Here is a 461,373-nt window from a genome sequence, read left to right as displayed (position 1 = left end):
TGGCGGCAGAATCTGGACGTGCCGATTGAAATGGCTCATAAATCTCTTGCTCGCCTTTTATTTTAATAAAGGTTCGGAATCCGGTGGTTCCTACGTCTTTATAAGAGATATTTGCTGGAGAGAATTCCATGATTGGCGAGTTCTTGTCGCGTACCCCAAAGCTGCAAATCGCTTGCCCCCGGTTTACATAAAAAGTCCACATTGGAATTCCCTTAAGACCTGCAAGACCTGGCAGGAAACTAGAGAAAGGCTTTCCTGTATCAAACTGCTCCATTACAAAGTTACCTGATTGGAAATAATAATTACTCACGTTAATGTCCTCCTAAACTGTTACTTATTTATGAAATCAGATGCGTTACGATAGAATGAGGGGATAGCTCGCAGTTGGCAATCTCATCGCCAATTCCCAGGGTTACTGTGCGAACTTCTTCGCTCTCATTCATCAATATGACAGCAATGCTGCCGTCCGGATTACGGAATGCTGTGGATAGGATTCCTTCCGCTTCAGAAGTAAAGCCAATCCGTACCGCACCTGGCGCGATAAATTTACTGAAATGCCCGATATAATAATAAGAGCTGTTATAGTGCAATTCGTCTGTTGTTGTATCTGCAATAATTGGGGCATCACAGAGATTCCCTACATGATTGGGCCCGCCGGTCTCATCCAGTACCAGGTTCCAGTCCAGGTACCCTTCTGTCCATGCATTGAGATCCCCAATCATATTTCTGCCGTAACGTTCACCTGTAAACCATTCGCCAAGCTTGACGCCGCCCTCTTGACAGCCCTCAGTGAACAATAGATGTTTGTCAGGAAATAGATCATGTACCTTCTCTACCTTGTCGAACTCCTCACCACCATACCAGTGGATGCCTGTACCCCACACATATTGTGCAGCTTCAGGATCAGACAACACGACCGAAGCACGTTCGACCATAATATCGCGGTTATGATCCCAGATGACAATGTTCACATCGGAATGGCCTGCCTGCTGCATCACTGGACCGAGATGATTTTTAACAAAATCGCGTTCCTCTTCCGCACTATAAATGCAAGAATCCCAGACTTGAACAGCAGCCGGCTCATTTTGCACGGAAACCGCCCAAATAGGTACGCCTTCCTTCCCATAAGCTTCGATAAATTTGGTATAATAGCGTGCCCAAACTTCAGCGTATTCTGGCTTGAGTGATCCTCCATTATTCATTTCACCATTTGTTTTCATCCATGCCGGAGGGCTCCAAGGAGACGCCAACATCGTGAACGGTCCGCCTTTTACCTGCATTGCATCCTTAATCAGCGGAAGCACCCACTTATGATCATGAGAGATATCAAAGGTAGCCAGCTCCGTATCATGATCAGCGACATAAGTATAATTTCCAAGAGCAAAGTCACAGCTATGGATATGAACACGACCCATGTTATAGCCTAATCCCTCTACCGGATGAAAATAGCGGTGAATAACCTCTGCCCGTTTCTCAGGACTGAGCCGTGACAACGTATAGGCCGCAGCTTCTGTGAAAGCGCCGCCAAATCCGATCATCTTTTGGAACTCCTGCTCTGGCCTAAGCTCTACATCGGCAGATCCAGAATCTACTCTTGTGCTAAAAACAATTGCCTCTTTCGGAGTTAAGCGTTCCCCTGTATCTTTTGCAGTTACTACAGTTTGAACTTTTGCCATTTCATCCATCTCCTCTAATTGTTTTGTTACTAACAACAAGCACTGCCTTTACTGGATCACCATCCGATGTTAGGGTTCGGAGCGATGGGCCACTGAAACGTTTGAGAAAATTCAAGGAAGCCCTCGGTAAATTTTGATTTCATCTCAATTCGAAACCTATAATCGAAACCGGTTTCGATTATAACGAAAAAAAATGATCTAACGAGAGCAGGTAAAAAGCGGCATAACAATATGCCCATTATAGCCCTATTCCTCTGAATACGCTGTAGCAAATACCGCATAGAAAAAATTCAAGCTATGATGTCCTCTACTTTATCAGGACTCTTTTCTCTACGTCAAGATTTATCCTGTGGATAGCAGCCCGCTCTCTGTAGTTATGGAATTTGATACAGCCCTAATTCCCGCTAGCCGGAGGTGCACAGGATTCCCGTTCGATCACTTCTACCGGAACTAAAACCGCTTCCTTATCCAACTGTTTCCCTTCAATCGATGCTAAAAGAATGTCCGCTGCCCGGCTTCCTAAAAGTGCCGTATCCTGACGAATGGTTGTCAATGCAGGTGTAACATACTCAGCTAGATCAATATCATCGTATCCCACAACTGAAAGGTCCAGCGGGACGGAAAGTCCACTATCTTTTGCCGCCATAATAGCCCCTAAAGCTAACATGTCACCCGAAGCAAAAACAGCGGTTGGCCGATCAGGCAGCTTAAGAAGCTCCAGCATCGCGTTATAACCACTTTCACGAGAATAAAAAGCTCCATTCACAACATAGGACGCCGGCACTTCAAGCCCCTGCTGCTTCATAGCGTTCTTATACCCTAACTCCCGAGTTTTACCGGGAAAAGTGTTCATCCCCCCGGAAATATGAGCAATCTTGCGATGACCCAAAGAAATTAAATACTCTATCGCAAGCTGAGCTCCAGCCGTATTATCCGAACATACCGTATGCGACTGGTTAGTCTCAAAATCCAGAATCACAGTAGGAATATCACTCTCTAGCAGCTCACGGAAATAGGGGTCCTCGTAATCAGACAAGAAAACGACAACACCATCTACACCACGGATTCGGCAATTCTCCAAATACCCGCTTTGTTTACCCCCAACATCCTTGGAAATAAACATGAGGGCATACCCCTTATCCACAGCAACCTTCTTAAAGCTCTCAATCACAGCGCTAAAAAAGGGATGGCGAATACCAAATCCCGTATTCTCTACAAATAATACACCGATGGTCCATGATTTCTTAGTAGTCAGTGTACGGGCATGGGAATTCGGCAAATATCCCATTTCTTGGGCAACCCGGAAAATTTCCTGGCGAGTCTTCTCCCGTACATCGGAATAATTATTAAACGCCTTGGATACCGTTGTAGGAGAGTAACCGGTTCTTTTGGCAATATCGTATATAGTTGTCAATCCGGTTCACTCCTTGCCCAGACTAATGAAATACCTTCTGTTCACTGCAATTTTAACGTCTTTCGGTACCGCCGTCCAGCAAAAAGTAACTTTGTACGGAAGGAAGCAGCGTAACAGCTTGGATCAAAAGCCCTAGACTCATATAGACCAGATGTATGATTACCACACTGTCGAGCATATACGTCTGTACCATAATCCAAATAATTAGACCAAAGCCGATATATAGGGACAATGCCCAGAAGCTATATAATTTCTTAAAGGGATTCAAAGTATTCACCCAATGCCATTCTGGTCTCTTGATCAACCCATATAACACGAGCATGGGCAGGATACCAAATACGATGAATAGCAAAATACCCGGAATTAAAAAATCTGAAAATGGCGATCTTTCCAGCATAGATGTGGGTATGTGTATCAGATCACCACTAGGATCTATGACCATTGACCCGCCTCCTGCTAACGCTCCAACCCCCAAAAATATATGAAAAATATAAAGCAATGTTACCGTAAACGGCCTTCTTTTGGTTGGCTTCATTTCAGTACCCCTTCCCATGTTTAAAAAGTAGAGCATTCCTTACAGCTCTTTTCGATTTTACATGTTTTTCCTGAATGTCACCAAGACAGATATCACACAAAAAGCCGTATTTAAGCTTTTTTTGAGTGCGATGTGAACGATTGTATTTTACGCTATACTAAGATTAGAACGAAATGTTAACCCTGCCGACTGAATCTAATAAATAAAATACATTGGATCCTAAAAAACAAGGAGACAGGACGGGCGCTAAGTTGCGCTGAACCTAACATATCTATGAACGATACCCATCTTTTATCCACCAAACAATGTACCTATTGCCAGCAACAGAAGCCGCTCTCTGAATTTCGTAAACGTACCGGCAAACGTTCCAAAGGCCAGTCTCGCCGTGGCGCTTGTCGGGAGTGCCGCAAACAACGACAAAACATAGATCTCACTCTTGCAGCAGGTCCCATTCCAGTACAACCTGATACCATTCAATCCCCTTCTTTGGCTGTCAAGGAACGCTCCAAACAAGGAAAGCCTTCTTCCACGGTTGCTTCTTCACCGCAATCCAACCCAAATCAGCGCATACGGGGCTTGGAACAACGAAGGAAACATTCTCATTCTCAAGGCGCGAAACTGAGTCCCGAAGATCCAACGCAATTGATTCCCTCTGCCAAAGGGAAAATTCTAATGCGTGGCCACAGTGATAAAGGACGGCGCTGGCATCAGGAAATTGACTACGAGCTTGCAGTTACTCTAGTCAGAGAACATGCCGCTATCGTAGTGAATCGCCGAACCATCCGCCGGATTTACAGCAATAAGGATTTCCGTGCTTATATATTGACCAGAGACAACTATACTTGCTACTTCTGTGGCTCCTATGGAGACACTATAGATCACTTGCTCCCCCGTGCTAAAGGCGGCCATACTACTCCGGATAATTGCGTTTGCGCTTGTACGTTATGTAATCAGACCAAAGCCGATCAGTCCGTTGAGGATTTTATGAGCAGATAAAAAAGAAAAGCGCCCCAATCTCTGTTGATTAGGGGCGCTTTTTTATAAAAATCAAAGGTAAAGTTTATTGTTGTTAGTTAGCAACAATATTCTTAACTCGTCCTACCTGTCCACTGGTTAAACGCACCTTGATGCCATGCGGATGTCGAGGTGAGTTCGTGAGAATATCCTTTACCGTTCCATGTGTTAGCTTACCCGTCGGCTGATCCTGCTTAAGCACGATATCCACTTCAAGCCCAGGACGAATATCGGCTCTTACCTGTCCGTTCATGATGTAATCCCCTTTCAATGGGTTATAATGTTGTCAACTATACTACATAAGGAGGAGACGTAATGGCCTTCGGCATCAACAGAGAAGAATTAACCCGCTGGAAAAAGGCTGTCTCCGCAGGAGAGATCGCTTTCTTAACCCATTACTGGCTAGACCCGCGTTTTCCCGGCATGACTACTGTCACCAAGGTCGGCTGTAGTGACCTAACCAGACTAACATATTGGTGTGAGGAAAATGGACTGCCGGCTAAATATATTCATAATCGTTCGCCATTCCCCCACTTTGACCTTTTGGGACCCAAACAAGCAGAAATCCTTCGGAAGGAAGGATTATGGGAACAGTTGGAACGTTTCAAAATGCTCTAAAATCACTTCTTTTTACGTAAATCCTGCATGATCTTGCGGCCGGTAGGTGTCTGTGCTAATCCGCCACCTGCGGTCTCGCGGTGTTTTTCTGGCATAGCTGAGCCTACCTCAAGCATGACCTTGATTACTTCATCTGAAGGAATCACGCTACGTACGCCAGCTAGTGCCATATCGGCGGCGGCGAGCGCGGTCACTGCACCGAATCCGTTTCTAACGATACAAGGAATCTCTACAAGTCCTCCCACCGGATCACAAATCAGTCCTAATGTGTTCTTAAGCGCCAGTCCAACAGCATGCACTGCTTGTGCAGGCGTTCCTCCACGCAGTTCGGTTAAAGCTCCTGCCGCCATCCCGATGGCCGACCCGACCTCCGCCTGACAGCCACCCTCTGCACCAGATACAAACGAATTGTTGGCAATGACATAACCGATCGCTCCTGCAGCGAACAAACCGGAAACCATATAGTCATCATCCCAGCCAAACCGTTCCTGGCAGCTGAGAAATACACCCGGAATAATTCCGCATGAACCTGCGGTAGGTGTAGCAATTATGCGGCCCATTGAGGCATTAACCTCGGACACAGCCAAGGCATAGGCCATTGCTTGACCAGCGGGTCCACCTAGGCATGGTTCATCTGCTGCGTTATAGGCTCCTACACGCTGGGCATCCATTCCCGTAAGACCGCTGCGCGAAGTGGTATCTTCATGCATCCCACGATGAACAGCCTCTTTCATCACCCCATAATATTCACGCATAGTGGCAAATTCCTGTTCACTGGAACGTCCCGATTCCGCGCTTTGCTCTTCAAGCATAAGGGCTCCAATGGTAAGGCCACGTTCCTCACATAATACAGCCAGTTGACTAAGTGTTTGAAAATTCATGTTAAGCTTTCCTTCCCCTTCTCATCTTGCTTACCCTCGTTTAAATTAACCAATTTCACTGATTTCACCGCAGTGAGCGCTTTAAGCGCTTCAATAAGCTCTGGAGTAGCAGCTTCATCCAGCTCCAGTACCGTTAAGGCTGCACCGCTGCGATTCTTCCGATCCAGAGACATATGCCCTATATTAAATTGTCCGTTACGCATCACTTCTGTAACACTCGCCAGAACACCTAAATAATCCATATGATGAATCAATACCGTCGGATACATTCCCGTAAGCTTTACTCCAAAACCATCCACATCGACGATCTCAATGTTTCCACCACCGATGGATGTCCCCGTTAAAGTCAGCTCACTTCCTGTCTCTTGTCCGATAAGATGCAGTTTAACTGTGTTAGGATGAGGAAACAATCCCGTTCCTTGCTCAAAAGATACTTCCATCCCAGCTTCAGCCGCTAACTCCAGAGAGTCGGGTAACCGATGATCATCGGTAGCGTAATCCAAAAGTCCTCCGACAATAGCCCTGTCTGTGCCATGGCCCTGATAAGTAGCTGCAAAAGAACCAAAAAACGTCACTTCTGCCACACGCGGCACTTCACCCAGCACCTGCCTTGCAGCCCTTCCGATCCGTGCCGCACCGGCTGTATGCGAGCTTGAAGGCCCGACCATGGCCGGACCAATAATTGAAAACACATCTTTAAAACGCATAAAAGACCTCCTGCCTGCAAAATAGGCAATTATCAAACTCATATATAGTATACTGCACTGGCAGTCGGAGTTCACCGTTACATTTGCTGTGATATATCCACTTCTAATCTAATGATATTTTACTTAGATAGTATTTTCATTTCACATCTTATGTATCACAAGATATCCTGGGAGTATAACATAATTCCACCTCTATACTGCCAGCCTATCCCTTCCCAGAATCCTCTTCCTTGTTCATTGGTTCCAATCACCATCAGATGACATTTTGCGATACCAGCTGCATGTAAATTACCGAGGCAACGCTTTACAAGCTCACGCCCGATGCCCATGCCTCGGCAGTCATTACTAACTGCAACATGATACATATAACCTCTTCGCCCATCATGTCCACACAATGCAGTTCCTACAATCCGGCCGTCTTCATTCTCGCAGATCTGGCTGAAGCCAGCATTACGCTCCAGATAACGCGCAATCTCCAGTCTCGAATCCGCTTCACTAAGTCCCATTCCCTCTGTATTTTCCCATAGCTGGTAGGCAGCTTCATAATCATCCGCAATCATCTCTCGATAATTCATGTCTATCCCCTCGCTTGTATAGAATGACAAAAAGCATAAAGAGCACTCCGCGGAAGCTTTTCCAGCATCAGCAGCGCTTCATAAGGGTCACCTTCCAAGCCCAGCACTTGCGCGAAGGCAGGTTCGGTCTTCCACCCGTTTGTTTTCATTGTAATGATCTGCTGGCGAAAATCATTATCCAGCTGAGCTAGAATTTCCGCTTCAATGATCATATGTAAGTAACCATTCTGCAGAGCTGTGGGTCGCGGCTGCCCAAACAGTTCTATAGGCCAGCCACCGGCCATAAAGTTAATTTTCGTTCGTGGGACCCCATCAACCACACGCGATACACTAGTAAACTCATCCATGGTTCCGAAATATCGACTAACAACGTCCGTAAACTTTACGGAATCATGCACCTCACAAATAATATCCAGATCGCTGCCCTTCACCTGAATTCCAAGCGGCACTGTGCCAACCAGCACCGGGTTATAGTCGGCCAGCAAACTCATAATATTTAATTTTCTTAACAGGGTATAGACCTCTTTTTGCACTGGAGTTCCACAATTCAGATAATCTATGTTTCGCCAATCATTCATCTCTGACAAACGCTCCCTCGAACTAGGTTATAAACACAGGCAGGACCGGATAACAGCGCACGCTTTTCTAGGCGCATGCATAGAAATATACGGAAGATAGAAGGCAAGGAGGAGTGTATGTAAAAATGAACCCCACCTACCCCTATTATGGGGAACAAACGATATGTAAGGAACAGCCTATTGCTTTTCCCCCACAGCACCAAGACCGTCAGCCTGGTCTAGAGAGTCTAATGAATCCTCGCCCCATCAGTGAAAATCCGGAGATCACCGGCAGCGGAAAGCTAAAAGGAAAAATTGCGCTCATCACCGGAGGCGACAGCGGAATTGGTAAAGCGGCGGCCATTGCTTTTGCAAAGGAAGGCGCAGATGTCGCTATAGCTTATTTATACGAAGCTTCAGATGCAGAGGTCACTCAGCGGCGAATTGAAGAATTAGGGCAACGTTGTTTGCGGATCGAAGTTGATTTACGGCTTAAGGAAAACTGCTTCAAGGCTGTGGAGCATACCCTTCGCACTTTTGGCAAGCTGGACATCCTCGTCAACAATCATGGCGTCCAGTATCCGCAAAAAAGTATTCTGGATATCACGGAAGCACAGCTCTACCAAACGTTTCAGACGAATATATTTCCATTCTTTTACCTGACACAAGCCGCACTTCCACATCTAAAAAAAGGCGCAGCCATCATCAACACTGCTTCCATTACTGCCTATCAAGGAAATAAAGAGCTTATAGATTATTCCTCAACTAAAGGCGCGATCGTCTCCTTTACCCGCTCTTTAGCCTTATCACTCGTAGACTCTGGCATTCGTGTCAATAGCGTAGCTCCCGGACCTGTATGGACACCACTAATTCCCTCCAGCTACTCTGCAGATGAGGTTAGTGTATTTGGGACGGATACACCCTTTAAACGTGCCGCACAGCCATATGAGTTAGCAGGAGCCTATCTTTATTTAGCGGGACCGGATTCTTCGTATGTTACCGGGACATGTATTCATGTCAATGGTGGAGACATGGTCACCAGCTGATGCATTACACCACGAGAGGAATGTATATCAAATGAATAAGATAAATGATTATGATATCTCTTCTGTCCGCCTAAGCAGTGGCATGTACGCATTAACCAAATTAGCCTGCGCAGGGCTAACTTACGTCCTTATTACCTTACTTATGCTTGGATTTCCACAATCCGATGGAATTCCTGAAGGCTGGCCACTATCGATTCCTTATGCCATTTATGCTTATGGATTGCCTGCGGCGTTAGTAGCAGATGTACTGCTGCGTATTCTGCGCTCCAAATCCCCTATCCTGCCCCTTGCTGTATATGTCGTCACGGGTTTTGGTGCAGGTCTATGGCTGGCAGCGGAACAAGGTGCAGAGTATCTGCTATGGGGTCTGGGTGGAGTCCTTGGACTACTCCTTCTCAGAGTGACCCAGCTTGGTGTAGAAAGGTTTCCTCTGTTGCTGCCAGTATTCGCCCTATTTCTGCCACTGCTCTGCTTACTGCTGTCATAAGCCTTATTAGGGATACTCAAAGCGCTTCAATGATATCTCCGGCAATAATAGCCGCCGGATTATTCCGCTGACGGGCTGCTCCCTCTCCTGCTAATCCGTGCAGGTATACCCCAAAAGCTGCTGCTTGCGTAGCATGAAGTCCCTGAGCCAGCAGGCTGGAAATCATGCCCGTTAGCACATCACCAGCTCCACCAGTGCCCATGCCGGGATGGCCTGTGGTATTTACATAAGCTTGCCCTTCAGGAGTTGCTATCACGGTATGTGCTCCTTTTAACACAAGCGTAACCCCATGCTCCTTGGCATAGTCCATAGCCAGACCGATTCGGTCACGTTGGACCTCAGCCGTAGTCAGGTTAGCCAGGCGAGCCATTTCGCCTGGGTGAGGTGTCAGAATTACAGAATGACGGCGCCGCGCCCAACTCTTATAATCGGAGTCAGCCAGAATATTTAAAGCATCCGCATCGATAACCAGCGGGCAATCACTGCCTTCCCAAAGACTGCGAAGCCAATCTGTATCACCCGGGAACCGTCCAAGACCTGGTCCCACAGCGATTACATCTCGCTCTTCGCTTAACTTCAGTAGCTCGGGCGCGGTCTCAGCCTCCCAGTTTCCCTCTTCACTGCCACCTACATCAGCCAGCATGAGTTCAGGAACAACACCGATGACGGAAGGTAACAGCTTCTTAGGAAGCGCCCACGTCACCAATCCGCAGCCCGTGCGCAGCGCAGCACGGGCTGCCAGTAGTCCGGCGCCGCTCATCCGTAAGGTGCCGGCAGCAAGGAGTACATGCCCATAAGTTCCCTTATGGCCTTCTGGCGACCGCCGCCGGGCCAGATCGACCCCCAGATGGGCATGCAGCACTTCCGGTGTCAGCAGATGAGTCTGCACACCGCTGTTAAGAGCCAGAGCAGTCGGAATGCCGATGGCCCGTACCTTGACATGCCCCGCTGCGCCTGCACCGGGGTATTGCAGGAGGCCTCGCTTGAGAAACGCGAGGCATACCGTCACTGACGCATGAATGCAAGGCTCATGCGTCTCTCCTGTGTCCGCGTTCAGACCACTGGGGATGTCCGCGGACACAATGACCTTGCCGCTGCTGTTCGCTGCGGCAATCAGCTCCGCATAGGCGCCGCGCGGGGCTCCCGCGCCACCGGTGCCGAGCAGCGCATCCAGGATGCCGCTGCACTCGGCAAGGTCCAGCCGATCCCTGCCGTATACTACGGCAGGCAGGCCCATGGCTGCAGCGGCATCGCGCTGCAGGGCGGCCTCGCCGGAGAGCAACTCCGGCGGCACCGCATAGACGAGCGTGACGGCGATGCCGGTCTCGCGAAGGTACCGTGCTGCGGCGAGGCCATCGCCGCCGTTGTTGCCTTTGCCGACGAGGATGAACCATCGCTCGGCGGCGGCGGAGGCAAGCGTCAGCGCATGATCTGCGCTGACCTTAAATGCCTTGCCTGGGTCACCCAGCGAGGCCTGCTTTAGCCCGGCATCGTTCCCTTTGGCTGCATTCCTGCAGCCTGCCCCGCCTCTCTCCCGGCAAAGCGCGATGATCTCCTCTGCGATAACTCTTCCCGCATTCTCCATCAGCGCAATCGCTGGAATCCCCAGCTGCTGGATCGTTTCGCTGTCCAGCTGCCTCATTTGCTCAGCAGTTACCAGATACATGATTTAGCCCCTTTCCGCTATCTACCGTTCCAAAGCTTCACACGCAATTCCAAGTACAATCCCGAGCGCAAGTCCGGCGCAAGTCTGATATCAGTAAGCGACAGTAAATCTGGCCCGACTAAAATTCCCTTCCTCCAGCTCGTCCACCATAGCTACAGCGAAATCCTCCACACTAATCTTGCTTTCACCATTCTCATCTAGAATAAGACGGTCCAATCCGATGCGGAAATGACCTGTACGACGACCTGGATGAACTACCGCAGCAGGACTGAGATACGTATAATCCAATTCTGTATTTTTGTAAATCTCATAAGCCTGCGCATGCGCCTCTGCAACTGATTTAAACTCTTCAGGAAAATCCGGTGTATTCATCAGCAGCTCTCCAGTTTCAGTCTTTAAGCTACCTGCACCTCCAACAACCAACAGCCGATTTAACCCTGCCGTCTGCATACCCTCCACCAACGCTTTTGCCGCCGTAATCAGATCCTGATCGTGGCCCGCTCCTGGTCCATAAGCACTGATTACCTCTTCATGGCCACGGACCGCAGCCGCTACTGAAGCCGGATCAAGAATATCCACCGTTGTTACATGTAAACGCTCGTGTTCGAGAGTTACTGACTCTGGATTCCGTACCGCAGCTGTTACTTCGTGTTTTCTTTTTAATGCCTCCTGTACAATTGCCTTTCCAATCGTTCCTGAAGCGCCCAATATTACAACATCCATCTTGTTGTTCCTCACATTCTACGAGCAAGACCATTATCGCGCAGCCTTCTGCTCAATTATTTTTTCGATGCTCATCTGAATAGCTTTCCCTTACAGCCTTTAAACATTATTTATCCGCTCAAATCCGATCGAAACCAGATGGCGCCTACTACTCCACTTCCAGACCAAAAACCCCTTAACCAATACAAGGGGCACTCTCTACTAAAAAAGCAGCATGAATTTGCCTTAGCTTAGCGACGCAAAAACATTCCCTGAGAACGTGGCATAACCGATTCAAAACCATATTGTGCATAGAGCTTTGAGGCTTCTCCATCTGCAATCAGACTTACATAAGCCTTGTCCGGTACAGTATTAAGGAACTCCCTGATTTCCTGCATGATCAACTTTCCTAAACCTTGTCCTTGATGTGAAGGCTTGACCGCGATATCCGTGACCTGAAAAAAGCATCCCCCATCGCCAATCACCCGTCCCATCCCGATTAAGTTATTCTCCTCATACAAAGTTACCGCAAAAATAGAACGAGGCAAACCGATCGCTGCACCTTCCACACTCATTTCACTCAGCCCAGCTTCTTTTCTCAGCGCCAAATACTGTTCCACTGAAGGCTGTTCATGGCGTATATCAAGCTTACTAGTTGTTTCCATCCGCACTCCTCCGTTCAGCATTGCTGTTCCCACTATATACGACTGCATGGTTCACAGGCAAGGCTCACTGCTAGGGATGTTTTTGAAACTGAGGGATAAGCATTATATTCTTGAATTCCTTTACTGACTGTGTGGAATAGTATCTGTAACAATATTTTTAAAAGGGTGGGTGAAGCATTATGTCTCCTGTAGCCAAGCTGTTCAAATGGGGAACATGCCTTTATGAAGCTTTTCTGGCTCTGCCGTTGATTGGCGGACTCTTTATCATTGCTAATGGTTGGGTCCCTTTGGCCATTGCCTTTTTGCTTCATGCTGTAGCCGTTGTTGTGCTGCAAAGAGAACATAAACCATTCATGGGGAACGTTCTGGGCATTATCACCTCGATTTTAGCTTTTGTTCCGATCGTTGGTTGGATTATGCACGCCATTACTGCGTTCATCCTGTTGATGGAGGGCGTATCCGCCTCGCGCCAAGCCCCTCGTTATTAACAAACGTACTGCGTCATCAAAATATGTAGCTGCCCTACGGGCTGATCATTTGTATATGTCGTAAAGGGACAGATCATCCTCTGCGACCTATGGACCCGGATGACGTATTGCTGTGTTCTTACTGGTGGGCGGTCTGCTTCAACACTCATCATTCCCTGCGACTTACGGACCCAGATGACATATTGCCGTGTTCTTACTCATGGGCGGTTTGCTTCAACACTCATCATTCCGGCGACCTACGGACCCAGATGACATATTGCTGTGTTCTTACTCATGAGCGATCTGCTTCAACACTCATCATTTCCGGCGACCTACGAACCCGGATGACATCTTGCTGTGTTCTTACTGGTAGGCGGTCTGCTTCAACAATCATCATTCCTGCGACCTACGAACCCGGATGACATCTTGCTGTGTTCTTACTGGTAGGCGGTCTGCTTCAACAATCATCATTCCTGCGACCTAGGGACCCAGATGACGTTATTTGCACCTTTTCAGCTTTTGAAGCGTGGTTTCGGACTCCAGGGACGTTATTGCTTAGAATCAGGTCCATATGTGGTGTTTTTTATGCCAATAGCGGCTATGCGGTCCGTTAGCGGGGCAAATGTGGCATAATACTGCGTTTAGTGTCAACTGAGTCCGATGGGGTGCGTCATATGGTGCGTCATACGTGCCAAATATCAAGCATACGAAGAAAAAGGAGTTGCCCCAGCAGCCATTTCGTGGCTTATGTGACAACTCCATAATCTTTTATCCAAAAAGATGATATATACCTTTATGATTGCCCAGAGATTGAATCAACGTCCCGCCGATTGAGAATCGGCCCGCCGGCTGCCGCTTTCACCAATATAACGTCCATTTGCGTTGCCACTGCTATTCTCAAACCGTTTGCGTTCCGTACGCTCCATCTGAACAATCTGACCTTCATGAACCACAATATGCAATGAGCCAAATTCCATATCATCCAGAAGTCCTGCAATCCGCGTAAGCCATAAATCGTCCACTTTCAGCGGTTTAGCCATTCTCTAGCCTCCCTTTCTCACCAAAGGATTATATCCGCCTAAATTCCTTTTTTCCTCAATTCCGTTATTACCAACCAGTATACTATGAATTAACTTAGCATGGAACTAAAAGTCATGTCAATGGGCATTTTTTCGCGACAACCAGCTTTTAATAATCATCGTTACCAAAGCCAATAACAGGAGCAAAGAAGCTACTGCAAATGATGCTGAAAATTGATATTCGTTGTACAAAATCTCAACATGCAGCGGCAGCGTATTCGTCTCCCCACGGATGTGCCCGGACACCACAGAAACCGCACCAAACTCACCCATGGCCCGCGCATTACACAAAATAATGCCGTATAGTAACCCCCATTTAATATTAGGCAGCGTGACTCTGAAAAAGATTTGCCACCCATGTGCGCCTAGTGTAATTGCCGCTTCTTCCTCCTGTGTACCCTGATCCTCCATCAGCGGGATTAACTCACGCGCTACAAAAGGAAACGTCACAAACAACGTGGCTAGCACGATACCCGGAAGCGCAAATACGATCTTAATATCATGGGCGCTCAGCCAAGGGCCAAACCATCCGTTTGCTCCGAAGACGAGTACAAAGATTAGGCCGCCGATGACTGGCGAGACTGCAAAAGGGAGATCAATCAAGGTGATCAGAAACCCTTTGCCGCGGAAACGGAACTTGGTTACAGCCCACGCCGCTGTTACACCAAAAAAGGTATTCAAAGGCACAGTTATCGCCGCAACAAGCAGCGTCAATCGCAGCGCTGAGCGGGCATCCGGATCAGTCAGGGCAGCAATATATACGTCCCAGCCCTTCTTCAGCGCCTCGGTTAGCACAACAACTAATGGCAGAGCAATCAGCCAAAAAAGGACTAGCCCAGCCGCTCCGATCAACACCCATTTTACAATTGGGGTTTCCGTTGTCGCGGACGAGGACGCATTCTTTTGTAGCCGGGGGGTATGGAGAGGGACGGTACCGGCCAAAATCATTCCTCCTTTAAAGGGTTTTACGAAGACAAGATAGCTTGGAATATTCAATATCAACGGCAGATATCGAGTGTCTCCGAGTAAGTTTGAACATGTTCGGACGTCTGCTGTCACGGCGATTACCCTCAACGAGAAGTCTTACGAACCCATCGCTGAAGTGTATTAATAACAAGTAACATTAAGAAAGAGATGAGGAGCAATAGCAGGGCAACGGCGGTAGCTCCGGCATAATCATATTGCTCCAGTTTAGACATAATAAGCAGCGGAGCAATCTCCGTCCTCATCGGCATGTTACCGGAGATGAACACGACGGAGCCGAATTCACCGATGCCCCGAGCAAAAGCTAGAGCAAAACCTGTTAGCAGTGGCGGAAACAGCTCAGGCAGAACTACTGAACGAAAGGTTCTCCAGCGGCCTGCGCCAAGGGTTGCCGAAGCCTCCTCCATATCTCTGTCCAAATCCTCCAGCACCGGCTGCACCGTCCGGACAACGAACGGTATGCCGATGAACATCAAAGCCAAGGTAATCCCGAGCGGAGTGAATGCCACCTTTAATCCCAGCGGCTCAAGCCAAGACCCAATCCAGCCATTGCCTGCATAGAGCGCCGTCAAGGAGACACCGGCTACAGCTGTCGGCAAGGCAAACGGGAGATCGATCAGCGCATCAAATATTCTTTTGCCCGGAAATTCATAACGTACCAGTACCCACGCCAGCAAAAGACCTAGAATTGCATCTACAAAAGCGGCGGCAGCAGCTGTCGACAGGCTCACACGATACGAAGCTAATACCCGCGGGTCCGTAGCTACATCCCAGAATTTCGCCCAGCTCAGACCTGTAGAATTGAACAGCAGCGCCGAAAGTGGCAGTAGAACCACTAGACTCAGATATAATACACTGTAGCCCATCGTCAGCCCGAAGCCGGGCAGTATTTTGCGCCGCGTTGCTGCTGGTGCAGCCGTAGTGGTGACATTCATCCCCTATTCATCCTTTCTCGCCTTCGGCCTTTTAGCCGATCAGCCCCTACCGGGACAAATCTCAATGATCATATCCTGCATTTCATTCATCTGTTATTTGGCACCCGGCACATAAATCTTGTCAAAGATCCCGCCATCATTAAAATGCTTCTCTTGCGTTTCTTTCCAGGTTCCGAATTTGTCAGCCAATGTAAACAGCTTGATTTCCGGGAACTTATCTTTGTATTCTTCTTTCACACTATCTAATGTAGGACGGTAATAGTTCTCAGCCGCGATTTTTTGTCCCTCTTCACTATAGAGATACTTCAGGTACGCCTCGGATACCTCACGCGTGTCTCTTTTGTCCACAACCTTATCTACTATAGCTACTGGCGGTTCAGCCAGAATGCTCTCCGAAGGATTCACGATATCAAATTTGTCCGGTCCCAGCTCTTCCACGGATAAATAGGCTTCATTCTCCCATGCGATCAGCACATCACCAATTCCACGCTCCACAAACGTTGTCGTAGATCCACGCGCACCGGTATCCAGCACTGGCACATGCTTGAACAGTTCTTTTACAAATTCCTCAGCCTTAGCCTCATCGTTATTGTTCTGGTCTAGTGCGTAACCCCAAGCCGCCAAGTAGTTCCAGCGTGCACCACCTGATGTTTTCGGGTTTGGTGTAATAACCTCTACGCCCTCTTTGAGCAGATCTGGCCAATCCTTGATTCCTTTCGGATTCCCTTTGCGTACAAGGAACACGATAGTCGAGGTGTAAGGCGAGCTGTTATGATCGAATTTACTTTGCCAGCCCTCGTTGATCAGTCCCTTTTCCTGCAAGGCATCAATATCATAACCAAGTGCTAATGTCACAACATCCGCTTCCAGGCCATCAAGCACAGCACGGCTTTGTTTCCCCGATCCACCGTGGGATTGTTTAATGGTGACCTTCTGTCCTGTTTCTTTCTCCCAATAGGCAGCAAAAGCTTTATTATAATTCTCGTACAATTCGCGAGTAGGGTCATAAGATACGTTCAGTAGTTCTACTGGATCTTTAGATGGAGTTTTGGTGGCTTCAGCCGCATTTGTGGCCTCCGCTGAATTGGTTGTTGCTGGTGCGTCTGTTGCCGGACTAGCACTATTGCCGTTATTGTTATTGCTGCCGCAAGCAGCAGTAAGCCCTGCCGTCAGCAACAAGCTAAACCCTACAAGAAGCCCTTTATTCATCTTTTTCTTCATCTTTTCCACTCCCCCATGTTTTTTCGTACCAGACAAACCCTTGGGTAACACAAAAAGAACGGAGGAAAGCCTACGTATGGCAGGTCAAACCGGTCCTAAGACCGTGTCTGCGAGCCTAATGCAGGCGTTCCTCCGTTCGTACGGTAAGAACTTTCTTCAATTATTCCTATCTACTTAGTTGGTTTATATGGATATAATACTGAAACCCTTTAACTGTGTCAAACCTTTTTTTCCAGCCTATGTCAAAGAAAACTCCCACACACCACACCATACAAGCTATGGGGTCGGTTCCTGTAAGATCCACTTGTTATTGATGCTATAAAGTAATATTATTGCTACAGCTTATGGGTTAAGAGAAATTACCGCTTTATGTCAGGGGAGAGAGTCATGGGTATGGATTTAGAGTACGTCCCTGTGCCGTTGAAACCGCGGCTCCACAGACGTATGGCTCAAGAAATTGGACGAAGAATTAGGGGAACCTACCGTTACGATACAGCAGTTTGGAGAACAGCAATAGCCGGTCTGTGGATAATATGCTTTTTAGCCTTTAGTACTGCCGTGTTAGGCATTCCTACTGGATTAGGTAAACCTACCGATATCGCTCTTGCTGCAGGTGCAGGCACTGTCCTGCTGGCGATTTCCGGCAATATCTTGGCTGTTCTGCTAGCGTTGACCGGACTGCGTATCCCAAGATTATTCGCAGGCTGTGTATTGAGTGATTTTGGAGCTATTCTACTAATCTTATATTATGCAGATTTTGAAATTGAGGCTGCGGTTGTCATTGCGGTCGTGCTTGCACTGCTAGGAGCACTAGGCGGATTAGCCATTGGCCTGCTCCGCAGCAAAAGAATAACATTAGGACTTCTGCTAACAGTGGCAGTGACTTTTTCCCCACTTGCGCTGGCAAGCGGAGTGCAAGAACTGCCTATTTCAGAGTCGGTCGACATCAACGATACGGAAGTTGTTCCACTTACAGCCTCCGATCCTGGAAAACCAGGTAATCTAGCTTATCAGACCTTCACCTATGCCAGTGGTACCGATCTACATCGTGCCGAATACGGTAAGGATACAAGCTTGATATCCTCTACGGCCGATGCTTCTGCTTATATTAAGGATTGGTCAAAGCTGCGCACTTTATTCTGGGGTTTCGATTATAAGGCACTTCCCTTGAATGGTCGCGTATGGATGCCAGAAGGTGAAGGTCCTTATCCAGTAGTACTGATGGTGCACGGCAACCATATGATGGAAGATTACTCTGATGGCGGGTACGCTTATCTCGGCGGACTATTGGCAAGCCGGGGATTTATCGCGATCTCGCTCGATGAGAATTTCCTGAATTATTCTGCTTGGTCCGGTATTCCGGACAATGATTTTAAAGTACGGACTTGGATCCTACTGAAACATTTAGAGCAGCTAGCAGATTTTTCAGATGATCCGGGCAGTCCTTTTTATCAGAAAATAGATTTCACAAAAACCGCCCTGCTCGGCCATAGCCGCGGAGGACAAGCCGTAGCTATGGCCGCGGATGCCACTCGTTGGTTCAAGGATGATCCGGTGATGGCGGCAGTTAATCGCTTTAATATAACCTCTGTAATCGCGCTTGCACCAACGGACAAAACGATAGATGACCAGCAAGCCCGTCTCAAAGACATCAATTATTTGACCCTGCAGGGAGCCCGCGATGGAGATGTACATGATTTCTATGGTGATCGGCAGTATATACGTACCTCCTATTCCCAAGGATCATCTGCTTTCAAAAGCTCGCTGTATATTGCGGACGCCAATCACAGTCAATTCAACAGCGATTGGGGCGGGTATGATCAGACCTTGCCAGCTGGACTCTTCTTAAATCGGGCACAAATCATGGATGCAGACAAACAACGGCAAATCGCTAAGGTCTATGTATCAGCTTTCTTGGAGACCACCTTGCATAAAAAAGAGGAATACCAAAGCTTGTTCCGGGATTATCGCAGCGGGCTGAAGTGGTTACCAGATACCGCCTACTACAATCGATTCCAAAGCGGGGGATATCGTCCTGTAGCCACATTCGACGATGACCGTAACAAAAACACAGTAGAACTGGGAACAGCAGAAGCATCGGGTGTTTCTTGGTCAGAAGAGCTGGCTAAAGACCGGGAGTCAAAAAGCAAAGCCACCTATGGTGTTGTCCTTGAACGCACAGCCAGCAAAAACGAAGAAGCTTATTACAACATTAAGCTTAACGACAGTGTCCGTACTGAAACTGCTCTTTTAGGGGCAGATGGCCTTACGTTCTCTATGGCAAATCTGAATGGTGACATTAGTGAAGAAATGGATGTTCCACTACCTCCAAAGGTTGAGGTGGAGTTAACTGACCATAATGATACCTCAGCCCGCTTGACGCTGGATGAAGTAATGGACATACTGCCGCTTCCACAAACTCAGTTCACGTTATTCCCATGGCTTGAAGAGCGGATAAACGATGGCAAATACGGTGACCTTTCCGAAGCTGTATTTCAAACCTACGAGATGCCGTTCGAACAATTTCAAGAGGAAGAACCAGAGCTGGATCCTGATAACCTGACAGAAATCACCTTCTATCTTGATGAAGAAGGCGACCGGATCATGCTGGATGACATCGGTTTTTACGATTTAGGTATCCGAAATACATTTTAAAAATCATTTGCTATTATCCTTAGGACTTCATTTGCAAAATAGGGCTATTCCCAACCTCCACTCACGAAAAAATGAATGGATTGCGGGAATAGCCCTTATTTTTACGACATACAATAACCTAGTCTCAGCCTACAACGCTTGCACACAAACAGGTGACTTCATTTCCAATTCATTTCCTGTAGGGATTAATCTGCCACTCTCACTATCGATGGAGAACGAGGTAATATTATCACTATTCTGATTAGCAGCAAGCAGCTTATCCCCAATAATTGCAAAGTTACGCGGAGTACGCCCGCCGGTACCCTGCCAATCCACTGCTTCAAGCAGACCCGTTAATTCATCGATATGGAACAGGGCGATACTGTCTTGTCCCCGATTGGAGACATACAGGAATCTGCCACAAGGGGAGACATGAATATCGGAAGCTGTATCGTCACTACCGGCAGTATAATTATCAGGAAGCGTGCTAAGATGCTGTAAAACATTTAGATTTGCATCCTGTTCATCATTAGCAAATGCCGTTACTGTACAATTCAGTTCATTCGCCAGGTAGATCCATTGTCCAGAGGGATGCACCGCCAGATGACGTGGACCTGAACCAGGTGGCAGATTAAGCTCACGATGTTTTACCAGTTTGCCCTCTTCAGGGCGATAGATCACAATTTGATCCAGTCCCAAATCGCACACCAGCACATGTCTACCACTTGCGTCCGGAATGACAGAGTGCGGATGCGGAGCCTCCTGACGGTCTTCACGAATGCCTGAACCCACATGTTTTACTTGGTCGGACATCTCTTGAAGCGAACCATCTTCATTTACAGGAAAAGCATTAACATTGCCTCCCGAGTAATTGGAGACGAATATGTAATCTTCCTTAGGACTAATGGAGACATAACAAGGAGCGCCGCCTTCCGTAGAACGACTTCCAAGTGATTGCAACGCTTTAGTTGCAGGATCAATTGCATATGCGTAAACCTCACCTTGATCCTTCTCACTAACTGCATACAACACGCTGCCTGCTTTATTCACAGCTAAAAACGATGGGTTCTCAATTCCCTCGGTACCCTCAAGAATTCTCATTTCCCCCGATAAAAGACTAAGCGCACATAACTGAATCGCCTTCTCGTTCTCAGAGTTATACGTTCCTACATAAAACAATGCCTCATTAGCCCGTTCCATAATAGTGGCTCCTTTATCTTTTATGTATTGTATTACTTCTTACTTACCCTTTACTAATAGGGGTTTACTCATAATTTTATAATATTTTTTCACTATAGCATGTTTATAGTTGTAATACATTATCGAAACTGCATTTAGAGCCTACTTCCTAACCGTTCCGGAAGAAGTAAGTTTTTCCATGTGGTTTAAAGATGGTCACAAAGGTTAATAGTAGACATCGCAAACAACAAAACGAAGGAGTTGAAGTAACATGAGTTTTCTATGGATGTTAATCGTTGGTGGGGTTATTGGTTGGTTGGCTGGTCTGATTATGGGCAGAGATATTCCTGGTGGTGTTATCGGTAATATCATCGCTGGTATTATCGGTTCATGGCTGGGTGGCGTGCTTCTGGGAAGCTGGGGACCTAAAGTAAGTGATTTCTACTTCTTCCCTTCTTTGATCGGTGCCGTTGTGCTGATCTTTATCGTGAGCCTTATTCTTCGCTCGACAAGTGGACGCAGCCGTTCGTAAGTCTGGGCTGAGATAATAATATTCACATCAATAAATCCTCGTCAGAGTATGCTCTGGCGGGGATTTTTGTATGTATCGTTCCTTTAAGAAAAAATTCCTCTGCTGGAATTGTTGCGGGGATGGAGCCAATACACTTCAATGTTTTGCCATCGTTTTTCTGTTATAATGAAGATACAAGTGACTGAAATCATAGAGAGGTCGTGTATCATGGGTAACATAAACCCCTCGCTTCTACATATTGGCTCCACATTAGGGGCTTTGTTCATGGCGCTGATGGTTATTTTCATTCGTCTAAAAGCAAGCGCACGTCCGGTTACTATTCGAAAAATATGGATTCCACCTCTCGGTATGTCGACGGGTTTTGCCATGTTTGTGGCACCTGCGGTCAGATTCCCATTATGGTGGGCGGCAGTCGCCTTTTTGATTGGCTGGTTCATCTTCGCGTATCCTCTTATACGCAGCACCCACTTTGAACAACGTGATGGACAAATTTACGCTCAACGCTCCAAGAGCTTTGCGTTTATCCTGCTCGGACTTCTTCTAGTCCGCACTTTACTCCATGAATTTATTAACCGTTATGTGTCTATTCCACAGTCCGGTGGTTTGTTCTTTATTTTAGCCTTCGGCATGATTGTTCATTGGAGATTTTTTATGTTCAAGCGTTATAAGGCTATGACCTCCTCGGTGAGTCTGCTGCCGCAGCCATGATTATCAATAATAATCCTAAGAAGCCATCTCAGGGTTCTTACCCGATATCCTTGAGATGACTTCTTACCTCTTGTAACTCAAGCTTATGTTCTCCTCTGCTTTTTTCTACTTTTCACCCTTTTCTGACATCAATTAGCCATCCTCTTATTACATCCTCTTTAAGCACTTTACATACACTATAGGGATAGATCTCCTGAAATAACTAACTCATCATGTCACCTATTCAGCATTAAACAGAAAAAATATAATCTTTGCAAGTCCGATGTCAGGTAACTTGCGAAGGGATACGTTAAACTATAAGCATACCTAACGATAAGCTTCCAAAAGACCTTAATGCTGAAATAAATATCATTTGGAAGCCTATACTGCGTATAACTTTTAGAGAGTGAGGACAAGGCAATTGAAAAGTAAATCGAGAAAAGTAGCCATCGTCGGGGCCGGAATGGTGGGTTCAAGCTGTGCTTACTCCATGGTTAATCAGGCCATTTGCGACGAAATTATGATGATCGACCGCACCTATGATCGGGCTATGGCACAAGCACTTGATCTCTCGCACTGTATGGATTTCACAAGCACACGCACAAAGGTGTATGCCGGAACCTATAGCGATTGTGCAAAAATGGATGTCGTTATCTTAACCGCTGGCGCTAATCCAACAGCCGGGCAGACCCGACTTGACGTATTGGAAGCCTCTGCGGTTATTACTCGAGAAATCATTACCAACATCATGGCTGGGGGATTTGATGGAATTTTCGTAGTCGCCGCTAATCCGGTCGATATTGTCACTTATATGGTCTGGAAAATATCAGGTCTGCCTCGCCACAGAATTATTGGTACCGGGACCTCCATTGACTCGTCGCGCCTAAAAACCCTGCTCTCCGATGTGTTCTCCATTGACCCGCGCAGTGTTAATGGCTACGCCTTAGGTGAACATGGCGAATCCCAATTTGTAGCTTGGTCCCATGTAACAATTGGCGGCAAGCCTATTCTGCAAATTTTAGATCAGCATCGCGAGCGGTTCCCGCATTTGGATCTGGAGGATATCTCCCGCAAGACAAAAGATGCCGGCTGGGAAATTTTCACCCGTAAAGGCTCCACACATTTCGGGATTGGCAGCGCACTTGCCTACATTACCCGTTCGATCCTGAATGATGAGCACAAAATTATCGCCGTATCCGCCATTCTGGATGGAGAGTACGGACATAGTGGTGTATGCACGGGCGTGCCCGCCATCATAGGCAACACTGGGATTCAAGAGCTGCTGGAGCTTAATTTAAATACAGAGGAAACCCAGAAATTGAACCACTCCTGCAACATTGTACGTGCAGGCATCGAGAGCCTACAGCTGGAAGACAGCGTTTAATTCATAAAAAAATCGCTACTTTGGGAATTGGTGAGATCACCTACCAGCTCCCAGAGAGCGATTTTTTGTATTATTAGGAGATGAATCTCAGTTTATCTCCTACTTTTTAAACTTTTCGATTTCTTCTTTCAGCACAGACATCACTTCATTAAGTGATTCCGCGGAGGACACGACATCCTTCATAATCTCTGTCTGCTCCGCTGAAGCTAAGGAGACCGCCTGAGCATTCTCAGCAGATTCTTTAGCTATTCCGAGCATATCGGATATAGAAGCCGTTATTTCTTCCGTGCCGGCTGACATCTCTTCATTAATTGCTGACACATCCTGTATTTGCGACGATACTTCACGGATCGAAGAACGGATATGATCAAAGGAAACACCGACGTTTTGCATTTTCCCCATTCCATCGCCAATTTCCTCAATACTCTTCTTCATGGAATCCGCTGCACTTGTTGTTGAAGACTGAATGCCGCCGATTAGCTCCACTATACTAATGATGGAGCTGTTTGTCCGCTCTGCTAACTTCTTCACCTCATTCGCAACTACACCGAAGCCACGACCATGTTCTCCAGCTCTGGCAGCCTCAATAGAAGCATTCAAAGATAATAAGCTTGTCTGATTGGATATCTCAGAAATTACATCCACAATTTGTCCGATTTGTTCCGATTGCTCACTTAATTTCCCAATCATCTCGGCAGTCTGATTAGCTGTGGAACTGATAACAGCCATCTGTTGCAGTGTAGATTGAATTTCCAAATAGCCACTCTCTACTTCTGAGTTGACTGTCTCAGCCTGATCTGATACCGCTGCAGAGGACTCAGCAATACGTTGTAAACCTACAGCCATCTCTTCCGTTGCTCTTGCGGATTGCTCGGAGCCTCTAAATTGCTCTTCCATTCCTTGAGCTACTTCTTGGATAACTGTGGCAACCTCTGCTGAAGTATAGGACGAACGTTGAGCCGATTTCAGCATTCCTTCTGAGGAATAAGTAACCTCCACTACTGTTGTATCAATCTTGTTGACAATACCGGAGAGTGTCTCAATCATATCATTGATATTTTGACTCATCTCGCCGATCTCATCTCCGGACTGCACTTTAACCCTCTCATTTAGATGACCCTCTGCCACCTTTTTCATAGTCGAGGAAATAGCTTTAATGGGTCTAACGATAAGACGAGTAAGGTACAGTGAAACAAAAATTATGACAAGTATAACTGCCAGTAAGATGAACATTGCTGTTCTTTGTGCAGAGGTCACTTTGGCAAAAACCTCTTTCTCCGGCACTGTTACAAGAAGCTTCAGATCGGTATCTGGAATTGTCTTAAAGTATGTAATGACTTTCTTACCATCTTCGCCCTTATAAGTTTCAGACCCCTCTTTATTGCTTAAAATCTTGTCAACGACCTTCTGAAGAGCCGGCTCTTTAGCGAAATCGGTAATTTTTTTGCCCATACGACTGACGTCTGGATATGTATAATACATGCCATCATTTGAGATTACATATCCAAATCCGGTATCCGCCATAGTAATTTCATTACTCATTTGGGCAAGAACTTCAGGAGTAATCGAGAAGACAATACCTCCCATAAATTGCTTATCCTTATCCATGACAGGAACTACGATTGGAATGATATATTTATCAAGCTGCTCCAGATAGGACATTTCCCCCAACACAGGCGCATGTGTTTCTTTCGCTTTCAAGAAATAGCTCGCATCTGCTACATTTGCGGTCATGTTCATCATATTGGTTAACTGGCCGTCTTTACTAATGACACTGTAACCTTCTGTCTCACTGTCACTTTCCTCCAGCACTTCTATCACAGGGAAGATACTTGCCGGATTTGTAAAATCGAACTCAGGATGCTGGGACACCAGATCCTTTACGGACGAGGTTTTGTTGGATAGCCACTCATCCATCCGGAATGTGTTCGTATTAATGGTGTCCTGCGCCATTTGCTCACTGTCTGTGCGTGTGACATTGCCGAAATAATCAAGTAAAAATATGGTCGCTACCATGAGCGGCACGATTGCAATAGCTAATATAACAGATGACCACTTAAGTTGAATTGACGTCGCTTTTCTCTTCGTTACATTTTTTCTCATTTTTTTCATCTTGTTTCCTTTCATTTCATTTTCATTCACGATGAAATAGCCTCCTCACTCCATTTGTTATAATATCTCCTGATGTGGATATATCTTCTATATCGGCAAAAATAGACAAATTCTTTGCTGGAGAATAAAAAAAATAAGCCCTAAGACCCTTAAAACCGGAATCCTAAAGCTTACTTTTGTTGAAATCATTTATTTAATACACCAAAGATTCTTAACCCTCGTCTTGCACTTTTAAAGCTCGAATACTGTTCAGTACGGCAAGTACGGTTACCCCTACATCTGAGAATACAGCCTCCCACATCGTGGCAATCCCAAATGCACCGAGCAGAAGGAATATAGCTTTTACACCTAAAGCAAAAATAATATTTTGCCATACGATGGCTCGAGTACGCTTGGCAATTCCGATAGCTACAGCAATCTTCGAAGGCTCATCGGTCATAATTACAATATCTGCTGCTTCAATGGCAGCGTCGGAACCAAGTCCTCCCATAGCGATCCCGACATCGGCTCTAGCCAGTACAGGAGTATCATTAATTCCGTCTCCGACAAAAATAATCTTCTCGCGTGGAGACTTATCACGATCCAGCTTCTCGATGGCCTCTACCTTATGCTGTGGTAAAAGCTCTGCGTGTACCTCATCTACCCCTAACTGCTTCCCTACATCTTCAGCTACGGCGGAAGCATCACCTGTCAGCATCACCGTCTTGCGTATTCCCAGCTTTTTGAGGCGCTGAATGGCCTGCAGTGAGTCCTCCTTCACTTCATCAGCGATCACCAGATAACCTTCATATTGATGATCTACCGCTATGTGAACAACTGTACCGCTCTGCTCTGGGACCTCATAAGCAATTCCCTCACGCTCCATCAGACGTGCGTTACCTGCAAATACGGTCTTGCCTTCGATAGTTACTTCGATACCATGACCAGAGATTTCATTGTAATTCGAGATAGCTTCCTTAGAAATCTGTTCACCATAAGCCGTCCGAATCGACTCAGCGATCGGGTGATTGGAATGGCTCTCCGCATAAGCGGCTGTCCGCAGTAATTCATCCTTAGATTTGCCACCCGACGGATAAATTCCTGTCACCTTAAATTGTCCCTTGGTCAACGTTCCCGTTTTATCAAAGACAACTACCTTCACATCATTTAGGACTTCCAGGTAGTTACTTCCCTTAATCAGAATACCGCTGCGTGAAGCTGCACCAATCCCTCCGAAGAATCCCAGTGGAATCGAGACCACAAGCGCACAAGGACAAGAGATTACGAGGAATACAAGTGCACGGTAAATCCAATCCGAAAAAGTTGCACCACTGATCAGCAGTGGAGGAACGACGGCCAGCAGGACTGCTGTGATCACTACTACAGGCGTGTAGGCACGTGCAAATTTAGTAATAAAGTTCTCCGTTTTAGCTTTGTTGCTTGACGCATTCTGCACTAGCTCCAGTATTTTGGATACGGCCGATTCTCCAAAGGTCTGAGTAACTTGCACAGTAATTACGCCGTTCCGGTTAATAAAACCACTTAACACCGCACTTCCTGGACCAGCTGATCGTGGTACCGACTCTCCAGTAAGTGCAGATGTGTCCATCATGGCGTTACCTTCAAGTATTGTTCCGTCAAGGGGTACCTTCTCACCGGGTTTAACAACAATCAAATCTCCGATGGCTACTTCCTCAGGTGAGACCTTCTTCAGATCATTTCCAAGCTTGAGATAGGCAAACTCGGGGCGAATATCCATAAGTGCCGTAATAGATCGGCGTGAACGATTCACAGCCAGACCTTGGAACAGTTCTCCAATCTGGTAAAACAGCATTACTGCCACGCCCTCTGGATACTCACCAATCGCAAATGCACCGATAGTTGCCAGAGCCATCAGGAAATTCTCATCAAACACCTGGCCACGGATGATGTTCTTAACCGCCTGCCAGACAACTTCACCACCCACGATAAGATAGGCTGCCAAAAAAATCAGCAATTCAACTACTCCATTCACGGGCAGGAATATCCCAGCTAGAGCAAGAATTCCACCAGCGCCTAACCGCAGCAATATTTTGCGTGTATCACCTTCCCCGTGCTCGTGAGTATGACCATGACCTTCAGCATCCTCATGACCATGATGATGTCCAGCAGCTTGATGGCCGTGCTCATGACCATGCTCGTGATCATGCGTATGTTCATGAGCGCCACTATTGCGCGCCTTGTGATTGCCCCCAACCTTCTCTTTCACATTTACGTGGGGCTCAAGTGCCTTCACCGTCTTCTTCGCTTCTACAATCGCTGACTCCTCATACCCTGCGGCAGTTTCCAACGTCATTGTTTTTGTTACAAAATTAACGGAACAAGACGATACACCTTCAATCTTCTTCACCTTATCTTCAATTTTCATCGCGCAATTGGCGCAATCCAAGCCTTCTAATTCCCACTGACGTTTTAATTTTCCTTGCATTGTATCCATACGGCACATCTCCTCAAATAAAAACCATATATGAGCACTTGTTCATATGTTATCTTAGCCCTATTATATTCCCTTTATATTTCAAGGTCAATACGCGATATACACCATTTTTCTACATTATCTTAAAAATTAAATCAATTGACCTTTACGTGAAAATATGTAAAATCATGTATGACCCAAAGTAAGTTTCTTACATACGAATGACCCCATTATCAATGAAGCTCGATGGGCAAATGATTTACACAGAAGGGATGAATTTAGAACATGTCAAAGCTAGCCAAAACGTCTTCTTTTTCACAGAAACACCCTATTTGGAGCGTAGTTATTATCGAGGTGTTATTACTTGTAGCCGTAACTGCCGCCGGGGCTTACGCAACAATTAAGGAACTTGCGTACACCGCCCCTGTACTTATCTCCTTCATCCCAATCGCGCTTGTACTCATCATCTACTTTACAGTTAAGCGCAAATGGAGCACGCTTGGCTTCCGACCTCTAAACACCATATCCTCGGGCAACTGGATCTATTATGCCCCGCTAGTAGTGGTCCTGATTACCATATCCTTTAAGGGATTTCGTGAGATCAGTGCATCTGAGGTACTGTTCTTTATCTTCTTCACCCTGCTGGTCGCTTTTGTGGAGGAAAGTATCTATCGCGGTTTGATTTTTAAGACCTTGCTTCCTAAAGGGGCTAAAACAGCAGTGATCACTTCGAGTATTCTTTTCTCTATTACCCACTTACTTAATGCATTATCCAGCACAGATATCACACAAATTCTTCTACAACTCGTATATGCGCTTCTGATCGGTTTTGCGCTAGCCTTGTTGATGCTAAAAAATAATAATATTCTTCCGCTGATATCCTTTCACTTTATACATAATTTAATTCAGTTTGTGGGCAACGATAATACGAGTGAATACATGGGAATCGATCTATTTATCCTGCTAGTGCTTGCTGTGCAATGTGTCTGGCTAGTGTTGTCCTTTAGAAAACCAAACCTAACGAAGAACCTAAATCAAGCCAGCTAATAAGCTAAATCCTTACTTCGAAATACAAGGCTTCAGTGGATTTAAACGCATTGGTTAACCCCGACGCAGCCTGGTTTAATTGAGGTGCTACTTAGTTCAGTTGAGATGCCACCTAGCTTCATTAGAGCAATATCTGTCGCAACCCACACAGCTAACGGACCCAGTTGACCCTAAAAGTAGTATTATCCCCGATTTAGCATATTATCGGACCCCATAGGCGCTATTGGCATGAAAAAGAGCAAAATAAGACCTCTTTCTAAAGAATAACTGCACTGAGGTCCGCAACTCTGCTCAAAAAGCGATTATTGTGCAAATAACGTCAGCTGGGTCCGTAAGCCGTAGTGGATGGTTAGGACTCGTCGGCATAATAAAAAGAGGAACTCCCAAAAGCCATCCAATGGCTGCTGGGAGTCCCTCTTTTTTTGCAACTAGCTATTCGTGTCGGACATGCTCGTGGGTCTGCAAAAAGATCTGCTCCACATGCGCATCGTTCAGCGAATAGAATACCGTTTTCCCCTCTTTACGGCGCTTCACGATCCGTAGATTCCGTAAATAACGGAGCTGATGGGATATCGCAGATTGGCCCATATCAAGGATCACGGACAAATCATGTACACATAATTCTTGCTGTGACAAAGCGTAAATGAGCCGCACTCGTGTTGGATCACCCAACGCTTTGAACATTTCTGCCATTTTATCAGTAATCCCACGGTCTGGCAGGATCAATGCAATGGATTCCGGTTCAAGCTCTGAACCCTTGCATGTATTGTCGCAGTCCTCTAATGCTGTTGGCTCCATGCTCTCGCCCTCCTCCATCTTAGCTAATTATATTCTTTAATTATAAGAAAAACAGCACGGGATGTCCATTGAGGAGGAGTTTATAGCCTCTGATTGTGAATTAGACTGCTTTACGATAAAAGGAGATTAGTCCTGCGGCAAAAAAGACAATCAAGCTTCCTCCCACTATCATTATCAGTGTCTCTAAAGGCAGATTAAAGGCACCAAATCCGTCATCACCATAAGGACTCATGGCCAACAACGGCTGTACCCAAGGATAATAGGGGCCGTAGGTTGAAGAATTAGCGATCAGTATATTGGGAATGGTCAGACTCACATTCAGCGCCAGCGGTGCGCCGAAGCTGCTCCAGCTTTGCGAGATCGCCAGCTGCAATGCGGCGAGAGGTAGACAGGCTACAAAGCCGCCAAATACTGATTTTAGCAGCAGCTCCCAAGGGATTGGATCTGGAGCCCCTCGGAACAAGCCCATTCCCAGCACCATAACGAGGAACGTTACTTGCACAGCAGCCAGCAATCCGATGATCATCACATATTTTGAGAGATACACCGACAACCGGGTTACAGGCAGAGACAACAATAGCTTCCAACCACCGTCATGATGCTCATAACGACAGATCAGGGCCGCAAAAATGCCTGAAAGCACAGGCAGAAACAGCAAAGCATGCATCATTGACATCACACTTAACAGCAGCTCCCAAGACATCTTCTCACCTTGATTATCCGATAACAATCCGGGAACCAGTGATAAAACCGGACTTCCTATGACTAAAAGCCAAACATATGATTTAGACATTTTTAATCGCTCTGAGGATAATACTCTCCAAAATGACATCATCTTAATCCACATCCTTTCGAGCGAAATGCACTGCACCCGGCAAAAACACCAGCATTCCCAGCAGCAGACCCGCACCGCTGAACAAAAGGCGATTAGAGGAGTCCCACGCCAAATATGGCCATGTTAAAGGCACCCACTCCGAAAGGAACATGGAGAAAAATGACGTCAAAGATAATGTGATCCCCAAGGCAACTGGCAGTGTCTGATTACGATTAGCCAGGGAAAGCCACAGCTGTAGCGCGATGACCGGCAGAGCCGCAATATAGGACATAAAGCCAATCCGCACTACATCCACATAAGGAATAAGATCCGCTTTGAAGCCCAAAATAAGCCCTAAAACAACTATCCCCACTGAGAGCAACAAGCAGGAAACTGCCACTAGCAGCAGACAGAGCATTAACTTAGCCATAAACACTGAGGTACGAGAGATAGGCAGTGCCAAGAGCTGCTTCCATGAACTCATCTGATGTTCGACATTTGCAATCAACGAGCATACTAAAGTGCCGCCCAGAAAAAGAGCTGTGGGCACAAACCCGGACACATTATCCAGAAGTCCTCCCCATAAATCCGTGCTATACTGCTGACGCAGATAATCATAACGAAGGCCAAAGTTAAGGCCCTGCATGGCTACTAGACCAATCGGTCCTAGAAACACTAGAAACCAAATTCCTTTGCCGCGGATTTTAAGCCAATCCGCTGACAACGCCCGCCACATCATGATTCCCCGCCTCCCACAACCTGTAGGAAGAAGTCCTCAAGCGATTGTCTCCGCTCCTCTACACGATAGACAGCGTGCCCATTCTCTACCAAAGCCTTGACTAGCAGCGCTACTCTTGCATCGTTCATTCTTGAAAAAATCAATTTTTGCTCTTGTAGTGTCCCTTCATACCCCCGGCCTCCAGCGAGACGTAACGCAGACTCTGGTTCCGAAACCGCAAGGCGTATCTCGCCAGCAGCCTGTTGTTGCAGATTAGCTATTGTATCTTGGTATACCATTTGCCCTTGGCGAATAATACCCACGGTATCTGCCATTTGTTCAATTTCACTAAGCAGGTGACTGGATACTACAACCGTAATTCCTTGCTCCTGTGGCAAACGTTTGATAAGCCCACGAATTTCCTGAATCCCTGACGGGTCGAGTCCGTTCGTTGGCTCGTCCAGAATAAGCAGCTCTGGATTCCCTAACAAGGCAGCTGCGATACCGAGTCTCTGCTTCATCCCGAGGGAGAACCCTTTGACCGGACGTCTCTCTTCCCCGGTTAGAGAAACAATATCTAGCACCTCAGCGATTCGTGACTTCGGAACATCCAGAATGCGTCGGATCGCTTCGAGATTGTCCACAGCACTCAGATGCCCATAATACGAGGGGGATTCGACAAGCGACCCTACCTTCCGTAAAATTTGCAGCTTATTCCTCCGAAGATCCTGGCCGAACACTTCAATTTTTCCAGATGTCGGTGTAATTAGGCCAAGCAGCATACGGATTGTTGTAGTTTTCCCAGCTCCGTTTGGACCCAGAAAACCATAAATCTCTCCCTTACGGATATTTAAATTCAAATTTTCTACCGCAGCCCGGCCACGATATTTTTTCAATAAATCCTTAGTTTTAATCACTGTTTCTTCCATGTTCTTCACCTCGGTATACAGCATAACGTCCCAAGGTTAAGAACAAGGAAGTGCCAAGTTTAAGTTTTGTTTAAATTTCACGATGCGGATCAAAGATTACAATAGAAGTGCCTTTGCCTGTGCTCTCCACAACCCATTCCAGCTCCATATGCTTCATCAAAAGATCGACGATAGACAATCCCAAACCTGCCCCCTTGTAATCGGATGGACTCTGAATGCCTCGACCATGATCCGCAATAATTATGGCACGTTGTTCATTACGTTGCTCCGTTGAGATCCCGACATAATACCCGCTGCTGGCATGTCGTACAATGTTTTGATACAAATTATCGAGAATACGGCGGAACCAGACCTCATCCACCCTCCAGAATAGCGGTTCGGCTTCCAGGTTAATATCAATGTCGAAGCCCTCTTTTTCCCATACGGGGTACCAAGCAGCCGCACTCTCCCGTAACAAGCGTAGAACATCTTTACGTTCCAGCTTTAAGGTTACCCGTCCACTATTGAGCAGATTGTAAGATAAAAGATTCTCGATCAGGACGCTAAGATCCGCAATACGCTCATCCATAAGCTGTAAGGACTGCTTACCTTTTGAGGTCAGATCCTCTTTGGTCATAACATGGATATGGCTGCGAATGACGGTTAGAGGTGTGCGTAAATCGTGAGATAAATTCGAGACTAGACGCTTACGCAACTCTTCCTCTTCTATTTCCCTGCGTCGGCTTTCATCCAGTTTGGTTACCATCGTATTAAAAGCTTCCTCCAGGCGACCGATCTCGTCCAGTTTGCCTGTCACTATAGACTTAGGCATTCTATCCGGACCTGTAATCGTCATCGCGGTTTGCAGTTGCAGCAGCCGTTTGCGAATTTTTCTAAAGAACATCCACGAAACCAGAGCGAACCCTCCAAAAAGGGTAAATAACACAAAGTTATACCAAGCCCAAGCCCCTAATCCCCCATAAGCCCCTTTGTTCAGCAGCTTGCTTGGAATTTGCATCACCATAAATCCCTTGTCTGCCTCCACTTTGTCCCCCACGAAAGCAACGATGGCTAAAGGATCACGATTCGTACTTTCTTTCATAAATGAAATAGCCTCAGCCGCAGTCCACTGATCAGGAACTTCAGGGTAAATCTTATCCTTATCCCCTTCTTCAGGCGTGAGAATCAACTGGGTTTTTCCCTGCCCGTCTACCCAAAACATAGTAGCCTCGGTGTATTTTCGACTCAATTCAATCAGCCGCTGTTTTATGGCTTCCGAAGAAGCATTTTCTAAGTGAAGTGCCTCTTTATGCCACATAGTCTCCAGCGGTGCAATATTCGAATACAGGGATGTATCTACAGGCGGGGCACCTTTGGTCACTTCGTTAAGAATATTGTAGCCAACAAAAGACAACGGAAGGACCACAGGGATAAATAGCAGTGCAGATACGATAATTAGCAAATACCCTGATAACAAGGAGGAATTACGTTTCTTGCGAATGCGCTCTAATCCTCTCATGCTCTTACCCGGTAGCCGATCCCACGGACAGTTTCGATAATTTCCGGATTACCCGGATCAAGCTCCAGCTTTTCGCGCAAATAACGAATATGTACCATCAGAGTTTTATCCCCTTCGATATAAGCCTCACCCCACACGGCCTCGTAGATCTGCTCCTTCGTCATAATTTGGTTAAGATGACGCAGCAAATAGGAAAAAATCTGAAATTGCTTACCTGTAAGCATGATTTCTTCCTGAGTCTGAGCATTCATTACGCGGTTATCCCCTTCATATACGACTAGATGTTTAAGTGTGAGCGAATCCTGAACAGATGCCCCATTCCTTCGGAGCAGCACCTCAATTCGAGCGGCCAATTCATCCGGGTGAAAAGGCTTGGTCAAATAATCATCTGCGAACTCCAAACCTTGCAGCTTATCATCAATTGAGGTCCGGGCGGAGAGCATCAAAATGGGCAGCTTAGGGTAAGAACGTTTCAAACGTTGCCCGATCGTAAACCCATCCAGACCTGGAAGCATAACATCGAGAATAGCCAGTTGGCAGGCGCCGGCTTCTTCCATCACTCCTTCTCCGCTCCGTAGCCAGCGAACACTATAACCTCTTTCGCTTAAATCAGCAGACACTACACTGCCAATTTCACGATCATCTTCAATATATAACAGAGTAACGCTCATGTAGCTTCAGCTCCTCCCCGATATGAATACCTAAAAAGTTGAAGTCATTATAACACATCAAACAGCCCTCCTACCCCATATGGGATAGGAGGGCTGTTTGATCAATTCAAGGCTATAACTTACGGCTGCCATACTCCATGCTCTTTATTGCTGCCTACATACTCAATACGTGTTGGAGTAAGCTCCAGAATTACATAATTAGGATCATCAGGTCCTGTAAACCATGGCTCCAGCTCTTTATTCCATACCTTGGAGCGCAAGCCTTCATCCTTAGAGACGGTAGCAGTTGCTTCAATCTCCAGCACATCTTTGCTTCCGCCTGCCTCATAGCCAAGCAGTACAAAAGCATTCGGATTATCGGATAACTCCTCCACTTTATGAGTTTTGCGATTTGTAGCCAAATAAATTCTCAAACCCTCATGGAAAATGGCCATATAACGTACTTTCGGCTTATTTCCTTCTTCGATCGTACCAAAGGAACCGAACTTGTTGTCATCCAATGCCTTAATAATGAGTTGCTCCAGTTGTTTGTTATCCATTACGTAAATCTCTCCCTTCAAGCATGTAAACAAAAGTTTATATATCCAAGCTCACCGTTTGGATTTATCATAACAATGGTGCTTATTATAATGTACCCTTCAGGTTCACATTGAATCCGACCTTACCTCATAAACTACTTCAAGATAAGGAGCTTACTTCGTGAAAAAACTGATTTGGATCGGCTGTCTTTCCTACTTCGTTATCGGTCTGGCACATGTTGTGCTGGGATCTATTCTGCCCGTTCTACTGCAACATTATGATCAAAATTATAGTGCTGGCGGTGAATTAATCTTTAGTCAATTCGCTGGTTTTTTAGCAGGTGTGTTGGTCTCTCCCCTGCTTAATCGCCGCTTCGGAAAACGTGGAGGCATCCTCATTGCCACCAGTCTTCTACTAGTTGCAGAAATTGCCTACGCCTTTCTACCGCCTTGGGGCTGGATGTATGTTATCGCTGTTGCCGCAGGTTTTGGTTTCGGGATGATCGAAGCGGTTATCGGCACCATTATTATTGGTGCTGTAACCGAAGGAACTGCTATTGCAATGAGCCGGCTTGAAGTGCTATTCGGGATAGGCGCACTCGTGATGCCGCTTATCGCCAGTCCGCTCATTGCTGCCGGAGCGTGGAGATTGGCCTTTCTAATCGTCGCTGCCTTCTCCTTAATTTCTCTTATCCTCTGGACAAGAGGGCATTTCGGTAATCTACAACGAATGCTGGATGAACGCGCCTCTGTCCAAGGAGCAGACAATTCGCAATCCTCAAGCTCACGTTCTAACAAAAAATTTCCGTATAAAGGTAAGCAATGGATTCTGTTAGGGATCTTCATCGTTTTCTTTTTTCTTTATGTAGGCACAGAGATGAGTTTAGTCAACTTTATGCCGGCTATCTTTATTGCCAAGCTAGGGATGACGGAGTCTGCCGCAGCACTGACAGTCACTTTCTTTTGGCTGGCGATGTCTACAGGAAGATTGTTTGCGGGTGTAATTGCCGAAAAAATATCTTATCGCGTGTACATTCTCAGCAGCTGTTTACTAACCTTGTTACTGCTGGCACTCTTTCCGTTCACTGACAATCGAATGGCTGCTTTCATTGTAATTCTGCTGCTGGGGCTGTTTATGTCCGGTATTTTCTCCATTGCTTTAGTCTACTCCAGCAAAATGCTGCCTGGCACCGAAGAGTCAACACCCAGCATTATGATTGCTTCCGGAGGTGTTGGCGGTGCTTTGCTACCTCTGTTTATGGGCTGGTCTATGGACCATTTAGAAGTGGCACAAACAGCCGGATTACTGGCCGCTTTTGCCGCCTTCTTGTTTCTGCTAAGCATTGCCGCATGGAGGTTCCAGTCCATGCAAGCGTTGAAAGGAAAGAGTTCCCGTATTTAGAACAGTATCAACGTTATCCTTTTAGGGTAATGTGATCTATAAGCATATTCTGAGCACAAGGATGGACGATGAATGAATGAGTCTTCAACTGAGCCTTTGTTACATACTGCGCTCATGCAGTTTATATTTCCCTTTTCTATAAAAAAGGGCGATTCTAAGCAGCTTATCCAGCAATTACAGGACGACGGCTTCACACGTTTTTTTCTGGATAATAAAGAGCTTGAAGCTGCCTATTACGGAGATGGCTACTGTGTTTCCCATGAACGTATGGAGCGCACCTATTTACCGTTTGCTGCACATGTCCTTTTTCCACGCAGGAAGGATGCCGACTCGTTCCGCCGTTTTTCCAGAGTAAATAATCTCGACTGCATTCTGGAGATTCCGCAGCAATCTATATTTTTCAAAATTCTCTCGACGGATATATTCATATGTCCTTTTCAGCTTGGATTCGTGACGATACGTGTCCAGCTGGAGGGGGATTCAATTCCCTTTAGTATTGCCCTAGAATTCGCGGATCGTTTCCGTGCGCTAGAGAATACCTTCATACAGGATGATTACACTTATATTCATTGCGGGGAACAGACCTATGAGATGGTAGAGGATTTTGTCTTCCGAAATTTGGTGGATGGACTGGAGCCATATCTGGATCAATCGGATATCAATGGGGCTTATTTCGAGACCCTTCCTTTTTTCGTAGATGAAAGAATGCAGGTGCAAGCTTTTTACGGCTTTCAGAATGAAGAAAGCTCTGATGAGATTAGTGTAAATCTACGCTATCGCGCCTCACAGCTTGATGGAATTAATCTGAACGGAAAGCCCTATGCCAGTGCCAGCGATCCAGCGTATATTGCAAACTATTGTCATGAGCATTCCTATAATCGCTGGGGTCCAGACACATATTATATGATGAATGAGCAAACCTTTTGCTGCATGACCCGCGCTGAACAGGAGATTGCTGTTAGTCTAGCCAACCAGATGTACGGGCAATATTATTACGGATTTTTACTCAATATTTTCCACAAAATCGTTCTGCTAAAGCTCGCCAATATGCACTCCCGACTTCGGATTAATCATGATTATGAGGAAATAGACAATCTAATCTACTCCATTAATAAGTTCTCGGCAAAGTTCTACTTCTTGGAGTTGATTTCCCAGTCGCAGGGCCGGGAGATATTTCTTCAGCTGCGTAAAGTATACGGAAACGACGCTTTGTTCGAGGAAGTGAAAGAAACCTTAAATGACCTGTTTCAGTATCAGGATAAGTTTCAATCCAAGCGACGGGATAATCTGCTGATGATTCTTACTGTATTTACGGTAGTAAGCGGGATTTACGGCATGAATCAGGTCATTGACGATCTGGATGGAAAGATTCAATGGAGTAAAATGATTGGTTATTCTCCCTTTGAATTTCTTGCCCTCTTCGTGATCATGAGCGGGATTCTGATCAGCGTTGTCCTCACGCTAGGGGCGCTGGTTAGTGAGCTTAAACGGCGTCACCGCAAAAAATATAAAGATCTAGACTAGCAAAAAAGAAACTACTGGATTGGAAAAATTCAGGAGTGCACTACTAGACATTCTGAGTACAGCCGTCTATAATACACCGTATGCGAGAAATATAAGATATAAAGTATGGGTACAAAACTTATGCTTACTTATATTGCACATAGAAATACCCGTTAACTTCATAGAACCAGGGGTGCTGGAATTGGCCGGCTGAGATTGTATCCCACAAGATACTGACCCTTATACCTGATCTGGATAATGCCAGCGTAGGAATCGCCAATTGGTTCTGGTCCCTGTGACCTTAACTAACCTTGCGCCAAGCCAGCGTCCCGATCACTCGGGGCGCTTTTTTTGTAAGATCACTAAAAGATGTAGAAAAACGTACATACTACACTTTACGGTTCATGTTGTGAAGACGGGATTCTTGTAACCTTAAAGGAGAGAAGAAGACATGCACCTTAAAAAAGCACTTACGTTGTGCCTCACCTGTGTACTCATTCTTGCCATTGCCGGATGCGGCAGCAACAATGGGAATACAGCCGGAAACAAAGCAAATGCTACTGATCCAACTGCTGCGGCTGGGACGGATGCTCCAAAAGAGCTCACCAAAGTTAAAGTCGCACTCGACTGGACACCGAACACGAATCATACCGGTCTATACGTAGCTAAGGATCTTGGTTACTACGCTGAAGAAGGTCTGGACGTCGAGATCGTTCAGCCAGGCGCAGCGGGTTCTGATACTATGGTTACTTCTGGCGAAGCCGCATTTGGCATCAGCGCCCAAGAAGGATTAACACTAGCCCGTCTACAAGGCGTACCCCTTGTCTCGATAGCAGCTATTATTCAGCATAATACGTCGGGATTCGCTGCTCCAGTAGATCGCAATATTAAATCACCAAAGGATTTCGAAGGTAAAACCTACGGAGGCTGGGGCTCACCGGCCGAAGAAGCAGCCATGAAAGCTATCATGGATCCTGAAGGTGGCGATGTGAAAAAGGTGAAGCTGATCAGTATCGGTGAAGCTGATTATTTTACCGCCGTCAAACGTGACATTGATTTCGCCTGGATTTTCTACGCTTGGACTGGTGTTGAGGCTGAGTTGCGTGGCGAGCCATTGGATATGCTGTACTTAAAGGATTATGCGCCACAGCTCGATTATTACACGCCTGTGCTGACGACGAGTGAGAAGCAAATTGCAGATCATCCTGATCTGGTGAAGGCCTTCATGAAAGCCACATCAAAAGGTTATCAGTATGCCATTGATCATCCGGAAGAGGCTGCCGGTATGTTATCGAAGGCCGTTCCTGACCTGGACGCCGACCTTGTCCTAGCTAGCCAAAAATGGCTTAGCCCAAAATACAAGGACGATGCTGCCCGCTGGGGCGAGCAAAAAACCGAGGTCTGGCAAAATTACGGCGACTGGATGTATGATCTGAAGTTGCTGGATAAACCGCTGGATGCTGCTAGTGCATTCAGTAATGATTTTTTACCGGCGGAGTAGAGAGCGGACTTCAGAACCAAGAAGGTTGGACGTTACTTGAGGAAGGAGGAACGGAGCGTAGTGATGTGCTACGTGAGTACCGGACTTCCCAAGTTCGTTCAAGATTCGATGTCGAGTTTGCTTCCTGAGTTACTTCGTTATCAAAGTTGGCTTTTTGAACTTACCTTATAAAATGAGAGGATTGATTATTGTGGCTAACACCCTACTAAGCATTCAAGTAATTCCAAAAACACCGAACAATGAGGATTCCATCCCATACGTAGATAAAGCGATTGAGGTCATTCAGAAATCCGGTGTTAAACATCAAGTGAATCCACTGGAAACCACAATGGAAGGTGAGCTTAGCGAGCTGCTGGAGGTTGTGCGTCAGATGCAGGAGGCGTTGATCGAAGCAGGCAGTCCAAGCGTAATTTCGCAGATCAAAATCGCTCATAATCCTAACGGAATCAGCATGGATAAATTGACGGAGAAATATCGGCCGTGAGATCGACCTGGAAGCTAATATGGCCGCCCCTTGTGGCGGTCGTCTTCTTTTTAACCGTATGGCAGCTATCTGTATCTGTATTTCATATTGAATCCTGGATTCTGCCGAGTCCTGCTGATATTGCTCGTGAATCCACCAGTAACGCTTCTGGTCTTTGGGCTCATACGATGGCTACGCTGCGGCTCACTTTAATTGGTTTTCCCATTGGTACGGGGGTAGGCCTGATCGTTGCTTTGCTTTTGCATCTTTTGCCTTGGGCTAGACGGGCTTTTTATCCACTTATTATTCTGAGTCAAAATGTTCCCTCCATCGCGCTCGGACCCCTGCTCATTATCTGGTTCGGCTTTGGTCTTTTGCCCAAAATCGTGCTGATTACACTAGTATGTTTCTTCCCGGTAGCTGTCGCTGCGATGGGCGGTCTGGCCCAAAGTGATCAGGTCATGATGAATTATATGAAAATGGCTGGCGCAAGCAAGTGGCAAATTTTCACCAAGCTGGAGCTGCCCTCTTCTATCCCGGCACTATTTTCCGGCGTAAAAATATCTGCTACTTATGCGGTTATGGGCGCCGTGGTCGCTGAATGGATTGGCGCGGATAAAGGTATTGGCTATTATATGCTTCTGCAGAAATCCGCATATCGTACGGATCGGATGTTTGTTGCTATTGTTATTATTGTACTTTTAAGTCTTGTACTCTTTGCTATTATTGCATTGCTGGAAAAATGGCTGGTTCGCTGGAAGCCGCGCCGTAACTCATAGAAAGGAAGATGCCTGTATGTCTCAAGCGACGCAAATGCAACACAGAACAACAGAAGTCATAAGCTCTCCTGAAGCTCATACCGTGGCACCCGCCCTTGAAGTGAGCGGCATCTCCAAATCTTTTTCCCATCGTCGCCGTGAGACGAACGTTCTGAATAATGTCTCTCTCAAGGTAGAGCAACAAGAGTTCGTTTCGATCGTTGGTCCTTCCGGCTGCGGAAAAAGCACCTTATTCCATATGATTGGCGGCCTTGTGAAACCCGATGCAGGCACGATCCGCATGAACGGTAAGGTCGTTACAGGTCAACGCGGTGAAATTAGTTATATGCCGCAGCAGCCTGCGCTTTTTCCTTGGCGTACGATTGAGGATAATGTGCTGCTTGCTGGGGAGATCAAAGGTGCACTGCGGGATGGAGCCCGCGAGGAAGCGCGCCAGTGGCTTGCCAAGGTTGGGTTAAGCGGTTTCGAACATGCTTATCCGCATATGTTGTCTGGCGGGATGCAGCAGCGTGCAGCTTTTCTCAGAGCATTGCTCGCTCCGCAGGAGCTAATGTTGCTGGATGAACCTTTCAGTGCACTGGATGCACTAACTCGCAGTGAAATGCAGCGCTGGCTACTTGAGCTGTGGGAAGAGAATCGCCGCTCTGTGCTGTTCATCACTCACAACATCGAAGAAGCGTTGCTGCTCTCTAATCGTATCTATGTATTTTCCGGTCGCCCCGGCTCCATTCTGCATACAGTCGATGTGCCGTTTCCGCGGCCACGCCGTGATGAGATTACGGACTCTCCCGAGTTCCTTAAGCTCAAACGCCAGTTGTCACAGTGGATGCGAGAGGAACAAGCTAAAAATAGGCAGCCGCTAGCTTAATCGCTAAGCTCTGTAAACTGATATCGCTGGTATAGCGGTGTCAGTTTTTTTATTTTGCAGCGATAAACTCCTACCCTATTTTCAATTAACGCGGATGTATCTGCTCAATTAAACAAATTTCACTCATCATAATAGGGATCACATTAAATGTGTGGCGAAAACCGACTCCCTGTTGGTAATGGATAGTAACCGGGCGGGCTGGGGACATTTACGGGATTTATACCGTTGATTCACTTCGTCGGGCCGGACTCGGCTCAGTCTACGGGATTTATACCGTTGATTTGCTGCTTCAGGCCGGATTTGGCTCATTCTGCGGGATTTATACCGTTGATTCACTTCGTCGGGCCGGATTTGGCTCATTCTGCGGGATTTATACCGCTGATTTGCTGCTTCGGGCCGGACTCGGCTCAGTCTACGGGATTTATACCGTTGATTCACTTCGTCGGGCTGAAATGCAACGATTCTAGGGCATTTTTGCCTTTCTTTTTCCTCTTCGGGCGGAATTGCACCCGATCTAGGGCATTTTTGCCCTTGTTTTGTCACTTCGGGCTGAATCACACCGATTTTAGGGCATTTTTGCCCTTGTTTTGCCACTTCGGGCTGAAATGCAACGATTCTAGGGCATTTTTGCCTTTCTTTTGCCTCTTCAGGCTGTATTGCACCGATTCTAGGGCATTTTTGCCTTTCTTTTGCCTCTTCGGGCTGTATTGCACCGATTCTAGGGCATTTTTGCCTTTCTTTTGCCACTTCGGGTTGAATTGCACCCGATCTAGGGCATTTTTGCCTTTCTTTTGCCCCTTAGGGCTGTAATTGCGCCCGATCTAGGGCATTTTTGCCTTTCTTTTGCCTCTTCGGGCGGAATTCCAGTGACTCAGGGGCATTTTTGCCCTTATTGTTCCTCTTTAGCTTTTAGTTTGAATTAAATACGAGACTATGGCATCAACCAGAATCGGTGTTGTTTATTATTATTAATTTGTTTAAAGGTCACAGCTATAGTCGCACTTACATCCTACTCACCACTCTTACACATACTCCCACTACTCACTTTTGCTCCCATTCCTTACCTCAATCCCACTACTTACTCTACTCCTACTCCTACTCCTACTCCTAGTCCTTACCTCAATCTCACTACTCACTCTTGCTCATACTCCTCACCTTACTCCCACTAATCTCTCTTACTCTTCCCCCTACTCCTTACTTCCAACTCTCACACCTGCTCCCTCCTCCTCTCCCACCAATCGAACCTAAAAAAGGCCCCATAAACGAGGCCTTTTCTTCATTTCCTAATCATAGCTCGGAACACGAATTTGGGCAGCACTGCCTGTCTGCGCCATCGCGACTTTTGTCCCTTCGCAACGGGAGCGAACAAAAGTCGATGCAACCACTCCAGATTGAGTTTTTTCCATAGCGCTGGTGCAGGAGTAACTTTTCCCGCAATTACATCTAAGCTGCCCCCCACGCCAAAAACAACTTTTACCTGCGTAAGCTCCTGTTTGTGCTTATATACCCATTTGTCAGAGTATGGCGCACCCATCGCAACGATCAGGAAATCTGGCTGTGCGCGCTGTATTTCTGCTACAATGGCAGGCTCCTCTTCCTTGGTAAGAAAACCATTATGTCTTCCTGCAATCTTCACATTCGGATATAACTCCGTGATCTTTTCGACCGCTTTACAGCTGGTAAGCTCATCTGTTCCCAAGAAATAAAAACTCCATCCCAAGCTATTTCCTTGCTCCAAAAGCTCAAGAAGCAGCTCATATCCAGTTACCCTCTCAGCAATAGGATCGCCTTTTCTTTTTGATGCCATCACAATGCCAATCCCGTCAGGAGTGATTAAATCCGCTTCTTGAAGTATGGTTCGTAGCAGCTCGTCCGATTGACTTGTTATCGTAATTTCCGGGTTAGCCGTGATCAAATGGAAAAGTTTCGATTCCCCAGATTGAATATGTTTTGTTAGATGAAGTGTTGTCTCATGTAGTGTTAGTTTTGAAAAGGGAACTCCTAATATTGAAACTGTCCCGTCCATATAATCACCTCTCACTAAAATTCCACTTCAATATACCTTACCATAATCAAGAGGAGGAAGGGGAGTCATTTAAGTTACTTAATCACCCCAGCTACTACGCTACCCAAACACTTCAGCCATTCCACCACTCCGACCATCCCAGCCACTACAGCCATCCCCAGCAACCCCGCCACCACAGCTACTCTACTCACCCAAACACCCTATAGCTCCACTCACTCCTCCATAAACTTCCACCACTCTACTAACCAAGATTCATCGATCCCCCGCATGCGGAATTCCTCTACAAGTATCTTCCGGAATCGTTTTTCCATTTTGACAAAGTTATTATCCTCCTGGTACATAGGGGCAAAGGATTCATCATCTCTAATAAAACTCCAAAAATCGCCCGCACACTCCATAATCTTTCGGCCGACAGTCGTTTGTTTGGCTACAGGTACCAGCCATTTGTCATAGGGGTAGGGGTGACCTTCAATAGTAATGGCACAGCGTAATGCTTCTTTATAAAGAGAAACCGCTAAAAATAAAATAGGAAAGGCGTCGCCACGCACTACCGGATTATCTAAGCTTTTGGCATAACTTCTTAACTGTATGTATGAATTCTTACGAAATCTCATTAGGACTTCAGGTTGGAGGGGCACATAGGCATCAAAAAGCGACTTTACATCCAATCGGTCATAGTAGATATAAGAAATAGAAGCATTCCACAGCCATTCCATATTTCCGCTCATTAACGCCGCTTTGATTTCTGATATTTTATGCAGTGTGTAATGTCCGGACTTGCCGCTGGGAAGTCGTAAATCCATAAAAAAACTACTTTGCTCCGGGATCAGCCCCGCTTGCTCGAACCGATGATTAATGCTGCTATAATACTCGTCCTGACAAATAATGATTACATCCACATCCGACTGCTCATCCACCACACCAAGTGCGGTCGATCCATCAAGGAGAATACTTACCCGCTGACTCTCCTCTTTCATTAACGGATGATTTAGAATTTCTTGTGTGATATACTGCCCAATTTCCTCTAATAATTCGCTATGAACCTGCGTCTTATCAGGTGTTAATAAAATATCCGACAACACTGATTTCACCATCTCAACCCCAACCTCCAATCAATCTCAATTTCTCAAAAAAATAAAACGCTTACACCTAACCTAATATTTGGATAATGGAGTACCATTCTACACTCCTAATATATATCTTGCAAGGATAAATGAAGTACCCTTTTGCCTAAGCCTAAATATAATGAAGTATCTATTTACTTGGAAAGGGGTAAAAGCATGGCGCAGCCAAAAGTGATTGCTACAGTCCGCTCTGCCGGACCGATCGGAGATATAAAAGTAAATGTCGTCACGAATCGAGTATACTTTGTAAACCCAGACACCGAGGCTGGAACTATCGGGGTATTGGAGGGCAGAACTAATCGCATTATCGCTCGGATCCCTGTAGGAAGACTGCCGTCTCAGCTCGGAATCAACCCCCAAACCAACCGGATTTATGTACCTAACTTCCGTGACGAAAACGTATCTGTCATAAACGGGCGGACAAACCAGGTAATCAAAACTGTCAAAGTAGGCCGATTCCCAGACAATATCGGAGTAAATGTTCGAACCAATCTGATTTATGTAACTAGCGCATTCGGAACCCTATTCGTCATAGACGGGAAAACAAATCAGGTCCGTAAAAAGATTGAAATCGGTGGACGCCCCTCCAGAATTGTTATCAATGAGCTTACCAACCGTGTCTATGTGACCAATACAGTAAATGATAGCGTCACCGTCATTGACGGAACTACACAGGCGATCATTGCGACAATAAAAGTCGGAAGTAACCCCGTGATAGCGCCAGCACTTAATAAAATTACCAATCGTATTTATGTCGCTAATAACTTGAGCCGGTTTCTTTCTGTGATCAATGGCCGAACCAATAAATTGTTGCGTAATGTACAGCTGGGACGTTTGCAAAGTGAGGTCGTTATAAATCCGCTGACGAATCGTATTTATGTCTCAAGTGCACAAGTGGAGGGTAAGGGCAGGCTGTTTGTCATAGATGGGCGCAACAACAAAATTATAACCACAAAGGTGTTGCCTACCTCCTCCAACACGATTATCAACCCGAATACAAATCATTTATTTGTTGGTAATTTTGATAAGAATCATATGTCCGTTTATAACGCCACCACGTTTAAACGGCTCGCAAGATTCTCCTCCGTATCAGGCAGCACTGTGCTAAACCCGCTCACAAATAGAATTTATGTAGGTGGAAACGACTCCATAACGGTCATTCAGGATGGACCAAGACTCACTCAGAGTTCTATTTTTAATTAAGACAAAAAGACGCCCACCATAGGTGAGCGTCTTTCTACATATCAAATTACATCGATCTAGCGGATGAAACTTGTTTAACAGCCACTTTTTCCTCGATTGTTTCTGTATCCTTAGGCTGTATCCCTCTTTTTATGAAGAAAGCTAGGATAAAGGCAATGATGGCTACGCCTACTGACACTAAGAATGCATCGTTAATTCCTTCGATCGTTGCTTTTGCGATGACTTGGTTTTGAATGCCAAGCAATTGCTCTGCAGAAGGCTTAGCCGTTAATTTACTCACAGCTTCAGCTACCATATCTTTGACATGTGATGTGGTACTGTTAGACATAATCGTTACAAGCAGCGCCCCGCCAATCGCCCCGGAGACTTGCTGAATCGTACTGTTCATGGCTGTACCATGCGGTGTATATTTAGCCGGAATGGAGTTCAGACCATTGGTCATCACAGGCATCATAACCATTGAAATCCCGAACATTCTCACAGAATACAAAATCATAAGTGTCGAATATTTCGTTGTCTCAGTTAGATCACTAAAGAAATACGTACTGATCACTACGATAGCCAGACCGATTAACGCTAAGACTTTGCCGCCGAATTTATCGAACAATTTACCTGTGATTGGAGACATAACCCCCATAATCAACGCACCAGGCAACATTAGCAGTCCCGAATCCAAAGGTGAAATGCCTCTAATATTTTGCAGATAAATCGGCATTAACATCATGGCTGAGAACATCGCCATATTCAGTGTAATCGAAATCGCTGAGGATAAAGCGAACATCGGATATTTGTACACTCTGAAGTTAAGCATAGGCTCCTTCATCTTCATCTGGCGCATAATGAATATCACTAAACCAATAACCCCGATAATAAGGGTGGAGTAGACCATTGGATCATCCCATCCTTTATTCCCAGCGGAACTGAAGCCGTATAGAAGACCCCCGAACCCAATCGCTGATAGAACTACGGATAGAATATCAATTTTAATAGCCACATCTTTTTTAGGATCATGCAGTTTGAAGAAGGCAAGAATGAACACCAATACGGCGATCGGTGCAATCATAAAGAACAGCACAGGCCATTCATAATGCTGAATAATCCATCCTGAGAGTGTAGGACCAATGGCTGGTGCAAAAATCATAACCAAACCAAACATCCCCATGGCCGAGCCACGTTTTTCAGGTGGAAATGTGGTGAACAATACATTCATTAATAATGGCATCATAATCGCGGCCCCTGAGGCTTGGACCATTCTCGCAATCAATAATACAGGGAAACTTGGAGCAAAGCCTCCAATGAAGGTCCCTATTGCAAATAATCCAATGGCGATTAGGAATAATCGTCTGGCTGTATACTTTTGAATTAAAAAGGCCGTTGAAGGAATCATGATCCCGTTCACTAACATATAACCCGTCGATAACCACTGTACCGTTGAGGCACTGACATCAAAATCCTTCATAATCGATGGTAAAGCTATATTGAGCAAGGTATTACTCAGTAAAGCAACAAATGCACCAATCATAAGGATTGCCAAAATCCCATAGGACGCTTTACTTTCTTTCGTTTTCATTTTGGAATCCTCCATTCTATAATCATACCGTCGGTTCAATTTTGAACTTATGTTACAATGTAGAATATATTACTCTTATATTTACTGCTTGGCAAGTCAGAATTCATTTAAAAACTAAATTGTATTAAGTGGAAATATAAGCTAGTCTATTCTACGTGAAGTGTTTTTTTTGCACAAAAGAGTCCAGCTTAAAGGGGCACCTAAGATGATAAATAAACGGAAAGAGCAAGTGATTCAAAAAGCACATGAATTATTTATTGAAAAAGGCTACCACGCCACATCCATACAGGACATTCTGAATCACAGCCGGATCTCCAAAGGATCTTTTTATAATTATTTCCCTTCCAAGGGGGATCTCTTTAAAGCTGTATTCACCTCTATTCATGACCAGCTGGAAGAAGGCAGAAATGGCCTGCTTATTGGCCAGGACCCCTCTGACATTGATATATTCGCTAAACAGGTTCAACTGGTTATGAAAATCAATAAGAAAAATAAATTGTTGCAGCTGGTTGAAGATGCCCTGGTCTCCAATGATCCGGATTTAATTACGTTCATCAAAAAAACTAAATTCACCTTATTAACCTGGGTGCATGAACGTTTCCTGCATATATTTTCTGAAGATAAAAAACCCTATCTACTGGATGGAGCCATCATTTTCACAGGCATCTTGCAAGATATGCTGCAAATTAACAGTGCCATGAATGAAGTCATTACCTCTCAACAAATCATTAATTATTGCACTACTCTTATCCAGACGATTGTTGAGGACTTAAGTGAAAAAGGAATGCAGCTTATCTCCCCCGATCATGTAGGGAAACTATTGCCTGTTGCTGAATACACTGATTTTTTTAATAATGATTTATCGTTTGCGACCGTAAGCTTAAAAAAAATTATTGATAAATCATTCGCCGCCGATGATCCTAGCCTGTCCAATGCACTGAAGCTGTTATATTTTATCCAAGAAGAGATCATGAACAACAAGGAACCAAGAGAGTTCTTAATCGAAAGCGCCCTGCTCTCCTTGAAAATGTGCCCTCAGTTTAATGAAACGAAGGAATTTGCGCATTATCAGACAGTGTTATCTGCAATGCTCTAAGCACAATCAAAGTATGGCTTCAATCATTTAAGCGTATTCTAAACGCAAGGCACGAAACTAAAAGTGTGGTGACCGATTTGTTCAAGCTTTTATTAATCGAAGATGATACAACGCTGTTTAATGAGATCAAAGAACGGCTTACGCAGTGGTCTTATGATGTATATGGCATTCAAGATTTCAACAATGTTACGCAGGAATTCACGGAAATCAAACCTGATTTAGTGATAATTGATATCCAATTACCCAAATTCGATGGGTTTCATTGGTGCAGAATGATTCGCTCTCACTCTAATCTGCCGATTATCTTCTTATCCTCTCGGGATCATCCGACAGATATGGTGATGTCCATGCAGCTGGGAGCCGATGATTATATCCAAAAGCCCTTCCATTTCGATGTACTCATTGCCAAGGTGCAAGCCATTCTCCGGCGTGTGTACAATTACAATACGGATAACATTGAACTCAAAACGTGGTGCGGAGCTACCGTCGATTATGAGCGGAATTCAGTGACCAACGACACGGGAACGATTGAGCTTACCAAAAATGAGATTTTCATATTGAAATTGCTCATTGAGAAAAAGAATAAAATTGTCACCCGCGAGGAATTAATTAATAGCTTATGGGACGATAAGCGCTTTATTAGCGATAACACCCTTACCGTCAACGTAAATCGGCTGCGCAAAAAGCTCGACGAGCTTGAATTAGGGGCGTTTATTGAGACGAAGGTTGGACAAGGGTACGTAGCCATTGAAGAGGATTCTCTATGATTAAAAAGTACCTGCTCGAAAGACTCGGTTGGATTTTGCTTTTTCTCTTTGTACATCTATTTATGCTCTTTATCACCTTTATGGACCCGACCATCCCCCTGTCTTCAGTGCTCTATCTGGTCTCTTTATCGATGATTTTTTTCGTAATTTTTCTAGTCATTCGCTATCCTAAGGAAACCAGATTTTATAAAAGCTTAAATGAGCGGGACGATGATCTCGATCTGACAAGCATCGCTCTTGCCGAAAGTCCTTTTGAGAAAATCATCGAAGAGAGCATCACCAACCAAGTGAAATTGTTAAAGCGGACTGCTTCAGACAATTTAATGAATTTGGAGCAAGAGAAGGATGAGTTGTTATCCTGGATTCATGAAGTAAAGACTCCACTGACCGCAATGCATCTAATGATTGAGCGTATAGAAGATGATGTTATGAAGGGGCACTTGACCTATGAGTGGCTTCGTATTCACCTGCTGCTGGATCAGCAGCTCCATCAAAGACGGATACCATTTATTGAAAACGACCTGTACATGGAGCAAATCGATATAGAAACGCTTATTTTTAGTGAGATTAAGACATTACAATCTTGGTGTATTCAGAAGGGAATCGGCTTTGAGTTGAACTTAGAAGCTGCTGAAGTGCTTAGTGATGCTAAATGGCTGGCTTTTATCCTCAGACAACTCCTAACCAACGCCGTAAAATATAGTGAATCTTCTGATATTACAGTGAATAGCTACCAGCAAGCTGAACATATCGTTCTTGAGGTGAAGGATTGCGGGCGCGGGATAGATCCGAAGGACCTGCCGCGCATCTTCGACAGAGGGTTTACTTCCACTACTGTACATCGCGACAATGCCGCCACAGGCATGGGCTTATATTTAGCTCAGAAAGCAGCTCAATCCTTACTCATCATCATCGGGGTTCAATCCAAGCTCGGAGCGGGATCAACATTTACGCTAACCTTCCCACTCAAAAATGAATTCGTTAAAATCTCAAGCATGTGACAACAATGTCACATGCTTTTATATTTTGTTCGGGCAATCGCAGGATAAGAACAATAAACTTTTTTATAATAAAGCTATACAAGAAGAAACGAAGGAGTGAATCATTATGGCAATTCTAGAAGCTACTAAAATTCATAAAAGCTATGGCAATAAATTAAACAAACAATCCGTGTTAAGCGGACTCGATATTCGTATAGAAGAAGGCGAATTCGTTGGCATCATGGGGCCTTCCGGTTCAGGTAAAACCACCCTACTCAACGTACTCTCGTCGATCGACAAAATCAGTAACGGATCTATTACCATCGAGGGCAATGAAATCTCCAATATGAAAGAGAAGCAGCTTGCTGAATTTCGCAAGAATCATTTAGGTTTTATATTTCAAGAATATAATCTCTTGGACACGCTGACGGTAAAGGAGAACATCCTGCTGCCACTATCCATTACCAATACACCCAAGAAAGCCGCCAATCAGAAATTCGAAAGTCTCGCAAAGGAATTGGGGATTTTGGAATTAAAAAATAAGTACCCCAATGAAATCTCTGGCGGTCAAAAACAACGTACCTCAGCAGCTCGTGCCTTCATTCATGATCCAAGTATTATTTTTGCAGATGAGCCTACCGGGGCGCTGGATTCTAAATCCGCTTCTGATTTATTAAATAAGCTAAGTGAACTCAATCAAAAACGAAAAGCAACTATCGTTATGGTTACACATGATCCAGTGGCTGCCAGTTATTGCAGTAGAGTTATTTTTATAAAAGATGGAAAAATCTATACGCAACTAAATAAAGGAGAACAATCAAGACAAGTTTTCTTCAACGACATTATAAAAACACAGGGTGTATTAGGCGGTGTGCAGAATGAGCATTAATGTATTAATGATTCGAAATCTGCGAAAAAACATCCGAAATTACTACCTATACGTGTTTGCGCTAGTTTTTAGTGTGGCCTTATATTTCGCCTTTGTCACCTTGCAATATGATCCCTCGATGGATGAGCTGGAAAGCTCTATCAAAGGGGGCGCAGCCATCACGGCTGCCTCGGTTTTACTAGTCGTAATTGTCTCTATTTTCCTGTTGTATGCTAATACGATCTTTATCAAACGACGCGGCAAAGAAATTGGCTTATTTCAGTTAATTGGAATGACCAAAAATAAAATTTTCCGCATTCTTTCGGCAGAGAACTTTATCCTATATTTCGGTTCCTTGATCCTGGGGATATTAGTAGGCTTTTCTATCTCAAAATTGATCCTCATGATCTTATTTAAAATAATGGGGGTCGATGCTATAGCCTCCCTTCATTTCTCTATCGAAGCTTTGATTCAGACATTGATCGTATTCTGTGTGATTTATCTTTTGATCATGCTGATGAATTATGGATTTATTAAAAGACAAAGTATCTTATCCTTGTTCCGGGTGACCTCAACAACAGAAGGTACAGTGAAAAAGTTATCCTTCTTTGAAATGATCATAGGGATTGTCGGAATTGGCCTAATCCTACTGGGCTATGTGCTCTCCTCTAAATTACTTACCGACGACGTAACCTCAATGAATCAATTGGCTATATCCATGATTACTATTTTGGGATCCGTCATTATTGGGACCTATCTATTTTATAAAGGCTCGGTAAGTTTTATTTTTCATATCATTCGTAAGCGGAAAAACGGCTATCTGAACATTAGAGAGGTTCTATCTCTTTCCTCCATTATGTTTCGCATGAAATCCAATGCCGTATTATTGACCATCATCACAACGGTATCGGCACTAGCCCTGGGTTTATTATCCCTTAGCTACATTTCCTTTTACTCTGCTGAGAAAACTTCCAAGCAATATGTCCCAACGGATTTTGTATTCACGAATGCCCAAGAGGCTGAACAATTTACAAAGATCCTAACGGCAAATGATTTAGTATTTACAGAAAGAAGGACCCAAGTCCTTCAGGTCGATGTAGATGTTGAAGAGATTCTTGTTAAAAAACCGGACGGAGACAATATGTTTTCAAATATTATGACCCTGGCGATCATAAGTGAAAATGCACTTGAAGACGTTGATCTAACTCCAGATAAAGCTTATTTTACGAAATCAAGCAGTGCACTGGATAATTTTGTTACTATGAAAGATAAAGGTGCGATTGAACTCAAAGGGTTACATGAGGTTTTTCCACAGGATTATAAAAGATTAGATATCGAAAGTCCCATTTCAGGGTATTACACAGGTGGTGGCTTACCGGTTGCGGTTGTAGACGAATCGATCTTTAAGCGCTTAAAGAAGGATTTAGATCCTGCCCTTCAAAGGGGATCCTCCCTTAATATCGGGATTGATATGAAAGTCCGGGCAAGCGTTGAACAGGCAAATGAACTTTTCAAGACCTTGAAATTTGATGAGAAAAACAAACAAGACTCTCAATTAGAGTCGATAAAAGGTCAAAAACAAAATATGGGACTCATTATGTTTATCGTTGCTTTTCTGGGGTTAACCTTCTTGATTACCTCCGGATGTATTCTATACTTTAAACAAATGGATGAAAGTGAAAATGAAAAACCTAACTACACCATTCTGAGAAAGCTTGGGTTCACGCAAGGTGATTTGCTCAGAGGTATACAGATGAAGCAATTGTTCAACTTCGGTATTCCATTAGTCATAGGTCTGCTTCACAGCTACTTCGCCGTTAAATCCGGCTGGTTCTTATTCGGCACAGAGCTTTGGACACCGATGATTCTGGTGATGCTGTTATACACTGCTTTGTATTCGATCTTTGCAATATTGTCCGTCTTCTATTACAAAAAGGTAATTAAAGAGGCGCTTTAAAATAACAAAGGTGTTCCAAAAGCCATCATGGCTTAGGGACACCTTTGTTTGATTTGATATCATTTACAGGTAGGAGGCACCGGCATCTATCGGACACAGATGAACCTCTTTCTAAGTAATAGCGTCACTGGAGTCCGAAACCCTGCTCTATAGGCTAAAAATTCGCAAATAACGCCAACGGGGTCCGTAACGCTCAGAGGATCTGTCGAATCCCTCAGCTATTCACAATCCCCAATACAAATCCATCATAACCTTTGCTTCCCACCGTCTGAATGGCAGTAGCCGAAATTCTAGACTCTTCAGCCAACAGATCATAAAATTCCCGTACGCCTACTACACGAGCGTCTTCGCTATTCTCATTAATGACCTCGCCTTCACGAATCACATTATCTCCAAGGATCACCGTTCCGGGCTGGGAGAATTGCAGCGCCCACTTTAAATAGTTAGGATTATTCGGTTTATCGGCATCTATAAAAATAAAGTCGAAGGGTTCAACGCCCTCTTGTTTCATCTGAGACAGTTGCTCTAATGCATCCCCTACACGAAGCTCTACCAGATGATCCACCTCGGCAAGCGAAAGATTAGCTTTAGCTACCTGCGCATGAATAGGATCCAGCTCCAAGGTAACTATCTGTCCGTCAGACGGCAGGGCTCTTGCCATCCAAATCGTACTGTACCCTCCCAAGGTGCCAATCTCCAAAATCCGGCGTGCACCTTTCATTTGCACCAGTAGATTGAGGAATTTCCCCTGACTAGGCGAAACATCAAAGGGCGGCAACCCTGCCTGTTGATTGGTGACCAACACTTCTTCCAACACAGCGTCCTGTGGAATCAGGCGCTCTGTAATATACTGATCGACTTTATCCCAAGTAGTCGTTTGATTCATATTTATCACTTCTCCTTTAGTATTGATTTTGGTTTAGATGAACTTATAAATTCCACATTTAGGGATCGTTCGTAACTACGAGGAGTGTTTGGACTTCCGGTCGCTGTTGTCTCCAGATTTCTTCAATTTAAACACTGTTCATGGTTGAAATCCGGAGACAAAGGCGATCGCTACGCTCCTACAGTTCCAAACCTCCTCTCCATTATTCCTTTCCCTAATCTCATCTTTCCAAGTTCATCTTTATATCTGTATTGTAAATCAGTTATAATCATAAATATAATATATCTTTATATTTAATTTATATATTTAATATATGAATCGAAGAATGGGAGTTTAACCATGAACCTACATGCCTTACGCTTATTCCATGTAATCGCATCGGCAGGCAGTGTGACACGCGCTTCAGAAATTTTAAATATAAGTCAGCCTGCCATCACTGCGCAGATTAAGAAGTTCGAAAAGGAACTGTCCTTTGCCCTATTTAAACCTCAAGGCAGAGGAATTGCTTTAACGGATGCAGGGGAAGAGCTTACTCTACTCGCCAAGCGACTGTTCGCCGTAGAACAACAAATTGAGCAATTCGCTCAAGATTATGTTAACGGCAGTAACGGATGTATCCGTCTAGCCGCAACGTATTTGCCTGCTCACTTTCTCATTCCTACCTGGATTGCAAAGTTCAAGCAGCAATATGAACAAGTGGAGATGATGATCACCACTACAAACTCAAGTGATGCCCTCAAGCAGCTGTTAAATGTAGATGTGGATATAGCTATTTATGGAGGAATCGCCGAGGCTTATCCAGATACAATCCAGACAGAGGAGTTATTTCAGGACGAGTTATGGTTTGTAGTCGCACCCGATCATCGTTATGCCAATCAGCAAGTTTCTCTATCCGAAATGATGAAGGAACCCTTCGTTATGCGTGAAGAAGGGAGTTCAACGCGGGAGCGATTATTATCTTTATGCCGCACATACAACACACCCGCTCCTATCATCTCTTTGCAATTTAATGGACTACATGAAGCCATCAAAGCCGTTATCGCCGGATATGGTGCAAACTTCGTTTCTTCATTAGTCGTACGCAAATACGTAGAGCGTGGAGAATTGTGCCGAGTATATGTAGAAGGCGTCCATCTGAAAAATACCATTGCGATCTGTACACGTAAAAATGAGCCCTTATCAGCAGCCGCAGTGAATTTAATTGAGATGATTCGACACAATCCTTATACGATATAGCGGAATGATTGCTCATTCCCAACAAAAGAGGCCTTCCCTTTCGGGAAAGCCTCAAAGCTTCTTTTTTTACACCGTCCGATCCAATTTAACTTCAAACGCACCTCCAGTTACATAATCCATGTACCTAGTATTTCCGTCGAAATCCAAATAAGCTTGATAGCGGGTACGAATAGCCGCTGCAGAAATCAGATCCAGCACCTTCTCCTTGGCTACCCACATCACTTCAGATGTTTCCTCCGAAGTACTTAATTCTCCACCCACGGGCTTGCAGATAAAGTCTAACATGACCTTGGTAGGAACATCCGTCTCACCGTCATACCATTTATGCATACCTGTATTCGAATACACGCCAATCAATTGAGAAACAACAACATCTATTCCACTTTCCTCTTTAATCTCGCGAATTAGTGCATCCATTAGGTTTTCTCCAACTTCCACTTGTCCTCCAGGAAATACCCAGCCACCATGATGTGTTTTTACTAAAAGAATATCTCCCTCTTCATTTATTGCAATTCCACCCACCGCTACAATATGTGTTGGCCAAGCCATAGATAGCACCTCTTTTTTTAGAAGAGTCTAGCAATTTATCGATAATCTGTAAACGATATTTTTCTATTCCATAACGCTTTAAAAGCTTCGCACTGTTCTATTAAATCATCAAACTTCCCTTCCCCAACAATTGATCCTTGATCCACTACCAATATCTTATCAACGTCTTTTATAAAATTAAGCCTGTGGGCCACAATGATGATAGTTTTATCCTTAAATTCATTCAAAATCGTCTCCATAAGACTTTGCTCAGTGATATTATCAAGCGCTGACACGGGCTCATCCAGAATTAGAATATTTCTTTTTTGGGCAATGACTCTGGCAAACGCTAATCGCTGTCTTTCGCCTCCTGATAATTTGAGACCTTTTTCGCCCACCAAAGTATCTAAGCGATCCGGTAAATGGCTTACTTTTTCCTGCAAATGAACTTTTCCCAGAATCTCATATAGCTCTTCATCCGACAGAGTATCCTCATCAAATACAATATTATCCCTTATCGTAGCATCAAAAATCGGCGTATCTTGGGATAGATAGGAAATATGATCATAGTAGCTATTCAAACGAATCTCATCGATATCCTTACCGTCCAGTAAGAGTTCACCTTCGCCCTTTTTTAATAACCCCACAATCAATTTAATCAGCGTAGATTTCCCGCCTCCACTTAATCCGACAATAGCAACAGAAGTTCCTCGCGTAAGCGAAAAAGACAGGTTGTTCAGTATCTGCACATTCCCATAAGTAAAGGACACCTCCCTAAACTCAATATTGCCTTGGAGCTCAGTGATGGCTTCTCCGGATTCCAAGTTCTTATCTTCTGGGGCAGCAATAAATTCCTCGAATCTTCTGTAGGTCACTTTATTCAGTCTGTAATCTACAAATAAAACATTAAAGATGGCAACTGGGGTATAAATTTTATCGATGAACATAAACAATGCGACCACAATACCAAGGGAGGTCTCGCCTGCGACAATGCTTTTCACACCATAAATCAGGACAACAACTTTAATGATCGTGACAAATAACTCGAATATAGCAAAAAAAGCTTCATGGATCATTTTTAGCTGAGCATTTTTATGAATGATAGTGCGTGCAGTCTGGCTTAATTTATCGATCTCTTTCTCATATCTCTTGTTGGTTCTAAAGACGACCAATTCCATAAACCCGCGGATAGAGAATCTGGACATCTTTTCTTGCTCTTGGAGAATGGCAGCCTTCATGGCATACAGAAATTTCAACAACAGATTTGTTATCAGAAAGACAACCACGTAGCCAGCTGCAATCACTAACATGATCCTTAGATCATAGAAGCTGATAAAGACTAGACTGAATAGAAGAGTAGGTAACAACTCATGTAATGTTTTGAGAAAAAAAGAAAAAATAATGCTGTTTCCAGCCGCTGCCCCGTTCTCGATCACCTTAATCATCTGCCCTGTTCCCATATCCTGATACGCTTGATAATCCATTTTTGATATTTTGGACAGTGCAAGAATCTTTAACCGCTCCGTGATGCTGTTCGATAAAAACACACTCGGGTATTCGTCTATATAATTCAGGATCGCCACCCCAGCTAGCAGAAACCCATACACCATAATTAATGTGGATATTTCACCAAAACTGTTGATTACCGTGGCCTTATCTAATATTTTTTGAAAGACAACAACCCCTAAACTACTTAACAGCTGAATGGCAAAACCCAATAAAATATAACCACATACCCACCACTTTAGATGAGCTAGACTCTTTTTTAACATATCATTTATCCCCTCTTTTAATTGAATGCAAAAAAGCCAGGCGCCCCTATCCCACTGTAAAAAACCATCCACAAATAAACGGTTCTCTAAGTTAAATAGGTTAAGTGCCTGGCTCTACAAAAATAGCTGCCTATGGCACCGTTCAAAGCTCTAGTTAGTTGTAACCAAAAGGGTAGATTCCCCCCTTGATAGCTGGTACGCGTTTCACCCAGCCCGATAACTAGTTCCTTGTAACGGTACGGAAAGACATCCATTTCACCTCAATTAAAAGAATTGTTCCTATTATAATTCTGTAAGCCTTTTTATTCAAGAGTTCCGTTTAACGATACGTAGTCCGGCCACTTGGCCAACCTTATGTCCTTCATGAGAAGCAAACTTGATCGTAACTGCTGATTTGCCGCTCGTGATCGGCTGCGGGAGTTCATAGCGAATCGTCTCCAGCTTATTCATCTCCTCAGACTCAAGAGTGCCTACACCAAGTTGCTCCCCATCCGCCAAAATATCAAATGCCAGCGAAGTATCGTTCGACTTCAGATACGTGACCACCAGATCCACTTGCTCATCCGGCAAAACTTCCATCGTGAAGGAGAACCAGCCATTGATCCAGCTGTCCCGATACTTGCGATTGTGGATTTTACCTAAGCCTACAAATTCACCTGTGAAATTATGATCGCGTTCAGGCTGCATTTCAGCAGGTTGTACCGAATCGACAGTTAACTGCTCAAGCAGCAAGTTATTCTCCACGGCTTCGCGATATTCAGCCTCTGCCAGCTTCCACTCTTCCGGTGTAAATAAATCCCAATACACGGAATAACGATGATCATGCATAGGGTAGAACGGACGAAGCTCATGATCCCCTATATACCCTAAACCTTTCATCCGGAACACATTTTTGCTCACATTAGATTGGATGAGGTTGTCCGTCAGTGTGTCCCGATCTCCGATTAATACGGAAGCAAGGGCGCGATCGCTATTGGTCTCTGCATTTATAGGCCCAAAATCACCTGCGAGCACAAGTGGCCCGTAAAGGAATGCAACTCGGTTCGGATTATCCGGCATCGTCTCGATTCTCACCGACATCGGAATATCGTATTCGACAACGTCTCCATCCTGCCACTCTCTATCCAAAGTAAAGTAGTTAGATTTGCCTACATTTACTTGAACATCTTCACCATTTACGCTAACACTCATCCCTTGCTCAGCCCAGTAAGGATATCTTAGCTTTAATGTGAATTTCGTTGGCTGTGCTGCACTGATCCGCAGTACACCTTGTCCCTCTGCCGGGAACTTGGTCTCTTGCTGCAAGCTAATGCCTTGCTCTTTCCAAGCCACTGTAGAAGGTACGTACTGATTGACATAAAGCTCATCTGCACTATGGAAGTATATCGCCGAGCCATACATAGAATGGCTTTCCATTCCCGAACCTACACAACACGTAAAGCTTTCGAACTGCGAATTAAACGATTTATGTCCACCCATCTCGAGAGATACGAAGTAACATACCCGGCCATCTACCGGCTCCTGAGAGGCTAAGATGTGGTTATACATCGCACGTTCGTAGTAATCCGCATACGCTGCATACGCATCCCATTGGAACATATGCTTAGTCAGCTTCAGCATGTTGTACGTGTTGCATGTCTCACATGAACCTTCACCCAATCGATCATTTAACTTATCCGGTTCACCAAAATGCTCATTATAGCTGTTGCCGCCGATCACATAAGAATGATGATTCACGACCCGATCCCAGAAGAAGCGGGAAATACCTGCATAATGCTCCTGCCCAGTTACCTCATATTGTCTAGCAGCTCCGATGATTTTTGGAATCTGTGTATTAGCATGTCTTCCAGCTAGGGTATCTTTTTCTACGGCCAGATCATTAAGCACTTCCCCATGATAAAAGCTTTCCGCTAACGCGAGGAAACGATCTTCTCCGGAATCCTCTGCCAAATCCGTCAGCGCTTCATTCATGCCGCCAAACTCACAACGCAGCACCTCTTGGATCTGATCTTTACTCAGCCCTGCAAAAATATCCTCAAGCCACAGCCCCAGCTTCGTTTCAATAACGAGCGCCTTCTGATTGCCGGCCAATCGATAAGCATCGCGAAGACCTGCAAACAGCTTATGCATCGTGTAAAGCGGCACCCAACCTCCGTTGAGGTCAAAGCCCTGTGAGCGAATGTCGCCTGCCTTCACTTCCTCAAATAACTCCTTGCCACGAGGAATGCCGGAAATAAAGCCATTGCCATGCGCATCCTGACATAGCTCTAATTCATCTACTACATAATTCACGCGTTGTAGCAGCTCTTCATTTCCCGTAGAGGCATACATTAACGCACATCCAGAAATATAATGGCCTAACGTATGGCCGCTAATGCCCTGAGATTCCCAGCCCTCGTAGTGAGCAGCCTTAGGCTCTAAGCCAGCATATTCGCGAAAACGCGACAGAAGCCGATCTGCCTCAAGCTTGAGTAAATAATCAGTATTTAACTCCATCGCATGGAGAAGTGGACCTGAATCAATTCGTACGTTCTGTAGATCAAAAGCTTGCGTCTTCAATGAAATCGCTCCCTCGCAATCTTGTCAGGGTTAGATGACAAGTGTATATTTGTATCCATAAGATAACACCGGAACGTTGATTTGTCGGTAGATCAGTCGTACAAATAGTGGACAAACCCGACTTATTGATTGCTAGGAGGACCGCATGACCTACTTAAAAATAAATGCAGATGTACCTGTTCATTTTACAGCGGCAGGTGAATTTATCTCAGAAACACCATGGAAGCATGTGGAGCGTGTTATGGGGAACTACGAACTAATCATTGGGGTGAACGAAACGGTATATTTGAGTGAGGAGAACAAACAATTTGAAGTAGGCCCTGACGAAGCTCTTCTGCTCATGCCTAATCGCACACATGTCGGCTATAGAGAGTCACGACCCGGGGTTAAGTTTTATTGGTTTCATTTCGAACTGACAACCGAGGGGTTATTACTGAGTGAGGAGGAAATGAAGCCTGAGGCAGAAGAAATCTTTTCGCGCACACAGCGCTTATGGTCCGTACATGATCTATATCTGCCCCAAATCATAAAAATCGAACATAGTGACCGGATTCATATTCTGGCGAATCAAATCCTTCATGTGGCCAACTCGGGGTATTTAACCTATTCCAGCGTTAATTATTTGCTGACCTCGCTTTTAATTGAGCTGTCTGAGCATGCACTTCAGCCGTTCGCCAGTAAGCTGATCCGCGCACAGCAAGATGTCACCTTCGTCAAAATAGCTGAGTGGACAAGGATACATGCAAGCGAACCACTTACCGTGGCCATCATCGCGGATAAATTCAATTACAACAAGGACTATCTAGCTCGGCTATTTAAACAGCATACCTCCATGGGGCCATTAGAATATATCCATTCAGTACGTGTGACTAAAGCGAAGGAGCTACTAACCAGAACCGCATTAAGCGTGAGGGACATCGCGACAGAGACGGGATTCACCGACGATAAATATTTCATGCGCCTCTTCCGAAAATACGAAAACATGACACCCACCCAATATCGTAACGCTTATCATAAGACGTTTATGAATAATGACTGAAGTAAAGCCACCCCTAAATATGGAGTGGCTTCTTGTTTGGGTATTGTCTATTGGATAGAATGAACTTCACACCAATTACGTAGGAATTGCAGATTAGTATTGAAGTAATGATCGTTTTGCCACCCACAACTCCAAACCTGTGCGTTCCCTGTGTGCAGACCCATCAACCATATCTCCCGGATAGCAACAAATATAGGGATTGCCTTTAAATCGTTCTCAGATAATACTTTATGCTTTTGGTATGAGTTCAGGAAAACAGTCCATTGTTCATTGTCAAAATGCTCTCGTTCTTTCCCTCTAACCCTTGACCACAGAAACACGGAAACATCATAGGCCCTCCAGCCAAAACCTCCGCAATCAAAGTCGAAATGAGTCAGGGTATCCTCGTAGAAATGTACGTTCGCTCCATGAAGATCACCATGACATGCCCCCCAATCCAGCGCTGATGAGATTTCAGCTATGCTATTTGCCAATACTTCCGACAAAGATTCTAGATAATCGATATCCTCTTGCCTGTGGGATAAAGGCTTGCGAATCGATTGAAGCGGTTCTTGAAGCAGATGATCCAGATTAAGCGTAAATCTTTGCTGCCCACATTCGAAATCATCCATAGCCAGATGCATCTTAGCCACTTGTTCACCGTATAATTCACAGCTAGCTTTTTCATCGGAATAATTGCCTTTTGCAAAAGTAAACAGAACTGCGTAACGTGTTCCTTCAGGAGCCTCCAGCTCAATTAGGTAACCACCATCCCTGCTGATTACCGGAGCCGATACCGGGATATTCTTCTTATTTAAGTGATTCAATAACTCCACTTCAAAATCAATCTCATGTTTATTTCGCCAATGAGCTTTATAGATCCTAAGAATGTATTTATCAATAGAGGTCTTTAGTAAATAGGTATCATTAAGTCCGTTCTCATAAAAACTACACTCCAAAACATCCCCGATTTCATAAAGATCATTAATTACGGGTACTATGGCATGGGAAGAAATTACGGAATGATACACCGGCAGTTTCAGCATATAAATCACCCTTCAACGTTAATTACTACTCACTATTTATTTTCACGTTTGGCCCGTATAAAGGCGAGGGATTTATTAAATATAGCTAAACTTTCCGCATCGTTAATTTAATTGCTCTATAATGCTCTGCTTCGATATTGATCGTCTAACAAACTGAACCATACCAGTCTGGACAAGTAAAATAACCAAGAAATACAGGAAAATAGCACTCCAAGGGAATTAGTATTGAATGTAGGAAAGCCCCACCATATTCCCTGCACTCTTACTTATCATGTATCCCATTAGATTGCCCGTAAAAAGAGCCATCGTAAAGCTTCCAACCACTAAAAATCCTGTTTCATAGGTTAACATAGCCATTAATTGTTTTCGGCTCATTCCTATGGCTTGCATAAGGCCTAGCTCCCCTTTTCTTGCAGAAATAGTGGTGATTATGGTGTTCAAGAGATTGATCATACTGAATACTGCTATAAAAACCATAAAACTATACACTGAAATAGTGATAGTTCTAAAAGCAATTCTATTGGATTCCACAACTTCGGAAAAAGACAATAATTTGAGTGTATCCTCATTGAGAATCACACCCTCTAACTCACTCTTTATTGACTCTTCATTCGATTTATCCATAGTAATAACTTCGTAGCTCTTATTGCTATTAAAAGGGGCTACAGTTTGCATTACTTTGGGTGGAAGATAAAATGAAGTTCCTGAATTCTTATCCGTAATATCTCCAATGATCTCAAAATCATGTTTGGCCTTCTCCTGATCATTAGCAATTATGAATGAAATATGATCACCGACAGCGTAATGAGCCCCGTAATAATCTAAGTCACTACTGGCGCTGTTAAGGAGTATGTAGGATGCATCCGACGAATCAACATCTGGGATCTTCCCCTCAGCCAAATGACTACTCCATCTTTCGTTGTTTAACGTAGGGATATTCTCAATACTGACTATCGCGGCCCCGTCATCCGTTTTTATTCCTTCGATAGCAGCTTCAATATACTGATGTTCGATTACGTCCTCAACTTCATTTATAGCTAGGATTTTATTTTTTAAAGAAGTAGATAGTTGCCCTTCCGTCTGAAGATCACTTAATGAGGTTGTTTCAGAATACAACTCATTATTAATTTGAATATCAAACCGACCATGATTCGGAAAATATTTCTCTGCTTTTGAGATTGGATCGACCGAGTTTAATAATGTCCCCAAGGAAACAAATAGCGTTCCGCTTAAAAAAAGAGACAGCAAAGTTAACACCGTCTTTTTCCTGCTTCTTGATAAGTTCAATGCAGCTAAAGAAAATGGTGTGAGTCTTTTCGAGTTTCTTTTCTCCTTTTTTGTATTAACATCGGCATCTACATGTCTAATCGCCGTTATAGGAGAGATTCTTGATGCGAATTTAGATGGTGCGTTTAATGAAGCTCTAACTGTTACTTTGGTGAGCAAACCGGCTAAAAAGGCAAGTGAAAAACTTGGAACTGCATTCCAGTGAAAGCCACTTAAAATCCAGCTCATTAAACATCCTAAGATAACTCCAATAGGGATATATTTTCTTGAAAGATTTTTCCCTTCATATAGAACTAGCTGTTTTATCTGCTTTTTTGTTGCACCGATTGCTCTAAGTTGTCCGTATTGTTTAATTCGCTTAGTAATTGAAATATAAAAGATATTGTAGATAACTAGCCAACAAGCCAGTGCGATGATCAGCATGATAGACAAGATGGATATCACAGTGCTTCCTGACAGATTATTACTGTCCACATTCACATTATTGATCTGAATATTTCTCTCAGAGATACCCATTCGCTGCCCTATTTCTTTGATTTTTGACTTCAGTTCCTCGTTGGAATAACTGCTGCTGTTGTTGATGCTAATTGCCGCGGAGTAATCCTCTTTGGAAAGAAACGGATCTGCCTCAACGAACGCGCTTGATACCAGAGCATTGTAGCCGATTCGATTCTCGTTACCTGATGCGGTTGTTTGCAGAATTCCAGAAATCACAAATTGGCTGGTTTGAAATTCTTTGCTGGCATTGTTTCTAAATTGCAAAGAAATAGAATCGCCAAGCCCCAGGCTTCGATCATCGGATAACTGAAAGTCTTTTTCTATTGCAATTTCATTTTCTTTTGTAGGGAACTTCCCCAGAACGATATTGGCATTTGATAAATCCATCATGGCTTGATCCGTGTAGAGAATGGACAATAAGCGTTCTTCTTTTTTCTCTCTGCCTATTTCCTTATAGAGTCCGATTTTATTAATTCCCTCTATTTCTTTCAATCGTGAGATTTCATTGTTATTGAGATTATAGAATAAAGCCTGGAAATTCGACTCATGTTGTAGGTTAGTAAAAGAATTATAACCAAAGGTCATTACAACAGTTAATAAAAACGCAGCTAAAGCTATCACACTGCCTACAAAGTAATTTTTGGTTTTTTCCGCTTTTAAATTTGCTTTTGCAATTCTTATCATTGCTGTTTTATTCTGTATGGACATTGATACATCATCCTCCTATCGTATAACGAATATTCCTCCCTTTGCATCATCAAGTGAATACTTTCACTATTTATTCTATAGATAATATTCTCCAACAAAGATCAATCACCCTTTAAATAGATGATATATACTATATTTACTATTCATATAATATATGGATACAACAAAAAAGACTTCCCCCTCTGGAGCGTTTGAGTATCTCCAAATTAGCGGAAGTCTTTTTATGCTCAATATGCCTTGTGTAGCAAACATTTAGATTAATAAATTACGCCTCGGCACTTCTCTCCTGAAGCGCACCGACCAACGGATTCCACCGCCAGCGCGGAGTCAATCCTTGCAGATGTACACCTCCAAACCACTCATCGCTGCCATTCTTCTGCACCCAGTCTTCGTTTCCAGCTATTACACTCTTACCTAGCTCTGTTAATACAAGCTCACAGTCTTTAAATTGCATTACTGAATCGTTATAAACAGGGAACTCATTGCATCCATGGGTTTGTAGCAAAGGGTACGTGCCTTGTACCATCTTTCTTAGGATATGCCAATATTGCAAGTCGCCCATTCCCAAGATATGAAGCTTATCACCCACATTTTTGAACAGCTCATAGGGTGATTTTATTCCCTCATGGATCATCTCCAGCGTGATTTGTTCTACGATGCCAAGTCCGTTTGTAGTAGAAGGAAAGCGCGATAAATGCGCCCGGAAGGCGTCATGTGCAAAGGGTAAAGCCGATGTATCTGTAGTTAATCGTTGTTGCAGCAATTCTGGATTCGGTGATACATAGGCTTCCCAGAGTGCTTGACCTGCTTCTAATTCTTTGGCTCCGATTAGCTTCCATGTGCCTGATAATGTTTCCATCTGCTCTATAGAAAGTTGTCCAAGTCCTCGAAATAACTTTATTCCCGGATACTCTCCAATGCATAGTAAGCTTAGCTTGGTGGTTAACATTTTCTGCTTCGAGAACCAATGGAGTAAATAACTGAGCATCGTCTGATCGAAAAGGTCATGCTCGAACCATAACACCACTTCTTCATATTTATGGAAATCAGCTAAAATCTTCTCTTGCCTCTCACTATTGGCGATAAATTCCCTCTGCGGAATCCCCATCGTTTGTTCCAAATATTGCGCTCGAACAGCGCGGTTATCTCCATCGGCAGGATCCAAAAATACCGGCCCATGCGAATATACCTCTCTCCACACTAGTACATCACCTTTCACGATTCCTTGCCGCAGCTTCTCTCCCACTACATCTCCATTTACAATGTGAAGCACAGCTTTTCCCCCTTCGTACAAATGGTTGAATACGGAAAGAACATCTGCCACAGGCAATGCACCTTTCAGCTTGCGGCGGGCATCAAAAAGTCGCTTCTTCAATACCGAAACCGAAGTCCCCAGAAAGTCAGCAATCTCTTGTAGTGAGTAGCCTTGAAAATAATATAATTGAACGGCAATCCGCATATTGGACGTTAATGCAGCTATAGACTCGTGAACCAGCCGTTGGGTTTCCTTTTTCTCAATAATATCTGCTATAGAAAATGAAGATTCTGTCGCTTGCGCAGCTTCATCGTAGGGTAATGCAGGATGCTGCTTTCTTCGCAAGATGCGATAACATTGCCGCACCACAATAGCTTTAAACCAGCCCGGGAATGCCTCTACTGCTCGTAATTTATTCAAATGCAAAAAGGCTTCTGTGAAAGCTTCCTGCACAGCATCTTCCGCTAATTGATAGTCACGCAGCTTTTCGAACGCAACTGCATTGGCCATCGGTGTAAAGTGCTTAACAATCTGTTCAAAAGCTTGTCGGTCTCCTTGTTTAGCCTCTTCGATATACTGAAGCATCTGTCCTCCGCTCCCTTCTTCCGTATTATATACAAGTGCCAATGAAGTTCCTAAAGGTTACGGATGGGATTGAAAAGTCAGACGTTATTTATTTTTTCCTATTACATCCTTTGCAACCTCTAGAGCTGAAGAGGCTCGCGGCCAACCTACATAAAAAGAAAGGTGGGTGATGGCCTCCACGATTTCTTCAAGTTGTAAGCCGTTCTCTAAAGCCAAGTGCAGATGATAGGGGAGTTGTTCCGTCATGCCCCCCATCACCAAGGCAGAAATCGTAATCATGCTACGATCCCGAAGTGATAATTGCTCACGTCTCCATAAGTCCCCAAATAACACATTTTCCGAGTAGTCGACGAATGCCGGAGCGAACTCCCCTAACGATTCCCGTACATTTGTGACGATTTTCTGATGCGCCATATTACACCTCCCTAACCGGAGGTTGTAGCATTTGAGCAACACCGTTACCAAACGACCAATCTTCGAATTCCGTATCGACGAGCACAATGAATATATCTTCTTTTCTGATGTTTAGCGTCATCGATAATTCCTCGGCTAGCCTCGCGTAAAAGCTTTTCTTCTGTTCCGTTGATCTTCCGGATTTTAGCATAACTTGGATATATATCAGTCCGTCGCTTCGTTCAATATTTAAATAATCTTTACTATAAAAAAATTCCCCCGCTTTATGCGCATGAAAAACCTGAAACATATCATCCTCCGGTACATGGAAATGCTGAATTAACGCGCTCATAATCGCTCTGCATATTCCTTCTAGCTGATGAATGTCGTATTGTTGCTCCAGATAACTGACTCTAATGAATGGCATTTTAATTCACTCCTTCTTTGGAATTCTTTTATTGTACTCTCAGTATTTTGATTTATATAATTGAATAAGATAATAATCTTAATCAATTATACCGATAGAGGTGACAATCGATGGATCTAAAAGAACTGATGGCTTTTAAGACCATTCTTCAAGAAGGCACTTTCTCACGCGCTGCAGAGAAGTTGAATTATGCACAGTCTACTATTACCAACCAAATTCAACGACTTGAAAAAGAACTGGGCATACAACTCTTTCACAGAGGCTGGGAAGTAGAACTGACAAGTGCTGGGCAAGTTTTTGCAGGGGAAATCGATAACCTTATTCAACATTGGAACTATGTAACAGAACTCACCAAAGCTTTACAGCATGACGAAATTGGTACACTTCATATCGGAAGCATTGAATCCATGATGGAATCCGTCCTACCGAACGCCTTGCGAAAGTTTCAGGAGCAAAAAACAAAGATGGCATGTAACTTCATTCAGGGTAACACTGATTCCCTCTCACAACTTGTTCTACAAAGAGAACTGGATTTCGCCATCTGCGGTGAGCCGTCCGACCTGTCTTTCTTTTATTTCGAACCGCTTTATCACGAGAAAATCGCTTTTATAGTAGATGAAAATCATCCTTTAAACGGACGAGACGAGATTTCATTTCGAGAAATTCTTGAATATCCAATTATAGCTGGAGGACGCACTTGCTTATATTACCTTCGGTTAGCTAAGCAATTTTCGAGATTCGAATCAAAGCCCACTTTATCCACCATAAGCCAAATTTCTGCTATTCCTCATTTTGTAAGAAAGAACCCTGGGGTGGGGGTAGTGCTTGATTCGACAGCTTTAATGACAGATATCGTAAAAATAGATGTTGAACTAAGCGAGCCGTTCATTCAAGTGGGTATATTACAGCAGCGCAACCGAGAATATCTAGCAACATCATCTAAAAAACTAATCCTACAAATCATAAAAAAAGAAATTGAGAGGATTAGTAACGCTAATCCTACGCTCCACATTTGAACCTCAAGCTAGTTCCATATATGATAGCTTTATCATCGTTATCAGGGGAGGATTCATAGCAGTGGCAGTATTAATCAATGAACAAATCAGAGCATCCGAAGTAGTCCTTACAGGACTTAGGGGTGAGAAGCTGGGGATCGTCTCCCGGGAAGAAGCGCTGGCCATGGCCAGATCAGCAGGTGCTGATCTGGTATGCACCTCGCTAATGAGCAGCCCACCGCCCTGCAGCCTAACTGCAAAGGGCAAAGCAAAAGCGGCCGCGCAGAAGGAGGCAGCCTCAGCACGCAAGGCCAGTGGGGGCTCAGCTGCAAAGGGCGGCAGCAAGGAGAAGGTCAAAGAGCTCCGCTTCACTGCTCATATTGAAGAGCATGACTACGATACTAAGCTCCGTCAGGCTGAGAAGCATCTCCGCTCCGGCAAGCCGGTGCAATTAGTTGTCAAAGCTTCCGGTGCGAAAGAAGCTGCTGCCGCAAAGACGGTACTAGAACGCCTCGTAGCTGACCTCAAGGAAGTCGGAGTCAAAGATACCGGCATCCAGACAGGCGGCAAAGGTTCACAGGTGAAATTAAATCCACGGTGAGAGTGGATTTAATTTCAGATAATTTAGGCTCAAAACCAAAATTAGTGGACCATTTCATGAAAATGCTGCTGCTATCTGCAAATGTAGCTTTATTGCGAGCAGAATTCAGAATTGCGTTCGGACACCACAGCCCTTATTCGTAACTATTTCGCTGTTCTGGGATGCTAACGGACTTCAGAGACTTTATATCACTAAAATAGCACGATATTCCCTCCATTTATGGAAAATAAGATCTCTCGAGTCCGCAACTTCCTCCAAAAGGCTTAAAATGTACAAATAGCTGCATCTAAGTCCGTTAGCACAATAGCAAGTGGAAATCAGGAACTGGGCAAGGGGCATGATTCTTATATGCAAGCAAAAGCGCCTTCGGTGTCCCTAAAGAACGGTAAGCGCTTATGCGAGAAATAGAAGGATAATGTATCGTGCCAAACTTATACTTTCTTGTATTATTAAAAAAGGCCATCCTCTACAGGATGGCCTTTCACTTCATAGACAATGTCCTTGCTCGCTCTTAATCAGTCACCTTAAACATGATTACCCATTAATCCCCTTGGGCGAAAGTTCATACCCCCAGCATAGAGGTGGGAGACATCTCCCAATCCAATACATCTGGGAACTGCATAGTGCTCGCTGCGCTCTTCAAACAAGATCGTCGTTACCGAGCTTGGAGCAAGCCAAAATACGGACCAAGCCAAGGCTAAAGGAATCTGCAATAAATGGGCTAGCCATGCAAGGCCAAAGCCACCATGACACACAACTCCAATCTTCTTGGTAGAAGGCTCGAGGATACGATATAGGCCATCCTCTCTTTTATAGTGGTGGCGAAGCAAGAATTGATCTGAAGCCGCTTGTAGTTCGCTAAACCGCAATTTGTATTCCTCTTGTTTTAACCAATGATCTGTTTGATCAGACCATTCTCTTTTTCCACTCGATAGTTCACTAATATGTTCTCCGGGGCTATCCCATATAGGTGCCAGTTGTCCATCCAACATAATCCCTGTCCAATCCAATTCACAAGTCCAAGGTTCTGTCTGAATTACAAGTCCCGTCTCTTTGGCCACATAACTTGCTGTTGTCTGTGCTCTACCCAATGGTGAAGCATATAATTCATCCAGTCCGATAGATCCCATGCGTTTTCCCAATGCCGCTGCTTCCTGATGCCCGAATTCCGTTAGATCATCTATAGAATAGTCCGGATCACCATGACGAATCAGAAATATTTGCATAACAATGCCCTCCTCCCCTCAAATCCAGCCTTTTTCTTCCGCCAGCCGTACCGCCTCAATCCGGCTTTTCACTTCCAGCTTATTGAGTATTTCAGAGATGTAATTGCGGACAGTGCCATAAGATAGATGCAGCGAAAAGGCTATCTCGCTCGCGGTTTGCCCTTCTCCAGCCAGTTTTAAAATCTCGCGCTCCCGTGCTGTTAATGGATTCTCCTCCCGCAGACTGCCGAAGACTAACTCAGGAGATACCTCCCGATGTCCAGCCATGACACGACGAATAGATTCAGCTAGCTTATCTACAGGCTCGTCCTTCAACAAATACCCTTGAATACCAGCCTTTACTCCACGCTCAAAATACCCTGGACGGGCAAAGGTAGTCAAAATAATAATTCGGGTCGGACAACCCTTACTCCGCAATATTTCTGCAACCTCCAGCCCGCTCTTGAACGGCATTTCAATGTCCATGAGACAGACATCCGGCTGAAGCTTGTCGATTAAAGCTAACGCCTCCGCCCCATCACAAGCTTCTCCGACTACTTCGATATCGTCTTCAAGATCCAGCAAAGAAGCCATCGCTCCCCGAAGCAGGCGTTGATCCTCCGCTATAACAATGCTTATCATGCAGTCTCACCCCCTTGTGCATCTTTTACGATTAGCGGGATGGTAACGATCAGCGTAGCTCCCTGACCCTCAGCTGAGCTTAGCGACAGGGAGCCATCAATCAGGGATAGACGCTCTGCCATTCCCTTCATGCCATTTCCATCGCTAAGCCCACCATTCCCTCTCTCCCCATGCTGTAGACCAATGCCGTTATCCTTAACGGTAATTCGCACTTCTCCAGCCAGCTTTGCCACTCCTATGAAGCATTTGTCCGCTCTACTATGCTTTACGATATTAGTCACTGCTTCTTTGATACAGAGGCTAAGGATATTTTGCGTCAGGTCGGATACCCCCTCCAGAGAGATATCCCCTTCCACTTCTAAGGCGATCTCTGCCGTTCGCAGCATCTCTCCAGCCTCAGCCAGTTCCTCTGCTACTGAGACCGCTCGCATTTCCGACACTAGCTCACGCACTTGACGGAGCGCAGCCCGTGAAGTGCGCTGAATTTCTCGTGCTTCCTCTTGAGCTCGCTCCGTATTTTTCGTCACCAGCTTCTCTACGAGTTGGCTCTTTAACGTAATCAGGGACAAGGTATGGCCAAGGGTATCATGCAGGTCACGGGCGATTCGCATTCGTTCCTCACGCTTCACCAGCTCTTTAATCACCTCATTCGCTTGATCCAGCTCTTTCTCCAGCTTCTGATTCCGATTCATGGACCTCACTCCGAACGGACTAATCAACATAATAATAATAAACGGAGCTAAAAACATCACGCTTCCCCACTCCATCTCACGACCCACTAAGACCAGCACCGAAAGGATCATGATCACAAAAGAAGCAAATGCAATTTTGAACCCTTTATTCTCCGTATAATATGCGATAAAATTTGCGGTGAAAAAGCCCATGTACAGATTATAGGGGGTATAGAACAAACTAAGCACCACGATGATTAACATTTGAATAAATAACCAAACATTAAACACTCCACCCCGCACCCAATACAGCTGGCGATAGCTGAGGGCAAACACCGCTATCATAATCCCGCCCAGGATGAGCTTCATTCCAGTCTCCCCGCGCAAATTCAGGATGGGCAAAACCAGATAAACAGCCCATACAAAAGGGAAAAAACCCTGTTTTTGTGGAAATAACCGGAACTTCGCACGCTCAGCCATTCATTCACACCGCTTCCTGTTTTTTTCGAATATAGACCGATAGTAACATAAAAACTACCAAATATCCGAGTAAAATCAAGACATTACTCCACGTCGGAGCTGATCCACGAACGATCTCCCAGGCTCCATTCCCATAGTTATAGGAAGGCAACCAATGACCAATCCGCTGCATTAATCGTGGCAGTATCTCAATCGGCATCCACATGCCTCCTGCTACAGCAAGAGCCATATAAATCACGTTGCTGACTCCACTGGCTGTATCCACCCGTTTCATAGCACCTACAAGCGTACCAATCGCTAAAAATGGTAGAGAACCGATCAGGATCCACAGCCCGCTAAGCACCCATTGACCTGCGGATAAAGAGACGCCATTGATTAAATAGCCTGCGATAAAAATACAAATGACCGAAAACAGATGCATCATCGTCTGTCCGAACATTTTTCCGAAAAAATAGATCGATCCCGGCAGCGGTGTAATCCGAATAAAGGTGGTCCAGCCTTGTGTTCGTTCTTGCACCAACCGGATGCCAAGCGTCATAATGGCTGAGCCCATTACACTGAAGGTCGCCATAGACATTAAATAATGAGCACGCCACGTTAGGTCATCGCTACCTGTATTGACCACCCGGGTGAAGATGAAATAGAACATGATGGGCATGAGCAAAGACCAGAACACATAATAGGGATTACGGATGATCCGCAGCATTTCCGCTTTACACTGTACAGTAATTAGTCTCATGGTTAGACAGCCTCCTCTTGGTTCATGGTCAATTGTTCAAAAGCCTCATCCAAACGTCCCTGATCAATTCGAACATCCTTCACAGGAAGTCCAGCCACAAAAATCGCTTTAAGCGCCTCATCTGTATCCTCTGTGGTCACGTGAATGCGGCCATCTTTTTCATAACAATCCTCTATAGCAGCTAGGTCTAGCAGGTTTCTGCGCAATTGCGAGCGATCACCCACAGGCAGGAAGGACACGGAACGCTTCACAATCCGCGATTTAATCTCATCTGGACTTCCGTCCGCAACTAAGTGTCCTTTACTGAATAATAGAATACGATCCGCGATATCTTCTGCTTCCTGCAAATAATGGGTCGTGAACACAATCGTTTTTCCTTGCTCCGCAAGTCCACGAACCGTTTCCCAGAACCGCCGCCGGGAAGTAATATCAAGTCCGACTGTAGGTTCATCGAAAAAGATCAGCTCCGGATTACCCGCGAGGGCTAGCGCAAAGCCCAAACTACGCTTTTGACCGCCCGAGAGCTTCTCGGCGTATCTATTCAAATCGGCTGGCGCAAGTCCAGTAGCCTTAATTAGAAACTCCATATCCATAGGCTTTGGATAATAGCTGCGGATCAGATCAATGATCTCCCGCACCTTTAGCCGATCCATTACACTTACCTCCTGCAGCATCGCTCCAGTCTTTTCACGTACTGCTTTATCCTTCGGATGATGACCGAACAACTCCACTGTACCCTCGGTAGGCTCTATTAGCCCCAGCAGCATGCCTAATGCCGTTGTTTTACCCGCTCCGTTCGGTCCCAGAATAGCTGTAATCGAACCTTTAGCAATGTTAAAGCTGATATTATCTACGGCCTTTTTATCCTTATATATTTTGCTGACCCCGTGCATTTCTATAATATTATCCATAACGTAATCCCTCCGCTTCCGAATGCGTTTGATCTATTTCAATCATATGGAAAAAGAAGACATGACATTAGTATGGACTGTCATTTCTTTAAGATGACAACTGTCACCTTCCTGGCTTCGAATAAAAAAAAGAGGCTGCCCTATCAGTAGAATGAACTACTAATAAGGCAGCCTCTTTAGGTGAAGAGAGTTTAGTTATCTCCGGAGGAATCCTTTTTCCAGCAGGAACTCCTTCATATGCAGCCGTGCTGGCTGTGCCAATCGCTCCGCCATAATGGCCGACCAAGGGGTGTCTTTGGCGCCGTGGGTCCGCTCACGCATATAGTCTGAGGAGACTTTATCGTAAGTTTTGACCTGCTCCACAGTGGTTTCCGCATTGTAGCGATTACGATGCAGAACAGCCTCTAGTGGAAGCCGCGGACGCAGGCCCGAAGCTCCGTCAGGATAACCTACACACATCCCGAATATCGGATAGACCAATTCAGGCAGTCCCAGCAATTCCGATACCTCCGCGATCCGGTTACGGATTCCACCGATATATACAATTCCAAGTCCTAGTGATTCCGCAGCCACTGCAGCATTCTGTGCAGCAAGCGCAACATCAACGGTAGCTACAATCAGGTTCTCAGCAGAATCTTCATAAGAAGTCTCTCCCTGCAAATGAGGTTTCGTCACCTCGCGCAGCCGATACAGATCAGCGCACCAGACCAAAAACACTGGGCATTGTTCTATATAAGCCTGATTGCCCGCTAGTCCCGCAAGCTCCGTCTTTAGTGCCGGGTCAGTAACTGCAATAACACTATAAGCCTGAACATTGCTTGAGGTTGAAGCCATCTGAGCTGCTCCAATAATAGCGCTAAGCTGATCTTCACTTACTGGCTTATCCTGAAACTTGCGGACAGATGCATGTTTCATTAACAGAGAAATTGTATCGTTATTTACTTGCACTGTGGCCACTCCCTAAATAGTGATAGTGATATTACAGCTTTACCCGCTGTAGCCGAAGTGCATTCAAGACAACAGACACGGAGCTAAATGCCATCGCAGCTCCTGCCAGCCATGGGGCTAGAAACCCAAGTGCAGCAATCGGTATTCCTATTGTATTGTAAGCAAGCGCCCAGAACAAATTTTGTTTAATATTTCTCATCGTTTTGCGGCTCATCATGATCGCATCAGGAATACTCTTCAGATCCCCGCGCATCAGCGTAATATCAGCTGCTTCCATAGCTATATCCGTTCCTGTCCCAATCGCCATACCCGTATCGGCAGTAGCCAGTGCCGGAGCATCGTTGATCCCATCCCCAACCATGGCAACCTTAGTCCCATTCTGTTGGAGCTTGCGAACCTCTTCGGCTTTGCCCTCTGGCAGAACCTCTGCTAACACTTTTTCGATCCCTGCCTGCTTCGCAATAGCCTCAGCTGTAATTTTATTGTCACCAGTGATCATTACGACTTCAATACCCATATCATGGAGCGCGGCTACAGCCGCTTTTGAGGTCGGTTTAATCGTATCAGCAACGGCCACAATCCCAGCGATTTCACTCTCTACCGCTACTAGCATAGCTGTCTTTCCCGACTCCTCCAGCTTCTTCATAATTGGAGTCCATTCTGTGATATCAAGCTGATGATCTTCCATCATCCGCCGCGTGCCTACCATAACCTGCTGATCGGAGACAACGGCCATAATTCCACGTCCGGGCACATTATCAAACTGCTCAGCAGTAGGCAAAGCCAAGCCTCTATCAGCAGCGCCAGCAACAATAGCTTCCGCAAGTGGATGCTCAGATAGCTTTTCAGCAGCTGCAGTTAAAGCTAACAAACGGTTTTCCGCGTTTTCTTTTCCATAAGCTGCAATTCCAGTAGTAGTCACAACATCGGTAAGCACGGGTTTACCATTCGTCACTGTACCTGTTTTATCTAGCACAACGGTCTGAATCCCTTGCGCTCCCTCTAAATGCTCCCCGCCCTTGAAGAGGATTCCAAGCTCTGCTGCCCGGCCCGATCCTGCCATAATGGAGGTTGGCGTTGCCAGACCTAGCGCACATGGACAAGCGATTACGAGCACTGCAATGGCTTTTTCGAGGGCATCAGCGAACTGGCCAGGGGCTGCCCAGAAATACCAGATCAGAAAAGTTATTACGGCAATACCCACAACAATCGGCACAAAAATTCCTGAGATTACATCGGCAATCCGCTGAATCGGAGCTTTGGAGCCTTGAGCTTCCTCCACTACTCGGATAATTTGAGCCAGCGCAGTGTCGCGACCCACTTTATTGGCTTTGATTCTCAAGATACCGTTCTTATTCATAGTGGCACCGATCACGGTATCCCCTGGTTTTTTCTCCACAGGAATACTCTCTCCGGTCAACATAGACTCATCCACAGAAGAAGATCCCTCGACTACCTCACCATCCACAGGTACCTTTGTTCCGGGTTTCACCAGTACAATATCGCCAGGAATGACTTCATCTGTCGGGATATTCATTTCTTGCCCATCCCGAATTACGAGGGCGGTTTTTGCCTGAAGCCCCATTAAGCTTTTGATTGCGTCAGAGGAACGGCCTTTCGCCAGCGCCTCAAACCATTTACCGACAAGGATAAGTGTAATGAGTACAGCACTCGTCTCATAATACATTTCTACAGTATGATTCATTCCCTTCATGCTTAAGGAATCAATAGTCAGATAAAGACTGTAGAAATAAGCTGCCGACGTCCCTAATACGACTAACACATCCATATTGGCACTCCGGTTACGAAGGGCTTTATAAGCACCGACGTAGAACTGCCAACCGATGATAAATTGCACAGGGGTAGCCAGCACAAGCTGGAACCAAGGATTCATAAATATATCCGGTGTTGGAATCCAGCCGGTGAAGGAGAAATGACCCGCCATCGCCCATAACAATGGGAACGAAAGAATTGCAGAAATGATCCATTTCCACTTTTTATGCTGAATTTCTTTTCCACGACGATCCACATGATCCTTGCGGTCTTCTTTAAGAGAAGCTTTATAGCCGATACTGCTTACCTTCTCCATGATCTCCCTTGGACTGATATTACCGGGTGTATATTCTACATGTGCTGTTTCCAGCGCCAAATTCACATTAACTGCTGCTATGCCCGGTGTACGGCTCAACACTTTTTCAATCCGTGAGGAACAAGCAGCACAGGTCATCCCCGATATATCAAAATCCGCAGATTCTTTAATAGTGTCATAACCAAGAGAACGGATTTTATCTTCAATTTGTGGCAACCCTGATACTGTCGGATCAAATCCAACAGTAGCCTGTTCCAAGGCTAGATTCACATTCGCACGAGATACGCCGTCCATCCGGGACAAACCCTTCTCAATTCGGGTTGCACAAGCGGAACAGGTCATACCTGTAATCTGTACAGTTGCCTGCTGTTCGTTTGGTGAAGCTGTTGTTTTGGTTTTATCCATGATTTCCACGCCTCCACATACCCCTATAGGGTATGATAATTTCTAAAAGAAAAGGCATTGGAGCTTTGGGCAGCTTCCCCATATCACTCCAAGCCTTATTACTGTGCTTCAAATTAAACTACGTCATACCCTTGATCTACAATTGCTTCTTTAATCGCACCAAGGCTTACTTTGTTCTCATCATACTCGACGGAAACTTTCTTAGCAGCAAGATCAACTTTAGCTGTGGCTCCAAGATTGCCTACGGCTTTCTCTACAGAGTTAACACAGTGACCACAAGACATTCCTTCAACGTTTAATGTAGCGTTTGACATTAATATAACCTCCAATAAATGTTGTGAAGCTATGCTCTAGAAGCATTAGCTTATTATTTCATTAATTTGTTAACCGTAATTAGGAGCTCGTCGATAACCTCATGTTCGCCAGCTTCGATTCGCTCAACAATGCAACTTTTCATATGTCCTTCTAACAGCATCTTACCGACACCATTTAACGCCGCCTGTACCGCCGCGAGCTGGTTGAGTACATCATCACAATAGGTATCCCGCTCAATCATACCCTTTACCCCGCGGATCTGGCCTTCAATCCGGTTGAGGCGCGTATTCAAGTTATTCTTGAATTCTGCCGAATGATGACTTTTTCGTTCTCCTGATGATGAAGAATGACAATTTATGTCGCAGGATTCTGCAGCTTGCTCTTTCTTGGCAGTAGACATAAGAATCAGCCTCCTTGGTTATAATATAATATACCCCCGTAGGGTATGTCAAGAGGCATTCCTAATTCATCCACAGATGATCTCCACGGGTAGTTTGTCCCTATATTACCGCCGTATTCTTCTACGGTTGGCTATACATCTCTATTTTTTCAAAAAAACTATTGCCTCCCTATTCAAATTTGAATATAATAAATTTTGCTTCTAATTATGAACATTTTTCGAACAGAACTATCACTATCACTATCACTATTAAGAAAAAGGAGCTGCGAAGCATGCATACTAAAGAAAGTAATCTTAAACTCGTAGTGGTTGGCCTGCTGCTTGGGATTCTTATGTCCGCAATGGACAATACCATTGTAGCTTCAGCTATGGGAACGATAGTCTCAGATCTTGGCGGTCTGGATAAAATCGTATGGGTCACCTCCGCTTACATGGTAATGGTAATGGCCGGAACCCCTATCTTCGGCAAGCTCTCTGATATGTATGGACGTAAACGTTTCTTCATTTTCGGATTGATTGTATTCCTGATTGGCTCGGCTCTGTGCGGTACTGCCACCAGTATCACACAGCTCAGTATTTACCGTGCCATTCAAGGGATCGGCGGCGGTGCACTAATGCCAATCGCCTTCACCATCGTTTTCGACATTTACCCGCCTGAAAAAAGAGGGAAATTGACCGGTCTCTTTGGAGCCGTCTTCGGAATCTCCAGTGTACTTGGACCTTTACTCGGTGCCTATATTACCGACTATGTTGGTTGGCAGTGGGTATTCTACATTAACCTGCCGCTAGGAATTATTGCACTGTTCCTGATTGCAACTTCTTATAAGGAGTCGATCTCCCACGCTAAACAGCGCATTGACTGGGGCGGAGCCTTCACTCTGGTTGGTGCGATTATCTGCCTAATGTTCGCTCTGGAACTTGGTGGTAATCAATATGCTTGGGATTCCAGTGCCATCCTTGGCTTATTCGTAGGTTTTGCTGTTCTCTTGCTGGCGTTTATCCTTATTGAGAGAGTAGCTGCTGAACCTGTGATCTCGTTCGCTATGTTCCGCAAACGGTTGTTTGCAACAAGCAGCGTGACCAGCCTATTTTATGGCTCTGCTTTTATCGTAGCTACTATTTACATTCCTATCTTTGTGCAGGGTGTATTTGGCGGCTCAGCTACGAACTCAGGGCTGATCCTTATGCCGATGATGATCGGTACGGTCGTTGGCAGTCAGACCGGGGGGCTGCTTACAACAAAAACCAGCTTCCGCAACATTATGATCCTATCCGCAGTCTGCTTTGTCGCAGGGGTCTACAGCCTAAGCACTTTATCACCAGATACCTCCCGTCTCATGCTTAATGTATTTATGGCTCTGACTGGGTTCGGCGTAGGCTTTTCCTTCTCCGTGCTGAGTATGGCAGCTATCCATAATTTCGATATGCGCCAACGGGGGTCGGCAACATCGACCAGTACCTTCATGCGCTCCCTTGGAATGACGCTGGGAATTACGATCTTCGGGATTATTCAGCGGAATAGCTTTACTAACAGTCTAAGCGATGCTTTTGGCGGTAGTGAACAGTCAGCAGCTTTCGGAGATCCACGCGCTGCGTTAACACCTGAAGCAAGAGCGAAGATCCCTGCTGAAATATTAGAAAAAATATCAAGTGCGTTATCCACCTCTATTGCCCAAACCTTTATGTGGGCCTTGATTCCTGCAGTGCTCGGTCTAGTCTTTGTACTGCTCATGCCAAAAGACCGTCTTACCATTCCTGCTAAAGCTGTTCAGGCGTCTGAGGGCAAAAGGTAACCATTATGTCCATGAAATTAGCCATTTTAGGTTTACTGCTGGAGCGGAACATGCATCCCTATGAAATCACATTAGTGATGAAGGAACGTTCCATGGACCGGATCACCAAGCTGCAGATGGGATCACTCTATTATGCTGTGGATAAGCTTGCACAAGATGGTTATATAGAAGCTTTAGAGATCATCCGCAGCAGTGATCGGCCGGACAAAACAATCTATGCCATAACGGAGCAAGGTAAAGCTTTATTCGAACAGCTTATCCTGCAACAAATTAAGAAAAACGAACCCTTCTATCATCCGATGTATATGGCCCTGGCTATGTCCCGTCATATCGATCAGAGCAAGGTTGAGAAGCTGCTCGAGGAACGCCTCCGGGAAACAGAACATCAGGTTAATCTGGCTTATCAGGTATACGAGGAGCATATCTCCATCGTGCCTCGTTCTGCCCTGCATCTAATGTACGGTACATATGAGCACACCCTGACTGAGCTGAAATGGCTGCAGCGCCTATACGATGATGTTGTAGCACGCAAGCTAAAAGACGTAGGGACACCGTTGAATTTAGAGGCCTAATGGCCTCTTTTTTCTGTTTAAGGGAGTCAAAATACGTTTATTAACGAGCACAATATCCATTAAATCTCAAAGGAAGGCGAGGCGGTAAAAATGACCCGAGAAAAACATCAGCTGAATAGTGGCAAACGGGATCACCCGGAACAATATCCAACAGAGAAAGAAAGTCTATTTGATCTTCATGAAAGTGAGCAGAATGTAGACCCGATTCCGATGGAAGATTTAACGCTGGAAAAGCAAGAGGAAAAGAACAAAGAGGAGACCAAACACCGCTCTTCCAGCGACAAAAAATACCATACGGGCTTCTGAGAGTGTACAATATCTACAAGTACGCAATCATAATTTCCAAGGAGGAATCACATTGTTGAAAGCGTTACCTTTAAACAAGCGCGGGATTCCCGCAAGCCGCATTGCTTTAGGCTGCATGGGGCTAGGCGGTGACTGGGACCATGAGCCGATTACTGCGGAGAATGTTAAACAGGGACATGAAGCGGTTGATGCCGCCCTTTCCATCGGCATCAACATGTTTGATCATGCAGATATCTATACTCGTGGGAAGGCGGAGAAGGTATTCGGTCAGATTTTTAAGGATCGTCCAAGACTACGTGAAGAAATCATAATTCAATCTAAATGTGGAATTAAGCTAATGGAACCTGGAGACAGCACTAATACGTTTGATTTCTCTGGCCAACATATTCTGAACAGTGTAGATGGAATATTGTCACGACTTGGGACCGAATACATTGATATTCTTCTACTGCATAGACCTGATCCCTTAATGGATCCCGAGGAAGTAGCCTCCGCATTACATCAACTGAAGGCCGCTGGTAAGGTTCGTCATTTCGGGGTTTCCAATATGAGCGCCGCTCAGATCAAGCTGCTGCAGACTTATTGCGATGAACCTTTTATCGTAAACCAGCTGCATATGAGCTTGGCTAAGATCAGCTGGGTGGATGCTGGAATCAGTGTAAATCGTGAACCCTGGAAGGATATTATCTTCCCTGAGGGAACCCTTGAACATTGTCGGATGGAGAACATTCAGCTTCAAGCCTGGGGGCCACTCGCCCAAGGTCTATTTAGCGGGCGTTCATTAGAGGATCAACCGGAGAATATCGTCCAAACAGCAGCTATGGTCCAACAGCTCGCAGATGAAAAAGGAACAACACCCGAAGCCATTGTACTGGCTTGGCTAATGACACATCCAGCTGCCATTCAGCCTGTTATTGGAACTGTGAATCCGAAGCGTATTACTGCCTGTGCCGATGCGGACAAGCTGGAGCTTAGCCGTAAAGAATGGTATGACCTGTATGTTAGTTCACGCGGTTCAAAACTTCCGTAACATATACATTTATATTCTCAACTTCATTACTCCGCTTATGCCCGGCTCGCGTTACTACTGCGAGCCGGGTATTTTTTTGCGAATCACCCTAACTTATCGTTCTTTATTGCGAATATATTTAGTAATCGAGCGATAAATGGAGTTATTCAGAGATAAATTATCATTTTTGTTCTTTATAGAGTACAAATGCGCGTTATTGGCAGTTTTCTTTTTGATTTATTCCATGTATGATTCATTACAGAAGTTGTTCTTAATAAAGAACGATAATAACGAACCAAAGAAACAGACATTGAGGGGAGGTATTCCTCTGAGACCCAGATCAGCAAGGAGAAGACCTAGAAGAAACAGGAAAATCGGATTACGTATACTGCAATCAGGAATGGCTGTCTCCGTCTTATTTCTATATACCTCGCAGCAAGTTGGTGGTACCTATGGAGGCTTTGGAGCCGCTACGCAAACCACTAGCACGATTAGCTTTTGCGAAGTATTTCCGAATTCGATCAAGGCACTGCTTACAGAGTTCAAAGAGCATGTTAATCGAGCGCTCACTTTAAAAGAATCACTACAGCCCTTTTCCACATCAGCTAACTACTCGGACGTTTCGGGAATAGAAGGGATGTCGCTGGAAGAGCTTGATGTCGCTGCAGAAGAGATTTCTTCGCAAATAGCGGCGCTTCAATCCCAAATAGATAGCGTTAACGAGCAACTGGCGGCTAACAGCCAAATTTGGAACCAAATCCACAATGAGCTAAGTGCAGCAGCAGCCTTACTCTTCCAGATAGGAGGATATATGACTTCTCTAGATTCCAACTGTCTAGAAATCAAGGATGAGCAATTTTTCAGAGATTTACAAAGCAGCCTGAATCAAAGCGGTGTGATCTCGGAATCCTTGAATGCTTCCTTAAATGGAGTTATTAGTTACCTAACCTCCATACACGATGTCGGTCTTCCATTCGCATCGGTAGTTACCAGTGATGTTTATGGACAACTTGAATTACGCGAAGGAGAGTTCCCACAGCCACTGCCATTCCTGATTACCTTCACTCAACCAGACGGCGTGATCTCTAGCGACCTCACCTCATCTTATGAAGCTCTAAATACCGAATTGACTAACCATAAAGAATCGGCAACCTCAGGTATCACTACCCTTCAAGATAAACTCCAATTGATCAGTCAGACTCGCGAGCAAAAACTAGAAGAGCTTGAAAAAGCTCGGCTAGAAGAAGAGCAAGCAAAGAAAGAAGAAGAAGCGAAAAAAGAAGAAGAACGTTTGGCTGAGGAGAAAAAGCAACAAGAAGCCGAGGATAAAGCGAAAGCTGAGGCACCCCCTCCAACATCAGGCGAAGCTGCTCCGGAAGCCCCAAATAAAGAACAACCTGAAGCCCCAGCCACTGATCCGGTTAAGCCGGAAATTGACGAAGAGCTCACAATTCCAAAAGATGTCCCTCAGCAAGAGGCTCCACAAGAGACGCCAAAGGCGGAAGACAGTACGACTACCCCGCCGGTAGCAACCCAAGCTCCTTCGGACCCTCAACCTGAGAAAGGTGGAGAATAAGATGCGAATTAAAAAAATTATCAATAATACCCTATCGAGCTTAATGCTTGTGATCTTTATTCTGCTGGTGGCAGCCGTAGTGTTATCCAAGGCCTCCGGCGGTGAACCTGCTTTCTTCGGATATGAGATCAAAACCGTACTCTCAGGATCGATGGAACCAGGAATTCAGACAGGCTCAATTGTCGCATTAAAACCCGGAGGGGATATGAATCGTTTCAAACCAGGCGATGTCATCACCTTTAGGAATGAAGATAATCTGCTCATTACTCACCGGATTGTAGAAGCGACCGTCAATAACGCTACTGGTGAAGCTGTTTATCGCACTAAAGGCGATAACAACGACGCGCCCGACATGAACCCTACCAGTTCTGTGAATGTTGTAGCTCAGTATACCGGGGTCACTGTACCCTATGTCGGTTACGCTATGAATTTCGCGGTTTCCAAAGCTGGAAGTGTAGTCCTCATGATCGTGCCTGGCTTGATGCTTCTGCTCTATGCTCTGTATACCTCTTGGAAGGCTGTAGCTGCATTAGAAAAGAAAAATGCTGCCCTACTGCCAGCCTCACCGCCCCCAACAGAAACACAGCCCTAAGTTGATTGTCCACTTCCGCTTACGAACCGGAAGATACAATATATAAATTTTATAAAAAATTCAAACACAAATTTGAGGAGGAATTTTATTATGGGTATCAAGAAAACATTGGGTCTTGGCGTAGCATCTGCAGCACTGGGTTTATCATTAATCGGCGGAGGAACCTTCGCATACTTTAGCGACACTGCGCAAAGCACAGCTACATTCGCAGCGGGCACGCTCGATCTGAACTCCGACCCTTCTGTCATCGTTAATATTCCTAACCTGAAACCAGGTGATACGGTAACTAAATCCTTCAAATTGAAAAACGATGGTTCGCTCGATATCGGATCTATTATTCTGAATACATCGACTCAAATCACGGATGCTAAAGGAGATAACTACCTGGATTTAGCCGAGTTCATTAAAGTTAAATTCCTTAGAAATAATGATAAAGGAGTACCTATCGTCTCTCCTGAAAATGTAGTTTATGAGACTACACTTGCTGCTTTAAAAAGTCAGCATCCGGATCTCGTAAAAAATACAGGTTGGGATCAACTCTTTACCGAAGCATCCGGTATTAAAGCCGGTACCAACGACAGCTTCTCCGTCCAATTCGAATTTGTGGAAAATAACCAAGATCAAAATATTTTCCAAGGCGATAGCTTAACACTGACTTGGGATTTCGTAGCTAAACAAGGTGCGAAAAAAGACTACTAAGATCAATAAAGTAATTTAATAAAATACTCGATGAGCAGCAGATCCTGAATCCGGCCACGGATAAGCAGATTGCTGCTCTTCTCTTTACAATAAACTTTGTCCGATTTATTGATATTTGCTATACTAATAACAAAAATTACGGAGGGGCGTCAGCATAGTGCCACAGAATATGGGCCAACGTATCCAGCAGCTCCGCCTAGACAAGGGTTTCTCCCTATCTGAGCTTGCGGACAGAGCAGATGTGGCTAAGTCGTATCTTAGCAACGTGGAGAGAAACATCCAATCCAATCCATCCATCCAGTTTATCGAAAAAATCGCTGACGCGCTTCAGGTATCCATTCATGCCCTACTCTATGGAGAACCCAATGATGCAGAGGAATCACATTTAGATTCGGAATGGTTCCGATTGGTGCAGGAAGCTATGGACTCAGGCATTAGCAAACGCGAATTCAAAGAATTTCTGGACTATCAGAAATGGAAGCTCGATCAAAAGGATTAATACTTCCTACTAATCTGGTACGATCCTCTCTTCTACTAAATCATATCGAAAAAGGGCACAGCGAAGAACCGCTGTGCCCTTTTTCGATATGTAACCCCTCTAATGTATTACTGCACGATCTGCACAGTTTTCTCATGAAAGAACTGGCGGATTTCATCTGCCTTAATGCCAGCCTTCTTAGCTGCTAATAATAAATGTACCCACTCTTGATCCAGATCAATAAACTGCTGTTCTCTGTTGCTACCCTGGTTGGACTTTTCCAAAAAATCTCCCCCTAAGATTTTACGTCCCCAGGCAATCCGGCTGTCATAGTATCTCTACCTTAGACCCGCGACTTTGTGCCCCTGCCTTTCGGCAAGTTTACCTTTTACTGGACCCTTTTCACGAAAGGATCTGCTTAAAAAACTATAAAATTACTATCTGCAATAACATTATACAAAAAGAAAGCGGAAAAGTGTGTCGATTCCTGGTTACTTTCTATTTTAAAAACGAAAAATAAAAGATTTTTTTTCAAAGATCTTGTCCGATTATCACGATACTCGTCCGTTACATAAAATAAATTGTACTAGCAAAATAAATATTTACTGACCTAATAGTTAAAAATAAGGATAATAGAATCATTTTAATAGGCCTTTAGAATGGGTAATGAGAAGAAATACCCTTCTTTTCATTAGAACAAGCTAACCCATACCATTTTGCGAACGTATTGGACGAAAGAATGAATTGATTACAGTGGCCGAAAGTAGCACAATAAGATGAGAAATGAAACCGCAATCATCACAGCTCCAGTAAGCGTTGACACAAAATGTCACGTATGGAGTTCATCCGTTAAGGAGGATGTATTCATGGCAGCCAAAGAGCCCTATAACGAATCCATTTGGAGTAAGTATTACGGACCCAATTTAGGCTACATTCAAGAAAGATATGAACAGTTTGTGAAAGATCCCTCCACCGTAGAAAATAATTATCGCGAGCTTTTTACAAATTCGGGACCTCCTCCCCTAACTCCGGATAGCGAACCGGCTCCTCAGCCGCGCATCTCGGGAGACACCGAATGGCTTAGAAAAGCAGTAAGAGCTTCCAAGCTAATCGCCAATATTCGTATATATGGCCATATGGCCGCTGAAATTGATCCGCTGGTACGCGATCAGAATCCCATGGCAAAATATCTTGAGCTTGAAACCTATGGGCTGACCCGCGAAGACCTGATCGCACTGCCTGCCACGCTTATATGGGAAAATGCGCCGAATGATGTGCATACCGGATGGGATGCCGTGCAACGTATGCGTCAGGCATACACCAAGACTATCGCCTATGAATTCGGGCATGTGCATGAAGAAAAAGAACTGCAATGGCTAAATAGACAGGCAGAATCCACCAGCTCACCAGCACCCCTAAATAATACAGAACGCAAAGAGCTCCTGAACCGCCTGATTCAGGTAGAGCAATTTGAAACCTTCCTCCACAAGACTTTTGTAGGTCAGAAGCGTTTCAGTCTTGAAGGCAATGATGCTCTTGTGCCGATGTTAGATGAAATCGTACGTGCTGCTGCACATGACGGTGCGGAGCATATTTTGATGGGCATGGCGCATCGCGGCCGCCTCAACGTTCTTGCACATATTTTGGGCAAACCTTATGATATCATATTTTCAGAGTTTCATCATTCTCCGAACAAGGAGCTTTTCCCTTCCGAAGGCTCCACAGGCATTAACTATGGTTGGACAGGTGATGTGAAATACCATCTCGGTGCAGACCGTGCTGTCCGTGAAGGAGAAACCGTACGCACAAGAATAACACTAGCGAATAACCCAAGTCACTTGGAATTCGTCAATCCTGTCGTGGAAGGTTTCACTCGTGCCGCACAAGAAGATCGGAGCACTGCAGGACTGCCGAAGATTGATACCAGTAAAGCTATGGCGGTGCTGATGCATGGCGATGCTGCTTTTCCAGGTGAAGGAATTGTTGCAGAAACGCTTAATATCGGCAAACTTCAAGGTTATCAAAATGGTGGGACGATCCATATCATTGTTAATAACCGAATTGGTTTTACGACTGAAAGTGAAGATTCCCGTTCTACGCATTATGCGAGTGACATCGCCAAAGGGTATGAAATCCCAATAGTCCATGTCAACGCTGATGACCCAGAGGCCTGCGTAGCAGCTGTACGTTTAGCTAGCGCATACCGCCATCAATTCAAAAAAGATTTCGTAATTGATCTCATCGGCTACCGCCGTCATGGTCACAACGAAATGGATGATCCTGAAACCACACAACCTATTGTCTACGGCAAGGTTCGCAATCATCCAACCGTCTACAAGGTTTATGCAGAGAGACTGAAAAACGAAAAGGTTCTTACCGCCGAAGACGTACAAAAGATGAATGCTGAAGCAGAAAGCGTATTGCAGCGTGCGTACGATACTATGAAGGAAGGCAATCATAAGAAAAAAGAACCCAAAGCCTTCATTCCTCTACAAACGGACCGCGCAGCGGCAAACACTACAGCGGTATCCATCTCCAGCCTGCAGGAGATCAATCGTGAACTGTTGACGGTTCCTGCTGGATTCCAGGTTTATCCGAAGCTGGAGCGCATTTTACAACGTCGTAAAGATGCACTGAATGAGGGTGAAAAGGTCGACTGGGCACTAGCTGAAACATTAGCCTTCGCTACCATTCTGAAAAATGGAACGCCCATCCGACTGAGCGGTCAAGATGCCCAGCGCGGAACCTTCGCACATCGCCATCTGGTGCTGCACGACAGTAAAACAGGAGATTTATTCTCTCCGCTGCATCAGCTAAGCGATTCCCGTGCCTCCTTTGGCGTATACAACAGTCCATTGTCAGAGGCATCAGTATTAGGCTTTGAATATGGTTATAATGTGTTTGCACCGGAAACCTTCGTAATCTGGGAAGCACAGTATGGTGATTTCGCCAATGCGGGTCAGGTTATTTTTGACCAGTTCATTGCCGCTGGACGCGCCAAATGGACACAGCGCAGCAATCTCGTCATCATGCTGCCGCATGGCTACGAAGGACAGGGACCTGAGCACTCCAGCGGTAGGCTGGAACGGTTCTTGCAGCTATCCGCTGAGGAGAACTGGACGGTCGCTAACCTGACTACCGCTTCGCAATATTTCCATCTGCTGCGGCGCCAAGCAGCGTTATGCGGGCAGGAAGATGCTAGACCGCTAGTCATTATGACGCCGAAAAGTCTCATTCGGAATACGCGCAGCACTTCTGCCGGAACCGAGCTGGCTTCAGGACAATTCAAGCCTGTATTAGCTGAATCTTTGCTTGGCCAGAAACCAAGTGAAGTTAAACGGCTCGTAGTCTGCAGCGGTAAAGTCGCTATCGACATCCAAACAGAACTGGAAGCAGCACCGGATAAGGATTGGTCATGGCTGCATGTTCTTCGCCTAGAGCAGCTTTATCCGTTCCCGGAACAGGAGCTAAGCGAACATTTAAACTCCTTCAGCTCCCTTCAGGAAATTGTCTGGGTGCAAGAAGAGCCGAAAAATATGGGCGGCTGGAGCTATAGTGAGCCTCGGTTACGCGCCATCGCACCGAAAAATGCCGGCGTAAGATATATCGGCCGTCCGGAACGTTCCAGCCCGGCCAGTGGTTATGCAGATGTGCATAGCTTCGAACAACGTAGAATTGTAACAGAAGCCCTAAAATCAAATTCGAACGTACAAGCGGCTGTACCGTCCTCTTAAGAGGACGGTATCACAATAGCGTAAACCATTATGTTTGGGGAGGAAACGGCCTGTGTCAGAAATCTTAGTACCCGATCTGGGAGAATCCATATCCGAAGGAACCATCTACAAATGGCTGGTTAAAGAAGGCGACACGGTAGGTCAAGGCGATGTGCTTGCTGAGCTGGAAACGGATAAAGTCAATCTGGAAATTAGTGCAGAGGTGGAGGGTGTCATCTCCACCATCCTGCGTCAAGCGGGCGAGAACGTAGCCGTTGGCGAAGCCATCGGCATCATTGGAGCCGCAAGCGGCAGTACGCCGCGGGGTGCTGAAAGCGAAGCCGAAGCGCCTAAAGCGGCTCCGGCAGGCGGCAACGCAGTAGCAGCCGCCGCGCCTGTAGCTGCGCCCGAAGTGCCTGCAGCAGGTGGCGACAGCCATGCTGCATTGGCATCGCCGGGCGCACGCAAGCTGGCACGGGAGCGCGGCATCGACCTCGGCGAGGTTAGCGCCCGTGATCCTATCGGCCGGATTGGTCAGGCCGATGTGTCCGGTCATGGTGCAGCAGCGCCGCAGGCCGCTGCACCGGTAGCTCCGGCGCCGCAAGGCAAGCCGGAGCCAGCGAAGCCGGCAGCGGGCAAAGCCACGCCGGACGAGGGCAAAAACGTGGAGCGCAAGCGCATGTCACGCAGACGGCTCACGATTGCCAGCCGCTTGGTCGAAGCGCAGCAGACCGCGGCCATGCTTACCACCTTCAACGAGGTGGACATGACAGCGATCCTCGACATCCGCAAGCGTCGCAAGGATGCATTTAAAGAGAAACATGAAGTTGGACTAGGCTTCATGTCCTTCTTCACCAAAGCCGTGATCGGTGCGCTTAAAACCTATCCACTGCTGAACGCCGAAATCGACGGTGAAGATCTGGTCGTTAAGAAATTCTACGACATCGGTATTGCTGTTGCAGCGAAAGAAGGACTTGTAGTTCCCGTAGTCCGTGATGCGGATCGGCTCAGCTTCCCGGAAATCGAGCGCCAGATTGGCGAGCTCGCTTCCAAAGCACGTGCCAATACGCTCAGCCTCTCCGAGCTGCAAGGCGGAACATTCACCATCACCAACGGTGGCGTATTCGGCTCCTTGTTATCGACACCGATTCTGAATACACCACAGGTGGGTATTCTAGGGATGCATAAGATCCAACTGCGTCCGATCGCGCTGGACGAAGAAAGAACCGTAAACCGTCCAATGATGTACATCGCCCTTTCCTATGATCACCGGATCGTTGACGGCTCTGAAGCGGTAAGCTTCCTGGTCAAAGTGAAGGAATTGCTGGAAGATCCGGAAGCACTACTGCTAGAAGGCTAACGCTCTTCGAATTTTCGAAGATATAAGAATATTAAGAAGGTATCCCTACAGCTCTCGCTTTGGGGATACCTTTTTTTATATCTGGATCCAATTTCAGCCTTCCCTGCATACGATTTAACTGTATTTTATACACTTATTTATTTCTGATCCGCTCATAGCCTCTTCTCTAATTGCATTCTCTACAACTAAAATCCGTAAAAACGTCTATTTCCACTAATCTAACCAGTAATAGCTGCATCAAATACAACTAAAGTACTTATATACAGGTATTGGTGAACTTTAATTGCACATAATACAACTAACTTAGCGCATGCACCTTCAAACTACATACTACACACTACGCACTACGCACTACTAACTACTAACTACTAACTACTAACTACTAACTACTAACTTCAAACTTCAAACTTCAAACTTCAAACTTCAAACTTCAAAACTCTACTTCAATAGCTCCTCAGCCAGCTGTAAAAATTGCTCCTGGGTCAAAATCTTATCTCCATAGCTGGTGAGTGTATAATACGCATCCTGCTTCTCGTTATACCAATTTAGATAATCATAGCTGACCTCTTCCCTTACTACCTTGTTATAGATAACTTCTGTCCCTGCAACTGTGAGCTTATTAGCTTGATTCTCAGGCGTTTGTTCCACGAAAACCTTGCCGCCATGCATGAGCGTTGCTGAGATCCCTATAAAAGCATTGTTCTTCGAATATGTTACACTTAGCGCCCCTGGCTCGGACCACGGTATAGCCTTCATAAACAAATTGCGGGTCCCCTTGTCCTTATTTGCCTGAGCGGTAAGATCATTTAATGTTTCCTTATACAGAGAACCTGGCTTAGCTGTATCCGTAGTCGGAGAATTAGGATGGATTACACCATATTTAAAAGCGTACCCCGCTGCCGTTTCGGGAAGCATTGGCGCCCCTGTTCTTTTGATTTCTTTTAAAAAATCAGAATACGCTTCTATCCGCTGCTCTTTATACTTAAACTGCAATTCTGTCGCCAAGCCTGCTGCACCTGCTTTATTTTTCACAAGATAAGCGATCAATTCACCCGGTTTAGCGAACTCTTCTGCTTGCTGCGCATATTTATCATAAGAAGCCCGTTCTGCAGATTCAGTCGGCGCAACATGTTGGACCTTCACTACTCCTTCACTATTGCGGATTTGGATATATTCAGACGCAGCATACGCAGTCACAGAAATCAGCAGAAACAGCGTTAACATACTGGCCACTGCCGTTGTTTTATTCATCACCCTCAGCGAGAACGATCGCTTTCGACCTGTTATGCCAGTAATACGCCCCATGACCTTATCTTCTACATCTACCTCATCCAAAAGTTCATTGCCCGCCGAGGCATAAATTATATCTTGGTATTCATTGCTGATTTTGTTTCTTTCCATATGATCTCCTCCTCTGACTTCATAGCTTCCTGAACCTTTAGCTTGATCCGATTCATTCTTTTAGTTAGCGCATTGGGACTGACCCCTAGAATCTCACTTATCTCTGCATAAGTTTGTTCTTCAAACACCCGCAGAATAAGCATGTTTCTCTCCTCAAGCGACAATCCCGCTAAAGCCGCAGACAATGAAGGACTATACAACCGAGCATCCAGCTCCTGTTCAGGACTTGCAGACAGTACTTCCGGACGAAAAATACGCATGACTTGCTTATGCAGACGACGCCTGCGCAGCAGATTTAAGCAATGATGATATGCGATACGATAGAGCCATGCCGAGAAATGCATTTGCGATTTGTATTGCCGGATAGATTGATAACCCTTTACCAAAATATCCTGAACCGCGTCCTCCGCATCCTGCTTGTTTTCTAACAAACGATAGCAATATCGATAGATCGGCTTTTGGAATGACCTGACAATTAAAGCATACTGCTCGGAATCTCCCTTTTGAATCCTAACGATTAGCTCTTCCAACTCTGTCGAGTCTAGCGAATCCTGTGGCGATGTAAGCACCTCCTTAACCCTTATATCTCTATAACACTTGACCACCGAAAAAAGTGCCTATGTAAACCAAACTAAAGGAAATTTTATAAAAGCTGACAGTCACGGCTTCGGAGAATGTTTGAATCACTGACGGCTGGTGTCCCCGGATTTCTTACTTATACCATTATGCACGGTTAAAATCTGGTGAGTCTATGCTTAGCAGATGCATAACAAAACCTCCCATTAGACCTGATAACTCCAGGTTTGCTTCTAATGGAAGGTTTTTTAATAAGGCTTATTATTCTAAGACTGAGGTGTAACGTCAACGTCTGCTAAATTGTAAATTGTTGCAAAGGTTACTCTCTTATCATGGAAGGAGATAGAGTGATCGTAATCGTCTTATCGAACGGAGTCATAAAATTGACCAACACCGCCTTGCAGTTATCCTGCAGCTTCGCCTCACGCACCGTAGCCGCCAGATGTCCAAGCTCGCCCCCTGACAGTTCAATCCAGTCCTCTTCACAACTATAGCGGAGGTTACCGCCGTTCCAGAGATAATGGTCCTCTCCGACAGCCTGCAATTCACCCGATGTGAAACATCCTTCCCGTCCAAAAATAAAAGACAGCTGAGTCATAACCTCTGTAGGTTCCTCAGCATGCAACCGGAGGGTCCACCCTCTGTCCGTGCGTTGAACCTCCGTCTCCACACGGAATGTCTGTTCATGCGTAAGTGCGCGGCTCTGATGCGGTAGCAGATACCAAGGGCTTACCGGCTCCCCAGATGTTTGCGGAAGCAGTTCACCTTCTACAGGACCGTAATAACCCTTCTTTTGTTCTCCTGACAGGTGGTATCCGTCAGGTAGTTTGATCATTTTCTGCATCGGGACATATCCCGGATTAAAGTAAGAAGCCAGCTGCACTGCAAGCAGCCTGACAGCACCGTGACGGAGTGCAAAAAAAGACGGCGTCTCCGTGATTAAGGTCACGCTAGTGTTCCCGTCCCTGTAACGCGCAACCGGTGCTCCGAAATCAGTATGCAGCCGGCTGTGGTAAATTCGCCCTTGATGGCCGGACTTCTCCATATCCTGCAGATAGCCGTGTCGCGGAAAATCGCCGTTCAGTATTTTCTCATATTTTACAGGCAGAGCTGCCGAATCTTCAAAAGGTTGCTGAAGCTCCGGCTCCAGCAGCATACGTACAAGTACGTTGACAGAGCAGACCCCCGGATTTTCCAGTGCTCTGCCTGCCCATTCGGCCATCCCCGCAAACAATGGCTCCTTATCGGAACGGGCCAGAATAGCGTACGGTAAATAATATGGAGACAGGTCGTGAAAGCTCCCCAGATCCTGGCGCCCAGAATAATCGGTCACAACTTCGCCCTTAGGATGCACCAAATAGACCATCATGTGTAAATTCAGACGAACTGGCTCCAGCAACTGCGGCCGATCCAGCAGACGAGCGGCATGAATCAGCATGATGTCGCTGACCGCACTATAAATACCGTTGCTGCGCTCCGTCCATTCTCCATCAGGTGTAATATCCATCCCTTCCGCCAACCACTGTTCCGCCCGTTGGACAGCCTCCTCCAGTCCGAACAGTTCATGCAGAAATCCCAGTGCTGCACACAATACCCAACGGTGGTTCGGCGTGTGACAGCCCCCTGTAAGCATGACGGGAATAGTTCGCTTAAGAAACAATAGCATATTATCAAGCACCTGTTGCAGTGGCGCCCAATCCTGCGACGCCAACAGTTGGTATAGCTGAGCATAGCCGACGATGACAAAGGCTGTATCCGGGGGAGAATGATAGTTCGTCCAGCCCGGAGAGATCGAGCCATCCTCATGTTGTGCACGCAGCACGAACTCCGTCGCCAGCAGCAGGCGGGCCAGCAGCAGCTCATCACGGTAGAATGCGGAATCCGGGTTAACCAGAGCCGCTCCCCAATAACACATATCGGTTGGTGTGCCGGTCGTATGATTAACCCAGGCAACGCCAGTACCCGGATCTATTGTCCCTCCATAATAGCGGCTCGTCGGATCAAGCACCTGCCGGGATAATCCCTCCACTGCCGCTCTATCATTACTGGCTACCAGTTGCTTATACATTATACTTCCCTCCATGTTAACAATCTGCTCAATGTCTGGGTGGTAACAGGAGCTGAAGCCGCGCCAGCTCTTGTCGGATACGGTCAGGAATTTCCGTGAACAGTTGATTCCAAGAAACGAACAATTCCTCCCGGTCCGCATATTCCCAGCACGAATAGGACAGGGAAGGCGTGAACCGGCAGGTTTGCAGATAACGGTGGACAAGACGGTCAGTTTCTCCATCGGACGCCAGAATGCCGTGAAAAAAGTCGCCATAAATCAGACCCTCCGCACCTGCTCTATCCTGTGTACTGGATGCGAATCCCGGTAACAGCTCAAAGACTTCAGGGAACGGGGCAAGAGCATGCTTGCCGGGTTGGACATATAGATCTACCCGTGTCCCGCTTAGATTGCTGCCCCCGCGCAGCAGCGCTTTAAGGAATTTCCCGTGAAAGCTCGCTTCGGCATCCACCACTTCCCCGTCTCTACCGATATAAACCCACACATGCTCCAGATCATATAAATGCTGAATATCATAATCGTAATAAATCGCGTATTCTACAACGGCCAACACATCCGGATGGTTCACAGCTAGACGGCGCCGGAAGGAAGGAGACTCCTCCTCCTGCCGCAACACCGTTATACCGAGACGTACCGGAAAAAATGGCTCGTTCTGATCGAATAATAAGCGCGGAGCATACTTCATAGCTAACCTACGGTCTTCATCGTTCAACATCAGACCTGCCCTCTACGCGCCAACTTGGCCATAAGCAGCCGATGACTTTCAGCAATTTCTTCCGGCTGGCAAGCTGCCTTCAGCTCATACACCTTGACCCGCGCCCGTTCAATCATCGGCAGATAAGCATCATAGAATTCCATATTCCCGCTGTTTACATAAGGGCACCAGTGATCAGACAGACCGATGGTCTCATGAATGTGAACACCTACAATATCATCCATCAGACCTTCCATTTCCGCCACACTGTCGTACAAACCCAAACGGTCCATCATAATGGCATGCCCGGTGTCATACCATATGCCCACAGGTGCTCCTTTTAGCGCCTTAATAATCGTTTTGGCTTCCGCAAGCGTCGGAATCTGCTGCGGTTTGGAACGTGTTTCGATACCAAAGCGTACGTTTAGCCCCTCAGAAACTGCCCGGTTACATACTTCATCTAGGCTTTCAATAATTTTCTGCACATAGCCGGCGCTATAGGCTTCCCGCCGCTCCATCAGTTCCGCCCATTTGCTGCGATAAGCGTTAGAATCTCTACCCTCTCCGTTATAAATCTGCTCCAGCTCTTTGCTGATATCATTTGGAAAGGGTACCTCACCGGGATGCACAACAACAGCTTCTCCTCCGTAACGCTGAGCGTACTTAGCCGAGCCAATCAGCAGCTCAATCGCCCGCTGCCGCTTCTCCTCATCCTCAAAACCTAGCAGCACGGAATCTGTGCCATAATCGGAGTCCTGCACATGCGGGAAGGTGTTGTGGACACTGGAGATCCCCATCTCCCCCCGCTCAAGCATCGGCTCGATCGTTTCCAGCATTTCCTTAGTCACATTATAGTTCAGCTCCACTCGCTGAAAGCCCAGATCGCGGATTTCCCGCAGCATTTCACTGCCGATGGAATGACGCTTAATGTTCCAGCAAGTTGAGAACGAAAATATGCCTTTGTCCTCCATAATTATTTTCTCCTCCCTTGTTACAGCTTACGGTTCAACCTTTTACGGCACCAAGCATTACACCGCTGACAAAATATTTCTGCAGCCATGGATATACGACAAGGATCGGTACTGTTGCAAAGATAACGGTGGCCGCTTTTAGGCTCTCTGGTGTCAGTGGGGTCCGGTTGGCACCTTCCATTTGTGTCAGTTCGGATACCATGTTGTTCTGCACCATCTGGAACAGCTTGAGCTGAAGCGGATACAAATCCGGATTATTGATATACATCAAAGAATCCTGAAAGCCGTTCCACCTTCCCACTGCGTAGAAAAGCGCCAATGTGGCCATAACCGGCATGGATAGCGGCAATATAATACTCATCAGGGTACGAAGATGGGAACTGCCATCGATTTCGGCCGATTCCTCCAGGCTGGCAGGGATGTTATTGAAAAAGGAGATCAGGATAATCAGGTTAAAGGGGCTGACCAGACCTGGCAGGATAAGCGACCAGACCGAATTAATCAAATGCAAATCACGGATCAACAAATATTCAGGAATAATACCGCCGCTGAAAAACATAGTGATAACGATCAGATACATAAAAAATTTACGGCCCTTCAATTTTCTTTTGGTCAGCGGATAAGCTGCTGCGACAGTGAAAAGCATACACAGCACCGTTGTGGCAAACGTCAGAATAACCGTAAAGACAAGAGAGCGGATCATCGCATTATTGGAAAAAACATTAATGTATGCATTCCAGTTCAATTCAATGGGGAAGATCGTTACTTCTCCAGAAGTAATTGCCCGGTTGGAACTAAGCGACACGGCAATCACATGCAAAAACGGAGCCAAGCAGAACAAAACGAACAAGGCAACAAACGTTATATTGACGATATCGAATATCCGGTTTGAGGTACGTTCACTCATAGCACTCCGCCTCCTTCTTTCTTTATCATAAAATACCGTCTCCGGTCACTTTTTTCGAAATATAGTTGGAGCCAAAAATAAACACCAGTCCCACCACGGCCTGGAACAATCCGACTACAGTAGCCAACGTATATTGTCCGGATTCTAGACCCACCCGGTACACAAAGGTACTGAGCACATTAGAATACTCACGCACAGCAGTGTTACCGATAATGTAAGGGCGGTCAAAGCCGATGCTGACCATCTTTCCCAGATTGAGGATAAGCAGCGTCACGATGGTTGGTTTTATGCTGGGAAGCGTAATGTAGCGGATTTTCTTCAGCCTTGTCGCTCCATCCACTTCAGCAGCTTCAAACAGCTCTCGGTTGACACCGGTTAACGCCGCCAGATAAAGGATAGTCCCCCAACCGGCACTTTGCCAGACGCCTGTGAATAAATAAGTGATCAGCCACGGATTTTTTTCAGTCAGAAACGGGATGGGAGTAAGGCCTAAGCTCTCCAGCACACCGTTCACCATACCGGACTGGTTGCCGAACAATTGATATACGATCCCCCCGATGATCACCCAGGAAATAAAGTGGGGGATATACAAAATCGTCTGCGATATTTTCTTGAACCACACCGAACGAATTTCGAACAGCATAATCGCCAGGATAATCGGAGCCGGAAAAGAGACAAGTAAATCCAGAAAATTCAGCATAAAGGTATTGCGCAAGGTGGTGTAGAACTCTCTCATTCCAAAAACCTCGCGGAACGCATCAAAGCCAATCCACTCGCTGCCTCCAATCCCCTGAAACAAATTGAAATCCTTAAAAGCAATCTGCACACCATACATCGGACCATAGCGGAAGATCAGGAAATAAATAATAGGCAGCGAAAGCAGCGCGTACAATTGCCAATACCGTCTAAAGTATGTCGCTTTGCTCAAGTCGTTTTCCTCCTAAGGAGAAAAACCGGGTGGAGCGCAGCACCATCTCCCCCCGGTTTTCACTATATATTTGTTTATTGAGCCGAAAGTTCCTTAAACGACTTCTCCAGTTCCTCTTTCAGCTTGGTTCCGCCCAAAGTCATGTAATCTTTCATTTCCTGCTCGTAAACCGCTTCAAACTGCTCTGGTTTGGCCATTGCCGTCTTTACAATAATTACGTTGAGCTTATCTTTGAGCGTTGTGCCATATTGCGATTCCGCTTCTATCGGCTTGCCGAAGACGAGCGGCCCCACCGTGTCAGCGTTGGCGATAGCGATAGATTGAGTCAGCATCTCCCGGTTACGTTCCGGAAAGCCCAGCGCCCATGCTTTTTCATTAGTGGCCTGATCACCGATGTTTTTGCCGTTGGAGATAATGGCCATGTCGCCAGCATTAAATAGACGATCGGCGAACTCCTGGGAAACATCTGTTTTGGCCACTGGAATACCGTCTACCAGGTCGTAGTTTTCACCTTCAACGCCATTTTGGATAGCAATCAGATTATTATCCGAAGCCATCCAATCAAGATACTTAACGGCTTCCACGGCGCGTTTACTACTCTTCGGAATCATGATGTACATGCCGTTGGAGGCATACCGGGATTTAATGTGCTTGTTATCAACGTTGGCGTTGGTTAAGACGTCTACCGGCAGCACCTTGCTTCCCTCTACATTTTTGTAGAGATTATCCAGGGTACCATCGGCATAGAACAAGACATCCACATCCTCCGACCAGTAGCCTACATTGCCGTTCTGGATATCCTTGGCCAACTGTGTTTTATCCTCGTCCAGACTGAAGTCCTTACTGATCATCCCTTCATTGTAGAGCTTATTAAGAAATTGCAGGGCATCCTTAAAGCCCTCATGCAGCGGCAGCTCATAACGTTGGCTGTAGGTCAGATCGCCGCTGATCGGCTTCATGAAAGAGAAAATCAACGTCTCGAATTGGGCTGGTGCCAGTGCCATGCCCATCGGGATGTTTTTGCTGCCGAGATTGCCCGGATCCTTTTCTTTAAACGCTTTCAAAGTAGTGTACAGCTCATCGGTCGTCGTTGGCACAGGCAATCCTAATTTATCTAACCAATCCTGACGGATGTAGGAGCTATAACGGCCTGTGATCGCCCGTTTACCAGGGATCGCATACTGCTGGCCTTCAAGCTGGCCGAACGCCAGCGTATCCTCGCCAATAAACTTTTTCAGATTCGGGCCATATTCGTCGAGAATTTCTCCGACATCAGTCAAGCCACCTTGCTGGGCATACCGATAAAACACACTGGAATCATACGTAAATACGATATCGGGCACATCCGTATTGCTCGCCATCAAAACATTCAGCTTGGTAACTTCCTCAGAACGCTGGATAGGTACAAATTCTACATCAATGTTATTCGGATCTCCGAACTTTTCCTGCACTAGTTTAGTTAAGTAGTTATTGGTAATGGTATGAGGGGCTGGGCTGTTGCCGCGGTCAAACACTTCCACCTTTAATGTAACGCGCTTGGCACTTTCGCCGGCTGGGGCACCCTCGGATGCTGTGTTGTTTTTAGAATCATTGGAACAGCCTGCTAGCAGAGAAACGCCCATTATTGCGGTTAATCCGATCCCGATTGCTTTCTTCAGAACTCCTTGATGTACGTTCACTGTCATTTTTCCATCCCCTTCGCCCTTGCAGGCTTTAATGGTGTATTTATGATCCCCTAGCCTTAACTCTATCCATCCCCAGCGGAATCCATATCACGTGATGCTTTTTACTGCCGTGCTACTGGGTCGCTTGTTGTTCTGGATGCCCACAGTATTTCATGAATTCCGGCAGTCTGACAATAAACCTCTTTCGGATGCTCATATCCCAGCAAAATCGGACTTCCGGTTTATCCATACAACCATTTTCGTAGAATAAACCGCTTTCAAAAGTGTGAAAATAAAGACCGCATCGGTGTTCGCGCCCTCATCATAGAGGTTGGCGTGCACAGATGCGGTTATAAAAACTATTGTTCACGTGCTATTGGATTAATAAAGTCGGCAGCTATAGTCTGGAGGTCCCGCGCCCGCGCTTTAAAGAACGGTAGTCACCCGGTGTGATTCCTAATACTCGTTTGAATACCCTGCCGAATGTAATTGCATTCGCATACCCCACCTGAAGTGCGATATCCTGCAGCGAACATTCCGTTTCCACTAAAAGCTTTTCGGCTTCCTTCATGCGTAGCTCTGTAAGAAAATCAACAAATTTCATTTTAAATTCTGTTTTAAATAGATAGCTGGCATATTTGCCGGATACCTGAAACCGGTCGCTCAAATGCTTTAGGGAAAGATCGGGATTTGTAAAATTCTCTTCAATATAATTCTTTATCTCGGTTACCATCGCCCGGTAGCTTTTAGTTTCACTGACAGAAACATAAGTGCGGAATAAATCAGTCAAATACTCAAACAAAATCCCCTTCATTTCATCTATGGATTCTGCCTCTTCCAGCCGCTTCAGCTGCTTCTCCGCATTTTCTGCTGACAGCTCATCCTGCAGCTGCTCAGACATGACAGCCACTTCCCGGCTCAGCATCTGTAACATGGCCTGAATTAGAGAGCGAATATCATCATCTTGTAAATAATCCTGTTTAAAACCATCAAAAACACCTTCCAGCAGTTCACGCCATTGGCCGCTCGACATCCGGAACTGCTTAACAAACTCGGCAATCATTTGTAGATACTTGAATGTCTCAAGAAGCGGCTGGCGCGTTTCTCCAAATTCCGTTAAAGCGATGTCTTCATGCATTAAAAGCTTGTGCTGCATCACATTCTCCGCTGCCGCATAGGAATCCCGGATCTCCCCTGGCCCAGCCGCCACTGGCCCGATAGCGAAGCTTAAGGAGAGGCGCAAATTCTGCTCCACCCAGGTGCGGCAGTCCTCAGCGAATACACGGATTTTCTCTGCCATCTCTTCATCACTTCCTGTGGTCAGGAAGAGAATTGCCGCCCGGTCAGTCCCTATCCACTCCGCCCAAGCTTGCAATTCCGCACTCCGCGCCAATTCTTGAAAGACATTCATCAGGGCAAATTTAAGCGTGTTCTGATCGCCCCTTGTATACCGATCTTGAAAAACCTTGTCGTAGCGGTTGATTTCGCTTAGCACAACCATAAAGCGGGTTGTGGAATGAGCTCCGGAGAGCGGCGACAGCTCTTCCATCCGCTGAACGACATTGTCCAACCGCTCGCTTTGCAAGAGATCGTTGAAAAGCTTGCTGCGCTGTAACAGCAAATTCTCTCTGCTTTTCTTATCATAATCCGTCATATGGTTGATTAGATCTTCCAGCACCCCGTCAATGAGCATCATTTCGTCCGGTCTGTCGCTGGATTGGTCCAGCTTGCGAATTTGATGACCTTCAATCCGGTTCATAATCACCTGAATTGGCTTATAGTTCCGCCGCGTAACATAGATCAGGTAAAAAATCGCGCACACAACCGTACCTAAGGCAATAGCTACCCAAAGGTAAGAAATCACTGACACCCAGCTGAATAGACTGCCCGTTTTGATCCCGCTGGTAAACGTCCAGCCAAGCCTTTCCATATATAAAGTGTTCAACTGCTTCCCATTCTTGGCACCTTCACTGTCCGAATGCGCCTGATAGACCACCTGTCCATCTGCGCCAAAGATGGTCAGAAAGGACAACTGTTCATTGACCATACCGTCGACGATCTGTTCCATTCCGCTCATTTTGAGATTAATTACGAGCACTCCCTCCGAGCCGAAGGGCAGCGGCATACCTTTATTTATGGTAAGCACACGTATAGACGTACGCTGAAATTCATCTTTGTATTCCCTAACAGGCTGCCAGCCTTCCGATAAAGAGCCGGAGGTGATGCGGCCAATCCAATCCTCGTCTACAAATCCTGAAAGGTCCTTTAATCCAGTTTCTGTTAAAACGCTTTCATTTCTCTTGTCATAAAGATAGATGGACTGAATATAGGGCGATTCACGCGTCAGGTTGCGTAGATTCTGGGCAACAGCGTAGACGGTCGCCATATCAATCTGGCCTTGATTGTTAAAATAACGTTTATAAGCATCGCTGCGTTCAGCAGCCTCCAGCACTGACAATTCAGCTTCCTTGATCGTTCGGTCCACATTATCCATAAGATAGCTGGCGGTGATACGGTCCGCTTTTTTGGTTTCCATTCGTGAAATATCATTAATAAATACAAAAGAGGCAAAAATCAGTATCGTCACAGTAAGCAAAAAAATAGGAAAATAGGACAGCAGCAATCGGCGATACCAGGAACGGAACAATAGATAACCCCCTCTGTACAACCGTTAGGATACCCGGCCACGGTTCAGCCGTTAATGCACGAGTAGTTCATAGATATTTGGCTGCACCATCATGGAAATGGAAACTCTTCCGCCTAATTTGCTGCCATTATAACACATACAACATGAGCCCGACCAACGAAGCCATTCGTATTTTACACCTGCTCATTAAAAAGGCGAGGTGCGCACAGCCATAGCCGTGAACCCCCGCATATAAATCTGTCCGAGCAGCCGCCAAGCACCAAGTGGTAGCCCTCCTCGGCCTATAAACCACTCAGATCTCTGATATAACGGCGCGCCTTGATCGCATATTCCAGCGGATCGGCAAGTGCCGGATCCTGCTCCGCTTCCACTACAAACCATCCCGTATAAGAGTAACTTGCCAATTCGCTGAAAATCTCCGCAAAGGATATACATCCATCGCCAGGTACGGTGAATGCGCCCGCTTTTACAGCCTGGAGAAAACTGAGCTGATCACGCAGCACACGCTGAACAACCTCCGGACGTATATCCTTTAAATGGACATGTTTAATCCGAGGTAAGTGGATGCGCAACACCTCTAAGGGATTCTCACCGGCAAAAGCTAGATGACCGGTATCGAACAGCAGAGACACCTCTTCCGGTTCCGTGAGCTCCATTAGCTTAGCAATTTCGGCCCCAGTCTGCACCCCTGTCCCCATATGATGATGGTATACAAGCTCCATACCTTTTTCAGCAGCCAGCCGGCCAAGCCCACCCAGTCCATCGGCAAGTGCGGCCCACTCCGCTTCTGTGAATACAGGTTTATTAGTAAACAGCGGCGTATCCATTTGTCCCTGAATACTCCGTCCTTGCTCTGAGACGACAATCACCTTCGCACCCATCTCATATAAAAAATCACGATGCGCGCAAAAAGCCTCCACTGTCTCCTCATATGGCCGCATAGTCAGATACGCGCTGAACCAAGCGCTGGCAATCTCAAGTCCACGAAGCTCAAGTGCCCGGCGCAGCCGTTCCGGAGAGCGTGGATACTTGTTGCCCACCTCGCTTCCCTGAAACCCGGCAAGCGCCATTTCGCTAATGCACTGTTCAAAGGTATTGTCTTTTCCCAGTTCAGGCATATCATCATTAGTCCAAGCGATAGGAGCAATCGCCAGCTTGACCGCATGTTCTTTGAACATCCTCGATTCTACCCCTTCCGTTTCACAGTATTACTAATACTAATAACTGCGGGCCTTTCCAAGCTGTTCAAGCTTCTGCTCGTAGGCAGCCCGAACGGCTTCACTGCCGGACACTTCTGGAACACCAACATTCCACCAGGCTCCGTAACCATGTGTCATTGTCTTGGGCAGCACCTTAATGTCAATTAGGGTGGAACGATCCTGCAGCTGAGCCTCCCTCAAAGCGTCACGCAGCTGCTCAGCCGTTGACGCACGGAAGGTCTTCACTCCATATCCCGCGGCACTTGCTGCATAATCTATGCCTATCAGTTCGCCGCTCAGCTGACCTTCCGGGCCCCGGTAGCGGAATTCAGTCGCCATGCTATCCAGTCCTTGCTCCATCTGCAGGTTGTTGATACAGCCGAAACCCATGTTATCCAGCAGAATGACGTTGATCTTCTTGTTCTCCTGAAGGCTCGTCACTAGTTCCGAATGCAGCATTTGATAGCTGCCATCGCCCACCAATGCATATACCTCCCGGTCCGGCTCCGCCAATTTCACACCGAGTGCACCGGAGATTTCATACCCCATACACGAAAAACCATATTCCATATGGTAAGTATCCGGTACAGTGGAATTCCACATCCGCTGCATGTCGCCCGGTAAGCTGCCTGCGGCTCCTATCACAATGGCGTCTTTCGGAAGATATTCATTGAGGATCCCTAGTACCTGTGTTTGCGCCAGCGAAGTGTTCAACTTCGCCGCATATTCAGATAGCTTCTCATCAAGATGTCCGGCAACTTCCGGCACGAAGGAAACTGAAGAACGATCTGGACGATCTGCCTCCTGATTCACCGTATACTCCACGTCAGATAGACGCTTTCTTTCCACTTCCCATGCCTTTTTTGCCACTACAATTTCATCTGTATAAGCGGTGCGGTAACCGCGCTTCTCCAACGTAGCAGACAGCGCCCTAAGACCTTCGGCAGCATCACAGACCACAGCCAGCGCATCCAGCTTGGAGGCATGGTAAAGGGAAGCGTTAATTGTCAGGAACTCCACCTCGGGATGGGCGAACAAACTCTTCGAACCTGTCGTGAAGTCCGTAAACCGGGTACCCACACCGATCACCAGATCCGCTTCTGTGGCCAGCGCATTGGCACAGCCATTCCCGGTAACTCCTATGCCACCGAGATTGTAGGCACAGTCGCTTGCCACGGCGCTTTTTCCAGCTTGCGTCTCACCGAATGGGATGGCGAATTTCTCCGCAAACGCACGTAATTCCATTCCTGCATCCGCATACCGGACTCCACCCCCACAGACCAGCAGAGGTCGCTGTTTGCTGGCAATAAGATCAGCTGCCGCAGCAAGCTCATCCGGATGCGGAGTACGGGAAACGATCCGGTGGATGCGCTTGCGGAAGAACTCAAGTGGATAGTCCCAGGCCTCCCCTTGCACATCCTGCGGCAGCGCAATCGTAACTGCTCCGGTATCTGCCTGATCAGTCAGCACACGCATCGCGTTCAGCAATGCCGTCATCAGCTGCTCTGGCCGATAAATCCGGTCCCAATATTTGCTCACCGCTTTGAAGGCATCGTTGACCGTTATCGACAGATTGTAGGTATGCTCCATTTGCTGAAGTACCGGATCCGGTTGACGGGTGGCAAAGGTATCGCCGGGGAGCAGCAGCACGGGAATCTGATTCGCCGTCGCAGTGGCAGCGGCTGTCAGCATATTAGCTGAACCCGGTCCTACCGAAGCGGTGCAGGCCATGATTCGCCGTCTGCGGCTCTGCTTGGCAAAGGCAGTCGCCGCATGCACCATTCCTTGCTCATTCCTCCCCTGATAGACCGTCATCTCACCCGGCGCTTCCTGAAGTGCCTGCCCCAGTCCAAGTACATTGCCATGGCCGAAAACGGTGAATATACCGTGTACAAAACGCTCCGGTCCATTGCCAAAGTCCACATATTGCTGGTTCAGAAATTTCACCAGCGCCTGCGCCGTCGTTAATCTAATCGTATCCACGTGAAACCTCCCTTTCGCCGTTTTTGTTACTGCCAGCGGGCAGTGACGACTTTTTTGCGTGTATAAAATTCAACCCCGTCGCTTCCATTCGCATGCAGATCGCCATAGAAGGAATCCTTCCAGCCGGAGAAAGGGAAAAAGGCCATCGGGGCTGGCACTCCAACATTGACACCCAACATGCCTGACTCGGTATTTTCCCGGAAATAGCGCACTTTCCCGCCGTCATTCGTAAAAATACAAGCCCCGTTGGCAAAACGAGAGGTATTGGCAATTTCAATCGCCTCTTCTACATCCTTGACACGGATCACTGCCAGGACAGGCGCGAAAATTTCCTCCTGCCAGATTTTCATTTCCCGGGTCACTCCATCAAACAACGTTGGGCCGATAAAATAACCCTGTCCCTGCACCGCAGCATCCGCCCGGCCGTCTCTTAGCAACTTAGCGCCCTCGGCCATGCCTTGTTCAATATAAGCGACCGTTTTGTCTTTATGACTTTGGCGGATAACCGGCCCAAGAAACGTGTCGTCGTCCAAACCATTGCCGATGGTCATCTGCTCACATTCACGCAGGAGGATGGAGATCAGCTCATCAGCAACCTCTTCCTGCACCGTTACCACGGAGCAAGCCATACAGCGCTCTCCCGCCGAGCCGAAGGCTGCGTTGACAATCTGTGTTGCTGAAGCCTCAAGGTTCGCGTCTGCCAACACAATAGAATGATTTTTCGCCCCTGCCAACGCCTGAACCCGCTTCAAACACGCCGTTCCCTTCTTGTAGACATATTCGGCCACCGGCTGTGAGCCAACGAAGGAAATCGCCTTCACATCAGGATGCTCCAGCAGGCCGTTTACCACCTCATGTGCACCGTTAACCAGATTGAGCACACCTTTCGGAAGCCCAGCTTCCTCTAGCAATTCGACCAAACGCGCTGCCAGCAGCGGTGTGCGTTCGGAGGGCTTCAGCACAAAGGTATTCCCACAGGCGATGGCCAACGGGAACATCCAGCAAGGCACCATCATCGGAAAATTAAACGGTGTAATCCCGCCGACTACACCGATGGGATAGCGATACATCCCAGACTCGATGCCTGTCGCGATGTCGGGCAGCTGCCGGCCCATCATCAGCGTCGGCGCACCTGCCGCAAATTCCACACACTCAATGCCGCGCTGCACCTCTCCGTAGGCCTCTTTGAAGCTTTTTCCATTTTCCAGCGTGATCGTCTTCGCCAGTTCATCCCAATGGTCCACCAGCAGCTGCTGATATTTGAACAAGATCCGCGCTCTGCGCGGCACCGGTGTCTTGGACCAGCCTGCAAAAGCCGCCTTTGCCGCCGCCACTGCCCGATCAACATCGACTCTGCTGGACAGCGGAACCCTTGCCATCTCCTCACCAGACGCTGGATTGTATACCGTTTCTGTCTTCTCCGCAGCCGCCTCAACCCACTGCCCGTCAATATAGTTGTTCAGCACTTGCACGGTTTGCTGTGCCATTCTACTCACTCCTTCATCTCTATTAATGCGATCCCGCGAATGTAATCTAATCTAATCTTGCATAGCTATTCGATCTGGAGTTGTTTGAGTTGTGATCTCTCCAACCTCCGCCTACTTACTCTGCACCTGAAGTGATTTCCTCGTTAGACAATAAAAACGCTTCCAATTCATCCAAGGTTGGCATGGCATCCGAACAGCTGTGGCGGGAGATGACAATGGATGCCGACGCGCTGCCGCGGCGCATGGCCTCACCGACGCTTTCTCCCCGCATTAGACTGTGAATGAAGGCTGAGGCGTAAGAATCTCCGGCTCCAAATGTCTTCAATACTTTAGCGGGAAAAATACCACTCCGATGCTTCTGCCCATCCGCCGTGTAGGAGATTGAACCACTCCCGCCATGCTTGATAACGACCAGCTTTGCTTGGTGCGAGAACCAGCGGTTAACTGTTGCTTCGTCATCTGCACCTGTCACATTGTACAGGCTCTCCATCATATTAAATTCCTCACGGGTACCAATGATACAATCGCATTTCTCAGCTGCCAGATTATAATAGACCGCTGTTTCTGCGGCTGACTTCCAAGTATAGGGGCGATAATCCAGATCAAAAAATACAGTAACATTGTGCTTGCGGGCGAACTCCAAAGCGACAAACACAGCCTCACGGGACGGACTTTGTGCCAGTGCAGTACCTGAGATCAGCAGTGCCTTGGACTTCCGAATATACTCTTCCGAGATCTCCTCCGTACTCAGCAGCAAATCAGCCACATGATCCCGGTACATCAGAATGCTGCACTCCTGAGGACTCTTTATTTCAGTAAAAGCAAGCCCAGTCACTGCACCAGTCTGGTCAACACTCACCTGGCTATCGTCAATGCCATTCCTTTGCAGATAAGTTCGGATAAAACGGCCCATCTGATCATCGGATATCTTACCGATAAAGCCAGTGCGCATCCCTAGCCGTGCTGCTCCAATTACGATATTGGCGGGAGAGCCGCCGACATATTTGGTAAAGGTCAGTGTCTCTTCCATTGGTCTTCCGGTTTCATTAGCGTTCAAGTCAATACAGAGCCGACCGACAGCGATTAAATCCAGCGGTCGTGCAGGATCGAACTGTAAACCGTTCATTATGAGGCCTCCTTGAGAAAACTTCAGTAAAATGGATTAATGAGATACAACAATCATCGGGGGATGGGTTAAGCGCTTAACCTAATTTCCATTAGTATAGTTTAGAAATTGGAGTTTGGCAATCCTGAACTTATGTACCAGAAAAAAACAAAGAAAAGACCTGTACCTCGCCGCTAAGCGAGGTACAGGTCTTCAGATAGGAGTCGGCGTTCTTACTCCGTTTGTAGAGTTTGTGTCTTCCTAATTCGGTGCCGGTCCGGTGGAATGGCGGACGATCAGTTCCGGCATCAGCATGATCTTGCGCTTAGGACTATCGGGATTGTCGATAGATTCGTTCAGCAGAATCATCGCCTGTTCCGTCATCTCACGCAGAGGCTGAGCAATGCTGGTCAAGGTGGGATGGCAAATTTCAGCCAGCATTGTATTGTCAAAACCCACCACGGACAGATCACGGGGTATTGACAAGCCTGCGCTGCGCGCCTCCTTCAATATCCCAATCGCGAGCAGATCGTTGCAGGCGAATATGGCGGTCGGCCGGTCTTCCTGCGCCTGAGCCAGCATCGCGGCAGCCGCTTTGCGGCCGTTCTCCAGCGTGGCTGAAGTATGCGTGAGATTAGCCGGATTGTCAAAGCCAACACCCGCTGCCTTGAGCGCATCCATAAAGCCTTCCACGCGCAGCTTACTCCCCGGTAAATTGTCAGAGATAATGCCGAGCCTGCGATGGCCCAACGACAACAGATATTCTGTCGCCTGATAGCCTCCCTTATAGTCATCCACCGTGACGCTGTTGCTCTCCATCATCCGGATATCAGCCGAAAATAACACAAGCGGTACGTGATCAGCCAGCAGGCGGCGGACCATATCCGGATTCCCTGTATGAGAAGCAATGATTATACCGTCCACCCGTTTGCGCAGGAGCAGTGAGATATACCGGGCCGCCTTCTCATCATCCCGGTCTGTACTGCATACAATCAAGTCGCTTCCCTGCTCCTGGGCGTAATCCTCAATACCTCGGGCCGCCTCAGCAAAAAAAGGGTTGGAAATATCGGGAATCATCAGCCCGATCGTTCCCGTTCGGCGACTCGTCAGCGCAGAGGCCACCAGACTCGGCTGGTAATTCAGCTCCTCCATGATCCGATGAACCTTCTCCCGTGTCTTATCGCTAATTCTCCCGTTCTTGTTCAACACCTTGGACACCGTAGCGATGGAGACTCCCGCTTCCCGTGCCACATCATATATCGTAGGTTTCATCGTTAGTGAGCCCGCCTTTACGTTCGTACAATCCTATACCTAGATTATAAGGAACTCTTCTGACAGTGTCTATTCAGCGGTGCAAGAGACTCTCTTACTGTGGCGATCATTTGGTCAATACATCGACACAAAGAAGGAGCCTCCGCCTTGCGGAAGCCCCCTTTTCGTGCGTGCTGCTACACTATTTCTTCTTATCCTTCTGGTGTTGCTGCATCTCGAACAGCCATTCATGTTCCGGATCATTATGAAAAACCCATGTGCGGACCGGACCTGCCATCACATTGAGATAATAAGAATCATAACCCGGCGGAGCCGATACAGGATGATAGCCCTCCGGAACCAATACAATACTGCGGTCAGACACGGCCATCGTCTCATCAAGGCTGCGATCGTCATTATACACCCGCTGCACTACAAAACCATGAGCCGGGTTAACCCGGTGGTAGTATGTCTCTTCCAGGTAAGACTCAGCAGGTAGATTGTCACAGTCATGCTTGTGCGGAGGATAGCTGGACCAATTGCCGCCACCCGTACGTACTTCCACGACCAGCAGGCTCTCGGCTTCACTCTGCTCAGGCAAAATGTTGACCACTCGCCGTGACATACTGCCAGAACCGCGTGCTTCGGCCACAGTATCGCACGGAGCGATCAAACGCGGCGCATATTTACCCGTTCCTGGTGCAAGGCAAACCGCAAGTTCCAGCTCCGTCAAGGCCGTAACTTCATAATGCCCTCCCGCCGGAATATACACCGCATACGGCGGCAAATCCTCAAATACAGACATACGTTCACCGATCCCGGCGAACAACTGGGCGCCTGCTCTCACATCCGCCTTGCCCGCCAGCAGCACCAAACAGATTTCATTCCCTTCCGCGCTGCGGCTCAGCGTATCCCCAACCTGCAGCTGGTACACTTCAAAACCGACATATTCCCATCCAGCGCTCTCCTTGCTCACTGCCGCTACAAGTCCATCTTTGCCGGGTGCTCCGGCTTTTATGATTAGATTGGACATCTTCACAGACCTCCCCCATCTTCAGCATCTGCATCCGCTTACAAAGCTTGTGTCGCCGATATTCCCTCTCCGGCACAAGAAGACAACTTGACCGGAAGCCCGGTAAGATAGGATTCCTTAGCGGCTTCGGCAATCCGTTCCGCCTGTTGCCCGTCAAGCCCGCTGCAAATGATAGGCTCCTGCAGGCGGATTGCCCGGGCAAATGCGGCAACCTCTTCCACGAAAGCCTGGTTATACCGCTCGAGAAAGAAATGAAGCGGCTGATCGCGTGTGACCGAAGCAGCGGTTGAAACTTCTACAGTTGTTGGACGGCAGTTATCGGCGGTGGCTGAGCCGCAGGAACCGAACACCTCCACGCGTTGATCATAACCATATACAGCCTTACGGCTGTTATCAATGACGCAGATTGCGCCACTGGCAAAGGTCAGCGTGATGACAGCTGTATCCACATCATCGCAGCGCCCAAACATCGGATCAACGAGATTGGCACCTCGGGTATAAACTTCTGTTACTTCCTCACCCATCAGATAACGGGCCATATCAAAATCGTGAATCGTCATATCCATAAACATCCCGCCGGAAGACCGCACATAAGCCTCACCCGGAGGCTGCGGATCACGTGATGTGATCTTCACAATATGTGGACTGCCTAGCTCTCCTGATTGAACCAGTTGCTTAAGTTTGCGGAAGCTAGGGTCCATTCGCCGGTTGAATCCGACCTGTAGCAATACACCCTCATCCTCCACTATCTTCAGTGCCTGGTGGGTAAACTCTGACGACAGGCTGATCGGCTTTTCACAGAAAATATGTTTTCCAGCCCGGGCCGCTAGCTCAATCCAAGAGGCGTGGGTATCCGTAGGTGTGCAGATAAACACAGCCTCGATCTCAGGGTCATTCAGAATGTCTTGCCCATTCACAAATGCAGAGCCAAGATTCCGGCTCTCTGCCCAGACCAGCAATTCCTCACTTACCACAGCCTCCGCAATGGATTTCAACTTAAACGACGGCATCACACGCAGATTATCTGCATGAAGCCGGCCAATTCTGCCTGCCCCAATAATGCCAACTACGATCGGATTTACCATGTTTGCTTATCCTCCTTCGAGGTAAGCGCTTAACCATCCCGAAAATAGTATACTCCAAGCACAAGTGAAGTTACAAGCAAATATTTCTCCAGCTTTTTTAACTCTCTCCTTAGCTATCTACTCCTCCTCAACAGTAATGTAACGCTTCACCTAGTGCGACTAAAACCATGGCCTGCCCGTAGGCCATAGGGGCAATAATGATTTCCTTATAATCTTCTTTTGCAGCACCAATCGGAGTGCCGCCGGATACACCAAGCACCGTGCCTTCATCGTCAATTCTGTCCAGCACCGCCCGGATCGCTTTCAGGGCATGATCTGCATACGATTCCGGCAACAACCCCCTGCGTACGCTATGCAAAATACCCGCTGCGATAGCTGCTGAGCCTGACGTTTCAGTATAACTGCTAGAGTCGTCCAGCAGCGTATGCCATAATCCGTCTCCGCTCTGGCAGGCTAATAAAGCTGTTGCCTGTGCGTTCAGGATCTGTTGAAGATATTCAAACACTCCACTGTCCAGATACGGCCCCATCAACTCCAGGTATTCAGGCAGGCCGAGTGTAAACCAGCTATTGCCCCGGCACCAGAAGGCTTCGCTGAAATTATGCCGGCCGCCAAAATGCCAGCCATGAAAAAACAGCCCCGTCTTTTTATCATACAGGTATTTGATATGCAGCAGCAGTTGGTAAAGCGACGCTTGCCGCCATGCGGAATTATCGTATTTCACACCCATTTTTGCCGTGAACAAAATAGCCATAAATAACGTATCAATCCAGATTTCATTATCATTGAGCGTAACTTCATCCTTGCTCGCTCCTGTTGTGACATGCTGATAACCAGACTCCTCCGTCCGCGGCAGGCCATGCATCAACCACTGCACCCATTCCAGGCTTAATTCCTCCGCTTCCTTCAGTTCCATTAATGACAGCAACGGTGCTGTTGTATTGATATTCCGGCTCGGCAGTCCCTTGCCCAGTTGCTTGCTCATCCAAAGCTTGGCATATTCTTGATAACGCTCATCCTTGAAATGCTGCTCAAGCTTTTGAAGTCCGTAAAGCCCCACTCCCTGCGGCCAATCCCATTCCTCCATGCCAAAATCACGGGCAAAATACCCCCGTCGTCCCGCATCCTCCCCTAAATTTTGCAGTTCGGCTTCGTTTTCCGGCCGCTCCAGCTTCAGCAGCTTATCCGTCACGCGGTTCAGCTTTTCAATGATCTCAACTTTACTAATCCGGCTGTTGTTCATCTGTTTTCCGCCCCTTCGCCTGCCATTTTGGGTCTTCCCTCATGTTGGGTAGTTCCATTCACCCGTAATATATCAAACCATTCCATACAAAAACTACTTTATATTTGCTGTAATAACCCTTATATATTGCAAATCTTGCTTTTCTGAACCTATAATAAGTGCATATTACAGAATAAGGCGGTGAGAGCATTTGCTTGAAAGCGACTTACTGTACGAACAAGGGTATAGCGTACGTATCAACACGCCCGTAGATCCCCTTTTTTATTATTTTGATTATGACCAGCGTTCTCACGATATCAATATGGAGTTTCAGCATTTTCATGATTTTTACGAGATTCATATCTTGATGGATTCCCGAGCCACTCATATTATCGATGGGAATGTCTGCGCCCTCCAGCAGTATGACATCGTGCTCCTGCGTCCTTATCGGATGCATAAGACACAATATCCGGAAGGGCCGCCGTTTAAGCGGCTGATCATAAACTTCGCCATGCCCAAGGATATACCTGGTTTAGAGAACGCTTACAAAAGTATGTTTCTCTCATTTTGGGAAGAAATACCGATCTACCGTTTGCCAAAAGAGTTGCGCAAAGCCGTATTTGATCCTCTTAACGCTATCTTCACCTTATCACACAGCACTTCACCGTTAAATCCAGTACTGATTCACAGCCTTTTCCAACAGTTCCTCTGTGCTTTATACCAGCGTAGAGACCAGAACAGCTATGTCCCAGAGGAGATCGGAAATGCCATTATGCAAAAAATCTACTCGATCACCGCATACATCCATAGCCATTACAACAGCGAGTTATCCCTTGATTTCCTCGCTAAAGAGTTCTTTATCAGCTCCTATTACTTATCACACCAATTTAAGTTAATTACCGGCTCCACGCTGACAGAATATATTCAGATGACCCGGGTCCGTAATGCCCAGCAAATGCTGATCTACACCCGCCTGAAGATTTCCGAGATCGCCGGGCAATGCGGATTCAACAGCTTCTCCCAGTTCAACCGCATATTCAATAAACTTAGCGGGATGTCCCCATCCGAGTTCCGCAAGAATCAGGTCATATCCAACACTGCTTCAACCACATTTTCCTATTGATGTACTTGCTTACCTAGTTACAAAAAATCCGCTGTGCGTCCGACAAATCTATCTACCCTCTAAGTAACTATATTGAGCAGTAACAAAGGCAATGTTTAGACGCAAAAGAGAGACGAAGGGAAAGGGATAGCAAAAGCGATGGTGCAGGCACACACATGTTGGGATAGATGCAGGTACTGGTGTAGGTGCTCGTAGTGATGTAGGGGCTGGGGCTGGGGCTGGGGCTGGGGCTGGGGCTGGGGCTGGGGCTGGGGCTGGGGCTGGGGCTGGGGCTGGGGCTGGGGCTTGGGCTGGTGCTGGTGCTGGTGCTGGTGCTGGTGCTGGTGCTGGTGCTGGTGCAAGGGTAGTCACGTTTAACTGTATTTCATACAACTATTTTTTCACGCATCACGCCACCATTAGATATAGCTGTATTTGGTGCAACTATTTCCTTGGTTTTTTCGCCTCTAAGCAACATCTCGAGTTTTTAGTTGTACAGAATACAACTAAAATCCGAAGATTCACTATTTCATACGGAATAGTTGCACAGAATGCAGTTACTTCTCAGATCCCAGCAAAACTCCTTCTCCCAATTGAAGATAATCCGCCCAAACAAGTCTCAGCTCAGCAAGCCACCACAAATCAAAAAAACCAGGCAGCGATTCTCCACTAACGGGAGAATCACTGCCTGGTTCTAGCTTCAATTACATCTTAAGCCGTACGTTCCGTTGCTTTGAGACGCAGCGCTTTTTTCTCTTTCGACTTCGCCACTGGCGGTTTCAGAGAAACCGCGATGATGCAGGCCAGCAGGCACAAGAGGCCAAAGATAACAAAGGTTGGTTTAAATCCGCCTAGGAAGACGGCGATAAACGAACCGGAAAGGGCACCAATACCAAAACCTTGGTAAACGATTCCGTAGTTCTTACTGTGATTTTTCAGTCCGAAGAAGTCGCTGACAATGGCGGGGAACACCGTGATATTCCCGCCAAAGCAGAACGCAATGGCTGCTACACAAGTGAAGAAAAGTCCGAAATTCAGGGTCGCGTAGCTGAGGGTCAGCATAGCCGCCGCAGTTACAGCAAGCGATGCGCCTACCAGCTTCAAGCGACTCATTTTGTCAGATAAAGCACCCAGAATTAAACGTCCCGCTGTATTAAAGATCGCAATCATAGCCACCGCACTAGCTGCTGTCTGTACATCAAGTCCAGCCAGCTGCACGCCGATATCTTTTACAATACCGATCAAATACAGACCACACATACAAGCGGTGAAAAAGATGATAAATAGCAGATAAGCTTCTTTTGTCCGCAGCATTTCTTTGACCGTATAGTCTTTCGGTGAACTCATTACTGTAGCTGTCGTTGAACCCGCTGGTGCTGGGGCCGCTTGAACCGGAGCTTCTCTTACGAGCAAGGAACCGATTACAATCATGCCCATAACAATCAAACCCCAATACATAAATGTATTAGACACACCCACTGAGTCAATCAACCCGCCGTTAATATATTTAAAGATCAAACTCCCCGTTCCATAAGCACCAACGGACACACCGGAGATTAAACCTTTATTATTCGGAAACCATTTAATTAAATTAGATAATGAAGTGATATAAGCTGTCCCATCCGCAAAACCAACGATCACCCCAACCAATAAATAGAACATGAAGAGTGAATTGGCTTGAGAGCTAAGAATCAATCCTAGTCCGAGCACAATCCCAGCAGTAGCAGTCAAACGGCGAAGCCCGAAACGATCCTGCAGCTTCCCTGCGAACAAAGTCGCGAAAGCGAGTGCAAAGCTCGTTATAGAAAAAGTAATCGAAACGGAGTTAAGCTCCCAGCCAAATTTTGTTACCAGATGCGCATTAAATAAACTCCATGTATAGATGGTACCTAGGCCCATTTGCATAATTACTGTACCTAATACGATTAGCCACCGTTTGGTGCTTTTGCTGTCCATTGTCGTAGTCATGGTCTTTTCCTTCTTTCTCTCTCGTTGTCTGCTACAAGAGCTTCTATCGCCTCTTTATTGTAGCTAAACCAGCCGATGTTGAGAGAAATCCGGCATGAGATGACGGAAATGAAGAATGAATTGCATTTATAAGCGCATAATCTGCCTGAATTCCTTTACCTTACTACGACTTACCGGCACTTCAAAACCTAAATCATGCAGGCGCAGCAAATACGTATTGTTGAACCACGGGATGATTTCCTTGATCTTGGACAGGTTAACAATATAGGAACGATGGCAGCGAAAAAAACGATCCTGCGGCAGCCGCTGAAAGAAATCGCTAATACTAAGTGCCATGCTGTATTCCTCACCTTTAGTCATCACACTTGTACTTTTTTCCTGCGCGGAGGCGTAATAAATATCGTCGGCATTCACTACGATAATCTTTTCATTTTTCCACAGATTAACCTTGTCACTGACCGGATTACGCTCTTCTTCCCCCTGTCGTCCACGGCTGGCAAACGCATTTTCCAGCTTGTGCAGCATGGCTTTGATGCGTACCTCGCTATAAGGCTTAAGAATATAGTCAAAAGCTTCAATCTCAAACGCCTCAGCGGCATGCTCCTTATACGCAGTGATGAACACTATGTAGGGTTTTACCGAGAATCTACTGATATTTTGTGCCAACAGCACCCCATCGATGGAAGGAATATTAATATCCAGAAAAATCACATCTACCGTATCACTCTGCAAAAATTTAAGCGCGTCCAGCCCATCTTCAAACTGTGCCGTTATATCGATCCCGCTGTGCGTCTCTATTAAATAAGCCAGCTCCTGTCTTGCCAGCTCTTCATCTTCTACAATGATCGCTCTCATTGGTCCTCCTTTTTAACATCAAAAAAGATGTTCGTCCCTTTATCCAATCTCTGAATGGTAAGTCCAGTCCCATAGATCAGCTTTACCCGTTGGTGTACATTAAACAGCCCGATTTTATTCTCCGGCATATCGCCAGTATAGACCTTCTCTATCGTTTCCTCGCTGATGCCAGCTCCGGTATCGCGAATGCCCACCCGTACGGTATCCCCTTGGTCTTTTACAGAAATCGTTACTGTTCCTGTCCCTCTTACCTTCAGTATGCCATGTATAATCGCATTTTCTACAAGCGGCTGAATGATCAAACTCGGAATTCGAACCTGAACCTCATCAATATCATAAAGCACGTTAAGCCGGCTTCCAAAACGCGCCTTTTCGATCTCTACGTATTGCTGGACCTGCTGTAGCTCTCGTTTGATATCAATGAATTCATCGGTAAGCTCCAGATTGTATCTCATATAACCGGACAGATTCACAATCAGCTCGCGTGCCTTATCCGGGTTAATTCGAATCGAGGACGCAATCGCATTCAGTGCATTGAACAAAAAATGCGGGTTAATGCTGGTCTGCAGTGCCTTCAGCTCCGCTTTGTTCGCCATTTCCTTAATGCCTTCCACCCGCGACACTTCCATCAAGGTAGAGATCATTTGCGACAGACCCACGGCCATAGCTTGAAGCGAATAGGTAATCTTGTGGGCTTTGGTGTAATAGATTTTGAGCGCTCCCGTCACCTCACCCTTTTCCTTCAAAGGAATAATGATCAGCGACTTGATCTGCGGATTCACGTAATCACTATCATCGTTACGGATGGTAATTTCACCACTGGACAACGTTACTTTAGTTTCCTCACTGATAATATCGTTAGTTGTCTCATAATCCTCCTCACCCACGCCAACATAGGCACGAATAAACCGAGTATCGGTAATGGCTACAGCGTCTGCACCGATATCCTCTTTGATGATCTGGCAGATGGTGTGCAGCGACTCCTGATTAATATTGCGAAAATACGGCAAGGTCTTATTGGCAATATCAAGCGCCAGCTTGGACTGCTTAGCCGCGATCCGTTCCTTCTCACCTTCCACGCTCTGCACTAGCACAACAATCAGGCCGACACTAATCTGGCTCATAATCATCGGAAAAGCGATCTTGGACACGATATCCACACCCAGCGACATCGGCTGAGCCATCGCTAGAATGAGCAGCATCGTCAGTGCCTCACAGGCCATTCCCGCCAAAATCCCTGCTATCCAGCGACGTTCACCAGAGGTGCGGCGATAGATTATCCCAGACACTATGCCCGCGGTGATACTCGTAATCAGACAAGGAAGAGAGGTTACCCCTCCGATATCAATCAGAAAACGGTGAACCCCTGAGATGATGCCTGTTATAAGTCCAACCCATGGCCCGAACAAAATCCCGCCAGATACGATGGCGATAATTCGTACATTCACAAGCGAACCTTCCACATTAATCCCGCTATAAGTGCCGAAAATGGCAAATAAGCTGAAGATCATCGTCGCAATAGCAAGCTCTTGCGGAGCGTAACTCCCTTTTTGAAAAACCTCTTTAAACCGCGGCAGACGAGTCAATACAAACAGACACATCAGCAATAACGCAGCTCTTTCCAACAATTGCAGTAATATAGTAAACGTATATTGCACGGTCACCGCCTCCAAAGGTCTCGATGTCGATTCATTATAAAGATAGTTCATGCCTCTGTCCATTCAACCTGTCCCTTTATACCTCTATTGAAACTCTTGTTGTATGATATTAACAGATTGGAAGCATGAATATTCGGAGGTGGCAGTTTGCACAAGATAGAACACGAGGCAGATATCATTCAGCTTGTACATAATGACCCCTGGATGATGGATATTTTAGAAAATGCCAGATCGCTACAGTTACCTGACTGGTGGGTTTGTGCTGGGTTTGTACGTTCAAAAATCTGGGATACCTTACATGGCTTTGAAGAGCGGACCCCTTTGCCAGATATTGATGTTATTTATTATGACGGCAGCAATCTTCATGAGGAAGTGGAAAAGCAATGGGAGGCAAAACTAAGAAATTTAAATCCCCATGTGCCATGGTCCGTTAAGAATGAAGCAAGAATGCATACCATTAACAACCTTGCGCCCTATACGTCATCTGTAGATGCCATCTCCAAGTTTCCGGAAACAGCTACAGCGCTTGGGCTTTCCTTAGATGAATACGGTAAGGTTATCCTAACCGCTCCGCATGGGATTGCAGATGTTATTAATGTAGTGTTACGGGCTACCCCTCATTTCAACAATAATCCGAACTTACTCCCTATTTATGAAAAACGAATTGCACAAAAAAACTGGCAGGCAACGTGGAAGCAATTGCAGGTCAGCGCTACCTAAAGCTAAGTTGTGTTAGCATCGGAATAAAAAAGACAGCAAGCCTCTGCTACAGAAGGGCTTGCTGCTGTTGTTTTATTACACCGCTAAATCAATACCAACCACGCCTACTACATCTCCCTGACGATTCCGGATTGCTCTAGATAATGTAATACAAGAACGTTTCGTAATCGCGGATACATAAGGTTTAGAGACATATTCACCTTCATTCATGGCCCCATTCCACCAATCACGCCGCTTAGCATTCAACAGGCCAGCCGCTGGCTCGGAGTAGATAAAGGTTCCATCCGTCCGATTGGACCAAATGGCTTGTACATCTGGAATTTTCTTAATGTAAGCGTTCAAAACACCTTGATGAACTTCAGTATCTGGAGCGTAAAGTTCTTCCTTGGCGGAAATTGTCTCCAAGAGACTCTGCATTTCCTGAAGCCGGGCTGCATATTGGCTCATCTCAATTTCCGCTCTGCCCGCAATGCTAGTAACCGATTGCTGCAAGGATTGCGACTCCGCTAACAGATTGGCGCTGACTTCGTTCAGCTGCCCAATTTGATCCCGCTGCCGTGTCACCTGCTCCAGCGTAAGGTCTACATTGGCAATCGTCTCATTCATGATAGCCACCGCACCGCTCAGCTCCGTTGTCACTTCTACAATCAGCTTGCCCTGCTTCGCGGCAGCATCGATTGTTTCCGTCACGGCGCTGCCTACTTCATCTACTCTCGACGCGATATCATCGAGTCGAAGCTTAACCGTGCCGACCTCGTTCACCCCACGCTCCACTGAGACTTGCTCTTTCGTAACGGATTCCAGCACCTGCTGTACTCCATTATTAATGTCTAGCAAGATGCCTGAGGAGCGGTCTACCGAGCTCTTGCTTTGATCAGCCAGCTGCCGAATCCGGCTGGCCACTACTGCAAATCCGCGGCCCTGTTCACCGGCCCGGGCCGCTTCAATAGAAGCATTCAGCGCGAGCAACGAGGTCTCATTCACAATGGAGTTAATCAATGTATTGATCTCCTCTACCATCGCAATATGATTACTCAGGGCAGTAAACTTAGCTAACATGTCCCCACTCTGTGTTTGCAGATCCTTCATCACCACATCTGCAATGCTCAGGGAATCTACCATTGCTGTCATTCCTTGCCGAGCATATTGCATATTCGAGCCTAGTTTTTCCGTCAATTCTTCGATATGTGCTGTAACTGAGGCTACACCGCCCATCGTCTGATAGGCCCCTTCAATATTGGCTTTAGCTTCGTTGCTGCGAATCCTTAAATCCGTTTCATACGCGTGTGAATAATCTGCTGTCTGCTGCAGCTGCTCTGTATGGCGGCTGATTTCTTCAAGCGCACCATGCAGCCGATCCGAGGTAACTACAATCTCATTGCCAAGAAGCTCCACTTTGTTCTGTGAATCCTTCAGCAGCGCTTCTTTGCGATAACCGTAGCGGGATGTATTCAGCGAGAACCATCCTAGAGAACCCATAAGCAGAATAATCACCAGCTTATGCATCCAGAGCATATCAATCAATAAGCTGTACACACTGACAAGAAGCAACAGGACGACTACGAAAATCTGGTTTCGACGGATCTGCATCTTTACTTCCACTCCACTCGATTGATGTTATGTATTCTAACATTATATCAGCAGAGTTAATTAAAGGAAATACTTTCTATAGTATTCCTTTTCGATCAATCATTCCCCGGGCCAGGCAATCTCCCCTTATAAAGATGCTTGTTGATCTCCCGCTTCCAAGAAAGCCATCAAGAGGAAACCTGAGCTTATTGTCGAATATATAAGCATATTGCCACTGGAAAAGAGGATCACATTATGCGCGCCACACCTCAAACTCCTCGTCAGACCTATTGGAATCGTGTGCTTCTCAATTCATTCTGGATCATCCTGATTGTGTATTTAAGTATTCAGTTCATTGTTTCTCTATCCTTATGGAGCCAGCGTCCGGAAACCCCAACCAGGAACGATTATATTGAGCACTCGTTGATTTCTGATTCCATCATAGTGAGTTTGATCATTATTCTAGAAGTAATCTATAGATGGAGGCCTCTGTGGGCCCAACTCGCCATTACGGTTGCAAGCCATCTATTTGCGGTTTTGATTATCGTCAATCTCAGCGATGAGTTGCATGTTAAATCATTAATTATGCTGTTCCCGCTACTAGTCTCGATGATCTATCTGAAGAGCAGTTATATGATAGCCACTTCTGCTATTTCTCTACTGTACACGATCATTTTATTCACCAAGACATCCATTCACGAGTACTTCCCGATCACCCAAACAATCATTATCGCTCTTATTTTTGCAGGCACTGCTTTGGCAGGTTTTGCAGTAATCGTTCGTGGACGTGATTTGATGCAATCCCTGCAGAACTCCGTCAAGTCAGAACAGGAATTACGCATTCAGAATATAATCATGGATCGTCTATCTAAGATAGATCCCCTGACTGATCTGTATAATCACAAGACTTTTCACGAATATTTGGGTTGGCTAATCGAGCATCAGCAGAGTAATCCATTCTCCATGCAGCTTGCCGTTATGGATATCGATAATTTCAAAAAAGTAAATGATTGCTATGGACACTCCGTTGGAGATATCGTATTACAAAAAGTCGCAGCGATCCTGCTCGAGTATATCGGTCCTGATGATTTCGCCGCGCGGTACGGGGGCGAGGAATTCATTGTCATTCTGACAACCAAAACCTTTGAACAATCCTATGAAATCATGCAACAAATTCTAGCCAAAGTCGCCGATACCCCTTTTGCCGAAATGGAAGGGAAAAGCATAACCGTCAGTATCGGGATGCATGATTACACAGGTGCAGACTCCAAAAATTCTACTTTTCAGCAGGCTGATGATGCACTTTACGAAGCTAAAAACACCGGGAAGAACAAAATTGTCATCAGCTAGTGACAAGCTCCACAGACACTGTTTATCTGTCGGAGCTTGTTTTCTTTTGCAAAGCCTTAATTTCAGAAGCATTTCATACCAAAAACCCCCACCTTGAGATGAGGGCTGTGTATCCACTGCTATATTCCGTAACGCTTCTGCGGTTCCAAAAGCTCCACCACTTCCTGCTTCGGAACAGGTCTGCTAACCAGATATCCCTGTACCTTATCGCAGCCCGATTTTCTGAGGAAATCCAGCTGGCTGATCTCTTCCACTCCCTCCGCAACGACCTCCAGCCCCATATTGTGGCCCAGCTGTATAATGGTCTGCACAAAAGACTGGCTGTAAGCTTTTTCCGAAAGCGAATCGATAAAGGTTTTATCCATTTTAAGCGTAGAAATCGGCAATTGCTGCAAATAACTAAGAGATGAGTATCCCGTTCCGAAATCATCCAGCGCAATACGAATGCCTTGGGATTTGAGGAATTGAAGCTTATTCACGATACTCTCAAACGATTCCATAAAAATAGACTCGGTGATTTCCAGTTCAAGACAACTAGGCTTTAGCCCACTTTCAGCCAGACTTTCCTGCACCATCTCGACGAAATCATCCTGCAATAGTTGAATAATGGAAATGTTAACTGATATCTTGTAAGGAATGCCCATACGATCTTGAATGCCCTTCATAAAGATGCACGATTCCCTAAGCACCCATTCTCCAATATAAATAATCAGCCTGGAATCCTCGGCGATTTTGATAAAGGAAAGTGGAGATACAAAGCCCAGCGTTGGACTATTCCAGCGAATTAAAGCCTCAAAACCAGAGATTAATCCAGACTGGATATCCACCTGCGGTTGATAATATAACTCAAACTCATTATTATTCATGGCACTGCGCAAATGTTTCTCTATATTCATCCGTTCATTAAACGCAGTATGCATAGATTTGTCATATACCACATAAGTCCCCTTACCATCCTCTTTTGCCCGGTACATAGCGACATCCGCATTTTTTAAGATTTGCTCGGTGGTCTCCCCATCTTCCGGATAAAAGGAAATTCCGATGCTTACGGAAACGTACAAATAACTCTCTCCGATTAAAAAGGACTGCCTGAACGCTCTCATGATCCGCTCCGCCAGGTCTAGCACATCCTCGTGGTTTTCTATATCCTTAATAAAAATCACGAATTCATCCCCGCCGAGCCGAGAGAGCATATCTCCTTCCCGCACCACCGACTGCAGCCTTTTACTAGCCTTCTGAATAAGAACATCACCGGATTTATGCCCTAAGGTATCATTGATGTATTTAAAATTATCGGTGTCTACGAACAACAGCGCCGCCTTGCCTCCTGAACATTGCAGATATTTCTCCATAGATTCCAGTAGACATACACGGTTGGGTAGATTACTAAGCTCATCCACATAAGCTAGACGATGCATGTGTTTTTGATTCTCCACCAGCATATCGTATTGCTCTACAAGCTCCTGCTGTGTGGCTGTAAGCTGTTCATAGGTTGCCTCAAGCTCCTGATAACTGTTGCTCAGCTTTAGCTCTACCTGCTTCCGCTTACTAATATCAATCAGCGAACCGATAAATAACACAACTTCATTCTTTGGATCAACGATAGCTTTACCACTTACCTCAAACCAGACGAACTGATTATCTTTGGTCCGCATGCGGTATTCCGTCTCGTAGATAGGTGTTAAACCTGCCAGATGATCATGTCTTGCCTTTTGGGATGATGGCTGGTCATCGGGATGAATAATACTAAGCACCCCATTTTCGAAGGAATTGATTTCATCCTCCGTATAGCCCATGAGCTTGTACCAGCGATCCGATAGATTATACAGTCCTGTCTCCCAATCAAGCTCCCACATGTATGCACCAGAACCCTCTGTCGCGAGACTGAACCGTCGTTCACCTACTTGCAGCTTAGCAAATTGCTCCTGTAGCTCGACCTCTGTCGCTGACAGCTCTTCGTAAGTAGCTTCCAGTTCCTCATAACTTTGCTGAAGCCTTAGCTCATTTTGTTTGCGCTCATCGATATCCACTCCTACAAGCACAAAAATATCAGCTGCCTGCTTATCCAATCCTTTCAACAAGGTGGTCCGAAATGAAAAATACCGCGCTGCTGGCGAATTGTCTGGAAGTTTATGCTCGATATTATCAACATATTCAAGCTGTACGGCCCTTTCCAGCAGATTCCGAATAGCCGCCGTACTGCCTGTCAGCCCCTCTATATCCTCAATGTTTTTGCCCACTACTTCATTCTCGCATAGGCCCGTCATTCGCTCAGCGTAATTGTTAAACCGAACTACCTTTTTATCCGCCTGCACAGCCCAAACCACCATACCGCTATGCTCTATTACATCTTCAAAAAATTGCTGTTCCGAATAAACCGCCCGCCGTAAGTGATTAATATACATTTTTAGCAAAACCGCACTAATGATCAGAAGGCCGAGCAGAATAATGGCTCCCACAATAAATCTATTGCGCATCATAACTTTATAATAATCCGAATGAACGAAGAAATAGTGCTGATACAGCTCTTCAAAAGCACCTGAACGATGCAGGCGATCCAATCTCTCGTTAACATAAGTCACTAGCTCCGGAGAGGATTTACTTATTGCAAAAGCGACATCCCTAGGGTAGAGATTGCTCATTTTTTTGATAATACTCCCCTTCAATTTCTGTTCAGCAATCAGATAATCAATCACTTCCTGATTCTCAAATAGAAGGTCGATTTCCCCCTTTTCTAAAGCCTTCAAAGCTTCAGGAGTCGTTGCATATTCTATGTAATTTGTAATCCCCACCTTGCTGTTCAGCACGGTTGCAGAATACTGTCCATTCCCTAACCCAATCTTATAACTTCCCAACGTCTTTAAATCGATCTCATCCTCAAGCTCTCGCCTTGCATAGATGGAAATATAATTCTTAATAACTGGATCTGAAAATAACACCTCTTGGTTACGCGACTCCGTAATTGCCATAAGACCTGCTATCTCAATATCTCCTTGAATCAGCCGACTGTATACTTCATCCCATTGCCCAGTACTGTAGTGAATAAGGTAATCCTGCTTCTCAAAAATCATCGTGCTCAAATTAATATCAAACCCGGTCAAATACCCGTTTTCTACATATTTATAAGGTGGATATTCCAGTTCTACTTGGTACCTTATATCCTCTCTTTCGGCGTGAGCGGCTGTAGGAGGTACGAGCAAAAGCAGAAAAATAATCAGAAGCAACATTGTGCACCGCTTCATTGCCCAATTCCCCTTTTTGCTAAAATTTAGAATTTAAAGCATTATTCTAAAAAGTATTCGACAAAATATGGTAAGATTCCTGCTAATTCTTTCCTAAAACCACACATTATACGCAAATCCCCATCTTTCGATGGACTCTTTTATTTGTAAATGATAAAAGTTACGAAGTCTTGATTTTTATATTGCTTTTTACATAGAAAATGTGGATAATAGCAATAACGATAAACGATGATAATGATTATCATTATTATAAGCGTTAATAATTTCAATTTACTATATTTAAGTTAAAAGGAGACTGATCACCCATGAACGTTACCTCTACCCGAACAACATTACAGGTTGACGATTATCTGGATCTGCTCAATCTTGCCGTTAAAGTTGGAGATTTGAAATGGCAAAAAGAAATTAAATCCAGATTGCAATACATTCTCTGTCTGCCGACAAGATAATGCTTCCGAGTATACGCCGTGTTCCCTTATTTGGGGGCATGGCTTTTTTTGTTGGTATGCAGACATAACTATATAATAATTGGAGTATCTCCAGGTCACCTGATGGTTAATGATATAGTATAATTATCAGCATAATATATTGAATAAAAAGTCCTTCAGATCGGAGCGTGTCAGCTTGAAAAAGTATATAGCTTTATTCTTAATGCTCAGCCTGTTATGGGTACCTGGTGCATACGCCGCTGGAATTCCTGCACAGCAGGGATTTGTTACCGATAACGCTGAAATGTTCAGTTCCGCAGAAGCCGCGTCTATTTCTGCTACCGCTACTGGAGAACTCATGACCATCCATGTACTCACTGTAGATTCCACAGACGGTACTCCAGCTGATAAGTATGCAGACAAGGTTTACGACTCGTGGAAACTGTCCACGCGGGATCTTCTACTGCTGATCTCCGCTGGTGACCAGTCCATTGAGCTAAATTTCTTAAATCCAGACTTTCAAAGCTCGTTAAATACTTGGTCTAAGAATCAGGGAGGGTCCTCGGGAAGTTCAGCCATCCAAAAACTGCTCGACACCTATTTCATTCCTTATGCCAAAAAAGGGGACTTCGCTGGCGGGACAAAGGCTTTGATTAATGCCATCCATTCCATCGGAGATCGTGCCGGCAATACTGGAGGAACCGCAGGAAGCGGGAGCGCAGCCGGGGTCGGGAATGATGTAAACCGCTCCAGCAGCTCCATGTTTATGATTGCAGCGATTCTTATCGGAGCCCTTCTAATCCTCCTTCTACTCTTTGTAATGGTTACAGGTCTGCGTCGACGCAAGCAGCTTAGCGAGCAACAGAAACAGTTATCTAATTTAATGGTCCAGGCAAATCGGGCACTGGAATCGCTAAACCCTTTTCAAGGGATCGTTCAAGGGAAGACGGGAGAGCTAGTCGAAGGTATTTCCAAGCGGCTGTCCGCCAAGCTCGTTGAAATCTCCGCACTACAAAGCGAAGGTCAAGACGTTCAGCCAGCATTTTATCGTTTGGCTGCCCTCAAGACAGCCGTGAAACAATTGCAGCAGACCGAAGCTGCCTTCCGCACAGCGCTTGAAGAGGAAGAGAAACACATTGCTGTCATTAGCGAAGCTGACCGCAATGTCAAACAGCGTATTACAGAGCTGAAAGAGGATACGCCAGAGCTTGAAGAACAGCTGCAAGGTGCAGTTAAAGAAACCGGATATGAGCTTCAAGAAATTGTAGAGGAACTTAAGGAGCTTGCGGAGGAAACTGCTAAGGCAGACCAATTGGAGCTTTTTGATCCCATTGCTGCACAAGAGGTTACCGAGGATGCACAAGAACGTCAGGAAAAAATCGAACAGGATCTGAAGGATGTTGATCTCTATGATGATAAGCTAAACAAATTTCCTACGGTATTAGCTGCGGCACGTGCCAAAATCACCGGGATCATTGAACAGAATTTACTGCACAATATGAAGGTTAAGCCATATGACCACCTAGAGCAGGCCCGCGTAGAATCGTTGACTCTTGAAGCGCCGCTGCGTATAGGAGATATGGATGAGGTGCGCAGAATCGGCGCCAGACTAGATCTGCTTCTGGATGAAGCTGTTGCTATGACAGAGCAGCAAGCACTGCTGCGGCAGAATAACCGCAGAGATCTAGAGACATTCCGCACCACATGGAGCCACTTGAAGCAGCGGCGAGACGAGCTGCAGGCCCGAATTACAGAAGCACGTGTACATTTCGAAGAACAGCATATAGTTAGCGTAGAGAACATTCTGACAGAGTGGAGCACACGTCTTCGGGAAGGCGCAGGTGAAGTGGCGCAAATTGAGAACTGGACCAGTGATGAACGGGGCGAATATGACAAGGCCCACGATGCGCTGGAGCGCTTGCTGTCCTTGCAGGATGAAGCTGGCCGGCAATATGACGGCGTCTCTGAAAGTCTAAATGCATTAAATGAAAGACTGGATAAAGTACAACGTCTCTTCTCCGAAGGACAAAGTCGGGTAGAGACGACCCAGCGAATGCTGCACAGCAGAGGCTTGTCTTCCAGAATCCGCTTTGAGTTATCCTTACTGCCGGAATATAGCCAGTTGGAGCAACGGTTGTCCTCCCGGCCTTACAACCTGGAGGAACTGGAATCGATTGGCCACGCTTATGACGCTCAGATCACTTCCTTTGTGAATGAAGCGAACCGAATCGTTCGCCAAAAGGAAGAGGAAGAACGGCTTGCCCAGCTAGCCATGATGAGAGAGCAACAGCGGCGTGCGCAAGCCCGTAAACGGATGTCCTCCGGTCCTCCTTCTTCAGGCGGATTCGGTGGGGGACGTTCCTCCGGCGGCTCTTCCTGGGGTGGTGGCGGCAGTGGCGGCAAATCCTCCGGCGGCTCTTCTTGGGGCGGTGGCGGCGGCAAATCCGGTGGAAATTCATCGGGTGGCTCTAAGTGGTAATTCCTCACCATTAGATGCAAATGGATATACAAAAAGACTCTTTCGCTTATATGGGCGGAAGAGTCTTTTTAATTATGAATTATTATTGCTGTTTCATTTGTGGTATGAATGTGCCATCGGAAGATAAATTGTAACGGCCGTGCCCACTCCCTCTTCACTAGCTATTGCCACATATCCTCTGTGGGCAGTCACGATTTTTTTGACAATCATGAAGCCAAGTCCATTCCCATCGCCTCTGGTCGTGTGAAAAGGCTCTCCTAATTTCTCCAGAACTTCCTTGTTCATACCCTCTCCATTATCGGTGAAGGTAATCACCTGAAATTCATCCTTCACATCAAGAGTCACTGTAATGCTCCCGCCAAAAGGCAAAGCTTCCATTGAATTTCTTAGGATATTGAGGAAAATCTGCTTAATCTGATTGCGGTCACATTCGATCTCAGCATCATAATGGATCTTTGTATTTAACACTATATTATTCATTTCCACCTGAATCGCGAAGATATTCAATACTTCCAGCAGGATCGTGCTACATTGTTCAGTCATATAATGCGCAGCCTGCGGTTTACCCAGAATAAGAAACTCGCTCACAATAAGATTCATTCTTTCCACTTCTGACATAATGAGATCATAATGCAACAGACGTGAATCTTTATTAGCCAGTTGAAGCATCCCTTTCACCGTAGTCAGGGGATTACGGATCTCATGTGCAATGCTCATAGCCAGTTGTCCTGCGACCACTAGCTTTTCTGTATTGCGCAGCACTTCTTCCGTTCTTTTCATCTCCGTGATGTTGCGCAAACTTCCAATCACACGCGCTAAGTAACCATTCCCATCGTAAACGGGTAGTACATCTAACATATAATGCTCGAACAACCCGTTTTTCTCCTGAATCACTTCTAACCCGGCACATGCGACATGATGTATGATGACATGTTGAAAGTATGCGCCCACATTCCTAATTTCAAAGACACTAGTTCCAACAACAGACTCTTGATGCTCACCACCCAAATGAAGCATAGCTAAACCGTTCTCATTTATATTCACGACTGTTCCGAATTGATCTGTTATGATTACCCCTAAGTAATTGGTCTCTAGCAAAATCCGATTTAATAATTGCAGCTGAGAATTCCCTCTCCGCAACAAAATCTCACGTTCAATCGAGTCAGCCATCGTACAGAGCAGAGGCAGCAAATGGGGATGGGCTACATCTATATCTGCCATAAATGAAATTGTACCTAAAATTTCTTGCCCATTTTCTTTATAAAATGGAGCTGTACAGCATACTAAATGATGCAAAATATGATGGAAATGGTCTCGTCCTGTCAGCTGGAATGGCCTCTGATATTCAAGGGCTAAAGCGATTGAATTGGTACCCACCTCTTTATTCATCTGCACGCCTTCTTTGATGCCTACCTGTCCTACGAGATCAATAATCGTCGCATCTCCTTGGAACGCCAATAGATAACCTGCATCATCCGAAATCGTAACTAGGATCGGGTTCCCTTTGACTGAGGAAAGAAATTTTTTGACAAAAAATTCGATAACCTCAATCACTTCACTATATGCGCTAAGCTGTGCCCCCAATTCATCAGTAGAATATCCCTTTGCAAAGACAGGCGGTTGCTCAGGATCAATTCCTTGGTCTATACAATGCTGATTGGAAGCCTTAATAATGGTCTCATCCGTCAGTATCCCTGTTGTCTCATCCAAAGCCCTTACCCCATTCTGTATGAATCTTCAATTTTGCATTGCATAATTATGTATTCTACCTCTCTCCCTCTAATCCTTTTCAATCCTTAAAAATCAAATAATCCCAATGTTAAAAAATAACTTTCTGCACAAAAAAACTCCACCCTATACAAGAGCGAAGTTTTGGAGAATTATTATTTTCTATTTTTCAGTTAATGCTTAGTGTCATCCAGAAAAGGTTTATTCACATAATAATACATTACCCCCATCAGTACGCCACCGCCAATTAAATTGCCGATCGTAACGGGGACAAGGTTATGCACCACGCCATACCACGATACCGTTCCGGGATGATCAAGTACAAGCGCAATCGCAAAGGTACACATATTGGCAATACTATGTTCATAGCCGGAGATGAAAAAACAGAATACGAATAAGACCATGGCGAACATTTTGGCCCCATCGCCTTTCATATTCATCGGTATAAAAAAAGCCATACAAACGAGCCAGTTACAAAGAATAGCCCGAAAGAAAAGCTGACCTGCCGGGGCTTCCATCTTATGCTCCACTACATATAGCAAAAAACCGTTTACATCTGAGCTATAGAACAGTCCTGTCAAAAAAATCAGCAAGGCAAAAACGGCAGCCCCAAGAATATTACCGATATAACTCATGATCCACATGCGGACAACCTCAGACCATTTCATTTTCCGTCTTAGTGCCGTGTATGTGTAATAAAAAGTATCTCCGGTGAATAAATCCCCACCACCAAAAGAAATTAGAATAATAGCCGCTCCGAAAGTAATCGCAGCCATGGGATATGCAAAGGGGGATTGCTCCATAAAGAAATAGTTGCCTGTCTTAAATGCTACAATTACACCGAATCCGATAAACATACTGGCCAGCATGGCTCTGGCAATATAGCGCATTACGCTTTGCCGGAATATCTTCTGTTTCTTAAGTGCTAATTGTTCAACCTGAAGTAGTGCCTCGTTCTCCATGTGACCTCCTTAGGGATTTTGGTATTTCCAGCTGATTATGGGCTAATCGACAGCCTTGCGTTATTATACCCAATAACCCGCTGGAAATTACTTGAACCAACTCGCGGCAAAAAATCCCTGAATACTTACGGGGAAGCGAAGCTACCTCTTGCTAATTGTCTTCATTCATTTTAGCAATGGCTTCTGCTTTTTCACTGCTGGCGACGATGATAAGCACGAGTATCAAACAGCCTAAAACCATAGCCTATCCCCACTTCCTCCACATGTAGTCTTGTGACAACTTATGTATTTGAATAGGGCTTTATGTTTGGCTACAGTAAACTTCATTTGATTAGATCACGTTTACGCCTATGTAGTTGTAAGCAAGCTACTTCATATCCAAAAAAAAGCAGAGCAGCGAACCCCCAGAAATGAAGACTCACTGCTCTGCTATATTTTTATGAACTTTTTTTAAAACAATTAGTTCAAGAAGCTGCTCAGTTGGCTCTCTGCTTCACCTTGTTTCAGCGCCTCAGGCTTGTCCGCTTCATTGAGTCCTAGACGATTGCCCAGTTGGGTATTGATCGTCGTCATTTTGGATGTATAATCCTGGCAGCTTTCGATAATACGACGGTTTGACTGTTCCGAAGTATCCAATGCGCTAAGCAAATCCCCGATCGCTTGATTCACGGCTTCCATAGACATGGAAGGTTTGGATAGAAGCTCGGTCGTTTTTTCTGTAGTCGTACGCAGCAAGCGTGCATTTTCTTTAAACTGATCTTCAATCGTCTTATTTGTTGCTTCTACAGCGTTGATAACATTCTCCTGATCGGCCAGCGACATCGCAATCATTGCCGACACTGTAATCAGATTAGAAGTTTTATCAATCGCATTATTTACGGAATCGATCAGTTTATCATTATTGTCATTGATGATATCTGTAGCAGCAATCGCTTGATTGTAGAGCAGAATCATCTCTGTCATGGACTGAATACGAACCATCACTTTACGCAGACCACGCTCCAGATAAGCTTTACGGAACTCATTCTCAGGCTTCGCAATCTCCACCTCGAACAGCTCTTTTAGCTTATTGCCGAAGGCAATTTTGGTTTGAAGGTTATAGATCTCCTCCATAGAGGTACGTTTCAGCTGGCGCATATTTACAATACTCTCTTCGAGGGTATCTCTGCCGTCGCGTAGACCAGTAACAATCGCATCAATATTTGTGCGGACAGACTGATATTTGTACACATAGTTCTTCATCGGACTCTTCCGCAGCATTTTGCCGAAAAAGCTAACATTCTTACTCTGTTGCAGATTTTCACACTCATTCCGCAGCTTCATAATCATGTTAGGCACTTCAACACGCTTACCGGACATCAGGTCATTTACCGGACGATCCAGCAGCTTGAGCGTTTGGCCTGCTTTTTCCTGCGTCTTCACCCCAAGCTTCCCGATATCATCCATTAAAGAATCCAACGTGACTGTATCTGTCTGGGATACCTTCTCGATCAATTGTGCGGCTTCTTCGACTACCTTTTGTTCATCTTCTTTTTTTAATTGGATCAACTGCGTGGACATGGGTTTCCCTCCTATAATTCGGAACTGCTATACCGCTGATGAATCAGTTCCGCCTTCGTCTGAAGTTCCATCAGGTCTTTATGTTCGATCGTCGAAGCAATATCCGATATTTTGGAATCAACATCTCTTAGACCGTTCAGCAGCGTTCTCCGATTCTTCGTCTTCGCTTCACCACTTAGGCGCAAAAATGGGTTAATCACACCATTTAAATCCTTCAGAATCAATCTGCGGACCGTATGATTAATATCGCCATTATTGAGCTCCTGCAGCAGCGGAATTACACGTTGAAGTCTCGCAAAAAGCGCCAGTGATTTCTCGACAATTTCATTGTCCAGTGTATCCTTCTGCCCCTCGGAGATAATCATATCTTCCAGAATGCTAAGGTACTCAACTACTGGAGCAAATTCCGGTCCAATCTTCGTTGGTTCGGCCTCAGTTCTACCACTATTGCCCGGATTACCTGGTGCAGCATTATTTGCCACACTAGGTAATTGCGGAGCATTTGCAGAGGGAGCTGGAGCAACAGGCACCGTCTCTGGACCTGCTGGCAGCACCTCAGCCGGAAGGTTGGTTCTTGGACTTCTCGTTGCAAGAACCCCTACCGCTGCACCCGCTACAGGCAACAGCAAGGAGAGTAACTCAGGCAAAAAAGAACTCGTTAATACAGCGACAACATAGCCAATACCGGCATACAGCAATATTTTCGATTTAAATTTAATTTTTCTCACCTCTTGTGAGCGAGATTGCGAACGCTCAATTCACGGGATCCGGAATTACGGATTCGCCGTTTATTTTCATAATTAGCGGCTGCTCTACATGGCTGGCAAGCACATTATCGCCGAACTCCGCAGGCTGGACCTCTCCGCCGAGTGCACTTTTGACAGCCAGGTATGGAAAGTTAATTCCAGACAGACAAGAAATATGAAGACCTCCAGACATCCGGGGGTTAATCTCCAGCAGTTTAGGAATTCCACCACTATACTTCATTTGAATATTGAAATTGAAAGGTATTTTATATACCTCTGCTACCCGGGAAGCGATCTCCTCCAGCTCCGGAATATGCTCCATCAGCCGCAGACGACCGCCAGCTTTACGACGGGGTACAGCCGCTAACAGCCTGCCATTCTCATCTGACAAGCAATCTATACTGTATTCATAACCTTCCAGCAATTCCATCACCATAAGTTCAGGGAATGTAGGTTCACTTCCCAGAATACGATAGGCCTCATCGAAGGATATCAGCGGAGTTACATGACCAAACAGCTCCTGTAAAGGACTACGTGTGTTATCAATGATACGGAAGCCAAGGCCTCCCTCTGTCTCCGTGGGTTTAAAGCATACGTGGTGTCCTTTGGCTACAAGATCATGATAAGCCTCTTTGAACTGCTCTGCTGTACTCACCACATGATAATCAGGAATTGTCATAATCCCTGTTTCCTTAACACTTTCGTAGAACTTCCCCTTATCCATGATGGTCTCCAATAAGTCCAAATCTCTACAGACTAGAACCTTGGTGCCAATCGCATCAAACATAGCAGCATGCAAAGCTATATCCAGCATATGTAACCGTGGAATGAAGATATCGATCTCATTGCGGCGACAGAAATCCACGCAGAATTGAACATATTCTATTCCAGTCAGTGCTGGTTCAGTCCCAGCAACATCAGCACCTTGAAGGGACATATGGTGAATATCAGGATGCGTGGCGAAGATTTGTACAGGAACGCCATCCTCATTATTGCGGATGAGATTCATATAATGGTAAGCGACGGAAAACCAGCGATTGAAATAAATGTTTACCTTTTTCATAGTGGCCCAACTCCCAATACGGTTAAGTTATTATAGATCATGTTTACATACTGTAGAATTTCATCACCAGCAAAAACACCCGCTTGCTTCGTAAAGGGATACCTTGATTTTACAAGACCACTCTGCTGCTCTGCAAATATTTCTCCATGACAAGGAGCAATCGCATAGTCCGCACTTTCTAGTAAACTCTTATCCAACAAGGAATCTCCCGATGCTACCATCGGTTCTGAACGAACCGTCCGGCGCACATGAACAATCGCATCACTTTTATTCACAGCGGCAGGAACGACATATAGCTTGCGCCCTTGTAAGGATACCCGCCAGCCCAAATCATATAATCGCTCTGCCAGATTCGTGATCTCATCCATAGGTAATAAATCACGAACTACTACAAAAGTATAAAATAAATCATCACAATACCGCTCACTAATGATCCATTCCTCGTGCACTACAGACCTAACGTGCATTCTAACTTCTTCTGCCGCAGCCGATTCATTTTGAACAAGCCTGCCCACAGAAGCTCTCCAGCTTTTATCTACTTCGCCACCAATCAGAATATTCCCGCCATTACTAGTAATCGCGTAGTCTGGAATAATCGTGTCTTGAAACAGATTAATACGCTTATACTGCGCTATTGTACGTGTTGTAACGGGCATAAAGATAATACGGGAAGTAAGCTCCATCAGATCAGCCAATGCTTTTTGCGAAATGTATGAAACCGTCTTACCATCCACAACCTCCGCAGGGACCAGGCCCGGAGTATTCTCCGGGACACCGATTGCATTTAAGGAATAGATTAACGTTCGGTCCAAATCACTGGCATAGATCATTCCGTCTCACCTCTCAGCGGCTTAATAATCCCGCAACAGGAGTAGGTGAGTCCAGGGAATACTTCTACTGGAACCCCTCTATCCTCTGCTAAGAGAATAATATGACGAAGATTTGGATTATCCATAGTATCGACAAGAATCTTCCACGGTACTCTGCGCAGCAGCACTCGGGTAGTTTCTCCGACTCCGGGCTTGACCAAATTGATGTTATCTATGCCGAACACTTCTTGAATACTCTGAATATCACGCAGGCCCTGCCATGTAATTTCTGGCGGCGATTGCTGCATCTGTTCAGCAATCGCTTGTGCTTTTTCCGCAACGGAGGAGAAATACGGGCAGATCGCCGCAATGAATACATTGGATACATCCGTATCGAGCCATTCCTTGTAGAATTTAGCCCCATGGAATTCTTCCGGACCGATTAAATCATCGCGCAGCACTGTCCGGCTCATCAGTCCTGACACCGTAGAATTGAGGCATGCACTAGGAATAAGATAATCCTCTCTAGTCCCGAACGTGCCTGAACAGTTCCCGGGATCAGCCAATACGGCCAGGTCATCATTTAGCCGAATGCCATATTTCTCATACAGGCTGTTGCACGCTTCAATCAATACCTGGCGAATAGCCCCTTTCCCCGTCCATCCGTCGACAAACTGCAAATCAGCGTCAAGCCCGTGCTTTTGCAGAATATAAAGGATTGCGTTCTCATCAATCCCCTTGCCCCGAATGATAGAGATACTATAATGCGGCAGATCAGCACCATATCGCTCTTGGATATAACGCTTAATCAGTACACCAATTGGCGTTCCCGCTCTTGCCAAAGAGACTAACACCGTATCAAGTCCCCTTTGAGCGACAATCATCTCAGAGACTACCGCTACTGCTAGAGCGACCTTCTCCGCAGATTGCTCCAGCGTCTCGTGAAATAACTCAATATACTGCTCAGTAGGCTGATATTCCACGGGCAGCATCTCAGAGTAGTGTACACCTGATTGAATGGCGGCCTCTCTTTCGTCAGTCGCCCGCTCCAGTGAAACATCGCTCAGATCCTTAAGCAAAAATATAACATCTGACGGAGAATAGCTGCCTAGCGGGACCGGTTCGGCTATACTTCTGTTTAGAATTTTTTCAGTTACTGTTCCCTTCATAGGTAGGGCCTCCACTTCTTCTTTCCGAGGTCAGTACAATAAGATGCACTTTATGGCGGGCCAGTTTCTTCAGTATATCAAGCATAGGTTTCATACGCTCATGCGGTACATCACGCTCAATCAGCACAAATATATCATCGTATTGACCAGGAGCTATATTATAAATAAAGTTTGTGATTTCCGGATCACCAGCTGAAGGATACGCAGCAGCACTATGTACCCCATAATCCGACCGACGCTCAGGGTGGATTGGACTTCTAGTGGAAGACTGGTAAGCAATCCCTTCCCCCATTTCCGCCGCCACTCTCATCGGAAGATACATAAATTCTCCTACACCCATTACCAAGGCTTTCGGTCCTCTACGCAATTGCCGCAGCTGCTCAGCTATTCGTTTCACACCCTGATCAAGCTCCAGATTATCCTGTGACTCCATTCCGAACCGTCCACTATATTTCATATACGGCGCTGTGTTGATCTCACCATAGGAATCGATAGAGGATACCTCCAGTCGTTCCATTCCATCTTGAGCATAAGTAGTTACAACCTCACACTCAAAAATGGCCTCTCTATCCAGCTGCTCAGTATCCTTATTAAACACCGGTGAACCTATCACTTCAATATTCCCTTGCAGCAGACATAACGACTTAATGCGAATCCCCAGCTCCTGCTCAAGCTCACTATAGTGTTGAAGATTGCTGCCGCTTCTCCAATCCAGAAGAGAGACTACCACATATTCCTCCCGCGGGAATTTTGACTGAATATCTCGAATTGTATTGATCGCGGTTTTCCCGGTCGTAATCTCGTCATCTACCAATATAATGGGCTCTGTCCCAGATAAGAGTTCGGTATCCAAGGCATAACATAGATGATCAACTGCATGGGAATGCTCTTCTACAAAACTTACAACAGACTCCAAATCAGGAATATGCTCACGCGTAGTATGAATATAGGATGCCTGCTCAGCAAAGATGTTGTACACACTGTGACCCAGTGCAGTTGCCGTTTCTGCGAATCCAATAAAAACCACAGGCTTGGGCAAAACCAGCCGGGCCGCTAGTAAATGTTGATAGGCTTCCTTAGCAAATTCAGGATGAATCAGCCCATGAACCGCCATATCCAATAACTTTGTCATACGATCACTATCCACGGAATCGCCGTTCATCTCCTGATATAACAGCAGCGCCAACGCTGCTCCGCTTAGAAGTGAAGTATACGGATCGACGGGGATATGCTTGCCAAGCACCTTACTGACAAACAGAAAAGTTCGTTTTTTATTAATTCGCGCCGCCATAGAAAATAAAGAATCCAGAGGCATATGAAAGGGGTTAAAGGTTTCGGTTACATTCACTTGCAGGTTCTCGACTATGTTATACGTGCGTAAATTCGTTTTCGGGTAATAATCCGACAAAATGCTGTTGTTCATGTAACACCCCGTATATTTGAGATCGTAGTAAAATTCGTCTTGCCCAATTCAGATGGGGCTTAATTTCGTTCATTTTATTAAAATATTGACTCTTAAACACGCCCAGACTGCCATCATTACTTTCTACAATGCTTAAAGCGTCGACGTATTCCTCATGCATCACTGTATACATCGCCTGAACAGGTCTGAGATGAGAAGGATGGATAATCGTCTTACCCACAATTCCATTCTCTTTATCCAAAATAACCTCACGAATTAGCCCGTCCACACTGCTCGAGATATAGCTATTCCGCATATCACGGCCGTTTTTGCCGTAAGTATCCTCAAATGGCGTCTGCCGTAGCTGCGGCCGGAGAACTCGATGACCTTTATTCGCAAAATACTCCCAGACAGGTCCTGAGATCACATATCCCTCTTCAACCCGCCCAAACACATTGATAATGTCCGAGATACAGTCACGGATAGGAGTAAGATCATAAATACTAACATCAGGACTGCGACGCAGTCCGAACAGGCTGGAGAAATCCGTTGCCCCAATTCTGACGTTTAGGACAAGTTCACGGTAATTACGGAGTAAATCACGGATAGATAGCAGACTGTCCACTCGACTTTCCCGATAAATAATAGGTGCAGTTTCCAAGATTGGCATCCCGTAAAGCACAGGATCATTATAACCACGCGTATTGTTGTACTCAGCTAACGTTTCAAAATATTGAATTCCATTGTCCACAGAGAACTTAGGAAATACAAACCCTGTTAACATCGTTACCAAGGATCCCAAGCGGAAAATCATTTGCCGGAGTTGGTCCGGGTTACGTACTCGTATAAAAAGAAGCGGGAGGCTGTTCGATGAATCCAGCTCATTTTCTGCGTAAGCAGCTAGGTAAATAAGATGCTGGATAATAGACTCCTCTGCATTGTCAACCTGGTCATCTCCGATTGCGTCCTCCAGATCTATAATAACCGTCACTAGACCTGCATTCTTGAGCTTAATGATGTCTTCTGCAACACTTGCACGGGTAGCCGGCATATAGAGGGCAGCGCCGACAGCGTAGGCTAACAGTTCCTTGTTCGTGGTATGATCAAATGAGATAGGCGGAGTGTAAAACAAAGAGATTTCTTGTTCTTTCGTCAGGTAATCGAAGTATCTCAAATCGGTTCCCCCTTATAGTTTTGCGAAGCCAAGCAAAACAAGCGTAGACCTCTCCTCATAGAGAGTGTCAGAACCGGCAATACTCTCCCTTGGGGATGGCATCTTGGCTCTCTCAAATATAAGTGAAGGCCTACGCTATAACATATACGATTACCTGAAAGAAGCAGGCGTTTCTATTCTTGCATGATCGGCTCCGACTTCTCTATGGTGCAATTACTTTTTTAATCATGCTCTTTTATGGGCATCTTTTTTCTTACGTCTAGCACTATAGAGGATCGTACCCACGAATACCGCTATAAGGATTGTAAAGAATACGACATGCGGCAATTCAAAACCAAAAGCACCCGCTAGCATCTTACCCGCAATAATGGCGATAAGCAGGAACGCTGCCTGTTCCAATTCAGGGAATTTATCAATAAGCCTCAAGAATACCTGCGCCACTCCGCGCATCATCAGAACCCCTAAGATACCACCCATAAAGAGAACCCAAACCTGATCGCTAAGTCCAAATGCTGCAATAACACTGTCAATACTGAAAGCAATATCCATTAATTCAACAAGGAGAACCGTCTTCCAAAAAGAAGTGCCTTTATTCTCCGTATGCTCTTCGCCACTACCTTTAAATAAACCTTTATATGCGATATAAAAGAGATACAGTGCACCAAGAACCTTAACCAAAGTAAACTTAATAAGAAATGTCCCTAGTCCAATGGCCAGGAATCTGAACAAATAAGCCCCTAAGATACCGTAGAAAAGCGCCTTTTTCTGCTGCTCCTTAGGTAGATGCTTAACCATAACGGCAAGCACAAGCGCATTATCTGCAGAGAGCAAACCTTCTAGTAGAATTAAGCTCCCGATAATCCCCCAGCTCACAGGATCAGAGAGTGTACCTACTACATCACTCCATGAGAAAAAATGCCCGTAATTCTCACTAATATTTCTAAAAAAATCTGCGAACCAATCCATTACACTTTGCGCCTCCGGTAAAATCGATTATTTGCTGCCCGCAACCCAGCGCAGCCCCCAGCCATAGGCTTCATCCATCTCACGATGACCACTGTAATATTGCACCAGCCGTTCAACACTAAATGTTTCATTGCTTACATTCCGGAATAACGCAATGGCACACATCCCTTTACGGTTGTTATGCTCGTCCAAATTTACAATGATATCAGGTCCTCCGCCTTGTTTGATGGTGACAACCCCATCGGCCTCCGACCAGTTGGTTACCCCTTTATAAATAAAGGAAAACACTAGAATGCGTTCAATCTCGGAAATTTTGATACCATTTATACGCAAATTCTCACCAGTAGTTACGGAGCCTGTCCGATCATCCCCATCAAGCATGACATAAGGAGGTTGATTCAATGAGCCAAAGGCATTGCCCAACGCTTGTACCACTCCTTTACTGCCATTCTTCAGTTCATACAGACAAGCAAGATCTAGATCTACGCCATTTTTACGACTAAAGAGTCCGCCCTGCTTCTGGTTCCAGTTGAGATTAATCAACACTTCCCCTAAATTACCACTGGCTGATTTTTTCAAATTGATGGAATCGCCTTTTTTCTTCAGCTCGATTTTCTTCAAGTTGAGATTCATTGGCGAAGGCGGAGGTGTGGGTGGAGAGCTTTCTTCACGTTTCACTGGCTGCGCAGGCGGCGTTGCGAAGATTTGTGGTGGAATCTGCGGCTTAACCTCCGGCTGTGGAGCAGCAGGAGCAGGCTCCTCATTCGCTTCAATACCGAAGTTGCTGCATATCTCTTTCAAACCTCCGGCAAACCCCGCTGCAATGGCACTGAACTTCCATTCACTGTTATATCTATATAATTCCCCTACCACAATGGCCGTTTCCACGGAGAAAAGATTGTCGAGATCACATCGGAGCAGTTCCGCACCTGTCACTTGATTGAGAATCCGAAAATAGGCCTGACTAACTTGCCCAAAACTTTGACCCCTTTTCTCCCCATCATAAATGGTAAGCGTAAAGGCAATCTTCATCACATCGGAAGGAATCTTATCCAATTGAACTTCGAATTGCTTGCGGTCATTGAATCCTGGCACATCCTTATACCTAATATACGATGTGGCTGGATTATTATAAAATATTAAATCCTCGTCTTTACTTACTTTACCCTCTGATCCAAGCAGGAAAGCAGAGCTATCAATCTCCAGAGCAGCTGGAGCATTCCAGCCGATCTCTACGATTATAGAATGAAGTCCAGCATTGCCTTTGGTCAGATCAGCTTTTTGCCCTTTGACTACGTTAACACTCATTCTTACGCCACCTTTATAAATGGAGTAAACCAACTAATAATTTTGTAAAAAAGAACCCCACAAAGTGGAGTCTGTACTGCTCTAAATATTTATAAAAAGGGCAGGATCGGTAATGACCCCGCCCACTTGGATGTTATTGCGCGTCCAGTCCATAGTTTCTGCATAAAGCGCTTAGACCGCCGGCAAAGCCACTTCCAATCGCCTGGAACTTCCAATCCGAACCATTGCGGTAGAACTCACAGAATACAACAGCTGTTTCAGTTGAAAAGTCTTCACCTAAATCGAAGCGAAGCACTTCACGATCATTAGACGCATCTACTACACGTACAAAAGCATTGGAAACCTGTCCAAAGTTTTGTGCCCGAGTTTCATAATCATAGATCGTTACCGTTATTCCGATGCGCTGAATATGAGCAGGGATTTTGCTGAAATCAACAACAATCTGCTCGTCATCTCCGTCACCCTCACCTGTACGGTTATCCCCCGTATGAGTCAAGGAACCTGCGCCACCCGAAGGATTGTTGTAGAATACAAAATCATCGGAGCCCTTGGCCTTACCATCTTCATGCAGTAAAAAGGCTGAGGCATCAAGGTCAAAATCTTGGCCGCCGCTATACTTATTAGTATCCCAGCCCAATCCTACTACTACCTTCGTCAAACCCGGATTAGTCTTGGTAAGATCAATCCGTTGTCCTTTAGAGAGACTGATCGTCACTGACAAAACCTTCTTTCATTTATGAATTCAATTCATCTTTAGCATGCAGAATGAAATTTATTGCAGGCCGTAGTCGCGAGTCAAACCGCTCAAGCCGTCTTTGTAGCCACTGCCGATAGCATTGAACTTCCATTCTGCACCGTTACGATACAATTCGCCTACAACGACACCAGTTTCAATAGAGAAATCCTCACCGAGGTCGAAACGAATCAATTCTTCATTGTTCAGATCGTTTACGATACGTACGTAGGAACGGGAGACTTGTCCAAAGTTTTGGCTTCTTGCTTCAGCATCATAAATTGTAATAGTAAAAGCTACTTTGTCTACATCAGCAGGGATGTTCTGAAGATCCACTTGAACCTGCTCATCATCACCATCGCCTTCACCTGTACGGTTATCTCCGGTATGAACAACAGAAGCATTCTCATTTTGCTTGTTATTGAAGAAGATGAAGTTGGTTTCTTTATCAACTTTACCACTAGCATTGGTCAAAAAGACGGATACGTCCAAATCGAAATCTTTTCCGCCGTCATATTTATTAGTGTCCCAACCAAGACCTACTGTGATTTTGGATAGACCTGGGTTTGTTTTCGTTAAATCGATTTTTTGACCTTTGGATAGATTAATTGCCATGATTACATACCTCTTTTCTTATATTTGGATTATACGTAGCGTTCTGCAAGTTGATTGATATGAGCGGCGTGGCTGCCTTCACCAATTGCAGCGAACTTCCATTCTCCACCTTGGCGATAAAGCTCTCCACAAATAAGTGCCGTAAAACCTGTGTAGTTGTCTGACAAGTTGAATTTAATCAACTCACTATTCCCGGCAGCATTTATTACCCGAATATACGCTGATTTGATCATTCCAAAATCCTGTTTGCGATTCACCGCATCGTAAATGTTAACGACAACCAGAACCTTGTGAACATCGGCAGGAATGGCTTTCAAATTAACCATGATTTGCTCGTCATCTCCGTCGCCTTCACCCGTCAGATTATCTCCGGAATGAATGACCGAGTTGCAAGGACTTTGCTTGTTGTGGAAGCAGATCAGGTTACCCTTCTTAGTTAGTTTACCATCCTCATTTAATAGCAGTGCTGAGGCATCACAGTCGACATTCGCCTGTTTCTTGACTCCAAAGAATCCCCGCGAGGCTTCAATTGGATCCCAGCCTAAGCCCACAATTACATTGGACAAGCCCGCATTACCTTTAGTCAAATCAATCTTTTGACCTTTTACCAGATTAATTCCAGCCAAATCAACGTACCTCCGTTTCCGATAAAAATCATTATCTGTTAGTCTAGCTTTTAGGTGTTATATCAGTGATACGATAAAGAATAAATTACGTTTCAACGAACTTTTATCTATGACTTCACCTAATTTATAAACTGAATTCGCTAGGGTTTAATCCTAAGACGCCACAAATATTCCGCACAACTGCTTTTTCATAATCATCAAAATCACCATCAGCTGATCCAATTGCCGAGCATACGCCCACGATCAGACGGCCCGCTTCTGGTTTGCCGCTAAACTTAGCGATCGCTTTCAAAGCCTCTTGTTTCCCTATTTCCGGAGAGAACTCGAAGTTACTAACATAATGGTTGAATTGAGCAATGACATCTCTCATGTCAAATACCTTCAATTCATTACTTAGATTTATATAGCCGACCATTTTATTCTTCTCTGCATCTTCTATTTTACCGTCAGCCGCAGCAACCAAAGCGCAGCCTGCAACTATCGCGTTCATGAAGTCTTTATTTTTGAATTTTTTCACTTGATCTGTTAGTCCGTTTTTGGTTGTGTTTAACCAGTTTTTAAATGTGCTCATCGTATTTCTCCCTCTATCACTGCAAGATTATGATAACAAAAGATATCCCCAGAGCCTCCTCTCCACGTTCCGACAGATTTTGCATATAAATCCCTGAATTAACCGTTACTCTTCTAATATACCTGATAAAATAACAAGATTCTACTTTCCACTAAATTACAGCACCTTTGATAGAAAGGATCGTGTCCGTTCTTGCATAGGATTTCCGAACAGCTGCTCCGGACTTCCTTCTTCCACAATCTCACCTTGTTCCATGAACAGCACCCGATCCCCCACCTCACGCGCAAAGCCCATTTCATGTGTCACCACGACCATCGTCATCCCCTCACGGGCCAGTTCCTTCATCACCGCCAGCACTTCCCCCACCATCTCCGGGTCAAGCGCTGAGGTTGGTTCGTCAAAGAGCATAATTTGGGGCTCCATAGCCAGCGCCCTTGCAATCGCTACCCGCTGAGCCTGACCCCCAGACAATGAGGCTGGATACATCTCTGCTTTTTCACTTAGACCTACTTTTCGCAGCAGCTCCAGCGCTTTTTGCCGCGCTTTATCCGGAGACCATTTACGCACCTGAACCGGCGCCAGCATAATGTTTTCTATAACCCTCATATGAGGAAATAGATTAAACTGCTGAAACACCATCCCAAGCTCTGTACGGATATCGTTAATCTTCGTACTCGCCGCCATCAAAGAAGTGCCTTCAATTACAATCTCGCCGGCCTGCGGCTGCTCCAGTAAATTAAGGCAACGCAAAAAGGTGGATTTACCCGATCCGGACGGTCCAATAACCACCACTACCTCCTGACTGAAAATATCGATACTTATGTCGGCCAGCACCGTATTTGTTCCAAATGATTTATGTAAGTTCCGTACTGAAATCATAGGCTCCATCCTATTTCAGCCTCCGTTCAACGTAATTCAGCAGCTTGCTAAGAGAATAGGTAAGAATGAAATAAATAAGTGCCGCTGTCAAATAAGGCTCCCATATCCGCAAATATTGCCCTTTCATCGTGTTAGTCCAATACATTATTTCCGGTGCAGCCACCAAAGCCAGAAGAGAGGAGTCTTTCACAAGCACAATAAACTCGTTACCAAAAGCCGGAACCATCCGTTTGATCGCTTGCGGTAAAATAATAAATCTCATCGCTTGCCGACTAGTCATCCCCAGTGAAATAGCCGCTTCCCGTTGCCCACGATCAACCGACTGAATGCCTGCCCGAAAAATCTCAGCCGAATAAGCAGCCGAATTAAGCGACAGAGCAACAAACGCAGTAATTAGAGCATTGGTTTTGCCGTAAAGCGGGGGAATCACTCCAAAGTGAACAATCAGAATCTGCACATACAGTGGTGTTCCTCGAAAAAAATTGATATATGAATGAAAAGGCCAGCGCAAATACCATTTTGGGGCCATTTTGCCAAATCCGATCCCCAGTCCCAAAATAGAGCCAAATAAAATAGAAACTACAGAAATACCGATAGTCAGCAGTGTCCCTTTTAAAAGGACGGGCAAATAATGAATGATAATGTCCATTCTAAAATCCATAGGACTCTCCCCTTCTCTTCTTTATGTCATCTCTCTTTAAAAAAATAAGCATGCGCAATAGCTATCATTACGCATGCTTATTAGGTTTTTTCCTTATTTTGCGTTCAATAAGCTATCCAGGTTAGGTTCTTCGCCGAACCAAGTTTTGTAGATTTCCGCGTACTTTCCGTTTTCCAATACCTTCTTAATAGCCGGATCCAGTTTCGCTTTTAACTCACTGCCCTTAGGGTAAAGAATGCCGTAATATTCCGCTCCGAAATTCTCCGTGTCTACAATCCCCACCAGCTTCTGCTTAGGATTGTTTTTCATGTACTCACGTACAATGGCAATATCCGCTACAACCGCATCGGCTCCGCCGCCATTCAGTTCCATCAATGCCACCGCATTGCTGTCAAAACGTTTCAAGTTAGGGTTGTCGACACCCATTATTCCGCTCATCAGGTCATCTGCAGTTGTGGCCCCTTGTATTGCAACTACTTTATCTTTAAGGTCAAGTGCGTTTTTGATGTCGCTGCCTTCTTTAACCATAATCATATTGGTAGATTCGAAATAAGGGATGGAATAGTCATAGGTTTCTTTACGTTCATCCGTAATCGATACTGAAGATAGCCCTGCTTGATACTCCGTTCCCTGCTTCACACTTTGCAGCATCGTTTCCCAGCCTGTGTTCGTTACGCCATAGTCTATTCCCGCTTCTTCCATAACTGCCTTAATGAAATCGATGTCGAATCCTTTGATTTTATCCGTGTCCATATACTCCATAGGAGCGTAGCTGGCATCACTGGCAAACTTAATTTTCTCCGCTGAGGATTCGTTACCAGCTTTACTGTTATTTGCTCCACAACCTACCAATGCAACCACCACAAATGATATAAAAACTGACATTAAAACACGACCTTTTATTTTCATATCCCCATTCCCCCTATTTTTGGAAATAACTTAAAGAGATTTTAACAGATTAAAGGATTCATGACAATTAACTTTTCTAAATAATGTAAGGTTATATAACACAATATTATTATTTTATACATTTTATGCGTACATCACTCTCAAAAAAAATACCATCAAACAGAAAAAGGCACTGCCAGAGATTCTATTCTCTCTAGCAATGCCTTTAGCATATTTAACTTTAAACCTATTAAAGTGTGATATCTCCATCATAAGAACCGATCAATTTATACAGATCCGGCCGGCGGTCACGGAAGATTCCCCACTCGATCCGGCCAACTTCCAAAGCATCCAGATCGAATTCGCTTACCAGCACGGTTTGCTCCTCACGTCCAGCCTCAACGATTTTATTGCCCTGAGGACCTGCAATGAACGATGAACCGTAGAAATTAATGCTCGAATCCTCATCAATTTCCTCACCAATACGGTTGGAAGCCACGACTGGAATAAGATTCGCAGCTGCATGTCCAAGCATACAGGTCTGCCAATGATCCTTGGAATCGATCGATCCATCCTGCGGTTCAGACCCAATAGCCGTTGGATAGAACAGAATTTCTGCTCCCATCAGGCTCATTACTCTAGCCGCCTCTGGATACCATTGATCCCAGCAGATGCCTACACCAATCTTGGCATAACGAGTGTTCCATACCTTAAAGCCAGTATCTCCCGGATTAAAGTAGAACTTCTCTTCATAACCTGGGCCATCTGGAATATGACTCTTGCGGTATTTGCCCAGCACCGTTCCATCAGCATCAATTACAGCAAGTGAGTTGTAACGCGCGTAATTCTTTTTCTCATAAAAACTAATCGGCAGTACCACTTGCAGCTCCTTGGCTACTGCTTTGAAATGATTAATCGCCTTGTTATGCTCAAGCTCTGTTGCGTATGCGTAATAATCAGCTTTCTCTTTTTGACAGAAATACGGAGTCTCAAACAGCTCCTGCAGCAAAATAATTTGCGCACCCTGTGCTGCCGCTTCTCTGACCAATGTCTCGGCTTTGCTGATATTCTCCTCAATATTGCTGGAACAACTCATTTGTGTCGCAGCTACTTTTACATTTCTCAAGTATCTGTCCTCCTTGTATATAAATGTCCCTTTGGACGTTTAGTTTTCCTTCAAATTATTGCTGTGCAGGCATTTGCTGCGTAGTGCAGTGGACATTTCCGCCTTCGGTGATAACGGCCATTCCGTTAACTGTACGAATCTTGCGATCCGGGAACAAACCAGCCAGCACTTTCTCAGCAAGTGTATCCGTTTCTGTCGCGGTGCCGCCAAACACAGGCAATATAATTCCACCGTTCACGAAATAAAAGTTCAAATAACTGAGCGTCAGACGACTGCCGTCATGATCGACCCGTGGTGGCTGCTGAATCTTGATAATCTCCAGCTTACGCTCTTTGGCATCTGTAGCGTTCTCCAGAATACGCAGATTCTCTTGCGTAATCTCATAGTTCTCATCCTGCGGGTCCTCAGAGACCTGGATAATAACTTTGCCTGGTGCAGCAAAACAAGCAATATTATCAACATGACCATCGGTTTCATCGCCACTAAGGCCACGTCTCAGCCAGATAATAGCTTCTGTACCTGTATAGTTCCGCACGTACTCTTCGATCTCTTCGCGCTTCAGCTCCGGGTTGCGGTTTAGGTTAAGCAGACACTCTTCTGTAGTAAGCAAAGTGCCTTCTCCATCCGTATGAATCGAGCCACCCTCCATCACAAGCGGTGCATCAAAACGGGTGATCTGCGCATGCTCCAGAATCTGCGGAGCCACTTCGTCATCCAAATCCCAAGGTGAATATTTACCGCCCCAAGCATTAAACTTCCAGTTCACACCTGCCATTTGTCCTTCTTTATTAACAATAAAGGTAGGTCCGTTATCACGCAGCCAAGCATCGCTATGCGCAATAGGCAGCAGCGTTACATTCGGTCCGCCGACCAAATGCTCTACCCGCTCCACATCCTCCGGGTTCACAATGACCGTGATTGGTTCAAACTCGGCGATGGCTGTGATAATGTCAGCATAACCTTGGCACACTGACTCGTGGTTATCCGGGAAACACATAGATTCCTGCACCGGCCAGGAGATAAAAGTACGTTCATGCTTGCCCCATTCCGGTGGCATTGTATAGTTCAAATCTTTAGGATTCATGTGTTAACTACCTTTACTAATATATTTGGAGCCAGTCCTACCCTTAAAACTCCTTCCTCATCATACAATAATATGTTCTAGTGCTCAATTCCCTGGGACATTAATAATGTTGGAAGGAATTTTTTTGTTCGCAGCCCCCATTTTACAGTTAAAAAATTTAAGTTTTCATCCGTAACAACGAAGCTAAATTTAATTATTTTAATATAAATCAGGATATCATTTAATAATTTCACTTATTTTAGTGATTCCATTTTCATTTCTAATGGATTTTATATAATTAGCTTAAAGGAGTGGGTTGCAATGGATGACATCGATCTTCAAATCTTGGAATTACTGAAAAGCAACGGCCGCATGACCAGTTCCGAAATCAGTAAAATCGTTCATTTATCCGTGCCTTCCATCACTGAAAGAATTCGTAAACTGGAGAATAACGGAGTGATTGATCAATTCACGGTCAAGTTAAACCGTAAGGCAATAGGACAAACCCTATTGGTATATATTTTCGTGCAGCTGCACGGCTCAGTTGAAACCCAACACTTCCGCACAACCATTATTCAATCGCCGCTAGTACTGGAATGTCATCATATCTCGGGGGAATACGACTATCTCTTGAAGGTGGGTCTACCGGATTTATCCGAATTGGAGGGTTTTATAACGCATACACTCAAGGCCAATCATGACATTGTAAGATCAAATACCGTATTTATTTTGTCCACGTTAAAAGAAGAATAGATAAAAGGAGTGAAGCCTTATGCCTTGGGAGTGGATGGCAAAAGGAATGCTGCTGGGGCTTTCTATTGCGGCTCCTTTAGGTCCTATCAGCATCTTATGCATCAAGAAAACCTTAAGCTCAGGTTTCAAACCTGGCCTATGCTGCGGCTTGGGAGCGGCCACAGCTGACGCAGTTTATGGTAGTATCGCCGGATTCGGCTTATCCGCCCTCACCGCTTTTTTGGTTGATTATAAAACGGTACTGCAAGCCTTGGGCGGGTTGTTTATTTGTTATCTTGGCATGAAGTCGCTGTTAGAACCCCCAGACACAGACAGCACAGCACCCAATTCCCCAAAAAGCTCACTGAATTCATACATAGTAACGCTGTTGCTGACGCTGTCCAATCCCATGACGATTATTTTTTTCCTTGGCATATTCAGCGCATCTGGCGTCCTTCTGTCTCATAGCAGCTCCAATATGCCGTTTCTAGTTAGCGGCGTCTTTCTGGGTTCCGCATTATGGTGGATAGGTTTGACAGGGAGCACCGCTTTGTTCAGAATCAACATAATGTCAGGGCGTTCGAAACAGCTCATGTTCAACAAACTGTCCGGATTGGTAATGTTGTCTTTCGGCGTTGTCTCCCTTATTCAATCTCTCAATCTTCAGGAGTTCCTTTAAACGATATCTCTCACTATACGGTAATCTTTTTTACCACATTGCCTTCAAAATCCTTAACGATAAATTGCCCGCCCTCTAGAATAGCATAGGAATTCGGATTATTCTCTTTAGGCAGCGATATGGAGCCGGGATTCAGTACATACACTCCCTCTTTTACATCGGCAACTGGTATATGGGTATGTCCCTGAATAAAAATATCCTTCTCGGAAAGCGCCGGCAAATGCTCAATGCTAAAGCCATGACCATGTGTAGCGTAAATCCGTCTGCCTTCGTGCAAAAGCATAACATAATCGCCCATCATCGGGAATTCCAGCAGCATTTGGTCTACCTCGGCGTCACAGTTTCCACGTACTGCGGTTATCGGCTTGTTTTTGTTATATGCATTAAGCTTATTAGCAACCTCTTGTGGGTTATAGTCCTTCGGCAGCGGATTTCTTGGACCATGATATAAAAAGTCTCCTAGAATAATAAGACTGTCCGGCTGCTCTTCTTCCACCTTTTCCAAAGCCCGTTCCAGCCAAAATAAAGATCCGTGAATGTCGGAAATAAACATTAACTTCATCATGTATTCTCCTTTTCAACTTAACTTAATTAAATATGCGCTTAGACAATAATCTTAACCTTGAACATACCACAACGCAAAGCGGACGTCCCCAAAGGAACGCCCTGTTCGCTATATCTTAACACTCACGGTAAATTCGAGGATCCCATCAAAAAGCGGTCTACTTCGCGCGCAGTCTGACGCCCTTCGTCAATAGCCCAGACTACAAGGCTTTGCCCGCGCCGCATATCGCCTGCTGTGAACACTCCTTCTACATTGGTTACTTGTGCTCCGAACTCTGCTTTGGCGTTCCCCCGCTCATCGCGTTCCACCCCAAGCTCGCCCAGTATAGTTTCTTCGGGTCCTGTGAATCCCAAAGCCAGTAATACCAGCTGCGCTTGCAGGGTCTCCTCACTGCCCGGCACTTCGACCGGTACCATTCGTCCCTGTTCATTACGAGTCCATTCAATACGCACTGTACGCAGCTCCTGCACTTGCCCGCCCTCATCGCCGACAAACCGTTTCGTCGAAACCAGATAACGGCGCGGATCTTCTTGATACAGTGAAGCGGCCTCCTGCTGACCATAGTCCACTTTAAGCACCTTTGGCCATTCCGGCCAAGGATTGTTAGACTGACGTGTCAGCGGCGCCTGTGGCATAATTTCAAGCTGAGTCACACTGCGGCAGCCGTGACGGATCGAAGTGGCTACACAGTCTGTTCCAGTATCCCCACCGCCGATTACAACTACATCCTTACCTGCTGCTGATAAATATTCCCCATCGGCAAGCCCTGAATCCAGTAGGCTCTTTGTATTCAGCGTTAAAAACTCCATAGCTTGATGAATCCCACGCAAATCGCGTCCTTCTATCGGCAGATCACGTGCCTGTGTAGATCCACCACACAGTACTACAGCATCATGCTCTGCCTTGAGCTGTGATGCTGGGAGATCTCGGCCGATCTCTGTTCGAGTTACGAAGGTAATGCCCTCAGCTGCAAGCAGATCCACCCGGCGCTGTACAGTCTTTTTATCCAGCTTCATGTTGGGAATACCATAGGTAAGCAGACCGCCAATCCGGTCCGCCCGTTCATACACAGTCACCGTATGTCCTGCCTTATTAAGCTGTGCCGCACAGGCAAGCCCCGCCGGACCTGAACCCACTACAGCTACCTTTTTACCCGTGCGATGAAGCGGCGGCTCAGGCACAATCCAGCCTTCTGCAAAACCTCTATCTACAATCGACTTCTCAATAGATTTAATGGTGACAGGTTTGCCATTCATCCCTACCGTACAAGAGCCTTCGCAAGGAGCGGGACAGACACGGCCTGTAAATTCAGGAAAGTTGTTAGTCTTATGCAGACGTTTCAGCGCTATCTCCCAATTTCCACGATAGACCATATCGTTCCATTCAGGAATCAAGTTGTGCAAAGGGCAGCCGGAAGCCATACCAGACAACAGGCGTCCTACATGACAAAATGGCGTACCGCAATCCATACAACGCGCCCCTTGCTCGCGCAGCTTTTCTTCATCCATAGGTATCGAGAATTCATTCCAATTCTTAATTCGCTCCAATGCCTCACACTCGGAGGGTGTCTGTCGTTCAAACTCTAAAAATCCGGTTGCTTTCCCCATCTCTTTCATCCTCTCACCAAAGAAAAGTACTCTCTGTCACTTTCTGCTGTTATGCCACTCTAAAGCGCCAAAGTAAATGCCTTAATATTAGCATCCTAGATCTTTAACGAAAATGAGTAATGTCACCTTTTTATGTAAAATAAGAGCATCCATTCAAAAGAAAGTTCCACACAAAAAAGCACGCAGTGTACTGCACTCATTGAGCACAATACACTGCATGCTTTTGAAGAATTATCTGTAAAAAAACATCTAGTCCGCCGTCAGCACTACCATTCCAATCCCGCTTACAGTTAGCTTATTACCCGTCAGATTCTGCACAAGATCGGCTCCAAAAATTGTTTTCCATGCACCAAGCTGTGGCAGAACCAAAGCCGTCTGTTCTACATTAGCATTAAAAAGCACATAGATATGCTTCGCCGCATCGCCTCCAGCATGGCCACGCAATGTATACGCTACCGAACTTACCGGTGCTTTTTCAAATACTAGATGATTCCGAATGTCATCTGCCGTTCGCATACGGAAAGCCGGATGTGCTTTACGCAAGGCAATTAGCTGCTTCAGATAAACCACATCATCTTGATGAGCAGCGCACAGTTCCCAATCCAATTGGTTGATCTTCACCGAGGATTTATAGCTGTTCTCTACCCCGTTTTTCGTGCGCATAAATTCCTGACCCGCATGGACAAAGGGGATTCCCTGACTCATGAACACTATCGCAGAAGCTAACCTATGCATAGATTGGCGCTGTTTGTCCGTCTGCCCTTGTGTGGACAGTAATATTTTATCCCATAACGTATGATTATCATGACATTCCACATAATTGACGGTTTGCTGAGGCTCCACGGCAAATTGTCCAATGCCTGGAGCATAAGCAATGCCTCCCGCGACCCCTGCCTTTATCGCAAGCTCCAATCCCATCATTCCGCTGATGAAGCCCGGTTGATCATACAGAAAAATATTCCCTTTAATGGCATCCCGGAAATCATCATTAAAATGTCCGATTCCCGGCAGAAGTGCAGCATTCTTCTGATGAGCGAGCCGCTCCATCGGCAACTCTGTCCCCATCATCCAACCTTCACCAATCGTCATGATGGACGGGTCAATCCCATCCAGACGACGCCGGATTTCATCCATCGTGTTGAGGTCAATCAAGCCCATCAGGTCAAAACGAAAACCATCGATATGGTATTCTTTGGCCCAATAAACTACGGATTCCACGATGAAGCTGGACATCATCAAGCGTTCTGAAGCCACGTCATTCCCGCAGCCAGAGCCATCCGACAGGCTTCCGTCTTGCTTGTAACGCAAATAATAGCCGGGAACCAGCTTGGTGAAATTCACGCGATAGCCATCGTACACATGGTTGTAAACCACATCCATAATGACGCGGAGACCGCGATCATGAAGTGCTTGAATCATTGTTTTTAGTTCCCGGATACGCAGTCCAGGCACATATGGATCTGTAGCATAGGAGCCTTCTGGCACATTATAATTCTTCGGATCATAACCCCAGTTATAATGCGGTTCATCCAGCCTCGTCTCATCTACACTCTCTGTAGAATAATCATAGACAGGCAATAGCTGCACATGGGTTACACCGAGGTTCGCGATATGATCGAGTCCAGTGAGAATACCCTCCGGTCCGCGGGTTCCTTCTTCCGCCAAAGCAAGATATTGTCCTTTATGGGTCATACCGCTTGCTGGATGAATGGATAAGTCACGCAAATGAAGCTCATAAATGATGGCATCCACAGGATCATCCAAGGGTGGCTTATCTTCCGTCCACCGTTCCGGATCTGTTTTGCGTAAATCTAAAATAGCTCCCCTATCACCGTTCACTCCTACAGCACGTGCATAAGGATCAACCGCCTCATTCCACTGTTCTCCAAGACGTACTCGGTAGGTATAGAACTTGCCATCTAAATCACCGTCAACTGTAATTCTCCACGTTCCCCGGACATCACGGATCATAGAATACTTACACTCTGCTGCTCCCTGCCATGAATTATAGAGTACCAGCTCCGCTTCTTGAGCGGTGGGCGCCCATAAACAAAAAGCTGAACTCCCCGGTGAGTACGTTAGGCCAAGATCGTCCCCATCATAGCTGAATAACTGATCAAACTCCTGAGCAAACACGGAAATCCCTCTAGTAGCCGCAGGATCCCCATAATAAATGGGTTCCTTCATTTCCCTTTGTACGGACAAAGCACCTATCCCCTTTTCCAGTTATTAACTGGATTATAGTATGATCGTCTAAGTAGTGCAAACGTTTGGACTCAAATTTTTCAAGCTATTTTGTCAGGACAATCCCTCTACCTCGATGCATCTGCAATATCTAGCCCGACCATCGTAATAATGTCTTTATTCGCAAAATACGGAATACGCCGTTCTTTCCCTAGAGTGACTCTACCGTCCTTGTACCGCACACCATTATCGTGGACAATCAGGGTAGCACGCTCTCCGTCCTCAAATCCCTCATATCCTATACCTAGTACCCAATGGTAATCGTAAGTAAACTCACCTCTCCACCGCAGACGAAACCACTTATCTAATTTAACAGCCACAGGCCGGCCGGCATCAATTTCTGTTTTATATACTTCAAAATCATTAAACGTAGTAATAAGTAACTTTTGCTGATCCTTAGGTAAAATCACTGAATGGATATAGTTCTTCAGTCCTTTGGTAAAACGGCGCACACTCATCCCCCAAGGTCTTCCACCGTGATGGCTGTATATGTAATTAATATGAGCGGCTTTGGAAGGAAAATGACCTTTGCCCCGAATAAAGTCCGCTCCTAAATGGGTGTTCCAATACTCCGCTAACGCTGCCATCGTAGCTGGGCCACATGCAGAGGACGGGGATTCGACCCCAACCTCCCACTGTGTATATGGCTCCGCAGGCAGTTTCTTGCTAATCCGAGGCTGTCCATGCTTCATTCGGATAGATCCCCTCTTAAAGGGCTAGACTTAGGAGTACAATGTGGAGTTGCCTCCGGAAGTAGAATTACATTTGCACTGGCATCCAATTCTCCTTCTGCAGCTGCTGTCCCTTCCATTGTTGTCTCCCGTTCTTCTGTTTGCACTGTATCTTCCACATTTATCTCAGCTTTACTATCAGGATTGATCTGCAGCGTGAAATAGAAATTAGAGCCCTCTCCTTCACTGCTCTCTACAGCGATAGCTCCGCCCATCAGCTCAACGAGCTTTTTACAAATCGCCAGCCCCAATCCGGTCCCGCCATATTTGCGATTAAACGAGGAATGCAGCTGATAAAAGGACTGAAACAGCCGATGCTGCTTCTCTAGAGGAATGCCAATCCCCGTATCCCTAACATTAAATTTCAAAGTTAATTTCTTTTGATCTGCGGACAGCTTCTGCTCTACGTAAATACTGATACTGCCCCGATCTGTAAACTTGATTGCATTGCTGACCAGATTGACCAATATCTGACGCAACCGCCCGGCATCGCCCATAATCAGTGGCGGGACTCCAGGTGCCATGCTGCATGATAACTGAATATTTTTCTCCAAAGCCTTAGCTGTAAATAGATCGATTACGCTGTCCAATACGGCTTGAAGCTGCACGGGCTCATTTACAATCATCATTTTTCCGGCTTCAATTTTGCTGTAATCCAGTATTTCATTCAAAATAGATAGGAGCGAGCTGCTGCTCTCCTTAATAATGTCAGTATATCCAAGCTGTTCTTCATCAAGCTCCGTCTCCGCCAGGAGATCCGTCATCCCTACAATTCCGTTCATCGGCGTACGGATTTCATGGCTCATAATAGCTAAGAACTCAGACTTAGCCTGGTCTGCTTTTTCTGCGGATTCCTTCGCCCGAATGATTTCCTTCTCATCCGTGATGTCCCGAAACACTACAACAACACCCTTCGGCTCCCCTTTATCAAACAGAGGGGTTACCTGGTATTCCGCAAGAAAGCTAGAACCGTCCTTACGCCACAAGACCGCATCTTTACTCTGATAAGATACACCTGACTTAATAGCCTTCATCAGTGGAGATTCCTGCGGCCGATAATGGCTCCCATCAAGCGCTATTTGCTGAATATGATCCAAATAAGGATGGCCCATAATTTCATCATGTTCATAGTCCAGCATTTGCAAACCTGCAGGGTTAATGAACGTCACCTTCTCCTCCATATCGAGTCCAAAGATGCCTTCTGAAACCGCATTTAAAATAAGGGTATACTCATTGCTAAGCTTCTCAATTTGTTCTGTATAACGGATGCGCTCTGTAATATCACGGGAAATCCCATACACACCCACTACTTGGTCATCTACAATGATCGGAATATTGGTAGTATTAATTTCTACAAAGTGTCCGTCTTTATGAATAAGCGTTAGATCATAGCTTTGAGGATAACCCTGGGCGGCTAAGTTAAAATGATACAACGTCTTCTCTATGTCCTTCTCATGCACAATGGGGCCAAAGTACATTCCGATCAGTTCCTCCAGCGAATACCCGGTCAACTTCTCCAAATTCGCATTGGCAGTCAAATAGTCTCCATGCAAATTCATAGAGTACACAGCAGATGGATTGTATTCAAACAATGATTTATACCGTTGCTCGCTCTCCTTAAGCTTGAACTCGAACTGCTTGCGCTCCGTAATTTCCCGCCCAATCGCTATAATCTCCAAGACATTTCCCTCATCATCATAGGTATAACGACTGCTCGACTCGAACCAGACATAGGTGCCATTCTTATGGCGGTAGCGGTAAGCTACAGCCGGAATAACGCCAGAGCTGCGGCTCTGCTCCATTAAACCTTGCATCATAACTAGATCATCGGGGTGAAGATAATTATAGGCGCTTGTCCCAACCATCTCTTCAGGTTCATAACCAAGCAGGGTACGGCTAGCCGAAGAACAATATAAGAAAACACTGTCTTTGACCGCATGACGCGAGATTAAATCCAGCGAATTCTCGGACATCAATCTATAATTGCGTTCACTTTGACGAATTTGTTCTTCCATTTGCTGCTGCTGATCCCGATGATCCACCGTTTCCTGAGCTGCGATCTTTAGTTCCGTAATATCCTCGGCGTATACTATAATATACGAAGGGACTTGTCCTTCTTCTGCTCCTAATCCAGAGAACATGAGAGACAGGCAAACGGGTTGACCTTCTTTGTTTAAAAAACAATGTTCCTTCTTCCAGCTGCCCGCTGGCGATTTCTGAAGCTCGTCCATTACTAATCTATAGGAGAGCTCTTTTGAATGTGCCTCTCTATTTTCCGATTCTGTAAAAAGAGCCCCGGCAAGAAACTCGGCCTCCGTAAAGCCAAGTAGATTGCAAAAAGCCGGATTGACTTTTATCCAGTTGAAATCGCCGTTATTCGAAAACAGTACGGCCATTCCTTCTGGAGACCTCATAAATGCATGATCCAGAATTGCGTTAAATTCTACCGAGCTGCCCATTTAAGCCAGACCTCCTTTGTTGCTAGTGCTAAAGCTCTCATACCTTCTTATGTCAGTATACGATAAGAGAACTGGGGAAAGAAATGTCTAGCGCATTATTTTAAATTGGAAATATTTAAATTTAAATTATTGACGCTAGCAAATAAACAACTTATATTTAAGAATAAATATATCGTTCGTGACCTATTACGATGGAAGCACCCGTAATAAAGGCTTTTGCCTTTGCTACGGGTGCTTTTTTGTTGTCTTCAGGGATACGGACAAAAGGAGGAGCGAATTAATGAACGCACTAAAGTCATTCCCCTTACTACTACTGGTGATCCTGCTATCGTTAAGCACATCAACGGAAGCTTTTGCTGCAGCAACGACTGAATTAACACCCTCTATTCAAGCGGCTTTTGATCTAACAGCTGCGACTGCCGACGGTCCTACAAGGATAAAGATGACTAATCTGTACAATGATTTATCTACTTTAAAGATGCAATACAATAATCGTGAGGAGCAGATCCGAACCCTTCACTATAATAATGAGCAAACACTGATTGCAGTACGTAAGCAAATTAAAGAGATTGATTTAGAAACCGTAGCTCAACTGGAGGCTACCGTTAAGAGCTGCAAACAGCACTATCAGCCCTTATTCGACCAGTACAATGCGCTTAATAAGCGTATCAAGATCGCCAAGGGTCTTAAAAACAAGACGTTGAATACCGTATTACAAGCCCAAGGTGATGCTATGAAGATCCTGGTTCAGTTGGCACGCAAAGAAATTAGCGACAGACAGAATCAGTTGAATGCAGCGAAACAGACACGTACCCGAAAGATAACCTATGCCCGCAAAACCTTGTCTGGCATTGATAGTCCACAGGTCTCAATTAAATCAAACAAAAGCGTAGTCACCTCATTGAATAAACGGATTTCCGCAGATTGGAGTGACTTCAAAGCAGCGATTCGCAAGCAAAACCTTACATTAACCACTCAGTCTCTGTCCTCACTCGTCTCCGGTTACCGCCAAATCGCAACACACAAGCAAAAAATCATAGAATTAGAACAAAAGATTTCTGCTGTCATTGCAAATACGAGGAAACAGATCATTTAACGGACTTTTTCTTCTCATTCGCTCTGCGGTAAGCCATTACTTTGCGGTACATGCTTTTATCAGAAAGATGTTTAAAAATATACGGGTCCGGACTAGTATTCACTTCAATAATCCAAGGCGTCATGGATCTATCCAATCCTACATCGACACCAATCTGTCTAAACCCAGGATATTTCTTATGGTAGAAACGTCCGGTATCTTCTCCTAGCTTTCTCAGGATCTTAAGCATTTGCGCTTGCTGAGCTTCGTTCAGATAAGGAGACAGCAGCTTTTCCATAGCAGTTAGTTTGCCGCCGCTATGATAGTTGGTAACAATCTTACCTTTCTCAGCTACCCGACCGATCAGACCGGTAGTTTCCCATTTGCCCTGCGGGCTGAGCTGGACCATCACACGGATATCAAAGCGGTGTTTCCCGTGCTTTAGCAAAACTATTCCTCTCTGGATCAGGTAACTACGTCCACGCGTTGCTTTCTTTAAAGATAAATGGAAGGCGTCGAAGGTTCTAAAGGTTTTGAGTCTTGTTCCACTTTGGTACTTATATTCTGTTCCATGAGCCTCTCTACTCTGCTCAACCTTCATCACACCATTGCCATAGGTACCGTATTCCGGTTTAACATAAACCATTCCATATTTCAGCAGCATAGCTTTCAGATTGACTTTACTGAATTTTATCGTTTCGGGAATCAACGGTGAAATTTCAGCGCTTCGCATGAGCACCTTGGTTTTAATCCATTTGCTGGTCAATGCAGACTTTAACTTCTTTCCCAACTGTCCTCTCCCCTGTCCCTCAAAAAATAATCACGGCCTTAGTAAGCCTTAGTATTTTATGCTGCAACTGTACAAATGGCATGAGTGAAACGCCCTCTCCGCTTTCGGATGTATCTACTGTTTACTGTGTTGCATATGGTGGAAGAGGATATCCATTAGCGGATAAAAGGAGGCGTGAACCATGCACATTTGTATCATTGCACCGGAGCAGTTCCCAGTTCCGGGAGACGGTTCTGTAGAAATCTGCATTTGGGCCATTGCCAGAAGACTGGCGGAGAGACATAAGGTAACCATTGTAAGTCGGAAGGTACCTGGACTACCTGCTGCCACTATATTGGAGCAGGTCAGAATTATCCGATTGCCTGCAAGCACCCCAGCCCATTATCTTACTTCGGTATTAGAATACATTCAGAAAGAATCCTTTGACATCATTCAGGTTGATAATCGCCCCCATCTTATGTCTGCTGTAAAGAAGCAGCTTCCTCATATCCCGGTATTTCTGTTCCTGCACTCGCTTACCTTCACACCGGGTACAGATAAAGTGGCCAATGCCTTGGCAAAAGCGGATCTGATCATTGCCAACAGCCACTCCTTACAGCGAAGATTGGATCGCCGCTTCCCCCAACTGACTACAGGGATTCACATTGTCTTATTGGGAGCTGATCTTGACCGGTTTACCCCTGTGCAGATATCTGAAAAACAACAGCTTCGTAGTTTCTACAGACTCCCGCAGACCTTTACCGTTTTGTTCGTTGGTCGGGTTATCCCCCGCAAAGGGGTGCCTATATTAATACGTGCTATGTCGCATTTAAACAAACACCTCCCCGCTCATCTGGTCATAGCCGGCAAAGGCAAACCGTCGTACATACGGCAGTTGAAGCTCCTTGCACGGCGGCTGAGAGTGTCTGTTACTTTTCTAGGAAATGTGGCTCATGAGAATATACACACCCTTTATCAGGCGGCAGACTGCTTTGTATGCCCTTCCCAGAATCATGAATCCTTCGGCCTTGTTAATGTAGAAGCTATGGCCTCCGGTCTACCTGTTATCGCTTCTAATAATGGGGGCATCCGAGAGATTGTCGCCTCTGGCCATAACGGTTATCTGGTAGAACGATATCGCGAGGCTTTACCCTTTGCCCGGCATTTGCTGCGGATAGCCCGCCATCCACAATTGGCAGTTACCATCGGATCACAAGGGAGAGCAGATGCGCTTGAAGCCTTCAATTGGCAGCGAACCGCAAACCATTTAGAACAGCTGTATCAAGCTTCTGCAACACCACAGCAAGGGTACAGAACTCTTGCAGATGGAATGCAATTGTAGACTCACCCAAAGTAGGGGCCTCCTAAGCCATCAACTGGCTGCTGGGTCCCTTTCTTTTTGGAGCTTGCTTGAGCTAAACACCAATCTCCGAATGAATTAGGTAACATATGCGCATACAAGGTAGCTATCGGACACAGCTGACCCCAAACGCAGCTTTATCCCTCATTTGCAATGCTAAGGACCCTATAACCCCTATTGGCATGAAAAATGCCCCATATGAACGTCATCCATAGGAATAACGCCAGTGGAGTCCGCAAGCATGTTCCAAGAGCCAAGAACTAACAAATAACGTCATATCGGTCCATAAGCCTCAGAGGAGGATTATTACTCCACGATGCAGACAGGCCATGAGCCACAACAAAAAGCAGCGATCCTCCCTCACGGGAGAATCGCTGCTTTTCTTTTTTCCTTATTTTACAATAAATAGTAAGTTTCATTCAAATCAATTGAATAACTGTAAGCACAAGCCCTACGACAAACCCGCATAAAGCTCCGTTCACACGAATCCATTGCAGATCTTTACCCACTTTATCTTCCAGCATATTCACTAGACTAGCGTCATCCATGCTGTCCAGATTCTCTTTTACCAAAAGACCTATTCTGTAGTGGTTAGCCTCTACAAAGGCAATTAGCGAAGCGCGAATCCGCTCTTCCCAGCTGCTGATCCATTCTTGTTCCTTGCCAATACGACGTACAAGCAGGGTATAGAGCGTGAACAGCTTGCGTCCGCCAGCCGCCCGATCTTCCTCCAATAGGGAAATTGCTTTGCTGCGAATGTTCTCCAATTGCGTATGCAGAAATGCGGTTGCTGCTTCGCCTTCAAGCTCATTTATTGCCCATTCTTTTAATGAAGCCAGTCTAGCCTCGTCATTAACAATCTGGAACAGGGCCACTCGAATCTCGCGGATAATCTCTTCACGGTATGGGCTATCCTCTTCCCGAAAATCGCGGATACCGGACTGCAACATACCTTGCAGCATTTCACCAAGCATATCTGCATCCATAAACCCGACAAAAGCCTGAAAAGCCATACCTTTAAGTCCGCCAAGCTTCACTTCAGCCAATTTCTCGCTGGCAATCTTGCCCAGCATAGCCTTCGTTTCAGGACGTCCGCTCCAAGTAGACACCCCTTCCAGCGCATAGTCTAGAGCAGCTACATCTTTACCGTCATTCATTAACTTAGTAACTATTTTATCAGCCGCAACGCCAAGCTCAGCTTCACGAACATATTCGGAGGCTGCCTTTTGCAGAAACGGTACGGCCTTCTCTACCGGAAGACGAGACACGAATTCGCCAAGCTGCTCCAATATTTGTACTCTTGCCTTCTTTTTACTAAAGAACTTTGTCAGTAGCTTGGAGCCCATTGATATAAAGCCAAACTTACGCAGCTTGTTCTCAATGCTTTCCTTGTTAAGAAGCTCAGTCTCCATCGCGGTGATTAGTGATTGGATGATCTTATCGCGATTCTTGAGCAGTAGTGAGGTGTGTGGAATACGTAGCCCCATCGGATGGCGGAACAGCGCCGTTACCGCGAACCAGTCGGCAATCCCCCCTACCAAACCGGCCTCGAAACCACCTCTCAGTAGAATCACGGCTAGGTTTTCAGGTAGAAACAGTGTAATCAGAAACCCACATGCCATAAAGGCGAGTGACATGGTGGCTAAGTTTTTGGATCTCATAAATAGTCCCCTTTACATAAGCAGCTGCCGATGTCCTTACACAGGAAAAATACCGTCGGGTCACGTTCCACGAACATAAGCTGACGATAGATTCGGCTAGTCGGTTAGTTTGATAACTATTGTACCACGACTGAACTATTATCTAAAAATATACTGTAAAAACCTCTTATCTCTTGTTGGACGTTCATTATTGTACAGTTGCATGAAAATGGTTTTTGGTTTTCAGAATATTAATGATAAGATACAAGTAACGTTTCAATACCCCTTAAAAAGTACCACTTTACCTGGAAAAGGAGCTCATACAATATGCTGATTGCTTTAGATATGGATGGAACATTACTGAACGAAGAAGGAAACATCAGTCCAAAAAACCGCGAAGCTATTATAAAAGCTCAGAAACTAGGTCACATTGTTATCATTGCCACAGGCCGCTCTTTTATGGATGCAGAACGTCAGCTTCGGCTAGCGGATCTGGAATGTCCAGTAGTCAGTCTAAATGGCGCAGTCGTCACATTATCTGATCGCACCCTCGCGGCAAGCACGCCGCTGAATAAAGCAGACATCATTCCCGCTCTGCGCTGGATGAACGAAATTCCGGACTTGTATTACGAAGTATACACTGAGGATAACGTTTATGTAGAGCTGAACAAACGTGTACGGTTAGAGAAATTATCTGCACTAAGCGATGAAGAAGTTCCTGAAGAAGTCAGCTGGCTGCTGAAAGCAATGATCGATCAACAGTTTCAACAAGCAGCGGTTACCTATGTGGAGAGTATGGAAGAGGTGTGGAGCAAGGAGGAAAATGTTATTTATAAAACATTGGCTTTTTCTCTAAACCGAGAGCTGCTCAAGGAAGCTTCCACCCGCTTCGCAGCTATTCCGGGCTTAATTATTACCGCCTCTCATGTAAATAATATCGAGATTAACCATGAAGAGGCCAACAAAGGCTCCGGTGTAACCATGCTTGCTGACCATTATGGTATCCCGCTAGCGGATGTAGCTGTCATGGGCGACAGTTATAACGATCAGCCGATGTTCGAGAAGGCCGGCTACCGGATTGCTATGGCTAACGCAGCGCCAATTCTTAAGGAAATGGCGGAATTCATCACCACCAGTAATGAGGAAGACGGAGTCGCGGCAGGAATTGAGCATCTTTTGAAAAGAAATTCTAAAGAATAATTTCTGCATAAAGCAGCGGATGCACAAATAGCACCGTGGGCAGTTCTGCTCACGGTGCTATTTGTGGGTTTATTTTTGCTAGGTAGGGGTCTCTCATTTACACTTTAGGTTTAGGTTGTGGCGTGCCTGTAGCTTACTTGTGGCTTGCCTATAGCTTACTTATCGCTTTCCTGTAGCTTACTGTGGCTTACCTATAGCTTACTTATCGCTTTCCTGTAGCTTACTGTGGCTTGCCTATTGCATCCCCCGTCCCTCTCAAGAATTAGTTGTACTTCGTACAGTTAAATGCCCTCTTTTAGGCGCTAATTCGGATTTAATTGCACTCTGTACACTTATATTCAGCAAATCTATTCAAAACGCAAAAATTCGCGATTTTTAACTGTACAAACTACATCTAAATCGCAAGGCATTCACTACTCCACGAAATAGTTGCACTGAATACATCTATTTCACTTCAGCCGGTCAATCTCCCCATGTCTACAACTGCCTCCGGGTTAAAGCGAACTACCTTTCCATTCATCCCAAATCATCAAGGAAGCTGTCCTCCCCCTCCCATTCGACAGACACTCGTACGTAGTCATCCACCTCAGGAAATTCCAACAGTTCAATAATAATTAATTCGAGCGCTGTAATGGCCCGCAGTCCATGCTTCGTACCAGCAGGTACCGTGACCGTGTCCCCGGCGGCAACCGCATGAAGATGGCCATTCATCCGGTATTCTCCATTCCCAGAAAGAAAAGACCAAACTTCTTTAGTATGCCGATGAAAATGGTAGCTGGTGTGCTCGCCTGCCAAAATAGTTATTTTAGAGGTCGTAACCTCAATACCTGCCGCCGTACGAGAGAAGTCCAAAATGCGTGAGGTGCCCCAGCGTTTTTCTTCAATCATCGGCTTCGCTGCAGGGCCCTCCAGCTTCTGCTTAATTCGTTTTGCCTGCTCTATCCCAGCAACCAAAATGCCATCTGGCCCCGACGCCACGATTAAACCAGGAGCGCCGATGATATGCACAGGACAAGAGAGTTCGTTGATCAAATGGGTACCTTTTGAATCCTCAGAAATACTCCCAATGCCAATTACTCTTCCTTGCAAATGGGGAACAAGTGCATCCCAGCTGCCAATATCCGCCCACACCCCAATATAGGGGATGACAACCGCTCGCCGCGTGTGTTCTAGCACCTCATAGTCAAAGCTTCGTTCTGGCAATTGATCATAATGCTCCATAAACTCCAAGTAATCTACTGGAAGATCCCGTTCCACCATACTTGAGAGCAGGTACCCTAATGAGCAGGAAAACACGCCGCAATTCCACAGTCCTCCCTGAGAAATGAACTCGGCGGCTGTCGATTCGTTCGGTTTCTCCGCAAACTGCTTAACATTTAAAAAAGACGTCCCCCCTACCCCAGACCCTTCACCCGGCAGAATATAACCGAACTGTGTAGAAGGAAATTCAGGTAAAACACCAATTAAAGCAATGTCCGCTTGTGATTCGGCAAGCACACTTGGAAATTGATGAAGCTGTTTAAAAAAAGAAGTCTCCACATACGAATCCACCGGAATGACCACTACGATCTCTTTTGAGTCCATACCCTTCACAGAATGCAGATAACTTGCCGCCAGAGCTACTGCAGTAAAAGTCCCCCGTTTCTGCGGCTCCGCTAATAAAGGGACTTGAGCACCAACGGATTTGCGAGTAATCTCCACCTGACTGCGATGAGTCACTATGCAACTTGAATCCAACAAACCTACCTCTTCCAGCCCTCTGCATACCCGCTCGATCATCGACTCCATACCGCCAGCTTCTGTTGGAAGCAGCCTTAAAAAAGCTTTTGACCTGATCTCATTTGATAGCGGCCACAACCGCTTCCCCGATCCCCCTGAAAGGAGTACGATCTGCAACCCTATCGCCCCCCTGCGCTGGATTTAGCCCCCGGTGTTCTCACATACCCCTTTCGTTTATGAAAAGACAATGATCTATACTTCTCAGCCAGCTGATTCACTTTCTGCTTGGATAGCTGTCCTGCATTCATATGGAGACCTTTATTACGCGCTTTTTGAATCTTCATTCCCTCGCGATTCTTCGAATACAGGTAATTAGCATAGGTTTCGAATTCGGAAAAGGCAAATTGCTTGGAGCGGTTCATACTGTGTAAAATAGCTCGATACCAGGGCATTTGGTGTTTTGCTTCTATCTCTCTTTTCATTTGGGCCAATTGACTGCGTTCAAACAGCATATAATGGGTCACAAATGATGATTTTGCGGTCACCTTGCGGCCCATGAGTTTCTTATAGGTTACAAAATACTGTGGTTGGCTCCAGTTCCGGCTGTAAAAGAGTGTCTTGCCATTCGCCCGAAAATGGTGGGGGGTGATCAGAACGGTATCGGCATCAATGACCAAAAAATAATCCGCTGTGCAGAGCTTGTCACCATTCAGCTTCAGCAGCTGTTGGAATAGCCAGCCGGAACGTTCCCAGGTGCGTGAGCGGTAATGAATGTCTTTTTTCGTAATCGGCAGCACCGTATTCTCATCAATAAAGGTACAGCCTTTTGTGTGGCAGAACTCAATCATCCGTTTCTTTTTGGGAGCAACAATTAATATCCGGCCGATGGGATGCTTAACCTGCTTTCTAACAGCGTCAATCACATGGGGAAGGGTCTGTAAATCTTTTTCAATCGCGGGAATCAGTACATCTATAGTAACGGCATGTCTGATGCGGGCCTTACTGGGCGAGGGCATAGGGTCATCTCCATATCATGTTTTTGCTTTAGGATATGAGCATGATAGGAAAAGGGAATGGGCATCACAGAATTGTTCAGGAGAGTGGCAAATGTGCGCTGGACAAGCCTGCGATGCGCGGGCAGAAATTTTTATATTATAAAAATAGAAACAGACCTGCACCCGGCGCCCTTTACTGGGGCAAATATGCCTCTCTTTTCGCTTATGGAGGCGGATTTGCCCTTTTCTAGGGCATTTTTGCCCCTCTTCTACGTCGCAGCTCCTCTTCTGCTCATTTCTAGGGCATATATGCCTCTCTTTTCGCTTACAGAGGCGGATTTGCCCTTATTTAGGGCATTTTTGCCTCTCTTCCACGTCGCAGCTCCTCTTCTGCTCATTTCTAGGGCATATATGCCTCTCTTTTCGCTTACGGAGGCGGATTTGCCCTTATTTAGGGCATTTTTGCCTCTCTTCCACGTCGCAGCTCCTCTTCTGCTCATTTCTAGGGCATATATGCCTCTCTTTTCGCTTACGGAGGCGGATTTGCCCTTATTTAGGGCATTTTTGCCTGTCTTCCACGTCGCTGCTCCTCTTCTGCTCATTTCTAGGGCATTTTTACCTCTCATTCCGCCCACGCAGCCACTTTCCATCCAATCTACGGGATTTATACCGTACATTCCGTCCACGCAGCCACTTTCCATCCAATCTACGGGATTTATACTGTACATTCCGCCCACGCAGCCACAATCCACCCAATCTACGGGATTTATACCGTACATTCAGTCCACGTAGCCACTTTCCAGCTAATCTACGGGATTTATACCGTACATTCAGTCCACGCAGCCACATTCCAGCTAATCTACGGGATTTATACCGTACATTCCGTCCACGCAGCCACTTTCCATCCAATCTACGGGATTTATACCGTACATTCCACCCACGCAGCCACATTCCAGCTAATCTGCGGGATTTATACCGTACATTCCGCCCACGCAGTCACATTCCAGCCTATCTACGGGATTTATACCACCGTTGTGTCCCACTCCCACACCAATCCCCAGATTTTTACTGGCCCAATATCCAACACTTTTCCTGTGCAGTAAAAAGCCTGGGATGGTATATTGTAGATTGGCTAAATTTTCGGCACATTTTAAGATGAACTCAAACATCATAGAACTAGATTTGTTGAGACCACTCTATACAGAAATAATGAAGGTGAATCTATTGAATAAGCTTTTATTTCATAATATCCCACTGGGAGCTACTGGTGAGCTGATCCCGCAAGCGGCTGTGGCCTCAGCGCAGACAAGCCAAGAGCTGGTGAAGCGGGAGGATGAGGACTCCGCTTATTTTCGCAGGCTGGAAGAAGGCGGCATCCTGCTCAACCGTCCGCAGATTTCCGCGGTACGGCATCATAAAGGGCCGCTTCTAACACTGGCCGGCGCAGGCTCCGGCAAAACCTCGGTTCTGATCTGCCGAACCGGCTATTTGTTGTCCGTGCGCGGTGTCTCGCCAAGTCAGCTGCTATTGCTGACTTTTTCGAGTAAAGCTGCGGCTGAAATGCGCGAACGGATCGCCCTTTTACCGGGAGTAGGCCCAGCGGACGTCGCGCGGCTGCAGGCCCGCACGTTTCATTCCTTTTTCTTATTTTTCTTGCGCAGACAAGGATTGCAGCAAGAGATTTTCAGTGAGACGCGGCGCCAGCACATCCTGTTGAAACAAATCATGCGTGAGCTAGGGCTACCTAAAGATGCCTATCCACCGGAAACGCTACTCTCCCTGCTCTCTTCCTGCAAGATGAACATGGGTACCGTAGAAGGCTTGCCTGAAGGAACCACCGCTGAAAAAGAAATGAAATCCATTCTGGAAATCTACGAACAATGGAAACTAGACAATTTCAAAATCGACTTCGACGATGTCCTCTTAATCGCCTATCGGATGTTGAAGGAGCGTCCTACGCTTTTGCAGGAATTGCAGATGAGATATCTATACGTGATGGTGGATGAGTTTCAGGATACCAATGCCCTGCAGTACGAGTTAGTCAAAATGATTGCTCACCCGCAGCATAATCTGATGGTGGTTGGCGACGATGACCAGACGATTTATTCCTTCAACGGGGCACGCAGTGAATTCATTCTGGAATTCGAGAAGCTGTACCCGGGAGCAAGGGTTATTACACTTGATATTAATTACCGTTCTGGTCCAGCTATAGTCGGACTCGGCAACGGTATTATCCGGCACAATACGCGCCGGCGTTCCAAAACCCTGCAAGCTGCCAAAGGCAGCGGGAGCCAGCCCCGGTATATGCGTCCCCAGACAGCAGACGAGGAAGCCGAGCAGATGGTTGAGCATATTTTAAACGAGGTTTCGAGCGGCAAAAGAGAATATAGCGACTTCGCAATGTTATATAGAGCGTCCAGCAGCAACCGGGCCGTTCTGGAATTACTTCTTTTACGCGATATTCCCTATATTGATTATGGAGAAGGCCAATTACTGTACGAACACTGGCTAATCTCCCCGGTCGTGGATCATATGCGTCTCTCCGTGAATCGGCGGAATTTTGCGGCTATGGAGAACATCCTGCCTACTCTATATATGAACCGTGAAAAAGGTATGAATCACATCCGGCAGATGGAAGCCAGACAACCAAAGCAAGGCCCACTAATCCATCTGTTGTCCATGCCCGGCATGGAGGATTTCAAGGGCACTAAGCTTAGAGAGCGGCTGGATCTAATTCGCAATATGCGCGAGTTAACCCCAGTCCAAGCGATTCGCCAGGTCCGCACGCAATTCTATGATTATTTCATCGAAGCGAATGAGCGGCATCAAGCAACCTTGCATCGCGAAACGTTAAAAGAAATGCTAGATGAACTAGAATCGTCTGCAGAGCGATTTGATAGTATTCCTGCCTTTTTGGATTTCATAGATAATGTTACGGAACGTAATGAACATAATCGTCAGCCGGGCACCAAAGAACAAGGGAATCGGATCGCGCTTATGACCATTCACAAATCCAAGGGATTAGAGTTTCCTGTGGTCTTTTTGATTGGAGCCTCTGAAGGAATTCTCCCGCATAGCTCCGCCCTGGAGGGCGACCGGCTCAAGGACCGCAAGCTGGCCGCTGCAAATAGTGGAAGTTCAAGCTTGGCTGCCCTGGAAGAGGAGCGAAGACTGGCTTACGTAGCTGTTACTAGAGCCCGGGAAGAGCTATTTATCAGTTCACCTGCGAGGCATCGGGGCAAAAAAGCAGAGGTCTCCCGCTTCATGTTATCAGCCTTCCGCTCTGCCGTTTCTTCCACAGCAACGACTACGGTGAGCAGAACAGTGACAACAAGATCCTTACCTACCAGCCGGACAACTGCGACAAGAACCCATGTCGTTCCAGTATGGAATTGTACCAGCAATACCTGTCCTGGCTGGACGCGCATGAAAGCGGGCGGAGCTGAGGATCATTTAACCTCAAAGCCCTGCCCGTTATGTAGTTCCCCTATGGCAAAGGACCAACGAGAAGTTCCTGTATGATTCAACGCAAAAAAAAGCAAGTTTCCTCTTCCCTGGAAACTTGCCTTTTTTATAAAAATATAGGTTTAAGCTGGAGTTACTACCGCTTCTTCTTCCTCTTCTTCATGCACAGTCTTGATCTGGATCATTACGGTTGACGGTTCGGTCAACACTTCAATCCCGTCCTTAAAGATCAGGTCAGAGACAAGCAATTGGTCGCCAATATCCAATCCGCTGATATCCACTTCCATGGAGGTAGGAAGATCTTCAGGCATACAGCGAACTTCCACTTCATAAATTTCAACCTGAAGCGTACCGCCTGCTTTAATCCCTACGGCTTCACCTGCAAAATGAATAGTCACCTTGCTGTCCATGCTCTTTTTCATATTTACATGTTGAAAATCAATATGCAGAATTTTGCCGGACAGGGTATCCTTCTGAATGTTCTGAACCACGACCGGAACCTCTAGCTCTTCCGATACCTTACCTTGCAGAATTGCGCGCGGATTCTTTTTGAGAATGTCCAGAAGTTCTTTTTCATTCACTTCCAACGTCAGAGTCTCTTTACCAATACCATATAATACAGCCGGAATACGTCCTTGCTTACGCGCCTGATTGATGTTGGACTTGGTGTCAGTCTTACGTGTGTTGAATTGAATAAACTTATTCATTGGGTTTCCCGCTCTCTTTGACCATAAATTCTTGTCACACTAAGTGTAACATGACCATATAATCTAGTCAAACCAACTGGAAGAATGCTAGGATTCGTATTCGTCAAAAGGGTCCGCGATCTCAATCTCATATGCTTCAGCATCACTCACCCCTACAGATAATACCGCCCGGCCTCCTCCAAGACGTTTCAAGCCACCGCTAAAGATGACATCCTCCAGTTCTTTGCGCTTGCCCGGGCCCGCCGGAAAATCACTGCGGACTGCAATTATTTTGACCGGAGTTGCTTTATAAGTCTCAGGATTCAGCGAAAAAGCCATGGCATAATAGTGTTTGTTTCCGGCACTATCGAAGCAGGCAATGTGGCCCAATACGCCCACCATTCCACCCCGCAGCAGATGAGCTTCATTGGCTCCCCCCCACTCTTCGGGCACGAATTGATCCTGAAGCACCTCGGCATCAATAAAGGTCTGCTCATTCAGTTCGTCCAGCGAAGGAATCACTGTGAACCCAATCTGCCCCCGCCCACCCCGTTCGCCCTGCGGCCGGGTAAATACGCCTACACTGCCATTATCAAGCTCGATAAGCCGGATATCCTTCATCGTGCCGGGACCTGAAGAAAAGTGGGTTAAAGAATCGATGTGATACCCCCTGTAGAATTGGGTCACCCAGGAGGTAATCCGGTGCGGATCATCCGCTGCCGTAATCACTTCCACCCCGCCCACAATAAGTTCCCCCCTGATCCGGGTCCAGCACGGGTCCTGTAAATTGTACGTATGCGTATGCGCACGAGGCCTCCAGACTCCATCATGGCATGTAAAAAAGAAGACTTGAGAGAACTCACTGTCCCGTTCCTCAACTCTTCCCATTAGTACTTCCTCCCCGTTATACATAAACGGGGCGGTTATATTATAGACATCCCGGTGCCCGACACCGGTGAACGTCAGTTTGTTTACTATGGTTGTACCGCGTCCGGCATGATATGTATCCAGAAGCTGCTTACAGGTGGCTGTCCGTGCCGGGTTCCTTGTCATCATCGTCCTCCTCATAATCATTTGAACGATCGATTACCCAATCGTTGTCTTCCGCATCCATGGCGATCAGCTCGCCGGGCTGGACATTAAAGTATACACATAATTTTAGCAGCAGATCCCTTGGATACTGCACCATCTCATTCTTGTACATTCGGCGTACTGAATCAAAGTGGTAATTGATCTCTTTGGCAAGCTTACGGATCGATAATTTCGGATCATGCCTCAGCATGACCTCGCTCAGTTTACTGCGTATGACTGGCATTCATCCACCTCCTCCCATAATATATCCGCACTCACCCAAGGAGTCAATTAAATTGACAAGATTAAATGGTCATGTTACAGTGGGATTAGGAAATAATTTGCAACATTTCTAATTTCAGAAAAAACAAATACCTTTCCCTATTCAGAAAATAAAGTCTTCTTTATTTTCTTTTTTTGTATCCAGACCAATCGCAAGACCATTAGGGAGGCTCTTTGAATGAAAAATACAGTCCGTAATCACAACATCGTGTTCCTGGGAACCAGTCTGCCGCGAGAGTGCGGTATCGCCACGTTCACACAGGATCTGCTAGATGAACTTATCCACCTTCCCGGCTTCAACCCGCCCCGGATTATTGCCATAAACAACAATGAAACCTACGCTTACGATCAGCAGGTAATACGGCAGATCGACCAGCATAATTACGCAGATTATATAGATACGGCCGATTTCCTCAACAATTCTGATACCGATTTGTTGGTCATCCAACATGAATTTGGCATCTACGGCGGAGAAAGCGGTGAATACCTGCTGCCCTTTGTCGAACGTTTGAACATTCCGTATGTTGTTGTTTTTCACACAGTGTTGACCAAGCCCTCCCCTAAGCAGCATCAGATCATCCGATGTCTGGCCGAGCGTAGCGTGCAGGTCGTGACGATGGCGGAATCAACCCTTACTGATTTATCTACTATTTATGAGATCCCAGTTTCCAAAATCACATTCATCCATCACGGTGTCCCTCAAGTGAGCACAGCTTCACGCTCCAGCCTCAAAGCACAATACGGTTATCCAGACCGCAAAATCCTCTCCACCTTCGGCTTCCTCAGTCCCGGCAAAGGGATTGAATACAGCATCGAAGCTATGCGCGGCGTGGTCAAGCGACATCCCGAAGCACTTTACATTGTCTGGGGCAAGACCCATCCGGTCGTCAAGCTGGAATCCGGCGAAGTTTACCGCCAGAAACTGACGGACCTCGTAGAAATGTTTGACCTGCAGGACAATGTCCAATTCGTCGATAAGTTGCTGACCCAAGAAGAAGTAATAGAGTCCTTGGTCATGTCAGATATTTATGTGACTCCTTATCTGGGTAAGGATCAGGCCGTCAGCGGCACCCTGGCCTACGGAGTCGGTTATGGCCGGGTCATCGTGTCGACCCCTTACCGCTACGCCCAGGAAATGTTGGCAGAAGGCCGCGGTCTACTGGCTGATTTTCATGATTCTGCTTCCTTGGAAGCCTGCATTTTGCGCTTGCTGAATAGCCCCGCCCTGGTGCAAACGATGGAAGACCGTACGTTGAAGCTCGGGCTCACTATGCGCTGGAACGAAATCGCCAAAATCTATGCCGCCTTGTTCCACAGCCATATCCAGAGCTCGGCGTCAGCTGATCGGAGCGTGATTTAATGGAAACCTCCACCACAGTACAGGCTAAACCAGGCTATCTGCGCAGAATCACGGACGATACAGGAATCTTTCAGCATACCAAGTTTGGGGTTCCGGACCGTTCCAAGGGCTACACTACCGATGATAACGCCCGCGCCCTGATTGCTGCGGTCTTAATGTACGAGAATTCCCGGGATGCCGTGGCACTCGATCTCATTCATACGTATATCTCTTTTATCTATCATTCCCAGACAGCGGACGGCAATTTTCGCAATTTCATGGATTATAACCGCTCCTTTATAGAGGATAAAGGTTCTGAAGATTGCCAGGGACGTACCTTGTGGGCACTCGGGTTCGCCCTATCGCATGCTGCTTCCCTGCCCGATAACCTGATGAATACCTGCCGGTATTTGATCAATCAGGCACTGCCGCATCTGGAAGCCTTGGGCTCACCTCGGGCTGGAGCCTATGCCATCATCGGCCTAAGTTATCTTACCGAAGCACCGGGCTCATTAGGTTATGCTTTTCCATACCCGCATACTGAAAACACGACCGAAGAAGCCGCCTTTCTGCCAAGGGCAACCATTGAGAGTCTGATCGAAAATATTGCGGTTCGGCTGCATAATCAATATACCCGCTATAAGGGGCACGGCTGGAATTGGTTCGAGGACAGCATCACTTATGGCAATTCCATGCTGCCCTGGGCTCTGCTTCGGGCCTTCCTGATCTCCGGGAATAAAGACCTGCGGGAGACCGCCAAGGAAAGCCTGGATTTCCTAGCTTCCACCACCTTCTCCAGCAAAGGTTACTATAAACCGATCGGCAGCCATGGCTGGCTGCTGCGTGATGGGCTGGCTGCACCCTATGATGAACAGCCCATTGAAGCCTGCGAGATGCTGCTGGCCTGCCGGGAAGCAGCTGTTGTTCTTGAGGACCCCGCCTATCTTACGCAAGCAGAATTATGCTACAACTGGTATCTAGGGCATAATTCCTTGGGAATCCCTCTGATCGATCCGCAGACTGGTGCTTGTTATGACGGCATCCATGCCGCGGGGCTCAACCTGAACCAAGGCTCGGAGAGCATTATATCCTTCACAATTGCCCGGTTGGTGATGCATCATGAATAAATATGCTACGATCCTAGCCGGCGGGGGCGGAACACGGTTTTGGCCCCTGTCCAGACAAGAAATCCCAAAGCAGCTGCTGAATATTAGTGGCAACGACATTATGCTAAACGATACGATTGAACGCTTCAAAGGGATTATTCCTCAGGAGAATACAGTTATCGTTACTAATCGTACCCAAGCAGTATTGTTGGAGAGTATTATGCACAGCAGCGTTCTCAAAGCTAATATTCTAATTGAACCTGTGGCGCGAAATACAGCCGCTAGCATTCTTTTTGCAGCATTATCTATAGAGAAATCTCATGGCAATTCCTTAATGGTCGTCCTGCCTTCCGATCACTATATAACGGATGAGGAACAATTCCGTCTTACACTAGACGAAGCCTGTACTGTTGCCATGGAGTCAGACAAAATAGTAACCATCGGAATCAAGCCTACTTTCCCATCTACTGGCTACGGCTATATTGCCTTTGATAAGACGCCGATTGCGACAAGCCCAGTGGCTGTATATGATGTAGATGAATTTGTAGAGAAACCAAACTTTCAGAATGCACAGAGTTATCTGGCATCCGGTAATTATCTATGGAATAGTGGGATTTTTATTTGGCAGACCTCTGTCATTATTGATAATTTCAAACGTTATCTACCTCGACTCTACAAAACCATGCTGCCCATCAGTGATTATTTGGGTACAGATCAGGAAGAGGAAGTTATTAATGCCATCTATCCAACGCTTCAGAATATTTCGATTGATTACGGCATTTTAGAGCGCTCTGATGAAGTTGTCGTGCTTTCCGGGCAATTTGGCTGGAATGATATCGGCAGCTGGGATGCACTGGGTTCAATCTTCCCTCCGGATGATGCAGGCAACATTATAAAAGCAAATCATGTGGGGATAGATACCCATAATTCAATCATCTATGGAAATGGCAGACTGATCACGACCATTGGTGTAGACGGGTTCATCATTGCGGATACTGGGGATGCACTATTAATCTGTCCCAAGGATAAAGCGCAGTCAGTCAAAGATATCGTGGAGCTTCTAAAGGAACAGGGAATGACAGAATATATCTAACTAAAAAGAATGCAAAAAGACGGGCCATTGCAGTACATGCATGGTCCGTTTTTCATCTCATTATATAAGTTGAACAGTTTATAAATGTTTTTTAAACGCCAAACCTAGGTCCAAGCCCACAAGAACCCGTCTCGATCCCAAGCAATTCTCCCGCCATGGAGTTTCCGGAAAGCTTTCTTCACTTCTTTGGAGAGTGAGGCATTGCCGTTCTCATTCACAAATACAAATTGTTCTCCAAAATTCTCTTTCACATATTCAATCGCCGCCGTCTGATGCAAGGTACCCGTAAAACGAATCTCCTTCACCATCCATTCTGCTACTTCTTGTGCGGTTATTTCCATATGGATGCGCCTCCTCTCTGTGCTTACTGCTAAAATGTGCCCTCATTATAACATGAATACAGCCCAACCGGACAAACGTCCGAATTGGGCTGTATTGAAGTCATTTTACATCATTGTGGATAGATATGGTTCGACGGATAACGGGACTTCTGTCCTCCACTCACCATCAACAGAATCCCAGTAATTAAGTGCAAGAACCAGCCCACAAAAGGAATCCATGCCAATAAAGAAGTTATAATTCCTAGCACTGAACCGTAGATAGACTCACGGTCTCTTGAAGATAAAATCAATGTAATCACATGTAGAATAAACATCAACCCCAGAACGGAATACCCCGTGCCAATAACAATAGCAGCACCCAGAATTGGAATTGCCAAAATAATTTCACAGGAACCCGTAATCCATTTCATAGCTTTAGAAGCGCTCAATAGACAACCTCCTAATTGGGTTAAATATACAAATCATTATACAAAAACCCAGCTTTCACGTATATGATTTTTCTAGTGCTAATTATTTTATTTCATACCAACGGCAAAGGTTCTTCCACTTTGTCATGAGATTGCTTCTGCACAAGTGGAGGCAAGCCCTCCTTACTCATTGCTGCCGAAGGGGCCAGCCCCAAACAGTGGCACATTAAAGGAGCCATTCGCAGCTGTGGCAGCATTTCTTCCTCTTTTTCTGAAGATAATACATCTACCCCAAACGTATATAATGGCACATTTCGCTCGGAAGGGGTTATCCCGCCGTGGTACCCATTTGCGTTCATTCCGTGATCTGCCGTAATCATAATCTTATAGCCCTGTTCCATCCAAATAGGCAAAACAGTGGCCAGCAGACCGTCGGCATTACGCACTGAAAGCTCATATTCTTTACTCTCGCCGCCATAACGATGCCCGGCGTCATCTATATTCATGGAGTGAATGTATAGGAAATGCGGATCATAGGCACTCCGTAAATACACCGCGTCGGCAAACACATGACTGTCGGGATAGTGATCCTCGAAATAAAAGCTGCCATGCTGAATGGGCTTCATCACATTGTGCTGATGGCGATCAGCCAGCGGATCAAAAGGGGCCGAATTATAAAGCTCACTGACCCAATGATAGGCGACAGCAGCTGTGCGCAAATTAGCGGCCACTGCCAGATGGAATACGCTCTCTTCATGGCTTGGTCTCACAATATGGTTAGCCGTAATTCCATTTTTGGTCACAGGTGTCCCCGTCAAGAGTACTTCATAAAGCGGGCGTGACAGACTAGGCAATTCCGACTTCACTCGGTGACATGATATTTTCCCCTGCTCCACCAAATGCTCCATATACCCCATATATTCACGTGCGGCCTCATATCTAAGTCCGTCCAACACTACCACAATAAGTTTATTGTTCATTTCAGTCATCTTATTACGCTCCCTCTCGTTCCAGATGCAGCAGCTCAGAAGGGTTCAGAGCCAAGGTGACGTTAGCCCCTTCCACCAGCCTCAGCCAGCGTCCGTCATTTAAAAGATCAACCGTTAAGCAAATGTCTTCTACCTCTACCGTACACCTAATAATATTGCCCAACACGGAGACAGATTTAATGATGCCATCCACCAGTTGCACTCCGGCAGCAACCTCGTGAAGTCCCGCGCCCTCATGCAGCAGCGTAACCGCCTCAGGCCGAATAGCAAAGCGGTCCTGCGTGCTATCTATCCCCCGGAACAACGTCATCACTTCTGATCGGGTCAATACATTGTAACTGCCCATAAACCGGGCAACGAACTCTGTCCGTGGTGCGGAGTACAACCCCTCAGGTGTGCCATCCTGCACAATCCGGCCACCGTTCATAATACAGATGCGGTCAGAAAGAATCAGCGCTTCCTCCTGATCATGTGTCACGAATAGTGTCGTCATGTTAAACCTTTTTTGGATATCACGAATTTCTGCACGTAAATTCTTGCGTATCTTAGCATCTAGTGCGCTTAAGGGTTCATCCAGCAGCAATACTTTGGGCTGCACCGCTAGAGAACGAGCCAGCGCTACCCGCTGCTGCTGTCCACCGGAGAGGGACTGCGGATATACATCCCGTTTATCTTCCAGATCGACCAATGCCAGCAATTCCGCGCAGCGATGATGGCGGGCTGATTTCGATAATCCCCGCATTTTCATTCCATACTCGATATTTTGGCTCACCGTCAGATTGGGGAACAAGGCATAAGACTGAAACACCATTCCTACCTCGCGCTTACGGGGCGGCAAACTTCCCAGATCTTTATTTTCCAAAAGAATTCTGCCGCCATCCAGCTCTGAAAGACCGGCTATGCAGCGTAGCAATGTGCTTTTTCCACAACCGGAGGGGCCTAGCAGTGTTACAAGTTCACCTTCACGGATCTCCAAATCAACATTGTCTAACACACAGGTATTCCCAAACATTTTGCATACACCCTGCAGCTTTAGATAATCATTCATCCCTTAACGCCCCCTCCCATCTTTTTACCGAGCTTCATGAGTACCATCGAAAGAATTAGAATAAACAGAAAATAAGAGATCGCAATCGCGCTGGCTAAATGTCCACTTTCACCAACCCTTTGATATAGATATACCTGAATCGTCTGAATATGTCCGCCAACTAACATGTTCGTAAGGACAAATTCGCCGAATAGAACTGAAAATGATAACAGTGTAGAGACGATAACCCCAGGCCATATATTAGGCAAAATCACATTCACGAAGGCCGTTCTTCGGCGGGCACCAAGCAGCTCCGCAGCATGCAGCAGTTCAACGGCATTAACCGTTAACAGACTATTGCGAATGCCCTGATACATATAGGGAAGGATGACCACAAAATATGCCCCCACTAATAAATACGCTGTTCCAGCGATATCAAAGGGTCCAGAAGAATAGGTACGAATAAGACCTACCGCAGCCACAACACCAGGCACCGCATAAGGCAAAACAACAATACCTTTCATAAAGCTCTCCCAACGCGGAAAATAGAGGGTGATGACAAAAACAGCTGGCAGCATCACGGCCAGACTCAGCACCACGCTGATCAGGCATAAATAAAGCGAGGTCCAAAGCGCCTCCAGAAAGCGAATATCCTCAAACATTTCCCCAAACCAATTCAGCGTCCAAGCTCGGGGCAGCAAGGTATTCTGCCAATCTTGTGCAAAAGCATAAATGCCCGTTGCCAAAAGAGGAAGCAGCAAATACACCATGAGCAGCAGCATGAAGGTGCGTGGAGCAAAGCCTGCTTTACGTATATTCATTGCCCTGCCTCCTCACGAGCTGTCCATAAACGCCGGGAAGCTTTGATTTTCACATCCGGTTTACTGAGTGCTTTCGTTCCGAACCTCTCCGCACGCCGCACCATTAAATGGTTCAGATAAACCGCCAAAATCGTAGTCAGACCAAGCAGAACAGCAAGCGTACTCCCCATTTGTGGCTGTGTAACCACATCTCCGGCAACCAGTGAACCGATACGTACCGCCAACAGATTGTAATTTCCGCCAACCAATGCGTAAGCCGTGGCATAAGCCCCCATTGCATTAGCAAAAAGAATTCCAAGTGTGCCGAAGATCGCCGGAGTTAGAATAGGCAGGCCAATCGTCTTCCAGAACTGCCAAGGCCCAGCCCCCAGTAAGGACGCTGCCTCTCTCCACTGCTCACGAATTCCGTAAAAGGACGGGTACAAAAGCAGTAAGGCTAACGGAACCTGAAAGTATACATACACCAGTATTAGACCTGACCAGCTATATAGATCAAAATCGGCAAAAACACTCCAGCCCCACTGTTTAAATAAGAGTGTAAACACCCCATTATTTCCGAGCAAAATGATATAAGCAAAAGCCAGCGGAACACCTGCGAAGTTAGAGGTCATATTCGACAGCATCAGAAGTCTATCGCGTACTCTCGGGGTAAACCGGGTAATGCAATAAGCACAAAAAAGTCCGACAATGATCCCTATCAGACTTGAGGTTATGGAGATTAGCAGACTGTTCTTAATCGCCTGCATGTAATAGGCACTTTGCAACGCATGCAGATAATTGCCTAACGTAAATCCCGTTCCGTCCGCTGTGCGAAAGCTTCCCGTCAACATGGATAGTATAGGTACCAGTTGAAAGGCTAACACCATTAGTGCAAATGGAATAAGTGCCAGGATCACACCGCGGCTTCTTTGTTTCATCTTACTCGCTCCTTGTCGCGGGAATAGAACAAAGGCGCCTTACGGCATCATGACGAAGGCGCCCTGCTTCTTTTTTAGGGAGAAATGAATACTAATTCAAATACACAAGCACACGTTCCTGCCACAATTGAGGAATGGTTTTTGCCGTCTCTTCCCATACCTTGTAATCACCAACAGGCTTAGCGTTGACGTATTCTTCTTTTGGCAGCAGCTTAGCTGCAACATCATCCGGCAACGTTACACTGTCACGGATCGGACGAGCGTAACCTTTGGCAAGATTAATCTGTCCTTCATCGCTAAGGATGTATTGACGTGTAAGCTTCGCCGCGTTAGGATGCGGCGCATATTTGTTGATGATCGTGGCATACCCGCTCACGACACTGCCTTCCTGGGGAATGGCTACTGCGAAGCCATCTTTGTTGATCTGGTCTCTATAGTTCAAAGCGTTGAAATCCCAGAGCAGGGTAACTTCTACTTCCCCTTTTTCAATGTTGGCAAGGGAAGCTTCTGCATTGGAGAGACGTCCGTTTTTAGCTAAATCCTCGAAAAAAGCAATCCCCGGTTCAATGTTCGACTCATCGCCACCAAAGGCAATCGCTGCGGCCAATACAGCCATCTGTGCTTGAGCAGCCTTGGTTACATCACCAACGATGATTTTGTAGTTACCGTTCTTCAGATCTTCCCAGCTCTTCGGTGGATTCGCCACGAGCTTAGTGTTAGTCAGAAAAGAAATGGTGCCTTGATAGCCGACGATCCAATTCCCGTCCTTATCCTTAGCCCAATCGGGGATTTCATCCCAGTAGGATGTTTTATAAGGCTGGGTTACCCCTTTATCCACGGCAACCGAGCCAAACGCAATCCCCACATCTCCGATATCGGCCGTTGGTTTGTCTTTTTCCGCATCAAACTTGGCAATTTCCTCCGCGCTCGACATATCGGTATCCGAATGTGTAAGACCATACTTACTGTTCATATCACTCCATGTATCTTTCCAGTTCGCCCAGGAATCCGGCATTCCTACACTGACGATACTGCCCTCTTCTTTAGCTTTACTCTCGATCTCAGTCAGACTTAATTCTTTGGTGCCAGCCTTTCCATTCGTTGTTTCTTCAGCCTTGGCTGAATTTCCACAAGCAGCAAGCAACAGGACGAGCAAGGATAACATTAGACCCATCGATAATTGATTTTTGATCCCTTTTTTCATGATTTCCCCTTCACTCCTATTTCTTATTTGCGGGCTTCTTTATGTACAACTGTTAGGCACCCAATTGCAGTATAGGCGTGTACTATTTTCGCGGCATTAAGGAGAATAGGAATATTTGTAAATAAAAAGAAACGACCTGTCGTCTTTTTTAGATGACCGCCGTTTCCCTTAGAAATGTTTTTATGAAAATAATTACATTAATTACACTAAAATAGAACTTTACTGATGTATAGTAGTATTTATTCATAATAAGAAATGACCCTCAGAGGAGCTTGAAAAATGCCGTTTACAAAAATTCAGATGGTAACAGGTTTATTTCTATGTACTTTGCTTATCTCAGCTTGCAACAATGCAGCTACTCCTCCTAAAAATAACACGCCAGATACAAGTAATAAAATCATTCAAATAAACAGTGATCTTTACACCCTCCCATTACGTGATCAGAATACAGAACAATACAACTACGCTGTCAATACCTCTGCCGGTATCGTATGGTTGCCAGCCCCAAAAATGAACATTGCCCCTGGAACAGAAGCAAATCCATTTTATTTTCCAACAGAGCCTTTCACTTTCTATTTAAGTTCTCCTAATGAAAAAACACTAGCTGTAGAAAAGTCCAAGAAGCTATTGACGTTACCTTTAAATGATGGCGATGCTGTTCTGGTGGTTAGCGGCGTTTTTGGATTAGATGATTATATCCTCTATCATACCTTTTCCATTTTCACTGATGGCGCTCAGCCGATACGAGAACAAGCTTGGGTGATGAAAGTAGACGATCCAACATCTAATAAAGAAATTGCTCAATTCCATTCATCTGGAGGTAAATTTTATAGTTATGCAGTTGATGAAAAAGAAAAACTTTATCTATCGGTTTCCATACTTCCTGGAAATGCAGATGGTAGCTATAGTTACGAAGTTTATATTTATAATCTTCTGACTGGCAACAAAGAAAAAATAAATGATTATTCTCTTAATCCCTCATCACTGGATTCCATCCAATTTAATTACAATGACAAAAAATATTCGTATAAACTTCAGTCCAAGTAAAAAACTGCCCGACATTTCCAGGCAGTTTTACATGTATGAATATAACTACCGTCTACGCGCTGCCACACTGACAACACCGTATCTGTAAAGCACCTTCTTACCGAACCAGCCAAAAAGCCGATCCGTAAAGAAGCCCATAAAGCCAAGGCAGAATAACCCGACAAAGATCCAATCCGTACGGAAAAACAACCGGGAATTCCAGATCAGATAACCTACACCTTCGTTCGAAGCAATCATTTCCGCGCCGATAATCGCCATATATGAGGTGCCCATCGCTAACCGGATACCCGTAAAAATATAAGGGATCGTCGCCGGAACGACCACATGAATCAGAATTTGCCACTCACTGGCGCCCATACTGCGGGCTGAGCGGATTTTGTCCTCTTCCACGGACATCACACCGGTTAAAGTATTCAGCACCACGATAAAAAAGGTAGCGTACATAATTAACGCAATCTTCGACTGCTCCCCAATACCAAACCATACTAGGAACAAAGTAATGAATGCAATCGGCGGGATAAAACGGATAAAGTTCAGGAAAGGCTCCGCAAAAATACGGATCAAGTTCACCTTCCCAATGATTAGTCCTACGGGAATCGCCAGTAAACTGCCGAGTACCCAACCAATGAGCACCCGGTAAAAGCTAATTCCGATATATTGCAGCAAGGTTCCGTCTTCCAGCAGCTCCCTTCCGCCTTTAAGTGTACTCCATGGTCCGGGGATCACATCGGGGCTATAGATTACAGCTCCAAGCTGCCAGACGCAGAGCGCGGTAATCCATAGAAGGGTTACGGAAACCCACTTCTTCTCCACCCATTTTCTCATCTGTCTCACCCTATCCTATTCTTCGAAATGACCTTGAATTTGATTGTATAACGAGTAGAATTCCGGTGAGGTTACGTCCCGCGGATACGGAAGTGTATTGTCATAAATATCCGTAATATTAGAGGACGGTCCTACTGACATAATACCAATTCGTTCTCCCAGCAATAACGCCTCCTGAATATCATGAGTTACAAAAATCACCGTCTTATGTGTCTGGCGCCAAATATTGACCAATTCCTTCTGCATCGTTCGGCGCGTCATCGCATCCAGTGCACCAAATGGCTCATCCATCAGCAGAATCGCTGGATCATTCGCCAGCACCCGAGCCAGCTGAACACGCTGCTTCATACCCCCAGACAGCTCCTTCGGGAACTTCTCCTCATGCCCGTTCAGCCCAACAAGCCCGATGAACCTATCCGATATTGTATGCCGTTCCACCTTTGCGATTTTCTTCATCCGCAATCCGAACTCCACATTCTGACGAACGGTTAACCAAGGGAATAAGGAGGAATCAGCCTGCTGGAACACAACCGCCCGATCTCTGCCGGGCTTATTCACCTCTACATTATCCACCCGTAGATGCCCACCGGATTTGGAGACAAAGCCGGCGATCATATTCAGCAGTGTTGATTTCCCGCAACCACTCGGCCCGAGCAGAACGAAGAATTCGCCACCTTTAATTACGAGATCTACATCTTTTATAATGTAGTGAACGTCCCCAGCAGTCGGTTCACTGTAGCTTTTACGGAGCTGCTCAATATGAATGGTATGCTGCTTAGCAGATAATGACATGCTGAACTCCCCCTATTTCTTGTACGTAACCTCTTCTGGCAATGCCTTCGCCAGCGGCTCGAGATTCAGTTTGCTATCCAGATCAAAATCCTTCTCAATGATTCCGTTGTCGACCATATATTTCTTTTGCTTGGTCAAACTGTCATACGCTGCTTGAGTAAATCCTAGTGCCCACGGATTATTCGGCAGATCTTTTATCGTTGATTCCTTAGGCTGCTTCACTTCCTTATACATCAGATCAGCAACCTCATCTGGGTGAGCCTGAGCATAGGCTCCGGCTTCATTCACCGCTGCTAGGAAATTTGCTATACCTTGCGGATTCTTAGTCGCAAAATCATTTCCCGTTACAATCCCCATCCCCAATCGAACCGTGGTTTTAGACATATCTGTCAGTTCATGAACACCTTTAAGCGCGTAGAGCTTATCATTCAGAACCGAACCATAAAACCATGCTCCATCCACAGCACCTTGCTTCAAAGCGATATAAGCTTCATCAAAGGCACCCTGTCCTATCAACTCCACATCACTGAGAGCAGCATTATGCTCTTTCAAATATTCATCCCAAAGGTACGGAATGAAGGTACCGCGTATGAAACTCAGCTTCTTCCCCTTCAAGTCTTCAGCCTTCTGAATATCGTCCTGTACGAACAATTTCCATTCAGTGGACGCTTCATCAGTCGCTAATCCCGCCGAGGCGATAATAGCATAATCGCCCTTCGCCACTGCGTTCAGCAAGGGGAAGTCTGCCCCGAAAGCCACATCCACCTGTTTAATAAAAAGGGCATTTACACCTTCCGCAGGGGAACCAAAGTTGACCAGTTCAGCGTCAATCCCGTGTTTGGCAAAGATGCCTTTATCTAGTGCCACCCGAAAAGTGGGATTCGTATTGATGTCAGCAATTTTTATCTTTAATGTCTCTGCTTTGCTGTTCGCCGCTCCCTCTTTAGCGGCATTAGAGGCAGCCGCGTCGCCCTTGGAGCTGCAGCCCGATAAAAGGATAACCACTGATAAAGATAAGAGCAGAAAGCTTGAGCTGATCCATGATTTTTTCAACCGACACATCTCCTCAAATTTGTTAATTTACCTTGCGGCTGCTGCCTTCATCCGTCGTCGCCACACAAGCAGCTCCTTCAACAAATGGCAGGGTTGTCGCCACACTTACCACAGAATCCGATCCTTTAGGTGCAGACCCCGGGACTCTGAACTGCGTTACGTCTATTGGCTCAATCGCTTGTTCAACTGGCGTTTCCAGCTGTGGTACCCATGCATAAGGCACACGGTAGGAACGATAGACCATGTTGGTATTTCTGGAGTCCGTAAATGGCGAAATATATTCCCATACCAGTTCATGTTCTGGCGTAACCTCAAAGAGTCTGCCGTTAGAACCTTCTGTAATTAAGGTGTTGCCATTCAAAAGCCGTTGAGCTGAGCTGATATATGGACTGTAGAATTTATAAGAATCGGTTGGGACAGAGAAACCTGCTTCTGCCGCTGTATATTGCCACTCAATCTCAAGGGTTACGGGATTAATCTCCAGAATTCGCGAGTGGTCGCGGAGTGCATTTTTTTGCCCAAAAGGAGAAGATGGATTTGGAAGACCATAACCGCCCCAGCCCCCGTTATCGAATACAAGTAAGTTGCCTTCTCCCGGCAAACCTTTCGGAATGATGTGCGCATGATGCTGGCCAATGATCCAGTCGATATGCTTCACTTCTGGCAGCGAGTAATCCGGACCGATTCTCCAAACGATGGCTCCGGTACGCTTATCCGTGATCGCAATAATATTTGCTTCACGCGCATCCCAGATCACGTTATCCGGATGGAAACGCTCATCCCCTGCATCGTAAAACTTATTGGGTCCTACATAAGAAGCCGAATTGATATGCAGCCAGTCTCCAACACCACCACCTAGATTTCCGAAAGAGCGTGAGTTAGGATCACGAAATAGTACATTTTTGGCCGCTTCATCAAAGCCTAGCTCATCAAAATGTTCATTTGGAGCCCACTCCCAGACGATATTCCCCTCCCAGTCCACCTCAAGGATCGTGTCATCAAGCAATTGTTTGTCGGAGATTTGAGGATTGTAGATGTTTTTATGAGCAAGAATTAGCGTTTTTCCACTGTCTACCTTGGGTTCAAGCCCCGGTGCAAAATATCCGACCGGATTGCCTTCGCGCTGATAGTCATGATGTTGGCGGGCATACCAGAGGGGTTCATAACCCGGATCTTCTATATGTTCATAGCTGTTATATTTCCACACGATGTTCCCATCCCAGTCCACCTGTACCAGATCTACATTATCCTGTATTCCGAATTTAGGATCTCTTCTTCCTGTGCTGCCCAGCACATAACCACCCGGGAAGATTTTAGCCGGAAATCCAAGCAGCCCCTTCCACAAATGCACCTCTTTACCGTTCATATCAATCAGTACAACACCTTCTTCACCAGCTTGAAATACGGTATAGCCACTCCAGGCTTTGTTAGGGTTATATACGGTTGCTCCAGTTGGATAAATGGTTGAATGTCCCATCGTTCATCTCTCCTACGTTCAATTTTTAGTAGCTAAGATAATTACTTTTTTTGGTGGTTGTTCGTGGCTTCTGTTCAAGGGTTGGAGAGGTCTCTGCATTCTCCTTGGCGAGCTTCAGCAGGATATCCGAGAATCCTTCCAAATTGCTAATGATCCGCTGATAAAAGTCATTTTGCTGCGCCAATTCCTCCTCCGTAAACCCCTCAAACAAAAGCGAAATACATCGTTCTCCGATGTTGCTGTTCTGCTCCGCCAGCTTGCGGCCTTTATCCGTAATATCCAGCATTACCGTTCTACGGTCGCCTTCTTTACGTCTGCGCACGGTATATCCACCCGCCTCAAGCTTATCGCTCAATGCGGTAATCGCACCTGAGGTGAAGTCTAGTTCATCCGCTAAGTCTCCTAGCCTTTGTTCACCATCACGAATGATTTTGTGCAGAATCAGCATGCCTGGTAAGGAGATGCCTGCTACGGCGACCTTATCCCGCTCTTTCACGAATCTGCGAACCGCCTTGCGAAATGCCCAATCTGTCTCCTCCAGCTGTCTCCAATATTGTTCGCTCATGGCTTACTTACCTCTGCTTTCTCCCAATCAGCCCATAAAAAAAGACTCCCAGCACCTACCCCTGACAAGGGAAAAGTACGGGAGCCTTTGGTGGTCCAATCAGCTCAGTTGAATTATTTCACTGTTCATTTAATTACTGTTTAAGTATTGGTGATATCATATACCCCTTTATTCCTACCTGTCAAGTAAGTATTTTATATATTCAAAAAAAGAACACCCTCAAAGGTGCCCTCCAACTTGGAAGCTTATAGACCACTTTCCAGTACAAGCGCATGGCTGTCTTCATCATAAACCTGCATAAAAGATGATACGGCCGGTAAATAACGCTCTAACTGGTAAATATATTTTACCCGACTCCTGAAGTGGCAGATTGGAGATATTTAATTTCACTTGCACTCCTTGCAATCTACCTTTTATTTTGAAAGATTCTGAAAATTAAAAATTAATTCAAAAATATTATATATGAAAAATCATATGAATAGTGGAAATTCCCTTTTTACATAGAAGAAAAAGGAGACTACACGCAAAAAAGACAAAAAGCAGGCCAGAGTCACCTCTGCCTGCCTTTGCCAACCTATCTTATAATTTGATTATTCCATATAACAGTTTTGCGATTTCAGCACGGGTCACTTTGCCACGAGGGTCAAAGTTATTGTCGCCCTTGCCGTCAAGGATTCCCTTTGCTTGCAAATCAATTACCGCTTGCTTCGCCCACTCAGATACACTATTCATATCCTTAAAGCTTGCAGCAGCAGCAACGGAAGCTTGCAATCCTGCTTTATACTGCATCAGTTTCTGCAGGACAACTGCCGCCTCCTCACGAGTAATCGCATCTTTAGGTCGGAACTTGCCATCACTGCCTTGGATCAATCCAAGCTGGACAGCTTTGTCTATCGACTGTGCATAATAAGCATCTTTAGATACATCTGCAAAAGCACTCTGTACGATAGCCCCATTTGCTTCATCCAATCCGAGAGAACGAACGGCCAGTGTAACAAAATCTGCACGGGTTACATTCGCCTGTGGTCCATAATGCGTATCGTCGATCCCTTTAATCACATGCTTAGCCGTCAGCTTGGAAATATACGACTCTGCCCAGTGACCAGCAGTATCCCTAAATTGCTTATGGTATTCCAGCACCGCAAAGGAGGAAAAGTGATTTGTTGTGAAGGTAACGGTATTATCCTTAAACACTCCACCCAAATATTCCAACGTGCTGCCATTTACATAATAGACACCCGCAAAATCTGTATCAAGCTTAGCAAGCTGTTCCTTAGTCAGCGTCAAGGTAATCGTAACAGCACCTTTAAGCTGGTGGATAGCCGTTTCTTTGCCTCCTGCAGATGTACTGAGGTTCAGCGTAACGTTAGCTCTGAATGGACTCATTCCAGCGTCATTGGCCTGTACAGATATCATACTCGTATCAATGCTTAGTAGCAGCATATCACTGCCTGCCGGAATGGCCGGTAAGGAGCTTGTTGGTACGCTCAAGGTAACGTTAGATGAAACAATATTCAAATTCAACTTCTTATCGACAGCCTGTTGAACAGCGGCTGCATCAAGAGCAATTCTAATCTGATCTTGAGCCGAGGTTGCTCCGCCTGCGCTAATCTTTAGGCTTCCCCCTGTAGCAGCTTCCTCTATCAGTTTCTTCAAGGCTGACGGATCAGCTGTATACGTCCCATTACTTCCTAATGCCAGTTCAATGTTTCCTTTTCCCGCTCCAGGTGTGGCTGTAGGCGTTGGAGTCACTGTTGGCACTGGTGAAACTACCGGAGGTGCCGTTGTCACCTCTGGTGCTGGTGTAGGCGTCACTTCTGGCGATGGCGTCACTTCTGGCAATGGCGATACCTCTGGTGTCGGCGTTACCTCTGGTGTCGGTGTCACCTCTGGTGTCGGCGTCACATCCTCTTTTCCAGTGTAAAAGCCCCAGATATCTGAAAGCACACTACCGGAGTGATCATCCTCAACCTTTGTATACCATTGGTAGTAGCTATCCGGATTCAGCTTACTCCAAGTGACCTGAGTCTCCGCGCCACTCTCTACTTGTGGATTGGCCGCAATTTCCTGATCGCTGTAAACCTTGACTCCGATATAGTCGGTAGCCACACGTTTAGTCACAGGCTGTAAATCCAGATCCAGAACGAACTCATCTTTGCCTGGATATTCGTCTTCATCATAGTAGTTATAATCATCCAAATAAGGCGAATAAGTCTTCACGCGAAGTTTGTTATTAGCAACATCGAACTGAAGCAGTCGGATATAGCCGAGTCCCCCTTCTTCAGCGCCTTGATAATCTGCCAGCATTTGATAGACACTGCGGTCTGGAATACCGTCACCGTTATCATCCAGCTCGTCTACTTTAAGCTCAGCATCATGATAATGGCCGGACAGTGCTGCGATTACGTTTTTGTTAGGTTTCACAACCATCTCAAAAATCTTATCCGCAATAGGTGCCCGGTTATTAGAAACCAGCAAGTATTCATGGAGACAAAGAATCGCTTTACGCTCTGGATAACGGGCAACGATCTCATTCATCCATTCGATTTCTTCCTCAGCCAATCCCCAGCCCATGTATACAATAACAAAATCATTTCCGTTCGCAGACACTAAATCGTAATGGCCCCTGTTGTTGTCATAAGAGCCACCAAAGGTCGGCATATTCTTGAATCTCCACTCTCCAAAATACTCCCAGAATTTCGTGTAATCCCCGGTTTGATGACCTACGTCATGATTACCTGCAAGAACACCATAAGGAATGTTAGCTTCCTCCAGAACCTTCATGTCCCGGTCAGCTTCCTTCCACTCATACTCCTGATAGGATTTATCCACGATATCTCCTGTATGAATAACGTATTTCAGGTTCAAGCTCTCTTTGTTGTCAGCTATCCATTCTACATTTTTACGGTAAATGTAAGGGTAGCTCTGTGAATAATATTGTGTATCAGACATCCATACAAAAGAGAAGTCATACGTATCTTGTGTTACTGTAGGTGCTGTCTTAGCCACAGAAGCAATTTCATCCTGAACCATTACGGCAATGCTATTTCCATTAGCATATTCTCCAGCTGTAACCGTGGATTTCAGCTCAAAATCCTCTGTTCCAGCGATTAAATGATCCAGCTGTACCCATTTTTGTTGAGCTGGACTCCATGCGTAGAGACTTACTTTTCGTCCCGGCAACGAATTCCCTTTCCATTCAATATCTACACGATCTGACGCCTTAACCGACTCATCCAGCTTAATTTCATAACGCTGATAAGGGAATTGATCGACAGCATCATTAATTAAATATTGTCCGTCCACCGCACTTATTTTACTGTAGTCATCACTGCTAAGCGCTTGTTCGCCCGCAGGTACGGATTGTTTCGGCGGCTCTGTATCGGATGCATTTATAAACCCAGCAAAGCCTTGCTCCGGATGGTTAGCATCGTACTTAAATCCTCTAAAGAAGGTAACGTTTATCTTATCCTGATTAGGATCTTCAACCTTAACCTTTAAAGTCGGATTAGTACCTACAGCGGTCTCCCAGTTTGTAGGAGAAATAAGCAGTGGCGCAAATGGATTCTCATTCGGTACATGGAATGTAATGACCTTTTCTGCCTGATTGCCAATCCTGTCTAAGGCTGTGATAGAAAGCGTATGATCCCCAGCCGACAACTTCCCGGATGAAGTAGCATAGGGCAGTTCAATAACATTACCATCCAGCTTCACGCTGACCTTATCTACACCCGCATAAGTATCCTTAACTTCAGCAGCAATTTCAAAATTGCCACGGTAAGTTTGTCCTTCTTCTATGGATGCTTTGATGGATGGTGGCGTGTTGTCGACAATTACGTTTGATGATACTTTCGTTCCACCTTCGGTAAGCGTTACTTTATGTTCTCCGTCAGTTGCTTCCTTAGTATTCCAGTTGTACGCCTTTGAACGGAACAAATCCGCTTTTAGATCAAACTGGAAGCCGAGGGATTCATGCTTACCTGCGCTGTCCCCCATCTTGATTTCCTTATCACGTTCTGCATAAGCCGGGTCCCAAATTTCGGTACCATCTGCCAGCAGGAGACGAACATTTTTTACTTCAAAATCATCCTTATTCTCCTCAGGACGAGGATCAAATGGAGATGATTTAGAGCCCGCCCGAATGTAAATCACATTATCCGTACCCTTTTTTAAAGCGGCAGAAGAAATAGGAAAAGTCAATGTAGTATACGTAGTAATCGGGTCCATAAAGGTATACAGAATACTGGCATCTCCTAGTTCTTCCGGTCCCATCGTGATCGCATTTTTAAAATAATAGTCCACATTTTTAGCTTCAAATACAAAGTAGGCATCATTCTCCAGTGCATTATATGCCTCGTTATTGCCCAGTAACTTACTGTCAATGCTCAAGCCTAAGACATCAGCCTTAGCGGTGGCAGAGGTTCCCTTTACGGTCACGGAGCCATTGATCAACTGCCCTTCCTTCACATTCAAACGAAGGGGTGATTGATCCTGTCCTCCTGTAACTTTTACTTTTATTACTGGAGATTGTGTTTCATTCGTTCCATCAGAAACAACAAAGTAATACTGGATTTCATTTCTGCCAATCAAATCCGCAGAGGTCAATTTAAAGTGATACAAGCTGTCGTTGAAGTCTTGGGATAGATTGTGGCTAACAGCCTCCGGCTGCTTGTCCGAAGACACTCTAACTTCCACAGAAGTAACAGCTTTATTGTCATCAGCAAAAGCCTTCAAATCGAGACCCAGCGACTGATCAATCTCCGTTACGCCGGTCAGATCTTCTACTGTTGGTTTCTCTGTATCCGGCTCCACATGGATCGGTGTGTTTGGAAGTTGTGTTACATCCGTCTGGCCTGGTGACGGAACGGCTGACCCCGTACTGATCTTGAGCATTTTGCTCAGCCCATTCACAGGATACTTATATAGAAGGGCTTTATTCTCTTTGGTGTCATCACCTTTAGCTCCACCATCGTAGGTGAGGTCAGCATCATAATACGCGGAGGAAATTTCTTTTTCCGTGTTACTTTTGATTACGACTGCCCGGCGGCCAGAGTTCGCCATACCATCGCTTTTGATCAAAAAGAGATTGGTGCCTTCAATTAAGTTTGTGTTGAATTCTGTATTGAAATCATTAGCAGTGTAAGTACTATTGGCACTATTAATAACCCAGAACACCACGGACTGCTGTGCAGGAATCAGAAAGTTGTCTGGCGTCGAAGGCCACTTCACATCGGAAGCGTTACCTTTATCAGGATAACGATAATAGACCTTGTAGTCCTTGAAATTAACTGGTGCATCAGTATTGTTATAGACCTCAATGAATTCAAAAGCGTCGCTGCTCGTTCCTTTTACATTCGTCGAGTTTGGCAGCAGCTCTGTGATTAACAACGGCGGCACATTGTTCGGATCGAACGCCGGCACATTCACATGAACAAAATAACTCTCTGTCACATTGTTAACGCGGATGCTGTAATGCAGCTCCGGCTCTTCCAGCGCAGCTGCAGGAATCATTGCCGCATATTCATCCCCACCTTTTGAGGTCATGGTGATTACCGTATCTTTCGCCTGAGAAGGAGAGCCATACTGTAGCTTCACTACGGGTAGTGATCCATCTGCCCCGCTTTCCAGATTAGTAATCTTCGCACTGATAGGGAGATCCGCTGGATCGACACTACTCTGTGCAATATGTTCAATCACTGGCTGCTTGTTCCCAGGAACTAGCTCAGGCACTTGTTCTGCCTCTACGGTTCCAGGCGTAGCCACAACCGTTCCCGAATTCGCCATGAGGTTCATAACGGAGCTATCCGCTTGCAAATATTGATAGAAGATCCCGTTATTCTCCTTCACCTGTTCTTTTCCATAGGAAGCAGAAACAATTAGCGTATCTCCTGCTTTGCTTTTAATTTGTAAATTACGCGCAGAAGTGTTAGCCATCCCCCCGCCACCGTTGATCCGGAACAGATTCACTCCTTCCTGCAAAGCTGCAGAAGGATTAAAGTTTTTGATGAAATCCTCCGTAGGAACATTCAGATTATTGCCGTTCATAATCCAGAAAACAATATTTCCATGCGCCGGTATTACAGCATCACCATTAGGTGCCCATGTATCTTTGTCATTATAAAAGAAATAATAATCCTTAAAATTAACCGGCTTGTCCGTATTATTGTAGACCTCAACAAACTCGTAACCATCTACAGAGGTTCCATCTGTCCCTTTTACATTTTTAGTATCCGGAACAACTTCTGTAATCAGTAGCGCTCCTGGATTATTAGGTACCGCGTACACATCTGCCATTACAGTCGGTTGACTTAAAAGCGTGTCGAGCTCAACCTGTTCATCAAAATGCGCCTCTAATTCGGAAGATGTCTGCTCTGTCTCCAGCTGCTGCTCTTCGGCATACCCTGCTGGAGCCATTATTCCCAACATCAGACTGCTGGCAATTATGCTGGAAAATAAACGTTTAGCTTTTGCTGTTATTCTCAAAACTCCGAACACTCCCCATTTGTTTGATTGTGATTCAATGCATAAATATGCAATGAAGCTCATCTGGAAAGTATACCTGCGGTGTATTATCGCTATATCATAGCCGTGTTAAATCTTTAGGTTATTTTTAATATTGCTTAAGCTTCAGTTCAGCTTCGCGGGTTACAATATAACTAGTTAGAACCCATTTTAAACGATACTTTAGACGGATGCTTAAGCAAGATAAGTTATTGCAGAACAAGAAAAGAGGACTCTAATGGATATAAAAAGAGTGATCATAGTCGGAACGGTAGTTGTAGTGATGTCTTTCGGAAATGCTTGGACTAGTCTTACCGCTAATGCAAGTTCGCCTGTTAAATGGTCCACCGCAGAGGTCGCGGATCAAGACGAATTATTGGAGGTACTTAACCAGCCAACGGACGAGGATCTATACGAGGCCATATATGACGGTAAGTCACTTCAAGATATTGCATCAGAACAAGGCCAAGATATTGAAGCTGTAATCGATCTACAGGTTGCCCAGCTAACGGATCAATTGGATTCACGGTTAGCCGCTGGAAGCATAACAACCGAGCAGTATGCGGCATATAAAGCGGAGCTGAGGGACATCGTTTCAGATAGTGTCCATACTTCCTTCGGTTAAGGGAATACATACAGCGACGCTGTAACATACACACAAAAAAACCGGCTAAATGGATCTTCCATTTAGCCGGTTTTTGTATATTTAACACTTATTTTATAACAGAATCCCTAAGTTCCTATCTTGTTCTCTCTGTTAATCTCCAGAATATCAAGGAAGAATACAAAGATCGGAATCCCCAGAATCAGACCCCATACCCCGAGATAATGCTCAGAGAATAACAACACGATAAACGTATAGAACATAGGCAAATTCATTTTGGATGACATCAGTTTAGGATTTAGGAAGTAGCCTTCTACAAAATGCAGTACGGCAATCATTGCCAGTACGTATATCGTCATGACTAGGCCACCAATATTGTAACCAATAATACAAAGTGGGATTAGCGAGATAACAAAACCTACTACCGGAATTAAACTGAGCAAGAAGATCATAATGGATAATGCGAAAAGGTAAGGAAAACCTAAAATCCAGAGTCCGATCACCGTAAAGCATGTATTAAACAACGCGATCAGAATTTGTGCTTCGATCACTTTTCCGAAAGAGGAGATAAATTTTCTGCCAAAATACTCAAGCTCTACATAGAACCAAGAGATTTTGCTCTCTTTAAGGCGGGAAGTGAAACTAACGATCCTGTTCTTCTCAAGTATAAATACAAAGCTCAAAATAGTTGATAAAACAAAGCTGGTGCCCCAATTGCTTATTTTCAAGACATATTCAATACCGTCTTTCATGTACGACTGATAGTTCAAATCCTTAAGCTGGGCGAATATATACTGCACTATATCATTTTGCGGGATGTTCTCAGGGGTCAAATTGGTCAAAAAATTCGTTAACTGTTTAATCTGTATAAAAACCTTAGGCAGATAATTAACGAGGGTTATGACAACTACAGCGATTAAGGCAAGGTATAGAATAACAATAATTACTTTGCTGTTAACTGCTACATATTTGTTAATGCGCTTCGTGAGCAGCACTTGAAAGCTATTCATTACATACGCAATCAAAAACGTCAACAGTACCAAATTAAGCATATCTCTAATACTGAATAGCAGCAGAGCAACCAATCCTAAAATCAAAAAACGCCGGACCGTTAAATTTGCGTAATAACGCTTAAACAATTCCATCAGTTCTCTCCATTCGCTTACCAATTAGTACTCTGTTTATAGTCTACAGTAAGGAATTCACTTATAGCAACTAGTGATTCGCCTAAAATGACGAATTTACTCACTTTTTGTAATCTCATCATCTATAAAAGTGACACTTTTCATGCTCCTGCATCCATATGAGTCAATTCAACGATTCGGCGTTTCGGATCATATTTCATATCTATATGCAGATCTTTGCATAATTGATGAAACGGAACCATCAAGGTTCCCTTCCTCATTTCAGGAGAATTCCTTACCATATTCACCTTTTGGTTGTTCAAGGTCAATTCCATAGGCAAATCGATATGCTTCATCTGATCAAGCGTCAACGCAGCGGTAAGTGTCTCACTTCCCCCGTTAATTCGTGCGGCATTCCGATCCGCTCTGGTGTTAATCCCATCCTCAATTTTGAAGGTCAGTGAAATCCCCAGCGAATCACAAACAGCCAGCAATCTGTCATTGTAGGACCCATAAGGAAAAGCAATCGCCGAATCCGTATTGCCCAATTCTTCCTTCAGCCTTTGCTCCGCCTTAGCCAGATCACGTGTAACTCTGCTGTAGTATTCGACATTCATCTCATTCCTGTTCTCATCATCAACATATAACAAGGCACTTGCAGCTGGCCGCTGCCCGCCCTCGGCATCGACAATCCCATAATGGTGCAAATCATAGGTATGACTATAAAATCCCATCCCAGCATGCTTCATTTCCCGCATTTGCTCCCAAGTGAGCTTCGGTACGCTATTCGGATCTGGGTGATCTATTGTAGATACGATAACAAAATTGACGGCTGTATATCCGTATTTTTGCAAAACGGGGAACGCCAATTTATAGAAACTCTCATATCCATCATCAAAGGTCAGCAGCACTGCATTGTCCGGAACTGCGCCGTTATTCAGCATAAATTCACGGTATTCCGCCATGGTGATCACATGAAAACCTTCCTGCTTCAGCAGATTCATTTGATCATCAAACCGATCAACCGATAACACCCAAGGAAACTGTGGCATGGGCTTCTCAGAAAGATGATGATACATCAGCACAGCCACCTGATCTCTGTAGTAAATACCTTTTGGAAGAGGTCCGGATTTCTGCCAGCCGATTTGTGTATTTAGTGCCTGTTCAGCTACCGCCTTCGGGATCATAAGATCATCAGGCGAGGCTGGATTGGCAGCTATCGTCTTTATCATTTGACCATTTACGTTAATAGTTATTGTTGAAGGTTCACGTTGTGTATTCAAAATAGCAGCAAGGCTCAGCAGTAGAACTATGACAACAAGCAGCATATATTTTTTTGTTTTCAATCTCAGAATCTCCTTAACAACATTTCTTGTCCCTATGTAACTATATATTTTATGGAAGTTCCACCTGCTATTGGTTACATTTTCTTCTTATTTTTGTTTCTTTATCATAAAAAAGAGGGCGAACCTCAAGCCTGAACCGGCTTAAGGAACACCCCGCAAAAATGGAGATCTATATACAATTATGTACATCTATATGTGATTGTAGACGGTCTAGGACCTTCTCTTATCTGCGAAGTAATTCTCTTCCCCAAGCTCGTCCACGAACTGCTGCAGCCAATGATAATATTGAACGGCATGCTCCAGCTTCTCCAGATCCTTCAGGCAGAATTGCCGCTCCTCCTCAGACGTATCCACGGCTTGAACCAATCCCTCCAGCTCAGGAATGACAACGTCTAAAGCGTGCTTCATAACATCAATCTCCCGCTGTAGCTTCATCCCAAAAAAGTTCTTAAAGGTCTGAAAGAAATCTGTTTCCACTGCATACAGATCCTTTCGGTCCCGCTTCTCCTCCAGCTTAGTAACCATCTTGGAGGCCATCAAAGAACGGACTCCATAGCTCATATTACTCTTGCTCATATTCATCACATTCTTCATCTCTTCAAGCGTCATCGGACGGTCTTCAAAGAACATAATTCCATACAGCTGCCCGAATGAATAATTCGCACCATATAGGTCCATCGTCTGAGCAATCGCATCGATCATCGGACGCAGCAGCTGCTCGCGTGGAGATAAGTCTTTATTCTCTTCACCAAAGGCTACCTGTTTCATAGCTGCACCTTCATTCCACTTAGAATCTACCCTTCTATTTTACACAAAATAGCAACTACCTGCGCTAATCTCTTAAATTTTTACATAATCTCGCATCGATCTTTACGTCCACTTGACCACGCAGCCGCTCGATGAGTGTACAATTTTTTTTGAACGGAAGAGCTTGCCTCAGAATTATACCGCAAAAAACAGAAGATGGAATGGGGTATCGACAGAATAATGAAACGTTCGAGATTTATAGGGGAGTTGAAACCGGTGCTCTTCACCTTGCCGGCAATGATTCCATTCGTTGTATTTTGGCTAGCGCCATTACTTTATGTATTTTATCTCAGCTTTACCGAATGGGACTTCATGAGCCCTGAGAAAACCTTTGTCGGACTAACCAACTATCTGGATCTGTTCAGCAATCCTGCCTTCTATAAAGCACTTAGAGTGACTCTGTTATTCTGTGCCGGAAGTGTGCTGCCCGTTATTCTGATCGGACTTGGACTAGCACTCCTGATGAACGGGAAGCTGAAAGGGTCCACCCTCTATCAGGTATTGCTGTTCTCCCCTTGGGTCACGCCGACCGTGGCTGTATCCATTGTCTGGTCCTGGATCTATGAACCCGAAATCGGCCTTGCCAATACTGTACTTGACCTCTTAGGTCTAGAAAAAATCGGTTGGCTTCAAGACCCTAAATGGGCGCTGCTTGGCGTTCTGCTCGTGACAATATGGAAATCGGTAGGCTGGGCGATGATTTTTTACTTGGTGGCACTACGCAATGTCCCTACGGATCTGTTGGAAGCAGCTCAACTGGATGGAGCAAATGCTGTTCAAAAATTCAGCCGTATTACTTTACCGCTAATCTCGCCAACGACACTGTTTCTGTTCATCGTACAGATCATCGGGGCGTTACAGGCTTACGACCAGATTAACGTACTTACACAAGGTGGACCCTCAGGATCAACACGCACCTTGCTCTATATGTATTATCAGTCTGCCTTTGAAGCCTTTCAGATTGGAGAAGCCTCTAGTGTCGCAATGGTTCTGGTATTTATATGTATGCTGCTATCCGTAGTCTCGCTAGAGGTTAGTAAACGGACAACCCATTATCAATAACAACTGCTGTAAAGGAGAACGACTGATGAATGCAACGATCGTACGCGCGGGCAAGCTGACCCGCCATCTATTTTTTACAGCTATTGCACTGATCATGGCCTTCCCCTTCTATTGGATGGTCACCAGCGCCTTAAAAACCAATGATGAAATCTGGCAATCTCCGCCCACAATCTGGCCTAAGGATCCGCTGTGGAGTAATTTTTCAGCCGCCTGGCACGAAGCCCCTTTCTTCAGATATATGGGCAATAGCATATTTGTCGCTGTGTCGATTGTTATTCTGCAGGTCATAAACTCCGGGATGATGGCCTATGCGCTTACGCATATGAAATTCCGCTTCAGAGGGCTGTTCTCAGGCGTTATTCTTTTCGGCTATATGGTTCCAGCCACCGCTGTTTATCTTCCCGGATATTTGGTATTGTCCCAGCTCCATCTACTGGATTCATATGCCGGATTAATTCTATCCAACTGTGTAAGTGTCTTCTCCATCTTTCTAATTCGCCAAGCCTTCCTTCAGGTTCCCCATGAGCTGGTGGAGGCTGGAGAAGTGGACGGTTCCTCACATATGCGGATTCTGTGGACCATTCTTGTCCCCATTACACGTTCTTCCTTTGCTGTGCTAGCCCTGATCACCTTCATTGATCAGTACAATAACTATTTCTGGCCGATGCTGATCACCAAAGACCCGAATCTACAGCTAGTCTCGGCGGGTCTGCGTAGTTTCTTTACTCAAGGAGGTGCCTACGGATTAAAATGGCCGCTGATCATGGCCGCTAGCGCATTCACCATCGCCCCGTTGCTGCTAGTATTTCTACTAGCTCAGAAAACGATCATGCAAAGTGTCAATATGACCGCTGGTTCCAGCAAAGGATAAGCTAATAATTCTATTTTAATAAGAGGAGAATGATGATGAACGTATTGAAGAGACTGTCCACCCTGTCTTTGGTTGCCGGATTTACAATGTTAACAGCTTGCGGAGGAAATGCGAATACAGGCAATGTTACAGCGGCGAATGGAGCTTCTTCCTCCCCCTCCACAGAGGCTGCACCCACACAAAATGCACCGGTAACAATTGAATTCTGGTATGGTCTCGGCGGCAAGCTTGGTGAGAATATGGAGGCTCTGATTCAGAAATTTAATACCTCTCAGCAAGAGGTCATTGTCAAAGGTATCGCGCAGGCAGACTACACGGAAACCGAACAGAAGCTGCAAGCAGCTATCGCTACAGGAAAAGTACCTGCGGCTGCTCTCTCCTCCAATGTAGATTGGGCCCGTAAAGGATATTTCGCTCCGATAGACGAGCTTATGGCACTGCAGCCAGATTTTAATAAAGAGGATTTTGTCCAAACCTTTCTAAATCAGGGCCAGGTTGATGGTAAGCAATACTTCCTGCCGATGTATGGAACAACGCAGGTCATGTACTATCGCAAAGATGTTTTTGAGAAGAATGGAATTGATGCGAGCACACTAAAGACTTGGGAAGATCTGGCTGCCGCAGCTGCGAAAATGACAGTGAAGGACGGCGGCAAAACCACCCTTTATGGTTGGGAGCCTATGTGGGGTTCAGGGAACATGATTGATGCCGTACTCAGCAAAGGAGGCACTATCCTTAGTGAGGATGGAAAACAAGTTATGGTCGACTCTAAAGAGTGGATTGAAACCTGGGATTTGTTCCGCAAGTGGATTCACGAGGATAAGATCATGCGGATTCATTCCGGCGGTCAAGGCTGGGAGTATTGGTACAAGACGATTGACGATGTAATGAAGGGTCAAGCCGCAGGCTACACCGGCTCCAGCGGCGATCAGGGCGACTTGGACTTCAGCATTGTTTCGGCTATGGAGCAGCCAGGCTGGGCTGGGATCGGCGAGGGCAAACCCGTAGCCCAAGCCCTTATGGCCGGCATTCTATCCAAAGCCAGCGACAGTGAAAAGGAAGCAGCTATGAAATGGCTAACCTACTTCACGAATGCTGAGAATACTGCGTCCTGGTCCATTAATACGGGATATATTTCGGTGCGCCAATCCGCATTGCAAGACCCGGCGTTTGTGTCATTCAGCGAAAGCAATCCACAGATTAAGGTTCCATTGATGCAAGCTTCTCATGGTTCTGCACCTTTCCAAGACCCAACTGGCGGCAAAATTAACGATGCGTTGACAATCGCCGCAGATAAGGTGCAGATTGAGAATATCCCAGCAGCACAAGCACTTAAGGAAGCACAAGAAACGGCGCAAGCTGCGCTTGATAAATTAAAATAAAGGGCGGTGGACTTCATGTCTGAGCTCATCACGCCACAAGGCAGATACGCTGTAGCAGCTATTCTATTCGATAAGGATGGTACGCTGCTCCAGTTCGTATCCCTCTGGGGCAGCTGGGGCGAATATTTTTTAGAGAGATTCACGAAGTATATGAGACAAAGAGGGCTACAGATTGCAGAAGAGCAGCTCCCTGCATTAATGGGAACTGTACACAATGCCCAGGGGAGCATTACCGATTATGATCGCAACGGACCGCTGGCTATGGGGACTATGAGTGATCTTTATGCCATTCTGTCATGGCAGGGTTATCTGCAAGGTTTATCTTGGGCGGAGTCCATGGAGCTTGTCCATCAATGCCGTCTCGAAGCGGATGTTAGGTTAGAAGAGAAACGCCCCGTTCACTCCCTTCCGGGACTTCATCGTTTTCTTGATGAGTGTGTGAGTGCAGGCATTCCTCTCGCCGTGGTGACCGCAGATGAAACAGAGGCCGCAGACAAACATCTCCAATGGCTTGGCATACGGCATTATTTCTCCGAGGTAATTGGAACAGATCTTGTGGATCAGGGTAAACCTTTCCCCGACATGGTGCAGCTTGCCTGCAAAAGGTTAGCCGTGGAACCCGCGTACACAGCGGTTATCGGCGATACTAACGGGGATATGCGAATGGCTAAAGCAGCGGGTGTACAGGTAGCTATCGGCCTAGCAGAAAGCGACGGTACTAGTGCTTCAACACATATTCTCCCGGATGCAGATCTCATTGTACAATCTTACGCTGAGCTCAGAATTGAGGTTACTTCCCTGTGAGAATAGAAGGAATATGGGCATGGATGTTTCTGGCGCTGGCTATTGTGTTCGAACTCTCAGGGACCCTCTCAATGAAAATATCTCAAGGGTTCACCCAGCTCTGGCCTTCCGTGCTTATGTTCCTGTTCTATGGAGCCAGCTTCACCTCCCTGAATTATGCCCTCACCTCTATTAAGGTAGGCGTAGCTTATGCGATATGGTCAGGAGCGGGAATCATCCTGATTTCCTTCATAGGAACCCTGTTCTTTGAAGAAAAGCTAACCCTATCCTCACTACTTTGGATAGCCGTCATCATTGTCGGGATCATAGGACTGAATATTAGCGGCAAGACGCATTAGCGAACAGCAACAGTATTGGATAGGTTCATAGATGAAGGAGGATGCCCAAACATGAGTACGAACACATCACCTGAAGATAAACCAGTTATCACCTTTCAGATCATTACGGATACCCATGTCACTGCTGACCGCAATCATGAGTACAATCTTAACTTCGAGCTGGCTCTCCGTGATATAGCAGCGCATGGGGAAGGCAGCAGCGGGATTATGCATATCGGTGATGTCACAGACCACGGCTTCCCTGCTGAATACGAAGAAATGCTTCGTATCCTCAAACAATACAAAACCGAACTGCCCGGGATTACCTTTACCTTAGGCAATCATGATGTGGGCCTCGGAAATTGGGAATCACGTTTAGGAATGTATACGTCACAGACCGGAATGTCCGGACCCTATCATGATCACTGGGTCAATGGCTATCATTTTATTATGCTAGGGACAGAACAAGGATTGCCCAAATTCTGTGATCTTTCTTCTGAACAGCTTGATTGGCTGGAGCATAAGCTTGGAGAACAAGCTTCACCAGATCAGCCTATCTTTCTCTTCCTGCATCAACCGCTTAAAGACACCGTAGCCGGATCGCTGGAATCGCAAGATTGGTATGGTGTCACACAAGATAAGGAATTAAAAGAAATCCTTTCGAGATACCCTCAGACCTTGTTATTCACTGGACATACCCATTGGGAGCTGGAGGTAGACAACACTATGTTCCCTGGCGATGGAGAGATCGCAACGATGTTTAATGCTGCTTCTGTCGCCTATCTTTGGACCAATGAAGATAAACATAAAGAGGGCAGCCAAGGCTTCTATGTAGAAGTGTATAGCGATAAAGTGCTTGTCCGGGGCAGAGATTTTAAGACAGGAAGCTGGATTGAGGCTGCACACTATGAGGTATTTTACCCAGCGGTAAGCGTATATTAAAGATAAGCATTTAAGCGAGAAATATAACAAAAAAACGATTGTGCACAGGGAGTCCTTCCCCGCAACAATCGTTTTTTACTGTAGCTATTCAGCTTAACGTCCAATCGGTGCAATCCGGTAGACAGCTGTATCTCCAACCGCTGCCTTCGTATCGCTCTCGATCTGCCAACCGAAGGATAACACAGAAGCCAAACGTTCCTTCTCGGCCAAGGTTAAAGCCACCTCAGCGGCTTCCTTACCTTCCTCAAGCTCCAGAGCCGCTTCTTTGCCCAGAGCTACCCATATCCAGCTGCGAATCCCACGAATCGTGTTGTATTTAATCTGATAGCCTGTCTTCACCGCTTGCCCGAACAACTCCGGCTGCTCTGACTGCAACGTAGTCAGCTGCTTATAATCAAATTGGTATTCGCTCTCGTCAACGGGCAAATCGCCCTCTGCCACTTTACGAAGAATATCCTCATCAGACCACCCCAAGGAGCGGAGTGATTCCACCAATAACGCATCCCACTGGGATAACTTTACCCGGTTTAAGTTCTCTGACATTCTGATCCCTCCCAATCTATATATAGAGTCTAATCATACCGTAAAATCATAAGCAACATAATGGCCCGGACTTACTTCCTGTAGTGTGGAAGTCTCAGCTCTGCCATACTCTTGCGAATATCCGTCTAAAATAATTCTCTGATTGGCCCGCCGGGGATCCGTCTCCAAGATGGAAGACAGCAGCGCCTTTGTATAAGGATGAATAGGATTCTCGTACAGCTCATCACTTTCGGCTACCTCCACTAGACGACCGCCATACATCACGCCGATCCGGTCAGAAATATGCCGTACCATCGACAGATCATGTGCGACAAAGAGATAGGTCAAGCCGAATTCGGACTGCAAATCCTCCAGCATGTTCACTACCTGAGCCTGGACAGACACGTCCAGCGCTGAGATCGGTTCATCACACACAACAAATTCAGGTCTTACGGACAATGCTCTGGCAATCGAAATCCGCTGGCGTTGGCCACCGCTGAATTCATGCGGGAAGCGGTAGAGATGTTCTCTTTTTAAACCTACCTTTTCCAGCAATGCCGCAACAGCTTCTTTGCGTTCTTCACCTTCGTGGATACCGTGGATTTTCATCGGCTCACTGATCAGATCAAGCACACTTAAGCTTGGATTAAGTGATGAATAGGGATCTTGGAAGATCGACTGAATGCGTCTGCGAAAAGGTTTTAGCTGCTTCTCTCCAAGCTTGCTCAGCGGCTGCCCGTCAAAAGACACTTCACCGTCTGTGTAGTCATATAAGCGCAGCAAGCAGCGTCCAACCGTGGACTTGCCGCTTCCCGACTCTCCAACCAGCCCAAAGGTCTCTCCCTGTCGTATCTGAAAGCTTACGCCATCTACTGCCTTAAGCACCGATGTATCGCGTCCCCACATATCCTTGCCTTTGGAGAAATGTTTTTTGAGATTATTTACGTCCACTAGAATCTTATTGTCACTCAACCGAACCGCTCCCTTCAACGCCAGCTACGGCTGGAGTCTCCTGCACACCATCTGCTAACCAGCACATCGAACGGTGACCGGGCGATAATTCGATTACCGGAGGACGTTCGCTGCAACGGGCAAAAGCATTAGGGCAACGTTCCATAAAGGGACAGCCAGAAGGAGGATTCAACAAATCCGGAGGTGTGCCTTCGATTGGAATTAGACGTTCACGCGATTTGCCGTCACGTTTCGGAATGGAGCGAAGCAGACCTTTCGTGTAAGGATGCTGTGGGCGATAAAAAATATCCTCCACCGTACCTTCCTCCATCACTAGTCCACCATACATTACGATAACCCGTGTACATACCTGAGCCACCACACCCAAATCATGAGTGATCAGCGCTATAGCTGTACTGGTATTATTTTTTAGCTCTTTAAAAAGATCAAGAATTTGGGCCTGTATTGTTACATCAAGCGCAGTTGTCGGCTCATCCGCAATCAATAGCTCTGGCTGGCAGGAAAGAGCCATAGCGATCATGACCCGCTGCCGCATCCCGCCGCTGAATTCATGCGGATACTGCTGCAGCCGCTGCTCAGGATTATTAATGCCCACCTGCCGCAGGATACTTGCTGCCTCTTTAAACGCTGCTTCCTTATTTAAGCCGCGATGCCGCCGGATGACCTCCGTAAGCTGCTGGCCGATTTTTTTCACAGGATTAAGAGAAGTCATGGGGTCCTGAAACACCATCGCTATACGGTTACCGCGCAGTTTTCTCCACTCTTTTTCCGAAAGGTTAGATAAATTGTCACCACGAAAATTAATATTTCCAGCGATAATTTTACCCGGAGGTGTAATCAACGACATAATCGCCTTCGCAGTTACACTTTTCCCGCTTCCGGATTCACCAACAATCCCTACCGTTTCTCCAGCATCTATATGAAAGCTAACGCCACGAACTGCCTGATTCTCTCCATCCCGAGTTTGGAAGGAAACCTTCAAATTCTCAACAGACAATAGCCGTTCCGTCATGATGTCTTCACACTCCTATCTTCGGATCAGCTTCGGTTCAAAGCCAACCCGCAAAATATCGCCCAGAACATTAAAGCTCAGAACCGTTAATAGTATCAATAACCCCGGGAACAATGCCAAATAAGGTGCCTGAGCGATATATCCCTGCGCATTGTTAAGCATACTGCCCCAAGTGGCATTCGGAGGTTGTACCCCGAACCCAAGGAAGCTTAGGGACGACTCCATCATAATCGCGGAAGCGATATTATTCGTCGCACCTACAATCACAACAGGTACTAGCCCCGGAAGAATATGACGCCAAATAATTCCGAAGTTGCTCTGGCCGGAAGCTTTTGCATATAGTACATATTCCCGTTCTTTAATCGTCATCGTCTCCGCACGAATCACACGGGCAATGTTCATCCACATTAATAGAGCAATGATTAAAATGATGTTTCCTACACTCGGCTTCAAAAATACGCTGAGCAGCAGCAGCACAAGGAAAGATGGAATGGACATCACTACATCAAGCATCCGCATCAATAGATTATCAATCCATCCGCCAAAATATCCACTGATTACGCCCACCGTCACACCTATACCCGTGGCAATGATCATTGAAGCAAAACCAACTAGCAAAGATACCCGGCCACCATACAAAGCTCGGGCAAAATAATCCCGGCCGTAATCATCCGTACCAAACCAATGATCCGCCCCGGGTGCCTTCAAACGTGCCAAAACATCCATTGCATTCGGATCATGTCCGGATAAAAAAGCAAATATAGAGCCTAGTGTGAAGACGATTAAAGTAATGAGGGCTGCGACACCCAATTTATTCGTAAATAGCTCATCTCCAACACTTTTCCATTTACTGCGATTCATGAGGTCACCTCGTTAATTTAATTCGTGGGTCCACGAAGCTATATAGAATATCCGCGACCAGATTGCCGATGATCAGCATTAAAGAAGAGAACAAAGTTATTCCCATAATTACGGGATAATCCATCCCTTTAACCGCAGTCATCCCTAAAGAGCCAATACCCGGCCATGAAAATACCGTCTCCGTTACAATTGCACCCGCCACCAGATCACCCATCGACATCCCGAGCAATGTAATTACTGGCAACAGTACATGCTTAAGCACGTGACGGAACAGAATCGTTGTCTTGCTGGATCCAAAAGCATATTGAATCTGCACATATTCTTCTTTTAGCTGTCCAATCGTACTAGAGCGGATGTATCGTACGTAACCGGCCAGAAATCCAAACGCCAATACGGCGCAAGGCAAAATACCATGCTTCAATACATCAACCGCTGATTCCACACCAATGGTTCGCATCCCCATTATAGGCAGCAGGTGCAGCTTAATTGCGAATAAGTACATAAGTAAGATGGCCAGCCAAAATAAAGGCACTGAAATTCCGATATAGGATAAAAAATTAATTACTTTATCCACCCAGCGGTTCCGGTTAGCTCCAGCAAGCAGACCCATCGGGATCGCCAACAGAACGGCTAAGCCGATTGCACTGCCCATCAAACCTGCTGTTGCAGGTAAACGTTCTAGAATTTGCTCCAATACAGGCTGATGATTCACAAGGGAATAACCGAAGTTGCCCTGCAGTACTTCTTTGATCCATATAAAATATTGAATGTAGGCTGGCTTATCCAGCCCAAGGTTATGCCGGATGCGCTCAATATCATCCGCGTGCATATTCGGCGTAACGAAGGATAGTACCGGATCCCCCGGAGCCAGCTTAATCATCGCAAAGCACACAACCGAGACAAAAAACAGCATCGGCAGGGTTTGCAGTAATCTTCGGACGATAAGTTGTCTCATACGTATATTCTCCCAGTTCTATATCGGTAAAAAAATAAGCTGGATTGACCAGCTTATTTTTTCCCGTTCTTATTTAAGGTAGATTTTCGATAAATCTTCAAAAATAACGACAGGCTTCAAGACTGCTTCTTCTAGACCGCCGTAGTTCTTGGAGACAGCTACAATAGTCTTAGTATTAGCAATTGGATAAATCGGTGCATCGTCAGCAATGATCTCTTGGATCTTCTTATAGATCTCACCACGTTTAGTTACATCTGCTTCTCCTGCACCATCATTGAACAACTTATCGACTTCAGCATTATTATAATGCGAGTAGTTAGAGTCTGCAGTAGAAGTATACAAAATTCTGTAAGCATCAGGATCGTAACCCATAATATAACCTGCAATCGCAAGTTCAAAATCTGTTGAATTCATATCACTGAATTTCTGACCATATGCCGAGGCATCCATATTTTGCAGTTCAACTTCAGCGCCAATGGCCTTTAGCTTTTGCTGCACGTATAGTGAAATGGCTTCCTGAGCTTTATTACCGCTCGATACAATCAATCTCAATTTCAGATCGCTAACCCCTGCCGATTGCAGAAGCTCTTTGGCTTTTTCTACATCATTATCAAAAGAAGGTACGTCATTAGTATAGAACAATGCATCCGGAGTCAAAAAGGACTTCGCCGGGTCTGCATACTCATTAGAAGTATAAGCAGCCTGAATGATTTCATCACGATTTAGGGCTAAAGACAAGGCTTGACGAACTTCTTTTTTAGCAAGAGCACCTCTATCACTGTTTGCATTGAACAACAGGTAGGACAATCGGCCTTCACTATAAGGCAGGATTTCGAAATTGTTCGAAGCCTCAATCGTTCCAACATCCTGTGGATCTAGATACTTAATGTTGATCTCACCATTCTGAAGTGCGAGATTCGCAGCATTCGTATCTTTAGCAATCCGGTACGTTATAGAATCAAGATGTGGTTTGCCGCCAAAGTAGTTATCAAATCTCTCGAGTGTAACATATTCGCCTGCTTTGTATTCTTTAAATTTAAATGGGCCAGATCCAACCGGAGCAGCATTCTTGGTGCTTTTCTCTAGATCCGTCTCATTCTCAAAAATATGCTTTGGAATCGGAAATACTTGCACTAGTGTAGCTTCAAAAGCTGGGCTGACCTGCGGAAGCTTGAACTCTACAGTCAGATCATCCACCTTAACTGCCTTAACGGGTTTATCACCGATGAATAAGTTCGCTCTCAGCATGCTGTTTTGCTTCTCATCGAGGATGCTATCAATCGTGAACACGACATCGTCAGCTGTAAGCTTTTCTCCGTCATGCCAAGTTAGTCCACTTTTCAGTTTCAATGTATAAGTCAGGTTATCTTCGGAAAGTGTCAGGCTGTCTGCCAAGTAGAAGGTCTTCTCTCCGTTATTCACTTGGAACAATGGCGCGTAGAGCGCTTGGTCAATCGTCAGACTAACACGATCACCTGCATAGTTCGGATTTAGAATGACAGGATCTGCAGCGACCCCAATAATTAAGTTGCCGCCATCTTTTGGTTCAGTGCTTGCTGTCGATCCTTCAGTAGCCGTAGGCGTCTGATTTGTATTTGTGGAAGCGGCGTTATTTCCCCCGGAGCACGCGCTAATCAAAAATGTTAACAAAACCAAAGTAATAACTCCAGATAATCCTCTACGCATAAGTTTCTCCCCCGTGTCTATATTGTCTTTGTTTGTTTTTATATTGTATATCGGGATACTAGGAATTACAATGGATAGCATTTCACATTAATGTAATATTGAGGGAACTGATAATTTCCACCTTTTTCATGACATCCCCACGCCTTAAAGTATCCACAGGGTCCATACCTGAAATGACTCTTCCGAATACAGTATGCCAAGGGTCGCAATAATCAAACTCTGTTCAGCCACCAATATGAGCTTCAGTCTTAGCTGTCTCTTCCGGTGCAATCAATTTCCTCAGCATCCTCATTCAGCAGAGGTCGGTATTCACCCTTTCCATCATCCCAGAACACATCCGCACGAGGATTCATGGCCAGTAACAGATTGATTAACTACTGAACTTTTAGTGGTGATTTATCCATAGTCTCATTCCTGTGCTCATCTGGCTGCATTCTTATCTAATTATCCGGTAATTGTACAGCAGATTCATCAAAATTAATATATCTAAAAAGTTCAATTTATCCAACTCTCATTTCTCATTTACTATAAGAACTTTGCGAAATAAGGATTATTACTCTCTCACTGTAAATATATTGAGAACATACCTATACCTCTCGGAAGAAAGGGAGAGTCCCCCAAGGAGGCCGCAATGAATAAGACACGCGTATTAATCGGCAGCCCGATCCATCAAAAGCCCAATGTATTACGGGAATTTCTGAATTCCCTGCTGCGCTTGAATATCGAGCAAATCGAACTGGATTTCCATCTGATTGATGACAATGATGATGAGGAATCCAGCCTGCTGCTCCAGGAATTTAAAAGCAAGGGCGAGCATATTTTTATTCAAAGCTCCGGCTTTAACGATGCGTACATTCGCAATGATACGACTCACTATTGGAATTCTGATTTAGTCTGGAAAGTCGCCAACTTCAAAAACCTCATGATAAACCGAGCGCAAACCCTGAACTACGACTACCTATTCCTGATCGACTCAGACCTCATCCTCCACCCCGATACGCTAAGTCATCTAATAGGGACGAACAAAGATATTATTTCAGAGGTATTTTGGACACAGTGGCAGCCAGATACCATGTTTCAGCCGCAGGTCTGGATGCATGACGAATATAATCAGTGGGAGATACTTCCCGGCGAAAAACTGCAACCCGAGGAGATCAACCGCAGATTTCATGAATTCATAGCCAAACTCCGCAATCCTGGAATCTATGAAGTGGGGGGTCTCGGCGCTTGTACATTGATTAGCCAGCATGCGATAAAAGCCGGGGTGAGCTACAATCAGATCCGGAACATTTCATACTGGGGCGAGGATCGCCATTTCTGCATTCGTGCCGCGGCCCTTGGCATTCCGCTATTTGTTGACACCCATTATCCTGCCCTTCATTTGTACAGAGATAGTGATTTGAACAAGGTTGAAGATTTCATCAGAGAAACAACAGGGGTAAAAGCTGAATCGGCACCCACACCCATCGAGGAAAATTCCAATGAGGCTGCAGCTGCTCCTATAATCAAAAAGCGTCCAAAGCTAACCCTTACCATGGTTGTAAAAAATGAAAGCGGGCGCTTCCTGCGACAGGTTCTGGAGGAACACCGCAAATATATCGATGAGGCTGTCATTATTGATGACGGCAGCACCGACAATACAGCAGCTGTCTGTCTGGAAGCACTTGACGGCATTCCCGTTCATCTCGTGCATAATACCGAATCCAAGTTCAGCAATGAAATTGAGCTGCGAAAACAGCAGTGGGAGGAAGTCCTAAAGACAAATCCCGAGTGGATTCTGAGTCTGGACGCGGATGAGATCTTTGAAGCCAGCTTTGCAGAAAATATAGATTCCTTGCTGTATGCAGATGGGGTCGATCTGTTCTGCTTCCGCCTTTACGATTTATGGAACGCGAACCATTACAGGGAGGATACCTACTGGCGCTCTCATCTGAACTATCGCCCTTTTTTGCTTCGCTATAAAGAAGACTTCAACTATGTATGGAATGAATCCCCACAGCACTGTGGGCGGTTCCCGGAAAATATCTTTGAGCTGTCTCATCAGCTAAGCAACCTGCGGCTCAAGCATCTCGGTTGGTCCAAAGCCGAGTTCCGGCTGGAAAAATATCTGCGTTATATGCTCCTCGACCCCGACGGCAAATACGGCTGGAAAGAGCAGTATATGTCGATTTTGGATGAACAGCCTCATCTAATCCCTTGGGTGGAGTGAGGCTTACAATAAAAAAGACGTCCACAAAGCCGTTACGGTTTTGTGGACGCCTTTTTTTATTCAGAACTCAATTCAGAACTCTGTGGCCCATCGACTTCTGGCTTCAGAATGGTTACCGTCAGCCCGTTGCCGGATTCATCCACCTGAATAACTGATCCCTCTGCGGCTTCACCAGCAATAATCGCACGCGCCACACGTGTCTCCAAGCTGCGCTGGATGAATCTTTTCAACGGTCTTGCTCCATACACAGGATCAAAACCTTCCTTAGCGATAAAACGCACCGCCGATTCAGTTAATGCCAGCCCGATTTCCCGTTCTGCGAGACGTAGACGCAATCCATCCACCAGTTTGTCCACAATTTTCTCGATCTCACCCAGTGTCAGCGGCTTGAACATTACAATGTCATCCACCCGGTTCAGGAACTCTGGACGGAAATGACCACTCAGTTCCTTCATCACTCTATCCTTGGCAGCTTCCGTGAGCTGACCGTTTTCATCGGTGCCTTGAATCAGATGAGGTGAACCGATATTGGAAGTCATAATGATGATTGTATTCTTGAAGTCAACGATTCGGCCTTGTGAATCAGTCAGCCGTCCATCATCAAGCAGCTGCAACAGAATGTTAAACACATCGGGATGCGCCTTCTCCACTTCATCGAGCAGCACTACAGTATAAGGCTGACGCCGCACAGCTTCCGTGAGCTGCCCGCCTTCCTCATATCCAACATATCCTGGAGGTGCGCCGACTAGGCGGGAAACACTATGCTTTTCCATATACTCCGACATATCTATACGGATCATGCCATCTTCGCGGTCAAAAAGAGATACCGCAAGCGACTTAGCCAGCTCAGTCTTCCCTACACCCGTCGGGCCAAGGAACAGGAATGAACCAATCGGGCGATTCGGATCTTTGATTCCCGCTCTTGCCCGAAGCACGGCATCGGCCACCAAGCTGACAGCTTCGTCTTGGCCCACTACCCGTTCATGCAGCGTATCCTCCAGACGCAGGAGCTTATCCCGCTCACCTTCTACCAGTCGGCTAACCGGAACGCCGGTCCAGCGGGAGACAATATCTGCAATTTCCTCTTCAGTAACAGCCTCACGTAGCAATCTTGTATCCTGGTCTTGCTGTGCCGCTTCTTCCGCTGTTTTCAGCTGACGCTCCAGATCAGGAATAATGCCGTAGCTCAGTTCGGCTGACTTATTAAGATCATATTCCTCCTGTGCATCGACCAGATCCTTACGTGCTTGCTCCAGCCGTTTTTTGAGGTCGCGAATCCCTTGGATGGCCGACTTCTCTTTCTCCCAGCGCGCCGTCATTCCTAGCTGCTTCTCCTTCAGGTCAGCGAGCTCGCGCTGCAATATTTCGAGACGTCGTTTGCTGGCGTCATCGGTTTCTTTTTTTAGCGCTGCTTCTTCAATCTCCATCTGCATCAGGCGGCGGGTCACTTCATCCATCTCACCCGGCATAGAGTCTATCTCTGTGCGGATCATGGCGCAAGCCTCGTCCACTAGGTCAATCGCCTTATCCGGTAAAAATCGATCCGTAATATAACGATTGGACAATACCCCTGCGGCTACCAGTGCGCTGTCATGGATTTTGACCCCGTGGTGAACTTCAAACCGCTCCTTCAGACCACGCAAAATGGAGATCGTATCCTCTACATCGGGTTCGCTCACGAGCACCTGTTGGAAACGGCGCTCCAGCGCAGGGTCCTTCTCTATATATTTGCGATATTCATCGAGCGTTGTGGCACCGATACAGTGTAGCTCACCCCGGGCCAACATCGGCTTCAGCATATTGCCCGCATCCATCGAGCCTTCGGTTTTACCTGCGCCCACAATCGTATGCAGCTCATCAATAAAAAGAATAATGCGGCCGTTACTTTCGCGAACCTCCCTCAATACCGCCTGCAGACGTTCTTCGAATTCACCACGGAACTTCGCACCTGCCACAAGTGAACTCATATCCAGTGAAAAAATCGTCTTATCCTTCAGCCCCTCTGGTACGTCTTTGCGCACGATCCGGTGGGCCAAGCCTTCCACAATGGCTGTTTTCCCTACACCTGGTTCACCGATCAGCACAGGGTTATTTTTCGTTTTACGGGACAAAATCCGGATTACCCGGCGGATCTCGCCATCACGACCAATGACTGGATCAATCTTGCCCGCGCGAACCTCTGCTACAAGATCACGGCCGTATTTCTCCAGCACCTCATAAGTAGCTTCTGGCTCCCGGCTGGTTACCCGCTGATGTCCACGAATCTCAGCAAGCACCGACATCAGCTTCTCACGGGTCAGCCCACGGCGGACAAAAAGATCCCTTAGCTCACGATTCTCCCCGCTCGAATCCGACACCATGGCCAGCACCGCATGCTCCACAGAAACAAACTCATCCTGCATCTTCGCCGCTTCCTTCTCCGCCTGCTCCAGCAGATGAATCAGCGATTGCGAGGCGTAACGCCGTACCGTGCTTGCTCCTGACCCGCTGATGCTCGGCTTGCGTTGAAGCAGTTCATCTGTGCTGCGCATCAGCTCAGCCACAGGGATATTCATCTTTTGCAGCAATCTTGGCAGCAATCCTTCTTGCTGCTGAAGCAACGCTTTTAACAGATGGAGATTATCGATCTCCTGATGACCGCTGTCTGATGCCAGCGACTGCGCCGCAGCTACTGCTTCCTGCAGCTTTTGAGTTAATTTATTGAAATCCATAGCTCTCTCACCTTTCTATTTAAGAGTGATTATATTAAATCGGCCTTTTTGGCCGGGGATAGGTTAATTTAGTGGGATTTATCCCGCTTATTTCGAGTAACTAGCTGGTTTGCACTCATTCTGCGGGATTTTTACCGTTCTTTTCGAGTAAATAACTGGTTTGCGCTCATTCTACGGGATTTTTGCCCTCTTTTCGAGTAACTAGCTGGTTTGCACTCATTCTGCGGGATTTTTACCGTTCTTTTCGACCTACGAGCCCCATTCGGCACTTTCGAAGACACTTTTGCTTCTCTTTTCGCACATCGAGCCTCATTCAGCGCTTTCTAAGGCACTTTTGCTTCTCTTTTCGACCAACGATCTCCATCCGGCACTTTCTAAGGCACTTTTGCTTCTCTTTTCGCACATCGAGCCTCATTCAGCGCATTCTAAGGCACTTTTGCTTCTCTTTTCGACCATCGTGCCCAATTCGGCGCTTTCTAAGGCACTTTTGCTTCTTTTTTCGCACATCGAGCCTATTTCGGCGCTTTCTAAGGTATTTTTGCCTTTCTTTTCGCCCAACGAGCCCCATTCAGCGCTTTCTAAGGCACTTTTGCTTCTCTTTTCGACCATCGATCCCAGTTTGGCACTCTCGAAGGCACTTTCGAAAGCACTTTTGGCACTCTTTTCCCACCATAGTTCCGACTTTCACCGTTTGAGCGAAACGTTCATTTATAGTTAGTGGCTAAATAAGTTACTGTTCTGCAACTAGCATTCAAATCACCTTATTCACCAACCAGAGTTGATCACAAACGAGTGAAATCACCTCACCTCTACCTCTTCTACCTATCTATTAATTACCCACTTTCGCCTTCTGCCGCTGGGTGCCAGTGCTTTGACGTTTAGCTCTGGCTTCGAAAGGGCTGGAGTCTGCCAGCTTTCGGTAGAGATTTTTCTCCGCTTCGCTGATAGGTTCAGGGATAACAATCTCAATTCCAAATAAAATATCGCCGTTCGCACCATTCTCACGTTTTAAGCCCTTGCCGGGGATACGTAGCGTTTTGCCGCTCTGAATTCCTGCTGGAATCTTCAATTTCACGGCGCCGCCCCCCGGTAATGGAACCTTCACTTCTCCACCCAATACCGCTTGCCAAGGAGCGATTTCAACCATGCCATATAAGTCGCCATCGCGAATCTCATAAATATCATGAGGAAGAATATGAAGTGCCAGCAGCACGTCGCCACCCGGAGTGTTTCCCGCGGTTTTAATAATTGTACCCTCATAGGATCTAGGCGGAATGTTAACATCCACCGTTTTGTCGCTGACCTGTACTCTTACAGTGGCGCCCTTATAAGCCTGCTCCAAGGTAATATCCAGCTGCGCCTGCATGGTACTACGGGCCTCGCCCCACGGATTGCCATTCGCACGCCCCGTTCCACTTCCCGAGAAAAAATCAAAGCCAGCCCGATCCGTCGAGCCCCGATTCCCAAAAAACATCCCGAATAAATCTTCCTCCGAAATACCAGAACCTCCTGTTGAATAAGTCCCACCGTTCCAGCTTTCACTTCCACCAAAGTTTGAATCCCAAGAGGAGGCTCCACTCGCCGCCCCTCCACTAGCTCTGCCACGTTGAGCTCCATAAAGCAGCTCTTCATCATAGAGTTTCCGTTTATCCTCATTACCAAGCACTTCATAGGCTTCAGCTGCTTCTTTGAATTTCGCCTCTGCCTCCGGGGCTTTGTTAACATCAGGATGCCACTTCTTGGCAAGCTTCTGATAAGCCTTTTTAATTTCTTGTTTAGTAGCTTTTTTGCTCACGCCCAAAGCATCATAATAGCTTTTACTAGCCACTCGCGCTTCCTCCTTTCCATCCCTATTCTCATGTTGACCACCATTGCACTCCGAGAAAAGACGCACCATAGCCGGAATCCTCCACTACAATGCGCCTTCTATTCATAACACTATATTAAAAGCCCGCTGCCATCTCTAAAAGACTGAGCGGAAGTTCATTCCGCTTAATTTATGCTTATTCAGACTGCGAACCCGTAGAATTAGAATCTCCGTCTTGAATCTCGATGCGTTTACCTTGCATTTTTTGCCGTTTGGGAACTTCCAGCTTCAGCACTCCATCTTTCAAAGACGCGCGAATTTCTTCCTCGGCAATATCTTGAACATAGAATCTGCGCACATATTCACCATATCGGCGTTCTCTGCGTACAATCTGATGTTCCTTGTTCTCCTCGGCATTTTCTTCCTTACGTACAGCTTTAATCGTCAAATAAGGACTGGCATAATCAATGTCGATTTCTTCTTTTTTCAAACCAGGAAGTTCAGCTTCAATCAGGTAAGCCTGCTCACTCTCACGAATATCTGTTCTGAAGGACATCGTGGAGCTCTTAATCGGTGCAAAAAAATCATCATTAAAAACATCATTCAAGGACTTAGCCAGCACACCAAAAGCATCATCTCTACGTTTACCAAAAGGAACCATATCAAACATTATCCATTCTCCTCTCATTGACTTTGACTTTATTTGACCTATGACCTTATTATAGTCCCCTACCCGAGGAATAACAAAACCGATTTAAGCCGATTATCGCTCAAATTCAGGCGAATTAGCTGATTTTCCACAACAAAATTAGTTCTTTTTATTTATTTGACCAATTTTGACCTTTGTTTGATCTTTCGTAAATGACACCTATATAATCATGATCCAACTTGCAGTACGATTATTATATGTTCAGACCTTCCGTTCAATACAAGCCATTAGCTTCTAATCATCTTCACGCCAGCTTTTAAACAGAGTTTTCTTACGATCTATCAAAATTTAACGATTTAAAGATGAAGCCAGCAGAAGTGATATAATGAAAGACAACTAAAGACCATTTTCGTTACAGGAGACCAATTGTATGCAACCAACCTATCCTATGGATGATACGCAGTGGAGTAAGCTCATCCAAAATGTCGCCTATTATTTCGATGATCTTACCCTCAAGCGGGGGTTCCAATATTATAAACAAAATCGAGTGCAGCCGTTTACTATGACGGAGCCTCGTAAGATTAACGCTCTAGTTGAAGGTAGAGAGGATTACCGCGTCACCATTGATCTCGACGGCTTCACCAATTGTCATTGTAATTGTCCAGTATCAGGTCATTGCAAGCATATGGCTGCTGTGCTGCTGAATTATGCCGAACAGCAGAATAGATCTGTACAAGTTCTAGCTAACGCTAAAGCTGCTTCCTTTTTGCCCAAAATATCAAGTACAGCAACAAGTACTTCTATTGGAGCCGATGCAACTCGTCAGCAGCAAATGAAAGAGATGGCTAACCACATCGCTAGCGGGAAAATAACGGAGTGGCGGGAGTATTTTGAATTCTGTGTCTCCCCTCTAGCCCATACCACCCGAAATCCTGAATATGTGAGTCGGGCCTTGTCTGCAATTAATAAATTCAAACCAAAAATGCTTCCGGAAACGGAGAAGCTGTTCACTCTGCATGCTCATCTTTATCTGTTGGAAAAGCTCGCTAAGCCTTCCACGCAATCCGTCGGTCAGGCCGCTTACGCCCCTTCTCTTGGTTATTACACACAGGTAGCAGTCTCAGAGCTACAGGAAGTAATCACAGGTCTTTTAAAAAAGACACTTCCGCTGTCCCCCGAGCAAGAGCAGGATCTATGGCCATACGTCATCGATACTTTATCTTATCTACGGCGCGAGATGTTGACGGAGTCGCGGGATCGCTCACGGGATCAACCCTCTTTTTCTCTTAGCTATGATCTGCTGTGGAGAAACTGGATTTATCCGAATACAGGTGGAACTAAGCTTTACCTGAATGAAATCGAACAGCTGCAGCAAGCAGAAGGTGAATTAGGCGCTTCCCTGTCACAACATGCTTGGCTGTTAGCTCAGAGCCGCATGTATTACTATCTGATGGATGACCAGAAGGCTTGGGACTTACTGAATAAGGCTGCCGAGCGCCCGGGTCTCCATCCCGATGAGCTCATGAGCTTCACCTCTCCGCTGCTGGATGCAGGGGACTGGTCCCGGTTGGTGGGTTGGCTTGTTCAGATCGGTCCACTGCTGAGCAGCAGACTCTATAATCTCAATAGCTATTCAACCAGTTGGGAAGAAGCTGTTCGCCACCTGCCTGAAGCTGAGCTGCAAATGTGGGACACACTAGCCACCATGTTACCTATCTCTGGCGAAGTCTATGAAGAGAAGCTAATCACCTATGAGAAATGGCAGACCTGGATGGATTATCAGCTGTCCATCGGTAAACAGCCCTCCGAATTTCGTGTCAAAGACCTCCAACCGGTGGAAAAGAATGCACCTGAGGTTCTGCTGCCCTTTTACCATCAGGCCGCCGAAAGATTCGTGCTGGATAAGAACAGACATAGCTACAAAGCGGCTGTGAAATTATTGAAACGATTATCCAAGCTGTATAAAAAGCTGAAACAAGAAGAACGCTGGGAAGATTTCCTCACTGCCTTCGCCATTAGGCATAGCAGGCTCCGTGCGCTGCAAGAGGAGCTTCGGAAAGGAAAGCTAATACCATGAACATGCATTTACGCACGCTAACCATCCGGCTTGCATTAAGCCAGTATGGCGATGCTTTAATATTTGGAATGAATGAGCGCGAAGATCTCGTGCCGGGCTTGCAGCTTAAGCAGCGGCTTTTCGCCTGGCATGAGGCGTCTTTTTATGGTACGGAGTTAACCGTGCAGCCAGCTGGCGAAGGCGTGGAGCTAGTGATTCTTCCTGCTGAGCAGGTCATCCCCTTCTTTGCCGAGCAGAAGCTTTTGGCGCATATCGAATGGAGCTGGGAGGGCGATGCCGCCCACCTCACAGAACTGGCGCCACTTCTGGCTATATGTCTGGAGCACAAACAGTATATTCCCGACATCTCCGCCTACCGCGCCGGGAGGCTGCAATGGACTTGGGACGAGGGGGCTCTTGCGCAGGTGGCAGTGGACAGTGACACTGCTAAGGGAGCCCTTGAGGCGCTAAATGGCGGCAGCGAATTTAGCCGTGGATTACGTGCGGCGTTCTCTGCCGCCGTATCGCAGCGCTATTACAGCACGGAGGCCGAGGCCGGCGACCTCCGCAGCGAATTCCCGCTTCTCTTCGATAGAAGCGGAGCACTTGCAGCGGGCATGGATACCGCTGCGTGGCTTATCGCCATTGGCTGGAAGGCGGACACCGCGCCTTTCCGGCCCGCTCTACAGCTGCTGGAGCCCGATGAGGATGAATCCTATTGGCGGCTGCAGCTGATCCTTCAGGACAAGCGCGATGAATCCGCGCTTGTTCCCATCAGGCTCGCCGATAACGGCGAGCCGTACGGCTTGTGGCCGGCCGCGTGGTCGGCTCACGTGCATGAACGGGCCGCGGGATGGCTGGAGCGCCTCCGCGGCAGTCTGCCGCCCGAGCGCTTCGCGGCGGGCGGCGATGTGCTGGCCGAACCGCTGAGCGATGCCATCGCCTGGCGGTTCTTGACGGCCGAGAGCCAGCGGCTGCTGGAAGCTGGCTGGCAAGTGCTGCTGCCGGCGTGGTGGGAAGCCGCCAGCCGGAAAAAGCCGCGCCTGCGAGCGAAGATCAGCTCCGGCGAAGACAAACGCAGCGGCGGCGAGTCGCTGTTCGGTCTCGATTCGATCATCGATTTCGATTGGCGAATCTCCATCGGCGATGCGGATCTCACTGAAGCCGAATTTGCCGAGCTGGTCGCAAGAGGGGAACGGCTCGTCCGCTTCAAGGGCAAATGGGTCTCACTCGATCCGGCTCTGCTGGCGCAAATCCAAAGAGCCATGGCGGGAATGGACAAGTCGCAAGGCTTGTCCTTCCAAGACGTGCTTCAGCTCCACTTACTAGGAGCTGGTGAAGAGGCAGACGCTGAAGCTACGGAAGAGCAGCTGCAAGAAGATGCCGCGCGTCTGCGTCTGGAGGTAGAGCTGAACGAGCATTTGATCAGCCTTATCGGTCAGCTGGGCCAGCGCTCAGAATGGCCTAAGCCGCCCGTACCCACAGGCCTTAAGGCGGAGCTGCGCACCTATCAGCATGAAGGATTCGCTTGGCTGACCTTTCTGCGCCGCTTTGGGCTGGGGGCCTGTCTAGCCGATGATATGGGACTAGGCAAAACAGTACAGCTCATCGCCTATCTGCTACACATCCAAGAAAACACGGATGCAAGCTCAGCCCGGCGGCAGACCGACCCACCAGGCTGGCCTTCATTGATCATCTGCCCGACCTCTGTGTTAGGCAATTGGCAGAAGGAGCTGCAACGCTTCGCGCCTTCGTTGAATGTTATGCTTCATTACGGAAGCCGCCGTCTGGACGCGGGATTCTTCTATGGCGCAGCTTCGCAAGCCGATGTGGTACTGACCTCTTATGCGACTGCTGCGCTTGACCAAGAGCTGCTGAAGGAATTCACTTGGGCGACGATCTGCCTGGATGAAGCTCAAAATATCAAAAATGCCCAAACCAAACAATCCGCAGCTGTACGTAGTTTTCCAGCTCTTCACCGGGTCGCCTTAACAGGGACGCCGATAGAGAACAGATTATCCGAGCTGTGGTCCATTTATGATTTTATAACCCCAGGTTATCTGGGCAGCGCCAAGTCTTTTAATGACCGATTCACGAATGCTATTGAGAAGGAACGCGACGCGAAACGTACAGCGGACCTACAAAATCTAGTAAAACCCTTCATGCTGCGCCGCAAGAAAAAAGACCCTAATATACAGCTCGATCTACCTGATAAAAATGAAATGAAAACCTATGTTCATCTGACAGCCGAACAAGCGGCGCTTTACGATCAAACCGTAAACGGACTGTTGGAACGGATGAAGAAGCTGGAAGGCATTGAGCGCAAAGGGGCAATTCTCGGGGCTCTGACCGGGCTTAAGCAGCTATGCGATCACCCGATGCTTGTGACAAAAGAAGCTATCCCTGAACTTGATACGGACAATAAACTGGATACCAGCTTTCTTATTAACCGTTCCTCCAAACTGGAAAGACTGCTGGACATGGTTAAGGAGCTGCGCGCGGAAGACGAGCGCTGCCTGATTTTTACTCAATATGTGGGTATGGGAAAAATGCTTCAGGCGGTTCTCCAGCAGGAGCTGGGCGAACCCGTCCTTTATTTGAACGGAAGTACCTCCAAACAGGCGCGCGACCGCATGATCGAGCGGTTTCAGACACCAGCCCCTTCGGCGGAAGATGGGTCTACACGCCCAGACACATCGCCGTCTGATCAGCCGAATGTATTCATCCTTTCACTCAAAGCTGGGGGAGTTGGCCTGAACTTAACTGCAGCCAATCACGTATTCCACTTCGACCGCTGGTGGAATCCAGCGGTGGAGAATCAAGCAACTGACCGCGCTTACCGCATGGGCCAGACTCGTGATGTGCAGGTGCATAAATTCATCGCCCTGGGCACACTCGAAGAACGGATTGATGAGATGCTGGAGAATAAACAGCAGCTCAGCGATAATGTGATCTCCAGCTCGGAAGGCTGGATTACCGAGCTGTCCACAGAGGCTCTGAAAGATCTCTTCACCTTGCGTCGTGACTTAAATGACTAGCAAAAAGGAACATTCGCGTAAATGCGAATGTTCCTTTTTCACAAGAATAATTACCATTGCTCGGACATTTTAAAGGTAACTGCGAGATCGTCCCCGCCCGAGAGGGAGTTTACCACCAATGTGACAGGTTCATCATGGAACTCGTATGAGAGTCGCTCATTAAGTAAATTGACCGCCAGATTCGCATACGCCCCAGAAATCCCTGATCCTGTACCTTGCATAATAACTTTTCCACCCGTGACCGTAGTGCAGGTATAGTTCACTAGCAGCGCCGTGTCCGTGACAGGAATATTTGTAGTCGGTGTAGGATAATTCTCGAAGGCCCCATCAAGGGTCCCGCCTGCAACGACCATATATCGCACAGGTCTTTTGGACATAACATCTAAAGCTGCCGGTCGAATCTCAGCCGCAAGACCTTGTGGAATAGCAAAGCCAGGACGCCTCATGAAGCTGATTGCTGCAAAGTCAGTCGATGTAACGGTCACGTTATCACGTATTTCCGAAGTTATTCGGCTCACTTGAAACACTTCAAGATCAACGGCCGTCCATACACCGTCCGCATCAACAAGGAAAACCTGAATCTTCATCTGCTCCTGTGAATATACAAAATTAAATTGGAATAAATCCTCTACCATGACATAGGTCTTGCTTAAGGTCTCCTGATATTGCAGCTCAAATAACTCTTCAACAAAAATGGCCTGGGGACTGACACTATTGGATAAGCCCGTAATATAACAAAACGCGCCAGCCGATCCATTGTTGACAACTTTGATCACTACTTGATCTATTGGCCGAGTACCGTCGACTGGTAAATTAATAATGGTGTTTGTGGACAGAACAGGCAATGTCATCACACCTCCTATATATCAATTCATATATGATATGTAAACATTGTTTAGAATTATTGGGTGTAATTAAAATACAAGAGATGTTCCAGAGCATAAATTGAAATTTGCCACTAAATAACGAATGTGGTAAACTCGACTTAACTTTTATGAACGGAGGGTTACGTGTGATAGACTTTATCCGAGTTAGAACTTTGCGCGGCTAATTGAATAGCGCTAAAGCTCTGCCCATGTGCAGAGGACTCAGGATTGGTCTACCCATTTTTAAAGGTAACCCGATAATTTAACAACAGCGTGTAGGGAGGATTCTCTTCACCTCCATTCCTTTAAGAATTGAACATCCATAGAAGCCGATTAGCCAACTGCTGCTCGCAAGGGATCAAAGTGACTCTTCCCTGCGACTGGACTGTTGTTTAATTCATTCTACCTATGGAAGGCCCTAACTCTGACGTCCTCTAACGAACCGTAAGCACAGGCAGATTGCCTGTGTTTTTTTGCGTTTATTATTTACTATTGGAGGATGAATAAATATATGGAACAAATACGAGAAAAAGCAATTATAGTCGGTGTCCAGCTTCAGAACGAAACGAATTTCGCCTATTCGATGGAAGAGCTGAGCAATCTGGCAGTTGCCTGTGACCTTGAAGTCGTAGGAGAGCTTAGTCAAAAGGCAAGTCGAATTAACCCCTCCCATTATATCGGGACAGGTAAAATCGAGGAATTATCGGCACTTTTAGAAGCACACGATGCTCCTATTGTTATTTTTAACGACGAACTGTCACCTTCACAGATCCGCAATTTGGAGTCCGCACTGGACCGTCAGGTCATTGACCGGACCATTCTGATCTTGAATATTTTTGCGGAAAGAGCGAAGACCAAGGAAGCCCAGCTGCAAGTTGAAGTAGCCAAGCTGCAATATATGCTGCCGCGCCTCACAGGTCTTCGTGAGTCGCTGGGCAGACAAGGTGGCGGAGCTGGACTTAAAAACAGAGGTGCTGGTGAAACCAAGCTAGAGCTGGACCGCAGAAGAATTGAAGAGCGGATTACTGCTTTACAGGTTGAACTGCAACAACAAGTAGCAAGACGCCAAATCCAGCGGAAACAACGGCATAAAAATGAAGTTCCCGTCGTCTGCCTGGTAGGCTATACGAACACCGGAAAATCCAGCTTAATGAATGTCATGGTAGAGACTTACCATCCGGGTTCCCATAAACAAGTATTCGCCAAGGATATGCTGTTCGCTACACTAGAGACATCGGTTCGCAGCATTGAGCTGCCTGATCACAAAACCTTTTTATTAACAGATACTGTCGGATTCGTCAGCCAGCTTCCCCATCATCTGGTCAAAGCGTTCCGCTCCACTCTTGAAGAGGTTACCGAAGCGGACTTATTGATTCACGTAGTCGATATTTCCGATCCGCAGCATCAACAGCATATGGCGGTTACAGATGAGACGCTCAAAGCACTTGGCGCTGACCAGCTTCCAACGATTTATGCCTATAATAAAGCTGATCTGACTGATTTGCCTTACCCGCAAATTGAAGGTGACAATGTCTACCTTTCCGCCAAGCAAAATAGCGGAATGGCTGAACTTACCGCTCTGATCCGCAGCCATGTTTTTACGGACTATGTCCAGTGTGAGATTCTGGTTCCATTTGATCGGGGTAATGTAGTCTCTTATTTCAATGAACATGCCCATGTTCAATCTACTAGCTATGAAGAAACAGGCACACGCCTTGAGCTGGAATGCAGAAAATCTGATTTTGAGAAATTCCGCAACGATTTTATTGAGCTATAACAAATTAGAAACGACGTGGTAATCCTTAATTAAAAAAGAGGGATAGAGTTTTCAGAGTTATCTGAAGCTCTATCCCTTTCCTTTGTGAATAAAAAATGAACAATACAAAAGAGCCCCCTCTTTGCATTGCTCAGTAAGTATAAAATAGGCAGACGCTAGATCTTATAAATATAGTTTCTAGAGCCTATCCTTGAACATACAGTGTATCGGAAGCTTCTATTGTTGGCTGCCGGTAAAACCGTTCCTGCAGATAACCGCTGTAAGTAATTAAAGTCTGGATGCACCGATTCATCCGTTAAATAGGCCGAGATATCACTCCCATATACTCTTTCCTGATTCAGAGAGTCTATGATGATCTCTCCAGTAGTAATCCCTATGCCATGGCCGTAAAACAGATCATTTTCGAGTTTAATTGCATTCTCGCCCTGCCATTCTGGCTTGCTCGGAGCATGATCGGGATTCTTGAAATATACAACGTCTCCCCGCTGCGTTAGTTCCTTGTTGTAGTTTGTAATTAAGCGTAGATTCTCATCGTAATTCCAGTCCCATAAGAACAAATCCTTGAAATACTGATTAAACGCTTCCTCACCTATAGCTTCAATCGTCGCCCGATACATAACAATGACCATGGCTGTCGCGCATTCAAAGGCATATAAATGACCATTCCGAAAAATATCTTTAATCCCCACTGTGGGTTCCACGCCAGCGTTCAGTTGAAGCCCACCAATCTCTGTACGTGTCCAAAACTGCGGATTGCAGCGGGAATCATCAAATGTTGCAAAATCCACTCCACTTTCATTTAAAGCTTCAGCCGATTCCACGATGCTATCTCTCATTTTGCGCTCAAAGTCAAGGGCATCGGGTGAACGAACTTCCTTCACCATGCTTAGTCCCTCCAATGTAATAGGTTCTAAATATAGGTTATTGTACGTGTTCGTTACCGGGTTGGTGCTTAATTCTCATGATTCCCTGGCATCCACGAACCACTGGTTAAGCTGCCGTGTCTCTTCCGTCAAAATATCCAGGAAAATAGAAGTGCGATAACCCGTATCCTTCAAGCTTTTGCCCGTAATCTCTGCAATTCGGTTTAATCTATAAAGCAATGTATTAGTGTGTATATGTAAAAAAGCCGCGGATTCCTTTAAATTGCCGCTTAATGATAAATAGACAGCGATGGTTTTGAGAAAATCACTTTTATGCTCGCGATCATGTTCTTTTAGCGGATATAGCAACGGGCTTTTACGAATTCGACTGCGCTTTTGCTCCATAATAGCCGGTATATATGCCCAAAATCCAATCTCCTCGTACAATAGCAGCTCCCGCCCATGAAAAGGCAGCAGCTTTTTGATCTCCACAATGGACACCGCTTCCCAATAGGCAATAGCCGCGGACATATATTCAGTGTAATCGAGACTACAGCCAGCAGCCAGTGTGCAGCCTTCACTCTTATACATATCCTCCATTGTTTTATGCAGGAATGAAGATAATCCACCCGCCCCCTCGATCACAAAGCTGAAGGAAAACAAAATAATCAGCCGATTATGCTCAGCCGTCAGAAATAGTAATTGCAGTCCGGAATAAGATGCCATAACCTGCCGAAACCGGAGTATTAAATGATCATCGATTACCTTGTCACTTTCAAACACGCTAATATAATATTTTTCCGGCAAAAGAATGGACCAAAATTCCGCATCCTTTTTAATATTTGCTTCGTTGTCGTAGTGGGAGGTAATCAGCTTCCAGAAAAAGTCCTCATGCGTTTTGTCCTGCTTCGTTTTCCAACCTCGCTGCTTAAGTAAATAACGGCCTACGATACCTGCCGCCTTCTCAACGATATTTTCGGCATGCCCTTCTACCAGGTTGCCTGTATCTACTACCCATATGTACCCGAGAATTTCCTTTTGATGTTTAATACAAATGGCCAGCCGGGGACCAAGTCCCACCTCCAGCACTGCAGGAATTCGAATGGGATGTGCCGCGCTCTCCAGCTGCTGCATAATCCCTTTTTTGCGCAAGCCAATAATCACAGCGTTAGGTACACGCTTCCCGATAATCGTTGAAATCCGCGCGGAGTCACTCTCAAATTCATGCGAGCTGTAGCCAATCACATGATGATTGCTGTCCTCGATGGTAACTTGAGACTGTAGCGATTCACTTATCGTATCCGCCAATGATTCCATACTGTCGAAGAAACGATCAAATAATGGATCCTTATCTGTCACTAGCTTCACTCCCACCTGAAGAATAACCAAATCCTGTACTCTAGAGTGATTTCATTATAGTATGCATCCCCCTAGCTGACTATAAGATAAATAGCTGGTTTAGGTGAGGGGCGAGATCGGCTTGTTGAGGAAGGTGTTTGGGACGGGGATGATTGGTGGGGGTTTTGTTGGGGGGTGTGGGGAGTTTTGTCGGGGTATTTGGTAAGGTTTAATAGTTGTTGGTGTTTACGAATATTATAGATGGTTTTTAGGGAACATCCCCCGGAAATTCTGTGTTTTAAATAATTGGGGAAATCCTCCCTAATATTCTGCACTTTAAGCATCACATGATCATAATTGGGGAAATCCTCCCTGATTTTCTTCTGTTTTGCGTATAAACAGGCGTATTCCTCGTTTTTTAGGGAGGAATTCCCTAATAACAGCATTTTTAAGCTATTTTCGCGTTTTTTTAGGGAGAATTTCCCTAAAACATCTCTCATCAAAGCTTTCACCCTATCCATCCAACTTCACTACGTAATCTATCCACCATAGCACCGCACGAGCAAACATCTACTGCATCTAATTACACTGAAACGCAATCTATTTACTTTAACGCCGTACTGACCAACTTCCACCCGGTCTCCACCGCAAGAAACGCCAAACAGCAAGCTCCCCGCAGAGAGCTTGCTGTTTGGCTCATTCCATTATGGAACGTGTCTATTTTAGATCAATGTGAATGTCTGCTCCATGGCTTGCTCAACCGAATAAGGTGTCTCACCCAACGCTTCGGCAACAGCTAGGCAGGTGATTCTGCCATTGGCTACATTCACGCCGCTTCTTAAGCCGTCATTATCCTGAATCGCCTTGATCACACCTTTATTGGCAATTTGCAGGGCATATGGAACTGTAACATTTGTTAAGGCAATAGTTGAGGTCTTAGGAACAGCGCCTGGCATATTAGCCACGGAATAATGCAGCACGCCGTGTTTCACAAACACGGGATTATCATGTGTCGTCACTCTGTCGATGGTTTCTACAATGCCACCTTGGTCAATGGCCACGTCAACGATCACTGATCCCGGCTTCATGGTCTTGACCATTTCTTCAGTAACCAGCTTCGGTGCTTTAGCACCCGGAATTAACACGGCACCTACCAGCAGATCCGCTTCAGCCACTGCTTTGGCAATATTATAAGGGTTAGAGATCAACGTATTAATCTGTGCTCCAAAAATATCATCTAATTGACGTAGTCTCTCCGCGCTGAGGTCAACTATCGTAACATCTGCGCCTAAGCCAATAGCCATCTTAGCTGCATTAGTACCTACTACACCGCCGCCAATAATACTCACTTTACCTCGACTAACGCCAGGAACTCCGGAAAGAAGAATACCTTGTCCGCCGTAGTTCTTTTGCAGGAACTGCGCGCCCAATTGGACGGACATCCGGCCAGCTACTTCGCTCATCGGTGTTAACAGCGGCAAGGTGCGTCCATGAACAACCGTCTCATATCCGATCGCAAAGACGCCTTTGTCTTTTAGCGCAGCAGCCAAGGCAGGCTCTGGAGCAAGATGAAGATACGTAAATAGAATAAGGCCTGGACGGAAATAGGGGTACTCAGTTGCTAATGGTTCTTTTACCTTCATCACCATTTCAGCAGAGCTCCAGACCTTTGCTGCATCCTCAATCAATTGTGCTCCGGCAGAGACATACTCTTCGTTAGGAAATCCGCTGCCCACACCGGCTCCAGCTTCTACGAGCACTTGATGACCTTCAGTAATTAAACTAACTACACCCGCAGGGGTTATGGCAACACGATTTTCATTGTTTTTAATTTCTTTAGGTACTCCGATAATCATCATTCATCTCTCCCATCTAATGTAGATCCCTTATGTAAAGAATGATAACATATGATTAGCATTCCCATTTTGTTAAAAAATTAAAATATTATCTACCATGATTGTGTTTTTACACAAAGGATCAGACTTAACTGCCCATTAATCTTTAACCATTTTGGTACTCAACACAACCATCTTTATTATCTCATAAAAAAAGACACCCTATAGAGTGCCTTTTTGACGATTTTGTATGAAATTAAAGCGACTACCTTATCGCATGCTGTTATATTAAGTGACATTACCTATCTTGATAATAACAACATCACTGTTTCTAACACTACATTTACCCCTTTTTCGCAGTCTTCATAAGAGGTTAGTTCCTCTTCACAATGGCTTTTACCCTTCACGCTAGGCACGAACACCATTGCGGATGGCAGAAAGCTGGCTACGAATTGTGCGTCATGCCCTGCACCACTTGCGATCTTTCGACTGGAATAACCCAAGGTTTGAGCCGCTTGCTCCACCAAATCACACACATTCTGATCAAACCACACCGTATCTCGGCCCCAAAGCTTAGTCTTGCTTACTTCACAATCCAGCAGTTGCTCTGGCAAACCGTTGACAATGGCTTCCACTTCACGCACAATCTCCATCTCTTTATGTCTGGCTTCAATGGTGAAAATCACTTTATTGGGAATGACGGTATGGATATTAGGAAGCACATTCATTCTGCCCATCGTATACACAAGCTCGGAATCGAGCGCCCCCATCTTGCTCCGCAGCTCAATAATCAGATCTGTAGCAGCAAACAAAGCATCTTTGCGCATCGCCATAGGGGTTGTGCCCGCATGATCGGATTCTCCCGTCACCTCAATCTCGTAACAGGCCATACCAACTACACAGTCAACCAGCCCAATCGTCAGCTCCTCTTTTTCAAGAACAGGCCCTTGCTCGATATGAAGCTCCAAATAAGCGGTGGCTTCGGTGATACGATTGCTCATTTCTCCCTTATATCCACTCTTCTCCAGCGCTTCACCAAAGGTGATGCCTGCTGGATCTTTTTTGTTCAACATAACACTTTTATCAAACTTTCCGGACAACACACCAGAGGCCATCATCGATGGCTCAAAACGTGCCCCCTCTTCATTCGTAAAATTCATAATCGTCACCGGAACCTTCGGCTTAATCCCGTAATCTACAAGCGTCCGCACCACCTCTAGACCCGCGATAACCCCCAGGACGCCATCGAATCTGCCCCCTTTTTTCACAGTATCCATATGCGAGCCAATCACAATCGGAAGCCCGGAAGTTTCGCCTGCCAGTGTGGCATACATCGTCCCCATATCATCCATCTTCACAGACATTCCGAGCTCTTCACAACAGGCACGAAAATAATCCCGAACTTTAAGATCCTCTTCCGTCAGCGATAATCGGGTCACGCCATTTTTATCTGTACGCCCATAATCGGCAAATGCCTCGATTGTATTCTTCAGTCTCTCACCGTTCACGAATATTTTTTGCAGCTGCATCCCAGATCCCTCCGCTTCGAGCATTTTGTTGGCTTTCTATCTATGTTAAACCAAACCATAATATTTTCATTTTACATATTGTAATAACTATTATTCACATGATGCTACAACGAGTAGAGCCAGCAATAAGTAAACTAAAGTAGTATATACAATCTTTTCATACGAGGGGTAAGCTTAAGATAGCTTATCATCCAGTTTTCCACAGGAAAGGAGCGAGCCCATGAATCTAAGCCTTGTGATCCCGGTATACAATATAGAGCAGTATATAACCCCTATGTTTAATTCACTGCTTGACCAAAGCGATCCGCATTTCGAAGTCATCATCGTAGATGATGGTTCTACGGATAACACTTACAACGTTATAGAAAAGATTCTTTCGCGTAATCCCGCCCTTTTCTGTAAAGTCATTCGAACGGAGAATCATGGAGTAAGCGCGGCTAGAAATAGGGGTTTAGCTGAAGCCACAGGTAATTATGTTCTTTTTGTCGATGGAGATGATTATGTCTCCGCAGACTTGGTCTCAACCATTCATTCTTATACTCAAGATGAACAACCCGAGATTATTTGCTGGGGTTATAATCATGTCTCAGAAGGCAGAGAAACTCTATTAAGCTGTACCTCTGATTTCAGCGACGTGACGGGAAGCGAAGCACTGGCGCGGATTTTCGTGAACAAAAGCTTGCGAATATGGACAGGGAGTATCGCTTATAAGCGAGAATTCTTACTTCTCCACGGGTTAGGTTATACAGAACGCTGTGTGAATGGAGAGGATCAAGAGTTCATCTACAAAGCCTTGTCCAGAGCGGCCAGAGTCATCTCAATCCCGGATATACTATCATTTTATTTACAGAGAAACTCCTCCATCTCCAACAGCTATAACGTGAATAAATTCGATGTAGTGGATGCTTTCAAAAGGGTGGATGAATATTTCAAAACCTATCCCTTTGCTGAACTAGATACGATCTCACCTTTGTTAATGAACCGGGAGCTGATCGAGAACTACTTTTTCAACCTCAAAACCTGTCTAAATGGTACGGAAGGGGTAAGCATTCAGGAATTACTTCGTGACATCAACCATACCTATCCCAAGCTCAATCAAGAAATGGATGAACTCATAAGACGTTATAGAGGAGATAATCGCAGATTAACCCTTTATATCAGAACATTTTTAATCTCCCCGCTTCTATATCACAGATTCATCTCTGTGGAGAGAGGCTTATCCAGGTTCAAGCGCAACCTACTTAAAGGGAACGGAACCCGAAAGGAATCTAGAATATGAAAAAGATGCTGATATACGCCTATACCGAATTTAATCTGGGCGATGATCTATTCATTAAGGTGCTGTGCGAAAGATATCCGGATACCAAATTCAGAATTTGCGCACCACGCCTCTATAAACAATGTTTCAAAGAGCTCCCTAACCTCAAAGTGTATCCTTCCGATTCCCTTCTTCTAAGAGGCATTGGCTATATTTGCAGGAAGCTAAAGATACATAATGTGGCTCACAAATATCTGGCAGATCACTCAGATGGCGTCGTTCATATCGGCGGCTCAATTTTCATGGAAGCAGACCACTGGGCAGAGCATTTCAAGAATGCAGAAGTCATTCGTAATCAAAATAAGCCTTACTATCTGTTAGGATCTAATTTTGGCCCTTTTACAAATCAAGAATACTATGATGAGCACAAGCGGATTTTCAAGGATTATACAGATATATGTTTCAGAGAACAGTACTCTTATGATTTATTTAAGGATCTGGATAATGTCCGCTTAGCCCCAGATATTATTTTTCAGCTAGACCCGCCAGATATTCCAAACGAACCGGAGGATTACATCGTCTTATCCGTTATTAAACCTTCTGCGAAAGGTCTGAACGGTTTTGACAACCTCTATTATGAAAAAATGAAAGAACTCGCAATTTATTTCATTGAAAAAGGTTACGCGGTTCATTTCATGTCATTTTGCGAACACGAAGGCGATCAACTGGCGATTGAAGAGATTCAGCGCCTTATCGGTCCCTCCTACAAGGATGCTATTCAAGTGCATTTATATAAAACGAACATGGAAGAAGTGTTGTCCGTGTTAGCTAATGCCAGTTCTATTGTGGCTTCAAGATTCCATGCAATGATTCTGGGCTGGGTATTTAATAAACCGGTATTCCCTGTAGCCTACAGCAAAAAAATGGTCAATGTAATGGAAGATGTTGGATTCACAGGTCTGTATGCCGATTTCAACACGCTGGAACAGGTCCAGCCTGCACAGATTTTTGAAAGTATGATCACCTGCTCTATGGATGTCACACTGCAAGCAAAACAAGCCGAAAGACATTTCGAGCATCTAGATACGTATTTACCGCTTTACGAAAGGGGGATTCGTTATGAAAGCCAAGCGGAGCATTCTTAACTTATCCTTTGGACTGGGAAGTCAACTCATCACGATTATCCTCGGTTTTTTTATACCCAGACTGATAATGGTCAACTATGGCTCTGAGGCCAATGGGTTGATCGCTTCGATTGTGCAGATTATTAGTTATTTGGCGCTGCTGGAAGCAGGTGTTGGGGCGGCCTCGATCCAAGCACTTTACAAGCCGGTAGCTTCGGATAATAAAAACAATATCAACTCTATTCTGGCTGCCACCTCCAGCTATTATAAAAAAACAGGTATTTACTATTTCTTCGCCGTACTGCTACTCGCCATCGTGTACCCGCTAGTGATCTCGTCTGAGATCGATAAATTATCGATTATGGTCATTATTTTGCTTACGGGGATGGGCGGAGCAATCAATTATTATTTTCAGGGGAAATTCAAGGTCCTGCTCGCTGCGGAGGGAAAAAGCTATGTAGAGACTTCCATTGTCACTGTGGCTAATATTATGAACAGCCTGATCCGGATTCTGTTATTACTGCAAGGTGTGGACATTATTGCGGTTCAAGCTTCCTATTTTATCTTAACTTTACTTCAAATCATCGCTTTCTATATTTATATGAATAAGAATTACAAGTGGATCAACCTGAATCTTAAACCAGACTATGAAGCCATTGGTCAAAAGAATTCCGTATTAGTCCATGAAATCTCCTATTTGGTGTTTAGAAATACTGACGTACTTATATTAACCATCTTTACGAATCTAAAAATCGTCAGTATCTATGTTATGTACAATATGATTTTTACGATCGTGGATAATATCGTCCAGACCATAAACGGAAGTGTGAAGGCTGCCCTCGGGCAAAGCTACCATGAGAGTAAAGAAGCATTTATTAAATTTTATGATGCTTACGAAGTGTATTTTATGGGGCTTATCTTCTCGATTTTAACGGTGGCTTACATTTTGATTTTACCCTTTATGAAATTGTATACCGCTGGGGTAAACGACGTGAATTACATTGATATGTGGCTGCCGGTCTTGTTCGTAGTCATCAAATTATTAACCAATGCCAGAACGTCTTCCAATAATGTGATTACCATCGCTGGACATTTCAAAAAAACACAAAACCGTTCCATTCTGGAATCCGCCATTAATCTGGTGGCTTCTGTTGTCTTCGTAATCTTCATGGGAATTTACGGTGTACTGATGGGAACGATAGTTGCCCTCCTATACCGCTCCATAGATATTGTGATCTATGCCAGCAAACATTTGCTGGACCGCAGTCCATGGGTCACTTTTAGAAGATGGCTTACGAATGCAGTAGTTTTTGTAGGCATTATTCTCATCACAACTGCCATCGACATCCCGATCCATTCCTATCTGGGGCTTATGATCTGGGGTGTACTTCTAGGACTAGTGATCTTGCCTGTATATTTTGTAATCGGCTCTTTAATGGAACGGGAAGTCTTCCTCTATACATGGGAACATCTCAAAAAGTATCGATACAAACTCAAAAATAAAATTAACGCTCAGCCTGAGGTAAGTGGTTTATCCAAATAACACAACAGGAGGACTGGAAATGGATCATAGCGAGGTTTTGCAGCAAGCCTGTTACGTCTTTCTAAACGACCTAAATGATGAAATAAACCATTCACCCACCATCCAAATAGAGGATACAGAACTATTGCAAAGATGCCGCCAGATCATAGATCAAGAACAAAATGTACAAATCAAACCTTATCTGGAAACCTTATCTGAGGTTATTCATGCCTTTCTCACGGGGAGGGCTTCAGAGGATACTTTAAAATTCTATCTGTCTGAACAATTCAACATTGTTGCCAGTGATATCGCAGGTTTAATTCAGGGGTTGGTTAAAATGGAAAGCCGCATTTCGGATACGGAAATTTCCTACCCAGCAGTCCAATCCTTATCCGATTCTCCCAAGATCAGTGTCATTATCACCACCTATAATAGAAAAGCATTCCTATACCAAGCGATCCAAAGTATCTTAATGCAGGACTATCCCAATAAAGAGATTACAGTGATTGATGATTGTTCTACAGATGGCACGGAAGAGTTAATGCAGCAACACTTTGGGGCGGAGCCACGGGTCATTTACATGCGCAATGCTACCAATAGCGGACCTGGAAATAATCGCCGAAAAGCTTTCGCTGCACATGGTGATGGGGAATATGTTCTTTTTCTCGATGATGATGATTATCTGATCGACATGAATTATTTCAGTAAAGCTGTCCGCTTCCATCTCCTTCATCCCGAAATATCATTTGTAGCTGCGAATGTGTTTCTGGAGTATTCCAAAGCCAAACAACTAAAAATCTCCAATCTGCAGCTTAGCAGCATTATTAAGAAACGCGATTATTTCATGAATTTCGAGAAAAAAGGATATCCAAAACCCGCCTCTACTTTAACTACTGTCTTTAAACGAGAGGCCTTAATGGCTATGGATATCCTAGATATGAATATGGTCAACGATGCTTCCATCTATTTGCGTTCCCTGCTGGTAGGTGATGCGGGCTTCATTGATGTGATTGCCGGCGTGTACAGAATACACGGGAACAATATCACCTTTAATCTGAGCCAAGGATTTTTAATTGAGAATCTGGAAGAAAAGAAACTCATTAAGAATATGGCCGTGCAGAAATATGGATATAACGCACAGGAAATGACGGAATGGTTCAACCACAATGCTTACGATACGATCTCATACTATTTATTAAATTCTGCAAAAGACGCTACAGACTTTAAATTCATGTACCATTGGGCGCTTAACCATTGCCCGCTGATCTACAATCAATTAAAAAATGAGTTTCGCATGAAGCTTATTAAAAAACAACTATTACGAATCTCCTTACTCCGCACGCTACTCGGCAGATGATTCGCTCATTAGCTTATCGAGCAGCAGAAAAAAATCTTTAAGCTTTTCTTTTGGGATGTCGGCATACTTGTCTCCAATGCTGATCTCACAATAAGAAGCATGTTCCCCGGTAGCTCTTATACCCGCGCTTAAACCGATTCCTGTCGCCTCATACACCGCTGACAGAATCGGTTCAATTTGTTCCTTAGACATTTGAAAATGCATGTGAAACATATTGGAGACAGGTTGAGCGGGCAGAGTGGTTACGTCGTGACATTGATTAACCCAAGCAGCAAGCTCCTTTGCACCTTCATAATACTGCTGCATGTTGCCTTCTCTTTGCTGGTAATAATAATCAGAAGAAATGATGTACGGATATAAGCTGATTAAGTCTCCACCATGCCGCCGTTTCCATATCTTTGATTGCTTCGTAAAATCTTCACTGCCTGCAAGAATTGCCCCAGCGATTCCTCCAATTCCTTTATAAAAGGATATATACACACTATCAAAGAGTGCAGAGATTTCAGCTGCTGACTTCCCGTAATACGGGAGGATCTCAAATAATCTTGCCCCATCCAAATGCAATTTAATGCCGCGTGCACGGCAATGAGCAGAAATAGCTTCAAGCTCCGTGTACTCTGGCAGCTGACCACCAATCTCGCGCTGGGGTAATTCCAGCAACAGACAGGCGATATCCTCCTTTAGGTTCGCCACATCCTCCAAAGTGATTAATCGGTTCTTGTCCGCAAGCAAGATAGGCTCAATATGATGTAATTCCTTCAGGCCATCCTGCTCATGGATCTCCAAGTGACATAAGGGATGATAGGCTACTTTTTTCACCTCTTTTTCATCGCACCAAATTCTTAAAGCGATTTGCTGCGCCATCGTTCCGCTCGGAAAGAAAACCGCGGTTTCTTTGCCCAGGATATTCGCCATTTTCGTCTGGAAATCTTCAATCACTTCGCCCGTTCCATAAATATCAGATGCCGTACTGTTCTCTACGGCTGCCAAGGCTTCCTTCAACACTTGCACATCTCTATTCCCATTCCCTGCGATTCGATAGGCCGTTTCATTAAAAGCCTCTTGTACGGTTTTTTTTCCGTTCATTCGTTGGATAACCCCTTCCGGATTTGCCTTGTCCCTAATATAGACGAATTTCCAAAAATCCCATCTTAATTTTACCCGATCTAAGGTGAAAAAACATGAGCGCTGTGCTACAATATTGGAATTGCAACGGCAATCTTAGGGAGGGTTATTGAATCACATGCTCATTATTGGTATCGCCGGCGGCACCGGCTCGGGAAAAACAACCGTAGCCCGCTCCGTCATTGACCGTCTTGGAACGGGAAAGGTAACTTTCATATCTCAAGATAACTACTATAAGGATCACTCACATCTCAGCTTTGCTGAACGTGAATCCATTAATTACGATCATCCTTTCGCTTTCGATAACGAGCTGCTCATTGAGCATCTTAAATCTCTGCGCGAAGAACAGACCGCATTCGCTCCCGTGTATGACTTTACAGTCCATGCCCGCTCCACTACAGAGACGGTAGAACTGAAGCCAAACAATATTGTAATCATCGAGGGACTCCACGTCCTTTCTGACGAGAATCTCCGTGAAATGCTCGACATCAAGGTATTCGTGGATGCCGATCCTGATGTACGCATTCTCCGCCGGGTCCTTAGAGATATTGAAGAACGTGGACGGAGCATCCAGTCGATCCATCATCAATATTTGAGTACAGTTAAACCCATGCATGAAGCTTTTATCGAACCATCCAAAAAATACGCTGACCTGATCATCCCTGAAGGTGGCCATAATGAGGTTGGTATTCAGTTGTTGTCCATCCTAACGGAGAAGCATCTATATAACGATTGGACGTCTTAAAGTCTTAATTAAGCGCTTCTAGCTAGCTGCAGAGAATCTCTCTGCGGCTTTTTTGATATGCGTTGACCCATCCATGGTTCAGAATAATCCCACCTCATTCTGGTAATAGCTATATTTACAGCACCAGCGGAAGAGGGATAACAACTATGGGATTTCTGAACAGAACAATAACAAAAGTTTTTAAGAACCCTTCATTAGGGCACCCTAACCCCACTAAAGAATTACCCAAGGAACCCATTAAAGAAAAACTTCAAGATAATATTCAATATATAAAAACAACACTCGGCAATAGTACAGATCTCGTGATTAGAGAATTCTTTATTGGTTCCAAACACCAGATCAAAGCAGCTATTTTCTATACAGATGGATTGGCGGATAGTAAAGCTATTCAGGATTTCATTCTGGAATCACTAATCTTAGAACTTCCAGATCCAAGTCTTGATACACAAACAGCCAACTATCAATTATTAAAAGATCACATGCTCACTGTAGGGGATATTAAAGATGCGACGGAGTTCAATTCTTTATTCACCTCTCTATTATCCGGAGATGTGATCCTCTTACTCAATGGATATACCAAAGGGTTCACCATAGGCATGCGTGACTGGAAAGACCGTGGCGTAACGGAAAGTGCCACTGAAACGGTGATTCGTGGACCTAAGGAAGCCTTCACAGAAAGCTTACGCACGAATACCGCATTAATCCGGCGGAAAATAAAAGACCCCAATCTTTGGTTAGAAACACAGCAAATTGGACGTGTAACACAGACAGACGTAGCCCTCATGTATATCAATGGCATTGTTAGTGATGAGATTCTGCAAGAAGTCCACTCACGTTTAGATCGGATCGACATTGACGGGATCCTGGAAAGTGGCTATATCGAAGAATTAATCGAGGATGAAACCTATACCCCATTTCCAACGATCCATCATACGGAACGCCCTGACGTTATAGCAGCTGCTCTTATGGAAGGAAAAGTAGCCATATTAGTAGATGGGACACCTATAGTAATGACGGTGCCTACCTTATTTGTTTCCTTCATGCAGACGGCGGAAGATTATTATCAACGTGCCGATGTTAGCACCTTAGTACGAATGCTTCGATACTTCAGTATTTTCATTTCACTACTTGCCCCATCTTTGTATGTAGCTATTACTACCTTTCATCAGGAGATGCTGCCCACAACCCTGCTGATCAGTCTAGCCGCACAACGGGAGGGCGTGCCGCTTCCAGCATTTATTGAAGCACTCTTAATGGAGCTTGCCTTTGAGATTATACGAGAAGCGAGTGTACGAATGCCTCAAACCATAGCCCAATCTGTATCCATTGTAGGCACCCTAGTGATTGGGACTGCGGCAGTTGATGCCGGCATTGTTTCTGCTGCCATGCTTATTGTCGTCGCTATTACTGCTATCTCCAGCTTTGTGCTGCCATCCTTCGATCTTGCCCTGACCATCAGAATGCTCCGTTTCCCAATGATGTTCCTTGCTGCATCCTTTGGATTGTTTGGGATCATTATCGGCGTTATTGCGATAGTTCTTCACATGTGCAGCTTACGTTCCTTTGGAATTCCTTATTTGAGCCCGTTTGCTCCCTATAATCTCGCCGATCAAAAGGACACCTTTTTCCGAATGCCGCATTGGGCTATGTTTACCCGCCCTAGACTTATCAATAAAAAAAATATCGTTCGGGAAAAGAGTACACCACCGGAGAAACCGGGAGATCTCACGGAGGAATAGCCCCTGAAACCTTGACCTATGAAGTGATAAATTGGAGTGAAGAAAGCCATGCTCGAAAAAGGTAAAATAAGTACTCGCCAGCTTACCATACTGGTTATGTTCCTTACGATCGGGGATTCCATTCTCGTAATCCCTCCCTCCACTTCACACTACGCCAGACAAAATGCCTGGATTTCCGCATTAATTGGTATGATCGTAGGTTTATTAGCCATCTATATGTACAGCAAGTTCGTAAAGTTGTACCCCAAACTAACGCTTATTGAGGCGATTCAAAAGGCTTTTGGAAAATGGATTGGGACTATTCTATCACTCTTGACCTTAATGTATTTTCTTATCGTCACCGTTGGAAGTATGCGAGAACTCAGTGAGTTCGTTACATCCGAAATATTACCGAGAACCCCTATTCCGGCTGTTTTAATCTTATTCATGGTGATCGTGATTATGGCTACACGACTAGGTATTGAAGTCATAGGACGAGCTGGAGAGATCTTTACACCTATGATTATTACCCTATTTCTGATTCTGACGGTCGCAATTATTCCTCAGATGGAGATTGTCAGATTACTGCCCATATTGGAGGATGGCATAAAACCAGTGTTGAGAGGGTCTATTTCCATTACGGCTTACACCTTTATAGAACCGGTTGTTTTTCTAATGTTTCTCCCTTATGTAAACCAACAACAAAAGATAACCAAAGGCTTACTACAAGGCTGTTTCTTAGGCGGTATTATTATCTTCCTGACGGTTACTATTTCCATATTAGTGCTAGGTCCAGATCTGACAACCAGGGATATCTATCCCAGTTATAACATTGCAAGGCGCATATCCGTTGGTGGTTTCTTCGAGCGGGTGGAAGCCATGATAGCACTACTTTGGATGTTAACCTTGTTTATAGAAGTTACCTTATACTTCTATGCTTTCGTTCTGGGGTTGTCTCAATTATTCAAACTAAAAGAGTACCGGGTGCTAACTCTACCCACAGGATTAATTTTGGTTACACTAGCACCTCTTATTGCGCCAAATTACACCTATTACAACAAAGTATTCGATAATTATTGGGTGTACTATGTTATAACCTTCGGGTTATTTCTACCTTTGGTGTTGTTAGGTGTGGGAATGTTTCGAAGGGCACTGGACAAAGGCTTAAAATCTCGAAGCTAAAGATGGGCTGGGAGACATGAATACCGAAAGATCTAACGGAGGATTAAACCATGAAACGAAGATCGCTTCTGATTTGTGTTCTTATTCTCATGCAAATATTTGTAACAGGTTGCTGGAGCCGCCGAGAATTAAATGATCTTGCGATTGCTGTAGGAATAGGGATCGATAAAATTGGAGATCAATATCAAGTTTCTGCACAAGTGGTCTTACCCAGTCAAATCGCTGGCTCCAAGGGAGGCTCTCCTCAAGCACCCGTCAACCTTTATAAAGCGACAGGAAATACTGTATATGAAGCCCTTAGAAAAATCACAACCGTTAGCCCACGTAAAATTTATATCTCTCATTTACGGATCCTAGTCCTTGGCGAGGATTTGGCTAAAGAGGGAATCAACGATGTTCTTGATTTCATGTCAAGAGACACTGATACGCGAAATGATTATTTTATAGTGGTAGCAAAGGATGCAAAGGCAGAAGATGCGTTGAAAATATTAACCAGTCTTGAAAAGATTCCTGCCGTGCGATTGTTTTCCAGTCTGGAAAGCTCGGAGAAAAATTGGGCACCTACATCTACTGTGACATTAGGAACCCTAATTACAGAACTTGTCAGTAAGGGTAAGAATCCAGTCTTAACAGGTGTTGTCATCGAGGGGAGTGTAGATGTAGGAGAAACTCCGAATAATGTTGAAACGGTAGACTCTCCAACAGAATTGAAATACTCCGGATTGGCCATATTCAAGGAAGACAAATTGATTGGTTGGCTAAATCCTGAGGAATCAAAAGTGTATAACTATTTAACCAATAAAGTAGAGAGTACTGTTTTCTATATCCAATGTCCCGAAGGTAAAAAGGTTTCGCTTGATGTATTTGAAGCCCGTTCCAAAATGAAAGGCAGCATCCATAATGACAAACCAGAAATCAGTATTGAGCAACATATAGAATCAGATATAGGAGAGGTTCAGTGTAGAAATCTTGAACTGACAGACACAAAAACTATCACCGAATTAGAACAAATCGCCAATAAAAAAGTCCAGAATTTATTCAAAACTACTATTAAAAAGGTACAGAATGAATACAAAAGCGATATTTTTGGATTCGGTGAAATCATCCATCGTTCTAACCCGCAGGCGTGGAAGAAACTGCGAAACAATTGGGATGAGACCTTTGTTAACCTTCCAATAAGCGTAAAGATGGATATTAAGATTCGCCTGTTAGGGAAAGTGACTAACTCTTTCCTAGAAGAGACGAAGTGATAAATTGGAGTCACAAAACCATGTATAACATCGCAAGGTGCCCAACTATTAAAATTGAAAGAGTATCGAGTGTTAACCAAATTACACTTATTACAGCGAAATTGCAGTAATGTTCAGAAGAGCACTGAGCAAAGACTTAATATCTCGAAACTAGATGGTTTGGGAGGTTGTGAATATTGGGTATAGTAGTGATTCTCATAGTTGTAGCCGTTATAGCAGCCATTGAAGTTCCCCTGATGTGGAGGAAAAAATTAATCAAGGAGATGTGGGTTTTCTCATTTCTTCTGTTGCTGGGAACTTTCTTCAGTCTTATTAATGCGTTACATATTTCGGTCTCTAACCCATTGGGATGGATGATATTTATCTATAAACCCGTCTCCGATATGGTAAATGCCTGGTTATCCTAAAATGGGACTGAACCATTCCCTTGAGATGGCTTAGTCCCCATGATTAAACGACATTGCCAAATCAGCAAGCGCCCTAAAGTTTGTTGCTAGCCGTTCACGCGCCAGCCAGTAATAGACTTCCTGGCCTCTCTTTTTATGGTCAACAATGCGGGCATCCCGTAGGATTTTGAGATGATGTGAAATCGCTGGCCTGCTTATTTCGAATTCACCTGCAATTTCCCCAACATTCAGCCGACCTTTATTCCCTAATAACGTAACAATCCGAATCCGAGTAGGATCACCAAATGCGGTGAGAAACCGTGTGATGCTGTTGATATCGTTAGGTTTAATCTCTTGCGGTTCTATCTCCCCACCCCGATTCGTAAATAAACTTAAACATACTCACTTGTTGAAACTACAATAAAGACCTTGTAGATTCTCTAACTATTAATTCTGCCGGGAAAATCTGATGCGCATGCTTAACCTTCTTATTGATGAGATCAAAAAGAATCTTAATCGTAGCTTCCGCAATCTCCACTACCGGCTGTTTGATGGTAGTAATAGAAGGATTATAATAGAAGGAAATATCCAATCCGTCATAACCAGCCACAGAGTAATCTTCCGGGACTTGCTTGCCCGCTTCAAATATTGCCTTACAGGCGCCGATAGCCATACTATCTGATAAGGTAAAAATAGCGGTGAACTCTTCACCTAACTCTAGCAATTCTTTTGTAACCGCATACCCATTTTCCATACTGTAACTGTCGATATCCTCTTTCATCCGCCGCACTAGCCGCTCATTATAAGCGATTCCATGATCAGCTAAAGCCCTTTTATAACCTTCATATCTTAACTTACCGATACTTACATCTTCTTCTGGTGCAGTAATGACTGCGATTTTCTCATGCCCCAGATTACATAAATAGTCCACAATCTTATAGCTCTCATTAAAGTCATCGACAGATACAGAAGAATAGTCGCTCAAATCAAACTCTTCCGTCATTCCGATCGTACTAAGGACAAATGGAACCGTTAATTGCTGTAATTTCTCTTGAGAGTGTGAGAATAGCCCTCCTAAAAAGACAATTCCCTTTAGCCTTTTTTCTTTCTCCAGCTCAATCGCCACTTCGATCTCATCTTGATTCTCATCAACTCGCTGTAGGATGAAGGAGTATTTCTTGCGTTGAATCTCTTTTTCGAACACTTTGATCATCGGGCTAAAAAATGGATTGGATATCCCTTTAATCAATACTGCAATCGTTTTCGAATCAGAACGTTTTAAATTTCTTGCACTGTTGTTCGGGACATAATGATTTTCTTTGATAACCCTCATAACCATCGCTTTTGTTTCTTCATTAATATCCGGATGATTGTTAATAGCCCTTGATACAGTAGTCACGCCAACACCGCATAATTTGGCGATGTCTATAATAGTCAGTCTCTCCATTTCTATCTATCCTTTACTTGTTAGTATCTATCAAACTCCTTAATCCTTATTCAACTTCATAGTCAAAATAAGAAAGCAGGGGATTCCTGATGGTCACCCACCAAGAAAAACACCCTACTCGCTTCTTACATGAATATTAATTTATTTAACGAGGTAGATCAAGCTTAACCCTTAACCGCACCTGCAACGACACCTTCGATGATGTACTTTTGACAAGTCAGGTAGAAAATGATGATTGGCACAATAGCTAAGACCAGCATCGCCATCATAGCTCCCATGTCAATCGATCCGTATCCACCTTTTAGGTACTGGATCGCAATAGGAATCGTTTTATACTCTGTACCAATCAGCAGGTCTGGCAATAGGAAGTCGTTCCATACCCACATTACATTAAGGATAGCTACAGTTACAGCAATAGGTTTCAGGATGGGCAATACCACTTTAAAGAAGGCCTGAGGTGGATTACAGCCATCAATCATTACCGCTTCTTCAACCTCAAGCGGGATAGACTTCACAAATCCGCTAAACATAAACACAGATAGCCCTGATCCAAACCCTAAATAGATTAAGATAATCCCAATCGGATTGTCGAGATGCAGCACGTTTGCAGTCTTAGTCATTGTGAACATAACCATTTGGAAAGGCACGATCATCGAGAATACAAACGCATAATACATCATGCCTGTGAATTTGGACTTCACCCGGGTAATGTACCATGCAGTCATGGAAGTAAATAACACGATCACAGCCACCGAGCATACCGTAATAAACAAGGACATTCCGAAGGCACTGAAGAAATCAATCTTTGCTACACCACTAGTATAGTTCTTTAAACCAACAAACGTAGTCTCATTAGGGAATAAGAACGGCGTATCACTAATGTAGAACTTACCCTTGAAGGAGTTCATCAGAACAATAAAAATAGGAGATAAGAACGCAATGGCCAAGACCAACAAAATGGTGAATATAGAGTAATCTTTTGCTCTAGTCTTTTGCATTAGTTCTCAACCTCCTTTCTTCTAGTAATGACAAGTTGTATTAAGGCGATTAAGGCTACTAAAGCAAAGAATACGACGGCTTTCGCTTGACCGACACCTTCCCATCCTGATTTTCCGTAGAATGTATTGTAGATGTCCAGTGCTAACATGGAGGTCTGCTTAGAAGGAGCACCAGCGGTCAACGCTAAGTTCTGGTCAAACAATTTAAATGAATTAGATAAGGTTAAGAATAAACAAATAGTAATGGACGGCATTACGAGTGGAATAGTCACATTACGCAAAATCTTAGAACGTGAAGCTCCATCAATTCTTGCGGCTTCTACTATATCTTTAGGAACATTCTGAATACCTGCAACATAGATAATCATCATGTACCCTATCAATTGCCAATTCATAAGAACGATTAGTCCCCAAAATCCATACGTTGCATCAGAGGTCAAAGTGACACCAAATTTGTACAAAATCCCATTAAAAATCAACTGCCAGATGTATCCTAATACGATACCGCCTATCAAGTTAGGCATAAAGAAGATCGTTCTAAATACGTTGGTTCCTTTTAGCTTTCTAGTTAATAACATCGCCAAGATGAAGGCGAACACATTAATAGTAAGAACAGATAAAACTGTGAATTTAACGGTGAAACCTAATGCATTTAGAAACTCTTGATTCGAAAAAGCTTTAGCGTAATTGCCAAACCCTATCCATGTTGCATCATTGACTGTAGTAAACTCTGTAAAAGACAAATATATACCCAAAAGAAAAGGGATCACAAAGGCAATTCCAAAGGCTATTATGGTCGGTAATGCAAAAAGAGCAAAATATTTTTTTATCGATTTTTCCATGGAGTCTTCTCCTATCTCAGTATGGAAAATGATGAAACAGATGTAGCAAGATCCACTCCAATTGTTGCTTAGTGCCACTGAATCCCGAGGGAGCCCAGTGGCACTAAGCTTTTATCTGTATGACAACTGAGAGTTATTCAAGCATCTTTCCATGCATTTATTATTTTGCTTTTTCAGCCTTCCAAGTGTCCTTGAAGATGGTTACAACTTCATCCCAAGTTTTGTTTCCTTGAGCGTATTGCAAGAGCGCATCACCAAAGACGTTTTTGAATTCTTCACTTGGGAATGCTGCGAATGTCCAAGCTACAGAAGTAAGATCTTTTTCCATCCAAGCAGATACTTCTTTAGCAAGTGGATCTGCTGGTTTTTCGCTGTCTTCAAAGGTATTGAATGGTGCGATGAAACCTAGATCGTTAGTTACATAAGCTTTACCTTTTTCACTGGAGAACAACCATTCCAGGAAAGCGATAGAAGCTTGTTGGTTCTCAGCAGATACTTTGCTGTTGATTGCGAAATAGTTTTCTGTACCTACAGCCAAACCTTGTTTTTCTTCGCCTTCCATACCTGTGTAGATAGGCAAGAATTTGATTTCTTCAGCTTTAACTACGTTACCGTCAACATCGTTGATTTGTGACCAAGCCCAGTTACCATTTTGAACCATAGCTGCGTTACCAAGTGCAAATTCAGCCATGGAGTCAGCTACGGATTTACTACCCAGCAAGGATTCTTTAGTTACAGAGTTCTTGATGTACAGATCGAAGATGTTTTTAAATTTATCGTTGTATTTGAATTCAACTTCTTTAGAAGCTAGACCCGCAAGAACGGTGTTGTCAAACTCAGTATTGTCTTTGAATTCATAGTACAGCGGCAAGTTTGCAAGGTGAGTCTGCCATCTCCATTGCTCACCAGCAGCGAGGGAAGTGGAGGCGAATACACCTTTAATGCCCAGTTGGTCTTTTTTAGCCGTCATATCTTCTACTACTGCTTTCAAAGTGTCGAAGTTATTGATCTCAGTTGTGGAGGAGATCGATACCGCTTTATCAGCCAAAGCGAAGTATTTCTTCATAATTGCGTCGTTGTAGATAATGCCGTATCCTTCAACTACGTAAGGGATACCATACACGCCTTCACCTTCAGTTACAGCCAAGCTTTTGTCGGACAGATAGCTGTAAAGCTTAGTATCTTTCAAATCCAAGGTGTAATCTTTCCAGGATTGAAAACCAACAGGTCCGTTAATTTGGAAAATAGTTGGCGCTTCAGACTTGGAGATTTCGGATTTCAATTTAGTTTCGTAAGTACCCGCAGCAGCCGTTACGACTTTTACCTTAACTCCTGTTTCTGCTTCGTAATCCTTAGCAATCTTTTCATATATTTCTGCAATCTCAGGTTTGAAGTTCAAGAAATAAACTGACCCTTTTTTACCAGATGTAGCGTTTCCATCATTGGATGCAGAATTATTTTCTTTATTCCCACATCCTGCCGCTAAGACAACAACCATAGACATTACTAACATGAGCCCTAAATATTTTTTGATATTCTTCATTCTTCTTCCCCCTCGTACTTTTTATTAGATTACTTCGCATGAAGACGTTCCGATGCTGTTAGTGAAAATTATGTCAGCGTTTTCATTTGCTTAAGTAATCCCCAGCCTACTTTTTGGTATCCTTCTCGGTATCCTTATCGGTAACGTTTTCAATTGAAATATTAGCACACCATTTTGAACTTTTCAATAGCCAATCTTTTAGAATCATTTTATGGAAAAACTGCCCACGGCAAACCTTGCAAGCGTTATAATAGATTCATCCTTATTCATGAATGGTGAATGCTTAGGACATACTAATGGTTAACGACCCATTAAATAACTATGAATAGGTGATTGCATATTTTATCTCTGATCGAACAGTATGAGCTACAATTCTCCAATAATAATTATTTTGGCGATATCGGGGTAGCTCCCTCTTACTCCATTGTAGAAGGCTCCCTTCCTGTACTAGTCTCAGCTCCACATGCCATTAATCATTTTCGAGAACATGCTGTAAAACCAGCTGACATGTATACAGGCTCCCTTGCCCTCTTGTTACAAAAGCTCACCAATTGCTACTGTATTTATTCGAATAGCTTTTCCAAAGAAGACCCAAATTACATCTTAGGTGGAGAATATAAGGCTGCGCTACGAGCGCTTGTCAAAGAACATCGCATTCAGTTTGTGATCGATCTGCACGGAGCTTCCAAACTTCGAGAGTTTGATATTGACCTAGGGACACTGTACGGAACCTCTATACGAGAGAATAATTTAAATGACGTCATAGGCATCTTTAACAATAATGGTATTACCAATGTTCGACAAAATCATACATTTTCTGCATCCCATCCTGGAACGATTACTTCATATTGCACTAAGGAATTGTTAGTTCAAAGTATTCAAATTGAAATTAATCGAAATTATCGTAACCCGAATGCGTTTGATTTATTCCAAAAAACCATTCATTCCCTTGAACAAATCATTAAACTATTGGGCGGTGTCTGACATTATTATCGAGCAAACCTTTACTATTCTAGACAAACAAAGCCTTCAACCTCGTGAAGAAATCACAATGAACTCCGAAGAGTTAAAGGAATTAGGTTTAGTGCAGCATATCTTCGTTGATCTTACAGCAGAGAATGGTGTCAAAGTCAGCTGTTTAATTTTATCGGCAGATGAGGTGCCAAGAGGTACAATCCAATTATCCAAGCGGGCAAAGGACAAGCTCGGGGACTGCCTGACTACAGGATTAACAATAACGAAGCCAGAATACGACACAGTTCTTCGGGGAATTCCTAAAGTGGACGAGATTGCCAAACCCTATGTAAAAGCCTGTCCAGCACTCGTCCGTAAATATACGAATCAAGTAGAACTTATCAATCCCAAAAATGGCTTCCGGGTAAACCTAACTTTACGAGAAGATAGCACAGCCAAACCGAATACCCTTTACTTCAACAGATACATCATGTTATTGCTTGAAACCCATTCCGAGGGGCATGATCCATTAATCATTACTCGCGCTAGGACGCGTTCTCAACCCAAGCCAGGCATACATAAACTTATAAATCAACTGATCCAACGGCCCTTAAGTGCATTAGGGAACTTTTTTATTGGCAAAAGAGAGCTCACCCTCAGAGTGGGTCATCCTTACCCTTTTGATGAGCACCAGAATTTATGCAGAATTCATCCGAATGTTAGAAAACTGCTAGGCATGGAAGAAACAGATCAGATCGTGATCTCCTATAATTCCAAACAAATCACCATCCCCATCTTAGACATCGATACGGAGCATATTGCCCAGTCAGTCAAGCTTTATGCGGATAATGAGCAGCTTAAATTTATCGACAGCCACTTATTTATCGGGATCACCGCCTTATCGCGTAACGAGTTAGAAATCCCAAGCATCGGCACATCAGTTACCGTAAAAAGAAGTATGTACTCCTTATTCCTAAAGCACTTAAATAAACTAGTCTTACCTGTTATCGCTTTGTTGTTCACCATAGTACAGCTATATAAGGATTTGAACTGGAGCATCGCTCTGACCGTCATCATTTCTCTTGTGTTACTTCCGATTATCATCTACACAACACTATCTGAGGAACGCGCCAAAATTAATTAAATGGAGGGATTTCCGTGGAATTCACTTCACAATCCCAAGTAGAAGATATGATCTACAGCTCTTACCTAAGGGCCATTAACAACATTACAGAAACTTTGGATGAAGAAGTTAGAAAACCGGAGTTAACCAGAGCATTACTGGATGCAGTCGGAAGTCCGGATCGCAATCAAAAATACATACTGATCACAGGCAGTAAAGGTAAGGGCTCCACCTCTAGATTTATTTCCTCTCTGTTAAGTCACTTGGGTTATAAAGTGGGGTTATTCACCTCCCCTCACCTGGTAGATTTCAACGAAAGAATCCGGATCAATGGGCAGGCAATAGCCACAGAAGATTTTGTGCGATTAGGTAATGTAATTCGCGGGGGCTTCCACCAGATCGAAGAGCAGCTTGCTGCTGATGAATATCAAGGTCCGGTTGGGGTTGCTTTGGCTATTGCGGCTTTGTACTTTAAGGAGAAGGGTACAGATATCAATGTGATTGAATGCGGTAGAGGAGGAAGGTTTGATGACACCAATGTCCTGAGCAATGACTGGGCTGTCATTACCCCGATTATGGAAGAGCATGTAGCCCATTTGGGACCTGATCTGAACAGCATTACACTGCACAAGCTGGGGATTGTCAAAAACAACACAACAAACGTCTATGTTAGCAAACAGAAATCCGACGTTCTTGCGATCATGAAGGACAACCTCTCCTCCAACCCTGTGCAATATTATGAAGAACAGTTTTTAGCTGAATCTATCACAACCACTTCTGTCGGAACTACTTTTGATGTCCGGACGAAGCCAGCCGTTTATCCAGCCTTGACCCTTCCGCTATTGGGACAGTTTCAAGCGGTCAATGCTGCCAGCGCAGTCGCACTTTGTGAAGAGATTACAGGGGGACCCCTTGATCAGAAGATCGTACATCACTGTTTTGAACAATTACAATGGCCGGGGCGTTGTGAAGTTATCTATCATGACCCACTGACGATTATTGACGGAGCTATTCATAGAGATTCTGCAAGCTATCTGGCTGAACTTATTCAATTAGTGAATCCTGAGCGCAGCCGTACCGTCACATCCATCATCGGTGTCCCTAAGGATAAAGATTACACAGGGGTCATCGAAGTCATGAGTACAGTCTCGGATCAACTAATCGTAACCAAACCCGATATAAGCCATCTAATTTTCCCAACGGATGCCCTGCTTATCGCTAAAAGTTTTCTCGAAAAAAGTTCCGAATTCCCTTATTTAGAGGATGCTCTTACGTATGTTAAAGAACAATCACCTTCGGAGATTATTGTAATCGTGGGTACGCAAACTCTAATCGGAAATGCCAAAAGATTATTCGGGCAATCGCTGCTGAATATCGGCTTATAACTGATTCATACGCTGAAGAATAACTTCCCTGTAAAGGTCTGAGAGGCCAGGTACTTCACTTGGATTTTGCTTACAATATTCATCTAACATCACCTTATGGTTGACCTCAATCACCATCAAGCCTTGATTTGTCTCTAAGATATCTACTGAGCAGAAATCAAGGCCCAGCGCTTTAGAGGTCCAGGAGGCAAGCTCCGCCAGCGCCTCTTGTTTGGCCTGATCTTTCACCTCAATCGTAACAGCTCCGTTAATCAAATTATGCTTCCACGAACGAACTCTTTTTTTGCCAAGGAATACACGCGCCTGATGATTAAAAGTTACAATTCTATACTCAATCTCCGCTTCATAATAAGGACCTATTGCCCCATTAAGCTGTAAAGAAAATAATAAATCCAGCTTTTCATGCAGATCGGCTATCTCATTGATTTTGTACACATGATTTCCCTGCGCCCCGTTATCCTGCTTCATAACTACCTCCCCATTGCACGCTTGGAAATAACGCTCAGCCAATGGATAAGGATTCAAATTGCTAAATTTGGAGTCAGGATGCGGCAAATAAATATGTTCTACGGCTGGGATATTCGCCTTATGCAAAACATCATAAGTTAGAGATTTACTCATGGCAATGATCGTAGAAGCACTGTTGTTTAGTCCGATCTCAGCGTCTACCATCACAAATGATTTCACTCCATCTGTCGCTCTATATACGAAATTCGGTGTAATTTCCTCAAAGCTAATCCCTGAGGCTGTAACAGAATGCTGGATCATTTTTAAGTAAGGTCTAGTCGTCATTCAGTTTCCTCATTTCTAACAAAATATGACCAAACCTAATCATAGCATGAGGAATATTAATAAAAAATAATAAAATTGCGTTATAATAGTTAACACAATAATCTCCCGAATCTTATTTCAGGTCCCTTTTTCACAAAAATGACAGACTGTATGTTACGTTTAATGACTGACAGCGCTTTTATAGTTAAAATAAGTGTTGATTATTTAGAGATCATCCTCTATGATAAGCTTATTAAAGCGAAACAAAAAGTTAAAGCGGTTAAACTTTAATCTCTAGGTACCTAGTATTATTGCTAATTAATAGTGTTAGCATGATCAAAAGTTAAAGCGCTTATACTTTTAAAACGAGAGGTTGGTGTGTCATGATCAATCGCGAGAACAGGCGGCAGACGTTCTACATGTATCTGTTCATTTCTCCTTGGATTATCGGCTTCCTAGTATTCGCCCTTTATCCTATCTTATCATCGCTTTACTTCAGCTTTACTGATTATGACATCATACACCCACCTAAATTTATCGGGCTCGCTAACTACACAGAGATGTTTCACAATGACCTGTTCTGGAAATCGGTGGTTGTCACGCTGAGATATACCTTCATCGGTGTACCTATCCAGCTTGCGCTCGGTCTTGGCTTTGCACTATTGCTTCACCAGACCATTCCTTTGCGCGGCTTTTTCAGAACAGCAATGTATTTCCCAAGCATGGTATCCGGCGTGGCCATGTCCCTGCTGTGGTACTGGATCTTCAACCCGCAGATCGGGCTCTTCAATTACATCCTTTCCTGGTTCGGCATTCATGGACCGGCTTGGCTGATGAACCCAGACACTGCACTATATGCCTTGATCATCATGACTTTCTGGACAGCAGGCTCAGGAATGATTTTATTCCTTGCAGGTCTGCAAGGCGTACCGGCTAGCTTGATCGAAGCCGCTAACCTTGACGGTGCCGGGCGCTTCAGAATCTTCCTGAACATTACCTTACCGATGATCTCTCCCGTGCTGCTCTTCCAACTGATTATGGGACTGATTGATTCCTTCCAAGTCTTTACCCAAGCTTTTGTCATGACTCAAGGGGGGCCGAATTACTCTACCTGGTTCTATGTCTATAATCTCTACACCAGCGCTTTCAAAGAATATCGTGCCGGTTATTCCTCAGCCTTGGCATGGGTGCTCCTTATCGTAGTTATGCTGTGCACCGCACTTATTATGAAATTGTCTAACCGTTATGTTCACTATGAAGGAGGCGGACGCAAATGAGTACAGTCAGAGCGCTAAGCCCCCGGACTAAAGGAACAAACCGCCGCCGGAAAGCGGAGCCTGTTAAGATTTTCAGCTTTATTACTCTAGTAGTTACAACATTTCTGATGCTGCTTCCTTTGTTCTTCATGGTCTCCACTTCACTTAAGTCCAAACGCGAGATGCTGAAGTTCCCACCCACCTTTCTTCCGGAGAGCTGGCAGTGGAGCAATTACACAGAAATATTTGATACCCTGCAGTTCGATACTCTTTATAAAAACAGTCTGATTATCGCCGGCTTTAGTGTTGTGGGAACCTTGATTTCTTCGGCGCTGGTTGCCTATGGATTCGCCAGATTCAGAGGTACAGGTAATCAGGTGTGGTTCATCCTGCTGCTGAGCACCATGATGTTACCCTATCCGGCCATTATGATTCCGCAATTTGTACTCTTTTCGCAAATGAACTGGATAGATACCTTTTTACCCCTGATCGTGCCTGCTTTCTTCGGCTCAGCCTATAATATTTTTCTGCTGCGCCAATTCTTCTCCACATTGCCTGAAGAGCTGTTTGATGCCGGACGCATTGATGGCTGTGGTGAAATACGGATGTGGGCTACCATAGCAATCCCACTCTCCAAACCTGCACTTGCGACCGTAGCTATCTTTGCTTTTATCTACAACTGGAATGATCTGCTTACGCCAGTGCTTTACTTAAGCTCATCAGATAAGTTCACGCTACCCGTCGGGATGGCTTCTCTTACCTCATCGAGGTTCCGCATTCCACCTTGGCATCTGCTAATGGTTGCTTCGGTTCTAGCTATGGTCCCAATCGTTACGCTGTTTGCTGTAGCCCAGAAACAGTTCGTCGAAGGGATTGTACTTACAGGGATTAAGTAATAATCCGCCATCCGGCGGCCAAATATACTTGAAATCATGGAGGGTTTAGCTAATGAACAAGAACAGGAAAAGTATTGCGCTTTTACTTGCAGCTACCATGCTCGTTGTTCTAGCCTTATCAGGCTGTAGCGGCGGCAAATCGGCGGGTAACGCCCTATCTGGAGGAAACGGTGACTCTACTAATTCTGGAGGCAAAGCAGAAACGGTAACGATTACCCATTACACAATAGATTCAGAAGACCGCACATTTGTCGAAAAATTAATCCCTGATTTCGAGAAGCAGCATCCGAATATTAAAGTGAAAGTGGAAAAAGCGCCTTATGAGCAGTTCGACAGCAAGCTGCAAACGCTAATTGCCGGCGGCAAATCGCCCGACGTGACAAGTCACTGGGGGTATGGAGGTTTCGCAGAATACTACAATAAGGGTATGTTGTTCGATATGACCGACCTTATGAAAGAGGATGGTTTCAAGGCAGAGGATTATAGTATCCCAGAGAATCTAATGGGTATCTACAAGGTTAAAGATCACACTTACGGCATCCCGGTCAATATGTATGTCACCTTAATGCTCTATAACAAAGACATGTTTGATGCTGCCAAACTGACTTATCCAACAAGCGATTATGAAGATAAGAGCTGGACGTTTGAAAAAATGGTCGATGAAGCTAAACAAATGACGCTTGTATCCGATGATATCGCCAAAACTCAATATGGCGTAGACTTCACTTGGTCCGAACGCGATATGCGGCCGTTATATTTTGGAGCGGAGCCTTACTCAGAAGATACATGGACTAATGGCGGCGTGCCTTCCGAGACTTATTTTGACTCCCCTGAAGTGATCGCTGCCTACAACAAGCTTTTTGATCTTGTCTTTAAGGATAAAGTCTCTCCTTCTTCCGAATGGAGCAAAAGTGTAGCTGGACAGAACGGTGATCCCTTTGTTGCTGGTAAAATCGGCATGTCTATCGGAGGCTCATGGAACCTTGCAGGTGCAAATGACTTCCCCTTCAAAATTGGCGTAGCCGCTGTACCATGGGGAGGCAACGATAAGGTACGTAGCACCCTTTATGTCGATCCGCTGCTGATCTTGAAGGACTCCAAACATCCGAAGGAAGCTTTTGAATGGATCAAATACCTGATCACAAGCGAAGTGCAAGAGAAATCCATTGAGCTTAGTGGCGGTAACCCACCAGTCAACACCGAAGCTGCAGAAGCTTACTATAAACATTTTGAAGGTATCGATCCACAGGATATCAAAAATGTCTACGAGGGTGCTGTTAACTACGGCTTCGAATCCTATAACCACTTAATCACCAACTACTCGCAAATTAATGACATGTTCATTAATGAATTGCAGCCAGTAGAAACTGGACATAAGACGGTTGAAGAGGTGATGGCGACGATTCAGAAGAAGGTTACAGAGATCATTCAGCGATAACTGTTTGGCAGGTATACCGCCCCCTTTAGGGACGGTATACCTGCGTGAAATCATACGTTTAGCGGACAGTCTGCCAACCCTGTATACTGAAAGTAGAAAACAGGATCGGAAAATCTGCCGTGAGGAGAATTAAAGATGAAAGTTAGTATTTTTGATGTAGCCAAAAAATCCGGATTATCCGTTGTAACCGTATCCCGGGTGTTAAATGGGGCCGAATCGGTACGCGAGAATAATCGCCAAAAGGTGCTGGAGGCAATTAAAGAGCTGGATTACCGCCCTAATGCTGCGGCACGCAGTCTGGCAAGCGGTAAGACGGGAATTATCGGCATTATTGTCACTACCCTGCAAGATTCCTTTTTTGACGCAGTGGTCAAAGAGCTGAATGAAATATTAGCGATGCATGGTTATTTTTTAGCCATATCCATCTCAACAGGCATCGAATCGGATGATAGCCATTATTTAATTCAGGAGGATCGTGTAGACGGTTTAATTCTGCTCTCTCCGATGGAAGAGGACAATTATATTGTGGAGTTAAAACGGCGGGGTATTCCTTATGTGCTGATAGATAATCAGAAGCCCGAAAATGATACCTACTCCATCACGATCGACAACTTCAAGGGGGGATACGCAGCTACGCGTCATCTGCTGGAGCTGGGACACACTTCAATCGCTCATCTCTGCGGTCAGGAAATGTTCCGGAGTACGCGGGAGCGGCGCAGTGGATTTCTACAGGCGCTTCAGGAACAAGGACTGGCCCCCTTTGAGATCGTACCTGGTGATTTCGATATTGGGATGGGATACGATACCTGCAAACGTTGGCTGAAGGAAGGAAAGCTGCCCACCGCCGTATTTGCCGGGGATGACAATATCGCGCTTGGAGTCATCAATGCCCTGATGGAAGCGGGCATTCAGGTACCCGAAGAGGTGGCAGTGGTCGGCTATGACGATCATTATATTGCTTCACAGCTTCATCCACATCTGACAACAATACGTCAGCCTGCAGACAAAATCGGGCTGGCAGCCGCGGATATGCTGCTCAAACGCATCTCCGGAAAGATGAAACGTGGAGCCGGGATGCGGATTGATCCTGAACTTATCGTACGTGAATCTACCGGAGCTGAGTAGATTAAATTTATACACTAGGAGTGACGACCATTGACTTACTACTTGGGGATCGATGGGGGAGGCACGAAAACCTATGCTCTGCTAAGCGATGAACATGGCAATGTTCTTGGCAAAGGCAAGAGTGGTAACGGCAACCACCAGACAGGCGCCCTTGAGGCCGCCAACAGTATTCAAGAGGCCACATTCGGGGCGCTGGCTGAAGCCGGACTCCGGTTGGAAGACATCCAGCATACCTATCTCGGACTTGCCGGTGCTGATCGCGAGGCCGACTATGCTATTCTCCATCCGATGATACGCCAGATAGGATTCACCAAATACACCATTAACTGTGACACTATGATCGGTCTACGCGCCGGAACGAATCGCCCATATGGTGTCGCGCTCATCTGCGGCACCGGCACCAATTCAGCAGGCAGAAACCTGCAGGGAGAGCATTATCAATGCGGCGGCTTTGACTATATGTACGGTGATTTTGGCGGGGGTGGCGCACTCAATATTGAGGTGTTTCGTTCCGTTATCCGAGCTTGGGACGGCCGGGAACAGCCCACCCTATTAACAGGCTTACTGCTAAAAATGTTAGGTTATGAGGAAGTTGGGCATATGTTTCACGATTTCCTTGATCATTGGAAAAAAGTCCCCGTAAATGTTGCCCGCCTGCTCTTTGAAGCAGCAGCTGAAGGAGATGCCGTAGCATTGGAGATTTTACATCGGCAAGGGGTTGAACTAGGTAAGTCTGCGGCAGCTATCATTCACAAGCTAGGCATGGAGCAGGAGACCTTCGATGTGGTGCTGGCAGGAAGTCTGCTAACCCGGGGGGATCGCGGTTGGATTCGCCAGCCTATCGAGAAAGCTGTACACGCTGCAGCCCCTCAGGCAACAGTGGTTACCCTTGCCACAGAGCCTGTAGTCGGTGCAGTATGGTCAGCTATGGATCAAGATGGGTTGACCATTAGTAGTGAAGTGTATGAGAAAATGCGGAAATTTCAGGATTATGAATCGATCAAACAAACTACAAGACAGGAGTGATTAATCTTGGCAGCTAACCAAGGATTAAAGATTGCAGTTATCGGTGGAGGTTCTTCGTATACCCCAGAATTAGTAGAGGGATTCATTCTTCACTATAAAGAACTTCCCGTGCGCGAATTATGGCTTGTAGATATTGAGCCTGGTCTTCGCAAGCTGAATATTGTAGGTAACTTGGCAAAACGTATGGTGGAGAAATCCGGCCTTCCGATTGAGGTTCATCTGACAACAGACCGCCGTAAAGCGATCGAAGGCGCCGACTTCGTCAGCACTCAGATGCGTGTCGGCATGCTTGATGCCCGTGCTCGTGATGAGTCGATTCCGCTCAAATATGGCGTTATTGGCCAAGAAACAACAGGTCCTGGGGGAATGATGAAAGCACTGCGCACCATCCCTGTTATTCTGGATGTATGCCGTGATATCGAGGAACTGGCTCCCAACGCATGGCTGCTCAATTTCACTAACCCTGCTGGGATGGTCACCGAAGCCGTTCTGAAATATTCTAAGGTAAAAAGTATTGGCCTGTGCAACGCACCTATCGGCCTGATCAAGCAAGTCTCTGCCAAATATAATGTAGCAGCAGACCGTGTATATGCCGAATTTGTGGGCCTCAACCACTTGCACTGGATTACTCGTATCGATGTTGAAGGTGAAGACAAGCTGGATGATATGCTTGCAGATACAACCAGCTACAGCGCTAAGAACGTACCGGCAAGAGAATGGAACCCGGAATTCCTGCAATCCCTTCATGCACTGCCCTCATACTATTTAAAATATTTCTATATGACCGATGCCATGCTCGAAGAGCAGATGGACTCCCATAAGCAAGGCATTAACCGTGCTGAAGTCGTCAAACGTGTAGAAGAAGAGCTCTTCGAGCTTTATGGCAATCTAGAGCTAAGCGAGAAGCCGAAGCAGCTGGAACAGCGCGGCGGTGCTTTTTACTCAGAAGCAGCTGTTAATCTCATGAGATCGCTTCATAACGGATCAAACGACATTCAGACCCTAAATGTCGCTAACCATGGCATATTGGACTTCCTGCCAGATGACGCCAGCATTGAAGTGAACTGCGTGGTCACCAAAAACGGCCCGCTACCTCTGCCACTGACCAAAATTCCAACCATGGCTAAAGGACTCATTCATGCTGTCAAAACCTATGAACAGCTGGCGATTGACGCCGCTGTCACCGGAGACCGCGCCCTTGCCCTTCAGGCGCTCGCACATCACCCGCTTGTTCCGTCCGTGGACGTAGCGATTCGGATGCTGGACGAAATGCTGGAAGCTAATAAAGAGTTCCTGCCGAACTTTTTTGCGAATTAATTCATACCTCCTATCGAGAAATAACTAAAAGAGACCGAACCCGGTCTCTTTTTTTGCGCTTGTTGCTGATACTCGCTACCGAAGCAAAAATGAATAAAGCATCTTGGTAATTTGCACTTAGCGAATTCGCTATCGGACACAGCTGACCTTAAAAGCGGCTTTTTCACATTTTTAGAGTGCTAGCGGACCCCATAGCCGTTATTAGCATGAAAACCACCCAATATAACCCCTTTCTAATTGAATAGCGGCGCTGGTGTCCGAAAACCTGCTTCAAAGGCTAAAAACTAGCAAATAACGTTATCTGGGTCCGCATGACTCGGCCGAAGATTGCACAGAAAATGTGTTCGGATATTTATAGAAGAACCAGAGATTACTGCGAGTTGTACCGATAATGAGATCTGCTGTCCATCAATTCACTGCTGCCAGATTTGCCAACGACCCACAACGCCAAAAAACGATCCCTGTTACTGGAGGAACGCTTTTTTATTTCTACTCCAATGGACTCCCAGCATTTCCACCATTATCATCCACTCATTTATTGCTGCGCTCTCAGCGTATTTCTTGCATTACCTGTTCAATGCCAAAGCGAATATCCGGCTCTTTTACACTGGATACATTGAGCTTTAGAATCTTCTCTTTATTAAAAGAGGGCAGATACCCGCTGTCCGCCATTTCGATGCGAATGAACTTTTTTTGCAGACGTTTGATCATCTGTTCTGTCTTTATGCTGTCACTAAGCTTCAGATACGTATGCACACCAAGCTGGCCGGTTGGATGGTAGGAATAATGCTGTGCTGTCGCTGTATCTAACTCTCTCATAATCGATTCATGGAGCAGCGTGGATCTTTTTTCGTAGCAGGAACGCATCTTTTTTCGGTGACGCTCGAACATTCCGCTTTTCAGATACAACTCCAGGGCAGCCTGAGACAGCATAGAGCTATCTATATCCATCAGTCTTTTGAATCGGTTAAAAGAGTCACACAGGACCGCTGGCAGTACCGCGACACCGACACGTAGACCCGGAAATATAATTTTGGAAAAGCTTTTCAAATAGATCACATGGGAAGCATCGTCATAAGCGTAGATCGGATCCTCTTTTGCATCCTGCTCCAAGTCCGCCATGTAGTCATCTTCAACGATATACACATCGTATTTAGCTGCCAGCTGAGCAATCGCCTTCTTCTGGGTACGGGTATAGGAGACGCCAAGCGGATTATGAAATCGCGGGACGGTATAAAAGAACTTGAACTGGCCTGTCTTAAATAACCGTTCTAATTCATTCAAGTCCACCCCAGCATCCGAACGCTTTATCCCCTCTGTCTCAATGCCATACGTCTTCAGATATTCCATAAAAAGCGGATAACCCGGCTGCTCAATCAGCACTCGCTGCCTGCCATTCGGAAAAGGAATTCGGGTCAATACGCCAAGCGCCTGCTGCACACCTGAGGTAATAAAAATCTGATCCGGATTGGCAAATACCTGATAAGAAGCCAGATGCCGCTGCATTTCACGAATAAGAGAAGGAAGCCCCTGCGGCGTTCCATAGATGAACAAGTCATTGCGGTACATATCAATCGCTTTATTAATACAATGTTGGAAATCCAGATACGGAAAAATATCCGGGTCGGGTGCAGACACCGTAAAATCGATCCAATGTGCACCTTCGTCTTTTCGCTGTCCGCTTCGTTTCATGACATAATAACCACTTTTTGAGGCGGCATAGATTAAATGTTTGTCCTGAAGATCCTGTAAAGCGCGAATTACTGTACTTTTACTACATCCATAACGTAAGGACAACTCCCGGATAGACGGTAATTTATCTCCCTCACGATACGCATCCTCGGCAATTTGCGCTTCCAGCTCGTTGATTAACTCCGAATACTTATACATCCCTTTCAGCTTCCTCCAAGCTTATTCTGTACCGGTACAGATGAATAATAATTACATTGTAGCACAGCTACTCTAGCCTTAGAATAAAGAGCAGAACAGGACCGGTACCTAAATGCGCGCAACACTTTGGAGGTCTTTACTAATGAATACATCTTCTACTCAAAAAGCGATAGCAGCAGCTGTCATGAATGCTATTATCGTCGGGTTTTCCTTTATATTTGTAAAAATGGCCCTAACCGTCTCGGATCCTTTTGATACGCTAGCTCATCGCTTCACGTTATCTTTCCTTGCCGCTTCTTTATTTACTTTTCCAGGGTGGGGGCGGGTGAAGTTTGGAATATCCAAGGCAGCAGTGATAATCCCACTGGCTTTAATGTATCCAGCGTTGTATTTCACCCTTCAAGCGTATGGACTTCTGTATACAACCTCCGCTGTAGCGGGTATTATTCAGGCGACAATGCCCATCTTCACCATCCTTTTGGCGGCGATGTTCTTGAAGGAAACCACGAGCAGCTTCCAAAAGATCTCTACATTAATCTCAGTTTCAGGCATTATTCTTATCTTTGCCATTCCAGGTTTGAGTATTTCTTCTTCTAGTCTTTGGGGCGTCTTGCTCATCCTAATCTCAGCTTTATCCCTTGCCGGTTATAATGTTGCAGCTCGAAAGCTGACACGTACCTGGAGTCCCAAAGAACTTACCTATATGATTACTTTGTTCGGATTTATATTTTTTAATGGACTGTCGATCATTAAGCATGGTTCGGCAGGAACCTTGGATCAGTATTTCACACCTTTTCAAGAGCCCAAATTTATATTCTCCATGCTCTATCTCGGCGTACTCTCCTCCCTCGTGACCTCCTTCCTCTCCAACTATGCTTTATCACGGATGGAAGCTTCACGCGTGAGCATTTTCGGCAGTCTTTCAACAGTTGTCTCTATTCTCGGTGGTGTACTTCTGCTGAATGAGCAACTGGAATGGTACCATTGGACCGGTACAGTGATGATCATCGCCGGGGTGATCGGTGTGAACTGGCGGAAGCAAGTAAGGGCCAAAGGCAAAGCGTGAAGATTGATATGCATACAAAAAAGACACCCCGCGAGGTGTCTTTTATCTTTACCCTTTTCAGTATCTCTATTCTGTAGCAAGCCTCGCTAATCGCCGTTATTTGGCTGTTTCAAGCTCCTTGATCTTCTCTTTATATTGATCCAACAGATTAGCTAAAGCTTCCTTGATCACAGTCGCATCTTTGGATTTAGCGGCACTATTCAGATCATCTTGGGCTTTGAAAAAAGCTTTATCCGCGTCGCTAAGATCTGGAATGGAAATAGCAATTGAAGTCGCGTCTACAGCTTTCATTGAAGTAGTGATATTGCTATCTACCTGCATATCATCGACTACAGGTACTACTTCAAGGTTACGACCAGCTTCAATATATCCTGCAGGTAGAGCTTCGGTGGATAGTATTTCTTTAGATAATTGAACTCCCTCCACCAGTTCCGCAGGCACAAGCTCGGCAAGTGCGGTTACACTAAATCCAGCAACCTTATAATACTGATCCAAGGTGTTCTTCCAATCTTCTTGGGTATTAGGTGCGTAGGTCTTAGCCAACTCTAGGGGATCTACCCAATCAATAGTGGTTACTTTAGTGGCAATTGTTCCTTTAGAGGCAGCAGTAACCACGGCTGCAGCCGTTGTTTTCGTGTTTCCGTCTTGCGCTCCACTTGCTGCGTTCGTTGCAGACGGTGCAGCAACGGCGGACACTAGCAGGGCGGACAGCGCTAACTTTTTAAATAACATCTGTTGATTCATAAATACAACACTCCTCGTCGATTCGAATGATCTTACAAGACCAAGCTTACATAATGGGTGTGGCAGAACATTGGTTAATTTGTGGAAAAACGATGGCAGCCGCCCCTACCCACCTCTGGATTGATATACTTGTAGGAGAATAATCTGGAGGTAACCCGAAATGAATAATCCATATCTCATTGCCGTAGTCGACGATGATGAACATATACGCAATCTTGTTGAAGCTTATTTACAAAAAGAAAACTACCACACCATCGGCCTTGGCAGCGCTGAGGAAGCATGGACCTTGTGGCAGACTAGCCCCCCGGATATGTGGGTACTCGACGTTATGCTCCCCGGCATGGATGGTTATGAGTTCTGTAAAAGGATTCGTAACGAAGCCGAAGTACCGATCATTATGATCTCCGCAAGAGATAATGAAGTGGATAAAATATTAGGATTGGAGCTTGGCAGTGACGATTATCTAGTCAAGCCGTTCAGCCCTCGTGAATTAGTCGCCCGGATCAAACGGCAGCTTCAACGCTGGTACAAAATGAGTAATCAGGCCGAAAAGTTGAACAGTCAGACCACTTCCACCCGTCTTGAAATCGACCAGCTTCTACTATTGCCGGAAGAAAGACGTGTAGTCTGGTGTGGTGAAGAGGTGGACTTGACCAGCAAGGAATTCACCATGCTAAAAGTATTCGCCGATGCCCCTAACCGGGCATTTACAAGAGATGAGCTGCTGAGCTATGTGTGGGGGGACGACTATTTTGGAAGTGATCGCGCCGTGGATCATCTCATTAAACGGATGCGCAAAAAACTGGAGCATTTGCCCATTGAGGCAGTATGGGGACACGGATACCGCATGAGAACAGATGGGGGTGAGCATACGAATGAAACTAGCACATCAGATTAATTTAGCCTTTAGTATTGCATTGGTATTGCTACTATCTATTACTGCAGTCGTGATCCATTTTGTACTACTCAACCATTTTGTCGGAACACAAAAAGAGGATTTAAGAACCATTGGTGCGGCGATGTCAGTTACATTGACTGAAGAAAGTAAATACATCGGGGAGATTGGCACTCAGCTGGAAGCTCTGCCGGTGACCTTACCTTCTCTAAGCACTGCAGGCGTCGAAGCCATTCTTAGCGATGAGACAGGAAAAGTCTTGTCCACATCATCAGAGATGAGTTCAATTGCAATAAACTATGATGCCAAGAGTGTCACAGGCCAAGCCACTGAGCTCCAGAACATTTGGAATGGAACAGATACACGGTATATTACTGAAGTGAAGGCTACACCTATAGGCACGCTAACTCTACTAACCCCTATGAGCGCAGTCACTGCTATTGAACAAGCTTTGCTCAAAAGACTGCTGATCGTTTTCAGCGCAGCGGGAGCATTTATGTTCCTATTTGGCCTATTTATCACCAAGAAGCTGATTCAACCTCTAATGAGGCTGCAACAAGAACTCCGCAAAGTCAAAGAACGGCACTTCTCAGATGTTAAATTAATTAAAGCTGGTGGAGAGCTTGGATCTGTCGCTCAATCGGTATATGACATGGCAGATGAATTAAATCGTTTCAACCATGTGCAGAAACAATTTTTCCAGAATGCGTCTCATGAATTAAAAACTCCCTTAATGTCCATTTCCGGCTACGCTGAAGGGATTAAGGATGGTGTTTTTGAAGGTGAGAATGTAGTAAAAGGGCTAGACATTATCATGAGCGAAAGCAGCCGCTTGAAGAAGCTCGTGTCCGAAATGACTTTACTTGCGAAGCTGGACAGCGAGGAAGATATATTCAAGCCTACGGTTATTTGTTTAAAAGATCTACTGACAGAAACCATCGAACGAATGAACCCTCTATTAATGAAAAAAGAATTAACCCTCCATATCTCCCACGATCATCAAGATTCTCTTACGATCCGTGCGGATAGGGATAAGCTGCTACAGGCGCTTCTTAATGTAGTTTCCAATGCAGCACGTTATGCTAATCAACATATCTATATCCATGTTTCAGTCAAGGAGGGCCGGGCTCTGTTATCCGTAAGTGACGATGGCCCTGGAATTTCGGACGATCTGCTTCCTTATCTCTTCCATCGTTTTGTAAAAGGAAAAGACGGAGAATCCGGACTTGGACTGGCTATTTCCCGCGCAATCATCGAGCGTTGTGGAGGTCAGATCAGCGCAGGCAACCGAAGAAATGGCGGTGCGGTAATCTCGATGGGGTTTCCTTTATAAATATCCATAAGAGGCTGTCTCAAAAGTAGTGAATTCTACTTGGGGGCAGCTTCTTTTTTATGGAATGGAATTGAAAAGAAAAGTAATGGATTTTACTGTGCCATATGACTATATACCACGCGTAGCGTTCTCTGATATTGGGTTGGGCGGTTGGATGGTGGGCGGTGAGCGGTGAGCGGTGGACGGTGGGTGGTTGGAAGGTTGGATGGTGGGCAGTTGGGCGGTGAGCGGTGGACGGTGGGTGGTTGGAAGGTTGGATGGTGGGCAGTTGGGCGGTGAACGATATATTAGGTGAGTTTTTCATACGGCTTGCGGTAGGGTTTAAACTAATTAGGGAAAAACTCCCTGAAAATAGCCGATATTCGCTCTAAATGCACGAAATCAGGGATTTCCTCCCTAATAAATAGGGGATTTCTTAATTAGTTACTAAATCGGCCGAAAATCAGGTAAGTTTTCCCTAATTATAAGTCTGATGAACAGAAATCTCTGAATTTCAGGGAGAAATTCCCTAATTACTCTATAAATACTTCACCTATTGCATCACTTGCAGCGTCACTTGGAGCGACACATGAATCATCAATTGCTCATCACTTGGTGCGCCGCTTAATTCAATCGCTCAACATGTACATAAGAGCTGGAACAGGCCTCATCAGCTACTTGAACATTCATCGTCGGTCACCATCTATATTTTTACTGGTAAATGATGCCGTTTCTACTTCATGGTAAATATAGCTACTATTTTGGGTAATATATAGTCGAAGTAACAATTACACCTTACCTCTGATAAGAGTTAGATACTACATTTTTTTCACAAAAAGGAGATACCAACATGAGCAGACTTGCAGGAAAAGTAGCTATTATTACTGGTGGAGCAGGCGGTATTGGTAAAGGGATGGCCCTGGCTTTTGTTAAAGAAGGCGCTAAGGTAGCTATTATTGACCTCAATGAAGAAACCGGCAAAGAAACAATTAAAGAATTACAAGAATATCAACCTGAATCTATCTTTATTCAAGCGAACCTCAAGGAACACGATAAAATAGCTCACCTTGCTAAACAAGTAGCTGATAAATTTGGAAAAATAGATATTTTAGTAAACAATGCCCACGCATCCAGAATGAAATCTATCGAAGAAACTACACAGGCTGATTTCGATTTATCTTTTGATACAGGCTTCTATCCAACCTTCTATTTCATGCAAGCAGCACTACCGTATTTAAAAGAAGCACAAGGTAAAATTATTAATTTTGCATCGGGCGCTGGCCTCAACGGGGATACCAATCAAGGAACATATGCTGCTGCAAAAGAAGCCATCCGTGGAATTACCCGGGTAGCCGCTAATGAATTTGGTCCATTTGGAATCAACGTAAACATCATTGCTCCAATTGCTAATTCCCCTGGCATGATTGAATGGGCAGAAGCAAACCCTGAGTATTACCAAAACATGATTTCGAAAATCCCTTTGAGAAGATTGGGTGAACTGGAAAGTGATATCGGGCGTGTTGCGGTATTCCTAGCGAGTGAAGATTCCGATTATATTACGGGCCAGACTATCATGGTAGATGGCGGGTCTATTAAGCTTCGTTAATTTCAAGCAGATACTCGACTTAAAATGAATAAATTTGATGCTAAATAAATAAGCCGGAAGTGAACATCGTAAAATGTTCGCTTCCGGCTTTACTACTTTCTATTTAATCGTGATTTCGTCCACATATACGGTAGCACTACCTACTGGATCAGTTGCTGTGGTCATGACTTGAACGCCAATCGCTTGGGTCAAATTACGATCCGCTACCTTGCTGATATCCAGTGTTATTGTAGTAAATCCATTGGCATCTACTGGTGTAGCCGTAGAAGCAGTCCATGTTCCCCAGCTTGAGCCACTTTGGGTGAACAGCTGAGCCATTACACCGCTAACATCGCTTGCATCAATAGGTACAACCTTGATTTTAAGCGTAATTGTTGATGCATTCGCTAAGTTGGTAACCACCATACGACGCAGCTGGAATTGCCCTCCATTCAATGTTAAGTCCGCTTGCATCGAATGAGTTCCCTCAGCATACACAGCATTGCTCACCGATAGATTCTGAGCCAGCGCTGTATTATATTTATTATTTTCATCCACATTGATGCTGAAGCCTTGCAGTGTATTGTCCTCGAAGCCATAGACGACAGCTTCAGGTGCGGTACCATTCTTCAGGGTCCGAACATCATCCAGATACAGCGTAGAAGTTCCCGTACCACTGAATCCCTCGAGCTTGATACCTATGGCTTTTACACTATTAAGATCTGCAATACCTGCCAAGTTGAGCGAAATCGTAGTAAATCCGCTCGAATCTACTTTCACAGCTCCACTGTCAGCCCAAGACCAGGTTGATCCCGTCTTAATATACAAACGTGCATCCGCTGTTCCGTTCGACAGTTTAATTTGTGCGCTTAATTTATCAACCGCGCTCAGATCCAGACTGCCATTTTTGCTGAGCTCAAAAGCTCCATCTGAATCAAGTGAGAACAAGGTGCTTAACGAATGAGTTCCCTCAGCAGCCTCATCAGTCGAGATTACCGCCGCGCTTGCACTCGCATTATTTTGCTCTACTGTCCAGTCCTGAGTATCTTTTTCGAAACCATACAACAGCTTCGCCTGTTCTGGCGTGCTGCCAGGGCCTTCGCCCCCATTAGGAACGCCACCCGTTCCATCATTAAACGCTGCAATATCGTCGAAGTACAGCGTACCAGACGTACTTGCTACTATGTCCTTTTTATTTACGTAGATAGACACTGCCCGAATGTCCTTAAGGTTCTCTTTAGTGATTACTTTACCGGCATTTCCTGTATCCCATGGCGCTGGAGCGAACTGGCTGAATGGAATTTCCACCAAGCCAGGTGTCGTACCTGCCAGTGAAGGATAAGCTTCAAAAGAAATGCCGCTTGCATTGACCTGAATAACAAGCTTGTGGTCGCTGCCATCAGGTGCAATCCAGAGCTTCAATTTGTTGGCGTCCGACCAGTCGGCATTATTCATGTTTTTGGTACGACCTGTATAACCTTGGCCATCCACATTATAATCGAATCTCAGGCCATACTTGCCATCATTTTTATGGTCCGCATCAAGTGAGATCGTATTTAGATCACCCGCAGGACTTAATGCCGCACGAAGTAATTCATCATTCCCTTTGTAATTCTCAAAAGTATCTACAATCAATGGGTCCCCATTACCCTCTACGTCACTTACAAAGATTTGGATCGTTTGTGAAAGTACAGAACCATCCTTTGCATAGGACTTAACAGTAAGCATCACGCCAGTTTCGTCGAAGGCTACACCTGGTGTCCAATCTGCCAAGTAATAGAAACCTTCTGCGTCAGCTGCCATGCTGTACTCTGTTGTGTCATCCCCAATCAGGTAGGTTACTTTATCCACATCCTGATTCAACACACGAACACGAAGGGTCGATGCTTTTGTCGTGGGCACTGTTTGGTTTGCCGTTGGTGAGGCAATGTGTAAAAAAGGTTGCTCGGTTTCTGTAGTTACCTGTTTCGAATACGCATCCGCAATAGCCACTTCATGGCTGAAGCTTGTATACGGATCATTATAATAGTCTACAAAATCAGGGAGCAGTTCATGATCCCCTAGCCCGTTTGGAGCATTTCTATAAGGGACAAAGATAGAATCTGTATTGAAATTCGCCCAAGTCTGCATGTACGCCATCCGTTTAGCATCCGGATCAGACTGCAGTGCAGCGATTAGCTTGGTAAAGAATTTCAGGTCCTTCGTTCCAGTTGGCTTCACACCCGAATAGCCGAACTCAGTAAACGCTGCGATTTTCCCCTTATCATCCGCCAGCTTCGAGATCAGCTTAGCATCCTTCACGACTGAATCAAACCAACCCTCAGTGGTTCCGTCATAATAATTATCGAAGCCAAGGATATCGACATAGTCATCTCCCGGATACGTCTCAAGGAATGTCGCATCTGTGCCGTTAAATGGACTTCCCGGTGAGAACGCATATAAGAAGTTATGCACATCTTTTTTGTCCCTTAAGTATTCAACGGTATAACGATAAATTTCAGCATACTGCTCCTTCGTACGGTAAGGCGCACCCCACCAGAACCAGCCACCATTTTGCTCGTGGAATGGACGGAAAATGACTGGAATAGCTTTACCATCATCATCTTTTAAGTTATTTGCAAAGTCCGCAATCATATCCAGGAATGCATTAAATTCCGCATGTTTGTCACCGCCGGGTAATATATGCGTAAGCACATTCCCTTTGGTGTCATAAAAGTCCTTTCCTGTGACGAAGTTCGGCATATGCGAGCTTAATGTAAGCACGCCGCCTTTTTCATAAGCAGATTTCATCACGCCGATTAATTTATCACGATTCTCCAGCTGGGTTGCGCCTAGATCGCCTGGTTTCTCAAAACCTTCAAGACTAAGCGTATCCCAGCCGAACAGCCCCGGAAGGTCGCCTACTGCATTCTCGACCTCAGACTGCGTTCCGTCCTTTTCAGTAATAGAAAGTCCTTCTGTAGTAGCATGCTGATGTCCAAACAAGATCTCACTGCCGCGGATATCCTGTAAATAGGCGAATAGCGATTTAGTCTCACTACTTGCATCAACATCCGCTAAATTCTCAATACGTCCCACAGGACCCGTCGGGTCTGTCGGTGTCGGTGTCGGTGTTGCTGTTGCTGTCGGTGTCGCTGTTGGTGTCGGTGTTTCCGTTGGTATTGGTGTCGCTGTAGGTGCCGCGGTTGGATTAGTCGGACCTACCGGCGTTGTTGATGAGCCTGATGCCGAGGTAGGCGCTGGGGTAGTCGTTGCTACAGGACCTTGATTGCCTTTGATAATGACAATTGTGCCAGGAGCAATGGGCTTACCATTCAACGTTACTCCTGTTGCTTTAACGTCCGCTTTTGCAATGTCGCCCTGACCGGAAAGGGTGGTTCCAGTCGCTTTGACAGCTACGTTTAGATTAGCAATCGATGCGCCTTCACCTAGGATCAGCCCCACAGTTCTATTTAGAATTGCCGTGGTGATCATCGTCCCTGTTCCAAACTCCAGCCTTGCTAGACTATCTACCGTTAGCTGAGAAATTTGGGTTGTACCACTCGTGAGGACACGAACCTCACCCTCTTTACGATTTATATTTACTTTGCCTAATGAGCTATTTTTAATAAGAATGGAGTTTACCCCGCCACCTGCAATAAATGTGGTGCCCGTAACCTTAATACCCTCAAGGGTCACTTCGCCGTTACCGATCCCAGCAGTTAGATACAGGTTTCCGTTTATCGTTGCATTTTTTAACACAACACCATCCTGATTAACGACTACATTCCCAGAAACTATTCCTCCTTCAAAACTTCCAGATTGCGAGTAATAACTCTTCACTATTTTATTAATTAACGTTATAACTTCGGCACGGGTGATCCTTCCAAGCGGCTTAAAGGTTCCATCCTCATACCCTGTAATCAAACCTGAGAGCGCATGAACTGCATCCTTAGCATAAGCCTGAATCTGAGCGGAATCACTAAATCCGCTCATTGATGAAGCGCTTTCAGTAGCTTGAAGAGTAAATATCCGAGCCAACATCGTCACCGCATCCTGACGCGTTATATAATCAGTAGCTTGTGCTTTATTCTCTGAGTATCCTTCATAATACCCAGCATATCGTGCCAACGAAAGCTGATCTGCATACCAATCGGTCGCTTTTACATCGGAAAAAGATTGATCTGACTTCATATAGAAACCAAATACCTTATTCAAGATCGTAGCAAACTCAGCTCTTGTAATTCCTTCATTGGGATGAAAAGAACCATCCTGATACCCGTTTAATACGCCATTTTCTACCCACTTCGCAATATTTTGTTGTGCCCAGTGACCCTGTGTATCACCGAATCCCACAGTCGATGGCGCTGCTGCTGCAGAAATTACAGAGGGGAAAGGAGACATTATCATTGCACAGGCAAGTATACTCCCCAGCCACTTTTTCGCTTTTTTCATTCCTAATTCTCCTTCGAAAATGAATGGATTTGATAATAAGAATAGCCAACCAGCTGTTATGAACCCAATAACTATCTGTCCTTATAGAAGACAATTACAGACCTACTCGCTAACTATTCACCTCCACATATTCAGCTTCGTTATTAATAACAAACACTAACAAAATATTTTAATTTCGTTAGATATTTCGGTATATGCAAGATTATAGCGGTTACATTGGCATAAAACAATCTAAATATTCCCTTTTGTTATAATTATTTTATTGTTTACGTTAGTATTAATGTTAGTAATTCCGAAAATAAATAACAAAATTCAATTTAATATAACAAAAACAGACACCCCGCAGGAGTGCCTCCCAATAATCATATAGATGAGATCCGATTCATTTATCATGTTTTATTGGTGGCACGGAAACACAGATGTACCTTCCCGCACCTCTTTCGTCAGATCGTCCATAGTGACAAGATTACGTGTAGTTCCGAGAACGATAATGACATAATACGATTGCCCACTTGAATCCTCGAGCACTACCTGATAACCCGACCCTCCAAATAAGGGTTTGCAAATCGTTGCAACTCTCAGCGACGCACTTTCCGTGTACTCTTTGCGCACATAATCCATTCCAAGGCTTCCTGCCGACTGCTTGTTCTGACGCTCCGAATTTCCGTGAATTACTGCTATTATTACCGCTCCAATAATTATGATAATAAGGACTAGATAACCTAAATGTTTTTTTCTCATCTTTCCTCCTTATTACATAGAGTACAATTAGCATAGCAACGGAACGATTAGCAATAATCTCGTTTCCGTAGACACCCTATCCCGTGATTAAGTATGCCAAAGCCGATACCTATAAGCAAAATTTTACCACTACTCTACTTCAAAAGCTTAACCTATATAAAAACAAAAGGCACCCCCAAGGGCGCCTTCATTATCCCTGCATATTAGTTGTGCTAGTTATTTATAAGACTCTGCCAGCGAGTTCGCCACCACTATCGCATTGTACACATCTTCCGGAGTAACCGGGAACGGCATATTGCCCATTGTGTCTCCTTCTGCACAAGCAGCTTCAGCAACTTGGCGCCATTCGGATTCGATAAATTCCGTGCACCCCAGATCGGCGAGGGTTAGCGGAAGATCTACATCCTTGATAAGCTTAATGACAGTTTCCAGCTCCTCATTTGAGGCATTTTCCAGTACTAACTGGGCTAAAAGACCAAACGTAACCTTTTCACCATGCTGAGCTTTGTGTAGTGAAGGAACGGCTGTCATCCCATTATGGATAGCATGCGCGGCAGCCAGACCACCAGATTCAGCACCCACACCACTTAGATAAATTGTCGCTTCAATGGTCTCCTCCACCGCGCGTGTATAGAGCTTCTGATCAACCGCACGTTTTGCTTTTACCGCATTCTTAAGTAGAGCTTCATAACAAAGTCTTGATATACCTAGACCCGTTGTAGAAGGTTTCATAAGTACGAGATTGTCGCCATTAGAGGCATAACAAGCACGGGCTTCAAAATAAGTAGCCAGTGCGTCGCCAATTCCAGCTGCGAAAAAACGGGAAGGCGCTGAAGCTAAAATCGCTGTATCAGCCAAGACTACATCCGGATTACTTGGGAGGAATAAGTATTGATCAAATGAACCATCTTTATTATAAATGACAGCCAGCGCTGTACATGGTGCATCAGTAGATGCGATCGTCGGAAAAATAACTACAGGCAGCTTCTCATAATAAGCAGTAGCTTTTGCGGTGTCCAGTGTTTTACCTCCGCCGATACCGACGATGATATTCGCCCCAGCTTTACGGGCAAGTTCCCGATTACGATTAATCTCTTCCTGAGTACATTCATAATTGAATTTTTCAAAAGTAGCCTTATTCCCCGCACCTTCGATGGAACTCCCCGCCTCTTTCTTAGCACGTTCCAAAATGAACTCATCACAGATCACATAGGCATGATCGCCAAACGCCTTAATATACTCATTCAGATCTGACAGTAAGTTATGGCCGGAGATAAATTTCTTGGGTGAAGTAACGGATCTAACGAAATGTGACATTGTGCAAGACTCCTTGTTGTGTGTTTTAGTAAGCATAAAGACGCAATTCCTACATATTATTACCCCGCTACCCAAGAAATACTCAAGCTGCATTCTCCAGAGGCACTCATCAGAGCATGCAAAAAAGACACCCATCAGGGTGTCCTTTGATTTTTTATATCTATTATATAACACGATGCTGAACCCATTTCTTGCCCATAAATCGCCGCAGGAAAATCAAACCTCTGATCCCCCACTCACAATTCATCGCCAGCCAAACGCCGAGTATACCAAAGTTCAGAACAATACCTAAGATGTATCCGAGCACTACACGGAACAGCCACATCGTAAGCATCGAAACCATGGAGGTAAACTTGGAATCCCCTGCCGCTCTAAGCGCCGAAGGCGTAATAAAGCTTATAGACCATAACGGAATTTGCGCAATCGTATTGATGAGCACAATCAGGAAGATATCACCCACAATCTCAGCAGGAGGATGGAACATTGACACTAATGGATTGAAAAAAGGCATAATCAGCAACCCCATCACCACCAGGGAAAGAGAAGAGGTGACAAGGAATGATTTAATAAATTTTCGAGCATCCTTAACATTATTGCTTCCCATACATTGTCCCACCACTGTAATAATCGTCAAGGACAACGCATTCCCCGGGATTTGCATAATCCCTGCAAAGGAGGAGGCAATCGCATTAGTCGCAAGTGCATACGTACCCAGACTAACGATGAAGATCTGAGTCAGAATTTTACCACCGTTAAAGAACATCTGCTCCGCCGCAAACGGCATCCCGATGAACATTATTTTTTTCAGCATAGACAGCTTAACCGCTACAAGATCGCGAATACGGATATGCAGATCGTTGTCCAATCGGAATAGATAATAAAGTGCGCAGAACGCCCCCAGGTATCTAGCTATATTTATAGAAATGGTCATTCCCAGAACACCCATATGCAACAGGTTAATAAAGACGAGATTCAATAAGACATAAGTTAAATTCATAATTAGCGAAAGTACAAGCGAGGCCCTCGTTCTACCAATTCCACGAAGAGCACCACATACCGCTTCCACAACAGCTATACCAAGATAAGAGATACAGCTCCCGATTAAATATATTCGGGCGTTCTCCATAACCTCCGGTGAGGCCGCTCCAAATAGTAAATTCAACAGCGGATTGTGAAAAAGAATTCCGAACATCCCAATAGCAAATGCCATCAGCGAAACAGATGACGTAGCACCTGCCGTAGCTTTTGACACCATGAGGTCATTGCCGCTCCCTTTATACTGCGCAACAACAACCGTCCCACCTGTTGAGACGGCAATAAACACACTAATGAGAAAAATATTAAGAGAATCTATCATATTGACCGCACTGATAGCTGCCACACCAGACGAGCTTATCATAGCTGTATTCACTAGATTAAGACCCACCACAAAGGCCTGATCCACTAGGATAGGGATGAATAAAGCAATCATCTGACGATAATCTATCGATTCACCAGAGAAATACTTTTCTAGAAACCGCACACTTTGCTTCGTATTTACACCTACATTAGGCTCCATCTTTGCTTCACTTCTTTTACATAGAGTTTGTCAAATTGAATTATGCGTATAAATAGAAAAAGGCTCTTCAGGTTGAAGAGCGATTCAAAAGTATTGCCTGTTTATATGCACTTAGGTATGCGGTCGAGAGGACTCGAACCTCCACGGGGGTTAGCCCACACGGACCTGAACCGTGCGCGTCTGCCAATTCCGCCACGACCGCACAAGATATAAAAAAAATACAGTGCAGAATATAAGTTAACATGATTTCACAGAAAGAGCAACAACAAATTTAACAAGTAAAAGCGCCTTCGGTGTCCTTGTAAGGGCAGTAAGCGTTTAAGGGAAGACTATAAGAGTATTGGTGTCACTTATACTTTCTTATATTTAAAAAAAGTGTATCGATGCCCTCAAGAGGATCATCGATACACTTTTAGTTAGAACAATAGAATTATGATGCTTGTCCAAGCATGCGATAGATGATAACCGCTGCTTGAGCGCGATTAGCTATACCCTTAGGTGCAAATTTCCCACCATCAACACCGTTGACGATTCCCAATTGAGTTAGCTGTGCGATAGCCTCTTGTGCATAAGGAGCAATACTGGACTTGTCTGCAAACTTACCCAATGCTGCATTTTTATCAATCGGCTGTAGTTTGTCTTTCAGTGCGTTAGCAACCATAATGGCCATCTCTTCACGAGTCACTTCACGACCCGGTTCAAATTTGCCATTTCCAGAGCCTTGTACAAGTCCAGCCTTCACCGCAAGGGCGATAGAATCCGTGTACCAAACTCCTTGTTTAACATCGTTGAACGAACTGGTTGTCGCTGAACCCGTAAGATTCAGTGCGCGTACCAGCATCGTAACGAACTCTGCTCTAGTCACTGTTTTGGTTGGCGCAAAAGTATTTGCATCCAGACCTTTCAGAATGCCCTTAGCAGCCAATGCTTCAATAGCTTCTTTCGCCCAAGCTACCTTGCCCAGATCCTTGAAGTTTGCTGCTGGCGCAGTAGTTGGTGCAGGTGTTGCCGTTGGTGCTGTTGATGGTGCTGGTGTTGCTGTTGGTTTCGCGGTTGGAGTAGGCGTTGGAGTTACACCGGTAGAACCGCCTCCACTGCCACTGCCTGATCCCGAATCAGCCTTTAATTTATTAATAATACGACCTTCAATGGCTGCTTTAATCTCTTTGCCATTAAACGTCTTTACAATGTAGTCGTAGAACACGTCCAAATCAATAGGTCCAGCCAATGAATCACTAGCTTGAGTCAGAACCTTGTAGTTATCTCCACCCGCAGCCATAAAGTTATTTACTACTGCTGTATATTTCTGCGTAGGATTAATTGGTGTTCCATCAGTTAGTGTGAGGCTCGCAATACGATCGGCTACTGGCAGATACATATTCGCTGTATATTTCAGTCCGGAAATTTGCAGCGTTTTGATATCTGGTGTTCCATCAGCTTTTACATTCCATTGCTGTTGCAGCAATGTTTTGATTTGCGCTCCGGTTAGTGTCAGCTTCACAAGCGTGTTGCCGAATGGCTGAATTTTAGCCAGATCGCCGAAGGTTACAGGACCTTTCGGAAGGTCCGCACGGATACCGCCTGGATTCATAAAGGCGAAATCGGCAGCTTTTGCACCATCGCCGAAGTCAGCATTACGCATAGAGTCAGCAATCAGATTACCAAGTGCAGCCTCATTATTGTAAGCATCGGTACGAGTGATAGTTCCGTCCGTTGTACCCACTGGTTGAGTGAGCTCAGGATGCTTCTCAAGGTAAGCATTAACCAGTGCCACACTTTCCGGATCTGGTGTTACCCCATCATGGAAGGTGGAAGTTACCACAGCAGACTTGTCCTTCACATCACCTGTTTTAGGATCAATGATCAACTTGATATCCTCAAATGCTGTACCGTAAGAATAAGCTTGTACAATCAGCTTGCCGTTTACTGTTCCATTTGCAAGTGCATGGTTATCACCAGCAACGATAACATCAACAGGGGATTCCGCAGGAAGCGCATTGGCTAGATCAGCCGCTTCACCTGTAGTCACACCATCTTTGGTTGTTGCAGGATCATGTGCAAGCACGATAATCGTCTCAACACCTTTAGATTGAAGCTCCTTAGCGTATTTCTCAACAGCCGCCACTTCCTCTTCAGGCGTAAGGAAATGCACGCCAGCCGTACCGGAAGGTGCTACCTTGCTTGGTGTGGATTTCGTTACAAGACCAATAAAGCCGATCTTCACACCGCCTACTTCTTTGATTACATAAGGATTAATAATTGGCTCGCCAGTTTTGGCATCCACTGCATTCGCATTAACATAATCAAAGTTTGTACCCTTGTGGGTAACGTTGCTATCCTTAGGGTCCACTCCGCCGTTCAATTGTGTCATTAGCGCTTTGACACCTTGGTCAAATTCATGGTTTCCTAGGGAGCCCACATCAAATCTCATCAAGTTCATCCACTCAATCGTCGGCTCATCGCGCTCAAGTGAAGATACTGGAGCAGATGCACCTACGGAATCTCCGTTATGGAAGAGTAGAGAATTATCGTATTTAGCCTGTGCTTCTTTCAGATAAGTCGCAAGAATAGCGGCTGTTCCCACGTTCTTATTGTTTACGACAGACACCGTATCCAGTTGACCGTGGAAATCATTAATTCCAAGAAGGTGAACTTCTACGTCCTTAGCTGGTAGAGCCAATTCATAAATACTAAATCCCTTAATATCTTTTTCACCAGTGTCCTTAATGTTGGCCGGCATAACTTTCGCCGCTTCTGGTGACGAAGTAAACGTGAGATTTACGTCATCCGAAAGTGGAGCCAAAGACCAGTTGCCATCCGCAGAAGGATCTATTGTACCTACTTCTTTGATGTAGTCCATAAGGATCTGGCGATTCTCATCTTGGGAATCGACTAGAATCTCCGAACCCTTCACACCTGGGAAATTCCCTCCGCCACTTGCACGGTAGTTGTTAGTTACAACAATAAAGTCTTGGTTAGGATCCAACGTTTTACCTTTATACGTAATTTGCTTCACACGACTCGATGAAGCATCGTTAATCACACCGGTAGGACTATATTTTGCAGGTTTGGTTACATCAATTGTGTACTTAATGCCATCAATAACATCGAAGTTATAAACAGCAAACTCCCCATTCAGCAAGCTTTGTGGAGCTGTGATGTCTTCTTTGATGGTATTAAACGCACCCGCACTCATTTCAACCCATTCCTTAACAACAGAACCTTTAACTTTAATAGCTTTCAGCGTGTTGTCATACAAATACAAGTCACTTGCACTACGAATAGTCAGTGGACCTTTCTCAATACTCGTGTACTCTGAAGGACCGTTACGCCCAGCCTTGAAAGGAGCACCTACACTGAGAATCGGAAGATTTTTATACTGTGGAAGATTGGTATCAATATACTTCTCCACATACCACTTCTGGGCATTGGTAACAATCTGCACGGTAGGGTCGTCCTGAACCATTGCAAAATAGCTGTTCATCGGAGCGGTAGTAACACCTAGCTCTTGACCTGTATAGTCAATAGTAGCTTGGTGATCTGCTGCAACAGCAGCATCAACAGCAGCATCCGGTATAGCATTGGCTATGGAGCGGGTTGAGGCAATGGATTTATCTTTATCCACTTCCCATTTTCCGCCTACTTCCACCAATTTGAGATCAATCAGGCCCAAGTAACCCCCACCATAACCCGCTTGCACGGCTGGAGTCCCGTTAATGTGGCCGTAAACATTATCAACAACAGATTGAGCGTTATTATACGCCTGGCCTGTTAATGGATCCTTGAAAGAAGTGTCAAGGGATTTATTATCAACTGTTGGGAACACCTTGTGAGTGTGTGAGAAAGTAATCGCATCAATGCCGTCAACCTTACTTAAAAGATTGATAGCATTCTCTGCACCAGTACCTGCAACTGCAGTTGCATCGAAGCCGGTATGTGCCATTGCTACGATTACATCGACACCCTCACTCTTCATGATAGGAACATATTTTTCTGCTGTTTCAGCAATGTCCTTAGCAATGACTTTGCCTTCCAGATTAACCTTGTCCCATTCCATAATCTGCGGGGTCACAAGACCAAGCACACCGACTTTAATATCCCGGAGCTGGTTATCGCTGTCCACTATTTTTTTATCAAGAATGACATAAGGTTCAAAAGCATTTACGTCATTATCTGGATTACCATCTTTATCATCAATATATATATTGGCATTTACATAGGGGAAGTCCGCACCACTCAATGGGTTATTAGCACTGCCCTTAATAGTCCGATTTAAGAATTCCAGCCCATAATTGAATTCATGATTACCAAAAGTCGCAACATCATATTCCATAATATTCATAGCCGCAATCATAGGGTGTAGCTTAGTCTCTGATTCTACTAAATTACTTTCATTCGCGATGTAAGTACCCAATGGCGTACCTTGAATCAAGTCCCCATTGTCGAGCAGAAGATTATTATCAGGATATTCGCTCCTAGCATAAGTAACCAACGTAGCTGTCCGATCGAGTCCTACAGTTGTAGAAGCCGCATTCTTAAAATAGTCCCAGCCGTAGACATTGGTGTGCACGTCCGTCGTGCTCATCAGCCGGAGTTTGGCTGTGGCTGCGGATGCTGCTTCAGCTTTATCTGTACCCCAAGCTGCACCCAAACCAATACCTCCAAACACCTGCAAAGAAAGCACTGCAGTTGCTAATACAGAAGCAATCGGCTTATTCCATCGTGTCTTCCATCCCATAATAATATTAGTCCTCCCTATCATTTTCACATAATTTCTGTGATATTATATCACACAAACATAACCAATTATCATATAATTGTAAAAATAATATAAAACAATGTTAAATATAATAACATAAGAAGAAAGACCTAGACTTATGAATCCGTTTTTATAGGTCAAGAGTCAATAGATGCAAAAAGAACACATCTTCACCAGATGTGTCCTAAAAACAATCCTATATAAAGTCTAGAAAAGTCGAATCTATATCTGGCACTACTTTTTACCCATTCATAGCAGTAATCCCAAAACAAATTGCAGTTATTAGAGATAAGGGTGTCATTACAAGTTTTTCTTTCATGCTCCTCGACAATAAGTTCATTATAGTATTAAGCATTAAATAGACGGCAAAAAAATAACATACCCTTCTATCAAAAGGTAATCCAATAGAGATCACATTCCCTGCCTGCAATAAGTACAGGATGGCAATTAGCTGTATCACTACTGAAACTCCACACGCGACTCTCATTTGTGGAGGCATAATTCTATGCCTTCCTCCCATTGCAAATTCCCCATAAGGCAATCCCAGAGACAGCAGTATATAAAGAATCACTGCTCCCAAAAAAGTAATACTCCCAATCCATGCTGATATCAAGTTTTCACCCCTCCATAATTTATTTATCGCACATTAAATTATATGAGTGTAATGAATTATTATGGGCATCAACACAAGTGGTAGCTCTTTCACCCAAATATTTTTTTATGATGAACTAGCACAAGCAACACAAAAATATCTGAGTAATATAGAAGTAAATAGACCAATGAGGTGATCCACAAATGGCAAATACAACGAAGATTCGCAAACGTGCTGAACAGCTGAAAGGTAGACCCGTGTGCATTACGTTACATGATGGACGTACGTATATAGGATGGATAACCGGCCTCGATAAGAATGGACTGACCCTTTCCAAACCACGTAAAAACAAACACAGAAAATCAAAAAAACACTCTTCTTCCCGCTCTCGGAAAGCAAACGTATCAGGATTAATGCCCTTATTCGGCTCACTTTTCGGAATGGGTGGAGGCGCTCTAGGCTCCGCAGGAGCAGGGGCTGCCAGTTCTGGAGGCGGTGGTTTTGGCGGATTTGGCGGGTTCGGGGGAATCGGCAACTTTATTGGAATGGTACAAAAAACTATGCCGGTTATGAAGATGGGCTACAATATGATTAAATCTATTTCCCCCTTCCTTAACGGGCTAAAAGGATTAATGGGATAATCAAAAGACACCCCTCAAGGTGTCTTTTATTTTTGCTCATAATCTTATCAGGTTCTTTAACAATCTGCCTGCAGATCTTAACCGTGGACGTTTTAGATGCTCCTGTACATAACGATAATTCGTCAATTCAACCTTAGCATCACTGAGGGCATAGGTAAAATCATCATCAAAGGGCAACTTATACTCCCAAACTCGCTTACTCCAGTGCGGAATATTTGCTTGCATCCATGGATCGTCTATCCCGGGATGAATATAGGTCTCACTAACGCCATCCGGCAACGAATACAGCTTAGCAATAATAGATCTTTTAAAACTTTCATACGTCTCGCCTTCCTCTACACCAAAAGGATGCGATAGCAAATAGTCGGGAATCGGCACCCCAAACGTATCCGCCAGCCCTGCTCCAAGGGCAACTGGTCGTTCAATATTTTTCAGCGATGCCAAAAGCGGATCCTCAGCATGGATGTATCTGAAGAATCGTGAGGGCAATCCCCAGCGCGAAATTTTCCACAACGTCTGCGGTAGCAAGCTGCGTCCTGTTTCCATTCCGTATAAACTACCCATGTGGTTGTCTACATGGCTAATCACTATTCCCGACTGTTTTACTCGCTCGTACTGCGCATCTATCTCCTTTAGTACGGCTTTTGTCTGCGCCCCCTGTTCGAACTCTTTTACCGTCCTATATTGATGTCCGCTCTCGTCATGAAGAGAAGTCTCTCCCGTCAGGCTCGCCCAGCGCAAAGCCTCAAATTCACTAGTCATCGTCAAGTGAAGTCCCACATTCCGTTGTTGCCTGCGACTACACCATGCAGCTGCCTCCTCAAACCCAGAGGCCACCGCCATAATCGTTGCTGAGGATACCTTTTCCTCTTCCAGCAGATGTTTAATCGCCTGATTCATGGGGGGACTTTGCCCAAAATCATCACAATTGATGATTAATTTTTTGTTCATAGTCAGCCTCACCTCTCAAAGAGTCCATAAATGTAAATTTCATTGTGAAGGATATGACAACAGCTATGGCCAACAGACATAATGGCACCACACTTATTAAATACCTAAATGTCGCTTCAGGATTGGACCCTGGATCATCGCCGCCTTGATAGCCAAAAATCATACCTACAATGAAAAAAGCTAACGCAGAGATTAACCCGCTTGAACGAGTAATGAATCCGCTTACAGCCGTGTAGATTCCTTCTCTTCTCAGACCTGTTTTTTCCGCATCCTCATCAATAATCTTGCCACCTACTATTGCTGGGGTCACTAGAAATCCGGCTAATCCGAAACCGACAACTACGCCAGCAGCCACGCCACTTAAGAGGTCATAACCAAACCATAACGGAATTACCGATAACGCATATAAGATCAGTGATAACCGCCACGCCTTAACCCCGTCCATCTTACGAATCATCCAGTACCACACGAATACTAATGGAATGACCGAAACAAAAACAGCTGCAAGTAAAATCGATACCTGAGCCTCGGAGATATGAAGTACATATTTTGCATAAAAAGGAATCATCGAGCTTACAAGTCCATTCACCGTTTGGGCAAAAGAGTTCGAAATATTAAACACCCAAAACTTTTTATTCCGAATGGTCTCCCGAAAAGCCGGAATCAACTTCAAGGGTTCCTGCTCTGTGAGCTCCTTCTTTTCTTGGACATTCATCATACATAAAAACATAAACACTCCAAAGAGACAGGCATACACTATAGCCATATTAGAGAAACCAATAGCTGCAAAAATAATTGGGGTTAAGGCAGTACCGATTAACAAAGCTACAACTTGATAACCTTGCTGAATCGCGGAGGCTTTTGCCCGAATACGGTCTCCACGGAAGAGCTCCGGGAGTAACGCTCCATAATTCACCCATAACACAGTGGCGACAGCCTCATAGAAAATAAGTGTGACTATAAACCAAGTGAACAATCCATTTTCAGATAATCCGCCGGGAGGGGAGAAAACCAGTACAAATGCCAGCATGAATAACGGAATTGAGCCAAACACCCATGGTCTGCGTCGACCCAAACGAGTATCTGTGCGATCTGACCAATAGCCGAATAACGGATTGTTTACCGCATCCCAGATCAGAAAGATGGTTCTGGCTAATGTAGCAAGTCCAATGCCCAATCCTAATTTTTCAACATAAAAGTAACTGTAAAATGAACTAAATGCCTGACTGGGAACCATCATCGCAAACATCCCTAAAGCAAAGGTGTACGGCGAATTGATCCATTTATGCTTCACTCACATACCTCCCCTATGGTAAAGATCCGGTTGTAATATATTACCATACCGAAGAGAGAACGCCATCAAATTTTTCCTTAGCAGAAACTACGGATAAAAAAAGAGGCCCCGCAGGCCATCAACAAATGGCTGCGGAGCTTTTTCATAACTAGACTATAAAACATCCTTCAGCTTGCTCCGGCTCTGAACATCCAGGGCTAGATAATCACGGATTTCGCATCTTTTTCCATTGATATCCGTAAGAATGATTCGTTTATGACTTGGATACTGCATATGCTCGTGCAGGTTCCGCATAACGATCCGGGTCTGGCCCAGATTCGTTTGCAGCTCCCAAATCCACATATCCGCTTTTTGCTTAATAGAATCAATGCGGGTTACAACCGGGAGAAAATACCGCAGCCGGAGCTCTGTATCCACTTCCACCCGACTTTCTTCATCGAGCTGATCAATGTCACGAATGACCCCGATTTCCTCACTCTTGGAGTTACGGACGGAAATATACTCCGTGGTGTATTGAAAAGGAAATATTCGAAAAAGAATTAATTCCTCATATACCTGACCCTCCACCACTCCTTGAAACACGCCACCTTGACTGCGGCTAAAAGAGATTGCACCCGGTTCAAGAATGTTAATCTCATAGGGATCTTTAGGATTCAATTCCCCGTTAACAAGATTCGGATCACTCATGCATCTCAACCCCCTTAATCTGCGACATTTCCTTCTGTGCCTCAACTAGCTTGAAGTAAGCACCTTCTGCAGCAAGCAATTCCTCATGTGTACCCACTTCAATGATCTTCCCGCGTTCAAGCACTACAAGACGGTTCGCATTTCTTAGCGTGGATAATCGATGGGCAATCGCGAATGTCGTTCTGCCTTTTACCAGTCGCGAGATCGCTTCTTGAATTTGCCGCTCGGTCACTGTATCTACAGAAGCTGTTGCTTCATCTAGGATTAGAATTCGCGGATCGTGAATTATTGCTCGGGCAATAGACACTCGCTGCTTCTCTCCACCGGACAATTTATGCCCACGTTCCCCAACTCTTGTATCATAGCCATCCGGCAATTGAACGATAAAATCATGGGCGTTGGCAATTTTTGCAGCGCGCATGATTTCTAATTCCGTAGCGTCCGGTTTAGAATAGGCAATATTCTCAGCAATCGTTCCGTCGAATAGAAACGTCTCCTGCAGCACTACACCGATCTGACTACGCAGATCTGACTGGCTGATATTTCGGATGTCCACACCATCGATGGTAATGGTTCCCTCATCTGTGTCATAGAAGCGACAGATCATATTAATGAACGTCGACTTACCGGCACCTGAATGTCCGACCAGACCAATCATCTCGCCCGCACCCACTTTTAAATCCACGTTCTTGAGCACAGGATGATGTTTTTCGTATCCATAAGTAACCCGCTTAAACTCAACCTCACCGTTTACGCGGCCGATGGCTGCTGGATTCACAGTATCAGGCACATCTGACGGAGTATCCATAATTTCAAAGACCCGATCTGCTGCTGAAATCGCATGGCTGGCCCAGTTGATCATTTGGCTCACCCACTGCAAAGGTCCGAGAAGCATCCCAAGGTAGGTCACCAAAGCGATTAGCGTACCGATGGATAATTGTCCCTGTAGCACCGTTTTCCCGCCATAAAACCAAATTAATAACGTACCCACACCAGCAACCAACGCAAAAGCAGGAAACATCCCCTGCCATAAGCCTTCGATCCGAATATTATGCCGAACCAGCTCCTTATTGGCGACTGTATAACGTGACATCTCTGTTGTTTCCTGACCGAATGCTTTGACTACACGAATCCCCTGCAAAGAATCGCCAACCAAAGCGTTTAATCTAAAAATAGATCTCCACTGCTGGTACCAACGTCTGCCAATCATCGGCCATAACACGGTCGACAGCACCACCATAAGCGGCATAGGCAGCATAGCAAGCAGCGTTAGCTTCCAATCCATACTGAACATAATAGTGAAAATAGCGATTACCCGTAGCAATTCACCCGAGACCCAGATTACACCGTCAGTCATAAATTGCCGCATCGCCTCTGAATCATTATTCACCCGTCCAATAAATTGCGAAGATTGTCTTCGGTCGAAAAAAGATAAAGATAATTTCATCAAGGAATGATACACATCATGACGAAGATCACCCATGATTTTGGAACCAATCCATACCCCTATAAGTCCACGTACAGTCTGCATTAAAGTAATTACTAAGGACGTGGCTGCTAGCCCGATCACAATCCATAGAAGCGTTGAGCCCATATCCTTTTCTGTCAACACATTATCAACGATCATCTTCGTCAAAAAAGGTGGAACAAGCTCTACCAATGTAGTAAAAATCAGCATAATCGCCGCAGCGATCATTTGGATCTTATAAGGCTTGGCATAGCTCAGCATCCGAAATAGAACCTTGCCGTTACTCTTGCACACCGGACAAGCTTGCGAATCTTCCGGCAGTGGATTGCGGCATTTTGGACAATTCCTTGGAAACTCTTTTTCAGAAGCGGTTGGCCGTTCCTCGCCTTTAGCTACAGCGCCAATTAATTTAGAAGCAAAACCAAATATAGAGGTAAGTGATGCTGTATAACGTATAATTATAATAGGCCCCTCTTGGGTATCCACAAGCAACGATCCGCCGCCTACCCCGCCTACTACCCGGGCATCAGTAATATTCGAGACTAGAAGCTTTGAGACCAGTTTCCCGTCCGTTCCCCAAACGGAAATCTCCTTCTCAGTCAATACAAGCCACTGCTCACCGAATTGCCCATCTTTCATTAAATCAGATACAGAGTGAAATAAAGGTTGTTCTGTAAGCTGTATTTCTATAGACTTGGGAAGTTTATCAATAGATGTCATACATTTCTCCCCTTTCTTTACCCACCTATTTACTCACATATATTTACAGTGGTAAAGATGAAAAAATGATTATAATTGTTTTGTATGGTTATTTAAACAAATAAAAAGACACCTCTAAAGGTGTCTTTTTGTATTACTTCTATGGTACTGGCTATACGCTTATTTCAAAGCTTTCCATACCCAGTTCTCTACTTCTGGCAAATCAATACCCTCTTCACGAATGAATTGGTGATGTTTCTTAACGATAGCATCCATTTCATCTGCGATCGCTTTATAGTCGTTAGCATTAGGCAAGCTCAGAACAGCTTCCTTCGCCAAGTCAAAGCGGTCCATTTGATTCAATACGCGCATATCGAATGGTGTTGTGATATCGCCATTCTCGCGGTATCCGTGTACGTGCAGGTTATGGTTATGGCGATCAAAGAACAAGTCTTTAATCAGACCTTCATATCCATGGAAAGCGAAGATAACTGGTTTATCTTTTGTGAAAAATTGATCAAACTCTTCGTCAGATAAGCCACGCGGATCTAATTTTTGACTTCTCAGTTTCAACAAGTCTACCACGTTGATATATCTAATTTTAAGGTTCGGCAGTTTTTCATGCAGGATAGAGATGGCAGCCAAGCTTTCGATAGTTGGTTCTGTACCTGCAGAAGCAAAGACAACATCAGGCTCTCCACCTTGATCGGTGCTTGCCCAGTCAATAATCTTCAGTCCTTTATCCACCAGCTCTTGTGCTTCATCCGCACTGAACCATTGTGGACGAGGATGTTTGGAAGAAACAATCAAGTTAATTTTTTGACGGTCATTTAAGACGGTGTCAAAGACAGCCAGCAAGGAGTTGGCATCAGCCGGCAAATACTCACGGATAAATTCTGGTTTTTTATCAGCCAAGTGACCTAGCAAACCTGGATCTTGGTGAGTGTAACCATTGTGGTCTTGCTGGAATACAGTTGAAGTTGCTACCACATTCAATGATGGAATATCAGCACGCCAGCTTTGATCTGTTGCTTTACGCAGCCATTTGAAATGCTGAGTAATCATCGAATCCACGACACGCAAGAAAGCTTCATAGCTTGCAAAGAAACCATGGCGACCTGTCAATACGTAACCTTCAAGCAAACCTTCTGCCTGATGTTCAGACAATTGGGAATCGATAACACGGCCATAAGAAGCTAGGAATTCGTCATTCGGCTCAATCACTTGATCCAACCATTGACGTTTCGTCACTTCAAAGACAGGTCCCAGACGATTGGACATTGTTTCATCCGGTCCGAAAATTCTGAAATTGCGGTTCTCTTCGTTCAGAGAGATAACATCTTTCATGTATTTACCCAGAACGGCCATATCTTGTGCTATTACTTCACCTGGTTTGGAATTATCAAGTGCGAACTTACGGAAATTCGGTAAGTTTAGATCTTTAATTTGGTTGCCAGCATTAGTAACTGGGTTCATTCCCATACGTCTGTCGCCAGTTGGCAGAATCTCAGCAAGTTCAGCGTTCAGACGACCATTGTCATCAAATAATTCTTCTGGTCTATAGCTGTTCATCCACTCCAATAACGCCGGAGCATGCTTCATATTTTTTTGATCCACTGGAATCGGCACCTGATGCGCACGGAACGAGTTCTCATTCGGAACACCATCCCATTGCTTTGGACCCGTCCAGCCCTTAGGAGAACGGAAGACCAACATTGGCCAAACCGGACGCGTAAGGTCATTGTTGTCACGGGCATTCTTTTGAATCGCTTCAATTCTTTCAACGATGGTATCAAGCACCTTAGCCATTTCCGGATGCATTAGATCAGGATTTTCGCCTTCAACGAAGAACGGTTCCCAACCCATACCTTTAAAGTATGCAGTAATTTCTTCTTTGGATTGACGAGACAGAATCGTTGGGTTACTGATTTTGAAACCATTTAAGTGCAAGATCGGCAGAACTGCACCATCAGTAACTGGATTGATGAACCGGTTGGAGAACCATGAAGCCGCTAATGGGCCAGTTTCAGCCTCTCCATCACCAATAACAACAGCGGAGATCAAATCTGGATTATCCAGAATTGCACCTACACCATGGGATAGAGAATAACCTAATTCGCCACCTTCGTGGATCGATCCAGGTGTTTCAGGGGCAGCATGGGAAGCAACGCCACCTGGGAAAGAGAATTGTTTGAACAATTTCTTCAGGCCTGGGATATCTTGTGTGATTTCCGGATAAATTTCAGTATAGCTACCATCGAGATAGGAGTTCGAAACCATGACCTGACCGCCATGACCAGGGCCCTCGATGTAGAACATATTCAAATCATATTTAGTAATGACCCGATTCAAATGGGCATAAATAAAGTTCTGGCCTGGAATAGTTCCCCAGTGTCCAATGGGCTTAATCTTTACGTCTGCTTCTTTCAGCGGTTCTCTTAACAACGGATTATCTTTCAAATACAGTTGACCTACAGAGATGTAGTTAGTTGCGCGCCAGTATGCATCAAGCTTCTCTAAATAAGTTTTTGATGAGTAATCAACATCCATGGATAATACCATTTCTTCCACTCCCCAAAATTTTTTCTGTGTCTACATTGCCGTAATTTCTTCCACAAGTACATCATACCGCCGCGAAAAATTAATTCAACCTTTTCAACAAATGATACGGTCCAATTTTGTGAAAATATGAACATAGTATGAAAAACAGTGTCAATTGTCTGTAAAAATACATCAATATTAATATATATGTAAAAATATGGGTTGGAGTTTGCGGGGGATATTTACTACTTGTCCTTCATCTATTTTGCGCAAAATAAAAAAAATAAGACCGAGAAAAATTCCCCAGTCTTACTTTTAATGAACGGACACAAAGGTATTAAATTTTAAGTATTTATAGTGGAAGCGCATATGGGAGAATTCAAATGGCGTGCCATTATCTAAAAAGAAAATCCCTTCCATAATGCTTACTGGCTCATTCGCCTGCAAATGCAGCAGCTCTTGATCCGTAGCCTCAGAGGGTTCTGCGGATATCGATAAAAAGGATTTGGTTACCGCCAGATTTCGTGAATCCTCCAAATAATTAAAGATAGATCCTTCAATAATGGTCTGATTTAAATTCTGTACAATTTTGATTGGGATATAACCTGTTTCAATCATAAAGGGTTCATCATCAAAAAGACGCAAGCGAACGATTTTGTATACAAAATCATGTGGGCCTAAAAACAGATCCCGTTGCAGATCTTCCGTTGGTGGAATGACCTCGAATTTCAAAACTTTAATCTTTGGCTTCTTCCCATTCATTTGAAAATTGTCGGTGACACCTAAATTAGAGCCTTCGTAGTTAAAAATAGATTCATTTTTTATGTATAAAGGATTTATAAATGTCCCTGAGCCACGCTTTTTAAAAATAATGCCGGCATTTGCCATTTTAGTCAGAGCACTTTTAATAGAACTACGACTCACTTGATAAGTTTCACTAAGCGTTCGTTCATCCGGTAATTTCATGTCGGGAAACTGCCCAGCAAAAATTTTCATTTTTAAGTCATCAATAATTTGTTTGTAGACAAACTGTGTCATGAAGTACTCCTTTTCAGGTCGATACAAGTTTTATTTCAATCTTTACTATAACATAATAACCAGACGTTTATAATCTATCCGGCCAGCTTATTTACGTCGGCGATTTGTCATGCGATTGTACATCACTAAACCGGCAATGACCATGCCCAGCGTCCCCATACTACTTGCTGATTCAGCCTGCATACCAAACAAAATGCACAGGTTAGTGACCAAGCTTTTTGTAAGTACAGCAACAATAATTAACATCAACGGGCGCCAAATGTTGTATCTTCTCATCCAGGCAACACTCCTAATCCAATTTTCTCAAACTATTGATCGATTTCATCTATTATATCACAAGATAGTAACCGCATTCATTCCCTATAACCGTAAAGGAATCGAAGCACACCTGCATTTTTTACTTCCCTCTATCTTTTTCTGTATTCTAGCCTAGCGAACGTGACGTCTATGCGTCATATTCGCTTTCAATTCCTCAGCTCCTCCCATTCGTCAATTACGTCTTTATTCGACTTTTGGTCTGGACTTATCCTTTTTCACGGATTATAATAACGAATGCACACCAAAAGACGAACATTAAGGCGGAAATTATGAGAAATTATATGCAAATATTCCTAGGCACTTCATTTTCTAGCCTATCCCCAAAAGAAATTCAAATTTTAAAAGACCATCTCTTCTGTATCAATTCGGATGGGATGATAGAAATGATCGTTGCACCGGAGCACCCCGAGTATCAACCCTTGCTTGATGCTTATCAAGGTCAGGACAATTTTCATGTATTAGCTGAAGGCCAGTATTTTTTGCCCGGCTTTATCGACCTTCATGTCCACGCGCCACAATGGGCTCAATCTGGAACTGCATTAGATATCCCGCTCTATGATTGGCTAAATACTTATACCTTCCCACTGGAGTCTAAATTTTCGGACCTGGCTTTTGCAAAAAAAGTCTACGATGACGTGGTTGGTACTTTGCTCGCAAACGGAACCACTACAGCACTTTATTTTGCAACGGTGCATAAAGAGGCCAGTCTATTATTGGCTAAAATATGTGCGGAAAAAGGACAACGTGGACTCGTTGGAAAAGTGGTTATGGACGATCCGCAGGGAAATCCTGAGAATTACCGCGACTCCGACACCCACACCGCACTATTGGATACGGAAGAATTTATACTAGCTGTACAAGAACTCGCTAAATCTACTAAACAAGGCGTTTATCCAGTAGTGACACCAAGGTTCATTCCAAGCTGCACTAATGAGGCTTTACAAGGCTTGGGAGAACTTGCCGCTAAATATGATACGTATGTGCAATCGCACTGTAGTGAAAGTGATTGGGCACATGGTTATGTGCAAGAACGGTTCCAAAAGAACGATGCTTTTGCCTTGCATGATTTTGGTCTGCTCAGTGATAAATCTGTCATGGCTCATTGTAATTTTTTAGATGAAGATGATGTGAATTTGTTTGCAGAGACAGGAACAGCTATTGCTCATTGTCCGATATCCAACGCGTATTTTGCCAATAGTGTCATTCCGATCGCTGACTTCCATGCCAAAGGCGTTGAGATTGGTTTAGGCTCTGATATTTCCGGAGGTTTTTCACCTAGTCTCTTCGACAACATTAGACAAGCCGTAATGTCTTCAAGAATGCTGGAGGATGGTGTGAATCCCTCACTTTCTGCACAAAACCGCGGAGTACCCGGATCACGAATTACGATCCATGAATCCTTTTATCTTGCTACCGCTGGCGGCGGAGAAAGCTTAAGCTTACCTATCGGCCGGTTACTAGAAGGTTATGCATGGGATGTTCAAATAATCGATACGAAAGTACCCTCGGCGAAATTGCCCGTCTTTGATGAGAATGAAGATTTGCAAGATATTTTTCAAAAGATAATGTATCTGGCTAGACCTGAAAATATCCGTGAAGTCTGGGTACAGGGTGAAAAAGTTCATTCGCGTTAAAGATTAATTAAACTTGAAAACTTAAGGTGGGCATCGGAGTGAAAACACAAGTAAACGTACAAGAGCAAGCACATTTGGAATCACAGCTACTAACTGTCCTACCCGATGAAAAAGTTTCATTTAGTAAATCCGTCATTCTCGGCTTTCAACATGTATTGGCTATGGATGTCTATGTAGTGCCATTCCTTATTGCGATGTTAATCGGCTTACAGCCCAATCAGTCCAGCGCGTTAATCCAATCCACCTTTATTGCCGCAGGACTTGCAACGATTGTGCAAACCTATTTCTGTATGAAGCTGCCTATCGCTCAAGGTCCTTCTTATGTTCCACTGGGTGCGATCGTCAGTATTTATGCAGCTAGTGGTGGCGGGGAGCTCGGTTGGAGCTCCGTGTTAGGTGCCAGCTTAATCGGGGCCATCCTGGTTATTATTTTGGGTTATGCGGGGATTTTTAATAAAATCGTTAAAAACTTTATCCCGCCTATCGTAGGTGGCACAATCATTTTCATTGTAGGTCTATCTTTATTGCCTGTTGCGATCAGAGATAATATCTACGGAGCCTCCGGGGCTTCAATTAATCAAAATGTATTATTAGCCCTTATTTCAGGTGCTACACTGCTTATTTTTGTGGTTCTCGGTACTTTGTTCCGTAATAAAGGATCTGTCTTCCGAATTCTTTCCGTAATGATGGCGTTAGTAGTCGGATGTATTTCGGCTAATATTATGGGCGTTTTAGATTTCTCAGCCATAAGTAGTGCCAAGTGGTTTAGCATGCCGCGGATCGCTTTTGTTGATTTCGGCTTTTCCTTCAATTTTTCAGCTATTATCACCATGGTTATTATTTATATCGTGCTGCTGGCTGAAACAACTGGCACCTGGTTTGCGGTCAGCAATGTAATCAATAAACCTTTGACAGACAAAAATATTAACCGCGGCGTAATTGGAGAAGGAATTGGCTGTCTTATTGCTTCTGTGCTCGGTTCGACTCCTGTTACAGGTTATTCAACTAATGCAGGGATCATCTCCATTACAGGTGTTGCCAGCCGCCGGGTTTTTCTCGCTGTAGGAGGATGGTTTGTCCTCTTTGGTTGTTCCGGTAAACTCGCCGCTTTGATCTCTTCCATTCCATCCGCTGTAATCGGCGGCGTCTTCGCCATCATCTGCGGCATCATCGCAATTAATGGTGTGCAAGTAATGAAGAATGTAACCATCGGCGAAAAAGAAATGTACATTATTGCCTTACCAATGATCATCACCTTGGCTTTGGTACTCATTCCTGGTGACTACTTGAACTCTTTGCCTACATTCGTACAGTATTTATTAGGCTCACCTATCCTAGCTGCTTCATTGGCAGCAATATTATTGAATAAATTATTACCTAGTGGAAAATAGAACATAAAAAGGAGCAGCCTCTTATTGATCCTTTTTTATCCCCGCGAATAAGCCGAGCTTTGTATGCTACCTTCTGGAATTCCTTAAACAAAAGACACCCATCGAGGTGTCTTTTGTTTAAGGACATGATTACTTTTTACTTGAGTTCATCCATAAAACCGCCTTACCATATGACCTCACAATTTTAATACAAATATCCATATGTCCCTTGATTATATTTAATAAACTAGGATTCCTCCAAAATAACGGAGATTATCAACGCATTGAATTATTCCCTGAAATATATTATGATACGTTTAAACAATTAAACATTATAACGGAGGGAGTTATGAACGAATCTAATAGTAATCAGAAGGCGATTCATATTTTCGAGAATTTAAGCCCCTATTTCCAAGGCTTGGGAGATCCTATTCGTCAGCAAATCATTGCATTGCTGATCGACAAAGAGAGTATGAATGTGAGCCAAATTGCAGAGCATATCCCCATGTCCCGGCCTACAGTCTCTCATCATCTGAAAATATTACGGCAAGCAGGGCTGCTTAAGGTTCAGAAGAAGGGCACGGAAATGTTCTACAGACTTGAGTTTGACGAAGCGATAGCGCTTATGAAACAACTTGTCCATTTCGTTGAAGAGGAATGCCAGTGCTAATGCCATTAACCTGACTAGCACTTGTCATTCCTATTTTTTTAAGCGATATGTTAAATAACTTAAACATATAAACATTTAAACGGAGGTTGCAGATATGCATAGGAAAAAGGTACTTATTGTAGGAGGATACGGTGCCGTCGGCAGACAAATTGCTCAAATATTACACGATCGACATCCCGATCTCGAGATTATATTGGGAGGAAGGTCACCGCAAAAAGCAGCACCTTTTGAGTCCACACGGGTACAAACAGTCGTAGTTGATAATAATGCGGATGATCCACTGCTTTATGCAGGCGATAATGTATCGCTAATCATCAATTCCGTCAACGATCTGCAGGATCGGCTACTTATGTCTGCAGTTAGAAGAAAAATCCCACTGATCGATCTTACTCGCTGGACAGAGATATTCCAACAATCAATCACAAAGTTAGAAAAAGCAGACCTCTATGCTCCTATCGTGCTTTCTTCGGGATGGATGGCGGGAACTGCTTCGCTGTTCGCCATGCTGCACTCGGCCACACTTCAAAACGTCGCCGTTGATATTCACGCGTTGTACTCTCTACGTGACAAAGCAGGACCCGACTCCGCGGCGTACATGGATCGTATGACCATTCCATTCCATATTACAGAACGGGGGGAAAAACATCTTGTATTTCCAATGACTGACCCTATCAAAGTCCAATTTCCAGATGGATATACAGCAAAATGCTATCGGCTTGACACCCCAGATCATGTCACCTTGCCAACAGCTGAGCATATCGACTCCGCCAGCTTTCGCATCTCCTTCGACAGCAAAGCCTCCACCTCCATCCTTGTCGGACTAGTTAACAGCGGAATATGGAAGATGATCAGCGGGGACCGATTCCGTTCGCTTAGACGAAGACTGCTCTACAATCCTGGTACTGGCAGCGCACATCATATCCTTATTCATCTAAAGGGTCTGGATCATAATGGGCACTGGGTTGAACGGACAATAGCGATTTCTGACCCGCTTGGTCAGACTCATCTTACCGCTTTGGGAGCTGCTGTCCAAGCAGAAAAGCTATTGCGGATATCAAAGGAAGAACCATGGGTCCCAGGCATTTATTATCCAGAAGATCTACCTGATGAACGGATGGACATCTCTGAAATCACCAACTTTTTTAAACAATATGGGGTTCTTATATCTCACTAATAGCACTTCACATATACCGAGCATTCTGTCTACTACAATTAAGCGCACAGACAGTAAAGAACCCGCTAATATAGCGGGTTCTTTACAATAGAGATGAGACGGAGCTAGGTAAGTTCACAAAAAGATAAAATCTTTGATTCGTGCTAAACCCTGTCCCCTGCCTATTTCCACCCTTAAAGGCGTTTGACTAGACCAGGCTAAAGTCCCTGAATATATTGTTATTATTTATCCTATTCAAGGACTTTTATTAAATGGTGGGGGTGATCATTCTGGCTATCCGTTACAGCATCATAATTCCAACCTATAACCGACTTCAGCAGCTGCTACTTACACTCACTTCATTCGAGACACAGACCTATCCGAAGGATCGGTTCGAGGTAATCGTCGCAGATGACGGTTCTACAGATGGTACTAAGGAAATGGTCGAAAGCTTTCAAACTTCTTATCCGCTTCTTTATGTGGCTCAGCAGGAACAACGCGGCCGTTCTGCCGTAAGAAATTTGGGGCTGAGTCAGGCAAAAGGGAAATACGTCATCTTCTGCGATGCTGATTTTCTGGTATTCCCTGAATTCATTAGGATCGTAAACCAGTATCACCGTAAATATCCTAAGTCCATAATTTCAGGTATTCCACACTCATGGGATGACGCTTATACCCACTACTACCCAGACTTTTCTCCTGAAGAAAAAGAACATTGCCGCAATACACTTTCGCCTTCTAACTTATGGAATCCTGACTTCGAATCAGCGACTGAAATCATCCCAATAATCACACCCAATGATATCCTTCAGCAGACGGAGACGTTATCAAAAGTCACCTTTGCCTCAAGAGTTCCTCCAAATACTAAAAAGCAATTTGCCAGCACAGATGTAGCCCCTTGGATGTTACTCGTCACACGTTGTGTGTCCATAAGACGCAGCCAATTAACTCGGGCTGGAGGTTTTAATGAACAGTTTATCCTCTATGGACTCGAAGATTGGGATCTTGGGTATCGACTGCATCGATTAAAAATCCCTTTTCACAGCATCAAAGAAGTTGTCGGCGTTCACCAAGAACATCCAACCCACTTCAGAGGAAATCTCATAAATATTGAGAATCTAAAAATCATGTTCAAAAGCTACGGGTTCAATGACTCTTCCCTAAATCTGTTCGCCCTTGTTCCTCCAAACGAAGACCTGGAGAAATACAAACATACTATACGGGTCTTGCGCAGAGGATACCGAACGAAGTCAACACGTTCATCAGCAATATTAATGAGAAGGACGTTACGGATTGCCGCCAAACAGCTCTATGAACCCAATGATACCGCCGTATACCAAGAGTCGTTAAGACGGATAAGTGTAAAAGTAAAGAGGAGAAAAAGCCGGGTTGCCCGTGTTTTGCGAGAGATTTTGGTGAAGGCTGAAAAGCTGGGAGAATGATATCTAAAAATACATTAAACCGGGCATCAAATGATGTCCGGTTTTCACTTATTTTCTCAATTTATTGGGTAGCGGAATATGCCTAATCGACTCAATGGGATGATAGAGCAGCATCCACGGACCAGAAAAACGCATAACCCCTTTAATTCTTTGGCGATAATCCGGTTTGTAACAATGAACAGGACATTTGGCACAAGCTGTTTTCTCTTCACCAAACTTACAATAGGCTAACCTCTTCAGCGCATACTCATTTAATTCCTGACATTCCTTACAAAAGCCTTTATGATGGTGTTTTTTCTTACAATATATACGAATCATTTTGGTAACAAGCTCTTGTTCTTTTTGAATTTTAGGACCCTCATTTAACTGCCGGTTTACCTTTGTTATCATATATGAACCCCCTTGTAACTTGTACAATAAGATCTCATGTAATTATAAAGGGTAAACCAACTGTGAAACCAGCCTTAACGCTGAACCTCCTTAATTCCCTCACATACCGGGGTTGAAAGGCGATAATTGTATAAATCAAATTTTTTTAAAAAAACTTGTAACGTTTATAGCTTTTTACGGATATATAACTTGAGGAGGTGAATGGATGGAGGACAACGAGCAATTATACAGGGAATATTCAACCCAAGTATATAAATTCGTATTTAGCTTTTGTCATAATCACTTGCTGGCAGAAGAAATCACCCAAGAAACTTTTTATAGAGCTATAAAATCGATAGATAAATACGATGGGACCTGCAAAGTATACGTTTGGCTTTGTCAAATTGCTAAACATGTGTGGTATCAGGAGCTGGACAAGCAGCGCAAGCGGAAGTCTGAGGAATTAGAAGACGCTCCTTTGGCTAACGCAAATTCAACAGAATCCCAGTTCATTTTTGCTCAGGACAAAATGGATTTATTTAAACAACTTCATTTACTTGATCCAAATACCAAAGAAGTATTATATCTGCGTTTGACCGGAGAATTCAGTTTTCGGGAAATTGGCGAAATTCTTGGCAGAGATGAGACCTGGGCAAGAGTTACCTTTTACCGTGGAAAACAAAAATTAATGAAAGGAAGATCTTCATGAAATGCGAGATCATTCAGGATTTATTACCTTCCTATATTGAAAAGCTAACCTCTGTACATAGTAACGAAGAAATCGAAAAACACCTGCAATCCTGTGAAAGCTGCCTTCAATCCTATAATGAAATGACCGCCACAGCAAATCTAAGTGTGCCTATTATTGATAAAGAGGAAGTTAACAAACTCAATTATTTTAAAAAAGTGAAAAAAAAGAATATAAAAACTCTCATTTTTTCCGTCTTATCGGTACTCATACTGGCTACAGCCCTTATTGGACTTTTTGTTATCGGTTTCCCTGTATCCTCTAAAGATGTAGTTATAGATTATCAGAAGACAAAGGATCGTTTGGAAGTTCATCTAACTTTGGAAAATGGCAAGGACCTCGTGTTCTCAGGAAAAACCAAATTTATCCGCGATGAGAATAATAATGTAATCGGTTCTGAAACTAGGTATACGCCTAGAGGTTTACTTCATAATCCCTTTGATGATGTAGGCAAAAAAGTTATGTTGGGGACGGAGATTCATACTGATCTAGATTTTCCAAACAAGTTTATTCTTGAATTCAAAGATAAAACTATGACGTTTGTTAATGGTGTTCTAGTGGAGTAGACATTGCCGCTAAAATAAAAAAAGACACCTTTTAAGGTGTCTTTCGCTTTACACCCTACTAAAAAAGTTAGCATTTTTGTTCGTTTTTTCGCTAAAATATAGGGTTATCGATTTACTAAAAGTATCTTATAATAAAATTACACATGGATATTTCACCTCTTTGTGAACGCGCGTTTATAGATCGGCCCATTAACCACTTAATAGGAGGAATGGTCATGCAATATGGTTATTTTGATGGAAAAAACAAGGAATACCTCATTACCAAGCCGAATACGCCTGCCCCTTGGGCGAATTACCTCGGCTCGCCGGAATACGGTGCGATCATCTCAGGTAACGCAGGCGGCTATAGCTTTGTAAAGTCTGGCGCAAATGGGCGGCATATCCGCTACCACTTCAACTCTAAGGACGAGCCCGGACGCTATATTTACGTGAGAGATTTGGAGAACGGGGATTATTGGTCCGGCTCTTGGCAGCCAGTGGGTAAAGATCTGGAGCAATATAAGTCGGTATGCCATCATGGAACCGGATACACGAACATCGTCTCGGACTACGATAACATCCATACAGAATCATTATATTATGTACCACTGAACAAAACCTACGAGGTGTGGCGCATGAAGGTGCGCAATGATGACTCCAAAGCACGCAAGCTGGCTCTCTTCGGATTTGTTGAATTAACCAACAATAACAACTATGAGCAGGATACCGTCAACCTTCAGTACACTCTGTTTATTTCACGGACCTACTATAAAAATAATATGATCCTTCAAGTCATCAATGAAAACACCCCCGAAGAACAAACCTGGAGATTCTTCGGCGCTGCAGGTGCAGAAGTTACCGCTTATGACGGTGACCGGGATACGTTCCTAGGCGATTACCGCAGTTATGGCAATCCGGCCTCTGTTGAGAACGGCCAATGCTCCAATTCATTAAACTACAATACTAACTCCTGCGGGGCCCTGCAGATTAACGTAGATTTGCAGCCGGGAGAAGAGAAAGAAATCGTATTTCTACTGGGACAGTATGATGAGAAAGGCGCTTCCGAGATTCTCAGCCATTATAAGGACTTGTCCGTGGTAAATAAAGAACTCGAAGAGTTAAAAGCATTCTGGCACAGCAAGCTTAACCGCTTCCAGGTCCAGACACCAAGCGATAACCTGAACAACATGATCAACACTTGGAATGCATATCAATGCTTTATCACTTTCATCTGGTCACGTGCAGCCTCCTTCCAATACTCCGGTCTTCGTAATGGACTCGGATATCGGGATACCGTGCAGGATATTCAAGGCATCATTCATCTGGATCATGAGATGGCCCTTGAACGTCTAAGACTGATGATATCCGCCCAGGTTTCCAACGGCGGTGGACTTCCGTTGGTGAAATTTGACCACAACCCTGGACATGAGGGCACACCGGATGATCCAGAATACGTGCGGGAAACCGGTCACCCCCATTATCGGGCCGATGACGCTTTATGGCTGTTCCCAACCGTCATTAAATACTTGAATGAAAGTGGCAACTGGGATTTCACAGATGAAATAATCCCTTATTCGGATAAAGGCGAGGGCACAGTGTACGAGCATTTGCGCCAGGCACTTCAGTTCAGTCTGGATCGTATGGGCGCACACGGCATGCCGGTTGGGCTTCATGCCGACTGGAACGATTGCCTACGGCTTGGAGCCAAGGGTGAGTCGTTGTTCGTCGCATTCCAGCTGTATATGGCATTCAAGGTGTTCATGGAAATTGCACAAAATAAGAACAAGCCTGAAGATATTCAATGGGCCCAGGGCCTGCTTGATGAGCTGGACGATAACATTCAAAAACACGCTTGGGAGAACGATCAATTCGTCCGCGGATTTACCGAAGACAACTATACCATCGGCTCCTGGGAGAATGATGAAGCCAAGATCTGGCTCAATCCACAAAGCTGGGCCGTATTAAGCGGCGCAGCCCGCCCGGATCAGGCGAAGCTCGCCATGGACAAAGTGTATGAGAATCTGCGGACCGATTACGGCACTATGTTATTCTACCCTCCGTTCCGTGAATACGGTTTGCCAGTAGCGTTGATGGCTCTTTTCAACGCCTCAACTAAGGAAAACGGCGGCATCTTCAGCCAGCCGCAGGGATGGCTCATTCTGGCGGAAACCATGATCGGCAACGGTGGGCGCGCGTTCGAATACTTCCTGAATTGCAGTCCGGCCAGCATGAACGATAAGGCTGAAATCCGTAAACTCGAGCCTTATGTACATGGCCAGTTTGTCGAGTCCAAGGACAGCCCATATCAAGGCCGGGCGCATGTCCACTGGCTGACCGGCACCGCTTCAACCGTGATGGTCTCCTTGGTGGAAGGCATTATGGGGGTTCAACCGCAATTTGATGGCCTTCGCCTCAACCCGTGTGTTCCTTCCGACTGGACAGACTTTTCCATGGTCCGGGAATTCCGTGGGAAGAAGCTGAACATCCAGGTGAAGAACAAGAAGGGTGTACAAAAAGGGGTTACCCATATCGTTATTAACGGTGAAGAAATTCAAGGCAACCTGATCCCGGTGGCCAAAATGGCGCCAGAAAACAACGTGCTCGTTATTATGGGTTAAGGCGTATTTATGAGGAATAGATAGGAGGACGGACCGATAAGGTGCGTCCTCCTGTTTTTACAATTAGAACGAGGCTTGTACACTTGCCTTCCGGCTCTATGACCGCGATTGAGCTGGATACAATTGACGAAAAAAAGACTGCCGGGACCTTCCCGACAGCCTGAACTCATTCTCATAATTGGCAAACCAAGTTTCTTCGCCTGTAACAATCCTCTACAACCTCGGGTCGATCTCTTTCTCTTTCGTTACCTCGAATAACAGGTTTGCTGCAATTTGCTTGTAGTCCTCGTTGTCAGACGAGATCTCATCCAGCTTCACTTCTAGCATTTGTCTGCCCAGCCGGTGTTCGATTAAGGACGTCCGAAGCTTAGGAGCGATATTCTTCTGTTTCATCAGCTTGGCATACTTATGTGGAAACTTGTAGTCGTACCCGTAGATGATCGACAGGTAGCCCGGATTGCGGACCTTCATGTATGGGACTACCCCCTGCTGTTCTTGCTCCGGTTTGATTACAATTCCCTCCATATGTTTCTCTACCGTTATCTTTGCGAAATACTCCTCTGCTCTGATGTAGGCATCAGGCTCTTTCAAGTCCAAAACCAGAGATTCATCATCATTTAAGAACCTGTATAATTCGGAGGTTTTACCGTCAGGTACCCGTTCAGCACCATTCTCCAGTACTTCCTTCAGGATTGCAAAAGGTTTGTACGCTAATTCTGCATCACCCGCATACAACTCCAGTTGCTGCTTGTATACTCTGTAAGCTTCCTCACGCTGGTCAAGATCTACATACGATTCTCTTATGTCACGGACATGCTTAAAAGTCTGGTAAACATGAGGCCCATAGTTGTTGTTAAGCGCCTCTTTCGACATATGGTGCTGGTCTTGTTCAAACCCGCTTGCTTCAAAATCCTGTATCAGTTTACCCAGTGACTCCTCAAATCCATATTGTCTTAAGAAATCCAGCTCTGTCTCCAGCGCCTTGCTAATCGGCCGGAACTGACGCTCAATTAACCCATCCCCCAGCGCTTTCCAAGGCAGCAGCTCGCCATCCAGTAAAAGCACACGGATCCCCTGCTCAGCCATATAGGTTCCGAATCTATGCAGCAGTTGTTCGTAGATAGGCGTCAGATCGACCGCCTTAACCTTGTAGCCGTTCCGGCTAATTGCGTAACACTGCTCTATATCCCGGTAAAGGTACACACTACAGCGTGATCCCATATATTTAGGCTGCAGGACGACTTCAGATATACGACGCTCGGCAAAATAATCCAACCCTTTTCGCAGAGACTCAAGCTCACCGGCAGCCATATCCTTATCCGCAGGTGACATCGTCCCGGAGATGAAGTTGACCCGGTTCTGCGAGGAATACTGCAGTCTGCGCACAGACTCGTAATCAAGCTCTAACAAGGATACGGTTTGCTGTTCCCGGAACAGGATAGGTAGCTCTTCGTGCACCGTAGTCACATGCGATTTTTGACTTTTATAGAAAGGTTTAAACGACATGCGAACAGAAGTTAGTTCATTACCCTGCGCACTCCCTGTGTCGAGGTGGAGTTTGTTTTTGATCCGAAAAGTCTGCTTGGCTGCAATATGTCCGAAGAGATGAAAGGGGTGATTACTCACAGCCTCTTGCTTTAGGAAATCAAGCTGTTCCTCAAAGGAAACCTCACGATCCAGCCGAAAGTTACGCTGATGGCGTAGTGAATTCGTATCCAGCTTACCAATGTACTTATTACGGCAAGGAGCATGAGTAACATAAAAAGAAGGACCTTGCATACCTATATAGCGGTAAAAGGGCTGAGATTGCTCCACTAAAGCCGAAAATTTACTAAAAAGCGCGGTATCCTCCTTAAGCACTTGGGTGGAATCAAAGTACGTTCTTAGCAGTTCCGGATCGGTTCCTTGAATCTCACCCTTTACGTACTTGTATACAAAGTTCTCGTGATTGCCCATAACAAATAGGAAATGCTCGCGGTTATCAAATAAGAACTCAATCGTCTCCCGTGTCTTTTTGCCCTTATCAATCCAGTCACCAGCAAGAATGACTCGTGTGTTACTGAGCTTATCTGTTGCACTTAACTTACCTTCGTGCACCCTGTAGCCGTAATTACGTAATAGTCCCTGAAGCTCTTCGACGCACTCATGAACATCCCCAACCACAATATACTCTTGTGCTTGTAGAAGTACCGTAGATGCGTAAGTATCCCAATCCTGTATAATCACCCGGTAGTCCGGGTTAGGTATCCCTTCACCCTCGAGAATAAAATCTTTAGCACGCACTTTATGAATCTTGTTGTAACCTTCCCGTGACAGAACAGGCAGGACTTCTTTTCTCAGCCGGTTTAAATGATTGGAGATCAGCTTCTTCGAGCGCTCCGAGACGTAGTAATCCTCCCGTTTGCGGTAATCAAACAGAATAACCTCCAGATTATAATTATTTTGCCCGGCGATCTCACGGACTTTACTACGGTAATCTTCGGATAGCCCAATGGTATCCATCACCACAAACTCCGCATTAATCGGAAAAGAAGTGACTAACTTCAATCTCTCAAACAATAATTGAAAGGTATGCGAACTCGCCTCCAGCATAACCTGATCATACTTATCATAGTCGTAGCCCAATATCTCCTGGCGGATACTATCCGAGGATAAATACTGCACATTCGTACGTAAACCTTTGGAGGCATCCTCTAGTTTTAACTGCGGGATCAGAACTTCTTTAGCAAAAGTTGATTTCCCGCATTCCGTTGCTCCTACAAGCAGAAATATGGTATGTACACGCGTTTGAATTTCCACTGTCTACTCCTCCTTTCTTCGCACAATAGCGCATTGCGTCGTACGGATCTCGCCAACCCGGTCACCAACCATCAAATATTCAACCTCGACTGCTAAACCTTGAACCGTATCCAAAACCCACTGCACGAACGCTTCCTGTCCCATTTCCCACTTGTGATCTTCATGCCGGAATCCTTCCAGCTCATAGTAACGATTGAAATCAGCATTTGGTGTCGTCACAATAAGCTGTTGAAAATTCACATTACCGATTATTTGCTGAATAAGCTCTGCCGCTTCACCCTCACTCATGTGCTCTACAACTTCTGTTAGAATCACATCAACCTGCTCCCCATTGTACGACTCCAGAAAATGGTCCAGTGAGCCAAAGGTTGCAATGTTATCAATGTCCTTAGCTTTCGCTTTCCGATTCACAACCTCCAGCAACGCCTCGGCTATATCTACCGCATAATAGGTGCTCTCTATTTTTCCGGCAAACGGAATTGCATAGAAACCCTCTCCGCAGCCAATGTCCAGAATCGGCTTATTGAATGGAAGCACACTCGAAATAAAAGTACGCCGCTGCATCGCAGTACCGCCATACTCCAGCCCAATAGAATACTGGTCTGTTTGTTCGATGGAGGCTTTATATCGCTTGAACCGTTCCTTAGAGGTAAGGAAATTCCTTGCAAATAGACTTCTTATATAAAAAGGTGCCTCAATGACGTTAAGGCTGCGGATATATTTATCCAAAATAGCATCCGAAATATCTATGTACTCATCCCCAAATATGGATAAGAACAAGGACAGCACACCAACAACATGTAAGAGGTGATACAAGCTTTTATGTGTGGTAATCGTCAGGGAATAGCTCTTATGTGCCTGATGCTGCAAGGAGAAGGTATATCCCTTTAAATGCTTTTGGAAAAATTCAATATAGTGTATCCGCTCAACCTGAACCATATTGATGAAAAAAGAATGCTCATATCCTTCTTCATCCCGTTCATCCTGGGCTTTGAAGGGTGTAGAGAAAAACTCATTGACCGCATTAAGCGGAAATAGAGGTGTATTAAACCGGGAGACATTTAGATACTCAAAGCTCTCGCTTCCATTCTGCTTGTAGGATATATCGTTATCTGCGTCCTTAAAATATACGTTATAAGTTGCCTCATCAGAATACCATCCATACGCCACTCCCTGACGAACCGGACGAAGCTGCATACCTGTCACTGGATTTTTTTTAATTAAAAAAGTGAATTTTGGATTCGTAGATTTCAGTTGTACAATAGCCACTACCATCTTCCTCCTATCAATCTTTCTATAGGGCCCGTCCCCATACTTCCTGTAAAGCTTCTCGAAATAGAGCATCCAGCTGATGATCTCTGTTGTTCTCCTTAGCATTCAAGGACGCCGCCACCTTATCCAACACTTGGAACTGTTCTTCTAAATAATCGTTAATCGCGGTTAGCTGCGGCTCGTAGTCTAGTTCCTCACCGGATTTTTTTCGTGCCAGCAATTGCTGAATCACCTGCCACAGCTCTTCATCCTGCGGAATAAGCCGCTCTACCAGTACATCGAACTCCATCGGCGGCATCTCTCCATATCGGTGAGTCCATTCACAGGCTAGAACGGGACGAAGTACATAAAAGTACTTTTTGATCTTGACCTGTTCGCCTTGCAAATAATCACGGTAGTTCCCTCTTGCCATGTTTAAGTAATGGTACATACAAGACTTCGGTGAAAATGTGTACGGGGAAATGCTTCTAAGCTTCTCTGCTGTACTGTACTTTTCTGCATATTGAATGGGTGATTGCAGCCACTCCAGCAGCGGTGGATTAGACTTCCGAAATAAATTCAGTGCTTTCCGCAAATCCCAGCCATTGATATCAAGCATATTGTTAATAGGACGCTCGATCACATCCCGCTTATCAAAAATAGATAGATACCATTCCGGTTTATGCAGATAAATAAATCTCACATCATAATCACTGTCCTGCGATGGGAATCCCCACGCCCGGCTACCTGATTCGCAGGCATACAATATTGTAACTTGCTCCTCCTGTTCAATCTGTTCCAGCTGCTCACGGATAAGCTTGTTTATAGGATCCATCTTCATCCCTCCAGATCGGTTACTTCCCTATTCTCTACCCTTGTTACTATTCGAACGCCTCATCAGAATTGCTTCGGCTTCATGGATCTATCTTCGCTCATCTTCCCTGTAACGAACAGGGCGGAAGTATGGCGGCGGCCAAAAACACTTCCATTTTATTCAACTCTGGTGCTTAATATAATGAGTACTACTATTTTTAATGGATTCGCTACAGGCTGGAGGGATACAAATGGCCCGGGAAAGTTTTGACAAGGAGATTCAATTTCTTCGCATGCTCTCTTTAGCGGGGGGAGCTTACAGCAGACAACAATTCGCCGATCGTCTCGGCATTTCTGTACATACCTATGACAAAACGCTGCGCAACCTGAAGGGCATGGTAACCGTCTTACAACAGGACCTGCCTACAGAACAAGGAACAGAACTCTCTGAGTGGCTCCGCTATAACTACTATGAATCTGCCGACCCGCTGCTCCTGTTCTTGTTCCGGGCGAAGTCGCTTAAGGAAACGGAGAGCATCCGGCTTACTCTATTATTAACTGCGCTTCAGACTCAGGAGCTAACAGCTAAAGATCTACAGGATGTCTGCAGTGGGCAAATGCCAACCCATTATCCAATGCCCGATGAGAAGACCATCCGTGGAGATCTGAAATACCTTGAGGAAGTTGGCGTTATTCTTCGTGTAAACGAAGGCCGCCCTTATCGATACAAGGCTGCTAACGATCTGATTGATCAATTATCCGGCGATCAGCTCTTGGATCTTTACGACTATGTTGATGTCATCGCCAACACGCAAACTCCGTCTGTGCAAGGTTACCTGCTGCGCGACACCTTAAAAAAGGTTCTGCGGAAGCGGGGTTATAACCTCGAAGCTACGGAAACTCATAGATACAAATATAATTATCATTCACGTATTCTTGATGAGGCACACCTATATACGATATTTGCAGCGATTCAGCAACGAAAAAAAATTAAGTTTCTATATCTATCCCCTAAAAAGGGCAAAAACTACGCCTCTCAGAATACCAATCCTCTCTTTGAGCGGGAAACAAGGGGCGTCACAGAAACTGTTCTTCCGCTCCGCGTCATCTATGACCATCAATATGGGCGCTGGTATTTAATCGGACATAATTCACGTATGGGCATCATGAAATTCCGAATGGAGGGCCTTACTCAAATTGAGGAGGGCGACACTGTGGAAGAAGCAGAGTTTGCTCTGAAACTCAGCAATCTAGAAGAACAGATGACAAACAGCTGGGTTATAGATACCACCCGTGCGATTAAAGTGGTGGCAAGATTTTATAACCCCAATCGCTCGGGTGTTAATTTTATTCGGGAGCGGGTTGAAGCGCAGGGACAGTGGGGAGAAATTACGGAAGAGTCCGATTCTACATTCCTTTATGAGATCACAGTGAATGGTATTTATGAAATTAAGCCGTGGTTACGAAGCTTTGGTTCGAGCTGCGAGGTATTAGAACCCCCTTGGCTGCGTAAGCAGTTTATCGCGGAGTGGAAGGAGATTCACAGCTATTATGAATCCATTTGAGAAAATATTTAACTTCCAAATCATTTCACGCCTCGACGAAGTGGGTTCATTAGCGCTGACCTCCCAGGAACGTTCCTGGCTGAAAACCATGTTAATGCACCCGGCCTCAGAAGCAGCTTTTACACTGGATACCTTAAGTAAATTGAACGCCATATTGGAGGCAGAAGCGTCCACAGAAGTGCAGGGAATTATTATGGAGAAAGCTAAAAGCAAAGAGCGGCAGGTCTATCATCCAATGCTTCGTACACTCCGCCGTATAATCATGCAGAATCAAGCGATCCTTATTACTTTCCATATTAAGCATGGAGGCCAACGAACTGACCAAACCGGGTTCCCTCATAAGCTGGAATACAACATGTATAAGCGGGAGTGGTATCTGCAATGGTACAGCACCCGGCAACGTTCTCTTATGTCCACTAAACTAAAAAACATTATTTCTGTTGAAGTAGCTCCCTTCCCTGCCAAACGGATTAATGATTTAAAAGCAAGGATAATACGATTATTAGAGGATCAGAAGGAATGTGCATGTATTCAAGTCATCCCCACCTTTAATGCTGAGCTATCACGAATTCTGTACGCCTTTTCCTGTTTTGATAAATCCGTGTCCTTTGATGAAAATTCGGGTATCTATCGAATCAAAGTCATCTACATGAGAGACGATAGCGAATTCCTATTGTCCAAAATCCGTTTTCTTGGCCTCCGCGTAAAAATCGTCGAGGGTGAGCATCTTAAGCGGCGCATGCTGAAATCCGCAGCTATGGCGATTGACCGGTATGGGGAATAACCGAGAATTAGTATAAGCTGGTCAACTATCCTGAAGTGCTGAAACGTGCTTATATAGTAAAGTAAAAGACACGGTTAAGATGTCTTTTACTTTACTTACAGCAGCTTTCTTAAAAACTGAGAGGTTTATTCTCATGAAAAGAAAATCCGTCTTATGCATATAGTCAAGATGAAAACTCAGAGTTAGTGAGGGGATTAGAAGTGGGAAAGAGAGTTATAGTGAAAATTTCAGAATTGACCAAAAAACGTAAGATTTCCCTACGAGAATTGTCCAGAATATCCGATGTCCGACATGCCGCATTAAGTGAGTTAGCTAATGGAAAAAGGGAGAATATTAACTTTAGTCATATAGGCAAAATTGCAGAAGCTTTAAATATTGAGGATATTCGTGAGATTATTGATTTGGTTGATGATAAAGATTAATCAAATCAACACAAAATTAATAGTTTTTGAATCGACAATAACTCAAGTAATAAGATCATAAGAAAAAGCAAAGAAAAGCGCCCCCTACAGGTCGCTTTTCTGCTTTTCTGATACTCCATATTAAAGTAGAGGCAGCCATTCCCCTATTCCAGCTTCATATAGTATAGATTCGCCGTACTATCTTTTGTAATGGTATGTGCACCTGCGGCTAGAGAGACAGTGGCAATGCCATTGGTTATAGGATAACTTGTTCCATCCACTTTGATTTTCGTTCCCTCTGTGTTGAACACTAGGGTTAGCGTTGAAGCTTTAGCAGCAGTGAATTGAATGCTGGTAACACTCTCGATTTTTAGACATTGGGTTAGGGTTAAACCCTGATAGGCCACAGTTCCCTTACTTGTTGAGAGATTGCCTTGAATATTGAAGAAGCTGCTTGTTGTTCCATCCGTAGTAAAGTTGTGAACGGTTGCTCCCGCTGTCGGCACTGGCGTTGTCGTCGGTGCTGGAGTCGCTGTTGGAGCTGGGGTCGCTGTTGGCACAGGAGTTACTGTTGGCGTAGGTGTTACTGATGGAGTCGGAGTCGGGTTCGTTGGGTTTGAATTCCCCCCTACAGAGACAAGTCCCGTTGTGTAGCTTCTGATTGCAGACATCAGCGCTGTATTCAACGCATACGAAACGTCATCCACTGAATCATTAAATTCCCATGTGAAGTCTCCGCCATTCAGACGTCCGGCTTTTGCCATAACAATCTGTTCAACATTGCTTACGTTATCAATATTAGATACGTTCACTCCTGTATTTACGCTCGTGTCGAAGTTGTTATAGGCTGTTCCGCCTTTTAATGCTTTGTATGAGCTTGGGACGGTTTCATTTCTTGACGAAGCTAAGTAAGCATCAAATGAGGTAACATTAGCAGGAGCTGTCCCTGTGTTTGAATTCGCATAGATGAGACTTGAAGCCTCTACAATAAGATTGTTATAGGCTTTAATCACACCTCCATTTTCGCCTGAGAATGTGCCCTCCCCTAAAGCATCTGTACCTTGTAAGGAGATCATCATTGGAAACTTAGCATGTCTAAAATAATTAGATTCTACAAAAGCTGAAGCACCTGTAGTAACACCCACACCGTATTTGGAGATACCATCGAAAAAGTTGTTATAGATATGGACGGATGCCACTCTAATCCGCGGATGACGGGAGTCCGAATGGTCAAACCAGTTGTGGTGGAAGGTAACAAAAAATTCAGCCGGCTCACTCAAACCAACTAGCGAAGATTTTCCGGAATCCCAGTAATGGTTGTAAGAGATTGTAATATAGTTGGATCCATTTTTAAGGTCTGTGGAACCGTCGCCCTTGGCTTGGTCTGCATCGCCTCCAGCAGCTCCATAAAAAATATCATTATTATGCACCCAGACATTCATATTGCCAGAATCCATTGAAATGCCATCGTCGGGGAATAACATTACACCCAGGTTTCTTACTTCCACATTACCTACATATCTTAGAAGCATTCCCCAACCGTATGCGTAAGCATCATTTCCGATACCTTCAATAGTAATATTCATTTCCGAATAATTGTTTTTACCTTTGACTTCAAGATACCCACTGCTGTTAAGCTGTCCACTCAGATCAGCAGCTGTAACTTTTCCGATAATTCGAATCGCAAGTGGAGTTGTATCATAGCCTTTTTGTCTCAGTGCCAGAATACCGCCCAGGCCAACCCTTGTTTGTACAGCGCCGGAGCTGTTGATTTTCACACCAAGGGTTACGGTTTGCGCAGTCTGAGATGTTATATACAGCACTTGAGCACCATTCTTGAGGGTTCCATTCTCATTATAAGCCCCTGATCCCGTACCATATTGCGAGCTAGTCGAAAAAGCAAACCCAGAACGGTCATATGACGTTACGGATAGCGGATTTGAAACCGCACTTACCGTCCCACCCCCTGACAACGTAGCTTCAACTTTCATCACATAATTTCCGGCTGCAAGCCCTACAGCATCCGCTCTCCAGTAGGAAGGATATTTGCGGATTAACTCATTATTAATTTGTTGATACCCAGAATCCGCTGCACTTGCCAATTTAACATAAACGTTATACCCTGTCGCATTGCTTACAGGTGACCATTCCACATATGCCGTTTCATTCCAGCCTCCACTGCCTGTTACCGCAAGACCAGCAGCATGCACCACCGTATTTGTCCATCCACCTACTATTAAAGAAAGAGCAAGAGAAAACAACACAACAATACTGGTTACCTTTGCAACTCTTTTTTTCATTTTATTTCCTCCCGATTTTAATTTGTTGCAGATATCATTGTAACCGCTTGCAAAAAATGAAGTTTCTCTTTTCACCTCCTAAATATTTAGAAAGAGATCCTGCATCTAGCCCCTGTCCCCCTTCGAAAATAATACAAATTCTGGAACCAGAACACGTTCAACATATCAAAACTAAAAAAGGTTCCGAAACAATCATTTACTCATATCTCCCCTATCTAACCGTGTTCTGAGCTAATGATTATAGGACAGCGAATGGATTGTGATCATACAACACGAATAGCCACACAGTAGCCAGCACATAATAAAATTCACAACCATTAGGTAATCAAGGAGGAATTTTCAATTGAGCGCAAATAAACCAGACAAGAATCTGATCAACACCGTAAAAGATTTGGAAGCCACGCCCGTAAACAGCCTGGAAGCCCAACAGCAACAACAAGCCCGTAATGATCGCCGCAAGCAATCTCAGCATGACAGCGACGGAAAATTCACGGAAAATGAAACCGGGAACTTTCATTAAAGTCGGGGATAATGTTGGCATCTTCTTTTCAAGCTGCAATAACGTAAAAAGACACCCTTCAAGGTGTCTTTTCTTTTACTACCTATGGAGCCGTATCATAATGTATTTTCCTCTGATCAATACGTATCAACTGCTCATCCTGTAATCCAAGCAATGATTTTGTCACGGTCTCACGCGCCGTTCCTGTCATATCCGCCAGGTGTTGATGCGTTAATTTCAAATCGATTAGAACACCTTTATCAGAGGGCACTCCGTGCTGTTCTGTTAGACGCAACAACACGTGAGCAACTCCAGATAGAACCAGATAGTGCTCCTCTCCCTCTTCACCCTCAAAAAAGATGGACTCTCCTTTTATATAAGTACGCTCGCCACATACCTTAGCAATTTCAGCTAATTATTCATCATCAAGATGTTCAAAGAACGGAAAATCCCGTAACAGTTGGGTTTGTGATTGAGTATGTTTCACAAATTTTCCAAATGAACCATCACAAAATGGAAGGTTTTGGTTGTTTAGGACAAGAATAAAGTTAAGATTCTAAATTTCGAGAAGTGAGTTGATGAACATGAGTGATAAGATGGTGGCTGTTTTAAGAAGACAGTTTGATCCAACCGTAGAAATGTTGAAGAATCTTATCGAAGTATGTCCTGATCATTTTTGGAAGAATGCCAAGCATAAATACTGGAAGCATATATTCCACGCTACAACCAGCATGAAATTTTGGTTTAGGCAGCAGAAGGATGAAGAATTCACGATACCTGACTTCGGTAAAGATATAACAGAAGACTTAGATAAGGAGTGCTCTGACTACCCTACTAAGGAAGAAATGACGGAGTACGTAGAGGAGATATTGAGTGTGGCTCGTAATTTTTTTGCTGAACTTACTGACGGCAGATTATTGGAACCATGTGTACTATACGAAGAAATAACTAAAACTGATGTTATCCTCATGCAGATAAGGCATGTTCAACATCATATAGGTTATTGCAACAGCATATTGAATTCGAATCACCTACAAACAGCAAAGTGGCTATGATAAAATTAGTGACCGAAATCAGCTTCTTTACCACGAGGAGTGTTATTTAGTATGGTTTATGAATTTGATAGTGAGATAAGGCTGCTGGAAGGTAAAATGAAATGGAAAGTAGTCTATTTCCCCTATTCAGTAAGGGAGATATTCAATACTAATGGTAAAGTACCTATTCAAATCTCTGTTGACGGGCACGAATTTGACCATACTTTATTGCCGTCAAAGAATGGGCATTATTTTGTTTATAACGAATTTATTCGAAGAGCAGTACAAAAAGAGCTCGGTGATACATTACATATAATACTTAAGAAATGTGAGGAAAATCGTAAACTGATTGTGCCTGATTACATTACTACAAACCTTGAAGAGTACCACATGCTGAATACATTTCTAAACCAGCCTGATTACATTAAACGAGAGCAGATTAATTATATTGAGCTTGCTAAAAAGGAAGATACAAAAAATAGACGAATACTAACTCTAATTGATAAACTTAAGGATTAATAAAGAGACGACAATAAAGTTGAGGTAAAATAAAGACATCAGAGTTAAGCAACGAATAAAATGAGCACAAAACTTTAAAAAATCACAAAAAAAGCGATGAGAAACAATCCTCATCGCTTTCACATTACTAAAACCAGACTTGTTACAGCAAACCTCTGCCATAGTAATAGATGATCGTTTAAGAGTCAGCAACCCTCTGCCCCCTTACGTGGTGCTGGCACGTCGATTAGCAAGCGCCATAGCAGCGGCGTAGCCGGAGCTCCAAGCCCATTGCAGGTTATAGCCGCCGCAATCTCCATCCACATCCATCACTTCACCTGCCAAATACAGCCCAGGGACTAACTTAGATTCTAACGTTCCTTCGGTTAGCTCCGTCGTATCGATGCCACCGGCTGTTGTTTGTGCATTCGTGAAGCTATTGGTATCGGTCACTTTAAATTCCCAATGCTTTAAGATTCGATAAAATATTTTCTTGGTTTTCCATGATAAATCCATACAAAGCAAGTGCGGCTGTTGATCAATTCCAGCCTCCTTCAGCAGAACTGGAATCAGTTTCTTGCTGACGATGCCCACAAAAGAATCGGCAACCGTCCGGTGTCCGAAGATCCCCCAGTGGATCTCCAGAAAATCAATTAACTCTTCCTCCGTCCGCTCCGGCATTAAATCAACCGACAATGTCACCGATTCTCCTATTCCGAGATTATACGCAGCCTTTCTGCTGAGCTGAAGTATGGGCGGGCCCGAGATACCATAGTCCGTAAAAAGAATCTCACCAGACTCAGTGCGGATGACTTCATTGTTTACGATAACATGGGCCTCTCCCTCAAATTTGATGCCCGATAGTTCCTTCAAATACGGATAATCCAGCTTCAATTGTACAATGCCTGGCACCGGGTTGATCAGGGTGTGCCCCAGACGTTGGACAAGCGTATAACCGGAGCCGTCCGTTCCCGTTTTGGGAGCGGTAAGGCCGCCTGCACATAGAAAAAGATAGTCGCTGGTATACACAACCTGTTCCTCTGTCTCCGTCTGGCAGGTTATCGCGAACCGCGGATGTCCCGCCGAAACGGTAACATCCAACACTTTATGTTTATAATATACGGGAACATTCCGATCCTCCAGCGCCAGCTTAAATACACCCGGCACCGAAGCCGCCTGCAGCGACATCGGATACATCCGGCCATTCTCCAAGCTTACAAAAGGAAGCCCGAGTGAGGAGAAAAATTCGATCGTTTGGCGGACACCGAATTGCCGCAATACATGTATTGGGAATCCTTCCTGATTACTGTGATACTTGCGTGATAAAGCGGCCGCTTCATCCGTACCGGTGGCGGTGGATTGGTTCGTAATGTTGCAACGCCCGTTACCCGTCGTTATTATTTTCTTCCCAAGCCGGTCATTGCTTTCAATAATTGCTGTATCAATACCTTGATCCCTCGCTGTAACTGCAGCCATTAGACCTGCAGCACCCCCACCGATAATGAACAGCTCGTGGTGCTTAGAAGTCTGATCCTTATACATGTTAATTGATGCATCCCTTTTCCTGATAAATTTATTGAATTGACTTAGCTAGCGCCATGGCGGCCACATATCCGGAACTCCAGGCCCATTGCAGGTTATAGCCGCCGAAATCTCCGTCGACATCCATCACTTCGCCAGCCAAATACAGCCCAGGCACCAGCTTGGATTCCAGCGTTCCTTCGATGAGTTCCGACGTATCAATGCCGCCGGCTGTCACTTGCGCATTCGTAAAGCCATTGGTATCCGTCACTTTAAATTCCCAACGCTTCAAGATTCGATAAAATTTCCCCTTGGTTTTCATCGATAGATCCTGGCAAAGCAGCTGTGGTTGCTGATCTAAGCCGGTCTCCTTGAGTAGGACCGTAACAAGCTTCTTGTTAAAGATGCCAACGAGAGAATCCGCAACCGTCCGGTGTCCAAAGGTCTCCCAGAGCCTTTCTAAAAACTCAACTAACTCTTCCTCCGTGCGGCCCGGCATCAGATCAACCGACAATGTTACCTGTTCTCCTCTTGCAAGATGATACGCAGCCTTCCTGCTTAGCTGAAGAATGGGCGGGCCGGTAATACCGTAATCCGTGAAGGCAATTTCACCCTGTTCACTGCAGATGACTTTACCGTTCACAATGATATGGGCTTGTCCCTGAGATTTGATAGTGGACAGTGCCCTCATATTCGGATATTGCAGCTTCAATTGCACAATGGCCGGCAAAGGCTCAATCAGGGTGTGCCCCAGACGTTCGGCAAGTGTATACCCAGGAGGTTCTTTTCCCGCATTTGGACCGGCAAGGCCACCCGCAGATAGAAGTAGATAGTCGCTAGTATAAACAACCTCCTCCTCTGTCTCCGTTTGGCATTTTATCTTGAAGCGCGGATGATTCTTCGAAACAGTAACATCCAACACTTTGTTATTGAGGTATACCGGAACATTCCGATCCTCCAGCGCAAGCTGGAAAATATCCAGCACCGCTGCTGCCTGCAGCGACATTGGATACATCAAGCCCTCCTTCAATCTTGTAAGTGGAAGCCCGAGAAAGGAGAAAAAATCTATAGTCTGACGGATGCCAAATTGCTGCAATACCGCAAGTGGAAATCCGGCCTGATTACTGTGATACTTGTGCGATAAAGCAATTGCTTCATCCGTACCCGTCGCAGTGGATTCATTCGTAATGTTACAGCGGCCATCACCTGTCATTAATATCTTCTTTCCAATCCGGTCGTTACCCTCCAGAATGGCAGTATCGATACCCATATCACGCGCAGTAACGGCGGCCATTAGTCCGGCAGCACCTGCGCCGATAATAAACAGCTTGTGGTGCATAGAAGTCTGATTCTCATACATGGTTGGTCAATGCATCCTTTATCCAATTTTTCTAAAACACAGAGTCACTTTATTAAATTATAGCATAAGTATACTGGTTTTCATTTATATCTCCCTATTAACTCTTCCTATCCTAGGTTTGCCTTTTTTATCCCTATATAGAACCTTAAATTTTTCTTCACACCTTCTTCACTGCAATCTTTAATTCCACATACGAAAGATACTGGATCTAGCAAGATACTCATTTTTTTGAACCGCCACGCATAGTCCAGATCATATTCTGAAAATATGAAAAAAGACACCCTTCATGGTGTCTTCAATAGTACTACATATGGAGCCGAGCCATGGCTGTACAAATCCACAATTCGCCGCCGTGTGATGATTCGGATGTTCGGCGAGGTAGCATAGTTTAAGATCATTCCTTGGTCAGCGTATCGATGCGCGTGTGGCATTGCCCAGCGGATCAAATACGCCATTCTTCTTCCCATTGATACTACTAGCTTCTGCTTCATCTTTAATTAGATTCACTGCATAAGAGCTTGCGGTAGACATATCCGTAACTTTGCCTTTGGAAGCATCTTTATTACACTGATTTAGCCATTCAAGGAAAACAAACTCTCCTATAAAGAAAGGCGATCCTTGAGTAGCATAAAAAAGAGTTGCAACGACAACAAGACCTAGACGAAGCGTTCGAAGCGGTTAATTACAAACTTCGCAAGTACGATCAAATCTAGAAGGGGCAAATAACGGCTGAGCAGGAGTTTGTAATGGGTGATCACGAGGTAATGCATGACGAGTTCCTCTAAATATACACAAAAAAGAACCTTCAACCACTTAGCTTGTGGTTGAAGGTTCTTGCTGTTACGAACTCAGTTTGGCCGCTTCGAGCAAGCGTTGTAAAATGACGGTAGCTTCGGCACGTGTAATGACATTGTTCGGCGTAAGCTGTCCTTGATTGCCTATGATAATTCCGTATTTAACGTTAAGTGCAGCTGCCGCTCTTGCAGACAAGTCGAGCAAATGATGGTCTTTGAATGTGCTAAGCTGTTGAGCGGCTTCGCTATCGGAAATCGCTGTATCCATCCCAGCAAGCTTCATGGCTTTCCCCAGCAACACCATTGCTTCTTCTCGGCTTAGCTTCTCGTTGGGAGTGTACTGGCTGTTGTTACTTGCCGTAACTAACCCGTAGCCTTCCGCAATGGAGACCGTTTCGTAATACCATTGCCCGCTGTTGACGTCAGTAAAGCTAGTAGGCTGATCAACCGTGTGTAATCCGAGAGCCCGGACCAACATCGCCGTGAACTCAGCTCGGGTAATTTGCTTGTTCGGTTGAAAGCTCGATTCAGTGACACCTTGGACGATCAGCTTGGACGCTACTTGTTCGATATCATACTTCGCCCAATGATTCTGAATATCCGCAAAGGTTTTGTCATTCTCTATAACGGCATAGACGCTATTTGTCAGGCTATAAATGACAGCAAAGGTCTTGCCGTTCTCCCTCATCATTCGGGTAGGTACCGGCACGATGTTTCCATCCTTCGTCATCGTAATCCCCGTTATATTTTTATTGTGATCATCTGCTGAATTGGGAATGACAATCGTCCGCTCGACATAGCTAAGAAACTTGTTGAGCTCAATCGTCTTACCGCCATGTGCTGCTGTGATGTTGAAATCAATCGGCGGCGACAAGAGTCTTGCCTTCCCTATACTATTAGCAAGTTGCACGATATCGCTTTCTGGTACATTGGTAATCTCGACTTGAATCACCATGTTTCGCAGTGCATCCTCCGAACCGAAACGCTTCGTGACAAGACTCCAATCGATCCGGTTGGCAGCTAGAAGATAGGAACCAAGCTCCGTTTGAATTAGAATAACTGCGTTTCGGTCATTCAGTGTTGTGATAAGCTGACCGTTTAAGAGCAGAAGAACACGATCTGAATCATTATGGACCGGTATGTTAATGACTGGCTTATCGGGTAAGGAATCGAGGTAACGCGATAATTTCTTCTCGTCGATGGTTACCGTTGTCACTTTCTTTCCGTTCATAACAGCAGTTGTTTCTTTGGCTAAATCCTTCTGTTTAACTCCATTGATCTCGATCTCTAGCCCTAAGCTTGGAATTGGGCTTGTACTTGAGCTTGTACTTGAGCTTGTACTTGGGTCTGAGCTTGAACCTGAACCGGATTCAGGAGTCGAGATGTTCAGCGTAAACGTGGCAATCGTCTGATTTCCTGCTTCATCGATGACGACTAGCGTGTAGTTGCCAGAAGATATAACTCTCGTTCCGGTTGTGAAGGGTTGACCGTTTAATGTAGCGGTACCTTCATTAAATCCAATCGTCAACGGACTGGTGTAGTTGCTTATTCCTACAGTTAGACCGGTTATAATCGGGTTTGTTCGATCAATTGTGAAAGAAATCATTGTGACGTTACCCGCCTCATCCGTCACCACAAGCGTATAGTCACCTTCGGCAAAAACCGTTGCGCCACTTGCGAATGGATCTCCGTTCAAGGTCGCCGTACCTTCATTGAACGTAATCGATTGATTCGTGTTATAGATAGAGCCGTCGGTCACACCGCTAATGATCGGGACCGTTTTATCGATCGTGAATGCAATGGTTGTAACGTTGCCCATCGCGTCCGTTACGATGAGTGTGTAGTCGCCCTCGGCACTGACTTCAGATCCGCTAGCAAAGGGATCTCCGTTCAATGTTGCGATTCCCGTGTTAAACGTGATCATTCTGTCGGTATTATAACTCGATCCGTAAACAACCCCAGTAACGGTTGGGCCGGTTTTGTGGATCGTAAAGCTGACTGTCGTAACGTTGCCCACCGCATCGGTCACAATGAGTGTATAGTCGCCTTCGGCGGAAACGATCTCGCCACTTGCGAATGGATCTCCGTTCAACGTTGCCGTACCTTCGTTAAAAGTGATCGTTCTGTCGGTGTTGTAGCTCACCCCGTAAACAACGCCGGTGACGGTTGGAGCGGTTCTGTCAATGGTGAAGTTGGCCGTCGTAACGTTACCCGCCTCATCCGTCACCACAAGCGTATAGTCACCTTCGGCGAAAATGGTTGCGCCACTTGCGAATGGATCTCCGTTCAAGGTCGCCGTACCTTCATTGAACGTAATCGATTGATTCGTGTTATAGATAGAGCCGTCGGTCACACCGCTAATGATCGGGACCGTTTTATCGATCGTGAATGCAATGGTTGTAACGTTGCCCATCGCGTCCGTTACGATGAGTGTGTAGTCGCCCTCGGCACTGACTTCAGATCCGCTAGCAAAGGGATCTCCGTTCAATGTTGCGATTCCCGTGTTAAACGTGATCATTCTGTCGGTATTATAACTCGATCCGTAAACAACCCCATTAACGGTTGGGCCGGTTTTGTGGATCGTAAAGCTGACTGTCGTAACGTTGCCCACCGCATCGGTCACAATGAGTGTATAGTTGCCTTCAGCGGAAACGGTCTCGCCACTTGCGAATGGATCTCCGTTCAACGTTGCCGTACCTTCGTTAAAAGTGATCGTTCTGTCGGTGTTGTAGCTCACCCCGTAAACAACGCCGGTGACGGTTGGAGCGGTTCTGTCAATGATGAAGTTGGCCGTCGTAACGTTACCCGCCTCATCCGTCACCACAAGCGTATAGTCACCTTCGGCGAAAATGGTTGCACCACTTGCAAATGGATCTCCGTTCAAGGTCGCCGTACCTTCATTGAACGTAATCGATTGATTCGTGTTATAAATAGAGCCGTCGGTCACACCGCTAATGATCGGGACTGTTTTATCGATCGTGAATGCAATGGTTGTGACGTTGCCCATCGCGTCCGTTACGATGAGTGTGTAGTCGCCCTCGGCACTGACTTCAGATCCGCTAGCAAAGGAATCGCCGTTCAACGTTGCGATTCCCGTGTTAAACGTGATCATTCTGTCGGTATTATAACTCGATCCGTAAACAACCCCAGTAACGGTTGGGCCGGTTTTGTGGATCGTAAAGCTGACTGTCGTAACGTTGCCCACCGCATCGGTCACAATGAGTGTATAGTCGCCTTCAGCGGAAACGGTCTCGCCACTTGCGAATGGATCTCCGTTCAACGTTGCCGTACCTTCGTTAAAAGTGATCGTTCTGTCGGTGTTGTAGCTCACCCCGTAAACAACGCCGGTGACGGTTGGAGCGGTTCTGTCAATGATGAATTTCACCATCGTGACGTTGCCTGCTGCATCGGTTACAACCAGCGTATACACACCATCCTGATCAATCTTTGTACCGCTTGTATAAGCAGTTCCATTCAATTGCGCTGTCCCTTCATTAAAACTAGGAACTACCGATATATAAATTCCGCCCTCCATTACTCCCGTAACAATTGGCGCCACATTTTCGATCTCAAAGTTAACCGTTGTTACATTACCTACTGTATCGGTTACAACCAGCGTATACACACCATCCTGATCAATCCTTGTACCGCTCATATAAGCAGTTCCATTCAGCTGCGCTGTTCCTTCATTAAAACTGGGAGTTACCGACTTATAAACCCCGCCCTCGCTTACCCCTTTAATTTTAGGTGCTGTTGTGTCTATCTCAAAGTTAATCGTTGTTACATTGCCTGCTGTATCCGTTACAATCAGGGTATACACACCATCTTGTGAAACCTGTGCACCACTAACAAAAGCAGCTCCGTTTAAAGTCGCGGTTCCTTTGTTAAAGGTAATCGTTTTGATTGTGTTGTATATTACACCATTCGCTATTCCCGTTACGGTAGGTGCTATCGTATCAACCTTGAAAACCACCGTCGCACTATTGCCTGCTTGATCGGTGACGATCAGTGTATACGTTCCATCCTGGGTGATGTCTGTACCACTGGTATAGGGACTCCCATTAAGCAATCCGCTGCCTTCATAAAATAGAGGATTAACTTTGCTATTATATACTATGTTATTCACTACATTTGTAATAACAGGAGCTATTGTATCTACTGTAATTGTACTACTAATAGTTGAGTTGCTCGAATTACCAACTCTATCTTTATATTGTACATATACGTTTTTGACTCCCTGTCCAGCCGGAAGGACCCATGACCTCCCGTTCAGATCAGCGATACTGAACCAGCTGGTCTGCCAAGTCCCATTAACATTGGAGAGACGCACCTGCTCAACTCCTGAGCCGCTTCCATCCGTATAGGTTCCTTTTAAAGTGACCATCTCTGATTTCGTCCATGCAGCACCATCATTAATAATCAGTGCACCTGTTGGTGCTGTCTGATCCAATAGAATGATCTGAGAAGAACTGGCAGATATCGCATTGTTGGAATCTCTCACCTGCATATAGATGTTCTTCGCCCCATCCCCTCCACTTAGACTGAATGTTGCTGTATTGCTGAAAGGCAACCAAGATGCCGCCGATAAATTAGCAACGCTATTCGCAAATCTCATATGGGTAACACTATCACCTGCATCAGGATCTGAACCTGTTACGGATAGATTGACTGTGCTGGCGCTTGTCGCTGTTCCCTCCGCAATTTTGAAAGAGCCCGTAGGCGGGGTATTCGTCGGTCCGGTCTCATAAGTAACGACTAGCTTCGGGCGAAATGCAGCATTCGAAGCTTCTAAGGAATACAATAAAAATCTCCCGCTGTCTGCATCTGCTTCATTGCCGTTAAGTGTAAAAGTTACTGTGCGATCAGAACCACCCGTAAAGGCATCGACAGCACTCTTAACATTGAAAGTAATCGATTGATCCTGAAGATAAGTGCCCATCGGCACTTCCGCAGTGCTTTTCGCCGTAAATTTATCTGAAAAAGGGCTATTCACATCTACGAAGGGGAAGGTACCATTAAAATTATGGTCCAAACTATTCGCAGCAGAGCCCCTTGCCTCCATGTACAGCGTGTGATTCGGGACTCTTAATACAGTAGCAACCGTCACAACCAGCTCTGCTGATACAATGGTCCCTTCTGGAGCACCTAAATTGAAAGATGCGGCCATTCTATTGCGCACATTGACGAAGCCGTCATTATTGCTCATGCCGACATATAGATAACCATCTCCGTCATTATCATAGATTCCGTTATATTCCGCTTGACCATTTAATTGCATCGTATCAGCAGTTGCTGTATAGGTCTTTGTAACTGTGCCTCCTGCTGCTTCAGCACTCGGTACCAACCCGGGTGTGATTGTCGTGAATAGAATAGCAATCGTCATGAATAGAGTTAGAATTCTTTCTCTCAATGTTTCTCCCCATTTCATATAAATATCAATATAATACTTTATGTAATATAATTACATTATAAATAAATAATACAAAATAAAAATTTATAGACAATAGCCTTACGAAGCCTATCTTGTCTATGTAATCTATCCATTATATATTTCCAGCATTTGAGAGAATAGTTACTGCTGTCATCACTATTGTCACATGACAAATTTGTAAATTTAACCAGTTATTATTCATCCTATTTAGGTATACTTTAGAGAACGAAAAAATTGGCCTCATGTGTGTTCAATCAGTTGAGAACAGTTACGTATCCCTTCTCGTTCAGCTACCTCCTTATAGCTCGATGAACCCTCTTAATACGCTCTGACCGCCTTTAATTTGAATTCCTCTGTATACTTCTGAAATGTTTGACCTTTTTTAGCCATAAAAAATATCCCCTCCAAGTGGCACTCAAGCCTACATGATAACATGAAGGTTTTTTTGAGTGTCTACTTGAAGGGGATAATATCAATCAGCGGGTCTTTCAAATGGAGCCGAGGGGAGTCGAACCCCTGTTCGAAGATAATGACACATAAGCTTCTACGAGTCTACTTACAGTTTTGATGTCATCCTAGAAGCATTCTAACCAATATTTGATAAGTCATTCTGATTAAGGAGACTGGTCATAGGAATAACTCCTTAGTATAGTGATCCATTTATATAAGTTAATCCTGAATATATCGGTTTTTCACAGTGCTTCTTCAATACGCAGAAAGTACCTTTGGCGCTACAGATGATGGCTGGATCCTTTTAATTTTTAGAAGTTGCTAATTCCCTGCGGAATCAAGATACGCTTCAGCTTCTTCTATCGATTCGTACAAGTTTGCAATATCTTTAAACATACGATTCATTTGCGTTTTGTAGAACGCCGTAGGCGCAACATACACCCATTTGTGTTTTGTGGACATTCCAGCTTTCACAGCATCTTCACCAGTTGGAGCAAGAATTGCCATCACCTCTTGCTTAAATACCAGACCACCAGTGATTACAGTCATACCTGTAAACCCTCGCTTAGTTTTCTTCAGTATCTTCGGAAATTGTTCTGCGTACGCAAAGGCATCCTCAACTTCCATACCGTCCGATGTTACAATAATTCTGTTTTTATTTTTAACATAATCAATAGTGAAACTCATAATAGTAATTCCCCCGAATATTTTTGCTTTTGAGTGCTTAATGCCATAATCTAATCTTATATCAGTTCGAGCTCTTATAGATGTAGTTTCGGAAAATGTGCCACTAAATATTAACTTCAAAGTGAATGATCTAATTTTAGATGTAGACAACATGTCTACAAGAATAAATACTTTTAGTTCCCCATAATTCCTTGTCTGCATTCGGTCTACAATTCAATCACTAAACAGCAAAAAAACCGCTATCTCAGCGGGTTCCTCTTATGGAGCCGAGGGAAGTCAAACCCCTGTCCGAAGATAACGGCACATAAGCTTCTACGAGTGTAGTCAGAGCTTTGATGTCACAAAATTCATGACTCCCGCCAGAAAATTGTTTTACGGTGTAGTTGTAATTCTAAACTCAAAACTGTGCTATAGCGAAAAATCGGTAACACCCTTTTTATAGGAAAATTTAAGACTATATGTTTCTTCTTTTCCATAGGGCATTGTAGCAATTTTTATACGAGTATAATCAAGCCTGCTATCTCTTAAAACTCTCTTTACCAAGGCTATACTACGTTCTTCTTCCGTAATGATACAAAGTATATTAAGAGCATATTTTTTTGGGTCGGAAATGCATTTGCCCATATCAAAGCCATCAACACAACCTAAGTTAGCATCTATTAGAGATATGTCCAGGTATTCCATTACTTTATCTCTTAACCAGTTATCACGTTGGCTTCCTTTTTCACTTTTTAGAGGATACTGTACTACTAACCAAAATTTTTCACTCATTCATAATCACCAGCCAATGAAGAGATTATTATAATAATTATAACAAAGAAACTTTGCAAAAGGGTATCGTTAACAATAGTATGGGAACCATCCTCATGCGGACGGTATTCGTGGTGGAAGAGAAATCTTTTTGCAGTTTAAAATGCATATCAAACATTCCGAAGACCTCATAGTAGACATGATAAACCACAAATACACGTTTGAGGAATTGGCTGAAATCATTAAAAAGCATTGCCTAACTTTAATTATGAGGATACAAAAAAGCGACCCCTAAAGGTCGCTTTTTCTAAAACTCCATATGGAGCCGAGGGGAGTCGAACCCCTGTCCGAAGATAACGGCACATAAGCTTCTACGAGTGTAGTTACAGTTTTGATGTCACCCGAGTATCGCCCTGTAACCGGCTATGCGTTGGGTCAGCCTGATTGTCTTCTTCAGCTCACCGCAGGCGGAGATGAGACAGCGTATCCCACTATTTGTTAGCCCCTATCCCTGTCACATGGGCGATGCAGAGTAGAAGCACGCACACAGTTTCTTAGGCTGCGAAAGCGTAGTTGTTTTGTTGTTTGCCGTTTAATAGGCTTTAGCGTTGATGAAGCGGACGCGTCCCCACTACTCGCTACTCATGCTCGAACTACCCCCGTCGAATCCAAGAACGGCCCCTCATTAAAAAGGGCGCTTCGGATCAAGCGGATCTTCCAAGCAAGAGAGATCCAATCTACAGCTTCTTATTCAAGAAAACTGTAACGAAGCAATAACTAACTTACTTACTCAGTATAGCACATTTATCAACACTTTAACACGTGGGTTAAAGGAATTGAAGGTTGAAACTGGAACTCATTTGAATCGTCTAGTTCTCCCAGATTATCTGGCGATCTTTTGCTTATCACGCAGTACACGCTGGATATCACGTTGAGCATCTCGCTTGGCAGCCGAGTCACGTTTGTCATACTCTTTTTTACCTTTACCAAGACCAATCAGCAGCTTCGCATAGCCATTCCGCACATAAATCTTAAGCGGCACAATCGTAAACCCATCTCGCTTGGACAAGCCCAGCAGTTTATGAATTTGCTCCTTATGCATTAACAATTTACGTGTGCGTGTGGGATCAGTAGGATTGGCACGGTTACCTTGTTCAAAAGGGCTGATATGCATGTTGTGAATCTGAATCTCACCATTGCGGATCGTAGCAAAAGCATCTCCAATATTAGCGCGGCCATTACGCAGCGACTTGATCTCTGTACCCGTCAGCACCAAGCCAGCTTCATAAGTATCCTCGATAAAATAATCATGGGAAGCTTTCTTGTTCTGGGCGAGTACTTTCCCGTCTGCTTTTTTACCCATGAGAATCACTCCTTGAATCATATTCATAAGTTAAAGTAACCATGTCTGTCTAATCTTAAACGACACAGCCATCGAACGTCTGATCTATATTGTAACAAATGGAATCAAGTGAGCGCAAGGAACCTTCAACCAAATATACCTCACCTAATTTGTCATATAGTTGTCAGTAACATTATCCAATATCTAGCATTTGTTACAAAAAACATTAATTTGAGTTGATCTGGACTTTTTTAGAAAATAGCGAGGTTACCCTTTTACTTGTGCGCCTTAATTAACAGATAGTTATCCACTAATCTCCACATATCTATATCCATCTACCCTAATTACTTATTACCTATTTGTTCTCAATTATCCGCTTCCCCCTACTTGGATATACATCTATTCGACGCCTATTCAAATAGTGCCGCTTTTACCTATACTGTGCCTATCCTCTATCTATCCTATCCTCTACCTATTCACTTGCTATCACCTACGTTTTTCTATATATAAATGTATTTCGTGCAACTATTTAAGCCTTATCACCGCCAAAAAACTAATTAGTTGCACTTTCTGCAGCTAAAAAAGCGAAATCAGACCAATTAGAGGTAACTCATCAGATTTAGATGTACAAAATGCAACTAACTACCACTTTTACTACATAACCCAAATTTAACTGCACATAGTGCAATTAACCAAGTTGATGATTAGTTAAAAAGCACCGCCCCAAGAGGGACGGTGCTTAGTATCGTTATAGAGTTATGCAACGCATAACCGTCATTTATTTCTTTTTACGCTTACGTGGTGCTCCTTCTGGAGCGCCACCATTATTGTCACTTCGTTTAGAAGTGACTTGCTCAGAAGTCTCTACGTTGCCTGGTGTCACGGACTGGCCGATGAACACGCCGCCTTTGGTTTTCTTTTTGCGGCGGCCTTTGCCTGTAGGAGCACCGTTACGGCCTTCTCCACCGCCAAAGTTCCCCCCGCGATCCTCGCGGCTGCGGAACTTCGTGCTGCCGTCCACGCCCCGCGCTTCGCCGCCGGAGGCGTCGGACGCAGGAGCGCCGTATCCGCCTTTGCCGGAGCCAAAGCCGAAGCTGATGCCGCGTCCACCACCGGCACCGCCGGTGTCTCCGCCGCGGCCTCGCCCGCCGCTGCGCTCACGCGGCGCGCCTGCGTTGCCGCCGGCTTCGCCTCCGCGCTCTGCGCCCGGCGCAGCAACTACCCGGCTCGCATCCTCGCCGGCCTCGCGCCCGCGCTTCCGCTTACCGCGTCCGCCCGCTGCGCCAACACCGGCCGCTTCGCGCGGCCCTTCACCGGCGCGCACAGCTGCGCCCGGCTTGCCCTTGCCCGCGCCTGCAGCAGCGCCGCCGGGCTTGCCTTTACCGCCGCGTCCCTTGCCCGCGGCGCCTTTGCCCCCGGCCGGCTTAATAAAGCCGCCGCCCGAACGGCCGCCCTTGCCTCCGCGGCCGCCTGCAAAACCACCGCCGCGGTGCTCGCCTGGCGCGCGTGGCTTCATGTCGACCAACTCGAAATCGATCGTGTGGTCATCCATATTTACTTTGGCGACTCGGATCTTCACCTCGTCACCAATGCGGAACACACGCGATGTGCGCTCGCCAATAAGCGCCATATGACCTTCGTCGAAGTGATAATAATCGTCGCTCATTGCACTGAGACGAATAAGACCTTCGACGGTATTATCCAGCTCGATGAACATTCCGAAGCTGGTCACACTGCTGACCATAGCCTCGAATTCCTCGCCTACTTTATCCTGCATGTATTCTGCTTTCTTCAGTTGCTCCGTATCGCGTTCAGCTTCTACCGCCACACGCTCGCGTTCCGAGGACTGCTGAGCAATGTCAGGCATCCGGCTAGACAAATAATCATGCCGTTTCTGGGTCAGTGCCCCTCCATTCTCAATCACTTCACGCATTACGCGGTGAATGACCAGATCGGGGTACCGGCGAATCGGAGAAGTGAAGTGAGAATAGTATTCCGCAGCCAGTCCGAAATGGCCCGTGCTCTCCGCATCATACTTTGCCTGCTTCATAGAACGCAGCATCATCGTACTGATGACCGTCTGTTCCTTTGTGCCTTGGATTTGCTCCAACAGATCCTGCAAAGCACGTGGATGAACCGAATTGCCACGGCCCTTGACGTGATATCCGAAATTGGCCGCAAAAGCCATGAAATTCTGCAGCTTCTCTGGATCTGGATCTTCGTGAATCCGGTAAAGGAACGGAACCTTCAACCAGTGGAAATGCTCAGCAACCGTTTCATTTGCCGCCAGCATAAACTCCTCGATAATCTGCTCCGCTACAGAACGTTCACGCTTCACGATATCTACAGCCTTGCCGTTCTCGTCGACGATGATTTTGCTCTCTTCAAAATCAAAATCAACCGCACCCCGGCGCATCCGCGCATCGCGCAGCTTCATCGCCAATTCTTTCATGAGGCGGAAATCATCAATTAGTGGACTATAACGTTCCAGCAGCTCTGGATCTTCATCTTCGAGAATTTTACGAACATTGGAGTAAGTCATTCTCTCTTTGGTGCGAATCACGCTCGTAAAGACATCGTGCTTCACAACCTTCATTTGCTCGTTAAATTCCATTTCACAGGACATTGTTAACCGGTCTACCTGTGGATTCAAGCTGCAAATCCCGTTCGATAGACGGTGCGGCAACATCGGAATAACCCGGTCTACCAAATACACACTACAACCGCGGTCATAGGCTTCTTTATCCAGCTCAGAGCCTTCACGCACATAATAACCTACGTCTGCTATATGGACGCCCAGCTTGTAATGTCCATTCTCCAAGCGCTGTACGTTTACCGCATCATCCAAATCCTTAGCATCTTCGCCATCAATCGTAACAATGTTCAGTCCGCGCAGGTCGCGTCTTCCTTGCTCCGCAATCTCCTCTTCTGTAATTGAATCAGGAGCACTATCGGCTTCATCCATCACTTCAGCTGGAAATGCCTCAGGCAATTGATGTTTGCGGATAATGGAAAGAATATCAACACCCGGATCATCCTTATGTCCGAGAATTTCAATAATTTCACCCTCTGCCGCTGCTCGGCCTTCCGGATAACTCACAATACGCACAACGACCTTTTGACCATCTACAGCACCTTTAAAGGATTGCTTCGGAATAAAAATATCACGATTAATCCGCTTATCATCAGGCAGCACAAAACCATAGGTCTCCAGGTTTTGAAAAACACCTACCGTCTGCAACACGCCACGTTTTACAATACGTACTACTTCGCCTTCCATACGTCCGCCGGACGGACTTTTAGAGGTAATACGAATCAGAACGATATCGCCATTCATAGCTCCCTTAAGATCATTTGCATGGATATATACGTCAGGATGATCACGATCATCCGGGATTAAAAAAGCAAAACCCTTCGCATGTGCTTGTAAACGTCCACGCAGTAAATCCATCCGTTCTGGCACGCCATAACGTGCAGTACGGGTCAATACAATTCTTCCATCCTGCTCTAATTCAATCAGCAGCTCCTCGAACTTTTTAAACCCTTCACTATCCTCTAGAGCAAAATGACTCACCAGCTCTTCATAAGTCATTGGTTTATATGCAGTTTCCCGCATGAAATCGAGTAATATTTCTTGTGTTATCATGTTCGTCACCCCAGCCCTCCGCGGCTTCAAGCCGCTGGCAAATATGTATATCTTGTCCTGCCCTGCAGTAATGCCAAGTAAATTTTACCTTTACTACTTCATACCCTAGTATACACGAAATCAATCCTGCGCATCCCTGTTACTGTCATCCAAAGGTTAACACAGTACAAAATTTCCTTTAACTGCTGAAATACATCCATGCCAATTTCAGATTTACTTCCTATCGATCCAGCCTTTTTCTTTGCGAATATGAAAAGAAAAGCACCCTTAGGTGCTTTTTAACTCCTTTTAATATAACAAAAAAGCCTCCGCTCTATTCCATTTAGAACAGAGCGAGGGCTTACGGTAGATCTTTTAGTCGATTAGAATAGCAGCTAGAATCGCCATGATGAAGAAACCAGCAGCAAGTCCAACAGTTACACGTTGTAGTACAAGCTCCATACCACGAGCTTTTGTTTTACCAAAGAGATGCTCAGCACCGCCAGAGATGGCACCGGAAAGACCCGCGCTTTTCCCCTTTTGCAGAAGAACGACCGCAATAAGACCGACGGAAAAAATCAGGAGCACAACTTTCAAAAAGATATCCATTCACTTCCACCTCCTACGCCTAAGCATCACTATCTATGGTAATTTAGGTTATCACGATACATAAACAGTATTCTTATTTTATCATAGCGCTGTCGGTAATACAACAGCTTAGACTGTTAAGTCGTAGCTTTTCTTGCAAGATAAGGATAAACCTATTAAAGTCTATCTTCTTCAAATCATAAAAAAGACCCGCCATAACGGCGGGTCTTCGAAGTCTGCTATAAAAGCAGATTATCTTTTAAGGTTGTAGAAGGATTTCAGGCCGTTGTATTGAGCCAATTCACCCAACTCATCTTCGATGCGAAGCAATTGGTTGTATTTAGCAACACGGTCTGTACGGGAAGGAGCACCTGTTTTGATTTGACCAGCATTAGTCGCAACAGCGATATCAGCGATTGTGCTATCTTCGGATTCACCGGAACGGTGGGAGATAACTGCTGTGTAACCAGCACGTTTAGCCATTTCGATAGCATCAAAAGTTTCAGTTAATGTACCAATTTGGTTAACCTTAACCAAGATGGAGTTACCGATACCTTTTTCGATACCTGTTGCAAGACGCTCAGTGTTAGTAACGAACAAGTCGTCACCAACCAATTGGACTTTGTCGCCCAATTTTTCAGTAAGCAATTTCCAGCCATCCCAGTCGTCTTCGGACATACCGTCTTCGATTGTGATGATAGGATATTTTTCAACCCATGAAGCAAGAAGGTCAACATACTCAGCGGAAGTGTAAGATTTACCTTCACCAGCAAGGGTGTATTTACCGTCTTTGTAGAACTCAGTGGAAGCAACGTCCATACCCAAGAATACGTCAACACCTGGTTTGTAACCAGCTTTTTCAATAGCTTCGATGATTGTAGTGATTGCTTCTTCATTCGAACCAAGGTTCGGTGCGAAACCACCTTCGTCACCTACAGCTGTGTTCAGGCCTTTGGATTGAAGTACGGATTTCAAGTTGTGGAAGATTTCAGCACCTGTGCGAAGAGCTTCTTTGAAGCTTGGAGCTCCTACAGGAAGAACCATGAACTCTTGAACGTCGATGTTGTTGTCCGCATGCTCACCACCATTGATGATGTTCATCATTGGTACTGGAAGAGTTTTAGCGTTGAATCCGCCCAGGTATACGTACAAAGGAATATCCAAAGCTGCTGCAGCTGCACGAGCTACTGCCATGGATACAGCTAGGATTGCGTTAGCGCCCAATTTACCTTTGTTAGGAGTTCCGTCCAAAGTAATCATCAATTTGTCGATGCCCACTTGGTCAAGAGCGTCCATACCGATAACTTCTGGAGCGATGATTTCATTTACGTTCTCAACAGCTTTCAGAACGCCTTTACCCATGTAACGGGATTTGTCGCCATCACGAAGTTCTACAGCTTCGTGAGCACCAGTGGAAGCGCCGGAAGGAACGATAGCGCGGCCTTTAGCACCGGATTCCAGATAAACGTCAACCTCTACAGTAGGGTTACCACGGGAGTCAAGGACTTCGCGAGCATATACATCAGAAATAATAGTCATGTAAGTTAATCTCCTTTTAACATTGTTTTGGTCTTACTTGTATAGCTTAAAATCAAAGGCGTTATACCTTACCTTACTTACGGCTAGCAATCATGGATTGTCCGGTCATTTCCGCAGGTTGCGGAAGTCCCATCAAATCTAGGATTGTTGGTGCTACGTCTGCAAGAATACCGGATTCACGCAATACAACATTCTCAGTAGTCACGATGAAAGGAACAGGATTGGTTGTATGAGCTGTGAACGGGCGACCGTTCTCGTCAAATACCATATCTGCATTACCATGGTCAGCGATAATAATGGCAACGCCACCTTTGGCAACAACCGCATCCACTACTTTACCTACACACTCATCCGTCACTTCTACAGCCTTGATTGTTGGTTCCAGCATGCCGGAGTGTCCAACCATATCAGGATTGGCAAAGTTAAGAATGATAGCATCCTGTCTTTCCGCTTCGATTTCCGCTACGCAGGCTGCAGCCACTTCGTATGCGCTCATCTCAGGTTGAAGATCATAGGTTGCCACTTTAGGAGAGTTGATTAAGATCCGAGTTTCACCAGGAAGCTCCTCGTCACGTCCACCGCTAAAGAAGAAGGTTACATGCGGATATTTCTCAGTTTCCGCGATGCGCAGTTGCTTCTTGTTTTGTTGAACAAGCACTTCACCCAATGTGTTATCCAGGTTCTTCGGTGAATAGGCTACATAACCTTGTACCGTTTCGCTGAAAGTAGTTAGGCATACGAAGTGCAGGTTTTGCGGGAACAAAGGACCACGATCGAAACCGCGGAAATCTTGATTCGTAAACACTTGTGACAATTGAATAGCACGGTCAGGACGGAAGTTGAGGAATACGACGGAATCGCCGCTCTCTACTGCCGTTACAGGTTTGCCTTCACTGTTTACAATTACACTAGGTTCAACGAATTCATCAAATACCGAGTTTTCATAAGATGAAGTGATGGCTTGCACAGCATCCGTGTATTTAGGGCCTTCACCATAAACCATAGCACGGTAGGCTTTCTCTACACGTTCCCAACGTTTATCACGATCCATTGCGTAATAACGTCCGGACACCGTTGCAATTGTACCCACGCCAACCTCTTCGATTTTAGCTACTAGATCTTGGACAAACTTCTTCCCACTATCAGGAGCTACGTCACGACCGTCCATAAAAGCATGGATATACACTTCATGCATATCTTCTTTTTTAGCCAGGTCAAGCATAGCAAACAGGTGGTTAATATGGCTATGTACCCCTCCGTCGGATACAAGCGCATAAAGGTGAAGCTTTTTGCCAGTGTTCTTAGCATTTCTAACTGCGCTAACCAGGGTTTCGTTATCGAAGAACTCACCCTCGCGAATCGATTTATCGATACGAGTCAAATCCTGATAAACGATCCGGCCTGCACCAATATTCAAATGCCCTACTTCGGAGTTGCCCATTTGCCCTTCCGGAAGGCCTACAGCTTCACCGCAAGCAGTGAGTGTAGTGTTAGGATATTGTTTCAGGTAACGGTCATAGTTAGGTTTGTTGGCTTGAGCAACGGCATTACCTTCTGTCGTTCCACGCAAACCAAAACCATCCATGATGATCAAAGCTACGGGTTTTGGAGCTGACATCTTACTTCGCCCCCTCAACCAATTGAACGAAGGAATCCGGTTGTAAGCTGGCACCGCCAACAAGCGCACCATCGATGTCGCTTTGGCCCATGTACTCAGTTACATTCTCAGGCTTCACGCTGCCGCCGTATTGAATACGAACAGCTTCAGCTGTTGCTGCATCATACAGATCTTTTACAAGACTGCGGATGTAAGCAATAACTTCGTTAGCATCTTGGGAAGTGGAAGATTTACCTGTGCCAATAGCCCAGATAGGTTCGTATGCAATAACAACTTTTGCTGCTTGCTCGGCACTAAGACCTTGGAATGCAGCTTCAGTTTGTACTTTACATACTGCTTTAGTTTGATCAGCTTCACGCTCTTCGAGCTTTTCGCCAACACATACGATAGGAGTAATTCCGTGACGGAATGCAGCATGCATTTTCTTATTCACGATTTCATCCGTTTCGCCAAAATAAGCACGACGCTCAGAGTGGCCAATGATAACATAGTCCACACCAAGATCACTTAGCATTACACCACTGATCTCGCCTGTGTAAGCACCGTTATCTTCAAAGTGTAGGTTTTGTGCACCAATCTTGATGTCAGTACCTTTTGCAGCTGCTACGAGTGCAGGCAGGTTAGTAAATGGAGCGCAGATTACAGTCTCAACGCCTTCTACTTCTGCTTTGCCTTTAATTTCAGCAATAAAGCTTTCTGCTTCAGGAACTGTTTTGAACATTTTCCAGTTACCTGCAATAATAGGTGTTCTCATGACTTATGTTGCCTCCTTCTTAGGTCTTACTTATCGTTCAGTGCTTCTACGCCAGGAAGCGCCTTGCCTTCCATGAACTCAAGGGATGCACCGCCACCAGTGGAGATATGATCCATTTGATCAGCCAGGTGGAATTTCTCTGCTGCTGCTGCGGAATCTCCGCCACCAATAACAGTGTAACCTTCAGTAGTTGCACAAGCTTTTGCTACTGCAAGTGTACCTTCAGCGAATTTATCGATTTCGAATACGCCCATAGGTCCATTCCAGACAACCAGCTTGGAGTTCTTGATAATATCGGCATAAAGTTCACGAGTCTTAGGTCCGATATCAAGTCCTTCCCAACCTTCTGGGATTTCATTGTAATCAACGATCTTAGTGTTAGCGTCAGCACCAAATTTATCAGCAACAACAACATCAACAGGAAGCATGAAGTTTTTACCAAGTGCTTTTGCTTTTTCGATGAATCCAAGAGCAACGTCAAGTTTGTCGTTGTCTACTAGTGATTTACCGATTTCAAAGCCTTGTGCTTTAGTGAATGTATAAGACAATCCACCGCCGATCAGGACGTTATCAGCCAAAGACAACAAGTTATCAATAACATCAATCTTGTCTTTAACTTTCGAACCACCGATGATCGCAGTGAAAGGACGTTCTGGGTTAGAAAGAGCTTTACCAAGAACGGACAATTCTTTCTCCATCAAAAGACCGGATACAGCTGGTAAGAAATGAGCGATACCTTCTGTCGATGCATGTGCACGGTGAGCCGCACCAAACGCATCATTAACAAACAAATCAGCCAATTCAGCGAATTGTTTAGCCAGTTCAGGATCGTTTTTCTCTTCACCTGGGTAGAAGCGAACATTCTCAAGTACAAGTACGTCGCCTTCGCCTAGCTCAGCGATTTTTGCTTTTACAGCTTCGCCAATTGCTTCGTCAGCTTTAGCTACTGGTTTGCCAAGGAGCTCGGACAGACGTTCAGCAGCAGTAGTCAAACGCATGGAATCTACGAATTCGCCTTTAGGACGACCCATATGACTCGCAAGAATGATCTTTGCACCGTTCTCGATCAAATATTTAATGGTTGGAAGTGTTTCGCGAATACGAGTATCATCAGTAATTTTACCGTCTTCTACAGGTACGTTGAAATCCACGCGTACAAATACGCGCTTACCCTTTACTTCTACATCACGGACGCTTTTTTTGTTCATGATTAATTCCTCCACACCCAAAATTGTTTCTAGCAGGAAACAAGAAATACATTTAGAAAGAGCGGAAACAAGGAATTTCTGTTTCCGCTCTATAGATGTTGCTTATATCAAGTCAATTACTTAGCGATTTTAGCGAATTTCTCCAAAGTACGAACCAATTGTGCAGTGTAGGACATTTCATTGTCATACCAAGCAACAGTTTTAACCAGTTGTTTGTCGCCAACAGTCAATACTTTAGTTTGTGTAGCATCGAACAGGGATCCGAAAGTCATACCTTTGATGTCGGAAGATACGATTTCATCTTCAGTGTAACCATAAGTGTCTGGATCGGAAGCTGCTTTCATTGCTGCGTTGATTTCTTCAACAGTAACGCTCTTATCAAGAACAGTTACAAGTTCAGTCAGGGAACCAGTTGCAACTGGAACACGTTGAGCTGCACCATCCAATTTACCTTTAAGTTCTGGAATAACCAGACCGATTGCTTTAGCAGCACCAGTAGTGTTAGGAATGATGTTCTCAGCTGCTGCACGAGCGCGTCTGAAGTCACCTTTAGCATGTGGAGCATCCAAAGTGTTTTGGTCGCCAGTGTAAGCATGAATTGTAGTCATCAAGCCTTCAACGATACCGAACTTGTCGTTCAGTACTTTTGCCATTGGAGCTAGGCAGTTAGTTGTGCAAGATGCGCCGGAAATAACAGTCTCAGTACCATCAAGAATGTCATCGTTAACGTTGTAAACGACAGTTTTCATGTCGCCAGTAGCTGGAGCGGAGATAACTACTTTCTTAGCTCCACCTTTCAAGTGTTTTTCAGCTGCTTCTTTAGTTGTGAAGAAACCTGTGCACTCAAGTACGATATCAACGCCTAGGTCGCCCCATGGCAATTCTTCAGGGTTGCGGTTAGCAAGAACCTTAACTTCTTTACCATTGACTTTGAAGAAGCCATCATGCACTTCAACATCACCTTGGAATTTACCTTGAGTTGTATCATATTTAAGCAAATGAGCAAGCATCTTAGCGTCAGTCAAGTCGTTGATTGCTACCACTTCGATACCTTCTACATTTTGAATACGGCGGAAAGCAAGGCGTCCAATACGTCCAAAACCGTTAATTCCAACTTTTACACTCATTGAATAGTTCCTCCTAGAATTCGTTTTATTTATTCAAAACAGACGGTGAGGTCTGTCATGACAACAATGTTAAGTATGATGCAAGAAGTATGTTATTGCCTGCAATCTAAAAACTACGAAGATAGCTGTAGTTGATTGTCAATTTCCTTGCCTATTTCTACTGCAGCAGCCTCGTCCGTGACGAGAATATTCTCCTGCCCGAAACGCAGCATGGCATGAATGGCTTTGGCCTTGGGTTTGCCTCCTGCAATACCGATGACTTTCTCTGTCCGGATAATATCTTCTAGACGTAGACCCATCGTAAGCATGGTATGGACAACCTGACCCTCTTCATTGAAATAATAGCCAAAAGATTCGGCCACTGCCCCTTCACCCTGGATTTCCGAGACTGTAGCCTCGTCCAGTTTGCGGCGGCGGGTCATTTCAATGGCATCCCCAATCCCATGTACAATAATACGCGAACTACGGATGGTTTGTACAATCTCTCCAATATTAGAGTCAAGTGCCAGCGATTGGTATGCATCCCCGCTAAGCAAATCAGGGACATGCAACAACCGGTAGTTGGCTCCAACCCGCTTTGCCATTGTTGAGGCAATCGTGTTGGCTTGAATCTCCATACTCTCTCCTAATCCTCCACGCGCCGGAACAAACCAAGCGTTCTTATAGGAAAGGGACAACGGCGGTGCCAGTTGATCAGCCATATCGGCAAGCGTCGATCCACCTGTGACGGCAACTGTATCATCTGCGCGAAGTATACTCAGCAGCGCTTTCGCACCCGCTCGGCCAAGCTCTCGTTTGGTGAACGGCGATGACTCACAATCACCCGGTACTACAATAACTTTATCCAGACCATACGTTGCTCGAATTTTCTCTTCCAGCTCATCCAGACCAAATAGGCTCTTAACAACCGGCTCTAGCAAATCAAGCAGTCTACGTCCAGCAGCGCTAATGCGCATGCCAACACTCTCGATCTCAATAAGCCCTTGCGATTTCAGAAGATCCGTCTCGGCACGCAGTACCCGCTCAGTCATATCTAGCGAAGCGGCTAGCGTTCTGCGCCCAATAATATCGGACAGCATGATCTGATGAAGAATCGTGTACCGTCTCTTAAGGGTTTCCATGAGATCAGGCAGAAGCTGCTTTTGGATATCTAATAAATTACGCATACTTTCACTCCTGCAACTTCGTCTTCCTCTATTCCCTTGTTCATGGTCTCAAAACGTCCCGGGTAAACTTTTTAAGTCCCACCCATATTCTAACCAAATATTGCTCGAAGCGCAAGTCTTCCGAGAGTAGAATTCTCAAGCGCTTGTCTTCTTATACATTAATAAGGTCAGAAAAAGATATAGCGCCCGATGCCTGTCCCTAGAGCGCTTGTCCAGTATTAATATTACATTGCAATTGTGTAAAAATTGTATTATAATCATTTTTGTTGCGCCCGTGGTCCAATGGATATGACGTAGGCCTCCGAAGCCTGAGATCCAAGTTCGATTCTTGGCGGGCGCGCCATTAATTTCATTTTTGCACATAATTTAGTAGTGCCTATACTACTACTTAACCAAAGAGCCGCTTGTCGGCTCTTTTTTTTGAATATAAGTTTGACTTTCTTTGACTTTTTGTTTGAATTTGTTTATCATGTGGGTAATACGGCAAGAGTAAAAATGAATACATTTGAAGAACCAATATCAAGGAGGTTTTCCACGTGAGTTATATTCCTATGGTAGTAGAACAGAGCAACCGCGGCGAGCGCGCTTATGACATCTATTCCCGCCTGCTGAAGGACCGCATCATTTTCCTTGGAACGGAGGTTAATGACGTGGTAGCCAATTCTATCATCGCACAAATGCTGTTCTTGGCTGCCGAAGATCCTGACAAGGACATTCACCTTTACGTGAATAGCCCAGGCGGTTCCATTACTGCAGGTATGGCTATTTTTGATACAATGCAGTACATTAAACCAGATGTTTCCACCATCTGTGTGGGTATGGCAGCTTCCATGGGAGCTTTCCTGCTAAACGCTGGCGCCAAAGGCAAACGCTTCGCACTGCCTAACAGCGAGATCATGATCCACCAGCCTCTGGGTGGTGCTCAAGGTCAAGCAACGGACATTGAAATCCGTGCCCGCCGCATCCTCAAATTGCGCGATAAGCTGAACCGTATTCTAGCAGAACGTACGGGTCAACCTCTAGAACGTATTGAGAAGGATACAGATCGCGACTACTTCATGACTGCTGCAGACGCGGCTGAATACGGTATCGTAGATAAAGTAATCGAGAAGACATTGCCTAGCGGTGTGTAAGCTATAAAGTAAAAATATAAAGAGGCTGTGCTCTATCCGTTATGGTTAGAGCACAGCCTCTTTATATTTTATAGAAGACCTAAATCCAATCACGCCAGCCCGCCATAACCTAGCGCATCCAGCTTCTCGGCAATCACGCGATAACCCCGGCCATTCGGATGCAGATGATCAATGGATAACAGCCCTCTCTCATTTCCTGCGAACTCACTATAAATCGAAGCAAATCCACATACTCGGCTGCTGTACTGTGCTGCGTATTGATTAAACTGTCTGACCCACTCTGTCGCACCAACCACCTGAGGATAGGGATTATATAATCCCACAATTCTAATGATAAAAGGTCTACAAGTCCTCGCCTTCAATTGTATAAGGATATTCATAATTGCAGAGAAATTTTGTTTGCATTCCTGAAGCGATCTCCGCAGTTCTGCGGATAAGTTTCCTTGCTGTCTTGCTGCTGATTTGGCCGCGTGAATCAAATCATTACCACCGATAGACACAGTGATGATATCGGCTACTCGAACGGCCTCACGCATCATGGAATTTCCGCGCAGCCGCTGCTCCAGCTCTGAAGTAGTCATTCCGTTCACGCCTAAATTCGTAGAGGCTACAGTAGTCCGCAGTCTCCCTTCTGCCATTCTACGGTACACCGGTACAAAACCGTTACCTGGCAGAGCACCAAATCCAGTCGTCAAGGAATCGCCAATTGCAGTATATTGGTAGCCCATAGCTCTCCCCCGTTCATAAACTAGTTACTCCCTTTAGCATATGAACAAGAGACAACTCTGGTAAGGGGGAGATGTCTTGTGCCGACATTAGCGGAGACGAAACATTGCCATTTATTTCATGCCAGCAAACGGGCTACTGCCATCCGGCAAAAGCTCTTTGAAACTAAAAGTATACTCAGGGAAGCCTGCAGCATACGCTGTGTACTCATATAATTGGAAGAACAGAACAACCTTGTCGTCCTTCAGATAGAAATATTTCTCCGTATTCAATCCGTTGAATCCTCCCAAATAACTATCCTCTGCCTTCAGCAGCTTGCTCAGCTTTGCATTCAGCTGTTTTTTGTAGTTTGGATTAGCTCCAAACAGGTCGCCCAACAGTAGACGTTTACCATCCTTAAGCGAGAAGGTGAAGGCTTCACGGTTAGTCATTCCATGGGCCCCGCCCGTATCACTATACTGATGCATCACTATGCTGATCACACCATTCTGATTGTAGGTCACTACATAACCTGAATCATAGGTGTATTTGGGCTCTGCTCCATCTCGATCGGAGATATCCTGTTCTGCACCCGCCGCGAATTTCATAACACTTTCCTTCAAAGTATTATTAATAGCTTGTTGCGCACTGGAGTTGCCCAATCCACTGATCTTCGGATAATCAAGCTGAATAAAAGCTTCTGCCCGATCTTTAGCATAAGTTTCCGTGGTTACCGTCAGCGCGTTCTGCGGTCTGTTCACCACATTCAGCCTACTGGCGGCCCGACTCCAATCTACCTTATAACCCATATAATCATTTAACAATCCTGATGGAACATAGAGGCGATTATTAATTAACTTCCCTTCATACTCTCGAATGAAATAGTTGTTCACCCACACAGAAGTACCGTAGCTGGATAACATCAACTTGGCCTTGGCCGATCCTTTTCCAATCATGTACGCATTTTCCTTCTTATCATACACAAGCGGTAATCCCAACACATCTCGCATAAAAGTTATGAGAATCCAGGCCTGTCCTTCCTTCAAAATACCTTCCTGCAACGAATTTATCCCGTTTGCCTTTAAAACGATACGCGAATCAATAGCTTTATTCTCCGTTTTACTAGCTGCTGCATAACCCGTTTCGCTGGGCAGCAGACCTCCACCAAACAATAAACCTGCTGACATCAGACCTATGCCCCATTTGCGTGCTGATTCTTTTGAAATAATATTCATCATCTTATTTTTCCTCTCCTTTCCAATTTATTAAACAGAATCGTAGAGAACTTACACAAAAAAAGAGGCGCCCCCCCACTATTACTAGTGGAAGACACCTCTCCTCTCTGCATTCACCTTGTTCTGATACTATTTCAATTCATACATTACGCTCAGCTGAGTTGTAACTTTAACTACTCCGGGTTGCACAGATGTGCTTGCACCAGCATCTGCTGCAGCCATATTCATTTTTAGATTCTGTTCAAAATAAACCGGAGTGATATCGCCATCATTTTGGCTGACCGTGATCACTTGACCCAAGCTGCGTTTAGCTGCCTTAGCAATAGCCCCTGCTTTAACATCTGCATTCGCCATCGCTTTTTCAATCACCTGAGCTTCAAATGCAGAAGTATCTTCCACAGAAAAACGTGCATTTCCGATATTATTCGCCCCTGCCGCAGATGCAGCGTCCAGCAATTCACCAACCTTGGTCAGATCTCTATAAGACACTAACAGCGTATGATTGGCGTTGTACCCCTTCACTTGCTGTCCTTCTTTTTCGCTGTAACTATAATTGGGTTGCACATAAAACTGCGTGCTTTGAATATCTTTATCTGCAATTTTCCAAGTATTCTTCAGTAAAGTCATAATCTTCTGAATTTTAGCGGCATTGGTCTTCTGCGCTTCTTGCGCAGTTGTGGCTGTAGTATCCACACCGATGGACAAGTATACGATATCCGGCTTGAGGGACAATTCGCCTTTACCTACTACACTAACGACATTTTTCTGCACTTCATCTGCGTAAGCCTTTGCAGGACCTTGGAAAACACCACTCATGCTGATCCCTCCAATTAACAAACTCCCTACGATCATCACTGAACCAATTTTCTTCAATAAACCTTTCATATTTGCCAGCCCCTTTCATTTCTTGTGATTTGTTATTATCCTCTAGACGAGTCATTTTGGTAAATGTTGCACGTTCTCCATCTATTTTTTGGTATTAAAAAAAGCCCCGAAGGGCTTTTGGTCATGCGATAAATAAAGTCTTCCTAGCAGAAACGATGTTGTCTTCCTATTATTGGTTCTCAAGCTCTTCTTTGCTGACCAGACTTGTCAAAGCGTTTACAGCTTGATCGGCATCCGCACCGTCCGCGCTAATGTAAATCTCCGTGCCGGAACTGATAGCGAGGCTCATAATCCCCATAATACTTTTAGCATTTACTTTTTTATCATCTTTTTCCACGAAAATCTCCGACGAAAACTTGTTAGCTTCTTGCACAAACAATGCTGCCGGTCGGGCATGAAGCCCTGTCTTCAACCGAACAACTACCGGGTGCTTTGTCATGAAACGCTTACCCCCTAATTGAGTTCTCCCCAAAAGTTTCACATTAATTTTATATTATTATATCATTATAACGTAAACCACACTAGAAAAAAAGTAATTAGCCGCCTCGAACCTTGTCCGCCAGCTCATCAATCTTACGAAGCCGATGATTTACTCCCGACTTACTGACTGTACCTTTGAGCATTTCACCAACCTCCTTGAGGTTGATATCTGGATGCGCCATTCGAATTTCTGCTACTTCACGCAGTTTATCCGGCAAATTCTCCAGTCCCATTTCTCGCTGCAACAGCTTGATATTTTCAATCTGCCGCACCGCAGCACTTATTGTTTTGTTGAGATTTGCGGTCTCGCAGTTCACGATCCGATTCACGGAATTACGCATATCGCGCATAATTCTTACATCCTCAAATTTGAACAGCGCCTGATGCGCTCCAATCAAACTTAAGAATTCAATAATCTTCTCGCCTTCTTTAATGTAAAGAATGAACCCTTTTTTACGTTCGATGCAGCGTGCGTTTAGGTGGAATTCCCCAGCCAGATCCACTAATGCTTTACAATGTTCCTCATACATCGAGGAAATCTCCAAATGGTAGGAGGAGCCTTCCGGATTATTAACCGATCCGCCAGCCAGAAAGGCACCGCGCAAATAAGCACGCTTGCAGCAGTTATTCCCAACAATCTCATCATCAATACCATCGGTAAAAATAAATCCTTCCGACACAATTCTAAGATCCTTTAGGATCTCTTGTACACGGTTTGGGATTCTGACGATATAGACGTTATTTTTCTTCAAACGCATTTTTTTACGCACGAGTAGCTCAATATGGACCTGGTAATATTTCTTAAGTAAAGAATATACCCGCCTTGCAATCGCGGCGTTCTCCGTCGAAATGTCGAGAATAACCTTTTTGCTTGAAAGCTGCACAGATCCATTCATACGGATAAGCGCTGACATTTCCGCCTTCTCGCAGCAGGGTTCACTCTCCACCATCGTCAGCTCTTTTTTGGTAAGGGCCGCAAAAGACAAGGGTCTCACCTCTTTCTTGATAAGTACTTCGTTCTCATCTATAAGTTATACCCTAGGGTTTCTGTTTATCCAATCCTGCACAAGCTGATAAATGTGATGGCTAAGCTTATCGGTATCATGTCTCAAATAAGTTCGGAATAAAACCAGTTTATCGGCTATAACCTTGTATCCATTGCCATCCAGCGCTTCTTTATCAAGCTGCACCGGGCGCGCGCCCTTCTCGGCGTATTTCGTCTGGACCTGTTCCGGAATCTCACCGTCATTAACAATAACATAATCGAATAAATCGATCCCGATATGATCATATACAGCTTGAAGATGATCGCTGACGGTATAGTTATCCGTTTCACCCGGCTGAGTCATTACGTTGCAGACGAAAATTTTGATAGCATTCGAAGATACAACCGCTTCTGCCAGTTTCGGAACAAGCAGGTTGGGAAGAATGCTCGTATACAGACTGCCAGGACCCAGCAGGATCGCATCTGCATTCCGAATCGCCTCAAGCGCTTCGGGCAACGGTTCTACATCTGGCGGCTCCAAGGACACTCGTCTGATGATCCCGCCAGCTTCAGGGATTTTGGACTCCCCCGTGATAATCGTGCCGTCCGACATTTCTGCATGCAGGATTACAGCTTCACCGGCCGCAGGCAATACCCGGCCGCGAACAGCGAATAATCGACTAAGCTCCCGTACAGCCGTAACGAAATCGCCGGATATATCCGTGAGCGCAGCAAGAATCAAGTTGCCGAGACTATGACCAGCTAGTCCCTCACCCGTGTTGAAACGGTATCTCATAATCTCTGCCATGAGCGGCTCCACATCAGCCATAGCTGTCAATACGTTGCGGATGTCCCCAGGAGGAGGCATTTGCAGTTCACTGCGCAAAATACCTGAGCTTCCCCCATCATCGGCAACGGTAACAATAGCAGTAATATCTAATGGCTTCTCTTTTAAACCACGAAGCATGACAGATAACCCCGTGCCACCGCCCATAACGACGATACGTGGACGCTGTCTTTGTTCTTCAGCCACTATGACCCCTTCTCTCTAGTGCCGATCACGCTCGGAATCCCGATGACTAACGGTTACGGATTCCGTCTCGCTAACGCCCAGCATTTTACCCAAATACTCGGAAATGGCTACGGAACGGTGTTTACCTCCCGTACAGCCAATGCCAATGATAATCTGGGACTTACCTTCCTTACGATATTGCGGAATTAGAAAATGAAGCATATCGAGCAGTTTGGTCAGGAACACCTGTGTTTCAGGCCACTTCATTACATAATCGTAGACTTCACTGTCCTGGCCGGTTTTAGGCCGCAGATGGTCCACATAATGTGGGTTAGGCAAGAAGCGGACATCGAAGACAAGATCTGCATCAATAGGAATACCGTACTTAAATCCGAAGGATGTAATATTGACGGAAAGCGTACTTTTTCCTAGATGCGAAAACCGTGAAACGATCTTCTCCTTAAGCTGCACGGGCTTCATACTGCTGGTATCTAAACATAACGTAGCTGAATTTTTCAATTCTTCAAGCATTTTACGTTCTAGCTTGATACCATCAAGCGGCAGCCCCTTAGGTGCTAATGGATGATGACGTCGACTTTCCTTGTAACGCTGAACAAGTACTGAATCTGTAGCATCCAAAAACAAGATCTCACAGCCAATGGTTGACTCATCCTTGATATAGGCAAGAGACTCAGACAAAGCAGTGAAGAATTCTCGACCACGCAGGTCAATTACAAGGGCTACCTTGGCAATCTTACCCTTTGACTGTTCAATTAGCTCTGCGAACTTGGGAATCAGCACCGGTGGTAAATTATCGACACAGAAGAACCCTAGGTCTTCCAGACTTTGTACAGCAATTGTCTTCCCCGCACCTGACATTCCCGTAATAATAATCAGGGTGGCTCCAGCCGTTGGGGTATTGTCCAATTCGGTCATAAAAGCGTCCCCTCCCTAGATTTAGTATATGAATACTTCCCGTCTTTTAAGAACGCAGCAAAAGGCCGGCAGCCCCAACAATACCTGCGTCATTGCCAAGCTCAGCTGGAATAATCGAAACACCAGTTTGAAGTGGAGCCGGTGTCAATTTCGCAAACACTCGACGAACCTCATCAAATAGAATATCTCCAGCCTTAGACACACCGCCGCCAACGATAAATACTTCAGGGTTAAGCACAGCCGCAACAGAAGCCATGGATTTACCCAGATAGTACGCTGCACGATTTACTATACGGATAGCTACTTCATCGCCAGCCTTAGCCGCATCAAAGACTTCTTTCGCAGCAATCTTCTCTACCATAGAGAGAGAAGTACGATCGCCACGAGCTACTGCATCATTAGCCATGCGGATAATACCTGTAGCGGAGGAAACGGTTTCCAGACAGCCCATGTTGCCACAGCCGCATTGAATAGCTTCCAGATCCGGCACTACTGTGATATGACCAAGCTCACCAGCTAATCCCGCAAAGCCTTGATAAATCTTTCCATTAATAATGATTCCGCCACCGACACCTGTTCCAAGCGTATAGCAGACACAGTTATCAACGCCACGTCCCGCACCACTCCAAGCTTCGCCCAGTGCAGCCACATTCGCATCATTGTCTATTTTGACAGGCTTGTTCCAACGATCTTCCAAAATGGAACGGATCGGCACATCTCTAAATCCTATGTTAGGCGCAAGGATGATGATTCCTTCACGAATATTTGTGAACCCGGCTACACCCGCTCCTACACCTGCAAGCTGATCCCAAGAGTACGGGGAATCCTCCACAATTTGGCGTACATACTTCTCGATATTATCGATAACAGTATCGACACCCTCTGCAGTTCCTGTAGGTCCCTCATAAGTATGTAGCAGGGTACCTTCAGCATTACAGATTCCAACCTTAATTGCAGTTCCACCCAAATCCACGCCAACGTAGATATTCTCAGACATGTAACAAGCCACCTTTTTTTATACTAAAATAGTTAATCCTAAGTACCAACTATAATAGAAGCCCTCTCTGTGGTCAAGGAAAGACAACACACCCGGGAATTCCTTATTTTAAGAGTATACTCTATTATATTCTAAAAAGACCCCCTTACGCCTAAGTAAGAGAGTCTTGTACTTATATTATTATCTGGAAAATAACCCAACGCACCGATTTATTCTGATAAAATGCGCTTTTGGCCCTCTAATGCTCGGATTGGAGCGATATTCTGTGTGAACTCTAGCGTGCCCATATATTGGCCTGACTCGTCTCGTACAGCGAAGTAACGGATGTAGATAAACTTATCCTTGATATTGATCCAGAAGTCTTCAGCATCCTTACGGCCTGCCTTAAAGTCTTCCAAAAGCTTCTCTACCACATGAACACTTTGCGGGGGATGACAGTTCTGTACTGTACGGCCGATAACCGCTTTAGTTCGGGCAAAGATACGCTCCTTCCCATGTGAAAAATATCGGACAACATCATTCTCATCAATGAAGGTTAGATCTACAGGAAGATGGTTGAGTACGGTCTCCAGCTGATGCAGTGACAACAACCCTGTCTCAAAACGGATGAACCCGCCTTGCGGCGTAGCTCCTTCTGTTTCTTCCAGCACTGCGCCGTCCGGCTCAGCGGCCCGCTCAGGGATCCACTCCTGCTCCGGTGCGGTTAGGCAGAACCCGATCTCATCGCTCTCCCGGGCGATTTTGACCCATTCATCTTCCGTCAGTTTGTCCAGGGCCATAGGCAATAGAATATTTTCTTCCTTAAAGATCATTTCATTAACTTCCTTGATGATCTCCTCAAGCTGAACGCCTATTTCTGCTGCGTTTCCGCTATAAGTGCTGAGCGCTGCTTTTGCCTCTTTAATCATACGGCGGATATTATCATCCACTCCCCACATTACCTTGGTTGGGCCATAAATGCCGTATTTTTCGAGGTATGGGAACAGCAGATTTTCTTTTCGGCTATAGTGTTTATCAAGATCCAGCAGCAAGCTAAGATCCTCCAACAATTTGAAGATCAGTTCCTCACTATCATTCTTTTGAAACTTTGTTGCGTGCAGATCCATGCGGAAGTTAACAAGTCTTTCGATCTCACGATTCTCCAATTTGAAGGTGTGTACTGGATGGCCTGGCTGCTCCTCGGGCTGGGACGAGCGGTGAATCTGCTCAATAGAGCCTTTAAAAATGGCTGTATGTACCGAACAAAGACGTTGGACCTCGGATACCGGAATTCCTTCTTCGGTCATTAATGAATGCTCCATCGCGGAAATCTCCGCTACGGTAACATCACCCACAGCTTCGGCGAATCGCGCCTTAACCTCTTCTACACTTTTCCCTGCATGCAGCTCTTTAATAATCTCCTTAAGCATAGCCTGGCGACGAGTCTGTTCCGGCACATCAACTTCACGGTTGTTAATCAGTTCGCTCATATTAACACTCCTTTATTAAATAATCTCGAAACCATGACGTTCAAAAGTTAGCTTCACGTGCTCGAGTTCCATTTTCTTCAGCTTAATTCCTTTGGATAAGGTCATGAAACGGCCAGCGGTCTGCAGCATGCCAGGCTTGGCAATATCCTTAAAGCCCAGCTCTACCATAATCTCGATGACCTCCGGATGCCGTGATACCATCTCGAATATAGATTCATCCAAACTCAGCACTTTTTCCATTTCACTCTTCTCCTTCATGTGAGAACTATTCTCAATAAAAGATTAGCACAGGCCGTACAGGACCATTGTGATTGCAATCACTAATTCAAAAGAATGCAATTATCGTTCTTTTTAAGACGGATTATGTCTGCTGTGAACCTAAAAAAACTGCCCCCTACGCTTAAAAAGCATAAGAGACAGCCTGATTTGTCATTAATTAATGATTTATTATAGCGTTACTCCTGTTTTGAATATGGAGATCTCACGGAAATTATTCTTTTCATTATTAACCCATTCACCGCTGGCCACCGCAATAATATAGTTTATGAAGCTGCGCAGGACCTCATCTGGAGAACCATCTTCCACCAACACACCTGCATTAAAATCGATCCAATGACGTTTGCCTTCATACAATGGGGTATTGGTAGATACCTTCATCGTAGGCACGAATGTACCAAATGGTGTTCCCCGCCCGGTCGTAAAGATCACCAATTGGCAGCCAGCAGCAGCCAGTGCAGAGGAAGCCACAAGATCATTGCCAGGTGCGTTAAGGAGATTTAAGCCTTTATTAGTGATAAGCTCCCCGTACTTGAGGACATCCATAACTGTAGCGTTCCCGGATTTTTGAGTACAACCCAATGATTTATCCTCAAGCGTAGTAATTCCTCCGGCTTTATTCCCTGGAGAAGGATTTTCATATACCGGCTGTTTATAGTCCATAAAATACTGCTTAAAGTCATTAATGAGATCGACAATTTTGTTGAAAATATTTTCGTCCGCAGCACGTTCCATTAGAATTTTTTCGGCACCAAACATTTCAGGTACTTCTGTCAGTACAGTGGTCCCGCCTTGAGCAGCCATATAATCAGACAGACGTCCAAGGAGCGGATTCGCAGTAATACCGGATAACCCGTCGGAGCCTCCACATTTCAGACCGATTTTCAGCTCAGAGAGTGATACCTCTTCCCGTTGATCGCCTTGGACATTATTATAGATTTCCTTCAGCAGCTTCACGCCTTCTTCAATCTCATTCCCAACCTCTTGGGAGACAAGGAAACGCACACGATTCTCATCATAGCTGCCCAGCATGTCTTTAAAAATATGCAAATTGTTATTCTCACAGCCCAATCCGAGCACAAGCACGCCGCCCGCATTCGGGTGTTTAACCGCGTTAGCCAGAATCGTACGTGTATTGTCATGATCATCGCCCAGCTGGGAGCAACCGTAGTTATGCTTAAGCACGAGCACGTTATCGAAAGGTGCGATATCTCCAACCTCTGCTTTGAAAATATTGATGATCTGCTCCGCCACTCCATTCACACAACCAACAGTAGGGACGATCCAGAGCTCATTGCGGATACCTACAGATCCATCAAAGCGGCGATACCCCTTAAAGGTCAAATTCTCCGCTGCAAAAGGATTCGGCGTCAGCTTCTGCTCAAAGGTATATTCCTCTACCCCTGTTAGGTTTGTCTTAGTGTTATGGGTATGCACCCACTGCCCCGGCGCGATAGACGCTATAGCATGACCAATGGGGTAACCATATTTCAATACGTTTTCACCTTCGCTAATGCTGGACAGTGCAATTTTATGGCCTCTAGCGATATCTTCAGTAATTTTAATCTCTTTTGAACCAATCACAATGGTGTCGCCTGCTTTATAGTCTTTTAGTGCAACAGCGACATTATCAGCCTCATTAATCTGCAATACTTCTTTCATCGTCTTGATCATATCATTGTCACCTCCAGGGTATTAGTTGTGTGCCGGTCTCTTCACGAACGCTTTTAAGGCTTGCTTCATGCCATTTTTCTCAATCGCAATCAGTCCTTCTGTCACCTTGTCAGTAAGTCCAGCCACTTCATTCAGATCACAGCCCCAGCGATTGGTTGCGGCAAGTACTTCGACGGCCAGTGCGCGCAGCCCGGTGTCTGTGCCATCCCATCCTCCCCATAAGGAGGCGAACCATTCCAAAATATCCGCATCATCAGCCAGTTGAATGTTTTCTTCCCCTCTGCGTCCTCTATAGAAGGCAATTAATGCGCTCAATGAGAAGACAAGCTTTTCAGGCAATTGTCCTTTGGCCTCTACATATTGCAGTAAAGAAGGCAGATCTCTTGTCTTAAACTTCGATATAGAATTAAGGGAAATGCTCATCAAGTAATGCTGCACATAAGGGTTCAGGAATCTTTCTAATACCGCGTCTGCAAAAGAATTCAATTCCTCTGCCGGCAGATCCAGCGTTGGAATAATCTCATCATAGATTAAGGACTTCACGTACGCCCCAACCTCTTCGTGCTCAATGGCTTCAGCAACCGTATCAATACCGTACAAATACGCTACTGGTGTCATAGCTGTATGAGCTCCGTTTAAAATCCTCACTTTACGAGTCCGATAAGGGGCCATATCATCCACCACCAGCACATTAAGACCTGCTAGTTCAGCCGGAAACTCCTTTTTAATCCACTGTGGTCCTTCAATCACCCAAAGATGGAATTGCTCGCCGACAACGACCAGCTTATCCTCATAACCCAGCTCTTCTGTAATCTCGGCAATGCTGTCTCTTGGATAACCGGGAACAATGCGGTCCACCAGACTGCAGCAGAAGGTATTAGCTTCATTCAACCAGTTCACAAAACCTTCTCCAAGATTCCACAGCTCAGCATATTTCAAAATAACCTTTTTGAGTTCATCACCATTCCGGTCAATCAGCTCGCATGGAATGATGATAAAACCTTTAGAAGCCTCCCCATTAAAAATTTGATAACGTTTGTACAATAAGGCCGTCAGCTTGCCTGGGAAACTACTCTGCGGCGTATCGGTTAACTTGTCGCCAGCTTCAAAAGCAATTCCCGCTTCAGTAGTATTAGACACGATAAAGCGCAGCTCAGGGTTCTCAGCCAGCTTCATATACTCCTCATGCTGTGAATAGGGATTAAGCGTCCGCGTAATACAATTAATTACCTCGTGTTCTTTTACAGCCGCTCCGTCTTTAATGCCTTGCAGATAAAGGGTATACAGCCCATCCTGATCATTCAGCATTTCTGCCAGTCCGTTAGCCAATGGCTGTACAACAACCACTCCACCATTGAAATCCGTTTTTTGATTCATGGTATGAATCTGCCAATCTACAAAGGCGCGCATGAAATTGCCTTCGCCAAATTGTAGAACCTTCTCAGGATACTGCTTGTAAGCTGTCCAATTATCACTATTTAATCTTTTCATATTAACGCCTCCTAATAGTAAATGCACACGATAAACTTATTAAATAAACTATATAAAATCATATTTATATTACTAATTCATTAAATATATGCACACGTGAAAATTTTAGATAGCAATCCTTTACGAAGGTAAAGGATCAGGCTGCTATGCGCAGCCTCTACTTCTGCAACTTCCTGACTGATTCTCTGGCAATAAGCTCTGTCTCGATCGAGATCCGCCCGTCTTTTTCTGAGGGTTCCTTGACCAAGCTTAACAGCTGGCGAGCGCCTTGCTCACTAATCTTCTCAATAGGACGTTTGACCGTGGTGAGTGAAGGATTGGCAAAAAGTGAAAACCCAATGTCGTCAAAACCAACAACAGAGATATCATTTGGCACCTGCAGCCCTCGCTCAAACACGCCTTTCATAGCCCCGATCGCCATATCATCATTGGAGCAAAATACAGCAGTCGGTGGCTTCTCGAGATCCAGCAGCTTGCCCATCGCCTCATATCCACTTTGCATATCATAACTACCGCTTATCATGTAGTCATTACGAACAGGGATATTATGGTCAATCAAAGCTTTTATAAAGCCATCTCTGCGTTCCTGTGTGGATTTAAAGCCCTCGACACCTTCAATAATTGCAATGTCTTGATGCCCGTTTTCGATCAGGTATTTGCCTGCATTATAAGCACCTTCCCGGTCGTTCGAGATGATGTTGATAATGGAACGGTCATCAATTTCCCGGTTCAGCACAACGATTGGAATGCCTTGCTGGACAACATGGTAAATGAATTTATTATCTGCTTCACTCTGGCTCATTAGAATAATTCCATCAAAACGTTTGCGATGAATAGAGGAGTAATCCGCATAATCGTCGATCCCACGGATGAACAGATTGTACTCTACATCTATGACCCTATTTACACCACGAATCGTATCAGAGAAGAAACCAGAAGTTGTGCCGTTGGCAATACTCGTGAAGAACAGACCAATGGTATAGGATCGCTGCATCACAAGGCTTTTGGCATTGTAATTAGGGACGTAACCCACTTGCGCAGCGATCTCGGCAATTTTTTTACGTGTGACCTCTTTAATTAGTGGACTATTGTTAAGTGCTCTCGATACAGTTGTATGCGATACATTCGCCAATTTGGCGATATCCTTGATTGTAGGTGCCATGGGTCAACCTTCCTTATTAAACGGGTTTGGCTCTTCCATGTAAGGATATCATAACGATTACCTAGTCACCAATGCCTGTTTCGAGAAATTAAAATAATGATCAGCGTTATTGTAACAGATGTTCTCAATCATACTGCCCAGTAACTCCATATCATCCGGGGCTTCTCCAGCTTCTACCCAAGAGCCTACTAGATCACACAAGATTCTTCTAAAGTACTCATGTCTGGTATACGATAAAAAGCTTCTGGAGTCTGTTAACATCCCAACAAATTGGCTAAGTACGCCTAGATTAGCAAGTGTCTTCATCTGTTCCAGCATGCCGTCTTTATTATCGTTGTACCACCATGCGGTTCCGAATTGAATCTTCCCTGGAATACCGCCGCCCTGGAAGCTACCCATTAGACTGGCAATAACATGATTATCATTAGGGTTCAATGAGTACAAAATGGTCTTAGGCAACGCATTCTCACGATCCAGCGCATCGAGCAGACCCGCCAAAGGCTTAGCAATCACGCCGTCATTGATAGAATCATAACCCGTGTCAGGTCCGAGACGTCCGAACATTACGCTGTTGTTATTCCGTAGCGCATGAATATGGAATTGCATCGCCCAATCCAGCTCGTTATACAATTTGCCGAGGAATACTAGCGTGAATCCTTTATATTTCTTTTCTTCACTCTCACTTACAGTGCCTTCATAAAGTGCTTTAGCGAATATAGCTGTAGCTTCCTCCAAGGTAGTAGGCTCAAACATTACCGCATCCAAAGCATGGTCAGATACACGGCCGGCTCTGGCGTGGAAGAATCTCACTCTGCTCTCCAATGCTGCAAGAAACTGTCCGTAATTCTTAACAGCCATTCCCGAAACTTCGCTTAGCTGAGCTACCCAAGGCTGGAAGGTAGGACGGTTGATTTCAAGCGCTTTATCTGGCCGGAATCCCGGCACAACGCTAGCATTGAATCCACTCAGATTACTGATTTTCTCATGATATTCCAGATTATCTACAGGATCATCGGTAGTACAAACCGTAGTCACCTTCGATTTAATGATCAAATCTCTTGCTCCGTATCCTTCACCCTGTAACTGTCTATTCACTTCATCCCAAATTTTTGGTGCGTTAGCTTCATTCAGCAACTCATATACACCGAAGAAACGTTGCAGCTCCAGATGCGTCCAATGGTATAGCGGATTCCCGATAATCATCGGAACCGTTCTAGCCCAGGCTAAAAATTTATCATAATCACTGGCATCGCCAGTAATGAATTTCTCTTCTATACCGTTAGCGCGCATCACTCTCCATTTATAATGGTCGCCATACAGCCAAGCTTCGGTGATATTGTTGAACGTTTTGTTCTCATAAATTTCTTTTGGGCTGAGGTGGCAATGATAATCGATAATGGGCATGTCTTTCGCATGATGATGAAACAGCTTAATTGCGGTCTCGCTCGACAATAGGAAGTTCTCATCCATGAATTTTTTACTCATGAGGTTTGCTGCTCTCCTTTAAGTTCGAATGGGAGTTACACAAAGTTTAACGTGAACATTTATTCAATCGGTCGATTTCTTAATAAATATTTTAAACTTAAAATTATTGCTTATAATAGGGTTTGTGTAAATTGTTCACGTTAACATTATATCTTCATTGTAAACGTATTTTTAAAATGCGCAAGTCTTTTTATAAAGACATTGTTACAGTTATTTTAACTTCCGAGCGGTAATAAATAAACAACATATTTAATATCCGGACACGGCCCCGCCAATATTGAAAAAAGCAGGCAACCCTTTAGAAAAAGGATTACCTGCTTATATGTCATCGACTACGATTTCTCGCAAAATTAACTATCCAGTGTTTCGCTCCAGTCATGCACCATCGTGCCCTCTAGGTACTTCTCAGCATCCATTGCTGCCATACAGCCGGATCCCGCTGCGGAAATTGCCTGACGATAACGGGTATCCTGCACGTCGCCACAAGCGAATATGCCCGGGATGTTCGTTTCTGTCGTTCCAGGGTTGACCACAATGTAGCCGTTGGTATCGGTCGTAATTTGCCCCCCTAAAAATCCGGTGTTCGGCGTGTGCCCGATCGCGACAAACACTCCGTCCGCTTCGATGAGTTCATCAATTCCCGTCTCATTATTGCGAACCGTCAGCCCCTTAACGCCAGACTCGTCGGTTGTAACCTCTAGCGGTGTACGGTTAAGAGCCCACGATACCTTACTGTTATCCCGTGCGCGAGCCTGCATAATCTTCGAAGCCCTAAGCTCATCACGACGGTGAACCAATGTTACATTGGAAGCGAATCGGGTTAAAAAGCTGGCTTCTTCCATCGCAGAATCTCCACCACCGACGACAATAATCTTTTTGCCACGGAAAAAGAATCCGTCACAAGTAGCACAAGTGCTGACCCCACGGCCCACATTCTCCTGCTCCCCGGGGATTCCTAAATATCTGGCAGATGCACCGGTTGAGATGATCACTGACTCCGCCTCTAATACTCCCAATCCATCTACAGTCACTTTAAATGGACGCTGTGAAAAATCAACTGAATCCACCCAACCATTCTTAAATTCAGCCCCAAAACGTTCAGCCTGCTTGCGCATGTTGTCCATTAAATCCGGGCCTAGAATTCCTTCAGGAAAGCCTGGGAAGTTCTCGACTTCTGTTGTCGTTGTCAGTTGTCCACCTGGTTGCATACCTTCAATCACAAGTGGGTTTAGGTTGGCACGTGCCAAATAAATTGCAGCAGTAAGCCCGGCTGGGCCTGTTCCGATTACAATCGTTTTGTACATAACAGTGGCCTCCTCACAATAGGGTTTATTTAGAAGAAACGGGCCCTTTTTTGGCAAGCATAGCCGCCTTCGGTGCCCCTATAAGGAACATTAGCGTTACGCAAGACATATAAAAAGGGCTCCGTTTCTACGAAATACTACATGATCGATTTAGATGTTCTCGGTAAATGGCGGAAGGCTGTCGCTCACACTTCCCTCGAAACTACATTCCTCATCTATGCGCCGAGCATAACGACTGACCATAGAAACGGAAACATTGTAACGCTGGGCTACTTCACGGTAGGTGACCGGCAGGTTATGCGTTTTAGCGATTAGATATTCTAAGGCAGCACACCAGCCATTCGCATGACGGATAAACGGAACATCCGGATAAAGGCTGCTCAGAAATTGCTTCCACAGTAATTCAGCATCTTTTTTGTGGATTGCATCATATCTTCGATCCATCATACTAAGGGTCTGGTCGATAACTTTCTGCCAATCCTCTCTCCATTCCGGCAGTCCCTTCAAACGCGGGGAAGAGGTTTCTTTGACTTCCTGAAGCACATTCTCTTCAGGAACACTTCCAATCAGCCGCTGCAGACTAAGAAGTGCCGCTTCTTGCAGCTTTTCTTCCTGCAAGGGCTGCTGCTTTAGAAGTCCTTGCAGAATTTCGGACATCTCTTCATCTTCGATCCACCGCAGAGCTTCTGTAACCTGAAGCTTCGTATTGGCATCCCCGTAGCGGAGCGCCCAGAAGAAGGAAGAGCGAAGCAGCGGATTGTTCCGCACCTCTTCGGTAAAGCTGCCCTTGTTGTCCTTCCACAGCTTCAGCTGCTCCTGAAAAGGAAGCTGATAGTTGTAGCTGACCAGCGACAGCGTTTTACCTTCCCCCTGCGCCTGCTGCAGCTGAGCCAGAAAAAATCTCGGCACAGCCGATTCCGGATCGAGCTTAGCCGCCTTCTGCCAGCAGCGTTGGGCTTCTGTATACAGGCCACTATTGCTGGCAGCTGCCGCACAGTAATGATAGAGACTGGCGTCGCCACCGACCTCTTCATCCTTCAACAGACGTCTAAAATGGCCATAGGCGGTTCTATGGCGTCCCAGAATCCCCATGGTGGTGGCCATTTTGAACAGATGCTCCTGATGAAACGGAATGGTGGTCTCCAGAAGGCGTAACAATCCATCCAGTTGCCCGCGGTCACCTTCATACTGAAGGAAGATCGCTAAGTTACAGAGTGCATGCAAATTCCCGGAATCCAGCTCCAGCACCCGCATAATACATTCCTTAGCTTTGGTAAAACGACCCATGTAAAAATACGCTAGGGCTAGGTTGTTATGTGCCGCCAGGAAGTCAGGCGTATTGCTCACAATCTCTTCAAGCAAAGTGACGGCTTGTGTAAACTTGCCCTCCTCCAACAGTGCTCGGGCTCGCTCATGCTCTATTACACCTTCCCGGCTTCTAATCCGGATAAGTGGAGCAGGACGGTCCAGCTCATATTGCAGCAGCTCCATCAATTCTTCCGATTCGGCCAGAAATTCACCGTTCACATCTTCTTCGAGATAAGTGACGAGTGAGCGTTCTGCCTCCTCATAGCTTTCCATATTGGCGAAGTTGTTAGCCATATAGAAATAACATTCCGTCATTGCCGGATCAATATTCTCCAGTACATGGGTTAAAATGTCGTTGGACGCTTCATAATTGCCCATTTCTGATAATACGCCAGCCACGTTGCAATGATTGACCGGATTCTCCGGCTCGTACTCTACAGCTTTGCGAAAATTCTTTAATGCCTTATCATATTGAAAGCGATCCAAGGACCGAACGGCTCTTTCAAAGAAAAAATTGGCATTCAGAGTTACAGGAATCACATTATCATTCCCCAGTTCATACTCTGAAGTTCTCTCAATCATGGAAGCAAGGCACCTCCCTTATAAGAAGCTTCCTTATACTAACGAAAAATAGGAGGGCGGCGCCCTATGGGGTATGCCGGAGCTCCATCCTTAATCGCTATTCCGTTCCCTTATTGGGCGCGGGTATCTCCACACAGTATACCACATGTGACAGTGAGAATCTCAAGTTGAGAAAGACTCTACCACTCTGCTTACAACATCTTTTTTGACAAAAAATAAAAAAGACGGGGAATTAAATTCCCGCGTCTCTAAATAGCTTATCGATCGAACCACCCTCGAGGATGATGTGTGTGGCCTGGGCAAGCATCGGTGCAACAGATAATACTGTAAACCGACTTGAATGGTCATCAGGCAGTGCAATAGAATCTGTCGTAACCACTTCCTGAATAGAAGGATGGTCAAGCCGCTGTAGCGCGGGCCCTGAGAATAATCCGTGTGTCGCGCAGACAATACTGTCCTTCGCACCTCTCTCCTTCAGGCCTTCTACCACATTCACAATGGTCGTCCCAGTATCGATCAGATCCTCAATAATGATAGGTGTCCGTCCCTCGACATCACCAATGACATGAGTGATTACCGATTCATTATGGGCTGGGCGCTTCTTGATCATAATGGCAAAAGGTGAATCCAGCTTATTCGCCAGCTTCTCAGCCATAGACGCACGCCCTGCATCCGGGGAAACAATGACCAGATCAGACATTGCCTTGGCTTTCAAATGGCTGCTGATCAAATCGAGTGCAGTCAGATGATCGACCGGAATGTTGAAAAAGCCTTGAATCGCCGCTGCGTGCAAATCGATGGTGATTACGCGGGTTGCTCCAGCGGTCGTCAGCACATCAGCCACCATCTTAGCCGAGATCGGCTCACGGGGTGCGGACTTCCGCTCCTGCCGAGCATATCCATAATACGGCACAATAATGTTCACTGTACGAGCTGAAGCCCGTTTGGCAGCATCTATCATCACCAGCAGCTCCACGAACATCTCATTAATGGGATGCGAAAGGGATTGCACCAAAAATACGTCGCAGTTCCGGATGCTTTCTTCGTAATGCACGTAAATCTCGCCGCTCATGAAGCGGGTCAGCTTTATCTGCCCCAATTCAACACCAAGTCGCTCCGCAATATCAGCCGCTAACTTTGGATTCGACGAACCGGAAAAAATACGTAATTGTTGATGATGCATAATACCCTCCTGCGGATTATAAATTATTATAGTTTGAACTGAACAGTGGTACGGCGGCGTCCCTCAAATACAGCCAGCTCACGAAAACCAGTGTGCCAAAGCATACTACGCGCCTCTTGCAGCCCGTCCCCCAGCTTGGCAGGATCATGTGCATCGGAGCCTAATGTCAGCGGTATGCCGAGCTTTAGGGCCTCCTGTAGCAGATGCTCGGCCGGGAACATCTCAGCGCAAGGCTTCGTAAGTCCGGATGCATTCAGCTCCATGGCGATTCCGCTATCCGCTATAACCTTTAAGGTCTCTAGCTCCAGCGCCCTTACCTCAGCCGTGCCCTCCGGTGTTTGTGGGCCATAACCGAACCGTTTAATAACATCCATATGTCCTATAATATCATATAATCCCGATAACGCCGACTTCTTTACCGCATCGTAATAAAGACGATATACCTCTAGCGCATCTTTGCCTTCCCAACCATGAACCTGGCGGTGATCCGTAATATCCCACTCCCCAAGAAAATGTACAGAACCTATAAGATAATCCCATGGATACGGCGACAAAATCTCGCGAATTTGCTCTTCATAGCCTTCGATATAATCGGCTTCCAGCCCCACCCGCAGATCTATGACTCCACGGTAACGCTCCTTTAAGGTTAGACATTCCTCCACATAACGAGGCAGCTCAGCCATTGGCATAGCCATTTCTGGATAATAGCTGGCGGGATCTACGTGGATGAGCGGCAAGTGGTCGGATAATCCCAGCTGCTGAAGTCCAAGCTCTATCCCGCGCTGTACATACTCCTCAAGCTTACCCACGGCATGGCCACAGCGTTCATGATGCGTGTGGTAATCAATATGCATCACTCAGTCCTCCCTTAGTACTGATCCCGGCGTGGGCGTTCGTGACGGGTACTCAACTCTTCCATAATCTCATCCAGTGGAAGCTTGCGCTCTTGCAGCAATACCAACAGATGATAGATCAGATCACTGACCTCAAGGCGCAGCTCGGCGTTATCTTTATTTTTGGCGGCAATTATGGTCTCGGAAGCTTCCTCGCCTACCTTTTTGAGGATCTTATCCACGCCTTTATCAAACAGATAAGTGGTATACGCGCCTTCCGGGCGTTCCACTTCCCGTTCAGCAATCACACGCTCCAGCTCACCAAGAACAGCAAAACGCTCACCATCCGTCAGACTAGACACTGATTTCGAAGCATCCGTTGTTGGGTTATTCAAAGGAATCTCACGGAAAAAGCATGACGTAGCTCCAGTATGGCAAGCTGGTCCTTCAGGAACAACCTTCACGAGTAGTGTGTCGCTATCACAATCATAGGATATGGAGGTAATAGCTTGTGTGTTGCCTGAGGTTCCGCCTTTATGCCAAAGTTCGCTGCGCGAGCGGCTCCAAAACCAAGTCTGGCCACTCTCCAGTGAGAGCTGTAACGATTCGGAGTTCATATAAGCAACCATCAGTACCTCTAAACTGCTAGCATCCTGAACAACGGCAGGCACCAGACCCGCTTCATTCCAGAGAATGCCTGCCAGAGCTTCTTTTTGGCTTAATGTGGTATTGTTTTGTGTTTCGCTCATCGGATTTCTACCCCTTTTTGCTTCAAATCTGCCTTTAAATCATTAATTGCAATCTCTTTATAGTGAAAAATGGTCGCCGCAAGTCCCGCATCGGCTTTCCCTTCCGTAAATACATCGTAAAAATGCTCCTTCTTCCCAGCGCCGCCAGAAGCAATCACAGGAATACTGAGCAAATCGCATACTGCCGAGGTTAGCTTCAGGTCGAAGCCGTCTTTTGTGCCATCTGCATCCATGCTAGTGAGCAAAATCTCACCTGCGCCCAGCTTCTCAGCTTCTTTAGCCCAAGCCAGAGCACGGATGCCGGTGGGCTTACGCCCGCCATGAGTGTACACTTCCCATTCACCAAAAGCCTCATTATATTTAGCATCTATCGCTACTACAATACACTGGGAGCCAAATCGGCGAGCACCGTCCAAAATTAACTGAGGATTAGTGATGGCTGCCGTATTAATGCCGATTTTGTCTGCGCCTGCACGAAGAATCCTTTTCATATCATCAGTTGTAGAGATCCCTCCACCCACTGTAAAAGGAATGGCAATCTCACCAGCGGTCTGCCGCACAACCTCGATCATCGTTGCTCTACCTTCTACGGAAGCCGATATATCGAGAAACACAAGCTCATCTGCGCCCTCGCGGTCATACAGCGCCGCTAGCTCTACCGGATCTCCAGCATCACGCAGATTCACAAAGTTAACGCCTTTGACTACCCGTCCATCCTTAACGTCAAGACAGGGGATGATACGTTTTGCTAACATTATGAAATCCCCCTTTCTTTAAAAAGCGTTTCAAGCACCTAAAGTGTGTCCGTCCCCCTAAAGCCCTCTTAGCCCAGGGGGAGCCCAAAGGCCCCTGCCCTTTGGAAACCTCGATTGAAGGCATGGCGGATCATAGTCCATCCGGCTGAACCATAGCCCACACGGCTGAACATGTGCTATGATCGCTAACCCCTTCGTAGCCGCTTCCTTGACCCATAACACCTTCATGTTCCGCGGTTTTGGCCCTTATGTGGTCGGAAGGGCTCACGCCACCTGCAAGCCCACGAGTATTTAGTTGCACAACGTGCAGTTATTTTATCAACCTTTTTGCAAGCTACTCTTTTAACTGCATTTCGTACAACTAAATCTGGGGATAAGCTTATAAAGCAACTCATCTCTGAGTTATAGCTGCACGAAATACAACTAAATTAGCTAATCAGCTCTAAATGTGAAAAATAGCTGTATAAAGTACACTTAAATCATCATCCGAGGAAAAATACCCTTCCCGCCGCCTCATTACGCCTATTGTAGCAGATTGTGCAGCGGGTTTTAGCTAGCGGGTAACCTCCATTTTCACAGGTATTAAAATTTCACCGGATCCCTCGTTGAAACAGCGCTCAAATCGTTACGCCATTCGTAATGAGATGAGATTTTTGCAAAGTGAAAACACATTAGCTAGTTGGGTTTGTTGCTTTATTGGCCAGCTGGTTTGTTTTAGCTCTTTTGTTGGTTTGTTGCTTTGTTATTAAGCCCTTTTGCTGGTTTGCTGGTTTGTTCGTTTAACTTTTGCTAGTTTGCTTCTCTGGGCGTTCATTTAATTATCATTAGTTACTCATTTACTGTCACGTCTATTTCTTTAACCCACTGCTCATTTACTAGTTCATCTATTGTCTTTTTGTTCATTCGCTCGTTTATTAATTAGTTTGGTGATTTAGTGATTTGTGTTCACTACGTTACTGTTAAGTCTATTTCTTTAACCCACTGTTGGTTCTGTCTGTTTCATTGATCCACTATTCCTTGGCTAGCTCATGTCGTCTTTTTGTTCATCCGCTCATCAATTAGCGCGCTCGCCCAACGCTATTTCTGCCCAAGCGCTCGCAAAGCTCCAGAAAGATCAATATTGCCCGTATATAACGCCTTGCCAACAATAGCTCCGCCTACACCGCTGCCGCTGTGCACGTTCAGACGCAACAGATCATCAAGACTGGTGACTCCGCCGGACGCGATCACAGTTTTACCGCTGGCCTGCGCCATGGACAGGATACCGTCCACGTTCGGTCCCTGCATCATCCCGTCGCGGGAGATGTCGGTGTAAATGAATGTCTCGGCTCCTTTTGCCGCCAATTCCTTGGCAAGAGCTTCAGCACGTACTTCAGAGGTGTTCAGCCAGCCGTGTGTCGCAACATAACCGTTACGTGCATCAATGCCGATCGCGACTTTATCGCCGTATTTTGCCAGTACCTCTTCGGTAAAAGCATGATCATTAATCGCAGCAGTACCGATAATGACGCGGCTAACGCCAAGTCCGAGCAATTTCTCTACGTCCGCAAGATTGCGAAGACCACCGCCCACCTGCACAGGAACGTTAGCATTAGCAGCAATAGCACCGATAATCGCATCGTTCACAGGATGACCCGCTTTCGCACCATCTAAGTCCACCAAATGAATGAACTTTCCACCTTGCTCTTCCCATGATTTTGCCACCTTTAGTGGACTATCATTGTATATCGTTTCCTGATTGTAATCCCCCTGCTGCAGCCTGACGCATTTTCCATCCCGAATATCAATCGCCGGATATACAATAAAAGAAGACATTTGGCGCTCCCCACTTTCGTTCCGTTATATTTATAGCGTGGCTTACGCCCGCTCTCTCTTAATCTTCAAAAAATTACCCAACAGCTTGATTCCCAGCTCTCCGCTTTTTTCCGGATGGAACTGCATACCGAACACATTATCTTGCCCGACAATAGCCGTGACTGGGTAACCATAATCCGTGACAGCCAGCAGATCACTCTCTTTTGCTACAAGCGCGTGATAAGAGTGGACAAAATACACATGCCCCTCCTCAAGGCCAACAAAAAGCGGATTCTCCGGCTGTCTAAAGCTGAGCTTGTTCCACCCCATATGCGGCACCTTATAGCCATCTCTAGGAGCGAACCGCACCACTGAACCCGAGAGAATATCTAGCCCCTCATGGCTGCCATGCTCTTCACCGGTGCTAAACAACAGCTGCATGCCAAGACAGATCCCAAGCAGAGGCTGCTCTCCAGCGGCTACCTGTTTGACGACAAGATCCAAACCATTCTCCCGCAAATGCCCCATCGCATCGCCAAATGCACCGACACCTGGCAGAATGACACTATCAGCAGCGAGAATTTGCTCGGCATCACCCGTCACTACACACTCATAACCGAGACGTTCTACCGCCTTACTCACACTGTGCAGGTTGCCCATGCCATAATCGACGATTGCAACAGTCATCCTACAGCACTCCCTTCGTAGAAGGCACACCCTTCACACGGGGATCAATCAAAGTTGCCTCATCCAGCGCCCGTCCAAGCGCTTTGAATACAGCCTCAATCATGTGATGAGTGTTAGAACCGTAGTGTACGATAACATGTAACGTAATCCGTGCTTCGAGCGCAAACTTCCACAGGAACTCCTGAACAAGCTCCGTCGAAAAGCTGCCCACCTGCTGTGAAGGATAGGTTGCACGATATTCAAAGTGCGGGCGATTGCTGATATCGATCACAACCTGCGCCAACGCCTCATCCATCGGTACAAAAACACTCGCATAACGTTTGATTCCTTTTTTATCACCCAGTGCTTCGTGCAGTGCCTGCCCTAGGCAGATCCCAATGTCTTCAACCGTGTGGTGGTCATCAATCTCGATGTCTCCACGCGCCTGTACAGACAGGTCAAACTGGCCGTGCTTCGTGAACAGATCCAACATATGATTCAGAAAAGGAACATCCGTCTCCAGCTCTGAAACTCCACTTCCATCTACATTAAGAGACAACTTTATATCCGTCTCGTTTGTTTTACGGCTTAATCCAGCTTGGCGCAGGGCTTGTTCATTATTGTTCTCCATATCCGTCTCCACCTTTTCCTTCGTTCTTGATTCGAATCTCAATGGCTCGTGCGTGGCCTTCTAAGCCTTCGCGACGTGCCAGCTCTATAATGGTCTTCCCATCACGCAAGAGTGCTTCCTTACTGTAATAGATCAGACTTGATTTTTTAATAAAATCATCCACATCCACTGGTGACGAGAAACGTGCGGTCCCATTGGTTGGGATAATATGATTTGGCCCGGCAAAATAATCACCCACGGGCTCGGAGCTATACGCTCCCAGGAAGATGGCTCCAGCATTCTCAATGCTGCCTACGAGGCCCATAGGATCTTCGACAACAATCTCCAGATGCTCTGGTGCCAGTCTATTCACTACGGAGATCCCTTCCTCCATAGATTCCACAACAATGATCGCGCCGTAATTCTCTACCGAAGAACGGGCGATCGCCTGACGCGGCAGCTCTTGCAGCTGACGCTCCACTTCGGCCGCCACGTTATCCGCCAGGCTCTGCGATGGCGTGACCAGAATCGCCGAGGCCATCTCGTCATGCTCGGCCTGCGAGAGCAGATCCGCTGCGACATAAGCCGGCTCAGCGGTCTCATCTGCCAGCACGACAATTTCGCTTGGACCCGCGATACTGTCGATATCCACGGCGCCATATACCTCGCGTTTAGCCAGCGCAACGTATATGTTGCCAGGCCCACATATTTTATCTACCGGCGCTATGCTCTCCGTACCAAAAGCCAAAGCAGCTACCGCCTGTGCTCCGCCCACACGGTAGATTTCATTCACACCTGCTTCTGCGGCAGCAACCAGGATATAAGGGTCAATCCCTTCCTTGCCGCCGGTGGATGGCGGAGTCACCATGACGATCTCCGGCACACCCGCGATCTGTGCTGGGATCACGTTCATCAGCACCGAGGAGGGATAAGCTGCTTTGCCACCAGGTACATATACCCCTACCCGCTTCAGCGGACGAATAATCTGCCCCAGAATCGTGCCATCCGGCTGCAAATCCATCCATGAATTCCGTTTCTGTCTGGCATGGAACGCCCGGATATTGGCTGCAGCTGCTTGAATAGCAGATACGAAAGATTGCTCTACTCGGCCATACGCTGCCTGAAGCTCTTCCGGCGTTACCCGCAGTTGATTCGGCGTAAGTGCAACCCGGTCAAATTGCTCCGTATAGCGAAGAAGCGCTGTGTCTCCTTCTTTTTTAATGGCGGCCACAATTTCCTTTACCGCCTGATTTTGCTCTGGCGTACCATACTCCACTTCCCGCTCTAGCTTAAAGTCCTTGCTCGACACAACCTTCATCGCTGGTTCCTCCCTTTACCCCTAACATCTGTTGCCGCCTACCGCAAATTAGGTTGCCCTATAACTGCCTGTAGTCGGTCACACAGTTGCTGTATCTCTTCATTTTTCATCCGATAGCTCACACGATTTGCCACCAGGCGGCTTGTAATTTCGAATATACTCTTCATTTCGATTAATCCGTTGTCCCGCAGCGTTTGCCCGGTCTCTACCATATCCACAATACGATCGGCCAGACCAATCAGTGGTGCAAGCTCGATGGATCCATTTAGCTTCACTACCTCGACCTGTTGCCCCTGCTCCCTAAAATACCTTGAAGCTACATTCGGATATTTCGTCGCTACACGCTGCTGAATTCCCGGCTGCCAGTTCGGCAATCCGATGATCGACATCCGGCAGCGGGCAATGCCAAGATCAAGCAGCTCGTATACATCACGATCTTCCTCCAGCAAAACATCCTTGCCCACGATCCCAATATCCGCCACGCCATATTCTACATATGTAGGTACATCTACTGGTTTCGCCAATATAAACTCCATCCCTGCCTCAGGCAGCGGAATAACAAGCTTGCGTGATGCCTCACCGTCCGGTGGAATCGGAAGACCTGCCTGGCGGAACAGCTCAGCAGCCTTTTCGTAAATCCGGCCTTTTGGCATAGCCACCTTCAATATCTGTGCCATTGTTAAGTTGCCTCCTTTTCCATCTCCATGCAAAATTTATGTTAATCGCTTTTTGTACTAACGATATCCTCAGCCATGCTCACTTACAAAAGATACGAATGTATAGATCTCACCGTACCGTACACCCTCTGCTTCAACCGTGTCCGTATCCAAACGCTTCACCGTTTCAAGCTCTTCTGGACCTGCAGCAAGTCTAGTAACGACTGCATGACCCTCTGACCGCAGGCGTGTTGCCTCTTCCAAGCCTTCTTTTCTGCGAATCGCATCATATTGGATCAAAATAGGCAGCTCTTCCTCTTCGACCACTCCAGTTACACCATCCAGGATGCGATTCGTTTTTAAGGAAAATCCTGTGGATGGGATCGGACGCCCAAACTGTTGCAGCAGATTGTCGTATCTACCACCACTGCATACCGGAAATCCTAACTCCGCTGCATAACCTTCAAAAGTCATGCCTGTATAATAGGAAAAGTCCCCGATCATCGTCAGATCAATCAGTACATGCTGTGATACGCCGTAAGAGACCAGCACCTCCCACACCTTGCACAAATGATCAATCGAATGACGCGCGAGCGGATGATTGCTCAGCTCTAGCGCCTGTCCACAAATCTCCTTGCCTCCGCGCAGACGCAGCAGCCCATCCAGTTCGTTCTTCTGCGCTTCTGTAAGATCCAGCCGCTGTAAAGTCTCCCGGAAAGAAACATAGTCACGGCCCAGCAAATGACTTTTCAGCTCCTCTTGAGCCTCGGGCAGTTCAGGAAGTACCTCTTGAAATAACCCATTCAGAAAGCCTACATGCCCCATAGCGATCTTAAAAGACTTCACACCCGCGGCTTGCAGCGAAGAAATAGCAAGCGCCACTACCTCCGCATCGGCCTCAGGTGAATCATCACCTACCAGCTCTACACCTGTCTGGAAGAACTCCGCTTCCCGCCCCGCTTCTTCCTCAATGGCACGGAATACATTCGCGTGATATGACAGACGCAATGGCAGTGGCTCATCCTTCAATAGAGAGGCAACAACACGGGCAACCGGGGCAGTCATTTCTGATCGAAGCACCAAAGCCTGACCACGATTGTTAAGTAATTTATAGAGCTTCTGGTCCGACGTAGAGCTAGCCACGCCAACTGTATCGTAATATTCCAACGTTGGAGTCATCATTTGCTGATATCCCCAGCGACTCATGCAATGCAGTACATCATTCTCAATTTTGCGCAATTTCGTTACGGCATGGGGCAGATAGTCCCGAACGCCAGACGGCTTCTCAAATCCCTTTGGTTTGGACATCTTCATTGTTCACCTCGTCAGTTATCATTAGATACTGTTTATGTTTACTTTACTATGGTAAAGTGGTAGCAAATTAAAGTATTTTCAATATCGTATCATGTTCACTGCTTTTTCGTCAATCAAACCCTTAGTCGAGCGTTTGGCATTTTCTTTATTTTTGCCTCCCCGCTTATCGAATACTATAATGAGCTAATACGATTGTACTTCATAATTTTGTAATTGGTGTTCTAAAAATATACTTTCAACTAGAAAGAAGGGCTAACGCTTGACTAAATCCTATATGATTGGCGTTGATATTGGTACTACAAGTACAAAGGCAGTTCTCTTCGAGGAGAATGGAGCCATAGTTGCACAAGCGAATATGGGTTATCCCTTGCATCAACCCTCCCCTTCTATAGCGGAGCAGGACCCAGAGCAAATCCTACGTGCAGTGTTTCATACCCTCTCTAATGTCATGCGGCAAAGCGCCGTATCTCCAGATAAGATCCTATTCGTCTCCTTCAGTTCAGCCATGCACAGTGTCATTGCAATTGATCAGCTGGGTAAACCACTTACTGCCTGCATCACTTGGGCTGACAACCGTAGTGCCGGATCTGCACTTCGCCTGAAGAACGAGTTCAACGGACATGAGTTGTATTTGCGCACAGGAACGCCTATTCATCCTATGTCACCGATTACCAAGCTAATGTGGCTTCGGGAAGAGCAGCCTCAGTTGTTTCAACAAACCTATAAATTCATTTCTATAAAAGAATATATATTCGCTCGGCTGTTCGGCGAATACATCATCGATCATTCCATTGCCTCTTCTACAGGCATGCTCAACCTTGAACTTTTGGAGTGGGATAAAGAGGCCCTGGAGATAGCCCATATTTCACCAGATCAACTCTCACGGCTTGTTCCCACCACAGAGATCATGCAAGGCCTGCTTCCCGGTCTAGCAGAGGAGCTGTTACTGCTCCCGACTACACCTTTTGTCGTAGGAGCCAGTGATGGCGTCTTGTCCAACCTTGGCGTAGGCGCGATTAAACCCGGTGTAGTGGCCGCAACGATTGGAACAAGCGGAGCGATTCGCACCGTAGTGGATCACCCGCTTACCGACCCTAAAGGACGGACCTTCTGTTATAACTTAACCCCAAAACATTGGGTGATCGGAGGGCCCGTTAATAACGGCGGTATGCTGTTCCGCTGGGTACGGGATGAGTTCGCTGCTTCTGAAGTCGAAACCGCCAAACGTCTTGGCATTGACCCTTACGAGGTTCTAACGCGCATCGCGGAACAAGTTCCGGCAGGTAGCGGTGGTCTTCTATTCCATCCTTACTTAACTGGTGAACGGGCACCGCTGTGGAATCCTGATGCTCGTGGCTCCTTCTTCGGCCTTTCTATGAATCACCATAAGGAGCATATGATTCGCTCGGTACTAGAAGGCGTAATCTTCAATATGTATATGGTTCTGCTGGCTATGGAAGAGCAAATCGGGCGTCCTAGCAAAATTCTGGCTACAGGCGGCTTCGCCCGTTCCTCAGTCTGGCGGCAGATGATGTCTGATATTTTTGATCAAGAGGTCATCATTCCGGAGAGTATTGAAAGCTCCTGCCTCGGAGCAGTAGTGCTTGGTCTTTACGCAACGGGCCGCGTGGACTCCTTCGATGTTGTATTCGACATGATCGGTTCAACTTACCAGCATGATCCGATTGATGAACATACCAAAGTGTACAAGCAGCTGCTGCCGATTTATATTTCCGTCTACCGTAGTCTGGAAAGCCAGTATCAAGCTATTGCGGAGTTTCAGCGGGAACAAGCTGGAGAATAGACAAAAAATAAAAGCGCCGGTCAACCCGCATATACGGGAGACCGGCGCTTTTATATTACCTAGCAGTAGACTATGCGCTTATGGAGCCTGTTTTTGCTTTCTTTTGTGCGCCTGATCCGAAAATAATCCAAGACGCAGGCACATACCGGAAGACGAGAGCCACTGCCAGCCATGAAACCAGCAGCGCAACAAGCCATCCTCCTACAATCGCTGCGATGTACGCAAGAGAACCCCCGTGAAACGGTAATTTTCTATAGAAATACAGCAGCATAGGGTGCAATAAATAAATCCCGAAGGAGCATGCTCCTACGGATACCAAAAGTCTTGTCAGCAAGCTACGACCCGCTCCATAGAGCAAGAAGGAGATTTGCAACAGCACCACACAAGAGAGCAGCGCATGTAGATTAGAGAAACCCTCATACCATAAGCTGTTGATGACAGTTTTTTTCGTGTAATTATTAAACCATAGCTCAACATGAACAACCCCTGCTACAATCCATAACAACCACAACGTAATCCAAACCGGACCTTTACCGGCGCGCCAGCCTTCACGTGAAGGCACTAACCATTTTTTCAAAGAAGAGTAATACACTGCAATCCCAGCACCCAGCAGGAAATACGAGAAATAAGTGATCGCCAGACTCCCCTTGGATAACTGCCAATACCCGTGATTGGTCATGTATTTATTCAGCAACACAAAACCCCACTGTAGTAATAACCCGATCAGCGGCGCCCAAGCCGCCAGATGACGAACCTTTTGCAAACACCACAAAATGAGCGGAAATAACACGTAAAACTGAATAATGATAATAATATAATACAGATGCGTATATGCCGTTCCTGTCCATAAATACTTCCATAGCTTAGAAGCCATCTCCCCCGGAGGTAAGCCCCAAGTATTCCCGGCATTCATTTTTAACGCAAAATACAGCAGTGAAAATACTACATAAGGCACAATAATATAAAGCAGCCTTCTAGTGTAGAACTTTCCTAGCGTTTTGCCACCCAGCGGACGGTCAATATAGTTATAGAAGAGCACGAACCCACTCAAAAATATGAATGAAGGTACGGCGAACTGGCTGAATTTATTAATAAATAAGAACGGATGAAACATGTTTGTACCTAGTGTCTCCGCCAACGTTCGTGAAGTAGCATGAATAGCCAGCACTGCAAAAATAGCAATCGCCCGAAAAATATCCAGCTGCGGAATTCTTTCTTTTTGTCTCATAATCTTTCCTCCTGTTAAGCTCCGCATCGAAGTGATGCCTTTTTAATCAAATATTATGAAGGCTACTTCCCCACGTTTAAGCGTGTGCGTGTATCCGACCTTCTTCTAACGCTATTTCTCCTGCTGCACGAACCCCTTTGCCCGTTCCTCAGAGATATAACCTGACTTTTCCTGCGGACTGGATTCCAAAGAGCGAGGCACGCTTCCAAAAATAATCCATGAACCCGGAACTCGCCGGAAAGCAAACTGCACAATAAGCCAGCTCCCTCCCAGTGCGACCACAAGCCCTCCGTAGATGAATAAAACATATGTTAGCGACTCTAGGGGAATCTGATATCGGAACCTGCGATATACCGCTAACAATAGCGGATGAATCAAATATATCGCAAATGAGAGTTCACCCAAACGTGTTAAAAAAGCAACAATCCCGCGAGAGGCCTTACGATAGATCAGGAATGTAGCATACAACAGAACCAATGCTGATAACATCGTATGGACATTCCATAATAGCTCGTACCACAGCGAATCCGTCCACACCCCAAAATGGCGGGCCACATACCATAGCTGCACATGGATAAAGGCTGCAATTAACCACCCGCTCACTAACAGGGCAGTCCATCCTTTTTGCCTGGCAGTTAGCTCTCTCCATGGCTTCATCAGCCAAGTCTTCACCTTCTCAAAGTGAATTGCGATATAAGCACCCATCATATAATAAGCCAGATAAGAGATCGCGAGGCTCCCTTTTTCAACAATGTGCAGTTCGTATTTATTCCAGAAAATAAACCCCCACTGAAGTGCCAATCCGAGCGGAACCGCCCATTTAATTAAAAAGCGGGAACTCTGGAGTAGCTTAAGCAGTACTGGAAAAAGCAAATAAAACTGAATGCTGATAAATACAAAATACAAATGCGCATATGCGGAACCTGAGAATAACGCTCTAATAAAGCTGTACAGGTTGCCACCGAGGTTCTGGGTCAATCGTCCGTTCACATATAAGGTTAGTGCGTAATAGCCCATAGAGGCTAGCAGATAAGGTAATAAAATATACTTTAATCGACGACGGTAGAAATTAATAATCAAGCTGCGTGTCACAGGACGCCCATAATAATTATAAAACAATACAAAGCTGCTCAGAAAAATAAATGAGGGCGTACCGAATTTAAAGAAAATGTTGATCCAGTTCAGCCAGTAATAATAAGGGGAATGCAGTGCCTGCTCTCCAGCGGCAAAAGATGAGGAATGCACATGCAATACGCCTAAGATCGCTAATGCTCTGAAAATATCCAGCTGGGGCAGCCTTTCCTGTCTCGCAGTGTTCATATTATATTCCTCTTCTCTACTATGATGGTTGTTCATAGAGACGCTAAGCGGAATGTGGAAACTGAAAATACCAGGAAGCCTGCACCTGCTGATTTTACATTCTGATATTTGAAGCTGAATGCCTAGCGTGGGATTCGCCTTATCACTAACGCTAATTATATCGAATGTATCTGTTCTAAAAACTTAAGAAGAACTTAAAGTTTCCTTAATAATCTTCTCTAAGACGCAAGAAACCCTGCAGAACCTGCGCTAAAAAAACGCAATATGTAACTGCAGGGTTAAAAAAGCATCGTTTACACTTGTTCCGAATGTTCTTCCGTTGAAGAGGGGCGCAGCTCTCGCAGAGGATTGCCTCCGACAAAAGAGCCAGCCGCCACATTTTTGTGCACCACGGAGCCAGCAGCTATAACTGCCCAATCTCCAATGGTTACACCGGGAAGAATCGTTGTATTCGCGCCGATCAATACATTTTCACCGATCACCACTTCGCCCAGACGATATTCTTTGATCAGATACTCATGCGCCAGAATCGTCGTGTTATAACCAATAATAGAATTCTCACCTACCGTTATTTTCTCCGGAAAAAACACATCCACCATTGCCATAAGACCAAAAGCCGTGTGTTTACCAACCTTCATCCCCAGCATCCGTCGATAGATCCAATTCTTTAACGGTAGAATCGGACAATAGCGGGCAATCTGAATAAAAATAAAGTTGCGGACACCCTTCCAAGGGCTGACCGTACGGTAAATATACCAAAGTGAGTTATGACCTTCTACTGGATAACGGGTTACGTTTCTCACGATTCATTCGTTCCTCGCTCCATAATTTCTATAATATCCTTCATGTTATGGATGATAAAGTCCGGATCATACTTGCGGAGCATATCCTCGCCCTTCAAAGACCAAGATACTCCAGCAGCGTATACACCGGCAGCTTTGGCTGATTGAATATCAACTGCACTGTCACCTATCATTAAGGTTTTGCGAGGATCAACACCAAGGTTGTGGACCGCTGTCAGTACGGGCTCCGGATGTGGCTTTGGTTCAGTAACATCGTTCACAGTCACAATCGTATCCATGTACTTAAGCAAATCGAACCTTTCCAGGGTCTTGATCGTTGTTGGACGGATCTTAGTAGTTACAATCCCAAGTTTGATCCCACGACGCGAGAGCTCCTCTATGGTCTCCTTTACAAGCGGAAAGGAACGCACTAACTCATCATGATGCTCATTATTATAAGAACGATAGGACTTTTCTAACGTACCATTTACATCCTCTAGTCCAGAGAATACTCTCATCTGTTGCTGAAGGGTTGTTCCCATATGCGGAATTATCTCTTCTCTGGTCAGTGGAGCCAGACCATTGTCCTTCAGCGCGTACATAAATGAGCTAATGATTAGCTCATTCGTATCGACAATCGTTCCATCCAGATCAAAAAGAACGCATTCTATCATAAGTTTTACTGCTCCTTCTTATCTCCATCCGCTGGCTGTCCTTGCTCAGGTTGTGTTCCTTGACGAGTTTTCTGCGGTGTATTTACTGCGCTTTCTGGCACTACAGTATCTGCTTGGATCGGTTTAGTACATACGATAGGGTCAGAATAATGTGCTTTAGGCTCTCCGGTTACTCTGCGAATAACGATCAGCAATATAGCTGCCACAATAATAAGTAGAGAAAGCAGCTGAGAAATACGAATATTACCATAGGCAGGATCCATATATCCTTGTTCAAAACCTAACCATTCCATCGGACTCCATAAGCCGTTTATAAACGAAGCCAGTCCTGCACTTCCGTTAAAAGCTAAACTGTCAGTACGCACAGCCTCGATGAAGAACCGACCGATGGAATACCATATAAAGTAAGACATGAAGATTTCTCCAGCACGTACAAACTTCTGACGACGGAGAACCATCAATAACGCAATCCCTAGTAAGCTCCAAAGAGATTCATACAGGAAGGTCGGATGATGAAAAGCATCCCCTATGTACATTTGATTAACGATGAAGTCAGGTAAATGCAGTTTATCCCGTAAAAAAGATTCCTCAACTACGCTGCCGTATGCCTCTTGGTTGACAAAGTTTCCCCAGCGGCCAATCATTTGACCCGCCAGTAGTCCAGGTGCACAAATATCAACAATACGCCAGAAAGGGTAACCCTTATAACGGAAATAAATAATTCCGCAAATAATCGCTCCTATTAATGCGCCGTAAATGGCGATGCCGCCATTCCAGATCTTAAAGACGTCTATCAGATTATGCTTATAATCGTCCCATTTAAAAGCTACAAAATAAATCCGTGCCCCTATAATTGCCGAGGGTACACCCAGTAGCAGCATATCCATAAAGAATTCTTGCGGGATTCCGAACCGTTTGCCCTCGCGGATCGCAAGAAATAATCCCGCGAGTGCACCGACCCCTAGTATTAACCCGTACCAGTGTACAGGTAGTGATCCAATTGAGAATACAATAGGATCTATTGCTAATGGGAACATTGTCTCACACTCCTAATCGAGATCGTCCATATCCTCAGATATGGTCGCAGTTAACTTATTCGTAAACTGCAGGGCTGCATTAAAGCCCATTTGCTTCAGGCGATAGTTCATCGCAGCAACCTCAATAATAACGGCAAGGTTACGTCCTGGACGTACAGGAATGGTTACAAGTGGAACATCGGTATCAATAATCCGCGTTGTTTCCTCATCAAGTCCAAGCCGGTCATACTGCTTGTCTTGCTGCCAAGCCTCTAATCTAACGACAAGTGTAATCCGTTTATGATTACGGATAGCACCCGCACCAAAAAGTGTCATTACGTTAATGATACCTACTCCGCGAATTTCCAACAAGTGACGGATCAACTCAGGGGCTGTACCATGCAGCTGGTTATCTGAAGTCTGGCGGATTTCCACGGCATCATCAGCGATCAGTCTATGTCCACGTTTTACAAGTTCAAGGGCTGTCTCACTCTTACCAATACCACTACTACCAGTAATCAGCATACCTACACCATATACATCACAGAGTACACCATGAATCGTTGCTGTAGGGGCTAATCTCCCTTCTAAGAAGCTCGTCAAACGGCTGGAGAAAATAGTCGTAGCCATCGAGCTACGAAGCACAGGAAGTCCCTTTTCATTACTTATATCAATTAACTCCTGTGGCACATCCAAACTACGGGTAATTACGATACAAGGGGTATTGTCATTACAGATTCCACGAAGCCTACTTTTACGTTCAGCTTCAGGCAGCATGGAGAAGAATGCGAGTTCTGTCTTACCTAATAATTGAACACGTTCTTCCGGATAATATTCGAAATAACCAGCAATCTCTAGTCCAGGGCGATTCAGGTCATCGACCGTAATAGGTCGTTTTAGACCTTCCTGGCCGGAAATAACCTCTAATTGAAAATGTTGTACCAATTCAGATACTTTTACTTTCTTAGCCATGTAAATTCGTCCTTTCGTCACCTGCGGTATATGTCCGCTTACTGCGTCCGGTTGACAGCGATCTCATTACAATTCCGGAGGTAATTCTCCTGCTATCTTAATTGATAACGCTTGTGAATGCAATCTTAACGCCTATCCATTACGACCCTAATTAAACAATAAAGCCACCCTTTCGGGTGGCTTTATCAAGAGAGAAAAGATCCTGCGATCTTATCCCAACAGAATGTTAACTTCGGATTCTTTATCGAAGAAGTGAACTTTGTTCATATCGATAGCCAATTTTGGCTTGCTGCCTTCGCGAGTAGTGGAACGTCCATCTACACGAGCGATTACAGTAGATTTACCAAGGCCGCTCAAGTAAAGGAGCATTTCGTGACCAAGGTTTTCAGTTACATCAACCAATGAAGTAAAGATTGTGTTCGGGGAAGCTTCCAAGAATACTGGCTCTTCATGGATATCTTCTGGACGAACGCCCATAATTACTTCTTTGCCAATGTAGCCTTTGCTGCGGATGATTTGAGCTTTTCCGCCTGGTACTTCAACATCAAGGTTCTCAGCGCGGAAACGGATAGAACCGTTTGCTTCGGACAAAGTACCATTGATAAAGTTCATTGTAGGGGATCCGATAAATCCAGCTACGAACAGGTTAGTTGGTTCATTGTACAACTCTTCAGGGGAAGCAGCTTGTTGAATGATACCATCATACATAACTACGATACGGTCACCCATTGTCATAGCTTCTGTTTGGTCATGCGTTACGTAGATACAAGTGGTTTCAAGGCGTTTAACCAGTTTAGTGATTTCAGCGCGCATTTGACCACGAAGTTTAGCATCCAAGTTGGAAAGAGGCTCATCCATCAAGAAGACTTGTGGATCACGTACGATAGCGCGTCCCAAAGCGACACGTTGGCGTTGACCACCGGAAAGTGCTTTTGGTTTACGATCTAGCAAATGCTCGATATCGAGAATTCTAGCAGCTTCACGTACTTTCTTGTCGATTTCATCTTTCTTCACTTTACGAAGTTTCAAACCGAAAGCCATGTTTTGGTATACGCTCATATGCGGATACAGGGCGTAGGATTGGAATACCATCGCGATATCGCGGTCTTTAGGTGCAACGTCGTTGACTACACGATCGCCAATGTACATTTTACCTTCGGAGATTTCTTCCAGACCAGCGATCATACGCAAAGTTGTGGATTTACCGCAACCGGATGGTCCAACCAATACTAGAAATTCCTTATCTTTAATATCAAGATTGATATCCATTACTGTTGCTTTATCTGAACCCGGGTATTTTTTGAAAATATGCTCTAAACGTACGCCTGCCATTGTATTTCCCCCTCGAGTTAATTATTGATTAATTGAAAAATTCTTTTTTCCTTGTACATTTATATTACCCTAGACGGGACACGGTGGCTATTTGTAACGTTCACAAAAAACCTATTTCCTTTTCGTCACTTTATACAAAAGCATAGTAAGCTTCACAATAGCAGCGTCCCCAAAGCTACGCACATCGGCACCCGTCTCCTGTTTTATCTTGTCCAGACGGTATAAAAGCGTGTTGCGATGAATATATAACTTCTTGGCTGTTTCACTTACATTACAATCCATCTCAAAAAACGTCTCCAGGGTCATCAGCATCTCTTTATCCGATAATACGGAAGAATAGTCGCCAATCTGTCCAAGTAACTGTTTACGCCGTGCATCAGGAATGCTGTTAACCAAACGTTCCAAATGCAGCTCCCAAGGTAAATGAATATATTCACCCACTTGGAAAATACGTCCGAGTACAATGGTCTCCCTCAGCAAGGCCACGGATCCCGTCAATCCCTTAACAGGGACTATAGCCGGAGCTACAGCCAAATGGAATACACCTACCCATTCGCTGGCTATCAGTTCGTGTAAGCCCATACTGGTCTGAGCCAGAATTTCATCTACACTCTCTTCTTCCTCATCCTTATCATCTCCGCCCGTGAGTAGTTCCTTCCGGGCCAATATTAACCATTCTTTTTCTTGAAGAGGTATAAGCAGAATTTCATTCTCAAAATAGCTGCGCAGCAGCTTCATTAAGGAACGATAAGTGATCTGCGGGCTATGTGCATTCTCACTGCTAAGTAGGAATGGAACCATATCTCCGAATAAACGTCCCTTTAGAGCCATCTCATCGGGTATCTCAGAGTCATTTTTCTCTTGCTCCAGTTCGGTGTTCAACCAGGTACCCAGCTGCCGAGCCTCCGCTTCCCCTTCTTCTCTAACCCCAGTAGCTTTTAGTGCAATTGCAAAGTTTCGAACTGCATAATTCACTAATTGTATTTCCAAAGGGTTAAGTCCATCCAATTCCACCCAGACAGCGGTTACACGTCCATCAGTCTCATATAATGGTGCCCAAAGATGACCTTCATGGATTACCGGCTGTTCTTGTGCTTCCAATCCCAGGCTAAAAAGAGAAGCTGAATGTTGCCTCCCTAACTGCTTGATTCCGGTTTTCTTTCCGGTGAGCTGCTCTAACTTTTTTCGCAATGTTTCGCTATCCATAGTCACCATACTCCACCACTTTTGCTCTTTTCGCCTATTTTAGCATATTCTCTAATATTATGTTAATCACTGCAGCAGCGCGCTACTATAATACGACATAAAAACACAAAAAAAGCCACCACCCTAAGGTGATGACTTTCTGTTTGGGATGAGCCATGAAGGACTCGAACCTTCGACACCCTGATTAAAAGTCAGGTGCTCTACCAACTGAGCTAATGGCTCATAAATGGTGGGGGATGATGGATTCGAACCACCGAACACGTACGTGAGCAGATTTACAGTCTGATGCGTTTGGCCACTTCGCTAATCCCCCAAAAAAGGTGGCTCGGGACGGAATCGAACCGCCGACACGAGGATTTTCAGTCCTCTGCTCTACCGACTGAGCTACCGAGCCATAAGATTACATGACAATTAAGCGGAAAAGTCTTACACTTCCCACTCATTTTGTGGAAAAAATGGCGGAACCGACGGGATTCGAACCCGCGGTCTCCTGCGTGACAGGCAGGCATGTTAGGCCAACTACACCACGGTTCCGCATTAATTAAAAATGGTGCCGGCGAGAGGACTTGAACCCCCAACCTACTGATTACAAGTCAGTTGCTCTACCAGTTGAGCTACACCGGCACGGTGTAAAAGCAATTCTAAAAAGATGAAAATGGTGGAGGCTGAGGGGATCGAACCCCCGACCCTCTGCTTGTAAGGCAGATGCTCTCCCAGCTGAGCTAAGCCTCCAGGTATTATGGTAGCGGCGAAGGGGATCGAACCCCCGACCTCACGGGTATGAACCGTACGCTCTAGCCAGCTGAGCTACACCGCCACAATAATTAGTATTGCTATGGATTAAAAATGGCGGAGAGAGTGGGATTCGAACCCACGCACCGCTTACGCAGTCTAACCCCTTAGCAGAGGGTCCCCTTATAGCCACTTGGGTATCTCTCCAAACGATATCAGTACCACAGCAATCCAAACAGGAATTTGACTCCCTGAAAACTGAATCCGAAACGAATTTGCATCCTACGTATAGGATAAGCCCTCGACCGATTAGTATTGGTCAGCTCCATGCATTGCTGCACTTCCACCTCCAACCTATCTACCTCGTCGTCTTCAAGGGGTCTTACTAATTGGGAAATCTCATCTTGAGGGGGGCTTCACGCTTAGATGCTTTCAGCGCTTATCCCGTCCGTACGTAGCTACCCAGCCATGCTCCTGGCGGAACAACTGGTGCACCAGCGGTACGTCCATCCCGGTCCTCTCGTACTAAGGACAGCTCCTCTCAAATTTCCTGCGCCCACGACAGATAGGGACCGAACTGTCTCACGACGTTCTGAACCCAGCTCGCGTACCGCTTTAATGGGCGAACAGCCCAACCCTTGGGACCTACTTCAGCCCCAGGATGCGATGAGCCGACATCGAGGTGCCAAACCTCCCCGTCGATGTGGACTCTTGGGGGAGATAAGCCTGTTATCCCCAGGGTAGCTTTTATCCGTTGAGCGATGGCCCTTCCATGCGGTACCACCGGATCACTAAGTCCGACTTTCGTCCCTGCTCGACTTGTAGGTCTCGCAGTCAAGCTCCCTTATGCCTTTGCACTCTGCGAATGATTTCCAACCATTCTGAGGGAACCTTGGAACGCCTCCGTTACTCTTTAGGAGGCGACCGCCCCAGTCAAACTGCCCGCCTGACACGGTCCCCGTACCCGGTAAGGGCACTAGGTTAGAACCTAGATACGATCAGGGTGGTATCCCAACGGCGCCTCCACCGAAGCTTGCGCTCCGATTTCTACGGCTCCCACCTATCCTGTACAGATCGTACCCAAATTCAATATCAAGCTGCAGTAAAGCTCCATGGGGTCTTTCCGTCTTGTCGCGGGTAACCTGCATCTTCACAGGTATTAAAATTTCACCGGATCTCTCGTTGAGACAGCGCCCAAGTCGTTACGCCATTCGTGCGGGTCAGAATTTACCTGACAAGGAATTTCGCTACCTTAGGACCGTTATAGTTACGGCCGCCGTTTACTGGGGCTTCGGTTCATAGCTTCGGGTTACCCCTAACCACTCCCCTTAACCTTCCAGCACCGGGCAGGCGTCAGCCCGTATACTTCGCCTTGCGGCTTCGCACAGACCTGTGTTTTTGCTAAACAGTCGCTTGGGCCTTTTCACTGCGGCCCCCTCGTGCTATTCACACTACCGGGGCACCCCTTCTCCCGAAGTTACGGGGTCATTTTGCCGAGTTCCTTAACGAGAGTTCTTCCGCGCGCCTTAGAATTCTCTTCTCGCCTACCTGTGTCGGTTTGCGGTACGGGCACCTTCTCCTGGCTAGAGGCTTTTCTTGGCAGTGTGAGATCATGACCTTCGCTACTATAATTTTCGCTCCCCATCACAGCCCAGCCTTAATGATGTGCGGATTTGCCTACACATCAGCCTCACTGCTTAGACGGACATCCATCAGTCCGCGTCACTACCCTCCTGCGTCACCCCATCGCTCATAGCGGATTACGGTGGTACAGTAATTTCAAACTGTTGTCCTTCGACTACGCCTTTCGGCCTCGCCTTAGGTCCCGACTTACCCTGAGCGGACGAGCCTTCCTCAGGAAACCTTGGGCTTTCGGCGGATCAGATTCTCACTGATCTTTTCGTTACTCATACCGGCATTCTCACTTGTGTAGTGTCCAGCGCTCTTTTCAGTACACCTTCAACCCCTACACAACGCTCCCCTACCCCAGATACATACGTATCTAGCCATAGCTTCGGTGGTGTGTTTAGCCCCGTTACATTTTCGGCGCAGAGTCACTCGACCAGTGAGCTATTACGCACTCTTTCAATGGTGGCTGCTTCTAAGCCAACATCCTGGTTGTCTGTGCAACTCCACATCCTTTCCCACTTAACACACACTTGGGGACCTTAGCTGATGGTCTGGGCTGTTTCCCTTTTGACAATGGATCTTAGCACTCACTGTCTGACTCCCGGCAATAAGTATATGGCATTCGGAGTTTGACTGAGCTTGGTAATCCTTGCGGACCCCGCACCCAATCAGTGCTCTACCTCCACTACTCTTATACCGAGGCTAGCCCTAAAGCTATTTCGGGGAGAACCAGCTATCTCCGAGTTCGATTGGAATTTCTCCGCTACCCCCACCTCATCCCCGCACTTTTCAACGTACGTGGGTTCGGGCCTCCAGTGCGTGTTACCGCACCTTCACCCTGGACAGGGGTAGATCACACGGTTTCGGGTCTACGTCCACATACTAATTCGCCCTATTCAGACTCGCTTTCGCTGCGGCTCCACCTTCTCGGCTTAACCTTGCATGTTAAACGTAACTCGCCGGTTCATTCTACAAAAGGCACGCCATCACCCATTAATAGGGCTCTGACTTTTTGTAAGCACACGGTTTCAGGTTCTATTTCACTCCCCTTCCGGGGTGCTTTTCACCTTTCCCTCACGGTACTGTTTCACTATCGGTCGCCAGGTAGTATTTAGCCTTAGCAGATGGTCCTGCTGGATTCATACGGGGTTTCACGTGCCCCGCACTACTCGGGATCCGTCTCGGAGAGAACACAGTTTAGGTTACAGGGCTTTTACCTCTATCGCGGGCCTTTCCAGACCTCTTCACCTACCATATTCCTTTGTAACTCCATGTGAGACGTCCCACAACCCCTAAGAGCAAGCTCTTAGGTTTAGGCTGTTCCGCGTTCGCTCGCCGCTACTGACGGAATCACTATTGTTTTCTCTTCCTCAGGGTACTTAGATGTTTCAGTTCCCCTGGTCTGCCTCTACATTTCCTATGTATTCAGAAATGAGTAACTGCGAATTACCACAGCTGGGTTTCCCCATTCGGACACCCCCGGATCAAAGCTTGCTTACAGCTCCCCGAGGCAGTTTCGTTGTTCGCCACGTCCTTCGTCGGCTCCTGGCGCCTAGGCATCCTCCGTGTGCTCTTATTAGCTTAACCTTGATTCTTCCGAAGAAAAATCTCACTAATAACATTTACTTGTTTGCACAAGTTGCTAAAAGATGTTCTAAAACGCAAATTCGTTTCGGTATCCAGTTTTCAAGGATCAAGTTGAAAAAGGTATTCATTTAAAATTTATGGTGGAGCCAAGCGGGATCGAACCGCTGACCTCCTGCTTGCAAGGCAGGCGCTCTCCCAGCTGAGCTATGGCCCCATAAAATTACTCTATAATGTTATATGGTGGGCCTTGGTGGACTCGAACCACCGACCTCACCCTTATCAGAGGTGCGCTCTAACCAACTGAGCTAAAAGCCCATATAACATATATAACATTGTGAATCAACCAATGAATTGGTTGTCCGCTTGGCAACGTCCTACTCTCCCAGGACCCTTCGGTCCAAGTACCATCGGCGCTGGAGGGCTTAACGGTCGTGTTCGGGATGGGTACGTGTGGAACCCCTCCGCTATCGCCACCAAACGCATACGAAAGAGACTTGCTCTTTCAAAACTGAACACGAGTGAGTGTTCGAACCCGAGGGTTCTATTGTGGAAGTTAAACTTCCGATTTGAATGTTCTCATTGCAGAGAACGATTCTCCATAGAAAGGAGGTGATCCAGCCGCACCTTCCGATACGGCTACCTTGTTACGACTTCACCCCAATCATCTACCCCACCTTCGGCGGCTGGCTCCCTTGCGGGTTACCCCACCGACTTCGGGTGTTGTAAACTCTCGTGGTGTGACGGGCGGTGTGTACAAGACCCGGGAACGTATTCACCGCGGCATGCTGATCCGCGATTACTAGCAATTCCGACTTCATGCAGGCGAGTTGCAGCCTGCAATCCGAACTGAGACCGGCTTTGATGGGATTGGCTCCACCTCGCGGCTTCGCTTCCCGTTGTACCGGCCATTGTAGTACGTGTGTAGCCCAGGTCATAAGGGGCATGATGATTTGACGTCATCCCCACCTTCCTCCGGTTTGTCACCGGCAGTCACTCTAGAGTGCCCAGCATTACCTGCTGGCAACTAAAGTTAAGGGTTGCGCTCGTTGCGGGACTTAACCCAACATCTCACGACACGAGCTGACGACAACCATGCACCACCTGTCTCCTCTGTCCCGAAGGCCGCTGCTATCTCTAGCAGATTCAGAGGGATGTCAAGACCTGGTAAGGTTCTTCGCGTTGCTTCGAATTAAACCACATACTCCACTGCTTGTGCGGGTCCCCGTCAATTCCTTTGAGTTTCAGTCTTGCGACCGTACTCCCCAGGCGGAGTGCTTACTGTGTTAACTTCGGCACCAAGGGTATCGAAACCCCTAACACCTAGCACTCATCGTTTACGGCGTGGACTACCAGGGTATCTAATCCTGTTTGCTCCCCACGCTTTCGCGCCTCAGCGTCAGTTACAGCCCAGAAAGTCGCCTTCGCCACTGGTGTTCCTCCACATATCTACGCATTTCACCGCTACACGTGGAATTCCACTTTCCTCTTCTGTACTCAAGCCACCCAGTTTCCAGTGCGACCTCAGGTTGAGCCCAAGGTTTAAACACCAGACTTAAATAGCCGCCTGCGCGCGCTTTACGCCCAATAATTCCGGACAACGCTTGCCCCCTACGTATTACCGCGGCTGCTGGCACGTAGTTAGCCGGGGCTTTCTTCTCAGGTACCGTCACTCCGATAGCAGTTACTCTACCGGACGTTCTTCCCTGGCAACAGAGCTTTACGATCCGAAAACCTTCATCACTCACGCGGCGTTGCTCCGTCAGGCTTTCGCCCATTGCGGAAGATTCCCTACTGCTGCCTCCCGTAGGAGTCTGGGCCGTGTCTCAGTCCCAGTGTGGCCGTTCACCCTCTCAGGTCGGCTACGCATCGTCGCCTTGGTGGGCCGTTACCCCACCAACTAGCTAATGCGCCGCAGGCCCATCCCTCAGTGACAGATTGCTCCGTCTTTCATTCTTCTCTCAGGAGAAAAAAGAAATTATCCGGTATTAGCTACCGTTTCCGGTAGTTATCCCAGTCTGAAGGGCAGGTTGCCTACGTGTTACTCACCCGTTCGCCGCTAAGTCATTTTGAAAGCAAGCTTTCAAAATAGCTCCGCTCGACTTGCATGTATTAGGCACGCCGCCAGCGTTCGTCCTGAGCCAGGATCAAACTCTCCAATTAGTATTGAAAAGAGCGATATGCTCATTTTGAAACATCTGACGAGAAAATTAATTCTCTAATTTGGATTTCACTTACGTGATTTCCCACTCACTCGTTGTTCAGTTTTCAAAGATCAATGTCTCATCTTTCGTCGTCGTTGCTTGTCAGCAGCGACCTTTATAATATATCACAGCGCCTTTGTTTTCGTCAAGCATTTTTTTAATTTCTTTTTTTGCTTGACCATTTCAGCAAGTTGTTAATCAACAGCTTGTCCAAACGGGCGAGACTTAATGTATCATATTTTTCAAAGCCACGTCAAGCATTAAAATAAAATTATTCTTAATCCGAGTAACATCACCACGCCAGGAAGCCCAAGAACCGTTACTGCGCCTATAGTTGCAGGGTTCAAAGGGATATACACCTGCGTGAGCAAACCTGAGAAGTTCACTACATATATCCCGAGTGCAGCCAATACCAAATGAACCCCAAATAAACTTAGCCACCCAAAACCCAGCTTTTTTCTAAATACAACTAAACCTAATAGGATAACGGATAATATCAATACGCCCATAGCTATCATTCTAAGCATGTAGATCCCCCTTATACATTTATTTATAAGCCCTTATATTTGACTGCTGTTCAACCCCAAGCTTTTTGCATGTTTGAGATGTATCTGATATTTACGTTCTGCAGCCTCCAAAATATATATCGCGTAATCTATCTGATCCTGTCCCAACGCCTCGTCGAACATCAAGTACGCCCTCTCCCACTCTGAATGCGCCTTACGGACCTCTAAGAGGGTTTCCCATCCCTCACTTTCCTTTTCGCCTTGTTCCTTATCCACTCCCCACCACAGTTCTCTCCACCATCCCATTTCAATTCCTCCTCAGAATAATTTTGATGCAAAATACACATCTCGTTATTCTCATTCATATCGGGATAGGGACAAACTTAGAACAAAAAAAAGGAAACCCGAGGGCTTCCTTTTTGAAAAATACCACTATAGAGCTGCTAGAATAGCTCGCGACGGCCTTCCAATGCTTTGGACAAAGTAACTTCATCAGCGTATTCAAGATCGCCACCTACAGGCAAGCCATGAGCTATCCTGGTGATTTTAATCTCAAACGGCCGAACAAGACGAGAAATGTACATCGCCGTTGCTTCTCCCTCAATGTTGGGGTTAGTCGCCATTATAAGCTCACTTACTCTCTCATCACTCAGACGGGTCAATAATTCTTTCAGGCGAATATCATCAGGGCCGATACCTTCCATAGGTGAAATAGCACCCTGAAGAACATGGTAATATCCATTAAACTCCTTGGTTCGTTCTATAGCCACCAAATCCTTAGAGTCTTGAATCACACATATCACTGAAGGATCTCTAGTTTTGTCCTGACATATCTTACATGGGTCCGTATCCGTAATATTACAGCAGACCGAGCAATAGTGAAGATTGCGTTTGACGCTTACTAGCGCTTTTGCAAAATCAATGACTTCATCCTCTTTCATGTTAAGCACATGAAAAGCTAACCGGGCGGCTGTCTTCGGTCCAATCCCGGGCAAACGCGTAAAAGCATCGATCAGCTTAGCTAGCGGTTCGGGATAATACAAATTAATAATTCTCCTTTAGACTGAAGTGGAGTGGGCTATTAGAACAAGCCTGGGATCTTCATTCCACCAGTGAATTTACCCATGTCATTGTTAGCAAGCTCTTCAGCTTGAGTCAATGCATCATTTACAGCAGTGATTACAAGATCTTGCAGCATTTCAACATCTTCCGGATCAACGGCTTCCGGTTTAATTTGAATAGACAGCAATTTTTTGTGGCCGTTTACTTGAACAGTAACTACGCCGCCACCTGATGAACCCTCAATAACCTTGCCTCCGAGTTCCTCTTGAGCTTTAAGCATTTGCTCCTGCATTTTCTTAACTTGCTTCATCATTTGGTTCATATTATTCATACATCGTCTCTCCTTTGGAATGCGCAATTAGCGCTAGTATGTTTATATTACTCTTTTATGACAACAAGATCTTCTCCAAAAAGCTGGATAGCCTCATCAATCCAAGGTTCAGGTTTAGCTTCTGCAGTATCGTGTTCATGCTCCAATTGCAGTTCTTCTTTGCCAGTCTGTCCCACAGACTTCTGGGCAGCTTCATTCCAGTCACGAAGCATCATGGTTACAAGTCTATAAGGTTTGCCTAGACGCGCTGCAAGCACACTCTCAATAACCTGTCTGTTTGCCGGCTTCTCAGTAGTATCGCGGTGAATCGTGTTCTTGAATGCAACAAGCACCGCATCCTCCATAATCGATACTGGCTCACCGTCTACAAACCATGCATGAACCGTTACCTTTTCCTCTTTTACTCCCTGCAGAACAAGGCTCCACTGTTTATAGATAGCTGCAAAATCGGGACTATCCTTACCAGCAATAAACTTATCTACGTTAGGAGGCATTTTGGAGGCTGAAGAAACCCGCGGTGTTGGAACCGCGTGCGATTTCGGTGCAGGAGCACCATCACGCCCTCCTCCGGAAATACCACCGGATTGCATTGCCTGTTCCAGCTTCTTCTCCAGTGCTGCGATCTGTCTTTTGAGAAGATCCAGTTCACCAGAGTCAACGCTCGAATGATTCGCGCTTACTCCGGCATTTTTTTCACCTAACGGAGCAAATGCGGCGCTCTGACTTACCTCTTGCTGCAAGCTGCAAAGCTTCATCAGCGCCACTTCAAACAGTGTCTGAGGATGTGTTGCGTATTTCATTTCACCTAGGTATTTATTGATTGTATCTACAATCTGAAATAGACGCTCCCGAGAAAATGCGGTGGCCATATCTTTAAATTCAGCAGGATTCAGCACCCGCTCTGTTAATTGATCGGCCTCGGGTACCATCTTAATCATCAATAAATCACGGAAATAATACATGAGATTCTCTAGGCATTTATCTGCACTTTTACCTTCATGCATAAGCTGCTCAACGAGCTCCAGAAGAAGACCCATATCACCTTCTAATATGGCAGTGGCAAGACGTGCAAATTGCTCGGAGGGAATTCCCCCTGTCATTCCTAACACTTGCTCGTACGTAACATTACCATCTGTAAAGGATGAAATCTGATCCAGCAAGCTCAATGCATCACGCATACCACCATCAGATAGACGGGCAATATACTGCAATGCGTTGTTATCCGCTGTAATCCCTTCCTTCTCACAAATAGCAGTCAGATGGGCGGTCTGTTCTTCTAACGCCACTCTACGGAAGTCAAAACGCTGACAACGGGAAATTATTGTCGCCGGCAATTTGTGAGGTTCCGTTGTCGCAAGAATAAACATCGCATGTGACGGCGGTTCCTCCAAAGTCTTTAATAGAGCATTAAAAGCTTCTGTCGTCAGCATATGCACTTCATCAATGATATACACTTTACGGCGCACCTCGGTAGGTGCATACTTCACCTTCTCACGCAGATCACGAATCTCCTCTACGCCCCGGTTTGATGCCGCATCTATTTCCTGCACATCCATTACATTACCCGCAGCGATTCGCAGGCAGGATGGACATTCGTTACAAGGTTCCGGACCTGGCCCACGTTCACAGTTAACCGCTTTAGCTAAGACTTTAGCAGCACTTGTCTTACCAGTTCCCCGCGGACCGCTGAACAGATAGGCATGCGAAACCCGCTGTTCACGAATTGCGTTCTGCAGCGTTTGGATAATGTGCTGTTGTCCAACCATGTCTTGAAACGACTGCGGCCGCCAAGCACGGTACAGCGCGATATGTTCCACTATGCATTACCCTCTCTTAAGCTGCCGCTTTCCCGGCATTTGTCGCAAATTTATTATACTATATTCATCGGCTATTGACCAAAAACAAAAAGCATCTTTGCTTGTGGCAAAGATGCTATGATAAACAGAATTATAAACCGTGCACCTGTTATTGATGGCTACGATCCAAGCGGCAACCCTACATGACTGCTCGAGTTAGGCCACCCTCCGGCACAAGAGTAATCTTACTTATGGCTGCTTCCTTCCGGACCTGACCAGGTTCATAAGCACTCATTGCGGAGGACCCAACTGTCAACACAGCCCGTAGGAACCAAGGCCTCACATCGATAGCACCTCTAACAGGAATTCAACCTCGCTACAGCGGATTGCGAGTTACAGGGCACCGCTACCTCCCCGTCTAGCACGGCGAAGATAAGTATAGCTCACGCTCGGACAAAAATCAACTCCAAGACATAAAATGAGCCCCTCAGCTATACAGCTGGGGGCTCAATCTAACCGTTAAGCCGCAAAGCGACTGTTCAAATTAGATACCATATTTCTTCTTAAATTTATCAACGCGACCGCCGGCATCCAAGAACTTCTGCTTGCCAGTGAAGAACGGATGGCAGTTGGAGCAAATTTCGACACGAAGCTCTTGTTTAACAGAGCCAGCTTCGAAAGTGTTGCCACATGCGCAGGTTACCTTAGTTACATTATACTTTGGTTGAATTGCTTCTTGCATTTTGAATTTCACCTCTCATGCCCTAAGCCTCATGCGGACCCAGAGTTATATGATTACACTGTGGTATTTTAGCACGAAATATCAAATTGGGCAATATGTTTCATTTTTACATTTTAGCTGCTTAAATATTGATTCCCCGCCGCTTAGCCCGCGCCATATCTGCTGGTGGCACATGTGTATAAGAGCCTATAACTACATCCGGCAGTTCATCGCGGAAAATATCAAGCATCGTCTTCATCCCAAGGATTTCACCCTGGGCAGGAGGAATCAACTCTAAATAACTCTCCGGGTCAATGTTTAGATTGCGCATCTGAATAAGCTTCAGATCAGTACGTCTTACAAACTCCAGCATAGCTTCAATCTCTTCTTCGCGATCAGTCACTCCAGGGAAGATCAGATAATTGATCGATGTGTAAACGCCCTGCGAAGCAGCGTATTTCAAAGATTTCTCTACATTGGCCAATGTATAACCGCGTGGTTTGTAATAAGCATTATAATGGTCATCAAGGGCACTGATTGTGCTGACACGCATCAAATCGAGCCCAGCATCAACGATTCCTCGCATATGATCACTTAATCCCGCATTGGTGTTGATATTGATATAGCCCATATCAGTAATCGAGCGCACTTCACGAATAGCTTCTATAATAAGTTTTGCCTGCGTGGAAGGTTCCCCTTCACAGCCTTGTCCAAAGCTGATAATCGATTCAGGCGTCTTTAAATGCTCCAACATAACTTGTGAAATTTCGTTGACCGTAGGCCGGAAATTCATCCGAGTCTGCGGAGATACAAAGCCGCTATCATCAGGTTGCTCAGAAATACAGCCAAAACATCCAGCATTACATGAATAAGAGACGGGTACACCGCCCTCCCAACGCCCTAAAAAGGTATTGGAGGAAGTCAGGCATTCATAGCCAAGCGCACAGTTAGAAAGATGCTCATAGAGGCGGTTATCAGGATATTTGGCTGTCATCTCACCAACACTGACTTCAAGATCTTCTTTGTCACAATTAAGTGGATTCCATTTCTCTGGATTATCGGTAGGGTCTGCCGCAACATAGAACCCGCCATCCTTCCACACTACAGCCGAATACCCAAACAGAGGAAGCTTATAAGACTTATCTGTCTTCACATAACCAGGAAGACATAGACGAGTGTAGCCTTGCGGCAGCAGCGCCCCGACAGCCTGCGAACCTTCCGGCAAAGACATCATTTCACCCGTCTCAGGATTCATACCCACAGCACGTGTACTAGGCAAGCCCACGAGCGTAGCACCTTCTGGTAATGGAATTAATTCTTCCTCCAGCATTTCAACAATCATATCCCCACTACGGGCTAGCCCGTACAGTTCGGGATGATCATATACGTTTCCTTGCCCGTCGGCATATACCAAATACATGTTAGTCTCCTCTTATTATCAATTCTCAAGTTGTAGGTACTGAAGGTGTCTTCGCCCGCGTGGTACGACGAGCAGCTGTACCGCTGTTGGAGGTACCCCCGTTACTTGCAGTCCCGTTTGGTGTTGTTTTTGCCCCAGCAACGTCAAAGGATGCCAAGAACTCAGCATTAGTCTTCGTATCACGCAGCTTTTTGATGAATCCCTCCACAAAATCGTAGGACTCGTTCATATTTTTGCGAATCGCCCAAATCGTATCCAGTTCTTCTTTGCTCAAGAGCACTTCTTCGCGACGTGTACCTGAACGACGAATATCGATAGCTGGGAATATCCGGCGTTCCGCCAATTTGCGGTCCAAATGAAGCTCCATATTACCGGTACCCTTAAATTCTTCATATATAATATCATCCATACGCGAGCCAGTATCTATTAATGCTGTTGCCAAAATAGTTAATGAGCCGCCTTCTTCCACATTCCGTGCAGAACCAAAAAACCGCTTCGGCCGGTGAAAAGCCGCCGGGTCAATCCCCCCGCTAAGTGTACGTCCAGATGGTGGAACCACCAGATTATAAGCACGCGCCAGACGCGTAATGCTATCCAAAAGAATAACTACATCCTTCTTGTGCTCAACTAAACGAAGTGCCCTTTGCAACACAAGCTCAGCCACTTTAATATGATTCTCTGGAAGCTCATCAAACGTCGATGCAACCACTTCGCCTTTTACAGAACGCTGCATATCGGTCACTTCTTCAGGACGTTCATCAATCAGCAATACAAAGAGCTCAATCTCAGGATTATTAGTGGAAATACTATTGGCAATTTCTTTTAAGAGGAGCGTTTTTCCTGCTTTTGGAGGTGCGACAATCAAACCCCGCTGCCCCAAACCTACAGGAGCGAGCAAATCCATTATTCGGGTAGACAAATGAGTAGGGGATGTTTCAAGCGGTAGCTTGTCTTGCGGATAAAGTGGTGTTAATGCTGGAAAATGAAGACGCTCCGCTGCACTAGCAGGGTTCTCGCCATTAACGGCATTGACTTGAAGCAGGCCAAAATATCGTTCATTTTCTTTTGGTGTCCGACATTTACCAGACACAAGATCTCCGCTTCTGAGATCAAACTTACGAATTTGTGAAGCTGAGATGTAAATATCTTCAGCACTGGGCAAATAGTTAATCGGCCTAAGAAATCCATAGCCCTCAGGCAAAATTTCTAGTACGCCTTCCATAAACATGAGACCGCTCTGCTCTGCCTGTGCCCGAAGGATCGCAAAGATCAGTTCCCGTTTCTTCAGCTGTCCGTAATAAGGAATCTGGTATTTCTTGGCCAGCTTATATAACTCGGTCAGCTTCATTTCTTCCAGATCGGAAATTTGAAGATCCATGTAATAACCACCTATTCAATTTTTAAATGAGTTCTTCCTAGTCTATCTACTAGGCAAAAATATGATTCTATTAAAATGCTCATTAGGTTAGTATTACCCCAAATGGAAGGAAATATGCGGTTTGGCCGCAAATTAATACTCCTTCCAAGCGGGATATCCTAATATTATTCATTCTCACGCCAAACATGAGCACCAAGTTGCCGAAGGTTGCTCACTAAATTATCATAACCACGATCAATATACTCTACGCCGGTCACTTCAGTAATACCATCTTCTACTGTTAACCCGGCAATGACAAGGGCTGCACCCGCACGCAGATCAGCTGCCTTTACTTTAGCAGCATTAAGTTTACTGCCCTCAATAATTGCAGATCGGCCTTCAACACGAATCTTTGCGCCCATTCTTACCAACTCTGGCACATGCTTGAAGCGGTTGCTGTAGACGAAATCGCTAAGCACACTAACCCCTTCTGCCTGTGTCAGCATACTTGTCATAGGAGATTGTAAATCTGTAGGAAATCCAGGATAGGTCAGTGCTTTAACATCTGCATGTTCATAATTAGCTCTACCTATAACTCGGATACTTTCATCAAGTTCTTCAATATCCACGCCCATCTCTAAAAGCTTGGCTGTTAAGGCTTCCAAGTGCTTAGGAATAACATTATCTATCAACACATTACCGCGCGTAGCCGCAGCGGCAATCATATAAGTTCCTGCTTGAATCCGATCGGGAATAATGGAATGACGGCAACCGTGCATTTCCGAGACCCCTTCGATCCGGATGGTTTCTGTACCAGCGCCTTTAATAACAGCGCCCATAGAGTTCAATAGGGTAGCTACATCTATAATCTCAGGCTCTTTAGCCGCATTTTCAATAATTGTAGAGCCTTTGGCTCGTGAAGCCGCCAGCATGATGTTTATAGTGGCACCTACGCTTGATACGTCCAGATAAATCTTCGCACCGCGTAGCTCTTTTGCATATAAGTGGATAGAACCATGTTCGTTGGTAACTGTTGCTCCCAAAGCCTCGAATCCCTTGATATGTTGATCAATTGGACGAGGTTCAAAATTACAGCCACCAGGAAGACCTATTGTCGCTTCTTTGAATCTTCCAAGCAGAGCTCCCATCATATAATACGAAGCTCTAAGTTTCTTAACCGGCCCATTGGGCATTGGAATAGATACAATACGTGAAGGGTCAATTCTCATCTGATTGCCTGACCAGGATACATTAGCGCCAAGCTCTTGCAAGATTTCGGAGTAAACGGCTACATCACTAAGGGACGGTAAATTATCCAGAACAACTTCAGATTCGGCCAAAATTGCCGCAGGAATAAGCGCGATGGCACTATTCTTTGCTCCACTGATGGTTACAACGCCCTCTAGCGGACGTCCACCGCCAATCATTAATTTTTCCATAGATTTATCAATTTCCCCCTACGTGTATTGCAGCTGGGTGGGCAATACGTGCTGTGGACTTTTAGTGATGAAAATGGAAAGACACCGGCTAAGCGGTGTGCTTTCCTCATCAAACTATTCAACTGGACAGAGTAATAGCCCTATCCTTTAACAAATTGCTTGTCCACCTGAGGCGGAAGCTACAATGATTAGGCTTTGTTGTTGGATCCAAATTCGCGAATTTTACCAATAACGGTTTCTTTGATTGCATCACGGCCTGGTGCGATGAATGTACGTGGATCGTAAGCATCAGGTTTAGCAGCTAGAACTTCGCGAACCACTTTTGCGAACACGATTTGGTTCTCAGTGTTCACGTTGATTTTGGAAGTACCCAGGGAGATGGCTTTCTTGATGTCATGTTCAGGAATACCTGTACCACCATGAAGAACCATTGGGATGTTAGTAGCGTCACGGATTTCTTCCATTTCTTTGAATCCGAGGTTAGGCTCGCCATGGTAAGGTCCATGAACGGAACCAAGTGCAGGAGCCAGGGTGTCGATACCTGTTTCTTTCACAATACGTACGCACTCATCAAGCTTAGCATACATGATGCCGCCGATAACGTCGTCTTCTTGTCCACCAACAGTACCTACTTCAGCTTCTACAGAAACGCCTTTAGCGTGAGCATATTCAACGACTTTTTTAGTCATATCGATGTTCTCATCGATTGGGTGATGGGAACCGTCGATCATTACGGATGTAAATCCAGCATCAATTGCTGCTTTACATTTATCAAAGCTAGATCCATGGTCAAGGTGGATAGCTACAGGAACAGTGATATTCATGTCAATAATTAGACCTTCAACCATTTTAACAACAGTAGTGAAGCCGCCCATGTGGCGTGCTGCGCCTTCAGATACACCAAGGATTACTGGTGATTTTTCTTGTTCAGCGGCACCAAGAATAGCTTGAGTCCACTCCAAGTTGTTAATGTTGTACTGACCTACTGCATATTTTCCTTCAAGTGCTTTGTTCAACATGTCTGTCATAGATACTAATGGCATGGTTTCATCCTCCTAAGAATGTTGGTTGGCTATGTTTTTAAACCGACATCACATACAGGCTTATTATAGCACATCCTGTGTCAAATACTAAATAGGGTAAACAAAAAAATGTCCCGGTGGGACGATTTTTATCCAGCCCATATAACAATTACACTCATCCTCTTCGGAGTCACCACGCGAAATAGGACCGATACAGAAATCACCGTTCTAACTGCATTGATCCACAGACTTGTTATGAAGATGCATGTTTACCGCTACGCGCATTTCGTCTATGTCGAACGGCTTTGTAAAATGCATTAACGCCCCTAGCTTGGTCGCCTCCTTAATCATGTCCAGTTCACCATAGGCCGTCATCATAATGACCTTAATGGACGGATTGATCTCCTTTAGATGCTTCAGAATCTCGAGTCCATCCATTCCCGGTATTTTCATATCGAGTAAGACCAAATCGGGTGACTCGCTGCGAACAATGTCTAATGCCAATTTTCCGTTAGCCGCTTGAAATGTTGTATATCCCTCACTATTGAACACTTCCATAAGAAGAATCCGGATCCCATTCTGATCATCGACAATTAATACTTTCTTCTTTTCCATACGATACCCTCCCAGAAATTAAGGCAGATTGACTATACCGCGCTCTCCACAGCGACCGGCCCCTTTAGAAACTACTCCATACGAAACCTATTATTCGTGCTTTACTGTCCAAATCCTGCTAATTGGATAAAATGGGTAAATAAAGAGTCTAAAATGAAATAAATGTCAGTTACAATATTTCTATTAAAGGGTAATACAAAAAGAGAGCCTTCGGATGAAGGCTCTCTTCGACTATTTAAGAACCGAGGGTTCTTTCTGTCTGTGTATAAATTATTGCTGCTCGGAATGCGTCAAAGAGGCTTTGACAAATTCACGGAATAGCGGTTGCGGGCGGTTCGGACGTGAAGTGAATTCCGGGTGGAATTGAACCGAGAGGAACCACGGATGCTCTGGAAGCTCTACGATCTCTACTAGACGGCCATCCGGAGAAGTTCCGGAGATAACCAGTCCTGCTTTTTCAATTTCGTCACGGTAAGCATTGTTGAACTCATACCGGTGACGGTGACGCTCATATACCAGTTCATCATCATAGCAAGACATTGCCAGAGAGTCCGGAATAATCTTACAAGGATACAACCCAAGACGCATAGTGCCGCCCATATCTTCAATATCTTTTTGCTCAGGAAGCAAATCAATCAATGGATATTGTGTATTTGGATCGATTTCGGAGCTGTTTGCACCTTGTAGTCCAAGAACAGAACGGCCATATTCAATTACAGAAACCTGCATTCCAAGGCAAATGCCAAAGAAAGGTATCAATTGCTCACGGGCATAACGAATAGCGGAGATTTTACCTTCGATTCCCCGATCACCGAAACCACCAGGAACAAGAATACCGCCAATACCACGCAGCATTTCGTCCACGTTCTCATCCGTAATTTCCTCTGCATTCACCCAGCGGATCTTAACCTCTGCATTCGCAGCAAAACCTGCGTGTGAAAGTGATTCAACAACGCTCAAATAAGCGTCATGCAGTGCTACGTACTTACCTACAATTGCGATTTCTACTGTCTTCTCTAATTTCTGAATCCGGCTAAGCATACTTTCCCATTCGCGCATATCTGGCGCAGGTGTTGTAAGCTTCAAATGATTAACAACAATCTCGTCCAATCCTTCATCACGAAGGTTCAATGGAACTTCATATAACGTCGAAGCATCGCGGCATTCCACAACAGCATTAGCATCAATATCGCAAAAGAGTGCGATTTTGGCTTTCATATCTGCGGAAAGCTCATATTCCGTACGGCACACGATGACATTCGGTTGAATACCGATACTGCGCAGCTCTTTAACGCTATGCTGTGTCGGCTTCGTCTTCACTTCTCCAGCAGCCTTGATATAAGGAATCAAGGTTACGTGGATATACATCACATTTTCCCGGCCAATATCACTCTTGATTTGACGAATCGCTTCCAGGAACGGAAGACTTTCAATATCCCCTACAGTACCGCCGATCTCTGTGATAACAACATCAGAGTTGGTCTCGCGGCCCGCGCGGAACACGCGTTCTTTGATCTCATTCGTAATATGCGGGATAACTTGTACAGTTCCACCCAAGTACTCTCCACGACGTTCCTTGCTGATTACGGATGAATAGATCTTACCTGTCGTCACATTGCTGTTCTTCGACAGATTGATATCAATAAACCGTTCATAGTGCCCAAGGTCAAGGTCAGTCTCTGCACCGTCATCCGTTACGAAGACTTCTCCGTGCTGGTAAGGGCTCATTGTTCCAGGGTCTACGTTAAGATACGGATCAAATTTCTGAATCGTTACCTTTAGACCTCTGTTCTTGAGCAGCCTGCCCAGCGAAGCGGCGGTAATGCCTTTACCCAGGGAAGACACAACGCCACCCGTTACAAAAATATACTTTGTCACTGTAAAACCCTCCTAAATAAAGTCCAAACATAAAAGCGGCACATGGTGTTTATCGTAACCCGTTTTACTATCATCAAAACAGGGGAAATCAAAAGTTTAATTCACCGGGGAAAACATAAACCGTCATCCCTCAAATCCCATTAATCTACAGCTACTTTGCATCTAAAAAAACAAAAAAGTGACACCCGTAGAACCGGGGCACTTTTTATTTTAGAAAACACGTTTATTAACTTACATGATAAGCCCATGCAATAGTTTACTCTGACGATCCCCCACTGTCAAGGGAGGAATTATGCCACAGACAAGACTCTTCTGATTATTGATCTTACTTGTCATCCTCGGAATCTTCATCGTCGCCATCTTCTGCATCGTCTTCGTCCGTATCGTCTTCGTCTATGTCATCTTCATCGATCACGACATCTTCGTCGACTTCTTCTTCGCTGTCGTCGTCAGAATAGAGGTCGTCGCGATCTTCATCGATAGCGTCGAAATCCTCTTCTTCAGCTGTGTAGTTTTCTTCTTCATCAGCAAAATCGTCATCTTCCAAATCATCGTCTTCATCGTTGATGATGCGCACCCGTTTAGTGTTACCAACCGGATCATCGGAGCGCTCAAGAGGATACCAGCGTTTCAGTCCCCAAAGGTTGGTTCCGACACAGGCAAAACGCCCGTCAATGTTAATCTCGGTATATAACTGGGCAATAGTATCTTGGCTTTCTTGATCGGTCATGCCGCGTAACTTGGCTACCTCGACCATCAGATCACGGTAATAATACGGTGTATTGGCTGCTTTAAGCACCAGAAAGGCAAGATCCACCATTGGCATTTCTTTAACTTTCTCAGGGTCTAGCTTTAAATTGAGTGGCGTACTCACTAAAGGACACTTCCTCTCACGCATTGTTCACATTACGGTTTATTTCAATAATATCCATTAACAAAACTAAGTAAAACCTATTTAACAACAAAATGCAAGTCAAATGCAAGAACCGTCCAACAGAAAAAGCCTCCTGCTTATTATCCATACAGGAAACCTGTCTTCATCAAGAAGAGTTGATATGTAATTGTAGCAAGGTTCGCCGCACCCAAAGTTTTTAGAAATGGGATTTAAAAAGGCGGAGGAAGACCTCCGCGCATGACTGTATCCACGCCAAGGATCGGCTCCTTACGGGATGTTACAAAGAGAGTTTTAATCTCTTCTGTTTATTTTATGTAAAGCGCCGTCTTTTGACACGCTGGGCAGCCCATTTCCTTAAAAAAGGGCAAGTTCCCATTCGGACCCCTCCCTCCGCTCATACAATATGGCAGCAGGGCACCGAGGAGGGACAGCGAAACCTATGGACTATTACAAATTTTGGAACATGCTTCTTGAAGAAATATCGGTTGCCCCCAAAAATGGTGAGCGGCGTATTCTTACCTTCAACGATCCCCGCCAGTATGCCGGAGCTTTCTCCCAATGGAAGGCTCTAAAAGCAAAGCAGCCCGAGCTGCGGCAAGTACAGGTATCTCCGCTGATTCGGGCCTTCTTCGTGCCCGCTGCCGCCGGAAAGCTGATGAACCGATTTGCAGACCTTCTAAATGTCGAAGACGATCTGCAAATCCAAATCCATTCCATAGCTAACGAAAAAAGTGGAATCGCAGCGCTCCCATGGGGGGTGAAAGCGATTCATGCTCCTCAGGCATGGTCTAAATCAACCGGAGTTCACGTCAAAATCGGCGTCATTGACACCGGAGCGGATTACCGTCATCCCGATCTGAAGCATTCATTAGCCACTGGAGTCAACCTACTACACCGCGGAATGCTGCCGCTGGATGATAATGGGCACGGAACTCATATCGCCGGAACCTTAGCGGCAGCAGGGGGGAATCGCGGAATGATGGGAGTGGCGCCGCGAGCGCTGCTATATCCAGTCAAGGCTTTTGATCATAGTGGATCAGCCTATGTATCCGATATTGTGCTAGGTATTGATTGGTGTGTGCAGAACCGAATCGACGTCATTAATATGAGCTTTGGAATGAAGACTAGAAGCAAGGCGCTCCACAATGTGGTTATAAAAGCGTATCGGGCCGGAATCGCCGTCATTGCCTCCTCTGGGAATGACGGCAAACGTGGCGGGGACTATCCCGCACGTTATCCCGAGACGATAGCCGTGGGCGCCATCGATAAAAGACACCGGGTTGCCGGCTTCAGCAATCGCGGTTCATATATCGATGTATACGCGCCCGGCGAAGGCGTGCCCTCCTGCTGGCTGAAGGAGGGCTACAAAGAAATGAGCGGCACCTCCATGGCGACCTCGCATGTCACGGGAGCCGCCGCACTGCTGCTCGCACTGCGACCGGGCCTCACGCCAAGGGAGCTGAAGCTGCTCTTGCGCCGCACCGCGTCCCCGGTGCGGCTGCGTAAGGGGCAGCGCCGCGCATCCCTAGGCGGCGGCTCTGCCGATGCCCTACGCCTGCTGAGAGCAGGAGTAAGGGCGAAGCGTTCGGTCTCCGCGAACGTGTAGACCCCGCCCGGGCACCGGGTGGGTCACTCTGACGTTAGCGCAGCTGATGCCGGTACGAAGAACGGCAGCAAAGAAAAATCCGCCCCCCAGGAAACCGGAAGGCGGATTTTTTGTCGTTTGCTGTTGATTTACATGCGATCCGGTGCAGAAACTCCGACAAGACGCAGTACATTGGCAATAGTAGTACGTGTTGCGCCCAGCAGTGCAAGACGCGCCACGGTTTGAGCAGCATCCTCAGTAATTACACGTTCAGCTTTGTAATAACTGTGGAACATCGCAGCCAGCTCATATACATAACGGATGAGGCGATGTGGAGCATAACCTTCAGCCGCAACAGCGATTTCTGCCGGGAGCTCACCAATTTTGCGCAGCAGGTCATATTCATGCACTGCTGTCAGCTTGGAGAAGTCAATTTCCGCGTAATCAGGGATAGAAATCCCTTGCTCCTCTGCCTGACGGAAAATACTGCAAATACGCGCATGCGCATATTGAACATAGAATACAGGATTTTCATTAGAAGTAGAGATCGCCAAATCCATATCGAAATCAAGATGAGAATCCATGCTGCGCATGGTGAAGAAATAACGAATCGCATCGATTCCTACTTCCTCCATCAAATCTTCCATCGTAACCGCTTTGCCGGTACGTTTGGACATTTTGACCTTTTCACCATTCTGGAACAGGCTGACCATCTGAGCAATCAGAACCACTAGCTTCTCAGGATCATTGCCAAGGGCTGACATTGCCGCCTTCATCCGCGGAATATAACCATGGTGATCAGCGCCCCAAATGTTAATCATTTTATCGTAACCGCGGCCATACTTATCGCTGTGATAAGCAATATCCGGGGTAAGGTAGGTATATGTGCCATCATTTTTGATCAAGACACGGTCTTTATCATCCCCGTATTTTGTCGTTTGCAGCCAGGTTGCCCCATCTTGCTCATACACTTCTCCACGATCACGGAGCTCGTCCAGCGAGCGCAGTACTTCTCCGTTCTCATACAGCGAGGTTTCACTGAACCAGATATCGAAGTTTACACGGAAAAGACCTAGATCACGTTTAATTTTATCCAACTCTTTATTAAGTCCATAGGTCCGGAAAAAAGCAGCGCGCTCACTAGGGCTCATCTCGAGCAAGGTATCGCCCTTTTCTGCCACAAGCTCCTTCGCAAAACCCTTAATATCCTCACCATGGTAACCATCTTCCGGCATTTCTGCCTCTTGACCCAGCTCCTGCAGGTATCTGGTTTCAATGGATTTACACAGATTAGCCACTTGGTTACCGGCATCATTAATATAATATTCCCGGGTCACCTCGTAACCTGCATAATCAAGCACATTACACAGCGCATCACCGACAGCAGCACCACGAGCATGCCCTAAATGTAGGCTACCCGTTGGATTGGCACTGACGAACTCCATTTCAACCTTCTGACCTTGACCCAGATTAATACGGCCATAGTCATCCCCCTGCTCAGCAACAAGGCTGATGATTGGGTACAAGTAATTCTTAGACAGGGTAAAGTTAATAAAGCCTGGTCCTGCAATCTCCGCTTTCTCAATAGAAGCTCGGCTCGTATCCAAATGCTCAATAATAGCTTCAGCAATCTGGCGTGGATTACGTTTAGCAATTTTGGTCAGCTGCATAGCAGCGTTCGTAGCCAAATCACCATGCGCCTTATCTCTTGGTACTTCAAGTACAATATCCGGAACCTCTTCCGGTGCAACCAGCCCAGCATTCACAATCGCATCGGCGATGGCTTCTTTTACCCGTTCATTTACAAGCTCTAACGGATTCTTACTATGTGTCATAATTTCGGTTCCTCCTGTATATGCAAACTAATAGCGAACTTTCCTGTCAATTCCTCGTAAACGTACAAATCATATTCCCAGGCAACCGTTAAAGAACGCCCTTCGCGCACAACTTCCAGCTTGTTCGTTTCCGTAGAAAGATTGAACTGCGTATATCGCGAGCGGTAGAATCCTGGCAGACGCCGTCCAGCTTCAAAGCTCTGCTCCGACTGAATCCCGCCATGGCGGATTAGCTTCAGTTGATTGCCTGCAATCTTTATCGTTGTACGAACAGAAACTTCCTCTCCGCGAGGACCCTGCTCTAATTCTTCATATTGAATATATAGATGCGGTCCCTTGGATGTTACTTCTCCATTCGCTTCCATAACATTTCGCTGCCCATCTTGAAGGCTCACGAGCGTAATAGAGACATCATATTTGTCAGACTGTATTTCAGGCATCACACGTTCCTCCATTCTGCAAGCCTCTGCATTCTGCATAAGAAAAACGTCTAATGGCAAAGCTTAAACATTTTTATATTAATCAAAGGCCTATTTCGCTTTCCCATTGTACACTATAATCCAGTTCAAAGAAGCATTTCAATACAGAATCAAGCATATCTTCATAAGCACATAAAATATTACCATATTGATGATTAAAAGCACACTTTGAACGTCCATTCTCTATGTATATCATTTACTTCGATTATATTTGCACCTACCAAGCACCTATCGGACATAGATGACCTGAAACGCAGTATGATTCCATATTCGGTGTGATAACGGACCCCTTAGTCGCTATTGGCATAAAAAGCAACCCATTTGAACCTCTTTCTAGGCAATAGTGTTACTGGAGTCCGAAACCCTATCCCAAAGGCCGAAAATTTGCAAATAACGTCAACTGGGTCCGTACCCCTCCGAGGATGAGGGATCTGATAAGGCCACTGATAAGGGTACTATTCAAGCAAGCAACCAAGGATAAAAAATACAGAGCAGCGATTCTCCAAGTATCCGGAGAATCGCTGCTCTGCTGTCTATTTGCGATGTTTACAATACTTCGGACCCTTATATTTTTTTATTGAAGAGAATTATTGGGTCATCACTTTTAAAGAAAACCTGCGTTCCCATGAAGCTCCGCCGTCTTTGGTCACATACAAGGAAGAGTAATCAAGCTCACGGATGGCGAGCCAGCCCTCTTTATTACTAGTGAAGGAGATTACCCCGTCATAACCAGCGAGCTCCGGAAGATTAGTCCATTGCTTACCGCCGTTATAAGAGCGTCCAACTGCCACTTTCTCTGCTGCTGGAGAAAATCCCACTAAAAAAGATGTGCTGTTTCCCACAAGCTGCAGGTTCCCGGGTTTGCCAGCGGCTGGCCCTTTATTGAATTCAGCCTTGCCACTGCCTGGTGCAGGTCCGCCGCCGGCAGTTTCCTGAGCGATCACACGATTCCAACTTTTCCCCCTGTTCGCACTTTCATACAGCGAGTAAGAGGTCTGACTCATCCCCGTACCGCCATAGAGCACTACAGCGACCTGATCTCCCTTAGCGGAGATTTGTCCAAACTCGGGCTCGGCAAAAGCCGCCTTCAGTGAAAGGCTCCAAGTTCCCCCTCCATCTGTGGTCTTCATTACCCGATATCCGCTTCCCGGCACGATTACAACCGCCCAGCCGGTATTCCGGTCACTAAAATAAGCGCCTCGTGTATTGGGTGGGGTGGAAATTTTACTCCAGCTCAGCCCCCCGTCTTTGGTGTAAAACGTGGCGGCTCTCTCATAAGCAAAACCTTTCTTACTATCGATAAAATTCATTCTTTCAAAGCTGACGGCATTGTTCGAAAGTCTCTTCCACTCCGAGCCACCGTTAGAGGTACCAATTAAATATTGAGCCTGCCCCTCCTCTACAGAAGCAAGAGCAAAGCCATGTACATTATCGGGAAAATCGAATTGTTTGAAGCTCCATTGGCCTTGATAGATCTCTTGAAAATGGCAACCTCCGTCAGAGGTACCAATCATAAATCCATTACCTGCTGCCCGTCCGGTATTCCCATTCAAAAACTGAACATCAGAAAAGCTAAGCGGTGTGGATACATCGCCTGAATGCTTGTTTTGCAGGGCCTGTAGCAAGCCGTGATCTCCCGTGCCGCAAGTCACTGGTGCTGGTGCAGCCGCAGCATGTACAGAAGTTACAGGTGCACTCCAGCCCGAAACCATAATAAGCGTCGCCGAGAGGGCGGTTATTGTCGTCTTATGAATCCTTTTCGTCCATTTCATGATGACACCTCCTAATATGTATATACCCTTACTCACAATCTCTACTCTGTTATACCGCCAGAGAGGATACCCTATCTACCTTAAACAATCACAAAATAGAAACAATTTGTTACCCTCCATATCCCTAATGAATATCCTTCCAGATCCTTCCCCATAATATGAAAGAAAGGAGTCTGGTGCCATGACACGCGAATCAACGAATCCACCGAAACGAAAAAGCCGCTTCCGGCGTTTATTTCGGCTGCTGGCAGCCTTGATCATATTATTTGTATTAACCACCGGAGCTCTGCTCGGTTATCTATATCAAAAAGATCTTCCACCGATTAGCGATGATGTGCGCTCCAAGCTGTTTGACTCCCGGGGCAATGTTCTTGCCACCTTTACCTCAGACGGCCGCAGCCGTGAACCCGTCAAATTAAGTCAAATTTCTCCCCTGCTCATTGAAGCTACACTAGCAGTCGAGGATCGTAAATTTTATGAGCATTCCGGATTTGATCTGAAAGGGATGGCACGAGCTGTTCTTGTCAATCTGGAAGAGGGGAACCGGTCGCAGGGTGCTAGTACGCTAACTCAACAGCTCGCACGTAACCTCTACCTATCCCATGAAAAAACGTGGACGCGCAAGGCTAAAGAAGCTGTCTATACGATGCAGCTGGAGATGAAATACAGCAAAGATGAAATCCTGAACATGTATTTAAATAATATCTATTATGGCCACGGTGCTTACGGCATTGAAGCAGCCTCACGGATGTATTTTGGTAAATCTGCAGCTAATTTAGACCTGGCAGAGAGTACCATGCTGGCTGGAATTCCAAAGGGACCTACCTATTATTCACCATACAACCACATGGACAATGCTAAAAAGCGCCAGAGAATCATCCTGACCGTCATGGCGAATTTAGGTAATATCACTCAGGAAGAAGCCGGACAAGCTGTCCAAGAGAACTTAAACTTCAAGCCGCAAGGACAAAAGGATACGCTTGTAGCTGCGCCTTATTTCCGGGATTATATCCGCAATTTGGCTATAGAATCGCTCCACATCAGTAATGATGAGCTGGAGCAAGGCGGACTAAATGTCTATACCACCCTTGACCCTGACATGCAGCATGCCGCAGAAAATGCCGTTGACACAGAGATGGATCAAACTAGTGATCTGGAGACTGCGCTTGTATCCATCGATCCTCGCACCGGTTACATCAAAGCAATGGTCGGCGGAAAAAATTATCGTACCAACCAGTACAATCATGCTTTGGCCACCACACGCCAGCCGGGTTCTTCCTTTAAGCCGATTATGTATTTGGCCGCACTCTCTTCCAAAGAGATGACAGGACTTTCGGTCTTCAATAGTCAGCCAACGATGTTTCATTATGATAACAACCGCAAAACGTATCAGCCCCGAAACTTTGGGGATAAGTATCTGGGTGAAATTAATATGCGGCAAGCTATCGCAGCATCGGACAATATCTATGCTGTTAATACAATTATGAAGATCGGCGCGGATAAAGTGAGCGAAATGGCTGCGAAAATGGGCATTGACAGTCCACTTCAAAGCGTACCTTCGCTGGCACTAGGCACTTCACCGATCAGTCCGCTTGAAATGGCTGCGGCTTTTGCTGTAATTGGAAACAGCGGTCAGAAAATGCCGACCACAGCCATTCTAAAAATAACCGATTCAAATGGCATAGTCCTGTATGAAGCACCTCAACCCAAAGGAGTAACCGTCGTAGAACCTTCAGCTGCCTATGTACTGACTCGTTTAATGGAGGGGGTATTCGAGACTGGGGGGACGGGCAATCGTGTGGCTTCCATAATCAAACGTCCGGTAGCCGGCAAGACTGGTACTACGGATACAGATGGCTGGATGGTAGGTTTCACCCCGGAGCTATCCACGGCAGTCTGGGTTGGATACGACAAGGGGCGCGACATCGCAACTACCGACGGACGGCGTGCAGCTCCCATTTTCGCCCAATTTACTGAAAAAGCGCTTGAAAATGTCCCTCCAAAAATATTCCCCATTCCAGATGGAGTGGTCAGCGTATACGTCAATCCGCAATCCGGTAAACTTGCTACAGCAGCATGTCCCGACAAAGAACTGGAAACCTTTATTAGTGGAACTGAGCCCACCGAATACTGCGAATTGCATGGAACTGGGGCCGCTCCTGCTGTCGATGACACACAAAGCAAGGTAGATCCTGCTGAAGAGAATCGTTCCCTATGGAAGAACATTAAACGCTGGTGGTTGAATTAGCCTCTTCATTTATATTGAAGGGGTTTTTCTTTTTTTATAAGTCATATATTGTAGTAACAACAGGATTTCTAAATTCAAATATCACTTGTCGCATAAGGGATGTAACCGTTTTATTTATTATGCTTACCCCATTCTCTTAACTCACAATTACTGCTATAATAGTTATTAGAAACCAAAATATAATGATGTAAATGAGGGACATGGGATGAAGGATACAGGCATGATCCGGAGTTTAGACAGTCTTGGGAGAATTGTGGTTCCCGCAGAAATCCGTATGACGCGTAATATCGACATTGGTGATCCTATCGAATTTTTTGTTTTAGACGAAAAAATCATCGTCCTTAGGAAGTACACCTCGACAGAGTGTACATTTTGCAGAAGCCACGACCATGTCACCTACTATAAAGAGCAGTTTATTTGTAGCAGCTGTCTAAAAGAAATTGTCGATCCTGAACGCATGTCTCAATTGCCAGAGTCACGTGAGGATTTTGTTGTTGAGGCACCAGAGCACAACACCAGCATCCGAAAGTCGAAGACAGAGGAAATGTGCCAACGTCTGGAACAAGCTATTGAAGATCATCCCTATGCCAACCAAAAAGAACTTGCAGAAATCCTCGGGATTAGCCAAGCCAGAGTGAGTCAGCTCAAACGCAAGCTTAGCAGCACAAGCAAATCATAAATTAAAAAAGCTTCGACGCTCCTATTTCCGGAGGTCGAAGCTTTTTTTATATCGGATAACCCTTCTGGAGGCTCCTATACTATTCAGTCAGTGCAGCTTTAAGCTCATCTGAGGATGCATTCCACCATGCTTCATTATGAGAGATCAGAAGGGATTTGAGCGCCGACTTCTCAATGGCTCCAAGCCCTGCCACATCGATCTTGCGTTTAAGAGCTGCATCCAGCTTATTGACATGCTCGGCAAGAATTTTCCATCCGCGGCGCGCTTCTGTATCAATCCACATTTCACAGGCTGTGATTCCACCATAAAATTGAGCTTCCAATGTACGGTCTACCGCTACCCATACCACCCAAACCTGTCTTCCATTCGGTACATCTTCACGATTCATGGAAAATTTAATTCCTTTTTCCACCTTGCTCTTGGCATGCATGGCACCGATATCAATAACCGCCACATCACCATCAATAATGACAGGTGAAACGTTGTTGAGATCTATAGAGCCTGCTCCAAAGCCTTTATGTTTACTTTTAGCGTTCACAATATTTAAGGCAATCTGTTTCTTGCCCTCCGGTTGTATGTTGTCCACGAGTGCACACCCTTCCTCTTACGAATAATTTAATTTTAGCTAATAATGCGGCGATTGCAAACATATACATCCCGTAGATGCTTGTCACGGGAGGAATCACACTATGAAGTCACTGTCATTAAAGTACATCATCTTTGCGACCCTGGCCATCCTCGCGCTGCTGGGAGGAGGAATATGGGCCTTTTCAGGGGATAGCTCAACAGCTTCTGTTACTAGCTTTGCTTCAAAAGAGGCCAAGTCCTCCAGCGGCACAGCGCCTGCAGCCGTACCACAGCAGGTATTGCCTGAGAGCGCGCCTGTCCCGGCAGAGGAGGCTTTAAGCCAGCGGGTAGTCGAGTATCACATTGATGTCCAGCTTGTTCCTGACACAGAAACCTTAAAAGCTTCTGAGACAGTAACCTGGACACACCCCGGAGTAAAGCCAGTAAGTGATTTATATTTTCACATGTATCCAAATGCATTTGCCTCATCAGATACCACCTTTATGAAGGAATCCGGGGGGACGCTCAGAGGCGACAGCATGCCTGAGAACGGCTTCGGAAATATGACGCTGACCGATCTGCGCACGACAGAGGGAACTTCGCTAATGCAAAGAGTGCAATATGTTCAACCTGATGACGGCAATATCAACGATAAGACGCTTCTAAAGGTACATCTTCCTCAGCCTGTTAATGGTGGGGAAAGTGTAACACTTAAGCTTCAGTATGAAGTCCAGCTGCCCAAAATCTTTGCTCGCATGGGTGCTTCAGGTAACTTCGTTATGGCTGGGCAATGGTTCCCTAAGCTTAGTGTATACGAGCCTAAGGGCACACGCGGAGTTAAAGAAGAAGGCTGGGACCTGCATCAGTATCACGGGACCTCTGAGTTTTACAGTGATTTTGGCATCTTTAATGTAACGATTGCCGTTCCTTCCAACTATACGGTGGCTGCGACCGGATTTCCTGTAAAAAATGCCAAGCTCAAACAAGATCAAAAAATATATCAGTTCTACGCCGATGATGTCCACGACTTCGCTTGGGCTGCATCCCCTGATTTTACAGTAGCAGAGGAAGCTTTCTCTACGCCGGAAGTGCCTGGAGTACGAATTAAGGTGTATCTCGACCCACTGCACAAAGACTTACAAGAGCGTTACCTTCAAGCTGCCAAGGCTGCCCTGACCTACTTCAGCAAATGGTATGGCCCTTATCCCTACTCTACGCTGTCTATAATCGTCCCACCTAAGGAGGGAAACGGCGCGGGAGGAATGGAATATCCTACCCTTATTACAGCCTTTGGGGCCGCGGATTCTTCTCCAGATACCTCACTTGAAAGAACCGTCATTCATGAGATCGGCCATCAATACTTCTACGGTATGGTAGCCAGCAATGAATTCGAGGAGGCCTGGCTGGATGAAAGCTTTACTTCCTATGCCGAAGACAGACTTATGGAACAAGAATACGGTATCAAGTCTAATTTGCCTTTACAGGCCAGCCTGGTGACTATACCTGAGCCGTTAAATCTGGAAACGTGGAAATATGCAGGGGCGGATTCCTATAGCCGAAATGTTTATATCCGCGGCAAGCTTGTACTTAAAGATATCGAACGCCAGGTAGGTACCAAAGCAATGAACAGCATCATGTCCTCCTACGCTCGTAAGTTCCGTTTCCAGCATCCCGCTACGTCAGATTTTCAGAAAGTCGTTGAGAAGGTAACCAAAAAATCATGGCAGGCATATTTCAATGATTACATTTATGGTGATGGTGCGCCTGACTTCTCAGTAGATACGATTACTTTTAAAAAAAATAACAGCGGCGATGCTCAAAGCTACGAATCATTAGTGAAGATTTCAAACAAAGGGACCCATTACGTTGATGTTCCTGTGAAATTCACATTCGCCGACAGCTCTTCGGTGCAGCGGGTCTGGAACGGTGAAGGAGCAGAGACTACGTTTCAATTGTTAAGCGATAAGCCTCTTCTCTCTGCTGAGATTGACCCTGAGCATTCCATCTTATTGGAGAGCAAACATTTAAACAACTTTAGGCTGGCGGAAATAGAGCCCAAGACGCTCTCTCGCTGGACGTTAAGTGTAACTAAACTACTTGAAACCGTGCTCGGAACTCTTGTCTGGTGAGGTGAATGATTGTGAGAACATCGATAACCCGCGGCTGGCAAAGCATGAAGGAGCAATTTTATATTTTAATTCTGCTCTTCATCTACCGACTGCTCTGGGGCTACTTTATGTATGGTTTCATCCGATCTGCTATTATTCCAATTCTACTGCGCTATCCAGATAAAGACGCCGGCGGCAGCGGTATGGGCAGACTGTTGTATTATATCGAGGGACAGTTCAGCTTGAATACTGACCCTGCGATACGCACTTGGTTATGGATGCTTCTAGGACTTGTTGTCTTGCGACTTCTGCTTTCTCCTTTCATAAGGGCAGGATTGCTGCATGAGCTGCACCAGGAGCGAAAGGGCGAGCGCGGGCTGTTCTTTTTCCCCGGCATGAAGATCTATGGACTACCTGTCTTAGTCTTTAGCCTAATCGAATGGGTGCTGACCCTGCTGCCGCTTTACTGGCTTGCTCCAAAAATGTACGGGCTGTTCTTATCCTCTTTGTTTAACTACACTTTGTTACTTCATTTAGTACCATACGTATTGGCATGGCTTATATATATTTTTATCGTGCACCTGTTTCTTCTATATATGCAGTTTGGTTACACCGGCGGTACAGGAATGTTCTCCTCACTGTTCATCTGCTTGCGGTCACTGATTCCTGCTATAGGTGTTTCCATTGTACTTGGTGCGGGAGGCTTGCTCTTACTGCTAGTGTGCGGACTGACGGGTCTGTTCTGTCCCGGCCTGCCGGCACTTATAATACGGCAAATCTCACCACTACCTTCTACGCTCTTAAAAATGTGGGGAATCTCTGCACAATATCATCTATGGTGTAGCAAAGCATTTCCACAATAAATTAACCTTATTTGACATAATAAAAAGGTCCCAATTCCTGTATTCAGGAGCTGGGACTTTTTCTCATTACGGATAACTTAAGAGTATTTGCAAAATCATAAAAGCTCTGTTACAATAAGTCCTGTGCTATTAGTAACAATTTTGTAATCAATTGAAACGATTCCTACATAACTAAATGTATTTATCGTAAGTGTAACTGTCGAAACGTCATTCTCTTGGTGCTTAACACGCCTAATTCCTTTGCACCGGGAAGTGGGGGAACCATATTTTGGGTGAATTGATCTCGCTTTACAGGGATCATAGGGAATCTTCTACCGAACCCTTAAGCTAACCTCGCAGGCCTTGGAAGGAGTACATCTTTTGAAAAGACATAATTTAAGAAAAAAATGCGTCGCTGCGGCGCTAGGACTTGTAATGGCATTATCTATTGGTGGAGGAAGCGCCTTTGCCGACTCTAAGATGGACACTGTAATCTCAAAGACTATTGGAGTTGCCTATAAAACCGGAGGTACAAGCACTGCCGGATTTGATTGCTCTGGATTTACAAAATATGTATTCAAGAATGTGGGTCTTACTTTACCTCGTACATCAAAAGCTCAATATAGCGTTGGAACTGCTGTATCCAAAAGCAATCTGCGTTCTGGTGATCTAGTGTTCTTTAACACACTTGGCAATGGAGTATCCCATGTCGGCATTTATGTTGGAAACGGAAAATTCGCACAATCGTCCTCTTCGCGTGGAGTGACCATCACTTCACTCAGTCAGGCCTACTGGGCCAATCGTTATGTTGGCGCTAAAAGAGTAATGAGTACTTCAGCTTATCAAGCTGTAGCCTTCGATTGAAACCTTCCTCACAACTATAACCTCATAATTACAACTATATGAACCTGAATCTGATTATTCCCGTAATCAAATTCGGGTTTTTCTTTTTTCCATAATATATTTTTACACTAATAGAGCCCAATTGAAACATGTTTATTTGATAAAAATTGCAATTATATTAAAAATTAGGTCATTATTAACGCTTACATATGCCTTTCTACCGTAAAAATGCCAATTTTTCTGCATTAATATGTTAAAAACGATTGCCAAGCGGCTTTCTGTTTGTTACAATTAGCGCAGTGAGATTTTAGTAACATTTTTGTAATCATTAAGTTGTTATTTACAAAGGTTTTGTCATGTATTGATTACAAGCTAATCCTAATCAACAGTATGAGCCGAGTTTCCTAACTATTAGGAAAACGGGGGAACCAACTTTGGGTGAATTGACCTCCATTATATAGAGGGGTCATAGGGGACCTTCAACCGAACCCTTAAGCTAACCTCGTAGGCATTTGGAAGGGGTATACACTTTTGAAGAAGAAGTTAGCAGCAGCAGTACTAAGCTTTTCCATCATCCTCACCATCGGAGCAGGAAGCGCTTTCGCAGATTCCAAAATGGATAAAGTGATTGACAAGGCCATCGGTACTAAATACGTATCCGGCGGTATATCCACTAACGGATTTGATTGCTCCGGATTTACAATGTATGTGTTTGATAAGATTGGCATTAACCTTCCACACCAATCAGGTTCCCAATATCAAATGGGCACAGCAATCTCCCGTGATGATATAAGAGCCGGAGATCTTGTATTCTTCAATACAAGTGGCAAAGGTGTCTCCCATGTCGGCATTTATGTCGGTGAAGGTAAGTTCGCACACGCTTCTACCTCACGCGGTGTTACGATTAGCTCTCTGAGTGATAGCTACTACGTGAAACGCTACGTTGGTGCCAAGCGCATTATGAGCACAGACGCTTATCAATCGGTTGCTGCTGAATCGGAAGACAATGATGATGTGCAATAAGTAACGTACATAGGCTCTTTTCCAAGGTAACTCTTGGAGGAGAGCTTGTTTTTTTGTCTTATTACTTATTTACCCCTCTCATAATTTGTAAAACATTCCTCTCATATAAAGTTTCTGAGTCGAACCTCCCCCATTTTGTATATAATTAGTAATATAGCAATGTCCTCGTGAAAGGAGATCGTTGACTTTATGATAAATCCCTCGGTAACTTTTCATGTTGTTCCTATGGAGGCAATTCACGGAGAAGCTATTTGTAAGTGGAGCTATACGCCCCCATATAATATTTATGGCTGGATGCCGTGGGAGCAGATGCAGGCTCTTGGCATCGAGTTTGGTGATCCGCAGCTCCGGGAGGAACAATATATCTCCATATTAAATGAACAAGAGGTTTTGTGCGGATTCGCACAGTTGTTCCCGATGGAAGGAGTCGTCCGTTTAGGAGTTGGGATGCGCCCCGATCTATGCGGCCATGGTTTAGGCAAACTATTCGTAGATGCCATCGTCCAGACAGCCTTGAGTCGTTATCCTGATCGAGAGATAGATCTAGAAGTCCTGACCTGGAACCAACGCGCCATTCGAACTTATCAAAAATGTGGATTTACGATTACAGATACGTATGAACGCCGCACACCTACAGGAGACAAACCTTTTTATTGCATGGTCTATGACAAATGATATTAAATACCAGATATTTCATAAGAATGATTGTATTCTCGTTCATTTTTTTGTCACAAACCCTATGATAACGCTTCACCATAAGCTATAATGTAGGGAGCAGCTTACATAGAAGGGACGAATTGGGATGCAGAAATGGATCATGAGCGGTTTGTTTTTTGCCGCCTGTGCCTTTGCGGTAGTACTCATGTTTACACTTCCGGGTAAAGAAGAGGTAGCGGAAGAAAATAAGCCCACGATGCCGGTAGTTCAACTGGACGCAGCAAAGGCAGAAGCAACCGTGAAAGCCAGCTGTATCACCTGTCACGGCGATCAGCTTCAAGGTGGAGTTGGACCAAGTCTTCAGAATGAAGGCGGCCAGCATGACGCTGAGGAAATCTACAGCATCGTCACCAAAGGACGTGGTCAAATGCCTTCCTTTAAGGAGAAGCTAGCCCCTGAAGAGATCGCCAACGTCGCACTCTGGCTCTCAGAGAAAAAGTAACCCATCAAGCAACTAAAAACGCCCGTGTATGAGATAGGTGACTATCTATGCACGGGCGTTTATTTTATGATTTTGGCTAAACTAATGATTTTTTTCAAAGGCTTCATTAAATTCATGCGCCGCTCGAAGATCTAGAGCCGTAATCCCATCTTCTTCATTAGATTCAAGTCGCAGGGTAACAGTTTTATAATCAATCGTAATATGTGGATGATGATCGAAGGCTTCTGAAATCGTGGCTACTTCATCAACGAACGCAATGCCCTTCATATATTGGCTGAACATATATTTTCGCACCATAACATTATTATCCAGCTTCCATCCCTCCAGCTTGGTGATCTCCTCACGCAGTTCCTCTTCCGTAAATAACAATTCGTTTCCTCCCTTACAAAAAATTGCAGTAAAGTGCGCAGTTCCCTTTACATGACTTAGGCGTTAAACAAAACATCCCTTAGCTTCTGAGGTCCAAGGGATGTGCCAGGATAAAGGCGATATTTTCGATTTAATGTATTCACAAATCCCAGCGATTATAACTCGGCTTTATCAATTTTAACACGGGCTACTAACTACGGGCAAATTACGTCCAGACGTCTCCTCTGCCTAAATCAAAACCACTGAAGCCAAATCCTCTTCGCCAACTAAAATATTAATGCGATGCGTGTCCTTATCGTAAATAATTACGCCGCTCCCCACTTCAATCATAGGTTCATTACCCAGCGCGAAGAAAAGATCCTCAGCCAATGCTTCCCATACCTCCAGCTTTGATTCTTGGGGTAGTTCCTGCCACTCGTCCGGATCCATCTCAAAAAATAAATATCCATCGGAAATTCGTCCGACGGCTTCGGTCAAATCTGTTAGAATTTCACCGTAATCTCTACCATGCTTTACACCCACGTATATCACTCCGTTTTCTTCACAGATGAATAATTACTTACCTTATCCATTATAGCCGAAAAAATGACTTCACAAAAAACCGAATGATGTCGATAAATAAGAATATACGTTAATTCGGTTTCGCACAGAGTGCCCTGCCGCTGTTTCAAGGATGATATACGCGGCATTGTCGGAACACATCTTAAATCTCACGGACGAGGTGCAAAATGGAAATTTCAACAATAATTGGTTTAATTTTTGGTTTGGTTGCTGTAATCTGGGGCATGATCCTCAAGCACGCTCCACTTCATGCTTTGGCCACACCTGCTGCTTACGTTATTATCTTGGTGGGTACGGCAGCGTCTATTTTCATGGCCTTTCCTTTCAACGAGGTCAAAAAGATTCCAAGTCTGTTCAAAATGATTTTTATCAAAAAGAAATTAATCAGTAAACCCGAATTAATCACTATGTTCATGGAATGGGCTTCTATCACACGGCGTGAAGGTCTGTTGGCTCTAGAATCAAAGGTCGATGAAATAGAAGATAACTTCCTCAGGAATGGCATGCGGATGATCATTGATGGAAATGATCAGGATTTTGTCCGCGATGTCCTCATGGAGGATATCCACGCCACAGAGGATAGACATAAAGCAGGAGCGCTCATTTTCTCACAGGCAGGTATGTATGCTCCTACCCTTGGGGTGCTCGGGGCGGTTATCGGCCTCATCGCCGCTCTGGCTGATATGAGTGATATGAACAAATTGGCTGCGGCAATCGGGGCTGCCTTCATCGCCACTTTGCTTGGTATCTTTACAGGTTACGTATTATGGCATCCTATTGCTAATAAGCTGAAACGTCTCTCCAAACAAGAAATCGAAGTTCGAATGATGATGGTCGAAGGTCTTTTGTCCATACAGTCCGGTGTATCTACTATTGCCATCAATCAGAAGCTTGCTGTATTCCTAACACCTTCGCAACGCGTTAAGTTAAATGAGAAGGACGGTGGATCAGGTGAGCAAAAAGACTAGACACGAAGAGCATGAAGAACATGCCGATGAATCGTGGCTGTTACCTTATTCCGACCTCATGACTCTTCTGGTGGCTCTGTTCATCGTTATGTATTCTATGAGCGCAACGGATGCCAAGAAATTTGAAGAGATGAGTCAAGCCTTCAGTTCCGCACTTAATGGCGGTACAGGCATTCTTGAAGAGCGGGCAGCAATGCCTAGTAAAACTCAAGAAGATCTGGGGAAAAATGATAAGATGGGTAGCTCTACTTCCAAGAAAGCTGAAGAAGCAGAAATGGCAAAGCTACGACAAAAGGAACAAGAGGATTTAGAGAAGCTTAAGAAACAATTCGATCAATATATTAAGAGCAACGGTCTAACTGATCTGCTCAGTACGAAGCTTAATCAATCTCAGCTAATGATTACGATCAGTGATAACGCATTGTTCGCCTCTGGCCAAGCCATTGTTAAGGATGATTCGCGGCAATTAGCTAAATCCATCTCAACGATGCTGCAGCAATTCCCGGATTATGATGTAGTAGTGCAAGGGCACACCGACGATATTCCGATTTCCAATAGCAACTATTCATCCAACTGGGATCTGAGTGCGGATCGGGCACTTCAGTTCATGAAGATTTTGCTGCAGAACACAAATCTAAATCCGCGCAAATTTAGTGCGATTGGATACGGCGAGTATCATCCTATTTCGGATAATGACACAGCTACCGGCCGAAGCAAGAATCGCCGGGTAGAGGTTTCCATTATTCGCAAATATCAAGAATCCAAAGAGTTTACAGGGATTGTTCCCTCTGCTGAATAAGTAATTTCGTAAGGTAATAAAAAGAGCTGTCCAAAGGTCTTAGACCCCGGACAGCTCTTTTTTTGTTGCGAGTACTACATTCTATATGGACCTGTAACATTGTAATAACATTCCTACAGTAACTCGTAGTTCAGCGTAGCTCCAAGCTCTTTCTTCTCATCAGCAGACAGCTCCCGCCATTCTCCCGTTTGCAATGCCCCCAGGCGAATATTCATAATCCGAATGCGTTGCAGCTTTCGCACCTCATAGCCAAAAGCGCTGCACATACGACGAATCTGGCGATTTTTGCCCTCTGTCAAAATAATACGGAAGACACGCTCCGTAATACGCGTGACCTCACAGGGCAGCGTCTTCTCACCTAATATTTTCACACCGCTCGACATGCCGGTAATAAATGAAGGCGTAATGGGTCTGTCCACGGTAACCACATATTCTTTTTCATGCCGGCCTTCCGCCCGCAAAATTTTATTAACGATATCACCATCATTAGTAAGCAAGATTAATCCTTCCGAATCCTTATCGAGACGACCAATCGGGAATATACGCTCATGATGACCTACAAAATCGACAATATTCCCCTTGATATGCTGTTCTGTGGTTGATGTAATCCCAACCGGCTTGTTTAGAGCAATGTAGACCGTCTGGCTTGAGGTTTCAAGCGCTATACCATCTATTCGCACATCATCGCCCGGAACAGCCTGACTGCCCAGCACAGCAGGCTCTCCGTTGATCGTAACTCTGCCGGCATCCACAAGCTTGTCTGCTTCTCGGCGTGAACAGTATCCTGTCTCACTGATGAATTTATTAATTCTCACGTTGTTCTTCACTCCGTTCATCCTTAATGTTAAGCCAAGGTGTAACCCCTCCAGCTGCAGGCAGCTTAATCATAACGGTTGTCCCCCGGCCAACTTCACTTTGTATTTCCAAATGACCCTTATGAGCCTGAATAATACGCTGGCTAATCATTAACCCAAGCCCAGTCCCCGATTCCTTATTCGTGAAGAACGGTTCACCCAGCTTAGGCAGCACGTCCTCTGGAATCCCTTCACCCTGATCTTTGATTACAATAAAGACGCAATCCACAGAGTTCCACAGTTCCATTGAAATGACGCCACCCTCAGGCATAGCCTCAATTGCATTTTTAACAATATTAATAAATACCTGCTTCAGCTGGTTCTCTTCACAATGTACAGTAGCAGGTTGTTCAGAGAATTTCGTACTAAATTGAATATCATGTAGATGAGCCTGACTATCCAATAGAGAAACTACATCACCTAATATGTAGCGAAGATCTTTCTCCTGAAAATGAACGGCTTGCGGCTTAGCCAGGATTAAAAATTCACTGACGATAAGATTAATCCGCTCCAGCTCGGATAACATCAGCTCTACATGAAGCGGAACCAAGAGCTCCTTCTCCTGTTGAAGCTGTAGAAATCCTTTTAACGTGGTAAGAGGGTTACGAATCTCATGAGCTACTCCTGCGGCCAATTGGCCGACTGTAGTTAGTTTCTCAGAGCGTCTAAGCAGCTCCTCCATTCGATTGCGTTCCGTCATATCACGAGAAACGTGAATAAAGGAATGGGGATAACCCTCTTCATCTCGAATTATCGAGGTACTAACGCTAACTTCAACTAATGATCCGTCCCGTTTAAGTCTCACTGTCTCGATCGGCGGCAGAACTGCACCATTTCTTAACGCGTCAAGCCGCTCTTCCTCTTGCTTAAGCGCTGTCGCGGGTACAAGATATGGCATATTGCCTATCACTTCTGTTGCACTCCATCCGTACAGCTCCTCAAAGGCTCTGTTAGTGCTAGTGATTCGTCCCTCCATATCCAACGTATGAATCGCATCCGACGTACCGTTAATTACGGATTCCAAATGCTCCTTAACCGCCCGGTTCTCTTCCAGCGTCTGCTTAAGACGATTGGTGCGTTGCATAAGATGAGAAGTCATAGCGTTAATCCGCAAGGCTAATTGACCTAACTCATCACGAGAGGTTACCTTTAATGGAGGTTCGAACTTACCTCGCGCTACGTCATTGACTTTGGCAAGTATAGCCTGAATTGGACGAGTAATAAAACCTGAAAGTATGTAACTACATAGCAAAAATAATGCCAGCAATAACAGAGACGTAGTCAAATAATTGGCTAATTGTTCATGAACTACGGATGAAATCACAGAATAATCCAAAACTACACCGATTACGTAAGGCTCCATTTTAGGATTCTGAATAGGAATGAAGCTTTTGAGCACTCTTTTCCCATGTACCTTCGTCTCCAGTGTAACTGGCTTCTGCTTCTGCTGAGCTAATAGAATAGCTGCTTTATCTTGCTCCACATTACCATAAGTATAGGTACCGAACTTAATTGGGCGGTTGCCAAGTTTCTTTTTAAATGCATCGCTTCCATCACCCGCCATACTTGCTAAACCAAATGTTGTTGGATTAAATCCTGTAAGCTCTAAAATCCCTGGATTAACTTCTTTGGTTCGCTCTACAATTTGATCGGGGTTGGTGATTTCGATATATTCACTTGCCGCAGTATTGAGAATAACAGGATTAATGATGTAGTTGCTTGCTTCATCATGATAATAACCCCACTTCTCAATGAAATCGGGATTGTAGGTTGAATATTCAAATGGGCCTGACCAAAAATGATCCAATGACTGACCTTGCCCCACAGTGACTTCCTGATTATCAAATAACTCCAAAAGGGCAAGGTACCAGTACCCCCAACCTTGAGTGGACATTCCAATATCAATCGGATTTGATGCCCTTGTCACCACGATATCATTATCAGTCTTTACCAGAATTGAAATATTAGACACGCCCAACTTGGAAGTTAGGGCCTTAAGTTGAGCGTTGGTTATATTCTTATAATCCGGACCCAATTCCTTAGAGGCAAAGATGGCAGCCATTCTTAAGTTATGCGCAATTTGATATTCTACATAGTTAGAGCTATAGTTACTTTGTTCTACAGAAACAGCCATTTGCATAGCGGTGATCTGCATATTATTTGCGTTTTCATTTCTTAGATTATTCTGAGCGGCATAAAGGTTAAATGTCAGATTCAATGCTAAAATTAGCAGTACCGCTCCAAAAATAATAGCAGATAGTTTTGTCTTTATGGACAAACTGTTATTCACCTCTTATCCACTGGTAAATCCTTGCGGAGCCTATAATAAACATCATACCTTTTGCCCCCTCATTTGAAAAGGACATTTAAAACAAGCCTATTAATTCACGAAATATTGAAATTCAAAAGGTGTTTCTCTACAATATATAAGAAACCATCCACATCTTATGCACATATAAACAAATTATTAAAGTCCGGTGTGTACAAAAATGTGTATAAGTAGGCTGTTATCCACAGAGTTATGCACATTTTGTTAAGAACGAATATTTGTTCGTTGTACAATGGTTACAGAAGAAGGGAAGATGATCTTGAATATTAAAGCCAATGAATCGCCAGAAGATATACAAGCGGTTCATGAATATTGGATGAGGCAGGCGATCGCAGAAGCACGTAAAGCTGAGGCATTAGGTGAGGTTCCTATTGGCGCTGTCATTGTTCGACATGGTGAAATTATAGGACGTGGATACAATTTACGAGAAACGACAATGGATTCGACAGCCCATGCAGAGATGGTAGCCATTCGCGAGGCCAGCAATGTCATGAATTCTTGGCGTCTGCTGGATTGCCAGCTGTACGTCACCCTAGAACCTTGTCCGATGTGTGCAGGAGCAATAGTGCAGTCCAGAGTGCCTCTCACGGTATATGGAACGCCTGACCCTAAAGCTGGATGTGCCGGGACCCTCATGAACTTGCTTGAAGAGCCGCGATTTAATCATAGAACTGAGGTAATACAGGATGTTTTACAAGAAGAATGTGCAGATCTACTCACCTCCTTCTTTCGCCGTTTACGTAAAAAGCCAATTAAACAAAAGGAGGACTCCTAAATGACCCTTACTCTATATCATACCTCTCAAGGGATCTATATTTCTCCACTTGAGCTTAAGGATGCACAAAGCCTGCTGGAGCTTCGTTTAAATAACCGGTTAACCCACGAACCGTTTGAGCCAAAACGTGATGAGCACTTCTTTACCCTGGAGAGTCAGCAACAGATCATCAATCAGCGTATTGAGGACGCCCTACAGGACAGAGCTTATATGTTCGGCATTTATCTGCTGGATGGACAGCTAATCGGTCAGATCACATTGTCCAACGTCTCACGAGGTGTAGCACAATATGCTGATTTAGGATATTTAATGGATCATCGGATGCAAGGACAAGGTTATATGACAGCAGCGGTCGGATTAGTCCTTGGCTATGCTTTCCGAGCCTTAGGTCTACATAGAGTTCAGGCAGCTATTTTATTGCATAATGAAGCTTCCCGAAGAGTCCTGGAGAAGAGTGGGTTTAAACCTGAAGGGGTTGCCCGTCAGTATCTTAAAATAAATGGACAGTGGCAGGATCACCAAACCTACGCAATCTTAACTGAAGATGTGCTGACAGAGGAACAGAAATAGGATTCTGCATTGTCGCAGGAATCAGCGCTACTTTTTTCCTAAAAAAAGACCCGCATGGGCGTATAATATACGCCTCATGCGGGTCTTTATCTTGCGAACTGGGATTAATAAGTTCCCAAACCACCGAATTCTTCTCCAAGTTGATCCATTGTAATTACATCATCACCTTGAGGGATACCAATCTTGAATACCGGCTTTTCGTTGATCTTGCTGTATTGGCCCGTTCCATTTACTGAGAAGGCCACTTTTGTGCCATCTTCCGGATCATTTACTTTAACATCCATCAATAAATCCTGATACACAGCGTATCCGTCCTTATTGATCGCAGTATTATAGTGGAACTGGTTGATGGTAAGGTACTTATCAAGATCAGCTAAGCCCTTATCCAATTCAGTTCTAGCTTCACCTGATGTCAGTTCTTCTTTAGCCTTAGCTAGATCTGCATCTTTAATCTGCAGCATATCCTTGTATTCTTCCTTGCTTACGATATCAATGATTTTTGGCAGGGCATTATTCACCAAGATAGTGATTGCTTCTTTAACATTATCGTTAGTCACTTGGAACTGAACGACTTGTTTAGCTTCCACACCTTCTGGTAAATTAGCATCTTTGGGATCAATCTCGTTAAAATATTTTTCTTCGTCATATTCAGCTAGGACAGTGTCCACCACTTCATTAGACAGCTTCTGCATTTTTTGAGTATCCATCGTACTTGGGTTAAATTCTGCACCCTCCTGCTCTGCCAACGCCTTCAGATCAACCTCTACAAACTTATTGAGGATCGTCTCAGGAATCGGTACGAAAGGAATAGATGGAATCTTAACATACAACTTCTCGGCAGTCATTACCATAGGAACATTAAAGCTCATGCTCATATCGCCTTTCAGATTCAGAACCATAGTTAGTTCTGTCTGCATTGGCTCTGCTTGATATACCCCATCAATGGTAATATCAGCATTCTTAAGCATACTAAGTACCTGTGTAGTCATTGCAGCAGATTCAGCGTCAGAGGTCTCGATCGTAAGATCGTTGATCGTGAATTTACTCTTCATCTCATAAGATGACATTGTAGTCGCTTTAGTAGCGGCTGATTTTAAGGCCTCTTTTGGCGCCTCCTGTTTACTTGCACATCCCGGCAGAATTACTGCTGCTGTAAGCAGCAATGCAGCGGCCGACAAACCCCACTTTTTGTTCATTATTGTTCTCCTCTCCCATTGTAAAAGAAATCTCTCCCCCTCCTATGATAAACCATTTGTAAAAATCAAGAAACACTTCTTTAAAATTCTTAACGTTTTTATTTGTTAACCTTGTGGATTATGGTGGTCAACATGGTTCGCTTGTTTCACCTTTTTAGAACCTGAAAGCGGTTCTGGACCTGAAGGAGCATGGTCTTTTCTCCGCTCACCACTTGTTGGCTCTGCCCCAGGAACAGGGATACTTTTTGGTTTCGACATTTTCATTCCTCCTAAGGATTGGTCAAGTTCTGAAGAGCCTGAGCACATTCATGAATTTGCCGTGAGTATTGCTGTGCCAGCTGCTGTACGGCATCGCTACGCTCATCAATATGGAGACCGCTCTGTTCCACATCCAGCAGATCCACTGCCACTTCTCTGCTATCTACATACTTGCAGCGAAAATCCAGTGAATAGCCTTGATGACCTGCCGCATTAAAATGAATCAGCAAGCTATTCGGATCCCCATTATCCGCCAGCACACTGAAACTATCCCCATCATCCATCAACGCCGGCAAGCGCTCCTGCCAGGCTGAGACAAGCTTATGCTGATCAACTTCTAATGATCTATCCATGATTATGATCATCCTCCTTCTCTAATACATTGCGGAGAAATGAAGCTTTTTATTCTCAATAGAACTGGGTCTACCAAACAAAACAAAAAACCGTCCCCCAGAGGGAACGGTTTCTATCTAATTATTCTTTAAGTTCATAAAGGAATGGCGGAGAGGATGGGATTCGAACCCATGTGGGCTTGCACCCTAACGGTTTTCAAGACCGCCCCGTTATGACCGCTTCGGTACCTCTCCAAATGCATTTAAATTTCACATGCATTAGGATTGTACCATACAATGCAAAGAAAAAGCAACTATATCTTTAAATAGTTTTTGGTTGTATCGATTTTACATTGCGCATATAAGGTTGTAGGCATTCTGGAATCAGAACACTGCCATCCTCTTGCTGATAATTCTCAAGAATTGCAGCAACCGTACGTCCAACAGCCAAAGCAGAGCCGTTCAGCGTATGAACAAATTCAGGCTTCGATTTTGGATCCTTACGGAAACGAATATTTGCCCGGCGTGCTTGGAAGTCTTCTGTATTTGAGCAAGAGGAGATCTCACGGTACATCCCACTCTCAGGCAACCACACTTCCAAATCATACGTCTTAGCCGATGTAAAGCCCATATCAGCCGTACATAACCCAAGTACACGATAAGGCAGTCCCAACAGCTGCAGCACACTTTCAGCATCTGCTGTCATTTTTTCTAATTCCTCATAAGAGGATTCAGGGGTGGTGAGCTTCACCAACTCTACCTTGTTGAATTGATGCTGGCGAATCAAACCGCGAGTATCACGGCCCGCCGAGCCCGCCTCAGAACGGAAACAAGAGCTGTAAGCTACATGGTATTTAGGCAGGTCAGCTGCCGTTAAAATCTCTTCGCGATAGTAGTTCGTTACCGGTACTTCAGCTGTAGGAATCAAATAGTATTCGGTATCCCGCAGCTTAAACAGATCCTCTTCGAATTTAGGCAGTTGTCCTGTACCATACAAGCTGTCTTTGTTCACAATGTAAGGCGGCAGCATTTCCTCATAGTTATGCTCACCACTGTGAAGATCCATCATAAAGTTAATCAGCGCCCGTTCGAGACGTGCTCCGAGTCCTTTATAGAAAACAAACCGGGATCCTGTAACCTTTGCTGCAGCTTCAAAATCAATAATATCAAGCTGCTGCGCAAGCTCCCAATGTGATTTCGGAGTGAATCCGAACTCTTTGGGCTCCGACCAGCGGCGTAATTCAACGTTATCATCCTCAGACTTCCCTACTGGAACTGAATCATGAGGAATATTAGGGATATTCATAGTAAGATCAGCAATCTGAGCTTCCAGTTCACGTACTTCATCATCAAGCTCTTTAATTCGGTCAGACACTGTACGCATTTCTGTAATTAGATCATCTGCTGGTTCGCCGTTCTTTTTCTTTTTCGCCACTTCACCTGAAACTGTATTACGACGGTTCTTAAGACCTTCGGTTTCTTGCAGTAATTCACGTCGACGCAAATCAAGTTGTGGAAAATCAGCAATTAAGTCCAGTGATTTGCCCCGTTTTTCTAAAGCCTCTTCCACTCTTGCGTAATCACTACGTAGTATTTTTACATCTAACACAAAGTTTCCCTCCTGAAAACAGCCTAAACTCTTTCAAAATGCTGATTACAGCTTTGAAAGAGTCAGGATGTTCTTTATATGCGATTTTGTTGTTGGACTTCCCTATTCGCCTCTACCATATCGGCAAAATATTGGTGCAGTCTGAAATCATCGGTCAGTTCTGGATGAAAAGAAGACACCAGCAAGTTGCCTTCGCGCGCGGTTACAATCTCATCATTATAGACGGTAAGCACATCAACTCCCGGTCCTACCTCGTTGATAAGCGGTGCACGTATAAACACAGCACGAACCGGCTCATCAATGCCTTTAACCTCCAGATCACATTCAAAGCTTTCCCGTTGGCGGCCGAATGCATTCCGGGCTACGGTAATATCCATTAGCTCCAAATGCCCCGGTTCACCACCGGCAATTTTTTTGGCCAGCACGATCATACCCGCACATGTGCCAAAAATAGGCTTACCCTGATCAGAAAAATCACGGATGGCTTCTATGAAGCCATATTTCCGCATTAGCTTTCCAATCGTTGTACTTTCTCCGCCGGGGATAATCAGGCCTTCAACCTCTTCTAGCTGCTCCACACGCTTGATAGGCACGCCTTCTGCACCGGTCTTCTCTATACTAACAATATGCTCCGTAACAGCGCCTTGCAGCGCCAATACTCCTATCTTCATCCTACAACCTTCTCTCTATTAACGGCCACGCTCCGACATACGTTCAGCCGGGGTGAGAGTTGCAATATCAATCCCCTTCATTGGTGCACCAAGGTTCTTGGATACTTCAGCAATCAGTTTGTAATCAGTATAGTGTGTAGTGGCTTCAACAATCGCACGCGCAAATTTCTCAGGATTGTCCGATTTAAAAATACCCGAGCCTACGAATACACCATCAGCACCCAAATGCATCATAAGAGCAGCATCTGCAGGAGTAGCTACACCCCCAGCGGCAAAGTTAACAACCGGCAGTTTGCCAAGCTCATGTACTTCGAGCAACAGCTCGTAGGAAACTCCCAGGTTCTTTGCTTCATTATATAGCTCGTCCTTGGACAAATTCGTTACTTTACGGATTTGACTGTTGATAAAGCGCATGTGACGCACGGCCTCAACAATGTTGCCTGTTCCTGGTTCACCTTTTGTACGAATCATGGAGGCACCTTCGTTAATACGTCTCAGTGCTTCTCCCAGATCCTTCGCTCCACATACAAAAGGAACGGTAAATTCATGTTTATCAATATGGAATACTTCATCAGCAGGAGTAAGAACTTCACTCTCATCCAAGTAATCAACACCCAAAGATTCTAGAACTTTCGCTTCTACATAATGGCCGATACGAGCCTTAGCCATAACAGGGATACTTACCACCTTGAGAACCTCTTCTACAATTGTAGGATCGGCCATCCGTGCTACACCGCCAGCTGCACGAATGTCAGAAGGTACGCGTTCCAGAGCCATAACAGCAACTGCACCAGCAGCCTCAGCAATTTTTGCTTGCTCTGCATTCATGACGTCCATAATGACGCCGCCTTTTTGCATTTCTGCCATGCCTCTTTTAACTCGCGATGTACCTGTTTCCATGTCCTAACCCCCCGAATGATCTATCTTAATCTAACTTGTAATTTTACCCCAATGAAGGGAAATCTACAACCCATTTACTCGGATTTACTGCTGATTTCGACACCAAACTGCATTAGAACAAGTTCTTGATCCCTGAAAATAAATCACCGAAGAAATCGCCAATCGCTCTAAGGAACAACTTGAACCAGCCAGCCTTCTCAGCTTCCTCTACTGTGATCAGATTAACTGTTTTCTCCTGTGCTGCTTGCATGCCTTCAGCCTTGTAGGAATAGGTAACTTTACCTACTTTAGAGGATTGAGCTATAGGAGCAACCAAAGTTGCAGGGTCATTTGTTACAACAGTTGTAGTAACTTCAGGAGAAACCGTTCCCTTAGGAACAATGAAAGAAACTCCTTCATCAGTAACTATAGAAACATCTTTATTCTTGCCTTTCAGTACCGGAACTGTTTCCGTGCCAGCAATAACAGCCTTCGGAGCTACAACCTGTTTGATTTCAAAGTTGTTAAACCCGTAGTCGAGCACTTTTTTTGTTTCTGTGAATCGATGTGCCTCTGAATTAGCACCCATAACAACACTGATTAGACGCATTCCATCACGCACAGCAGTACCGGTAAAGCAGTTACCTGCATTTGTGGTATGGCCAGTCTTCAGTCCATCTAGACCTGGATAAGCATATGCCTTAAAGTTGGGAATACTTTTGTTAGCTTCCAGCATCCAGTTGTAGTTAATGATCGGCGCTGTATCCCGATCACGGAATTTATAAGACTGAATCGTTGTAAATTCAGTGAAGTCCGGGTGGTCAGTAACTATAAATTTAGCAAGAGTAGCTGCATCTCTAGCTGACATTACAGTCTCTTTATCAAGATCAGGACGGAATTTCTTCGGCATGTCTGCCCGATCAAGTCCGGTTGAGTTAATAAAATAGGTATTTTTCATGCCCATCTTCTGTGCAGTCTGATTCATTAGTTCTACAAATTGTTCTTCTGAACCCGATACCAATTCTGCCAAAGCAACTGTGGCATCATTCGCCGATCCAACGGCCATCGCTATGTATAGCTCTTTAACCGTATGTTCATCTCCAGCTGCCAGAAAAATTCGTGATCCGACCTGTTTGGAAGCATTCTCTTGAATGATAACTTTCTGATCCCAAGAGATGTCTCCTTTTTTCACGGCATCAGATACAAGATATTCAGTCATCATCTTGGTCATACTCGCAGGTGGGAGTGGTGTATCTGGATTTAGAGCCATAAGTACTTGGCCTGTAGTTGGTTCTATTAGAATAGCAGAACTCAATTCCAAGTTAAGAGATTCCACAGAAGGGATCTTAACTGCGTTGGTCTTGGGTGCAGTTTCAGTAGCAGTTGCGGCACCTTCGGTTGTAACCGGAGTTTTGCCCGCTTCAGCCAATGCTGGAATTACAGGGTTCATTAACATATTTAAAAGCAGACCTACAGTCGCTGTCTTAATTACAATTTGCTTACCATTAAATTTTCGTTTGTGCTTCAATGATTACGACTCTCCTTTAAATCTCATATCAATAGCTTGTTCTATTCTAACACAGGGGTACCCGCAAAAAAAGACAGACAGGACGAAATAGTCCTGTCTGTCCAAAAAATAATACGGTTAGTCCATTATACGGAATAGTTTGGTGCTTCTTTTGTAATTTGCACATCATGCGGGTGGCTTTCACGAAGTCCAGCACTTGTGATGCGAATGAAAGAAGTATCGTTACGCAGTTCTTCCAATGACTTCGTACCGCAATAGCCCATACCTGAGCGCAATCCGCCGATCAATTGATGAACAGTGTCAGAAAGAGGCCCTTTAAAAGCAATACGTCCCTCAATTCCTTCAGGAACGAGCTTTTTATCATCATCTTGGAAATAACGGTCTTTACTGCCTTGTTTCATGGCACTCATGCTGCCCATACCACGATATACTTTAAATTTACGGCCTTGATAAAGCTCAGATTCCCCTGGGCTTTCTTCTGTACCCGCAAACATACTTCCCATCATTACAGCATGAGCACCAGCTGCGATAGCCTTAGTGATCTCCCCAGAATACTTAATACCGCCATCAGCGATAATAGGAATTCCGTACTCGCGAGCAACTGTCGCACAATCATAAATGGCTGTAACCTGTGGTACGCCGATACCAGCGATAACGCGTGTTGTACAGATCGATCCTGGTCCAATACCTACTTTAACTACAGATGCACCAGCTTCAATAAGTTCACGGGTTGCTTCGCCTGTAGCTACGTTACCAGCAACAATCGTAAGATCAGGATACAACTCACGAATTTGGCGAACCGCTTCAATAATATTAATGTGGTGACCATGTGCAGAATCGACTACAATCAGATCCACACCAGCTTTTACTAATGCTGCAGTACGTTCGAAGGTGTCTTTAGAGATACCAACAGCTGCTCCAACAAGTAGACGGCCATGTGCATCTTTGGCTCCGTTAGGGAATTGAATAGCTTTTTCAATATCCTTAATGGTGATGAGACCCTTAAGAATATTATTCTCGTCCACAAGGGGAAGCTTCTCGATCTTATGACGTTGCAGGATACCTTCTGCTTCCTGAAGGGTTGTACCCACAGCAGCTGTTACAAGATTCTCATGTGTCATAACTTCTTTAATTTGAATATTGAAATCATGAATAAAGCGTAAGTCTCTATTAGTCAGAATACCGACAAGTTTATTGTCACTGTCTACAATCGGCACTCCGGAAATGCGATATTTACCCATTAAAAGCTCTGCATCAGATACCATGTGTTCTGCCGTAAGTGAGAATGGATTCGTAATAACTCCGCTCTCGGAACGCTTCACACGATCTACTTCTTCCGCTTGCTGCTCTACAGGCATATTCTTGTGTATAATCCCGATGCCACCCTCACGAGCAATTGCAATGGCCATGGCTGCTTCTGTGACTGTGTCCATACCTGCACTCATAAGTGGAATATTCAACTTCACATTCTTACTTAGAACTGTGGTCAAATCCACTTCTTTAGGCAGTACCTCAGATTTACGCGGAACCAGCAGCACATCATCAAAAGTTAGACCTTCTTTACCAAACTTATCTTTCCACACCTGGGTCATTCCTCCTCGGTTGTTTTAAATTATACCCGCCTACAAACTTTATGAAAGAAGAACCTTTGACTCCAGTCCATTCACGACAGACAATTCTGTACATCTGGGGGCTGAACAAGTGTAGATCTTCAATTAAGGTTTGAGATGCTTATCCAAAAATATATTATTGCCATCTTAGCAAAGGGCATTTGGACTGTCAAGAACATTACATCATCAGAGTAGGTATTCAAAAAACGGCCGCCGAGTAAGCGAATTATTGGACGTTAGTCCGTGCTGGGCGGACAATTTAGTGTGTAAAAAATTCACAATGCATCTCTGTTCACCTTTTAAGCCACGCTTATCTCCATCTTAGTATCTCAAAATATAGCCTAATGAATTCTTTATTTACATAACAAAAAGACCACTGTCGATTACTCAACAGTGGTCTTGCGTGCTTGGCAACGTCCTACTCTCCCAGGACCCTTCGGTCCAAGTACCATCGGCGCTGGAGGGCTTAACGGTCGTGTTCGGGATGGGTACGCGTGGAACCCCTCCGCTATCGCCACCAAACATGCGTCTGTGAAACAGACGCTGCCGCGTGAAATTCGGTTCATCACCAGAAGTGACAATGAATTTCTAAGCGTGTTACAGGCTTGATGCCTGAAAACTGAATCCGAAACGAATCTGCATTCTACGTATAGGATAAGCCCTCGACCGATTAGTATTGGTCAGCTCCATGCATTGCTGCACTTCCACCTCCAACCTATCTACCTCGTCGTCTTCAAGGGGTCTTACTAATTGGGAAATCTCATCTTGAGGGGGGCTTCACGCTTAGATGCTTTCAGCGCTTATCCCGTCCGTACGTAGCTACCCAGCCATGCTCCTGGCGGAACAACTGGTGCACCAGCGGTACGTCCATCCCGGTCCTCTCGTACTAAGGACAGCTCCTCTCAAATTTCCTGCGCCCACGACAGATAGGGACCGAACTGTCTCACGACGTTCTGAACCCAGCTCGCGTACCGCTTTAATGGGCGAACAGCCCAACCCTTGGGACCTACTTCAGCCCCAGGATGCGATGAGCCGACATCGAGGTGCCAAACCTCCCCGTCGATGTGGACTCTTGGGGGAGATAAGCCTGTTATCCCCAGGGTAGCTTTTATCCGTTGAGCGATGGCCCTTCCATGCGGTACCACCGGATCACTAAGTCCGACTTTCGTCCCTGCTCGACTTGTAGGTCTCGCAGTCAAGCTCCCTTATGCCTTTGCACTCTGCGAATGATTTCCAACCATTCTGAGGGAACCTTGGAACGCCTCCGTTACTCTTTAGGAGGCGACCGCCCCAGTCAAACTGCCCGCCTGACACGGTCCCCGTACCCGGTAAGGGCACTAGGTTAGAACCTAGATACGATCAGGGTGGTATCCCAACGGCGCCTCCACCGAAGCTTGCGCTCCGATTTCTACGGCTCCCACCTATCCTGTACAGATCGTACCCAAATTCAATATCAAGCTGCAGTAAAGCTCCATGGGGTCTTTCCGTCTTGTCGCGGGTAACCTGCATCTTCACAGGTATTAAAATTTCACCGGATCTCTCGTTGAGACAGCGCCCAAGTCGTTACGCCATTCGTGCGGGTCAGAATTTACCTGACAAGGAATTTCGCTACCTTAGGACCGTTATAGTTACGGCCGCCGTTTACTGGGGCTTCGGTTCATAGCTTCGGGTTACCCCTAACCACTCCCCTTAACCTTCCAGCACCGGGCAGGCGTCAGCCCGTATACTTCGCCTTGCGGCTTCGCACAGACCTGTGTTTTTGCTAAACAGTCGCTTGGGCCTTTTCACTGCGGCCCCCTCGTGCTATTCACACTACCGGGGCACCCCTTCTCCCGAAGTTACGGGGTCATTTTGCCGAGTTCCTTAACGAGAGTTCTTCCGCGCGCCTTAGAATTCTCTTCTCGCCTACCTGTGTCGGTTTGCGGTACGGGCACCTTCTCCTGGCTAGAGGCTTTTCTTGGCAGTGTGAGATCATGACCTTCGCTACTACAATTTTCGCTCCCCATCACAGCCCAGCCTTAATGATGTGCGGATTTGCCTACACATCAGCCTCACTGCTTAGACGGACATCCATCAGTCCGCGTCACTACCCTCCTGCGTCACCCCATCGCTCATAGCGGATTACGGTGGTACAGTAATTTCAAACTGTTGTCCTTCGACTACGCCTTTCGGCCTCGCCTTAGGTCCCGACTTACCCTGAGCGGACGAGCCTTCCTCAGGAAACCTTGGGCTTTCGGCGGATCAGATTCTCACTGATCTTTTCGTTACTCATACCGGCATTCTCACTTGTGTAGTGTCCAGCGCTCTTTTCAGTACACCTTCAACCCCTACACAACGCTCCCCTACCCCAGATACATACGTATCTAGCCATAGCTTCGGTGGTGTGTTTAGCCCCGTTACATTTTCGGCGCAGAGTCACTCGACCAGTGAGCTATTACGCACTCTTTCAATGGTGGCTGCTTCTAAGCCAACATCCTGGTTGTCTGTGCAACTCCACATCCTTTCCCACTTAACACACACTTGGGGACCTTAGCTGATGGTCTGGGCTGTTTCCCTTTTGACAATGGATCTTAGCACTCACTGTCTGACTCCCGGCAATAAGTATATGGCATTCGGAGTTTGACTGAGCTTGGTAATCCTTGCGGACCCCGCACCCAATCAGTGCTCTACCTCCACTACTCTTATACCGAGGCTAGCCCTAAAGCTATTTCGGGGAGAACCAGCTATCTCCGAGTTCGATTGGAATTTCTCCGCTACCCCCACCTCATCCCCGCACTTTTCAACGTACGTGGGTTCGGGCCTCCAGTGCGTGTTACCGCACCTTCACCCTGGACAGGGGTAGATCACACGGTTTCGGGTCTACGTCCACATACTAATTCGCCCTATTCAGACTCGCTTTCGCTGCGGCTCCACCTTCTCGGCTTAACCTTGCATGTTAAACGTAACTCGCCGGTTCATTCTACAAAAGGCACGCCATCACCCATTAATAGGGCTCTGACTTTTTGTAAGCACACGGTTTCAGGTTCTATTTCACTCCCCTTCCGGGGTGCTTTTCACCTTTCCCTCACGGTACTGTTTCACTATCGGTCGCCAGGTAGTATTTAGCCTTAGCAGATGGTCCTGCTGGATTCATACGGGGTTTCACGTGCCCCGCACTACTCGGGATCCGTCTCGGAGAGAACACAGTTTAGGTTACAGGGCTTTTACCTCTATCGCGGGCCTTTCCAGACCTCTTCACCTACCATATTCCTTTGTAACTCCATGTGAGACGTCCCACAACCCCTAAGAGCAAGCTCTTAGGTTTAGGCTGTTCCGCGTTCGCTCGCCGCTACTGACGGAATCACTATTGTTTTCTCTTCCTCAGGGTACTTAGATGTTTCAGTTCCCCTGGTCTGCCTCTACATTTCCTATGTATTCAGAAATGAGTAACTGCGAATTACCACAGCTGGGTTTCCCCATTCGGACACCCCCGGATCAAAGCTTGCTTACAGCTCCCCGAGGCAGTTTCGTTGTTCGCCACGTCCTTCGTCGGCTCCTGGCGCCTAGGCATCCTCCGTGTGCTCTTATTAGCTTAACCTTGATTCTTCCGAAGAAAAATCTCACTAATAACATTTACTTGTTTGCACAAGTTGCTAAAAGATGTTCTAAAACGCAAATTCGTTTCGGTATCCAGTTTTCAAGGATCAAGTCTTACTTGAGAGCTTAAACTCTCAAAACTGAGCAACGAGTGAGTAACAGGCCTAAACCTGAGTTTTGGAAGCTTAGCTTCCGATTTGAATGTTCTCATTGCAGAGAACGATTCTCCATAGAAAGGAGGTGATCCAGCCGCACCTTCCGATACGGCTACCTTGTTACGACTTCACCCCAATCATCTACCCCACCTTCGGCGGCTGGCTCCCTTGCGGGTTACCCCACCGACTTCGGGTGTTGTAAACTCTCGTGGTGTGACGGGCGGTGTGTACAAGACCCGGGAACGTATTCACCGCGGCATGCTGATCCGCGATTACTAGCAATTCCGACTTCATGCAGGCGAGTTGCAGCCTGCAATCCGAACTGAGACCGGCTTTGATGGGATTGGCTCCACCTCGCGGCTTCGCTTCCCGTTGTACCGGCCATTGTAGTACGTGTGTAGCCCAGGTCATAAGGGGCATGATGATTTGACGTCATCCCCACCTTCCTCCGGTTTGTCACCGGCAGTCACTCTAGAGTGCCCAGCATTACCTGCTGGCAACTAAAGTTAAGGGTTGCGCTCGTTGCGGGACTTAACCCAACATCTCACGACACGAGCTGACGACAACCATGCACCACCTGTCTCCTCTGTCCCGAAGGCCGCTGCTATCTCTAGCAGATTCAGAGGGATGTCAAGACCTGGTAAGGTTCTTCGCGTTGCTTCGAATTAAACCACATACTCCACTGCTTGTGCGGGTCCCCGTCAATTCCTTTGAGTTTCAGTCTTGCGACCGTACTCCCCAGGCGGAGTGCTTACTGTGTTAACTTCGGCACCAAGGGTATCGAAACCCCTAACACCTAGCACTCATCGTTTACGGCGTGGACTACCAGGGTATCTAATCCTGTTTGCTCCCCACGCTTTCGCGCCTCAGCGTCAGTTACAGCCCAGAAAGTCGCCTTCGCCACTGGTGTTCCTCCACATATCTACGCATTTCACCGCTACACGTGGAATTCCACTTTCCTCTTCTGTACTCAAGCCACCCAGTTTCCAGTGCGACCTCAGGTTGAGCCCAAGGTTTAAACACCAGACTTAAATAGCCGCCTGCGCGCGCTTTACGCCCAATAATTCCGGACAACGCTTGCCCCCTACGTATTACCGCGGCTGCTGGCACGTAGTTAGCCGGGGCTTTCTTCTCAGGTACCGTCACTCCGATAGCAGTTACTCTACCGGACGTTCTTCCCTGGCAACAGAGCTTTACGATCCGAAAACCTTCATCACTCACGCGGCGTTGCTCCGTCAGGCTTTCGCCCATTGCGGAAGATTCCCTACTGCTGCCTCCCGTAGGAGTCTGGGCCGTGTCTCAGTCCCAGTGTGGCCGTTCACCCTCTCAGGTCGGCTACGCATCGTCGCCTTGGTGGGCCGTTACCCCACCAACTAGCTAATGCGCCGCAGGCCCATCCCTCAGTGACAGATTGCTCCGTCTTTCATTCTTCTCTCAGGAGAAAAAAGAAATTATCCGGTATTAGCTACCGTTTCCGGTAGTTATCCCAGTCTGAAGGGCAGGTTGCCTACGTGTTACTCACCCGTCCGCCGCTAAGTCACTTTGAAAGCAAGCTTTCAAAGTGACTCCGCTCGACTTGCATGTATTAGGCACGCCGCCAGCGTTCGTCCTGAGCCAGGATCAAACTCTCCAATTAGTATTGAAAAGAGCGATATGCTCATTTTGAAACATCTGACGAGAAAATTAATTCTCTAATTTGGATTTCACTTGCGTGATTTCCTACTCACTCGTTGTTCAGTTTTCAAAGATCAAGTTCTCGTTGGCGCCGTTTAATGTCTCAGCAGCAACTCTTATACTATATCATGTTCGGCTATTTAATGTCAAGCTCTTTTTTTAACTTCTTTTTCGAGCTCGGCATGTGTACTTCTTGGCCGGACTTAGAATATATCATGTATGGAGTTGCATTGCAAGAGTTTTTTTGAAACTAATATTAAATCTCTACATTCTATAGGAGCGATGAAGTGAAAGCACTGCTTCTAATCAACAGTAGCTGAGAGAACTGCCCTTAGACAGCTCCCTTAAGCCCTGTGTTCTATAGATACTATTCAGTACGGTTACGCATATGTGGAAACAGCAATACATCGCGAATCGATGCAGAATTGGTAAGCAGCATGATCAAACGGTCTACGCCGATTCCCAGTCCGCCAGTAGGCGGCATACCATATTCCAGGGCGCGGATGAAATCATCATCCATCTCATGAGCTTCGTCATTACCTTGCTCTTTCTCCTGGATCTGTGCCTCAAAGCGTTGACGTTGGTCAATCGGATCATTCAATTCACTAAATGCATTAGCGTGCTCACGACCCACAATAAACAGCTCAAAACGATCGGTAAAGCGTGGATCCTCATCGTTTTTCTTCGCAAGTGGTGAAATTTCAACAGGGTGTCCCATTACAAAGGTTGGCTGAATTAGAGTTTCCTCTACAAATTGCTCGAAGAAAGCGTTAAGGATATGACCGAACGTCATATGTTTCTCAACAGGCACACGATGTTCTTTTGCCAAAGCTTGTGCTTCGTCATCTGTCATGTGAACGCTGAAATCAACACCGGTTACTTCTTTAACAGCATCAACCATAGTTACACGACGCCATCCTGGAGACAGATTTACCTCTTTGCCTTGGTAATCCAGCAGTTGTGTACCTAATACCTCTTGGGCAATATGTGCAATCATATTCTCCGTGAGATTCATGATGTCCTTGTAGTCGGCATATGCTTCGTACAACTCAATCATAGTGAACTCTGGATTATGACGAGTCGACATTCCCTCGTTACGGTAGACACGGCCGATTTCATACACTTTTTCCAAACCGCCAACGATAAGGCGTTTCAAGTGAAGCTCGATAGCAATCCGCATATACAGCTGCATTTCAAGTGTGTTGTGGTAAGTAATAAATGGACGCGCAGCTGCTCCACCGGCGATCGTATGAAGTGTAGGTGTTTCAACTTCAAGATAACCAAGTGAATCCAAATAACGACGCATCGATTGAATAATTCTTGAACGGGCAATAAAGGTCTGTTGAACTTCCGGATTAATAATCAAATCAACATAGCGCTGGCGATAACGCAGTTCTACATCTTTAAGACCATGATATTTTTCAGGAAGTGGCAGCAGGGATTTGGACAAGACTTCGAGATTATGCACTTTGATGGAGGTCTCGCCTGTTTTGGTTTTGAATACTGTTCCACGAACGCCGATAATATCTCCCAGATCGAGAACATTAAACGCCGTGTATTGAGTTTCAGGAATGCTGTCTTGACGAACATAAAGCTGAATTCTTCCGCTAAGGTCCTGGATATGCGCAAAGCTGGCTTTACCCATAACGCGTTTTGCCATAATACGCCCAGCAATGCTCACTTCAACAGAAAGCTCGTCCAATTCCTCTTTGGAAAGTCCATCATACTTAGCTACGATATCGCCAGCGTTAGCTGTGCGCTCGTATTTTTTGCCAAAAGGATCAATACCAAGTCCTCTTAGCTCGTCCAGTTTGGCACGGCGGATCTGCAAAAGCTCACTAAGTTCGTTCTCTGCATTGTCCACATTGTTCATTTCCTCGGTCATGCGATTCATCCCCTTATAACTCAGTAATATCATATACACAAGAAGAAACGGCTCCGTCTCCATAGTTAGAGGACAGTCCCGTTCCACCTCAAAATATAAGCAGTTTGTTTTACCTATCGTTTCTGGATGATTTGAAAAAAGCTTCCCTAAGGAAGCTTTCCCAAACATGTTCCCTTATCTACCTATGTACAGTGAAATGACTAATACATATGGCAGCACATCTATTTACAGACATTAAGGTCTGTATATTACTTCATTCTGATATCGAGAATTTTATATTGAATAACTCCTGCAGGTGTAGAAACATCAACTACCGTACCTATTTTTTTTCCGATAATAGCTTTGCCTACCGGACTTTCGTTGGAAATCTTGTTATTCAGTGGATCAGATTCTGCTGTACCTACGATCGTATACTCCATAGTGTCCCCATATTCCAAATCCTCGACACTTACAGTAACACCAATACTTACTACGTCAGTAACGATCTCGTCGCTATTGATGATACGCGCGTTGCGAAGCATCTTCTCCAAAGTGAGAACGCGTCCTTCGATAAAAGCTTGCTCATTCTTCGCGTCTTCATACTCCGAGTTCTCACTGATATCTCCGTAGCCAATCGCTACCTTAATCCGTTCAGCAACCTCACGGCGTTTTACGGATTTGAGGGTCTCCAGCTCATCTTCCAGACGTTTTAGCCCGTCCGGCGTAAGGATGACTTCTTTATCGCTCATCTCAACCGATTCTCCTGTCGTATACAATTATTGAAAACACCATACTATATGCTAATCTAGAAGGATAAGAACCCTCCCTGCTGCATTGCTCTTACTGTAACGGCGATTTTATACTGTGAAATTATATTGGAACCGCTACAAAATGTCAATGACACCACATATAAAGTCAGATGTGTTCAAATATCAGCAGAAAAAAGGCGATTATACAGCAGAAGAAGACATTTCAATGCCCTTGCTCTCTTCTTCATGCTTTAATTGAACGACAAAATCATTCAATATCCTCACCATTCCATCGCGTTTTGTTTCTGTCATAAGGACATCCTTCACTCTAGCGGCAGCCTTCAAGCCTTTTAAATACCAAGCCATATGCTTACGCATCTCACGGACAGCTACAGCTTCTCCCTTAAGAGCTACCAGACGATCCATATGAAGAATAGCAACCTTAATCTTCTCATCCAAACCAGGTTCAGGCATAAGCTCGCCGGTGCTCAAATATTGAATGGTACGATACAACATCCAAGGATTACCGAGTGCTCCACGCCCGATCATTACACCATCGCAGCCAGTCTGATCCAACATAGCCCGAGCATCTTCAGGTGTATTAACATCCCCGTTGCCAATAACGGGAATGGAAACTGCTTCTTTTGCCATCTTGATGTAGTTCCAGTCCGCATGGCCTGTGTAAAGCTGCTCGCGGGTACGACCGTGTACGCTGACAGCCTTACCCCCGGCACGTTCAACCGCACGCGCATTATCTTCGACAAAAATATGCTCGCTATCCCAGCCAATCCGCATTTTCACGGTTACCGGTTTATCGACAACATCGACAACCGCAGAGACCATTTCATAGATTTTGTCGGGATTCAAAAGCCAGCGGGCTCCCGCATCACATTTAGTCACTTTTGGCACTGGGCATCCCATATTGATATCGATAATATCAGCATTGGTTTCTTTATCAACGACTTTAGCTGCTTGCACCAGTGATGCTCTATCCCCGCCAAAAATCTGCAAACTAAGCGGTTTCTCCCGTTCATCTACAAACAACATTTCGCGAGTACGTGTATTTCCGTGAATAATGGCCTTATCGCTTACCATTTCCGCACAGACCAGACCTGTACCAAATTCCTTAGCGATCAGACGAAAAGCCGGATTGCACACGCCAGCCATAGGTGCCAGAACAACCTGATTTTTCATCTCGATATCGCCAATCTTCAGCATTCGTATCACTTCCTGCCTTTTAATTCTTGGAATTATGAGTTGGGATCCACAAGCTCTTCTGTTGTAACCCCTAGAACATTCGCAATTTTATCTAAAATTTGATCTTCTAATCGTCTGTTACCCCTCTCGACTGCACCTAGCACAGCCAAGGAAATTCCGGCAAGATCCGCAAGATCCTGTTGAGTATACCCTTTTAGCTTACGGAATGCCCTGACCCTCCGTCCCAAACGCTTGTTGTCCACAACCGAATTCCTTCCTTCCCGTCTATGTCTTGAAGCGCTGCTGTAATCAGCTTGCGAAGTCCGGAAGATTGTTCATTCTGTGGAACGATGTCACTGAGCGGAAACAATACAAAAGCACGCTCTAACATGCGTGGATGCGGTAACGTTAAATGTGGTGTATCGAGCACCTGACCCTCAACCCACAACAAATCCAAATCTACCGTTCTCGGTCCATAGCGGATATCCCGGATACGACCCAGCTGCGTTTCAATCCCCAACATCACTTCCAGCAAGGACTCGGGCGCAAGTGTCGTTCGCAAAGCTGCTGCCATATTGAGAAACTGCGGCTGATCTAAATAACCTATTGGCTCTGTCTCGTAAACTTTGGAGCAGCGGACCACCGATATTTCATCATGAGCGTCCAGTCTGTTCAAAGCCTCTGACAGTGTGCCCTCGCGGTCACCCAAATTAGCCCCTAAAGCAATATAAGCCTCTGATTCTTCAGAGGTGGAATGTATATTCATGGACCTTGTTCTCACTTTCTAGTTCTGCGCAGCTCTACAGTCACTCCCTGAAAATGAATGTCGAAAGGCGGATGAGGTTTAGTTACCTTAACCGTTACTGCATTGATAACAGTATAAGTGTCCAGTACGGAGGATGCAATATATTCTGCCAAAGCTTCGATCAACTTAAAAGACTTTATTTCGACAATGTTTTTGACTAATTCATGAACTTCAGCATAATTCACAGTTTGACTCAAATCATCATTCAAGCCCGCACCCTGCAAATCAAGCTCTAGCTCTAAATCAATGTAAAAACGTTGTCCCAGCTTACGCTCTTCCTCAAATACACCGTGGTATCCGTAATATTCCATGCGATGCATTGTCATTTTATCCATGATTAATCCGCCCTTTTTCGTAAAATATAGCTATTCACGCACCACTGGAGGTGCAGCATACAACATCGCATCACACATCTTAACCGTTCGTTTAATTAGAGATACATCATGTACACGGACGATCTGGCAACCCTGAGCAATACCAAAAGCTACTGTAGCTGCGGTGCCTTCCACAACATCATCAGACGGCAAATCAAGTAACGTGCGGATGAATTTTTTGCGGGATGTCGCCAGTAACAACGGATAGCCTAACTCAGTCAACCCGTCTAAAAGCATCATTGCCTGCAGGTTTTCATTATAATCCTTAGCAAAGCCGATACCTGGATCCAATATGATATTGGCCGGCTTAACACCTGCGGCTAACGCAAGATCAATACTTTCCTTAAGATCAGCCGACATATCCGCACTCAGATTCGTATAATTACGGTCCTGCCGGTTATGCATCAAAATAATAGGACAGTCAGCAGCAGCGGCCACTGCCGCCATTTCCGGATCAGCCTTACAACCCCATATATCATTAATGATATGGGCACCCGCAGCCATAGCTTGGCGGGCTACTTCAGCTTTATAGGTATCGATGGATAACGGAAGATGAGGTGCCGCCTTATGAATACTCTCGATCACAGGCAATACACGGGCTAACTCCTCTTCAAGTCCCACCGGTTGATGACCAGGACGAGTAGATTCACCGCCGATATCAATAATATCAGCACCCTCTGCAGCCATACGCAGCGCATGCTCAACGGCTTTGTCCGGATGATCCCAAAGTCCTCCATCTGAAAAAGAATCAGGGGTAACATTAAGGATGCCCATAATCAATGTTCGATTTCCTAACTCCAAGTCTGTATTTCCACAACGGTATGTCCGCTTAAAGAGGACTGGTCTCATTTCGCAATCGCCGTCCTATCTCTATATAATGAAATCAAGCCAGCAGTAATTGTTCCACACTGGCCAGTACCTATAGTAAATCTTGCATCTCCGTGCCACACCCCGGTAACAGGAACAATTTCTTGTACGGAATTGGTAAGAAACACTTCATCAGCAGCTTTCAACTGCTCCCAGTGATATGTTCCTTCTTCAACACTAAGGCCTACACTAAGAGCCAGCTCCAGCACCATTTCCCGGGTAATTCCCGGAAGAATGCCTGTGGTGAGATCTGGGGTATAGAGCCTGTTGTTTTTAATAAAAAAGATGTTGCTGACAATGCCCTCCGCAATAAATTCTTCTGCCGTCAGCATTAGTCCTTCAGCACCATTTGCCGCAGAAGCATACCCTCTAAGCTCACGCTTAGCCAGAATGTTATTCATATAATGCAGCGACTTGAATCGCACCGTTCCCTCAGGAGTATTACGCCGCAAGGACAACAGCTGCAGCTCTTTGCCTTCACTGTAAAGATTATCTGATACTTTCGGCAGCGCTTTGATGTACAACAAATGATTGGGCTTTTGATAATCACCAGCAGGTAATCCGAGAATATCCTCACCGGCTGTTACGGTATAGCGTATATAAGCTTCTTTTAATTCATTTTTGTCCATAACGCGCTTAATCCAGTCAAGTAGATGTGCCGCTTCTGCCTCAAATGGAATGCCCAGTTCCTTGCACCCCTCTGCCATACGCTTCAAATGACGCTCCAGCAAAAAGGGAACTCCCCCATAGGTCCGAAAGGTTTCGAACAAGCCAATGCCGTACAAAAAGCCGTGATCCAAGGCAGAAACCACGGCTTCTCGGGCGTCAATGACACCATTGTTAAATCCTATATATTTCATGCCGTTTCTCCGGCTCTCCGTTTCAAGAAGTTACGCAGCATCGTATGACCATGATCCGTAATAATAGATTCCGGGTGGAACTGTACACCTTCAATAGGGTATTCTTTATGGCGCAATGCCATAATCTCCCCTTCTTCAGTCTCAGCCGTAATTTCCAAGCAATCTGGGAGACTCTCCCGCTCTACAATCAGTGAATGATATCGGGTAGCTGTAAAAGGAGACTCCAGACCTTCAAAAATTGAGGTCCCGTTATGGTAAATAGGCGATGTCTTCCCATGCATCAAACGCTCAGCACGGATGACATTGCCACCAAATGCTTGTCCAATCGCTTGATGTCCAAGGCATACGCCGAAGATCGGAATGATCCCCTTGAAATGATGCAACAATTCCAGACTAATTCCCGCTTCATTTGGTGTACATGGGCCTGGTGAAATTAGAATATGGTCAGGTGCCAGCTTTTCAATCTCTTCGATGGTAATTTCATCATTGCGGTGCACTTTAACCTCTTCCCCAAGCTCACCTAAATACTGTACGAGGTTATACGTAAAGGAATCATAATTATCGATGACCAAGATCACAGTGCTACTCCCCCTTCGGCTTCGCTGGTAGCTGGCAATTCCTGCTGCAGTTCACTACAGAGTACTGCCTTCACTACCGCTTTGGCTTTATTATGGCATTCACGGTATTCACGGTAGGGATCGGAATCGATCACTATGCCGGCACCTGTCTGAATATATCCGACCCCGTCTTTTACAGCCAGCGTTCTTATAATAATATTTAATTCCATATTGCCGTTATAGTCAATAAAACCCATCGAACCTGTATAGGGTCCACGTCGAACCGGCTCCAGTTCTTCGATAATCTCCATTGTCCTTACCTTGGGAGCCCCTGTGATGGTTCCCCCCGGGAATAAAGCTGCGATAACCGCATAAGCGTCTTTATCCGGCGCAATCTGGCCCTCTACCTGCGAAACGAGATGCATCACATGAGAGTAGCGCTCCACCGTCATCAGCTCCGGCACGCTGACGGAACCGTATGCAGCGACACGTCCGATGTCGTTGCGTTCCAGATCGACAAGCATGATATGCTCGGCGATCTCTTTTTCGCTCCCGCGAAGCTCCGCCTCCATGGCGGCATCCTCCGCGGGAGTGAGTCCCCGGCGCCGGGTGCCGGCGATTGGCCGGGCGCTCACTTTGTCACCGTGCAGCTTGACGAGCAGCTCCGGTGAAGCGCTGGACAGCGCGAAGCCGGGCGACCGCAAGAGCCCCATGTACGGGGACGGGTTGAGCTTGCGCAGCCACTCGTAAACATCCTCCGGCGAGGACTTCAGCTGCGCCTCCTGGCGCAGCGAGAGGTTCACTTGGAATACATCGCCTTGGCGGATGTATTCCTGAACGTCCAGCACTGCTTGCTGAAACTTCTCAGGCGAGAAAGCCGAAGCCATGCCCGGCCACTCTCCTGATGAAACTGTAAGGGCCTCAATGCTGCCCACAGCCTCATCATCCAATCCTGCAGCTGAAGATATCAGCTGCCACTGCTCTACCATTTGTCCAGCCTGTTCTATACTGCCAAGATAGAGATTTTGCAGATCCTCCAGCCCACAGTCTGCTGGAACTGGAACGTGAACAGCACAATACAGCACATGCTCTTCGTGATCATAAATCCATATCTCGTCAAACCTCATAAAAAGATAATCAGGAAAACCAGGATCATCTTGGGCAAGAGACGGCAATCGTTCCAAAGAACGAACCACATCATAACCAAGGAATCCAATACATCCACCAGAGAAAGGAGGAACATCTTCATCCTTTAACTTAGGCGACGTAAAATCCGACATCCATTGCTGCAGTAGGTCCAGCGGTTGTCCATGCAGTGTTGTTGCCTCAGGTATCCTCTCCTCGTCCACTGATGCTGATTCCAAAGATTCAGTAGGGAAGCTAAATACTTCCGCGTTATCCTCCTTGCCTTTCAATATCGAAACAGGATTCAAGCCCAAGTACGTATAACGGCCACCCTTACCACTCTCTAAAACTACAGAATACTGGGAAGCTAACTCCCAGGCTTGCTCCCAGGACGCGGGTAATTCGTTGGTGCACCGGGGGGATTTTATAATCAAGGGAAACATGCTCCAGTCTTCAGCAGCCCATTGTTCCCACTCGTTCCAGGTTGTTATGATTTCCAAAGCCATCCTCCTAAAAGTTTTATGAAGCCATTACTTCGTAGACATCACTTCGCAATAAAACTCGCTTCGTAAGCATTTGCTTAGTTTTGTCCAATCGTCAGTAGTATATTGCCTGTCAGTATACTGTACTTAAGGCATGATTGAAAAGCCCTCAGCGATAGGAAATTATTATGATTTTTTCGTTTTCTGCAAAAACCAGAGCTTTTTTCAACAATAATAAAATCACCACGTCTGGTCCTTCATATATGAACAGAACCAAATGCCTTTTAAATCAACGAAAAGAGTCTCCATCACCACCAAAAAAGTGGTATGAAGACTCTTATAGATTTACGTTATTGCAAACAATTACGCTTCGAAATTGTAAAGTGGTGTGCTCAGGTAACGTTCGCCGTTACTTGGGATAATGACTACTACTTTTTTGCCAGGGCCTAAATCTTTAGCTACTTTAAGAGCGGCAAATACAGCAGCACCTGAAGAAATACCAGACAAGACGCCTTCTTCTTTAGCTACACGACGTGCAGTTTCGAAAGCTTCATCATTCTCAACGTGGATGATTTCATCATAGATATCTTGGTTCAAAATCTCAGGGATGAAGTTAGCTCCGATACCCTGGATTTTGTGAGGGCCTGGTTTGCCTCCAGCCAAGATTGGGGAAGCAGCAGGCTCTACAGCATAGATCTTAATATCAGGATATTGGCTTTTCAGCACTTCACCCGCACCAGTGATCGTTCCGCCTGTTCCGATACCTGCAATAAAAGCATCCAAAGGACCGCCGATGGATTCAATAGCGTCAATAATTTCAGGTCCAGTAGTCTCACGGTGAATCTTCACGTTCGCTTTATTCTTGAATTGCTCGGATGGGAAATAGCTTGGGTTCTCTTTCAGAATTTCGTCTGCTTTCTTAACCGCACCATTCATACCTTCCGATCCTGGGGTCAGCACCAATTCCGCTCCATATGCGCGAAGGAGATTACGGCGCTCCAAGCTCATTGTTTCCGGCATTACGATAACTGCTTTATAACCTTTAGCAGCAGCTACAAGTGCCAGGCCGATACCAGTGTTACCACTAGTAGCTTCTACAATCGTACCTCCCGGTTTCAGTAGACCTTCACGCTCAGCTTCTTCCACGATGCTGATTGCAATCCGGTCTTTTACGCTTGATCCCGGGTTCTGATATTCCAATTTCAAATAAATATCTGCGGAGCCTTCCTGTGCCAGACGATTCAAACGAACGAGCGGAGTACCTCCGATCAATTCTGTTACGTTGTTAACGACTTTAGCCATGAGCAAAAACCTCCTTAGAATGATAAATGCGATATAAGAACGTAAATTATGACTTTATGCTTCTGTGTATGGAGTTTAAATTGTTGACCACCGTCAGTTATTTCCGACTAAAACGGTAGGGTTTACGTTAATATCATATTATCAATCTTGCAGGCTGTTGTCAATATTTATTGATACCTCATATTTATTGCGTAAATCGCTTTCCACCTGCTGCAAGGGAGGGGCTTGCTCCAAAGCCAGCTCTTGACGTACAAGCGCCCGAATTTCTTTCTGATCCGGCATTTCTGGAGAGTGAATACTCTCCAAGCGGATAATGGCGAAGTCTTCCCCTGTCTCGATTGGACCGGCTATATCACCCACATCCAATCCAGCGGCAGTCTTTAACATTCCCTCTGGCCAAAAAGGGTCATCTTCCTCTACTTTGCCTAAGCTGCCTCCGTGCTGCCGACTCTCATCATCAATAGACACTTCCCTAGCCAAATCAGCGAAATCCTCACCCTGTTCCAAGCGATCCATTACCTGCTGGCCTTCCTCATAGGATGAGACCTTGATCATAGAAAGCTGCATTTCCTTTTTTGGAATGAAGCGCTCGGCATTTTGCTCTAAATAAGCATCTATATCGGCATCACTGATTGTAATGCCCACCGTGGCTATCGCTTGTAAGGACAGACGATAAGCTGTCTCTGCGAACACTTCCTGACGAGATAATCCGAGCTGAGATTGCATTTGAGCATAATATTGCGCTTCTGATTCGTACCCAACTATAGTGCGTGCCAGTTCCTGCTTAACCTCATCGTCTGTCACGGTAATTCCTAATGCCTTAGCTTCCATGTTCACGACAATATGGTTAAGCATACTGATTAACACTTCTTCTCCATGCTTTTTTTTGAGCTCATCCATCCACTGCTGATCCGTTATCGGTTGTCCGCCTGCAGTCGCTACATCCGGTGATTCATTGTCTGTTGTATCTCCTTTAAGAAGGGCCATGGCGCGCAAACTCCAGAATAATAGACCCCCGAGCATTAAAGTTGCAACAGCTAGAATAATAACCGTATTGCGAAGTGCACGTTCCTGTCTCGTCATCATCCCAATACCCTACGAATTCGCTTGTTCTAAAATGACCTGTAAATCGTCCTTATTGAAAACATAAGCCTCATTGCAAAAATGGCATACGACTTCAGCCTGTTCATCTTCTGCAATTAATCTCTCCAGTTCATCCCGTCCTAAGCTAACCAATGTCTGCTCTACCCGCTCACGCGAACACTGACAAGCAAAGTTAATATCCAGTTCATCCATAACCACTGCATCCGGCAACAGGTAGCGCAGCATTTCTTCTGGCTCCAGCCCCTGATCGAGAAGCGCTGTTACAGAAGGCATCGCCCCTACAGCTTTTTCAATCTCTGTGATCTCCGCATCAGTCAGACCAGGAAGAAGCTGAACAATAAATCCTCCAGCCACAATTACTGACTCATCGGTATCTACCAGTACACCTAGACCGACCGCAGCTGGAGTTTGCTCAGAAACCGCAAAATAATAGGTAAAATCATCGCCAAGCTCCCCGGAGATAATAGGAATACTACCTCTGTACGGCTCTTTCATACCTAAATCTTTTATAACATCAATGAACCCTTCAGTTCCCACCGCTCCAGCTACATCCAGCTTCCCCATGCTATTGCTCGGTAAATGAATGTGAGGATTATGCACATAACCACGCACTTCTCCCAATGCATTGGATTCTGCAACGATTTGTCCGATCGGTCCATTCCCTTTAACCATAATACTCAGCTTCTCACTACCCTTGAGCATAGCGCCCATCATGGCTGCAGCGGTAACTGTACGTCCCATTGCGGCTGTAGCCGTTGGATACGTATCGTGTCTGCGTCTCAGTTCTTCAACCAATTCAGTTGTGCGGACAGCAAACGCTCTCACTTTACCATTAAGAGCCGTGCCGCGGATTAGTCGATCCTTCTTTTTTTCCATTGGGTGCATAGCCCTCCTATCTCTTCGCCTTTTAGGCTTCTTTATCTTTATTGGTTACGATCGTAAATAATTCTTAATCCTTCTAGCGTTAACATAGGATTTACTTCATCGATACAGTCCGTTTCACCCGCAATTAGGGAGGCGAGGCCTCCGGTCGAAATAACCTTCAGTTCGGGAGCGTTCATCTCGACTTTAATTCGTTTAACAATGCCCTCAACCTGACCCGCATAGCCAAAAATAATCCCGGCCTGCATCGCGTGCACCGTATTACGCCCGATGACCTTTTTAGGCTTCTCCAATTCAATTCGCGGCAGCTTAGATGCCCGCTGGTATAATGCCTCCGTTGAAATGCCTAGACCGGGGACAATCGCGCCACCAAGATAATTAGCACCTGCATCAATGCAATCAAAAGTCGTAGCCGTACCAAAATCAACAACGACAAGTGGACATTTGTATTGTTCAATCGCAGCAACTGCATTAACAATCCGGTCTGCGCCAATTTCACGCGGATTCTCATAACGTAAGTTAAGCCCCGTCTTAATTCCTGGTCCAACAATCAATGGGTCTTTCCCTATATATTTAATACACATATCCTCAATAGTCTTAACTAGTGGCGGAACAACCGAAGATATAATTACACCTTCAACGTCTTTGACAGATATACCTGACATGTGAAAAAGATTGTGTATCATTACTCCATATTCATCCACGGTCGATTGACGCGCAGTACTTAGCCGAAAATGATGCAGCAATTCGCGTTTTCTATATACACCGAGAACAATATTGGTATTACCGATATCGACAGCAAGCATCATGACAAAGGCCCTTCCTTCTTGGCATTAAGGTCTAGACTGATATCCAGACTGGAGAAGGAGTACGTAAGGCGCCCGACAGAAATCACATCCACACCCGTTTCAGCAATCCCGCGTAAGGTTTCTAACGATACATTGCCAGAAGCCTCTGTCTTAACATGCGGAGCTTTCGATTTAATCCTAGCCACGGCTTGCTTCATCATATTGTTAGACATGTTATCGAGCATTATAATATCAGCACCTGCTGCCAGCGCCTCTTCGACTTGCTCTAAATTCTCGGTCTCCACTTCGATGCTCATCGTATGCGGGATGTTCTTCCGGGCACGACCTACAGCCTGCCGAATACCACCTGCGCCTTTGATATGATTATCCTTGATCATAACTGCATCATATAACCCAAAACGGTGATTAAAGCCTCCACCAATACGAACAGCATATTTCTCCAGCATCCGGTGACCTGGTGTTGTCTTACGTGTGTCCACTAGACGAGTCGGTAATCCCTCCAGCACCTGCACGAAAGAAGCTGTACGTGATGCCACACCCGAAAGACGCTGCATCAAGTTAAGCGCAAGCCGCTCACCTGTTAGAATCGCATGTGTGCTGCCCTCAACCTCAATAATTACTGTCCCTTTAGTTACAGCTTGGCCTTCTTCGACAAGGGCTGTAAAACTAAGTGCCGGATCCACAATTTCAAAGACCAGCTCTGCAATTGGAATGCCACAAATTATACCGTCTTCCTTGGCATGAATAATCCCTTTGGACTCATGGCCCACTGGAATCGTCATCTGCGTGGTTACATCTCCGGAACCAACATCTTCCCGCAACCAAGCCTTGATGGATTGTACTAGCTCTTCATTGTAACCATTAAACATCATCGCTTAATTCCTCCACTATTCCCAGTTCGCGAATTTGAAGCAGGTGCTTACGCCACTGATCATCATCCCGCTGCGGATAATCCTCACGGTAATGCGCCCCACGGCTCTCTTCCCGTGCCAGAGCAGACTCTGTCACAAGCAAACAGCAGGTCAGCATATTAGCAAATTCATATTCCTCACGTTTGGACAATGCTGATCCAAAGATTGGCAGCTGTCGTTTTAATTCATCTAGTCCTTTAAGTAACATCTCTTCGTTACGACGTAGTCCGGCATATCGAACCATTACCTTCTGTAGCTTCAAACGACGTTCCACAATAGCTTGAGTTGGCGAATCTACACGTCCCTCGTTACTGTTAACCGATAAAACATCACGGTCCAGCGGGGAAAGCTCATGAATCCGATCAATAATACGCTGTCCGAATACAATGGCCTCAGATAATGAATTACTAGCTAAACGGTTAGCGCCATGCAGGCCTGTGGAGGAAACCTCTCCGCAAGCAAACAGACGTGGGATGGTGCTCTCTCCATTCAGATCGGTCTTAATCCCCCCCATCATATAATGCGCAGCGGGAGCCACTGGAATCCAATCACTTGTAATATCCAGTCCATAGCCCATACATGTCTCATATATTGTGGGAAACCGATGCTTCACCATCTCTGGAGATTCATGTGTAATATCCAAATAAACGAACGTTGATTTAGTATGTTCCATTTCACTTACAATAGCTCGTGCTACAATATCCCGCGGAGCCAGCTCAAGCAGGTCATGATAACGTTCCATGAACCGTTCTCCATTAATATTGCGCAAGACTGCTCCTTCCCCACGCACAGCTTCGGAGATTAAAAATCTAGGAGCTCCCGGGTAACTAAGTGCTGTAGGATGAAATTGAATAAATTCCATATCTCGTATATGAGCCCCAGCGCGATAGGCGATTGCTACTCCATCTCCTGTAGCTACTTCTGGGTTGGTAGTGTATCGATATAATTGTCCTGCTCCACCAGAGCACAGAATGGTCGCATCCCCTTGCAGGAACAACCTTCCACCACCGGGCCGTTGCAATAATGCGCCTACACATTCTCCACCTACAGTGATGAGATCGATAACATAATGATCATCCCAGACCTCAATATTCTCATGTTCGGCTACCTGTTCCGCCAATGCACGAACAATCTCATAACCTGTAGCATCCCCATTAGCATGTAAAATACGGCGATGGCTATGCGCACCTTCCTGAGTCAAAGCCAGTACCCCATCTTCCTTATCAAACAGAGTTCCTAAGCGAATTAACTCATGAACGCCTTCCGGCCCTTCATTAACAAGTGCATCGACAGCTGTTGAGGAGCAAAGACCTGCTCCGGCCATTAAGGTATCCTGCCGGTGGTAAGCAGGGGAATCATCCTCAGCTATAACAGCTGCGATCCCCCCCTGTGCATAGCGAGTATTACTTTCCATTACTGATTTCTTTGTGATCATTATGACACGCCGATCTTCACTGGCTTTAATAGCTGTGAATAACCCGGCAATCCCTGAACCAATAACAATACAATCTGTCTTTACCGTAGGAATATCCCGAAGATCAAAATCAACCAAATATTGTGGAATCATGACCGCTTTTCACCTGTTTCAACGAAAGAGTAGCGCATGCTACCGGACTTGTAGCATGCGCTCTAGGGATGTTCTGGCTTTGTCGGCGACAGCAGGCGGTACATAGATTTGTGGCTTCATCGTCTCCAGGCATTTCACCAGTTTTTTTAGATTATTAACTTTCATATTAGGACAAACAAGAAATTTGGTAGCAAAATGGAATTCTTTATCTGGACTATCCTTACGAAGCTGATATCCGGTACCATCTTCCGTTCCAACGATAAATTGCTTACGATCCGATTTCCGGCAATACTCCAGAATTGATGTAGTGCTGCCTACATAGTCACCCATGGCGACTACTTCAGGACGACACTCTGGATGAACTACAAATTCCGCATCTGGATATTTTGCTCTCATTTCTACTACATCTTTGACGGTCAACATGTCGTGAGTGTTGCAATAGCCTTCCCAAATAATCAGCTTCTTGCCCGTCTGATCTTGTACATATTGACCAAGATTCTTATCTGGGACCCAAATAATCTCTTCGGCGTCAAGGGATTCGATTACTTTCACAGCATTAGCAGAGGTACAACAAATATCGGTTTCTGCTTTAATCTCGGCGGACGAGTTGATATAAGTGACTACTTTAGCATTTGGATGTTGAGCTTTTAGCTTACGCAAACCGTCTACATTGACCATATCTGCCATTGGACAGCCTGCACGTTCATCAGGAATAAGGACGGTTTTGTTCGGGGCTAGAATTTTTGCACTTTCCCCCATGAAATGAACACCGCAGAATACAATAACTTCTGCATCTGTCTCTGCAGCCTTCTGAGCGAGTAAAAAAGAGTCGCCCCGGAAATCGGCAACCTCCTGAATTTCATCACGTTGATAATAATGAGCTAAAATGATTGCGTTTCGTTCCTTTTTAAGCTGTTCAAGACGTATACGAAGTTCTCGATTCTGTTCCTGCTTGCGCTCAAGCGCCAGAGCTTCCACCGATTGTTCTCCCCCTTAAATCCTCGCGGCTTTTCGCCGACATGATGTTATCAAATGGCATGCGCCATCATGGTGAAAAAATGAACATGCTGATATAAATAGTAAGTAATATTAATCACTAATGTACACAACGTTCCAGCCCCTGTCAATGTAACTGGACAGGCTTTAAGGCATAGAATCCCTTAAAAATTAAAATAAAAAATCCGGAGAACAGTTACGTTCTCCGGATAAATTTACATCATATGAATGGTGGACCCAATTAGGTAAGGCTAGTGCCCCCACCTTTATTGTCATCGTCAGAACCGTCATTACCCTCAGAATCAGGGTTATTCGGGATATCCTTCGATAGGTCAGGAAGTGTGGACTGTTCATCCTCAGGCTTGCCTTGAATGCGAACTCGCACATCACCGATATTGTCGATGACAGGCTCGCCAACTTCATGGGCAACACCTTCGCCACCCTCTGGTTTACCATCCTCGGAAAGGAATCCTTGTTCAATCAGTTGTGTGATCTGATCAAGCTCAAGTGTTTCTTTCTCAAGTAATGTATTGGCAATCAAGTGCATTTCTTTGGAGTGTTTGATCAACAGATCTTTACAACGTTCGTAACTCGAAGTAATAAAGTTCTGCATTTCCTGATCAATCTCATAAGCAATGGAGTCACTGTAATTCTGTTCATGCCCAATATCACGACCCAAGAATACTTGACCTTGAGAAGATCCGAACTGCATAGGTCCAAGCTTATCGCTCATACCGTACTCCATAATCATGGCACGCACGATGCGCGTAGCCTGTTGGAAGTCACTGTATGCACCCGTACCGATCTCACCAATAAACAATTCTTCAGCAACACGTCCACCAAGTAATCCAGTAACCTTATCCAAAAGCTCCTGCTTGGTAACGATCATCCGATCTTCCTTCGGAAGCATAATAACATATCCGCCTGCACGTCCGCGTGGGATAATAGTAACTTTATGCACCATATCGGCGTGCTCAAGGAAGTAACCTGCAATAGTATGGCCTGCTTCATGATAAGCTACAATACGTTTCTCGCGGTCACTGATCACACGGCTGCGTTTCTCAGTACCTACGATAACACGGTCAATAGCTTCATCCACTTCAATCATGGAAATATCTTTACGGTTACGACGTGCAGCTAGCAAAGCTGCCTCATTCAGCAGATTCTCCAGATCAGCACCTGTGAATCCGGTTGTGCGTTTAGCAACAACATCCAGTCTTACATCTTTCGTAAGCGGTTTGTTACGAGCGTGAACCTTAAGTACAGCTTCACGGCCTTTCACATCAGGACGGTCAACCGTAATTTGACGGTCAAAACGTCCTGGACGAAGCAATGCCGGATCAAGTATATCAGCGCGGTTAGTCGCCGCTACAATAATAATGCCTTCGTTACCACCGAATCCATCCATCTCAACCAGCAATTGGTTAAGCGTCTGTTCACGCTCGTCATGTCCGCCACCAAGACCGGCGCCACGCTGACGACCCACAGCATCAATTTCATCAATGAAGATAATACATGGAGCATTCTTCTTAGCATTCTCGAACAAATCACGTACCCGAGAAGCACCGACACCCACGAACATTTCCACAAAGTCAGAACCGGAAATACTAAAGAAAGGAACGCCAGCTTCACCTGCTACCGCACGGGCAAGCAATGTTTTACCTGTTCCCGGAGGACCTACAAGCAATACGCCCTTAGGAATACGTGCGCCAACAGCTGCAAATTTGCGTGGATCTTTTAGGAACTCAACGACTTCGACAAGCTCTTGCTTCTCTTCGTCCGCCCCTGCAACATCCTCAAAGCTGATTTTCTTCTTCTCCTCATTATATAACCGAGCCTTGCTCTTGCCGAAATTCATGACTTTACCGCCGCCACCTTGCGCCTGGTTAAACAGGAAGAAGAACAAGATGAACATAATTACCAGCGGGATAATTGAAGAAAGGAATGTCAGCCAAATGCTGGTACCTTCCATTTTCTTCTGAGTTAATTCAATCCCATTAACATCACTGGCTTGAATCAGTTCATTGATAGCGGCATCTGTAGGAGGAATATATGTGGAGAAGCTTTTCGATTTAGTATCGGCAGGCAGCTCTCTATACTCGCCTGTGACCAGAAAGGCATTACCCTCAAACTGAACCGTCAAATCCTTCACATTGTTGTTCTTGATCTCCTGCCGTAACTCGTCGTATCTAGGGAAATCGGCGGCTTCATTTCCATTGCTCACAAACTGGACAATACCCACCACGACTAAAAATAAAATCAAATAAAAACCAGAATTCCGGATGAACCGATTCATCCCCTACCTCCTCTCACAACACTCAAGTTATTGTACCATAGCCTCTTGGGACACCTCAAATAAAGGAAGTTGTGGGTATCCGATCCGTATGATCGAGGCAGTCCTTAGTTCAATTGGAATAAATCTCAGGTTTCAGTACTCCAACATATGGGAGGTTCCGATACCGCTCGGCATAATCCAATCCGTAGCCTACTACAAATTCGTCAGGTAACACGAAGCCTGTGTAGCTGGCTTCAAGATTAACAGTGCGGCCTGATGGTTTATCAAACAAGGTAACCACAGAGATAGTAGCAGCATTCCGGTTGCGGAGCAACTCAATTAAATAGCTGAGTGTAAGACCACTGTCAATAATATCTTCAACGATCAAGATATCGCGGCCTTCTACCGATACATCCAAATCCTTAATAATTTTGACTACTCCAGAGGACTTGGTGGATGCTCCATAGCTGGACACTGCCATGAAATCCATCTCAACAGGTACTGTAATGGCTTTAACCAAATCTGCCATAAATATAAACGCACCTTTTAGTACACAAATTACTAAAGGGGTACGACCTGCGTATTCTTCGCTCAGTGTTCGACCGAGTTCCTTAATTTTCTGCTGAAGTTCCTCTTCGGTGATCAATACTTCTTGAATATCGTTTTGCAACTTGCGAAACCTCCTAAGTTATACTATGAAAGACTTACTTCGACCATTACGTGACTTCGTGGTCATCCAGCTCTGCCAGAGACAATAGAAGTACGGAGGTCGTGTGCCGCCCTACTGCGGCATGCATCGAGCGTCTTACGCCCGGAATCCAGACGATATTGCCCAAACCATCACAAACGAGGGGAATCAATGACCGTTCGGAAGCAGGTATTTTATCATCAATATAAATATCTTTTACCTTTTTGCTTCCGTTTAATCCCATGATCCTTATGGTATCTCCAGGCAATCGGGATCGTATCGTCAGTGGAAAGACCAGTTCATCACGGTCAAACCAAGCCGACATCTTCCCATAATCCTCCCCCTGTACAAAAAAGTTTTCTCTCTCCAGTACCGCCATCGACATCACCTTACCTATTTCCTCCAGTTTAAGCTCAGAGTCCGGTAAAAACAGACGATATGTATAGCTTGCCTGTGGCGTCGTGGGCTTGGACGAGAACAAGATACTATCATATTGCCGCACACAAGTCAGGCCTCCACCCAAATCCAAGCTCCAGGTGGTGGGATAGCTCTGCAGCGTTCCCCGACGTACAGCTTCAATCTTGGGGAAATCAAGGGCAGATAAATCCGCCGACAGATAATTTAATATTAGTTTAATCAAACGCCGTTGTAAAGCGGAGGGTATGGCAGCAAATGAAGCTCTGTTAAAGGTGTATTTCCCATCCCCTTCCGAAACTAGCTCTTCAAAGCATTTTGCCGCAGAAGCTTCCATATACTCATCTTCAGCTCCCGCAATTTCCGCAAGCTGTACGAGGGATTGCCTCACTCTGCCATTATACTTTTCCAGAAAAGGAAGAACTTCCAAACGAATGGCATTCCGCTTGTATTTCGTCAGCAGATTGGTGGCATCCTCAGCATAAGTGAAACCTTCATTTTGGCATAACCCTAAAAGTGCTGTTTTGTTAATACGTAGGAATGGGCGAATGAGTTCCACCTTTTTTTCTGTTCTTTTCCACTTGATACCCGACAGTCCAGATAAGCCACTTCCGCGTAATAGACGCATAATTACAGTTTCTGCCTGATCATCAGCATGATGAGCCAGAGCAACAGAACGCGCCCCATATCGGTGAGCCGTATCAATCAGAAATTCGTACCGCTTCTCACGTGCAGTACCCTCAGGACCAAGTCCACTCTCTTTAGCCAAGGAGGGAATATCGAATTCCGCAAACTCAAAGGGCAGTCCCAGTTCTTCAGCCATACCACGTACGAGCTCTGCCTCTTCCTTTGACTCCGGCCTAAATCCATGATTCACATGAGCACATATTAAGGTAAGCGGTATAAATTTTAAAGATATTTCATGTAAAACATGCAAAAGAGCCACAGAATCCGGGCCGCCGGAAACTGCGACTACAATGGTGTCATGGGGCGCCCACAGCTCATGCTCGGCTGCTGACTCCAATACAGACTCCACCAGTCCATTCATTTGCTCCATATGCGCCCCCCTCTCTCTCCAACTATATGTATGAGTTCAAAAACGGAATACCCAATAAATCGTAAAGGCGAGCAAAAACAAAGACAATGCGAATGCATTTTTTAACCACCGGGGGGTGTCCATACTATCCGGGCGCTTTCTGCGCGAGTTATAAATATGGTTTCGCCAGACCTCAGTAGCATCCGCAGAGCCTGAGAACCCCCCTTTTAACGCCATACAAATCCAGGAGGATAGTTTCTTATTGGGTAAATTTCTAGCCAGCTTAAATAATTCGTCCACACTTCTCGTCTGCGGCAGCTGTAAGGCTGCCTTTTTGAGCCCTTCTTCATTGAGCAAACGAAGACACAGCACAGCAAATGCGAAAAGATCGTAACCCTCATCGCTGATTCGACTGCCCGCATTCCAGAAACCACGATCATGCCATTCGGTAAACTGCTTCACGCTACGACCAATAGGGCTTGTGCCCCCAAAGTCGATCAGTTCCACTTCACCGTATTTAGATACCATGACGTTCTCGGGCTTCAAATCACCGAACACAAATCCACATTCATGCAGTGTGCGCAGCTTTTCAAGCAGACCAAGACCTACCAGGCCTAACCAATCGGGACCGTTTTTCGATAAAAAATGATGCAGCGGTTTGCCTTCAACATACCTCATCACATAGAAGGGGATATTATCCCCATTCGCAAAATCATCCGCTTCCAAAAAATAAGAAGACAATGGATTCTCACGACGAGCCCGATGTTCATTCCGCTTTCGTCGCGATTGCAGCGAGGTCAGTACATTGATCTCCGATTGAAGTTCAAGTGTATCGTATCCGATTTTTAGCGCGTACCTTTCCCGTCTGCCTTCTCTTTGCACAAGATATACGGTTCCGTTCGCGCCCCTTCCCAGCATCCGCTCAACGACATAACGGTTACCCCGCCATTTGCCGTTAATTAAGGTACCAGTAGGATAGGACGGATTAGACGACATACCCACCAATCATCCCTTCTCTTTCGTCGTGGTCATCGCTTAGTCGGCGTCCACGATGTTCATCCAGTGTATCATAACGATAATGTTCAAGCACCTTGAAAATAGCTGGGCCAGTCGGTGTTGCGCCTCTCATGTGTAATTTAGAGAATAGCGTACGAATACCTGACATGTCATGCGTCCAATCCAGGTCAAGCTTGGCATCTTCACTGCTGTTATTTCCGGGAAAATGAAACACAGCGATCTCACTCTTGCCTTCCCGTGCTTCTAAACTGAGTGCCAAATCGCGGATTGCATCTTCCACAGCACCCAGTTTAGGCTTCATACTGGCACTGGCATCGATAAGAAGTGCAATGCGCAGCGGCGTTGTTTCTGTCAGTTCATCTACAACTGTAACAACCTGTGAACGTTGAACAGGAGGCAGCTGATCCAGTGAGCCGTCGCCTAGTATCTTTTTTACCTCTTTATTAACCGCCTGCTGGATCGTCTGAACCACGGTCTTGCGTGTCATCATCTGAATCGTCTGCGCCAGTTGTGGTGTTCCGACTATTCGGCTAAGGCCTCCCCCGGCCTTGGCAATGTCGGCAATCTCCCGGCTGCCGATTTCACCGATCGTACCATAATCAACTACACCGACCACATTTACGGTGATTCCCTCCTGCAGGGCATGCGCCGCTGCCAACACCGGACTTTCTCCTACATTCGAACAACCGTCAGTAATGAGCATAATTTGCTTCATAACCCTCAACTCCCCCTTTGTTTGAACCTCTGTTTCTAGCATATCCAGAAATGAGAGATTTCAAACGGTCGATATTAAGTGGGGGAATTTCGATCAAATAGGGGGGGGAGTGAATAGTGGAACTGCGAGAAATGTTTGGGCTTTCGATCGCTGTTGTCCTCAGATTCCTTGATTAGAACCGCCTCACGCGGTTGGAATCCGAGGACAAAGGCGAACGCTCCGCTTCTACAGCTCCAAACTTTCTCTCCGTTCCATACCTTCACTAGTAAACAGTTTAGATCTACAGATTCCGCCCCAAGTCAACCGACCATTGAAACGAGAATAGTAGAGGCCGGCGAGTTACACATCACGGACTCGCCTCGACTGCCTCCATTAGCACGACGCCTTACGCGTGCTACAAACTCACAAGCAACACGACGCTTCGCGCGTGCCCCCAAGCAGCACGATATCTTGCACGTGCTTTAAACTATACAAGCAACACGGTGCTTCGCGCGTGCCTCCCCAAGCAGCACGATATCTTGCACGTGCCTTAAACTATACAAGCAATACGACGCTTCGCGCGTACCCAACATTAAAACCTACTAAACCTAAAATAACTAACTTACCGTACGCGGACGCTCCATACGGCCGATGCCCGGCATATGCAGGCTGGACCATTCCGGATGGAAATGATCAAGACGGCTGACGACAATAGTCATGTCATCAAGGATCTCATTGCCCTGATAACGGATCACTTTCTCCAACAGGCTGTCCGCTAAATCCTGAGGATCATCACCCTCAAGCTCTTGGATCATCCGCTTCATCCATATCTCCTTATTAACGGCATATCCAGGCGCATCATAAATACCATCGGTCATCATAATTAAAATATCGCCGGGGCGAAGCTGCATACTGATTAAATCCACATCAATATCTTTAATGATTCCTATCGGCAGATTGCTAGAGGTTATTGGAATGACCTCACTCCCCCTCCGGATGAAGCTTGGTGCTGAAGCAATCTTCATAAACGTTGTCTGCGCAGAATATTGATCGATTAAAGCCATGTCCACAGTAGCATAGAATTCATCAGGGGAGCGTAATAAAAGAATTGAGTTGACCGACTTTACAGCCAGCTTTTCATCCATACCGGATTGCAGCAGCTTTTCTAACATGCCGAGTGCGGCACTGCTCTCCATCCTTGCCCGTTCACCATTCCCCATACCATCACTAATGGATACTGCAAAAGTGCCATTTCCAAGCTCTACGGTGCTGAAGCTATCGCCAGACAGCATATCCCCACCTTTTGAAACAACTGCCACACCCGTGTTTACCTCAAAGGCTTTGGCTGAACCAAAGGTAACCATCGAGAGTCCTTCCCGGGGATGAACCGCCGTCTCACTCATGACAGCAATATTCTCATCCAGAATGTCGGAGAGGAGTGGGGCAATCATTTTACGGCATTCATCAAAACCGCGATTATAAGCGTGCACTACTTCTATTTCTACGCGTCCTGGGTCCAGACTTAAAATTTCAATGCCATGAATAGACAGTCCCAATTTCTCAAGAGCCTCGCGGATTTGCGCTTCCTGCCGATACATGGCCTGTCCTTCACGCTTAATTTCCTTGGCCAAGTCTTCCATAACCTGTGACACGCCTGACAGCTGCTCGGCAACAAATTGGCGACTATCGTATATTTGTCTTTTCCACCGCATATCATGTTGGTAGAGATCATATTGTCCCTTCATGACCTCAAGCACTTCTCCGGTTTTGCCACAAATACGGCTCCATTCCGGTGGCAGCTGAGCAGCCGTAATATCAGGGCATTCCTCAACAGTTGTCATCATATCTGTCATGTATCTATATGTCTGATAGAATTTTGCATCCCAGCAGTGGGTACGGCGAATGCATCCAGCGCAGGCGCCTTCTGTGACCGTATTCATAAAATCTTCCATTTCACGATCCGATTTGCCCACTTCTCCGGCACGTGGAATCTGATTAAAGCTACTGGAGAGCTGTTGGAATACCTGTGAGAATTGAGTGACCCGTTCTGCAGTCAGATCCCTGACCCTGCGGGCATATTCATGTTGAGATCGGCTATGATCTGACGTGCCCGGTACATATTTTGCAATCGCCGATATCATCGCCTTAGGCGTTATTAGAAACAGCACTATTGCTGCGCAGGTCTCCCATGTTGAGGCCATCATATCACCCGGACCCGTAAAATAGACGGAAAGGATCGTTGATCCTAGCAACATGCCAATAGATACCGCACCCTTTCGCCCACCCTGCATCATTCCCGCTAGCATTCCGGAAAAAGCAAGCAGACTCATCTGATAGATAGCACTGATATCGGCCAGGCTGAGGATCAACCCCGTCACCACCCCAACAGCTGCACCGAGGGGAGCGCCCCCCGCCATGGCAAAGAGCAGAATTAAATAACGAGACAATATATGCTCTAATGACCAACCATTAAGGGTCCAGCCCACAAGGCCTGTCATTACGGAGGCTAACAGAATAATAAGGCATAAAACCTCCTCGTTCCTCAGCGATCTGCTCTTTTGTTTGTAAGTTAGTAGAGGAAGTGCCTGAATGAACACAAGGGTAAGAACAAACCCAAGTAAAGCATCCAGAGTTGTCATCATAAAGGGGTACCAGGAAAGAGACGGTCCGAGAACAATCTTGAACAGGCCAACCATAAACGAGGATACGAATACCATAAGGGGTGCATAAGACAAATCTATTCGTTCGAAACTTTCAAGCCCTCTATAAACAAGAAAAAAGATAATCAGTTCGGCCGTAGTAACCAAGGCACCCGGAAACGGAGTGAAGAGACTTCCAGCTATAATAGCACCTGCTACAGGTAACATAGAGTCTCGACGCATAAACACAATGACGGCAAAATATGCGACAGCAAAAGGGGACAGCTCGTCCAGAATCATAGCTCTTCCTAGCAGAAACCCCATAAAGCTTAACAGAAGCATCCACTTCTTCGCTGTTATAAGCTGAATATAACGCTGCTTCTGACCCCAAGCTATAATACGCGTGCCTAAGGCTTGTCTCTGCTTCTTATCTTCGCTTCCCACTCTTGTCCACTCTGGCAAATTCACCACATTGCTTTTACTCATTTCCCTACACCACCCGTTTAAGAATTTATGGTTCTCATTATATAGCGGGTCATTTGAGAAAGTTTGTCAGAAATGGAGGGACAGTCATAAGAAATTTCCGACAAAAAAGCCTTTGTTCATTATTCCTAAAAAAATAGATCGATCCCTTGCGGCGCAGTAGGTTGCTTCTCCTTAAGCTTGTTTCCAGTGCAGTTTTAGGCGCAAGCCTGGCGGTCATTCGCCAGCGATTGCCCTAGAGTTATGTGAGAATGACATGGATGCTGTCGGCAAGTTTATATGACACGACAAAAAAACCGCAAGGGCGAAATGCCCTTGCGGTTATTTATGATGTACAGGTATTGGATTATACGCGTTTGGCTCCACGGCCTCCGCGCTTTCCTTCTGTGTTCTTCTTAATCGAAGATATCCGTTCTTCGCTGTCTTTCAGGAATCGCGACATTTTATCCTCGAATGAAGGTTTACCGGCTGCAGGCTTAAATGGACGCCCACCCCGTTCACGATTGAATCCACCGCCGCCTCCACCACTGCCGCCACCGCCGCCGAAACGGTCTCCGCCGCTAGGACGTTCTGGTCTTGGAGCTCTAGGCGGACGTACTTCCGATGCTGGCTTGTCAACAGCCTGCTTAATGGAAAGTCCGATCTTGCCGTCCTTATCGACGTTGATCACCTTGACGGTTACTACATCACTAATCTTCAGATGATCGTTAACATCCTTGACGTAATTATCGGCGATTTCCGAGATGTGAACGAGACCTGTGACACCTCCTGACAGATCCACAAATGCTCCGAAATGCGTGATGCCTGTCACTTTGCCTTCTAACTTGGTGCCCACTTCAATTGCCATAGAATAAAATGATCCTCCCTTAAAAATATACAGACGAATATTAAGGTCATCCTGTCTGCGGTGATTTGATTATACAGTAAAGAGCAAAGCAAGGCAACAGAGTAAAAGCCTCTTTTAGCCAGTATTATTGCTCTGATTGCTCTGTTCGAATAGGAGTTTCCCCTTGAGGATAGATATTGTACCATTTACGCGCTAATTGGCCAATATACTCATCATCATTAAGTCTGGACACTTCATATTTCAGTTGATTCAAAGATGCTGTGACACTCTCACTAGTCTTTTGTTTCTTGGCGAGTTGCTCGCCCTTGTCCGTAATTGCCGCACTTTGATTGAAGTAAGTATAACCCGCCCAGCCAAAAAATACTGCCACAAAGAGAATCCACATGACTCTTCTTCTCTTCGCGCCTGCGGCCGAATTTTTGCTGGGATTACTTTTCTCTTCCGCAGTGAATCTGTTCATGCAGCGTACCCCCTAATTCAAAGGTCAGCGTTTCCGCCATTTGGTAATCCATCCAGTAATCTTTACGATCCAGGCGCTATGCTTAAGCCGAGATAACCATGGAGAAATCCACCTTACTGGTAATACCCAAATTGGCTTCGTTAGACGCAGCAGAAGCTTAAGGATGAATAATAGAATACGACCTAGCAGCACTAGCAACCCTATAATAAGGCGCCAAAGCCAGCGAAGAGGTTTACCTATTAGAATCTCCACAAGTCTCCATAGCAATCTGCACATATACTGAACCGATTGAATTAACATTAACACAAAACGCCGCACCGTAACACTGAAGATCAAAAAATAGATCCATATTCCTAGAAATAAACCTAAAAAGACATAAAATCGCAATTGCCCCTGATTTCCGGCATAGAGCATTCTAAAAACAAACAAAGCAGCACAAAGCCAATACAGCAGGTCAAGCATGGCATTCAGCCATTTGGGAAAATTGAACTTGAGCGACAGCACCCGGTAGCTGTCATAGGCCAGTCCCATTGTCACCCCGGCCAATATCATGTAGAACAGCGTCAGCCACTGAACTGCAGGATTCATTTAAATAGCTTACCGAGTAGACCTTTATTTTTGCCCTGCGATCCGGGATCTAGATAAATCAGGGAATGTACATTGCCCTCCAAGGACAACAGTCCATTCTCCAGACTTAAATTTTTGATATGTAAATGATTCCCGCGAATGGTGAGATGGCCGAGTTCTGTACGAAGCAAAAATTCCTCGCTATCAAAGCTCTCCACATTTTGCACGCCCGTCAACTCTAGCTGTTTACGACTGCGCATGTGCAGATCATGCTGTTTATTTACCTTTCCTGGCTCGATCATAGCATGTACCCCTCCTTCTTACCTCTAATCTATGGCAGTAGAAGAAGTTATAGAACATTCCAATCCACTAAAATAAGAGAGAAAAAAAAAGAAAAAAGAAGGCACAACTCTACAATATGTAAAGTTGTGCCTTCTTATTTACTATTAACTATGTTACTCCTACCAGTCCAAGCCGGTGCTTTTGGCAACAGGCTCTTCCCGAAGTAGAGTATACATACCAGCGGCTTCGTCCTTGCGTGTCGTTTCGACTAGCTTTTCGACTTTGACCGTTACAAGCTTTTGTCCAAATTGCACAGTAATCTCGTCACCGATCTTAACTGCACTACTTGGCTTAGATTCCCGCCCGTTAATCAGCACCCGGCCTTGTTCGGACACATCCTTGGCCACTGTACGGCGCTTGATTAATCGGGACACTTTCAGGAATTTGTCAAGACGCATTAGTTAACGGCTTCTTTAAGCTTGTTACCAGCTTTGAATGCCGGTACAGTTGATTCTGGAATTTCAATCGTTGTGCCCGTTTGCGGGTTGCGACCAGTACGTCCTGCACGTTTACGAGTTTCGAATGTACCGAAACCGATCAGTTGAACTTTATCGCCTTTTGCCAAAGCTTCTGTGATCTCACCCAAGAATCCGTTCAATACTGCTTCTACATCTTTTTTTGCCAATCCGTTTTTCTCGGAAATGTTGTTTACCAAATCTGTCTTGTTCATAATTTAAAGTTCCTCCTAGGATACGAAAAAATAAATGAAACGAGATTCACCGCCATATTATGGGGCAAGCCGTCATTTCGTCTTTATGATATTCTTGATGTCATCTTAAAATCCTGCCACGAATCGTCGTTTTTTAAAAAAAGAAACAGTTATTTCTCAGAAATCGTCGCAGAATCTATTCTATAGCACTATTAAACTACTCGCCATAATCTAAATCAGAGATGAATGCTACTTTCACAGCATTGCCTCATCTTAAGGTCCGTATACCGTACATAGTCTGAGAAAATCACTATACTTTTCGTTCCTCAGTCTTTGCCTCCTGCCACAACTCTTCCATCTCTTCCAAGCTGCTATCCTCTACACTCATACCCTTGGCTCGCAGACTCTGCTCGATATACTGAAACCGACGCACAAATTTGCGGTTGGTCCGGGTTAAAGCTTCTTCCGGATCTGCGCCAATAAATCGGGCAACATTGGTAACAGCAAATAATAGATCGCCCAGCTCCAGGATTTGATCCTCGGCGGCTGCATCAGTATCGATGGCTTCTTGCAACTCTTCTATTTCTTCACGAACCTTAGCTAAGCAATCCGTAGCGTTGTCCCAATCAAAGCCCACCTTGGATGCTTTTTTCTGAAGCTTGTACGCCTTCATAAGAGCAGGCAAATCACGCGGAACCCCACTGAGGGCGGATAATTCCTCTGGCTTCACGCCTTTACGCCGCTTCTCCTCTGCCTTCATGCCCTCCCAATTGATCAGAGCTTCTTCAGCATCATTCGCATTCTTGTCACCAAATACATGGGGATGGCGGAAGATAAGCTTATCATTCAGTCCTTCTATGACGTCAAATACGTTAAACGTGCCCAGCTCCTCTTCCATTTGGGAGTGCAGCATGATCTGCAGCAAAAGATCGCCCAGCTCCTCTTTCATATGGTCTGGGTCATCCTCATCAATCGTCTCAAGCACTTCGTAGGTTTCTTCGATTAGATTTTTACGCAAAGATTCATGAGTCTGCTCCCGATCCCACGGACAACCGTCCGGACTGCGCAAAATATCGACAATCTCATGCAAGCGAGCGAAAGTACGATTTCTTAGCTTCTCCTCACGATTCGCAGGTACATAGACCAGAGACAAATTGCCATAACCCTCAAGCCGATCCAATTCGTATAGAGGAACAGTCACAATGTTTTCTTCGTTCTCCACGCCAAGGGCATGACCCACCACCACTTCATATTCGGGCGGATACAGCTCCATCAGACATAACTTTGTCTCCGAAGCTGTAAAGCTGTCATAAACCTGGCCAATCAGAGTATGCAATTCAGGTTGAAGCTGAGCGCTGCGAATGCCTGAAGCATCTAATAACTGGAAGCCTTCAATAGGGTCGAACCCCAGTCGCACAAACGCCTCGTCCAGAAAACTCTCCCCGCCTAATATTTGCAGTTCTATTCCTTCTTCCGGACAACGCTGACGCAGCTGTGAAACAGCTGACTCTGCAACCATGGGATGCCCCGGAACCGCATAGACAATATCTGTACCCTCTGCGGCGGAGCGAGCCTCTTCAATCAATTTTGAAGTAATTGCGGCATAAACCTCAGGAAACGAAGCTAATGTTTCATACAGTCCATCAAAGGATTGCGTGGCAATTTCAAGCTCGGTGAGAGCAGCCATGACTGGATGCTCTTGGGTACGAACGTAGACAACGGATGCTGCCTTCAGTTTTTTTATAATTCCTAGTGTCAGCCGATCGGGATTACCTGACCCGAGACCAACAACTGTTAATGTTGCACTCATATCTGTTCCTCCTTTTAAGCGGGTTAATTATGGAAATAAACGCAGCTTCTTGAACTTGTCCGCCAGAGACGGGCCGATGCCCGGAAGCTGGCGAAGCTCGCTTTCGCTGAGCAGCCGCAGCACCACCGCGCCTACGGCAAAGACAACGCAGCCTGCGAGTACCCCGAGCAGGCTCTGCGCCAAGCTGGCGGTGCGTCCGCCGCCGATGCCAGCGGCCGTAGCCGCGGCGCCAGTGCCCCAGCTGGCAGCTGCGGCGGCAAGAGCCAGGCCCGCTGTGAGCAGCGCGGGCCGTGCCAGGGCATCTGCGAGGCGAAGCCGCAGATGGCCCTGGCGGTACAGCAGCAGCACGTTAAGCGCTGCTGCGAACGAATGCGCGGCCACGCCAGCGATGGCCGCGCCGGTAATGCCCTGCTGCGGAACCAGCAGCAGGTTCAGGGCCGCCTTGAGCAGCGCGGCGGCCAAAAGGTGCAGGGCCGGGGCGCGCACGTAGCCGAGGCCCTGCAGGAGCGCAGCAGAGATGATGCTCACTGTACCGCCAACAGCGGTAAAAGCCAGCCAAGTCATTGTGCTGCTGCCAGCGGTATCGCCGTAAAGAGCCATATTAATCGGCTCAGCAAGCACTGCAAGGCCCGCTGAGGCCGCTAGACCTAACAGCCAGAACCAACGCAGCGACAAGCTGCAGCGGGTCTCAATCAGCTTCATATCTCCCTTGTACTTCGCTTCCGCCAAAGCTGGAATGAACACAACAGACAGTGAGGTGGCAATCATCGTTATAATCTGCACAAGTGGCAAACCCCGATTGTACACACCAAACTGGGCCATCGCAGCTACTTCACTTCCGTCAGACGACAGCAGTCGAGGCACAGTGAATACATCTACAAGACCGATAAGAGGCATAGCCAGTGCACCTAGCATTACGGGAATTCCATAAGCCAGCAGTGTACCTGCTTTAATGCCCATAAACCCTTGTTTGGAACCTAGTCCATGTCCTGCATCCAGCGCTCTTACACGCTGACTTTCGACAGCAACAGCTACTTCAGCAGCAGCTTCCTGTTTTACCCTCCGGCGGTGACGTCTCAAGTACAGCAGCATAATTACAAGCCCTGCGGCTCCCCCTCCGGCAGAACCAAGCAGCGCGCCAGCAGCGATGCTCTCAGCTCCTGCTCCCTGCGAAGTGAGATATAAAAGAAGAACAATCATCACTGTAACCCGTACAGACTGCTCTACAATCTGTGACACGGCAGTAGGAACCATATTATGCAGCCCCTGAAAGTACCCGCGTATGGCCGACATGACAGGGACAACAGCCAAACCCCAGGCGCTTGTCCGCAAGGCAGGCATTACATGTGAGTTACCTACCCATTCGGCAATGATGGGTGCACCTGCATAGGTGATGGCGCCGATAATCAAGCCGCTGATGCCTGTAATTAGCGCGGATAATAGTAGAATTCGGCGGCCTTCTTCATCGCGTCTCCCAGCCGAAGCTTCGGCGACAAATTTGGAGATCGCCGCAGGCAGACCTAGCATAGCTACCGTTAACAGCATCGTATACAAGGGATACACTGTGTTGTATATACCAAATACAGCATCTCCGCCTAGATTTTGCAGCGGAATTTTTTGAAGTGTGCCAATAAGCTTTGAGATAATGGCCGCGGCACTAAGGATAAATGCGCCTTGCAGCAATCGTGATGTTTGTGTATTAGATTTCATATAATACCTGCTTCTACAACTTTGATGGGATGAATTTCTATATTATAACGTATGTATGCCCACAAGTAGAAACGGTTTTGTGTAAACGACAAAACCCCGTTTGCCCTTTGTATATCTTACCAAAAGGAAAGCGGGGTCTAAATTAAGATTACTGCTCCATTTGTTTGCCCAGGAAAGCGGCAGCCGTTTCGGCCATTTTTATTTCCATTTGCGCCATCTTCGCCGAATCATCCTTGCTCACCATCACTACACAACCAATAGGATCTCCACCGGAAATGATCGGTGAGGCTACATATGAGGACACCAAATCCGGATGATCTTTAGCAATTTCATAACTGCCTTCATTGGTTTCTAACACAGTCTTACGGCTGTCCATGACTTTCTCCAGCAGCACTCCTACCTGTTTCTCCAAATAATCTTTTTTGGAGCCGCCTGCAAGGGCAATGAAGGTGTCCCGATCAGCAATCATCGTAATGTGTCCAGTACCTTCGAACAATGACTCCGCGTACTCTTTTGCAAAGTCACCCAACTCACCAATCGGAGAATATTTCTTGAGAATGACTTCACCGTCCCGATCGACGAATATTTCCAGTGGGTCTCCTTCTCTAATACGAAGAGTACGTCTAATTTCTTTGGGAATAACCACGCGTCCGAGGTCATCAATACGGCGAACAATTCCAGTAGCTTTCATTTCACATGTGCCCCGCTTTCTTAAGAAGTATGGTCTTACTACTGTCCATTATGGGAAAGGATAATCCCAGTGATTTATCGTAATATCTGACCATAGTATTCATCTCTTCCCAGATCCTTATACATAAGCTGACATGTATTAATATCTGCATCAAGATAAAGGTAGTTCTACAACCGTTTCTGCGAAATAAAAAGCCATCTTCACTTTAAGTGAAGATGGCTTTTCTAAGGTAAGCTTGTCCATATTTACCGATGTTTATTCAGCGGCATCTGTAGCACTTGGAGAAGCACTTGGGGATGCACTTGGAGCTGTAGTGGCTTCTGTTCCACTATTTGTTCCGGTTTCATCTGCGGCAGCAGAGCTTTTTGGCAGATTGATGTTCTCAATAATGGCTTCCAGATCCTTTTCCATGAACGTTTCTAGGTTCTTGGATACAATTGAGCTCTTAATGCCTTCTTTTTGCTCATCCGTTAACTGGTCGAAAGTCTTGTCTGTACGGGACTCCACCTTGATGATGTGGTAACCGTAAGAAGTTTCTACAGGATCACTGATGGTATTTAGAGGCAAGGTCTGTGCAGCCTTCTTAAACTCCTCCACATAAGTGCCTACAGCTTTATCTTTATATTCTCCGCCTGCCTCTTTAGAGCCAGTATCGTCAGAATATTCCTTAGCGATGGCTGCGAAATCAGCACCGCCATCCAGCTTCGCCTTAACTTCTTTCGCTATTTTAAGCGCTTCTTCGCTGGTACGCTCTTTGTTGTCTGCATCTGTCAGACCAATTAGCACATGACGCAGTGTGGCAACCGTAAAGTCGCCTTTAGTCGCTTCGAATTCTTTGACAACTTCATCATCAGTCACTTTAAGCAGCATATCCTGATAAACTGTCAGCACACGCTCCATATAAGTACGAATATCTTTCTCTGTAACGTCAGCATCTTTCAATGTCTTCTTATAGGTATCGCCCAATTGTTCCTTAATGCTTGCAATTTGAGTATCGGCTTCTTTCTCCGCTTGCTTTTTCGCTTCATCCGTTGCTTGGGAAGCCAAATATTCAAAGCCCACTTCTTGCTTCAGAATGGACTCCTTAAACGCATCAA

General features: G+C 45.5%; 387 protein-coding genes, 13 tRNA genes, 6 rRNA genes, 2 other RNA genes, 1 pseudogene and 4 riboswitches (2 of these 413 running past the window's edge). Of the genes and pseudogenes, 116 read left to right on the top strand and 293 right to left on the bottom strand.

Annotated elements, in window-relative coordinates; translation table 11 throughout:
- The 4 genes from MHB37_RS02305 to MHB37_RS02290 all read right to left on the bottom strand — a co-directional run.
- Positions 1-310: the start of a cellobiose phosphorylase gene (locus MHB37_RS02305; RefSeq protein WP_405168897.1), read on the bottom strand. The gene continues 2,918 nt to the left of window position 1, outside the view; the window shows 310 of its 3,228 coding nt (coding positions 1-310); the start codon lies at positions 308-310; its stop codon lies beyond the left edge, outside the window.
- Positions 311-338: 28 nt separating this feature from the next.
- A complete protein-coding gene (locus MHB37_RS02300) occupies positions 339-1,676 on the bottom strand; it encodes a glycoside hydrolase family 30 protein (protein ID WP_405168896.1) in 1,338 nt (445 codons plus the stop codon).
- 394 nt (positions 1,677-2,070) lie between these two features.
- On the bottom strand, positions 2,071-3,090 hold the full coding sequence (locus tag MHB37_RS02295) for a LacI family DNA-binding transcriptional regulator (RefSeq protein WP_405168895.1): 1,020 nt from the start codon (positions 3,088-3,090) through the stop codon (positions 2,071-2,073).
- 52 nt (positions 3,091-3,142) lie between these two features.
- Positions 3,143-3,532, bottom strand: coding sequence for a hypothetical protein (locus tag MHB37_RS02290; protein WP_249267764.1), 390 nt, complete (start codon positions 3,530-3,532; stop codon positions 3,143-3,145).
- A 366-nt stretch (positions 3,533-3,898) separates the two neighbouring features.
- Between MHB37_RS02290 and MHB37_RS02285 the strand changes: the two genes are divergently transcribed.
- The gene (locus MHB37_RS02285) at positions 3,899-4,621 is read left to right on the top strand and encodes an HNH endonuclease (RefSeq protein WP_076185211.1); all 723 of its coding nucleotides are present in this window, start codon (positions 3,899-3,901) and stop codon (positions 4,619-4,621) included.
- 73 nt (positions 4,622-4,694) lie between these two features.
- Here MHB37_RS02285 and MHB37_RS02280 read toward each other — a convergent pair whose 3' ends face one another.
- A complete protein-coding gene (locus MHB37_RS02280; RefSeq protein WP_036682616.1) occupies positions 4,695-4,892 on the bottom strand; it encodes a YwbE family protein in 198 nt (65 codons plus the stop codon).
- 62 nt (positions 4,893-4,954) lie between these two features.
- Here MHB37_RS02280 and MHB37_RS02275 point away from each other — a divergent pair, with 62 nt between their 5' ends.
- Positions 4,955-5,257, top strand: a complete 303-nt coding sequence (locus tag MHB37_RS02275) for a hypothetical protein (protein ID WP_076124555.1) — start codon at positions 4,955-4,957, stop codon at positions 5,255-5,257.
- A 2-nt stretch (positions 5,258-5,259) separates the two neighbouring features.
- On the opposite strand, the gene sdaAA is transcribed toward MHB37_RS02275, so the two are convergent.
- The 4 genes from sdaAA to MHB37_RS02255 form a co-directional block, all read right to left on the bottom strand.
- Positions 5,260-6,138: an L-serine ammonia-lyase, iron-sulfur-dependent, subunit alpha gene (gene sdaAA, locus MHB37_RS02270; RefSeq protein ID WP_036682621.1), complete on the bottom strand. Its 879-nt coding sequence runs from the start codon at positions 6,136-6,138 to the stop codon at positions 5,260-5,262.
- Complete coding sequence (gene sdaAB, locus MHB37_RS02265) at positions 6,135-6,845, bottom strand: L-serine ammonia-lyase, iron-sulfur-dependent subunit beta (protein WP_076142076.1); 711 nt, start codon at positions 6,843-6,845, stop codon at positions 6,135-6,137. Before sdaAB ends, sdaAA begins: the two co-directional genes overlap by 4 nt.
- 155 nt (positions 6,846-7,000) lie before the next feature.
- On the bottom strand, positions 7,001-7,420 hold the full coding sequence (locus MHB37_RS02260; protein WP_076304335.1) for a GNAT family N-acetyltransferase: 420 nt from the start codon (positions 7,418-7,420) through the stop codon (positions 7,001-7,003).
- Between the two features lie 2 nt (positions 7,421-7,422).
- Positions 7,423-7,998, bottom strand: coding sequence for a DUF4269 domain-containing protein (locus MHB37_RS02255; RefSeq protein ID WP_076304334.1), 576 nt, complete (start codon positions 7,996-7,998; stop codon positions 7,423-7,425).
- 125 nt (positions 7,999-8,123) lie between these two features.
- Between MHB37_RS02255 and MHB37_RS02250 the strand changes: the two genes are divergently transcribed.
- Both MHB37_RS02250 and MHB37_RS02245 read left to right on the top strand, forming a co-directional pair.
- A complete protein-coding gene (locus MHB37_RS02250) occupies positions 8,124-9,023 on the top strand; it encodes an SDR family oxidoreductase (protein WP_405168894.1) in 900 nt (299 codons plus the stop codon).
- Positions 9,024-9,054: 31 nt separating this feature from the next.
- Positions 9,055-9,510: a hypothetical protein gene (locus tag MHB37_RS02245; RefSeq protein WP_076142073.1), complete on the top strand. Its 456-nt coding sequence runs from the start codon at positions 9,055-9,057 to the stop codon at positions 9,508-9,510.
- A 16-nt stretch (positions 9,511-9,526) separates the two neighbouring features.
- On the opposite strand, the gene MHB37_RS02240 is transcribed toward MHB37_RS02245, so the two are convergent.
- From MHB37_RS02240 to MHB37_RS02230, 3 genes are all read right to left on the bottom strand, one after another.
- Positions 9,527-11,176 (bottom strand): NAD(P)H-hydrate dehydratase, encoded by a 1,650-nt coding sequence (locus MHB37_RS02240; protein WP_405168893.1) that lies wholly within the window; start codon positions 11,174-11,176, stop codon positions 9,527-9,529.
- Between the two features lie 90 nt (positions 11,177-11,266).
- The gene (locus MHB37_RS02235) at positions 11,267-11,899 is read right to left on the bottom strand and encodes an NAD(P)H-binding protein (RefSeq protein ID WP_340394873.1); all 633 of its coding nucleotides are present in this window, start codon (positions 11,897-11,899) and stop codon (positions 11,267-11,269) included.
- A 230-nt stretch (positions 11,900-12,129) separates the two neighbouring features.
- Positions 12,130-12,543, bottom strand: a complete 414-nt coding sequence (locus tag MHB37_RS02230) for a GNAT family N-acetyltransferase (RefSeq protein WP_081393525.1) — start codon at positions 12,541-12,543, stop codon at positions 12,130-12,132.
- A gap of 179 nt (positions 12,544-12,722) precedes the next feature.
- Between MHB37_RS02230 and MHB37_RS02225 the strand changes: the two genes are divergently transcribed.
- On the top strand, positions 12,723-13,031 hold the full coding sequence (locus tag MHB37_RS02225) for a hypothetical protein (RefSeq protein WP_076134873.1): 309 nt from the start codon (positions 12,723-12,725) through the stop codon (positions 13,029-13,031).
- 794 nt (positions 13,032-13,825) lie between these two features.
- On the opposite strand, the gene MHB37_RS02220 is transcribed toward MHB37_RS02225, so the two are convergent.
- The 4 genes from MHB37_RS02220 to MHB37_RS02205 all read right to left on the bottom strand — a co-directional run bounded on the left by MHB37_RS02220 (position 13,826) and on the right by MHB37_RS02205 (position 17,229).
- Positions 13,826-14,050, bottom strand: a complete 225-nt coding sequence (locus MHB37_RS02220) for a YezD family protein (RefSeq protein ID WP_076101319.1) — start codon at positions 14,048-14,050, stop codon at positions 13,826-13,828.
- A 117-nt stretch (positions 14,051-14,167) separates the two neighbouring features.
- Positions 14,168-15,031, bottom strand: a complete 864-nt coding sequence (cysW, locus tag MHB37_RS02215) for a sulfate ABC transporter permease subunit CysW (protein WP_076101318.1) — start codon at positions 15,029-15,031, stop codon at positions 14,168-14,170.
- 128 nt (positions 15,032-15,159) lie between these two features.
- Positions 15,160-16,008 (bottom strand): sulfate ABC transporter permease subunit CysT, encoded by an 849-nt coding sequence (gene cysT / locus MHB37_RS02210; RefSeq protein WP_076124574.1) that lies wholly within the window; start codon positions 16,006-16,008, stop codon positions 15,160-15,162.
- A 93-nt stretch (positions 16,009-16,101) separates the two neighbouring features.
- Positions 16,102-17,229 (bottom strand): sulfate ABC transporter substrate-binding protein, encoded by a 1,128-nt coding sequence (locus MHB37_RS02205; protein WP_036682645.1) that lies wholly within the window; start codon positions 17,227-17,229, stop codon positions 16,102-16,104.
- A gap of 387 nt (positions 17,230-17,616) precedes the next feature.
- On the opposite strand from MHB37_RS02205, the gene MHB37_RS02200 reads away from it, so the two are divergent.
- Positions 17,617-19,884, top strand: coding sequence for a chlorophyllase/cutinase-like alpha/beta fold protein (locus MHB37_RS02200; protein ID WP_339246092.1), 2,268 nt, complete (start codon positions 17,617-17,619; stop codon positions 19,882-19,884).
- A gap of 129 nt (positions 19,885-20,013) precedes the next feature.
- Here the strand turns inward: MHB37_RS02200 and MHB37_RS02195 are convergent, their stop codons facing one another.
- Positions 20,014-21,063, bottom strand: coding sequence for a lactonase family protein (locus MHB37_RS02195; RefSeq protein ID WP_076142066.1), 1,050 nt, complete (start codon positions 21,061-21,063; stop codon positions 20,014-20,016).
- 250 nt (positions 21,064-21,313) lie between these two features.
- Between MHB37_RS02195 and MHB37_RS02190 the strand changes: the two genes are divergently transcribed.
- From MHB37_RS02190 to MHB37_RS02180, 3 genes are all read left to right on the top strand, one after another.
- Positions 21,314-21,574 carry a GlsB/YeaQ/YmgE family stress response membrane protein gene (locus MHB37_RS02190; RefSeq protein ID WP_036682650.1) on the top strand — a complete coding sequence of 87 codons (261 nt, stop codon included), beginning with the start codon at positions 21,314-21,316 and terminating at the stop codon, positions 21,572-21,574.
- 207 nt (positions 21,575-21,781) lie between these two features.
- On the top strand, positions 21,782-22,282 hold the full coding sequence (locus MHB37_RS02185; protein ID WP_076185218.1) for a CcdC family protein: 501 nt from the start codon (positions 21,782-21,784) through the stop codon (positions 22,280-22,282).
- A 400-nt stretch (positions 22,283-22,682) separates the two neighbouring features.
- Positions 22,683-23,645 (top strand): L-lactate dehydrogenase, encoded by a 963-nt coding sequence (locus tag MHB37_RS02180; RefSeq protein ID WP_076124580.1) that lies wholly within the window; start codon positions 22,683-22,685, stop codon positions 23,643-23,645.
- A 99-nt stretch (positions 23,646-23,744) separates the two neighbouring features.
- Here the strand turns inward: MHB37_RS02180 and MHB37_RS02175 are convergent, their stop codons facing one another.
- Together MHB37_RS02175 and MHB37_RS02170 are read right to left on the bottom strand one after the other, a co-directional pair.
- Complete coding sequence (locus MHB37_RS02175) at positions 23,745-25,787, bottom strand: methyl-accepting chemotaxis protein (RefSeq protein ID WP_254847742.1); 2,043 nt, start codon at positions 25,785-25,787, stop codon at positions 23,745-23,747.
- A gap of 181 nt (positions 25,788-25,968) precedes the next feature.
- A complete protein-coding gene (locus MHB37_RS02170) occupies positions 25,969-28,212 on the bottom strand; it encodes a heavy metal translocating P-type ATPase (RefSeq protein ID WP_405168892.1) in 2,244 nt (747 codons plus the stop codon).
- Positions 28,213-28,476: 264 nt separating this feature from the next.
- Between MHB37_RS02170 and MHB37_RS02165 the strand changes: the two genes are divergently transcribed.
- The gene (locus tag MHB37_RS02165; RefSeq protein WP_076124584.1) at positions 28,477-29,238 is read left to right on the top strand and encodes a CPBP family intramembrane glutamic endopeptidase; all 762 of its coding nucleotides are present in this window, start codon (positions 28,477-28,479) and stop codon (positions 29,236-29,238) included.
- 432 nt (positions 29,239-29,670) lie between these two features.
- Here the strand turns inward: MHB37_RS02165 and MHB37_RS02160 are convergent, their stop codons facing one another.
- The 7 genes from MHB37_RS02160 to MHB37_RS02130 all read right to left on the bottom strand — a co-directional run bounded on the left by MHB37_RS02160 (position 29,671) and on the right by MHB37_RS02130 (position 35,205).
- Positions 29,671-30,036 carry a metalloregulator ArsR/SmtB family transcription factor gene (locus tag MHB37_RS02160; protein WP_036682656.1) on the bottom strand — a complete coding sequence of 122 codons (366 nt, stop codon included), beginning with the start codon at positions 30,034-30,036 and terminating at the stop codon, positions 29,671-29,673.
- A 100-nt stretch (positions 30,037-30,136) separates the two neighbouring features.
- Positions 30,137-30,871: an ABC transporter permease gene (locus MHB37_RS02155; protein ID WP_405168891.1), complete on the bottom strand. Its 735-nt coding sequence runs from the start codon at positions 30,869-30,871 to the stop codon at positions 30,137-30,139.
- A 1-nt stretch (position 30,872) separates the two neighbouring features.
- Positions 30,873-31,589: an ABC transporter permease gene (locus MHB37_RS02150; RefSeq protein WP_405168890.1), complete on the bottom strand. Its 717-nt coding sequence runs from the start codon at positions 31,587-31,589 to the stop codon at positions 30,873-30,875.
- Complete coding sequence (locus MHB37_RS02145) at positions 31,586-32,497, bottom strand: ABC transporter ATP-binding protein (RefSeq protein WP_076302328.1); 912 nt, start codon at positions 32,495-32,497, stop codon at positions 31,586-31,588. The genes MHB37_RS02150 and MHB37_RS02145 overlap by 4 nt, the downstream gene beginning before the upstream one ends.
- A gap of 70 nt (positions 32,498-32,567) precedes the next feature.
- Positions 32,568-33,995, bottom strand: coding sequence for a histidine kinase dimerization/phospho-acceptor domain-containing protein (locus MHB37_RS02140; protein ID WP_405168889.1), 1,428 nt, complete (start codon positions 33,993-33,995; stop codon positions 32,568-32,570).
- Positions 33,992-34,666 carry a response regulator transcription factor gene (locus MHB37_RS02135; protein WP_405168888.1) on the bottom strand — a complete coding sequence of 225 codons (675 nt, stop codon included), beginning with the start codon at positions 34,664-34,666 and terminating at the stop codon, positions 33,992-33,994. Before MHB37_RS02135 ends, MHB37_RS02140 begins: the two co-directional genes overlap by 4 nt.
- A gap of 119 nt (positions 34,667-34,785) precedes the next feature.
- Positions 34,786-35,205, bottom strand: a complete 420-nt coding sequence (locus MHB37_RS02130; protein ID WP_038568443.1) for a pyridoxamine 5'-phosphate oxidase family protein — start codon at positions 35,203-35,205, stop codon at positions 34,786-34,788.
- Positions 35,206-35,365: 160 nt separating this feature from the next.
- Here MHB37_RS02130 and MHB37_RS02125 point away from each other — a divergent pair, with 160 nt between their 5' ends.
- The 7 genes from MHB37_RS02125 (at position 35,366) to MHB37_RS02095 (ending at position 42,167) form a co-directional block, all read left to right on the top strand.
- Entirely contained in the window at positions 35,366-36,586 is a 1,221-nt protein-coding gene (locus MHB37_RS02125; RefSeq protein ID WP_340394868.1) for an MFS transporter, read from the top strand.
- A gap of 72 nt (positions 36,587-36,658) precedes the next feature.
- Positions 36,659-38,110 (top strand): hypothetical protein, encoded by a 1,452-nt coding sequence (locus MHB37_RS02120; RefSeq protein ID WP_076185225.1) that lies wholly within the window; start codon positions 36,659-36,661, stop codon positions 38,108-38,110.
- 158 nt (positions 38,111-38,268) lie between these two features.
- Positions 38,269-38,379, top strand: a riboswitch (TPP riboswitch).
- Between the two features lie 161 nt (positions 38,380-38,540).
- Positions 38,541-39,590, top strand: a complete 1,050-nt coding sequence (locus MHB37_RS02115) for an ABC transporter substrate-binding protein (RefSeq protein ID WP_076124596.1) — start codon at positions 38,541-38,543, stop codon at positions 39,588-39,590.
- A gap of 190 nt (positions 39,591-39,780) precedes the next feature.
- Positions 39,781-40,074 (top strand): MTH1187 family thiamine-binding protein, encoded by a 294-nt coding sequence (locus tag MHB37_RS02110; protein ID WP_036682688.1) that lies wholly within the window; start codon positions 39,781-39,783, stop codon positions 40,072-40,074.
- The gene (locus MHB37_RS02105) at positions 40,071-40,832 is read left to right on the top strand and encodes an ABC transporter permease (protein WP_036682669.1); all 762 of its coding nucleotides are present in this window, start codon (positions 40,071-40,073) and stop codon (positions 40,830-40,832) included. The genes MHB37_RS02110 and MHB37_RS02105 overlap by 4 nt, the downstream gene beginning before the upstream one ends.
- Before the next feature lie 34 nt (positions 40,833-40,866).
- Positions 40,867-41,700: an ABC transporter ATP-binding protein gene (locus tag MHB37_RS02100; RefSeq protein ID WP_076124748.1), complete on the top strand. Its 834-nt coding sequence runs from the start codon at positions 40,867-40,869 to the stop codon at positions 41,698-41,700.
- A gap of 281 nt (positions 41,701-41,981) precedes the next feature.
- On the top strand, positions 41,982-42,167 hold the full coding sequence (locus MHB37_RS02095; protein ID WP_405168887.1) for a hypothetical protein: 186 nt from the start codon (positions 41,982-41,984) through the stop codon (positions 42,165-42,167).
- An 809-nt stretch (positions 42,168-42,976) separates the two neighbouring features.
- Here MHB37_RS02095 and MHB37_RS02090 read toward each other — a convergent pair.
- Complete coding sequence (locus MHB37_RS02090) at positions 42,977-43,726, bottom strand: WecB/TagA/CpsF family glycosyltransferase (protein WP_076192743.1); 750 nt, start codon at positions 43,724-43,726, stop codon at positions 42,977-42,979.
- A gap of 212 nt (positions 43,727-43,938) precedes the next feature.
- A complete protein-coding gene (locus MHB37_RS02085; RefSeq protein ID WP_076192741.1) occupies positions 43,939-44,820 on the bottom strand; it encodes a nucleotidyltransferase domain-containing protein in 882 nt (293 codons plus the stop codon).
- Positions 44,821-45,006: 186 nt separating this feature from the next.
- Between MHB37_RS02085 and MHB37_RS02080 the strand changes: the two genes are divergently transcribed.
- A complete protein-coding gene (locus MHB37_RS02080; protein WP_076192739.1) occupies positions 45,007-46,053 on the top strand; it encodes a YncE family protein in 1,047 nt (348 codons plus the stop codon).
- 46 nt (positions 46,054-46,099) lie between these two features.
- On the opposite strand, the gene MHB37_RS02075 is transcribed toward MHB37_RS02080, so the two are convergent.
- Entirely contained in the window at positions 46,100-47,623 is a 1,524-nt protein-coding gene (locus tag MHB37_RS02075) for a DHA2 family efflux MFS transporter permease subunit (protein ID WP_076185676.1), read from the bottom strand.
- 205 nt (positions 47,624-47,828) lie between these two features.
- On the opposite strand from MHB37_RS02075, the gene MHB37_RS02070 reads away from it, so the two are divergent.
- The 5 genes from MHB37_RS02070 (at position 47,829) to MHB37_RS02050 (ending at position 53,291) form a co-directional block, all read left to right on the top strand.
- Entirely contained in the window at positions 47,829-48,719 is an 891-nt protein-coding gene (locus MHB37_RS02070) for a TetR/AcrR family transcriptional regulator (protein ID WP_256717207.1), read from the top strand.
- Positions 48,720-48,796: 77 nt separating this feature from the next.
- Positions 48,797-49,486, top strand: a complete 690-nt coding sequence (locus tag MHB37_RS02065; RefSeq protein WP_076124606.1) for a response regulator transcription factor — start codon at positions 48,797-48,799, stop codon at positions 49,484-49,486.
- Positions 49,483-50,487, top strand: a complete 1,005-nt coding sequence (locus MHB37_RS02060) for a sensor histidine kinase (protein WP_076192734.1) — start codon at positions 49,483-49,485, stop codon at positions 50,485-50,487. Before MHB37_RS02065 ends, MHB37_RS02060 begins: the two co-directional genes overlap by 4 nt.
- 106 nt (positions 50,488-50,593) lie before the next feature.
- Entirely contained in the window at positions 50,594-51,355 is a 762-nt protein-coding gene (locus MHB37_RS02055) for an ABC transporter ATP-binding protein (RefSeq protein ID WP_038568421.1), read from the top strand.
- Positions 51,345-53,291 carry an FtsX-like permease family protein gene (locus tag MHB37_RS02050; RefSeq protein ID WP_076124609.1) on the top strand — a complete coding sequence of 649 codons (1,947 nt, stop codon included), beginning with the start codon at positions 51,345-51,347 and terminating at the stop codon, positions 53,289-53,291. The genes MHB37_RS02055 and MHB37_RS02050 overlap by 11 nt, the downstream gene beginning before the upstream one ends.
- Before the next feature lie 214 nt (positions 53,292-53,505).
- On the opposite strand, the gene MHB37_RS02045 is transcribed toward MHB37_RS02050, so the two are convergent.
- Positions 53,506-54,177, bottom strand: coding sequence for an O-methyltransferase (locus tag MHB37_RS02045; RefSeq protein ID WP_076302322.1), 672 nt, complete (start codon positions 54,175-54,177; stop codon positions 53,506-53,508).
- A 339-nt stretch (positions 54,178-54,516) separates the two neighbouring features.
- On the opposite strand from MHB37_RS02045, the gene MHB37_RS02040 reads away from it, so the two are divergent.
- The gene (locus tag MHB37_RS02040; RefSeq protein ID WP_076124612.1) at positions 54,517-55,413 is read left to right on the top strand and encodes a LysR family transcriptional regulator; all 897 of its coding nucleotides are present in this window, start codon (positions 54,517-54,519) and stop codon (positions 55,411-55,413) included.
- 66 nt (positions 55,414-55,479) lie between these two features.
- On the opposite strand, the gene MHB37_RS02035 is transcribed toward MHB37_RS02040, so the two are convergent.
- From MHB37_RS02035 to MHB37_RS02025, 3 genes are all read right to left on the bottom strand, one after another.
- Positions 55,480-55,962 (bottom strand): NUDIX hydrolase, encoded by a 483-nt coding sequence (locus MHB37_RS02035; RefSeq protein ID WP_076101239.1) that lies wholly within the window; start codon positions 55,960-55,962, stop codon positions 55,480-55,482.
- Positions 55,963-55,997: 35 nt separating this feature from the next.
- A complete protein-coding gene (locus tag MHB37_RS02030) occupies positions 55,998-57,713 on the bottom strand; it encodes an ABC transporter ATP-binding protein (protein ID WP_076275994.1) in 1,716 nt (571 codons plus the stop codon).
- A gap of 306 nt (positions 57,714-58,019) precedes the next feature.
- On the bottom strand, positions 58,020-60,272 hold the full coding sequence (locus MHB37_RS02025) for a beta-L-arabinofuranosidase domain-containing protein (protein WP_340916278.1): 2,253 nt from the start codon (positions 60,270-60,272) through the stop codon (positions 58,020-58,022).
- Positions 60,273-60,417: 145 nt separating this feature from the next.
- Here MHB37_RS02025 and MHB37_RS02020 point away from each other — a divergent pair, with 145 nt between their 5' ends.
- Positions 60,418-61,311 carry a helix-turn-helix transcriptional regulator gene (locus MHB37_RS02020; protein ID WP_076307947.1) on the top strand — a complete coding sequence of 298 codons (894 nt, stop codon included), beginning with the start codon at positions 60,418-60,420 and terminating at the stop codon, positions 61,309-61,311.
- Between the two features lie 47 nt (positions 61,312-61,358).
- Here the strand turns inward: MHB37_RS02020 and MHB37_RS02015 are convergent, their stop codons facing one another.
- The 5 genes from MHB37_RS02015 to MHB37_RS01995 form a co-directional block, all read right to left on the bottom strand.
- Entirely contained in the window at positions 61,359-62,336 is a 978-nt protein-coding gene (locus MHB37_RS02015; protein WP_076192721.1) for a phosphotransferase, read from the bottom strand.
- Positions 62,337-62,555: 219 nt separating this feature from the next.
- Complete coding sequence (locus MHB37_RS02010) at positions 62,556-64,829, bottom strand: ABC transporter permease (protein ID WP_405168886.1); 2,274 nt, start codon at positions 64,827-64,829, stop codon at positions 62,556-62,558.
- Between the two features lie 265 nt (positions 64,830-65,094).
- Positions 65,095-66,669: a sigma-70 family RNA polymerase sigma factor gene (locus tag MHB37_RS02005; protein ID WP_076192795.1), complete on the bottom strand. Its 1,575-nt coding sequence runs from the start codon at positions 66,667-66,669 to the stop codon at positions 65,095-65,097.
- Positions 66,670-66,753: 84 nt separating this feature from the next.
- Positions 66,754-67,083: a carboxymuconolactone decarboxylase family protein gene (locus MHB37_RS02000; protein WP_076124622.1), complete on the bottom strand. Its 330-nt coding sequence runs from the start codon at positions 67,081-67,083 to the stop codon at positions 66,754-66,756.
- Between the two features lies 1 nt (position 67,084).
- The gene (locus MHB37_RS01995) at positions 67,085-67,489 is read right to left on the bottom strand and encodes a tautomerase family protein (RefSeq protein WP_076192719.1); all 405 of its coding nucleotides are present in this window, start codon (positions 67,487-67,489) and stop codon (positions 67,085-67,087) included.
- Positions 67,490-67,599: 110 nt separating this feature from the next.
- Here MHB37_RS01995 and MHB37_RS01990 point away from each other — a divergent pair, with 110 nt between their 5' ends.
- Together MHB37_RS01990 and infC are read left to right on the top strand one after the other, a co-directional pair.
- Positions 67,600-68,505 carry a LysR family transcriptional regulator gene (locus MHB37_RS01990; RefSeq protein ID WP_076185655.1) on the top strand — a complete coding sequence of 302 codons (906 nt, stop codon included), beginning with the start codon at positions 67,600-67,602 and terminating at the stop codon, positions 68,503-68,505.
- A gap of 61 nt (positions 68,506-68,566) precedes the next feature.
- Complete coding sequence (gene infC / locus MHB37_RS01985) at positions 68,567-69,085, top strand: translation initiation factor IF-3 (protein WP_076185653.1); 519 nt, start codon at positions 68,567-68,569, stop codon at positions 69,083-69,085.
- Between the two features lie 524 nt (positions 69,086-69,609).
- On the opposite strand, the gene MHB37_RS01980 is transcribed toward infC, so the two are convergent.
- From MHB37_RS01980 to MHB37_RS01940, 9 genes are all read right to left on the bottom strand, one after another.
- Positions 69,610-70,311 (bottom strand): histidine phosphatase family protein, encoded by a 702-nt coding sequence (locus MHB37_RS01980; protein ID WP_076192717.1) that lies wholly within the window; start codon positions 70,309-70,311, stop codon positions 69,610-69,612.
- A gap of 18 nt (positions 70,312-70,329) precedes the next feature.
- Complete coding sequence (locus MHB37_RS01975) at positions 70,330-70,932, bottom strand: response regulator transcription factor (RefSeq protein WP_036682756.1); 603 nt, start codon at positions 70,930-70,932, stop codon at positions 70,330-70,332.
- Positions 70,929-72,083: a sensor histidine kinase gene (locus MHB37_RS01970; protein ID WP_076192714.1), complete on the bottom strand. Its 1,155-nt coding sequence runs from the start codon at positions 72,081-72,083 to the stop codon at positions 70,929-70,931. The genes MHB37_RS01975 and MHB37_RS01970 overlap by 4 nt, the downstream gene beginning before the upstream one ends.
- Positions 72,084-72,087: 4 nt before the next feature.
- Positions 72,088-72,822, bottom strand: a complete 735-nt coding sequence (locus tag MHB37_RS01965) for an ABC transporter permease (protein ID WP_036682760.1) — start codon at positions 72,820-72,822, stop codon at positions 72,088-72,090.
- 2 nt (positions 72,823-72,824) lie between these two features.
- Positions 72,825-73,733, bottom strand: coding sequence for an ABC transporter ATP-binding protein (locus tag MHB37_RS01960; protein ID WP_076124631.1), 909 nt, complete (start codon positions 73,731-73,733; stop codon positions 72,825-72,827).
- A gap of 195 nt (positions 73,734-73,928) precedes the next feature.
- A complete protein-coding gene (gene nfsA, locus MHB37_RS01955; RefSeq protein ID WP_076101226.1) occupies positions 73,929-74,681 on the bottom strand; it encodes an oxygen-insensitive NADPH nitroreductase in 753 nt (250 codons plus the stop codon).
- A 31-nt stretch (positions 74,682-74,712) separates the two neighbouring features.
- Complete coding sequence (locus MHB37_RS01950; RefSeq protein ID WP_076192712.1) at positions 74,713-77,175, bottom strand: heavy metal translocating P-type ATPase; 2,463 nt, start codon at positions 77,173-77,175, stop codon at positions 74,713-74,715.
- A gap of 113 nt (positions 77,176-77,288) precedes the next feature.
- Positions 77,289-77,489 carry a copper ion binding protein gene (locus MHB37_RS01945; RefSeq protein ID WP_076124634.1) on the bottom strand — a complete coding sequence of 67 codons (201 nt, stop codon included), beginning with the start codon at positions 77,487-77,489 and terminating at the stop codon, positions 77,289-77,291.
- A 53-nt stretch (positions 77,490-77,542) separates the two neighbouring features.
- Positions 77,543-77,890, bottom strand: coding sequence for a metal-sensitive transcriptional regulator (locus MHB37_RS01940; RefSeq protein WP_076124636.1), 348 nt, complete (start codon positions 77,888-77,890; stop codon positions 77,543-77,545).
- A 272-nt stretch (positions 77,891-78,162) separates the two neighbouring features.
- On the opposite strand from MHB37_RS01940, the gene MHB37_RS01935 reads away from it, so the two are divergent.
- The 8 genes from MHB37_RS01935 (at position 78,163) to MHB37_RS01900 (ending at position 84,936) form a co-directional block, all read left to right on the top strand.
- Positions 78,163-79,683 (top strand): MDR family MFS transporter, encoded by a 1,521-nt coding sequence (locus MHB37_RS01935; RefSeq protein ID WP_036682771.1) that lies wholly within the window; start codon positions 78,163-78,165, stop codon positions 79,681-79,683.
- A 5-nt stretch (positions 79,684-79,688) separates the two neighbouring features.
- Complete coding sequence (locus tag MHB37_RS01930) at positions 79,689-80,255, top strand: PadR family transcriptional regulator (RefSeq protein WP_076124638.1); 567 nt, start codon at positions 79,689-79,691, stop codon at positions 80,253-80,255.
- Between the two features lie 90 nt (positions 80,256-80,345).
- The gene (locus tag MHB37_RS01925; RefSeq protein ID WP_076124640.1) at positions 80,346-80,561 is read left to right on the top strand and encodes a hypothetical protein; all 216 of its coding nucleotides are present in this window, start codon (positions 80,346-80,348) and stop codon (positions 80,559-80,561) included.
- A gap of 52 nt (positions 80,562-80,613) precedes the next feature.
- Positions 80,614-81,591 carry an aldo/keto reductase family oxidoreductase gene (locus MHB37_RS01920; protein WP_076124641.1) on the top strand — a complete coding sequence of 326 codons (978 nt, stop codon included), beginning with the start codon at positions 80,614-80,616 and terminating at the stop codon, positions 81,589-81,591.
- Between the two features lie 379 nt (positions 81,592-81,970).
- Positions 81,971-83,146: a hypothetical protein gene (locus MHB37_RS01915; protein WP_076192710.1), complete on the top strand. Its 1,176-nt coding sequence runs from the start codon at positions 81,971-81,973 to the stop codon at positions 83,144-83,146.
- A 1-nt stretch (position 83,147) separates the two neighbouring features.
- A complete protein-coding gene (gene sipW / locus MHB37_RS01910) occupies positions 83,148-83,738 on the top strand; it encodes a signal peptidase I SipW (protein ID WP_076124645.1) in 591 nt (196 codons plus the stop codon).
- 90 nt (positions 83,739-83,828) lie between these two features.
- Positions 83,829-84,437: a TasA family protein gene (locus tag MHB37_RS01905; RefSeq protein ID WP_036682781.1), complete on the top strand. Its 609-nt coding sequence runs from the start codon at positions 83,829-83,831 to the stop codon at positions 84,435-84,437.
- A gap of 169 nt (positions 84,438-84,606) precedes the next feature.
- Positions 84,607-84,936: a helix-turn-helix domain-containing protein gene (locus tag MHB37_RS01900; RefSeq protein ID WP_036682795.1), complete on the top strand. Its 330-nt coding sequence runs from the start codon at positions 84,607-84,609 to the stop codon at positions 84,934-84,936.
- A 107-nt stretch (positions 84,937-85,043) separates the two neighbouring features.
- On the opposite strand, the gene MHB37_RS01895 is transcribed toward MHB37_RS01900, so the two are convergent.
- Complete coding sequence (locus MHB37_RS01895; protein WP_232061118.1) at positions 85,044-85,199, bottom strand: anti-repressor SinI family protein; 156 nt, start codon at positions 85,197-85,199, stop codon at positions 85,044-85,046.
- A 27-nt stretch (positions 85,200-85,226) separates the two neighbouring features.
- A riboswitch (cyclic di-GMP riboswitch) is annotated at positions 85,227-85,311 on the bottom strand.
- Positions 85,312-85,781: 470 nt separating this feature from the next.
- Here MHB37_RS01895 and MHB37_RS01890 point away from each other — a divergent pair.
- Together MHB37_RS01890 and odhB are read left to right on the top strand one after the other, a co-directional pair.
- Positions 85,782-88,649: a 2-oxoglutarate dehydrogenase E1 component gene (locus MHB37_RS01890; RefSeq protein WP_076185640.1), complete on the top strand. Its 2,868-nt coding sequence runs from the start codon at positions 85,782-85,784 to the stop codon at positions 88,647-88,649.
- A gap of 52 nt (positions 88,650-88,701) precedes the next feature.
- A complete protein-coding gene (gene odhB / locus MHB37_RS01885; protein WP_076192707.1) occupies positions 88,702-89,988 on the top strand; it encodes a 2-oxoglutarate dehydrogenase complex dihydrolipoyllysine-residue succinyltransferase in 1,287 nt (428 codons plus the stop codon).
- Positions 89,989-90,426: 438 nt separating this feature from the next.
- On the opposite strand, the gene MHB37_RS01880 is transcribed toward odhB, so the two are convergent.
- From MHB37_RS01880 to MHB37_RS01800, 17 genes are all read right to left on the bottom strand, one after another.
- Entirely contained in the window at positions 90,427-91,389 is a 963-nt protein-coding gene (locus MHB37_RS01880; RefSeq protein WP_405168885.1) for a hypothetical protein, read from the bottom strand.
- A complete protein-coding gene (locus MHB37_RS01875) occupies positions 91,350-91,958 on the bottom strand; it encodes an RNA polymerase sigma factor (protein ID WP_076278924.1) in 609 nt (202 codons plus the stop codon). The genes MHB37_RS01880 and MHB37_RS01875 overlap by 40 nt, the downstream gene beginning before the upstream one ends.
- A gap of 326 nt (positions 91,959-92,284) precedes the next feature.
- Positions 92,285-94,033: a hypothetical protein gene (locus tag MHB37_RS01870; protein ID WP_076192700.1), complete on the bottom strand. Its 1,749-nt coding sequence runs from the start codon at positions 94,031-94,033 to the stop codon at positions 92,285-92,287.
- A 28-nt stretch (positions 94,034-94,061) separates the two neighbouring features.
- Complete coding sequence (locus MHB37_RS01865) at positions 94,062-94,748, bottom strand: hypothetical protein (protein WP_405168884.1); 687 nt, start codon at positions 94,746-94,748, stop codon at positions 94,062-94,064.
- Positions 94,748-95,698: a sugar phosphate isomerase/epimerase gene (locus tag MHB37_RS01860; protein ID WP_076304306.1), complete on the bottom strand. Its 951-nt coding sequence runs from the start codon at positions 95,696-95,698 to the stop codon at positions 94,748-94,750. The genes MHB37_RS01865 and MHB37_RS01860 overlap by 1 nt, the downstream gene beginning before the upstream one ends.
- A gap of 34 nt (positions 95,699-95,732) precedes the next feature.
- Positions 95,733-96,605, bottom strand: a complete 873-nt coding sequence (locus tag MHB37_RS01855; RefSeq protein ID WP_405168883.1) for a carbohydrate ABC transporter permease — start codon at positions 96,603-96,605, stop codon at positions 95,733-95,735.
- 25 nt (positions 96,606-96,630) lie between these two features.
- On the bottom strand, positions 96,631-97,533 hold the full coding sequence (locus tag MHB37_RS01850; protein WP_405168882.1) for an ABC transporter permease: 903 nt from the start codon (positions 97,531-97,533) through the stop codon (positions 96,631-96,633).
- 74 nt (positions 97,534-97,607) lie between these two features.
- Positions 97,608-99,218, bottom strand: a complete 1,611-nt coding sequence (locus MHB37_RS01845; protein ID WP_340011823.1) for an extracellular solute-binding protein — start codon at positions 99,216-99,218, stop codon at positions 97,608-97,610.
- 376 nt (positions 99,219-99,594) lie between these two features.
- Entirely contained in the window at positions 99,595-101,844 is a 2,250-nt protein-coding gene (locus MHB37_RS01840; RefSeq protein WP_076185630.1) for a helix-turn-helix domain-containing protein, read from the bottom strand.
- 281 nt (positions 101,845-102,125) lie between these two features.
- The gene (iolE, locus tag MHB37_RS01835) at positions 102,126-103,022 is read right to left on the bottom strand and encodes a myo-inosose-2 dehydratase (RefSeq protein ID WP_076282352.1); all 897 of its coding nucleotides are present in this window, start codon (positions 103,020-103,022) and stop codon (positions 102,126-102,128) included.
- A gap of 39 nt (positions 103,023-103,061) precedes the next feature.
- Positions 103,062-105,026, bottom strand: a complete 1,965-nt coding sequence (iolD, locus tag MHB37_RS01830) for a 3D-(3,5/4)-trihydroxycyclohexane-1,2-dione acylhydrolase (decyclizing) (RefSeq protein WP_405168881.1) — start codon at positions 105,024-105,026, stop codon at positions 103,062-103,064.
- Between the two features lie 26 nt (positions 105,027-105,052).
- The gene (locus MHB37_RS01825) at positions 105,053-106,513 is read right to left on the bottom strand and encodes a CoA-acylating methylmalonate-semialdehyde dehydrogenase (RefSeq protein WP_076307954.1); all 1,461 of its coding nucleotides are present in this window, start codon (positions 106,511-106,513) and stop codon (positions 105,053-105,055) included.
- A 115-nt stretch (positions 106,514-106,628) separates the two neighbouring features.
- On the bottom strand, positions 106,629-107,639 hold the full coding sequence (gene iolC / locus MHB37_RS01820) for a 5-dehydro-2-deoxygluconokinase (RefSeq protein WP_076278930.1): 1,011 nt from the start codon (positions 107,637-107,639) through the stop codon (positions 106,629-106,631).
- A gap of 240 nt (positions 107,640-107,879) precedes the next feature.
- A complete protein-coding gene (locus MHB37_RS01815; RefSeq protein WP_340977641.1) occupies positions 107,880-108,890 on the bottom strand; it encodes a LacI family DNA-binding transcriptional regulator in 1,011 nt (336 codons plus the stop codon).
- Positions 108,891-109,071: 181 nt separating this feature from the next.
- Positions 109,072-109,902 (bottom strand): 5-deoxy-glucuronate isomerase, encoded by an 831-nt coding sequence (gene iolB, locus MHB37_RS01810; RefSeq protein ID WP_076219003.1) that lies wholly within the window; start codon positions 109,900-109,902, stop codon positions 109,072-109,074.
- Between the two features lie 38 nt (positions 109,903-109,940).
- Positions 109,941-110,987, bottom strand: a complete 1,047-nt coding sequence (gene iolG, locus MHB37_RS01805; protein WP_076185618.1) for an inositol 2-dehydrogenase — start codon at positions 110,985-110,987, stop codon at positions 109,941-109,943.
- Between the two features lie 127 nt (positions 110,988-111,114).
- Positions 111,115-112,230, bottom strand: coding sequence for a glycoside hydrolase family 88 protein (locus MHB37_RS01800; RefSeq protein WP_341143751.1), 1,116 nt, complete (start codon positions 112,228-112,230; stop codon positions 111,115-111,117).
- A gap of 190 nt (positions 112,231-112,420) precedes the next feature.
- Here MHB37_RS01800 and MHB37_RS01795 point away from each other — a divergent pair, with 190 nt between their 5' ends.
- Positions 112,421-113,332 (top strand): AraC family transcriptional regulator, encoded by a 912-nt coding sequence (locus MHB37_RS01795; RefSeq protein WP_405168880.1) that lies wholly within the window; start codon positions 112,421-112,423, stop codon positions 113,330-113,332.
- 690 nt (positions 113,333-114,022) lie between these two features.
- Here the strand turns inward: MHB37_RS01795 and MHB37_RS01790 are convergent.
- From MHB37_RS01790 to MHB37_RS01780, 3 genes are all read right to left on the bottom strand, one after another.
- The gene (locus MHB37_RS01790; protein ID WP_076185694.1) at positions 114,023-115,267 is read right to left on the bottom strand and encodes an OFA family MFS transporter; all 1,245 of its coding nucleotides are present in this window, start codon (positions 115,265-115,267) and stop codon (positions 114,023-114,025) included.
- Between the two features lie 138 nt (positions 115,268-115,405).
- The gene (locus MHB37_RS01785; RefSeq protein WP_076275969.1) at positions 115,406-116,134 is read right to left on the bottom strand and encodes a LytTR family DNA-binding domain-containing protein; all 729 of its coding nucleotides are present in this window, start codon (positions 116,132-116,134) and stop codon (positions 115,406-115,408) included.
- Complete coding sequence (locus MHB37_RS01780) at positions 116,131-117,735, bottom strand: sensor histidine kinase (RefSeq protein WP_303047248.1); 1,605 nt, start codon at positions 117,733-117,735, stop codon at positions 116,131-116,133. Before MHB37_RS01780 ends, MHB37_RS01785 begins: the two co-directional genes overlap by 4 nt.
- 261 nt (positions 117,736-117,996) lie before the next feature.
- Here MHB37_RS01780 and MHB37_RS01775 point away from each other — a divergent pair, with 261 nt between their 5' ends.
- Entirely contained in the window at positions 117,997-118,512 is a 516-nt protein-coding gene (locus MHB37_RS01775) for a nucleotidyltransferase family protein (protein ID WP_076124758.1), read from the top strand.
- Positions 118,513-118,587: 75 nt separating this feature from the next.
- On the opposite strand, the gene MHB37_RS01770 is transcribed toward MHB37_RS01775, so the two are convergent.
- The gene (locus MHB37_RS01770; protein ID WP_405168879.1) at positions 118,588-120,102 is read right to left on the bottom strand and encodes a methyl-accepting chemotaxis protein; all 1,515 of its coding nucleotides are present in this window, start codon (positions 120,100-120,102) and stop codon (positions 118,588-118,590) included.
- A gap of 234 nt (positions 120,103-120,336) precedes the next feature.
- On the opposite strand from MHB37_RS01770, the gene MHB37_RS01765 reads away from it, so the two are divergent.
- Positions 120,337-121,431, top strand: coding sequence for a GGDEF domain-containing protein (locus MHB37_RS01765; protein WP_076124680.1), 1,095 nt, complete (start codon positions 120,337-120,339; stop codon positions 121,429-121,431).
- Positions 121,432-121,550: 119 nt separating this feature from the next.
- Here the strand turns inward: MHB37_RS01765 and MHB37_RS01760 are convergent, their stop codons facing one another.
- Positions 121,551-124,673, bottom strand: a complete 3,123-nt coding sequence (locus MHB37_RS01760) for an EAL domain-containing protein (RefSeq protein WP_076282361.1) — start codon at positions 124,671-124,673, stop codon at positions 121,551-121,553.
- A 305-nt stretch (positions 124,674-124,978) separates the two neighbouring features.
- Between MHB37_RS01760 and MHB37_RS01755 the strand changes: the two genes are divergently transcribed.
- Positions 124,979-125,122 carry a hypothetical protein gene (locus tag MHB37_RS01755; protein ID WP_167348483.1) on the top strand — a complete coding sequence of 48 codons (144 nt, stop codon included), beginning with the start codon at positions 124,979-124,981 and terminating at the stop codon, positions 125,120-125,122.
- 175 nt (positions 125,123-125,297) lie between these two features.
- Positions 125,298-127,580: a TPM domain-containing protein gene (locus MHB37_RS01750; protein WP_405168878.1), complete on the top strand. Its 2,283-nt coding sequence runs from the start codon at positions 125,298-125,300 to the stop codon at positions 127,578-127,580.
- 93 nt (positions 127,581-127,673) lie between these two features.
- On the opposite strand, the gene MHB37_RS01745 is transcribed toward MHB37_RS01750, so the two are convergent.
- The 20 genes from MHB37_RS01745 to MHB37_RS01650 form a co-directional block, all read right to left on the bottom strand.
- Positions 127,674-129,290, bottom strand: coding sequence for an ATP-binding protein (locus tag MHB37_RS01745; RefSeq protein WP_341088306.1), 1,617 nt, complete (start codon positions 129,288-129,290; stop codon positions 127,674-127,676).
- 191 nt (positions 129,291-129,481) lie between these two features.
- Complete coding sequence (locus tag MHB37_RS01740; RefSeq protein WP_076124688.1) at positions 129,482-130,270, bottom strand: formate/nitrite transporter family protein; 789 nt, start codon at positions 130,268-130,270, stop codon at positions 129,482-129,484.
- A 459-nt stretch (positions 130,271-130,729) separates the two neighbouring features.
- A complete protein-coding gene (locus MHB37_RS01735) occupies positions 130,730-131,830 on the bottom strand; it encodes a toxic anion resistance protein (protein WP_036687432.1) in 1,101 nt (366 codons plus the stop codon).
- 11 nt (positions 131,831-131,841) lie between these two features.
- Positions 131,842-132,549 (bottom strand): hypothetical protein, encoded by a 708-nt coding sequence (locus MHB37_RS01730; RefSeq protein WP_076278972.1) that lies wholly within the window; start codon positions 132,547-132,549, stop codon positions 131,842-131,844.
- A 34-nt stretch (positions 132,550-132,583) separates the two neighbouring features.
- Entirely contained in the window at positions 132,584-133,639 is a 1,056-nt protein-coding gene (locus MHB37_RS01725) for an ATP-grasp domain-containing protein (protein ID WP_076185601.1), read from the bottom strand.
- Positions 133,636-134,469 (bottom strand): HAD family hydrolase, encoded by an 834-nt coding sequence (locus tag MHB37_RS01720; RefSeq protein WP_036687429.1) that lies wholly within the window; start codon positions 134,467-134,469, stop codon positions 133,636-133,638. Before MHB37_RS01720 ends, MHB37_RS01725 begins: the two co-directional genes overlap by 4 nt.
- Positions 134,466-135,617: a cysteine protease StiP family protein gene (locus tag MHB37_RS01715; RefSeq protein ID WP_076304760.1), complete on the bottom strand. Its 1,152-nt coding sequence runs from the start codon at positions 135,615-135,617 to the stop codon at positions 134,466-134,468. The genes MHB37_RS01720 and MHB37_RS01715 overlap by 4 nt, the downstream gene beginning before the upstream one ends.
- Positions 135,598-137,040 carry a phosphoribosyltransferase family protein gene (locus MHB37_RS01710; protein WP_081391898.1) on the bottom strand — a complete coding sequence of 481 codons (1,443 nt, stop codon included), beginning with the start codon at positions 137,038-137,040 and terminating at the stop codon, positions 135,598-135,600. The genes MHB37_RS01715 and MHB37_RS01710 overlap by 20 nt, the downstream gene beginning before the upstream one ends.
- Positions 136,985-138,193: an HpcH/HpaI aldolase/citrate lyase family protein gene (locus MHB37_RS01705; protein WP_232061116.1), complete on the bottom strand. Its 1,209-nt coding sequence runs from the start codon at positions 138,191-138,193 to the stop codon at positions 136,985-136,987. The genes MHB37_RS01710 and MHB37_RS01705 overlap by 56 nt, the downstream gene beginning before the upstream one ends.
- Positions 138,194-138,418: 225 nt before the next feature.
- Entirely contained in the window at positions 138,419-139,159 is a 741-nt protein-coding gene (locus tag MHB37_RS01700) for a TerC family protein (protein ID WP_405168877.1), read from the bottom strand.
- A 27-nt stretch (positions 139,160-139,186) separates the two neighbouring features.
- Positions 139,187-140,467, bottom strand: coding sequence for a TerD family protein (locus tag MHB37_RS01695; protein WP_340394855.1), 1,281 nt, complete (start codon positions 140,465-140,467; stop codon positions 139,187-139,189).
- Between the two features lie 133 nt (positions 140,468-140,600).
- Positions 140,601-141,182: a TerD family protein gene (locus MHB37_RS01690; RefSeq protein WP_341165175.1), complete on the bottom strand. Its 582-nt coding sequence runs from the start codon at positions 141,180-141,182 to the stop codon at positions 140,601-140,603.
- 57 nt (positions 141,183-141,239) lie between these two features.
- Positions 141,240-141,815 (bottom strand): TerD family protein, encoded by a 576-nt coding sequence (locus MHB37_RS01685; protein WP_036687420.1) that lies wholly within the window; start codon positions 141,813-141,815, stop codon positions 141,240-141,242.
- A gap of 29 nt (positions 141,816-141,844) precedes the next feature.
- Entirely contained in the window at positions 141,845-142,441 is a 597-nt protein-coding gene (locus MHB37_RS01680) for a TerD family protein (RefSeq protein WP_076124695.1), read from the bottom strand.
- 124 nt (positions 142,442-142,565) lie between these two features.
- The gene (locus MHB37_RS01675; RefSeq protein WP_076185595.1) at positions 142,566-143,012 is read right to left on the bottom strand and encodes a tellurite resistance TerB family protein; all 447 of its coding nucleotides are present in this window, start codon (positions 143,010-143,012) and stop codon (positions 142,566-142,568) included.
- Positions 143,013-143,168: 156 nt separating this feature from the next.
- Positions 143,169-143,891, bottom strand: a complete 723-nt coding sequence (locus tag MHB37_RS01670) for an amino acid ABC transporter ATP-binding protein (protein ID WP_076220274.1) — start codon at positions 143,889-143,891, stop codon at positions 143,169-143,171.
- 10 nt (positions 143,892-143,901) lie between these two features.
- Entirely contained in the window at positions 143,902-144,552 is a 651-nt protein-coding gene (locus tag MHB37_RS01665) for an amino acid ABC transporter permease (RefSeq protein WP_076124698.1), read from the bottom strand.
- 93 nt (positions 144,553-144,645) lie between these two features.
- A complete protein-coding gene (locus tag MHB37_RS01660; RefSeq protein WP_340394854.1) occupies positions 144,646-145,461 on the bottom strand; it encodes a transporter substrate-binding domain-containing protein in 816 nt (271 codons plus the stop codon).
- A 229-nt stretch (positions 145,462-145,690) separates the two neighbouring features.
- Positions 145,691-146,566, bottom strand: a complete 876-nt coding sequence (aguB, locus tag MHB37_RS01655; RefSeq protein WP_076124702.1) for an N-carbamoylputrescine amidase — start codon at positions 146,564-146,566, stop codon at positions 145,691-145,693.
- 55 nt (positions 146,567-146,621) lie between these two features.
- Positions 146,622-147,650 (bottom strand): agmatine/peptidylarginine deiminase, encoded by a 1,029-nt coding sequence (locus MHB37_RS01650; RefSeq protein ID WP_405168876.1) that lies wholly within the window; start codon positions 147,648-147,650, stop codon positions 146,622-146,624.
- Between the two features lie 300 nt (positions 147,651-147,950).
- Between MHB37_RS01650 and MHB37_RS01645 the strand changes: the two genes are divergently transcribed.
- Positions 147,951-148,382, top strand: coding sequence for an Lrp/AsnC family transcriptional regulator (locus MHB37_RS01645; protein WP_076124705.1), 432 nt, complete (start codon positions 147,951-147,953; stop codon positions 148,380-148,382).
- Positions 148,383-148,401: 19 nt separating this feature from the next.
- Positions 148,402-149,040, top strand: coding sequence for a LysE family translocator (locus MHB37_RS01640; protein ID WP_405168875.1), 639 nt, complete (start codon positions 148,402-148,404; stop codon positions 149,038-149,040).
- 13 nt (positions 149,041-149,053) lie between these two features.
- On the opposite strand, the gene yfcE is transcribed toward MHB37_RS01640, so the two are convergent.
- The 5 genes from yfcE to MHB37_RS01615 form a co-directional block, all read right to left on the bottom strand.
- Positions 149,054-149,602: a phosphodiesterase gene (gene yfcE / locus MHB37_RS01635; RefSeq protein WP_076220270.1), complete on the bottom strand. Its 549-nt coding sequence runs from the start codon at positions 149,600-149,602 to the stop codon at positions 149,054-149,056.
- Between the two features lie 125 nt (positions 149,603-149,727).
- A complete protein-coding gene (locus MHB37_RS01630) occupies positions 149,728-151,212 on the bottom strand; it encodes a glutamate synthase subunit beta (RefSeq protein ID WP_076304758.1) in 1,485 nt (494 codons plus the stop codon).
- 249 nt (positions 151,213-151,461) lie between these two features.
- Positions 151,462-153,417, bottom strand: a complete 1,956-nt coding sequence (pulA, locus tag MHB37_RS01625; protein WP_405168874.1) for a type I pullulanase — start codon at positions 153,415-153,417, stop codon at positions 151,462-151,464.
- A gap of 107 nt (positions 153,418-153,524) precedes the next feature.
- A complete protein-coding gene (locus MHB37_RS01620) occupies positions 153,525-154,148 on the bottom strand; it encodes a C39 family peptidase (protein ID WP_076304756.1) in 624 nt (207 codons plus the stop codon).
- A complete protein-coding gene (locus tag MHB37_RS01615; RefSeq protein ID WP_405168873.1) occupies positions 154,145-156,646 on the bottom strand; it encodes a PAS domain S-box protein in 2,502 nt (833 codons plus the stop codon). Before MHB37_RS01615 ends, MHB37_RS01620 begins: the two co-directional genes overlap by 4 nt.
- 280 nt (positions 156,647-156,926) lie before the next feature.
- Between MHB37_RS01615 and MHB37_RS01610 the strand changes: the two genes are divergently transcribed.
- Positions 156,927-157,742, top strand: coding sequence for a hypothetical protein (locus MHB37_RS01610; RefSeq protein ID WP_076220534.1), 816 nt, complete (start codon positions 156,927-156,929; stop codon positions 157,740-157,742).
- Here MHB37_RS01610 and MHB37_RS01605 read toward each other — a convergent pair.
- A complete protein-coding gene (locus tag MHB37_RS01605) occupies positions 157,735-158,511 on the bottom strand; it encodes a YheC/YheD family protein (RefSeq protein ID WP_232061115.1) in 777 nt (258 codons plus the stop codon). The genes MHB37_RS01610 and MHB37_RS01605 overlap by 8 nt on opposite strands.
- A gap of 181 nt (positions 158,512-158,692) precedes the next feature.
- On the opposite strand from MHB37_RS01605, the gene MHB37_RS01600 reads away from it, so the two are divergent.
- The gene (locus MHB37_RS01600) at positions 158,693-159,832 is read left to right on the top strand and encodes a glycosyltransferase family 4 protein (protein ID WP_405168872.1); all 1,140 of its coding nucleotides are present in this window, start codon (positions 158,693-158,695) and stop codon (positions 159,830-159,832) included.
- A 437-nt stretch (positions 159,833-160,269) separates the two neighbouring features.
- On the opposite strand, the gene MHB37_RS01595 is transcribed toward MHB37_RS01600, so the two are convergent.
- Positions 160,270-161,511 carry a DUF445 domain-containing protein gene (locus tag MHB37_RS01595; protein WP_076282373.1) on the bottom strand — a complete coding sequence of 414 codons (1,242 nt, stop codon included), beginning with the start codon at positions 161,509-161,511 and terminating at the stop codon, positions 160,270-160,272.
- Positions 161,512-161,817: 306 nt separating this feature from the next.
- Between MHB37_RS01595 and MHB37_RS01590 the strand changes: the two genes are divergently transcribed.
- Positions 161,818-162,690: a Cof-type HAD-IIB family hydrolase gene (locus MHB37_RS01590; RefSeq protein WP_076124725.1), complete on the top strand. Its 873-nt coding sequence runs from the start codon at positions 161,818-161,820 to the stop codon at positions 162,688-162,690.
- Positions 162,691-163,206: 516 nt separating this feature from the next.
- Here MHB37_RS01590 and MHB37_RS01585 read toward each other — a convergent pair.
- From MHB37_RS01585 to MHB37_RS01570, 4 genes are all read right to left on the bottom strand, one after another.
- The gene (locus MHB37_RS01585; RefSeq protein ID WP_405168871.1) at positions 163,207-164,586 is read right to left on the bottom strand and encodes a sugar phosphate nucleotidyltransferase; all 1,380 of its coding nucleotides are present in this window, start codon (positions 164,584-164,586) and stop codon (positions 163,207-163,209) included.
- 2 nt (positions 164,587-164,588) lie between these two features.
- Positions 164,589-165,425, bottom strand: coding sequence for a DUF6492 family protein (locus MHB37_RS01580; protein ID WP_076278948.1), 837 nt, complete (start codon positions 165,423-165,425; stop codon positions 164,589-164,591).
- Between the two features lie 248 nt (positions 165,426-165,673).
- The gene (locus MHB37_RS01575; protein WP_340916229.1) at positions 165,674-166,030 is read right to left on the bottom strand and encodes a hypothetical protein; all 357 of its coding nucleotides are present in this window, start codon (positions 166,028-166,030) and stop codon (positions 165,674-165,676) included.
- Positions 166,020-166,355 (bottom strand): hypothetical protein, encoded by a 336-nt coding sequence (locus tag MHB37_RS01570; RefSeq protein ID WP_405168870.1) that lies wholly within the window; start codon positions 166,353-166,355, stop codon positions 166,020-166,022. Before MHB37_RS01570 ends, MHB37_RS01575 begins: the two co-directional genes overlap by 11 nt.
- A 273-nt stretch (positions 166,356-166,628) precedes the next feature.
- Here MHB37_RS01570 and MHB37_RS01565 point away from each other — a divergent pair, with 273 nt between their 5' ends.
- Positions 166,629-168,926 (top strand): UvrD-helicase domain-containing protein, encoded by a 2,298-nt coding sequence (locus tag MHB37_RS01565; RefSeq protein WP_405168869.1) that lies wholly within the window; start codon positions 166,629-166,631, stop codon positions 168,924-168,926.
- A 65-nt stretch (positions 168,927-168,991) separates the two neighbouring features.
- Here MHB37_RS01565 and MHB37_RS01560 read toward each other — a convergent pair whose 3' ends face one another.
- The 3 genes from MHB37_RS01560 to MHB37_RS01550 form a co-directional block, all read right to left on the bottom strand.
- Positions 168,992-169,576, bottom strand: a complete 585-nt coding sequence (locus tag MHB37_RS01560; protein ID WP_076101172.1) for a 50S ribosomal protein L25 — start codon at positions 169,574-169,576, stop codon at positions 168,992-168,994.
- Positions 169,577-169,663: 87 nt separating this feature from the next.
- A complete protein-coding gene (locus MHB37_RS01555) occupies positions 169,664-170,611 on the bottom strand; it encodes a DUF1861 family protein (RefSeq protein ID WP_139330081.1) in 948 nt (315 codons plus the stop codon).
- Positions 170,574-170,870 carry a helix-turn-helix transcriptional regulator gene (locus tag MHB37_RS01550; RefSeq protein ID WP_076127054.1) on the bottom strand — a complete coding sequence of 99 codons (297 nt, stop codon included), beginning with the start codon at positions 170,868-170,870 and terminating at the stop codon, positions 170,574-170,576. The genes MHB37_RS01555 and MHB37_RS01550 overlap by 38 nt, the downstream gene beginning before the upstream one ends.
- Positions 170,871-171,086: 216 nt before the next feature.
- On the opposite strand from MHB37_RS01550, the gene MHB37_RS01545 reads away from it, so the two are divergent.
- Genes MHB37_RS01545 through MHB37_RS01535 form a run of 3 tightly spaced genes read left to right on the top strand, consistent with a single transcriptional unit; the run spans position 171,087 to position 174,446 of the window.
- On the top strand, positions 171,087-172,268 hold the full coding sequence (locus MHB37_RS01545; protein WP_076275948.1) for a glycosyltransferase family 4 protein: 1,182 nt from the start codon (positions 171,087-171,089) through the stop codon (positions 172,266-172,268).
- Positions 172,268-173,374, top strand: coding sequence for a glycosyltransferase (locus MHB37_RS01540; protein ID WP_076219709.1), 1,107 nt, complete (start codon positions 172,268-172,270; stop codon positions 173,372-173,374). Before MHB37_RS01545 ends, MHB37_RS01540 begins: the two co-directional genes overlap by 1 nt.
- On the top strand, positions 173,367-174,446 hold the full coding sequence (locus MHB37_RS01535; RefSeq protein ID WP_076127047.1) for a mannose-1-phosphate guanylyltransferase: 1,080 nt from the start codon (positions 173,367-173,369) through the stop codon (positions 174,444-174,446). Before MHB37_RS01540 ends, MHB37_RS01535 begins: the two co-directional genes overlap by 8 nt.
- Before the next feature lie 104 nt (positions 174,447-174,550).
- Here MHB37_RS01535 and MHB37_RS01530 read toward each other — a convergent pair whose 3' ends face one another.
- The 7 genes from MHB37_RS01530 to MHB37_RS01500 form a co-directional block, all read right to left on the bottom strand.
- Positions 174,551-174,787, bottom strand: a complete 237-nt coding sequence (locus MHB37_RS01530; RefSeq protein ID WP_036687339.1) for a DUF6953 family protein — start codon at positions 174,785-174,787, stop codon at positions 174,551-174,553.
- A gap of 110 nt (positions 174,788-174,897) precedes the next feature.
- Complete coding sequence (locus tag MHB37_RS01525; RefSeq protein WP_036687337.1) at positions 174,898-175,215, bottom strand: hypothetical protein; 318 nt, start codon at positions 175,213-175,215, stop codon at positions 174,898-174,900.
- A gap of 92 nt (positions 175,216-175,307) precedes the next feature.
- Positions 175,308-176,183 carry an alkaline phosphatase family protein gene (locus MHB37_RS01520; RefSeq protein ID WP_081387133.1) on the bottom strand — a complete coding sequence of 292 codons (876 nt, stop codon included), beginning with the start codon at positions 176,181-176,183 and terminating at the stop codon, positions 175,308-175,310.
- 4 nt (positions 176,184-176,187) lie between these two features.
- On the bottom strand, positions 176,188-177,231 hold the full coding sequence (locus MHB37_RS01515) for an ABC transporter ATP-binding protein (RefSeq protein WP_076307967.1): 1,044 nt from the start codon (positions 177,229-177,231) through the stop codon (positions 176,188-176,190).
- Positions 177,228-178,031 carry an ABC transporter permease gene (locus tag MHB37_RS01510; RefSeq protein WP_076186152.1) on the bottom strand — a complete coding sequence of 268 codons (804 nt, stop codon included), beginning with the start codon at positions 178,029-178,031 and terminating at the stop codon, positions 177,228-177,230. The genes MHB37_RS01515 and MHB37_RS01510 overlap by 4 nt, the downstream gene beginning before the upstream one ends.
- Positions 178,028-178,948 carry an ABC transporter permease subunit gene (locus tag MHB37_RS01505; protein WP_076275947.1) on the bottom strand — a complete coding sequence of 307 codons (921 nt, stop codon included), beginning with the start codon at positions 178,946-178,948 and terminating at the stop codon, positions 178,028-178,030. Before MHB37_RS01505 ends, MHB37_RS01510 begins: the two co-directional genes overlap by 4 nt.
- Positions 178,949-179,039: 91 nt before the next feature.
- Entirely contained in the window at positions 179,040-180,152 is a 1,113-nt protein-coding gene (locus MHB37_RS01500; RefSeq protein WP_339245963.1) for an extracellular solute-binding protein, read from the bottom strand.
- A 279-nt stretch (positions 180,153-180,431) separates the two neighbouring features.
- Here MHB37_RS01500 and MHB37_RS01495 point away from each other — a divergent pair, with 279 nt between their 5' ends.
- Positions 180,432-181,199: a hypothetical protein gene (locus MHB37_RS01495; RefSeq protein WP_076304748.1), complete on the top strand. Its 768-nt coding sequence runs from the start codon at positions 180,432-180,434 to the stop codon at positions 181,197-181,199.
- Between the two features lie 45 nt (positions 181,200-181,244).
- Here the strand turns inward: MHB37_RS01495 and MHB37_RS01490 are convergent, their stop codons facing one another.
- The 6 genes from MHB37_RS01490 to MHB37_RS01465 form a co-directional block, all read right to left on the bottom strand.
- Positions 181,245-182,024, bottom strand: a complete 780-nt coding sequence (locus tag MHB37_RS01490; protein WP_341165169.1) for an ABC transporter permease — start codon at positions 182,022-182,024, stop codon at positions 181,245-181,247.
- 15 nt (positions 182,025-182,039) lie between these two features.
- Positions 182,040-182,816 carry an ABC transporter ATP-binding protein gene (locus MHB37_RS01485; RefSeq protein ID WP_076186160.1) on the bottom strand — a complete coding sequence of 259 codons (777 nt, stop codon included), beginning with the start codon at positions 182,814-182,816 and terminating at the stop codon, positions 182,040-182,042.
- A gap of 12 nt (positions 182,817-182,828) precedes the next feature.
- Positions 182,829-183,869, bottom strand: a complete 1,041-nt coding sequence (locus MHB37_RS01480) for an ABC transporter substrate-binding protein (RefSeq protein WP_076192516.1) — start codon at positions 183,867-183,869, stop codon at positions 182,829-182,831.
- Between the two features lie 22 nt (positions 183,870-183,891).
- The gene (locus tag MHB37_RS01475) at positions 183,892-185,346 is read right to left on the bottom strand and encodes an aryl-sulfate sulfotransferase (RefSeq protein ID WP_076192518.1); all 1,455 of its coding nucleotides are present in this window, start codon (positions 185,344-185,346) and stop codon (positions 183,892-183,894) included.
- 25 nt (positions 185,347-185,371) lie between these two features.
- Entirely contained in the window at positions 185,372-185,911 is a 540-nt protein-coding gene (locus MHB37_RS01470) for a MarR family winged helix-turn-helix transcriptional regulator (RefSeq protein WP_036687318.1), read from the bottom strand.
- 579 nt (positions 185,912-186,490) lie between these two features.
- Positions 186,491-192,394 carry an S-layer homology domain-containing protein gene (locus MHB37_RS01465; protein WP_405168868.1) on the bottom strand — a complete coding sequence of 1,968 codons (5,904 nt, stop codon included), beginning with the start codon at positions 192,392-192,394 and terminating at the stop codon, positions 186,491-186,493.
- A gap of 256 nt (positions 192,395-192,650) precedes the next feature.
- On the opposite strand from MHB37_RS01465, the gene MHB37_RS01460 reads away from it, so the two are divergent.
- On the top strand, positions 192,651-193,037 hold the full coding sequence (locus tag MHB37_RS01460) for a hypothetical protein (protein WP_038568262.1): 387 nt from the start codon (positions 192,651-192,653) through the stop codon (positions 193,035-193,037).
- Positions 193,038-193,144: 107 nt separating this feature from the next.
- Here MHB37_RS01460 and MHB37_RS01455 read toward each other — a convergent pair whose 3' ends face one another.
- The 3 genes from MHB37_RS01455 to MHB37_RS01445 all read right to left on the bottom strand — a co-directional run bounded on the left by MHB37_RS01455 (position 193,145) and on the right by MHB37_RS01445 (position 196,254).
- Positions 193,145-194,161, bottom strand: coding sequence for an AI-2E family transporter (locus tag MHB37_RS01455; RefSeq protein ID WP_076101160.1), 1,017 nt, complete (start codon positions 194,159-194,161; stop codon positions 193,145-193,147).
- Between the two features lie 140 nt (positions 194,162-194,301).
- A complete protein-coding gene (locus MHB37_RS01450; protein ID WP_248549159.1) occupies positions 194,302-195,486 on the bottom strand; it encodes a polysaccharide deacetylase family protein in 1,185 nt (394 codons plus the stop codon).
- A 210-nt stretch (positions 195,487-195,696) separates the two neighbouring features.
- Positions 195,697-196,254, bottom strand: coding sequence for a GbsR/MarR family transcriptional regulator (locus MHB37_RS01445; protein WP_076101159.1), 558 nt, complete (start codon positions 196,252-196,254; stop codon positions 195,697-195,699).
- A gap of 219 nt (positions 196,255-196,473) precedes the next feature.
- Between MHB37_RS01445 and MHB37_RS01440 the strand changes: the two genes are divergently transcribed.
- From MHB37_RS01440 to MHB37_RS01415, 6 genes are read left to right on the top strand one after another with little or no spacing between them, the layout of a single operon-like run.
- Positions 196,474-197,355 carry a carbohydrate ABC transporter permease gene (locus MHB37_RS01440; protein WP_076127023.1) on the top strand — a complete coding sequence of 294 codons (882 nt, stop codon included), beginning with the start codon at positions 196,474-196,476 and terminating at the stop codon, positions 197,353-197,355.
- Between the two features lie 25 nt (positions 197,356-197,380).
- On the top strand, positions 197,381-198,226 hold the full coding sequence (locus tag MHB37_RS01435; RefSeq protein ID WP_339189174.1) for a carbohydrate ABC transporter permease: 846 nt from the start codon (positions 197,381-197,383) through the stop codon (positions 198,224-198,226).
- Between the two features lie 35 nt (positions 198,227-198,261).
- Positions 198,262-199,608 (top strand): ABC transporter substrate-binding protein, encoded by a 1,347-nt coding sequence (locus MHB37_RS01430; protein WP_081387137.1) that lies wholly within the window; start codon positions 198,262-198,264, stop codon positions 199,606-199,608.
- A 15-nt stretch (positions 199,609-199,623) separates the two neighbouring features.
- The gene (locus MHB37_RS01425; protein ID WP_405168867.1) at positions 199,624-200,412 is read left to right on the top strand and encodes an HAD family hydrolase; all 789 of its coding nucleotides are present in this window, start codon (positions 199,624-199,626) and stop codon (positions 200,410-200,412) included.
- Complete coding sequence (locus MHB37_RS01420; RefSeq protein WP_248549163.1) at positions 200,409-200,750, top strand: multidrug efflux SMR transporter; 342 nt, start codon at positions 200,409-200,411, stop codon at positions 200,748-200,750. The genes MHB37_RS01425 and MHB37_RS01420 overlap by 4 nt, the downstream gene beginning before the upstream one ends.
- A 51-nt stretch (positions 200,751-200,801) precedes the next feature.
- Positions 200,802-201,671: a metallophosphoesterase gene (locus MHB37_RS01415; protein WP_076186180.1), complete on the top strand. Its 870-nt coding sequence runs from the start codon at positions 200,802-200,804 to the stop codon at positions 201,669-201,671.
- Positions 201,672-201,764: 93 nt separating this feature from the next.
- Here the strand turns inward: MHB37_RS01415 and MHB37_RS01410 are convergent, their stop codons facing one another.
- The 7 genes and pseudogenes from MHB37_RS01410 to MHB37_RS01380 form a co-directional block, all read right to left on the bottom strand.
- Entirely contained in the window at positions 201,765-202,214 is a 450-nt protein-coding gene (locus MHB37_RS01410) for a hypothetical protein (RefSeq protein ID WP_076134772.1), read from the bottom strand.
- Between the two features lie 33 nt (positions 202,215-202,247).
- The gene (locus MHB37_RS01405) at positions 202,248-203,165 is read right to left on the bottom strand and encodes an ABC transporter ATP-binding protein (protein ID WP_280753353.1); all 918 of its coding nucleotides are present in this window, start codon (positions 203,163-203,165) and stop codon (positions 202,248-202,250) included.
- On the bottom strand, positions 203,158-204,177 hold the full coding sequence (locus MHB37_RS01400; RefSeq protein ID WP_076127008.1) for an ABC transporter ATP-binding protein: 1,020 nt from the start codon (positions 204,175-204,177) through the stop codon (positions 203,158-203,160). Before MHB37_RS01400 ends, MHB37_RS01405 begins: the two co-directional genes overlap by 8 nt.
- A gap of 15 nt (positions 204,178-204,192) precedes the next feature.
- Complete coding sequence (locus MHB37_RS01395; protein ID WP_036687295.1) at positions 204,193-205,038, bottom strand: ABC transporter permease; 846 nt, start codon at positions 205,036-205,038, stop codon at positions 204,193-204,195.
- Between the two features lie 4 nt (positions 205,039-205,042).
- On the bottom strand, positions 205,043-205,993 hold the full coding sequence (locus MHB37_RS01390; RefSeq protein ID WP_076127007.1) for an ABC transporter permease: 951 nt from the start codon (positions 205,991-205,993) through the stop codon (positions 205,043-205,045).
- A 69-nt stretch (positions 205,994-206,062) separates the two neighbouring features.
- The gene (locus MHB37_RS01385; RefSeq protein ID WP_076127005.1) at positions 206,063-207,679 is read right to left on the bottom strand and encodes an ABC transporter substrate-binding protein; all 1,617 of its coding nucleotides are present in this window, start codon (positions 207,677-207,679) and stop codon (positions 206,063-206,065) included.
- Between the two features lie 82 nt (positions 207,680-207,761).
- Positions 207,762-207,875, bottom strand: a pseudogene (locus tag MHB37_RS01380) (peptidylprolyl isomerase); the annotation flags it as partial.
- 435 nt (positions 207,876-208,310) lie between these two features.
- On the opposite strand from MHB37_RS01380, the gene MHB37_RS01375 reads away from it, so the two are divergent.
- Positions 208,311-209,888, top strand: a complete 1,578-nt coding sequence (locus MHB37_RS01375; protein WP_405168866.1) for a glycosyltransferase family 2 protein — start codon at positions 208,311-208,313, stop codon at positions 209,886-209,888.
- A 56-nt stretch (positions 209,889-209,944) separates the two neighbouring features.
- On the opposite strand, the gene clpB is transcribed toward MHB37_RS01375, so the two are convergent.
- The 3 genes from clpB to MHB37_RS01360 form a co-directional block, all read right to left on the bottom strand.
- Positions 209,945-212,599 (bottom strand): ATP-dependent chaperone ClpB, encoded by a 2,655-nt coding sequence (gene clpB, locus MHB37_RS01370; RefSeq protein ID WP_405168865.1) that lies wholly within the window; start codon positions 212,597-212,599, stop codon positions 209,945-209,947.
- 829 nt (positions 212,600-213,428) lie between these two features.
- Positions 213,429-214,427: a DnaJ C-terminal domain-containing protein gene (locus tag MHB37_RS01365; RefSeq protein WP_405168864.1), complete on the bottom strand. Its 999-nt coding sequence runs from the start codon at positions 214,425-214,427 to the stop codon at positions 213,429-213,431.
- 175 nt (positions 214,428-214,602) lie between these two features.
- Positions 214,603-215,076: an Hsp20/alpha crystallin family protein gene (locus tag MHB37_RS01360; RefSeq protein WP_076186194.1), complete on the bottom strand. Its 474-nt coding sequence runs from the start codon at positions 215,074-215,076 to the stop codon at positions 214,603-214,605.
- 409 nt (positions 215,077-215,485) lie between these two features.
- Here MHB37_RS01360 and MHB37_RS01355 point away from each other — a divergent pair, with 409 nt between their 5' ends.
- Both MHB37_RS01355 and MHB37_RS01350 read left to right on the top strand, forming a co-directional pair.
- Positions 215,486-217,132 (top strand): SWIM zinc finger family protein, encoded by a 1,647-nt coding sequence (locus MHB37_RS01355; RefSeq protein ID WP_341165164.1) that lies wholly within the window; start codon positions 215,486-215,488, stop codon positions 217,130-217,132.
- Entirely contained in the window at positions 217,129-220,149 is a 3,021-nt protein-coding gene (locus MHB37_RS01350) for a DEAD/DEAH box helicase (RefSeq protein WP_076307980.1), read from the top strand. The genes MHB37_RS01355 and MHB37_RS01350 overlap by 4 nt, the downstream gene beginning before the upstream one ends.
- A 50-nt stretch (positions 220,150-220,199) precedes the next feature.
- Here MHB37_RS01350 and MHB37_RS01345 read toward each other — a convergent pair whose 3' ends face one another.
- On the bottom strand, positions 220,200-221,000 hold the full coding sequence (locus MHB37_RS01345; protein ID WP_076126993.1) for a hypothetical protein: 801 nt from the start codon (positions 220,998-221,000) through the stop codon (positions 220,200-220,202).
- Positions 221,001-221,526: 526 nt separating this feature from the next.
- Between MHB37_RS01345 and hflX the strand changes: the two genes are divergently transcribed.
- A complete protein-coding gene (gene hflX / locus MHB37_RS01340) occupies positions 221,527-222,792 on the top strand; it encodes a GTPase HflX (protein ID WP_076220524.1) in 1,266 nt (421 codons plus the stop codon).
- A gap of 155 nt (positions 222,793-222,947) precedes the next feature.
- On the opposite strand, the gene MHB37_RS01335 is transcribed toward hflX, so the two are convergent.
- From MHB37_RS01335 to MHB37_RS01320, 4 genes are all read right to left on the bottom strand, one after another.
- The gene (locus MHB37_RS01335) at positions 222,948-223,676 is read right to left on the bottom strand and encodes a protein-glutamine gamma-glutamyltransferase (RefSeq protein WP_076305114.1); all 729 of its coding nucleotides are present in this window, start codon (positions 223,674-223,676) and stop codon (positions 222,948-222,950) included.
- Positions 223,677-223,751: 75 nt separating this feature from the next.
- Positions 223,752-225,014 carry a CdaR family transcriptional regulator gene (locus MHB37_RS01330; protein ID WP_076275928.1) on the bottom strand — a complete coding sequence of 421 codons (1,263 nt, stop codon included), beginning with the start codon at positions 225,012-225,014 and terminating at the stop codon, positions 223,752-223,754.
- A gap of 701 nt (positions 225,015-225,715) precedes the next feature.
- The gene (ald, locus tag MHB37_RS01325) at positions 225,716-226,849 is read right to left on the bottom strand and encodes an alanine dehydrogenase (RefSeq protein WP_076308745.1); all 1,134 of its coding nucleotides are present in this window, start codon (positions 226,847-226,849) and stop codon (positions 225,716-225,718) included.
- Positions 226,850-227,130: 281 nt separating this feature from the next.
- Entirely contained in the window at positions 227,131-228,357 is a 1,227-nt protein-coding gene (locus tag MHB37_RS01320) for a Zn-dependent hydrolase (RefSeq protein ID WP_076308744.1), read from the bottom strand.
- A gap of 220 nt (positions 228,358-228,577) precedes the next feature.
- Here MHB37_RS01320 and MHB37_RS01315 point away from each other — a divergent pair, with 220 nt between their 5' ends.
- The 4 genes from MHB37_RS01315 to MHB37_RS01300 are packed head-to-tail and all read left to right on the top strand — an operon-like array spanning position 228,578 to position 233,618.
- Positions 228,578-229,636 (top strand): glycosyltransferase family A protein, encoded by a 1,059-nt coding sequence (locus tag MHB37_RS01315; protein WP_076126983.1) that lies wholly within the window; start codon positions 228,578-228,580, stop codon positions 229,634-229,636.
- Entirely contained in the window at positions 229,633-230,760 is a 1,128-nt protein-coding gene (locus tag MHB37_RS01310; RefSeq protein ID WP_076126981.1) for a polysaccharide pyruvyl transferase family protein, read from the top strand. Before MHB37_RS01315 ends, MHB37_RS01310 begins: the two co-directional genes overlap by 4 nt.
- Positions 230,735-232,282, top strand: a complete 1,548-nt coding sequence (locus MHB37_RS01305; RefSeq protein WP_076126979.1) for a sugar isomerase — start codon at positions 230,735-230,737, stop codon at positions 232,280-232,282. The genes MHB37_RS01310 and MHB37_RS01305 overlap by 26 nt, the downstream gene beginning before the upstream one ends.
- 19 nt (positions 232,283-232,301) lie before the next feature.
- Positions 232,302-233,618: a glycosyltransferase family A protein gene (locus MHB37_RS01300; protein WP_076279949.1), complete on the top strand. Its 1,317-nt coding sequence runs from the start codon at positions 232,302-232,304 to the stop codon at positions 233,616-233,618.
- Here MHB37_RS01300 and MHB37_RS01295 read toward each other — a convergent pair.
- Positions 233,604-234,704 (bottom strand): low specificity L-threonine aldolase, encoded by a 1,101-nt coding sequence (locus MHB37_RS01295; RefSeq protein WP_076279948.1) that lies wholly within the window; start codon positions 234,702-234,704, stop codon positions 233,604-233,606. The two genes, MHB37_RS01300 and MHB37_RS01295, sit on opposite strands and share 15 nt — an antisense overlap.
- A gap of 157 nt (positions 234,705-234,861) precedes the next feature.
- Here MHB37_RS01295 and udk point away from each other — a divergent pair, with 157 nt between their 5' ends.
- The 5 genes from udk (at position 234,862) to MHB37_RS01270 (ending at position 240,045) form a co-directional block, all read left to right on the top strand.
- Positions 234,862-235,488, top strand: coding sequence for a uridine kinase (gene udk, locus MHB37_RS01290; protein WP_036687251.1), 627 nt, complete (start codon positions 234,862-234,864; stop codon positions 235,486-235,488).
- A 146-nt stretch (positions 235,489-235,634) separates the two neighbouring features.
- The gene (locus MHB37_RS01285) at positions 235,635-237,227 is read left to right on the top strand and encodes a spore germination protein (RefSeq protein ID WP_076192561.1); all 1,593 of its coding nucleotides are present in this window, start codon (positions 235,635-235,637) and stop codon (positions 237,225-237,227) included.
- A 48-nt stretch (positions 237,228-237,275) separates the two neighbouring features.
- On the top strand, positions 237,276-238,388 hold the full coding sequence (locus MHB37_RS01280) for an endospore germination permease (RefSeq protein ID WP_076192563.1): 1,113 nt from the start codon (positions 237,276-237,278) through the stop codon (positions 238,386-238,388).
- A gap of 50 nt (positions 238,389-238,438) precedes the next feature.
- Entirely contained in the window at positions 238,439-239,638 is a 1,200-nt protein-coding gene (locus tag MHB37_RS01275) for a Ger(x)C family spore germination protein (RefSeq protein ID WP_405168863.1), read from the top strand.
- Between the two features lie 176 nt (positions 239,639-239,814).
- Positions 239,815-240,045 (top strand): hypothetical protein, encoded by a 231-nt coding sequence (locus tag MHB37_RS01270; protein WP_254847760.1) that lies wholly within the window; start codon positions 239,815-239,817, stop codon positions 240,043-240,045.
- Between the two features lie 30 nt (positions 240,046-240,075).
- On the opposite strand, the gene MHB37_RS01265 is transcribed toward MHB37_RS01270, so the two are convergent.
- From MHB37_RS01265 to MHB37_RS01245, 5 genes are all read right to left on the bottom strand, one after another.
- Positions 240,076-240,351 carry an ArsR/SmtB family transcription factor gene (locus MHB37_RS01265; RefSeq protein WP_370511611.1) on the bottom strand — a complete coding sequence of 92 codons (276 nt, stop codon included), beginning with the start codon at positions 240,349-240,351 and terminating at the stop codon, positions 240,076-240,078.
- A gap of 88 nt (positions 240,352-240,439) precedes the next feature.
- Positions 240,440-241,471, bottom strand: coding sequence for a LacI family DNA-binding transcriptional regulator (locus MHB37_RS01260; protein WP_076126967.1), 1,032 nt, complete (start codon positions 241,469-241,471; stop codon positions 240,440-240,442).
- 164 nt (positions 241,472-241,635) lie between these two features.
- Positions 241,636-242,469 carry a carbohydrate ABC transporter permease gene (locus tag MHB37_RS01255; RefSeq protein WP_036687243.1) on the bottom strand — a complete coding sequence of 278 codons (834 nt, stop codon included), beginning with the start codon at positions 242,467-242,469 and terminating at the stop codon, positions 241,636-241,638.
- A complete protein-coding gene (locus tag MHB37_RS01250; protein ID WP_036687240.1) occupies positions 242,469-243,311 on the bottom strand; it encodes a carbohydrate ABC transporter permease in 843 nt (280 codons plus the stop codon). The genes MHB37_RS01255 and MHB37_RS01250 overlap by 1 nt, the downstream gene beginning before the upstream one ends.
- Positions 243,312-243,471: 160 nt before the next feature.
- On the bottom strand, positions 243,472-244,854 hold the full coding sequence (locus tag MHB37_RS01245) for an ABC transporter substrate-binding protein (RefSeq protein WP_076126963.1): 1,383 nt from the start codon (positions 244,852-244,854) through the stop codon (positions 243,472-243,474).
- A 333-nt stretch (positions 244,855-245,187) separates the two neighbouring features.
- Here MHB37_RS01245 and MHB37_RS01240 point away from each other — a divergent pair, with 333 nt between their 5' ends.
- The 3 genes from MHB37_RS01240 to MHB37_RS01230 all read left to right on the top strand — a co-directional run bounded on the left by MHB37_RS01240 (position 245,188) and on the right by MHB37_RS01230 (position 248,316).
- Positions 245,188-245,838: an N-formylglutamate amidohydrolase gene (locus MHB37_RS01240; protein WP_341088246.1), complete on the top strand. Its 651-nt coding sequence runs from the start codon at positions 245,188-245,190 to the stop codon at positions 245,836-245,838.
- A gap of 67 nt (positions 245,839-245,905) precedes the next feature.
- On the top strand, positions 245,906-246,952 hold the full coding sequence (locus tag MHB37_RS01235; protein WP_405168862.1) for a hypothetical protein: 1,047 nt from the start codon (positions 245,906-245,908) through the stop codon (positions 246,950-246,952).
- Between the two features lie 14 nt (positions 246,953-246,966).
- Complete coding sequence (locus MHB37_RS01230) at positions 246,967-248,316, top strand: Mur ligase family protein (RefSeq protein ID WP_340011745.1); 1,350 nt, start codon at positions 246,967-246,969, stop codon at positions 248,314-248,316.
- Here MHB37_RS01230 and MHB37_RS01225 read toward each other — a convergent pair.
- Positions 248,311-249,108, bottom strand: coding sequence for a RimK family alpha-L-glutamate ligase (locus tag MHB37_RS01225; protein WP_076310074.1), 798 nt, complete (start codon positions 249,106-249,108; stop codon positions 248,311-248,313). The two genes, MHB37_RS01230 and MHB37_RS01225, sit on opposite strands and share 6 nt — an antisense overlap.
- Positions 249,109-249,470: 362 nt before the next feature.
- Between MHB37_RS01225 and MHB37_RS01220 the strand changes: the two genes are divergently transcribed.
- From MHB37_RS01220 to MHB37_RS01195, 6 genes are all read left to right on the top strand, one after another.
- Positions 249,471-250,364 (top strand): carbohydrate ABC transporter permease, encoded by an 894-nt coding sequence (locus MHB37_RS01220; RefSeq protein WP_036687229.1) that lies wholly within the window; start codon positions 249,471-249,473, stop codon positions 250,362-250,364.
- Positions 250,361-251,239 (top strand): carbohydrate ABC transporter permease, encoded by an 879-nt coding sequence (locus MHB37_RS01215; RefSeq protein WP_405168861.1) that lies wholly within the window; start codon positions 250,361-250,363, stop codon positions 251,237-251,239. Before MHB37_RS01220 ends, MHB37_RS01215 begins: the two co-directional genes overlap by 4 nt.
- A 52-nt stretch (positions 251,240-251,291) precedes the next feature.
- Entirely contained in the window at positions 251,292-252,677 is a 1,386-nt protein-coding gene (locus tag MHB37_RS01210) for a sugar ABC transporter substrate-binding protein (protein ID WP_076306818.1), read from the top strand.
- A 135-nt stretch (positions 252,678-252,812) separates the two neighbouring features.
- Positions 252,813-253,802, top strand: coding sequence for a LacI family DNA-binding transcriptional regulator (locus MHB37_RS01205; RefSeq protein WP_036687224.1), 990 nt, complete (start codon positions 252,813-252,815; stop codon positions 253,800-253,802).
- A gap of 30 nt (positions 253,803-253,832) precedes the next feature.
- Complete coding sequence (locus tag MHB37_RS01200; RefSeq protein WP_036687222.1) at positions 253,833-254,828, top strand: N-acetylglucosamine kinase; 996 nt, start codon at positions 253,833-253,835, stop codon at positions 254,826-254,828.
- A gap of 6 nt (positions 254,829-254,834) precedes the next feature.
- Positions 254,835-256,145: a 6-phospho-beta-glucosidase gene (locus MHB37_RS01195; RefSeq protein ID WP_076186244.1), complete on the top strand. Its 1,311-nt coding sequence runs from the start codon at positions 254,835-254,837 to the stop codon at positions 256,143-256,145.
- Between the two features lie 549 nt (positions 256,146-256,694).
- On the opposite strand, the gene MHB37_RS01190 is transcribed toward MHB37_RS01195, so the two are convergent.
- The gene (locus tag MHB37_RS01190) at positions 256,695-258,035 is read right to left on the bottom strand and encodes a PLP-dependent aminotransferase family protein (RefSeq protein WP_076126949.1); all 1,341 of its coding nucleotides are present in this window, start codon (positions 258,033-258,035) and stop codon (positions 256,695-256,697) included.
- Between the two features lie 142 nt (positions 258,036-258,177).
- Here MHB37_RS01190 and MHB37_RS01185 point away from each other — a divergent pair, with 142 nt between their 5' ends.
- Positions 258,178-259,101: a DMT family transporter gene (locus tag MHB37_RS01185; RefSeq protein WP_405168860.1), complete on the top strand. Its 924-nt coding sequence runs from the start codon at positions 258,178-258,180 to the stop codon at positions 259,099-259,101.
- A gap of 96 nt (positions 259,102-259,197) precedes the next feature.
- On the opposite strand, the gene MHB37_RS01180 is transcribed toward MHB37_RS01185, so the two are convergent.
- Positions 259,198-259,845, bottom strand: coding sequence for a hypothetical protein (locus MHB37_RS01180; RefSeq protein ID WP_339170775.1), 648 nt, complete (start codon positions 259,843-259,845; stop codon positions 259,198-259,200).
- A gap of 160 nt (positions 259,846-260,005) precedes the next feature.
- Here MHB37_RS01180 and MHB37_RS01175 point away from each other — a divergent pair, with 160 nt between their 5' ends.
- The 3 genes from MHB37_RS01175 to MHB37_RS01165 all read left to right on the top strand — a co-directional run bounded on the left by MHB37_RS01175 (position 260,006) and on the right by MHB37_RS01165 (position 263,658).
- On the top strand, positions 260,006-260,743 hold the full coding sequence (locus tag MHB37_RS01175; protein ID WP_405168859.1) for a response regulator transcription factor: 738 nt from the start codon (positions 260,006-260,008) through the stop codon (positions 260,741-260,743).
- Entirely contained in the window at positions 260,721-262,073 is a 1,353-nt protein-coding gene (locus tag MHB37_RS01170) for a cell wall metabolism sensor histidine kinase WalK (protein ID WP_076192593.1), read from the top strand. Before MHB37_RS01175 ends, MHB37_RS01170 begins: the two co-directional genes overlap by 23 nt.
- Positions 262,074-262,902: 829 nt before the next feature.
- A complete protein-coding gene (locus MHB37_RS01165; RefSeq protein ID WP_339189136.1) occupies positions 262,903-263,658 on the top strand; it encodes an SDR family oxidoreductase in 756 nt (251 codons plus the stop codon).
- A gap of 99 nt (positions 263,659-263,757) precedes the next feature.
- Here the strand turns inward: MHB37_RS01165 and MHB37_RS01160 are convergent, their stop codons facing one another.
- From MHB37_RS01160 to MHB37_RS01135, 6 genes are all read right to left on the bottom strand, one after another.
- The gene (locus MHB37_RS01160; protein WP_405168858.1) at positions 263,758-268,071 is read right to left on the bottom strand and encodes a glycosyl hydrolase; all 4,314 of its coding nucleotides are present in this window, start codon (positions 268,069-268,071) and stop codon (positions 263,758-263,760) included.
- Between the two features lie 396 nt (positions 268,072-268,467).
- Positions 268,468-268,812, bottom strand: a complete 345-nt coding sequence (locus MHB37_RS01155) for a hypothetical protein (RefSeq protein ID WP_076126939.1) — start codon at positions 268,810-268,812, stop codon at positions 268,468-268,470.
- Between the two features lie 216 nt (positions 268,813-269,028).
- The gene (locus tag MHB37_RS01150) at positions 269,029-270,129 is read right to left on the bottom strand and encodes a glycerol dehydrogenase (RefSeq protein WP_076101108.1); all 1,101 of its coding nucleotides are present in this window, start codon (positions 270,127-270,129) and stop codon (positions 269,029-269,031) included.
- Positions 270,130-270,292: 163 nt separating this feature from the next.
- Positions 270,293-271,687 carry an MATE family efflux transporter gene (locus MHB37_RS01145; RefSeq protein ID WP_076135377.1) on the bottom strand — a complete coding sequence of 465 codons (1,395 nt, stop codon included), beginning with the start codon at positions 271,685-271,687 and terminating at the stop codon, positions 270,293-270,295.
- A 118-nt stretch (positions 271,688-271,805) separates the two neighbouring features.
- A tRNA-Leu gene (locus tag MHB37_RS01140) sits at positions 271,806-271,889 on the bottom strand.
- Positions 271,890-272,117: 228 nt separating this feature from the next.
- Complete coding sequence (locus MHB37_RS01135; RefSeq protein WP_405168857.1) at positions 272,118-276,425, bottom strand: bifunctional 2',3'-cyclic-nucleotide 2'-phosphodiesterase/3'-nucleotidase; 4,308 nt, start codon at positions 276,423-276,425, stop codon at positions 272,118-272,120.
- Positions 276,426-277,241: 816 nt separating this feature from the next.
- Between MHB37_RS01135 and MHB37_RS01130 the strand changes: the two genes are divergently transcribed.
- Positions 277,242-277,679, top strand: a complete 438-nt coding sequence (locus MHB37_RS01130) for a hypothetical protein (RefSeq protein ID WP_076126935.1) — start codon at positions 277,242-277,244, stop codon at positions 277,677-277,679.
- A gap of 36 nt (positions 277,680-277,715) precedes the next feature.
- On the opposite strand, the gene MHB37_RS01125 is transcribed toward MHB37_RS01130, so the two are convergent.
- The 7 genes from MHB37_RS01125 to MHB37_RS01095 all read right to left on the bottom strand — a co-directional run bounded on the left by MHB37_RS01125 (position 277,716) and on the right by MHB37_RS01095 (position 286,633).
- Positions 277,716-278,630, bottom strand: a complete 915-nt coding sequence (locus MHB37_RS01125; RefSeq protein WP_405168856.1) for a polysaccharide deacetylase family protein — start codon at positions 278,628-278,630, stop codon at positions 277,716-277,718.
- On the bottom strand, positions 278,602-279,924 hold the full coding sequence (locus tag MHB37_RS01120; RefSeq protein ID WP_405168855.1) for an MFS transporter: 1,323 nt from the start codon (positions 279,922-279,924) through the stop codon (positions 278,602-278,604). The genes MHB37_RS01125 and MHB37_RS01120 overlap by 29 nt, the downstream gene beginning before the upstream one ends.
- 153 nt (positions 279,925-280,077) lie before the next feature.
- Entirely contained in the window at positions 280,078-280,611 is a 534-nt protein-coding gene (locus MHB37_RS01115; RefSeq protein ID WP_051491493.1) for a DUF1854 domain-containing protein, read from the bottom strand.
- A complete protein-coding gene (locus MHB37_RS01110; protein ID WP_405168854.1) occupies positions 280,604-282,799 on the bottom strand; it encodes an ABC transporter ATP-binding protein in 2,196 nt (731 codons plus the stop codon). The genes MHB37_RS01115 and MHB37_RS01110 overlap by 8 nt, the downstream gene beginning before the upstream one ends.
- A 159-nt stretch (positions 282,800-282,958) precedes the next feature.
- Positions 282,959-285,340 (bottom strand): phosphoketolase, encoded by a 2,382-nt coding sequence (locus MHB37_RS01105; RefSeq protein ID WP_175618986.1) that lies wholly within the window; start codon positions 285,338-285,340, stop codon positions 282,959-282,961.
- A gap of 294 nt (positions 285,341-285,634) precedes the next feature.
- The gene (locus tag MHB37_RS01100; RefSeq protein ID WP_076206068.1) at positions 285,635-286,357 is read right to left on the bottom strand and encodes a GntR family transcriptional regulator; all 723 of its coding nucleotides are present in this window, start codon (positions 286,355-286,357) and stop codon (positions 285,635-285,637) included.
- 87 nt (positions 286,358-286,444) lie between these two features.
- Positions 286,445-286,633 (bottom strand): hypothetical protein, encoded by a 189-nt coding sequence (locus MHB37_RS01095; RefSeq protein ID WP_036687195.1) that lies wholly within the window; start codon positions 286,631-286,633, stop codon positions 286,445-286,447.
- A 311-nt stretch (positions 286,634-286,944) separates the two neighbouring features.
- Here MHB37_RS01095 and guaD point away from each other — a divergent pair, with 311 nt between their 5' ends.
- The 5 genes from guaD (at position 286,945) to MHB37_RS01070 (ending at position 292,944) form a co-directional block, all read left to right on the top strand.
- On the top strand, positions 286,945-288,309 hold the full coding sequence (gene guaD / locus MHB37_RS01090) for a guanine deaminase (protein ID WP_405168853.1): 1,365 nt from the start codon (positions 286,945-286,947) through the stop codon (positions 288,307-288,309).
- Positions 288,310-288,347: 38 nt separating this feature from the next.
- On the top strand, positions 288,348-289,700 hold the full coding sequence (locus MHB37_RS01085; protein WP_076126923.1) for a uracil-xanthine permease family protein: 1,353 nt from the start codon (positions 288,348-288,350) through the stop codon (positions 289,698-289,700).
- A 328-nt stretch (positions 289,701-290,028) separates the two neighbouring features.
- Positions 290,029-290,349: a helix-turn-helix transcriptional regulator gene (locus MHB37_RS01080; RefSeq protein ID WP_076126921.1), complete on the top strand. Its 321-nt coding sequence runs from the start codon at positions 290,029-290,031 to the stop codon at positions 290,347-290,349.
- A 94-nt stretch (positions 290,350-290,443) separates the two neighbouring features.
- Complete coding sequence (locus MHB37_RS01075; RefSeq protein WP_405168852.1) at positions 290,444-291,523, top strand: saccharopine dehydrogenase; 1,080 nt, start codon at positions 290,444-290,446, stop codon at positions 291,521-291,523.
- Positions 291,524-291,792: 269 nt separating this feature from the next.
- Positions 291,793-292,944: a glycosyltransferase gene (locus tag MHB37_RS01070; RefSeq protein WP_076127071.1), complete on the top strand. Its 1,152-nt coding sequence runs from the start codon at positions 291,793-291,795 to the stop codon at positions 292,942-292,944.
- A gap of 48 nt (positions 292,945-292,992) precedes the next feature.
- Here MHB37_RS01070 and MHB37_RS01065 read toward each other — a convergent pair whose 3' ends face one another.
- A complete protein-coding gene (locus MHB37_RS01065) occupies positions 292,993-293,334 on the bottom strand; it encodes a nitrous oxide-stimulated promoter family protein (protein WP_076187046.1) in 342 nt (113 codons plus the stop codon).
- A gap of 205 nt (positions 293,335-293,539) precedes the next feature.
- Between MHB37_RS01065 and MHB37_RS01060 the strand changes: the two genes are divergently transcribed.
- The 3 genes from MHB37_RS01060 (at position 293,540) to MHB37_RS01050 (ending at position 297,224) form a co-directional block, all read left to right on the top strand.
- Positions 293,540-294,022, top strand: coding sequence for an RNA polymerase sigma factor (locus MHB37_RS01060; RefSeq protein WP_076187044.1), 483 nt, complete (start codon positions 293,540-293,542; stop codon positions 294,020-294,022).
- Positions 294,019-294,627, top strand: a complete 609-nt coding sequence (locus MHB37_RS01055) for a zf-HC2 domain-containing protein (RefSeq protein WP_076126916.1) — start codon at positions 294,019-294,021, stop codon at positions 294,625-294,627. The genes MHB37_RS01060 and MHB37_RS01055 overlap by 4 nt, the downstream gene beginning before the upstream one ends.
- 215 nt (positions 294,628-294,842) lie before the next feature.
- Positions 294,843-297,224 carry a GH36-type glycosyl hydrolase domain-containing protein gene (locus MHB37_RS01050; RefSeq protein ID WP_405168851.1) on the top strand — a complete coding sequence of 794 codons (2,382 nt, stop codon included), beginning with the start codon at positions 294,843-294,845 and terminating at the stop codon, positions 297,222-297,224.
- A 213-nt stretch (positions 297,225-297,437) separates the two neighbouring features.
- Here the strand turns inward: MHB37_RS01050 and MHB37_RS01045 are convergent, their stop codons facing one another.
- From MHB37_RS01045 to MHB37_RS01035, 3 genes are read right to left on the bottom strand one after another with little or no spacing between them, the layout of a single operon-like run.
- Positions 297,438-300,023, bottom strand: a complete 2,586-nt coding sequence (locus MHB37_RS01045; protein WP_248549196.1) for a metallophosphoesterase — start codon at positions 300,021-300,023, stop codon at positions 297,438-297,440.
- Positions 300,024-300,026: 3 nt separating this feature from the next.
- A complete protein-coding gene (locus MHB37_RS01040; RefSeq protein ID WP_248549197.1) occupies positions 300,027-301,292 on the bottom strand; it encodes a class I SAM-dependent methyltransferase in 1,266 nt (421 codons plus the stop codon).
- A gap of 25 nt (positions 301,293-301,317) precedes the next feature.
- Positions 301,318-302,109: a nucleotidyltransferase domain-containing protein gene (locus tag MHB37_RS01035; protein WP_076126909.1), complete on the bottom strand. Its 792-nt coding sequence runs from the start codon at positions 302,107-302,109 to the stop codon at positions 301,318-301,320.
- Positions 302,110-302,338: 229 nt separating this feature from the next.
- Here MHB37_RS01035 and MHB37_RS01030 point away from each other — a divergent pair, with 229 nt between their 5' ends.
- From MHB37_RS01030 to MHB37_RS01020, 3 genes are all read left to right on the top strand, one after another.
- Positions 302,339-303,652 (top strand): helix-turn-helix transcriptional regulator, encoded by a 1,314-nt coding sequence (locus MHB37_RS01030; RefSeq protein WP_405168850.1) that lies wholly within the window; start codon positions 302,339-302,341, stop codon positions 303,650-303,652.
- Positions 303,639-304,436: a WYL domain-containing protein gene (locus MHB37_RS01025; protein WP_076303214.1), complete on the top strand. Its 798-nt coding sequence runs from the start codon at positions 303,639-303,641 to the stop codon at positions 304,434-304,436. Before MHB37_RS01030 ends, MHB37_RS01025 begins: the two co-directional genes overlap by 14 nt.
- Positions 304,437-304,636: 200 nt before the next feature.
- Positions 304,637-304,858 carry a helix-turn-helix transcriptional regulator gene (locus MHB37_RS01020; protein WP_076303215.1) on the top strand — a complete coding sequence of 74 codons (222 nt, stop codon included), beginning with the start codon at positions 304,637-304,639 and terminating at the stop codon, positions 304,856-304,858.
- 143 nt (positions 304,859-305,001) lie between these two features.
- Here MHB37_RS01020 and MHB37_RS01015 read toward each other — a convergent pair whose 3' ends face one another.
- Positions 305,002-307,137: a pectate lyase gene (locus MHB37_RS01015; RefSeq protein WP_405168849.1), complete on the bottom strand. Its 2,136-nt coding sequence runs from the start codon at positions 307,135-307,137 to the stop codon at positions 305,002-305,004.
- 343 nt (positions 307,138-307,480) lie between these two features.
- On the opposite strand from MHB37_RS01015, the gene MHB37_RS01010 reads away from it, so the two are divergent.
- Positions 307,481-307,657 carry a hypothetical protein gene (locus MHB37_RS01010; RefSeq protein WP_169744731.1) on the top strand — a complete coding sequence of 59 codons (177 nt, stop codon included), beginning with the start codon at positions 307,481-307,483 and terminating at the stop codon, positions 307,655-307,657.
- An 82-nt stretch (positions 307,658-307,739) separates the two neighbouring features.
- Here the strand turns inward: MHB37_RS01010 and MHB37_RS01005 are convergent, their stop codons facing one another.
- On the bottom strand, positions 307,740-307,937 hold the full coding sequence (locus tag MHB37_RS01005) for a helix-turn-helix domain-containing protein (RefSeq protein WP_076303217.1): 198 nt from the start codon (positions 307,935-307,937) through the stop codon (positions 307,740-307,742).
- Positions 307,938-308,220: 283 nt separating this feature from the next.
- On the opposite strand from MHB37_RS01005, the gene MHB37_RS01000 reads away from it, so the two are divergent.
- Positions 308,221-308,691, top strand: a complete 471-nt coding sequence (locus MHB37_RS01000; RefSeq protein ID WP_175620008.1) for a DinB family protein — start codon at positions 308,221-308,223, stop codon at positions 308,689-308,691.
- Positions 308,692-308,742: 51 nt separating this feature from the next.
- Complete coding sequence (locus tag MHB37_RS00995) at positions 308,743-309,189, top strand: YdeI/OmpD-associated family protein (protein WP_076279925.1); 447 nt, start codon at positions 308,743-308,745, stop codon at positions 309,187-309,189.
- Positions 309,190-309,393: 204 nt separating this feature from the next.
- Here MHB37_RS00995 and MHB37_RS00990 read toward each other — a convergent pair whose 3' ends face one another.
- The 16 genes from MHB37_RS00990 to MHB37_RS00915 all read right to left on the bottom strand — a co-directional run bounded on the left by MHB37_RS00990 (position 309,394) and on the right by MHB37_RS00915 (position 333,128).
- On the bottom strand, positions 309,394-310,710 hold the full coding sequence (locus MHB37_RS00990) for an NAD(P)/FAD-dependent oxidoreductase (protein ID WP_076279924.1): 1,317 nt from the start codon (positions 310,708-310,710) through the stop codon (positions 309,394-309,396).
- 31 nt (positions 310,711-310,741) lie between these two features.
- Positions 310,742-312,049, bottom strand: coding sequence for an aminoacetone oxidase family FAD-binding enzyme (locus MHB37_RS00985; protein ID WP_081386376.1), 1,308 nt, complete (start codon positions 312,047-312,049; stop codon positions 310,742-310,744).
- Positions 312,050-312,333: 284 nt separating this feature from the next.
- Entirely contained in the window at positions 312,334-312,516 is a 183-nt protein-coding gene (locus tag MHB37_RS00980; protein WP_405168848.1) for a hypothetical protein, read from the bottom strand.
- A gap of 373 nt (positions 312,517-312,889) precedes the next feature.
- Positions 312,890-318,253, bottom strand: a complete 5,364-nt coding sequence (locus tag MHB37_RS00975) for an S-layer homology domain-containing protein (RefSeq protein WP_405168847.1) — start codon at positions 318,251-318,253, stop codon at positions 312,890-312,892.
- Positions 318,254-319,045: 792 nt separating this feature from the next.
- The gene (locus MHB37_RS00970) at positions 319,046-319,411 is read right to left on the bottom strand and encodes a hypothetical protein (protein ID WP_076126891.1); all 366 of its coding nucleotides are present in this window, start codon (positions 319,409-319,411) and stop codon (positions 319,046-319,048) included.
- Between the two features lie 408 nt (positions 319,412-319,819).
- Positions 319,820-320,182 carry a hypothetical protein gene (locus MHB37_RS00965; RefSeq protein ID WP_405168846.1) on the bottom strand — a complete coding sequence of 121 codons (363 nt, stop codon included), beginning with the start codon at positions 320,180-320,182 and terminating at the stop codon, positions 319,820-319,822.
- 296 nt (positions 320,183-320,478) lie between these two features.
- Positions 320,479-320,843: a transfer-messenger RNA gene (ssrA, locus tag MHB37_RS00960) on the bottom strand.
- Positions 320,844-321,044: 201 nt separating this feature from the next.
- Complete coding sequence (smpB, locus tag MHB37_RS00955) at positions 321,045-321,524, bottom strand: SsrA-binding protein SmpB (protein WP_036687155.1); 480 nt, start codon at positions 321,522-321,524, stop codon at positions 321,045-321,047.
- A gap of 757 nt (positions 321,525-322,281) precedes the next feature.
- Positions 322,282-325,149, bottom strand: coding sequence for a ribonuclease R (rnr, locus tag MHB37_RS00950; RefSeq protein ID WP_076282659.1), 2,868 nt, complete (start codon positions 325,147-325,149; stop codon positions 322,282-322,284).
- 354 nt (positions 325,150-325,503) lie between these two features.
- Positions 325,504-325,737 carry a preprotein translocase subunit SecG gene (gene secG, locus MHB37_RS00945; RefSeq protein ID WP_076126868.1) on the bottom strand — a complete coding sequence of 78 codons (234 nt, stop codon included), beginning with the start codon at positions 325,735-325,737 and terminating at the stop codon, positions 325,504-325,506.
- A gap of 231 nt (positions 325,738-325,968) precedes the next feature.
- Complete coding sequence (eno, locus tag MHB37_RS00940; protein ID WP_036687130.1) at positions 325,969-327,255, bottom strand: phosphopyruvate hydratase; 1,287 nt, start codon at positions 327,253-327,255, stop codon at positions 325,969-325,971.
- A gap of 73 nt (positions 327,256-327,328) precedes the next feature.
- Positions 327,329-328,873: a 2,3-bisphosphoglycerate-independent phosphoglycerate mutase gene (gpmI, locus tag MHB37_RS00935; RefSeq protein WP_076305439.1), complete on the bottom strand. Its 1,545-nt coding sequence runs from the start codon at positions 328,871-328,873 to the stop codon at positions 327,329-327,331.
- Position 328,874: 1 nt separating this feature from the next.
- Entirely contained in the window at positions 328,875-329,627 is a 753-nt protein-coding gene (tpiA, locus tag MHB37_RS00930) for a triose-phosphate isomerase (RefSeq protein WP_076126864.1), read from the bottom strand.
- 26 nt (positions 329,628-329,653) lie between these two features.
- Positions 329,654-330,835 carry a phosphoglycerate kinase gene (locus MHB37_RS00925; RefSeq protein ID WP_036687122.1) on the bottom strand — a complete coding sequence of 394 codons (1,182 nt, stop codon included), beginning with the start codon at positions 330,833-330,835 and terminating at the stop codon, positions 329,654-329,656.
- A gap of 116 nt (positions 330,836-330,951) precedes the next feature.
- Positions 330,952-331,962, bottom strand: a complete 1,011-nt coding sequence (gap, locus tag MHB37_RS00920) for a type I glyceraldehyde-3-phosphate dehydrogenase (protein ID WP_036687120.1) — start codon at positions 331,960-331,962, stop codon at positions 330,952-330,954.
- Positions 331,963-332,075: 113 nt separating this feature from the next.
- Positions 332,076-333,128, bottom strand: coding sequence for a sugar-binding transcriptional regulator (locus MHB37_RS00915; protein ID WP_076126862.1), 1,053 nt, complete (start codon positions 333,126-333,128; stop codon positions 332,076-332,078).
- A gap of 268 nt (positions 333,129-333,396) precedes the next feature.
- On the opposite strand from MHB37_RS00915, the gene MHB37_RS00910 reads away from it, so the two are divergent.
- Positions 333,397-333,471, top strand: a tRNA-Arg gene (locus MHB37_RS00910).
- Between the two features lie 193 nt (positions 333,472-333,664).
- The gene (gene clpP, locus MHB37_RS00905; protein ID WP_036687113.1) at positions 333,665-334,261 is read left to right on the top strand and encodes an ATP-dependent Clp endopeptidase proteolytic subunit ClpP; all 597 of its coding nucleotides are present in this window, start codon (positions 333,665-333,667) and stop codon (positions 334,259-334,261) included.
- A gap of 89 nt (positions 334,262-334,350) precedes the next feature.
- On the opposite strand, the gene MHB37_RS00900 is transcribed toward clpP, so the two are convergent.
- The 26 genes from MHB37_RS00900 to MHB37_RS00775 all read right to left on the bottom strand — a co-directional run bounded on the left by MHB37_RS00900 (position 334,351) and on the right by MHB37_RS00775 (position 362,119).
- Positions 334,351-334,989 (bottom strand): GDSL-type esterase/lipase family protein, encoded by a 639-nt coding sequence (locus MHB37_RS00900; protein ID WP_076192640.1) that lies wholly within the window; start codon positions 334,987-334,989, stop codon positions 334,351-334,353.
- Between the two features lie 111 nt (positions 334,990-335,100).
- On the bottom strand, positions 335,101-336,204 hold the full coding sequence (locus MHB37_RS00895; RefSeq protein WP_405168845.1) for a DUF3298 and DUF4163 domain-containing protein: 1,104 nt from the start codon (positions 336,202-336,204) through the stop codon (positions 335,101-335,103).
- A 126-nt stretch (positions 336,205-336,330) separates the two neighbouring features.
- The gene (locus MHB37_RS00890) at positions 336,331-337,086 is read right to left on the bottom strand and encodes an SIMPL domain-containing protein (RefSeq protein ID WP_076126857.1); all 756 of its coding nucleotides are present in this window, start codon (positions 337,084-337,086) and stop codon (positions 336,331-336,333) included.
- A gap of 169 nt (positions 337,087-337,255) precedes the next feature.
- Entirely contained in the window at positions 337,256-337,525 is a 270-nt protein-coding gene (locus MHB37_RS00885) for an HPr family phosphocarrier protein (RefSeq protein ID WP_036687106.1), read from the bottom strand.
- 97 nt (positions 337,526-337,622) lie between these two features.
- Positions 337,623-338,552 carry a DNA-binding protein WhiA gene (gene whiA, locus MHB37_RS00880; RefSeq protein ID WP_036687104.1) on the bottom strand — a complete coding sequence of 310 codons (930 nt, stop codon included), beginning with the start codon at positions 338,550-338,552 and terminating at the stop codon, positions 337,623-337,625.
- Positions 338,553-338,597: 45 nt separating this feature from the next.
- On the bottom strand, positions 338,598-339,545 hold the full coding sequence (gene yvcK, locus MHB37_RS00875) for a YvcK family protein (protein ID WP_169744815.1): 948 nt from the start codon (positions 339,543-339,545) through the stop codon (positions 338,598-338,600).
- A gap of 54 nt (positions 339,546-339,599) precedes the next feature.
- Entirely contained in the window at positions 339,600-340,499 is a 900-nt protein-coding gene (gene rapZ / locus MHB37_RS00870; RefSeq protein ID WP_076126855.1) for an RNase adapter RapZ, read from the bottom strand.
- Between the two features lie 46 nt (positions 340,500-340,545).
- The gene (locus tag MHB37_RS00865; protein ID WP_036687097.1) at positions 340,546-341,496 is read right to left on the bottom strand and encodes an ROK family glucokinase; all 951 of its coding nucleotides are present in this window, start codon (positions 341,494-341,496) and stop codon (positions 340,546-340,548) included.
- 209 nt (positions 341,497-341,705) lie between these two features.
- Positions 341,706-342,965 carry a DUF438 domain-containing protein gene (locus MHB37_RS00860; protein WP_076186864.1) on the bottom strand — a complete coding sequence of 420 codons (1,260 nt, stop codon included), beginning with the start codon at positions 342,963-342,965 and terminating at the stop codon, positions 341,706-341,708.
- Positions 342,966-342,980: 15 nt separating this feature from the next.
- Positions 342,981-343,205 (bottom strand): DUF1858 domain-containing protein, encoded by a 225-nt coding sequence (locus tag MHB37_RS00855; protein ID WP_076186866.1) that lies wholly within the window; start codon positions 343,203-343,205, stop codon positions 342,981-342,983.
- Positions 343,206-343,412: 207 nt separating this feature from the next.
- A complete protein-coding gene (locus tag MHB37_RS00850; protein ID WP_405169575.1) occupies positions 343,413-344,903 on the bottom strand; it encodes a UxaA family hydrolase in 1,491 nt (496 codons plus the stop codon).
- A gap of 33 nt (positions 344,904-344,936) precedes the next feature.
- Positions 344,937-346,406: a tagaturonate reductase gene (locus tag MHB37_RS00845; protein ID WP_405168844.1), complete on the bottom strand. Its 1,470-nt coding sequence runs from the start codon at positions 346,404-346,406 to the stop codon at positions 344,937-344,939.
- Positions 346,407-346,563: 157 nt separating this feature from the next.
- The gene (locus tag MHB37_RS00840; RefSeq protein WP_076105201.1) at positions 346,564-347,568 is read right to left on the bottom strand and encodes a LacI family DNA-binding transcriptional regulator; all 1,005 of its coding nucleotides are present in this window, start codon (positions 347,566-347,568) and stop codon (positions 346,564-346,566) included.
- A 57-nt stretch (positions 347,569-347,625) separates the two neighbouring features.
- Entirely contained in the window at positions 347,626-349,053 is a 1,428-nt protein-coding gene (uxaC, locus tag MHB37_RS00835; protein ID WP_076192647.1) for a glucuronate isomerase, read from the bottom strand.
- Positions 349,054-349,403: 350 nt separating this feature from the next.
- Positions 349,404-350,357, bottom strand: a complete 954-nt coding sequence (gene trxB / locus MHB37_RS00830) for a thioredoxin-disulfide reductase (RefSeq protein ID WP_312151413.1) — start codon at positions 350,355-350,357, stop codon at positions 349,404-349,406.
- Between the two features lie 150 nt (positions 350,358-350,507).
- Complete coding sequence (locus tag MHB37_RS00825) at positions 350,508-352,247, bottom strand: tetratricopeptide repeat protein (protein ID WP_076186874.1); 1,740 nt, start codon at positions 352,245-352,247, stop codon at positions 350,508-350,510.
- Positions 352,248-352,479: 232 nt separating this feature from the next.
- Entirely contained in the window at positions 352,480-353,430 is a 951-nt protein-coding gene (locus MHB37_RS00820; protein WP_036687083.1) for a ribose-phosphate pyrophosphokinase, read from the bottom strand.
- A 26-nt stretch (positions 353,431-353,456) separates the two neighbouring features.
- Entirely contained in the window at positions 353,457-354,284 is an 828-nt protein-coding gene (hisJ, locus tag MHB37_RS00815) for a histidinol-phosphatase HisJ (RefSeq protein ID WP_076282606.1), read from the bottom strand.
- Between the two features lie 14 nt (positions 354,285-354,298).
- Positions 354,299-355,012 carry a bifunctional phosphoribosyl-AMP cyclohydrolase/phosphoribosyl-ATP diphosphatase HisIE gene (gene hisIE / locus MHB37_RS00810; protein WP_076307320.1) on the bottom strand — a complete coding sequence of 238 codons (714 nt, stop codon included), beginning with the start codon at positions 355,010-355,012 and terminating at the stop codon, positions 354,299-354,301.
- A complete protein-coding gene (gene hisF / locus MHB37_RS00805; protein WP_036687077.1) occupies positions 355,009-355,767 on the bottom strand; it encodes an imidazole glycerol phosphate synthase subunit HisF in 759 nt (252 codons plus the stop codon). Before hisF ends, hisIE begins: the two co-directional genes overlap by 4 nt.
- A gap of 1,077 nt (positions 355,768-356,844) precedes the next feature.
- Positions 356,845-357,582: a 1-(5-phosphoribosyl)-5-[(5-phosphoribosylamino)methylideneamino]imidazole-4-carboxamide isomerase gene (hisA, locus tag MHB37_RS00800; protein WP_076126839.1), complete on the bottom strand. Its 738-nt coding sequence runs from the start codon at positions 357,580-357,582 to the stop codon at positions 356,845-356,847.
- A gap of 42 nt (positions 357,583-357,624) precedes the next feature.
- On the bottom strand, positions 357,625-358,248 hold the full coding sequence (gene hisH / locus MHB37_RS00795; protein ID WP_076126837.1) for an imidazole glycerol phosphate synthase subunit HisH: 624 nt from the start codon (positions 358,246-358,248) through the stop codon (positions 357,625-357,627).
- A 1-nt stretch (position 358,249) separates the two neighbouring features.
- Complete coding sequence (gene hisB / locus MHB37_RS00790; RefSeq protein WP_036687073.1) at positions 358,250-358,858, bottom strand: imidazoleglycerol-phosphate dehydratase HisB; 609 nt, start codon at positions 358,856-358,858, stop codon at positions 358,250-358,252.
- Entirely contained in the window at positions 358,845-360,155 is a 1,311-nt protein-coding gene (gene hisD / locus MHB37_RS00785) for a histidinol dehydrogenase (protein ID WP_076219569.1), read from the bottom strand. Before hisD ends, hisB begins: the two co-directional genes overlap by 14 nt.
- Positions 360,156-360,193: 38 nt before the next feature.
- Positions 360,194-360,832, bottom strand: a complete 639-nt coding sequence (hisG, locus tag MHB37_RS00780; RefSeq protein WP_036687062.1) for an ATP phosphoribosyltransferase — start codon at positions 360,830-360,832, stop codon at positions 360,194-360,196.
- A 69-nt stretch (positions 360,833-360,901) separates the two neighbouring features.
- On the bottom strand, positions 360,902-362,119 hold the full coding sequence (locus MHB37_RS00775; protein WP_341165147.1) for an ATP phosphoribosyltransferase regulatory subunit: 1,218 nt from the start codon (positions 362,117-362,119) through the stop codon (positions 360,902-360,904).
- Between the two features lie 280 nt (positions 362,120-362,399).
- Here MHB37_RS00775 and gntK point away from each other — a divergent pair, with 280 nt between their 5' ends.
- Entirely contained in the window at positions 362,400-363,929 is a 1,530-nt protein-coding gene (gene gntK / locus MHB37_RS00770; protein ID WP_341165180.1) for a gluconokinase, read from the top strand.
- A 70-nt stretch (positions 363,930-363,999) separates the two neighbouring features.
- Here gntK and MHB37_RS00765 read toward each other — a convergent pair whose 3' ends face one another.
- The 35 genes from MHB37_RS00765 to rpoE form a co-directional block, all read right to left on the bottom strand.
- Complete coding sequence (locus MHB37_RS00765) at positions 364,000-365,157, bottom strand: acyltransferase (protein WP_076126832.1); 1,158 nt, start codon at positions 365,155-365,157, stop codon at positions 364,000-364,002.
- A 111-nt stretch (positions 365,158-365,268) separates the two neighbouring features.
- A complete protein-coding gene (locus MHB37_RS00760; protein WP_076280350.1) occupies positions 365,269-366,477 on the bottom strand; it encodes an acyltransferase in 1,209 nt (402 codons plus the stop codon).
- 293 nt (positions 366,478-366,770) lie between these two features.
- Positions 366,771-367,280, bottom strand: coding sequence for a DapH/DapD/GlmU-related protein (locus MHB37_RS00755; protein ID WP_172628771.1), 510 nt, complete (start codon positions 367,278-367,280; stop codon positions 366,771-366,773).
- Positions 367,277-367,933 (bottom strand): pyrophosphatase PpaX, encoded by a 657-nt coding sequence (gene ppaX, locus MHB37_RS00750; RefSeq protein ID WP_076280351.1) that lies wholly within the window; start codon positions 367,931-367,933, stop codon positions 367,277-367,279. The genes MHB37_RS00755 and ppaX overlap by 4 nt, the downstream gene beginning before the upstream one ends.
- A 5-nt stretch (positions 367,934-367,938) precedes the next feature.
- A complete protein-coding gene (gene lgt, locus MHB37_RS00745) occupies positions 367,939-368,970 on the bottom strand; it encodes a prolipoprotein diacylglyceryl transferase (protein WP_405168843.1) in 1,032 nt (343 codons plus the stop codon).
- A 12-nt stretch (positions 368,971-368,982) separates the two neighbouring features.
- The gene (gene hprK, locus MHB37_RS00740) at positions 368,983-369,921 is read right to left on the bottom strand and encodes an HPr(Ser) kinase/phosphatase (RefSeq protein WP_036687047.1); all 939 of its coding nucleotides are present in this window, start codon (positions 369,919-369,921) and stop codon (positions 368,983-368,985) included.
- A 210-nt stretch (positions 369,922-370,131) separates the two neighbouring features.
- Positions 370,132-371,253 (bottom strand): ABC transporter ATP-binding protein, encoded by a 1,122-nt coding sequence (locus MHB37_RS00735; RefSeq protein ID WP_076126826.1) that lies wholly within the window; start codon positions 371,251-371,253, stop codon positions 370,132-370,134.
- 111 nt (positions 371,254-371,364) lie between these two features.
- Positions 371,365-372,459: a helix-turn-helix domain-containing protein gene (locus MHB37_RS00730; RefSeq protein WP_339245637.1), complete on the bottom strand. Its 1,095-nt coding sequence runs from the start codon at positions 372,457-372,459 to the stop codon at positions 371,365-371,367.
- Positions 372,460-372,608: 149 nt separating this feature from the next.
- A tRNA-Lys gene (locus tag MHB37_RS00725) sits at positions 372,609-372,681 on the bottom strand.
- A 5-nt stretch (positions 372,682-372,686) separates the two neighbouring features.
- Positions 372,687-372,772: transfer RNA gene (locus MHB37_RS00720), tRNA-Tyr, on the bottom strand.
- 8 nt (positions 372,773-372,780) lie between these two features.
- Positions 372,781-372,853 (bottom strand) — tRNA-Phe (locus tag MHB37_RS00715).
- 62 nt (positions 372,854-372,915) lie between these two features.
- Positions 372,916-372,993 (bottom strand) — tRNA-Asp (locus MHB37_RS00710).
- A 14-nt stretch (positions 372,994-373,007) separates the two neighbouring features.
- A tRNA-Thr gene (locus tag MHB37_RS00705) sits at positions 373,008-373,083 on the bottom strand.
- Positions 373,084-373,115: 32 nt separating this feature from the next.
- Positions 373,116-373,191, bottom strand: a tRNA-Val gene (locus MHB37_RS00700).
- Between the two features lie 8 nt (positions 373,192-373,199).
- Positions 373,200-373,276, bottom strand: a tRNA-Met gene (locus MHB37_RS00695).
- Between the two features lie 30 nt (positions 373,277-373,306).
- A tRNA-Ser gene (locus MHB37_RS00690) sits at positions 373,307-373,398 on the bottom strand.
- 82 nt (positions 373,399-373,480) lie between these two features.
- Positions 373,481-376,407 (bottom strand): 23S ribosomal RNA (locus tag MHB37_RS00685).
- 138 nt (positions 376,408-376,545) lie between these two features.
- Positions 376,546-376,621: transfer RNA gene (locus tag MHB37_RS00680), tRNA-Ala, on the bottom strand.
- A gap of 24 nt (positions 376,622-376,645) precedes the next feature.
- Positions 376,646-376,722, bottom strand: a tRNA-Ile gene (locus MHB37_RS00675).
- 46 nt (positions 376,723-376,768) lie between these two features.
- A 5S ribosomal RNA gene (rrf, locus tag MHB37_RS00670) occupies positions 376,769-376,885 on the bottom strand.
- 124 nt (positions 376,886-377,009) lie between these two features.
- Positions 377,010-378,567: ribosomal RNA gene (locus tag MHB37_RS00665) — 16S ribosomal RNA — on the bottom strand.
- The 16S, 23S and 5S rRNA genes sit together here with 10 tRNA genes alongside, the layout of an rRNA operon.
- 301 nt (positions 378,568-378,868) lie before the next feature.
- Positions 378,869-379,126: a pro-sigmaK processing inhibitor BofA family protein gene (locus MHB37_RS00660; protein ID WP_370510561.1), complete on the bottom strand. Its 258-nt coding sequence runs from the start codon at positions 379,124-379,126 to the stop codon at positions 378,869-378,871.
- Positions 379,127-379,168: 42 nt separating this feature from the next.
- A complete protein-coding gene (locus tag MHB37_RS00655) occupies positions 379,169-379,420 on the bottom strand; it encodes a DUF2508 family protein (RefSeq protein WP_076187197.1) in 252 nt (83 codons plus the stop codon).
- Between the two features lie 137 nt (positions 379,421-379,557).
- Positions 379,558-380,157, bottom strand: coding sequence for a recombination mediator RecR (gene recR, locus MHB37_RS00650; RefSeq protein ID WP_036679922.1), 600 nt, complete (start codon positions 380,155-380,157; stop codon positions 379,558-379,560).
- A gap of 38 nt (positions 380,158-380,195) precedes the next feature.
- Positions 380,196-380,507: a YbaB/EbfC family nucleoid-associated protein gene (locus tag MHB37_RS00645; RefSeq protein ID WP_036679924.1), complete on the bottom strand. Its 312-nt coding sequence runs from the start codon at positions 380,505-380,507 to the stop codon at positions 380,196-380,198.
- Between the two features lie 47 nt (positions 380,508-380,554).
- On the bottom strand, positions 380,555-382,324 hold the full coding sequence (gene dnaX, locus MHB37_RS00640) for a DNA polymerase III subunit gamma/tau (RefSeq protein WP_076303416.1): 1,770 nt from the start codon (positions 382,322-382,324) through the stop codon (positions 380,555-380,557).
- 137 nt (positions 382,325-382,461) lie between these two features.
- An RNA gene (ffs, locus tag MHB37_RS00635) (signal recognition particle sRNA large type) lies at positions 382,462-382,730 on the bottom strand.
- Between the two features lie 117 nt (positions 382,731-382,847).
- Positions 382,848-383,045, bottom strand: coding sequence for a 50S ribosomal protein L31 (rpmE, locus tag MHB37_RS00630; protein ID WP_036679927.1), 198 nt, complete (start codon positions 383,043-383,045; stop codon positions 382,848-382,850).
- Positions 383,046-383,166: 121 nt separating this feature from the next.
- Complete coding sequence (locus MHB37_RS00625; RefSeq protein WP_038568079.1) at positions 383,167-384,444, bottom strand: radical SAM protein; 1,278 nt, start codon at positions 384,442-384,444, stop codon at positions 383,167-383,169.
- Positions 384,445-384,469: 25 nt separating this feature from the next.
- Positions 384,470-385,822, bottom strand: a complete 1,353-nt coding sequence (rho, locus tag MHB37_RS00620) for a transcription termination factor Rho (protein ID WP_036679930.1) — start codon at positions 385,820-385,822, stop codon at positions 384,470-384,472.
- A 164-nt stretch (positions 385,823-385,986) separates the two neighbouring features.
- Entirely contained in the window at positions 385,987-387,240 is a 1,254-nt protein-coding gene (locus MHB37_RS00615; RefSeq protein WP_036679932.1) for a UDP-N-acetylglucosamine 1-carboxyvinyltransferase, read from the bottom strand.
- Positions 387,241-387,428: 188 nt separating this feature from the next.
- Positions 387,429-388,283 (bottom strand): class II fructose-1,6-bisphosphate aldolase, encoded by an 855-nt coding sequence (gene fba / locus MHB37_RS00610; protein ID WP_036679934.1) that lies wholly within the window; start codon positions 388,281-388,283, stop codon positions 387,429-387,431.
- 207 nt (positions 388,284-388,490) lie between these two features.
- Complete coding sequence (locus MHB37_RS00605; RefSeq protein ID WP_036679935.1) at positions 388,491-388,877, bottom strand: response regulator; 387 nt, start codon at positions 388,875-388,877, stop codon at positions 388,491-388,493.
- A gap of 270 nt (positions 388,878-389,147) precedes the next feature.
- Entirely contained in the window at positions 389,148-390,755 is a 1,608-nt protein-coding gene (locus MHB37_RS00600; protein ID WP_076130377.1) for a CTP synthase, read from the bottom strand.
- Between the two features lie 325 nt (positions 390,756-391,080).
- Complete coding sequence (gene rpoE, locus MHB37_RS00595) at positions 391,081-391,629, bottom strand: DNA-directed RNA polymerase subunit delta (RefSeq protein ID WP_036679939.1); 549 nt, start codon at positions 391,627-391,629, stop codon at positions 391,081-391,083.
- Positions 391,630-392,089: 460 nt separating this feature from the next.
- Between rpoE and MHB37_RS00590 the strand changes: the two genes are divergently transcribed.
- Positions 392,090-393,256 carry a S8 family peptidase gene (locus MHB37_RS00590; protein WP_036679942.1) on the top strand — a complete coding sequence of 389 codons (1,167 nt, stop codon included), beginning with the start codon at positions 392,090-392,092 and terminating at the stop codon, positions 393,254-393,256.
- Between the two features lie 128 nt (positions 393,257-393,384).
- Here MHB37_RS00590 and argS read toward each other — a convergent pair whose 3' ends face one another.
- From argS to MHB37_RS00575, 3 genes are all read right to left on the bottom strand, one after another.
- Entirely contained in the window at positions 393,385-395,070 is a 1,686-nt protein-coding gene (gene argS / locus MHB37_RS00585) for an arginine--tRNA ligase (protein WP_036679944.1), read from the bottom strand.
- The gene (locus MHB37_RS00580; RefSeq protein WP_076130378.1) at positions 395,067-395,510 is read right to left on the bottom strand and encodes a DUF1934 domain-containing protein; all 444 of its coding nucleotides are present in this window, start codon (positions 395,508-395,510) and stop codon (positions 395,067-395,069) included. The genes argS and MHB37_RS00580 overlap by 4 nt, the downstream gene beginning before the upstream one ends.
- A 626-nt stretch (positions 395,511-396,136) precedes the next feature.
- Complete coding sequence (locus tag MHB37_RS00575) at positions 396,137-397,321, bottom strand: hypothetical protein (protein ID WP_405168842.1); 1,185 nt, start codon at positions 397,319-397,321, stop codon at positions 396,137-396,139.
- A gap of 181 nt (positions 397,322-397,502) precedes the next feature.
- On the opposite strand from MHB37_RS00575, the gene MHB37_RS00570 reads away from it, so the two are divergent.
- Both MHB37_RS00570 and MHB37_RS00565 read left to right on the top strand, forming a co-directional pair.
- Positions 397,503-399,569: a transglycosylase domain-containing protein gene (locus tag MHB37_RS00570; RefSeq protein WP_076280417.1), complete on the top strand. Its 2,067-nt coding sequence runs from the start codon at positions 397,503-397,505 to the stop codon at positions 399,567-399,569.
- Positions 399,570-399,774: 205 nt separating this feature from the next.
- Positions 399,775-400,248, top strand: a complete 474-nt coding sequence (locus tag MHB37_RS00565) for an AbrB/MazE/SpoVT family DNA-binding domain-containing protein (protein ID WP_038568063.1) — start codon at positions 399,775-399,777, stop codon at positions 400,246-400,248.
- A gap of 79 nt (positions 400,249-400,327) precedes the next feature.
- Here the strand turns inward: MHB37_RS00565 and MHB37_RS00560 are convergent, their stop codons facing one another.
- The gene (locus MHB37_RS00560; RefSeq protein ID WP_036679953.1) at positions 400,328-400,834 is read right to left on the bottom strand and encodes a YwhD family protein; all 507 of its coding nucleotides are present in this window, start codon (positions 400,832-400,834) and stop codon (positions 400,328-400,330) included.
- 103 nt (positions 400,835-400,937) lie between these two features.
- Here MHB37_RS00560 and MHB37_RS00555 point away from each other — a divergent pair, with 103 nt between their 5' ends.
- The 6 genes from MHB37_RS00555 (at position 400,938) to MHB37_RS00530 (ending at position 406,790) form a co-directional block, all read left to right on the top strand.
- The gene (locus MHB37_RS00555; protein WP_076309190.1) at positions 400,938-402,944 is read left to right on the top strand and encodes a M1 family metallopeptidase; all 2,007 of its coding nucleotides are present in this window, start codon (positions 400,938-400,940) and stop codon (positions 402,942-402,944) included.
- A gap of 11 nt (positions 402,945-402,955) precedes the next feature.
- Positions 402,956-403,786: a hypothetical protein gene (locus tag MHB37_RS00550; RefSeq protein WP_405168841.1), complete on the top strand. Its 831-nt coding sequence runs from the start codon at positions 402,956-402,958 to the stop codon at positions 403,784-403,786.
- 218 nt (positions 403,787-404,004) lie between these two features.
- Positions 404,005-404,143, top strand: a riboswitch (cyclic di-AMP (ydaO/yuaA leader).
- A gap of 57 nt (positions 404,144-404,200) precedes the next feature.
- Positions 404,201-404,629 carry a C40 family peptidase gene (locus MHB37_RS00545; RefSeq protein ID WP_076130394.1) on the top strand — a complete coding sequence of 143 codons (429 nt, stop codon included), beginning with the start codon at positions 404,201-404,203 and terminating at the stop codon, positions 404,627-404,629.
- 362 nt (positions 404,630-404,991) lie between these two features.
- A riboswitch (cyclic di-AMP (ydaO/yuaA leader) is annotated at positions 404,992-405,134 on the top strand.
- A 5-nt stretch (positions 405,135-405,139) separates the two neighbouring features.
- Entirely contained in the window at positions 405,140-405,631 is a 492-nt protein-coding gene (locus MHB37_RS00540) for a C40 family peptidase (protein WP_036679958.1), read from the top strand.
- Positions 405,632-405,820: 189 nt separating this feature from the next.
- On the top strand, positions 405,821-406,306 hold the full coding sequence (locus tag MHB37_RS00535) for a GNAT family N-acetyltransferase (protein WP_076280416.1): 486 nt from the start codon (positions 405,821-405,823) through the stop codon (positions 406,304-406,306).
- A gap of 127 nt (positions 406,307-406,433) precedes the next feature.
- Complete coding sequence (locus MHB37_RS00530; RefSeq protein WP_036679962.1) at positions 406,434-406,790, top strand: cytochrome c; 357 nt, start codon at positions 406,434-406,436, stop codon at positions 406,788-406,790.
- 81 nt (positions 406,791-406,871) lie between these two features.
- On the opposite strand, the gene MHB37_RS00525 is transcribed toward MHB37_RS00530, so the two are convergent.
- Together MHB37_RS00525 and MHB37_RS00520 are read right to left on the bottom strand one after the other, a co-directional pair.
- Positions 406,872-407,159, bottom strand: a complete 288-nt coding sequence (locus MHB37_RS00525) for a 4a-hydroxytetrahydrobiopterin dehydratase (protein WP_076130383.1) — start codon at positions 407,157-407,159, stop codon at positions 406,872-406,874.
- A 228-nt stretch (positions 407,160-407,387) separates the two neighbouring features.
- Positions 407,388-407,681 (bottom strand): hypothetical protein, encoded by a 294-nt coding sequence (locus tag MHB37_RS00520; RefSeq protein WP_036679966.1) that lies wholly within the window; start codon positions 407,679-407,681, stop codon positions 407,388-407,390.
- A gap of 206 nt (positions 407,682-407,887) precedes the next feature.
- Here MHB37_RS00520 and motA point away from each other — a divergent pair, with 206 nt between their 5' ends.
- Entirely contained in the window at positions 407,888-408,688 is an 801-nt protein-coding gene (gene motA / locus MHB37_RS00515; protein WP_036679967.1) for a flagellar motor stator protein MotA, read from the top strand.
- Positions 408,672-409,487, top strand: coding sequence for a flagellar motor protein MotB (gene motB, locus MHB37_RS00510; RefSeq protein ID WP_076130384.1), 816 nt, complete (start codon positions 408,672-408,674; stop codon positions 409,485-409,487). The genes motA and motB overlap by 17 nt, the downstream gene beginning before the upstream one ends.
- Positions 409,488-409,600: 113 nt before the next feature.
- Here motB and rluF read toward each other — a convergent pair whose 3' ends face one another.
- Both rluF and MHB37_RS00500 read right to left on the bottom strand, forming a co-directional pair.
- Complete coding sequence (gene rluF, locus MHB37_RS00505) at positions 409,601-410,302, bottom strand: 23S rRNA pseudouridine(2604) synthase RluF (protein ID WP_036679985.1); 702 nt, start codon at positions 410,300-410,302, stop codon at positions 409,601-409,603.
- Entirely contained in the window at positions 410,292-412,619 is a 2,328-nt protein-coding gene (locus MHB37_RS00500) for a sensor histidine kinase (protein ID WP_076309189.1), read from the bottom strand. The genes rluF and MHB37_RS00500 overlap by 11 nt, the downstream gene beginning before the upstream one ends.
- A gap of 304 nt (positions 412,620-412,923) precedes the next feature.
- Between MHB37_RS00500 and tadA the strand changes: the two genes are divergently transcribed.
- Both tadA and MHB37_RS00490 read left to right on the top strand, forming a co-directional pair.
- Positions 412,924-413,445, top strand: a complete 522-nt coding sequence (gene tadA / locus MHB37_RS00495; protein WP_076130386.1) for a tRNA adenosine(34) deaminase TadA — start codon at positions 412,924-412,926, stop codon at positions 413,443-413,445.
- Positions 413,446-414,015, top strand: a complete 570-nt coding sequence (locus tag MHB37_RS00490; protein ID WP_076309188.1) for a GNAT family N-acetyltransferase — start codon at positions 413,446-413,448, stop codon at positions 414,013-414,015. It begins immediately after the preceding gene.
- 104 nt (positions 414,016-414,119) lie between these two features.
- Here the strand turns inward: MHB37_RS00490 and MHB37_RS00485 are convergent, their stop codons facing one another.
- The 45 genes from MHB37_RS00485 to MHB37_RS00265 form a co-directional block, all read right to left on the bottom strand.
- Entirely contained in the window at positions 414,120-415,211 is a 1,092-nt protein-coding gene (locus MHB37_RS00485) for a hypothetical protein (RefSeq protein WP_076130388.1), read from the bottom strand.
- A 105-nt stretch (positions 415,212-415,316) separates the two neighbouring features.
- A complete protein-coding gene (locus MHB37_RS00480) occupies positions 415,317-415,469 on the bottom strand; it encodes a small acid-soluble spore protein P (protein ID WP_036679976.1) in 153 nt (50 codons plus the stop codon).
- 11 nt (positions 415,470-415,480) lie between these two features.
- Positions 415,481-415,822, bottom strand: a complete 342-nt coding sequence (locus MHB37_RS00475) for a hypothetical protein (RefSeq protein ID WP_036679977.1) — start codon at positions 415,820-415,822, stop codon at positions 415,481-415,483.
- A 145-nt stretch (positions 415,823-415,967) separates the two neighbouring features.
- Positions 415,968-416,056, bottom strand: a tRNA-Ser gene (locus MHB37_RS00470).
- A gap of 67 nt (positions 416,057-416,123) precedes the next feature.
- Positions 416,124-417,410 (bottom strand): serine--tRNA ligase, encoded by a 1,287-nt coding sequence (gene serS, locus MHB37_RS00465; protein WP_038568043.1) that lies wholly within the window; start codon positions 417,408-417,410, stop codon positions 416,124-416,126.
- Positions 417,411-417,484: 74 nt separating this feature from the next.
- On the bottom strand, positions 417,485-418,081 hold the full coding sequence (gene pdxT, locus MHB37_RS00460) for a pyridoxal 5'-phosphate synthase glutaminase subunit PdxT (protein ID WP_076130391.1): 597 nt from the start codon (positions 418,079-418,081) through the stop codon (positions 417,485-417,487).
- A gap of 18 nt (positions 418,082-418,099) precedes the next feature.
- A complete protein-coding gene (pdxS, locus tag MHB37_RS00455) occupies positions 418,100-418,981 on the bottom strand; it encodes a pyridoxal 5'-phosphate synthase lyase subunit PdxS (protein WP_036679980.1) in 882 nt (293 codons plus the stop codon).
- A 112-nt stretch (positions 418,982-419,093) separates the two neighbouring features.
- Positions 419,094-420,488, bottom strand: coding sequence for a D-alanyl-D-alanine carboxypeptidase family protein (locus tag MHB37_RS00450; RefSeq protein WP_076187220.1), 1,395 nt, complete (start codon positions 420,486-420,488; stop codon positions 419,094-419,096).
- Between the two features lie 125 nt (positions 420,489-420,613).
- Positions 420,614-422,071, bottom strand: coding sequence for an IMP dehydrogenase (gene guaB / locus MHB37_RS00445; protein ID WP_036679982.1), 1,458 nt, complete (start codon positions 422,069-422,071; stop codon positions 420,614-420,616).
- A gap of 432 nt (positions 422,072-422,503) precedes the next feature.
- Positions 422,504-422,620 (bottom strand): 5S ribosomal RNA (rrf, locus tag MHB37_RS00440).
- A gap of 128 nt (positions 422,621-422,748) precedes the next feature.
- A 23S ribosomal RNA gene (locus tag MHB37_RS00435) occupies positions 422,749-425,675 on the bottom strand.
- Between the two features lie 232 nt (positions 425,676-425,907).
- Positions 425,908-427,465, bottom strand: a 16S ribosomal RNA gene (locus MHB37_RS00430).
- A 405-nt stretch (positions 427,466-427,870) separates the two neighbouring features.
- A complete protein-coding gene (gene lysS, locus MHB37_RS00425; protein WP_076277918.1) occupies positions 427,871-429,388 on the bottom strand; it encodes a lysine--tRNA ligase in 1,518 nt (505 codons plus the stop codon).
- Between the two features lie 248 nt (positions 429,389-429,636).
- Positions 429,637-430,116 (bottom strand): transcription elongation factor GreA, encoded by a 480-nt coding sequence (gene greA / locus MHB37_RS00420; protein ID WP_036678719.1) that lies wholly within the window; start codon positions 430,114-430,116, stop codon positions 429,637-429,639.
- Positions 430,117-430,317: 201 nt separating this feature from the next.
- A complete protein-coding gene (gene dusB, locus MHB37_RS00415; RefSeq protein ID WP_076130084.1) occupies positions 430,318-431,334 on the bottom strand; it encodes a tRNA dihydrouridine synthase DusB in 1,017 nt (338 codons plus the stop codon).
- A 32-nt stretch (positions 431,335-431,366) separates the two neighbouring features.
- Positions 431,367-431,576: a helix-turn-helix domain-containing protein gene (locus MHB37_RS00410; protein ID WP_076099929.1), complete on the bottom strand. Its 210-nt coding sequence runs from the start codon at positions 431,574-431,576 to the stop codon at positions 431,367-431,369.
- Positions 431,528-432,079 (bottom strand): 2-amino-4-hydroxy-6-hydroxymethyldihydropteridine diphosphokinase, encoded by a 552-nt coding sequence (gene folK, locus MHB37_RS00405; protein ID WP_405168840.1) that lies wholly within the window; start codon positions 432,077-432,079, stop codon positions 431,528-431,530. Before folK ends, MHB37_RS00410 begins: the two co-directional genes overlap by 49 nt.
- A gap of 11 nt (positions 432,080-432,090) precedes the next feature.
- Entirely contained in the window at positions 432,091-432,453 is a 363-nt protein-coding gene (gene folB / locus MHB37_RS00400) for a dihydroneopterin aldolase (protein ID WP_036678726.1), read from the bottom strand.
- Between the two features lie 30 nt (positions 432,454-432,483).
- Complete coding sequence (folP, locus tag MHB37_RS00395) at positions 432,484-433,341, bottom strand: dihydropteroate synthase (protein WP_405168839.1); 858 nt, start codon at positions 433,339-433,341, stop codon at positions 432,484-432,486.
- Entirely contained in the window at positions 433,338-434,219 is an 882-nt protein-coding gene (locus MHB37_RS00390) for an aminotransferase class IV (protein WP_339281540.1), read from the bottom strand. The genes folP and MHB37_RS00390 overlap by 4 nt, the downstream gene beginning before the upstream one ends.
- Positions 434,216-434,797 (bottom strand): aminodeoxychorismate/anthranilate synthase component II, encoded by a 582-nt coding sequence (gene pabA, locus MHB37_RS00385; RefSeq protein WP_405168838.1) that lies wholly within the window; start codon positions 434,795-434,797, stop codon positions 434,216-434,218. The genes MHB37_RS00390 and pabA overlap by 4 nt, the downstream gene beginning before the upstream one ends.
- Positions 434,794-436,407 (bottom strand): anthranilate synthase component I family protein, encoded by a 1,614-nt coding sequence (locus tag MHB37_RS00380; RefSeq protein WP_405168837.1) that lies wholly within the window; start codon positions 436,405-436,407, stop codon positions 434,794-434,796. The genes pabA and MHB37_RS00380 overlap by 4 nt, the downstream gene beginning before the upstream one ends.
- Positions 436,408-436,746: 339 nt before the next feature.
- Positions 436,747-437,685 (bottom strand): cysteine synthase A, encoded by a 939-nt coding sequence (cysK, locus tag MHB37_RS00375; RefSeq protein ID WP_036678737.1) that lies wholly within the window; start codon positions 437,683-437,685, stop codon positions 436,747-436,749.
- A 141-nt stretch (positions 437,686-437,826) separates the two neighbouring features.
- Positions 437,827-438,771, bottom strand: a complete 945-nt coding sequence (locus MHB37_RS00370; protein WP_081390648.1) for a peptidylprolyl isomerase — start codon at positions 438,769-438,771, stop codon at positions 437,827-437,829.
- A gap of 9 nt (positions 438,772-438,780) precedes the next feature.
- Positions 438,781-439,665 (bottom strand): Hsp33 family molecular chaperone HslO, encoded by an 885-nt coding sequence (hslO, locus tag MHB37_RS00365; RefSeq protein WP_036678742.1) that lies wholly within the window; start codon positions 439,663-439,665, stop codon positions 438,781-438,783.
- A gap of 47 nt (positions 439,666-439,712) precedes the next feature.
- Positions 439,713-440,480 (bottom strand): type III pantothenate kinase, encoded by a 768-nt coding sequence (locus MHB37_RS00360; RefSeq protein WP_036678745.1) that lies wholly within the window; start codon positions 440,478-440,480, stop codon positions 439,713-439,715.
- Positions 440,477-441,352, bottom strand: a complete 876-nt coding sequence (gene nadC / locus MHB37_RS00355) for a carboxylating nicotinate-nucleotide diphosphorylase (RefSeq protein ID WP_076186819.1) — start codon at positions 441,350-441,352, stop codon at positions 440,477-440,479. Before nadC ends, MHB37_RS00360 begins: the two co-directional genes overlap by 4 nt.
- Positions 441,342-442,958 carry an L-aspartate oxidase gene (gene nadB, locus MHB37_RS00350; protein WP_405168836.1) on the bottom strand — a complete coding sequence of 539 codons (1,617 nt, stop codon included), beginning with the start codon at positions 442,956-442,958 and terminating at the stop codon, positions 441,342-441,344. Before nadB ends, nadC begins: the two co-directional genes overlap by 11 nt.
- A gap of 39 nt (positions 442,959-442,997) precedes the next feature.
- A complete protein-coding gene (nadA, locus tag MHB37_RS00345) occupies positions 442,998-443,936 on the bottom strand; it encodes a quinolinate synthase NadA (RefSeq protein WP_036678753.1) in 939 nt (312 codons plus the stop codon).
- 259 nt (positions 443,937-444,195) lie between these two features.
- Entirely contained in the window at positions 444,196-446,250 is a 2,055-nt protein-coding gene (gene ftsH, locus MHB37_RS00340) for an ATP-dependent zinc metalloprotease FtsH (protein WP_038568034.1), read from the bottom strand.
- A 109-nt stretch (positions 446,251-446,359) separates the two neighbouring features.
- On the bottom strand, positions 446,360-446,899 hold the full coding sequence (hpt, locus tag MHB37_RS00335; RefSeq protein WP_036678757.1) for a hypoxanthine phosphoribosyltransferase: 540 nt from the start codon (positions 446,897-446,899) through the stop codon (positions 446,360-446,362).
- A 46-nt stretch (positions 446,900-446,945) separates the two neighbouring features.
- Positions 446,946-448,388 (bottom strand): tRNA lysidine(34) synthetase TilS, encoded by a 1,443-nt coding sequence (tilS, locus tag MHB37_RS00330; RefSeq protein ID WP_076130077.1) that lies wholly within the window; start codon positions 448,386-448,388, stop codon positions 446,946-446,948.
- Between the two features lie 36 nt (positions 448,389-448,424).
- Positions 448,425-449,363: a protein kinase domain-containing protein gene (locus MHB37_RS00325; protein ID WP_036678862.1), complete on the bottom strand. Its 939-nt coding sequence runs from the start codon at positions 449,361-449,363 to the stop codon at positions 448,425-448,427.
- Positions 449,353-450,099 (bottom strand): VWA domain-containing protein, encoded by a 747-nt coding sequence (locus tag MHB37_RS00320; RefSeq protein WP_038568031.1) that lies wholly within the window; start codon positions 450,097-450,099, stop codon positions 449,353-449,355. Before MHB37_RS00320 ends, MHB37_RS00325 begins: the two co-directional genes overlap by 11 nt.
- Positions 450,100-450,695: 596 nt before the next feature.
- Positions 450,696-453,203: a stage II sporulation protein E gene (spoIIE, locus tag MHB37_RS00315; RefSeq protein WP_405168835.1), complete on the bottom strand. Its 2,508-nt coding sequence runs from the start codon at positions 453,201-453,203 to the stop codon at positions 450,696-450,698.
- A 343-nt stretch (positions 453,204-453,546) separates the two neighbouring features.
- A complete protein-coding gene (locus MHB37_RS00310; protein ID WP_036678766.1) occupies positions 453,547-454,047 on the bottom strand; it encodes a S1 domain-containing RNA-binding protein in 501 nt (166 codons plus the stop codon).
- A 124-nt stretch (positions 454,048-454,171) separates the two neighbouring features.
- Positions 454,172-454,507 (bottom strand): septum formation initiator family protein, encoded by a 336-nt coding sequence (locus tag MHB37_RS00305; RefSeq protein WP_076130075.1) that lies wholly within the window; start codon positions 454,505-454,507, stop codon positions 454,172-454,174.
- Between the two features lie 24 nt (positions 454,508-454,531).
- Positions 454,532-455,095 carry a spore cortex biosynthesis protein YabQ gene (yabQ, locus tag MHB37_RS00300; RefSeq protein ID WP_076186815.1) on the bottom strand — a complete coding sequence of 188 codons (564 nt, stop codon included), beginning with the start codon at positions 455,093-455,095 and terminating at the stop codon, positions 454,532-454,534.
- The gene (yabP, locus tag MHB37_RS00295; RefSeq protein ID WP_036678773.1) at positions 455,092-455,376 is read right to left on the bottom strand and encodes a sporulation protein YabP; all 285 of its coding nucleotides are present in this window, start codon (positions 455,374-455,376) and stop codon (positions 455,092-455,094) included. The genes yabQ and yabP overlap by 4 nt, the downstream gene beginning before the upstream one ends.
- Before the next feature lie 159 nt (positions 455,377-455,535).
- Positions 455,536-455,814, bottom strand: coding sequence for an RNA-binding S4 domain-containing protein (locus MHB37_RS00290; protein WP_076130073.1), 279 nt, complete (start codon positions 455,812-455,814; stop codon positions 455,536-455,538).
- Entirely contained in the window at positions 455,814-456,086 is a 273-nt protein-coding gene (locus MHB37_RS00285) for an HU family DNA-binding protein (protein WP_036678778.1), read from the bottom strand. The genes MHB37_RS00290 and MHB37_RS00285 overlap by 1 nt, the downstream gene beginning before the upstream one ends.
- 289 nt (positions 456,087-456,375) lie before the next feature.
- Positions 456,376-457,875, bottom strand: a complete 1,500-nt coding sequence (mazG, locus tag MHB37_RS00280; RefSeq protein WP_076280240.1) for a nucleoside triphosphate pyrophosphohydrolase — start codon at positions 457,873-457,875, stop codon at positions 456,376-456,378.
- 27 nt (positions 457,876-457,902) lie between these two features.
- The gene (locus MHB37_RS00275) at positions 457,903-459,585 is read right to left on the bottom strand and encodes an oligosaccharide flippase family protein (RefSeq protein ID WP_405168834.1); all 1,683 of its coding nucleotides are present in this window, start codon (positions 459,583-459,585) and stop codon (positions 457,903-457,905) included.
- A 148-nt stretch (positions 459,586-459,733) separates the two neighbouring features.
- Positions 459,734-460,276 (bottom strand): stage V sporulation protein T, encoded by a 543-nt coding sequence (gene spoVT, locus MHB37_RS00270; RefSeq protein WP_036678783.1) that lies wholly within the window; start codon positions 460,274-460,276, stop codon positions 459,734-459,736.
- 255 nt (positions 460,277-460,531) lie between these two features.
- Positions 460,532-461,373, bottom strand: the 3' portion of a protein-coding gene (locus tag MHB37_RS00265; protein WP_076282728.1) for a peptidylprolyl isomerase. 211 nt of this gene lie beyond the right edge of the window; the window shows 842 of its 1,053 coding nt (coding positions 212-1,053); its start codon lies beyond the right edge, outside the window; the stop codon is at positions 460,532-460,534.

Origin of the sequence: Paenibacillus sp. FSL H3-0286 (genome assembly GCF_045040705.1) — a bacterium.
Taxonomy (GTDB): domain Bacteria; phylum Bacillota; class Bacilli; order Paenibacillales; family Paenibacillaceae; genus Paenibacillus_AQ; species Paenibacillus_AQ odorifer.
This window is presented reverse-complemented; position numbering and strand designations above follow the sequence as displayed.

Coding starts and splice junctions, on each gene's coding strand:
- MHB37_RS02300 (WP_405168896.1), bottom strand. CDS start 1,676: ATGGCAAAAGTTCAAACTGTAGTAACTGCAAAAGATACAGGGGAACGC.
- MHB37_RS02290 (WP_249267764.1), bottom strand. CDS start 3,532: ATGGTCATAGATCCTAGTGGTGATCTGATACACATACCCACATCTATG.
- MHB37_RS02285 (WP_076185211.1), top strand. CDS start 3,899: ATGAACGATACCCATCTTTTATCCACCAAACAATGTACCTATTGCCAG.
- MHB37_RS02280 (WP_036682616.1), bottom strand. CDS start 4,892: ATGAACGGACAGGTAAGAGCCGATATTCGTCCTGGGCTTGAAGTGGAT.
- MHB37_RS02275 (WP_076124555.1), top strand. CDS start 4,955: ATGGCCTTCGGCATCAACAGAGAAGAATTAACCCGCTGGAAAAAGGCT.
- sdaAA (WP_036682621.1), bottom strand. CDS start 6,138: ATGAATTTTCAAACACTTAGTCAACTGGCTGTATTATGTGAGGAACGT.
- sdaAB (WP_076142076.1), bottom strand. CDS start 6,845: ATGCGTTTTAAAGATGTGTTTTCAATTATTGGTCCGGCCATGGTCGGG.
- MHB37_RS02260 (WP_076304335.1), bottom strand. CDS start 7,420: ATGAATTATCGAGAGATGATTGCGGATGATTATGAAGCTGCCTACCAG.
- MHB37_RS02255 (WP_076304334.1), bottom strand. CDS start 7,998: ATGAATGATTGGCGAAACATAGATTATCTGAATTGTGGAACTCCAGTG.
- MHB37_RS02250 (WP_405168894.1), top strand. CDS start 8,124: ATGAACCCCACCTACCCCTATTATGGGGAACAAACGATATGTAAGGAA.
- MHB37_RS02245 (WP_076142073.1), top strand. CDS start 9,055: ATGAATAAGATAAATGATTATGATATCTCTTCTGTCCGCCTAAGCAGT.
- MHB37_RS02240 (WP_405168893.1), bottom strand. CDS start 11,176: ATGTATCTGGTAACTGCTGAGCAAATGAGGCAGCTGGACAGCGAAACG.
- MHB37_RS02235 (WP_340394873.1), bottom strand. CDS start 11,899: ATGGATGTTGTAATATTGGGCGCTTCAGGAACGATTGGAAAGGCAATT.
- MHB37_RS02230 (WP_081393525.1), bottom strand. CDS start 12,543: ATGGAAACAACTAGTAAGCTTGATATACGCCATGAACAGCCTTCAGTG.
- MHB37_RS02225 (WP_076134873.1), top strand. CDS start 12,723: ATGTCTCCTGTAGCCAAGCTGTTCAAATGGGGAACATGCCTTTATGAA.
- MHB37_RS02220 (WP_076101319.1), bottom strand. CDS start 14,050: ATGGCTAAACCGCTGAAAGTGGACGATTTATGGCTTACGCGGATTGCA.
- cysT (WP_076124574.1), bottom strand. CDS start 16,008: ATGAATGTCACCACTACGGCTGCACCAGCAGCAACGCGGCGCAAAATA.
- MHB37_RS02205 (WP_036682645.1), bottom strand. CDS start 17,229: ATGAAGAAAAAGATGAATAAAGGGCTTCTTGTAGGGTTTAGCTTGTTG.
- MHB37_RS02200 (WP_339246092.1), top strand. CDS start 17,617: ATGGGTATGGATTTAGAGTACGTCCCTGTGCCGTTGAAACCGCGGCTC.
- MHB37_RS02195 (WP_076142066.1), bottom strand. CDS start 21,063: ATGGAACGGGCTAATGAGGCATTGTTTTATGTAGGAACGTATAACTCT.
- MHB37_RS02190 (WP_036682650.1), top strand. CDS start 21,314: ATGAGTTTTCTATGGATGTTAATCGTTGGTGGGGTTATTGGTTGGTTG.
- MHB37_RS02185 (WP_076185218.1), top strand. CDS start 21,782: ATGGGTAACATAAACCCCTCGCTTCTACATATTGGCTCCACATTAGGG.
- MHB37_RS02170 (WP_405168892.1), bottom strand. CDS start 28,212: ATGGATACAATGCAAGGAAAATTAAAACGTCAGTGGGAATTAGAAGGC.
- MHB37_RS02165 (WP_076124584.1), top strand. CDS start 28,477: ATGTCAAAGCTAGCCAAAACGTCTTCTTTTTCACAGAAACACCCTATT.
- MHB37_RS02160 (WP_036682656.1), bottom strand. CDS start 30,036: ATGGAGCCAACAGCATTAGAGGACTGCGACAATACATGCAAGGGTTCA.
- MHB37_RS02155 (WP_405168891.1), bottom strand. CDS start 30,871: ATGATGTCATTTTGGAGAGTATTATCCTCAGAGCGATTAAAAATGTCT.
- MHB37_RS02150 (WP_405168890.1), bottom strand. CDS start 31,589: ATGATGTGGCGGGCGTTGTCAGCGGATTGGCTTAAAATCCGCGGCAAA.
- MHB37_RS02145 (WP_076302328.1), bottom strand. CDS start 32,497: ATGGAAGAAACAGTGATTAAAACTAAGGATTTATTGAAAAAATATCGT.
- MHB37_RS02140 (WP_405168889.1), bottom strand. CDS start 33,995: ATGAGAGGATTAGAGCGCATTCGCAAGAAACGTAATTCCTCCTTGTTA.
- MHB37_RS02135 (WP_405168888.1), bottom strand. CDS start 34,666: ATGAGCGTTACTCTGTTATATATTGAAGATGATCGTGAAATTGGCAGT.
- MHB37_RS02130 (WP_038568443.1), bottom strand. CDS start 35,205: ATGGATAACAAACAACTGGAGCAACTCATTATTAAGGCATTGGATGAC.
- MHB37_RS02120 (WP_076185225.1), top strand. CDS start 36,659: ATGAATGAGTCTTCAACTGAGCCTTTGTTACATACTGCGCTCATGCAG.
- MHB37_RS02115 (WP_076124596.1), top strand. CDS start 38,541: ATGCACCTTAAAAAAGCACTTACGTTGTGCCTCACCTGTGTACTCATT.
- MHB37_RS02100 (WP_076124748.1), top strand. CDS start 40,867: ATGCAACACAGAACAACAGAAGTCATAAGCTCTCCTGAAGCTCATACC.
- MHB37_RS02090 (WP_076192743.1), bottom strand. CDS start 43,726: ATGGACGGGACAGTTTCAATATTAGGAGTTCCCTTTTCAAAACTAACA.
- MHB37_RS02085 (WP_076192741.1), bottom strand. CDS start 44,820: ATGGTGAAATCAGTGTTGTCGGATATTTTATTAACACCTGATAAGACG.
- MHB37_RS02080 (WP_076192739.1), top strand. CDS start 45,007: ATGGCGCAGCCAAAAGTGATTGCTACAGTCCGCTCTGCCGGACCGATC.
- MHB37_RS02075 (WP_076185676.1), bottom strand. CDS start 47,623: ATGAAAACGAAAGAAAGTAAAGCGTCCTATGGGATTTTGGCAATCCTT.
- MHB37_RS02070 (WP_256717207.1), top strand. CDS start 47,829: ATGATAAATAAACGGAAAGAGCAAGTGATTCAAAAAGCACATGAATTA.
- MHB37_RS02060 (WP_076192734.1), top strand. CDS start 49,483: ATGATTAAAAAGTACCTGCTCGAAAGACTCGGTTGGATTTTGCTTTTT.
- MHB37_RS02055 (WP_038568421.1), top strand. CDS start 50,594: ATGGCAATTCTAGAAGCTACTAAAATTCATAAAAGCTATGGCAATAAA.
- MHB37_RS02050 (WP_076124609.1), top strand. CDS start 51,345: ATGAGCATTAATGTATTAATGATTCGAAATCTGCGAAAAAACATCCGA.
- MHB37_RS02045 (WP_076302322.1), bottom strand. CDS start 54,177: ATGAATCAAACGACTACTTGGGATAAAGTCGATCAGTATATTACAGAG.
- MHB37_RS02040 (WP_076124612.1), top strand. CDS start 54,517: ATGAACCTACATGCCTTACGCTTATTCCATGTAATCGCATCGGCAGGC.
- MHB37_RS02035 (WP_076101239.1), bottom strand. CDS start 55,962: ATGGCTTGGCCAACACATATTGTAGCGGTGGGTGGAATTGCAATAAAT.
- MHB37_RS02030 (WP_076275994.1), bottom strand. CDS start 57,713: ATGTTAAAAAAGAGTCTAGCTCATCTAAAGTGGTGGGTATGTGGTTAT.
- MHB37_RS02020 (WP_076307947.1), top strand. CDS start 60,418: ATGACCTACTTAAAAATAAATGCAGATGTACCTGTTCATTTTACAGCG.
- MHB37_RS02015 (WP_076192721.1), bottom strand. CDS start 62,336: ATGCTGAAACTGCCGGTGTATCATTCCGTAATTTCTTCCCATGCCATA.
- MHB37_RS02010 (WP_405168886.1), bottom strand. CDS start 64,829: ATGTCCATACAGAATAAAACAGCAATGATAAGAATTGCAAAAGCAAAT.
- MHB37_RS02005 (WP_076192795.1), bottom strand. CDS start 66,669: ATGCTTCAGTATATCGAAGAGGCTAAACAAGGAGACCGACAAGCTTTT.
- MHB37_RS02000 (WP_076124622.1), bottom strand. CDS start 67,083: ATGGCGCATCAGAAAATCGTCACAAATGTACGGGAATCGTTAGGGGAG.
- MHB37_RS01995 (WP_076192719.1), bottom strand. CDS start 67,489: ATGCCATTCATTAGAGTCAGTTATCTGGAGCAACAATACGACATTCAT.
- MHB37_RS01990 (WP_076185655.1), top strand. CDS start 67,600: ATGGATCTAAAAGAACTGATGGCTTTTAAGACCATTCTTCAAGAAGGC.
- MHB37_RS01980 (WP_076192717.1), bottom strand. CDS start 70,311: ATGCAAATATTTCTGATTCGTCATGGTGATCCGGACTATTCTATAGAT.
- MHB37_RS01975 (WP_036682756.1), bottom strand. CDS start 70,932: ATGATAAGCATTGTTATAGCGGAGGATCAACGCCTGCTTCGGGGAGCG.
- MHB37_RS01970 (WP_076192714.1), bottom strand. CDS start 72,083: ATGGCTGAGCGTGCGAAGTTCCGGTTATTTCCACAAAAACAGGGTTTT.
- MHB37_RS01965 (WP_036682760.1), bottom strand. CDS start 72,822: ATGAGACTAATTACTGTACAGTGTAAAGCGGAAATGCTGCGGATCATC.
- MHB37_RS01960 (WP_076124631.1), bottom strand. CDS start 73,733: ATGGATAATATTATAGAAATGCACGGGGTCAGCAAAATATATAAGGAT.
- MHB37_RS01950 (WP_076192712.1), bottom strand. CDS start 77,175: ATGGATAAAACCAAAACAACAGCTTCACCAAACGAACAGCAGGCAACT.
- MHB37_RS01945 (WP_076124634.1), bottom strand. CDS start 77,489: ATGTCAAACGCTACATTAAACGTTGAAGGAATGTCTTGTGGTCACTGT.
- MHB37_RS01940 (WP_076124636.1), bottom strand. CDS start 77,890: ATGTCTACTGCCAAGAAAGAGCAAGCTGCAGAATCCTGCGACATAAAT.
- MHB37_RS01935 (WP_036682771.1), top strand. CDS start 78,163: ATGCATACTAAAGAAAGTAATCTTAAACTCGTAGTGGTTGGCCTGCTG.
- MHB37_RS01930 (WP_076124638.1), top strand. CDS start 79,689: ATGTCCATGAAATTAGCCATTTTAGGTTTACTGCTGGAGCGGAACATG.
- MHB37_RS01925 (WP_076124640.1), top strand. CDS start 80,346: ATGACCCGAGAAAAACATCAGCTGAATAGTGGCAAACGGGATCACCCG.
- MHB37_RS01915 (WP_076192710.1), top strand. CDS start 81,971: ATGGCTGTCTCCGTCTTATTTCTATATACCTCGCAGCAAGTTGGTGGT.
- sipW (WP_076124645.1), top strand. CDS start 83,148: ATGCGAATTAAAAAAATTATCAATAATACCCTATCGAGCTTAATGCTT.
- MHB37_RS01905 (WP_036682781.1), top strand. CDS start 83,829: ATGGGTATCAAGAAAACATTGGGTCTTGGCGTAGCATCTGCAGCACTG.
- MHB37_RS01900 (WP_036682795.1), top strand. CDS start 84,607: ATGGGCCAACGTATCCAGCAGCTCCGCCTAGACAAGGGTTTCTCCCTA.
- MHB37_RS01890 (WP_076185640.1), top strand. CDS start 85,782: ATGGCAGCCAAAGAGCCCTATAACGAATCCATTTGGAGTAAGTATTAC.
- MHB37_RS01880 (WP_405168885.1), bottom strand. CDS start 91,389: ATGGAAAGAAACAAAATCAGCAATGAATACCAAGATATAATTTATGCC.
- MHB37_RS01870 (WP_076192700.1), bottom strand. CDS start 94,033: ATGTATAAGCAACTGGTAGCCAGTAATGATAGAGCGGCAGTGGAGGGA.
- MHB37_RS01865 (WP_405168884.1), bottom strand. CDS start 94,748: ATGTTGAACGATGAAGACCGTAGGTTAGCTATGAAGTATGCTCCGCGC.
- MHB37_RS01860 (WP_076304306.1), bottom strand. CDS start 95,698: ATGGAGGACAAAGGCATATTTTCGTTCTCAACTTGCTGGAACATTAAG.
- MHB37_RS01855 (WP_405168883.1), bottom strand. CDS start 96,605: ATGAGTGAACGTACCTCAAACCGGATATTCGATATCGTCAATATAACG.
- MHB37_RS01845 (WP_340011823.1), bottom strand. CDS start 99,218: ATGACAGTGAACGTACATCAAGGAGTTCTGAAGAAAGCAATCGGGATC.
- iolE (WP_076282352.1), bottom strand. CDS start 103,022: ATGTTCAAAGAACATGCGGTCAAGCTGGCGATTGCTCCTATCGCTTGG.
- MHB37_RS01825 (WP_076307954.1), bottom strand. CDS start 106,513: ATGGCACAGCAAACCGTGCAAGTGCTGAACAACTATATTGACGGGCAG.
- iolC (WP_076278930.1), bottom strand. CDS start 107,639: ATGAACGGTTTACAGTTCGATCCTGCACGACCGCTGGATTTAATCGCT.
- MHB37_RS01815 (WP_340977641.1), bottom strand. CDS start 108,890: ATGAAACCTACGATATATGATGTGGCACGGGAAGCGGGAGTCTCCATC.
- iolB (WP_076219003.1), bottom strand. CDS start 109,902: ATGTCCAATCTAATCATAAAAGCCGGAGCACCCGGCAAAGATGGACTT.
- iolG (WP_076185618.1), bottom strand. CDS start 110,987: ATGGTAAATCCGATCGTAGTTGGCATTATTGGGGCAGGCAGAATTGGC.
- MHB37_RS01800 (WP_341143751.1), bottom strand. CDS start 112,230: ATGAACAACAGCCGGATTAGTAAAGTTGAGATCATTGAAAAGCTGAAC.
- MHB37_RS01790 (WP_076185694.1), bottom strand. CDS start 115,267: ATGGACAGCAAAAGCACCAAACGGTGGCTAATCGTATTAGGTACAGTA.
- MHB37_RS01785 (WP_076275969.1), bottom strand. CDS start 116,134: ATGAGAGCGATCATTGTAGAAGATGAAGAGCTGGCAAGACAGGAGCTG.
- MHB37_RS01780 (WP_303047248.1), bottom strand. CDS start 117,735: ATGTGTCTGTTTGTATTGACTCGTCTGCCGCGGTTTAAAGAGGTTTTT.
- MHB37_RS01775 (WP_076124758.1), top strand. CDS start 117,997: ATGATGGATATTTTAGAAAATGCCAGATCGCTACAGTTACCTGACTGG.
- MHB37_RS01770 (WP_405168879.1), bottom strand. CDS start 120,102: ATGCAGATCCGTCGAAACCAGATTTTCGTAGTCGTCCTGTTGCTTCTT.
- MHB37_RS01765 (WP_076124680.1), top strand. CDS start 120,337: ATGCGCGCCACACCTCAAACTCCTCGTCAGACCTATTGGAATCGTGTG.
- MHB37_RS01760 (WP_076282361.1), bottom strand. CDS start 124,673: ATGAAGCGGTGCACAATGTTGCTTCTGATTATTTTTCTGCTTTTGCTC.
- MHB37_RS01755 (WP_167348483.1), top strand. CDS start 124,979: ATGAACGTTACCTCTACCCGAACAACATTACAGGTTGACGATTATCTG.
- MHB37_RS01740 (WP_076124688.1), bottom strand. CDS start 130,270: ATGGAGAACGAGGCACTACTTCAGGTTGAACAATTAGCACTTAAGAAA.
- MHB37_RS01735 (WP_036687432.1), bottom strand. CDS start 131,830: ATGTCCACGCAGTTGATCCAATTAAAAAAAGAAGATGAACAAAAGGTA.
- MHB37_RS01725 (WP_076185601.1), bottom strand. CDS start 133,639: ATGAAAAAGGTAAACATTTATTTCAATCGCTGGTTTTCCGTCGCTTAC.
- MHB37_RS01720 (WP_036687429.1), bottom strand. CDS start 134,469: ATGATCTATGCCAGTGATTTGGACCGAACGTTAATCTATTCCTTAAAT.
- MHB37_RS01715 (WP_076304760.1), bottom strand. CDS start 135,617: ATGAAGGGAACAGTAACTGAAAAAATTCTAAACAGAAGTATAGCCGAA.
- MHB37_RS01710 (WP_081391898.1), bottom strand. CDS start 137,040: ATGAACAACAGCATTTTGTCGGATTATTACCCGAAAACGAATTTACGC.
- MHB37_RS01700 (WP_405168877.1), bottom strand. CDS start 139,159: ATGGATTGGTTCGCAGATTTTTTTAGAAATATTAGTGAGAATTACGGG.
- MHB37_RS01695 (WP_340394855.1), bottom strand. CDS start 140,467: ATGAGTGTTAACGTAGTCAAAGGGCAAAAAGCTGATCTGACCAAAGGC.
- MHB37_RS01685 (WP_036687420.1), bottom strand. CDS start 141,815: ATGGCAATTAATCTATCCAAAGGTCAAAAAATCGATTTAACGAAAACA.
- MHB37_RS01675 (WP_076185595.1), bottom strand. CDS start 143,012: ATGAGCACATTTAAAAACTGGTTAAACACAACCAAAAACGGACTAACA.
- MHB37_RS01670 (WP_076220274.1), bottom strand. CDS start 143,891: ATGATTTCAGTACGGAACTTACATAAATCATTTGGAACAAATACGGTG.
- MHB37_RS01665 (WP_076124698.1), bottom strand. CDS start 144,552: ATGGATTTTAGAATGGACATTATCATTCATTATTTGCCCGTCCTTTTA.
- MHB37_RS01660 (WP_340394854.1), bottom strand. CDS start 145,461: ATGAAAATAAAAGGTCGTGTTTTAATGTCAGTTTTTATATCATTTGTG.
- MHB37_RS01650 (WP_405168876.1), bottom strand. CDS start 147,650: ATGAATCCTAAAGATTTGAACTATACAATGCCACCGGAATGGGGCAAG.
- MHB37_RS01645 (WP_076124705.1), top strand. CDS start 147,951: ATGGATGACATCGATCTTCAAATCTTGGAATTACTGAAAAGCAACGGC.
- MHB37_RS01640 (WP_405168875.1), top strand. CDS start 148,402: ATGCCTTGGGAGTGGATGGCAAAAGGAATGCTGCTGGGGCTTTCTATT.
- yfcE (WP_076220270.1), bottom strand. CDS start 149,602: ATGAAGTTAATGTTTATTTCCGACATTCACGGATCTTTATTTTGGCTG.
- MHB37_RS01630 (WP_076304758.1), bottom strand. CDS start 151,212: ATGGGGAAAGCAACCGGATTTTTAGAGTTTGAACGACAGACACCCTCC.
- MHB37_RS01620 (WP_076304756.1), bottom strand. CDS start 154,148: ATGAAGCATGGACAGCCTCGGATTAGCAAGAAACTGCCTGCGGAGCCA.
- MHB37_RS01615 (WP_405168873.1), bottom strand. CDS start 156,646: ATGGGCAGCTCGGTAGAATTTAACGCAATTCTGGATCATGCATTTATG.
- MHB37_RS01610 (WP_076220534.1), top strand. CDS start 156,927: ATGAACGCACTAAAGTCATTCCCCTTACTACTACTGGTGATCCTGCTA.
- MHB37_RS01600 (WP_405168872.1), top strand. CDS start 158,693: ATGCACATTTGTATCATTGCACCGGAGCAGTTCCCAGTTCCGGGAGAC.
- MHB37_RS01595 (WP_076282373.1), bottom strand. CDS start 161,511: ATGAGATCCAAAAACTTAGCCACCATGTCACTCGCCTTTATGGCATGT.
- MHB37_RS01590 (WP_076124725.1), top strand. CDS start 161,818: ATGCTGATTGCTTTAGATATGGATGGAACATTACTGAACGAAGAAGGA.
- MHB37_RS01580 (WP_076278948.1), bottom strand. CDS start 165,425: ATGCCCTCGCCCAGTAAGGCCCGCATCAGACATGCCGTTACTATAGAT.
- MHB37_RS01575 (WP_340916229.1), bottom strand. CDS start 166,030: ATGAGAGGTAAAAATGCCCTAGAAATGAGCAGAAGAGGAGCAGCGACG.
- MHB37_RS01570 (WP_405168870.1), bottom strand. CDS start 166,355: ATGTGGCTGCGTGGGTGGAATGTACGGTATAAATCCCGTAGATTGGAT.
- MHB37_RS01560 (WP_076101172.1), bottom strand. CDS start 169,576: ATGAATAAGTTTATTCAATTCAACACACGTAAGACTGACACCAAGTCC.
- MHB37_RS01555 (WP_139330081.1), bottom strand. CDS start 170,611: ATGATGACAAGGAACCCGGCACGGACAGCCACCTGTAAGCAGCTTCTG.
- MHB37_RS01550 (WP_076127054.1), bottom strand. CDS start 170,870: ATGCCAGTCATACGCAGTAAACTGAGCGAGGTCATGCTGAGGCATGAT.
- MHB37_RS01545 (WP_076275948.1), top strand. CDS start 171,087: ATGAAAAATACAGTCCGTAATCACAACATCGTGTTCCTGGGAACCAGT.
- MHB37_RS01540 (WP_076219709.1), top strand. CDS start 172,268: ATGGAAACCTCCACCACAGTACAGGCTAAACCAGGCTATCTGCGCAGA.
- MHB37_RS01535 (WP_076127047.1), top strand. CDS start 173,367: ATGAATAAATATGCTACGATCCTAGCCGGCGGGGGCGGAACACGGTTT.
- MHB37_RS01530 (WP_036687339.1), bottom strand. CDS start 174,787: ATGGAAATAACCGCACAAGAAGTAGCAGAATGGATGGTGAAGGAGATT.
- MHB37_RS01520 (WP_081387133.1), bottom strand. CDS start 176,183: ATGACTGAAATGAACAATAAACTTATTGTGGTAGTGTTGGACGGACTT.
- MHB37_RS01515 (WP_076307967.1), bottom strand. CDS start 177,231: ATGAATGATTATCTAAAGCTGCAGGGTGTATGCAAAATGTTTGGGAAT.
- MHB37_RS01510 (WP_076186152.1), bottom strand. CDS start 178,031: ATGAATATACGTAAAGCAGGCTTTGCTCCACGCACCTTCATGCTGCTG.
- MHB37_RS01505 (WP_076275947.1), bottom strand. CDS start 178,948: ATGAAACAAAGAAGCCGCGGTGTGATCCTGGCACTTATTCCATTTGCA.
- MHB37_RS01500 (WP_339245963.1), bottom strand. CDS start 180,152: ATGAAAAAAGGGATCAAAAATCAATTATCGATGGGTCTAATGTTATCC.
- MHB37_RS01495 (WP_076304748.1), top strand. CDS start 180,432: ATGCCGTTTACAAAAATTCAGATGGTAACAGGTTTATTTCTATGTACT.
- MHB37_RS01490 (WP_341165169.1), bottom strand. CDS start 182,024: ATGAGAAAATGGGTGGAGAAGAAGTGGGTTTCCGTAACCCTTCTATGG.
- MHB37_RS01485 (WP_076186160.1), bottom strand. CDS start 182,816: ATGTCATTATCTGCTAAGCAGCATACCATTCATATTGAGCAGCTCCGT.
- MHB37_RS01475 (WP_076192518.1), bottom strand. CDS start 185,346: ATGGGACATTCAACCATTTATCCAACTGGAGCAACCGTATATAACCCT.
- MHB37_RS01470 (WP_036687318.1), bottom strand. CDS start 185,911: ATGAGCGAACAATATTGGAGACAGCTGGAGGAGACAGATTGGGCATTT.
- MHB37_RS01460 (WP_038568262.1), top strand. CDS start 192,651: ATGGATATAAAAAGAGTGATCATAGTCGGAACGGTAGTTGTAGTGATG.
- MHB37_RS01455 (WP_076101160.1), bottom strand. CDS start 194,161: ATGGAATTGTTTAAGCGTTATTACGCAAATTTAACGGTCCGGCGTTTT.
- MHB37_RS01445 (WP_076101159.1), bottom strand. CDS start 196,254: ATGAAACAGGTAGCCTTTGGTGAAGAGAATAAAGACTTATCTCCACGC.
- MHB37_RS01440 (WP_076127023.1), top strand. CDS start 196,474: ATGAAACGTTCGAGATTTATAGGGGAGTTGAAACCGGTGCTCTTCACC.
- MHB37_RS01435 (WP_339189174.1), top strand. CDS start 197,381: ATGAATGCAACGATCGTACGCGCGGGCAAGCTGACCCGCCATCTATTT.
- MHB37_RS01430 (WP_081387137.1), top strand. CDS start 198,262: ATGAACGTATTGAAGAGACTGTCCACCCTGTCTTTGGTTGCCGGATTT.
- MHB37_RS01425 (WP_405168867.1), top strand. CDS start 199,624: ATGTCTGAGCTCATCACGCCACAAGGCAGATACGCTGTAGCAGCTATT.
- MHB37_RS01415 (WP_076186180.1), top strand. CDS start 200,802: ATGAGTACGAACACATCACCTGAAGATAAACCAGTTATCACCTTTCAG.
- MHB37_RS01410 (WP_076134772.1), bottom strand. CDS start 202,214: ATGTCAGAGAACTTAAACCGGGTAAAGTTATCCCAGTGGGATGCGTTA.
- MHB37_RS01400 (WP_076127008.1), bottom strand. CDS start 204,177: ATGACGGAACGGCTATTGTCTGTTGAGAATTTGAAGGTTTCCTTCCAA.
- MHB37_RS01395 (WP_036687295.1), bottom strand. CDS start 205,038: ATGAATCGCAGTAAATGGAAAAGTGTTGGAGATGAGCTATTTACGAAT.
- MHB37_RS01390 (WP_076127007.1), bottom strand. CDS start 205,993: ATGAGACAACTTATCGTCCGAAGATTACTGCAAACCCTGCCGATGCTG.
- MHB37_RS01385 (WP_076127005.1), bottom strand. CDS start 207,679: ATGCGTAGAGGATTATCTGGAGTTATTACTTTGGTTTTGTTAACATTT.
- MHB37_RS01375 (WP_405168866.1), top strand. CDS start 208,311: ATGAATAAGACACGCGTATTAATCGGCAGCCCGATCCATCAAAAGCCC.
- clpB (WP_405168865.1), bottom strand. CDS start 212,599: ATGGATTTCAATAAATTAACTCAAAAGCTGCAGGAAGCAGTAGCTGCG.
- MHB37_RS01360 (WP_076186194.1), bottom strand. CDS start 215,076: ATGTTTGATATGGTTCCTTTTGGTAAACGTAGAGATGATGCTTTTGGT.
- MHB37_RS01355 (WP_341165164.1), top strand. CDS start 215,486: ATGCAACCAACCTATCCTATGGATGATACGCAGTGGAGTAAGCTCATC.
- MHB37_RS01350 (WP_076307980.1), top strand. CDS start 217,129: ATGAACATGCATTTACGCACGCTAACCATCCGGCTTGCATTAAGCCAG.
- MHB37_RS01345 (WP_076126993.1), bottom strand. CDS start 221,000: ATGACATTGCCTGTTCTGTCCACAAACACCATTATTAATTTACCAGTC.
- hflX (WP_076220524.1), top strand. CDS start 221,527: ATGGAACAAATACGAGAAAAAGCAATTATAGTCGGTGTCCAGCTTCAG.
- MHB37_RS01335 (WP_076305114.1), bottom strand. CDS start 223,676: ATGGTGAAGGAAGTTCGTTCACCCGATGCCCTTGACTTTGAGCGCAAA.
- ald (WP_076308745.1), bottom strand. CDS start 226,849: ATGATTATCGGAGTACCTAAAGAAATTAAAAACAATGAAAATCGTGTT.
- MHB37_RS01320 (WP_076308744.1), bottom strand. CDS start 228,357: ATGCAGCTGCAAAAAATATTCGTGAACGGTGAGAGACTGAAGAATACA.
- MHB37_RS01315 (WP_076126983.1), top strand. CDS start 228,578: ATGAATCTAAGCCTTGTGATCCCGGTATACAATATAGAGCAGTATATA.
- MHB37_RS01310 (WP_076126981.1), top strand. CDS start 229,633: ATGAAAAAGATGCTGATATACGCCTATACCGAATTTAATCTGGGCGAT.
- MHB37_RS01305 (WP_076126979.1), top strand. CDS start 230,735: ATGAAAGCCAAGCGGAGCATTCTTAACTTATCCTTTGGACTGGGAAGT.
- MHB37_RS01300 (WP_076279949.1), top strand. CDS start 232,302: ATGGATCATAGCGAGGTTTTGCAGCAAGCCTGTTACGTCTTTCTAAAC.
- MHB37_RS01295 (WP_076279948.1), bottom strand. CDS start 234,704: ATGAACGGAAAAAAAACCGTACAAGAGGCTTTTAATGAAACGGCCTAT.
- udk (WP_036687251.1), top strand. CDS start 234,862: ATGCTCATTATTGGTATCGCCGGCGGCACCGGCTCGGGAAAAACAACC.
- MHB37_RS01285 (WP_076192561.1), top strand. CDS start 235,635: ATGGGATTTCTGAACAGAACAATAACAAAAGTTTTTAAGAACCCTTCA.
- MHB37_RS01280 (WP_076192563.1), top strand. CDS start 237,276: ATGCTCGAAAAAGGTAAAATAAGTACTCGCCAGCTTACCATACTGGTT.
- MHB37_RS01275 (WP_405168863.1), top strand. CDS start 238,439: ATGAAACGAAGATCGCTTCTGATTTGTGTTCTTATTCTCATGCAAATA.
- MHB37_RS01260 (WP_076126967.1), bottom strand. CDS start 241,471: ATGGAGAGACTGACTATTATAGACATCGCCAAATTATGCGGTGTTGGC.
- MHB37_RS01255 (WP_036687243.1), bottom strand. CDS start 242,469: ATGCAAAAGACTAGAGCAAAAGATTACTCTATATTCACCATTTTGTTG.
- MHB37_RS01250 (WP_036687240.1), bottom strand. CDS start 243,311: ATGGAAAAATCGATAAAAAAATATTTTGCTCTTTTTGCATTACCGACC.
- MHB37_RS01245 (WP_076126963.1), bottom strand. CDS start 244,854: ATGAAGAATATCAAAAAATATTTAGGGCTCATGTTAGTAATGTCTATG.
- MHB37_RS01235 (WP_405168862.1), top strand. CDS start 245,906: ATGAACTCCGAAGAGTTAAAGGAATTAGGTTTAGTGCAGCATATCTTC.
- MHB37_RS01225 (WP_076310074.1), bottom strand. CDS start 249,108: ATGACGACTAGACCTTACTTAAAAATGATCCAGCATTCTGTTACAGCC.
- MHB37_RS01220 (WP_036687229.1), top strand. CDS start 249,471: ATGATCAATCGCGAGAACAGGCGGCAGACGTTCTACATGTATCTGTTC.
- MHB37_RS01215 (WP_405168861.1), top strand. CDS start 250,361: ATGAGTACAGTCAGAGCGCTAAGCCCCCGGACTAAAGGAACAAACCGC.
- MHB37_RS01210 (WP_076306818.1), top strand. CDS start 251,292: ATGAACAAGAACAGGAAAAGTATTGCGCTTTTACTTGCAGCTACCATG.
- MHB37_RS01205 (WP_036687224.1), top strand. CDS start 252,813: ATGAAAGTTAGTATTTTTGATGTAGCCAAAAAATCCGGATTATCCGTT.
- MHB37_RS01190 (WP_076126949.1), bottom strand. CDS start 258,035: ATGTATAAGTATTCGGAGTTAATCAACGAGCTGGAAGCGCAAATTGCC.
- MHB37_RS01185 (WP_405168860.1), top strand. CDS start 258,178: ATGAATACATCTTCTACTCAAAAAGCGATAGCAGCAGCTGTCATGAAT.
- MHB37_RS01180 (WP_339170775.1), bottom strand. CDS start 259,845: ATGAATCAACAGATGTTATTTAAAAAGTTAGCGCTGTCCGCCCTGCTA.
- MHB37_RS01175 (WP_405168859.1), top strand. CDS start 260,006: ATGAATAATCCATATCTCATTGCCGTAGTCGACGATGATGAACATATA.
- MHB37_RS01170 (WP_076192593.1), top strand. CDS start 260,721: ATGAAACTAGCACATCAGATTAATTTAGCCTTTAGTATTGCATTGGTA.
- MHB37_RS01165 (WP_339189136.1), top strand. CDS start 262,903: ATGAGCAGACTTGCAGGAAAAGTAGCTATTATTACTGGTGGAGCAGGC.
- MHB37_RS01160 (WP_405168858.1), bottom strand. CDS start 268,071: ATGAAAAAAGCGAAAAAGTGGCTGGGGAGTATACTTGCCTGTGCAATG.
- MHB37_RS01155 (WP_076126939.1), bottom strand. CDS start 268,812: ATGAGAAAAAAACATTTAGGTTATCTAGTCCTTATTATCATAATTATT.
- MHB37_RS01150 (WP_076101108.1), bottom strand. CDS start 270,129: ATGTCACATTTCGTTAGATCCGTTACTTCACCCAAGAAATTTATCTCC.
- MHB37_RS01145 (WP_076135377.1), bottom strand. CDS start 271,687: ATGGAGCCTAATGTAGGTGTAAATACGAAGCAAAGTGTGCGGTTTCTA.
- MHB37_RS01135 (WP_405168857.1), bottom strand. CDS start 276,425: ATGGGATGGAAGACACGATGGAATAAGCCGATTGCTTCTGTATTAGCA.
- MHB37_RS01130 (WP_076126935.1), top strand. CDS start 277,242: ATGGCAAATACAACGAAGATTCGCAAACGTGCTGAACAGCTGAAAGGT.
- MHB37_RS01125 (WP_405168856.1), bottom strand. CDS start 278,630: ATGAACAAAAAATTAATCATCAATTGTGATGATTTTGGGCAAAGTCCC.
- MHB37_RS01115 (WP_051491493.1), bottom strand. CDS start 280,611: ATGAGTGATCCGAATCTTGTTAACGGGGAATTGAATCCTAAAGATCCC.
- MHB37_RS01110 (WP_405168854.1), bottom strand. CDS start 282,799: ATGACATCTATTGATAAACTTCCCAAGTCTATAGAAATACAGCTTACA.
- MHB37_RS01105 (WP_175618986.1), bottom strand. CDS start 285,340: ATGGTATTATCCATGGATGTTGATTACTCATCAAAAACTTATTTAGAG.
- MHB37_RS01100 (WP_076206068.1), bottom strand. CDS start 286,357: ATGACACAGTTTGTCTACAAACAAATTATTGATGACTTAAAAATGAAA.
- MHB37_RS01095 (WP_036687195.1), bottom strand. CDS start 286,633: ATGAGAAGATACAACATTTGGCGCCCGTTGATGTTAATTATTGTTGCT.
- guaD (WP_405168853.1), top strand. CDS start 286,945: ATGAGAAATTATATGCAAATATTCCTAGGCACTTCATTTTCTAGCCTA.
- MHB37_RS01080 (WP_076126921.1), top strand. CDS start 290,029: ATGAACGAATCTAATAGTAATCAGAAGGCGATTCATATTTTCGAGAAT.
- MHB37_RS01075 (WP_405168852.1), top strand. CDS start 290,444: ATGCATAGGAAAAAGGTACTTATTGTAGGAGGATACGGTGCCGTCGGC.
- MHB37_RS01065 (WP_076187046.1), bottom strand. CDS start 293,334: ATGATAACAAAGGTAAACCGGCAGTTAAATGAGGGTCCTAAAATTCAA.
- MHB37_RS01060 (WP_076187044.1), top strand. CDS start 293,540: ATGGAGGACAACGAGCAATTATACAGGGAATATTCAACCCAAGTATAT.
- MHB37_RS01055 (WP_076126916.1), top strand. CDS start 294,019: ATGAAATGCGAGATCATTCAGGATTTATTACCTTCCTATATTGAAAAG.
- MHB37_RS01050 (WP_405168851.1), top strand. CDS start 294,843: ATGCAATATGGTTATTTTGATGGAAAAAACAAGGAATACCTCATTACC.
- MHB37_RS01035 (WP_076126909.1), bottom strand. CDS start 302,109: ATGGATCCTATAAACAAGCTTATCCGTGAGCAGCTGGAACAGATTGAA.
- MHB37_RS01030 (WP_405168850.1), top strand. CDS start 302,339: ATGGCCCGGGAAAGTTTTGACAAGGAGATTCAATTTCTTCGCATGCTC.
- MHB37_RS01025 (WP_076303214.1), top strand. CDS start 303,639: ATGAATCCATTTGAGAAAATATTTAACTTCCAAATCATTTCACGCCTC.
- MHB37_RS01015 (WP_405168849.1), bottom strand. CDS start 307,137: ATGAAAAAAAGAGTTGCAAAGGTAACCAGTATTGTTGTGTTGTTTTCT.
- MHB37_RS01000 (WP_175620008.1), top strand. CDS start 308,221: ATGAGTGATAAGATGGTGGCTGTTTTAAGAAGACAGTTTGATCCAACC.
- MHB37_RS00995 (WP_076279925.1), top strand. CDS start 308,743: ATGGTTTATGAATTTGATAGTGAGATAAGGCTGCTGGAAGGTAAAATG.
- MHB37_RS00990 (WP_076279924.1), bottom strand. CDS start 310,710: ATGTATAAGGATCAGACTTCTAAGCACCACGAGCTGTTCATTATCGGT.
- MHB37_RS00985 (WP_081386376.1), bottom strand. CDS start 312,049: ATGTATGAGAATCAGACTTCTATGCACCACAAGCTGTTTATTATCGGC.
- MHB37_RS00980 (WP_405168848.1), bottom strand. CDS start 312,516: ATGGGAAGAAGAATGGCGTATTTGATCCGCTGGGCAATGCCACACGCG.
- MHB37_RS00970 (WP_076126891.1), bottom strand. CDS start 319,411: ATGAGTTTCACTATTGATTATGTTAAAAATAAAAACAGAATTATTGTA.
- MHB37_RS00965 (WP_405168846.1), bottom strand. CDS start 320,182: ATGAGTGAAAAATTTTGGTTAGTAGTACAGTATCCTCTAAAAAGTGAA.
- smpB (WP_036687155.1), bottom strand. CDS start 321,524: ATGGGTAAAAAAGCAGACGGGAAAGTACTCGCCCAGAACAAGAAAGCT.
- rnr (WP_076282659.1), bottom strand. CDS start 325,149: ATGATAACACAAGAAATATTACTCGATTTCATGCGGGAAACTGCATAT.
- secG (WP_076126868.1), bottom strand. CDS start 325,737: ATGGATATCTTTTTGAAAGTTGTGCTCCTGATTTTTTCCGTCGGTCTT.
- eno (WP_036687130.1), bottom strand. CDS start 327,255: ATGACTATTATTTCTGATGTATATGCTCGCGAAGTCCTTGACTCCCGT.
- gpmI (WP_076305439.1), bottom strand. CDS start 328,873: ATGTCAGCTCCAAAACCCGTAGCTTTGATCATCATGGATGGTTTTGGT.
- tpiA (WP_076126864.1), bottom strand. CDS start 329,627: ATGAGAACACCTATTATTGCAGGTAACTGGAAAATGTTCAAAACAGTT.
- MHB37_RS00925 (WP_036687122.1), bottom strand. CDS start 330,835: ATGAACAAAAAAAGCGTCCGTGATGTAGAAGTAAAGGGTAAGCGCGTA.
- gap (WP_036687120.1), bottom strand. CDS start 331,962: ATGAGTGTAAAAGTTGGAATTAACGGTTTTGGACGTATTGGACGCCTT.
- MHB37_RS00915 (WP_076126862.1), bottom strand. CDS start 333,128: ATGCGTAATTTATTAGATATCCAAAAGCAGCTTCTGCCTGATCTCATG.
- MHB37_RS00900 (WP_076192640.1), bottom strand. CDS start 334,989: ATGGGCTACCAATATACTGCAATTGGCGATTCCTTGACGACTGGATTT.
- MHB37_RS00895 (WP_405168845.1), bottom strand. CDS start 336,204: ATGATGAATATTATTTCAAAAGAATCAGCACGCAAATGGGGCATAGGT.
- MHB37_RS00890 (WP_076126857.1), bottom strand. CDS start 337,086: ATGAAAGGTTTATTGAAGAAAATTGGTTCAGTGATGATCGTAGGGAGT.
- MHB37_RS00885 (WP_036687106.1), bottom strand. CDS start 337,525: ATGACAAAGCACCCGGTAGTTGTTCGGTTGAAGACAGGGCTTCATGCC.
- yvcK (WP_169744815.1), bottom strand. CDS start 339,545: ATGGGCGGTGGCACGGGGTTATCTGTCATGCTTCGTGGTTTAAAAGAG.
- rapZ (WP_076126855.1), bottom strand. CDS start 340,499: ATGACCGAATTGGACAATACCCCAACGGCTGGAGCCACCCTGATTATT.
- MHB37_RS00865 (WP_036687097.1), bottom strand. CDS start 341,496: ATGTCTGAGAATATCTACGTTGGCGTGGATTTGGGTGGAACTGCAATT.
- MHB37_RS00860 (WP_076186864.1), bottom strand. CDS start 342,965: ATGAGCGAACTGATTAACAACCGTGAAGTTGATGTGCCGGAACAGACT.
- MHB37_RS00855 (WP_076186866.1), bottom strand. CDS start 343,205: ATGGAAAAAGTGCTGAGTTTGGATGAATCTATATTCGAGATGGTATCA.
- MHB37_RS00850 (WP_405169575.1), bottom strand. CDS start 344,903: ATGAAAGAAGTATTGCAGATTAATGAGGCTGATAATGTCGCTGTTGCA.
- MHB37_RS00845 (WP_405168844.1), bottom strand. CDS start 346,406: ATGAAAAGATTAAATAGTGATAATTGGACAGCTTACAAGCAGTATCCT.
- MHB37_RS00840 (WP_076105201.1), bottom strand. CDS start 347,568: ATGGCACCTACAATCAAGGATATCGCCAAATTGGCGAATGTATCGCAT.
- uxaC (WP_076192647.1), bottom strand. CDS start 349,053: ATGAGTAAAAAATTCATGGATGAGAACTTCCTATTGTCGAGCGAGACC.
- trxB (WP_312151413.1), bottom strand. CDS start 350,357: ATGTACAAAACGATTGTAATCGGAACAGGCCCAGCCGGGCTTACTGCT.
- MHB37_RS00825 (WP_076186874.1), bottom strand. CDS start 352,247: ATGATTGAGAGAACTTCAGAGTATGAACTGGGGAATGATAATGTGATT.
- MHB37_RS00820 (WP_036687083.1), bottom strand. CDS start 353,430: ATGCATCATCAACAATTACGTATTTTTTCCGGTTCGTCGAATCCAAAG.
- hisJ (WP_076282606.1), bottom strand. CDS start 354,284: ATGCATATTGATTACCACACGCATCATGAACGCTGTGGCCATGCCGTG.
- hisIE (WP_076307320.1), bottom strand. CDS start 355,012: ATGAGCGAAACACAAAACAATACCACATTAAGCCAAAAAGAAGCTCTG.
- hisF (WP_036687077.1), bottom strand. CDS start 355,767: ATGTTAGCAAAACGTATCATCCCCTGTCTTGACGTTAAGGATGGACGG.
- hisA (WP_076126839.1), bottom strand. CDS start 357,582: ATGTCTTCTTTTATTGTATATCCGGCGATTGATATTCGGGATGGAAAA.
- hisH (WP_076126837.1), bottom strand. CDS start 358,248: ATGACTGTTGCAATCGTCGATTATGGCATGGGCAACCTGCACAGTGTG.
- hisB (WP_036687073.1), bottom strand. CDS start 358,858: ATGGAGAACAATAATGAACAAGCCCTGCGCCAAGCTGGATTAAGCCGT.
- hisD (WP_076219569.1), bottom strand. CDS start 360,155: ATGAAGGTTGTGTCGAGCAAGGACTTTAAGCTAGAGCGGGAAGTGGAG.
- hisG (WP_036687062.1), bottom strand. CDS start 360,832: ATGGCACAGATATTGAAGGTGGCTATGCCAAAAGGCCGGATTTACGAA.
- MHB37_RS00775 (WP_341165147.1), bottom strand. CDS start 362,119: ATGTCCAAACCAAAGGGATTTGAGAAGCCGTCTGGCGTTCGGGACTAT.
- gntK (WP_341165180.1), top strand. CDS start 362,400: ATGATTGGCGTTGATATTGGTACTACAAGTACAAAGGCAGTTCTCTTC.
- MHB37_RS00765 (WP_076126832.1), bottom strand. CDS start 365,157: ATGAGACAAAAAGAAAGAATTCCGCAGCTGGATATTTTTCGGGCGATT.
- MHB37_RS00760 (WP_076280350.1), bottom strand. CDS start 366,477: ATGAACACTGCGAGACAGGAAAGGCTGCCCCAGCTGGATATTTTCAGA.
- ppaX (WP_076280351.1), bottom strand. CDS start 367,933: ATGATAGAATGCGTTCTTTTTGATCTGGATGGAACGATTGTCGATACG.
- lgt (WP_405168843.1), bottom strand. CDS start 368,970: ATGTTCCCATTAGCAATAGATCCTATTGTATTCTCAATTGGATCACTA.
- hprK (WP_036687047.1), bottom strand. CDS start 369,921: ATGGCTAAGAAAGTAAAAGTATCTGAATTGGTACAACATTTTCAATTA.
- MHB37_RS00735 (WP_076126826.1), bottom strand. CDS start 371,253: ATGGCAGGCGTACGTTTAGAGCATATTTTCAAAAAATACCCGGGTTCA.
- MHB37_RS00730 (WP_339245637.1), bottom strand. CDS start 372,459: ATGGATAGCGAAACATTGCGAAAAAAGTTAGAGCAGCTCACCGGAAAG.
- MHB37_RS00660 (WP_370510561.1), bottom strand. CDS start 379,126: ATGATAGCTATGGGCGTATTGATATTATCCGTTATCCTATTAGGTTTA.
- MHB37_RS00655 (WP_076187197.1), bottom strand. CDS start 379,420: ATGGGATGGTGGAGAGAACTGTGGTGGGGAGTGGATAAGGAACAAGGC.
- MHB37_RS00645 (WP_036679924.1), bottom strand. CDS start 380,507: ATGAATAATATGAACCAAATGATGAAGCAAGTTAAGAAAATGCAGGAG.
- rpmE (WP_036679927.1), bottom strand. CDS start 383,045: ATGCAAGAAGCAATTCAACCAAAGTATAATGTAACTAAGGTAACCTGC.
- MHB37_RS00625 (WP_038568079.1), bottom strand. CDS start 384,444: ATGTATTTGGTATATGCCGACGGGCAAGGAAACGTATATGATCATCCC.
- rho (WP_036679930.1), bottom strand. CDS start 385,822: ATGGATCTTCAAATTTCCGATCTGGAAGAAATGAAGCTGACCGAGTTA.
- MHB37_RS00615 (WP_036679932.1), bottom strand. CDS start 387,240: ATGGAAAAATTAATGATTGGCGGTGGACGTCCGCTAGAGGGCGTTGTA.
- fba (WP_036679934.1), bottom strand. CDS start 388,283: ATGCCATTAGTATCTATGACAGACATGTTGAACAAAGCACTTGAAGGA.
- MHB37_RS00605 (WP_036679935.1), bottom strand. CDS start 388,877: ATGGAAAAGAAGAAAGTATTAATTGTCGATGATCAGAATGGGATCCGG.
- MHB37_RS00590 (WP_036679942.1), top strand. CDS start 392,090: ATGGACTATTACAAATTTTGGAACATGCTTCTTGAAGAAATATCGGTT.
- argS (WP_036679944.1), bottom strand. CDS start 395,070: ATGACACATAGTAAGAATCCGTTAGAGCTTGTAAATGAACGGGTAAAA.
- MHB37_RS00580 (WP_076130378.1), bottom strand. CDS start 395,510: ATGCCTGAAATACAGTCTGACAAATATGATGTCTCTATTACGCTCGTG.
- MHB37_RS00575 (WP_405168842.1), bottom strand. CDS start 397,321: ATGAAATGGACGAAAAGGATTCATAAGACGACAATAACCGCCCTCTCG.
- MHB37_RS00570 (WP_076280417.1), top strand. CDS start 397,503: ATGACACGCGAATCAACGAATCCACCGAAACGAAAAAGCCGCTTCCGG.
- MHB37_RS00565 (WP_038568063.1), top strand. CDS start 399,775: ATGAAGGATACAGGCATGATCCGGAGTTTAGACAGTCTTGGGAGAATT.
- MHB37_RS00555 (WP_076309190.1), top strand. CDS start 400,938: ATGAAGTCACTGTCATTAAAGTACATCATCTTTGCGACCCTGGCCATC.
- MHB37_RS00545 (WP_076130394.1), top strand. CDS start 404,201: ATGGCATTATCTATTGGTGGAGGAAGCGCCTTTGCCGACTCTAAGATG.
- MHB37_RS00535 (WP_076280416.1), top strand. CDS start 405,821: ATGATAAATCCCTCGGTAACTTTTCATGTTGTTCCTATGGAGGCAATT.
- MHB37_RS00530 (WP_036679962.1), top strand. CDS start 406,434: ATGCAGAAATGGATCATGAGCGGTTTGTTTTTTGCCGCCTGTGCCTTT.
- motA (WP_036679967.1), top strand. CDS start 407,888: ATGGAAATTTCAACAATAATTGGTTTAATTTTTGGTTTGGTTGCTGTA.
- tadA (WP_076130386.1), top strand. CDS start 412,924: ATGATCTTGAATATTAAAGCCAATGAATCGCCAGAAGATATACAAGCG.
- MHB37_RS00490 (WP_076309188.1), top strand. CDS start 413,446: ATGACCCTTACTCTATATCATACCTCTCAAGGGATCTATATTTCTCCA.
- MHB37_RS00485 (WP_076130388.1), bottom strand. CDS start 415,211: ATGAACAAAAAGTGGGGTTTGTCGGCCGCTGCATTGCTGCTTACAGCA.
- MHB37_RS00480 (WP_036679976.1), bottom strand. CDS start 415,469: ATGTCGAAACCAAAAAGTATCCCTGTTCCTGGGGCAGAGCCAACAAGT.
- MHB37_RS00475 (WP_036679977.1), bottom strand. CDS start 415,822: ATGGATAGATCATTAGAAGTTGATCAGCATAAGCTTGTCTCAGCCTGG.
- pdxT (WP_076130391.1), bottom strand. CDS start 418,081: ATGAAGATAGGAGTATTGGCGCTGCAAGGCGCTGTTACGGAGCATATT.
- pdxS (WP_036679980.1), bottom strand. CDS start 418,981: ATGGAAACAGGTACATCGCGAGTTAAAAGAGGCATGGCAGAAATGCAA.
- lysS (WP_076277918.1), bottom strand. CDS start 429,388: ATGACCGAGGAAATGAACAATGTGGACAATGCAGAGAACGAACTTAGT.
- greA (WP_036678719.1), bottom strand. CDS start 430,116: ATGAGCGATAAAGAAGTCATCCTTACGCCGGACGGGCTAAAACGTCTG.
- dusB (WP_076130084.1), bottom strand. CDS start 431,334: ATGCTGAAGATTGGCGATATCGAGATGAAAAATCAGGTTGTTCTGGCA.
- folK (WP_405168840.1), bottom strand. CDS start 432,079: ATGAATATACATTCCACCTCTGAAGAATCAGAGGCTTATATTGCTTTA.
- folB (WP_036678726.1), bottom strand. CDS start 432,453: ATGGATAAAATGACAATGCATCGCATGGAATATTACGGATACCACGGT.
- folP (WP_405168839.1), bottom strand. CDS start 433,341: ATGAGACCAGTCCTCTTTAAGCGGACATACCGTTGTGGAAATACAGAC.
- MHB37_RS00390 (WP_339281540.1), bottom strand. CDS start 434,219: ATGAAATATATAGGATTTAACAATGGTGTCATTGACGCCCGAGAAGCC.
- MHB37_RS00380 (WP_405168837.1), bottom strand. CDS start 436,407: ATGGCTTTGGAAATCATAACAACCTGGAACGAGTGGGAACAATGGGCT.
- cysK (WP_036678737.1), bottom strand. CDS start 437,685: ATGGCTAAAGTCGTTAACAACGTAACAGAATTGATCGGAGGTACTCCG.
- MHB37_RS00370 (WP_081390648.1), bottom strand. CDS start 438,771: ATGATGACGAGACAGGAACGTGCACTTCGCAATACGGTTATTATTCTA.
- hslO (WP_036678742.1), bottom strand. CDS start 439,665: ATGGAAAAAAAGAAGGATCGACTAATCCGCGGCACGGCTCTTAATGGT.
- MHB37_RS00360 (WP_036678745.1), bottom strand. CDS start 440,480: ATGATGCTTGCTGTCGATATCGGTAATACCAATATTGTTCTCGGTGTA.
- nadC (WP_076186819.1), bottom strand. CDS start 441,352: ATGATGTTTAATGGTTACAATGAAGAGCTAGTACAATCCATCAAGGCT.
- nadB (WP_405168836.1), bottom strand. CDS start 442,958: ATGATTCCACAATATTTGGTTGATTTTGATCTTCGGGATATTCCTACG.
- ftsH (WP_038568034.1), bottom strand. CDS start 446,250: ATGAATCGGTTCATCCGGAATTCTGGTTTTTATTTGATTTTATTTTTA.
- tilS (WP_076130077.1), bottom strand. CDS start 448,388: ATGGAGCAAATGAATGGACTGGTGGAGTCTGTATTGGAGTCAGCAGCC.
- MHB37_RS00325 (WP_036678862.1), bottom strand. CDS start 449,363: ATGTCGTCTAATCCGTCCTATCCTACTGGTACCTTAATTAACGGCAAA.
- MHB37_RS00320 (WP_038568031.1), bottom strand. CDS start 450,099: ATGAAGCAAATTATGCTCATTACTGACGGTTGTTCGAATGTAGGAGAA.
- spoIIE (WP_405168835.1), bottom strand. CDS start 453,203: ATGAGTAAAAGCAATGTGGTGAATTTGCCAGAGTGGACAAGAGTGGGA.
- MHB37_RS00310 (WP_036678766.1), bottom strand. CDS start 454,047: ATGGCAATTGAAGTGGGCACCAAGTTAGAAGGCAAAGTGACAGGCATC.
- MHB37_RS00305 (WP_076130075.1), bottom strand. CDS start 454,507: ATGAACAGATTCACTGCGGAAGAGAAAAGTAATCCCAGCAAAAATTCG.
- yabQ (WP_076186815.1), bottom strand. CDS start 455,095: ATGAATCCTGCAGTTCAGTGGCTGACGCTGTTCTACATGATATTGGCC.
- yabP (WP_036678773.1), bottom strand. CDS start 455,376: ATGATCGAGCCAGGAAAGGTAAATAAACAGCATGATCTGCACATGCGC.
- MHB37_RS00290 (WP_076130073.1), bottom strand. CDS start 455,814: ATGCGTCTTGACAAATTCCTGAAAGTGTCCCGATTAATCAAGCGCCGT.
- MHB37_RS00285 (WP_036678778.1), bottom strand. CDS start 456,086: ATGAACAAGACAGATTTGGTAAACAACATTTCCGAGAAAAACGGATTG.
- mazG (WP_076280240.1), bottom strand. CDS start 457,875: ATGAGTGCAACATTAACAGTTGTTGGTCTCGGGTCAGGTAATCCCGAT.
- MHB37_RS00275 (WP_405168834.1), bottom strand. CDS start 459,585: ATGAAATCTAATACACAAACATCACGATTGCTGCAAGGCGCATTTATC.
- spoVT (WP_036678783.1), bottom strand. CDS start 460,276: ATGAAAGCTACTGGAATTGTTCGCCGTATTGATGACCTCGGACGCGTG.